This window comes from Paraburkholderia sp. (genome assembly GCF_047605525.1).
Lineage (GTDB): Bacteria > Pseudomonadota > Gammaproteobacteria > Burkholderiales > Burkholderiaceae > Paraburkholderia.
Genome location: NZ_JASGFN010000002.1, coordinates 1 through 456,098 on the forward strand (window position 1 = coordinate 1; position 456,098 = coordinate 456,098).

Genomic DNA, 456,098 nt, shown 5'->3' on the forward strand with positions numbered 1-456,098 from the left:
CGGAGAACGGCTATCTGCAACTCTCCGACGACACGCCCGGCCTCGGCATCACGCTTTCGGACAAGCATCTGAAGGACTTCGACATCATCGAATGAGCTCGCAAGACGAGCCGCATGACAGCAGGGCCAAGGTAGCCCGCGCGGCAGTCAACAGGACGGAGCACGCAAGGTGGTCGCCGGCGCGACCGTGCTTTGTGGGGCCATCGACCTGTACCGCACGCACTGATATCTGAAAGGTAAATCTACGATGAAACCCCGTATTGCAGTCCTTCTTGGCGACCCCGCCGGCATCGGTCCCGAACTCATCGCGCGTTTGCTCGCGCAGCCTGAAAACCGCGCGCGCGCCGATCTGCTCATCATCGGCGACAGGCGCGAACTCGAACACGGCATGGAGATCGCGCAACAGCGTTTCGACTACACCGTGGTCGAGAGCGAAGCCGATGCGAAGCGCGATACCGACGTACCCTCGCTGATCGATTTTCGCCTCGCCGACGACGTGCCCTATGAGCGCGCCGTAGCGACGGAGCGTGGCGGCCGCTACAGCCTCGAAGCATTCAGGAAGGCGCTGGCGCTGACGCAGGACAAACGCACTCACGCGATGATCTTCGCTCCCGTCAACAAGACCTCGCTGCACATGGCGGGTATGGAGACGAGCGACGAGATGGAATGGTTTGCACGGCAACTCGGCTACAGCGGGGCATTCTGCGAGTTCAACGTGCTCGATGAGTTGTGGACTTCGCGCGTCACGTCGCATATGGCGCTCAAGGACGTGAGCGCGCGGCTGTCGGAGCAGCGCATCGTCGGCGCGATCCAGTTGATCGACAGTGGCCTGAAGCGCGCGGGCATCGCGGCGCCGCGGATTGCGGTGTGCGGTTTCAATCCGCATAACGGCGACAACGGCGCATTCGGCCGCGAGGAGCTGGACGTGATCGCGCCGGCTGTCGAGCGTGCACGCGCGCTCGGCTTCGACGCGCAGGGTCCGTTCCCCGCCGATACGATTTTCGTGCGCGCGCGTGACCAGAAGGCGTTCGACGGCGTGGTCACGATGTACCACGATCAAGGACAGATCGCGATGAAGCTGATGGGCTTCTGGCGCGGCGTGACGGTTCACGGCGGCTTGCCGGTGCCGATCACCACGCCCGCGCACGGCACCGCGTTCGACATTCACGGCAAGGGCAGGGCGGACGTCGGCGCGACGCAGAAGGCTTTCGACATCGCCGTGCGCATGGCGCAAGACCGTTTGAGCTGACGCCATATAGATAACTTCAAGGAGACATCGTTCAAATGACTGCATCGACCTATCGCGGCGTGTTCCCCGTCGCGCCCACCATATTCGGCGAAGACGGACGGCTCGATCTCGAAGGCCAGAAGCGCGCGATCGATTTCATGATCGATGCCGGTTCGCATGGCGTGTGCATTCTCGCCAACTTTTCCGAGCAGTTCGTGCTCTCCGACGCCGAACGCGAGGCCGTGCAGCGCACGGTGCTCGAACATGTGGCGGGTCGCGTGCCGGTGATCGTCACGACCACACACTTCGGCTCGCAGATCTGCGCCGAGCGCAGCCGCGCGGCGCAGGACGCGGGCGCCGCGATGGTCATGGTCATGCCGCCGTATCATGGCGCGACGATCCGCGTGAACGAGCGCGGCATCCAGGAGTTCTACCAGCGCGTGTCGGATGCGATCGACATTCCGATCATGATCCAGGACGCGCCGGTCGCGGGCACGCCGCTGTCCGCGCCGTTCCTCGCGAAACTGGCAAAGGAAGTCGAGCACGTGTCGTACTTCAAGATCGAGACGGCGCAGGCTGCTTCGAAGCTGCGCGAGCTGATCGAGCTGGGCGGCGACGCGATCGTCGGCCCGTGGGACGGCGAGGAAGCCATCACGCTGATCCCGGACTTCGATGCGGGCGCGACCGGCGCGATGACCGGCGGCGGCTATCCCGACGGCATCCGCAAGATCGTCGATGCGTATGCGTCCGGCGACACGGAGCAGGCGGCGGAGCTCTATCAGCAATGGCTTCCGCTCATCAATTACGAGAACCGCCAGTGCGGGCTTGCGGCGTGCAAGACGCTGATGAAGGAAGGCGGCGTGATCCGCTCGGACGCGGTACGCCACCCGCTTGCGCCGATGCATCCCAAGGTGCGCGAAGGGCTGTTCAAGGTGGCGCGCAGGCTCGATCCGCTGGTCTTGCGCTGGGGCCGCTGAGCCTCGTTCGAACGCGCGCGCAAACCGTGCGCGCGTCCATCGTCGCTAAAACTCGACCAACATAAAACGCTCGCGATCCGGCGCAGCGTCAGGAGACATCATGACTTCGGCTTTTCCAGGCAGTTCATCGAGCGCGGAGCCATCCGCAATGGCGTTCGACGACGAGCAGCGGCTGTTCCGCAAGATCGCATGGCGCTTTCTGCCGGTGCTGATGCTCGGCTATCTGGCCGCTTCGATCGACCGCGTCAACGTGGGCTTCGCCAAACTGCACATGGCGCAGGCGCTCGGCCTGAGCGACGCGATGTACGGCTTTGGCGCGGGCATCTTCTTCGTCGGCTATTTCTTCTTCGAAGTCCCGAGCAACATGATTCTCTATCGCGTCGGGGCGCGGCGCTGGCTGGCGCGCATCATGGTGAGCTGGGGCGTGGTCTCCGCCCTCATGATGTTCGTGACCACGCCGTGGCAGTTCTATGCCGCGCGTTTCGCGCTCGGCGTGGCCGAAGCGGGCTTCATTCCGGGCGTCATCTATTACCTCACGAGCTGGTTTCCCGCGCACCGTCGCGGGCGCGTGATGGGCGTGTTCTATATCGCGCTGGCGTTGTCCGGGCTGATCGGCGGTCCGGTGTCCGGCTGGATCCTGCAGACCATGCCGGGCGTCTGGGGACTCGCGGGCTGGCAGTGGATGTTCCTGCTCGAAGCGCTTCCGACCATCGCCGTGGCGGGCCTGATCCTCGCCACGCTGGATGACAGGATCGAGGACGCGCAATGGCTCGATGCCGGCGAGCGCGCCAATTTGCTGCGCCTGATGCAGAACGAGGTGCGTCACAAGCCGCATTTGTCGATGCGCGAGATGTTCGCCAATCGCCATCTCGCCATCATGTGCCTGATCTTCTTCGCCAATATCTTCGCGATGTACGGCCTCGGCTTCTGGATGCCGACGCTCATCAGGAACATGGGCGTCGCGAGCGATCTGCGGATCGGCCTGCTGTCCGCGCTGCCGAGCCTGTGCGCGATTCCCGCGATGATCCTGTTCGGCCGCAGCGCGGACCGGCACGGCGAGCGCCGCTGGCATCTGGCCGCGCTGTTCCTGATCGGCGCGGCGGGACTGGCCCTGACGGTGATCTGGCAGCACGAACCCGTGCTCGGCGTGCTTGCGCTGTGCGTGGCGAACTTTGGCATACTCGCCATTCCGCCGATGTTCTGGAGTCTGCCGACGGCGCTTCTGAGCGGCGCGGCGGCCGCGGCCGGGATCGCGCTGATCAACTGCCTCGCCAATCTGTCCGGGTTTCTCGGACCGTATATCGTCGGCTTCGTGAAGCAGATGACCGGCACCAGCGAGGCGTCCATCTGGCTGATGTGCGCCGTGCTCGTCGCGGGTGCGCTGCTGGTGCTGTCGATTCCCGCGCGGCTCGTCAATCGATGAAGCCTGTCGTCGAACATCTCCGAAACGCCACATGAAACCACGCTTTCGAAACAGCATCGGCTTCGACTTGCCGATTCTCGATGCGCATCAGCATTTCTTCGATCTTGCGGACGGTCACTATCCGTGGCTGACCGACGCCTACAACCCGCAGTTCTTTCTCGGCGACTATCACGCGATCTGCCGTGATTTTCTGCCGGCGGATTATCGTGCGGCGACGGCAGGCTTCGACGTGATCGGGACAGTGCATGTCGAAGCGGAGCGCTCGCGGCGCGAGCAGGTCGCGGAGAATGACTTCGTCGCGCGGCTCAACGCGCGCGAAGGCTTGCCGTCCGTCGCGGTCGCGCACGTGTATTTCACCCAGGACGATTGCGTGGAGGTGCTCGCCGCGCACGCGGCCGATCCGCTGGTGCGCGGCGTGCGTTCCAAGCCCGTCACCTCGATGCACGCTCGGGCGAGCGTGCGAGGCGAGCCGGGCAGCATGCAGGACGAGACCTGGCTGCGCGGTCTGGCGATGCTGGCGCGTCACGGCCTGTCGTGGGATCTTCGCGTGCCGTACTGGCATCTGGAGGAAGCGGCGGAAGTCGCGCGCGGCATTCCGGATACGACCATCGTGCTCAATCATCTCGGACTGCCGCTGGATCGCTCGGAGGCTGGGCTCGCTATATGGCGGCGCGGCATGGCCGCGTTGGCCGACTGCCGTAACGTGCACCTCAAAGTTTCGGAACTGGGACTGAAGGATGGCGTGTGGGACAGCGCGAGCAACCGGCGCGTCGTTCGCGAGGCCGTGGAGATGTTCGGGTTCTCGCGCTCGATGTTTGCCAGCAATCTGCCGGTGGGCAGTCTCTCGGCGAGCTTCGAAGAAATGGTCGGCGATGTGCTCGGTGCTTTGCCGGATGCGAGTGAAGCGCAATTGCGGGAGCTTTTCGCGGGCACGTGCCGGCGGGTTTATCGCGTGCCTGCGCAGGGCGAGGTTTTAGACGCTCAACGGCAGTCTTGAACTTGCGTAAAAGAAGAAAAGCGAATTTTCTTCATATATCTACGTCTCTGCACATTCGCATATTGCCGGCGCATTGGCCGTTCATGGAGAACTTCCGGCAAAAGTTTCAGCCTGAAATTTATGACGCTCCCATTTCACTGTCAAACAATTGTCGGAACAGCGTTGCCTTATCCTGACAAACTTGACCGCTATTCCCTGACGCCCGGTTAAGCTATGCTTCACACTGACACCGTCATGACTTGAATTACATTAACCCCAGCGAGAGCTTACGCATGATTACTCTTCGCCATGCCATCAAGATTTTGTGTCCTGTATTACGATCTATCGCGCTCCCTCGTAGACAATACGGCTGCATCGCAAGCAGGCAGAGTGGAAGTGCCATTGTGTCGTCATAACAGGAGGGGCTATGCGTAGACGCAGCTTCCTTGTCTCGTTTGCACTGTTGGCCGCAAGCGTGGCGATGGCTAAAATAAAAATCATCTGGGGTGGTGCGCCGTGGACTGGCAGCGCGTCGCCCCCGCCCCAGCCGGTTATCGCCGATGGCTGGAAATTCTTCACGGCCGACGAAGCGGCTCTCACCGAGGCGATCGCCGATCGTCTCATTCCCGCGGACGACCTGAGCATCGGCGGCAAGGAAGCCGGCTGCGCGGTGTTCATCGATGCGCAGCTTGCCGGCCCATACGGCAAAGGCACCTATCTTTATCTCGACGGCCCGCTGAAACAGGGGCTGCCGCAGGCCGGCCAGCAATTCAGCGAAGGCCCTGGCGCGCGCTGGCGCAAGGGCCTCTCGGCGTTCGAGAGCGCGGTGAAGGTACAGTCCGGCGGCAAGCGCTTCGTTGACCTCTCGGGAGACGCGCAGGACGCGCTGCTTCGCCAATGGGAGGCGGGCACGCTGTCGATGCCGGGCGTCGATGCGAAGCAATTCTTCACTCTTGTGCTGTGGAACGTCCGCGAAGGCTTCTTCTCGGATCCGATCTATGGTGGCAACAAGGACATGGCCGGCTGGAAGATGGTCGGCTTCCCGGGCGCGCTATACGACTTTCGCGACTACATCGACAAGCCTGGGCAAGCGCTCGACATCCAGCCCGTCAGCTTCGTGCGCAAGCAAACCTGACCCGAATCCATGACAACCGCGTAAGCCCATCGGGTTTTCACCGCGGATCCCCCACAATTGAGAAGAAGGAGCGTTCAGCATGGCGCAAAAGCGGCCAAAAGCGGATGCGGTCATCGTCGGCCTCGGCTGGGCCGGCTCATTGATGGCGAACGAACTGACTGAAGCCGGCCTGACCGTCGTCGCGATCGAGCGCGGCAGTTGGCGCGACACGAGCACCGACTTCCCGACGACGATCGACACGGACGAGCTGCGATATGCGCGGCGACGCGAGTTGCTACAGCCGCTGAGCGTCGAGACGATGACATTCCGCAACCGGCCCGACCAGGAAGCGCTGCCATTGCGCGACCTGAACACCTATCAGTTCGGCTGGGGCGTCGGCGGTGCCGGCACGCACTGGAACGGGATGACCTGGCGGTTCCTGCCGACCGACTTCGTCACCTACACGAACACGGTCGAAAAATATGGCAAGAACCGCTTCGTGGAGGGACTTCAGGTACAGGACTGGGGCGTGACCTACGACGATCTCGAGCCGTTCTACGACAAGTTCGAACGGATCGCGGGCACGTCCGGCAAGGCGGGCAACATTCGCGGCCAGAAGATCGAAGGCGGCAACGTGTTCGAGGGGCCGCGCAGCCGCGACTATCCGCTGCCGCCGCTCGCACGCACGCAGGCCGCGCTGCTGTTCGACAAGGCGACCCGCGAGCTCGGCTATCACCCGTTCGCGGTGCCGGCCGGCAACACCTCCGGCGCGTACACGAACACGCTCGGGGTAAAGATGGCGCCGTGCACGTATTGCGGCTATTGCGAATTCTTCGGCTGTGGCAACTGGTCGAAGAGCAGTCCGCAGGCGTGCGTGCTGCCCGCGCTGATGGCACGCAGGAATTTCAGCGTGATTCCGGATTCCGAGGTGCTGCGCGTGAATCTGACGCCGGACAAGTCGATGGCCGTCGGTGTGACCTTGATCGACAAGGACGGACAGGAGTGGGAGCAGCCGGCCGACATCGTCGTGCTGTCCGCGTACCAGTTCGACAATGTGCGGCTGATGCTGCTGTCCGGCATCGGCAAGCCGTACAACCGCGATACCGGCGAGGGCGTGGTCGGGCGCAACTACGCGTACCAGACCATCTCCGGCGCATCGATCTGGCTGAAGGACCAGCACCTGAATCCGTTCATCGGCGCGGGCGCGCTCGCGCAGGCGATCGACGATTTCAACGGCGACAATTTCGACCATTCGGATCACGACTTCATCGGTGGTGGCGTCGCGCTGATTCACTCGACGAATGGACGCCCCATCGGGATGTCCTCAGGCGTACCCAAGGGTACGCCCGCGTGGGGATCCGAGTGGAAGAAGGCGTACCGAAAGGCATATCAGAACTTCAATTCAATCTATGTGATGGGGAACAGCTATCCGCATCGCGACGTGTTCCTCGACCTGGATCCGGTCTACAAGGACCGGCACGGCCAGCCGCTTCTGCGCGTGACGTTCGATTGGAACGAGAACGACAAGCGCTCGGCAAAGTTCATGGCTGACAAGTCGGAGGAGATCGCTCGCGCGATGAACGCCGAGATCATCGAACGCTCCGAGCCGACCGCGGCGCCGTTCACGCCGATGACGAACCTGTCGTCGCACACGACGGGTGGCGCGTGCATGGGCGACGATCCGAAGACGAGCGCGGTGAACAGGTATCTGCAGAGCTGGGATGTACCGAACACGTTCGTCTGCGGCGCGTCGGCGTTCGCGAACAACGGTGGCTACAATCCGACGGGCACGGTCGCGGCGCTGACGTTACACGCGGCGCAGGCGATTCGCGATCAGTATCTGAAAGCGCCCGGCGCGCTGGTCAAGGTGTGAACGATGTCGCACACCCCCACTCAACAACGCAAGCTGTCGGGCGGACGCGCTCGCTACGTCTGGATCGCAATCGCGATACTCGTGATACTCGCGCTGCTGGTGCTGGCGGGACTATTCGCGTGGCGCACCACGCAGCGCAACGCGGACCCCGGCGACGTGGCGATGCTGAAGCTGATCGACGAATACGGGCAGGCGGACGGCAGTGCGCAGACCGATGCGGTGAAGCGCGGCCTGTATCTCGCGCGGGCCGGCGACTGCATCGCGTGCCATACCGCGCAGGGCGGCAAGCCGTTCGCGGGCGGCCTCGGACTCAACACGCCATTCGGCGTGATCGTGTCGAGCAACATCACGCCGGATCCTCAGTATGGAATCGGCAACTGGACCGACGCGCAGTTCCTCGAGGCGGTTAAGCAGGGCGTCGCGCCGCATCACAAGCTGCTGTATCCGGCGATGCCGTACAACCTGTACGCGCGAGTCAGCGATCGCGATCTGCTCGACATCTTCGCTTACCTGAAGACGGTGTCGCCCGTCGCCGAGGCACCGCCCGCGAACCGGCTGCCGTTCCCGTTCAACATCCGCGCGATGATGGTCGGCTGGAACCTGTTGTTCTTCGATCCGACGCCGTTCCGGCCGAATCCGTCCCAGTCGGTCGAGTGGAACCGCGGCGCCTATCTGGTCGACGGTCTCGGCCACTGCACCGCATGCCACAGCGGCAAGAACTTCCTCGGCGGCGATACCGACTATCTGCAAGGCTACGATCTGGAAAACTGGCATGCGCCGGAGATTACCGGTAACCACTACCTCGGGCTCGGCAACTGGAGCGAGGCGGATATCGTCGCGTATCTGCAGACAGGCGGCAATCGCTTCAGCGTCGCGGCCGGCTCGATGGGCGAGGCGGTGAGCAATTCGACGCAGTATCTGACGGCGGGCGACCTGAAGGCGATCGCGTTGTATCTGAAGAGCGTGCCGGGATCGAACCGGGTCGCGCCGCAACCGGTCGCGTCGACGGATCAGATGATGGCGCTCGGCCGTGACCTGTACCAGAGCAACTGCAACGCGTGTCACCGCACCAACGGCGAGGGCGTCGATGCGATGGTGCCGTCGCTCGCGAACAATCCGGGCCTGCGGGCGCCGGGCGCAAACAACGTGATCCGCACGATTCTGGTCGGCGGGCGCGGCGCGGCAACGGCGAGCAACCCAACGAGCGCCCAGATGCCGGCGTTCGCGTGGAAGCTCTCGGATGCCGATACGGCGGCGATTGCGACGTACATCCGTAATAGCTGGGGCAATGCGGCCGACGCGGTCGACGCGAAGCGGGTGGGTGCGTTGCGATCGAGCCTGCACGCGCCCCCGACAATCATTTCGCGCTAACCAATCCCTGGCGCGAAGAGGGAAGACAGCCGCTTCGCTGAGACAGGGGAAGCATTAGCCGGACGTTAAGACGTCCCTCAGTGACGCTGGATGCGCGCTTACTGAACGACGTTGACCGGCCCGTGGTCGTCGCAATGATTGCCATGCGGATGATGCAGGTGACCGTTGACCAGATAGTCGACGTGATCGCCATGAGGCACGGCTTCATGTCCGCAACCAGGACCGTGCACGTGTCCTGGCGCGTGTCCGCCGCACTGGTGATCGGGCGTGCAGCGATCCGGGTTGGTCGCCGTGACTTCCAGACGGTGCTCGTCGACGTGATCACCATGCGGGTGATGCAGATGGCCGTCGTGCAGATAGTCGACGTGGTCCCCGTGCCGGATAGCCGTATGGCCACAGGCTGGGCCATGCTGGTGATCATGATGGGCGTGATGCGGTTCGTTACAGGTTGCCATGGCTTTTCCTTCAGGATGTTGATGGACTACCCCTGCTCGGCGGCGTGTGCCAGAACGCTGTTGAGCAGCGTCAGGACGTGGTCGTCGGACAGGGCATAAAAAACATGTTTCGCTTCCCGCCGCCGCTTCACGAGACGCGCGGCGTGCAGGACCTTCAATCTGGCCGAAACACTTCCCAGCTTCGCCTGCTCGGCTTCAACCAGTTCGGTGACGTTGCGCTCGCCTCGCGACAGCAGGATGAGCAGTCGCAGTCTTGACGGATCGCGTAGCGCATGAAACATTGCGCCCGCCGCCTCGAGCTGGGCGGGCGAGGCGGCAACGGATGGCTGGTCGGGACTGTTGTGACTGGAAGCAGGCTTCATATTCATCAATCAATAGTTCGATAGAATGATAGACGATTCTGCGAGACTGTCAATCGTGTGTAGCGGCGTGGGGTGCAACTGGTTGCGTAGCGGATACGGGCTGGCGTCATGGCCCGGAGCGGGGTTGACGGGTGGGCGCTGGCTTTCTGCTCGCGCATTTTGCCGTCCGCTCGAATTCTGCCGAATCAGGATCGTTTATCCGGAAGGCCGCATGTCGATTCCGTGTCGGGCATACCGGCCGGTCAACCTGGGCATCGTCCTTGGGGGCGTGCAACACGGAGCCGGTCGCGCGGTCGCATGCCGGGGCAGCAGTCAGGCCGACGTCCGGGTGGCCTTGTCGGCATTACGGCTGCGCTGACAGGTTCCGCAGATACCGTTGACCTCGGTCTGACCGCCATCCACTTCGTAGTGTGCCGCGCCCGCTGCCTTGGACAGGGCGCGCTCGAAGCCTTCATCGGCCAGTACCTCCGTCGCCCCGCAGGCCCTGCAAACCAGAAGAATCGTATGGCGGCCTCGCCTGGTGGTCGTCGATACAAAGAAAGTGCTGGTCGCAGCCACACGATTCACTATTCCGATCTTCATCAGAAATTCGAGTGCGCGATACACCGAAGGCGGCGAGGGCCGCCGTCCGACTGAGGGCAGGTCGTTGATGATTTCGTAGGCCGTCGCCCGTCCGCCGCGCTCGAGCAGAAGGCTGAGAACCTGTCGCCTGAGCGACGTCAGGCGCTGGCCGCCCGCTGCACAGCGCCTTTCGAGTGCGTCCAATGTTGTCCTGATGTCTATTGTCGCCATATTGCTTGCCCGCCCGAAGTCTGATCTTTACCGTTTGTAAGTAACGTTATATCATTTCGTCGGCATCATGGTGGCGAATTGCAATGTTGCCGCCCGTCGTGGCGGCGAGGCCTCGATGCTGGTGCCGGGCGCCTCGACCTGCTGATTGCATATGTAATGTTATATCATTTTATTTCGGCGCCCGGTTGATATGACCCTTCCTAGAACAATGACCGTGAACCGAATCTTTCCTCGCTTCTCCGCGCAGGCGTGCCGACTGTCGCCGCTCTCACTGGCGCTGCTGGCTGCTCTGGCGCATGCGCAGTCCCAACAGGCAACCACAGCTCAGGATTCCACTGCTATCCCTGGTGGTTCGCTCGCACCGGTCTTCGTGACCGCCAACCCGCTGGGAAACGCCGAACTGATCGCGCCGGCGACCGCACTGTATGGCGATGCGCTGATCCGCCGGCAGACCAACTCGCTCGGCGAGACGCTGAACGGGCTGCCGGGAGTGTCGACCACGACATACGGCCCGATGGTGGGGCGGCCGATTATCCGCGGCATGGACGGCGACCGTATCCGGATCCTGCAGAACGGAGTGGCGGCGTGGGACGCGTCGTCGCTGTCGTATGACCACGCCGTGCCACAGGAGCCGCTGACCATCGAGCGCGTCGAGATCGTGCGCGGACCGGCGGCGCTGCTCTATGGCGGAAATGCCATCGGCGGGGTGGTGAATACGATCGACAATCGCATTCCCCGTGAACCCATCAGGGGCGTAACGGGCGCCGTCGATGCGAGTTACGGTGGAGCGAACAACGCGCGCGCCGGCGCGGCCCAGATCGAGGGTGGCAATGGCCAGTTTGCATTCCATGCGGATGTGTTCGACCGCGAGACGAGCAAGGAGCGCATTCCCGGTTTTGCCCACTCCGACCGTCAGCGCGCGCTCGATGGTCCGGATGCGGACGAAGCCTACGGCAGCATCCCGAACTCCGATGGCCGGTGGCACGGTGGCGCGGTCGGCGGTTCGTACACATGGGCGGACGGATACGCGGGTCTGTCGTACAACGGCTACGAGGCGAATTACGGATCCGTGGCCGAGGACGACGTCCGGCTGCGCATGCATCAGGACCACGTGGCGTTCGCATCGGAAGTACGCAATCTGCAGGGGCCGTTCTCACAACTGAAGTTCGATTTTGGCTACACGGACTACGAGCACAAGGAAATCGACAACGGCGAAACCAGCACCACCTTCCGTAATCACGGGTATGAGGCGCGGATCGAGGCACGGCACCGCAAGATCGGCCCGTTCGAAGGCGCGGTAGGTGTCCAGCTCAGCCAGAATACGTTCTCGGCGCTCGGTGACGAGGCGCTCGTTCCGACGACGCAGACAACCAACGTCGCGCTGTTCGGGCTCGAGGAATGGAACGTCACCGACGCATTCAAACTCAGTGCGGGGGCGCGCTACGAGCACGTGAAGCAGGATCCGACTGCCGCGGGCAACGAGAAGTTCGCCAGTGCCATGGATCGCGATTTCAATGCCGTCAGTGCGTCGCTTGGCGCGCTGTACAGGTTTGCGCCGGCGTGGTCGGTAGCGGGCAACGTCGCCTACACGGAACGCGCGCCGGCGCTCTACGAGCTTTATGCAAACGGCCCGCACGATGCGACCGGGCAGTACCTGATTGGCAATCCCGATGCGCAGAAGGAGAAGGCGGTCTCGACCGACCTGTCGCTGCGTTTTGAGCGTGGTCCGAACAGAGGCAGCGTCAGCGTGTTCTACAGCCGCTTCAGGAACTATCTGACCGAGTACAACACCGGGCGACTCGTCGATGACGATGATCAGGTGGTCGCGCCCGGCACCGACGATGCATTGAACGAGGCGGTGTATCGCGGCGTACGCGCGGAGTTCTACGGCATCGAGCTTGACGGCAAGTGGCGGGTATTCCAGAAGGGCGCCCACCAGGTCGATATCGAACTGGTCGGCGACTACACGCACGCGCGCAACATGGATAACGATGAACCGCTGCCCCGTATCTCGCCGCTGCGCGCGACGCTCGCGGTGGACTACGGTTACGGTCCGTTCGGCGCCCGTGCCGAAATGGAGCATGCATGGGGGCAGCATCGTGTGCCTGAAGACGATCTGCCGACGGCCAGCTATACAAAACTCGGTCTCATACTGACCTACAGATTCCACGTCGGTACGACGAACTGGCTCGCGTATGTCCGCGGCGACAACCTCACGAACCAGGACATCCGTTATGCGAGTTCGGTTGTCCGGGACATCGCTCCGGAAGGTGGCCGCAGCGTGATGGTGGGGCTGCGCACCACGTTCTGAGCGGGTCGCCGGACGCGCGTCGGCGACAGGTGACGGTAGGCGTCGCGGGTCTCGGGGAACGTCGACGTAGCCCCGGCCGGTATGCGGTCCGTTCCGGCAGTCGCTCCACATAAATGCAACACAGTTGCGTTTATGTATAATCCGGCGGAAGGGGGCATCGACGGTCGATGGCCCCTGGCCGCGGCTGCCGGGATGCGCGGTGTTCGGGCGTGAGCCTGCAATGCTTGCCGCAACGCTCCGCACCCTGCCCGACCGCCCTGGTGCGGGGCCGCGCATTCGATATCCCCCGATACGCAAGGTACACAAGGAGTCATTCCATGGATGCACGACTGCCGGTCACGGTCCTTTCCGGCTTTCTCGGCGCGGGCAAGACCACGCTGCTCAACCATATCCTGAACAACCGCGAAGGGCGGCGTGTCGCCGTCATCGTCAACGACATGAGCGAGGTCAATATCGATGCCGCGCTCGTGCGCGATGGCGGTGCGCAGCTTTCGCGCACCGACGAGAAGCTCGTCGAGATGAGCAACGGCTGCATCTGCTGCACCCTTCGCGAAGACCTGCTGCTGGAAGTCAACCGTCTTGCGAAGGAGGGACGGTTCGACCATCTGGTCATCGAATCGACCGGCATCTCGGAGCCGCTGCCCGTCGCCGAGACGTTCACGTTTGCCGACGAAGGCGGCCAGAGCCTGTCCGACGTCGCGCGGCTCGACACGATGGTCACGGTCGTCGATGCGTTCAACTTCCTGCGCGACTACGGCTCGCAGGACAGTCTGCAGTCGCGCGGCGAGTCACTCGGCGACGAGGACGAACGCACGGTCGTCGATCTGCTGATCGACCAGATCGAATTCTGCGACGTGATCGTCCTGAACAAGGTCGATCTGATCGATGATGCCGGCCGCGAGCGCCTGATGGCGATCCTGCACAGCCTCAATCCGCGAGCCCGGATCGAGATCGCCGAATTCGGCCGTGTGCCGCTCGACCGGGTGCTGGACACGAAGCTGTTCGATTTCGAGGAGGCGTCGAAGGCGCCGGGCTGGCTCAGGGAACTGCGCGGCGAACATACGCCGGAGACGGAGGAGTACGGCATCCGCAGCTTCGTCTGGCGGGCGCGCCGTCCGATGCACCCGAAGCGTTTCTGGGATCTCGTGAACAGCGAATGGCCGGGGGTGGTGCGTTCGAAGGGATTCTTCTGGCTGGCAAGCCGGCCGGCCCATGTGGGATCGTGGTCGCAGGCCGGTGCCGTGTGCCGGCATGGCATGGCGGGGCTGTGGTGGGCAGCCGTGCCGAAATCGCACTGGCCGACCGAACCCGAAGCGGTGGCATTCATCAGGCGTAACTGGGATCCGGATGTCGGCGACGCGCATCAGGAACTGGTACTGATCGGCATCGACATGGACGAGGCAGCGCTGCGCCAGCGCCTCGACGCGTGCCTGCTCACGGATGCCGAAATGGCTCACGGTCCGCAGGCATGGGCCCCGTATGAGGATCCGTTCCCCGCGTGGGGCGGCCGGGTGCCCGAGGAAGCAGGCACGGCATGAGCGCGCGGCCCGGCGAAGCGGCACGCCGTGCGCGGCGTGGCGGGCAAAGGCCGTCCCGGCCCGGGCGCCGGTCGCGCGAAGGGAGGAAGGCACAACTGCCGGATTTGGGAAAGCTGGATCAACGAAACGGGGAGTGCGCGATGGACATCATTCCAGTCACCCTGCTGACGGGTTTTCTCGGCAGCGGCAAGACGACGGTGCTGAACCGGCTGGTGCAGCAGCCGGAAATGGCGGATGCGCTGGTGCTGATCAACGAGTTCGGCGAGATCGGACTCGATCATCTGCTCGTCGCGCACAGTCGCGAAGACATCGTGGTCGAGATGAGCAGCGGCTGCCTGTGCTGCACGATCCGCGGCGATCTGGTGCGCACGCTCAAGGACATCCACTGGCGGTTCGCGCGCGAGGGCAAGCAGCAGTTCAGCCGCGTGGTGATCGAGACGACCGGGCTCGCGGATCCGGCGCCCATCGTGCATACGCTGGCGACGCACAGCGACCTGCGGGATCGCTACCGGCTCGACGGCCTCGTGACGACGATCGACGCCCGCAACGGCGAAGCGACGCTCGATTCGCACGTCGAGGCGGTCAAGCAGGCCGCGATGGCCGACAGGCTGCTGCTGACGAAGACGGATCTCGTGGATGCCGGCGCACTGGAGCGGCTCGCCAGCCGGCTGCATGCGATCAATCCGGCCGCGGAACTCATCCAGGTCAGTCACGGCGAACTGGCGGCGAGCCGGATACTGGATCTGGGCCTTTTCACGGCGGACGGCAAGATCGCGGACGTGGAACGCTGGCTTGCCGACGAGCAGTATCGGTCCGATGATCACGGCCATCATCATGGGGAAGATCATCACGACCACGGCCACGGACACGATCATCACGATACACATCATGATGGTCATGCCCACGCGCATCATGGGCACGAACACCCGCACCACCATCACGGGCATGAACACGACGTCAACCGCCACGACGACCAGATCCGGGCGTTCTGCTTCACGGTCGACGAGCCGATTCCGGAACAGGTGCTGACGGACTGGCTCGATGTTCTGCTGTCGCTGCTGGGCCCTTCGATGCTGCGGATCAAAGGCATCCTGAACATGCAGGGCGAGGACAGGCCGATCGTCATCCACGGCGTGCAGCACGTGTTCCATCCGCCGGTGCCGCTCGATGCGTGGCCGGGCGAGGACCGGCGCTCGCGGATCGTCTTCATCACACGCGCTGTCGAACGCCACACGATCGAGGAAACGTTCCGGCTGTTCAGCGAGGTGGGCGTCATCCGCGCGCAGGAGGCCCGGTCCGGATGACGCTGCCTGCCATCACGCTATACAACACGCTGACCCGGCGCCGGGAGCCGTTACGAACCGGCGTGCCGGACGCCGTCACGATGTACGTGTGTGGCCCCACGGTCTACGACTATGCGCATATCGGCAATGCCCGGCCGGCGGTCGTGTTCGACCTGCTTGCCCGACTGCTGCGCAGGCGTTACCGGTCCGTGCTGTACGCGCGCAACTTCACCGACGTCGATGACCGGATCAATGAAATGGCGCGCCGCGAAGGCGTGTCGATCGGCGGCGTCACGTCGCGGTATATCGACGCGTACCACCAGGACATGCAGTCGCTCGGCGTTCTTCGACCGGATATCGAGCCGCGGGTGACGGAGCATATCCCGGACATCGTCGAGCTCATCGGTGCGCTGATCGAGCGGCATCACGCGTATGTTGCGCAAGGACACGTGCTGTTCCATGTGCCGTCCTTTCCGGCATACGGCCGGCTGTCGGGACGCCGCACGCAGGAGATGATCGCCGGCGCGCGGGTGGAAGTCGCGCCCTTCAAGCGCGATCCGCTCGACTTCGTGCTCTGGAAACCGTCGACGGATGACCTGCCGGGCTGGGCGAGTCCCTGGGGGCGAGGCCGTCCGGGGTGGCACATCGAATGTTCGGCGATGATCGGACGGCATCTGGGACGCACGATCGACATCCATGGTGGCGGGCAGGACCTGATTTTCCCGCATCACGAGAACGAGATTGCGCAGGGCGTCTGTGCGCATGACGGCGAGCCGTATTGCCGGATGTGGGTGCACAACAGCTTCGTCACGGTCGACGGGCGGAAGATGTCCAAGTCGCTCGGCAACGTGCTGCTGGTGCGCGACCTGCTCGCGCACGCGCCCGGCGAAGCGATCCGGCTGGCGCTGCTCTCGACCCACTACCGTCATCCACTCGACTGGAGCGTGCAGCGGTTACAGGCGGCACACCGGACGCTGCGGCGGGCCTATGTGGCGCTCGATGCGGTGTCGGAACTTCCGCATCTGGGGACCGGACCCGACAGCGAGGTGGAGGCGGCACTCTCGAACGACCTGAACGTACCGCGCGCGCTCGCCCGTCTGTATCGGCTGCTGGAAGAGCTCGAGCAGGCGTCCCGGGGACCGGCCCGGCAGTGGGCGAAGGCGCGCTTGCTGGCGTCCGCACAGTTGCTCGGCCTGCTTCAGCAGGAACCGGCTCGGGCACTGGATGCGCTGCGCGGTTTTGCCGGTGAACTGCCCGCACCGGATGACGCATGGGTGGAATCGCTCGTCGCCCGCCGTACCGAAGCACGCCGGCAGCGCGCATTCGCCGAGGCCGACGCGCTGCGTGACGAACTGGTGCGTGCGGGTATCCAGCTCGAGGACACGCCTCACGGGACGGTCTGGCGTCGCAGTCATGGGGTAACCGCATGACGTGAAGCTCGTTCAACGAGCAACCCCTCGGCAACGGACGTACGGGGCGCGAGGATCAGACTTCACACGTGCGCGGATGAGTTTTCCAGAGCCCTCGAAAACCACGCCAGCACACGCTGCCTGTGCGCTTCGCCATACAGGCGTACAAACCGGTGCGTTTCGGCATGGTCTGTATCGCCGAGCACGCTCAGACGCTCCCGGATGAAGTCCGGTGTCAGCGGGATACCGCACTCGTGCTCGATGCAGTGCTGCCAGGTATCGAAAGTCTGCGGAATCGGTGAAGTCATCGGTACCCCCGGCGCTCGAACAGGATTTCATGTTAGCGAGGCCACTGCATTAACGCAACCGTGTTGCGTTAATGAGTCTGTATCCGCGGGCGCCGGTTGCGGCGCCCTCAGCGGACGGAGGTCGTTCCAGCCTGTGGGCTCACACGCTATGGCCCGCGCAGTCCCGGCAGGTGCCGTGGATGGTGACGGCGGAATTCGTGCTGTGCACGCCGCGGCGGCTCAGCTTGCGCTCGATGCGGGCCAGTACGCCGGCCAGTTCCGGATCCGCGGGGAGTGCGGAAATGCTGTGGCACTGGTCGCACTCGAAATAGCCGCTCGCGCCCTGGTGCTGCGCGAGCGCATGGCGCCAGGCGCGGTCCGATCCCTGAATGCGGATGAGCAGGCCGGCCGCGGTCAGCCGGTCGAGAATCCGGTACAGCGTCACGCGGTCCACCTTCGCGCCGTTTGCCGTGCCGGCCAGATCTCGCGCGAGTTCGTCGTGCGATCGCGGCAGTTCGATCCGTTCGAGGCATTCGAGCACGGCAACGCTGAGCGCCGTCGAGCGCAAGCCCGCCTCCCGCAGCCGGGAGGGCCAGTCGGTAACAGGTTGCGGCGCGGATGAGCGGGCGGGTCGACGGGTCGGCATGGATGAAGGTAACGGGAGGCGGGCTGACAGCGAAATCATACATCGTCCCGCCAATGGGGCGGCAAAGGCCGGGTGGACGGGATGCCTGCAATCAGGCTGCGGTCGGTGGCGCTTCGTCGAACAACTGCTGCAGGTCGTCTTGCGCGCCAACCGCCATCGAACGGCAGACCGCGGTGCGGCGGCCTCCCGTCCAACATTCGAACCGGTAGAGCGACCCGAACGCAAATCCGGGCGGCTGTGTTCCAGCGCCGAATACCGTTTCACCGCCCCGGCGGACGCTATCCGAAAGCCAGGAGAGCAGCCGGAGGTGATAGGGATTGCGGGCGATTTCGCCGCGATGGCAGGTGAGCGCCTCGATCAGCGTGACCACGTCGGCATTACCCAGTTCGACAAGCACATTGGGTCGTTCGAGCGTGCCCCAGAATTCGGTCTGCGCCAGCCAGACGGCACGGGAATAACGCTGCAGCGCGTCGCGCACGAGCCAGTGCACACCGATATGCGTGGCCGAGCCATCGCGTTCATGCGGGCAGAAGACGATTCGAGGCCGATATCCGTCGAGCAATGCGACGAGACGGTTGACGTCCCGGCTCCAGCCTTGCCAGTCCGTCTCGCGTCGCGCCGGGGTGACGGGGCCGCAATCGTCGAATGCCGGGTCGAGGAGCGCGAAGCCGAGCCGGGCGCAGGCGCGGCACAGCTCGTTCCAGCGCGCCCCACGGCGGGCGACATTGCTGCCGAGCGTCGCGGCAATGTTCAGCACCTCGAAGCCTGCCTCCCGCTGCAGCCGCAACGCGAGTCCGCCGGTCAGGCATTCGTCGTCGGGATGCGGCGAGACGATCAGGGCGAGCGGGCGTGTCCGGTCCGCGGGCCTCGCTGCCGGAACGGTTCGGGCAACGTCAGAAAGCGGGATCGGGTCACGCACCAGCGTACTGAAGGATTCGACGTAGGCCGCAATGCCTTGCTGTCCAGGGATGGCGGAATTCATGGCCGGTTCATCGGGAAGATCCGTGCAGGATGAAGGGACTGCCAGGCGCGATCGGAGCCAGCATCGTACGACGGCAGTTCCACGAACGGCAGCGGCACAGGTAATTGCGGCGGTGTTCGTCCGTGGCAGCGTGATCGAGCTGGAGACGGTAGTCGAAGCTCAGTTCCTCGCCGGTGCGGATCCCCCGTTTCGCGTAGAGGTACACGCGCACGACACCCTGACGGTCGTGTTCCTCGACCGCTTCGCAGTTGGGGGCGCAGCGGTGATTGATCCAGCGGGCCGCATTGTCACCGTTGCCCGCATCGATGCAGTAGCGACCGTTGCTCAGGGCAAACAGGAACGTGTGAAACGGATTTTCGGGATCGGCCGGATGCTGGCGCAGTACCGTGGCGTGGGTGATCCGCGCGCCCTTGTACTCGATGATGCGTGTACCGCGAGGAATGTCGATGAGGGCAAAGACACCGTTGCCGTGGATAGGACTGCGCCGGACCTGGATTCGTCGGGGCATGAGGGAAAGCGGGCTGATGTGTTGTGATCCTGGCAGCAGTATATCGTTGCTGGCGGGGATTATCGCAACAGTGTTGCATTAGATCAGCCTCGAACACGGCGTATCCGTTGCACCTTTCCCGATACTAGCCTCCTGTTGTGAGTGCACGGTGCTCATGGCCGCGCCGCTGCGTAGCATGATCGGCTGCGGGTGCGAGAGACCGGGCCGGGCTGCGGGCTTGCGCACGCACATGCTCGTGAGCGTCGGTGCCTGCCTGATCGCGGATACGGCTCCGCGGCCCGCATGCGGCGGCATCTCCTCGCTCGCTGCCAGCCGCGCTCGTAAATAGCGTGCCGCGAGCAACAGCCCATCGCTCAGTGACGTACACGGTTCCCAACCTTCCCAACCGGGCAACTCGCGCGCAAGCGAAACAGCACGCGCGGCGGCGCGACCCGGCGCCACCGCCATGACCACGCGAGCCCGCGCAGCAGATCGATTCCGTCGCGTGCCAGCGTACGTTCTTCGGCGAATAGCTCGAGCGCGCGCCACGTCGCGCGAAACGCTTCCCGCCACGGCAAACGCAGCCACGCGACCCACGCGGCGTTGCGCGCCAGCAGGCGGCGCCGCAAACCGCTGTCGCGCGCCCGCGACGGATGATGATGCACCGTCAACTGCTCGCAGTAGACGATCGCCTGGCCGAACGTCAGCACGTCGAGCGCAACGAGTTCTTCGCCGCCGATGAAAAGACGCGGCGCATAGCCGCCGACTGCCCGGAACAACGCGGCGCGAAACACGCACGCGCCCGCCATGTAGCCGGTCAGCGCGGGGCCGGGCAAGCCGTCGCCACCGAGCGTACTCGCGCGCATCGCATTGCAGGTCGGATCCGTCGCATCGCTTTCACCGACGACGACGCGTGCATTCAGCACGCCGGCGTTCGGCCATGCGTCGAGCAACTGCACCGCGCGTTCGAGCGAGCCGGGCGCCCACCAGGTGTCGTCGTCGCAGAACGCGACATATTCGGTGTCGGCACAGGCGGCACCGAGGTTGCGGCCCGCGGCACCGAGGTTGTCGCCGCATTCGACGACGCGTACTGTCGGATACCTTGCCTTGATGCGCGCGACCGTGTCGTCGGTCGAGCCGTTATCGGCGACGAAAATGGGCGGCTTCTCGGGCAGCGCCAGCAGTCGTTCCAGCGTCGCGCACAATTCGTCCGCGCGGTTATACGTAAGAACGACGACGGAAATACGCGGGTGCGGATAGACGGCTTCTTTTTCCATACTGGGCGTCGGTCGAGAATGAAATGGCAGCAGGAAACAGCAAGCGTCGTGCCTTACACGATGCTTGCCGCGCGGTGTTCAGCGCATCCGCGTCCAGCGGCGACCGGTATTGCGCGTCGCAAAAGCATTGATGCGCGTGCCGCGCGTCTCCCGCAGTGAGTAACCTCGTTCCGTCGGAGGATCGTGAAGCGCGGCCGCGGTCTGGTACATCGCTTGCTCGCTTCGCAGTTCAGCGACTGTCACTCTCTAATTGCCATGAGCACCCCATCCAGCCCACCCGGTCATAACCGCACCGTCGAAGTCCGCCAGGGACAGGTCACCAAACAACGGCACCGGCTCGGAGAATGGCTGCCGGGCGAGGAAGCGCATCTGGCACGTTACCGGATGGCGCTCGCCGCGAAAGCACGCGAGCGGGCGAGCACGGCGCCGCGCACGCGCGCGGTCGAGGAACTCGCGGCGCTGGTGCAGGGCGACCCCGTGCTGCGCATGGACATGACGCGGGCGATTACGCAGGCGCAAGAGGCGGGCTATGTACTCGGCTATGCGTCGATCGACGAACTGATGACGATCGTCGATTACCTGATGACCTACGCGCCGCCGTTCAGCGAATCCGATCTGATTCATTGCCCACTGAACGCGGTACTCGATTGGCCGATGTGCATGCCGTCAGGCTACGCGCTGTTTCGCGACCCGGCGCTCAACGCGCAACTCAAGCACGTGCTGAACTGCTGGTGCGGCTTCCTGAGCGGTCCCCATTCGCGCGAACATCTGAATACCGCGCCGCCCGATGGCTGGTTTTCTCCGGAAGCCGACAAACGGATCGGCCTCGCGCAATTCATTTGCGATCCCGACGAACCGTATGGGGGCTTTGCGTCGTGGAACGACTTCTTCACGCGGCGCTTTCGCGCGGGCGCGCGGCCCGTCGCCGGGCCGAACGACGACAAGCTGATCGTCAGCGCCTGCGAGGCTTCGCCGTACAGCGTCCAGCACGACGTCGAACTGGAGGACACGTTCTGGATCAAGTCGCAGCCGTATTCGCTCGTGGATATGCTCACGTCGCGCCAACGCGAATTGGCGCGATGCTTCGAAGGCGGTTCGATCTATCAGGCCTTTCTCAGCGCGTTCAATTATCACCGCTGGCATGCGCCGGTCAGCGGCGTCATTGCGCAAGCCTATGCGGTGGACGGCAGCTACTATTCGAACGCCGACAGCGAAGGCGAGGACCCGAGCGGGCTGAACGATTCGCAGGGTTATATCACGGCGCTCGCGGCGCGGGCGGTGATCGTGATCGACTGCGACGATCCGGCGGTGGGGAAGGTCGGCTGCGTGTTCGTCGGTATGGCGGACGTGTCGTCGTGCATCATCGAGGCACTGCCCGGTCAGCACGTCCGCAAGGGCGACGAGCTCGGCTTCTTCCAGTACGGCGGTTCGACCTTTTGCCTGATTTTCGAGCCCGGCGTGATCGACAGCTTCATGGTGGAACCGCCGTTCGACGGCAAGTCGCCGGTCAAGGTGAATGCGGCTATTGCAAAGGTGTCAGCGGCTAAAGCAGACCGAGGCGCGGCCCGGCGATAACGGCGCGCCCGCGAATTCATTTACGCAGCCGCGCGAATATGCCCGGCAAGTCGCAGGCAGGGAAAAAGATGTCGAGAAGAAAACTGAAATTGACGCGGTACTCGCCGCCCGCGGCGGCATCGCACGATGACTTTTCGATTTTCGTCACCGCGCGGCGCAGTGCGGATGGGCGGTTCTATGCGGGTCTGCTGGTGAGCCGCAAATGATTACCGTTGCCCAGCGAATTGCGTGAGTGCCCGACATGAAGGACGAACCGGTCTGGTTCCTGCTGATCGGCGCGCTGCTGACGTTCATGGCCATCGCGCGCGGGTCGATTCGCCGGTTGCCGCTGACCGGCGCGATGGTCTATCTGCTGGTCGGCGTGGCGATCGGGCCCGCGGCGTTCGGGCTCGTCGGCGTCGATCTGGTCGGCAACGACGCATTGCTGGCGATGCTCGCGGAAGTCGGCCTCGTCGTCTCGCTGTTTTCGATCGGCATGCATCTGCGCGTGCGGCTGCGCAATCCGCTGTGGCTGCTGCCGCTGCGTCTGGGCGGTCCCGCGATGCTCGTGACGGTCGCGCTGATGTTCGGCTTCATGGCGCTGCTGACGGGCCGCGCGGACGGCGCGGCGCTGTTTCTCGCGGCCGCGCTTGCGCCGACCGATCCGGTGCTCGCCAACGAATTGCGCGTCACCCAGGCCGGCGACGACGAACCCGTTCGCTTTGCGCTGTCCGGCGAAGGCGGATTGAACGATGGGGCCGCCTATCCGTTCGCGGTGCTCGGGTTGACGCTGGCGGGCGCGGACCTGTCCGGCGCCGGCGGCGCGGTACATTTCGCGGGCTCGGTCGCGTGGGGTATTGCGAGCGCGCTGGTGATCGGCGGCGTATTCGCGATCGTGTTCGCGCGCGCGATCTTTTTTCTGCGCACCCGCTATGGTGAAGCGCTCGGCCTCGACGGCTTTCTCGCGCTCGGCCTGATGTCGACGTCCTATGGGGCCGCGCTGCTGCTGCACGCATATGCATTCATCGCGGTGTTCGTCGCGGGCGTCGCGCTGCGTCACGAGGAATTGCGCGCGACAGGCGACAGAAACCCCGTGGAAGTACTGGAGGACGTAGAACGCGGCGAGCGGGCGGAGATCGCCAAAGATCCGGAAAAAGCGCACGCGTACCTCGCCGAATCGATGATGGGCTTCACGCTCGAAATGGAGCGGATCGCGGAGTTGTCGCTGATGCTGATCATCGGCTGCGTCGTGTCCGCGCATTGGCGCGACATGCTCGACGTTCGCGCGGTATTGCCCGCGATGTTTCTGTTCTTCGTCGCGCGACCGCTGTCCGTCGTGGTCGCGATGGCGGGCGCGCGCATCGACGGCAGTCAACGCCATCTGATCGCGTGGATGGGAATTCGCGGCGTCGGCGCTTTCTATTATCTGATGTTCGGCCTGCAACACGCGCGCGGTGCGATAGCGCCGCTATTGCCCGCCGTGCTCGATGCGATCGTGTTGTCCGTGCTGCTGCATGGCTCGACCGCGAACTATCTGTTGCGGCGGTATTTCGATCGGCGACGCTGACCCGGTGCGATAGCGCACCGGTTGCAGCAGACGACCGATCCGCGCGATCCAGGCTGAATCGGTTCGGGTATTCTCAATCGGCGCGCGCCACCCGAACTTTCGAATAAGGCAGTAGTGCGGCAAGCAGGGCGGCGATCGCGACGCTGAGCGCGAGACCGTAGAGCGCCAAGGTGAAGTCGGCCGTTCTGGCTCGCGCGACACCGACGAGCCACGGTGCGAAGAAGCCCGCCAGTCCGCTGATTGCATTGATCAGCGCCATGCCGCCCGCCGCGCCGGCGCCGGCCAGGAACGTCGGAGGAATCGTCCAGAACACGCTCAGCGAGCCGACGATGCCGCCCGCCGCAATGCAAATGAACAGGAACGACACGAACGGCATCGAGGAAGTCAGCCCGCTTGCCGCGAGACCGGCCGCGCCTATGGCGAGGGCGGTGGTCAGATGCCAGCGGCGCTCCATCGTCCGGTCGGAATGTTTGGCGTTGGCGATCATCGCAATCGCGCCGAGAATGAATGGAATCGCACTCACGAGGCCGATTTCGATGATCGACAGATCGGTGAGCTGCTTGATCACCTGCGGCAGCCACGTCGATACGCCGAAGAAGCCGATCCCTATGCAGCAGTACAAACCGCCCATCAGCCAGACTATCGGCGCCGTCATCGCCTTCTTGAACGTGGCGCTTCCGTTGGCCGCCGCCGCTGCCTGTTCGCCGGCCATCGTGCCGACGAGCCAGTTGCGTTCCTCGTGATTCAGCCAGCGGGCTTCCGAAGGCCGGTTGACCATGTAGAAGAACGCGATGATGCCGAGCGCGATCGCGGGCGCGCCCTCGACGATCATCATCCAGCGCCAGCCGGAAAAGCCGCCTTTCTCATGGAAGTGCGTAATGATCAAGGCGGAAATGGGCGAGCCGACGATGAGCGACACGATGTTCGCCGAATAGACCTGACTGATCGCCTTGCCGAGATGTTTGGCCGGAAACCACAGTGCGAGGTAATACAGCACCGAAGGAAAGAACCCGGCTTCGACGATGCCGAGAAGAAGACGCGCGGCATAAAGCTGCTGTGGCGTCTGTACGAAAGCCATGCCGACCGATACCAGACCCCACGTGAACATGATCCGCGCGAGCCAGGTACTGGCGCCGAACCGGTGCATCAGCATGTTGCTGGGCACTTCGAACAGGATATAGCCGAGATAGAAGATGCCGGCCGCGAACCCGAACATTTCCGGTCCCATGCCGAGTTCCTGATTCATCTGCAAAGCCGCGAAACCGATATTCGCGCGATCGAGATAGTTGATGAACCACGCGACGAAGATCAGCGGCACGAGCCGCCAGGTGATCCTGCCGATGAGTTTCTTTTCCGCGTCGTCGTCCAGCGCGATATCAGGTGTTTTACGCGCGGGAAGGTTGTCGTTCATATAAGCGGCCCCAGCGGAGGGTGCCATGGCGTCCGGTTCTTTCACGATGATCCTCGAACATTGAATAGGAAGGCAGACGTCGAACTTCTGCCGGGTTTTCCGTCAGGAGTTCGCCGTGCGGGTTCTGGCCGGGTTTGCGGTGTCAGTGACGCGCCGAAGATTCGCCCGGGCTCGCGGCGTAGGCAACGTACGGTCTATGCATTCGAATCACGCGGATTGCCGCGATGCGGTTTGCAGCGATTCCGCGAAATGGGCGACCGTATCGGCAAGCGAGTAACGAGTGGTAAATCCGAGTTCGCGCTGTGCCGCGCCGGCATCCGAAGGTGCCGGACGAACATGCGGGAACGCAGCGAAGCCGCCCGCGGGCAATTTGAGCTCCGCAATATCCAGCGATGGATAGCGCTCGCGTACCACGTCGATGAACTCGTCGAGCGAAAACCACCGGCCCGTGGCGATGTGGTAGACCCGTTGCGCCGGCGCCGGCGCATGGAGCGCCGCGACGTTGGCGGCGGCGCAATCGCGCGCGTCGACAAATTCCTCGCGGCCGTTCCACGTCAGAACCGGATCGTCGAGACGAGCCGCGATCCCGCTTTGTCCGGCCCGAAGCAGGCAGCCCAGCAGCTTGCCCGGTACGCTCGTCGCGGCCTCCGGCCCCGCGCCGAGCACCGCTGCGTAGCGCAGCACCACGACGTCGAGATCGTAGAGCGACGCATACGCGAGCGCCAGGTGTTCGCCGGCAATCTTGGTGGCCGCGTAAATGCTCGCGGGACGTTCGCTGACGATCCGATACGGGAAATCCTCGGGGATCGGCGTGGCGGGCAGCGATGCGAACGCCGAATACGTCACCGTCGTCGAACTGGCGATCACGACGCGCGCGAGCTTGCGCCGCCGCGCAATCTCGAGAACGTTGGCCGTTCCCATCGTGTTGACCCGGATGCCGGCGAGCGGATCGCGGCGAATCGCGGTGGACAGCAACGCCGCCGTGTGCACGATCGATACGACGCCGTGGTCGGCCACCAGTTGATCGAGCCTCGTCAGGTCGGTGACGTCGCACGACACCACCTCCAGCCCGTCCGCCTGCGCGGCCGGACCCGGCGCGATGTCGGCCAGCAGCACGTTTTCGCCCCGCGCCCGCAATCGGGCGGCCGTTAGCCTGCCGATCATCCCCGCGCCCGTAATCAGCACAGTCATCCTGCTCTCCTCTCTATCGCCGGATGGCAGCGCGCCTCGTTCAGCGTCTGCCTGATTGGACGCAACGATACGAGTGCAAATTTCCTGCGTCAATACAAATTAACTTAAATCTTATAAATTTATTGGTCGGTTATAAAGATGCTTGGAAAGAGAGTGCCCGGCTGCGAAGCCAGGACGTCCGCGGCGTGAATACGGTGATTTGGGATGCGAGTGGGAATTCGACGAGGTGCGTGAGGGGCGCGAGCCGATGCCGCGCCGCGCTTTTGCGACCGGCAGCGTTTGCCTGGCCTGGCGTGGCGGACGCCAATATTCACTTTCCGTGGCCGCAGGGCGATTCGGCCAGTATTAGGAGACGCTACGCCAATAGTTTCGAAATTTGCGTGGCGGCGCGTTTGACCGGCAACGCCAACGCTTCGTCATGCTCCGGCCGGTCGGCGAACATGCGCGACGGACCGGCGATACTGAGTGCCGCTACCGCGTTGCCCGCGGCGTCGACGATCGGCGCCGCGCATGAATCGATGCCCGCTTCGAGCCCCGAGTGGCTCCACGCGCAACCGTCCGCGCGTATCTGCGCGAGACGCTTCGAAAGCGTTTTGAACGAGGGTGCGTCGGGTTCCGACCAGACGCTCGTGCACATGCGCTCGATTTCCGCGTCGTCGAGCAGCGCGAGCATTGCGAGTCCGGGCGTCGCGCGATAAGCCGGCAGCCGGCTGCCGGCGCGTATCTGACTGACGAGCGGCGTGTCCGGCATTTCGGCCAGCGAGTAGACGATTTCCGCGTCTTCACGCATGACCAGATAGGCCGACATGCGCGTCGAGGCCGCCAGCTCCGGCAGCACCGCGCGCGCATGCGCGATCAGATCCGACGATCCCAGCGCCGCGGAAGCGAGCGTCAGAAACGGCAAGCCGAGGCGATGCCCGGCCGGCCCGTCGACGATCAATCCCAGCGCTTCGAGCGATGCGATCAGACGCATCAGCGTGATGCGATTCACGCCGAGCTGCCTTGCCGCCTCGCTCACGTTCTTCGTTTGTCCGCCTTCGGCAATGAAGCGCAATAGCCGGAACGAACGTTCGACGGTGTTCGAGGATTCGGTTGTGCGTTCGGAGCTGTCAGACATGCGATGGACGAAGAGCAGGGCGAGGAGCGGAGTAGAGGACCCGGATCATGCCACAGCAACGGTCCACGCATCGTAGCCGTAGACCCAGTCGGCGTTGCCGCCTTCCTTGAGCCAGTTGTTGCCGCGCGAGCCGATCTGGATACGCGCGGTGCGTTCGCGGCGCGCCTGTTCGTAGCGCGCGAGCGCGGCGCCGAGCGTCGCGCCGGACGCGCCGGCGAGCGCGCGCGACAGCACGACCGCGTCTTCGATCGCCATGCCAGCGCCCTGGGCCATGAACGGCATCATCGGATGGCAGGCGTCGCCGAGCAGCGTGAAGTTGCCGCGACTCCATTGCGGCAGCGGATCCCGCACGTACAGCGCCGAGGCGAGCACGGTATCGCAGGCGGCCAGCAGCGTCTTCGCGTCGGCATGGAAGTGCCGGTACGCGTCGCGCAGTGCGTCGGGGTCGCCGGGCGTGGTCCACGATTCGTGAGTCCAGTCGGTCTGCGCGGTCGTCGCGAAGATGAACACGTCGCGGCCGCGGTTCAGCGGGAACGTGACGATCTGCGATTCCGGCGTCGGGCCCCACCATTTGACGAAGGCGCCGGTTTCGATCCCCGCGAGACGCGTGGCGGGCACCACCGCGCGATACGACACGATGCCCGTGAACTGCGGCGCGTCGGGGCCGAGGATGAACTCGCGCACGCCGGAATGGATGCCGTCCGCGCCGATCACGAGATCGAAGCGCTGCTCGCTGCCGTCGGCGAGCGTCAGGGTCGCCGCGTCCTGTTCCTGCGCGAGTTTCGTCACGCGCTGGCCGAGCCGCAACGCGCCGGCGGGCATCGCGCCTTCGAGCGCGGCGATCACGTCCGCGCGGTGCATCGTCAATTGCGGGGCGCCGTACTTGATCTCGGCTTCATCCGACATCGGCAGATGCGACGTCACCTCGCCGGTATCCCACATGCGGCTGATGCGCGCCGACGGACGCGCGGCGGTTTCGCGCAGCGTCGCGCCGATACCGAGGCCGTCGAGCGCGCGCACCGCGTTCGGCGTCAGGTTGATGTCCGCGCCGACTCGCCCGAAACGTTCAGCCTGCTCGAACACGACCACGTCGTGCCCCTGCTTGTGCAGTGCAATCGCCGCGGCGAGTCCGCCGATACCCCCTCCATTGATTCCGATCTTCAGCATCTGTCTCTCCTTCCTATGTGTTCATAAATGAACATAGTGATATTAATTTGAACAGATGCGATTGTGGCGAGGTTTGGTGGGGAATGCAACGTTTTTTACTGGACTCTTGTTTATGTGTGGTTGCGCGGGGGCGGGCGAGAGAGTTTCCCGGGCGTCAGAAACGAATACGGCCGCTGATTTCAGCGGCCGTCGAACGGAATGCCACGGGCGGCCGGACGTTACGCCGGTTGCTATGTCCGCATCACTGTGTCGGGCGATCTTCCGACCATACGCTGGCGAGTGATGCGTACCTTCACACCTGCGGTGCGGGCACCCGTGGTTCGATCATTGTGACTCAAACGTTATTTCCCGACCCGCGCCTGCAAGTGCGCGGGATATCGATCGCCCCGAACCGTAATCTTCGACAACGCAGCTTCGATCTCGCGCAGATCGTCTGCGCTGAGTTCAATGGACGCGCCGCCGATGTTCTCTTCGAGCCGATGCAGCTTCGTGGTCCCGGGAATCGGCGCGATCCACGGTTTGCGCGCGAGCAGCCACGCGAGCGCGATCTGCGCGGGCGTCGCTTTCCGTTGCGATGCGATCTGCGCCAGCACATCGACGAGCTCCCGATTGGACTTGCGGTTCTCTTCCGAGAAGCGCGGCACGACGTTGCGGAAGTCGCTTTCGTCGAAGCGGGTGGTTTCGTTGATTGCGCCTGTCAGAAAGCCCTTGCCGAGCGGGCTGAAAGGCACGAAGCCAATCCCCAGCTCTTCCAGCAGCGGCAGGATCGCGTTCTCGGGTTCGCGCCACCATAGCGAATACTCGCTTTGCAGCGCCGCCACCGGCTGCACCGCATGCGCACGGCGAATCGACTCCGCGCCGGCTTCCGATAGACCGAAATGCCTGACCTTGCCCTGCTGGATCAAATCCTTGACGGTCCCCGCAACGTCTTCGATGGACACGCCGGGATCGACGCGGTGCTGATAGAGCAGATCGATATGGTCGCTTCGCAGCCGCTTCAAGGCGGCGTCCGTGACCGCGCGGATGTTCTCCGGCCTGCTGTTCAGGCCTTTTTGCACGTCGCCGCCTTCGAAGCCGAATTTCGTCGCGATCACGACCTGATCGCGAAACGGTTCGAGCGCTTCGCCCAACAGCGTTTCGTTCGCGCCCTGCGCATAGGCTTCGGCGGTGTCGAAGAACGTGACGCCGCGCTCGAACGCGGTGCGGATCAACGTGATGGCCGCCTGCTTCCCGGTGGCCGGGCCGTAACCGTAGCTCAACCCCATGCAGCCGAGTCCGAGGGCGGAAACTTCCAGCCCGCTTTTTCCAAGTACGCGCTTGTGCATCGATTTCTCCTTCATTGAGCGTCCGTCACTGCAATCTATCAGCGTCCCGTCATGCAATTAAGAGCTAAAATCCGCATGAAGACATAAGACAGGCTAATGAATGGCGCGCTCTGATCTATCGGACATCATGGCTTTTCTGTCCATCGCCCGCGAAGGCAGTTTCACGAAGGCCGCCGCGAAGCTCGGCGTGTCCCAATCCGCGCTGAGCCAGACCGTGCGCAACCTGGAAGCGAGGCTGGGGCTCCGGCTTCTGATGCGGACGACGCGCAAGGTGGCGCCCACGGAGGCGGGCGAGCGGCTGATCCGGACGGTAGGGCTCCGGCTCGAGGAAGTCGAGGCCGAACTGGCGGCGCTTACCGCGTTGCGCGACAAACCCGCGGGCACCGTGCGCATCGCGGCCGGAGAACACGCCGCCGAGACGATTCTCTGGCCGGTCATCGAACGTCTTCTGCCCGACTATCCGGACATCGCGATAGAAGTTTTCGTGGATAACGGCCTGACGGACATCGTCGCCCAGCGGCTCGATGCAGGCGTGCGCCTCGGTGAGCAGGTCGCGAAAGATATGGTCGCGGTGCGCATCGGACCCGATATGCGCATGGCCGTCGTCGGCACGCCCGGCTACTTCAGGCGGCGCGCGAAGCCCCGGACTCCGCGGGATCTCACTGCGCATAACTGCATCAACATCCGCTTGCCGACGGCCGGCGGCATTTATGCGTGGGAGTTCGAGAAGGCAGGGCATGCGCTCAAGGCGCGCGTCGAAGGCCAGCTCGTGTTCAATACCGCGACGATGGCCATGAGAGCCGCGCTCGCGGGGGTGGGCCTGGCCTTCGTTCCCGAGAGTCGTGTTCTGGAGCACATCGCGAACGGCGAGCTGATTCGTGTGTTGCTCGACTGGTGTCCGTTCTTTCCCGGTTATCACCTGTACTACCCGAGCCGCCGCCAGCCGACTCCCGCGTTTGCCGTGTTCGCCGATGCATTGCGTCAGTCGGTGTAGTCCGTTTCATCGTCACCTCCCCAACGCCACCGCCACCCGCTCGCGCAACACCGGCAACACCTCACCCTCGAACCACGGATTGCGCTTGAACCACGCGACATTGCGTGGCGACGGATGCGGCAGCGGCACGACCGCCGGCCCGAACTCGCGCCATCGCACGAGCGTATCGGTCGACGTCGGCCCGAACGCATCGCCGAGTCCGAACCGTTGCGCGTACTGTCCGATCAGCAGCGTCAGCCGGATCGAGCGCATATGCGCAAGCAACTCGCGATGCCAGCGGCTCGCGCACTCCGGGCGCGGCGGCAGATCTCCGCTCGCGCCTCGGCCCGGAAAGCAGAAGGCCATCGGCACGATCGCGAATTTCGACGCGTCGTAAAAGGTGGCGTCGTCGACGCCGAGCCATGTGCGCAGGCGCGCGCCACTCGCGTCGCTCCATGGCACTCCCGATGCATGCACCCGCGCGCCCGGCGCCTGGCCGATGACCAGAATGCGTGCCTGTTCAGATGCTGCCAGCACGGGGCGTGGCGGATGCGGCAGCATCGGCGAGCACAGCGTGCAGGCGCGAATGTCGCGTAGCAGGAGTTCGAGCGTTGCGGGTTTCGCCGCACGTTTGGTGGTTACAGCCATACAGTGGTGCGATATGACAGACGGGCAGCCGTGCCGCAGGCCGGCTCAGTTCGCCGCTCGAGCCGGATAGATCAGCGTGCCGTCGGGTTGAGGTTGCGCCCCCGGTGTCATCGTGGCGGTGGGGGTGTGATGCGCGTCCATGATGTGCAGCACGGTTTCGTGGTGCATCAGCAGATAGTCCGTGATGATACGCCGGTGGCAACGCCACCAGACCGCTTCCGAGCACATGATCGCGCAGCGCTGCCGATGACCGAGCGCGAGAAGCTGCGCCAGTCCGTCGCGGAACGCGTCGCTCATTGCATAGTCCGCGTAATTGCGAAAGGCCGGATGCGTCCAGTACGTGTTGGGCGACGGCGCCTCGTTCTTGCGCGTGCCGCGGCGTCCGCCCAGGGCCGCGAGATGCACGTAGTCGATATGCGCCGGCGCGAGCGCCGCCGGTAGCGTGTCGCGATTGAACTGCGGATTGGTGCGCGAGCGCGGAATGCTGCGCACGTCCGCGAGTACTTCGATCTCCGAGCCTTTCAGCAGATCGATGAATTCCTGCAACGGGCGCGTCGAGTGACCGATCGTGAAAAAAGGGCGTTTCATCATGACCTCGTCGGTATGGGGGCGACGATGACGTCAGGTTTACAACGGGTGCGCGCCGCGGTCAATTGCGAAAGCGCCGGCTTGTGGAGAACACGTCGGCGGTTGCGAAGCAAATGCTATGCTCGATCGCCCGATTGAACAGCACGCGCGAATCGAAGCGCTCCGGTGATTCGAGCCATAGCACAGAGCCATGCATTCATTCTTAAATACGCCGAGGTAACGATGAAAGTGAGAATCGCCTATATCGACGAACCGCCTTTCTACTGGACTCGCGAAGATCATTCGGTGACGGGCGCGGACATCGAACTGGCCGAAGTGGTGCTGCGCGCGATCGGCGTGTCTGGTATCGAACATCATTTGATCGCGTTCGACGAATTGCTGCCCGGCGTGCAGGAAGGGCGCTGGGACATGAACGTGCCGATCTTCGTGACACCCGGGCGTGCAGAGCGCGTTGCGTTCAGCGCGCCGGTCTGGGCGATAGGCGACGGATTTCTGCTTCAGCGCGGCAATCCGAAAGCGCTCACGAGCTACGCGGCCGTGGCGGCGCGCGGTGACGCGCGGCTAGGACTCGTTGCCGGACAGGTGCAGATTGACTCCGCGAGGTCGGCGGGTGTCGGCGATAGCCAGATCGTGGTGTTCAAAAACCAGCCCGACGCGGTCGCCGCGCTGCTCGACGGAAAGATCGACGCTTATGCGAGCACGGCGGTCGGCAACCGTGTTCTTGCCGGCGCGAATGCGGAGCTGGAAGCGGTGGCGCACCCACGGGCCAACGAGAGGAGGGCGCCTGTCGGCGCGTTCTCGTTCAGCAAGAGCAATCAGCGTCTTCTGCGGGCGGTCAATGCGCAGCTTGGCCAGTACCTCGGTTCCGCGGACCATCGCGCCCGCATGGCAAGGTATGGTCTCACGGAGACGGAGATCGACGGCGTGATCGGCGGCGCCCGGTAGTCTTCGGGTCATTCTGTTGGCGAGCGCGTAGGTGCGCGCAGATATCCCGGGCCTGCGATTTCGATGTCGGCCGCCCAACCCTCTTTCGCGCCGAGCCTGATCAGTCGGGCGAGATTCCTGTATTGCTCGCTCTCTACACCATATCTGGAATTCAACCATTGCTCGACTTCTTCGAGAAACGGCAGAGAGTGCGCGACGAGTTGATCTTTGCTGCTTGTGGCTTCCATTGAAAGCCCGGCCGCGTATTCGTCTATAACGATTCTTCGTCGCCGGGAAATATGAATCAAACGGGTTTCCAGATCGGAATGAACCATTTGTTCTGAGTCCCGTTGCTACAGGTCATAGCGATAGTCCGAGATTTGCGGGCAACGCGCGCTGGTGTTCCAATCGCGGGTGTGGATGTGCCCCTTGACGTACTGGCCATACTTGTAAGCCAGATGGCGCCAGCGTAGACTAGCCACGGGAGATGGCATTCCTCCCAACAACTGCCCCACGGGGCTAATGATGCCTACAGGCCTGGGAAGAGGCACTGTAGGCGTGCGCGCGAAGCGCGTCACTCCCTCTGTGTCCGCGCCGAGATTGCGGCGCTTCCCGGTTCTCCAGCAACCCGTTCCGGCCAGTCCAGTTGGCCGGAAGCGAACGTGCGCGTGTCAGCCACGCCTGCGAGCGGTGAACAGGGGGTACAGGATGGAGTTCCACAGCATCCTCTTCGAGACGCCCGAAGACGGGCCGCCATCCGGAGACGTCGAGCAACCGGCGTTTTTCGGCGACCTCAATCTCGATCAATTCGTCAGCGAAGCCACGCGCGGATTCGACGAATACAACCTCACGCCGTTTTTTCATACGGAGCTGAGCCGCGAGAGCGCGGTGATCTATCGGCATGAGGTCATGCAGGACCTCGACAGTCAGGCCGTGCTACTTGCGGTTCAGGCGTTCGCTCTTGCGATGCGGAAAATGCGCGCGAGTCTCGGAGAGGCCAGGAGGCTCTATTACCAGCGGCAGAAACAGTGGTGGTTCCTGGAGGCTACGTCTCAGTATTGCAAGGGCATGCAGGCCTTTTGCGAGGCGTTACGCGCGGCGGGCCCCAGCTCCAGGGGATTGAACGCTTTCAGCGCGTGGCTCACGGGATATCTTCAGTCCGAAGCCTTCGTGACGCTCGGCAATGACCTGAACGAGGTACGGACTGCCCTGGCAGGCGTGCGCTACTGCATTCGCCTTAATGGAAGCGCGGTCACGGTCCTGAATTACGATGACGAGGAAGACTACGGCGCTTACGTGCTGCATATTTTCGAACGCTTCAAGCAGGGTGAAGTCAAGGACCACCGTGTCGAACAGAAAGACTGGCCCGAGATGAATCATGTCGAGGCGCAGATACTCGACTGCGTTGCAGAACTCAATTCGCCGCCGTTCATGCTGCTTGCGGCTTTTCACACCAATCATGCCGATTTCCTTGATTCGACGATTGCGGCGTTCGACCGGGAAATAGAGTTTTACATCGCGTATCGCGGCTACATCCAGCTATGTCGTGAGGCGGGTCTTCAGTTCAGTTATCCGGTGGTATCGAGGGCGACGAAGGCTATACGCTGCGAGGGCACATTCGATCTGGTACTCGCCCACAAGCTTTGCGCCGAAAAGGTCGGGGTCGTCTGCAATGATCTGTATCTCGAAGGCCCGGAGCGCATATTCGTGGTATCGGGACCCAACAACGGCGGCAAGACGACGTTTGCCAGAACATTCGGGCAACTTCATTTTCTTGGCCGGCTGGGGTGCCCGGTTCCGGGGCGCAATGCCCATCTGTTTCTTTACGATCATCTCTTCGCGCACTTCGAGCGTGAGGAAAACACCCTGGATATGCGAGGCAAGCTTCAGGACGACCTGATGCGCATGCATGAAATCCTGCGGGCCTCTACTTCCAATAGCATCATCCTGATGAACGAGATCTTCAGTTCGACGACACTCGCGGACGCGCTATTTCTCTGCCGCAGAATTATCAGTGAGATCATGGAACGGGACGCACTGTGCGTGTGCGTGACGTTCATCGAGGAACTCGCCCGGCTGGGGCCGCAAACCGTGAGCATGGTGAGCGAGATCAACCCCAATAATCTTTCGGTGCGTACTTTCCGGGTCCGCAGGCGTCCGGCGGATGGGCGTGCGTACGCGCTTTCCGTCGCCGAGCAATACGGTCTCACGTATGAACGCATCAAGGAGCGTCTCGCATCATGAAAGCCTACCTGCTCTATGACGCGAGTGATTTTCCCTGGCGTCGCGACGAACTCTGGAATGAACGGACACTGAACCAGGATCTGGAGCTCAACACCCTTTACCTGGCGATGGCGGCCGGCGACGAATACCTGTATGACACGGCGAGGAAAGTCGTTCCCTTTAGCCTGAGCGACCTGGACGACATACTGTACCGGCAGGCGGTGCTCAAGGACTGCATCGAACATGAGGCCATCGTAAGACAGCTTTATGAAATCGCTGTGGAGGCGCTGGAGGTGGAGAGGAAAAGCTTCTACTGGGGGCTCACCGCTTCGCCGAGCAGCGTATTGCACAGCGCGCGGGATCTGGTCCAGGCCTTCCTCGTCATTCTTGGCAGGCTGCGCCGCGTGGCCGACGACAATATCGGACAGTTCCAGTCACCCGGATTCCGCCGCTTCTACGGCATGGTACGGGAGGAGTTGACCGACGACTATTTCGTGACCATAACGCGGTGTCTGAAAGAGCTGAAGTTCAGCGACGGCGTGCTGATCAGCTCCAGGCCCGGGCGCGGCAACAAGGGTGAAAATTACATTCTGCGCAAGCCGCACGACAAGGATCCGAATTTTTTCAGGCGCCTGTTCGCAAAGGGCCCGCCTTCCCGCACGTTCCATATTCCGGACCGGGATGAAAACGGCGCGCGCGCTCTAAGCGAACTCGAGGCCCGCGGCGTCAACCACGTGGCCAATGCGCTGGCGCAGTCGGCCGACCACATCAAGAGCTTCTTCTTCATGCTTCGGGCGGAGCTCGGTTTCTATCTGGGGTGCCTGAACATGCGCAACGAACTGCTGCGCCGTGGCATGCCCGTCTGCTTTCCCGTACCGCACGCGGTAGGGGAGCGCAAGCATCGTTATCAGCAGCTCTACGACGTCAGCCTCGCGTTGCGCATGGATCAGGCGCCTGTGGCGAACGACGCGGACGCAAACGGCAAGGATCTCATCGTGGTGACCGGTGCGAACCAGGGTGGGAAGTCGACGTTCCTGCGCAGCATCGGCATCGCCCAGATTCTTCTCCAGGCAGGGATGTTCGTCGGCGCGAGTGAATTCGAAGCGAATGTGGCCAATGCGATCTTTACGCATTACAAGCGCGAGGAAGACGCGACCATGCACGGCGGCAAGTTCGACGAAGAGCTCAAACGCATGAGCGAGGTCGTCGATCACCTGGTCGAAAACGGACTGTTCCTGTCGAACGAGTCGTTTGCGTCGACGAACGAGCGTGAAGGCTCGCAGATCGGCCGGCAAATCGTGGATGCATTGCTCGATCACCATGTGAAGGTCGTTCTCGTGACGCACCTTTTCACTCTGGCGAACGGCCTTCATGCGGAGGACCCCCACCCGAAAATGTTCCTGCGCGCCGAAAGGCGGGACGATGGTGTACGGACGTTCAGGCTGGTTGAAGCCGAACCGCTGCAGACGAGCTTCGGGGAGGATCTGTACCGGCAGATCTTCGGCGATGCGCAGGCCGCCGGCGAGGAAACGGCAGGCGAGAATGGAATGCTGTCCAGGGTGGACGAGACCTGAGACTTCAATGGTCGAAAAGGACTACGCGGGCGCGTCATCGTCAGGATGAACGCGCGGCAGCCTCACGGTAGGCCGCAATCGACTGAAGCAGCTCGCTTGCCGCATCGTCGACGGATCCCCAGTGTTCAAAGCGCGACCACTTTGCGTGCTCGAGAACCTTGTAGTTGACGAAGAAGTGCCGGAATTCATGCAGGAGCAGTTTGGGCAGGTCGTCCAGCAAGAGGAGGTTGGCACTCGACGCACAGACCGTGTCGACCGGGACGGCGATGAGCTTGGCATCGGGACCGCGTTCGTCCGTCAGATGCATGGTTCCGAGCGCTCGCGCTTCCACGACGGCACCGGGCACGATCGGGAATGGCGCGACCACCAGCGCGTCCAGGGGCCGGCCGTCCGGCGCAAGCGTATCGGGCACGAACCCATAATTGGCCGGATACCGCATGCTCGTCATCATGAAGGTTTCGACGCGCAGCCGCCCGGAGCGTGGATCGGCCTCGTACTTGACGGGTTCTCCGAAGGCGGACATTTCAATGATCACGTTGAACGATGCGGGAACATTGCTGCCGGCGCCGATGCCGTCGTAGTCCATCGCGGTTTCTCCAGTTAGCTTCGTAGCGTTGCGATCAGCCGCTTGGGACGCAACAGCAGTCCCAATCCGTCTACCACATGACGCACGACGACATCGGCAGCCTCGAGGGCGCCGCTCGCGAGGCCTTCGGTGCCGAGTACCACGATGCCCAGTGCTGCCTGTTCGAGCATCAACGCGTCGTTGCGCCCGTTGCCGATCGCGACGACCCGGTCAGGACCCAGGCGCCGAACGTATTCGCCTTTTGCCAGCGCCTGCCCGGCGGCGGGCAGGCACACGACTTCCACCGGGCAGCCGCGCAGATGATCGCGCGCGTCGCCGTAGGTATTGCCCGTTACCACATGAAGATCGAGTTCGTTGGCGAGCGCCGCCAGACGCGACTCGACGCCGTCGAGCAGGCGGCCATCGACGGCAAGTGTTCCATTGAAGTCGAGGACCAGATGCTCCAGGTTCAGGGTGCGAAACCCCGGGATGTCTATCACGATCATCCGTCACTCCTTGCGCGCCACGTGGGAAACGATCCGCCACGGCGCAATCCGGCGAATACACGTGTCATCGGAGCATGGGGAGGCGAAATGCACAACAGCGCGGCCCGATGTCCGGACGGCTGCAGGCATCATTAGCCGGTCGTCGCCGGCGGTTGGCGGAGAATGCCATCTCCGTAGATCTATGTTCTCACTCTAGCCAATGCCGGGAGGCTGCGCAATCGGGTTTTGACGCACTTTCGAGGCATGGCGGACGAAGGTCCGGATTGCCGCGGATCCGCATTGGACCGCCAGTGGCGGGCGCAAATTGTGCGTGCTACACTCGAAAAAAGGAGATGGCATTCCTCCTTGACCAAACCGCCGGCGTTGCCCGGCTAATGATGCCTACGGTTCCTGGGTCCAGGATGTCGTAGGCGTTGCCAAGGCGTCCTGCTGCCCGGATTTGTTCAATCTGCGAATCTGGTTTTTCATGCGATCAGTTCTTTTTCCACGCCATGCGGGGCGTGGTGGGTGCGCGCGCCGGTTTTTCCTGATGGCAGTTCGCTCCCCAGCCCGGAGGTACCGATGAAGGGAAGCCAGCTTACCCTGTATGCCGCGAATCAGAGTCATCGGGTCAAGCACATGACCGTGGTCGAATGGCTGCTCGATGAAGCGAGGCGCACTGGTATCGTCGGCGCAACGGTCGTCGAAGTCGCGGAAGGGGTCGACGCGCGAGGAAGATATCACGCGGCGCGCTTTTTCGAACTCTCGGACCAGCCTGTCGCGGTGACGCTGATCGCCGATGACGCAAAGATCGATGCACTGCTCGCGCGACTGCGGGACGGCGGCCTCCGCCTGTTTTACACGCGCGCGCCGATCGAATACGACACCCTTGGAATAGAGGGAGACCAGTGATGGATTTCAGCGCAATTCCCGCCGGCGACAATGTACCGCTGGAACTCAACGCCATCATCGAAATTCCGGCCCAGAGCGAACCGGTGAAATACGAAGCGGATAAAAGACTGGGACTGCTCCGCGTCGACCGGATCATGAGTGCCGGCATGCGTTATCCCGCGAATTACGGATTTATCCCGCGAACGCTTGCGAGGGATGGTGACCCGCTGGACATCATCGTGATCGCGCCGTTTCCGCTGGAACGACTGTCTCTGATCGCGTGTCGTCCGGTCGGATTGATGAACATGAGTGACCAGGCCGGGCCGGATGAAAAGGTCATCGCCGTGCCGCTCGACAGCGTTTGCCCGTCGACACGCGGCATCACGGAACTCGAGCATGTTGGCGAATACATGCTCAACCAGATCCAGTTCTTTTTCGAGAATTACAAAAAGCTCGAACCGGGCAAGTGGGTGCAATTCGAGGGTTGGGCCGATCTCGATGCTGCCTGCCATGCAATCCGGAGTGCGGTCGCGGCGTTTCGTGACGCGCATCCCTGAGACGTCCACGTCAGATGCCCCCGCGCGCCGCGTTTCGTCAGTCGCGGCATGGTTAAGGAAGCGAGAGTCGCTATCAGTGGGAGAGCGAGGAGATGGCCACGACAGCGTCGATCGCGCGCGTGATCGGAGAAGAGGTCTTGGATTCGCGGGGTAATCCGACTGTGCAGGTGACTGTCGTTCTCGACGACGGATCACACGCAAGCGCAACGGTGCCTTCGGGCGCCTCGACAGGCGAGTCCGAGGCCGTCGAGATACGCGATGGCGACCGGCGCCGGTATGGGGGCAAGGGCGTTCTGACCGCGGTCAGGCACGTCAACGAGTTGATTGGTCCCGCCCTCATCGGTCTGCTCGCGGACGACCAGTGGCGTATCGACGCCGTGCTGATCGAACTCGACGGGACCGACTTCAAGAGTCGGCTGGGCGCCAATGCGACGCTTGGCGCGTCCCTGGCATGTGCGCGCGTGGCCGCGCAAGCCTGCCGTCTCCCGCTCTTCCGGTATCTCGGCGGCGATGAAGCGCGGGTTCTGCCCACACCGCTGCTCAACGTGCTCGATGGTGGCATTCATGGGACAGGCGGCCCCGATCTGCAGGAATTCATGCTGGTGCCGCTCGGTGCGCCGACGTTCCGGGAAGCGCTCAGATACGGAGTGGAAAGCTACCACGCACTACGCGACCTTTTGCTCGAGCGCCGCGGCACTACCAACGTGGGTGACGAGGGAGGCTTCGTGCCGGTGCTCCCGTCAAACGTCGCTGCGCTCGACCTGATGATGCAGGCAATCGAGCGTGCCGGATATCGTCCCGGAGAGGACATCGCGCTGGCCGTCGATTTTGCCGCGGCGGGTCTCTGGCATGACGGGCGCTATCGCCTCGAACTGGAGGGACGCGGCCTGTCAGCGGAGGACATGGGCGGATTGTGTCGCGAGTGGAGCGAGCGCTACCCGCTCGTTTCCGTCGAGGACCCGCTGATGGACAACGACTGGGATGGCTATGCCAGGCTGACGCGTGAACTCGGCGACCGGATGCAGATAGCCGGCGATGACCTGTTCGTGAGCAACCGGTCGTTTCTTGTGAAGGGCGTCGCCCAGCGGTGCTGCAATTGCGTCGTCATCAAACCCAACCAGGTGGGTACCGTCACGGAGACGCTGAACACCGCGCGTATGGCGCTCGCCGCGGGCTATTCCTGCATGGTGGCACACCGGTCGGGGGACACTGAAGACACCAGCATCGCTGATCTGGCCGTTGCGCTGAACTGCGGACAGATCAAGGCTGGAGCACCGGCGAGAGGCGAGCGCGTCGCCAAATATAACCGGCTGTTGACGATCGAAAGCAGTCTGGGCAATGCGGCCAGATATGCAGGACGCGAAGCATTCGGGCGGCGGCGCTGAACAGCGGCGTGCCCGGTGCGGCGTTGGAGGATGGCATGGACGGCATACCGAAGTTACTCCATGACAGGGATCTTTTCGATGCAGTACTGATTCATGTCAGGGAACTCGACCCGGCGGTTCGCGAAGGGGCGGTGTTTGGCTATCCTGCCGTTTTTATCGGACATCACGTCGTATTGTGTGTGTATGGCAGCGGAATCGGCATCAGGCTGCCGCCGGATTACGCCCGGCGTCTCGTGGAGAGTGGCGGCGCATTTTATTTTCAGCCGTATGGACGTTCGGTGATGCGCGAATGGGTCGAGATGCGCGTCGCGCGTGAGAGGCTCGAGCAGCTTACGCCGATGTTTATCGAAGCCATCCGCTTTGTGAGAGCGGTGGACAACCATTCAGGCCATCCCCCGTGAAATCCGGATGGTGGTGCGCAGGCGCACGTTTCGCTGCGTCGCAGCATGAAATCGTACGGTTTTCATGCGCTAGAATGACTTGAGGGATGATGGGTCCCCGGAGCTGTCATGGTCGTGACGGCATCCTGGTGTCGTTTGACGGAGGCAGACATGAACGGCTACCAGCTTACTTTCTATACCGAGCAGAATCGCCGCCACGGTCATCATACGGTCACCGAATGGTTGCTGCATGAAGCAAAGCACCTGGGCATTCATGGTGCAACGGTCATCAATTGCGCGGAGGGAACGGGGCATGCGGGCGCGCATCACGCCGCGCACATGCTCAGGCTCGATGACCAGCCGGTGCAGATCATTCTCGCCGTCACGGAAGACGAGGCCGACCGGATGCTCGACGCGGTGAAAGCCGAGCATGTTCACGTTTTCTATACACGCTGGCCGGTGGAATTCGGCCTGCTTGGCGACAGCGGACATGGCGACGCGGCAAAGCATTTTTCTCTCTTTCACCGGCGGGCGCACTAGCAGAAGCTTGCGGGCTTGCATGTATCGGGGGGTCTCCTATACTCGATACTGAAATTTGCGGAGATGGCATCCTCCCTGAACTGCCGCGTCTTCCCCACGCGGCTGATGATGTCTACCAGACCCCGGAAGCCGGGGCCGGTAGACATTTGCCGGCTCGCATTCACGAGCATCCCGGGCATATTTATGCCAGAAAAAAGCGAACAACATGGGATGCACCGGCGAGTTCTCATGGCAACTTCCCTGCTGCGTTGAGCTTCGCAGTGCCGCGCCGTTCCGGTGTCCGGCACATGCGCGCGCCCGCGACATTCCGCTGAACGACGTTCGGGCCGCGCATCGGGTGGGAGCGCGGCCATGAGCGTACGCGACATCCTGCTCCAGATTGCCCAGGTGGTGACCGTTATCGTGCTGTCGCCTCTGTTGCAGGGGGTCATCCTCCAGTGGGAGGAGCGCATCCAGCGCGGACGCGGGCCCGGTATCTTCCAGCCGTACCGTGACCTGCGCAAACTCTTTCGTAAACAGATCGTCGTTCCTCACACCGCGTCGTGGATTTACTGGTGCGCCCCGGTTGTGGCGTTCACCTGCATGATGACGGTCCCGATCCTGATTCCGGTCCTCACCGATTTCCCGTTGCCGCTTTCCGACATGGGTGACATCCTCGGCGGCGGCCTCATTCTGACGCTGGGTTCCTTCGCGATCGTTCTGGCTGGTCTCGATTCGGGGAGCGCCTATGGCGGTATCGGATCGAGCCGCTCGGTGATGCTCGGCATCCTCGTCGAGCCGACGCTGATTCTCGTGCTGGTCGGCATCACGCTGCTCGCCAAGGCCATGCTGCCGTTCGTCGTCAACCACCTGCTGGTGCAGCAGCCGTCCGTCTACTGGAGTCCGGCGCATCTCTTTCTCGTCTTCGCTTTCTTCGTGCTGCTGCTCGTCGAAACCGACCGTCTGCCGATCCATTCGAGCACGCATATCGAGGTCTACATGATCGAGGAGGCCCGTATTCTCGAATATTCGGGTCCGTTGCTCGCGCTGCTGAAGTGGGCGTCGATGATGAAGCAGTTCATTCTTTTTACGATCTTCTGCAACGTCCTTACGCTGCCGTGGGGACTCTCGCAGCATGGCACGGCGCTCGGGGCGCTCGCCGCGGCAGCCGGGCTGTTCGCACGGATGCTGGTCGTGGCGCTGGTGATCGTGGTGGTTGAAACCGCTCAATCGCGCCTGCGTTTTTTCCGCTACCAGGAGCCGCTTGCCGCGTCCTTCATGCTCGCGGTGCTCGCCATCGCCGCCAACCAGCTACGGTGACCCGATGCTTCTCGCCCATCTGAGTCCACTCGCCGCGTCGCTGTTCAGCCTGCTCGCGATCGGCAGTCTTCTTCTGGCGTTCGTGATGCTGGGCTCGCGCTGGCTCAAGGACTATCTGCTCGCCTTCATGGCGGAGTCCTGGCTGATCGCAATCCTTTCCGGCGCGGTCGGCTATTACGGCAATTACCACGAGCTCTATTTCGTCGCGGTGCTTACCGCGTTCTTTCGCGGCCTCGTTCTGCCGTACCTCATCTGGCGGATCATCGCCCGTCTGTCCGTCGAACGGGAGCTGCACGTCACCTTGCAGCCGAGTTCCTGTCTCGTGCTGGGCGCGTTACTGGTGCTCTTTGCCTTTGTCGTGTCGAATCATCTCGGCAACTCACTCGGTCTCGGCGGTACCGTGGTCGTGCTCGCGCTCACGGTCATGCTGTCGATGAAGCTCATCGGCTTTCTGATGCTCGCGGTGCGTCAGGAGGCCATCAGCCAGGTGCTCGGTCTGCTCGTTCTCGAGAACGGAATCTTCCTCGGCTCGCAGATCCTGGTTCCCGGCATGCCGCTTCTGATCGAACTCGTGCTGCTTTTCGATCTGCTCGTCATCGTGGTGAGCTTTGGTGTGCTCGTTCGTTATCTTGTTGCCCATGTGGGCAGTACGAGCAGCCGTGAACTCAGACGCCTCGTGGGGTGATCATGATCGAAACGTGGCTCGTGATTGTCGTGATTGCGCCGGTATTGTCCGCCGCGGTGGCCGGTGCCAGCCAGAATGGCCGGGTTGCCGAGTACGCGAACCTTCTGGCGGCGATCGTCTGCCTCGTGGCGTCGCTGTGGCTTGTCGCGCATGCCGACGGCGCAAGAACGTTCGTCAACGACTACGTGCTGTTCGATGCGCTCGGCGCGTGGACGCTCGTGTGCACCTGCATCGTCTATTGCCTCGCGTCGATCTACGCAGTGGGCTACATGCGCCTGCTACGGGAGGAAGAAGCCCGCTTGCCCGGCTTTTACGCGCTGTTTTCGCTGTTCGCCGCGACGATGATCTGCGGTCCGCTGATGAACAACATCGGCGTCTACTGGATCGCCATCGAACTGACGACGCTGGTCAGCACGTTCCTCGTGGGCTTCGAACACGGCCAGGAGGCGATAGAGGCCGCATGGAAATACATCATCGTCGTGTCGGCCGGCATCAGTCTCGCGCTTCTCGGCACGGTCCTTTTCTACTGGGCGGGAAGCCTCGTGCTGGGACCTACCTATGACATGACCTGGGAGACGCTGCGTCACGCGGCGCCGCGCATGAGTCCGGCGCTCACGCAAACCGCCTTCCTGCTCGTGCTGGTCGGATACGGGACCAAAGCCGGTCTCGCACCGATGCACACCTGGCTGCCCGACGCCCACAGCGAAGGGCCGGCGCCCGTATCGGCAATGCTGTCGGGAGCGCTTCTGAACACGGCGATGCTCGGCGTCGCACGCTTTCTGACGGTCACGGATGCGGCGAGCGGATCGCTCCTGCCGCGGACGGTTCTCGTCGCGTTCGGCGCATTTTCGCTCTTCGTCGCCGCGCTCTTCATCGTGCGGCAGCAGGGGATCAAGCGGCTCATGGCGTATTCCAGCGTCGAGCACATGGGGGTACTCGCGCTGGGCCTCGGATTCGGTGGACCGCTCGCCATCGCCGCCGTGCTGTATCACATGCTCAACCATTCGCTCAACAAGTCGCTGATGTTTTTCGGCGCGGGAAACGTGATGCGGGTCTATGGAACCAAGGATATCGATGCGATCCGCGGAGTATGGTCGCGCTTTCCGGTCACCGGCGCGTTGTGGATCGCCGGCGCGGTCGCGATCACGGGCGCGCCGCCATTCGGTCTCTTCCTGAGCGAACTTGCGCTCATGCGCGCGGGGTTCGCGACGCCGAACGCATGGGCGGTCATCGTGCTGCTGTTGCTGCTGATCGTGATCTTCATCGGTTTCCTGAATCACTTCAGGACCATGTACTTCGATACCCGCCCGCCGGTCAGCGCGCCGGCGCCAGTCACGAACGGCGTCGACGTCAGCACGTGGATGACCTTGCCGATGTGGCTCGCGCTGCTGCCGGTGTTCGTGCTGGGAGTCTGGTGGCCGCAGGAATTGTGGCGCTTCTTCGAGACGGTCGCGGCGGACCTCGGCGGAGGCATGCGATGAACAACTGTGAGTACGTGCCGGTGACGCCCGACGAACTACCCGCGCTCGCGCAGCGGCAGCTCGCGGCCGGAGGGCGATTTCAGGGCGTGTATGCATGGTATCCGTCGGGGTCGAACGCCGAACTTCGATATGTCTTCACGCTGCCCGACCAGGAGAAGTTCAGTGGCTGGCGCGTGGAAGTGAACGGGCGCCCCGTGCCCAGCCTGGCGGCGATCAGTCCGCTGCTCGGTTGGCACGAGCGCGAAATCATGGAAATGAGCGGGGTTGCCTTTTCGGGCCACCCGGAGCCCGAGAGGCTGGTCACGGCGTTTCTGCCGCGCACGGAGCGGGGCCCTCTTGAACCGGCTGCCGCAACCGGGGAGAGCATTGCGGCGCGTCTGCCGGCTCCATCCCTGCCCACGGTATCGGGCAAGCATGTGCAGTTGCTGCCGTTCGGTCCGGTTCGGGCCGACGTGCTGGAGTCGGCGCAATTCATTTTCTACTACCTGGGTGAAGGCATCCTGCACTATCACCCGAATCTGTTTCTGAAGCACCGGGGTATGGAGAAGCAGTTCGAAGGCATGGATGCCGGCTCGGCCACCCTGCTTGCGGAGCGGGTGACGGGAATCGACAGCGTGGCGCACGCGCTCGCCTACGCGCAGGCCATCGAGGACGCCGCGGATTGCGAGGTGCCCGTCCGCGCGAGATGGATCAGGCTGGTCGCGGCGGAACTCGAGCGTATCTACAACCACCTTCACTATCTTGGTCATCTCTGCCACACCACGACCCTGAAGGTCGGCGAAGCTCAAGGCAAGCTGCTCGAAGAGCGGGCCAAGCAGATCAACGGCCGGGCGAGCGGCAGCCGGTTTCTGCGCAGTCTGATCTGGCCGGGCGGTGTCCGGCATGACCTCGACCTGCGGGCCGTCAACGAAGGTCTGGATGAATTGAAGCCACGGATCGACGAGTACATCGGTTTGATCGAAAAGACGACCAGCCACCTGGACCGTCTGATTTCCACCGCGCCCCTGAGCCAGAAGCTGGCATTCGATCAGGGCGCGACCGGTCCGATTGAACGCGCCTCGGGCGTGGATCGCGATCTGAGGCGGGACCATCCGTATGCGGCCTACGCCGCGCTGCAGCCACAGGTCGCGGTAGCGCTGGAAGGGGATGCGTTTGCCCGGATGCGGGTTCGCATTGCCGAACTGCGTGCGAGTGTGGCGCTGGTCGACAAGGTCATCGCGGAGGGCTTGCCGGCTGGCCCGCTATCCGCCGCATGCGCACCGGCAGCGGGCGCCGAGGGGCTCGGGTGGTCGGAATCCCCACGCGGCACGATCCTTTATGCGGTGCATCTCGGTGCGGATGGACGGCTGATGCGCGTGAAAATCAAGTCGCCGTCGTTTGCCAACTGGCGTGTGTTTCCGTCGACCGTGCACGACAGCAACATGATGGATTACGCGATCAACGAAGCAAGTTTCGGCCTGACGATTTCGGGCTGTGCCCGCTAGCAGTCACACGCGTTTCGAGGAATACATCCCATGTCACTCTGGACCTGGTTTGGAATCAAGGAAGGCAGCGCGAGCACGGACTGGCCGTTGAAGGGCGACGACGACGGGCAGCCGGGCGTGCTCGGCATGCCGCGCTACGATCCGTCGAAATGCCGGCCGCAATGCGATGCGTGTGTCCAGTCCTGTGTCACCCATGCGATCAGCTTCGGGTCGCCGCGGAATGAAGCCGCGCCACCGGAAGTCGACTGGGGACGCTGTATCGTGTGCCAGCGCTGTACGGAAGCGTGTCCCACCGGCGCCTTTACCGCATCGGCCGACTGGGCGCTGGGCGTCAGCGAACGGCTCGATCTCAAATGGGACGACGCGATGAGTGAACGTGTCGCCCGCGAGGTGGTGGAGCGCGGGCGTCGCGCCTTCGGCCGCAGTCTGCATATCCGGCACGTGGACGCGGGCTCGTGCAACGGCTGCGAGTCCGAGCTTCAGGCGTTGAACAATCCGTTCTACAACCTGCACCGCCTCGGCATTTTCTTCACGCCGTCACCGCGTTTCGCGGATGTGCTGCTGGTAACGGGACCGGTCACGAAGGCGATGCACGGACCGCTTCTCGAAACATGGGAAGCCATGCCGGTGCCCCGATGGGTCATCGCAACCGGGACCTGCGCGGTCTCGGGCGGCGTCTCGGGCGGCAACTATGCATGCGGGAACGGCCTTGACGGTGTCGTCCCCGTCGACATCTATCTTCCGGGCTGCCCGCCCAATCCGGCAGCGCTCATTCATGCGCTGCTGATGATCGTCGGGCGGGCGGAGCAGCGAATGAGGGGAGGCCGAATTGACCGCTAACCAGTTGTTCGCCATCGCCGTCACGGCCTGGATCGTCGCGGCGCTGCTGTCTCCGTTGCGCGCCGTGCATGCGGTCGTCCGCGCATTGCTGGGCCTCGGTTGCCTGGTCGGGATGCTCGCCTGTCTCGTCGCGTTGCCGGTGGGCATGCCGCCCGTCTTGCTGGGGTTCTCTCTCGCGGCTCACCCCGTTGCGTTCGCGATCGAACCGTCCGGCCTGTGGCTGCTCGGCTTTGGACTCGTGCCGGCGATCCTGGCCTGCTGGTTGGGCTCGCCGCTCGCGAGCCGCGTCGGCCACTCGGGCCGCTGGTACGCCGGCGCGGCGTTCAGCCTGCTCGGCGCGCTCGGCGTCACCGGTCTGCAGGATGGGACGTCGCTGCTGGTCGCGTGGGAGGTGATGAGCCTCGGTGGCGCACTGATGCTCGCGGGCGAGCGTGCCGAGGAAAACGAGGCAAAGCCGGTATTGCTGATGCTCGCGCTTCTGGAGGTGGGGGCCGTCGCGCTGGTGCTGGCGATCATCCTGCTCGACCATGCCGCGGGGGGAATCGGTTTTGAGCGTTTCGTCGGCGGTGCCGCGACGTCGGGCGACGTCGTGACATGGTTTGCAGGGCTTGCGCTGCTCGTCGGGTTCGGCGCAAAGCTCGGCATGCTGCCGTTTTACGAGTGGTTCCCACGGGCTTATTCAAGCGGCAGCGGCGCGACGGGGACGCTGTTCTCCGGTGTCGTGCTCAATGCCGCGTACTTCGCATTGAGCCGTGGATGGAATAGCTGGCTCAATGTCGCCGTTCATGACAGTACGGCGTTTGGGCTCGGCGTGATTGCCATTGCGCTTGGCGTTGTCAGTGCGATCCTGGCCGTGCTCTTTGCGTTCCAGCAGGACGACTGGCGCGCATTGCTGAGCTACTCGTCGGCAGAGAATGCGTCGATCGCGATCGTCATGCTGGGCGTGACGCAACTTTTTCGCGCGGATCATCTTGCGGATCTGGCCGGGCTGGCCTGGACGGTGGCGCTGCTTCACCTTGCGGGGCACGCGCTCGCCAAGGGGGCGCTTTTTCTCACCGCCGACGGTGTTTTTCTTGCGTCGGGCAATTACGACATCGTCCAGCATGGGTGGTTGAAACGCAGCGGCTTTCTACTCGGCCTCGGTGCCGTATTCGCGGTGATGAGTCTCGCGTCGGTTCCACCGCAGGCGGGATTCGTCAGTGAATGGTACGTGTTCCAGTCCGTCTTCCAGGGCTTCCACCTGTCTTCGTTCATCGGAAGGCTCGTGCTTGTGCTCGCCGGCGCGGGGCTCGCGCTCGCGGCGGCCGTCGCGCTGGCCACGTTCGTGAAGGTTTTCGGACTGGGCTTGCTGGGGCTGCCGGACGTCGACGTGACGCCACTGGTGCCGCGGGCAAACGCGATCTCGGTCGGCATCCTGGGTCTTTGCGTGCTTGCCGTGGCCGTGGGCGCGCCGCTCTGGCTCAACGTACTGGCGGCCGGCGCGCAGGCGCTGTTCAACGCGAACAGCCCGCAGGCGATGGTGGCCGGCTGGTTGCTCGTTCCGCTGACCGACAAGTTTGCCTTCATCTCGCCATCGAAACTGATCATCGTGATGCCGCTGCTTGCGATCCTGCCTATCGCGTTGTTGTGGCTGACGAAGCGTCGCGCCGTGCGGCGCGTACCCGTGTGGTTCGGCGGCATGACGACGAACCAGCGGGACGCGATGACGACCGCGCTGACCTTCTCGAATGCGATGCGCACGTTCTACAGCTTCGTGTATCAGCCGACCATCAGTACCACGCGCGAGCATGAGCAGCGCGAGTACTTCATCAAGCGGCTGGTGTTTTCCGCGGGCGTGACCGACCTGTTCGAACGGCATCTATTCGATCCCGCGGTTCGCGTCGTGATCTTTTGCGCGGAGAAGTTGCGCGCATTGCAGTCGGGCAACCTGAATTTTTACCTCGCGTTGATAGGGGGTTTGTTGATCGCCATTCTTTTTCTCACGCTCCTGTAGCGTCTCCCTCACTGTAGCCGGCGGCATGCCTGATTTTTCGGGCTAGCCGGGCGGTTCGGACGTACTCCATTTACGCGTCTGTTCGGGCGCGAAGGAGAGTGTTTGTGCGTCCTTTTTTTGCGACATGCTGTTGCAGGGGGAGAGTTTCGTCCTTACAATCGCACGGCTTTCGGAGATGGCATGCCTCCGGTAACCGTCGCGTCCTTTTAGCGGCTGATGATGCCTACGAGTTCCTGGGTGAAGGAGGTCGTAGGTCGTCCGTGCCGTGCTCTCCGTCGCCCAGGTTTGATAAAGCTTCAAACCTGGAAAACATGAAAAACCTGAAGTCTCTGGAGCAGGTGGCGATGTTGCCGTACATGGCACGCTGGCTGCTCCTGTCCTGCCTACTCGGCGCACTTGCCGGCACCGCATCCGCTGTCTTTCTGTACGCGCTTGATCGCGCAACCGATATCCGCCTCGATAACCCTTGGCTGCTGTGGCTCCTGCCGCTCGCGGGCTTTGCGATGGGGTGGGTCTATCACCGTGTCGGCCAGTCCGTCGAAGGTGGAAACAACCTGCTGATCGACGAGGTCCACGATCCACAGAAGATCGTTCCGAAGCGCATGGCGCCCCTCGTTCTGATCGCCACTGTCGTGACTCATCTCTTTGGTGGCTCCGCGGGGCGCGAAGGGACGGCGGTCCAGATGGGCGGCGCGCTCGCCGACCAGGTCACCGCGCTGTTCGGGCTGAACCGGGAGGAGCGGCGCATTCTCCTGATGGGGGGCATCGCAGCCGGATTTTCGTCCGTCTTCGGCACGCCGCTCGCCGGCGCGATCTTCGGACTCGAGGTGCTGGCCATCGGGCGCCTTCGCTATGACGCGCTGCTCGCGTGTATCGCGTCGTCGCTCGTGGCCGATCAGGTCTGCCGCGTCTGGGGCATTCACCATACCGTCTACAGCATTCCGTTCATTCCTCCGGTGACCGCCCTGGGTCTGGGCTCGGTCATCGTCGCGGGCATTGCCTTCGGTGTCGTCGGCATGCTCTTCGCCGACTCGACACACGCTCTTGCCGCCTTCATCAAGCGCAGGATCAGCTACGCTCCGGCAAGACCGCTGTTCGGTGGCGCGATCGTCGCTATCGCGGGCCTCGCGCTCAACGTCCCGCAGTATCTGGGTCTGGGCATTCCCACGATCGTCGAGGCCTTCAGTGGGCCGGTCCCGGTCTACGACTTTGCCGGCAAGTTCGTTTTCACCGCCGTGACGCTTGCATCCGGCTTCAAGGGTGGTGAGGTGACGCCGCTGTTCTACATCGGCGCGACGCTGGGCAACGCGCTCGGGCACGTGCTCGCGTTGCCGATCCCCGTGCTGGCCGGTCTCGGTTTCGTTGCCGTCTTCGCCGGCGCGGCCAACACGCCGATCGCTTCCACCATCATGGCAATCGAGCTGTTCGGTTCGGACATCGCGGTCTACGCGGCTCTTGCCTGTGTCGTGGCCTATCTCTTTTCCGGCCATACCGGCATCTATCGCGCCCAGCGCGTGGGCCACGCAAAACATCCTCTGCTGCCTGCCGGCATGCGGCTTTCCGACATTCCGGCACTGCGCCGCGCGCGTCGTGCCCCGGCTGCCACGCCGACCCAGTCGTGACTCCAGATTCCATTTACGAAAAAACCATGTCTAAACTGATTTCGCTTCGCCTGTACTTCCATCACTCCGAGCGCGCGCATGCGCATCACCCGAAACGCTTCTGGCAACGGATCACGCGCCCGAGCCTGGCGCGCCATCTATTGAGTCATGCCAAGCGCGCGGGGATCGAGCAGGCCGTATTGCATCGTGTCCATGCGGGTTATCTGAACGGTGACCGGCTGCACCATGAGCACGTCGAGGCTGCGCATCATCGCTTCCCGCATTGCATCGAGCTGATCGATCTCGAGAGCAAGGTGAGGGAGTTCTGGGGCACGCATGGCAAGGGCCTGCAAAACGTGCGCGCCGTTTTTCTTCCCTGCGAAAGGGCAGCGGTCGAAGGATGACCGGGGGTCCGCGGACACGGTGAGCCGCTGGCTCGTGCAGTTGCATATTCGGATGCATCCGGAGTAGCGCCGGTGCGAGCATCGGGCGGCATCATCCATTCTTTGCGGAGACTGTCATGAAGGATACGGGTGAAAGCCTCGCGGCACGGCGTGCAATGCGTTTCGTGTTGCTCGTCGGTGTCCTCAGCTTCTTCGCGGATTTCACCTACGAAGGGGCGCGCGGCGTGCTCGGCCCGTGGCTTGCCGCGATGGGTGCGTCCGCGACGGCGATCGGCATCGTGGTTGGTTTTGGCGAACTACTGGGTTACGGACTGCGTGTCGTGTCGGGCAGGCTGGCCGATGCATCGCGCCGGTTCTGGCCAATCACGATCGTCGGCTACGTGGTCCAGATGAGCGCGGTGCCGCTCCTTGCACTGGTCCATAGCTGGCAGGCCGCCGCGGTCCTGATCGTGCTGGAGCGTACGGGCAAGGCGATTCGCAATCCACCGCGCGACGTGATGCTGGCGAGCGCCGCAAAGCGTATCGGCGGATACGGCTGGGCCTTCGGAATTCATGAGGCGTTCGACCAGTTCGGCGCAATGGTGGGGCCGCTCGTCGTTGCCGGCATCATTGCCGTACATGGAGATTATCGTCTCGCGTTTGCCGCGCTGGCCGTTCCCGCGTTCATCAATCTTTGCTTCGTCGCGCTGGCGCGAATCTCGTTTCCGCGCCCCCAGGATCTCGAACAGCGCGAAGCCGCTGTGCCCGTCGCCGATAGTTATCCGACGGAGTACTGGATCTATCTCGCAGGCGCGGGTCTGGTCGCCGCGGGATTCGCGGACTATCCGCTGATCGCGTATCACTGGTCGATCCATCGCATTGTTCCCGCAGACTGGGTGCCGCTGCTTTACGCAGTCGCGATGGCCGTCAGCGGTGGTGCTTCGCTCTTTCTGGGGCGCCTCTTCGACCGGTTTGGTTTTCGCGTATTGATCGTGCTGACAGTCGTTGCGGCAGCCTTCGCTCCACTCGTGTTTCTTTCCGGGCGCATCGAATATGCGGTCGTGGGCGCCGCGCTCTGGGGCATGGGTATGGGTGTTCACGAATCGATCATTCCCGCGGCCGTGGCGCCCATGGTCAGCCGGGCGCGACGGGCTTCCGCGTTCGGCACCTTCACGGCGGTCTATGGCGTGTGCTGGTTCGCGGGTAGCGCGCTGATCGGCTGGATCTATGACCGGTCGATCACGGGCGCCGTATTGTTCTGCGTCGTTTCCCAACTGCTGGCCCTGCCGGTATTCACATGGGTCAGCCGGCGGAAGGTTGCGCAACAGGATTCGGGATCCGCTGACGGCTAGGCAGCCCTGTCCTGCTGCCGGCAGCGCGTGCGGATATCGCCGGCGCGGGCGTCGCAACTTCCTGATCGCGGCGCAGCGCGCGGCACAGCGCACTGCTCAGCCGATGTTCGATGACCGGGTCCGACGCGTAGATGAGCGCTTCCGCGAAGTGCTTGAGGCAGACGCCTGAAGTGATCGCCATCGCGTCTTCGTCGTTTGCGCGGGAGACTTTGCGGATCAACTGGGCAATCGCGCGACGGGCTGCGATTTCTTCCGTGTCACAGCCGGGGCAAGGCTCGTGCTGAGGCGTCGTGGCCGCGTGTGAGGAGGGCGCCGTGCCATTCGTCTGGGCGGCGCGTGCCGCGGCGTCGAACCATCGGACCTTGCTGCGGCGACGCCGCTTCGGGGCGGCTTCAGCATCCTGAGCGGAAGCCGGGCGACCGGGCAACGCCACTTCCAGATAGCGCTGAAGCGCGGCGCGTTGCAGGCTTCTGTCCGCCTGATCCAGACAGAGCAGCAGGTGAGTGCGGCAGGTGGGGAGTGTGATCCATCCGGGCTGTTCAAGACGCACGTTTTCGGCGGCGGCCGTGAGCCATTGACTGCGCGCTGTCCGGATCGCCATGCAGACCGGACACGTGCAGGGCGCCTGCGCATGAGAAGTATCGCTGCGTGCAAGCGGGTAAATCAGATCGCGTACCGCGCCGACGCGCTCGCCGGCACTGATGGTTGCCGGCGTATCGAGCGCTGCGATCGCAGCGCGCGCGCTCGCGCGCAGAAGGCGCACCAGGCGACCGCGCAGCGGTGGTTCCGTGCGCTGGACGAGAAGCTGGGTATGGACGAAACACAATGGCGGCAGTGGCGCATGCCTGCCGCTCTCGAGGCCGTGCAGCACTCGGGCCACGGCCCGGCCTTCGCTGCGGTGAAAATACGCACACGCCGGGCAGCGGCCACGAGCGTTGAAAAGAATGTCCTGGAGCAGTTCGTCCTGCAGGACCGTGCGTTCGAGCAATGAGCCGAGATGGCGACCCGCTTCATGCATGGTCGCCTCCAGCGCGCGCGGCGCTTCGCTGTCAGGCGATGCGATGAGGGCGGCATGATCGGAGCAGAATCCCATGCTCGTCGCAATAGTTTGGGCGAGTGCTGTTCGTGCCCGTGCATCGCGCATCAGACGCCCGAAGTATCGGCCGTCCGCGTCGGCGAGCTGCGCGCAGATGGTGCAGCCCGGATGTGCGGCGACATCGACGTGACGCCCGGCAGTGTGCTGGTTACCGGCGGAACTGGCATTGCAGGCCGGGGATGATTGCGTTGATCGCATGGCAGTCACGTTCAGGTTCTGCTGCTTACGTGACCTGAGAATGGCTGCGCCAGATGGCCTACGGCTCACCCCCAGGGGTCCGTAGGCATCATTAGCCGCGAAGGGAGCGCGCAGCGGTTCGAGGGAGGATGCCATCTCCTGCTGCGCAGTCTATCGTATCTCGAAGCCGCCCTGCAATGCGGGCGGCGAAGCATTGCAGCACGCTTGCCGAGGCGCGCAAATCCGTTGCGACCCACGGGAACCGGCGATAAAATTTAATCACACTGGTGGAGATGGCATTCTCCCTGACCGCCCTCCTGGGCTGATGATGCCTGCTGGCCTGTTCGAAGGCGGCACTGGCACGACCACCAGTTCCCTTCGGCCAGACTGTGCCCATCGCGCGTGGCCGTCCCCCGCTGTCCAGGTACGGAAAGTTCAATCCGGTTTTCGTTGCGACGGTCGCGCAAAACCTTGCGAGGCAAGTCGAATGGAACTCGACGTAAAGCACATCGAGGCCTGGGAGGTGCATGCAGGCCCCCCTATTCCAGAACACATTCACGCAATACGTGCCTCGGGGTATAGCCGGACGGGGCTGCACGGACAACGGAGGCGGAACGATGGACCTGCGTGAATACGAAAACGCGAAGTTCGAGCTCGCCGAACAGTTGCGCGCATTATCGGAGGCGGCGAAGGACAAGGGCGATCCGACAGGTGAGAAGATCCGCGATCTGTTTGTCCGACTGGCGGAAGACCGGTTCAACCTCGCAATCGTCGGGCGCTTCGGGCGCGGCAAGAGCTCCCTGATGAATGCCCTGATCGGCGTGGAGAGATTGCCGACCGGCATTCTGCCTCTCACGTCGGTTATCACGACTGTCGTCTACGGAAGTACCGAGAAGGTGATCATTCATTACGAGGGGCGACACCTTGCGACGGAAATCACCCTCGATGAACTGCCGCAGTTCATTACACAGCGCACCAATCCGGGTAACGTGCGCGGCGTCAGGACGGCCGAAGTGCAATTGCCCGCGGAAATCCTGCGGCGTGGATTTCATTTCGTCGACACACCCGGCCTGGGATCCGCGATCGCGGAAAACACGCGCACGACCGAATCCTTCCTGCCGGAAGCGGACGCGATGCTCGTCGTTACCAGCTACGACAGTCCCCTTTCCGAAGAAGAGTTTGCGGTTCTGCGTCTCGCGGCCCGCTATGATCGCCGCGTCTTCATGGTATTGAACAAGCAGGACACCGTGACGCAGGCGCAGCGCGAGGAAGGTCTTGCTTACGTGAACGAGCAGTTGCAGCGCGTGCTTGGGCCCCGTGCGTCACCGCCGTTTTCCGTGTCCGCGCGCGATGGCCTTGCAGCAAAACTGGAGGGTAATCCGGAAGCCGTGCGGCAAAGCGGCATGGCCGGTCTTGAAGAGGCGCTGGTCAGCTTTCTGCTGGAAGGCAAACGCCGCGCATTCCTCGCGAGTTTCTGCGAGCGTGTGCTCGACGTCACCCGACTGGATCCTTCGGATGCGGCATTTGCCGCAGTCGCTCTCGAAGTACAGGAGTTTCTGCATCGGCTCGAAGCCGACAGTGGCGTGGCTCATCTTCCGCGTCCCCACCTTGCGGCGTCGACGGTCGACGTGGGTTCGCTGCAGGAACTCGAGCCATGCGAAATCTGCCAGCGGATCCAGTCGGTCAGCTTCGACTTTCTATGCCGTTACCAGTATGAACTGAGCGTCAGTACGCAGTCGCAGAACCGCCACGCGCAGGCAAGGGGACTCTGCGTCACGCACACGCGACAGCTTGCCCAGCTTGCGTCGCCGCGCGGTGTCGCGGTGGGCTACCCGGCGCTTCTCGAAGCGCTGTCCACGACATTGGAGCGCGCGGCGCGAGCGGCTTCGGTGGGCGTACAGGACGTACTCGATCGCAAGGACGTGTTGCCCGGCACATACGAATGCGCATTGTGCCGGCTCTGCATGGATACGTTGCATGAGTCGGTCGTGGATATCGCGCGCAGCCTGCGGCAGGACACGAAACATCAGGCCGCGTCGCTGTCCGGTATCTGCATGCTGCACCTGCCGGCCCTGGTTGCGGCGCTGGAGGATGCCGAACTGACTGAGCGGGTGCTTACCCGCGAGGCAGCGATTCTATCGAGGCTGGCCGACGATCTGCGGCGCTACGCAACGAAGCACGATGCCATACGCCGGCAGCTCGCCAGCGCCGAAGAGACGGAGGCCGCCGACAGGACCCTCAAGCTGATCGCGGGGCTCGCCAATGTTCACGTGCCGTGGAGCGAGGAGTAAACATGCGGGACAACCATCCTGTTGCGATCGGCGAGGGCAGTCGGACATGACAGTCGGCCTACTGCCGGATCTGGCTCAACGTGTGCAGCACGCGCCCAAGGTCCTCGATGGTATCCACGGCAATTGCCGCGGTGAAGCGCGGCCCCACCGTGGATGCCCAGAAGCCCTTGATATTCACGCCGTTGTCCGCGAGCCGCCGGATGATGAGCGCGGTCAGACTGCGCCGCTCGGGGCCCTCGATCCGGACCAGATGCAAGCGGTGACCGAGGTCGAAGCCGGCGTCGCGGGCCGCATTCTTTGCCCTGTCGTCAGTGCCGGGGGCAATGAGGACACTCCCATGCGCGCGATCCAGGGTGTCGAACCGTGCAAGTACCAGCGCCAGGTCCGCGCCGGCGCCGCCCAGCGCTTCAAGCTTGTCGGCCAGCCCTGACGGCTGCACGCCGATCTCGGCACGCCACGCGTCGAGCGTTTCAACGGAGAATTCCATGTCCATCTCCCGTGCGCGGCCGTCCGCTGAAAAGGCTGGACGGCAATGCCGTCACCGCGCGGCCGCTGAGCATCCACGCGGCTGCGCGTCCTCTTCATTCGCGAGCCAACCTCGCACATCCTTTCTGGAAGGTCACCGGAAGCGGTTTGCTCCGCACCCTCCAGACGTGCTGGTGAGCAGGCATCATCAGCCGGACAGGCAATTGGGAGAATGCCATCTCCATGTTTCGAGTGTAGTGCCCGGGATGGCCTATGGCAACGTGATGCCCCGCGGGGTAAATCGGGCAAAGGAGTGGACGGATGATGGGCGAAATCCATGAACGAATCTATCGCGGCCTGGTGATTGCGGTCGAACTCGTGCATCAATCCTCCGGTGCCATCGCCGCGCATGCGCAGACCCGGGTTCTCGCGACCGGCGAGACGGGCCCTCGATTCAACGCCACACTTGCGTCGAATACCGATGCGCTTCTGACGGTTTATGGCGAGATCGAGGAGGCGATCGACGACTGGCTGGCGCTTCGCGCGAAGCAGTGAACATGAAGAAAGGATGCGCGGCCCGGAACGGCTTGTGGCCTTTGCGCGCGAAGCGTAGGATTTGACTTTACGGAGATGGCATTCTCCTGAACCGCCCTCCCGGGCTGATGATGCCTATAGGACCCTTCATGGGAACCTGAGGCTCGCCCGGCGACTTCGGTGGAGTCTTTTGCGCCCTGCGGGGATTATCGACGACCTCCCTGTCGTTTCTGCAAGGGCCGCGCTTTCCACTTTGCACCAACCGCTGTTTCGCACGTTCGTCTGCGACGGTCTTTCTGTCGCTGTGCGCATCTGTTGCGAACAGGTGGCCAAACAGGAAGTCAGGGACCTGTCGTCGACGCAGCTCAGGATGCCCACACAGGTACGTATGGACGTCACAGAGAATTTTCGAAAACTTTCCCGGGCGCGCTCGCTGGTTCCCGATGCTTCCCAGATGGCGGCGCTCGGACACCTGCAACGATGCCATGAGGGATGGCGTACCTACGAGGCGGAGATTGCCAATCCGCTGCGGCGCCTGCTCACACACCCCGAGCCGCCGAAGGGGATCTACCTGTGGGGAAGTGTCGGGCGTGGCAAGACGCTACTCATGGACTGCTTCTACGCGGTCGCGCCGGTCACGAAAAAGACCCGGCTTCACTTCCATGAGTTCATGCACGACGTGCATCTATCGCTCGAGGACCTGCGCGGGCAGTCTGATCCGCTCGACGCACTCGGGCGGCGGCTGTCGTCGCTATACCATCTCGTCTGTCTGGATGAGTTTCATGTGTCGGACATCGCGGACGCGATGATTCTCTACAGGCTGCTCTCCACGCTCTTCGAAAATCACGTCCAGATCGTGGCGACGTCCAACTTCTTTCCTGAAGACCTCTATCCCGACGGGCTGAATCGCGATCGCTTTCTGCCCGCGATTGATCTGATAAAGGACAAACTGGAAATCGTGGAGGTTGACGGCGGCGTCGATTATCGCGAGCGAACGATGACCAGAATGAAGACGTATCTTTTTCCGCTCGGCGACGAAGCCGAGTCCGGCCTCGAGGCATCGTTCGACGCACTGGCCGGCGGACCGGATGAAAATCCGCTGCTGAACATCGAGCGACGCGAAGTAAGGGCGCGTCGCCGCGCAAATGGGGTGATCTGGTTCGACTTCGAGACGTTATGCGATGGCCCACGCTCGCAGAATGACTATCTTGCGCTTGCTGCGCGCTTCAAGACCGTGATGGTCTCGGGCGTGCCGCGGATGACGGCGCAAACGGAAGCGGCGGCGCGGCGGTTTACGTGGCTCGTCGACGTGCTCTATGACCATAACGTGAAGCTGATCGTGTCGGCCGCCGTCGCACCGGACGAGCTTTATCCGGGCGGACCGCTCGCAGGCGAATTTGCGCGAACGGTGTCGCGTCTCAAGGAAATGCAGTCCGCGTCCTATCTGCAAAATGCGCGGCGTCCGGTCGCGGCTGCGTGGACGCGGGGGCCGGGGTCGCAATGTGACGATACGGTGAGGAGCACATGACATAGAACGTCCGGTCGGGAGGGAACGCATGAACTGCGGCATTGAAGATCAGGCGCATGTCCGCCTGGAAAAACTGCGCCGGGACGTCAGCGCGGCGAGAGAAAAGGCTCACGAGTATCTGACCGGACGGCAGTCTCCATCGGGTGGATTCTGCTTTTATCGATCCAGGTACACCGATCATCCCAACATCGCGGATACAGCGTGCGCAGTGAGATCTTTTGCGATTCTCGGTCAACCGGTTCCGCACGCCGATCGGGTGGAAGCCTTTCTCGGTGGACTGGGAGTGAGCTCGCAGCCCGAGTATCTGTTCCACCTTGCCACGGCGCTAGACGAGCTGAAGGCCGATCCGCTGGCCGCCGAGGTCGCGGGATCGATCGGCAGACTCCGTTTTCTCGCGGTACCTGCTCGCGAATTCCAGCAGACTGGCTGGTTGGAACGTACGCGCTTCGTCGCCCATCTGAAGAAGAGGGTGGCTCAGGGAGACGACGAAATATCGGCGATCGCGGAATACGTGCGCGACCAGGCAGTGGACGGCGGCTTCGGGACAACACCGAACCTTTGGGATACATGGCTTGCGCTGGACATCATGCGAATCGCGGGTGCCGAGATGCCGGATGGGACGGCCAGGTTCGTCGACCTGTTGCAGGGCGGGCCATCGGGTTTCACGCTGTGTCCGGATACGCGAGTGTCGACGCTCAACACCGTCTTCGCGGGCGCGCAGTGCTGCGCCATGTTGGGGTTGCCTGTCCGGTATCCGGTAGCCGCGCTTCAGTTCGTTCTCGCCTGTCAGACAGGAAATGGCGGGTTCGCTGCTTCGCCCGGTGCACTTCCCGACCTCGAGTTGACGGAGCGCGCGCTCAGGACGATGAAGCAACTCGGTGTTGTCCTGTGGCCGGGGTGAGTCGTGCGTTGCTGCAGGATTGACTTGACGCCGCGAAGTCCGCTTTCTATCTTTTGCCGTGGGGATGGAGTTCCCCCTTAATCGCCGTCAGGCTGATGACTCCTACCGGTGACGTATCTGATACGTCGGTATTTCAACGGGTGGGATATCGTGACGGTCGAAATTATTTCTTTCTTGCCAGCTATTCGCTTCGGCGGGCAGCGTGTTCTTCGCCCACAGCGCAAGGCCACGAATGCCTTCAATGATGCACTCTGTCTGCGTGCACGCACGCTGTCATCCGGATTGCCGCAAACGCCCGACGCCGGGCCTGGGAAGAGGGGCGGCCATGTCCACTGACACCAACTGGCTGACCCAGATCGAGCACGACTGGATTCTCCTCGCACGCAACGATCAGAGGCTGAACGTCGGACGCTTCTACCGACACATTCTGACTGCGTACAAGGCGGGCTTTGTTCCACTGGAGTCGGTTGCCACGACCGCGAACGCGCTACTGATCTCGACCATTTCCGGCGCCGCGGATCTGGGTCAACGATTACTCGGGCAGGTCGGTGTCGACCGTCATCCCGCACTGAGAATCGTCCATGCTCTGGCGCTTCTCGACGGGAAAGGCGTCGCCCCGGACATTGCCGAGGCTCATGTCGTCATGCGTGACGTACTGTGTGACAGCGAGCTACCGGAACAGCTCAGGGGACTGGTTTTCGTAGTTCTCGGCGACAGCTCGAGACTTGGACGGGAGGGTGCGCCGGATGCGAGCGAGGCGCTGCGAAATTATGAAAGGGCCTTCCGCTTAGGCATCAAACAGGTTGCCTGGAACATGGGGTTGTACTGGGAAGGGCGTTGGGGAATGGCGAGGGGCGAAGATTTACTGCCTGATACCGCACAGGCACTGATGTGGTACCGGCGGGGCGTGTCGGCCAGCGAGAAATGCGCGCGCAGGGTTCTTGAACTGACAGACAAGGCTCTTCTCTACGAGACAGGTCAGCCAACCGGTTGAGCGGGTCCGTGAAATGAATCGTGATGGACGGATCAGCGGTGTCAATCTTGATGCGGGAGTAGGGGAAATGCCAGGGAAACACGGAAAGGGAGCTTCAAGGCGGCATCTGACGCGCGAGATGTTGCTGCCAATTCCAGCTGCGAAGGCCCAGATGCGCTCCATGCGTGCACATCTTGCCCTTGTCGCGATGCGCAAGGGGCAGGGAAACGGCAGTCTCGCGGGAGAGCTTGTCAAGTCGGTGTACATGACGTGGCTTCTCGCGCGAGATTCGGGAAACACTGATCCCACGATCTTCGAGACCGCCGAGATGGGGCTGCGGCGATGCATCGAACGTGCGCCTCAGGGTGGGCTCTGGAAGGTCGACGAAGCTGCGTGCGTCGCTCTCGAGGCAGTGTTGCGCATGCAGGACGAGCAACTTGCAACGATACCCGCTCATCTGCTTCGGCGAGCAGCCGCAAAAATGGAGCGCGTTATCGATTCGGGTCGGCTCCCCTCGGTGCGAGACGCGCATGAACCGTCGGCGGCACCGGACGTCGCGCGGCACTAATCGGATTACACCCAGCGCAGCAGGAAATGCAGCCCGATACCGACGAGCACGATGAAGATCAGAAGCGTCAGAAGTCCCTTCAGCATGTTGAGTGCGCGATGAAAGGCCGTGAGATGGACGAAACCATAGCGTATCAGGAGATATCTGCTTTGCCGTCGGCCGCCAACTGGAGTTCATCTCGCGTGATCGCGTAACGTCTGCACGGCACACCGTTGTGCAGGCCGTCCCAGCGATGCGTCATGCCCAACCTGGATGCCACGCGTATCGACGCGCGATTCTCCGGATGAATGTCGGCTACGATCTCCCGCAACCCGAGTTCGCCCAATGCATAGCTTGCCACCGGGCGTGCCGCCTCCGTCCCATAACCGTGCCCCCATGCATCCCTGTTTAGACGCCAGCCGATCTCGATCTCGGGTCCGACCGCATCGTACGGAATGAGCAGGATCCAGCCGAGAAAGCGGCCGGAAATCTGTTTCGAGAAAATCGACCAGTAACCCAGTCCTTCGCCGAAGTTCGCTTCAATCCGACTCTTGAGAAAGTGTTCGTGCTCCACAAGATCGTCCCAGGGTCCCGCAATGAATTGGACCACCTCGGGATCCCGATCCATGGCAAGACAGGCGTCGAAGTCTTGCAATGTTCTGGGTCGAAGCTCCAGGCGGTCGGTGTGGAAAGTTGGAAGCGGCATGGCTGGCATCGGCAATTTGCGGCAAGGAGAGACAGGTTAGCACTCTCTGCCGGGCACTCATTTATTTGCCGCTGCTTGCGCTGAATCAATTGTTCACTACGGCGATGATCGCATTGCTATTGCCGATAGCAACAGACGCGAGCGTGCATGCTAGAATCATCGCACTACGGAGATGGCATTCCTCCTTTAACCGCCGGCCCTCGCCGACTAATGATGCCTACGAGTTCCTGGCTCAGGAAATTGTAGGTACTCGCCTGTAGCGTCCTGCTGCCCGGATTTGAAATTGCTCAGATCTGGTTTCAACGATCATTGAATGTTTGTCCGTTATCACTCGGGGCGGCGTACATGCGCCCCGCGCCAAAGACTGCCGGCACGCCGCAGCAGGCGTGGCACCCGCGTTGCTACGTCCAGCCGTATATGACACGTACTCGTTTGTTGCAGGAACCTCCAGAGGAGAATTTTTCATAATGCCCCAAGGCAGTCAGATAACGATCTTTGCAAGCCGGAACATCCGAAAAGGCCACCAGCAGGTCGGAGAATGGATTCTCGAAACTGCATCGGCGCTCGGCATACATGGCGCGACCATTGTCGAGTGCAGCGAAGGCATTGACTCGCACGGGAAGGTCCATGCCGCTCATTTCCTCGAACTGGCGGATGAGCCAATCGCCGTAACCGTGGTCGCGCTGGACGAGAAGATCGACTCGCTGCTGGCGGAACTGGCCAAGGGCGGTCCGCGGCTTTTTTACACGCGAATTCAGCTTGAGTTCGGATACCTGGGCGAACCGCAGAAGGAGAAGGCAGATGAACTTTAATCTTATCGAGGCCGGCGACAATCTCCCGCATGAAGTCAACGCGATCATCGAGATTCCCGCGCAAAGCGCGCCGGTGAAGTACGAGGCGGAAAAGCGCCTTGGTCTGCTGAAGGTCGACCGGATTATCAGCACGGGCATGCGCTATCCGCAGAACTATGGGTTCGTGCCGCGTACGCTGGCGCGGGACGGGGATCCGCTGGATATCATCGTTTTTGCGCCGTATCCGCTGGCACAACTGTCACTTATCGCGTGCAGGGCGATCGGGCTGCTGAACATGACCGACCAGGCTGGCCCCGACGAGAAGGTTATTGCAGTGCCTGTCGACAGCGTATGTCCGTCGACGGCGCACATCCTGAAACTGTCGGACCTCGGTCAGCACGCGCTCGACGAACTTGAGTTCTTCTTCCGGAATTACAAGGCGCTCGAGCCGGGTAAATGGGTGAGATTTGAAGGATGGGGTGATGAGCACGACGCGGTTAAGGCTATTGAGGCCGCGGCCGACGCATTCGTTGAACATGAGAGCAAAAAGCACCACGGGACTTAGGATCGGGCATTCAGCCCTGCATGATGCTACCGGCTGCCGCGGTGCGGCTGGCCGCGCTGACGTCATCTGGAGCCGTCGATGAGTTACAAAGACATAGTCGTATTTCTCGATGCCGGCCGCTCCACTGCAACGCGGCTCGATGTCGCCGTTTCGCTTTGCCAACGGTTCGACGCGCGGCTCATCGGTGTGGACGTGAGTACACCAGAGGCGTTCGCCGGTGAATTTGCCGACGTGGCCAAGGGGCTCGAACCCGCATTCGAGGCGAAGATCAAGGAAGGGGCGATCAAGGGCGAATACCGTGTCGCCGAGAACCGCACGTCGAGCTGGAAGGACTTCTATGCGCATTACGCCGATCTGGTCGTCGCGACCGGGCGCGACGAAGACTCGGATGATCTCGTCGCCAGAGGCATTCCGGACGATATCGTGATGAGCGCGGGCGTTCCGGTCCTCGTTCTCCCGCCGATCTGGGGCCCGGCAGCCATTGGAGAAAGCGTGGTCATCGCGTGGAATTCCAGCAGGGAATCGATCCGCGCATTGCACGACTCGCTGCCGATTCTCAGGCACGCAAAACGGGTGACGATATTTGAATTCGCGCCGTTCGTCGATCACGTCGATTCCGCGCCCGGCCTGGTGCAGGCCCACCTGAGTCAGCACGACGTCAGCAGCGAGATTTTCACGTGGCCGAATGCGTCGGACATCGCGCCGATTGATGCGCTATTTTCATGCCTCGAACGGCAACAGGCCGATCTGATCGTGGCCGGCGCCTTCGGGCACCCGCGGCTGATCGAGGCCCTGGTCGGCAGTGCGAGCAAGGATCTGCTTCACAATCCTTCGGTTCCGGTTCTCATGTCCCATTGAACCTGCCGGAGGCGGCAGAACGATAAAAAGCATCGTCAATAGATCTGGAAGGAGTTTCGCAATGGCTGGCGTTACCCTGTTGCACAACGATGATGAAGTGCTCGATCCCACCGACTCGACCTTGCGCACGCGTGGCTCGGTCGAAGTGGACGGCAAGGAGAAAGGATCATGGGCGGAGCATCTGGATGGCACATGGACCGCGCTGCTCGACGGCGAATCGTTCAGTGCTTCGTCCAAGGACGCACTGGTCGCGCAGATCGGGACGTATCTCAGTTAGTCAGGCCGGCCTGCTGACCATTGAAAGCCGGACACCGCGTTCGCCGGACGGTGTGAATTCCCGCGTCTCGCGTGGTTGCGCGCGCAAGCTTGCCCCTTGCATGCCATTTGCCCGAAGGGTATGTTTACGAACAGGAGATGGCATTCTCCTTAACCGCCATGTCGGCTGATGATGCCTGTCGCTCGATGCGTTTTCGCGCGCCGTGCTTCACCATTCGAGGTGCTGACATGAAGCCGCTTTATCCACTTCCGCTTCTTCTCTTCCGGGCCTTCCAGTCTCGACGGCGAGATTGCCGCTTACCCCGCCTGAGCTTCTCCACGCGCTAAACGGATCGACGTCCGATCCGGTGTCGCTGCGTCGCTGCTGCGACGAGCGTGCGCTTGAACGAATCTGGGGGAGTCAGCCATGTCCGCGTTTCGTGATGCACTTAGCCAACGCATTGAAGAACTGCAAACCGAAGGGCCAGGGCGCGAATGGCTCGTTCAGACTGTCGATGGACGGGTGCTCTTCAGATGCCATTCACGCGAGGAAGCGATGAATGCACGCGCGTTAGTCGTACGACTTTCGCGCGAGGAGGTGCTGGGCCTGAAACTGTCGATTGCGAGCATCAACCCCGACTACATCGAACGCACCGGGCTGAAGAGCGCCGATTCCCGTTTTTGCGACTGGGCACTTCTGCAACTCGGACGCGTCTCCATCGCGACCGCGCCGGACGAGCACGACGCCCGCTTCGTTGTAACGAGTGAGGGCGGGCATACCGTCAAGGGGCGAACGCTCGCCGCCGCGCTTTTTGGGCTTGTCCAGCTCTGCGCAGTCAAGGAGACCGACAGCAGCGACGAATTCAGTCAGGTCGGCAAATCATAGAAGACCGTCATGAGATATGTACTGGCGGGATTCGACGGTTCAGAACGCTCGCGCGTGGCCGTAGTGCACGCCGCACAGGTCGCGGAACGCTGTTGCGCGCGTCTGCATGTGCTGATGGTGGCCGGTTTGCCGTCGACCGGAATGGACATCGCTGTCGGCGATGACGTCATCGAAGAGTGCATCGCTGCCGTCACGGGGCAGTTGCTGACGTTGAGTTCCGAACTCGCGCTGAAGGATGCCCAGTACACGTTCCGGATCGGAGAACCGGCTCGGGAGATCGTGCGTTACGCGCGCGAATTCGACGTGCGCCATGTCGTACTGGGCCGCCCGCGGGCGGTGGTCCCGAGAATAATGTCCACCGCATGGCGGGTCGAGCGTCTTCTTGCGGGAACAGGGTGTGAGGTGATGATCGTTACGGGCCAGACAACGCTGAGCGCGGGTCGTGTGTTAACGCCTGAGCTTTCAGCGCGGCGAGGAAATATCCGGTGAATCCGGGGACGGGCGCGCATCGTCGCTGTCATGGCACTCCCGCAACTCGTCGGGCGTGGGGCGTGGACGGAAGCGGTCTATGCAGCGCGCGTCGGATGAGCGTTTGGCGCGGCAGGGTGGAGCAGGCTGGTTTTCCGACCGTTGCTCGCGCGGAAGCACCAGTGTCGGCGTCCCGCTCGCCTGGGCCGCCAGCGGTTGTGCGTGCAAACTCCAGCACGCACAGAGCAGTATGTGAACGAGGCGCCGTGCGGGAATCTGAACAGAGCGAACAGCGCAGCGCAAGAGCGGGCCGAAGTCAGAATGGTGTTTGCTGAGCATGCGCCGAAGAGGCGAATAGAAAGTGGCTATGTATGGAGGCTGTAATGGACGAATTGAGTGTGGGGACCATCATCGGCCTGTTTTTCGTATGTATGATTGTTGTACTGATCGCCGATCACTATCGTCGTGAACATCTTCGCGATAGGCTGCTCCAGCGTATGAATCACCATTGGCGCGATACCACCCGTCACCGGTCATAGTTCATGCGGTACACGCGGTAACGGAAGGAAATGCCGGAGCGGGCCGGGCGCTTCTTCTAACAGGCGTCGGGTACGCCCGTGCCCCCGCCCATTGCGCGCACGCCTGTGTAAATACAGCACTATTTCACGATTGGCGGGGTCTCGAACGTATGAAACGGCGCCGGGCTCGGGACCGTCCACTCGAGTCCTTCCGCCCCTTCCCACGGCTTGTCCGCCGCCTTCGCGAGGCGCTCACTGCGGCGGTAGGCCGGCAATGCCACTGCAAGAAGAAAATAGACCTGCGCGAGGCCGAACCCGAATGCGCCGATCGTCGCGACCTGATTCCAGTCGGTGAATTGCGCCGGGTAGTCCGCATAGCGGCGCGGCATGCCTGCCAGACCAAGAAAATGCATCGGGAAAAATGCGACGTTAAAGAAGATGATGGAAGCCCAGAAGTGGATTTTGCCGCGTGTCTCGTTATACATGCGGCCGGTCCATTTGGGTGACCAGTAATACCAGCCCGAGAACAGGCCAAAAAGCGAGCCCGCGACCAGCACGTAATGAAAATGGGCCACCACGTAATAGGTGCCGTGCAACTGGATATCGATGGGCGCCATGGCGAGAATCAGGCCCGTCAGCCCGCCAATGGTGAACACCAGCAGAAAGCCGATTGCAAAGAGCATGGGACTTTCGAATGTCAGCGATCCTTGCCACATCGTCGCGACCCAGTTGAATACCTTGACGCCTGTAGGCACGGCAATCAGCATGGTCGCGTACATGAAAAAGAGTTGCCCGACGACAGGCATGCCGGTCACGAACATATGGTGAGCCCAGACCATGAAGGACAGGATCGCGATCGATGCCGTCGCATAGACCATCGACGCATAGCCGAACAGCGGTTTGCGCGAGAACGCCGGAATCACCTGCGACACGATGCCGAATGCAGGCAGGATCATGATGTACACCTCCGGGTGCCCGAAGAACCAGAAGATGTGCTGATACATGATCGGGTCGCCACCGCCCGCCGCATTGAAGAACGACGTGCCGAAGTGCCTGTCGAACAGCAGCATCGTGATTGCGCCGGCGAGCACCGGCATCACGGCGATCAGCAGGAAGGCAGTGATGAGCCACGTCCAGCAGAACATCGGCATTTCCATCAGCGTGAGACCCGGCGCGCGCATGTTCAGGATCGTGACGATGATGTTGATACCGCCCATGATCGACGACGCGCCCATGATATGCACGGCGAAAATGGTCATGTCCATGCCCGGACCCATCTGTTCGGACAATGGCGCGTACATGGTCCAGCCGGCGGCCTGCCCGCCGCCGGGGGCAAAGAAAGAGCCTACGAGCAGAATCGCGGCGACCGGCAGCAGCCAGAAGCTGAAGTTGTTCATGCGGGCGAACGCCATGTCCGAAGCGCCGACCTGCAACGGAATCATCCAGTTGGCGAAGCCGACGAAGGCCGGCATGATGGCGCCGAAAATCATGATCAGGCCATGTTCGGACGTTAGCTGGTTGAAGAATTCCGGTCGCATGAACTGCAGTCCCGGTTCAAACAGTTCCGTACGGATCATCAGCGCGAGCACACCGCCCACGAGAAACATGGTGAACGAAAAAATAAGGTACAGCGTACCGATGTCCTTGTGGTTCGTCGCGAGCAACCAGCGACGCCAGCCGACGGGGCGCTCATGCGCGTGATCGTGCGAGATCGGGGCTACGATACTCATTGACGGCTTCTCCTCGGGTGGTTTTCAGGTGCGACGGTCGATTCGGATAATCGTTCGGCGGTACCCGGCGCCGGCTGGCCGGTCGGGATCGACGGTTCGCGCAACCGGGAGATGTCGGCCTCCAGTTGTCGAAGCCATTCATCGCCGCCGCCGGTATCGGTTTTGACAGTACTGATCTCGTGGAGCCGCTGCTCGAGTCCCGACCGCTGCGCGGCGAATGCGTCAAACAGCATGCGTGATGCCGTGACCCGCCATGTCCCGATGGTTGCAATGTGATCGGCTAGCGCGGATTTGATGATCGCGATGGCGGGGCTGTGACGCAGTGCCCTGCGCGCGCCGAGATAGAAACCCCAGCGCCCGAGGGTCGATCCGAGACCGCGCCGGATCACGGTCACCGGCAGATTCCTGGTAGCGGGGAGATAGCGGTCGAACCTGAATTCGGGGAGTTCGGGAAGGGCCGGCATGTAGCCGAGGTCGCTTCCGGGTATCTCCAGTGCATTGGCAACCTGGACGAGCGTGACGGCGGCCTGTGAGCGCAGTTGTTCGATGCGCCACGAGGCTCGCGTCGAGAGGTTGCGCGCGTAGGCAGTGGCAGCCAGTTCAAGCATCGCCGAGACGTCGAACATCACGTCCTTTTCCTCGGCCCACAGTGCGGCGGCGTTGTGAGAAACTTCGTTGATCAACGGTTGCAGGAAAGAAGCGGACTCGCACTCCTGCATATCGTCACGCGAGTGCTGCAGTTTTGCCTGCATGTCGTCGAGCGTTGCCTGTAACGATGCGGCATTCTGGCCCGGTGTTCGGGAAATGGCGCCACGCTCGACGCGTTGCTCCAGCGCCGCGCGAATCTGTGCGGCAAGCAGGTTTGCCCTGCCGGTGAGGAGGCTCGTCTGGCGTTCGGGATAACTGGCGATATAGTCTGTCAGCGGCCCGTCTTGCCATGCCTTGCATAAAGTCGCATCGGTGTCTTTTGTACTGACGAGATAAGCCGGCACGTCGTAGCGCGCCTTCCGCCACAATTCGTGCACCACATGCCCGTAGGTATGCCAGCGATCCTCCGGTGCCAGCAGATCGGCTTTCGTGACAAGCACCATCGTGTCGAGGCCGGCATGATGCAGCTCATCCACGAGCTGTGCTTCGTCGAGCGTGAGCGATGCCACGGCTGATATCAGGACAATGGCGAGATCGCAGCGGAACATGAGCGCGGGATCCACCAGCGATGCGTGTCCTGGCGCACACGAAGAGCCCGGCACATCGATGAGTGTGACACCGCGTTTAGGTATCGCCGCCGGCGTATTGAACTGTATGTGGGTGACGTGACGGCGGTTCTGCGGATTGGAGTGGGCATCGACGAATTCCGCCAGCCTGCCGCGTTCGAAGCGCTCGGAGATGGCGTCGGCAAAATCCACGCTGCCGCACTCCTGCGGGCCGTAGCTTATCTCCACGGGGACGGCGGTGGTCGGCATGGTCGCCACCGGCAGCAGCGCGGTGCCGAGAATACAGTTCAGCAGGGATGACTTGCCCGCGCTGCTTTCGCCGAATACGCCAATCGTAATGTTGCCCGACCGTACGCGCGCCGCCAATGCGTCGACGCATGATTCGAGGCGTGCGAGTCCATGCCGGGCGCTCACCTGCTTCATGTCCGACAGGCGCGTATCGAGCCCTGTCACAGGCTGCGCGCGTGCGTCGGCCGTGATCGCGGTGATGTCCTTGCGCACACCGAGATCATTCGCAATGACGAGAAGCAGATTCATCATCTCGTCGACGATCCGGCACGCGTCTTCCTGCTGTTGTGCATTCATCGCGCCGGGACCGGCACTCGTGCGCGGGTTGAGCCCGGCGGCGGCAACGAGTGCTTCGTCGATCAGCGCCCTGGCGGAGCGTTGCGCACTGGTGGCCGGGACCGGAGCCGGTATGTGCTGACGCTCCAGTATCGACGACATGACGCCACGCACGTGCCGGCAATGATCCGCGACGATTGCGTGACGCGCGGCCGTGACATCCGCCGCATGGGCGGAAAACGGCGAAGACAGGACCTCGGGGTCCAGCGTGCGCACGCATCGATTGAGACGGTCGTCGATCAGCTGGAACGTACTGAGAACACGATCCGTGTAGTCGGGAGGAAAGCTGCCGCGGCGGCTAACGGCCATGAGAGCCTCCGGTACTTTCTGCCGTGCCGGCGGTCATCAGATCCTTTAAAGGACCATCCAGCAGACTTTTCCAGCCACTGCACCAGCCGATTGCCGCGATGAGCGCGCCCCGGTCCTCGGCAGTATCGGTGTCCCGCTGCTCCCAGCGAAATGAATTGTCGAAGCGGTCCATGTGCGACGCTATGTTCTTCACCAGTTCACGTTGCGCCACTGCGCTTTTGCCGCCATTGGCTTCCATCGCGGCGACAAGATGAGGACGGCACAGCGCCGCGGAGCCATTGCCGGAGCATATTCCGCAGACATACGGTTTCCAGCCACCGCGGTTGTCGCTCGAGAAACGGATCGCGGAGCTCATGTCGCGGCCTTGTTCGAGCCGCTCGCGCGGCGCATTGCCGGGCGAGTCGGGGCCGTAGCCGAGATCGCAGATATGACAGGGACCTGACGTACGCAGGAAGTGGAGCGCGAGACGATCGGGAATCAGACTATGAATGCCCTCGTCACTCAGATGCTTTACCGCCCGGTGCATCAACTCGTTATAGAGGATCGTGCAGCCGTGTATCAGGTGAGGGCGGAAGGAGGATTCGACGATAAAAAACGCGAGGCTGTGGCGAGCGCAGAGCCCCCAATGCAAATGAAGACGCGCGCGCACGTCGGCGTCCATCAGACTGCCCTGGATGAACCACCACAGAAAATCGACCTCGCCGTCGGAAAGAGGCCGTTCAGTGGACGGCATCATGGCGGGACTCACGCGCCACCCCGTCGAGACAACAACGGCGACAACAACGGTGTCACGTGAATGCCTTCTCTGGCGTTCACCGTGCGCGACGGCCGGCAACGGGGGGAGAAATCACAGGGAGGACACATCGGATGCCGAGCTCGCAAAAAAAATGCGCAAGCCCGGACGGGGACGCCAGATAGCGCCTACCGTTCCCCGTCCAGGGACCGTAGGCATCATCAGTCGCATGGCTGCGACGGTTGGCTCGGAGGAATGCCATCTCCGCATCAATATTTTGATTCTATGACCAGCCGCAACATTTCGCAATTGGCGTCTGCGCGCTGATCGGACATCGGGCCGCCGCGGAATTTCCGGCGCTGCAGCGTTGCCAGGCGCGGCACCGCCGGCCGATATCCCTGCTAGACTGCCGATAACCTCGCGGAGATGGCATACCTCCGATCGAACTGCCGGTACGGCCGGCTAATGATGCCTACGCCTGCGCGTCCCGTCGCGCCGCGTAGGCTTTTTTATGTCCCACGGGTGCGATATGACGCAAGCATTGTTGCCATGTGAGCCCTTTTCCGATGGCGAACTCGCATTTTTCAGGCGATTCATCCGGGAGCCATCCGGTCGCAGGAACGGCATGTTGAATTGTGCGATCGAGCGATGGGGTTTCTGCCAGCGGCATACGCTCGGACTGCTTGCCGTTTGCGCGAGCATCCCGCGCGCGGGTCTCCATACGGCCGGCACGCTCTATCAGCGCGTGACGGGAAACGCGATTGCGGTGTTGCGACGCTGCGCATCGGCCGGCGCGGGGAACGCCCGATCCCTTCGCAATGACGAGCCCTGCCCGATGTGCGAGCTGGGCCTGGACGAAAATTCCACCGGCCTGATTCGACGTGAATGGCTTACGTTGCCGCATAGTCTGGAGCGATTGCAGGCGCTTCTGAACGACACCGTCGAACGCTGGTCGCCGCTCGTGTGTAGCACATGTGTTCATCTGGCGAGCGGCCCACTGTGTCGCCCGCATGCGGCTGAAGCGCTGCTGGCGGGCGGTGACGCCGACATGTCCACGCTGGACCGGCAGGTCGCCGTGCTCGACGCGCTGGACCGGCAGCTCAGCACCTATCTGGAGACGTTTTTGCCGGAGAGCACGGGCGTCGACGCAGGGGAGGGCCTGGCGGCGTTGATCGCCGCGGCGGGATGGTGCAGCGGTTGGGAGCTGTTATCGCTGGCGGTCGGGTATCGACTCGTCGGTGGTGCCGCGCATGGGTGTTGATCGCCGGCGCCTTGCAGCGTTTGCGCGCTGTGGCAACGCGCCGTGTTTCCAGTCGGGATATAGAGAACTTCAAGAGAACTTCAGGGGTAACGCAATGAATGGTGTGGGAACCAGTGTTCGACACGCGCTCGCCGCGCACTTCGTCTATCTCGACGAACTACTCGCAAAAACGCAGGCTGCTTGCGGGGTCGCTCGTACAAGCAGGCTATTTTACCGATACGAACTGGACGTGCCGCAGGCAAGCCGCTCCGCGGTGCTGGAAGGCGTCGCGCGGTTCAGACGGCAACTGGACGCGTTTGGCGCAAGATGGGGTCTTGACCTGCCGGCCCAACAGGTCCTGTCTTCGCATGCGTTGGCAGTCGACCTTCGGTTTCTCGACATAGCGCTCGAGGAGATGTCACCGTTGGCGCTTTCGGGGTACGGTTCGCCTGGTGAGGATTTCGTCCTCGATTACGAATCGCTCCGGAAAGCGTTACGCGCGGAAGTCGGGAACATGACGAACGCAATGGAGCAGGTTCATCAGCCGGATGCGTAGACGATTCCGGTTCTCTATTCAGAAGGACGCCGCGTGAACCGCCGGTGACGAATTCCGCGGCAGCGCCGAACTTCACCGAACTCAATGGCGAGAAAGTGATTTGAGCATGGCGGAAATGACAGGAAATAGCGTGTCGAGATCGGCCCGATTCCAGGAGAAAAGACGGCCTGCATCAGACCCTGTCATTCGATTACGCCATGCTACACTGCCGGCGTGGAGATGGCATTCCTCCCTAACCGCCGCTCAGCCGGCTAATGATGCCTACAGATTCCTGGGTCAGGAGCTGTAGGTTTGTCTCCACAGTCTTCCTCTCCCGGATTTGAGAACTTTTTTCAGGTCTGGATTCGATGTATCCGCCTTCCTTTGCCCTGTCCGAGCACGGCATGTCCCGTGGCGACGCGTCGTCTGCGTTACGCTCGCCGCAACCCGATCGCCGGGGCGCATTTTCGCTGGTGCTCGTACGTCACGGAGAGTCGTTCTGGAACCGGGAGCATCGGTTTACCGGGTGGACCGACGTGGACCTGACGACGCAGGGCGAACAGCAGGCTCGCCGGGCCGGCGAGTTGCTCAGACAGGAGAACTGGGAGTTCGACCTGACGTTTACCTCCGTTCTCAAACGCTGCATCCGCTCGCAGTGGCTGATGCTGGATGCGCTCGATCAGACGTGGCTGCCCGTCTTTACCGACTGGCGTCTGAACGAGCGCCATTACGGCGATCTCACGGCACACACCCATGCGCAAGTCATCGCCACGCATGGATCGCAGCAGGTGCTCGAGTGGCGCCGCTCCTTTCGCGCGAGGCCGCCTCCGCTGCCTATGGAGGACCCGCGTGACCCGACCGTCGATCGCAGATACGAGCATATTGCGCGCGCACGTTTGCCTCGGACGGAGTCGCTGAGCGATACCACGGAGCGGGTGCGTGAGTTCTGGGAAGAAATGCTCAAGCCTTCGATCCGGTCGGGCAGACGGATACTGGTTTGCGCGCACGGAAACAGTCTTCGCGCGCTCGTGAAGGTACTCGACAACATTCCCGACGCGGAAATCACGCACCTCGATATCGCGAATGGCGTGCCCCTTGTTTACTGGTTCGACGCGGATATCCGGCCGCTCGGACGATGTTTTCTCGATCTGCCGCATCCCGAAGAGTCCAACATCCTTTAACCCGGCGGTTCTGCCGCCTGACGGAGTCAACACCATGACCAGCCAACCCAAGATTGCAGCGCTCATCGCGGACGAAGTACTTGACTCGCGCGGGAACCCCACGGTCGAGGTAACGGTGACGCTTAACGACGGCACGCTCGGGCAGACCACTGTCCCGTCGGGCGCGTCCACCGGCGAATTCGAGGCGGTCGAACTTCGGGACGGTGACGCGTCGCGTTACGGTGGAAAAGGGGTGCTCAAGGCAGTCCATAACGTCAACACAGAGATAGCCAATGCGCTCAAGGGGCTCGACGCGCTGGACCAGCGGCGAATCGACGATACGCTGATCGAACTGGACGGCACCGAGTCGAAGAGCCGGCTCGGCGCAAACGCGATCCTCGGGGCCTCGTTAGCCTGTGCGCGGGCGGCGGCACAGTCGCAACGGCTCGCGCTGTTCCGCTACCTGGGCGGTGCCGACGCACACGTGCTTCCGGTGCCGATGTTCAATGTGCTGAACGGTGGCAAGCACGCGGCAAACGGGCCCGACGTGCAGGAATTCAAACTGGTGCCGCTCGGCGCGCCGACGTTTCGCGAGGCCTACCGGTACGGGGCGGAAACCTACCATGCGCTGCGCGACATTCTGTCGGAGATGGGCGTATCGACCAACGTCGGCGACGAAGGCGGCTTCGTTCCGCAGCTCGAGTCGAACATAGCGGCGATGGATGCGATCATGCGCGCGATCGAACGCGCCGGCTACCGGCCCGGCGAAGACGTTGCGATCGGGCTGGATCCGGCCGCAAGTTCGTTTTATGAAAACGGCGCGTATCACCTGGTGCGCGACGGGCTCACGCTCGCGACACGAGACATGATCGACTACTGGAAAGCATGGGTGGATGCGTATCCGCTCGTTTCGCTCGAAGATCCGCTGGCGGACAACGACTGGTCCGGCTTCGCGACCATCACGAAGGAACTCGGCGACAAGGTGCAGATCGTCGGTGACGACCTGTTCGTCACCAATCGGAAATTCCTCAAGCGCGGCATCGAGGAGGGCTGTTGCAACAGCATCCTCATCAAGCTCAACCAGATCGGCACCGTAACGGAAACGATGGATACCGCGCAGATGGCATTCGGCGCCGGTTACACCTGTCTGGTGTCGCATCGCTCAGGCGAAACGCCGGACACCAGCATTGCGGATCTCGCGGTCGCGCTGAACTGCGGACAGATCAAGTCGGGTGCGCCCGCGCGGGGAGAGCGCGTGGCGAAGTACAACCGGCTGCTCGAGATCGAGAAAATGCTGGGAAACAACGCTGTGTTCGCCGGCGCGAAGGCGTTTGCTCATTCGCGCTGACGCCCGTCCGTTCGCACGACAGTGCCGGAGAAAATGAAACAGGCAATGGCCCTGTCGTGCGGCCGCTGGTTTTGAACGCCGGCTCAGGTCTGAATTTTGCGGGTTCTGATGGACATCGGCAGCCCGGCGGAACAAGGCTCTGATGCAGCCGGTTCGAGCGCCGGTTTTTCAGGCGGAACGGTTGTCGCGGGTGGGAAGCAACGATAGAATGTTTTTCAGCGGAGATGGCATTCTCCCTTGACCGCCCTTTCGGGCTAATGATGCCTACAGGCCTGGAACAGGCACTGTGGGCTCGTCCGTCAGCTCTCATTCGCACAACGTTGCGTTCATCGCAACGCTGCGGCCTTCCAGTGTTCTCAACAGCGGCAACAACTTCCACGTCTTCGGAAATGGCGAACCTCGCCTCGAACCGACGACCGGGCGGTTGCGAACGTGTAACGGGCGAGAGCGGATACGAGCATGGCAACCTGTATTCAACGCGGCGCATTGGCATGCGGTAAGAACGCAGACAGCGGGACGTTCCGCCGTCCGCGGGTTCATACCGCGGGGGGCGCGTGATGAATTCCAGCCGCACCGGGTTTGCGCGCAAGCCGTTGCCACGGAGAACCGTTGCCACCGATCCGGGCCTGGAAACGCTGAGCGCATTCGCCAACCGGTCGGTGAGCTTGCTGCTGCGTTACGTCGCGCGGCACGCGCTGTCACATGCGTTGATTCTGGCCGGTATCGTCGCGGCGGTCGGCTGCGCACTCGCGTCACAGTACGCGATCCGGAGCCTGATCGATTCATTGGGCGTCGGCCGTGGTCATCCGTGGCTGGTGGAGCGCGCTTTCCTCGTCCTGGTTGCATTGATTTTCGCCGATAACCTTTTCTGGCGGATGAGCGGCTGGATCGCGGCACGGACCTTCGTTGCGGTCACCGGCGACATCCGCGAAGATCTTTTCGCCTACCTGGTCGGCCATGCACCAGCCTATTTTGCGGACAAGCAGCCCGGCATGCTGTCCAGTCGCGTCAGCGCCACCGCCAACGCCGTGTACACCGCGGAAAATACCGTCGCCTGGAATGCGCTTCCGCCGTGTCTCGCCGTAGTCGGCGCAATCGGCATCATCGCCTCTGTCGATCCGGCGATGGCCGCCGCTCTCGTCGCCATAGCCGCCGCACTCGCAACGGCGCTCTTCTGGTTTGCGCATCGCGGCGCGGCGATCCATCAGACGTTCGCGACACGTGCGGCATCGGTGGATGGCGAACTGGTAGACGTCATCGGCAACATGGGCACCGTCAGGGCGTTCGGCGCGATGCGGCGCGAGCATCGCCGCTTCGATGCCTGCGTCGAGCTCGAGACGGCATCCCGCCGGCGCAGTCTTTTGTATCTCGAGCGCCTGAGGCTCGTGCATGCGGTGGTGACCGCGATGCTTTCCGCGGGTCTGCTCGGGTGGGTCCTGTGGCTCTGGACCGAGCAGCGGGCCACCACCGGAGACGTCGTGCTGGTCAGCTCGCTTGGATTCACCATCCTGCACGGTACGCGCGATCTCGCGGTCTCGCTCGTGGATGTCACGCAACACGTCGCGCGGCTGTCCGAAGCCGTCCGCACCCTGCTCGTGCCCCGTGGCCTGACGGAGCGCGCCGATGCCGTCGCGCTCGAGGCGCGGAACGCCGGCATCGAGTTCGATGACGTGACGTTTGCCTATCCGGGAAGCCGGCCAATCCTCGATGGATTCAGTCTGCGAATCCGGGCCGGAGAACGCGTCGGGATGATTGGTCCTTCGGGAACGGGAAAGACCACGGTACTTGCGTTGCTTCAGCGTTTCTACGAACCGCAGCGTGGCTCGATTCGCATCGACGGCCAGGATATCTCGAGGCTCACGCTGAATAGCCTGCAGGACGCCCTTGCGGTCGTTCCCCAGGACGTATCGCTGTTTCATCGCTCGCTGCTGGAGAATCTGCGCTACGGAAAACCCGAGGCAACGGAGGAAGAAGTGCGGGTGGCCGCGGTTCATGCTTCGTGCGCCGATCTGATTGCCTCGTTGCCGGAGGGCTTCGATACGATCGTCGGCGACCGCGGCGTGAAGCTGTCCGGAGGACAGCGTCAACGCATCGCAATTGCAAGAGCGATTCTGAAAAGCGCGCCTGTCCTTCTGCTGGACGAAGCAACGTCTTCCCTCGACAGCGCATCGGAAAGCGCAATTCAGGCGGCCCTCGAACGGTTGATGGAGGGGCGAACCGTGCTCGCGATCGCGCATCGGCTGTCCACGCTGCAGAATTTCGACCGGATCGTGGTGGTCCATCGTGGCCGCGTCATCGACGAGGGGAGTCCTGCTCAGCTCGCCGCGCGCCCCGGCATGTATCGCGACGTGCTCGCGCGTCAGATGCAACGGGCCGCGCCACGGCGCCGAGCTGATCGCGAACCGCCTCGTCTCAACGCCGGGCCGGCGGGCAAACCATAGTCGAAGAACGATCGGGAGAGAAAAAATGACATTCGACAGCATATTGTTCAGGGACGGTCGCGCGGCTGACACGATCGATGGCGCGAGCGAGCCGGAGTTCTTCGGTGATCTGAATCTCGATCAGATCATCGATTCGGTCGTTCACGGCCGCGATGAATACAATCTCAAACCGTTCTTCTACGTGGCACTGACCGATATAGACTCCATTAGCTACCGCCAGGAAGTCATGCGTGACCTCGAGCGCGATGAAATCGTGACGGTCATCAACACCTTCGCGGCACAGATGCGGGCGATGCGGGCCGAGCTCGGCGTCGCGGCCAAGCTGTATTTCCGGTGGCAGAAGCGACGGTACTTCCTCGACGGCGTGCGGACTTATTGTGCCGCGATAGTTGCATTCGCGCGGGACCTCGAGGCGGCGGCTCCACGCTCCTCGGGCCTCCTGGCATTCATGGAATACCTCAAAGCCTATGCGAATGGCCCCGAATTCCTGGCAATCAAGGAGGAAGAAGCGCGTATCCGTGACGCGCTGGCGCAGATTCGCTACAGCGTCCTCATCAAGGGGAATGCCGTTACCGTGCGTAAATACGCCGGCGAGATCGATTACAGCGAAGATGTGCAGAAGACTTTCGAAAAGTTCAAGCAGGGTAAAGTAAAAAGCCACAGTACCGAGATACGGGACTATCCGGAAATGGGCCATGTCGAAGCGAACGTACTCGACTTCGTCGCGCGGCTTCATCCGGAAGCATTCGGGCCACTCGACGAATTCTGCAATGCTCACGCCGGTTTTATCGACCCTGTCGTCGAGCGGTTCGACCGCGAAGTCCAGTTTTACGTGGCGTATCTCGAGCACATCTCGCGCCTCAAAGGCGTGGGCCTGTCGTTCTGTTATCCGGAGGTGCTGGACGTGTCCAAAGCGATCCGCAGCATGGACGGATTTGACCTTGCGCTCGCGGAAAAACTGCGGCGCGAAGATGCGCGAATCGTCTGCAATGATTTCTACCTCGAGGGTGACGAGCGGATCATCGTGGTGACCGGTCCCAATCAGGGCGGCAAGACTACTTTCTCGCGTACGTTCGGGCAACTTCACTATCTGGCGGCTATCGGTTGGCCGGTTCCGGGTCGTGAAGCCAGGCTGTTTCTCTTCGACCAGATTTTCACGCACTTCGAGCGGCAGGAAGACATGAAGAACCTGCGCGGAAAGTTGCACGATGATCTCTACCGGATTCATCGCATCCTGGGGCGTGCGACTACCCGGAGCATCATCATCATGAACGAGATATTCAGTTCGACCTCGCTCAAGGACGCGCTCTATCTGAGCCAGAAGGTGATGGGGCGGATCATGGAACTGGATGCGCTGGGTGTCTACGTGACGTTCATCGAAGAGCTTTCCTGCCTGAGCGCGCAGACGGTCAGCATGCTGAGCGAGGTTCAGCACGATGCGATTTCGTCGAGAACGTTCAGGGTGCTCAGGCGCCCGGCGGACGGCCGGTCTTATGCGCTATCTCTCGCGCGTCAATACCGGTTGACCTATGACCAGCTAACCGAACGGATCGGATCATGAAAGCCCATCTGATGTACAGGGATCAGGACTTCCTGCTGGCTGGCGATCTTCCATGGGAAGCCGATACGCTCATTGCAGATCTCGAGCTGAACACGCTTTTCTCGGCAATGGCCGCGGACGACACCTTCCTGTTCGACGTTGCCCGCAAGGCTGTGATGACGAGTCTTCGCGACCCACAGCAGATCGTCTATCGGCAGGACGTGTTGCGTGATTGCGTGGCGAACGCAGCGACGGTTCGCGCGCTATACGGCATTGCGGTCGAAGCCATCGAGATTGAGAAGAAAAGCTACTTCGGCTTTTTCAGCCATTATCCCGCGGCCATCCTGAGCAGCGCCCGCGAATTGATGCAGGCTTTCATTGCGGTGCTCGTCAAGCTCAGGCAGGTCGCCGACCAGTCGAGTGGCGACTTCAAATCGGAGGGGTTCAGGAATTTCTTCCTGATGATACAGCACGAACTGGGCGACGATTATTTCGAAACGCTCGACGAACATCTGAAGGAACTGCGCTTCAGGAACGGTACATTGATTAGCGCCGCGCTTGGGAAAGGCAACAAGGGCATGTCCTATGTACTGCGCAAGCCCAACGAACTCGACCGGAATCTGTTGAAACGGTTTTTCGAACGAAAGCCGCCGTCACTGACCTTTCATATTGCGGACCGGGATGAAGCGGGTGCGAGAGAGCTATCCGAACTCGAAGGGCGCGGCATCAATCTTGCCGCCGACGCTGTCGCGCAGGCGGCCGATCACGTGCTGAGCTTTTTCCGCATGCTGCGCACCGAGCTGGGCTTTTATATCGGCTGTCTCAATCTAGCCAACGAACTGGCCGCCAGAGGTCAGAGCGTGTGCTACCCGGAGCCGGCGCCTCTGGCCGAGCGTCAGCATGTCTTCGAGGGACTGTATGACGTCTGTCTGTCGTTGCGCCTCAAGACCGCTGTCGTGCCCAATGGCATCGATGCCGATGGCGCCGAACTGGTCGTCGTCACGGGTGCCAACGAGGGCGGGAAATCGACCTTCCTGCGCAGTATCGGGCTCGCGCAGATGATGATGCAGGCCGGAATGATCGTGGGCGCCGGATCGTTTCGGGCAAACGTCTGTGAAGGTCTGTTCACGCATTACAAGCGGGAAGAAGATGCGTCGATGACAAGCGGCAAGTTCGACGAGGAACTGGTGCGAATGGACCAGATTGCGGATCGCATCGTTCCGGACTCCATCCTCCTCTTTAACGAGTCCTTCGCCTCGACCAATGAACGGGAAGGATCCGAGGTAGCGCGGCAGATCGTTTGTGCATTGCTCAAAAAGCGGGTCAAGATTTTCTTCGTGACGCATATGTACGAATTTGCGCACGGCATGTACGTAACGATGAAGACGGGAGCCGTGTTTTTGCGAGCCGAGCGACGGGAAGGCGGTGAGCGGACATTCCGCATCTCGCCCGGAGAACCGCTCGAAACCAGTTATGGCGAAGACCTGTACGAGAAGATCTTCACGGAAGACACGCATGCAACGGAAAACGAAACCCCCGTCGCGCAAACCTGATACAGCCTGGTGCGCATATCCGGAAACTCGCGCATAACCAAGGAGAAAACATGTCAATTGCGAACATGGACCGTTCCGCCGAAGCATCGAACAAGGTCATGCCGGCCGCGGAGTCGAGAACGGGCTCGCCAACGGCGGCCTACAAACTCGTCGAACAGATGCTGGCGCGAGCGGATATCGAAATCGGCGGTGAACGTCCATGGGACATCCGGCTGCTGGCGCAAGGCGTGCCCGAACGTGTTCTTGCTCAAGGCAATCTTGGATTGGGTGAGGCGTATATGGAAGGGCAATGGGAGTGTGACGAGCTCGACCAGTTTTTCGCGCGGATCATGCGTGCCCACATCGACGAAGGGATTCATCCATCCCGACTCGTTTTTCACGCATTGCGTGCCCGGCTTCTCAATCGGCAAACGGCGCGGCGCGCATGGAAGGTGGGACAGGTCCATTACGACATCGGCAACGCCTTCTACGAGGCCATGCTCGACAGCAGGATGACCTATACCTGCGGTTACTGGTCGGGCGGCGCACGCACACTGGAGGCCGCGCAGGAAGAAAAGCTCGACCTCATTTGCCGGAAGCTTCAGTTGAAGCCCGGAATGCGATTGCTGGATATCGGCTGTGGGTGGGGCAGCCTGATGGGCTTTGCAGCAGAGTACTACGACGTGAAATGCGTGGGCGTCACCATTTCACGGGAGCAGGCGGAGTGGGGAAAACAGCGGTATGCGGGAATGCCGGTGGAGTTCAGGCTCCAAGATTATCGCACGCTCAATGAGCGGTTCGACCGCATCGCGAGTGTCGGCATGTTTGAACACGTCGGCGCAAAAAATTACCGTACCTATATGGAAGTGGCGCATCGATGCCTGCACGACGACGGCCTCTTCCTGTTGCATACCATCGGAAAGAACCGCCGCCAGTCGACGCCGGACCCGTGGATCGACCGGTACATCTTTCCCAACGGCGAATTGCCGTCGATCGGCCATATCGGAGACGCCGCCGGCGGTCTTTTCGTGGTCGAGGATCTGCATAACTTCGGTGCTGACTACGATCGGACACTGATGGCCTGGCATGCGAACGTAGAAGCCGCATGGCCGCGGTTCGCGAACCAGATGGGAGAGCGCTTTCACCGGATGTGGCGATACTACCTGTTGTCCTGCGCGGGCGCATTCCGCGCACGTGACATCCAGCTATGGCAATGGGTGTTATCGAAAGAAGGCGTCGTGGGCGGTTATCGGCGGCCCGCGGTCCGCTAGGCTGATCGTCGCAGGCGTCGCGGACTATTTGACGCGCGAATAGCGTATCGCCGATGCACCCGCAACTTATGGACGTTGCATGAAGCGTGGTGACCGGATAAGGGTTAGGGCGAAGATAACTGTCTTCGGGGTTGCGCTATGCGTGACCGAGGCACTTTCCTTTGTTCTGTCCGCCGTCGCGAGAATATTTGCAGTCGATACGTCACCCGTCGAGTTTGGAATTTTTGGTGCTATTACGACGGTACTGGTCGCCGGCTGGTTGCAGATGGATGCGCAACGCGCGTACGTTGTGGCGGACAGGAGCGGCTTCCTGACCCGCGATGAAACGCGCACCAGAGTGAAGTCCGTGAAGGAGGGCTGTCCGAAGTTGTGGCTCGTCGTTCTGTACCTGCAGTTACACCCCGAACTGATGGACGGGTAGCGTGTCGTGTCATTCACAATAGCGTAGCGCTGTACAGTCGGCATGCTGCTGCGTGCACATCCCGCCGTTCTAACGTGCGATGGCGAACCGGCTGACGGTGGCGACCACGGTGACGGTTGCGATGCCCAGTATCGTCATGACGAGCGACGCCGATACATGGATAAGAACCTCGCCGGCAGCCCATTTGAGCTTGCCCTGCTGTAGATCGGCCACGACTTCGGCGGAGAAAGTGGAAAATGTCGAAAGACCACCCATCAATCCGGTGATAACAAACAGCCGCCATTCCACTGGGATTTCAGGGAGCCTGCCAAAAAAGGCAATGGCGACGCCGATGATATATCCCGCGATGATATTCGCGGCGAGTGTACCTAATGGCAAGTCCGGGAACAGAGCGTTCAGGCGCAGCCCCAGAAACCATCGGAACAGAGAACCAAGAGCGCCGCCGAGGGCGACCGCGAGAATTGATGGATACATGCGATGTGCCTCAAAAGATAACGTACACGAGCATAGGTCTTTTTCAGCGACTTCTGCTCAGGGCGTTTTCAGGCATCATCGGCTCAAGTAGAGCGGTTAAAGGAGAATGCCATCTCCAGTACAGATTTTATCATCGACGTGTCGGGCGTCAAAGTGCGGCATGTTCTCTAAAAGCAGCTTTTTTTGCGCTTTTGCACACACGTATGTCGCATGCTATTCTTCACGGGCGGAGATGGCATTCTCCTTAACTGCCGCAACTGCGCGGCTAATGATGCCTACGAGTCCCGGCGTGGAAATCGTAGGCGTTCGCCAGAGCGTTCTGCACCCGGCTGCTCCCACATTGCCAGGTGCTCATCGTGATTCCATTTCAGACTTCGCGAGCTTGTGCTTCGTCCCTGCGGCGAGTCAACGCGCTTCGCGGTACGCTCAATTCCCGTATTCCGTTGTCGTCATTGCGTCCACACGCACGCGCGGCGTCAGTCCATCTTTCCCGTTCTGTGACCATGAAGTCGAGTGGACTCAAGTGACTGAAGAGAGTGCGAGTGGCATGCGTTTCTGAATCAGCTTTCAGGAAATCCGACTTACGCTGGAAAGTACCAGGCTCGTTATTGTGGTGGGCTCGCGCGAACGCTTGCGGCATGGCGACAAGTGGCGGTATGCTTGTCAACAGGAGATGGCATTCTCCTTAAACGCCAGATGAGCTGGCTGATGATGCCTACTGTTTCGTGCATGGCATTGCACGGTAAATTACATCAAACAGTAGGTGCAAAAATGAGAACTCTGTTACGCCTCGTTCATCGCATTGGCCGGTTCGGTCGCCCATCTCCCGCCCACCTCGACTTTCATCGGCCTTTCGTGGGGCGCGCGTTTCATGCATCGCTTTCCGTTGTACCCATTAGCGTGCGGCGCCCACGGGGATCACGGTCGTCTCGCGATTTGAGCTAGCGCGCGACAAACGGGGCGGCGCTTCGCACGATCGCCGTCCGGACACGAGTTCGATATGGAACGGAGATGCGATGGAACAACAATCTGAAAAGCTTGTACGGCCGCCAGTCCAAAAACTGAAACTGGCTCATGCTCCCGAGCGGGGCATGGTACTCGGACCTATTGGTGAAGTCGCGCAGAGAACATCGTCGGACGATGGCCCTGATCCGGCGAAAGAAGAGATGCGCTTTTGCGATTGGGCCTTTTCCCGTCTGGGTCACGTTGCCGTGTTCAGATTTTCTGAAGGCGGCTTCATGCTGATCGCGGCAGACGGCGCGCGAGCGCGCGGCCATACGCTTGCGATGGCGCTTCTTGCCATGATCGAGCAGCAAGGGCTCAACCATCGTCGCCTGGTGTATCCGGAGACGAAGGGCGACACTCGCGCGGCGTGAATTGCGGCGAGCGCGGTGAACGGCAGGGGCTTCCCCTGAGGCAGACTGAAAAGCAGCGGCGTCACGGGTTCGTCTTCCCAGCCTTGCGGGTGTCGGAAGGGGGAATCAGCCTGAGCTGCAGGATGCTTCGCGCATCGACCTGGACCACCTCGATTGTCCAGTTGCCGATCGTGAGCCGTTCGCCCGCCGATGGCAGGCGCTTCAGATGAGCGAGGACGAGTCCGGCAGCGGTCTTGTAAGTGGGTGGCCCCGGGTCTTTAATACCAAAGTACTCCGCGAGATCGTCGGCGGGTAACTGGCCGGACGCCAGATAGCTTCCATCCGACTCCTTTCTGATCTGGGTGCCGCCGCCTCGATGTCGCTCCGGCTCGGGGACGTCTCCTGCCACTGCTTCGAGAACGTCGGTCAGTGTCACGATACCGACGACCGTCCCGAATTCGTCGACGACAAAAAGCATTTGAGCTCTGGCCGGCTTCAGTGATCCGAGCAATTCGAGGATCGACGAGTTCTCGGCAACGAATACCGGCGGCTGGCAGAGCGACGCCAGGTTGAGTTCGCCGGAGGACATGACGGTTCTGAGTATTTCCTTTTTCGCGGCGACACCGAGCGGATGATCGACGTCATGCCCCTGGGTAACGATGAGTTTGGAACACGGCGACTCGGCGATACGCTTTTTGATCTCCTGCTCGGACATCGCGATGTCGACCCATTCCAGCAATCGACGCGGCGTCATGATCGTACGGGCGCTCCGAACCCGTAACTGGAGGATGCTCTCCAGCATGCTGCGTTCGGCTGCCTGGATCGTGCCGGAGCGCAACGCGCCCAGAATGACGCTGCGGATCTCCTCGCCGGTCGTGGAATCGTCTGCCTGCTCCTGAACGTCAAACGCCTTGAGCAGCAGATCGTTGGAACGGCCGAGCAGCAGGATGAACGGGCGCCCGAGCGTGATGGTCCATTCCAGCGGACGGGCGATCACGGCCGCCCACCGTTCGGGGGCGGCCAGCGCTATCCGTTTGGGTGCAAGCTCACCCAGCACCAGAGTGAGGTAGGTGGCGATGACCACCGCGATAATGGTCCCGGCCGGGGACGCGTACGCGGCCGCGCCGGGAATCGTGGAGAGCGCGGCCGTGAGGGATGCGATAAATGCATTGACGCAGAATGTTCCCGCGAGAATGCTGGTTGCCGTGATGCCGCACTGGACAGCTGAGAGAAAGTCGCCGGGTTCCTGCTTGAGCGATGCAGCCAGTTTTGCGTTGGACCAGTGCCGGTTCGACAATGCATCGAGCCGGGCAGGACGGGCTGCCACGAGCGCCATTTCAGCGATATTGAAAAACGCCGTTAGAGCCACGAAGAAAAGAAATAAGAATATCTGGACCGATAGCATCCGGTTTCTCCTCGATTCGTGCGAGCCGGACCACGGCGTCGCGAGGTAAGGTCATCGGGCCGCGCGCGTCGTATCCGTCGCGCCATGCGCTTATCCGCCGCCCGGCAGGCGTATGTCGACGAGGACACTGTGTCCCAGCACCAGAATGAAACCGGCGAAGAGCAACAGGCCTGCCTGCCAGTCCATCATGCCGACCACCCGGTGCCATCCGAAATGCAGGCACAGCGCGAGGGCGGCGGTCCACGCGCACACCTCGACGGCGAGCAGGATGGTTCGGGAACGCGTACTCGCCGGAAATCGGACGACGTCGGCCGCGGGCATAGCATGCAAGCGGCCAGGCCGCGGATGCTTCGGCACGCCGTCGCGGCACGTCTGGATGAGCCAGCAGGTCGTAGCGAGATAGGCCGCAACCAGTGCCCAAAGCACGGAAGCAGGATGGCGCCAGCCGACGTTCAGCATCTCGCTGACCTGAAACGAACCGAGCGCCGCAAACAGCGAACCGGCGATGATTCGCAGCGTCGAGTTGGTGATTGCGACCCGACTGTTGGCGAGGTCGATGGCGAGCCGCCAGCAGACGAACAGCAACGCGATCGATACCGGCATCGAAGCCGCGATGGGCAGATCGCCGTTATTCAGAGCGGCGACGAGAACACCGGCCGCGAGACCGACGAGCGGCCAGCTACACCTGCGCTGTTTCGCAGGCGTACCGGAGGAATAGTCCGGCGGCGGAGAATTCTTCAGCGGCGGCACGAAACTCGTCAACGACGGCCGCAGGTGCAGCCCAGTGGATAGCAGTATTGCCGGCCTCAACCATGCGATGCCCACGATCAGCAATACGAGTGCCGATCCCAGATCGGTCACCGCGCGGGGCGTTTTTCCCGGCAGGTTGAGGCGCGCGTATTCGAGTACCAGTGCCGTGATAATCGCGACGCCCGCGGCGGCGGCCGTGAGCCGGAGCAGATCACGGCGGGTCGTGACGGTTCGGCGAATCGTGCGCAATAGCCAGCTTATGCCCGCGAGTAACGCCACCGCTTCAATAAGGGGCTCGCCGATCGACAGGGGACTGGTCATACGTGACCCCGCGCACTTGCCGGGACTGCTGCGCGGGAACGATCTGCATGGCTGGGGCCGACTGCCCCGCATGCGGTCGATGAAACAGCGGGAATCATCAGGAATGTCCGGTTCTGTGAGCCTGACGAACCCGGACAGGGCGACGACGGCGCGTGACCCTACGTCCCATCCGGGAGACGTAGGCATCATTAGCCGGGAGGCGGTTATACGGAGGAATGCCATCTCCGTGAATCTATTCTATCGGCCTGGAGAAACGGCCGCAAATAGCACGGCCGCAATACTGCCATTCCCGGGCCGGCAGGCGCGCGCTAACTCTGCATGCCGGGAACGTCGATGCCGCCCATCTGCAGAAGCAACAGCACGTTCAATGCAAGCACCAGCAATGCCGCGACGATGGTCAGGCCGCCAATCAGGAACCCGTTCCGGTAGCGTCCCATGATTTCCCGTCGGCAGGTGAACCAGACCAGCGCGACAACCGGAAACGGAAGCGCGAAACTGAGAACGACCTGGCTGCTCACCAGTGCTTGCGTGGCGTTGCTTCCGAGTGCGACTACGATGAAGCTGGGGATCATCGTTATTGCACGTCGCAGCCATAGCGGAATACTGAAGCCGACGAATCCCTGCATGATCATCTGACCGGCGGCGGTACCCACGACCGAACTCGACAGACCCGAGGCGACCAGGGACACGAGAAAGACCCCGGCCGCGGCCTTGCCGAGCAAGGGCGCCAGTGTGTGATAAGCCGACTGGATTTCGGCGACTTCCGGATGTCCGGCATGAAAAGCGCCGGCTGCCGTGAGGACCATCGCTATATTGATCAGGCCCGCGACTGCGAGAGCAATCGTCACTTCGATATTCGAATAGCGTAATATTCTGGCCCGCTCCGCGTCGTTTTTTACGGGTGCCCGGCTCTCGGTCAGTCCGGAATGAAGAAAAAGCGCGTGCGGCATGATGGTCGCGCCGATGATCCCGACGGCAATCGTCAGCGCGGTGCTGTCGGGCAACCGCGGCACGATCATATGTGGAAAAGCCGCGGCCCAATGGATCGGCGTGATGAACAGCTCGACCAGATAGCACAAGCCGATCACCCCCACCATGGCACCGACCATCCTCTCGAGCGGACGGAAGCGGTTCTTCTGAAACAGCAAAAAGCCGTAGGTCGCAATTCCGACGATGACCATCGCGACTAGCAACGGAACATGCAGCAGAAGTGAGAAGCCCAGTGCGCCACCCACGAATTCAGCGAGATCCGTCGCCATGGCGGCGACTTCACTGACGACCCACAGCAGCAGTACCAGGGGTTGAGGAAAATGCTCGCGGCAGAGCTCGGCAAGATTGCGCCCGGTGACGATTCCCAGTTTTGCCGCAAGCGCCTGAAAAAGCATGGCGATAAGATTGGCAACGACGACTACCCAAAGCAACGTGTACCCATAGCGCGCTCCCGCCTGGATATTGGTCGCGAAGTTGCCCGGATCGACATAGGCGACCGACACGACAATCGCGGGTCCCGCAAAAGGAAGCAGTAGAGCGATGCCATGACGCCGTCCTTCGAGCGCCTCGCGAATGGCTATCGTCGTACTGTCGGTCAGCGGTTTGGCGACCGGATGATTGTCTTCCTGGTCACGAATGCGTTTGTCCATCGCCTGTCTTCCTGTTTTTTACCTGGGCGCCGTGGCCCGGCGAGCAATAGCTGTACCCGTGCCGGCCGGGTTTCTTTCCGGCTGGAGGCTAAGCGACGTTTTCCCGAATGCTATTTCCACACGATCGGCGTATTGTCGATCGACAGGTAAATCAAGGAGGCACTCATGCGCATCGTTCTGACCCGTCACGGAGAGGTAGAAGGTATCGATCCACCGCGCTTTCGCGGCCGGATGCAGCTCGCGTTGACAGACCGGGGCCGACGCCAGGCGGATGCTCTGGCAAACGCGGTGGCCGCGCGCTACCGGCCCGCGGCGATCTACAGCAGTCCGATGCAGCGCTGTCGCGATACAGCGGCTGTCATTGCCGCGGCATGTGGCGGCACCGCGTGCGTTCAGCCGGGTATCGACGATCTCGATTATGGTCAATGGCAGTGGAAAAGCCACGACGAAGCCCGTGATCAGTTTCCGGGCGAATTCGCGTTGTGGAAGACGGCGCCTCAATGGATGCGTTTTCCAGGTGGGGAGTCACTGCAGTCCGTGGCGCTGCGTACAGCCGACGCGGTGCGGGAACTGCTTCAGTCGTTCGGGAACGATACGATCGTCCTCGTCGCTCACGATAGCGTCAACCGGGTGCTGCTGACACAGGCACTCGATCTGCCGCTGTCGGCCTACTGGCGTATCGAACAGGGGCCATGCTGCATCAACCTGGTGGACATTCATGCGGACGGTACGACCACTGTGCATAGTGTCAATGAAACGGCGCACCTGGCAGGTGTCGTGTAGAGATGGTTACTGCTTTTGCACGTCCGACAGACGTGCAAAAGCAGTCATCGCGTTGATCAACTCGTTCCTGGCGTCGTCGGGGGAGCCCCAGTGTTCGAAGCGCGACCATCTGCCATGCTCCAGTACCTTGTAATTGACGAAGAAGTGTCGAAATTCGTGGAGCAGGTATTGCGGCAAGTCGTCGACTGAATGCAGGTTGATCGTGGTGGCGCACACTGAGTCCACGGGAACCGCGATCAATTTGGCGTCGGCTCCCTGCTCGTCGGTCAGGTGCATCGTACCGAGCGCCCGCGCCTCGATAACGGCACCCGGCACGACCGGGAACGGTGTGATAACGAGCGCATCCAGCGGCCGGCCGTCGGGCGCGAGCGTATCCGGGACAAAGCCGTAGTTGGCCGGATATCGCATGCTCGTCATCATGAACGTCTCTACCCGAAGTCGTCCGGACCGCGGATCCGCCTGGTACTTGACGGGCTCGCCAAAGGCGGACATTTCGATGATGACGTTAAACGTCGATGGGGCATTCGAGCCGCTGCCGATTTCGTCATGGGGCATTGCGTTATCCGTCCTGTTTGCGTGGCGAGCAGACTGTTGATCGCTAACTTTCCGGGAGGGAAAAAGACACCCACCGGAACACCAGCCGGTGATTCCGTTGCCATCGAAGAGGGGGAGTGGTCTGCCACAGCGCCCCGATCCGGATGGCTGTAGGCATCATCAGCCGGCGAACGCCGACGGTTTGCGGAGAATGCCATCTCCGTAAAATACCTTTTCACTTTAGCCAAACGCGTTGCTATTCGCAATGCTCATTTTTACCACTCGTTTTTACCGTTTGGCCTTTCAGGCCCGGCGTGTCGTATGCCGTTGCTGTCGGTGCAATGGCGGCCTAAAATCAAATCGATAGTGTGGTAGTGCGTTGGACCACGCTATCGTTGGCGCTGGAATCTGTCCGGCGCCCGACTGCGCGTCTGGAGGACATCATGCATGACGTGCTTGTGGGATACGACGGATCGACTTCCGCTCACCATGCGGTCGATTTCGCACTGGATCTGGCGGAGCGGCAGGGCGCCCGACTGCATATCGTGGCGGTCGCGGCGACCCCCGATTGGGGCGTGATCGACGTGGAGAAACGTGATCTGATTGAAGCGCAGGAGAAGCACAGCAAGATGCTTCTCGACGAGCTGAAAGACAAGCTGCGACCCACGTCGGCTTCCGTTCACCTCGAGATGATCACCGGACATCCGGCGAAAGAACTCGTTCTGTACGCGGAAAGACACAACATCGACCACCTGGTAGTGGGGCACCGCGGGAAGACGGCGTTCGAACGCTGGTTGCTCGGCTCGATCGCAAGGCAGGTGATTGCCTATGCGCCCTGCTCGGTGACGATCGTGCGCGGCCGGTCCGAACCAGGCTGACTTGCCGGACAAGGGGTGCGGAGGCTACGTTGTGTCCGGCTTGCCGGTCAGCGTCTTCTTCAGCCTGAATCCCGATGCCCCGATCCATGCCGCGAGCAACGCGACAACCGCGCCGATTCCAGCCACCACGATTCGCGCGGCCCCGTGCAACGGCAGGTACGCGGCGATGCCTGAGGCAAGCATCGCGAGCAGGACAGTTGTCGTGACCGCCGCGACCGTCTGCTGCATCAGGGCCTGGTTTCTCGTCTTCTGCGCGGCGGAGTCGACGTGGGCGCGCGCGACACGTCCCGCGTACTCGACCTCCTCGACGACATACAGGAGCGCCAGTCCGACCGCCACCGGACGCAGCAGGACCAGGGCGGGTCGCGTCGACGTCAATGCGAGCGCCAGCTCGGAAATCGCCAGCACGCCGCCGATGATCGTCACGCCGAGTGAGGCACGCTTTAACCCTGTCAGGAGCAGCACGGTCGCCCCGATGGCAACGGCGGCTACCGGCCATCTGTGGACGCCCACGAGCGGTACGCCCGTCGCTATCAGGATTGCGAAAACCGGCAGGCGCGTCATGAATATCTCCCGCCGCCAGTGGGCGGCCACGCGTGCAGCGCAAGCGTTGAGGCAAGCGGCTGATCCGGGTCCCATTCGATCACCGCGATTCCACGCGCGCGCAGCCGGCGAAGGTGTGCGTCGCGCTCGAGTGCCCATAGGCGCAGTGCCGTCTGATTCAGCCGGGTTTCGGGCAGTGCATCGTGCATGAAACCGAGCGGGCTCACGGCGAGCATCGCGACCTGGTAGCCGCGATGCGCGAGATCGAGGGTTGCGTTTTCAAAGCGCGCGTCGATGAGCGGCGTCACCGCAAGAACCAGGGCTTGCGGCGGCAACGCTGCGCGCGGCACGTAGTTCAGGTTATGCGAGACGTAGGTGAACACCACGTCGCCCGGCACGATCGCGCCAAGCAGCCGATCGAGCTGCGCGCGTCCGGATCCCGGCCTGAGCCAGCGCAGATATCCACCCAGCTCGATCATGCCGACGCGGTCGCGTCGCGCAATGCACGTCACGGCCAGCGCGGCGGCGGCTCGTGAGCAGGCGTCGAGCGTCGAGCGCGGACGCGCGCCGGCCACGGCAAACGTATCGACCAGCAGAATGACGTCCGCGCTGCGTTCGGCATCGAACTGCGTCACGTAAATCTGTTGACGACGCAAGGACGCGGGCCAGTTGATGCGTCTGATGCGATCGCCGGCGGCAAATGGGCGAACCTCGTCCGGCACGATGCCTTCACCGGTCTGGCGTGAGACGTGGTTGCCGAGCGTGGTGCGCGTGCGCAGGGGGCGGGGCATGTGCTTCAACGCGACGATGCGCGGATAGACGAGCACCTCGGTTGCTGTGTCGATCCCGGTGTCGCGAGTCCACAGACCTGTGGCGTCGGACTGGCGAATCATGACCGTTGTGATCGGCGCGCGTCCGCTCAGCATCGCCTCGAGCTCGACGCGTTGCTGAAATTCCTTGCGATGCGCGAGGCTGGTGATCCATCGCACGGAGGCCGTGCCGGATTCGGTGACAAGGTTGGTGGGCAGCGGTACAAGCAGGTCGACGAGCGCGATGGATGCATCGGTCGCGAGCCGGATGTTCAGCACGACGCGCTCGCCTTCGATTGCGCGCGGAGGCAGTACTTCGAATTCGAGCGAGATCGCCGGCAACGCGCCGGGGCGGGGTGCCAGCCACAACGTCACCAGCGAGGGTACGGCGACGATGAAGAGCGCGGGCTGTGCCGTCAGTATGCCCAGAACGATTGCACAGCCCGCGAGCGTCAGCAGGGCGGCGGCGAGAGGCGAAGGACGGGCGGTCATGACGGGCGTACGGAGGGTGACGGTACGCGTTCGAGCAGATCTTCCATCACCCGCCCGGTACTGATACCGCTGACCCAGAGTTCGGGCCGCGGGACCAGCCGGTGCGCCAGCGCCGGCACCGTCATCGCCTTGACGTCGTCCGGCGTGACGTAAGCGCGCCCATCGAGCGCGGCCCAGGCACGCGCAAGGCTTTGAAGCGCGAGGCTGCCTCGCGGCGAGGCGCCCACCGAGATGCGGTTGTCCGTGCGCGTCGCCCTGACGAGATCGACGATATAGTCGCTCACCGCGCCGTCGACATGGACGGTTTCCAGTATCTCCTGCAACGCGATGAATTCCTCACGCGACAGCAGCGGCGGGATATTCACGACGTCGGCTCGCCGGTCACGGCGCCGGCGCAGGATCTCACTTTCCGCATCGCGCTCCGGGTAGCCGACGGCAACGCGCATGATAAAGCGGTCGAGTTGCGCTTCGGGCAGCGCATACGTGCCTTCGAACTCGATCGGATTTTGCGTGGCAATCACCAGAAACGGCGGTCCGAGCGGACGGGACAGACCTTCATAAGTCACCTGCCGCTCCTGCATCGCCTCGAGCAGCGCCGATTGCGTCTTGGGCGTCGCGCGGTTGATTTCGTCGGCAAGCAACAGATGCGTGAAGATCGGGCCGCCACGAAATTCAAAACGTCCGCTCCGCGCATCGTATATCGAGCTGCCGGTGACATCGCCGGGCAGAAGATCAGGCGTGAACTGGATGCGCTTGAATTCCAGACCGAGCGCCTGGGCCGCGAGGCGCGCGATCAGCGTCTTCGCAAGCCCCGGATTGTCTTCGATCAGGATGTGGCCGTTCGCGAGCAGCCCCGCGAGCAGGGTGCGCAGAACAGCGTGCTTGCCGACGATGACCTGTGAGAGCGCGTCGAGCACCGCATTGCAGCGAGTCGAAAAGTCCGTCATGTTCATGGCCGTTTCGCCTCGCCGGACTCTATCCGCGCGATGAGCTGGTCAAGCGCGTCGAGCGACTGTCCCTGCCAGGGCAGACGGCTTTGTCGCGGGGGCGAAAGCAGCGGGCTTTCGTATTGACGTGAAAGCGCAACGAGGCGCGGCCAGAGAACATGCAAGAAATAGGACTGGCTGCGGATACTACCGGTGAGTTCGTCGCGCATCCGCAGGAATAGCGGATCGAATCGTGGGGCGGGTGGCGAGCGGTTCAGGCAGAGATCGAAGTTCGATGGCGGCTCGGCGACGGTCATGTTGCGCTGAAAGCGCAACGCCGCGGCCCATACGTACGCGAAGAGAACGGCGACGCCGATGCGGGCGCCGAACTCGCGATGCACCGGTGTTACCCATAGCCATGCCGCCCCGCAGATCATGACGAGCGCCAGCAGCACGAGAAAAGGGCCTGTCGCCGAGCCCCGGCGGCGCTGTTCAGTCGGTCCGCGCATGATCGACTCCTGCGCCGAGCGCGGCCCTCACGGCGTCAAGCGCGCGCCATGCGGCCTCGCGATCGGCTTCACCCACCGGTTGATTGCTGAAGCGCGCGAGTTCGAAGAGATGGGCGAGGTCGCGCACGGCGTCGACGGGCAAGCGGAATCGACGCGACGCATTTTGCGCGAATTCGTTTGCGGTTTCCGACGGAACCCGCGCCAGCCCCGACTCGGCGAGAGACCGCTCGAAACCCTCGTAGCACGCAATGATTGCGGCCTTCGGATCACTGCCGAAACGCAAGGCGTCGGAACTCGCGTCGACGGCTTGTAGCAACTGCGGGATGTGATTGTGATTCGATGAAGAAGCGGATCGCAGCCGCGTGCCGCCGAAGTGAAGCCACCATGCAAACGCGAACGCGGCTGCGGCGGCGAGAAGCGCGACTATAGCGACGGCGATGCCCGCGATCGGAGAATGAGTGAGCGCGCGTCCAGCGGCGGGTAGCGTGGCAGTGAGCGGTTCGCCTGCCATCTGTTGACCGGTCCGGGCGAGTGGTCCGGCGGCGCGTTCGCCTGACCGCAATGCCTGCACGGCGAAAATGACCAGCAACGCGGTCGTCACGAGCACCAGCGCGCCGATGACCGGCGATACCGGCGGCGGCTCGAACACTTCGTCGTAGTCGTCCGGGTCCGCAGCACGCCGCCTGCGGCGCAACCGCGCGAAGAGCCCGAACAGCAGGAACAGCGCGCCCGAACCTAGCGTGATCGCCGCCGGGAAAAACCAGTCCGGCAAGGGGCCGCCGCTGTTGGGCATCGATACGGCTTCGCTGGGCTCGAACTGGCCAGTGGGCAGGAACGCGCCGATACATATCGCGAGACCCGCCGTGCCCATCAGCGGCAGCCCTATCTGGCGGCTGCCGCTGATGATCGGCGTAAGCCATGTCGACGCGCTCGTCACTGGCGTACCCGTGCGTCTATTGAAGCCGACACCACATTGGCTTTGAGCCGTGCAACCGCGCTTGTCAGTTTCGCTGGCCCGCGACGCTCCGCGGATCTGGAAGAATATGACATTCAATCCCCGACGACGCATGATGCGAAGCCAGGGGACGACACCGGCGTGCGCCGAACCATACCCTGGCAACTCGCAGGCATCATCAGCCCACCTGGGCGGTTATGGAGAATGCCATCTCCCTTTCGATATCGGCGATTTTAGGCCGCTGCCTGGACATCCACAACCCTCCGCGAGGTTTGCGACTGCGCAGGTGAAAAGGCTTTCCCAAAAGGCCGGGGCAACTTATGAGCCGTCGCGTTTCTTCAGATAACGTTGCGGCGTCTCGCCGAGTGTTTTCCTGAACATCGAAATGAACGCGCTCGAACTCTGATACCCCAATTCGGCAGCAATCGTCGACACGGGAACATCGAGCGCGAGCTTCGCGACCGCTTCGACTAGGCGAAGCTGCTGACGCCACTGTCCAAAGCTCAATCCCGTCTCTTCCCTGAAGAGGCGAGCGAGTGTGCGCGTGCTTGCGCCGACCCGTTCGCCCCACAGCTCGATGGTGTCGGTATTCTGCGGATACGACAGCAATTCTTCGCAGATCGAGCGTAAGCGCCGGTCCTGCGGCAGAGGCAGGGTTCCGCTCGTCAACCTGGGCGCGCGCGTTAGCTCGAGGAGAAAGAGCGGCAGAGCGAGCGCCGCGCGTCGATCGTCGTTATCCGTTTCGTCGGCCAGCGCGCTCACGAGCGCGTCGAGCAACGGACTCATGTGCAGCACCTGGCATTGCGTCCACCGGTCCAACGCCGGGTCGGTCTGCGGCGCGACCCACGCCGTGCGCACGATGACCTCGCCGATCGCATGCAGTTCATGAGGCACGGTGGGCGGCAGCCAGATGCCGTGAAACGGCGGCAATGTCCAGATTCCCGCCGGGGTGAGGATGCGCAACACACCGCGCGTCACATAGATCAGTTGCGCCGCTTCATGCGCATGCCAGACCTCCCGGAAGCCGTTTTCGTACTCCCAGCTACTCGTGACCACCGGAGCCGCCAATGTGGCCCGGCCGGCGCTGTACCGCTGTCGCCAGACAGGGTTCACATTCTCAATTTCGGTTGGTTTCATCGAATTTGGGCAAAAAGTTGACCGGTTTGCGATATGGGATGGCAATACAGCGCAAACCAGTCGCCATTATCCTTGCTGCTTATCACGGCGCGCGTTGAATCATTCCGTCTTTTGACGTTAATGATTCTCATTCTCTCACGATTCATTGGCCCGGCTTATTTCTGCCGGGGCATGAAACGCGTGTCGTCAAACGGCTTTTTTATATGACTGCGAGCAGACCGGGGATGAAAGCTTCACGAAATAGTCAGTTGGCCCAGAGGGGCGTTAATGGAAGAGCGGGGCACCGGAGTATCTGGAAGCTATCCGTGATCGCGGCGGCTTGCATGGTGGCAAGCGCCGCGCACGCACAATCGGTCGGCGCCAATTCCGACGACACGACCGCGCAAAAATCGCAACCGCCGCGGAGCGCGGCACCGCAAACCGACACGTCGCTGCCACCGGTGGTAGTGTCGGCCGAGCGCGAACAGGAGACGGCGACGAGCCCGGTTCAGGGCTTCGTCGCGAAACGCAGCACGACCGGCACGAAAACCGACACGCCGATCATCGAGACGCCGCAGTCCATCTCGGTCATTACCTCCGACCAGATGCAGTCGCAGGCGGCCCAGTCGGTCGGACAGGCGTTGCGTTATACGCCGGGCGTCATCGGCGAAGAATATGGCGGCCTGAATACGACGGTCGACTACTACATGGTGCGCGGCTTTCCGAACCAGTTTCCGTTCGTCGACGGTCTTTCGACGCAGACCTACTTCACGCTGCTCGCGCCGGCAGTGGACCCCTATGGGCTCGAACGCATCGACGTGCTGCGCGGTCCGACCTCGGTGCTGTACGGGCAGAACATCCCGGGCGGCATGATCAACCTGGTGACGAAGCGGCCGACCGGCGACGCGCTGCATGAAGTGTCGATGGACGTCGGCAGCCATGGCTCGGTGGGCGGCCGCTTCGATTTCAGCGGCCCGGTGAACAAGGACGGCACGCTGCTTTACCGTTTCACCGGCGACGTGTCGAGCAATGGCTCGCAGGTCGACTATCAGACCGACAAGCGCGTGTACATTGCGCCCGCTCTGACGTGGAAGCCGTCGGCCGACACGACGTTCACGCTGCTGTCGCACTACAGCTATCGCAACAGCAGCAATCCGACGGTGGACCTGCCGGCCATCGGCACGCTGTATCCGGGACCGGCCGGGACCCGGATCGGCACCAACGTATTCGACGGCGAACCCGGTTTCAACGAAATCCGGCGCAGCGAAGCGTCCATCGGCTACGAGTTCGAGCACCGCTTCAACGACTGGCTGACCGTGCGCCAGAATCTGCGTTACACACACGTCGATCTGGATGAAGACATCGTCGGCAACGCCGGCCTCGAAGACGATCTCGCGACGATCGACCGCTACGCGTTCCAGGCGAAGTCCAGCTCCGACGTCTTCGCGCTCGACAATCAGGCGCAGTTCAGGTTCGGGACGGGTGTTCTGCAACATACGGCTCTGGTCGGCATCGACTACGTACATTCGATCGACCGCTGGGCGGAAAACGATGCGACTTCGGTGCCGTCGCTCAATCTGTACAACCCGGTTTATGGTGGCCCGATCACGCTGGGCGGGGTGGATTACAGCGTCGAGCATCATCTCGATCAGGTGGGCCTCTACGCGCAGGACCAGATCCGTTTCGGCAAGCTGGTCGCCACCCTCGGCGTGCGTCAGGACTGGGCCAGCACCGACGAATTCGACCGCATAGCGGGTCAGACGGACCAGAGCAACGACGCGCACCGCTTCACTTATCGCGCGGGCCTCGTGTATCTGTTCGATAGCGGCTTCGCGCCGTATGTCAGCTATTCGACGTCGTTCCAGCCGGGGCTCGGCAGCACGTTCGACGGCGCGGCGCTGAAGCCGACGACCGGCCAGAGCGTCGAGGCGGGGATCAAATATCAACCGCCCGGTCAGAAGAGCTTTGCGATGCTGTCGCTCTACAACATTCTGGAGAAGAACGTGACCGAGCCGGACGTCGATCATCCCGAAGGCAACTTCGTGGTGCAGACCGGCGCGCAGCGCGTGAAGGGTATCGAACTGTCCGGCGTCGCCGACCTGGGCTCCGGTCTCAGTCTTACCGCCGCCTACACCTACATGGACGGCACGATTACCGAGAGCGACCAGGGGTTCGCCGGCAACCAGGCGATGAACGTGCCGCACAACATGGCGAGCCTGTGGCTCGACAAGACCTTCCAGCAGGGATGGTGGAAGGGCTTCGGAATCGCCGGCGGCGTGCGTTATATCGGCCCGCAGTACGGGGACCAGGCGAACGACGTGAAAATGGCGTCGGTCACGCTGTTCGATGCGGCGATCCACTACGATATCGATCGCTGGCGTTTCTCGGTGAATGCGCAGAACCTGTTCGATCGCGTCTACGTCAACTGCCAGGGGACGAACTATTGCGCCTATGGCTTGCGACGCAGCGTGATCGGCCGCGCGACTTACCAGTGGTGAGCGCGGTATTACCTGAACACGTCGATGCCGGCGATCAGCCGGCGGCACGCGCGGGCCGCCGGCATCGATCATAGAAAAATTTATGTCCCTCGTTCTCTATCTGATCCGTCATTCGCGTCAAACGCTGCTGGTGGCGATCGTCACGAGCGTCATCAGCGGTTTGAGTAGCGCGGGTCTCGTCGCGCTGATCAACCAGGCGCTTGGCGCGTCCCGGCAGACGCTGGGCGAACTCGGTCTCAAGTTCCTCGGACTCAGCGTGCTGGTGCTGATCACGCGAGCCGTCTCGTCGACACTCTTCATGCGTCTCGGCCAGAACGCGAAAGCCACGCTGCGCATGGACGTCATTCGCCGCATCGGCGACGCTTCATACCAGAGCCTCGAAAGGCAGGGCGCATCGCGGGCGTTGTCCGTGCTGACCGACGATCTCGATACGATCGTCGTGTTTTTCGTGAGTCTGCCGAATCTCGCGATGCAGGGCGCCGTCATTGCCGGCTGCCTCGCGTATCTGGGCTATCTGTCGTGGCAGATCCTGCTGTTCGCGGTCGTCACGGTGTTCATCGGCTCGCTGGGATTTCATCTGGCCAACAGCCGCGCGGAGTTTCATCTGCGCAGCTCGCGCCGGCGCGAGGACGATCTGATCAGGCATTTCCGGGCGCTTTTCGACGGTGCGAAAGAATTGAAGCTGCATCGCCAGCGCAAGGCCGCGCTGATCGACGGCACGCTGGCGACGAACGTCGAAGCCGTGCGCGTGCAACGCACGCGCGGCTATGTGCTATACGCGGCGGCGGCGAGTTGGGGCAGCTTCATTTTTTTCGCGTTCATCGGCTGCGTGCTGTTCGTTCTGACCCGGTGGTACCCGGTGTCGAGCCACGTGATGTCGGGCTACGCGATGATCTTCCTGTACATGATCATGCCGATCGAGGGGCTGCTGTCCGCGCTGCCGACCGTCAGTTCGGCGAAAGTCGCGATCGAGCGCATCAACCTGATCCAGCGGGATCTGCCGCCGGAGAATACGGTGCCCGCGGAGGCGGCCAGATCGTTTCACAGCATCGTGCTCGAGCAGGTGACGCACCGCTACTACCGCGAGAAAGAAGACGAGGTGTTCACGCTCGGGCCGATCGACCTCGCGTTCAAGCCGGGCGAACTCGTCTATCTGATCGGCGGCAACGGCAGCGGCAAGACCACGCTGGCCAAAATGCTCGTGGGTCTTTACGTGCCGGAAAGCGGCCGCATCCTGCTGAACGGCCAGCCGGTCGACGAAGCCACGCGCGACAGCTATCGGCAGCATTTTTCCGCGGTATTCAACGACTTTTTCCTGTTCGACGCGTTGCTCGGCATGAAGCTCGATGGGCTCGACCAGCAGGCGAAGACGCTGCTCGAACATCTTCATCTCGACCACAAGGTGAAGATCGAAAACGGCGTGTTTTCGACGACCGAGCTGTCGCAGGGGCAACGCAAGCGGCTGGCGCTGCTCGTCACCTATCTGGAAGACCGCCCGTTCTACGTGTTCGACGAATGGGCCGCGGATCAGGATCCGGTTTTCAAGGAAGTGTTCTATCGCCGTCTGTTGCCGCGGTTACGCGAGCAAGGCAAGACGGTGCTCGTCATCACGCACGACGATCGTTACTTCCACCTGGCGACGCGCTACGTGAAACTCGAATACGGCCGGGTCGTCGAGCACGGCCTCGGCGCCGATTTACGGCATCAGTCTATCCAGTCAAATGACTCAGCCTGATTTTTCCCGAGGTGAGCTACCCGCCGCGAAAGGCCGTCGCGACTGCCTGAAGGCATTGCTGGCGCTCGGCGCCACGGGGTTCGCATGGCCTGCCGCGGCCGCGGTGGCCGGGTCCGCGTCGCATGCCCAGCCGCGAGTCGTCTCGCTGAGCTGGGCCGGCGCGCAGATTCTCGTTTCGCTCGGCGTCACGCCGCTGGCGCTGACGGAGCGAGCCGACTATCCGCGCGCCGGCGCGCTTCCCGCGATGCCCGCGAGCGTGCTCGAACTGGGATCGCACAGCGAGCCGAATCTCGAACTGTTGCAGCAGTTGAAGCCTGAACTGATTGTCATCGACGTCAATCAGCTCGGCCTCGAAGCGCGCCTGAGCACGATTGCGCCAACCATTGCCGTCGACATCTACAACGCGCGGCTCGGCAAACCGTATGCGCTCGCGGTCGCGACAACGCTGCGCATCGCGCAGCGTCTCGGGCGCAAGCAGGCGGCGCAGGCCTATCTGCTGAGTGTCGAAGACGAACTCGCCGCCCGCGCGCGCACCGTGTCGACCCTCGGGGCCGCGCCGCCGGTGCTGATCGCCGATCTCTACGACGACGGCCGGCATCTCTACCTGTACGGGCCGAACAGCATGATGCAGGACGTGATGGATCGCCTCGGCGTGCGCAACGCGTGGCAGGGTTCGACCGGCTCGGGCTATCTGCTGCTGGGTATCGAAGGACTCGCGCCGATGGGCGACGCGCGGATGTTCTACATCAGCCACGGCGCGCGCGACAAGATCGCGCTTCACAACCTGAGCCGCAGCGGGCTTTGGCAAAACCTGCCGTTCGTCCACGCGCAACGCTTCCGGCCGTTGCCGGGTTTCTTCGCCTATGGCGCGACGGCATGCGCGGTGCAGTTCGCCAACGAACTGACGGCCGGCCTCGTCGCGCTCGACCGGCAGGCGGGTGCCTGACATGGCTGAAGGAATCGCGCTTCGCACGCCGCGGCGCTGTCCGTCGATGCATCCGGCCTGGCTGGTCGGCGTGCTGGCCTGCTGCGCGTTGGCCTTGTCGCTGCGCCAGATCGGCATGCTGCTGCCGATGCACCTGTGGTGGCCCGCAATCGTTTCCCCCGACCTGCGCGACATGCGCGAGGCCGTCGTCAATCAAAGCATGTTGCCGCGCGTCGCCGTCTGTTGGCTGGCCGGCGCGCAACTGGCATTGGCCGGCGCGATCTTCCAGCAGGTATTGCGCAATCCGCTCGCCGAGCCGACGACGCTCGGCGTGTCCGCGGGGGCGTCGCTCGCGCTGTCGACCGTGTCGCTGTTCGCGCCGCATTGGCTCTTCGTCGGCCAGCAATGGGTGGCGCTCGCGGGCGCCGCGCTGGCGATGCTGATCGTGGTGGCGCTCGCGTGGCGCCGCCGTCTGTCTCCTGTCGCGCTGATTCTCGGCGGCCTGATCCTGAATTTCTATTGCGGCTCGATCGACGCGGTGCTCACGCTGTTCCATCACGATGATCTGCAGTCTCTATTTCTGTGGGGTGCCGGTTCGCTGAACCAGAACAACTGGGATGCGCCTCGCGCGCTGCTGCCTCACCTCGTCGCCGGCGCGTGCGTGGCCGCGGCTCTGGTTCGGCCGCTGACGATGATGTCGCTCGCGGACGGCAGCGCGCGCAGCCTCGGCGTGCCGTTGCGTTTCCTGCGGCTGGCCGCGCTCGCGCTGGCCGTGTTTCTCGCGGCCTCGGTGGTGGCGACGGTCGGCGTGATCGGCTTTCTCGGCGTGCTGGCGCCGATGATCGTCAGACTGGCCGGCGCGCGCCGCTTCCGCAGCCGGCTCGTGTGGGCGCCGCTCTTCGGCGCGGTGCTGCTGTGGCTCGCCGATCAGCTCGTGCAGACGTTCTCCGGCGCATGGGCGGGCGTGCCGACCGGCGCGGCGATGTCGCTGGTCGGCGCGCCATTCCTGTTCTGGTTGCTGCCGCGCTTGCCCGCGTTGCCGGATACCGTCGACATGTCGACGCACGACGCGCATCGCACGCGGCGGCGCTTGCCCGTCTGGATCGCGCTCGGCATCGTGATACTCGCGGCGGCCGTGGTAGTCGGTCTGTTGCTTGGGGCGTCGCCGGACGGCTGGCGCTGGGCGGCCGGCGACGATCTTGTCGCGCTGCTGCACTGGCGCGGTCCGCGCGTGTCGGCCGCGCTGGCAGCGGGCTCGCTTCTCGGCGTGGCGGGCGCGATCATGCAGCGGGTCACCGGCAATTCGATGGCGAGCCCCGAAGTGCTCGGCATTTCCGCCGGTGCGTCGCTCGGATTGATCGCGTTACTGTTCGTCACGCCCGGTGCGGGCCACCTGTTGCAAACCGGTGCCGCGGGGGCGGGCGCGTTCGCGACGCTGCTTGCGATGCTCGTGCTCGGACGCCGCTATGGCTTCGCACCCGAGCGGATGCTGCTGGTGGGCGTCACGCTCGGCACCGCGTTCAGCGCGCTGGTCACGGTGCTGCTCGCAAGCGATGACCCGCATTTCACAGGGCTCCTCGCATGGATGGCCGGCTCGACTTACGGCGTGACGACGCAGGACGCGGCGACTGCCTGCATCGCGCTGCTCGTTTTCGGCGCGGCTGCCTTTGTGCTGGTGCGCTGGCTCGACATTCTGCCGCTCGGCGGGACCGTCGCGACGAGCCTCGGCGTGCGTTCCGGCGTGAGCCAGCTCGCGTTGCTGCTGCTCGCCGCGCTGATGACGGGCATGGCGACGATCGTGATCGGCCAGCTCAGCTTCATTGGTCTGATGGCGCCGCATCTGGCGCGGATGCTGGGCTTTCGGCGGGCGTCCGCGCAGCTCGGCGGCGCCGCGCTGCTGGGCGCGTTGATCATGGTGCTGGCCGACTGGCTCGGCCGCAACGTGCTGTTTCCTTTCCAGATTCCAGTCGGCCTGCTGGCGACGCTGATCGGCGGCGCGTATTTCATGTGGCTGATGTTGCGCGGCAGGGCGGCGCTATGACTGTCCGCGGTTTCTTTTCCACGTACATCGCGTATCGAACATGAATCCATTGAATGAGACGGCGAAGGCCGGCATGGCGGTGTCTCCCATCTATGAGATCGACGGCGCTTCGTTCGCCGTGGGCGGGCGCACGTTGCTGCATCCGCTGAATCTGACGTTGCCCGCGCGGCGCGTGTGCGGACTGATCGGCCACAACGGCTCGGGTAAGAGCACGCTGCTCAAACTGCTCGCGCGTCAGCAGCGGCCGACCACCGGCAGCGTGCTGTTCGCCGGCGCGCCGCTCGCGCAATGGGACAATCGCGCGCTGGCGCGCAAGGTCGCTTATCTGCCGCAACAGCCACCGGCCGCCGACGGCATGACCGTGCGGGAACTCGTGTCGCTTGGCCGCTATCCGTGGCATGGCGCGCTGGGCCGCTTCGGCGTGCGCGACAGCGCGAAAGTCAGCGAAGCGATGGCGCTGACCGACGTCGCGCGCTTCGCGGATCGCCCGGTGGATGCGCTGTCCGGCGGCGAGCGTCAACGTGTGTGGATCGCGATGCTGGTCGCGCAGGACAGCGACTGCCTGCTGCTCGACGAGCCGATTTCGGCGCTCGATATCGCGCATCAGATCGAAGTGCTGAGCCTCGTGCGCACGCTCAGTGAAAAGCGCGGTTTGAGCGTCGTGGTCGTGCTGCACGACATCAACATGGCGGCCCGCTTCTGCGACGACCTGATCGCGCTCAAAGGCGGCCGCCTGCTGACGAATGGTCCGTCCGCGGAACTGATACGTCCGGACACGCTGGAGGACATCTACGGGATACCGATGGGCATCGTCCCGCGTCCGTGCGGCGGTACGCCGATCAGTTTTGCGCGCTAGGCGCCGGCGTCGGTCCGCAACGCGGTGAGGTTCGTCAGCGCCGCGTATCCGGTCTGGCAGGGGATCCAGCAGGCGGATGCGCATCCGCCGACTGTCGCGCCGGTTAGTTCAGAACCGTGTCCGAATGCCGGCGCCCAAGGTGTTGCCGCTCGACAGATTCGAAATGTGATCGTACATATAGCCGGCATATACATCGGTGCGCTTGGATAGCGGGTAATCGTAGCTCAGCGCGGCTGTCTGGCGAGTCTGGCTCAATGGGCCGTTGTCGCGGGAATAGGCGTACGAGGTGAGCACCCTGCCCACGCCAACCGGTATCGACAACCCACCCTGTAACATATTGACGTGGAAATTACTGGTGAGCAGCTTGTTGCCAATGTACGTATATTCGCCGAACAGCTTCACGACGCGCAGGTCGTACGACACACCGAGTTGTGCCGCCGTCTGGCTCTGGAAACCTTTTATCAATTTGGTGAGGTCCCCCGGCGTGGTGCTGAAATTCAGGTACTGATAGGTCATCCCGACTGCGAGAGGGCCCCGCACGAACGTCGTCTGTGCCGAGAATTTCTTTGCGCCGTTCTCGCCCGCCTGATTGCCGAGTGCGTACATGGCCTGAGCGCTCAAACCATTGAAGCCCGGCGTCGCATATTGAACTGCGTTGCTCCACGACGTCCCGCCAGGAATGCCTTGATCGGTAGGGTAATCGGGGTAGGTGCCCAACGCGGAATAAAGCTGATTGATGGTCGGCGAAAAAGTAAAGGAGGCATAGAACGGGTTGAACTGCGCGGACTGTAAATAGAGCAGGCTGCTGAGCCGCCCCATCGTCAAGGTGCCGTAAGGCGACACCAGGCCGACATAGGCATTGCGGGAAAAGAACGTGTCACCATTGAACGAGCCGTATTGACCGTTCTGCGGGCGGAAGAATCCTTCCAGCGCAAACACGGTTTTATAACCGCCGCCCAGGTCTTCCTGACCGCCCATTCCCCAGAACGACGTCGACAAACCGCCGCCGCCCATTTGCGCGGCGCCTGAATTGCCGGGGAGCCGTTCGTAGCCGACCCAGCCATCGACGATGCCGTATAGCTGCACGCTCGACTGCGCGTAGACGTGCGTGCCTATCGCCGCGGGAACGAGGGTCGCGATAATTCGGCAGATTCTTTTCAGTGCAGTAATGCAAGTACAGTCCATTCGCATGATGTTGCCTCTCCTACTCTTTGTATTGGTGAGCGGTTATCGACGTCCTGGCTGATTTCCCGAAGCCGGTGTTGAATGCGGGCGCTGGCCGCATGACAATGCGGCAGCGTGCCGCCGCATGCGAGCTGCGAGCGATCACACGATCTTGAACAACCTGTTGTGTGGCGCGGCCGGCGCTATTGCGTTGCTTTGGCATGTCGCGCCGTCGATTTCGGCGCTACATGCAAAGCCCAGCGATTGCCTTCGACCGTGTCGTTGACGGCCGCGTGGATCCGAAAACGCGGGTACTAATTCGGCCGGTGTTCCAGCGATCTTCGGTGATACGACACCACCGAAGCCTTGAGCTTCTTGAACAGGAAGAAGTAGAGCTTGATGTATTGCCCGACCAGGATGGCGTTCATGAACGTGCCTTCCCGGATGAACTTGGGCGCCCCCAGAAACGTCAGGCCGATCACCGCGCTAATGACCAGCAACGTGCAGTCGAAGCTCGTCTTGATGTCCCCCCACTTCCATCCGGTGCGCTTGAAAAGCGTGTTGACGAACATATCGATCGGCATCAGCACGAGATTCGCGCGAATCATCAGAAACAGGCCAAATGCGAGCGCCGCATCGGCGAAGGCCAACAGGGACAATTTCAGAAAATACTCCTGCGGAGCGATCGACCTCGTCAGCATCAGGTTCAGATCCAGACACGTGGCCAGCACGAATGCCGGGATCAGCGACGCGAAGTTCTGCAGTTTGAAATCCTTGCGCAAGACCAGATAAGTCAGGAACAGCATGAACAACTCGAGAATGAAGTTGTAAGTCCCCTGGCTCAGATGCGGGTACACGAGGGTCATCGTCCGCGTCAGGCTGCTTTGCGGCGAAATGCCTATGCCGGCCCGGATGGCCAGGCTGATCCCCATGGTCAGTATGTAAATACCGATGATGTAGGTGATCCAGCGCCGTTTCAGGCTGCCGGTGTCGATAACTTCAGCTTCCCTTGCATGGTGCGCCATGACTGTCCCTTGGTCGTATTCGTTCTTTCGTACGTACCGGCAGCCTTTTTTAATGATGGGGCGCCGAGCCGTTGTGGGGGTTCCACGCAGATGTGCGGCGGCGCATGCGCCCTGCCCATCCCCGTTTACTTCGGCCCGGCGGGGCTCGGGAGCACCCGCCGGCGGTCTCCTCCTGTCAGCCTGGCGTCAGGCCATGAAACCGAAACGGTCGAGGGAGATGAACAAGGTCAGAAGCTTGTTCACGACGGGCTCGCCTTCATTGCGATTGCCCATCGCTTCGAGCGCGGCGTCGATCGCGCGGGTCGCGGTGAGCAGTTCGGCGAGGTTCATATTAGCCATGACGCCATAGATGTCCAGCGGCAGCACAGCCTTCACTTCCCTGTTTTCGGTGACGACGCAACCGCCCACGTAGGCGTCGACCTGCTGGAGGCAATGGCACATTTCCGCGCTGTCCTGGCCGACCGCGACGAAGTACGCCTTGGGCGCCGGCCAGAATGTCGCCACCGCGCCGCGATCGATATAAACGCCCTTGAACAGCCCGTTGACCACATGGCGCTTGCCGTTCGCGTAGCGCTGCACGACCGAAATCCGGTTGAGCCTGACACCCGCTACCTCGGGGACCACTTTTCCGTCCTGCAACGGCACCCACACTTCCTGGTAGAACTTTTCGTGGCCGCGGCCGTAGACGTCGAACAGGTACACCTTCGCCTGCTTGCCGTCGGCGGAGATTTCCAGCGGCGTGAGATCCAGTTGCTCCGGCGTCAGATCGCCGAGGCCGGGAACCGCGGTGTTCACCATGCCGGAATAATCGATATCGGCCTGCTTCAGCAGCTTGCGATCCTGAGCGACCAGCTCGCCGTCCTTGAAAACGAAGCGGGGGGTGATTTTCGACAGGCTATCGGTCAGCACGATATCGGCGAAGCGGCCCGGCGTCAGCGAACCGAATTTGTTGTCCATGCGGAACGCGCGCGCCGTATAAAGCGTTGCCATCTTGATCGCCTTGATCGGATCGATGCCCATTTCGGCGCACAGCGAAACGATCCAGTCCATATGCCCCTTGGTCAGCAGACGGTCGACCGAGATGTTGTCCGCGCAAAGCTGGAAGTTCTCGGCCGGCCATTTGCGCTTGACGATCGCGCGCAGCATGATCTTGATCACCTCGCTGCTGCCGACGCCGAATTTGATTTGCGTCTGAAGACCGTAACGCACGCTTTTCTCGATGTCGTCCTCCTTCCAGACATCGTGATTGGCGAACGCACCGATAGCGGGCATGTAGTTCAGCATCATGTCCGACAGCGTGGTCACGCCCCAGTGAGTGTTCATGAAACCACCCTTGGCACGCCCCAACGCCGATTTGCGGAAATCGTCGTCGTTGCCCACGCTGTAGGTCAGATGCGCGAGTTCGCCCAGGCCGATCACCGGATCCATCTTCAGCAGCGAGTCGGTGACTTCCACGGACGTTTTCTTGCCGGGCGCAAACGCAAACACGCGATAGGGCAGCCGCTCGTGGTTCCTGAACAGTTGCTCGGTGGCCTGCACCGCTTCGGTGCCCGCCGCGCTCACGAAATCGAGGCATTCGGAAAAAATGGTGGTCGTGCCGCAGGGCACGATGGCCTCGGCAAATGCCGCCGGATGAGCCAGTTGCGCATCGAAGTGGATGTGAGCGTCGATCAGCCCCGGAATCGCATAGAGGCCTTCGCCGTCGAACACCTGACGCACCTTGATAGCCGTCTCGTCCGGATTCAACGCGACGATGCGCTTGTCGTAGACGAGAATGGATCCCTGATAGACCGTTTCGCTGTGGACATCGAGGACATTCAGATTCTTCAGAAGGAGATCGGCTTCCCTTTTCCCGTTGAGAACTTCGAAAATCGCCTTCACCTGATCGTAGTGGGCAGCAACGCGGTCACGTTGACCGGCTGCGTTGGCATTTCTCTCGCTGACTTCCTGGTACATGTCTTGTCTCGCTTTCATCAATTAATTAGAGCCTGCTTGTTTCGCCGCAAAAGCCCATTCGTCGGAGCAAATGGAGAACCTTGTTTGCGACGCGGCCGGTCGTGAGCGTGATTGATCGGTGTCTGCCTGCCGGATCCAATCGCCAACTCACGCGACAGATGTAATGAAAACCGAAATCACCGTTTCTAAAAAGAAGCGTTTTTTGCACGGAGTGTGCGCTTTTCGAGTACGCTATGCCGACCCCTTGGGAGGTAGGCGACCATGCTTCATTCGAGATTGCTGCGCTATATCGACGAAGTGGCGCGTTGCGGCTCCATCCGCGCGGCCGGCGAGCGGCTGCACGTGGCCCCGTCCGCGATCAACAAGCATGTACTGCTTCTCGAGGAAGATATCGGCGAGCCGCTGTTCGAGCGCCTGCCGCGCGGGTTGCGGCCTACGCCGGCGGGCGAGATCCTGCTGGCTCATGTGCGCAGGACGATGGCGGAGTATCGCCAGGTCGAAGCGGAGATACGCGACCTGAAGGCGTTGGAGAAGGGCGAAGTGATCATAGCCACCGTGACCGGGCTGGCCAGCGGAATTGCGTCGACCGCGGCGGTGAATTTCTGCGCGCTTCACCCTCACATCAAGATTTCAATCCGGGTGATGTTCGTGCGCGAAATCCTGCAGGCGCTTGTCAGCGGCGAAGCCGACCTGGGTCTGGGCTTCAATCTGCCGCCGTCGCCGCAACTCGAAAGCGTGTGGGAAATGGATACCAGCCTCGGCGCGGTGATTTCCCCGCAGCATGCGCTGGCGCGCATGGAGTCCATCCCGCTCGCGTATTGCACGTCCTATCCGCTCATTTTCGCCGACCGGTCCATGCTGATTCACGGCATCGTCGCCGATACCTTCGCGGAAGCGGGCCTCAGCGTCGAGCCGGCGTTTCGAACCAACTCGATCGAGACGATGAAACACCTCGCGGCCGCGAGTGAAAGCATTGCGTTTCTCAGCAAGTTCGACATCGCCGACGAATATCGCAATGAGGTACTGACGTACCGGCAGATTCGCGACCGCGCGTTCAGCAAGAACGTGCTGTCCCTCGTTCGGCGCGAAAAGCATGGGCGCGGGCTGGCGAGCCTGCTGCTCGCCGAGGAGATCATGAGTGTATTGGGGGCAATAAGCGGCTAGGCAGCCGGCGGCGCGTGGCTGCGCGGCGCGGCGCCCCGGGTCCGGCGCAAAGCTAGTGCGCTTCCGTAAACAACCGCCCCCATCGCGCCAATATCTCGGTATCCACGCCCATCATCCTCAGCGCCTTCCACACCACGGTCGCCGTCGTATCGTACGCGGGAATATCCGTAGCCGTCTCGAACGCGCGCACAAGCGGCGCCGCGTGCAGATTCGTGCAGAAGGTCGTCACCGCATCCGGTCTTGCGAACGCGGCTTCGCGCATCATGATCGAGAGCTGGGTCTCGGACACTTCGGCAAAGCTGAAATTGTCCTGTAGCCCCAAATGCCGTTCGGCCACGCATTCGATGCCGAGCTTTTCGTAGTTACGCACGATCCGTTGCTGAACGTCGTCGGTATAAGGCGACACCAGACCGAACCGGCGCACGCCGGTCTTCGCGAAGATCTCGTTGAGCGCCAGTACCGAGGTGGTCGCGGGGATGCCCGTCGTCTTCGTGATCCGGCGACACAACGCCTCGTCGCGCTCGAACCCCAGCCATCCCGCCGACGTGCCGCTCCAGCCGATCACGTCCACCCGCGCGTCGGCCAGTTGACGTGCCGCCGCGAGAATCCGGCTCACATCGAACTGTCCGAGCGCCTGGTCGGACAACGCAATCTCCGTCACCGTGAAACGGGCGAAATGCGCGCTGACGTGCGGCAGTTCGCTCAGCATCGCGGCTGTAATCGGTTCGAGCGCCGTGTTCGACGACGGCGTCAGGATCCCGAGCCTGATTCGTTTGCCTGGCATCGCAGCGTCCTAGTCGGCGAGCAGCAGCTTCACGCCTTCGGCGGCTTCATGACGAAGCGCGTCGAGATCCAGACCCGGAATCACGCCGTTGTCCACCACCACGCGGCCGTTCACGACGTTATAGCGAACGCGCGTGGGCTCGCCCGCCGCCACGGGCGCGACGGCAAGGTCGTGAAAGCCGTTGAAGCGCGGATCGCTGACGTCGTAGAGCACGAAGTCCGCCGCGTTGCCGACTTCCAGCGTGCCGACCGCATCGAGACCCAGCACGCCGGCGCCGCCCGCGCTGCCCCAATGGATCGTCTCTTCGACGGTGGTCGCCGCCGCGCCTTGTGCCGCGCGATGCACGAGCCACGCGAAATGCGCTTCGTTGGTCATGCTGCCGGATTCGTTCGACGCCACGCCGTCCACGGCCAGCGACATCGGCACACCCGCGGCCGCCATTTGCGGCGCCGGCGCGATGCCGCTGCCCAGACGCGCGTTGCTGACAGGACAATGCGCGCAACCGCTGCCGGTTTCCGCGAGCATCGCGATTTCGCTCGCCTGTAGATGCACCAGATGGGCGAACCACACGTCGGGACCGAGCCATTCGTGATCGGCAACGAACTCGACCGGCAGCTTGTTGAAACGCTCCCTGCAGAAATCGACGTAGCGGGTCGTCTCGGACAGATGCGTATGCAACCGCAGGCCCATCCGCCGGGCCGCGCGCGCGACTTCGGGCAGCAGCTCGGGCGGCAGGGAGAACGTCGGCGTGGTCGGCGCGACGACCACGCGGCGCATCGACGCATCGCCGCCGTCGTGATAGCGCGCCTTCAGACGTTCGATGTCGGCGAGCATCTGATCGAGCGTCTCCGGCTTGAGCGCCACTCTGGAAAACCCCGGATGATCTCCCGCCGCCTGCAGCGCGCCGCCGCGGCACAACACGAAGCGCATGCCGAACGAAGCCGCTTCGTCGAACAGCAGATCGCCGGTTTCGGTGGTGCCGTCCGCATGATAGAGATAGTGATGATCGGCGCAGGTGGTGACCCCGGAGAGCAGCAGCTCGACCAGGCCGAGACGCGCGGCCACGCGCGCGAGATCCGGCGTAAAGCGCGCAAGGCGCGGATACGGCACGGCGGCCAGCCATTCCTGCAAATCCGCATTGATGCCGGACGGCACCGCCTTCAACAGGTTCTGGAACAGATGATGGTGCGTGTTCACCCAGCCCGGATAAACCACGCAGGAACGGGCGTCGATCACGCGCTCATCGGCGCGCGGTTCGAGATTGGCGGCGATGGCTTCGATGCGGCCGCTGCGAATGCGCAGATCGACCTGGCCCAGCCGGGCGCGCGCGCCGCTCATTCCGCTCATCACCGCAATGGGGTTCTTGATCAGCAACGCTTCAGTTTGCATGCTCACGATTCGATATCCTTTCGTTGACTACGAAGCGGCCGCCGATACAGACAGTCACGGCGGCCGCGCTCGCGCTACGTTGGCCGTTTTTCGCCGACCATGTTGTGCGCCGGCACGACGTCTTCTTCACGCGCGCCGTTGAGCACCGCGTTCAGCACCACGGAAACGAAGCAGGCAAGCACCACGCCGCTATGCAGGAAGGGTTGCGTCCAGCCGGGCATGTGCTTGAAGACCTGTGGCGACATCACCGGAATCAGCGCGGTGGCGATCGTAAAGCCGACGATCAGCACGTTGTAGCGATTGCGCTCGAAGTCCACCTTCGCCAGCGTCTGCACGCCGGCGGCCACCACCACGCCGAACATCGCGATACCCGCGCCGCCGAGCGCCGCGGGCGGCGTCGAGGCCACCACCGCGCCGATCTTCGGCACCAGCGCCACCGCGCACATCAGCACGCCGCTGATCGCCACCACCCAGCGGCTGCGCACGCCGGTCAGGATGACGAGCCCGACGTTTTCCATGAACGCGATGAACGGAAACGCCGCGAACATGCCGGCAATCGCGCTCGCCAGACCGTTGGCGCGCATGCCGCGCACCACGTCCTCCTCGCTCACGTCCCTGGCGACGATGTCGCCGATCGCGACGAACAGGCCCATGGATTCGACCATCTGCACGACCATTACGACGATCATCGTCAGCACCGGGACCAGCGAAAACACCGGCGTGCCGAAGTGAAACGGCAACGGCAGCGTGAACCACGGCGCCTGCGCGACGCTCGAGAAGTTGCTCATGCCGAGCAGGCACGCGAGAATGGCGCCCGCAATCAGGCCGAGCAGCACCGACAGATTGCGCAGGAACGCATTGGCAAAGCGGTTGATCGCGATGATCACCAGGGCGACGAACAGCGTGACGCTCAGGAAGGGCAGCGCGCCGAACTGCTGTTGCGCGGCTTCGCCGCCCCCGACCCACAGATACGCGACGGGAAACAGTTGCAAGCCGATCACGACGACGATGCAGCCGGTCACCACTGGGGGAAAGAATCTTCGTAAGCGCCCGACGAACGGTGCGGCGAACATCGTGAACAGGCCCGCGCCGATCACCGCGCCACACACGCCGGCAAAGCCGACACCCGGACTCGTGCCGATCGCGATGACCGGCCCGACGCTGCTGAATGCCACGCCCTGCAGAATCGGCAGACGCACACCGAACTTCCAGATGCCGACCGTCTGCAGGATCGTCGAAATGCCTGAACAGAACAGCGCCGTGCTGATGAGCACGATGGTATCGGCCTGGGACATCTTCAGTGCCGACGCCACGATCAAAGGTACCGCAATCGCGCCGATGTAGGCTACCAGCATGTGCTGCAAGCCGAGCGCGATCATCTGGCGCTTCGGCAGAATCTGATCGACGGGGTGTATGGCAGTGTTCATCACGTGTCTCCTGAATATCGTTTTCGATCGGAGCGCGCCGCGCGGACCTTGCCGCGCGGCATTACTTCACGCGCCGACCGGATCCCCCGTCAGGCCGCAACCGGCGCGGCGAGACAGGCATGAAAGCGGTCGGTCAGCGCGGCGCGATCGAGATCGCGTCCGATGAATACGATGCGGCACGAGCGCGGCTCGTCGCCCCATACCTGGGCCGCGCGCAGTTCGATGACGTTGTGCACGCCTTGCAGCACATAACGATGCGACTGGCCGCGCACCGCGAGAATGCCCTTCATACGGAACAGGTTCGCGGCCTCCGAACCGCGCAGCTCGGCGAGCCACGTCTGTAGCGCGTCGAGATCGATATCCGCGTCGACTTCGATGCCGACCGACGACACGCTTTCGTCGTGCTGGTGGTCGTCGTGGTCATCGGCATGATGGGCGTGATGGGCATGATCGGCATGCTCATGTTCGTCATGCTCCCCATGCCCGTCATGATCCTCATGGCCGTGCGCGGGTTTTTCCTCATGCAGCCCGTCGCTCTCGACGAGAATCTGCGAGAACTCGTTGGCGCCGACGCCGAGAATCCTGTCGAGATCGATCTGCGCATAGCTCGATTCGACGATCTCCGCCGTCGCGTTGAGTCCGCGAATGCGCTGCGTGAGCGAAGCGACCTCGTCCGGTCCCACCAGGTCGACCTTGTTGATGACGATGCGATCCGCGCACACGATCTGGTCGACCGCCTGGTTATCGCTGCCGTCGAGTACCAGATCGTCCAGATGCGCGGCGATATGCTTTGCATCCACCATCGTGACGACGGCGTCGAGGCTGACCTGCTTCGCGATCGGATCGTCGAGAAAGAAAGTCTGCGCAACCGGATACGGATCCGCGAGCCCGCTGGTTTCAACGATGATGTGATCGAGCCGGTCCGGCCGTTCCACCAGCATGCGCACGATCCGCACCAGGTCCTCGCGCACCGCGCCGACGCAGCACACGCAGCCGTTCGTCATTTCGTAAATTTCCTCGGTCGATTCGAGCACGAGACCACCGTCGATGCCGATTTCGCCGAACTCGTTTTCGATCACTGCGATCTTGCGGCCGTGCTTCTCGCGCAGGATGTAGTTGAGCAGCGTCGTTTTGCCGGCGCCGAGAAAGCCGGTCAGTACCGTGACGGGGATTTTCTCGATGTCGTGGTGGGTGGTGTGAATGTGATTCATGGCTCGTCTCCGTGTCTTCGTTCGTACTGTGATTCGGCTATCAGGCGATATACGGTGCCGGTGCGTCGGCTTCCCGCCAGCGTTTGACGGTGCCCGTGTCGAGACCGAACAGATCGAGTACGCGGCCGAGCGTGTGATCGATCATCTGGTCGAGCGAGGACGGGCGTGCGTAAAACGCCGGCACGGGCGGGGCGACGATCGCGCCCATTTCGGTCACCGCGATCATGTTGCGCAGATGCGCGAGCGTGTACGGAGTCTCGCGCGCGAGCAGCACCAGCGGGCGGCGCTCTTTCAGCGTGACGTCGGCGGCGCGTGAAATCAGGCCCGACGACATGCCGCCGGCAATTTCGGCAAGCGTTTTCATCGAACAGGGCGCGACGATCATGCCCAGCGAGCGGAATGAGCCGCTGGAAATGGCCGCGGCCATGTCGTTGCAACGGTAGGTGACGCTCGCGAGCGCGCTGACCTCGGCGAAGCCATAGTCGGTTTCGTGTGTCATCGTGAGCAGCGCGCCGCGCGAGACGATCAGATGTGTTTCGATATCGAGTTGCCGCAGCAGTTGCAGCAGGCGCACGCCATACGTGAAGCCGGAAGCGCCGCTGATACCGACCACGAGTCGCCGCGCGCTCATCGCCGTGCTCCGGTGGCGCGGGCGAGAATGTCGACGGCCCGGTGCGACGCGCGTTCGCTGATGCGCGCGCGAATGCCGTCGAAATGCGCGCCGCGCGTCGCGTCGATACCCATGCGCGACGTCGTGCCCGCCGCTGACGATGAAGGATCGAGCGGACTGCCCGGCAGGCCGTCCACGATGAACACGTCCTCGCGCGGCTGAAAATGCGTGGCGATCGCCCACAGCACCTGGGAATCGTTGGTGATGTCGATGTCGCTGTCCACCGCCACGACGTTCTTCAGATACGGATCCCAGCCGAGCAGCGCGAGCATGATCTGGCGCGCTTCGCCGTCGCGGGTCTGATTCAACGCCACGTAGCAGTGAAAGTGCGTGCCGGAATTGGGGTAGTGCAACGCGGTCACCGCGGGAAAGCGCGCCTTCAGCTTCTCGCTCATCTCCGCTTCGCGCGGCAGGCGCGCGAGCGTCAGATGCTCCGCGTACGGGCCGCCGACCACGTCGACGAGCCATGCGTCGTTGCGGCGCATCATCGTGTCGACGCGCAGCACGTTATTGGTCGAGCGGTCCGACGAGTAGCCGGTGAATTCGCCGAACGGGCCTTCCTCGGCGACAGCGGCCGGATTGATCGAGCCTTCCAGCACGAACTCGGCGCAAGCGGGTACGCCGATGCCGTGGCGCGGCGTGCGCACCAGTTCCAGCGGCGCGCCGAACAGACCTCCGGCAATCGCGCGCTCGTCGGTGCCGTACGGCACGCGTGCGGCGGCGGCCAGCATGAAGAGCGGATGCGCGCCGATCACCATCGCGACTTTCAGTGTGTCGCCGCGCGCCCGCGCGGTTTGCAGCATGCGCCAGAGGTGGCCGCGCGAGTGCAGGCTTGTGGCGAGCGCATTCTTCGCATGCCGCATCGAGCGGTGATAGCTGAGGTTCGCCACGCCGGTGACCGGGTCTTCGGCGACGATCACCGCATTGGTGACGTACGGGCCGCGGTCGGTATCGAAGTGGCGGATCATCGGCAGTTGCGCGAGATCGACGGCGTCGCCTTCGATGACCTGGTCCAGCACCGGCCCGTGCGCGACGAACGTCGGCGCAATGGGCGCGTTGGCGCGTTGCTGATACGCTTCGAACAGGCCGCACGCGTCGACGTCGAACAGTCGTCCGATGCGTGCGCGTGAAGCGAAGAAATTGGTGACGAGCGGCGTCGCGATGCCGTCTACCTTTTCACAGATCAGCATGGGGTGCTGCCCGCGCGCGGCGAGTTCCGCGACGACCGCCGTGACGTCCTGGTCGGCGCAAAGCGGTTGCGCAAGCGTCAGCACGTCGTCGGGATAGCGCTCGCGATACGCATGCGCAAAGCCATGAAAATCCTGCGTCGCGCGCAAGAAGTGATCCGCCATGTTGAACTCCGTCGAAAGCGATAACGAAAGCGGGGCGCTACGTAAAACGATCGACGCAGGCGCGGCGCCCGCGCGCCTGCGTTCAGGCACCGGCCGGCGTTACGCCGGCTGCGTCGCGTCGTTCACATAAGTGGCCTTCAGGCGTTTCTCCGCTTCGGCGAGATCTTTCGGCGGCCGGGTCGGCTCGATTCCGACCAGACGGGCGATGTTGTTGCCCATATAGTCTTCGAGACCATCCTCGTCGAGGTTCATGCCCTGCGGCGCGGGACCGCACAGCATTTCGAGCTCGCGCAGCCACATGCCGGGCTCGTTCGGCGGCGAGTCCGTGCCGAACACGATCTTGTGGCGCGGCAGTTCGCGAGCGAATTCGACGATGCGGGACTGGTAGCACCAGCCCGACTCGCAATACACGTTCGGCGTATCCATCGCCATCCAGAAAGCCTCGAACGAATAGTTGCCGCCGGTCTGGATTCCAAAGTGACCGATGATGAAATTCACCATCGGGAACTCGCGGATGATCGGATAGAACTGCGTCGGGATCGTGTACGGACCGTCGCCCGTGTGAATCAGCACGACCACGCCGAGCTCCGCGCATTTCTTCATCGCCGGGCGCAACCAGTCGAGCGCGCGATCCGGCCGGTAGCCGTGCATGTTCGCGTGCAGCTTGAGCATCTTGAAGCCGTATTCCTTCACGTGGAATTCGAGCTCGGCCGCGCCGTTTTCGGGACCCCAGCGCGGGTTGTACGTGAAGTTGCCGATAAAGCGGTCCGGGTACTTCTGCGTCAACTCGGCGATATACGCCATGTAATCGCGAATGCCTTCACGGCCGCGGCGATTGCCGTCGCGATAGCCGGTATTGCCGGGCGGCGGCTGGATGAAGCCCATGTCGATGCGGCGCGGCTTGCCGTTGATGATGTACGGGCCGTCCATCATCTTCAGCAGGCGTTCGCCGGTGAACGGCTCGCCGGTATGGCGCCACGCTTCGTCGACGAGATTCGTGGGGTGCAGATGGGTATCGATGATCATCAGCGGGCTCCTGCGTAGTCGGCCGCGCCCGCGTGTCGCTGCGCGGCGCCGGCGTGGTGTTTCAGATAGGCTTGCGCTTCCTCGACGCTGCGCGGCGGTGCGCTCGGCTCGATGCCGATCATGCGCGCGAGGTTGTTGCCGAGATAATCCTCGAGCGTGTCTTCGTCGAGATTCAGGCCCTGCGGCGGCTCGTGGCACAACACTTCGAGCAGTCTGAGCCACATGCCCGGCTCGTTCGGCGGCGTGTCGGAACCATAGAGAATCTTGTGCGTGGGCAGCACCTTGGCGAATTCGACGATCCGCGATTGCAGGCACCAGCTCGATTCGCAATACACGTTGGGCGTATCGAGCGCCATCTGATACGGCTCGAAGCAATACACGCCGCCCGTCTGCACGCCGAAGTGCGCCATGATGAAATTCACCGACGGGAATTCGCGAATCAGCGGATACCACTCGCTCGGAATGCTGTACGGCCCGTCGCCGGTGTGCAGCTTCACCAGCAGGCCGAGGTCCGCGCATTTGCGCAATGCCGGGCGCAGCCAGTCGAGCGCGCGGTCGGGACGGTACGCGTGCATGTTGGCCTGCAACTGCACCATTTTGAAACCGTGCTCCTTCGCATAGAACTCGATTGCCTCGGCGCCGTTCTCCGGACCGCAACGCGGGTTGTACACGAAGCAGCCGAGCAGACGGTCCGGATACTTCTGAACCATTTCGACCGTGTAGGCCATGTAGTCGTCGATCGATTCGCGGCCGGAGCGCTCGCCGTCCGTCCACGTATAGATGGTGTTGCCTTGCGGCGGCTGGATGAAGGCCTTGTCGATGCGGCGAGGCTTGCCGTTGATGATGTAGGGGCCGTCCATCACCTCGATCAGACGCTCGCCGGAAAATGGCTCGCCGTCATGGCGCCACGCGAGGTCGACCAGGTTGGTCGGATAACAGCTGGTGTCGATGATCATGTACTCGATCTCCTTGAGAGGAACTGGTGTATCCAGTTGCCGGATCGCGGGCAGGCGCATCGATGGAACGCAGCCCATTGGGCTTGCCCATGCGGCCCTTTACAAGGCGCTGCGGTTTGCGCCTTCCCCTCGCCGGCATCGAGTGTCACACTGACGTGCACTGCTGCTTGCGATGCAGTCTCACAAGAGAAAAACCCTCTGTACAATATTTTTTAACCACGATCTTGATATCTTTGCGATATGGACATCCGGCTGTTGCGTTACTTCGCGGTAGTGGCCGACGAACTGCATTTCGGCCGGGCAGCCGCGCGGCTGCACATTTCCCAGCCGCCGCTGAGTCAGCAGATCCGCATTCTCGAAGAGGAGATGGGCACCGCGTTGTTCATGCGCTCGCAACATCGGGTCGAACTCACCGAGGCCGGGAAAACACTTAAGGAGCAGGTGCCGTTGATCTTCGCGCAGTTCGAGCGTGCGATCGATCTGACGCGCTGCGCGGGGCGCGGCGAAGTGGGGAGTCTCGAGATCGGCATCATCAGCTCGGCGATGGTCGAACCGATTCCGCGCGCGCTGCGGGTATTCGCCGAACAGCACCGGCAGGTGCGATGGACGCTGCACGAGATGACGCCGGCCGCGCAGATTCTCGCGTTGAAAGAGCGCCGCCTCGACGTGTGTTTCTTCCGTGTCTCGCATGAAGACCCGGAGATTCGCAGCGAAGTGGTGATGCGCGAGTCGGCGGTGGTGGCGTTGCCGTTGGAGCATCCGCTGGCGTCGCGTGGCGAGATTGCGTTGCGCGAGCTGGAGACCGAGCGCTTCGTGTCGTTCGGTTTGCAGCAGTCGCAACTGGCGCGCTTCTTACAGGATTGTTGCGTCGACGCAGGCTTTTCGCCGCGCATCGAACAGGAAGTGGTCGAGGTGCATACGCTGCTGTGCCTCGTGCGCGAGGGCCTGGGCGTGGCGTTGCTACCTTCTTCCGCGCGGCAATTGTCGACGGGCGGCGTCGCGTTCGTGCCGGTGGCCGCGCCGCGTCCCGAAGTTTCGCTGCACGCGCGCTATCGCGCCGAGCCGCCGTCGCCGGTGTTGTCGCTGTTTCTCGATACCTTGCGGGGCGTGGCTGCCGACATGAGTTAACGCGGGCCGGCCGTTCGCGCGACCAGATCGCGGATCGCGTCCACGAGCGGTGCCACGCGCGCGGCTTTTTCGCGCGGCCACACCGCGTAGAGGTTGTAGTGCGTCGGAATTTCCACCTGCGTGAGTTCGACCAGCGTGCCGTTGCGCCGCGCGTCGGCGGCGAGCAGGCCGCGCGCCAGACCCGCGCCCACGCCGACCGCGGCGGCGGCGATCAGGCCGGCCGCGTTGTCGAAAACCGCTACCGCGTCGGGCTCGACCTCGGGCAGGCCGGCCGCGGCGAGCCAGGGAATCCACGAACGCTTCGTATAGCCCAGCAACGGCAAAGCCAGTAGCTGTTCGGGCGTGAGCGGCACGCTGAGCCCGCGTGCCTGCAACAGCGACGGCGCGCCCACGGCAGTCAGACGATCGCCGCAAATCAGCATGTTTTCGAAGCCGTCCCATTCTCCATAGCCATAGCGCAGCGCGATATCCACGCGCTCGAACGCGCCACGGTCGTGGCGCGGCGTGGACAGCACCGTCAGCGATAGGCCGCTCAACGCGCCGAGCAACGCCGGCAGGCGCGCCACCAGCCAGCTCTGCGCGAGTTCGGGGTCGACATCGAGCGTGAGCGATTGCCTGACCGTGCGCTCCTTCACCGACGACAACGCGCGATCGATCTGCTCGAAGCCATCCGCCAGTTGATTCGCGAACAGCACGCCCGCATCGGTCAACGTCACGCGGCCGCCTTCACGCACGAAGAGCGGCTGGCCGACGAACTCTTCGAGCGTGCGGATCTGCTGGCTGATCGCGCTGTGCGTGAGCGACAGTTGTCGCGCCGCGCTCGAAAAGCTGCCAACGCGGGCGGCCTGCAGGAAGGCCTGCATCGACTGGATGGACGGATAGCGCTTCAACATGGGTGTTAGCCGGACTTACGGATGATGGAAGAAATCGTCGCTGGCGTTGTGCTCAACGGCTTTCAATAATGGCCGCAAGCACGCGGCCCGTGTTTCTCGCTCGTTGTTCTTCTTTGCTGCGCCGCGCTGCACGATGACATTCAGGAGACAGCGCATGATCGAGATCGTAGTCAATGACACGCGGCACTCGCTCGACAATGTACCGGAAGACATGCCCCTGTTGTGGGTGTTGCGCGACCGGCTCAAATTGACCGGCACGAAATTCGGTTGCGGTGGCGGTTTTTGCGGCGCCTGCACGGTGCACCTGGAAGGCGACGCGGTGCGCTCCTGTTTGCTGCCGATCGCCGCCGTGGCCGGCAAACGCATCACGACGATCGAAGGACTGTCGAAGGACGGCCGCCATCCGCTGCAACTCGCGTGGGTCGCCGAGGACGTGCCGCAGTGCGGCTACTGCCAGTCCGGCCAGTTGATGCAGGCGGCCGCGTTTCTGAAGGACAAGCCGGCCGTCGACGACGACAGCATCGCGGCGGCGCTGTCGGGAAACATCTGTCGGTGCGGCACGTACGCGCGGATTCGCAAGGCGATCCGGCGGGCGGCATCGGGCGATCCCGCGCTGGCCGCCGTGGACATGTCCGCCTGCGTGCCGGCCTGCCCGTCTCGCGTCATGAACGGGGAGGCCTGAATGCGCAACGACAGGGAAGCACTCACCAGCGCGCGCGGCGCGGCGCGCCGCCGCTTCGTCAAACAGGGAGCGGAGTTGCTGGCGTGGGGGCTCGCGATCGGCTTCCAGTTGCCCGAGGCCGGCGCCGCGAGCGCCAATGCAAGCGGCGACCCCAAACCCCAGCCCGGCGAATTCGAGCCGAATGCGTGGGTGCGCGTGCTGCCGGACGATACGATCAAGCTGGTCGTCCATAAACACGATTCGGGGACGGGCACGCGCACCGCGCTCGCCGCGGTGGTCGCGGAAGAACTGGACGTCGATCCGTTTCGTGTCGACGTGATCACGCCGGAAAATCCGTTTTACGGCGATTACATTCATCCGCTGTGGAAGGTGTTTTCGACGGGCGGCAGCACGAGCGTGTCGCTGGAATACGAGCGCTTGCGGCACGCGGGTGCGACAGCACGCGCGATGCTGATCGCCGCCGCCGCGAAACAGTGGAACGTGGCGCCGTCGACGTGCGCGACGGACAACGGCTGCGTGATCGACAAGGCAAGCGGCAGGCGTGCGAACTATGGCTCGCTCGCGCGGGTCGCCGCGCAATTGCCCGCGCCGAAAGACGTCGTGTTGAAAGAGCCGTCGCAATTCAAATACATCGGCAAATTGCAGAAAAAGCGCGGCGCCGCGCGGAAGGCGATGGGCACGTTTGCGTATGGCATCGACGTGTCGTTGCCGGGCATGCTGGTGGCGGTCGTCACGCGCGCGCCGGTGATCGACGCGCGCGTGCGCAGCGTGGATGCCAAAGCCGCGCTCGCCGTGCCGGGCGTGCGGCAGGTCCTGAACATTCCCGGCCGCCCCGACATTCTCGGCGGCAACCAGGCGGGCGTCGCCGTGCTGGCGGACGATTACTGGTCCGCGCATAAGGGGCAGGCGGCGTTGCGGGTGGAATGGGAAGACAGTCCGCTTGAAACGTTCGACAGCCGCACGCTCGCCGCGCAGCAGGCCGCATGGCTGGACGATCCGGTGGCGCACGTGGTGCCGACCATTCAGAGCGGCGATGCGAAGGCTGCGTGGCCGCCGGGCGCGCGCGTGATCGAGGCGGCGTATTCGATGCCTTACAAGGCGCAGAATCCGCTCGAGCCGATCAACGTCACCGCGTGGGCGAAGAACGGCGGCATCGAGTATTGGGGCGGTTTGCAGGTGCCGTCGACGGTGCAGGAGGCGGCCGAGGTGATCGGTGGCATTGCGCCGGATCGCGTGGTGTTGCACGAGTTCGTTTCAGGCGGCAGCTTCGGGGCGCGCGAGTCGAAGTACTGGCTGTTCGAAGTAACGTGGCTCGCGCTCAAAGTCGGCAAACCGGTCAAGCTGATGAACAGCCGTGAAGATGAAATGCGCGCGCTTTACTATCACTCGGCCAGTTATCACCGGGCGAAAGCGGCGCTCGATGCGCGCGGCAATCTGACGGCGCTGCAATTGCGGGCGGTGATGCCCGCGTCGCCGGAACAATGGGAGCCCGGCTATTTCGACCGGCCGGACCGGATGGATTACAGCACCACCGAAGCGATCAGCCAGTACGAGTTCGCGTATGGCGCGCCGCACGTGGATATCGGCTGGGTGCGTCACGAAACGGGTGTGCCGACGGGATGGTATCGCGCGGTGAGCTATATCCCGAATGTGTTCGCGGTGGAGTCTTTCATGGATGAGGCCGCGCACGCGGGACATCGCGATCCGGTCGAGTTTCGGCTCGCGCATATGAAGGATGCGCGGCATCGGGCTGTTTTGCGCGAGGCGGCGGCAAGGGCCGGGTGGGGGAAGACGTTGCCCGCTGGGACGGCGTTGGGTGTGGCGACGAATCAGGCGTATGGCAGCTATATCGCGGTGGTCGCGCGGGTGGCGCGCAAGGGCGATGGCGTCGTGATCGAAAAACTGACCTGCGTGGCGGATTGCGGGCTGGCGGTGTCGCCGGGCGGCGTCGAGGAACAGTTGTATGGCGGGCTGATGTGGGGCCTCGGGCACGCGACGGCGGACCGCATCGATATCCGGCATGGACGGGTCGAGCAGAAGAACTTCGATACGTACCGCGTGATGCGGATGAGCGACATGCCGGAGGTCGATATCCTGATCGTGCAGGGGGATCTGTCGAAGCCCGGCGGCGTGGGGGAGTTGTCGAGTCCTTCGGTGGCGCCGGCGGTGGGCAATGCGGTGTTCAGTCTGACCGGGAAACGGTGGCGGGAGACGCCGTTCGAGTTGGGCAAGGCAGGGGTGTGAACGGGCACCGTCGGAAGGTTTTCACTGACTACAACCGGTCTCACACCACCAATAAAAATGCCGTTCAGTTGCCTGACTGAACGGCATTCGTTCCGCTGTTCATCTATCCATTTACCCGAGCGCTTCGCCGCCCGCACATCACAACTTCGGCGCTCGCTCGCGGCCTCTAGTTTTCGAGCTGGGCAAACAGCCAGTCCTGGAAGCTACGCAGTTTCGGCAAGTCCGCGCGTGATTCCAGCAGGTTCAGCGTATAGCCGTGAACCTTGAGTCCGTCCATGCCCAGCGGTGCGACGAGGCGTCCTGTCTCCAGTTCGCGTTGTGCGAGCAGCAGGCTCTCCAGACAGACACCCAGGCCGTCCGCCGCGGCGCTCACCGACATGAACGAGCGGTCGAAACGCGGCCCACGCGTGATGTCGAGCCGCGTTTTGCGATTGAGCCGCATCCAGTCGCGCCAGCCGACGAGACAGCTCTCGCTGTGAATCAACGTGTGGTGCCGAAGATCGGCAGTGGTGCGGATCGGAAACTCGCCGTTCGCCAACTCGGGCGCGCATAGCGGCACGATGGTTTCCGGCGGCAGCTCCAGCACCATCGTGCCCACCGGCTGCAGCTTGCGCGCGCCGTAGCGGATATCGACGTCGACCGCGTCCGTCGTCAGGTCCGCCGGATCCGACGATGCGTTCAGGCGCACGTCGATGTCCGGATTGAGCGCCGAGAAGCGCGCGAGGCGCGGCATCAGCCATTGCGTGGCGAAGCTGGGCGTGGCGTGCACCGTCAGAATGTCGCTTTTCGCGACGCGCCCGATATGGCGGGTGGCCGCGTCGATGCGCGCGAACGCCGCCGCGATTTCTTCCGCGTATTGCCGTCCCGAATCCGTCAGTACGACCGCGCGATGCACACGGTGGAAGAGCTTCACGCTCAACTGTTCTTCGAGCAGCTTGACCTGATGGCTGATCGCCGACGGCGTCACGAACAGCTCGTCCGCAGCAAGCGCGAACGATGAGAGTCGGGCCGCGGCCTCGAAAGCCTGTATCGACTTGAGTGTGATTCGATGGTGCATCACAGCATTCGGATGAATTCAATTCAGCAATATGCCCACTTTAATTCGTTTGAGCGCGCGAACTCAAGGGCCTACGCTATTCACGACTCGCAACGGTACCGCTGCAACGAGGCAAACGAAGGGAAAGCGCGCCCTTCGGTCTTGCCGTAATCGATACCGGCCGGGCGCGACGCAATGTGCCTTGCCGTACAAGGAGACGATGGTGACAACGAGCGAAGCCGGGCTGCAGGCCCAACTCGCGGAGCGCGCCTACCGCATTCGCCGCAATGCGCTCTTGATGGGCGAGGTGCAGGGCCAGGGCTACATCGGCCAGGCGCTGGACATCGCCGACGTACTGGCCGTCGCATATTTTCATGCGATGAAATACCAGCCCGACGATCCCGACTGGGAAGACCGCGACCGCTTCCTGCTGTCCAACGGCCACTATGCGATCGCGCTGTATGCCGCGCTGATCGAGGCGGGCATCATCCCCGAGGAAGAACTGGAAACCTACGGCAGCGACGACAGCCGTCTGCCGATGTCCGGCATGGCGAGCTACACGCCCGGCATGGAAATGTCCGGCGGCTCGCTCGGCCAGGGCCTTACGATCGCCGTCGGCCGCTGCCTCGGCCTCAAGCGCAAGGGCTCCAGCTCGTACGTCTACACGCTCTTCTCCGATGGCGAACTCGATGAAGGCGCCGTGTGGGAAGCCATCATGTCGGCCTCGCACTGGAAGCTCGACAACCTGGTCGGCATCGTCGACGTCAACAACCAGCAGGCCGATGGTCCATCGACGCAGATCATGGCGTTCGAGCCGCTCGTCGAGAAGCTCGAAGCGTTCGGCTGGTTCGTGCAGCGCGTGAACGGCAACGATCTCGCCGCGGTGATGCAAGCATTCGACGCGGCGCGCGCGCACCGCGCGCCGCAGCCGCGCATGATCGTCTGCGATACGAAGATGGGCTGCGGCGTGCCGTTTCTCGAAGCCCGCGAGAAAAACCACTTCATCCGTGTCGATGCGCACGAATGGCAACTCGCGCTGAAGGCGCTCGAAGACGGGAGACAGGCATGAGCCAGGCTAGCGCACCCAGGCCGCGTCTGAAGACGTCGGCGATGATCGCGTCGATCGCCGGAGAAGGCCAGCTCACGCGTTCCGCGCCGTTCGGCCACGCGCTCGTCGAGCTGGCGCGCGAGCGCGCCCAGGTGGTCGGTATGACCGCCGATCTCGGCAAGTACACCGATCTGCACATCTTCGCGAAGGCGTTTCCCGAACGCTATTACCAGATGGGGATGGCCGAGCAGTTGCTGATGGGCGCCGCGGCCGGCATGGCGCACGAAGGCGCGCAACCGTTCGTGACGACCTACGCCGTGTTCGCCGCGCGCCGCGCGTACGACTTCATCCACCAGACGATCGCCGAAGACAACCTCGACGTGAAGATCTGCTGCGCGCTGCCGGGTCTCACGACGGGCTACGGTCCGAGTCACCAGGCCGCCGAAGACCTCGCGCTGTTCCGCGCGATGCCGAACCTGACGGTCATCGATCCGTGCGATGCGCACGAGATCGAGCAGATCGTGCCGGCGATCGCCAGCCATCGCGGACCCGTCTATCTGCGCCTGTTGCGCGGCAACGTGCCGCTCGTGCTCGACCGGTACGACTACCAGTTCGAGCTCGGCAAGGCGAAGCTGCTGCGCGACGGCGCGTCGGTGCTGATCGTGTCGACCGGAATCATGACGATGCGCGCGCTCGAAGTGGCGCAGGCGCTCGAGCGCGACCGCGTCGACGTGGGCGTGCTGCACGTGCCGACGATCAAGCCGCTCGATACGGCGACGATCCTGCGCGAGGCGCGCCGCTCGGGCCGGCTCGTCGTCGTCGCGGAAAACCACACGACGATCGGCGGCCTCGGCGAGGCGGTGGCGACGGCGCTGCTGTCGGCCGGCGTGAACCCGCCGTTCCGGCAGATCGCGCTGCCCGACGCATTCCTCGATGCCGGTGCGCTGCCGACGCTGCACGACCGCTACGGCATCTCGGTGGAGACGATGTGCGACACGATCAAGGGCTGGCTGGGCTAAGTCGCTGAACGCATCGACGCTTTCCTCAAACAACACGATTCATCGCGCGTATTGCGCCAAATCAGGAGAATTAACATGTCAGAGTCGAATCTTCTCGCCGGCAAGGTCGCCGTCATTTCCGGCGCCGCATCGCCGCGCGGGATCGGCATGGCCACCGCGCGCATGTTCGCCGCGCACGGCGCGAGCGTCGCCATCCTCGACCTCGATGAAGGCGCGGCGAGCGAAGCCGCCGCTTCGATCGGCCCCGGCCATCGCGGCTATGCGTGCAACGTCACCGACCGCCAGGCATGCCAGGCCGCGGTCGAGCGCGTGATCGCCGACTTCGGCAGGATCGACGTGCTGATCAACAACGCGGGCATCACTCAAGCCGCGAAATTGCTGGATATCGATCCGCAAAGCTGGGACCGCGTCCTCGACGTCAACCTGCGCGGCGTGCTGTATCTGTCGCAGGCCGTGGTGCCGCAAATGAAGAAGCAGGGCAAAGGCTCGATCGGCTGCATGTCGTCGGTGTCGGCGCAGCGCGGCGGCGGCATTCTCGGCGGCCCGCACTACTCGGCCGCGAAGGCCGGCGTGCTCGGTCTCGCGAAGGCGATGGCGCGCGAGCTCGGCATCGACGGCATCCGCGTGAACTGCGTGACGCCGGGCCTGATCCAGACCGACATCAACGCCGGCAAGATCAGCGACGACAAGCGCACCGAGATCCTCGCGGGCATTCCGCTGAACCGGATCGGCGCGCCGGACGACGTCGCGGGCGCGTTCCTGTTCCTTGCGTCGGAGCTGTCGTCGTATATCACCGGCGCCGTGATCGACGTGAACGGCGGCATGCTGATTCACGGCTGAGCCGGGCGCAAAGGGCCGCGGGCGCGCATAGAGGAGGGCGTGTCCGCGGTTGGGCGTTGGGCCACGGCCCGGATGGCGGCTCCCATGCCGCCGCATCGAACAAGACAAATAAAACGAACACTCATATTGGAGGAGCACATCATGTCAAATGTGTCGAAGGGCGCAGGCGGGCTCGACCGCCGCACGTTCCTGAAGGCCGGCGCGGCCCTGTCGGTCGCCGCGCCGCTCTGGAGTATTTCGCGCCGCGCATCGGCGGCCGAATTCTCGTACAAGCTGGCGACGGGCCAGGACCCCTCGCATCCGGTCAATCTTCGCGCGAAGGAAGCGATCGACCGCATCCGTACGGCCACCAATGGCCGCCTCGACATCCGGCTCTTTCCGGCGAACCAGCTCGGCTCCGATACCGATCTGCTCTCGCAGGTGCGCAACGGCGGCGTCGAGTTCTTCAACCAGGCATCGTCGATTCTCGCGACGCTCACGCCGGCCGCCGGCATCGTCAACACGGGCTTTGCATTCAAGGACTACGACACGGTCTGGCGCGCGATGGACGGCGAGCTCGGCAACTACATCCGCGCGCAGATCGCGAAGTCGGGCATCGTCTCCGTGTGTCCCGTGTGGGATAACGGCTTCCGGCAGATGAGTTCGTCGACGCATCCGCTGAAGACGCCGACCGACCTGAAGGGCTTCAAGATTCGCGTGCCGCAGGCGCCGATGCTGACGTCGCTGTTCAAGGCGCTGGACGCGGGCCCCACGCCGATCAACTTCAACGAACTGTACTCGGCGCTGCAAACGGGTGTGGTGGAGGGCCAGGAAAACCCGCTGCCGATCATCGCGACGGCGAGGCTCTACGAAGTGCAGAAGTCCATCAGCCTCACGTCGCATGTGTGGGACGGCTACTGGATTCTCGGCAACGTCGCGGCGTGGAACAAGCTGCCGCCCGACATCCGCGCGATCGTGCAGCGCGAGTTCACCCGCTCGGGCGTGGATCAGCGCGCCGATATCGCGAAGCTGAGCGTGTCGCTGCGCAACGATCTCAAGGGCAAGGGCATTACGTTCGTCGACGTGGATCGCGACGCATTCCGCGGCGCGCTCTCGAAGACTTCCTTCTATAGCGACTGGAAATCGAAATACGGCGACGAGGCCTGGGGCCTGCTGGAAAAAATCACCGGGAAACTCGCCTGAACCAGAGGGGAAGTCATGGTCACGCTGTCCTATCCGCATCACTCGCCGCAGCGTTTCGCGGGCGCGCTCGACGCCGCGCTCGGGCCGCTCGTCGAGATTCCCGCCGCGCTGCTGGTGCTCGCCGAGATCGTCGTCCTGCTGACCGGCGTGGTCAGCCGCTACGTGCTGCGCTCGCCGCTCGTCTGGTCCGACGAGCTGGCCGAGATCCTGTTCCTGTGGCTCGCGATGCTCGGCGCCGTGGTGGCGCTGCGCCGCGGCGAGCACATGCGGATGACGGCCGTGATCGGCATGTGCCGGCCCGGCATGCGCGCGTTCCTCGACATGGTGGCGATCGCGGCGCCGCTCGCGTTTCTGGTTCTCGTCATCTGGCCGGCGATTCAGTTTGCACAGGAAGCGGCGATCGTCACGACACCGGCGTTGAGCCTGTCCGACTCCTGGCGCGCGGCGGCGCTGCCGGTGGGCTCGGCGCTGATGCTGCTGGTGGTCGTCGTGCGGCTGATCCGCGAAGCCAACTGGCGGCTCGTGCTCGCGGCGCTGGCGGCGGTGTTCGCGCTCGGCTGCGTGTTCGTCGCGCTGAGTCCGGTGCTGCGCGATCTCGGCAACTACAACCTGCTGATCTTCTTCGTCGGGCTCGTCGCGCTCGGTGTGCTGTCCGGCGTGCCGATCGCGTTCTCGTTCGCGCTCGCCACCTTCGGCTATCTCGCGCTGACGACGAGCACGCCGCTGACCGTCGTCGTCGGCCGCATGGACGAAGGCATGTCGCACCTGATCCTGCTGTCGGTGCCGCTCTTCGTGTTCCTCGGCCAGTTGATCGAGATGACCGGCATGGCCGCGGCGATGATCGGCTTTCTCGCGAGCCTGCTTGGACACGTGCGGGGCGGTCTCTCGTACGTGCTGGTCGGCGCGATGTATCTGGTGTCCGGCATTTCCGGCTCGAAGGCGGCCGACATGGCGGCGGTCGCGCCCGTGTTGTTTCCCGAGATGGAGAAGCGCGGCGCGAAGCCGGGCGAGCTCGTCGCGCTGCTGGCCGCGACCGGCGCGCAGACCGAGACGATCCCGCCGAGCCTCGTGCTGATTACGCTCGGCTCGGTGACGGGGGCATCGATCTCGGCGCTCTTCACCGGCGGCATGCTGCCCGGTGTCGTGCTCGCGGTGACGCTGTGCGCGCTCGTGTTCTGGCGCAACCGCCATGAGGATCTGTCGCACGTGAAGCGCGCGAGCGGTGCCGAGATTTTCCGCAGGCTGATCGTCGCGCTGCCCGCGCTCGCGCTGCCGTTCGTGATCCGCGCCGCCGTGATCCGCGGCGTCGCGACGGCCACCGAAGTCTCGACGATCGGCATCGCCTACACCGTGCTCGCGGGCCTGCTGATCTACCGGCGCTTCGCATGGTCGCGCCTGAAGCCGATGCTGATCGAGACGGCGTCGCTGTCGGGCGCGATCCTGCTCATCATCGGCGCTGCGACCGGCATGGCCTGGGCACTCACGCAATCGGGCTTCTCGAGCGACCTGGCCGATACGCTCGCGAACCTGCCGGGCGGGGCCGCGACCTTCATCGCCGCGTCGATCGTCGTGTTCATCGTGCTCGGAAGCGTGCTCGAAGGCATTCCCGCGATCGTGCTGTTCGGTCCGCTGATGTTCCCGATCGCAAAGGAGCTCGGAATCAGCGACATCCACTATGCGATGGTCGTGATTCTGTCGATGGGCGTGGGTCTGTTCGCGCCGCCGTTCGGTGTCGGCTACTACTCGGCGTGCGCGGTGAGCCGCATTCACCCCGACGAGGGCATAAAACCGATAGTCGGCTACATGGTCGCGCTCGTCATCGGCCTGATCGTGGTGGCCGCCGTGCCCTGGATCTCGACGGGCTTCCTGCATCCCTGACTCCGCGGGCGCCTGCCACGGCAGCGCGCGACGCGTTCACTCACTGTCGTCATTGGCGCCGCTTCTCCGGAAGCGGCGTGGAAGGAGCGTTTTTGCCATGTCTACCCTCGACGTCCAGCCGCTCGCGAATGCGATCCGCTTTCTGTCGATCGACGCGATCCTGCGCGCCGGCGAAGGCCATCAGGGCGTGCCGCTCGGCATGGCCGAGATCGCGACCGCACTGTTCACGCGGCACCTGAAGTTCAATCCAGCCGATCCGCAATGGCCCGACCGTGACCGCTTCGTGCTGTCGAACGGACACGGCTCGATGCTGCTCTATTCGTTGCTCTACCTGACGGGCTATGCGCGCATCGATCTCGACCAGATCAGGACGTTCCGCGAGTTCGGCTCGCACTGCATGGGGCACCCCGAGTACGATCCGGCCGCCGGCATCGAAGTGACGACGGGCCCGCTCGGCCAGGGCATCGCGAACGCGTTCGGGATGGCCGTCGCCGAGGCGTACCTGAACGCGAAGTTCGGCAGCGGCATCGTCGACCACTACACCTATGCGTTCGTCGGCGACGGCTGCCTCCAGGAAGGCATCGGCCAGGAGATGATTTCGCTCGCGGGGCATCTGCGGCTCGGCAAGCTGATCCTGTGCTGGGACGACAACCGCATCACCGACGACGGCAGCACCGAACTGTCGATCAGCGAGGACGTGTGCGCGCGCTTTCGCGTGGCGGGCTGGCACGTGATCGACGTCGACGGCCACGACATCGAGGCCGTGTCCGCGGCGCTCGAACTGGCGCGCAAGGATCCGCGCCCGTCGATGCTCGCGTGCCGCACCGTCATCGGACGCGGCATCGCGCGGCTGCAAGGGCAGCGTGGCGGCCATAGCGGCAAGCTGTTCGAGGCCGATGCCGAAGCGAGCCGCCAGGCGCTCGACTGGCCGCATCCGCCGTTCGAAGTGCCCGCGGACATCCTCGCCGCGTGGCGCCGCGCGGGTCAGCGCAGCGAGGGCGAATACCGGGCGTGGCAGGCGCGCGTGGCCGCGCTGCCGGCCGAAACGCGCGCCGAGTTCGAGCGTATTCAGGCAGGCCGTCTGCCCGACGGCTGGCGTGATGCGCTCGAAGCGTACCGACGCGAGGCGGTGGAAAGCGGCGAAGCGCGCCAGGGCATCATGGTTTCCGGCGAGATCAACGATCTGTTCGCCGCGACGCTGCCCGAGCGGATGGTCGGCTGCGCCGACCTCGAAGCGTCGACGAGCCACAAGCGCCAGTTGTACGCGTTCACCGCGGCGGACCGTAGTGGCGCCTACGTGCATTGCGGCGTGCGCGAGCACGTGATGGGCGCGATGGCGAACGGCATGGCCGCGCACGGCGGCGTGCTCGCGACCGCCGTCACCTACCTTGCGTTTTCCGACTACGAGCGGCCCGCGATGCGGATGGCCGCATTGATGGGCCTGCCCGTGAAGTTCGTGTTCAGCCACGATTCGATCGGGCTCGGCAGGAACGGGCCCACGCATCAGCCCGTCGAGATCCTCGCTTCGCTGCGCGCGATGCCGAACATGCACGTGATGCGTCCGGCCGACGCGGTCGAAGCCGCCGAGTGCTGGGAGATCGCGCTCGAACGCAGGACCGGCCCGAGCACGATGGTGTTCGCCCGCCAGGCGCTGCCGGCGGTGCGCCGCGCGCAGGTCGCGGAAAACCTGTCGCGGCGCGGCGCTTACGTGCTCGCCGAGGCCGAAGGCGGCAAGCGTCGCGTGACGCTGCTCGCGACCGGCTCAGAAGTGGCCGTTGCGCTCGAAGCGCGTGAGCGGCTCCAGGCGGAAGGCGTGCCGACGGCCGTCGTGTCGATGCCGTGCTGGGAGCTGTTCGACGCACAGGACGCCGGCTATCGCGCCGCCGTGCTCGGCGAGGGCACGGTGCGCGTCGCGGTCGAGGCGGCCGCGCGCTTCGGCTGGGACCAGTACCTGGGCGAGCGCGGCGATTTCATCGGTATGAAGACCTTCGGCGCGTCCGGATCGGCCGAGGTGCTGTTCGAGCACTTCGGCATCACCGCGCGCCACGTCGCGGATGCGGCGCGCCACCTTTTGTCGCAGGAAACCAGACCGGATTTCGAGGAGCAGGCATGACACGGAAAATCGTTTTTCTGGACCGCGCGACGCTCGCGCCGCAAATCCGCCTGCGCCAGCCGGCCTTCGCTCACGAGCTGGTCGAATATGACAGGACCATGCCCGACGAGGTGAGCGCGCGGCTCGCCGGCGCGGCGATCGCGATCATCAACAAGGTGTCCCTCACGCAGGCGGTGCTGGAGCGGCTGCCGGAGCTGAAGCTGATCGCGGTGGCGGCGACCGGCACCGATTGCGTCGACAAGGCCGCGTGCCAGCGGCTCGGCATTGCGATCACGAACATCCGCGGCTACGCGGTCAACACGGTGCCCGAGCATACGTTCGCGCTGATGCTGGCGCTGCGCCGCAACCTGGTCGCGTATCGCCAGGACGTACTGGACGGCGTCTGGCAACGGTCCGGGCAGTTCTGCTTCTTCGACCACCCGATCCGCGACCTCGGCGGCGCGCGTCTCGGCATCATCGGCGAGGGCGTGCTGGGCCAGCGCGTCGCCGAGCTCGGCAAGGCGTTCGGCATGGTGCCGATGTTCGCCGCGCACAAGGGCCGGGCCGGGCTCGGTCCGCTCTATACGCCGTGGCCGGAGGTGCTCGCGACGAGCGACGTCATCACGATCCACAGTCCGCTCACGCCCGACACGCGCAACATGCTCGCGATGCCCGAGTTCCGCGCGATGCGGCGCAAGCCGTTGATCATCAACACGGCGCGCGGCGGCCTCGTCGACGAAAACGCGCTGGTCGCGGCGCTCGACGAGGGGCTCGTGAGCGGCGCGGGCTTCGACGTCTGCGACGGCGAGCCGCCGCGTCCGGACAGCCCGCTCATGCGCGTCGCGCAACGGCCCAACGTGATTCTGACGCCGCATGTCGCGTGGGCATCGGACGAGGCGCAGCAGACGCTCGCCGACCAGTTGATCGACAACATCGAGCAGTTCGTCGGCGGCACGCCGGTGAACCTGGTTTGACGCGCGCCGATAACCGGCCCGGCGCCCGCCGATGCCTGCGCTGCTGATCCGCTCGGCCCCGATACCGGCGGGGCCTGCTGGATCTCAGATGTTTCCTTCCAGCACCGCATCTTCACGGCGTTGCTCGTCGTTCTCCTCGATCGTGGCCCCGACCGGTTCCCATTTGATGAGCAGCGCCGCGACCAGGCCGAGCGCGGGAGCGAGCATCAGAATGCCGATCATGTTGTAGAAGCCCACGGTTGCGACGAGCAGAGGAAAGAAGTAGAAGCCCGTGATGCTGCCCACGCGCACCATCGCCTGTCCCCAGCCCGTGCCGACTCCGCGAATACGCGTCGGATAGGAGAGCGCCGCCATCGTCATTCCCTGAGCGCCGGGGCCGAACGCATGACCGAAAATCATCAGGCCCACGAGCAGGCCCATGTATCCGATAGGCAGCGTGTCGTGCAGCTTGAACAGTGCGAGCAGGGACAGCAGCACGAGCACGTAACCCGCTATTGCCATGCGCCTCGCCCCCATTCTCCGCGTCACCGCGACACCGAGCAGCGCGCCCACGATCCCGAATGCGTTGAAGGCGATGGCACCGAGGATGGCGTTGATGAACGCCTTGCCGAACAGCGACTGCGAGATGGACGGCAGATTGAATCCGATGGCGAAATATTCGAGGCTTTGCGTCGCGCAAATCACGGAGACGAGGATCGTTCGCTTGACGAAACGGGAAGTGAAGATCTCGCCGAAAGCCGCCTGCTGACGCGACTGTGACGCAGGTTGCGCGGCGCCCGGCACGACGCGTGTCCTGATCTTGTAGGTCGCTTCGAGAATGCGCGCGGCTTCCCCCAGCCCCAGATTCTGCGCCGCCCACGGGGCACTCTCCTTGACGTACCTGAAGCGCAGAATCAGGATCAGCAGCGCGGGCAGGGCGCCGAAACCGACTGCGACGCGCCACAGGTCGTCGCCGAAGCCGCCGAAATAGAAGGGGATGGCGATCAGCCCGGTGCACGACGCGGCGACGTACCACATCAGTTGCCACAGATTCACGCCGGCGCCGCGCTTGTGCTTGTTGACGAATTCGGCAATGAAGCTCAATGCCACCGGGAAGTCGAGGCCGACGCCCAGGCCGAGGAGAAACCGGAAAGCGAGCAGCATGGCCAGGTTGACGGAGAGCGCCGCGCCGAGCGCGGCCACGACGAGCAGTACGAGATCGACCAGGAACATCTTGTACCGGCCGACCTTGTCGGTTGCCTTGCCGCCCCAGATCGCGCCGATGAAGGCGCCGATTGCCATCATCGCCGTGACACTGCCCACTTCGAGCGGACTGAGCCCGAATGTTTTCGTGAGCGCCGGAACACCGATCCCCAGGCTCGTGAAGTCGTAAGCGTCGACGAAGACGCCACCGAGGGCGATCACGACGATCAGGAAAGTCGACCGGCCGCCGGGTTGCTCGTCGACAAAGTCCGAAACGTCCTTTGCGCTTCGAATCACCAACTCTTGTTTCATGATGCCTCCGGTGTCAGGATCACCTTGCTTGCCGCAATGTGGCCCTTGTCGAGTTCCGTAAAGACGAGGCCGCCTTCGTGCAGCGGGCGGATGTCGAGCCATTCGAGCGAGCCGAAGGCCCCTTCGTGCAAGGCCGTTACGGTTGCCCGAAGATCGGCCATCGAATAGGTGTAGCTGCCGAGCAGCGTGATTTCGGCGAGCGTCAGCTTGCGCATGTCGATCTCGCTCGCCCAATCCTGCAAACCGATATGCATGATGACGCCGCCTGGCTTGACGGCAGCCATTGCAAGCGCGCGGGTCGTTTTGGCGCCTACCGCGTCGATCACGAAGTCGAACCGGTTCCCGGCTACGGCACTTTCGAGCGGATTGAACGCATGGCAACCGGCGTGCCGGGAAGCCGATGCGCGTCTCAAAGGATTAACCTCGGCCAGCTCGATCGCGCGGCATCCATAGGAGCGCAGCAGCAGTGCCGAAAGCATGCCGATTGCGCCGCCGCCGATCACCAGTGCGCGAGTTTCCGGCAGCGGTCTCGTCATCGCGCGCATCGACAGGTTCAGCGCATGCAACGCGGTCGCCGCGGGTTCGGTGACGGCTGCGTGCGCGGCCTGCATGTCCGGCGGTATCTCGATGATGCTCGACGCCGGAATCGACATGTATTCCGCGAACGCGCCGGGCCGCGTCATGCCGACCATCGTGCGATTCACGCACAGATTGTCGCGCCCCTGCTCGCAGTACTCGCAGCGGCCGCACGTGATCAACGGATTGCCGGTGACGCGCGTGCCGCGCCGCAGGCCGGGCGCGCGCGTATCGGCAATCGTTCCCGAGAACTCGTGGCCCAGCACGAGCCCCGGCTTGCGGCGTGGATCATGGCCATGGAACGCGTGCATGTCCGAGCCGCAAATGCCGACCGCGTCGATCCGGACGACGACCTCGTCGTCGCCGATCTCCGGATACGGGCGTTCGAGCAGTTGGACTTCGTTAGGCTGCGTATAAACCAGAGCTTTCATTGCTGTTCTCCGTTACCGTGTGCAACGCGCCGTTCAGCGTGCCGCTCATCGCGCCGTATAACCGCCGTCGACCATGATGGTCTGCCCGGTGATATAGGCCGACGCGTCGCTGGCGAGAAAGACGGCCACGCCGTAAAGGTCCTCGAGGCGCCCATTGCGACCGATGCAGGTCTGCGCCGCGTGACGGTCCGCGAGCTCCGGATCGTCGAAAACCGCCGCGGTCAGCGCGGTCGGAAAGAAGCCGGGGCCGATGGCATTGCAGGTGATGCCGTGCACGGACCACGCCTGGGCGATCGCGCGCGTCAACTGCACGACGCCGCCCTTCGCGGCGCCATAGGGCGCGCTGTTGCTGAACGCGCGATACGATTGCAGCGACGCGATATTGATGACGCGGCCGTAGCCGTTCGCCTTCATATGCGGCGCCAGTGCCTGGGTCAGGAAGAACGGCGCGCCCAGATGAATCGCGAGCTGCTGTTGCCAGCTATCCGGCGTGATTTCCTCGAACGTCTGACGCAGGTTGACGCCGGCCGCATTGACGAGAATGTCGATCGATCCATGCCGCTCTACCGCTTCGACGGCGCATGCGCGAGCGGCCGCAAGATCGCTCAGGTCGCAGGCGCTCGTGTGCGCATCGATACCTTCTGCCTGCAACGCGCTCGCGGTGGCGTCGAGCGCGGCACGCCGGCGCGCGACGAGCACGACGCGGGCGCCCGCCAAACCCAGTGCGCGCGCCAGTGCGGCGCCGATCCCGGCGTTGCCGCCCGTGACGAGCGCGGTGCGGCCGTGCAGATCGAACATGCCGTGTATGTTCAAGTCGAACTCCTTTGCACGTGTGAGCGCGCTGCGTCAAACCAGAACCGGTTCGCCGCGCACGAACTGGTCGTTCGGAAAGTACTTGCGCAGCCGGTCGTCGGCGGTGCGGGCGTGCGCTTCCATGCCTTCGAGCCGGGAGATGCGCGCGGTCACTGCGCCGATCCGCCCGGCCGCGTCGCGCGTCATGCGCTGCCACGTCAGCGTCTTGATGAACTTGTGAACCGACAGGCCGCCCGAGTAGCGCGCGGCGCCCTTGGTCGGCAGCACGTGGTTGGGTCCGCTGGTTTTGTCGCCGAATGCGACCGTGGTCTCTTCGCCGAGAAAGAGTGAGCCGTAGCAGGTCAGGTGCTCGAGCCACCAGTCGAGATCCGCGGCCTGCACTTCGAGGTGTTCGGCTGCATAGCGGTCCGAGATTTCCACGACTTCTTCGCGCGTGTCGCAGAGCACGACTTCGCCGTAGTCTCGCCATGCGGCTCCCGCGGCGTCACGCGCGGTTGGGGGAAGACCGGCGATCAACTCGGGCACGAGCCGCATCACATCCTCGGCGAGTGTCCTCGAGGTGGTGAGGAGCCATGCGGGCGACTCGTGGCCATGCTCGGCCTGGCCGACCAGGTCGCTGGCAACGATCCGCGCGTCGGCGGTATCGTCGGCAATCACCGCGATTTCGGACGGGCCGGCAAACACGTCGATCCCCACTTTGCCGAACAGCGCCCGCTTGGCTTCCGCGACGAACTTGTTGCCCGGCCCGACGATCACGTCGGCCTGCTTGCCGGTGAAGAGACCTTGCGCCATCGACGCAATCGCCTGAACGCCACCGAGCGTCATGACGACATCGGCGCCGGCGGCCTTGAACGCATAGAGCACGTAAGGGTGGATGCCGCCGCCGCGAAATGGGCTGGAGCACGCGATCACCGTCTCGACGCCGGCCGCCTTCGCGGTCGCGACGGTCATGTACGCGGACGCGATGTGCGCGTATCGTCCGGCGGGCGCGTAGCATCCGACCACATTGACGGGCACGATCTTCTGGCCCGCGGTGACGCCGGGGTACAGCTCCACGGCGAAGTCTTCGATGGAACGGCGCTGCGCGACCGCGAAATCGAACACCTGGCGCGCGGCGAAGTCGATATCTGCTCTCACGTGCGCGGGCACTTCCGCGGCGCGTCGTTCGATTTCCCCGGCGGACACGATGATTGGGCCTTCCCAGTGATCCAGTTGCTTCGCGTAGGCGCGCACGGCCTCTTCGCCGCCGGTCTCGATGCGTGCAAGCATTTCGCCGACCACCTGCTGCGCGGTCGCGGTTTCACTCTCGGGCGTCTTGGTCGCTTTCTTCAGGTAGACAGCGCTCATTACCTTCTCCTCGGTGATCTGCAAAAAATGCAAGCGCTTGCATTCTGGAAATTTTTAAAGGGCTCGAAAGCCCTCAAATTCGTTCGTCGTTAAATCTTTCCGACAAGAGCATGCGTTGAAATGCAAGCGCTTGCATGCAAATATAGGCCGATCTCGACGAGGTTCTATCCGTGTTTACCCACGACCGGATGGGCGCGTTCTGTCTTACGCTTGCAGACGTTGGTTTAGAATCCCGCTAACTGAACGAACGAGTCTCACACCGCGCGTCATGAGTACATTGTCCCGGGCCCGCATCAACGATGTCGCCGCTCTTGCCGGCGTATCGACATCGACGGTCTCGCGCGCGCTGTCCAACCCCGATGTCGTGAAGGCGGACACGCGAGCCCGCATACAGGACGCGATCGCCGCGCTGGGTTACGTTCCGGATGGCTCGGCGCGGGCACTGGCGCTCGGGCGCGGGCGTCTGGTGGGCGCGATCGTGCCGACTCTCGACAACGCGATCTTCGCGCGCGCGGTCCAGGGCCTGCAATCCACGCTGTCCGGTTCCGGCTATCAACTGCTCATTTCCGCGCACGAATACAATCCGGCGGCGGAAATCGAAGTTGTCCGCGCGCTGCTCGAGCGGTCGGTCGACGCCATCGTTCTGGTCGGTCTCGATCATGCTCCGCAGACCTTCGAACTGATCCGGGCAAGCCGCGTGGCGTTGCTCCTGATGTGGACCTACCCCGGAGAAGCACCGGGCGGGACGGAAAACGTCGCACCCGTCATCGGCTTCGATAATCGCGAGATCGGTCGGCTTGCCGCGCAACATCTGTTCGAACTCGGGCACCGCCGCTTTGGGATGATTTCCGGTTTCACGCGCCAAAACGATCGCGCGAGGCAACGGGTCGATGGCTTCAGGCGCACGCTGGCGGACAACGGCATCCGGTTGCCTGAAGCGAACGTCGTCGAGCAGCCGTTCGGCTACGAAGGAGGGCGTGCGGGTCTCAAGATGCTGATGCAATTGCGGCCGGCGCCGACCGCGGTCTTTTGCGGAAACGACGTACTGGCGATGGGATGTCTGTTCGAGGCTCAGAATAGCGGTATCGATGTACCCGGGCAGTTGTCGATTGTCGGCTGCGACGATCTACCCATCTCCTCGCAGATCACCCCGTCGCTGACCACGGTTCTGCTGCCGACCTATGATCTCGGCGTGCATGCGGCGCGTGCCGTTTTGCGCTGGGTGAAAGAAGAGACGCCGCCGGAATCCGAATGCCTGCCGATTGAACTGGTGGTAAGAGGCACGAGCGCCGCGCCGAAGGGGTGATGGCGGGGCGCGGACACGAACGAATATCCATAGCCACCGTCCATAGCCACCAGGCCGACGTGACGACTCGCGTGCGAGTCCGCATCATTCTTCGGGCTGGAAAGGCGCGTGGCCAGAGAGAGGCGGGCGTCGGATAAGATGGCGGCATCTCCGACGACCGCTATTCGACTCTTCCATGCACGCTCCAGCCAGCCGGGACATCCAGCTCCGCATGTTTGTTGCCGTCGCGAGAGCGAATTCGCTGCGCGAGGCGGCCGACATCCTCGGTGTGACGCAACCTGCGGTCAGCAAGCAGATTCGAGCACTCGAAGCCTCGCTCAGCAGGACGCTGTTCCTGCGGCACGGACGGGGGATGCAGTTGACGCCCGACGGCCGCGCGCTGTTTCTCGAAGTCGAACCGCTGCTCAACGCGCTCGATACGGCATTTGCGCGCTCGTCGCTGCAATCGCGACATGGCGGCACGCTCCGGATCGCGGCGGTACAAACGCTGGTGGCGTCGTTCATGCCGATGCTGAGCCGCGAGCTGCTCGACGACTACCCGGACCTGCGCCTCACGATCCATTGCGATAGTTCCACGAATGTCGTGGAGAGCATCGAACGGGACCGGGCCGATATCGGTTTCGTCTACGAGACCGCGGTGGACGGGCCGGATCTCGTCAGCCAGCCGCTGTTCGAGGAGACACTGACGCTGTATACCCGCGCCGGTCCCGACGCCGACGTTGAAGCCGACGCCGACGCGGCTCCGAACCTCGCGGCGATGAAGCTGATCGTTCCGCCACGCGCGTATGCGCTGCGTCGGATAGTAGAGCGGGCATTCGGGGCCGCGGTTCAGCCGTACATCGAATGTGATTCCCTCGAACTCAGCCTGCGGCTCGTGTCGATGACCGACGCCGTCACGGTATTGCCGTCGACGTTACCGCGTGACATGGTCGAGGATCGAGGTCTGCGGCGCCGGCTTCTGCCCTCGATGCCGGGCCGCCGGCTGGTCGCGCTGTCGCGCAGGGGGCATCGCGCCTCGCTGGCGTTCGATACGGCGCTCGAGATTGCACGGCGCATCGGCACGCTCGCGATAACGCCCGCCATAACGCCCGGTTAATCCAGAGTTATTTCTGGACGCATGGCTCGCGGCGTGCGCGGGATGAATACTGACGGCAGTTCGGCGGTTCCACGCCGGTCCCATACGTCAGGAGACATCCCGTGAATGAACCGCTTTCCACGCTCGGCGGCCTCGTCGGCGCGGCGCCCCGCTCCACGCCGGGCGCGCGCGGCAAGGCGATCCTTTCGGCCACCGCCGGCTCGATCATAGAAGGCTTCGATTTCATCGCGTACGGCACCGCGGCGGCGCTCGTGTTCAACCGGCAGTTCTTCCCGAGCCTCGATCCGACGAGCGCGACGCTCGCGTCGTTCGGTGCGTTCGCGACCGGGCTTCTCGCGCGGCCGCTCGGCGCGATTCTGTTCGGCCATTTCGGTGACCGCCTCGGGCGCCGCTCGATGCTGATGGTCTCGTTATTCCTGATGGGCGGCTCGACCGTCGCGATCGGCCTGATCCCCGGCTATGCCGCGATCGGCGTGTGGTCCGCGGTGCTGCTCGTCGCGCTGCGGATCCTGCAGGGCATCGCGCTCGGCGGCGAAATGGGCAGCGCGGTGCTGCTGGCCGTCGAGCATGCGCCCGCGAGTCGCGCGGGGCTGTTCGGTAGCCTGCCGCAGATCGGGCCGCCGGTCGGCCTGCTGCTGTCGACCGGCGCGTTCAATCTGCTGACCCGCCTTCCCGAAGCCGCGTTCCAGAGCTGGGGGTGGCGCGTACCGTTCGTCGCGAGCGCGTTGCTCGTCGGGCTCGGTGCGTTCGTGCGGCGCAGCGTCGGCGAATCGCCCGCGTTCGAGCGCGCCGCCGCGGTGGGCGGCCCGCGCGACGTGCCGCTCCTACAACTGCTCGCGCGTCACAAGAAGGCGTTGCTGCTCGCGATCGGCGCGAAGCTGCCCGAGGTGACGCTCTATTACGTGCTCACGGTGTTCATGATCGCCTATGCGTCGACGCGCCTCGGCTTCGGCCGCGCCGACGTGCTGGGCGCCGTGATGATGGGTGCCGCGCTGCAGATCGTCACGCTGCCGCTGTTCGGCTGGCTCGCGGACCGCGTGGGCGTGCGACGCTTCTATCTGGGCGGCGCGCTGGCGATGGCGGTCTGCGTGGTGCCGCTGCTGCGCTGGATCGACGGCGGCAGTCTCGTCGCGCTAAAGTGTGCGATGGCGATCGCGCTCGGCATCAACTATTCGCTTCTGTTCGGTCCGCAATCGGCGCTGTTCGCTGCGCAGTTTCCGGTCAACGTGCGCTGCTCCGGCATTTCGATCGGCATTCAATTCGCGGCGGCGCTCGGCGGAGGCCTCGCGCCGATCGTCGCGACGTCGCTCACCGCGCGCTATCACGGGCTGCTGGCGATCGCGCTGTACGTCGCCGCGCTCGCGCTGGTCGCGGCGCTCTGCACGCGGCTCATGAGCGGCGCCGTACGAATCCATGCAACCCAGGCGCCGACGCGCACTCGAGGAGAATGAACCGATGAAGTCCCGTGCAACCGTAAACGACCTTGACCGCGCGCCGCTCGACACGCTGGCCGACGCGTGCCGCATCCTCTACGCGAAAGGCCACATGGCGAGCCTGGCCGGGCAGGTCACGTGGCGCGACGCGCAGTGCCGCGGTTACTGGACGCCCGCGCTTGGCCAGAGCTTCGCACGCTCGAGTGCCGCGTCGATGGTCCTCGTGGACGATGAGTTGAACGTGCTCGAAGGCGCGGGCGCGCCTAATCCGGCAGTGCGGTTTCATGCGTGGGTCTATCGCCATCGGCCCGACGTGCACGCGATCGTCCACACCCATCCGCGCAGCATTGCCGCGCTGTCGATGCTGGGCATACCGCTGCCCGTCGCGCATATGGACGCGTGCATGTTCCACGACGACTGCGGGTTCCTCGCCGAATGGCCGGGTGTGCCGATCGGCGACGAAGAAGGGCGCATCATCACGGCGGCGCTCGGCCACTACCGTTCGGCGCTGCTCGTCAATCATGGCTATATCTGCGCGTGCGCGTCGATAGAGGAGAGCATCTATCTCGCGGTGTCGATGGAGCAGGCGGCGGAACAGGTCCTGCTCGCCATGGCGGCCGGGACGATCCAGCCGGTGCGCGCGGATCTCGCGACGGCCGCGCACGACTTTCTGCTGCAGTCCTCGATCGTCCGGGCAACTTTCGCGTATTGGGCCGGGCAGATTACGACGCCGGGGTCGTGATGAGGCAATCGCAAGCAGTTTTCCATGCGCCCGATCTGGCCGGCAGTTACGCGATGCGCTAGCGTGGATTGATCTGCTTGACGACATCAGCCACGATGGCGCGGGTCTGCCTGTCGGTAGTCGGTGCGAAGATGCCCTGCCACGCCGAGGACTTGGTGTTGTAGGAGCGCTCCCCGAATACCTGGTCAGTCTGCAGATCGCGGAAAGTAACCTTGGCTCGGATGAAGGCATTGCCCGTCATGATTCCGAATGCGATCCGCGCACCTTGCGAGACGAAGTGGTAGTCGTCGACATAGACATCAACGATTGTGCCGGCACCGCTCCGGGTTGTCGTTCCCGCGGTTTCATCGATGAAGGTCAGTCCCGCCGGGTTCGCGGCACCTTGCATGGCTTCCCGCCATTCAGTCTGTACCCGCGGCCAGTCGGACGAGGCCGTGGCTACCTGCGATCCGGTCATGCGCAGGACGACTGTATGGGTCGAAGCGGGCGGCACGACGATGCTGGATTCCGAGGTCCTTTCACCCGGGGACGAATTGTCCTGGGTCTGCAACGTGGCGGCGCATCCGCCGAAAAAAGCCGTGCTTGCGCTGACGATAAGGATCGGGAGTAGTCGTTTCTGCATCTGGGTGTTCCGGGTGACGAAATCGATTTGTCGAATGGAATTACAGACGCTTTGTCGGCATGAGATCGTCAAACTTGAGCGGCATTCGGAGTGGACCAGCCGTTCGAGTGACCACTGCGTGGCTCAGGCGAGCGGCGGAAGATGGTTGAGGGTCGACCGACGCGGCAGTCCGCGGTCGACCCTTCGCTGCCGCTCGTCGCTCGAGCTTCCGATTGTCCGTTACCCGAGCTCAACCGCCTTTCAGACGTCTAACAACGGGGATCACGAACGACTAGGACTTGCGAGCCGCCAAATCGAAACGGGTACTGGATGATTGCTACGGCCGTTCTGACAACCAGGGCACCAATGTTCAAAGCGCACTCATTCTAAGGTGACGACGATCTTCCCGACTTGTTCATTAGATTCAAGGAAGTGCGTTGCTTCCTGAATCTGGTCAAATGCAAACGTTCGACAGATCAAAGGCGAAAGCCCAACCCCACGATGATGCCGTGGGACGGGGCCGGGCGAGGATTCGATTCCCCAATATCTACGAACACCAAAGGAGGGTGCATATGCACTGCTATTTCTCTGCAGCAAGGGCGATCCTTTAAGAGGTTTTCCAGCCAAATGGTGTGAGGTGCTGCTTGGGCCAGCTTACGACGGGACTGGAACCTGAGCACGGCGAGCAGACCTTGCGGCCAAACTGCGTCGGTCGACATCTGAGTCAACATCGCCGACAATCGTCCTGCCACTTGAACTGGCGTCGAGCCCGGCATGCAGGGAAGAAACGATTCAGTCACTGTTGTGCAACGGCGACTGCCGAGCAATACCAACGGCATCGGCCTGCTGACATGCAGCCGGCCGATGCCCTTACAACAATGCGCGTTCAGTGGTTGATCTGCTGGATACCCGCCAGGCGCCACGCCTGGCCGCCCTGCGCGTTCTTCACCAGATTCCAGATCTCCTGGAACGGCTCGGCAGTCTGTGCGTCGTCCTCTCGCATCTGACCGTAGAAGCGCACGCTGATCAGCGCTTCATCGGCGTTGCTCTCCGTGCCCAGCACTTCGGCGTCGAGTTGCGTCACTTCTGTCACACCCGGCTTTCCGCCTTGAGCTTCCAGATCCTGCTTGAGCCGCATGAACATGTCGTGCGTCGTCAACTCGAACATGTCGCCCTGATCGTTCCGGTCCCATGCGCTCTGAAGACGCATGAACAGAGTCTTCGCCGATGCCAGAAAGGCAGACTGGTCGGACCCAGACGAGAGCTCCGGAGCCTTCACGGCGCCTGCAACTCCCCTCGAACCCGTCGCGGCAGCCGGCCAGTTGTCCGACCTCGCGTCAGACCGCGCATGGCCAAACTGGTTGAACAGCGATGAACCGTCGGTCTGCTGCCGGTTCGCCGCGCCATGCCCATAAGCCAGATCCGGACGGCGTCGGTTGGCGATAAAGCGGAATAACATCACGCCCGCGAGAACCACGAGGCCGATCAGCAGCGCATTCGACAGCATTTGCGCCAGCCCTTCACCCAAGCCAAGCGACGACAGCAGCGCCGCAATTCCAAGGCCAGCGGCGAGGCCGGCAAGCGGGCCCATCCAGCGGTTACCGGCCGCGGCAGCAGGCGTCTGCGCGGTCTGTTGCGCCGGCTGGGCTTGCTGGCTTCGCTGCGTTTGCCCAGACGGTGACGCCGTCTGTGACTGACGCCCGATACTTTGACTGCCGCCCACCCGCTTCGCTTCGGCATCGTTCGATGCCACGGCGCCAAGCGCGAGCAGGCCCGCCAGACCGAGCGCCGCGGTCCCGCGCGTCACCGAACCGGCAGCACGTCGAAATTGATTGACGAATTGCGTGAACATAAAAATCTCTCCAGTGGTGAGTCGGGGATACCTGGATCGCGCGCCCGCAAAGCAAGCGCTTTAAATTACGAATAGTAATATTTCCAGGTCATCATAGTTGCGCCGATTGTGTCTGCACGCCGTTACGGCCAGCGTGAAAGCCGTTGCCATGGATGTAGTGCTCCAGTTGCCGGATGGTGTGTTCCTGCTCGGCAATCTGGTTCTTGATCAGGTCGCCGATCGACACCATTCCAATCACCTGCCCCGCCGTAATCACGGGCAGATACCGTATGCGATGTTCTGTCATGACCGCCATGCATTCGTCGGTGGTCTGATGCGGACTGACGTAGCGCACCTCCGCCGTCATGATGTCGCGCACGGGCGTATCCCTTGAGGAACGGTCCATTAGCACGATTTTCCGTGCGTAGTCGCGCTCCGTGACGATGCCGGCGAGGCGCCCCTGATGTGCGACGATCAGCGCGCCCACCTTCCGGTACGCCATGATCGCGATCGCGTCGTATACCGATGCAGACGCCTCCGTGGCCCACACTGTCTGCGAAACTTTTAAGCGAAGAAATTGCGCAACCGATGTCATAGATCACCTTTGTCCGTTATCGATAGCCGCGCGTTGACGTTCACGACCGAGGCTTCAATCTATCCGAACCGGATCGAATAGAAAATTCGTATTTTTATTGCCAATACATCGAAAAAACCGTAGCGTTGACCGATCGACGGAGGGAGCGTGAACTTCAAACATCTGCATTACTTCTGGGTCACGGCGCACGCAGGAGCAATCGTCCGGGCGGGCGAGCAGTTGCATATCTCGCCGCAAACACTGAGCGGCCAGATCAAGCTGCTCGAGGAAGCGCTGGATAGAAAACTGTTCAGGAAGAGCGGGCGCACCATCGAATTGACCGATGCTGGCCGGTTGGTGCTCGATTACGCGGACGAAATATTCTCTTTGGGCTCGGAGCTTGAGAGCGCGGTGCGGCGCGAGAACGAATCCGGTGCGCAAATGCGGTTTCGTGTCGGAATTGCAGATTCGGTTCCGAAGGCGATCGCGTACCGGCTACTGGAACCCGCGCTGAGCGCTTCAGTACCGGTACGCATGATCTGTCACGAAGGCAAGCTGCATGCGCTGCTTGCGCAACTGGCTGTGCATCGCCTCGATATGATCATCACGGACGCCCCCATTCCCGCCGACGTCAACATCAAGGCGTTCAACCACCGCCTCGGCCGTTCGACGCTGGGCTGCTTCGGGGCGCAGACGCTGATCAAGAGCGGCAAGAAACGCTTCCCGCTGCTGCTCGGCCAGCTGCCGGTGCTACTGCCGGGCACGGAATCGGCCGTGCGTCGCAAGCTGGATCACTGGCTTGCGTCACATGCCATATCGCCGCACATCGTCGGCGAATTCGACGACGGGGCGATGGCCATGGCGTTCGGCCGCGAAGGCCGCGGCCTGCTGTTCGCACCCACTGTGCTGGAGAGTCAGTTAAAGGCCGAGCACAGGCTGACGATGATCGGGCAGATCAAGACGATCGTCGAAGAGTTCTTTGCGATTTCGATCGAGCGCCACATCAGTCATCCCGCGGTCGCGACGATCATGAGTGCGGCGCGAAGCGAACTGTTCAATGAGTAGGAACGGCGTTTCCTGGCCTGGATTAGGCGCGACGACTGGCGCACAGATGTCGAAAAAGATGCCGTGCGGCGAACGGCCTACAACGCAATTGTGTCGATCAGGTTGTGCGTGGTCATATCAATCACGCCAACATGCCTCGCAAACCTGAATCCCACCTCATAGATAGCGCTTGTCGGCACTGAGCTCCACGTCGTCGGGTCTGGGTACGGTTCACTAATCACCGTGATCTCGTTGAGAGTGATGGCCCCACCGTCGCGCTGCGCTAGTCTCCGGCGTGGGCCCGCATGACAGGGCCAAGATGCCGGTTAATATCGCCCGATAGCCCGACAGATTGCGAACATGGCCGCAAGTAAAACGTGGCGCCGACCATCCGACCGCTCCAGGATTAAAACGGTCGCAGGAACGACGGTTTTCGGTGTTGCGCGCACGTCGGCTTTTGGCCGAACTCGGTCCGACGTCGAACTGGCGCCGTGGCCCGGCCTTGACCGATCGACATTAGGCAGCAGTCGACTCGCAACGGTCAGTGATTTTTCTCAGAAGTGGCCATTCAGGCGGCTTTGGCAGATAGACATGAAGCACGGCGCAGCCTAACGTTCAAGCAATGGCCCCGACCTAAGCCGGACTGTCCCCACCACTTTGCCAATCACCTCTCCGCGGGGGACGAATCGGATCAACGTCCGAGTCGCTACGATCCCGTCAGTTTTGGTACGAATTGCGGTAGCAGATCCGAGCGGGTCATCTGCACTCGGATCGATGATTTCCGCGATCACCGCACCGCGCGAGACTTTTGCGCCAAGCGGCACCTTATAGGTGACAATCCCACCTCGTGGCGCGACAAGGAGGTCGGTCGCATCCAGACTTGTGGCTTTGCATAGTGGCTCGGGAAGCGGTCCGGGATCGCCAGAGACAACTCCTCGACGTTGCAGGAATTTGAGTAGTGCGTCCGCGTCGGCAGACGCAAACTCGTCGCAGACATCAGCTTGCCCGCGCAGTTCCAATGTCACTGAATGGCAGCCAATTGGAATGGGAAATAGGTGCCCCAACTCTTTCCGAACAATCTCCCACGTGCCCGTGAACAGGTCGGTCGAAGTGCCTGCGTTTTCTAACCCATCTTCAAGGAAAACCGCTTCGCACGCAGTCTGCGCGCAGAGATCAGCGACATGCGGCCAAGTCGATTCATAGGTGTACGCGTGGATGATTGCATCCCGATCGCAATGCACGTCGATGACAACATCAGCATCAAAGGCAAGTTGGAACGCCGTCTTTTTTATCTTCTGAACTTCGGTCTGATCGGGCAGGTCGTCCACATGCCGTTCGAGGATTCGACGAAGTAATTGTAAATTCTCGGCTTCGTCGTCACCAAGTCTGTGCTGTGCTTCCGCCGCGACGCTCTCTCCGACTGAAGGCCAGTGCCGATTGAAGTTGCCTTCTCCGCCAAGATCATTCCTGCCGACAAGTACGCCGTTAATCCAGGTGGCCGCGCCGAGGGGGTTCACGAACGGAACGAGCACGACTTCCCCAAGGATTTCTCCACGCGAATCCGCCTCGTCAAGACGTTTTGCTAAATGTGCAATCGTCAGCATGCCAGGGATCTCCTCGGCATGTAGACCAGCCTGAATATAGATCTTTGGTCGAGCACCGCGAGTCCCATATCGATGCACGGTAATCTGACGGCAGGTCCCAGGGAAACCAGCCTCGAGGCTGATCCGTTGTATTTCTTTCGTCATCGCCGGCCTTTCAGTGACTACGCAGATTCGGTGTGGAAACCCAAACAACGCCAATTCTAAACCTCGGTCGAATGACCGAAGCTGGCCGACCCCGGAAATTCGAAGCTTGTCGACGATCGCGCGTCCCGAGTCAGTCTCCAGCTTCCGGAGTCGACCCCAAACGGACTGTCGCCATCTGGAAAGCCCGACGACAGCTTACGAGAACCTGCGATCATTGGCTCGCGCACGAGCGTGTCCTCGAAACCGGCCGCTCTTCGAAGCGGCACTTCACTCTGCGCATTCACCTCTCGCTCGGCCGCCCTCGCACATGCGAAGATAGAAGAAACTGACTCGCGTGAGGGAAGGACGATGCCACTCACTCAAGGATACTGGTTCCCCTCGAAACGACGCGGATGGGGTTGGGGATGGCCAGTGCGCTGGCAGGGTTGGGTCGCACTGGTCGTGTTCGTCGGACTGGTATGGACCGATGCGGCGTTCTTTCATCCGGCCGTGCATCCGGTGGCGTTCGGCTCTATCGTCGCAGTGCTAGTCGCGGGCTTTACAATTGTGTGCTGGATGAAAGGCGAACCAACCCGATGGCGCTGGGAAAGGGATTAGCGCGCAGTTGCGGCCGATGCGGGCAATCTGCCTAACCCCGCTGTTCGAGAGTCTGGCTGTAGGCGGCGTCCAGGGGTGAAAAGCGGTCGTGCCTGTCGTCGCTATCTCAGTGCCCTCTTTTCATCCTCCTTAGCAAGGGCAACGCTGATCATGTTGACCCAGCGGCCGTAAACGCCGGGACGCCCGCGTCGGCCATCGATGGTTTTCGGAGTTGCACAGCTGTTCGAGTGACTGATTTGTGCAACGGGCGAGCGGCGGAAAGTGGCCGACTGTCGCCCGATGTAGTCGGCCGAAACCGACCCTTCCGGGCCGCTCACCGCCCGTTACCCCTTTTAAGCGCGATTCGTTTCCTTCCCCTGGTCGAACGCCGGCTCCGAGAACCGCTCGATCCAGACTGCCAGGCGGTCGGCCGCGAAACTGGCGGCGCGTGTGCCGGCGCGGCAGACGATGGCGTCGCCATCACGCGCGAACTGCAGGGCGCCGCCGGCTTCTTCCAGCCACAGCAGGCAGGCCAGCCAGGTCGCGTGCTCGGCCGATACGGCCTGACCCACCGGCCGGGTGAGGAATTCGCTCAGCGTGGCCGGCGAAGTCCAGATCAGCGCATCGCCATCGCCGCGTACCGTGGCGCCGAGGGCTTCGGTGAAGATCTGCACCGCATCGGCCGCGCCGCGCCCCGCATTCCGCGTGCGCAGGTCCGCGAGGCGCATGCCGACCGCGTGGCCGAAGCTGCCGCTGCGTTCGCTCTCGGCATGCACCAGGTCGGCGTAGTCCATACGCTGCCAGTCCGGCTCCACATTGCGTGTACCCGCCAGGTCGGTGCCGGCCAGGTAGGTTTCCACCGGCTGGAAGCGGCCCGGGCCGATCAGGCTGGCGCACAGCGTGTGCACGATGCCGATGCGGGTGGCCACGGTCTGCGTCTGCAGCACGCCCAGCTTCTCGCGCACGAGCTGGTCGCGTTCCTTGCGCAGTCCCGACAGCTCCAGCGCCTGCTTCATCTCCATGCGCAGCGCGCTGATGTCCCACGGCTTCTTGATATAGCGATGTATCTGGCCTTGATTGACGGCCTCGACGGTCTGGTCCAGCTCCGAATAGGCCGTCGTCAGGATCCGGACGATGTGGGGATAGCGATCGCGCGCATAGCGCAGAAGTTCGTTGCCGTATTCGCCCGGCATGCGCTGGTCGGATACCAGCACGGCCAGGCTGGCGGCGTGGGCATCCAGTATTGCCTTGCCGTCCTCGACGGAGGCGCCCGTCACCACCGGCGCGATCGCGCCGATGGCGCGCTCGAAGTATTTGACCGCGGTGGCTTCGTCATCAACGAACAGAATCGCCGGGGGCGGTGTCTGGTTGGCAATCGTATCGCTCAAGGGTAACTCCTGTGCATTCGATCCTTGAAATTTGGGAATTCCGGCGTCACGGTCGTGCCGGCGCCGGACGCGGATGCGATCCTGATGCTCGCGCCGAAGGACTGCATGCCGCGGTTGCGGAAAATCATGCCGAAGCCGTTAACGCCGGCGCTCGCGATAACGAGGTCGATCAGCAGGCGCTGCATCACTTCCGGCGTAAGGTCAGGGCCGTTATCGCCGATGCCAGCACCTCGCGGACCGTGCCCACGCCCAGCGGCTTCTCCAGGATTCGAAACACCTCGCCGGAATTGACCGTTTCCAGCAGCGCGTCGTTGTCCGCGTAGGCTGTCACCAGGATCCGCACGATATGCGGATACTCCTGAGAGACCTGCCGCAGCAGGTCGTCGCCATGCCGGCCCGGCATGCGGAAGTCGGTCACCAGGATCGCCACCCGCGCGCCTTCGCGGCGCAGGATCGACACGGCCTCGTCCGCGCTGCCGGCGAGCAGCACTTCATAGGCGCCGCCGGCCGAGCGCGCAAAGTACTTGCGGGCCAATTCCTCATCATCGACATAGACGACAGTGTGTCGCGCTTGCTGGGTCTCTCTCATCTCGACATCACTCGACACGCGGCAGATCGAAATTGAACGCGGCCCACTTGCCCAACTGGCTTTCCGCATACAGCGTGCCGCCGTGCCGCTCCACCACCGCGTAGCTGATGGACAGGCCAAGGCCCAAGCCCTGGCCGACTTCGCGGGTAGTGAAGAACGGTTCGAACACCCGCGCCAGATTCTCCGCGGCGATTCCCGGGCCGTTGTCGCGCACATTCACGTGCAACCGGTCGCCGCGCCATTGCGCGGTGACATGGACCTGCGGCGACACGGTGCCGGCCTTCTGCATGGCCAGAGCGGCATTCGAGAACAGGTTGATGAGCACGCCGATGATGGCGGCTTCGTCGCCCAGCACGAGGGTGTCGGCGGGCAGTTCGCGCGTGACGCTCACGCCGCGCAACTCGTGCGCGCTCAGCCGGATCGACGAGTCGAGCGCCTTCTCGAACAGGAACGGCACGTCTTCCGCCGCCGCGCCGGGCTTGCGGTAGGCAAAGGTCTTCAGGTCCGACACGATATGCTGGATGCGATGCATGCCCTGCCTGGCATCCATCAGGCACTCCTGCAGCGACGGATTCTCCTTGGCCTGCGGTTCCTCCATCGCTACTTCGATGGCCATCAGGCAGAAGTTCACCGGGTTATTGACCTCGTGGAGCAGCCCCGCGGACAACGTACCGATTGCCGCCATCTTTTCCTGTTGCAGCAACTGGCCCTTGATCTGCGCCAGGCTTTCATTGGTACGGGCGAGCTGGTCGTTTTTCTGCGCCACCTCGTCCTTCAGCCGGAAAAGCTGGAAACGGCCCTTCTCGTTGAAGTAGGTGTAAATGGAGCTGGCTACCGCGCAGAAGAAGATCAGGATGAGCTGGAACTGAAACTTGCTCGGGTCCTGTATGCCGCCCGGATGGGCCACGCAGGCGATGTAGTAGAGACCGACCGTGGCGAGGCCGAATGCCAGCGTCTGCCAGTAGCCGGAAGGGAACAGGATTCCCACCGCAAAGATCGTCAGCATGAGCCCGGCATAGAACAGCGACTGCTCGCCCTGCGTGGCATAAATCATCCAGGAGATCATGGCCTGCGGCAGCAACAGCCAGAAGAAGGTGATGACCTGCACGTGGCGCTTGCCCGTTTCCGTGTACAGCGAGAGCAATGCGAGGCCGATGACCGCGCTGGTCAGCACCCGAATGATGGCGAAGTGCTTCTGCTCGGCCGGATACACGACATAGTCCATCGCCACGCCCATCAGCACCAGCACGATCACGGTCAGGCCGCCAGCCTTGCTGCACAGCAGCCGATAGTCGCGCAGCTCTTCGCGATAATCCGAATGTAGCCCAGCCACGGAGGTTGTCATTTCAGGCTACGGGTTGCTGGCCGATCGTCACCTCGGCAAACACGTTAACCCCGGTCGCGTCCGTGTACAGGCGCGGCTCGCCGCAGTTCTCCGGCATGATTTCGGCCATCTGTGACTCATTGCGATAGATCAGATACCACTCCAGCACGTGCTCCATGCTGAAGCGCTCCGGGTTGTCGGCGTGGACATTGGTGACCAGCAGGCGGCCGCCCCGTTTGATGCGGCTGGCGAAGTGCTGGTTCAGCCGGGCACAGACCTTGTCCGACAGGTAGTCGAACAGGCCGGCGCAATAGACCGCGTCGAACTCGCGGACGTCCGATGCATCCGCGTCCATCCGGCGCTTGAGCAGGTGGTGGACCGAATCATGCGTATAGCTGATGGTCATCCGCGTGGCCGTTTTCTGCGCGATGGACGCAAGGCGCTCGCGCGTCCAGTCCAGGGTCTCCTGGCTGAAGTCGAGCAGTTCGAACGTCAGCCACTCCGGTTCGTCGTATTCATGCATGAAGCGCTGGATTTCCTGAGCGGGGCCGCAACCCACGTTCAGCACCCGGAACGGCCGCCCCGCGGCACGCGCTTCATTGGCCAGCCGGGTCAGGTAGTCCACCAGCAGCTCGATGCGATTGCGGTGCGCGCGGGCCACGGCCGTCTGCAGGAAGGCCGCGTTGACGATCTGGAAATAGGTGCTCGGGCCCTGGCGGGGATCGTCGAGCATCTGGTTGACCATCTGGTAGTCGCCGGCGTAGCCGAGCGGCTTCGTGAAGGTGCGAAAGACGAACGGCGAACGCAGCAGCAGCGGATGGAGCGCGGCCTGGGCAAACGCGCGGTGTGCCGGCGCCAGCTCTTCGTCGACGAGGCGCGCCTCGCCTTCGAATTCGTCGAAGTAGAACTTGGTCCTTTCCATCAGTGGCGACGCCAGTTCGAGGAAGAAGTCCTCGCGCAGGCTTTTGCCTTCCTTCGGCATGGTGTCGGCCAGGTCCGCCTGTTCGACCCAGCGCGACATGTCGGAGAGAAAAGCCCGGATCTGGTTGACCGCGATCTGGTAGTCGCGGCGGATCTGGAAACGCTCGACCCAGTCCCGCACGAACTGGCGGGCTTCTTCCCCCACCGCGCGCGCTTCCAGCACGCCGCCACTCAGTTCCCGCCACTCGGCGATCAGCGTCACCGAGACGATGGCGGTCAGGCCGGTATTGACCATGCTGATTACGACCGCCTTGCCCGAATAGGCGTGTTCCACGCCCATCTTGACCGACAGGTCGCTCAGCACCTCACTGACCTGGACAATCGAGTACGGGTTGTAGACCTCCATCACCAGGGACTTGCGCTGGAGATTGATGATCGTGCCCCGCACCTGCTCACCCTGCGAGTTGCGGAAGCTCACTACCGGATCGATTTGCGTTTTGGAATACACGGTATTGCGGCCAGGTAAGTACCACGAGAAGTTGGTTTGAAATTTGGTGCCATACCCAGGCCAACAGGCCGGCCAGCTCAGCGTCGATGGTTTTCCCGGTTCGGGTGACGAAGCGTCGCCATCGATATTTCAGTTGCCGCCACGGCAACCCGTTCCTTCATTTGTCTGACCTGTGTCACCTCACGACAGCACGTGTGTTAATGGCGTCACGGTTTTAACGGGAGCCGTTAGCCTGGTGGGCCTGACAGCCGGTTTCGGAATAATACGGATCTTTGCGATTGCAGCATTCTACTGATAAAAAAGCACGCTGTCGTCTGACGCGAATTTCATCGGCGAAACTACCTGGCGGCGCTCGACGAAAGGGCGCCACCCGATGAGGCGCGAACTCTGTTCACGACGAAAAGCACCGCTTTCCCGCGTCGTCCGTTTCCACGAATGGAGACCGCAGGACAATCGCGTCATCACGTTCGGGGCCAGTGGTAATCATCGATACCGGAATGCCGACCTCCCGCTGAATCGCTTCGATCAATGCCGCCGCCTGGCGGGGCAGGTCGCCATAAGACCGGATGCCGCGGGTCGAACCTTCCCAGCCATCGAAGCGCCTGAGAACCGGCCGCAGACGTTGCTGCTCGGCGTCGCCGAGCGGCAGGTAGTCGATGCGCTTCCCATCGAGCTCGTAGCCTACGCACACGTGGATCGAATCGAAGCCATCGAGCACATCCAGCTTGGTCAGCGCGAGCAGGTCGATGCCGGCGACCTTGCTGCCCTGGCGCAGTTGCACGGTGTCCAGCCAGCCGCAGCGACGCGGGCGGCCGGTATTGACGCCATACTCGCCGCCGCGCTGCCTGAGCACATCACCGAGGGTGCCGCCCACTTCGGACGTGAAAGGGCCTTCGCCAACACGCGTTGCATAGACCTTGCTGACGCCCAGTACCTGCCCAAGCCGCGACGGGGCGATGCCGGTGCCGCTGGCCGCGGCGGCCGCGACGGTGCTCGACGACGTCACATAGGGATAGCTGCCCCAGTCCACGTCGAGCATCACGGCTTGCGAGCCTTCGAATACCGTGCGCTTGCCCGATGAATGGGCGTTGTCGAGCTGTTCCCACACGCGTCCGATGAACGGCAGGATTCTCGGCGCCATCGAAAGCAGGTCGCTCAACATCGGGTCTCGCTGGAAAGGCTCCAGACCGAGGCCGCGCAACCACGCGTTATGGTGCGCGAGCAGTACATCGAGCTTTTGCGCGAGCAGTTCCGGTTCAGCCAGGTCGCAGACGCGCAAACCCCGGCGTCCGACCTTGTCTTCGTAGGCCGGACCGATACCGCGCAGCGTGGTGCCGATCGGCCTGGCGCGCAAGCGTTCCTGAGCGGCGTCGATCGCGCGATGGACCGGCAGGACGAGCGTAGCCGTCCCGGCGATCTGCAACAGCTCCGGCGTTACGCGGATGCCAAGCCCGGCCATCCGGTCGATCTCCGCGAGCAGCGCCGCGGGATCGAGGGCGACGCCGTTGCCGATCAGACCAGGCTTTCCGCGCACGATACCGCTCGGAAGCAGCGCCAGTTTATAAGTCTGACCATTCACCACCAGCGTATGACCGGCGTTGTGGCCGCCGTTGTAGCGAACCACGATGTCCGCGTTCCCGGCGAGCCAATCCACGATCCGGCCTTTGCCCTCATCGCCCCACTGCGCGCCAACCACGACAACATTCGACATACGGTAATCTTCCTGGTGACTTAAACAAACAGATCCGGAATCGGATCCGCCGCCGACCAGCTCAATATAAAGGCCACTTATGGCTACGAAAATCGATATAAACTCATCTCGTTTGTCAGAGAAACTCACAAAGAGGTGTGCCGCATGCCGCGTCGCCTGCCACCATTGAACGCATTGCGCGTATTTGAAGCCGCCGCCAGGTTCGAGAGCTTTTCAGCCGCGGCGGACGAGCTTTGCGTCACGCACGGGGCCGTTAGCCGGCAAGTGGGACAACTGGAGGCCTGGTTGGGACACGAGCTGTTTGAACGCCGCGGCCGAAGGGTCGTGCTGACCGCGCCGGGGCGCGCTTATCTGTCGGAGATATCGGCGGCGCTCGACCGCATCGCGCTGGCGACCCATGAACAGATCCGGGTCACGCGACAGCAGATCATCAAGGTCAATGCGCCCACTACCTTCGCGTTGCGCTGGCTATTGCCGCAGCTTTCCAGCTTCCAGTTGACCAATCCGGCGGTGGAAGTCCGACTGACCACGTCGGACGAACCGATCGAAAGGCTACGCGACGAATGCGATGTGGCGATTCGCGGCAGCGAGCAGAAACCGGCGGGGTACGTGGTCAACGAATTTCTGTCGGAAGTGCGGCTGCCGGTGTGTTCGCCGAAGGTGTTGCAATCTCATCCGATACACGACGTCTCGGACCTCGCGCATCACACCCTGCTGCATACGGCGACCTATCCCGGCCTGTGGGCCGAATGGCTTGCGGCGTGCGGCAATCCCCGGCTTGCCGCGCGCAATTCCCGGCAACTGGACCACTTTTATTTGACCTTGCAAGCCGCCATTGACGGCCTGGGTATCGCGATGGGCCCGACCGCGCTCGTCGCGCTCGATGTGGAAGAGGGCCGTCTCGTGTTTCCGTTCGACGGCCCGGCCTTGCCGGCATGGCGCTATTGCAGCTACGTCCGCCATGCGCGCCTCGAAGATCCCGCCATCGATATCTTTCTGACGTGGTTGCGCGAACTGGGGCAGCGTTTCTCACGCAACGCATAGTGAGCGACCGTGAACGGGCTGCCTTTGACGCACCGCTCATACGAACTGCGGACCGAAACGCGTCGCAATGTGTTCGTTCGAATCGAATAGTTCGCGCAGAATCGGGCTCGTACAACTGGGCTGCACATAAAGATAAAACGCGACTTCCGGCAGGCGCGGCAGACCGTCCGCTTCGGTCAGCACACGCATGTTCGCGTCGAGCAATTCGGTGGTGCGCGCGGTCACACCCAAACCGGCGCTGATCGCCGCCTTGATCCCCACGAGCGTCGGCGAGATATAACTGGTTCGCCACAGGATCTGGCGCGCGTCGAGACACGAGATCGACACCTGGCGAAACAGGCTTAGTTCGTCGGCCATCACCAGTGGCACGGGCGCGCTTGCGTCGAAGATGAAGTCTTCCGCGCAGATCCATACCATCGGCGAAGTACGCAGCTTGATTCCCGGAAACGCATCGTCGTAGCGCGTGGAAATCGCCAGATCCAGTTCCTTGTCGCGCAGCGCATCCATCAGGAACGGACTACGGCCGACGTTGATCTCCATCTGCAACTCGGGCGAGAGCTTCGATAGACGCCGCAGAAGATTCGGCAGGATCGAGTCGGCCACGTCGTGTGGCGAGCCGATGCGAATTTTCTCGATGGGCCCACGCGTCTGTATCACCTGCACCGCCTGATCGTTCAACGCGAGGATCTTGTGCGCGTAGGCAATCAGCCGCGTCCCGTCGGGCGTCATCGACTTGTGCCGCCCACGCTTTTCGAAGAGCGCGCACCCCATCTCCTGTTCGAGCCGCTGCATCTGCTGCGTCACCGCGGACTGCGTGCGGCCCACGCGCTCGGCCGCCGCCGCGAAAGTTTCGTGCTGTGCAATCGCGACGAAAGTGCGCAACAAATCGATATCGAGGTTTCGCATCACCCGCTTCGCTCACTTCAGAATTCTTAATGTTTTCGCGTTAAGAATTAAATTGTTGCCCGTCATTCTCACGGATAACCTGCTCGACACTCAAGCAATATTTAAGGGATTGGCAATAACGTCGGCACGCCGCGCGGTCACCCCGCGTGACGTCGAACCGCGGAATCAGCTTTATTCAATCGGAGACGAAAGACCATGTGGCAACGAAAACTGGCTGTTCTTATCTTCACGACGACTGTCGCCGCCGGCGTCGCGCACGCCGACGCGCTGGCCGACATCAAGGCGCGCGGCACGCTCGTGTGCGGCACGCAGAATGCCAGCGAACCTTATGCCTTTCCCGATACCGCCACGCGACAGATCGTCGGTTTCGACGTCGACGTTTGCCGCGCGCTCGCGCAGGGCCTCGGCGTGAAACTCGACCAGCGCGCGCTGTCGACCGATGCGCGAATCGCGGAACTCAAGACCCATCGGGTCGACCTGCTGGCCGCCGCGATGGCGTGGATGCCGGCGCGCGCCGCGCAGGTCGACTTCAGCGACCAGTACTTCGTCGCGCCGATTCGTGTGCTGGTGCGCGCCGATTCGCCGATCCAGACGCTCGATCAGCTCGCCGGCAAGAAGATCGCCGCGTCCGAAGGCTCGAGTTCGGCGGCGGTCGCGGTGACACGCCTGCCCGACTCGAACCTGCTGACCTTTCACGACATTTCGTCCGCCTATCTCGCGTTGCAGCAACACAAGGTCGACGGCCTCGTCGCGGGCCAGCTCATCCTCGCGCGCTTTGCCAACGAGGCGGCACAGAGCCACGGCCAGCAATATCGGCTGCTCGCCACCCCGGTGTTCGAGGAGCGCTGGGGCGTGGTGATGAACAAGAACGAACCCGCGTTGATGGCGGCCGTCAACAGGATTCTGCTCGACTACGAGAAGTCCAACGGCCTGCAGACGAGCTTCGACAAGTGGCTCGGCACGAACTCCGTCTATAAGTTCACGCGCGACTACAAGGTCGAACCCATCAAGGCACAGTGATCCAGAACAATGTTCGATTTCTCGTTCCTTCTCGGCGACGGTTACCTGACGCTGTTACGCAACGGCGTGCTGACCACGATGCGCCTGTTCGTCGTCTCGGGCCTGATGGCAAGCGTGATCGGCATCGTGCTCGCAACCTTGCGCGCATTGCCGATCCGCCTGTGCAAGGCGCTCGTCGTGGTGATCGTCGAATACCATCGCAACGTGCCGGTACTGGTGCAGATTCTCGTCTGGTATTTCGGCGTGCCGCAGATCCTGCCGGAATCGCTCAAGCTATGGATCAACGCGGGCAATACCGAGTTCTTTCTCGCCGCCGTCGCGCTTTCGCTGAACTCGGGCGCTTTCGTCTCCGAGGACATCCGCTCCGGGCTGCGCGCCATACCCCATACCCAGCAGGAGGCGGCGTGGTCGATCGGCCTCACGTATCTGCAGTCGCTGCGCTACGTGATCCTGCCGCAGGGCATCCGGGCCGCGCTTCCGGCGTTGCTCAACCAGGCGCTGCTGCTGTTCAAGAACAGCTCGCTGGCAATGGCGATCGGCGTGCACGAACTGCTTTACCGCACGAAGCAGATCGACAACCTCACGTTCCGCACCTTCGATATCTTCCTTGTGGCCACGGTTCTGTATCTGATCGGCACGCTGGCGCTGATGGCGCTTTCGGAACACTTCGTCAAACGCCGCGCGGCGCCCACAGGAGCCTGACGTCATGTTTGAAATCCTGCATGACCACCTCGCGCTATTCCTCGTCGGCGCATGGCCGAACGGCCCGCTCGGCGGCGTCGCAAATACGCTGGTCCTGGCGGCGCTCGGGCTCGTCGCATCGTTTCCGCTCGCGATCGCCATCGGCATGGCGCAGGTCTCGCCGTGGCGCTGGCTCCGCACCGGTGCCGGCGCGTGGACGCGCCTCGTGCGCGGTATCCCGCTGCTGCTGATCATCTTCTGGGCGTATTTCGCCGTACCGCTGCTGGTGGGCGCCGAAGTCTCGGCCTTCACCACCGCGGTGTGCGCGATCATCGTCTACGAGAGCGCGTTTCTCGCGCAGATCGTGCGCGCCGGCCTCGAAAGCCTGCCACGCGGCCAGATGGAGTCGGCCCGCTCGAACGGTCTGTCGTGGTTGCAGAGCATGCGCTATGTGCAGTTGCCGCAAGCGCTCGCCAACATGCTGCCGTCGATCGTGAACCAGTCCGTGTCGATCATCAAGGCGACCTCGCTTGCGTACGTGATCGGTGTACCTGAACTCACCTATTCGGCGGCCCAGGTGAACACGATCACGTTGACCAGGCCCTTGCAGACCTTCCTGGTGCTCGCCGCTTTCTATTTCGTGCTGTGCTTCGCCATCTCCCGCTTCGCCGGGTGGCTGGAGCGCCGCGTCGCCCGTCATCGCATCGGGCTCGCGTAATCAGGAGACCACTACACCATGCTCGCATTCGAGAACGTAAACAAGTATTACGGCACCTACCACGTGCTGAAGGGAATCGACGCGAAGATCAGCCGCGGGGAAGTCGTCGTGGTGTGCGGTCCGTCAGGGTCCGGAAAATCGACGTTGATCCGTACCGTGACGCGCCTCGAGGCAATCCAGAGCGGACGCATCCTGTTCGAGGGGCGCGACGTCGCCGCGCGCGACAGCAACGTCAACCGGCTGCGGGCGCGAATCGGTTTCGTATTCCAGAGCTTCAACCTGTTCCAGAACCTTTCCGTGCGGCAGAACCTGATTCTTGGGCCGACCCGGGTACTCGGCATGTCGCGCGACGAGGCCGTCGCCCAGGCCGAGACGCTGCTCGCCAAGGTCGGGCTGGCCAACCGGATCGACGCGATGCCGGCCAATCTGTCCGGCGGCCAGCAGCAGCGGGTGGCGATCGCGCGGGCACTGGCGATGAAGCCGCCGCTCATGCTGTTCGACGAACCGACCAGCGCGCTCGATCCCGAGATGGTGCAGGAAGTGCTGCAGGTGATGCGCTCGCTGGCGGACGAAGGCATGACGATGATGATCGTCACCCACGAGATGGGCTTCGCGCGGGAAGTCGCGAGCCGTGTCTGGTTCATGGACCAGGGCGAATTGCTCGAGGACGGGCCGCCCGCGCAGTTCTTCGATCGTCCCGCCCATGCACGCGCGCAGCGCTTTTTGCAAGACGTGCTGCGCCCCGCGTCTCACGCCGCCAACCTGGTCGGCTGAGCCGCTGATCGCCTCACCGACTCGACGACTCACTTTTGCTCAATACCGTTCGGAGAATCCTGTTATGTCCACGCCGTCCCTTCCTCAACAACGTCAGGCCGCCGTCGCCGCGTCCATTGCCGCCATGAAGGCCACGCTGGCACGCGAGGGCGAGACTCGCGCCGCGCTGGCGGCCGTGCTCGAAGAGGTCAAGGCCCTCGCCGCGAATACTGCGTTCTGGCAGGAGGATGAGTTCCCGCCGCCGGCCGAAGGCGAGTTGCAGGCGCGTTATCTGATTTCGGAAGACGCGAACCAGAGCTACGCGCTGTACCTGAACGTCATGCGTCCCGGCAAGAAGATCACACCGCACAACCATACGACGTGGGCATGCATCGCCGCGGTCGAGGGGACGGAGTACAACTACGTCTATCGCCGCACCGACGACGGCAGCATCCCCGGCGTCGGCACACTGGAGGTGGCCGACACCGTAGTCGTCGATCCGGGTCACGGCATCGCGCTCGCGGCCGACGACATCCATGCCGTCGAGATCAAGGGCGACGCACCGATACGCCATCTGCACATGTACGGTCGCGCGCTCGAAACGCTGACCCAGCGCATCACGTTCGATCTGGCCACCGGCCGCTATCAGATCATGGACATCGGCGTCAAAACGCGCCGCTGATTCGCGCGCGTTCCGGGCGGCACCGTCGCCGCCCCGGAGCCCGCCTTGCCTGACACACCCTGTTGCCGCCCACCGCAAGCGTTGCTCGCGGTGCGGCCCCGTTCATCCTTTCGATTCGATCTCTTATCGTCATGACATCGCTGGTTACCGCAAAAGACCTGAAAGCCTGGCTGCACGACGGCGCCGAAATCGCGCTGTTCGATGTGCGCGAGCACGGCCAGTACGGCGAAGCCCATCTGTTCTACGCCGTGTCCTTACCGTTCAGCCGGCTCGAGATCGACGCTCCGCGCCTCGCGCCGCGCCGCGTGGCACGCGTGGTCGTGTACGACGGCGACGGCACCGTGGCGTTCGACGCCGCCGAACGCCTCGAAGCTCTCGGTTATACCGACGTGCACGTGCTGGAGGACGGCACGCCGGGCTGGACGCGCGCGGGCTATACGCTGTTCGCCGGTGTGAACGTGCGGTCCAAGGCTTTTGGTGAACTCGTCGAAGCGGCGTTCCATACGCCCCGCGTCACCGCGCGCGAACTCGCGGCAATGCGCGACTCGGGCGCCGAGGTCGTGATCGTCGACGGTCGGCCGGTCAACGAGTACCTGAAGATGACGATTCCGTCGTCGATCTGCTGCCCCAACGGTGAGTTGGGTTACCGTATCCGCGAACTGGTGCCGAGTCCGGATACGCCCATCGTCGTCAATTGCGCGGGGCGCACGCGCAGCATCATCGGCGCGCAGACGCTGATCAATCTGGGCATTCCGAATCCCGTCATGGCGCTCGAGAACGGCACGCAGGGCTGGTTCCTGGAAGACTTTCCGCTCGAGCACGGCAGTACGCGCCGCTATCCCGACGCGGTCACGCCCGCCGCGGTCGAAGACATGCGACGCGCGAGCCATCGACTCGCCGAGCGCTTTACCGTTCCCTACATCGACAGCGCCACTCTCGCGCGCTGGGTCGACGAACGCACGCACAGCCTGTTCCTGTGCGACATCCGCACGCCGGAGGAATTCGCCGAGGGCAGTCTGCCCGGTGCGCAGCATACGCCGGGCGGCCAGTTGATCCAGGCGACCGATCAGTACATCGGCGTACGTCACGCGCGTCTGGTCCTTTTCGACGCCGACGGCGTGCGTGCCGCGATTGTCGCGAGCTGGTTGCGCCTGATGGGGCACGACGCCTACGTGCTGCGCGACGGCATCGCGAGCGGCGCATCGTTGCCCGTGCCCGCCGCGGCCGTGCCGCCGGCATTGCCTCGCGTCAGCGTCGAGGCCCTTGCCGATGCGCTGGCGGCCGGAACGGCGCAAGTCGTCGATCTGCGGCCGAGCATGGCCTATCGATGCGCGCACGTGCCAGGCTCGACGTGGGCCATTCGCTCGCGCCCACCCGTATTCGCCGCCGGTCTTGATATCGTGCTGGTGGCCGACGACGAACGCGTCGCGCAACTCGCGGCCGCCGACTGGCGCCGGCATGCGCCGCGCGGCAACGCGCGCATCGCGCTGCTGGCCGGCGGTTTTGCCGCGTGGAGCGGAGCGGGGCGGCCCGTCGAAGTCACACCCGAGCTTCCTCCCGACAGCGAGTGCATCGACTATCTGTTCTTCGTGCACGACCGGCACGATGGCAACAAGGCGGCGGCCCGGCAATACCTTGCATGGGAAACGGGACTGCTCGCGCAACTCGATGCGCAGGAGCTGGCTGGCTTCAAGGTCGGTCCGGACGCCGTGGCGCCGTAAGCGTCGATTGCTTTTGCGAACATGAGATCGAATCTGCCGGACGCTCGACGTCCGGTCATTACAACCGGAACAGACATGTCATCGAAATTCTCATCGCAAGGTTTGGCCACTCGCCTCGTCAAGGGCGGCATGTCGCCTGTTTTCGAAGGCGGACGCGCCGTCAATCCGCCGATCGTGCGGGCGTCCACCGTTCTGTTCGAGTCGACGGATGCGCTCGACGATGCCCGCCGCAGGCGTGACAGCGAGCGGATGTTCACCTACGGCGCGCGCGGCAACCCCACTGCCTTCGCGCTGGAAGATGTCGTCGCGCAGCTCGAAGGCGGTTATCGCACGCGACTCTTCCCGACCGGACTGGCCGCGATTTCGATGGTATTCATGGCGTTCGCGAGGCCCGGCGATCACGTGCTGATCGCCGACTGCGTCTATCAGCCACTGCGCCATTTCGTCGACACGTTCCTGCGGCCGTGGGGTGTCGAGGTGACGTACTTTCTCGCTGACGGCAGCGACCTCGCGCGGCAGATGAGACCCGCCACGAAGCTGGTCTACGTCGAATGCCCAGGCTCGCTCGTCTACGAGATGTGCGACCTGCCGGCGCTGGCCGAAATCGCGCATCGTCATGGCGCGCTGCTGGTCGCCGACAATACGTGGGGCTCGGGTATGCAGTACCGGCCGCTCGCACTGGGCGCCGACGTCTCCGTGATGGCCGCGACCAAATACCTCAGCGGGCACTCGGACGTCATGATGGGGACGTTGACGACCACCCGGGATGCATGGCAACCGGTCGCCAGGATGTGCGACGCGCAAGGCGTCGCGGTCAGTCCCGACGACGCATACCTCGTACTGCGCGGCACGCGCACGCTGGCCGCCCGTCTGGCGATGCATGAACGTCACGCACTCGAAGTGGCGCAGTGGCTCGCCGCCCATCCCGCCGTCGCGCGCGTGTACTGTCCGGCACTTGCCGATGATCCCGGCCATTCGCTGTGGCAACGCGATTGCACCGGCACCAACGGCCTGATCTCCTTCGAGTTCGCCGGCGCCAGTCCGGCCGCGGCCGCATGCTTCGTCGATTCGCTCGAGCTCTTCGGCATCGGAGCGTCCTGGGGCGGTTTCGAGAGCCTCGCGACCGTCGCCAGGGTCGCGAGTACTCGCACATGCGCCGACTGGTCGAGTGCCGGACCTATCGTACGGCTTCACATCGGCCTGGAGGATCCGCGGGATCTCATCGACGATCTCTCGCGAGCGTTTGCGCGGATGGGCGAACGGTTCTGAGTACGCCCGCGCGATCACGGTCACGACGAAACGGCTGACCTGCTGGCCGCCGGGGTCCGGTACTCGGCAAGCCAGCGTTCGCGCTTCGTTGCCGCGGCGAGTAGGCTGCGCTCCTTGACATGACCGAAACCGCGAATCTCGTCAGGCAGATTGGCGAGCTTCATGGCCGTGTCGAACCGGACGGTATCGAGCGTCGCGCACCATTCGTCGATCAGCGCGAAGTACTGCTCGATCAACTCACGTTCAGTGCGCCGCTCTTCCGTCCCGCCGAATACGTCGAACGCGGTGCCGCGCAGGAACCTGAATTTTTCGAGCACGCGGAACATCGTGAGCATCCATTGCCCGAAGCGCTGCTTCTTCAGTCGGCCGTGTTCGTCGCGTCCGGCGAGCAACGGCGGCGCGAGATGGAACACCAGCCTGTAATCGCGGCCCGGCTCGCCTTCGAACTGTGCGCGCAGCTTATCCATGTAGGCCGGATCGGCGTAGAGACGGGCTACTTCGTATTCGTCCTTGTAGGTCATCAGTTTCGCGAGGTTGCGCGCGACCGCCAGCGACAGGCGCGGTTTCGCGCCGCCCATCACAGCCGCTTCCTTCGTGCGCAGTCGCTCGACGGCTTCAACATAGCGCGCCGCATAACGCGGGTTCTGATAGGCACTCAACCGCTCGACGTTGCGCTCGATCAGACGATCCAGCGATTCCGGCATCTGTAAGATAATGGCCTGCTGCGCCGTGGGCACCGATGTAAAAGCATCCGCGGCGGTTTTGCCGTGCTGCGCGACGTAGCGTCCCCATTCGAACGCCAGACGATTCTTTTCGACGGCCACGCCGTTCAGTTCGATCGCGCGATCGAGACTGTCGTAGCCGAGCGGCAGCCAGCCGCGTTGCCATGCAAAGCCGAGCAACAGCGGATTGGCGTAGAGCGTGTCGCCTAGCAGCGCGAGGGCGAGACGATTGGCGTCGATGAAGTCGCAATCATCGCCGATGCTCGCGCGCAGATCCCGGTGTGTCTGATCGGCCGGAAAACGCCAGTGCGGGTCCCGCACGAATTGCGCGGTCGGCGTGGCGCCGCTGTTGATCGCCGCTTTCGTCATGCCGCGCTGCGTGCGTGCCAGCACTTCGGCGGATGCGGAAACGATCGCATCGCAGCCGAGAATCAGGCGCGCCTCACCGGCCGCAATCCGCGTCGCATGCAACTGGTCGGGGGCCGCGGCGATCTGCACGTGACTGAGCACGGCACCGCCTTTCTGCGCGAGCCCGGCCATATCGAGCACGGTGACACCCTTGTTTTCGAGGTGAGCCGCCATGCCGAGCAGGCCGCCGATCGTCACGACGCCGGTTCCGCCGACGCCGGTCACCAGCACGCCGTACGGTCTCGCGAGTGAAGCAATCGCGGGCCGGGGCAGGGCGGTGAAATCGGGCAACGCGCCAGCCGAGGCAGGTTTGGCGGGCTTCTTCACCTGTGCGCCTTCTGCCGTGACGAAACTCGGACAGAAGCCTTTCACGCACGAGAAGTCTTTATTGCACGACGACTGGTTGATCTTTCTTTTGGTGCCGAGCAACGTTTGCAGCGGCTCGACCGACAGGCAGTTCGATTGCACCGAGCAGTCGCCGCAACCTTCGCACACCGCGTCGTTGATAAAAGCGCGCTTCGCCGGATCGGGCCAGGTGCCGCGTTTGCGGCGCCGGCGCTTTTCGGTCGCGCAGGTCTGGTCGTAGATCAGAATCGAGGTACCCGCCGTCTCGCGCAACTCGCGTTGCAACCGGTCGAGTTCGTCGCGGTGATAGACCTTCACGCCATCGGGAAGACGAACGTTCGCGTCGTACTTCGCCGGCTCGTCGGTCACGATCAGCACGTGCGCGGCGCCATCGGCAACGACCTGAAACGCGATCTGCGGGACGGTCAGCACGCCGTCCACCGGCTGGCCGCCGGTCATCGCGACCGCGTCGTTGTAGAGCACCTTGTAGGTGACGTTCGCGCGAGCCGCAATGGACGCGCGAATCGCGAGCAGACCCGAATGGAAATAGGTGCCGTCGCCCAGATTGACGAACACGTGGCGCTCGTTCGTGAAATGCATCTGGCCGGTCCATGCGACGCCTTCGCCGCCCATCTGGCTGAAGGTCTCCGTGTTGCGGTCCATCCACATCGACATGTAGTGGCAGCCGATGCCGGCCAGTGCGCGCGAGCCTTCCGGCACGCGTGTCGACGTGTTGTGCGGGCAGCCCGAACAGAACCACGGCTGCCGCTCGGTCACGGCACGCGGCGTGGCCGCCTCACGCTCCTTGGCCTCGATCACGGCGACCCGCGCGTCGATCCGCGCCCGCAGATCGGCGGGCAGATCGACCCTGGCAAGACGCCGGGCGATCGCTTTCGCGATCAACGCGGGCGACAGTTCATAGTGCGCGGGCAGTAGAGTCTGTCCGCGCGGCACGGACCATTCACCGCCTTCGTCGTCGCGCTGATCGAACTTGCCGAATACCTTCGGGCGCACGTCGTCGCGCCAGTTGTAGAGTTCCTCTTTGAGCGCATATTCGAGAATCTGGCGTTTTTCTTCGACCACCAGAATCTCGTCGAGCCCGGTCGCGAAGTCGCGCGCGTTCTGCGCATCGAGCGGCCAGACGCAACCCACTTTCAGCACGCGCAGGCCGATGCGGGCGCAGGTTGCGTCGTCGAGCGAGAGGTCGGCGAGCGCCTGCCGCACGTCGAGATACGCCTTGCCCGCGGTCATGATGCCGATGCGTGGATTGGGGCTGTCGATTACCACGCGGTTCAGCCCGTTCGCGCGAACGTAGGCCAGCGCCGCGTACCACTTGTAGTTGAGCAGGCGCGCCTCCTGCGCGAGCGGCGGATCGGGCCAGCGGATATTGAGGCCGCCTTCGGGCATCTCGAAGTCGTCCGGCAGGACGATCCGCAGGCGGTCCGGGTCGATATCCACCGACGCGCTCGATTCGACCACGTCCGTCACGCATTTCATCGCGACCCACAGACCCGCGTAGCGGCTCATCGCCCAGCCGTGCAGACCGTAGTCGAGATATTCCTGCACGTTGGCCGGATACAGCACCGGAATGCCGCTTGCCACGAACATGTGCTCGGATTGATGCGCGACCGACGACGACTTCGCCGCGTGGTCGTCGCCCGCCAGCACCAGCACGCCGCCATGCGGATCGGTGCCGGCCGAATTCGCGTGCTTGAAGACGTCGCCGGTGCGATCTACACCGGGCCCCTTGCCATACCACATGCCGAATACGCCGTCGACCTTCGCGCCCGGCCAGAGGTTGAGCTGCTGCGTGCCCCATACCGCCGTTGCCGCAAGATCCTCGTTGACCCCCGGCTGAAACACGACGTCGTGTTCCTGCAGATGTTTTTTTGCTTTCCATAAACCCTGATCGAGCGCGCCGAGCGGCGAGCCGCGGTAGCCGGACACGTAGCCCGCGGTGTTGAGGCCGGCGCGGCAGTCGCGCGCCTTCTGCAGCATGGGCAACCGCACCAGCGCCTGGGTACCGCTCATGTAGACGCGTCCCTTGTCGAGCGTGTATTTGTCGTCGAGCGATACGTCGGCGAGCGCGTCGCGCAGCGGGGGCGTGAGCGGGGCGTTCATCGTGGAGGTCTCCGGCGGCTTGATTTGAGGCGGAGTATAGGAAGCGGAATTTCCAACGTAAAATCACGAATATCGAATTCTGCTATTCGAAAAACACATGTCAAAAGACGTTACCCTGCGGCAGATGCGTTACTTCGTGGCGGCAGCCCAGAACGGCCAGTTTTCGATGGCGGCGACGGCCGAGCATGTGTCGCAATCGGCGATCACCAATGCGGTGCTGGCACTGGAGCAAACCCTGGGTACGCGGCTCTTCGAGCGCCTGCCCCAGGGCGTCGCGTTGACGCCCGACGGGCACGATTTTCTGAATCACGCGAGACACATACTCGATTCGGTGCGCGATGCGCTCTACAAGGCGCCGTTCCGTTCGCACGATCTGAAAGGAACCGTGCGCATCGCGGCGTCGTATACGGTGCTGGGTTATTTTCTGCCCGAGTTGCTGGCGCGTTTTCGTGCGACGTACCCCGACGTCGTGATCGATCTGCATGATCTCGACCGCGAGTCGATCGAACAGGCCGTGCTCGCCGGCGACGTCGATCTGGGGATCGTGCTGTTGTCGAATGTCGAAAATCTCAGGCGTTTTCGCCACCATGTACTGATCCGCTCGCGCCGGCAGTTGTGGACCGCGCCCACCCATCCGCTCGCGCAACTCAATGCGCCTTCGCTCGCGGATATCGCGGATTATCCGTACATTCTGATCACGGTAGACGAAGGCGAGCAGTCCACGCTGCGTTACTGGAAGCAGAACGATGTGGAGCCGAATATCGCGTTTCGCACCAGTTCGATGGAAGCGCTGCGCGGTCTGGTCGCGCATGGCTTCGGCGTGACGATTCTGTCCGACATGGTGTTTCGTCCGTGGTCGCTGGAAGGCAAGCGGATCGACGCGCGGCCGATTCTCAACGCGATTCCGCAGATGGATGCGGGCATGTTATGGCGCAAAGGCGCAACGCTGGATACGCCGGCCGTGGCGTTTCAGCAGTTCCTCATTCATGCATGCGGGAGTTGAAAGCGGGGCGTGATCTGCCTGATAACAATCAGGATGCGTTGCCTGAATGGATGCCGGTGATTTCTGCCATATCTGTTTTTCGCATACCCCGCGGTCGTTTTCTTCCGCACGAACAGTGACCGGCTCGCGCCACGAGGCACCGCCGACATGGGGCAGGGCCGGGACGCACTATAATCGGCTCGATGCATCGATTCATTGAGAATCGGTCGACCACCCTCCGCCTTCCGCCATGCCCAAAGAGAGCGCCAGCAAACCCGTTCAGCCTGCGTTGCGCAGCCGCAAATCCCCACAGGGCTCGCCCACCGTGCAGGACGTCGCGCGTCTCGCGAAGGTGTCGGTCGGCTCGGTGTCGCGTGTGCTGAACGGTCGCGAGAATGTGGCGCCGGCCATTCAGGAAGCGGTGCGCGCCGCGATGGCCGAGTTGAATTTCGTGCCCAACGTGGTGGCGCGAAGCATGCGCAAAGGCAGTTCCAGCGCGATTGGCTGTCTGATTTCCGACATTACCCAGCACACCGCCGCGCAGATGGTGAGCGCGGCCGAAGAGCGTCTGCGGGCAAGGGGTTTCGAGATTCTGATCGCCAATTCCCATTACGATCTCGAGCGCGAACGCGCCATTCTGTCGAGCCTCAAGCAGCGCCGCATCGACGGATTCATCGGCGCGATTTCCGACGACGAGACGCCTTCGTATTTCAATTTCCTGCACACGCTGAACATGCCGGTCGTGCTGTGGGAGCGCGATGCCCAGGGCGAATTCAATTCGGTGCTGACCGATCACGCCGACGGCTGCCGTCAAGCGGTGCGCTATCTCGCGTCGCTCGGCCATCGCTCCATTGCGCTTCTGGCCGGCCATGAAAACACCTGGGTGGGCCGCGAGATGGTGCGCGGCTATCAGGCCGCGTGCGAGGCCGCCGGCATCGCGCCCGATCCGGCGCTCGTGCTGCGCACCAGCGCGTTCAACAAGGACGTCTGCCGCGCGCTGCTCGGCGGTCCCGGGCGGCCTTCCGCCATCATCGCCACGCTGAACGACGTGGCCATCGTGCTCGAAGTCGTGCGGGAAACCGGGCTGTCGATTCCGGCCGACCTGTCGGTGATTTCCATCGGCGAGCACGAGTATTCGGGCATCGCGTCGCCGGCGTTGACCGTGGTGACGCAAAACCCGCGCGACGTCGGCCGCGAAGCAGCGGACATGATGTTGCAGTTGATCGACGGCACGGCGCCGTTGGGCATCCGCCGCTCGAAACATCCGATGCGGATGATCGTGCGCGAGTCGTGCGGCGCACCCCCCAGCCCGGCTCGCCGCAAAAAGCGCTAGCCGGATTCGATTCCCCAGGGTTTATCCGACCGCAAAGTTGCTTGACAGCGGATTTTTCGCCGCCGACATTGCGTGCACGCACCAAATGAATCGATTCACCGAAACCCGGAGCACGGTATGGATGGCAGGGAAAATGGGTTACAGTCGGGGCGGGACAACAGCGAGGAAGGCGGCCGCGCAGGCCGTCGGCGGTTTATGAGAACAGCAGGCGTGCTGGCCGGCGCGGTGGCGACCGGGCTCGGTCTCGATGGTTGCGGAGAGGGCGGGATCAGCGCCGCGTCCGCGCAGAGCGTGAGTGCGCCGATTGCGGCGCTCGTGCCGGCGCAAACGGCGCTCGTGGTCATGCATTACCAGACCGACATTCTGAATCTCTTTCCGTCTGTCGCGCCTGCTTTGCTCGCCAACACGCGCAAGCTGTGCGATGCCGCGCGGGCCAAGGGCGTCGGCATCTATTTCGCGAAGATCCAGTTCAGTCTGGGCTATCCGGAAGTCAGCCCGTTGAACAAAAATGGGCAAGGGCTCAAGCAACTCGGCCTTTTCATCGATGACAGGATCGCGCCGGAACTCGGCCAGCGGGCCAACGAACCGCTCATCATCGGGCATCGTGCCAGCGTGTTTTTCGGCACCGATCTGCAAGTACGGTTGTCCGCGCAAGGTGTCGATACGCTGATCATGGCCGGCATTGCGTCGACCGGTGTCGTGCTGTCGTCGGTCGCCTACGCGAGCGACGCGGACTTCCGCCTGTACACCGTCAAGGATTGCTGTTACGACCCGGACCAGGTCGTGCACGACCATCTTTTCTCCACCGCATTCGATTCGCGCACGACGGTGCTGTCGCTCGCCGACGCGTCGTTGCTGCTCGCTTAGGGCCGCGGCACAGCGCTGAATTTGTCAGCCAGGGTTTCCGATATTTTTGAAAAGTTGACTCGCCGCGCCAACCTCACTATTGTCTGTGAATCGATTCACTGAAACAGGCTGAATTGCGCGGCATTGAAAAGGCAGAGGATTTCATGACTTTCAGCAACAGGCGGCGACAACTGCTTCGCGCGGGCGCCGCGGGCATCGCAGGGCTTTCCCTGCCGTTCGCATTCGAAGGCCGCGTGCTTGCGGCTGAAGCGGGCGTGTTGTCGGTCGCTATTCCGAGCAATCCGCAGACGCTCGATCCGATCAACCAGCCCAATCACGACGTGATGGCGATCAACCAGTTGATCTTCGAGAATCTGGTCGGCGTCGACGCGCGCGGTCAACGGGTGCCGCAACTGGCGCGAGCATGGACGATCTCGCCGGACAAGCTGACGTACACGTTCGATTTGCAGCGCGGCGTAAGCTTTCAGAACGGTCAGCCGTTCACGTCAGCGGATGTGAAGTACAGCTTCGAATATGTGCTGAATCCGGCGAACAAGGCATTTCGCCGGCCGTTCTGGACGGTGATCGAGTCAGTCGGCGCGCCGGACGCGCATACCGCGGTGATCCGGCTCAAGCGGCCTTACCGGCCGTTGCTCGACTACATGTCGAAATACATGGGCATTTTCCCGGTGGGCAGCCGCGAGCAGCACCCGGCCGACTACTTCAGGCAGACCCCGATCGGTGTCGGCACCGGACCGGCCATTTTCGTGCAGTCGAAGGCGAACGACTTCGTCGAGCTGAAGCGCAACCCGGCTTATTGGGTTAAAGGCGAGCCGCATTGGGACAAGGTCGTGTTCCGCATCATTCCGGAAGAGTCGTCGCGGCTTGCGTCGCTGATGTCGGACCAGACGCAGATCATCAGCGCGCCGCCTGCGCAGACCTTCGCGCAGATCCGCACCTCGGCGGGCCTCGCGGGCGATAGCCGTCCATCGCCGACCAGTCCGCTGATGATGTGTCTGAACAATCGCAAGGCGCCGTTCGACGACCCGGCGTTTCGCCGCGCGGTGTCGCTCGTGCTGGAGCGCGCGAGGATTTGCCGTGACCTCTGCTATGGCGCGGTAAAAGCGAGCAGCATGCCGTTCGCGCCGGACTCGCCGTGGTACGACGCGGCCGCGGCGGCAAGCCTGGCGTTCAATCCGGAGCATGCGCGAGCGGCGCTGAAAAGCTCGAAGTACGCGAGCGGCGCGTCGTTCGATCTGCTCTATGTACAGCCGGCGTATCTGATCGATACGTCGTCGACCGCGCTTTTCATTCAGGCGCAACTGGCGTCGCTGGGCGTGCGCGTCAATCTGCATCCGCTCGATTTCGGCCAGATGATTTCGCAGGTGCTGGTCGGCAATCACGTGGCGGCATTGACCGGTTTTATCGCGCCGCCCGAGCCGACCTATCTGCTGAACGCGCTGTTCCGGCCCACCGAAAGTCTCTGGAAAGCGAGCGGCTACGAGAGCGCTGAATTACTGAAGCTCATCGACGACAGTTATCTGGTCGACGATCCGGCCGCGCTCGGGCCGATTCTCGCGAAGCTTCAGCAGGTGCTGGCGCGCGACTGTCCGGCCGTGTGGATCGGTGCGCTGGAAGTGCAGAACCTGTGGCGCAGCAACGTCAGGGATTTCCAGGTGAACACCGGCTTCTCGCTGAAGCTTGGCAACGTTTATCTCGCGAACGCATGAGGTCGATATGAAAGCCGTTTCGAGGCTGTTTTCGTCCGTGCTCGTGCTGCTGGTGGTGAGCGCATTGCTGTTCGCGATGTGTCGCGCGACACCCGTATCGCCCGCGCGTCTGACGTTGGGCAGCGACGCAAGCGTCGCACAGATCGTCGCGTTCAACCATCAATATGGACTCGACCGGCCCGTCGCCGCGCAATACGGCGCGTGGCTCGGCGGAGCGCTCGCGCTCGATTTCGGCAAGTCCTACGTGACCGGCAACCCCATAGGCCCGCAGATCGCCGATACGCTGCCCAATACCGTCGAGCTCGTCACGCTGTCGTTCGCCTTTACGATCGCCGTGGCGATCGTGCTCGGCACCGTCGCGGCATTGAAAGAGAACAGCGGCACGGACCATCTGCTGCGTGCCGTGGCGATCGTCGGTTTATCCGTGCCGTCGTTCTGGCTGGGGTTGCTGCTGATCCGCTATGTCGCGCTGAAAACCGGCTGGTTTCCGGTGGGCGGTCTCACGCCGTGGTCGGACGGCGCGGCGACCCATCTGCTCGCGCTCGTGCTGCCCGTGTTGACGATGTCGGTGTACTACGTCTGCGTGCTAAGCCGTCTGGTACGGGCGAACATGATCGACGCGCTTTCGCAGGACTATGTGCGGACCGCCAGGGCGCTCGGTCTGTCGCGCTCGCGTATTCGCCTGTATGCGTTGAAGAACGCGTTGCCGTCGCTCGTCGGCACGGCCGCGATGAGTTACGGCTACATGTTCGGCTGGGCGTTGATCGTCGAGCAGATTTTCAATTTGCCGGGCGTCTCGCGTGCATTGCTCACGGCGATCTTCCAGCGCGACTATCCGACGGTGCAGGCCATCGTACTCGTGATCACGACGATTTTTATCGCTTCGAACACGTGCGCCGACGTACTGCATGGTTATCTCGATCCGAGGGCGAACCGAACATGATCGCTGATTCATCCCTGCCCAACGTGCAACGCAAACCGCATGTGCTCGGCACATGGCTGGCATCGGCCGGCCGGCTGCTGCGCGCGCTGCTGCGTGAACCGGCCGGTGCGATCGGTCTGATAGCGATCGTGCTGCTGGGCGTGATTGCATTGGCCGCGCCGTGGCTGCCGTTGCAAGATCCGCTGCAACTCCATATCGAACATCGTCTGGAAGCACCGGGCGCGGCGTTCTGGTTCGGTACCGACCAGGTGGGCCGTGACATTCTGAGCCGCACGATCTGGGGCGCTCGCGCGTCGCTGTCGATCGGACTCTCCGCGGTCGCGATCGGGCTCGTGCTCGGCACCGGCATCGGCCTCGTGGCGGGCTGCAAGGCAGGCTCCTGGCTCGACGAAACGCTGATGAAACTGATGGAAGTGCTCGCGTCGATTCCGCTGCTGATCTGGGCCATCGCGCTCGTCGGCATTACCGGCACCGATACGCTGCATATCGGCTGGCTCGCCATGTCGAATGAAACCAGGCTGGTGTTGCTGATCGGCGTGCTGTACGCGCCGGGTCTTGCGCGGCTCACCCATAGTCTCGCGAAGGCCGAGTCGCAGGCGGAATATGTCGCGGCGCGGGTTCTGCAAGGCGCGAGCGGCGCGCGCATCATGCTGTCCGACGTTCTGCCCAACATCATCTCGCCGGTGCTGATCCAGGCATCGCTGCTGCTCGGCGTCACGATCATCGTGGAAGCGTCGCTCAGTTTCATCGGACTCGGCGTGCAACCGCCGACGCCGAGCTGGGGCGCGATGCTCTCCGACGCGCGCGCACTGATTTTCACCGACAACTGGTGGGTATCGGTGTTCCCGGGCGCGGCGGTGTTCGTCAGCGTGCTCGCCTTCAATCTGTTCGGCGACGCGCTGCGCACCATTCTCGATCCGCGGCGGCGCAATGCGCATGCGGTCAATGTGCCGGGAGCGTCGCTATGAACGAAGCGCTGCTGTCGATCGAAAACCTGCGTGTCACGTTCGGTTCGGGCAACACGCGAACCGAAGTGTTGCATGGGCTCGATTTGCAGGTGAGACGCGGCGAGGCAGTCGGCCTCGTCGGCGAATCGGGCTCGGGCAAGAGCGTCGCGTCGCTGGCGGTGCTCGGCTTGCTCGGCAACGCGGGGCGTATCAGCGGCGGCCGGATCATGCTCGACGGCGAGGATCTGGGCCGTGCGTCCGAGGCGCGCATGCGGGCATTGCGCGGGCGGCGCGTCTCGATGATCTTTCAGGATCCCGCGACGGCGCTCAATCCCGCGTTCACGATCGGTGCGCAACTCGCCGACGTGATCCGCGCTCACCGCCCGCTGCGCGGCCGCGCGATACGCGAAGAAGTGCATTCCGTGCTCGCGCGCGTCGGTTTCAAGGACCCGCGTAGCACCGCGCGCGCGTATCCGCACGAACTGAGCGGCGGCATGAAGCAACGCGCGATGATCGCCGCCGCGATTGTCTGTGAACCGGCACTGCTGCTCGCGGACGAGCCCACCACCGCGCTCGACGTGACCGTGCAGGCGCAGATCGTCGAGTTGCTGGGAACGCTGGTGGACGAAATGGATCTCGGCCTCGTGTTCATCACGCACAACCTCGACCTGATGGCGGAACTGTGTTCGCGCGCCGTCGTGCTGAAACAGGGGGACGTGGTCGAAGCCGGTCCGGTGGAGGAGATCTTCCTGCGGCCTTCGCACGAGTACACGCGGCATCTGATCGCGAGCATTCCGCGTTTGCCGGCTACGCGCGCCGGGAGTCACCATCGATCGCAGGAGACGCGCGATGTCCGCTAATGCACCGAACGACACCCTGGCCGCACAGCCGCTCTTCGCGCTGCGGGAGGTCGGCAAGTCCTATGCGCTGGCGCGTTCCCCGCTCGAGCGCATATTCGACCGGCGCCGCTTTCATGCCGTCTCGGACGTGAGCCTCGAAGTGGCGCAGGGCGACGCGCTCGCTATCGTCGGCGAGAGCGGCAGCGGCAAATCGACTGTCGCGCGCATGATGGTCGGCCTCACCGCGCCCACCACCGGTTCGATCTGTTTCAGAGGCGACGCGCTGGGCACGATGACGCGGGCGCAGAACGCCACCTTTCGCCAGCGCGTGCAGATGGTGTTCCAGAGCACGACGAACTCGCTGAACCCGCGCAAGACGATTGCCACGACGCTTGCGGAAGCGATCGGCAACGACGGCGTGCCGGTGCGCCAATTGCTCGACATGGTGCTGCTGCCGGCATTCGTGCTGGCGCGCTATCCGCATCAACTGTCGGGCGGTCAACGCCAACGCGTGGGCATCGCACGGGCGCTCGCGCGCCGTCCGGAACTGGTGGTTGCGGATGAACCGACTTCCGCGCTCGACGTATCGATCCAGGCGGAGATCATCCGGCTGCTGCGCGATCTTCATCGAGGCGCGGGTGTGTCGCTGGTCGTGATCAGCCACGATCTGGCGCTGGTCGGCGAGTTGTGCCGGCGCGTGGTGGTGATGCGGGAAGGGCGTGTCGTGGAAGCGGGAGCCGTGGATCAGGTGCTGTTCGAACCGCGCGAGCGGTACACGACGGAGTTGCTGGCGGCGATCCCGAAAGGCATCGGCCGGCGCGTCGAAGGGGTGGACCGGAGCAGGCACTGAAGCCCGAACTCTGGTCGACACAGCAGAGGCGGTCCGAGCAATAAAGAAGAAGATCCGGATCAAGCAGTGAGCCGGCCACCTGGGGATATTTTTTTAAACCACTGGTGAATCGATTCATTTGCTATCGTCAATCGATCGCTAGCCGACCGGGGTGTCGCGATTCCTTGTTTGGAGAAGAGCGGTGAAGGAAAAGTTATTCATCATGGCGGCACTGGCGGGCGGCAGTGGTCTCGTGCATGCGCAAAGTTCGGTCACGCTGTACGGGATCATCAATCAGGCCATCACCTACTCGTCGAACCAGGGCGGCCACAGTGCGGTGCAACTGACCGGCAACGGCGAGTACGGCAGCCGCTGGGGATTGCGAGGCGCCGAAGACCTCGGCGGTGGCACCCGGGCGATCTTCACGCTCGAGAACGGCTTCAATCCGGTCAACGGCGCGCTCGGTCAGAACAACCGCATGTTCGGCCGCCAGGCTTTCGTGGGCTTCTCGAACCCGGACTACGGCACGCTGACGTTCGGCCGCCAGTACGACGCGATCGTCGGCACGTTGCAGACGATGACGTCCAACGGCGCGTGGGGCGGCGTGATGTTTTCGCATCCGTACGACAACGACAACACCGACGATTATTTGCGCGTCAACAACTCGGTTAAATACGTGTCGCCGAATCTGAAGGGCTTCACCGGCACGGCGATGTACGCGTTCAGCAACGCGCCCGGCGCCTTTGCGAACAATCGCATGTGGTCGGTAGGCGGTATCTATTCGCAGGGCGCATTTTCGATTGCAGCCGCCTATTCGCTCTATAACGAACCGGGCGTGAACACCACCGCGAACGTGAACACCAACGGCGCGATCACCTGCTGCGATGCGCCGATCACGTCCGAACGCGAGCAGATTGCGGGCATCGGCGCGTCGTATGTGATCGGGCCGGCCAAGCTGAGCCTGATGTACAGCAACGCGATCTATCGCAACGTGGGCACGACGCTGACGAGCGGCATCAACTACCGCTTCAACAACTATGAAGCGAACGCGCGTTTCACGCTCGATCCGACGCTGTTCTTCGGCATGGCCTACACGTACACGAGCAACGACATCACCGGCGGTCCGGGCGGTCCCGCTCAGGTGCACTGGCATCAGGTCAACCTGCTGGTCGACAAGTTCCTGTCCAAACGCACGTCGATCTACACCGAAGTGATCTATCTGCGCGCGGCCGGTGGCGATTTTCCGCGACCGACCGGCGCACCGTTGCCGGCCACCTCGAACGGCATGCTGGCCGCACAGATTCAGACCATGTTGCCCTCTTCAGGACAGAACCAGGCGGTGGTCAGCGTCGGACTCGTGCACAAGTTCTAGCAGCACTGCTTTTATCGGCGCAAACCGGCAACGCGTTTGCGCCGCATCGACTAACACGTAAGGTGTGTAATGACTGAAAGACTTTACCGGGCCGGTGTCGATATCGGCGGGACCTTCACCGATATCGTCGTGATCGGCGATGACGGCGTGATTCATACGAGGAAGGTGTCATCCACGCCTCAGGACTACGGCATCGCAATCGTCGCGGGCTTGCAGGCATTGCTCGCCTCGCTCGACGCGCAACCGCGCCAGATAACCGAACTGGTTCATGCAACCACTGTCGCCACGAATACCGTGCTCGAAGGCAAGGGCGCCCGCACCGCGCTGATCACCACGCGCGGTTTTCGCGACGTCGTCGAGATCGGCCGCCTGCGCGTGCCGATGCTCTACAACCTCGCGTACCGGAAACCGGAACCGCTCGCGAAACGCCGCCATCGCTACGAGGTCGACGAACGGCTGCTCGCCGACGGTTCGGTCGATACGCCGCTCGACGACGCGCAGGTGCTGGACATCGCGCAGCGTATCGCCGACGAGAAGATCGAAGCGGTGGCGATCAGCCTGATTCATGCGTATGCGAATCCCGAACACGAAATCCGCATACGCGATCTGTTGCGCGGCGTGTTGGGGGACACCGTCTATCTGACCTGCTCGCACGAAATCCTGCCGGAGATCCGCGAATACGAACGCACCAGCACGACCGTCGTCAATGCGTATCTCGGGCCGGTGGTGGTCAGCTATCTGCATTCGCTGATCGACAAGCTGCGCGGCATCGGTATGACCGGTCCCGTGCAGATCATGCATTCGAACGGCGGCGTGATGAGCGCGGCCACGGTCATGCAGAAGCCGGCCACGATCATCGAGTCCGGTCCGGCGGCCGGTGTGATCGCGGGTGCCGCCGTCGCGGCCGCGTCGGGTTACGCCGATTGCATTACGGTGGACATGGGGGGCACCACGGCGAAGGCGGCCATCATCGAGAAGGGAGAGCCGGCGCGCACTACCGAGTACGAAGTCGGTGCGGGTATCAACGTCAGCAGCAAGCTCGTGAAGGGCGGCGGTCACGCGGTCAAGCTGCCGTTCATCGACGTCTCGGAGATCGGCGCCGGCGGCGGCAGTCTGGTGCGGATCGACGCGGGGGGGCTCGTCAAGGTCGGCCCGGATTCGGCGGGCTCGGTGCCCGGCCCCGTGTGCTACGACGCGGGCGGCACCGTGCCGACGCTCACCGACGCGGTGATGACGCTTGGCTATCTGAATCCGGCGTTCCTTGCCGGCGGCGAGTTGCGCGTCAACCAGCAGAAGTCGCTCGAAGCAATGCGCGCGCGGATCGCCGAGCCCACGCACACGGATCTGTACGAAGCGGCCTACGGGGTTTTCTCGATTGCGGCCTCCACGATGACGCGCGCGGTGAAAGCCGTCTCGACATATCGCGGCCGCGATCCACGCGAATTCGCGTTGTTCGCGTTCGGTGGCAACGGGCCGGTCATCGTTCATGCGATCGCGGAACTGCTCGACATGAAGACGGTGATCGTGCCGCCGAGCCCTGGCGTGTTCAGCGCGCTCGGCCTGCTGTTCTCGTCGACACAACACGAATTCATGCAGACGATGTTCTGCCGCCTCGATCACCACGCGGCGATGGAACTGGGTAACGCGCTCGAAGACCTGGTGGCGCGGGCCACCGCGGACATGGCGGCCGAGGGCAGCGCCTTCGACGATATCGCCGTGACGTGCGCGCTGGATTTGCGCTACACGGGGCAGGCTTACGAGTTGACCGTGCCGATCGAATGGCGTGCCGGCCAGCCGCTCGATATCGCACCGATTGCCGCCGCGTTTCATGCGGAACACGAACGCACCTACGGCCACGCGGCGGCGGACGAGGTTATCGAACTCGTCAATCTGCGCGCGGTCGGTTCGCTGCGCTCGCAGCAGGAGCGCGCCTACGACGCGCAACGCGCCGGCGGCAGCCGGGCGAACTCGCCGGGTGCGCGCGTGCCGGTGCGGCGCCGCGCGTATTTCGGCAAGACGCACGGCTTTATCGACACGCCGGTGATCTCGCGCGCCGATCTGCGCGCCGCGCCGATGACCGGCCCGTTGATTGTCGAAGAGTACGACTCGACTTGCGTCGTGCCGCCGCATGCCGGCGCGCGCGTCGATGCCCACGAAAACATCGTCATCACGTTTCTGGAGCAGGAGCAATGCGCATGAATCCCCAGCCGGCCGCTTCGGCGCCCACCGATGCCATCACACTCGAAATCGTCAAGAACGCGCTCGCCTCGATCGCCGACGAAATGGCGCTCGTCGTGCTGCGCACCGCGTATTCACCGATCGTGCGCGATTCGATGGACTTCTCCACCGCGGTGCTCGACCGCGCCGGCCGTGTGATCGCGCAGGGCCTGACCTTGCCGATTCATCTCGGCGCGTTTCCGGCCGCGATGGACAACGTCGTGCGCCGCTTCGGCACAGCCGGCGGGCCCGGCGACATCTACATCATGAACGACCCCTACACGTCGGGCGGCATGCATCTGCCGGACGTGTATCTGATTCAGCCGGTGTTTTACGGGTCGCGTATCGAAGGCTACGTGGCGACCATCGTCCACCATGCCGATATCGGCGGCATGGCGCCGGGCAGCATGGCGATCGGCGCGACGGAAATCTATCAGGAAGGTCTGCGGATTCCGTTGATGAAGCTGTGCGATGCCGGCGACGTCAACGACGCACTCGTCACGCTTCTCGAGACGAACTCGCGCATGCCGGGCCAGTTGCGCGGCGATCTGCGCGCGCAACTGGCGTCGTGCAAGGCGGGTGAGCGAGGGCTCGTGCAACTGCTCGACAAATACGGCGCGGACGGTTTCGCACGGCTGGTCGAAGCACTGCACGATTACGCGGAGCGCCTGACGCGCCAGGCCATTGGCACGATGCCGAATGGCGAATACCGTTACGAGGATTTCATCGATGGCCTGGGCGATACGCCCGCGCCGATCGCGTTTCGCGTCAAGGTCACGGTGGCGGACGAGAAGATCGGCATCGACTGGACCGGAACCGATGCGCAGGTGCAGGGGGCGATCAACGGTCCGTTCGCGACCACGCAATCCGTCGCGTATGCGGCGGTGCGTTGCGCGATCGGCGTCGATGTGCCGAACTGCGAGGGTTTTTCGCGGCCCGTGGAGGTCCATGCGGAGAAGGGCTCGATTGTGAATCCGGTCGAACCGGCGGCCTGTGCGGCACGCGGGATCATCGCCTATCGCATGTTCGACGTGTTGCAAGGCGCGTTCGCGCAGATCGTGCCGGATACGATTCCGGCGTTGGGCGAAGGCGGTCCGTCGGTCGTGTCGATTTCCGGGCGCAGCGCGGATGGCATAGACGGCGCGCGGGGCGGCAACTGGCTGATTACCGACGGCGTGCTCGGAAGCTGGGGCGGTGGCCGCCACGACGGTTGCGAGGGCATTGCGAATCCGCTCGGCAATCTGTCCAACCAGCCGGTCGAACTGATCGAGGCGCGTCTGCCGCTCAAGATCACCGAGTACGGATTCGTCACCGACTCGGGCGGCGCGGGCCGCCATCGCGGGGGCCTCGCGATGCGCCGCGCCTATGAATTGCGCGGCGACCACGCGTTGCTCGGATTGCGCTCGGACCGGCGCGGGCATCGGCCGTCAGGCTCGGATGGCGGGCTGAGCGGATCGCCGTCGCTCAATCTGTTGACGACCCGCGACGGTCAGAGCACGTTGCTGCCGACCATGCCGAGCACGGTGACAGCGCTTCGCAAGGGCGACCGCTTCTGCCATATCGCGGCGGGCGGCGCGGGTCACGGCGATCCGTTGACGCGTTCGCCGGAAGCCGTGCGCGAGGACGTGCTGGACGAGCGCATCACCGAGCAGATGGCGCGTGAGGTGTACGGGGTCGTGCTCGCAGGCGCGGCGCGCGACATCGACGAGCGGCGCACCGCCGGGATGCGTGGGCTTCTCCAGACGCTTTCCTCGCGGGAGCGCGTCGCGAGACAGGAGGCGCTGTTCCTGCAATCGAGCGGCGCCGATGCCGCGGCTATCGGCAAACTCTGACCACGACAGGATGCGTTGACTATGTCCGTTTCAATCCCCGACTCAGACCTCGATGCGGCCCTCGATACGCAACGCGTGCGTTTGCTGCGTCCCAGTTGGGCCGAGCTCGATTACGGCGCGATCGCGGCGAATCTGGCGGTCGCGCGTGAACGGGTCGGACGAGCCACGAAAATCTACTTCGTTTGCAAGGGCGACGGCTTCGGCTTCGGTGCCGCGAAGGTTGCGCGGCTGGCCGCGCACGCGGGTGTCGACGGCTTTTGCGTCGGCAGCCCGGAAGAGGGCGTGGCGATTCGCAACGCCGGCATCGATCGCGAGATTCTGCTGTTTGCCGCGACTTTGCCGGAGCACGCAGCGCAGGTCGCCGCGTTGGGACTGACGGTGACGATCCAGAGTCAGGAAAGCCTGCATGCGTTCATCGACGCGGGCGTGGCGGTCGATGCGTTCCTGGAGATCGATCCGGGCTTCGGGCGCTTCGGCTTTCTGGTGTCGCAATGGCAGGCCGCGTTCGAGGCGTTGCGCACTCAGTCGACAGTCCGGCTCAAAGGCGTGTACACGCACCTGAGCTCGCCGGAGAACGACGACGTGACGCGCCAGCAGGCCGGCGTCTTCGACGCCGCGCTGGCCGACGCGCGCGCGGCGGGCTTCGATAACGTGACGACGATGCTGGCAAGCTCGCGGGTCATGCTCGCACATCCGCATCTGGCGTATCAGGCAGTCGATCCCGGTCGGCTGCTATACGGCGCGCTCGACGCGGACTGGATGGCCCGCGCGCCGCTGCGGCCGATGCTGCGGGCGGTACGTGGACGCATCATTCACGTTCAGGCGCACCCGGCCGGCTCCATGCTCGGCATCGGCTACGGGGAGCCGATCCGGCTCGAACGCGGCGTGCGTATCGGTGTCGTGCCGATCGGCTTCTGGGACGGCCTGAATCATGTGCCGCCGCTGGGCCGCGTGCTGGTGCACGGACGGGCGGCGCGCATTCTTGGACGCCGCTCTTTCCAGCATACCGTGATCGATATCACGGAGATTGCGCAGGCCCGGACCGGAAGTGTCGTCACGTTGCTGGGTCAGGACGGCGACCAGTCGATCACGATCGACGAGATGGCTCAAACGCTGCGGCTGCCGGTCATGGAGTTGATCCCGCGGCTCGCGAGGAGCCTGCCGCACGTCGAAGCGAAAGCGACGGAGCCGCCGGACAACAACCGACGCCTCGAATCACCTTGACCTGCATCAGGCACGCGCCGGTCAGTGCCAGCCGCGCCCGCCGTCGATCGCTGCCTTGTTCAGCCGGATCAGTTCCTCGCACGCGTAGGCGGAGAACGTTTCGATCAGAGCGAACGGCCGCGCCGTCTTCGATCGAATCAGCCAGATTTCGAACTCCATCTTCGGTTCGAACGCGCACACGACGAAATCCGCCCCCGCGTTGTTGTATACGCTGATCGGATCGACCACCGCCACGCCGACGCCGTTCGCGACGAACGCGCACGCGGTTTCCGACTGGCCGACTTCGATCCGGACGCGGCGCCGCACATCGGCCTCTTCGAAAATCCTGTCGATCTGGAAGCGCGAATGGTCCTGCGGGCCCAGCGCGACGAAGTTCTCGCCGTCCAGATCCTTCGCGCGGATCAGCCGCCGCTTCGCGAGCCGGTGCCCCTTGGGCAGGATGCACACGCCGCGCAGCGTGCACACGTATAGGCTGTCCACTTCCGGGCGGTCGCCGGGCAGCACGCTGAAACCGAGGTCCACCTGCTGCGTCGCCACCGCATCGACGACCCCGCGTGAGCGCATGCTCTCGACGTTGAACTTCACTTCGGGCCGCTCCTTGCAGAACGACGTGACGATGCCCGGTAGCACGCGCCGCGACAGTACGGGAAACGACGCGATGCCGAGCGCGCCCCATGTCTGGTCGCGCAGCGCCTTGGCGACGTTCGCGACGCGCCCGACGCCGATGAACATGCGCTGCACTTCCGCGTAGAGCAGTTCCGCTTCGCGCGTCGGACGCACTTTCGTGCCGGCGCGGATGAACAGGGAAAACCCGCAACTGCCTTCGAGCTGCGCGATCAACTGGCTGATCGCGGGCTGTGAAACGCCGAGTAGGCCGGCGGCCGCGGTGAGGCTTCCGGCGGACATCACGGCTTGAAATGCCTCGAGCTGACGCACGTTCATGATGCGTTTTTCCCATAAGACCAGCTTATAAGAACTGAATTTTGTCCTATTTGACTATTATATGGGGCGCTCGAAGAATACTCACACGCCAACCGCCGATCCCACAGCCGGAACGGCCCGCGCGATCACCTGTCTTTCTTCTGGAGACGTTCATGTCGAAGCGTTCGTGGTGGGTCGTTCTCATGATGTTCGCGCTTGGCTTCGGCTGTCTGTCGGGCGGCGCGAGCGCCGACGAGTTGCAGATGGTCAAGGCGCGCGGCAAGCTGATCGTCGGCATTCGCAACGATTACGTGCCGTTCGGGTATCTGGACAGCAAAGGTCAACTGGTCGGTTTCGAGGTGGACCTCGCGAAGTTCGTCGCGAAAGACATGTTCGGCTCGGAAACAGCGATCGAATTCGTGCCGGTGGTGGCGTCCAATCGCATTGAACTGCTCAACGCGGGGCGCATCGACGTGATCTTCGCGACGCTCGGGAAGAATCCCGACCGCGCGAAGGTGATCGACTTCACGAACCCGTACTACATGATGGCCGGCATGGTGCTGCTCGCACCGAAGAACACGACTATTACGAAGTGGGAAGACCTGAAGGGCCGCAAGGTATGCGGCAGCCAGGGCAACATGTATAACCGCGCGTTGCAGGAAAAGCTCGGGGCGGACACGGTACTCTTCACCGGCACCGCGCAGATGTACAAGGCATTCCAGGACAACCGTTGCGAGGCGATTGCCTATGACGGACCGAATCTCACGCTGAAGGTGACCGAGGACGGCTGGAAGGACAAGGACAAGATCGCGCTCGAAGCGTACGAATACGTGCCGATCGTCGGCGGCGTACGCAAGAACGAGCCGGCGTTCCTCGCGGCACTGAACCAGTCGATCAGGAAGGCCGAGGCGGCGGGCGTGCTCGTCAATGCGGAAAAGAAGTACAACATGGGCACGAGCAAGTTCGTGACCGAGCAGCAGGCCGCCGCGAAGTAATCAGGCATTTTTCCCGGACCTCGTGCGCAAAGAGGCGCTCATGAGTCTTGACTTCACATGGCTGGCCGATCCGCTTTATCGGACGTGGCTGCTGCACGGCATCGGCACGACGGTGGCGATGTGCGTCTGCGCGATCGCGCTGATGTTCGTGATCGGCATCGTCGGCGCGGCGCTGATCTACTTTCACGTACCGCTGCTGGAGACGCTGACGACCATCGTCGTCGAGTTGCTGCGCAACACGCCGCCGCTCGTGCAACTGTTCGCGCTGTATTTCACGCTGTCGGAACTGGGGCTGTCGGTGCGCAATCTCGCGACCGGTCAGCAGATTCCCGTGTTCAGCGGCTTCACCTGCGTGGTGCTGTCGCTCGCGCTCTATAACGGCGGCATCGCGGTGGAGATCGTGCGCTCCGGCCTGCACGCGGTGCCGGAGGCGACCGTCGATGCCGCGCGCAGTCTCGGCTATTCGCGGCTGCGCACGTTCTGGCACATCCAGTTGCCGATGGCGATGCGCCTGTCGACCGTGCCGATGACCAACAATATCGTGAGCCTGATCAAGACGTCGTCGCAGGCCGCGTTCGTCGCGGTGGCCGACGTGATGTACTACGCCACGCAGATCACCCTCGAAAACTTCCGCAATCTCGAAGTGATGCTGGTGGTGTGGGTCTGTTATCTGGTGCTGGCGTCGTTCGCGTCGACGGTCGCGGGCTGCATCGGCCGCGCGGTGCGCATTCCGGGGTACGGCGTATGAGCACGACCGCGGCGATCAAACCGGTTTCCCCCGCGCGAGCGATGCAGCCCGAAATCCGCGCGTTCGTGTACGGGATGATCGGCGTGCCGCTGCTGCTGGTGGCGGCACTCGTCGGTTGCTACGGCCGCGCGAGCGGCGACGCGTTCGCGCTGCTCGCGGCGCGCAGCGGCATGCTGCTGACCGGCGCGCCCGGCTCGGGTCTCGCGGGCGGCTTCTGCGCCAACATCCTGATGAGCATCGCGGCGATGTGCGTATCGCTGTGCACCGGCGTGCTGCTGTGCATGGGCACTATCGCGAACACGCGCGGCGCGCGGATCGTCGCGTTCGGCATCGTGAATCTGCTGCGCAACACGCCGTGGCTGATCGCGCTGTACGCGATGCTGTATCTGCTGCCCTTCTACGTACCGGTATTCGGCACGGTGATTCCGTTCTCGCCGTTCGTGAAGGCGGTGGTCGGGCTGTCGTTGCCGGTGACGGCGAATGTCGCGGAAGTGATGCGCGGCGGCATCGAGGCGATTCCCAGCGGACAGTGGGAATCGGCGCGCGCGCTCGGCTACCGCAAGAACCAGATCCTGCGATACATCGTCGTGCCGCAGGCGATTCCGCTGTTCATGCCGAACATGATGACGGTGTACGCGGGACTCTTCATCGGCACCAGTCTCGCGGTGGTGACCGGCACGGCGGACGTGCTGTCGGTAGCCAACACGATCACCGCGAGCGACGGCTCGCGCTACGCGACGGCGGTGCAGCTCTACGTGCTGCTGCTCTTTTTCCTCTTCAGTTTTCCGATTGCGACCTTGAGCCGTCGTCTCGAACGGCGGATGCGGGAGAAGTCATGAGCATGATCCAGCAGAAAGTGCCGCTGATCGAACTCGTCGACGTGCACAAGGCGTTCGGCGGCACCGCCGTGCTCAAGGGCGTGTCGATGACGATCAGGAAAGGCGAGACCGCGTGCATCATCGGCCCGTCGGGCTCGGGCAAATCGACGCTGCTGCGTTGCCTGAACGGCCTGATCCCGGTGGATGGCGGCACGATCCGCGTCGGGTCGTTCGCGGTCGAGCAACTGAAGCGCGACAGGGATCTCGTGCAGCTGCGCCATCAGGTGTCGATGGTGTTCCAGCAGTACAACCTGTTTCCGCATCGCACGGTGCTCGAAAACATCATGATGGCGCCTCTGCAGGTGCTGCGTCAGCCACGCGACGCGGTGCGAAAGCGCGCCCTCGAACTGCTTGCGCGGGTGCGGCTGACCGGCAAGGAAGCCGCGTACCCGGCGCAACTGTCGGGCGGCCAGCAGCAGCGCGTGGCGATTGCGCGCGCGCTGGCGATGCAGCCCGCGATCATCCTGTTCGACGAAGTGACCGCGGCGCTCGATCCGGAAATGGTGAGCGAAGTGCTCGCGGTGATTCGCGACCTGAGTCGCGACGGCATGACCTGCGTGCTCGTCACGCATGAAATGCGCTTCGCCGAGGAAGTGGCCGACGTCGTGTTCTTCACCGACCGCGGCACCATCGTCGAATCCGGCGCGCCGGCCGACGTCTTTCACGCGCCGCGCGATGCGCGCCTCAGGAGCTTTCTCGGCAAGGTCCTGTCGCGCACGGCGGCGTGAATCAACCGGAGGGGATGTGGCAAGCAAACTCAAGGTACTGGTGCCCGACGCGCATCTGCGCGATCTCGATGTCGAAAGGAACGTGACGGGCGAGCTCATCGACTACCAGGTCTACGACGAAACCGACGCCGCCGCGATTCCCGGCGAGCAGTGGGCGTCGTGCGACGCGGTTCTCGTCTGGCATCGCATGAAGATCACGCGTGACGTGGTGAGCCGTCTCGCGCGTTGCCGGATGATCGTGCGCGTGGGTGTCGGCTTCGACAACGTCGATACGGACGCCTGCCGCGAACGCGGCATTCCGGTGTCGAACGTGCCGAATTACGGCACCACCGAAGTGGCCGACCACGCGATCGCGATGATGCTGTATCTCGCGCGCGGACTCGGCACCTACCAGTCGCGAGTGAAGGCCGATCCGAAGCACGGCTTCGTCGCCGAGAACGTGCCGGTGGTGCGGCGCCTGCGCGGCGGCACGTTCGGCGCGATCGGCATGGGCCGCATCGGCACCGCGATCGCGCGGCGCGCGGCGGCGCACGACATGCACGTCGTCTACCACGATCCGCTCGTGCCGGAAGGCCATGAACTCGGCCTCGGCTACGAACGCGTCGCTTCGCTCGACGCGCTGCTTGCGCGCGCCGACGTGGTCAGCGTGCACGTGCCGCTGTCCGACGCGACGCGCTTCATGATCGGCGACGCGCAACTGCAGGCGATGAAGCCGAACGGCATCTTCATCAACATCGCCCGCGGCAAGCTGGTGGATGTGGACGCGGTGTACCGCGCGCTGCGCTCGGGCCATCTGGCGGCGGCCGGTCTCGACGTGCTGCCGGCGGAGCCGCCGGTGCCGCTGCCGCCGCTGCTCGAAGCGTGGCGCAACGACGAGCCGTGGCTCGCGGGGCGCCTCGTGATCACGCCGCACGCCGCGTTCTATTCCGAAGCCGGGTACCTCGACATGCGCACGTTCTCCGCGCAGATGCTCGTCGATTATCTGGTGCACGGCCGGCTGCGTAACAACGTCAACCCGGGCTGGCAGGATGCCGTGCCCGCTTCGAACCAATAAAGCGACCGTCATGGCCTATCACCAGCTCGATGTGAGTTTCACCCGGTTGTCCGACGAAGTGCTCGCGCAGTGGCGGACGATTCCGCCCGCTGTCGCGTCGGACTGCATGAACCGTACGCAAGTCATGGCTTCGATCATCAAGCCCATTTTCACGGGCGCGCGGCTGTGCGGCCAGGCGCGCACGGTCGCGACGATGGTCGGCGACTGCGGGCCGATCTGCAACCTGATCGGCGGCGCGCGGCCCGGCGAAGTGCTCGTCGTGGACGCGGGCGGCGCGGAAGACATCGCCGTGTGGGGCGGCGTGATGGCCGAGGAGGCGGTGCATCGCGGTCTCGGCGGCGCGGTGGTCGACGGTGCGATCCGCGACGTCGCGGACATGCGGCGTCTGAAGTTCAACATGTTCTGCCGCTCGGTCGTGCCGCGCGGCCCGCATCACGGTTTCGGCGGCACGGTCGATTCGACCATCGCGGCGGCGGGCGCGCCCGTGAGTCCCGGCGACATCGTGCTCGGCGACGACGACGGCGTGGTGATCGTGCCGCTCGCGATCGCGAACGACGTGCTCGAGGCGGCGCAAGCCCATCTGCTGAAGGAGGCGAAGTGGATCGATGGCATTCGGGGCGGGGTGTCGATCAGCGAGATGTTCTCGCTGCCGCAGGCACAGACCGCGGCGCTGAGCCAGAAATAGGCGAGCGGGCCGCGGCGCTCGCGCGCATGCATGCGCGCCGCGTGGCGGCGCCGGATGCGCCGGCGAGCCTGCGCAACGTGCTGTGCCTGAACGACTTCGCGCCCGTCGCGAAGCGCCGTCTGCCCGCGGCGATGTATGCGTACGTGTCCGGCTGGTCCGAGGACGGCGCCGCGCACCGGCGCAACCTGCGCGGTTTCGAGCGGCGTGCATTCGTGCCGCGCGTGCTGGTCGATATCGAACGGCGTGATACGCGCACGACGCTTTTCGGCGTCGAATACGAGAGTCCGTTCGGCATCGCGCCGATGGGTTTCAGCCGGATGGCGGCGGCGCACGCGGACGAACTGCTCGCGCGTGAAGCGGCCGCGGCGGGCGTGCCGTTCATCCTGAGCGGCGCGTCGCTGACGCCGCTCGAAGCGGTGCGCGCGGCAGGCGCGACGAGCTGGTTCCAGGCCTATATTCCGGGCGACGCCGCGCGCATCGATCCGATGCTCGAGCGGGTCGCGCGGGCGGGCTTCGACACGCTCGTCATCAACGTCGATACGGCGGTGCATGGCCAGCACGAATACGCGGAAAAACGTGGCTTTCGTGCGCCGGTGAGGGCGAGCGCGCAGCTCGCCTGGCAGGCGCTCACGCGGCCGTCGTGGTGCTGGCGGGTGCTGGGCGAAAGTCTGCTCACGCGCCGGCCGCTGCGCTTCGAGAACATGGATGCGGTGGCGGGTCCGCCGGTGTTCTCGCGCACGCTGGTGCGCGATATCGGGCGGCGTGGCGCGCTGTCGTGGGCGCATGTCGAGCGCATCCGCCGACGCTGGCAGGGCCGCCTCGTGCTCAAAGGCGTGATGTCCGCCGCCGACGCGGTGCTCGCCGAGAAGGCCGGCGTCGACGGCATCGTCGTGTCGAATCATGGCGGACGGCAAGTGGATTGCGCGATCGGCTCGCTCGATGCGCTCGAAGCCATCGCCGCGCGCGTCGACAGGATGACGCTGATGTACGACGGTGGTGTACGGCGCGGCTCGGACGTGCTGAAGGCGCTCCATTGCGGCGCGCGCTTCGTGTTCGTCGGACGGCCGATCCTGCTTGCCGCCGCTGCCGCCGACGGAGCCGGCGTCGCGCACGCGCTCGCCATCCTGAAGCGCGAAATCGGCACGAACATGGGACTGCTCGGCATCAACAGCATCGACGAGGTCGCGCGGCTCGAACTGCTGCGCGACTGAGGCGACGCACTTCATCTGCCACGACGCATCGCGCGTCATCGCGAGGACACCGATGGACAAGCCAATCCGCGTACTTACGCCCACCTGCACGCTCGGCTACGGCTTCGCCGACGATGCATTCGAACGCGCGATGTCGATGCGGCCCGACGTGATCGCCGTCGATGCCGGCTCGACCGATCCCGGCCCGCACTATCTCGGCTCCGGCGAATCGCTGGTGTCCGGAATCAGCATCCGTCGCGAGCTGACGCAGATGATCCTTGCCGCGCGCAAGGCGGGCATACCGGTGATCGTCGGCAGCGCGGGCGGCGCGGGTACCCGCGCGCACGTCGACGAAGTGGTGCGGATCGTGCGCGAGATCGGCGCCGCGCATGCGCTGAGCCTGCGCCTCGCGTGGATTTACGCCGACATACCGGCGAGCGTCGTCGCCGCCGCGGTGGGCCGCGGCGAGGTGCGCGACTTCGAGGCCGGCTGGGAGCTGAGCGCGGATCAGGCACGCGCAAGCGATGCGATCGTCGCGCAGATGGGGCACGAGCCGATCGTCGACGCGCTGGAAGCGGGCGCGGACGTGATCATCGCGGGCCGCGCCTGCGACGATTCCGTGATCGCCGCGTTTCCGATCTGGAAAGGCGCCGATCCGGGCCTCGCGATCCATATGGGCAAGATTCTCGAATGCGGCGCGTTTTCCGCGGAGCCGCACGGCACCGACGTGATGATGGGCACCATCGATGGCGCGGGTTTCACGCTGGAACCGGGCAGCCTGAAGCGGCGCGCGTCGCTGACTTCGGTCGCCGCGCACACGCTCTATGAGCGCGAGAATCCGTTCCGTCAGGCGGGGCCGGGCCATGAACTCGATCTGTGCGCGTGCGATTTCACGCAGATCAGCGCGCGCGAAGTGCGCGTGACCGGTTCGCGATTCATCGCCGCGGACGACTATTGGGTCAAGCTCGAAGGCGCGCGCCGGCGCGGCTACCGGACCATCACCGTCGCGGGGGTGCGCTGCCCGACGATGATCGCACGCATCGATACGCTGCTCGCCGATGCGAAAGCCGCCGCGCTCGCGTATTTCGACGCACCCGATCTGGACGTGCAATTCCACGTGTATGGCCGCGACGGCGTGATGCGCGGGCTCGAACCGGTGCGGAAGACGGCGAGCCACGAACTCGGGCTCGTCATCGAAGCGGTCGCGCACGAACAGTCGCTCGCGCACGCGGCCGCGCATTTCATCAGCGGCACGCTGCTGCACGTGAGTTTTCCGGGCATGTACAACACGGCCGGCAATCTCGCGTTTCCGTATTCGCCGTCCGAAGTCGATGCCGGGCCGGTGTACGAGTTTTCCGCGTATCACCTGCTCAAAACCGGGTCGCCGACGGCGCTCTTTCCGATCCACTACGAGGCGCTCGCATCATGACGACCGTTCCCCTTGCGTCGCTCGCGACGGTAATCCGCAGCAAGAACGCCGGCCCGTTCCTGCTCACGTTCGACGTGATGTTCGAAGACGCCGCGCATTTCGACACCGTGTGGGAATCGGGCCGCTTCACGAAGGCCGCGATGGCCGAACTGTTCGGCGTGGAAGAACGCGCGATCACGTCGATTTTCGCGGTGCCGCGCGGCCAGGCGATCAAGGTGACGATGCGCCGCCCGTTGCCGCAAGGACGGCTCGGCGAATCCGACATGTACGGTTGCCAGCAGCACGCGCCGCTGCTCGGTTTCGCCATTCCCGTGCGGGATGTACAGGAGTGAATGACCGGTTGATTCTATAAAACGCTTTTTGCCTCATGCGACCCGCGCGTCGTCGTCGTTAGCTGCCTTGCGCTCGAGCAACGGATAGGCGAGGGCGCAGATATGCGACTGGATTCGCACGAGGTCGCGCAGCACGTCGAGGTGCAGCGAACTCGACGCGATGCTGTCGGCCTTGCCTTCGCGCAGCCGGTCGAGATGGGAATCCCGCGCGGCGCGTTCGAGACGCCGCAGCGCCTGTTTGTCGTCGAGCAACTGCTCGGCGGTTTGCGTGCGGCCCGACACCAGCAGCGCCTGAGCCCGGTGGAAGCTGTCGATCACCGACTGGTGCAGCGCGCGCAATTCCTCGGCGCCTTCAGCCGAAAAACTGAGCTGTGCCTTGATCTTTTTCTGCGCCAGCTCCATCAGATTCTTGTCGACGATATCGCCGATATGCTCGAGGTTGATCACCGAGGTCATGATCGCCGAAGCCCAGCGCCGGTCTTCATCGTCGAGCGGCTCGCGCGTCACCTCGGTGACGTAGCTTTTGATCGCGTCGTGCAGCATGTCGACGGCGTCGTCGCGCGCGGCGATCTCGTTGACCGCGCGCCGGTCGTTTGCGATCAGGACCGGCACGCTCGCGCTCAGCATCGCTTCGACGATATCGCCCATCCGGATCAGTTCGCGCGTCGCGCAGGCCAGCGCCTGCGACGGCACCCGCAGCGCGGCCTCGTCGAGGTAGCGGGGCGCGTCGCCGTTTTCAGCGGCGCCCGGCGCCGGCAGCAGCCGTTCGAGGAAGCGCGCGACAGGGTCGAGCAGCCCCATGAAGATGACCGCGATCATCACGTTCAGGCCCGTGTGGAAGTCGGCGATTGCCCGGCCGGGATCGCCGTAGACTTCTTGCAGCAGTCTTGCCAGCGGCGAGCACGCGGCCAGCATCAGCAGGCAGACGCCGCCGCGCAGCACGAGGTTGCCGGCCGGCAGGCGCCTGCGGCTGTGGTCGGCGCCCTTGGCGGCCTCGAAATACGGATTGAGCGCGCTGCCCACGTTCGCGCCGAGCACCATCGCGACCGCCGTGTCCATCGGCACGGTATGCAGGTTGGCGAGGGACATCACGAACAGCACGACCGGAATACTCGAATGCGCGGCCCACGTGAGCACGCACGCGAGCCCCGCGTTCAGCACGGGTTCGCCCGCCAGCGCGCCGAGCACCGTGCGCAGCGCCGGGGCGGTCTCGGCGGGCCGTACGGTCGCGACGAGTAACGTGAGCGCGAGCAGCATCAGGCCGAGCCCGATCGACGCGCGGCCGATATCGCGATTGCGCGAGCCCTTGCCCTTCTCGAAAAGGGTCATGCCGACCAGCAGACACACCGGCGAGATCCAGCTCAGATCGAACGAGAACGCCTGCACGATCAGCGTCGAACCGACGTTCGCACCCAGCATGATGGCGAGCCCCGTAACCGGCCGCATCAAGCCGCGCGACGCGAACGACGACGCGATCATGCCCGTTGCCGTGCTGCTTTGCAGCGCGCCGGTGATCGCCAGCCCGGCACAGAACGCCTTCAGCCGGTTGCCGAGGCTCTTCGCCATGAAGCGCTTGAGCGAGGCGCCGAACGCGCGCATCAGGCCGGACTCGACCATATGCAGGCCCCACGTCAGCAGCGCGACGCCGCCCGCGAGATGAAGCGCGATCATGATCATCCTGCACCTCCGTTACTGTTTTTTTTCGCGCCGGTTCAGGCCCGATCCGTACCCGCCGCGATCGCCTCCTCGAGTATCCGCAGCGCTTCGAGCATCTGTGCCGGCGTGACGGTGAGCGGCGGCGTAAGCGTCAGCACGTTGCCCATCGTCGTCTTGAACGACAGCCCCCGATCGAGCGCGCGATACAGCACGGCCTCCGCGAGATCGGCATCGGGCGTCTTGTCCGCGCGGCTCTTCACGAGCTCGATGCCGAGCATCAGGCCACGCCCGCGCACATCGCCGATCGCGCCGAGCCGACGTTTCATCCCGTTCATGTACTCGAGCGCAAGCGCGCCGACGCGCGCCGCGTTCTCGACGAGGTTTTCGTCCTCGATGATCTGGATCGTGGTGAGCGCCGCCCGCGTCGTGACCGGATTTTTCTCGTGCGTGTAATGGCCGAACGCCCAATCGCCCGCGACATCGAGCTCCGGGCTCGCGATACAGGCTGCGATCGGCAGGATGCCGCCGCCGAGCGCCTTGCCCATCACGAGGATGTCGGGCACCACGCCATCGTGGTCGCACGCGAACATGCGGCCCGTCTTGCCAAGGCCAGTGGGGATCTCGTCGAAAATCAGCAGCGCCCCATGCCGGCGGCACGCGTCGTGCACGCGCTGCCAGTAGCCGGGCGGCGGCAGATACGGCACGCAGCGCGCGGGCTCCGCGATCACGGCCGCCACGTCGCCCTCGCGTTCGAGCACGTAATCGACCATGTTCGCGCAACTCATGTGGCAGACATCGAGCCGCGGCGCGCCGTGCTCGTCGCACGGATGGCCGTAAGGGCAGCGGTAGCAGGCGAACGGCGCCACGTGCTGGGCCCCGGCGACGAGCGGCGCGAGCGGCCCCGAGCGGAACAGCGCCTCGCCCGAGAGCGCCGACGCACCGATCCCGGCGCCGTGGAACGCATCCCAGAACGACAACGTCTTGAAGCGCCCCGTCGCGGCGCGGGCGAGCTTGATCGCGACTTCGTTGGCGTCGGAGCCGCCGGTCGTCAGGAGCACCTTCGAGAGCGGGCCCGGCGCGATGGCCCCGAGCTTTTCCGCGAGCTGCACGGCGCTCTCGCAGGCATAGCGGCGAGGCGCGAACGGCAACACGTCCATCTGCGCGGCGATCGCCTGCTTCAGGCGCGGATGCCCGTAGCCGATGTGATGGACGTTGTTGCCGTGAAAGTCCATATACCGCCGGCCCGCGACGTCCTCGATCCAGATGCCTTCGGCTTTCGCGATCGCATTCAGGCACGGCGACGACACCGACTGATGCAGGAACGCCGCGGCGTCGCGCTCGATCAGCGCGCGGCTGTTCGCATCGAGCGCGTGCTGTTGCCACGCGCGGCGGCGGCTCGTGAGGTTGGTGTCGCTTTCGGACTGCGCGATGCCGTCGCCACCCGGCTTCGCGATCGGATCGCGGCGAAGGGTCGCTGTCATCCGCGCACCATCGCCCGGTTGGAGATGCGCGAGAGCCCCATCAACACCGCAAGGGTGCCGACGCCGAGGATCATCGTGAGCGTCGCCGCGTCGAAGATCGCACCACGGTCCGACAGCGCGAAGATGCCGACCGGCAGCGTCACCCAGCCCGGCGGATAGATCATCAGCGTCGCGCCGAGCTCGCCCATCGACAGCGCGAAGCTCAGGCTGAACGAGGCGATCAGATACGGTGCGACGAGCGGCAACGTCACGCGGCAAAGCTGGTAGAACGGCCGGGCCCCGAGGCTCTGGGCCACCTCGCCGTATTCCGGCGCGACCCGCGACAGCCCCGCCGCGACGTTGCCGTAGGTGAACGCCGAGATCAGCAGGAAGTGCGCGATGAAGACGATCGTCGCCGTGCCGTTGAGCAGCACCGGCGGCCGGCTGAACGCGACCAGCAGGCCGAGCCCGATCGACACCGATGGCACCGCGCTCGGCACGAAAAAGATCACGTCGAGCACGCGGCGCGGCAGGCCGCTCAGGCGGCGCAGCGCGAGCGCGGCCCATGTGCCGCTCACCAGCGCCGCGACGCTCGCGACCACGCCGGTCAGCACGCTCACGCGTAACTGGCTGGCCGAATCGGTGTGCAGCACCCGCGCGTAATGTTCGAGCGTCAGATGGCTCGGCAGGATGCCGTTCCACTGTCCGCTGATGCTGGCGAGCGCGATCATCGCGACCGGCAGCCCGTAGACCGCGCAGAACAGCACCGCCGTGCCGCCCCACGTGAGCCATTTAGCCCATCTAGCCCAAAGCAGCACGGCGGCCTCCGCAAAGTGACACGACTGTCCGGTAGCACCCATAGAGCCCGAGCGACAGCGCGATATTGACGACGGCGATCACACACGCGGTGGTGTAGTCGAATTCCTGAATCGCCTTGTCGTAGATCAGCAGAGGCAGCGTGACCACGTCTTTCGCGCCGATGAAGAGCACGATGCCGAACTCGTTGACGGTCAGCAGCAGACACAGGCTGCCGCCCGCCAGCAACGCCGGCAGCGCGGCGGGCAGGATGATCTGCCGGATGATGCGCGGCGGCCGCGCGCCGAGGCTGCTCGCCATCTCGATCTGCGCGCCGTCGATCTGGGAGAAGCACGCGAGCAGCGGACGCATGATGAACGGGGTGTACACCGTGATCTCCGAGAGCACCACACCCCATTGCGTGTAGAGGAAGTCGAGCGGCGGCAGCGGCAGATGGAACACCTGCATCAGCGACTGGTTCAGCAGCCCGGCCGAACCGTACACGAACGTGAACGCGAGCGCGACGAGGAAGGTGGGCAGCGCGATGAACGTGTCGATGAGCCGGCCCACGAAACGCGCGCCCGCAAACGGCACGAACGCGATCACGAGCGAGAACACGAAGCCGAGCACGAGGCACCCCGCGGAGGCCGCGACCGCGATCGAGATCGTGTGATAAAGCCCGCTCAGGAACTGGCGTGAGCGCAGCACGTGCTCGAAGTTCGCGAACGACAGCACATGCTGGTCGCCGCCGAACGCCTGCGCGACGATCAGCCCGAACGGGTAGAAGAACAGCGCAGCGAGCACCGCCAGCGGCGGCGCGATCCACAGCCCGCGCAGTCCCGCGGCGGGTCGGCCCGCGCGGGCGGGCGGCGCGATGACGATATCAGCCATGACGCTCGGTCTCCGGTACGAGAGTGACGTCCGCGGGATCGAAACGCACGGTGAGCGCCGTGCCCGGCTCGGGCGGCTGCGCGAGCGGCGCGCAGGTGAGCCGCAACGTTTCGCCTTCGACGTCGAGCACGATGCTGTGCATTTCGCCGAGCCATTGCACGCTGACGACGACCCCGGTCATTCTGCTCAGGCATGGCTGATTGGCGTCGGCGTCGGCGCCGCCCGGTACGAGCTGCAGATCGTGCGGCCGGATGCACACGAAGCAGCCGGCGTCGGCCGCCAGCCCGTGCGGATTGCATCCTTCGAGAAGCTGGCCGTGAAAGCGCACGCGCGCGCGCCCGTCGGCCATCGGTTCGAGTTGTTGCGCCGGCAGCACGTTCGCGCGGCCGAGAAATTCGGCGGCGAAGCGGTTGGGCGGATGACGATAGAGTCCCTGCGAGTCGCCGTAAGCGACCAGATGGCCGTCGCGCATGATGCCGATCTGATTCGCGAGGGTCAGCGCCTCGGTCTGGTCGTGCGTCACGTACAGCACCGTGAGCGACGGCAGATTGCGATGCAGCTTCGCGAGCTCGTCGAGCATCGAGCGGCGGATCTGCGCGTCGAGCGCGGAGAGCGGCTCGTCCAGCAGCAGGACCTGCGGCCGGATCGCCAGCGCCCGGGCGATCGCCACGCGCTGCTGCTGGCCGCCCGACAGCTCGCGCGGATAGCGCTTCGCGTACTTCGCCATGCCGACGAGGCCGAGGCATTCGGGCACGCGTTCGCGGATCACCTCGGCGCCTGCGCCGCGCGCACGCAGCCCGAACGCGACATTGTCCTCGACGCGCATATGCGGAAACAGCGCGTAGTTCTGCACCACCATGCCGATGTTTCGCGCGTACGGCGGCAGGCGGGTCACGTCGCGATTGCCGATGGTGATGCGCCCGGCGCTCGGCTGCACGAAGCCGGCGACCGCGCGCAACGCGGTCGTCTTGCCGGAGCCGGACGGCCCGATCAGCGCGACGATTTCTCCCGGCTTCACGGCGAGCGTCAGAGACTCCAGAATGGTCTGGCTGCCGTAAGCCACCGACACGCCCTCGAAGCCGATGCCGCTCGCTTCGTGCGCGATGACGGACGGCGCCGCGGAGGCGCGCCGCTGCGGCCCCCTCTCCATGGTCATGGTGTTTGCCATTAGTCGCTCGTCGGTGACTCGGTTAGTCGGTGGAAATCGCCTGGTTGTAAGCCGCCACGTCGGGTTGCAGCTCGTGCAGGACCTGGTTCCAGTCGGGTTGCCAGATGTCGACACCCTGCAGCAACTTGTTCAACGCCTGGAAATTGCTGTCGTCAGGATGCACGTCCGTGCGCACCGGAAAGCCGTACGCGACCTTGCTGACTTCCTGCTGGGCCGGCGCGCTCAACAGGAAGTCGATCAGCTTCCTGCCGGCGGCGGGATGCGGCGCGCCCGCCACGAGGCCCACGTAATAAGGCAACGCAAAGGTCGTGCGGCGGCCATCGGGACCGGCCGGGAAGAACATCGCGACATTGGGGTTGTCGCGCATCTGCGCGAGGTTCATCTGCATATCGCCGTTGGCCACGAACAGCTCGCCCTTGTTGACGAGCGCCGTGAGCTTGCCGGTCGACGCCGAAGGCCCGAGGTTGTTGGCCTGCAGCTTGCGCAGATAGGCAAAGCCGGCCGGCTTGCCACCGAACGCGTGGAAGGTCTGCAACATCAGCGCGGTGCCGTCGCCGGCCTGACCCGGAGTCGAGTACTGGATCTTCTGCTTGAACTGCGGCGCGAGCAGGTCGGCATAGGTTTTGGGCGGCGTCTTCAGCACCGCCGAGTTGTAGATGAAGCTCGGGTAGTTGCCGACCATCGCGTAATAGAGGCCCTTCGGGTCCTTGTCGCGCGCGTCGATCTTGTCGGCCGCCGCCGTCGTGTAGGGTTGCAGCAGGCCGTCGGCCGCGGCTTTCTGCATGAAGGGCGGCAATGTCACCAGCACGTCCGCCTGGGTGTTCGACTTCTCCTTGCTCAGCCGGTCGACCACGCCGCTGGAGCCGGCCTCGATGTACTGCACCTTGATGCCGGTCGCTTTCGTGAAGGCTTCGAACTGGTTGCCGAACCAGCTCGGCGAACCGTCGTGCAGGCCATCCGCGGCATAGATGGTCACGACATCGGACTGTGCATAGAGCGGGGCCGCCGGCAGCGCGAGCGCACAGACCGCCAGGGCCATCAGATGAGTTTTCATATCCATCCTTCCTTGCGTTGGGTTCGGATGCAGTTAGCACTTCATGTGGCCGCGCGGCCGCTCACTCCCAGGGCATCGACCAGGTCCGTACATTGGTAAAGCTCTTCATTGCCTCGACCATGCCCTCCTTGTATCCGTTGCCTGAATCCTTGATGCCCCCGAACGGCGACATCTCCGTGCGATAGCCGGGCACTTCCCAGACGTTCACGGTGCCGACCTCCAGTTCCTTGACGAAGCGCGTGATGTAGTCGAGCCGGTTCGTGCAGACGCCCGACGAAAGACCATAGGCGGTCGAGTTCGAAATGCGGATGACTTCGTCGAGCGCATCCGGCACGCGGATGATCGGAATCACCGGCCCGAAGGTCTCCTCGCGCACGAGTTCGCAGTCGTACGGCACGTGGTCGACCACGGTCGGATGGAACAGCGCGCCCTGTCGCGGCGCGCCGTAGAGCACGCGCGCACCGTGCGCTTGCGCGTCGGCCACGCGGCGCTCGAACAGCTGCGCGGCCGCCTCGTTGATGACGGTGCCCACGTCGACGGACGGATCCATCGGGTCGCCGCATTTGAGCTTTTTCGCATGCACGAGCACCCGTTCGACGAAGGCATCGGCCACGCTTTGCACCACCAGAATCCGCTTGACCGCCGTGCAGCGCTGCCCCGAATTTTTCGTCGCGCCGGTCACCGCGAGCTGCGCGGCCTTGTCGAGATCGGCGTCCTCCATCACGATCAGCGGATCGTTGCCGCCGAGCTCCAGCACCGTGCGGCGATAGCCCGCGGTTTGCGCGATGTACTTGCCGACCCGCACGGAGCCCGTGAAGGTGATCAGATCGGCGTGTGGATCGGTGATCATCGCGTCGCCCATCGTGCGCGGATTGCCGGTGACGACGCTCAGCATCTCCGGCGGCAGACCCGCTTCATAGAGCACGTCGGCGAGCGCGAGCGCGGTGAGCGGCGTGAGCTCGGTGGGTTTGAGCACCACGCGGTTGTTGGTCGCGATCGCGGGCGCAAGTTTGTGGCTCACCATGTTCAGCGGGTGGTTGAACGGCGTGATCGCCGAGATCACGCCGAGCAGCGGCAGCCGCGTCGTGAAAATCTTGCGGTTCTTGCCGTTCGGACTGATATCGCAGGAATAGATCTCGCCGTCGTCCTTGCAGGTGAGCTGCGCCGCGAACGACCACACGTCGTAGGCGCGGCTCGCTTCGTAAAGCCCGTCCTTCCAGCACAGCCCCGACTCCATGGTGATCAGGCGCGCGAAGTCCTCCTTGCGCTCGCTCAGTATCTCCGCCGTGCGCTGCAGGATGCGCTGGCGCTCGAAGCGGGTGAGCCGCGGCCTGAAGGCGTGCGCCTTCGCGAACGCCTCCTGCACGTGCTCGGGACGGCCCGCGGGCACGGTCCCCACGACCTCGTTCGTGTAGGGGTTGAAGACTTCGATCAGATCGTCGGTGCTCACGTGCCGGCCGGCGATGCGCATCGTTTCCTGCCTGATTGCGGGTTTGGTCATCACGTCCATCGAATACCTCGTTCAATGATCCGGTGGGGCCCGCGTGCCGCCGCGCAGGCGGGGCACGTGGGCCGGGTTCGGCGCGCTATGCGGCGGCGCCCTGCAATACGTGGTTCAGCGCGACGTCGAAAATGTCGAAGTTGCGCAGCGCGCGCGCTGCCGGCCAGTCGATTTCGCGGTTGACGATCAGCGGCACGTTTTCTTCCGACAGCCCACCATGCGAACGCAGTGGCTCGGTCAGACCCGACAGGTCGTGACGCGCGGCGCTCGTGCCGAACACCTTGGCGCGCGTGCCGATCACGACCACGTCGCCGATCCGGTCGGGCGGCAGCTCGAAGCGCTCGCAGGCCTCGGCGCTCGTGAGCGCGAGCTGGATGCCTTCGGTCCGGCGCAGCCGCTCGAGCAGCGCCGCGGCTTCCGCCGCGTCGGTCCCTTCGGGCAGATAGATCGTCGCGAAAGAGCCGAGCGCGCCGTGATGCGCGACGTACGGATCGGTGATGGGCAGGATCACGCGCGCGCGGCCTTTGCCGGTCCAGTCGTCGAACAGATCCTGCAGATACAGCACGTCGGGTGTGCCATCCGCGCGATGCTTGCCGTTCATCCCGTGATCGGCGGTGATCGCAAGCACGCAGCCCGCCGCATCGAGCGCGCCGACGTAGCGATCGAACATCGCGTAGAACTCGTTGGCTTTCGGGGAGCCCGGCGCCGCCTTGTGCTGCACGTAGTCCGTCGTCGACAGGTACATCAGGTCGGGCCGGAAGCTGTCGAGCAGTTTCACGCCCGCCGCGAACACGAACTCGGACAGGTCCGCCGAATACACATCCGGCAGTGGCTTGCCGACGTAGGCGAGCACGTCGCCCAGACCGTTCTGCGCGCGCGTCGCCTCGTTGGCTTTTTCAGCCGAAAAGGCGATCGCGCGGCCACTCGTGAAGTCGAGCCCCTTGCCGAGCAGCGTGCGCAGCTTGTCCTTCGCGGTGACCACCGCGACCTTCGCGCCGGCATCGTGGAACGCGGCGAAGATCGTCGGCGCGCGCAGGAAGCGGGCGTCGTTCATCATGACTTCTTCGCCGCTCGCGCGGTCGTAGAAGTAGTTGCCCGCGATGCCGTGCACCCTGGGCGGGCGGCCCGTCACGATCGACAGGTTGTTCGGGTTCGTGAAGCTCGGAATCACGCACTGGGCGATGCGGCTCGTGCCCGTGCGCAGCAGCCTCGCGAGGTTCGGCGCGTGCCCGGCTTTCGCGGCTTCCTCGATATAGGCCGGCTCCGAACCGTCGAGGCAGATGACGACGACCGGCACCGACGGAAACCGATAGTCGCGGCCGTTGACGCTCACCCCGGTGTCTTGCAACGTACTCATCACATCCTCCTTCATGCCGTTCTGGCGACGGACCGGCTCATGCCCATCTCTTCGAGCACTTCGCCGATCGCGGCGAGCGCGCCGCGCATCTCGCGCTCGCCGAGGCGGCCGATGCAGCCGATGCGAAACGAGTCGGCGACGGTCAGTTTGCCCGGATAGATCACATAGCCGCGCGCCTTCAGGCTGTCGTAAAAGCGCTGGAATTCGAAACGCGGGTCCTCGGGCATGTGGAAGGTCACGATGATCGGCGCCTGCAGCGCCTCGGACAGCAGCGGCCTGAAGCCGAGCGCGCGCATCCCTTCGACGAGAATCCGGCAGTTGTTGCGATAGCGCGCGCCGCGTCCCGCCACGCCGCCTTCGGCAGCGAATTCCTCGAGCGCCTGATGGAACGCGACGATCACGTGCGTGGGCGGCGTGAAGCGGTATTGGCTGGTCTTTTCGAGATTGGTCCACTGCTCGTGCAGATCGAGCACGAGCGTGGTCGCGTTGCCCTGCGCGCGGGTCAGCGCGTCGCGGCGGCAGATCACGAAGCCGAGGCCGGGCACGCCTTCGATGCACTTGTTCGACGAAGCGGCGACGGCATCGATATGCATCGCCCGCACGTCGATCGGCAACGCGCCGAACGCGCTCATCGAGTCGACCAGATAGCCCTTGTCGAAGCGGGCGGCAAGTGCGCCGATCTGCGCGATCGGGTTGAGGATGCCCGCGGTGGTCTCGCAGTGGACCGCGAACACATGCGTGATCGAGGGCGTGGCGGCCAGCACCTTCTCGATCTGGGCGAGGTCGGGCGGCGTGTCTTCGGCCGTTTCGTGCACGACGGTCTTGCGGCCGGCGATGTCGAGGATGCGCTTCGCGCGCTTGCCATAGGCGCCGTTGATCAGCACCAGCACCTCGCCGCCGGGCGGCACGAACGTCGTGAGCATGGCCTCGACCGCGAAGGTCCCCGAGCCCTGCATCGGCACCGTGACCCAGTCGGGCGCGCCATTGGCGATGGCGGCGAGGCGCGCGAGCACCGAGCGATTGATTTCGATGAAGTTGGCGTCCCGGGAGCCCCAGTCATGAACCATCGCGGCCTTGACGGTGCGCGACGTAGTGAGCGGGCCCGGCGTCAGCAACAGCGGATCGCCAGTTTCGGAACAAGCCGGCGAGGCATGCGTGGAACCTGTCATCGATGTCTCCTCATGGTTGATTCAGGTACTGAGGCAGTGCTTGAAAAGCACTCTAGGAGCCGCAACAAAAACAGTCAAGACGCCAAAATTTGCCACATTAGCCGTGAGCATGAAGAAACCCGTCTGAAGATGCTGAAGTCCGCGACAGATATGGGAAAGCCGCCACTGCTCGGGACAAACCCGGAGTGGGCGGCGGGCAGGGGAGGGGTGAGTTAACGGGTATTGAACAGGCGGTATCGAACGCGTGAGCGATGCGGGCGTCGCGTCACCGCCGACGGGTGGCGCTCAGAAAATCCGCATCAACGCGAGGCCGGCCAGCGTCAGGGTAGCGGCCGCGGTACGCACGCGGCTGAACGGCTCCTTGAGCACGTACACGGCGATGAAGCCGGCGAACACCGCGTTGGTCTCGCGCACGCCAGGCCGTTCCCCGACATCCCAAAGGGCGATCGCCTGGCTCAGTACGAGCTAAGTCTGCCTGCGTAGCTTCTCCACCGTGCAAATCCCCGCACGCTTCTGGAGAAGCATCATGTACCGCTACACCAAACTTTCTCTGCTGGCCATTGCCATTGCTGCAACCGGCGCGGTCGCCCACGCCGCCTGGGGCGGCATGGAAAACGACGCCCTGGCAATCACCAGGGCCAGGATTCCGCTCACTCAGGCTGTCACCGTTGCCGAGCAGCACGCCAACGGCAAGGCGTCGCGCGCCGAGTACGAAAACTCGAAGCAAGGCTGGGTCTATGACGTGGAGGTCGTCAGCGGGGCCAAGGTCTTCGATGTCCGGGTCGATGCCGACAAGGGCACGGTCATCTCGTCCGCCGAGGACAAGGCGGATCAGGATGACGACCACGACAGGCAGGACTGACACCTCGCCAGCATGGCCGGATCGTCCGCTGTGAGGCGACCCGGCCCGGAGACCTCATGGAATCACTCAACCAGACAATCTTTCTCTGGCTCAACGCGCCGGAGCACCCCGGCGCCTTGGCGCTGACACTGGCCATCTTCCTTGCCGAGCGGCTCATCTGGGCGGTGCCGCTCCTGATCGGCACCGGCTGGTTGCGCGGCAGCGAGACCACCCGCAAGACGATGCTCGTCGCAACTGCAGCGGGATGGCTGGGCCTGCTCATCAACCAGGTCATCGGCCTGACCTGGTTGCATCCCCGGCCTTTCATGATCGGCCTGGGCCACACCCTCATCCCCCATGTTGCCGATTCGTCATTCCCAAGCGATCACCTGACGCTGTGGTGGGCGGTTGCCTTCAGTCTCATGCTGCAACGAGGCTCACGAATCGCAGGCATCGGATTGGCCTTGCTGGGCATCCCCATCGCCTGGGCGCGCATCTATCTGGGAGTTCACTTCCCGTTCGACATGGCTGGGGCTGCCACGGTCGCTGCATTCTCTGCCTGGATGACGTCGCGTGAAGCACGCTGGTATCTGGAGCCGAGCTACCGGCTTGCCTCCGGCATTCACCACCGGATTTTCCGCAGGCTGATCGCACTGGGATGGGTGCGCGAGTGAGCCTATGGCAGGGCTAAGTCAACCTGATCAGACTGCTGGCAAACCTTTTCACTCAGGCAGGAGAACACCATGAACAAATTGCCCACGAGCAGCCCCACGGGCTGGCTCAACAAAGTCCCGGAAGTCGCGCTGTCGTTCTGGATCATCAAGATCATGTCTACCACGGTGGGTGAGACGGGTGCCGATTTTCTGGCGGTCAACGCGGGCCTGGGCCAGGGCGTGACCCGCACGGTCATGGCTGCCTTGCTGGCGGCAGCCCTATTTGCGCAGTTGCGCACCCGCCGCTACACCCCTTGGATTTACTGGCTGACGGTGGTGCTGGTCAGCGTGGTCGGCACCCAGATCACAGACCTGCTGACCGATGGCCTGGGCGTCAGCCTGTACATCAGCACCTCGGCGTTCGCCGTGGCGCTCGCCGCTATCTTCCTTGTCTGGTATCGGGTCGAGCGCACCCTGTCCATCCACGACATCGTGACGCGCAGCCGGGAGTTGTTCTATTGGGCCGCCATCCTCTGCACGTTTGCGCTGGGCACCGCTGCTGGCGACCTGGCGACCGAGGCATTGGGCCTGGGCTTTAGCTGGGGCGCGGTGGCGTTCGGTGCGCTGATAGGCATCACCTATGCCGCCTGGCGCAGGGGCGGCAATGCCGTGTTGACCTTCTGGATCGCCTACATCCTGACCCGTCCCTTCGGGGCCTCACTCGGCGACCTGCTGACGCAGGCCAATACTTACGGCGGCCTTGGCATGGGCGCCATGTGGACCAGTGCCCTGTTCCTCTCGGTGATCGTCATGCTGGTGGCCGCCGCGCAGATCGGCATGAATGGGCGCCGCTCAGCCTAGGAATGGATCGCGGCCAGCGCAAGCCCGTTACTAGCGTGAACAGGCCGTGGCTCGCCGAATAACCCTCTTCCCTCAACACAAGGAGAAAAACATGCCCATGCAGCACTCAATCGCTCGTCCTGTCGCCGCCGTGTCGGTCGCCTTGCTGCTGGCCCTGGCGGCCGGTTGTTCCAGGCCGACCGATCAGAGCAACGCGAGCGCAGCACCGACAACACCGGCCCAGACAGTCTCGGCATCACAGGTCAAAGCCGCCTCCAGACTCGGCGACCTGTCGGCGTTCCGCGGCATCGCCACCGATGTCGTCGCCATCGTTGACAAGGGCGACCTGCCCGCTGCCAGGACCCGCATCAAGGATCTGGAAGTCGCATGGGACACGGCCGAGGCTGGTTTGAAACCAAGGGCCGCCGACGACTGGCATGTGCTCGACAAGGCCATCGACAAGTCGCTTGCGGCGCTGCGCGCCGACGCGCCAAGCCAGGCCGACTGCAAGGCAGCGATGGCTGCCCTGCTGAAAACCTTCGACAGGCTCGAAGGCAAAGCCTGACCCGCGAGCGTGCCCCATGAAAACCTCCACTGAACACGCTCTGGCCAAGGTGCCCGAAGTCACGCTGGGCTTCTGGCTCATCAAGATTGCCGCCACGACGCTCGGCGAAACTGGTGGCGATGCCGTCTCGATGTCCATGAACCTGGGCTACCTGGTCGGCACGGGCATTTTTGCGGCGATCTTCCTTGCCGTCGTGATCGCGCAGATCAAACCATTCCTGTACTGGACCACCGTCATCGCCACGACCACGGTCGGCACGACGCTCGCCGATTTTGCGGATCGTTCGCTCGGGATCGGATACGCTGGCGGTTCGAGCTTGCTGCTGGCCTTGTTGCTGACCGCGATCCTGCTGTTCAGGCAGCGGGCGGCCAGCACGGCACATTGAATAACGATTGAAGGGAGGGGGAATGCGGGTATTGCTGGTCGAAGACGATCCCATGATCGGCGACGCGATCCAGGGCGCCTTGAAGGATGCATCCTACGCCGCCGATTGGGTGAAGGACGGGCAAACCGCCTTCACGACGCTGGGCTGCCAGCACTACGACCTGGTGCTACTCGACCTGGGGCTGCCTGGCAAGGATGGGCTGGAGGTGCTGGCCAGCATCCGCGCCAGGGACAACCCGATTCCCCTGCTCATCATCACAGCGCGCGACGGCCTGGATGACCGTCTACGCGGGCTGGACGGCGGGGCCGACGACTACGTGTCCAAACCCTTTCAGATGGCGGAGCTGCTGGCAAGGATGCGCGCCGTTCTGCGGCGCAAGGGCGGCACGGCCGCGCCTGTGCTCAGCAATGGCGTGGTGTCGCTCGATCCAGCCACGAAGGAGGCCAGTGTCAATGGCGGTTCCCCACTGCAACTGTCCAACCGTGAGTTCTCGCTGCTGCACGCCTTGCTGGTGCGGCCTGGGGCCATTCTCTCGCGTGGCGAGCTGGAGGATCGCATCTACGGTTGGGGGGAAGAGGTCGAAAGCAATGCCGTCGAATATCTGATCCATGCACTGCGGCGCAAGCTGGGCAGCAAGGTCATCAGGAACGTCAGGGGAGTCGGATGGATGGTCTCAAAAGGCGCTTGAACGAGTCGGTTCAGCTCAAGTTGTCCTTTACCCTGTCGCTGGCCATCCTCGTGGTGGCCATCGTGGCAGGCATCTTCTCGTTCCTGTCCGCCTTCGATGAGGCCCACGAGCTACAGGACGACGTACTGCGCCAGGTGGCGGAGCTCATGGATCGTCAGCGCCTGTCGCCTGCCCCGCCGGCCACCAGTACCCGGCTCAAGGATGCCGATGAAGAATCGCGTGTGATCGTCCAACGTTTGGGTGAAGCCAATCCGTCCGCGGCAAGCGTGGATGCAGGCGGCACGCTTTCCCTGCCGACGACGCTGGCCGATGGGCTGCATACGCTGGAGGTCGGCGGCGAGACGTTCCGCGTGCTGGTCAAGACCACCACTTCCGGGGAACGCATCGCCGTGGCACAGGAATCCGGCTTTCGCAATAAGATCGCTCGCGACGGGGCGCTGCGCACCGTGATGCCCTTCCTGATTCTCGTGCCGGTTCTGCTGCTGGTCGTCGCCGACCTGGTGCGCAAGATGTTCCGGCCCATTGCCGCGCTCTCCAGGGAAATCGACCAGCGCGCCGAGCAGGAACTGCACCCCGTCGAAGACCGGCACCTTCCGGTCGAGGTGCGCCCCTTCGCCGTGGCGATCAATCGCCTGCTCGCCCGTGTCAGCCAGTCGATGGAATCTCAGCGCCGCTTTGTGGCGGATGCGGCACACGAGCTGCGCTCACCGCTCACCGCTCTTTCGCTGCAAGCGGAGCGACTGGCAGACGCGGAAATGTCCGGCCTGGCACGCGAACGGCTGGCGGTGCTGCGCCAGGGCATCGAGCGCGGCCGGAGCCTGCTGGATCAACTTCTGACCTTGGCCAGGGCGCAGTCAGCCACCGACGAACCACAGTCGCCGGTATCCGTCCAGAGCATCTATCGTCGCGTGCTGGAAGACCTCATGCCGCTGGCCGAGACCAAACACATCGACATCGGGGTCGAGGGCACACAAGACGCCTATGTGTGGGCAAGCGAGCTGGACATGATCGCCGTGGTCAAGAACCTTGTCGATAACGCCATTCGCTACACACCAGACGGAGGGCGTGTCGATCTTCTGGTGGATGTGTCGGGCGGGAACGCCGAGCTGCGCATCCAGGACAACGGGCCAGGCATCCCGTTGGCCGAACGGGACCGCGTTTTCGATCCCTTCTACCGCACGCTTGGCAGCGAGCAGCTCGGCTCGGGCCTCGGGCTGTCCATCGTCCAGACGATTGCCAATCGCATCGGCGCTGAAATCCGCCTCGACTTCTCAGACCAGGCGAAGCAAACCGGCTTGAGTGTCACCGTCCGCTTTCCCGCCATCGCGTCGCCTCCAGCAACCTAGTGGCGTCCGGCCAGCCCGCGATCCATCATTTTTTTGTCAGGGGAACATGCCCCTAGCTCTGGCGACTGGCGACGATGATTTCCCGGCCCTGGTCGGCGCATGCGCGGACGATGCCCGCGGGCGGCTCCGCGTCGACGATCAGTCCGGCGATATGCGCGACGGGCGCGATGCGCACGGGCGTGTCGTGCTCGAACTTGCTGTGGTCCGCGAGCACATACACCTTCTTGCCCGCCTTCATCATCAGATGGCGTTGCTCGGCCGCGAGCCGCGAATAGTCGGTGAGTTCGCCGTCCGGCGAGATGCCGCCCACGCCGAGAAACACCAGGTCGACGCGGAAATGGCTGAGCGCCGTCATGGTCTCGACGCCGAAAGCGGCCTCATCGTTCGGATCGATGTCGCCGCCCAGCGCGACGACTTTCACGCCGGGCGCGCGGCACAGCATCAGCGCGATCGGCAGGCTGTTCGAGATCACCGTGAGATCGCGGTGATGCTGCAGCGCCGCGGCAAGCGCCAGCGTGGTCGAGCCGGAGTCGATCAGCACGACCATCCCATCCGCGACGAGTCGCGCGGCCGCGGCGCCGATGGCCGCCTTGCCCAGCGCATTCGCGGCCTCGCGGCTTGCCAGCGTCGGCTCGGCGACGGACGGTCGCGCCGCGCCGCCGTGCACGAGATTCGCCCGGCCCTGTTCCGCGAGGGTTTTCAGGTCGCGGCGGATCGTTTCGCGCGATACACAGAGCGTCGCCGACAGGTTCGCGACTCTGACCGAACCGCTCGCCTCGAGCCTCTGCAGGATGTAATCGATGCGATCGATCGCGAGCCGGCGATTCGGATTCAATGAAGTCGGCTCGGGCGAGGCGGACCGGTTATCGAGCATGGTGTGGCACTCCGTGCGCATCGTCGGCGATGGTGCCGCTGGATGGATGGCTGAGCGGGTCGAGGGGACCGCGCATTAAAGAAGAACGATGCGCTGCCTTGCCCGGAGCCTGCGTGCCGAGGTGGTGGCGCGCAAGCTCCGCTGGCGCATCCGGCGGCGCAACCACCGGGATCCGCGCGGCGAGGACGGTGGCCGCGCTGCCCGGATAGCGCACCTCGACGCCGGCGCCGGCGAAGATCTGCTCAAAATGCGCGTCTGGCGGCTCATTGGTGACCAGCATGTCGATCTCGTCGGCGTTCATCGCACACACCAGCGCGCTGTGCCGGAGCTTCGCGTGCACCGCGACGACGACCCGCTGCCGCGCCTGCCCGAACGCGGCACGCGCGAACTCGACATCCCAGGGCTGCGCGTCCATCAGGCGTCCCTCGTCATCGACGGCCGTTACCGAGACGATCGCGTACTTCACATGAAACTGCCGGATGTACGCGAGCACCGATTCGCCGAGCGCGGCGGCATCGTCCGCGCAGAGCTCACCGCCGGCCATGAACACGCGATTGCCGTTGTGCTGCGCGAGCAGGCTGGCGATGGCCGCGGAGTTGGTCACCACCGTGAGCCGCGCGCGCTTGCGCAGTGCCTGGGCGATGTGCATGCAGGTCGTTCCGCTGTCGAGGATCAGCGAATCGCCGTCCTGCACCAGCTCGGCGATCTGCTGGGCGACGATCTGCTTTTCCGCCTGGTGCTCATGCATGCGCCGCCGGAATGGCGACTCTTCGAGGTGACTCGGCAGCATCACGCCGCCGTGCACCTTGACGAGCAGTCCTTCCTCGATCAGCGGTTTGACGGTGCGTCGGATCGTCTCGTCGGACACGGCCAGCGCCTGAGCGAGCTGGGTAATCGACGTGGTGCGCTGAGACTGGACGATCCGCAGAATTTCGGCGCGGCGTAGCAACGGATACATGGCGAGCAGGGTGATCGGAACAAAAAAGCGGCGCAGACACGGCATGCGACGGCGTGTCCATTTTCAGATGTCACAAAGCCACAAAATAACACACATTTCCACGAAATTTCTAAATTTATGTGGGCGAAGCGGCGCGCGAGTGGCGCTGTTGCCGCGATCCGACGGTGACATCGTTCAACACTACGCACTTACGCAACGCCGCCGAACCACGTCATTGCTGCGTCTACACGAAGTCCAGACCGTGCTGGTCGCCCACGCCGTTTTCATCGCCATCTACGTTTAATGTTGTTTTTTGCGTTATTTCGTTGCATTCTGTGTCAACATTGATTTCCACAGATTGCCACACTTATTCACAGCGAGGTTGCCCCATGTCCACGGAAATCCCCGGCCAAACCCGGGTCGTCATCATCGGCGGCGGCATTGTCGGTTGTTCGGTTGCCTGGCACCTGACGAAGCTCGGCTGGACCGACATCGTCCTGCTCGAGCAGGGACAACTGTCGTGCGGCACCACCTGGCACGCGGCCGGTCTCGTCGGGCAGTTGCGGGCGCAGGAAAGCATGACGAAGCTGATTCGCTACTCCACGAAGCTCTACGCGGAACTCGAGGCCGAAACGGGGCTGGCCACGGGCTGGAAGCAGTGCGGCTCACTATCGGTCGCGCGCACCGCCGAGCGGATGATCCAGCTGAAGCGCACGGCGGCGGGCGCGCGCGCCTACGGCGTCGCCTGCGAGGTGATCGGGCCGCGCGAGGCCGGCGAGCTGTGGCCGGTGATGCGCACCGACGATCTGCTCGGCGCGGTCTGGCTGCCGGGCGACGGCAAGGCGAATCCGACCGATCTGACGCAGTCGCTCGCACGCGGAGCACGCCTGCGCGGCGCGCGCATCGTCGAAAACGTTCGCATCACCGCGGTGCAGACCCGCGCGTCACGTCACGGCCGCGAGGCCTGCGGCGTCACGTGGCGCCACAAGGACGGCGCCGAAGGCACGCTGCACGCCGACATCGTCGTCAACTGCGCGGGCCAGTGGGCCAAGGCGGTCGGACGGCTGTGCGGCGTCACGGTGCCGCTGCATTCGGCTGAGCACTACTACATCGTCACCGAGCCGATCCCCGGGGTGCATCGCGACCTGCCGGTGATGCGCGATCCGGACGGCTACATCTATTTCAAGGAGGAAGTCGGCGGGCTCGTGATGGGCGGCTTCGAGCCCGACGCGAAGCCGTGGGGCATGGCGGGCATCCCCGAGAACTTCGAGTTCCAGCTTCTGCCGGATGATTGGGACCAGTTCGAGATCCTGATGGAAAACGCGCTCGTGCGCGTGCCGGCGCTCGAGACCGCGCAAGTCAGGCAGTTCTACAACGGGCCCGAATCGTTTACGCCCGACAACAACTTCATTCTTGGCGAGGCGCCGGAGCTGCGCCGCTTTTTCGTGGGCGCCGGGTTCAATTCGATGGGGATCGCGTCGGCGGGCGGCGCGGGCATGGCGCTCGCCGAATGGATCGTCGCCGGCGAGCCGACGATGGACCTGTGGCCCGTCGATATCCGCCGCTTCGCGCGCTTCAACGGCAACGACAGGTGGCTGCATGACCGCGTGAAGGAAACGCTCGGCCTGCATTACGCGATGCCGTGGCCGAATCGCGAGCTCGATACCGCGCGGCCGTTCCGGCGCTCGCCTTTATATGCGCAGTTGCGCGACGACGGCGCCTGCTTCGGCAGCAAGATGGGCTGGGAGCGGCCCAACTTCTTCGCGCCGAGCCCCGGCGACGCGCGCATCGACTACGCGTTCGGTCAGCAGAACTGGCTGCCGTGGAGCGGGGCCGAGCATCGCGCCTGCCGCGAAGGAGTCGCGCTGTTCGACATGACCTCGTTTGCGAAACTGCTCGTCAAGGGGCGCGACGCCGAAGCGGTGCTGCAGGGCATCGTCGCGAACGACATCGCGGTGCCGCCCGGCACCACCGTCTACACCGGCGTGCTCAACGAGCGCGGCACCTACGAATCCGATCTCACGCTGACCCGTCTTGCCGACGACCAATACCTGATCGTGACGGGCTCGGCGCAGGCAACGCGCGACCTCGATTACTTCGAGAAGGCGATTGCCCCCGAGCGCCACTGCGTCGTCGTCGACGTCACCGGCCAGTACGCCGTGCTGGCGGTGATGGGCCCGCACGCTCGCGCGCTGCTGCAAAGCGTGTCGAAGGCCGACTGGAGCAACGCGGCTTTCCCCTTCGGCCAGAGCCGCGAAGTCGATATCGGCTACGCGAGCGTGCGCGCGACGCGCGTCACCTACGTGGGCGAGCTGGGCTGGGAACTGTATGTGCCGGTCGAATTCGCGGTGAGTGTCTACGAGACCCTGCACGCGGCCGGCAAGCCATTCGGCCTCGTCAACGCCGGCTATTACGCAATCGAATCGCTGCGGATCGAAAAGGGCTATCGGGCATGGGGCCGCGAACTCTCGCCGGATTGCAATCCGTTCGAGGCAGGGCTTGCGTTCGCCTGCAAGCTCGACAAGGACATCGCGTTCCGCGGTCGTGACGCGCTCCTGCGTCTACGCGACGCACCGCTGCGGCGGCGTCTCGTGGTTCTGACGGCCGACGGCGCCGAACATCTGATGCTGTGGGGCGGGGAGGGCATTTTGCGCGACGGCGAGCCGGTAGGGGCGGTAACGTCCGCTGCGTTTGGACATACGCTGCGATGTCCGGTTGCACTGGGTTTCGTGAGCCGCGCGGACGGTGCCGCCGATGCCGCGTGGCTCAACGAAGGCCGCTACACGATCGACGTGGCGGGCGAACAGGTGAGGGCAACGGTGCATCTGAAGGCGCCGTATGATCCGCGATCCGAACGCGTGAAGGGCTGAAGGTACGTCAAGGCGCGACCGGACGACCGCCCGCGCTCCATCTGCATGCTGTCGTGTCGCTATCCCGCGGCGACGGCCACTGCGTCTTCGCAGGCATAGCCCAGCGCTTCGGCGACCTCGGGACAGGTTACCTTGCCGAACGCCACGTTCAGCCCGCGTCGCAGATGCCCGTCATCGGTGAGCGCCTTGCGCCAGCCTTTATCCGCGATCTGCAGGACAAACGGCAGCGTCGCATTATTGAGCGCATAGGTGGACGTGCGTGGCACGCCGCCAGGCATGTTCGCGACGCAGTAATGCACGACTTCGCCGACCATATAAGTCGGCTCCGCGTGAGTGGTGGGCTTCGCGGTTTCGCAGCATCCGCCCTGATCGATCGCGACGTCGACGATGACGGAGCCGGCACTCATCGCCTCGACCATCCTGCGCGTCACGAGCTTGGGCGCGGCGGCGCCGGGCACGAGCACGCCGCCGATCACGAGGTCGGCATCGAGCACGTGTTGTTCGATATTGTCCTGATTCGAATACACGGTGATCACGCGTGCGCCGAGCAGCCGGTCCATGCGTCGCAACGCATCGACATTGCGGTCGATCACGACGACCTGCGCGCCTGTGCCGACAGCCATCTGCGCGGCATTGGCGCCGACCACGCCGGCGCCGAGAATCACGATCTTCGCGCAGGGCACGCCCGCCACGCCGCCGGGCAGGATGCCCTTGCCGCCGTGCGCGCGTTCCAGACAGAACGCGCCTGCCTGAATCGACATGCGGCCCGCGACTTCGGACATGGGCGCGAGCAGAGGCAGTCCACCCCCTTGCTGCGTGACGGTCTCGTAGGCAATGCAGACCGCGTTGCTGCTGACGAGCTCGGCGCACTGCTCCGGGTCCGGCGCGAGATGCAGATAGGTGAAGAGAATCTGTCCTTCGCGCAGCAGCGCGCGCTCGCGCGCTTGCGGCTCCTTGACCTTGACGATCATGTCGGCGGCGGCAAACACCGCTTCAGCCGTCGGTGCGATCCGCGCGCCTGCTGCGCGGTATGCGTCGTCCGTTGCGCCGATGCCGCTGCCCGCTCCTGTCTCGATGTCCACGCCGTGTCCATGCGCGACGATCTCACGCACGGACGACGGCGTGAGACCGACGCGATACTCGTGGTTCTTGATCTCCTTCGGAACGCCGATGTGCATATTGCCTCCTGTGTGAGACTGCCTGTACGCCGCGAAGTGATCGGATAGTGATCTGATTCGTCGGACGCCCGGCGGAATCGGCGAGCGCTAGCCCGGTATCAGGTCGAGGCGGGGTGGCAGCGCAACGGCATGCGGGCGGCAATCAGGCGTGGCGTAGGGAATAACTGGCTATGAATAGTGCTTTCCACAATCATATCGATGGTGTGGCAGCAGTTGTTAATGTAATTGTGGCCAGTTTTGGTTGAAACGCCTGAAAGCCGCGAGCGTCAACACAGGGTTTGTTACTGCTCAGGCCTCGCGATAAGTGCCCTTCAGTTTGGCCGCCTGCGTGGCCAGAATGTCCATCAGGGTGGGGCTCAGACAATCGTACGGTTCCAGTCCCTTGTCACGCAGCGATTGACGGATTCCGGCCATGTGCGACGGCGGGGTTCCGCTTTCGATGATCGACGACACGAAGGCCGCGAACCCAGGACCATCCCAACCGGCGTCTTCCGACAGTTCGGTGTGAATGAAGTCCAGCCCGTAAAAAGCATGGCCCCTGTTTTCGATGCGGCCATACATGTGCGTGCCGCAGGCGCTGCATGCATGGCGTTGAATCGGTGCCTTTTCATCCACTACCTTCAGTTTTTCGCCGTGCGCGGTGACCGACACCTTGTCGCGCGGCACGACGCCGACCACGGAGAGCAGCGCGCCTGCCGGTTTCCAGCATTTGGTGCAGCCGCACGCGTGATTGAACGCGACCTGCGCGCCGATGCGCACTTCGACCGGATCCTTGCTGCACTGGCAGCGCAATGTGCCGCCGGCGAAATTTTCGGCGCCTTTCTGAATGCCTCGATCAATGGTTGGATGAATAGCGGTAGTCATGATGTGCCTCCTTGGGTGCACAGCCACCGTCGACTCAAAAGTGGACGACGGTCCGGATCGACTTGCCCTCATGCATCAAGTCGAAAGCCTCGTTGATTTCCGGGAGCTCCTTCGTGTGAGTGACGAACGGTGCGAGCCGGATCTTGCCTGACATCGCGTCTTCGACCATGCCCGGCAGTTGAGAGCGGCCCTTGACGCCGCCGAATGCGGTGCCGAGCCAGCGCCGGCCCGTGACGAGCTGGAACGGTCGCGTGGAAATTTCCTGGCCGGCACCCGCCACGCCGATGACGACCGACTGGCCCCAGCCACGATGCGCGCATTCGAGCGCCGCGCGCATCACGTTGACGTTGCCGATGCATTCGAAGCTATGGTCGACGCCCCAGCCCGTCATTTCCACTATCACCTGCTGGATGGGCTTTTCGTGATCCCTGGGATTCACGCAGTCCGTGGCGCCAAAAGCCTTCGCGAGTTCGAACTTGCCCGGATTGGTGTCGATGGCGATGATGCGGCCGGCCCTGGCGAGCGCGGCGCCGTGGATGACCGCGAGACCAATGCCGCCCAGGCCGAACACGGCCACCGAGTCGCCTTCCTGCACTTTCGCGGTGTTCTTCACGGCGCCGAGGCCGGTGGTCACGCCGCAGCCGAGCAGGCAGACCTGCTCGGGATTGGCTTGCGGGTTGATCTTCGCGAGCGAGACTTCGGCCACCACCGTGTATTCGCTGAACGTGGAGCAGCCCATGTAGTGATAGATGGGCTCGCCGTTATAGCTGAAACGCGTGGTGCCGTCGGGCATCACGCCCTTGCCCTGGGTGGCGCGCACGGACACGCACAGGTTGGTCTTGCCGCTCTTGCAGAAAAGGCACTCGCCGCATTCGGCGGTGTAGAGCGGAATCACGTGGTCGCCGGGCTTCACGCTCGTCACGCCTTCGCCCACTTCCACGACGATGCCCGCGCCTTCGTGACCCAGCACGGCGGGAAAGATGCCTTCGGGATCCTCACCCGAGAGCGTGAAGGCGTCGGTGTGACACACACCGGTGTGCGTGATCTTCACCAGCACTTCGCCCTTGCGGGGCGGCTCGACGTCGATCTCGACGATTTCCAGGGGTTTGCCGGGACCGAATGCAACGGCAGCACGAGATTTCATGGGAATCCTCTCAAGGTGAAAGGCGATGCGGCGATGGCGCGGGCGAGCGCCGCATCTGAATTAACGAAGGTAGGAACGCACGAGCGATAGCACGTCGTCGATGGACTGCCGCGGTGGGCCGTCCACCTCGGCGAGGTTCGAAAACTCTTCGCGCAGGTGACTTTCCAGCACGCCCGCCATCAAGCCGTTGATGGCGCCGCGCACGGCGGCGATCTGCTGAAGAATCGGGCCGCACTCGATACCGTCTTCCAATGCGCGCTCGATCGCATCGATCTGGCCGCGCACGCGCCGCACGCGGGCCAGAACGCGCTTCTTTTCCTCGACGGTATGGGGCATGACGGGGTCTCGAAGAATACGGATCGAAGTATTCTCCTATACCCCATCCCAGTATGCTAGAGAATTTGGAAAGAACGGCGTCGACCGCTGCTTCAGCGCGGCATTTCCGCCCGCTCGAAGTCACCGGATTCCGTGTCCCGGCCGACGAACGTCCGCCCCAGATCCTCGATCCTTTCGCACCCCAGCAACTGCATTGCAATCAGCATCTCGCTCATCATGAGCGCCAGGACTTCGCGAACCCCGGCGGCGCCCCGCGAAGCCAGTCCGTACAGCGGCGCGCGCCCCAGCAGAACGCCGCGCGCGCCCAGTGCCACCGCTTTCAACGCATCGCTGCCCCGTCGTACGCCGCCATCGATCAACACCTCGATCCGGCCGTCGACTGCATCGACGACCTGCGGCAGTATTTCGAGCGGCGCAAACGTGCTGCCTAATTGCCGGCCACCGTGATTGGACAACACAATGCCATCGGCGCCGTGACGCATTGCCAACAGCGCGTCATCGACACCCTGAACGCCTTTGACGATCAGCTTGCCGTCCCAGTGTCGTCGCAGCCACGCAAGATCCGGCCATGAAAGCTTCAGATCCATCTGGCGGCTCAGCATCGCGGCGTGGCGCGCCAGGTCATCGCGCTCGCCGACACTTTTCGCGATGTTCTTCAGCGCGGGAGATCCGTAACGCAGCATTTGCCAGCACCAGGACGGATGGCTCAGGCAATCGGCGATCAGTTTCGGCGAGAGCCGCAGCGGCAAGCTGAAGCCGTTGCGCATGTCGTGATCGCGCTTGCCGTGCACGGGCACGTCTACCGTGAGAGCGAGCGTCGAAAAGCCTGCCAGGCGCGCGCGCCGCATCAGGTCTTCCGCAATGCGGCGATCCTGCTGGACATACAACTGGAGCCACAGGTCGGCCTGCGGCGCGGCTGCGCGCACATCCTCCAGCAACGACGTCGACGCGGTCGACATGACGAAGGGTAAGCCCGCCGAACTCGCAGCCTGTGCGAGCAATTCGTCGGCGCGCGGCCAGAACAGGCCGTTCAGGCCAGTGGGTCCGACGATCAACGGCGCGGACGCCGCGCGTCCGAAGAATTGCGTGGCGCTCGAACAGCGGGATACATCGGTCAGCACACGGGGCTTGAAGAGCCAGCGCCGATACGCGTCGCCGTTGCGCTGTAACGCGTCGCCGTCCTCGGCTCCGCCGTCGAGATAATCGAACGCAAGCCGCGGCAAACGGCGACGGGCGGCTTGCCGGTAGTCGGCGACACACGAAAACATGAACACTCCCGGCGCTCACCGCGCTCTGGTTGTACTTCAACTGACCAATTCGATTGCATTACAATTGAGATAACCGTCATTCGATCTCATTCAATCTCAATCTATTTTCAGCCAGGTCACCGCCATGTCAGAACGCGCAACCAAAACGTCCAGGACACCACGCGACCCAGCCAATGCACGTTCGTCGCTTTTCGTCGGCTCGACCGAGAAAGCCTTTCAGGTGCTGCATGCGTTCGACGGTCCGAACCGGCATATGACGCTTGTCGATATCGCGCGCGCGTCGGGCCTCGACCGCAGCGCGACGCAGCGCCTGGTGCATACGCTCGAAACGCTCGGCTATCTGTACCGGGTGCCCGACTCCCGTAACTACGGCCTCACCACCAAGGTGCTGCAGTTCTCGTACAACTACGTACGCGCCAACGAACTCATCGACAAGGCGTCGCCATATCTGCTCGACATCAGCCGGAGGCTCGGCGAAACCACTAATCTGCTGGAGCTCGACGGCCACGAAATCGTGTTCGTCGCGCGCTTTCCCGGTCAGCACCTGGTGAACATCGATATCGTGGTCGGCGCGCGATTGCCGGCCATGTTCACCGCGGCGGGCATTGCGATTCTGTCGCGGTTGTCCGAAGAGCGCGTGCGCGAAATCCTTTCGCAAACGCGCCTCGATCCGCTCACGCACTACACCGAAACCGATCCTGACAAGCTGCTGGAGCGCGTGCGCAAGGTGGCGCGGCGCGGCTACGCGCTGATCGAAAACGAAACCGTGCTCGGCGATATCTCGGTTGCCGCACCCGTGACGGATTACGGCGGGATGGGCGTCGCGGCGATCAATATTTCGGTGCCGACCTCCCGCTGGTCATACGAAAGGGTGGAAGCCGAACTCGCGCAACATGTCCAGGTTGCCGCGACTTCGATTTCGAAGTCGCGGCTCACCGGTTATCCGCGCTGATCCATCAAAGACGGCGCTCGAACACGTCGAGCTGTTTCGCGAGCTCGGCACGCAGGCTCGCCGACAATTCGGGCGCCGCCTGCACGAGCGGCGCGAGCATGGCGGGCGCATGCACGCCGATCAGATCCATCACCGACTTCATCGGCCCCGGGTTGGTCTCGGCGAACGCCATGCTCATCAACGGAATCAGCGAACGGTGCAGCGCCAGTGCCTCCTGGGTCTTGCCCTCGCTGGCGAGCTGGTAGATCTTGCGCCACGCGGCCGGCAGGAGGCTGGCTGTGACCACGATGCCGCCGCGCGCTCCGGCCGCGACATGGAGCGGAAACAGCGTGTCCTCGCCGCTCAGCACCGAGAACGATGGATCGACGCCGGCGATGGTGCGCAGGAAGTGCCACATGTCGGTGTTGCATGCCTTCATGCCGATGATTCGCTCGTGCGTGGACAATTCGTGCAGCACTTCAGGGGTAATCGCGATGCGCGTGCGATACGGAATCTCATAGATCAGGATCGGCAGCGGCGATTCATCGGCGTAACGCATGAAGTAATCGCGAATGCCGGCCTGGGTCGGATTCGTGTAGTAGGGCGTCAGGACCAGCAAACCATCCGCGCCCGCGGCGGCGAACTCCTTACCCGCCTGCAACGCATCGTGATAGCCGGGATCGAGTACGCCGGGGATGACCGGCACGCTGCCGGCCGTTTCCCCGACCGCGATTTCGGCCATGCGGATGCGTTCGGCGCGCGCCAGTGCGCCGTATTCGCCGGTGCCGCCGAGCGGCACGATGCCGTCCACGCCCTGTTTGAGCAGATAGCGCATCAGCGCGCGCGCGGCGTCCACGTTGATCGTGTCGTCCGCATTGACGGGGGTGGGAATGGCCGGCAGGACACCGCGCAATTGTTGTGCTGAAAGCATAAAGAGTCTCTATAAGTGATGTGACGTCAGGAAGCGAGGCTGCGTCGGCGCAGACGATCCGCAACCCAGATAAGCGCGGCGATGAAGACGAACAGGCAGGTCGATACCGCGGCGATGACCGGCGAGATCTGCATCGTGATTTCGTCCCAGAACTGCTTGGGCAAGGTCGTGCTCACGCCGCCCGAGGTGAAAAGGGCAATCGTCAGTTCGTCGAACGACGTGGCGAACGCGAACAGGAACGAAGACAACAGCCCCGCGCCCAGGATGGGGAAGGTGACGCGGCGCAGCGTGGCCCACGGGCGGGCGCCCATGCTCTGGGCGGCGAGGTCGAGGCGCGTGTCGTAGTTGCGCAGCACGGCCATCATCGTGATGACCACGTAGGGCACGGCCACGGTAGTGTGAGCAAGTACCAGTCCGAACGACGAACCCACCAGACCGATCTTCGCGAAGAAATAGAAGATACCGACCGCGATGATCATGCGCGGCACGACGATCGGCGAGAGCACGAACGCCAGCATGGCTGCCTTGCCGCGCATGCCGCCGCGTACCAGCAGGAATGCGGCGGGCGTGCCGATCAGCATGGAAAGTATGCCGGTGCCGAGGCCGACCAGCATCGAGCGCGTGATGGCCTCCATCCACAGCGGCGAATCGACGATCTGCCGATACCACTGCAGCGAAAAGCCATGCGGCGGCCACGCAAGCCCGGACCCCGCATCGAACGACAGCGGAATCATCAGGAACGCCGGCGCGCTCAGGAACACGAGCAGCAGAAACACGATGACGCGCAGGCTCAGGCTTTCGCCGTTGCCGGACAGGGCCCGCTTGCGGCGCCTGGGCAGCACGCCGAGCAGCGCATCCGTCGCGACGCCGAGCGCGGTGAGGATCGCGTCACCCAGTTTGCGGCTCCAGCCACCACCGGCGCGCGAAGCCTTGGCCGCGCTACTTTCGCCAGCCATCGTGGAGAGGCCCACCATGCGGTCGTAAATCAGGAACACGATCAGCACGACACCCAGCAGCAGGACCGAGATCGCGCCGGCAAAGCCCCAGTTCAGCGCCTGCATCACCTGGTCGATGATCAGTTGCGTGATCATCGTCTGATGGCGGCCGCCGAGCAGCGTCGGCGTAATGAAGAAGCCTATTGCCGTGACGAACACCATCAATGCGCCGGCCGCCACGCCGGGCAACGACAGCGGAAAGTACACCTTCCAGAACACCGTGCCGGGACGCGCGCCGAGCGTGGCCGCCGCGCTGGGCAGGCGGCGGTCGATGTTTTCCATCACCGACAGCATGGTGAGCACCGCGAGCGGCATCAGCGCATGCACCATGCCGACGATCACACTGGAGAAGTGGTAAAGCAGGCTCAACGGTTCGTCGATGATGCCGAGTTTGAGCAGCAGTTGGTTGAAGACGCCGTTACGCCCGAGCAGCACGACCCACGCAAACGTGCGCACGAGAAAGCTGGTCCAGAACGACAGCAGCACCCAGAACAGCAGCCGGTTCTTGCGCTTGCGCGTGAGCGACGAAATCAGATACGCGATCGGGTAACCGGTCAGTACCGAGAAGAAAGTGGTCCACAACGACACCTTCAGCGTGATCAGCAGCACGTCGACATAGACGGGCGACGCGAACAGCCGCTTGTATTCGATCAGCGTGAAGCCGCTGTCGTTATGCACGCTCAGCAACAGCAACTGGCCCACCGGATAGACCAGCATCACGAGAAGCAGCACGACGAGCGGCGCGCCCTTCGATCCGGGACTCAACCATGCACGCCACGCGGAGCGCCGCGGGGCGGGGGGTGGTACGGGGGTGGGCTGCGCGCTCAGAACGGAATGATTCATCACTTACCCCGCGATGGCGACGGCGTCGGTGGCAAGCCACGACAGGGCGAGCGTTTGCCCAACTTCGTACTGGCGGCCGAAACGGTCGGTGGGGAAGGCGGCCACGAGCGGCGCGGCGTCGGCGGCGTGGGGCTGAAGATAGAGCTTCGTCATGCTGCCGGTGACCATGATGTCGGTGAGCCGGGCCGCCAGCGTGCCCGCGCCGTCTGCGTCCGCGTTCGCGCCGTCGTGAACCCGCACGTTCTGCGGGCGCAGCATCAGCTTGACCGGCTTGCCGTTGCCGATCATCGGGTCGTAGGCCATCGCCTCGCCCTTCGCGACGCCTTGCAGGCTGATCTGTACCTGATCGCCGGCACGGCCCGTCACGACCGCGTCGAGCAGATTCGATTCGCCGAGAAAGTCCGCGACGAACACACTGTTGGGCCGGAAATACAGATCGGCCGGCGTGCCGAGTTGGGCGATCGAACCCGCGTTCATCAGGCAGATGCGGTCCGACATCGTCATGGCCTCTTCCTGATCGTGCGTCACGTAGACGATCGTGGTACCGAGTTCGCGATGGATCCGCTTGATTTCGAGCTGCATGTGATCGCGCAGTTTCTTGTCGAGCGCGCCGAGCGGTTCGTCCATCAGAATGATCGAAGGGCGGTACACCATGCAGCGCGCGAGCGCGATCCGTTGCTGCTGGCCGCCGGACAGCTCGCGTGGATAGCGTTGCGCCACGTGCGGCAGATGCACCATCTCCAGCGCCTGCATCACCTTGTCATGCGTGGCCTTCGCGTCGGTCTTGCGCATCTGCAGCGGAAACGCAATGTTCTGCGCGACCGTCATGTGCGGAAAGAGTGCGTAGTTCTGGAACACCATGCCGATGTCGCGTTCATACGGTGCGCCGTACGTGACGTCGACGCCGTTGATGCGGATCTGACCGCTATCGGGCTGGGCAAGACCCGCGATCAGACTGAGCAGCGTCGTCTTGCCCGAGCCGCTGGGTCCCAGCAAGGTCAGGAATTCGCCTTCGGCGACATCGAGACTGGTCGGCGCGAGCGCAACGAAATCGCCGTAGCGCTTGCACAGTCCCGCGATTTGAAGATTCGAAGCAGACATGGCATCGGCATCCGTGAAAAGTGTGGTTAAAAATCAGCGGATCATGCTTATGTCAGGATCCAGCGGTTGAACCGTTCGAGCGCGACGCTCTGATTTGCCTGCCAGTATTTGGCGTCGATATGCAGCCCGTTTTTCATGTTCGCCGGAAACGTCGGACAGTTTTGAGCGATCGCCGGCTTGATGAAGTTGAACGCTTCCGGTTGCGTGACGCCGGCCGGAAAGTATTCGACCAGTGCGGCCTGACGCTTCGGATCCGCGGCAAACTTGATGAATTCGCGGCAGGCGTTGGCGTTCGGCGTGCCTTTGAGGATCGACCAGTTATCGACACCCCAGATGTTCTGGTTCCAGACGATGCTGACCGGTGCGCCATTGGCGATTGCCGATTGCGCGCGTGACACCCACGTGCTGATCATGTCCACTTCGCCGGAGCCTAACATCTGTTCGACCTGCGCGCCGGTGGTCCACCACACGTCGACGTGCTTCGCAATCTTGCTCAGGCTTGCGAAGCCGCGGTCGAGATTGCAGGGATATACCTGCGAGGTCGGCACTCCGTCGGCCATCAATGCCTGTTCGATGGTGTCGAACGGATATTTGCGCAGTCCGCGGCGCCCCGGGAAATCCTTGAAGTTCCACATGTCCGCCCAGGAGGCCGGTGCTTTGCGTCCCTTGAACGCATCGGTCCGATAGGCGAGCACGGTGGTATAGATGTTGGTGCCCACACCGTATGGCGACATGTATTGCTGCGGAATCTTCGAGATCAGCGGATCAGACTCCAGCCCGTGCTTTTCCAGGTACTCCTTGCCCCCGCTGGTCAGCAGCAGAATCGCCGGCTGGCTGATCTTCGCCATGTCCCACGTGTAGCTGCCGGTATCGACCATGCTCTTGATCATCGCGGTCGGCTCCGCATTGGCCTGCACGCCGACGACTTCGATCCCGGTCTTTTCCGTGAACGGGCGATAGAACACCGCGCCATAGGCCTTGGTGTAAATGCCGCCGTCGTCGCGGATGACGATCCGTTTGCCGGCCGCGCGCGACGGCGTCCAGACAAACGGAAACGCAGTCGCCGCGGCGCCTGCCAAAGCCGTCTTGATGACCGCGCGGCGGCCGGGTTGTTGAAGCTGATCGCGTGTGGGCTGCTTTTTCATGACGGCTCCAGGAGAAGAGAGAGGCAAAGGTTCAGGCCGCGTGAGCGGTGTAATAAGGAACGACCGGATTGTGGCGTCAGGGCAGCAACCGCCCTGGATTGAATAGCTGGTGTGGATCAAGCGCCTGTTTCACGGCACGCATCAACGTGAGTTCGACGGCGGATTTGTAATGCGCCATTTCCGTCAGGCCGGTTTGCCCGACGCCGTGCTCGGCGCTGAATGTGCCGCCCAGTTCGTGGGCAACATCGTTGACGCACCGGCGCATTGCGGCGGCCATGCCGGCGGGATCGGCGAGTTCACGCCAGGCGTCGAAGGTGAAGAAGGGAATGAAGTGCGCGTTGCCGTCGCCGAGATGGGCGACCACCAGAATGTCGAGTCCGGCGACGAGCGCGTGGACCGCGCGTGTCGCCTGATCGATGAAGGCAGGTACGGCCGATACCGGCACGGCGCAATCGGTCGTCAACCCGACGCCGCCTTTCTTGTTCGCTTCGGACACGCTATGGCGGATTTCCCAGAGGGCCGCGCGCTGCGTATCGTTGCTGGCGAGCACCGCGTCGAGGACGAGGCCGGCTTCGACGGCCTCTTCGAGTGTCTGCTGCAGCAATTCGCCCATTTCGTCGCCGCCGTTCGTGTCCGCGAGTTCGACCAGCACATGCCAGTCGTGCAACTCGCCGAGCGGGTTGCGCCGCCCGGGCACATGCTCGATCACGAGTTCGAGTTGACGGCGGTTGATCATCTCGAACGCACTGAGCCGCGAACCGCAGGCGCCCTGAAACATGCCGAGCATGCGCAGCGCGGCGGCGGGGTCGACGGGCGCGAGCCACGCGACGGCGTGATGTGTCGGCAGCGGATGCAGCTTCAGCGTGGCAGCAGTGATGATGCCGAGCGTGCCTTCCGTGCCGATGAACAGATGCTTCAGATCGAGCCCCGTGTTGTCTTTGCGCAGGGCGCGCAGACCGTTCCACACGGTACCGTCGGCGAGTACGACTTCGAGACCGAGCACGTTGTCGCGCGTATTGCCATAGCGCAGTACGCCGGTGCCGCCGGCATTCGTCGACAGATTCCCGCCGATCTGGCACGAACCTTCGGCGCCGAGACTCACCGGGTACAGCCGGTTGTGCTCGGCGGCGGCATCCTGAACGGTCTTCAGCACACAACCGGCTTCGACTTCCATTGAACCGTTGGCCGCGTCGATGTGCCGGATGCGCCGCATCCGCGACAGATTGACGATAACCGGTGCGACGCCTTCGCTGGCCGGGACGGCGCCGCCGCACAAGCTGGTATTGCCGCCTTGCGGCACTACCGGCACGCCGTACTTCGCGCACACGCGTACGACGGCCGCCACCTGGGTCGTGTTCGAGGGCAGCACGACGCAGGCGGCAGGTCCCTTGTAGCGCCCACGCCAGTCCTCGATGAAGCCCGCCAGATCGGCTTCCGCGGTCAGCACCGCATCCGCGGCCAGTTCGGTTTGCAGCGCTGCGATCAGGGGCGAGACGTCGTTCATTTGCAGTTCCTCGAGGACCACGCAGGCTTCGACGCGAAATGGCGAAAGCAGCGGATTGAGAAAAAGCATAGAAGCAAAAAAATCGCATTGAAATGTATTTAATCGTATTGCGATTAAAGTAAGTGTTTTTCCTGGAATTGCTTACGCGAAGCAGGCATTTGAACTTGGCTAAAAGCGGACATTACTAAATAGCCGTCACATCAAAATTGGTGATAAAAAACCTTATGTCAAATTAAGAAGCAGCTGCCCATCGAACATTTATTTACCCATTCACTGGCTTCACCACCCGGCCCCCCGAGTTGAGAAAAATTTCCGAACGCCGGAATTTAATTCTCACGGCTGAGTTACCTCGGCTTGTCTACGATCGATGTGACTAGCGCAGAGATCCGCTCAACGCATGCGCGAAGGTCCATACACGAAGGCTATAGACGAGCAATTTTGTTCTATTACCGAGCTGGCTCGGCCCATTGCTATCGTCGAGTGAATCGCTCGCGACCCGATCATTTTTCCGGCATCCGCCTGCCGCCCTCAGTGGAGATGAAGTCGATGAACCCTACCCCGCTTCACCCGGCCAACCTCGCGCCCCCCGCACCGGTCTACCCGTGGCCCGATGGTCCTGGCAGCAGGTGCCAGAGCGCTCTCTTCCTCGCGGTCGACGTCGACGCCGAAGCGGCATGGACTGCCAAGGATCCGAAAAACTTCGAGCGCCTCGTCACGATGTCCTACGGTGGTTATGAAGCGCGGGTCGGCGTGCCGAAGATGCTGGAGCTGTTCCGTGAACTGGGCGTCAAGGCGACCTTCTTCACGGCGGGCTGGGCAGTCGACGCGCATCCCGCCATGGTCGAAGCCATCCTGCGCGATGGCCATGAGATCGCCCATCACGGCTTCGAGCATCTGATGCCCGATCCGGGCGACCCGCGCATCATCGATGAGATCGACCGTGGCCTCGACACGCTCAAACGCCGTCTGGGCGTGGTACCGCGCGGCTATCGCGCGCCTTTCGGCGAGAGCTGCGAGCAGCTTCGCGTCCTTCTGAAGGAGCGAGGCTTCCTCTATTCGAGTTCGTGGCGAGACGACGTGCGACCGTATCGTCACGTGCTCGCCGACGGTTCGCCCGGGATCATCGAGCTGCCCGTGACGATGACATTCGACGACTGGATGTACGGGCTCACGCATCGGTTCAGTCCGCGCTCGCTGTTCCCGCGCGAGCACGTGCTGTCGATATGGAACGACGAAGTGGAAGAAACGCGCGCATGGGGTGGCCTCGTCACGACCGTGCTGCATCCGCAAGTCAGCGGCCGGGCGATGCGGCTGAAGATTCTGCGCGAGTTCCTGCAGCGGGTGCAGGCATACGGCGACATCTGGATCGCAACGGGCGAGCAGATCGCGCGGCACTTCGCTACGTGCGAGGCTTCCGACCCGACGCGCAACGTCCGCTGACGCCACGACTTCATGGACCTGCTCATCACCGACACCGTCGCATTGACCTGCGACGACGCACGAAGCGTGCGCGATCACGTTTCGATCGCGATCGTGGGAAACCGGATCGCCGCAATCGGGCCGACCGATACGCTCGCCGCGGCGTATCCGCATCTGGCCCGCTTCGACGGCCGGGGCCTCGCCGTTCTGCCCGGTTTCGTCAATGCGCACACGCACACGGTGCTGATGGCATTGCGCGGCACGGTCGAAGACTGGCCCGGCGACTCGATCTACCGCTACATGACGCCCATCTCGTATGCGATGACGCCGGACGAGCGCGCCGTCATCGCGCAACTCGGCTGTGTCGAGGCGATCCGCAGCGGGACCACGACGCTCGTCGATCCGTTCCGCCACGTGGCCGGCTATGTCGATGCGATGGCCGCAACCGGCTTGCGGCTCTGGGTATCCGAAGCGTGCGCCGATATCGACACGCGCCGTATCCGGCACGGTGACTATACGGTCGCCCCTGCATTCGGCGAGGCCTTTTTCGAACGCGCGGAGGCATTGATCGAGCGCTATCACGGCGCTTATGGCGATCGCGTGCGCTGCCAGGTTGCCGCGCACGCTCCTGACAACTGCTCTCCCGCGATGCTGCACCGGCTTCGCGCGCTGGCGGCGAAGCATCGGCTCACGCGCACGATCCACCTGTCGCAGAGCCCGCTGGAAGCGGCATCGGTCAAGGAACGCTACGGCCTCACGTCCGCCGCCTTGCTCGATCGCGAAGGCTTTCTCGGCGATGACCTGATCGCGGCCCACTGGACCTTCTGCACGCGCGACGACATCGCCTTGCTGGCCCGGCGCGGAGTGCAGATGGCCCACACGCCGGCCAGCATTTCCCGGCGCGGAATGCATAAGGCACTGCTTGGACCGATCCGCGACGCGGGCGTGAGCGTTGCGTTCGGCACGGACAACATGAGCGAAGACATGTTCCAGGCGATGGCGTTCGGTTCGATTGCGTGGCGCACGGGCCGCGGGCGAGACGGCGGAATCGGGCGCGAAGGCGGTGTCGATCCCTCGCCGCAGGACATCCTCGACGCCGCCACGCGTGCCGGCGCGCGCTCCGTGGGCGCGCTTGCCGAAATCGGCAGTCTTGCTGCCGGCAAGAAAGCCGACCTGACCTTCATCGATCTGAACACCACGGCCATGCGGCCGTTGATCCGCCTGACTTCAAACGTCGTTCACTACGGACACCCGGGCATCGTTCATTCGGTGATGGTCGACGGAGCATTCGTGATGCGCGATCGCCGCGTGCTGAGCGTCGATGAGCCCGCGCTGCTGGCCGAGGCCGAAGCCGTCACGCGCCGGGTGTGGCAGCGCATGTTCGCGCAAAACCCAGACATCGTGAAGCCTGAGTCTGAACTGCCGTGGCTGGACGCGTAAAGCCCGAGCCAGCCATACACGGCGTCATCTTCCATCAACCCCAAGCACCTACGTGCCGAATGTCCGCAAGGAGACCATCAAGATCATGCAGCGCATTCGTTCGATTCATCGCCCGTTCCTCGTCGCGGCTCTCACGCTCGGCGCGCTGTCATTCTCCGCCCACGCGGCCGAATCGCTGAAGGCCGGCATTTACCCAAGTTATCCTCCGCTCGATATGCGCGATCCGGCGACGAACGAACTCACCGGTTTCGACGTCGAACTGGGCAAGGCCTTGTCCACGAAGCTCGGCCGTCCAGTGGACTGGGTCGAAACGAATTTCGCGGAATTGATCGCCGCGACGACGACGGGACGCATCGAGATCTTCTTCAACGGCATGGACGACACGCCTGCGCGCCAGCAGCAGATTGCTTTCGTCGACTATCTGCGTTCCGGCTCGCAGTTCCTCACGATGGCATCGAGCAACATCACGACGCCAAAGGCGGTGTGCGGCAAAAAAGTCGGCATCAGCCGGCTCACCAACGATCCCGCCGTGTTTGCGCGCTGGAACGCCGCGACCTGCGAAAAAGCCGGCCTCCCGGCGGCGGTCTATATGCCCGCCGAGAACAGTGTCGATGCCCGCAGCCAGATGAAGCAAGGGCGCACCGACGTCGTGATGATGGACAGCCTGACCATTCCCTACATCATTCAACAGAACCAGGGAGCATTCAAAACGGTCGGGGAACCGGTTGAATTCCAGCCGATGGGAATCGGTGTCGCGAAAGGCGACAAGGCATTGCAGCTGCAAGTGGCCGACGCGATGCAGAAGCTGATCGACGATGGCTCGTATGCCCGCCTGCTCGACAAGTGGGGCCTGTCGGCCAGCAGCGCGATTCCAAAGGTCACGATCAATAACGCGCCGCTCCGATAGCGCTATCTCATCTCGCCGCCGGGGACAACCCTGTTCGCTGGCACCGGTGCCCGCGCTACCGCTCATTGCGTGCTACCGCTGCGGGTACGCCTCTTCGAAGACTGCCCGCAAAACCTTCAGAAAGCCGTGCGCGGGGTGCGAGAGCGGCTCCGAACGCGCGTACAGCGCGTGCACGCTGAGCATCCTCGGCGGCTCGACGGGCTTGACGTCGATGCTGTCGTGCAGCGTTCCGTCGATACAGAACGGATCGACGAGCGCGATGCCGACGCCCTCGCGCACCAGCTGGCAGGCCGTCAGGGCCGACCGCACCTCGACGATCGGCGCCGGCCGCCGCATCCCGCCGAACGCGGCACCGACGATCTGGCCGAGCGGTGTCTCGTGCCCGTAGTCGATCCACCGCTCGTCCTTCAATTCGTCCAGCGTCACGCTCGAGCGCTTGCCGAGGCGACCGCGCGGCGCCACGCACATCAGCGGCACGCGGCTCAGCGGTTCCACTTCGAGATTCGGATGCGTAACGTCGAACATCGACACGCCCAGATAGTTCTTGCCGAACAGCACGCGCGGGATCAGGTTGTTGTGCGTGAGCGGCTCGAAATGGATAGGCAGCGCGGGATACTGCCGGTTGAAGCGCGCGATCGCGTGCGGCATCAGATGGACGCCGAGGCTCGGGCTGCAGACGATGTTCAGCTTGCCGCTGCGCCCCTCGATCAGAGCCTGCACGAGTTCGTCGACGCGCTGCACACCCGCATACGCGGATTCCACTTCCTCGAAAATGCGCCTTGCCTCCGGTGTTGGATGAAGGCGCCCACGCGAGCGTTCGAACAGCGGGAAGCCGAGCCGGTCTTCCGTGACCTGCAGCACGCGGGTCACCGAGGGCTGCGCGACGAACAGCAACCGCGCGGCCTCGCTGATCGAGCCGGCAATCATGATCGCGCGAAATACTTCGATCTGCCGGAGGCTCATCGCGAGCCGGCGTTGTGGAGCGTTGTCGAATTCCATGGCGGTGGCGTGTCCGAACGAGAGCCGCAGCATAGCGCGGCAAAAGCGTCCCGGGCAAACCATGCAGCGACGCTATGGGTAAGTAATTTTGAACTATTTCCCGCCGCGAGAACGGCGGGCTATGGTTGGCGGAACGTACTTCATCGCGGTTTGCTCATGTCCGCCATCATCCATGTCATCAATCCGAACTCGCTGCGCGACGTGACCGCGGCAATCGATCGCGCAGTCCGCGCGTACGCGTTGCCGGAACGCTGCCGCTTCGAGTGCGTGACGCTCGACGCCGGACCGCCCGGCATCGCCACACAGCGGGACTCGGATCGTGCCGCACCCCTCGTCGCCGACTTCGTGGCCGCTCATGCGCGCGAGGCCGACGGTTACATCATCGCGTGTTTCAGCGATCCAGGACTATTCGCGGCGCGCGAACTCACCCGGCACCCCGTCCTCGGCATCGGCGAGACCAGCGTTCGCGCGGCCGCGGCGCTCGGTCGACGCGTCGGCGTAATCGCGGCCAGCGCAAGCGGCATGGAGCGGCATTGGCGGCACTACCGGATGCTCGGCGTCGCGGAGTGCATCGTGGGCGAGCGGGCGATCGAGCTTCCGGTGCACGAGACCGGCGACGCGGCGCGTGCGCTGGAGCGGCTCATCGATACCGGGAGAGCGCTGCGCGACATCGACGGCGCGGATGTCGTCGTGCTCGGTTGCGCCGGCATGGCCGACCTGCGCGAGGCCGTCGAGTCGGTGCTGGGGATTCCGGTCGTCGAGCCGTGCGGCGGCGCCGCCGCGGCGATGATCGCGACGCTCGCCGCCGGGAGCGGCACATGACGACGGCTCCGACACTGCCGCGCCTCGGCGTGCTGGGCGGCATGGGTCCGCTCGCCACCGTCGACTTCATGCGCAAGCTGATCCTCGGTACACCGGGTACGCGCGACCAGGACCATTTGCCCGTCATCGCGTACAGCGTCCCGCAGATCCCGGACCGCAGCGAGGCATTCCTGAACGGTTCGGACGCACCCTGGCCGTACCTGCTGGAAGGACTGCGCACCCTCGAACACGCAGGCGCGCAAGCGATCGCGATTCCGTGCAATACGGCCCATGTGTGGCACGCACGGCTCGCGATGCAATCGAGCACGACCATCCTGCACATCGGCAGGAGCGCGTGCGGCCAGATTGCGGCGAGACTGCCGCGCGGCAGCCGCGTCGGCGTGCTCGCCACCAGCGCGACGCTCGCCGCGCGTATCTACCATGACGAACTCGAAGCCGCCGGCATGACCGTGGTCGAGCCCGATGCAGCCACCCAGCGCGAAGCCGTGATGCGCGGCATCCGGGCCGTCAAGGCGGGCGAACTCGCCCACGGCGCCGCGCTGTTGCTCGACGCCGCGCGGTCTCTTGAACGTGCCGGCGTCGCCGCGCTGCTGCTCGCCTGTACGGAGATTCCGCTGGCGCTTGCCGGCGCGCCGCTCGCGGTGCCCACGATCGATCCGACCGCCGCGCTCGCACACGCGTGCATTGCCTGGTGGCAACGCGCATGCGCGGCGGGCTCCTCCCCCAACCTTTCGCGATCCCCGACATGACAGCCTTCGACCTCACGATACGTGGCGGCACCGTCGCCACCGACCAGTCCGTGTTTCGCGCGGACATCGGCATCATCGGCGAGCGGATCGCGGCGGTGGAACCCGCGTTGCCGGCGGGTCTGCGGGACCTCGATGCGAGCGGCCGGCTGGTGCTGCCGGGCGGTATCGACACGCATTGCCACGTCGAGCAACGCTCCGGCATGGGCATGATGGGCGCCGACGACTGGTATTCGGCCAGCGTGTCGGCGGCATTCGGCGGTACGACGATGATCGTGCCGTTCGCCGCGCAACATCGCGGCACGTCGCTCAGACAGGCCGCGCACGACTACGCGGCGCTCGCCGCGGCGAAATCGGTGATCGACTACAGCTACCACCTGATCGTGTCGGAGACCGATCCGACCACGCTCCACGAGGATCTCGTCGAACTGATCCGCTCCGGCATCACGTCGTTCAAGGTCTACATGACCTACGACGCGCTGAAGATCGACGACGCCCAGCTCCTCGACGTGTTCGCGCTCGCGACCCGCGAACGCGCGCTCGTCATGGTGCACGCGGAAAACAACGACGTCATCCGCTGGGTCTCGCAGCGGCTGCTCGAACGTGGCCATACCGCGCCGAAGTTTCACGGCACGAGCCATGTCGCGCTGGCGGAAGCCGAGGCCACGCATCGCGTGATCCGGTTGTCGACGCTGTTCGACGCGCCGATCCTGATCGTTCACGTATCGGCGTCCGACGCGCTCGCGACGATCGAAGCGGCACGGCGCATCGGCACCCAGGTGTATGGCGAAACGTGCCCGCACTATCTGCTGCTCACCGCCGATGCGATGGATCAGCCCGGCATGGAAGGCGCCAAGTATTGCTGCAGCCCGCCCCTGCGCGACGCCGCCGCCCAGGAGGCGCTGTGGCGCGCATTGAAGGACGGCGTCCTGCAGGTCGTCTCGTCCGACCACGCGCCCTATCGCTTCGATCGCAGCGGCAAGCTGCCTTATGGCGACGAGACGACCTTCAAGCAGATGGCGAACGGCATGCCCGGTCTCGAAGCAAGGTTGCCGCTGCTGTTTTCAGAAGGGGTCGTCAAAGGACGCCTGACGCTGCCGGAATTCGTTGCGCTTTCATCGACGAATCATGCGCGGATGTATGGCATTCATCCGCGCAAGGGCAACCTGTCGGCCGGTGCCGACGCGGACATCGCGATCTGGAATCCGGACCGGCAGGTCACGCTGACGGCGCACGCGCTGCACGACCGCACCGGCTACACGCCATACGAAGGCACGCGCGTCACCGGCTGGCCCGACACCGTCGTTTCGGCCGGACGCGTGATCGTCGAACACGGTGTGCTCGATGCCGCGCCGGGCAGCGGACGCTTCATCCCGCGGACGGCGCCGCTGCCGTTCACGACGTCCCGCCAGCCGTCGGAACAGGCCCGCTTTTACCGTTCGCTGGCACTCGGCCAGCAGGCGGGCGGCGGCGATTTCGGCGCCGCATATGGCAACGCCATCTGAAACCTTTTCACTTCACCCGATCCGACAAGAGGTAGGTTATGAGTCAATCCCGCAAGCTGGGGATCGCCGTCGCGCAGATGGGCCCCGTGCACCTCGCCGACGACCGCAAGTCCGTCGTGAACCGGCTGCTCGACATGTTGCGTGAAGCGAAGGAGCGCCGCGCGAACCTCGTCGTGTTTCCGGAGCTCGCTCTCACGACCTTCTTTCCGCGCTACTGGATGAGCGAGAAGGAAGCCGCCGAGCGGTTCTTCGAAACAGCGATGCCCAATCCCACCGTGCAGCCGTTGTTCGACGCCGCCCGCCAATATGAAATCGGCTTCTATCTCGGCTACGCGGAACTCACTCGCGAAGGCCAGCGCTTCAATACGTCGATTCTCGTGGACTCTCACGGCGAGATCGTCCGCAAGTACCGCAAGATTCATCTTCCCGGACACGCCGACCACAAGCCCGACGCTCCATTCCAGCATCTGGAGAAGAAGTACTTCGGGGTGGGCGATCTGGGCTTTCCGGTGACACGAACGATGGGCGCCAACATCGGCATGTGCATCTGCAACGACCGGCGCTGGCCCGAAACATGGCGCGCGATGTCGCTGCAGAGCGCCGAGATCGGTGTGGTCGGGTACAACACGCCGTCATGGAACATTCACTGGAACGAGCCGCCGCATCTGCGGATGCACACGCATCTCGTCACGCTGCAAGCCAGCGCGTATCAGAACGCGATGTGGATCGCAGCCGCCGCGAAGTGCGGGTCCGAAGACGGCTTTCACATGATCGGCGGCTCGGTCATCGTCGCGCCCTCGGGCGAGATCGCCGCGCAGTCGTCGACCGAGGAAGACGAGGTGATTTTCGTCAATGCCGACCTCGCGCTCGGCGACACCTTTCGCGAACACGTCTTCAATTTCGCGAAGCATCGTCGCCCCGAACACTACCGGTTGCTGGTCGAACGGACCGGGGCGGGCGAACCGCTGCCGTAACGGGCGCCGGACGATGACCATGCCCGCAGGCGCCGCGCTTTCGTGTGATTTCCCTGGAGTGCCGACATGAACGTCTTTCGATGTGGTTTGCCCGGAACGGGCGCGCTGCTCGCCTTATGCGCCGCCCTGCTGTTCAACGCGTCTGCCCACGCGCAAACGCCGGTACCGGCGACGCTACGCATCGCCATCGTTCCCGACTACCCGCCGCTCGAATTCAAGGACCCGGCGACCAATGAACTGACCGGTTTCGACCACGACCTCGGCGTTGAACTCGCGAAACGGCTGGGCGCAACCCCCACGTGGCAGGAAACCAGCTTCGACCAGATGATCAGCGCGCTGGAGACGAATCGGGTCGACCTGATCCTGTCCGCGATGACCGACCTGCCCGAGCGCCGCGAGCACGTCACGTTCGTCGACTACATGAAAAGCGGCCCGCAGTTTTACGTCCAGAAGGTTCGTGCGAAGGAGTTCGGCTCGCTGCTCGCGCTCTGCGGCAAACAGGTCGGCGCGAACCGGCGCTCGGCGTGGCCCGACGACGTCGCCGCATGGAGCAGCGCCAACTGCGTCCACGCGAATCTCCCGGCCGTCGTCGTGATCGGCACCAACGGGTCGGCCGACGCCCGGCTGCAGCTTCGGCAAGGCCGGCTCGATGCGGCCGTTCAGGGCGGCGAGACGCTGGACTACCTGAATGACAAGGACGACCATGCGTATCAGACACTGGGCACGCCGATTCACTGGCGCTACAACGGGATCGGCATCGCGAAGGACAACCCGGCGTTGACGAAGCGAGTGTCCGATGCGCTGACCCAGATGCTCGCGGACGGAACCTATGCGCGTCTGCTCGCGCACTGGAACCTTCAGCCGTTCGGGATCGCGAAGGTCGGCATCAATGGAAAGGAATGAGCGAACGCCCGTCGCTCGATACTCGCGCTAGTTAGTGAAGCGTCGAATCGAGCCAGTTCATGAAGGCGACGACGAGCGGCGCATGCATGAGTTCCGGGCGCAGCACCAGATAGTACGCATGGCGCGCCGGCACGACGGTTCTGAACGGGCAGATCAGTGTGCCGTCGGCGAGGTCTTCGCGCACCGAGAAGCTATCGCCGAGCGCCACGCCCTGGCCGTGGATCGCCGCCTCGATGCAGATATGCGCATTGCCGATTTCGAGAATCCGCAGCCCGTCGAGCTTGTCGCATGACGCCTGCGCGAGCCATCGCATCCAGGAGCCCGAATGTTCGCAGAACAGCGTCTTGCCCTGCAGATCCTCGACCCGCCGGATCGCGTCCGGGCCGTTCATCAACGCCGGGCTCACGACGGGAAACAACGTGGGGTGCGTGATGAGCGTCACCTTGCGATCGCGCCAACGCCCTTCGCCGTAGCGCACACAGAGATCGACGTCCGGCGAATAGACTTCGCGGTCGTCGTTGGATGGGACGATCGTCAGATTGACACGCGGATATTGTTCGAGGAAATCGCCGATATGCCGCGCCATCCAGCGCGACGTGAACAGCAGTGGTGTCGACACGACCAGATCGCCCGCCATGGTCGGCAGGTCGAGCTTCTGAACCGCGTTCGCAATCGAGTCGAATGCGCCTTTGACGGGTTCGAGCAGCGCTTCCCCCGCCTGGGTCAGTTTCAGCCGCGCCTTCGTTCGAACGAAAAGCGGCCTGCCGAGCGTGCCTTCCAGAATCCGTATCTGATGACTGACCGCGCTCGCGGTGACGTTCAGTTCATCGGCGGCGCCCGCTACCGTTCCTCGCCGAGCCGCCGCCTCGAAGGCGCGAAGTGGGTTCAGCGGGGGTAATCGGCTTCTCATGGAGGCTTCAGATGCTGAGAAAAATTTGATTTAAGCGGAATTTATTTCTCTGCGCAAGAAGAAAAGCACCTCTCTATAGTGAATCCAATCCCAACACCTTTGAGGTTGATTGATGAGCACTCTCGAGCCGATCGAACGTCTGTGGGGCGGCCGTTTCAAGTCCGGTCCGTCTGAATCGCTGAAGGCGCTGTCACGTTCCGATCCGAGCTTTTTCAAGCTCGCGCCGTACGATCTTGCCGGCTCGCGTGCGCATGCGCGGGAGCTGCTTCGCGCAGGCATTCTGGACGAAGAAGAATTGCGCCAGTTGCTCGACGCGATGGCGCGCATCGAAGCGGACTTTGTCGCGGGCGACCTTCAACCGTCGCTCGCCGACGAGGACGTGCACACGTTCCTCGAACGGGTGCTCACACTGCATGCGCCAAAGGTCGGGGGAAAGCTGCGCGCGGGCCGCTCGCGCAACGACCAGGCCGCCAACGACCTGCGTCTGTATCTACGCGACAAGGCGCGCAAGCTCGTGCAGTCGGTCGACGACCTGCAGCGCGCGTTGATCGGGCAGGCGCGGCAGCACGTGCATTCCGTGACCGCGGGTTTTACCCATCTGCAACCCGCGCAGCCGATCGCGTTCGCGCATCAATTGCTGGCCCACGCGCAGTCGCTCCATCGCGACGTGGATCGCCTGATGGACTGGGATCGCCGCGCCGCGCGCTCGCCGCTCGGCGCGGCGGCGCTCGCGGGCTCGGCGATCTGCACGAATCCGGAGCTGTCGGCGAAAGAACTCGGCTACGAGGCCCCCTGCGAGAATTCCATCGATGCCGTCGCCGCGCGCGACCACGTCGCCGAGTTCGTGTTCGTCGCGAGCATGCTCGCGGTGAATCTTTCGCGTCTGTCCGAGGAAGTGATCCTCTGGACGACGCGGCAGTTCCGCTGGGTCGAGCTCGACGACAGCTACGCGACGGGCAGCTCGATCATGCCGCAAAAGAAAAACCCGGATATTGCCGAGCTGACACGCGGGAAGGCCGGCCGGCTGATCGGCGATCTCAGCGGCTTGCTGGCGACGCTGAAGTCGCTTCCCCTCGCCTATAACCGCGATCTCGCCGAAGACAAGATCGCGGCGTTCGACTGCGTCGACACGCTCGAACTCGTGCTGCCGGCCATGTCCGGCATGATCGGCACGATGCGAGTGAACGTCGACGAGATGCGCCGCCAGGCGCCGCTGGGGTTTACTCTCGCGACCGAAGTCGCCGACTGGCTCGCTTTGCGCGGCATTCCGTTCAGCGAGGCGCACGAAATCACCGGCGCGCTCGTGCGCACATGCGAGACGCAAGGGATCGAGCTGGGCGCGCTGACACCGGCGATGCTGCACGAGGTCGACGCCCGGCTGACGCCGGCCGTGCTCGATCACCTGACGCTCGACGCGGCGCTCGAGGCCCGTAGCGGCTTCGGCGGCACCGCGCCCGCGCGGATCGAGGAACAGATTGCGCGGCTCACGGCTGCCGTCGACCGGCAAGCCGAATGGGCAGCCAACTATGGAGGACCGTCATGTTGACCACATCCAACGATAGCCTGGACGCGGCGCAGGCAGCCGCGGACAGCGGCGGCATTTCGCATCTGCAACACGTGAGGCGCCGCTACTGGGGCCGGTATGCGGCCTCGGTGGCGATCATCGCACTGCTGGCCTACGTGGTGTTCGCCTTTGCGCATGGCCAGATCGAGTGGCGCTACGTGGGCCGCTTCATGACGGCGCGCTCCATCATGATGGGGCTCGTCAATACGGTCGTGATGACGATCCTCGCGATGGCGCTGGGCATCGCTCTGGGCGTGCTCACCGCGATCATGCGGCTGTCGAGCAATCCGGTGCTGGGCACCGTCGCGAAAGCCTACGTGTGGCTCTTTCGCGGCACGCCGGTGATTCTGCAACTGCTGCTCTGGTTCAACCTCGCGCTAGTGTTTCCGACGCTGGGCATTCCCGGACTGTTTTCGCTGCGCACCGTGGACGTGATGACGCCGTTTCTGGCGGCGCTGCTCGGCCTCGGCATCCACCAGGGGGCCTATACCTCGGAGGTGGTGCGCGCGGGGCTGCTCTCGGTGGACACCGGCCAGTACGAGGCGGCCAAGTCGATCGGCATGCCGCGGCTGCAGGCACTGCGCCGCATCATCCTGCCGCAGGCGATGCGCGTGATCGTGCCGCCGATCGGCAACGAGCTGGTGGGGATGGTCAAGCTCACCTCGCTGGCCAGCGTGATCCAGTACGCGGAGATCCTGCACAACGCGGAGAACATCTACTACGCGAACGCGCGGGTGATCGAGCTGCTGATCGTCGCGGGGCTCTGGTATCTGGTGGTGGTCACCGTGCTGTCGTTCCTGCAGGCGCGTATCGAGCGCCACTACGCGCGCGGCGCCGGCCGGCTGGCCGCGCACAAATGAAGCCTTGAAACCAGAGGAGACAGACATGACTGCAATCGTACGCGCCGTCGAGATCCGGAAATCGTACGGCGACTTTCAGGCGCTTCAGGGGATTTCGCTCGACGTCGCACAAGGCGAAGTGCTGTGCATCATCGGCCCATCCGGCTCCGGCAAGAGCACCTTCCTTCGATGCATCAACCAGCTCGAGCAGATCGATGGCGGTGCGCTGTGGGTCAACGGCGAGCTGGCCGGCTACCGGCAAGCGGGCGACAAACTGCATGAACTGTCGGAGCGGCAGATCGCGCGTCAACGCCTCGCGACCAGTATGGTGTTCCAGCGCTTCAATCTGTTTCCGCACAAGACCGCGCTGGAGAACGTGATCGAAGGCCCGGTTCAGGTGCTCAGGCGCAACCGCGCGCAAGCGGAGAAAGAAGCGCGCACGCTGCTCGAGCGGGTCGGACTCGGTCACAAGTGCGACGCGTTTCCCGTCGAGCTGTCGGGCGGCCAGCAGCAGCGCGTCGCCATCGCGCGGGCGCTCGCGATGCAGCCGCAACTCATGCTGTTCGACGAACCGACCTCGGCGCTCGATCCCGAACTCGTCGGCGAGGTGCTGGCGGTGATGCGGGATCTCGCGAGCAGCGGGATCACCATGATCGTCGTCACGCATGAGCTCGGCTTCGCTCGCGAAGTCGCCGATCGCGTCGTGTTCATGGACGGTGGCCGGATCGTCGAAAGCGGCACACCCGAGCAGGTCCTGTCGCGCCCTCAGAACAAACGTACGCAGGACTTCATCGCCGCTGTGATCGCGTGACCCGATACTCCGATATCGCATCCACCGATCGCGTCGTCCATCACTCCTTTCGCTTACTGGATCTACCATGCGCCTCTCCAGCCTTTCACGCGTCGCTCTCGCGCTGAGCGTCGGTATCGCGACGTGCGCCACGGCGCAAACCGTCAAGAACCCGATCGTTGCCGCCATCGTGCCGAACTACCCGCCGTTCGAATTCAAGGATCCGGCTACCGACAAGCTGACCGGATTCGACGTCGATCTCGGCGAAGCCCTCGCCGCGAAGCTTGGCGTCAAGCTCCAATGGGAGGAAACCAGCTTCGACCAGATGATGAACGCGGTCGCGACGAAGCGCGTCGACATGATCCTGTCGGGCATGACGGACTTGCCGGCGCGCCGTGGCACCGTCACGTTCGTCGACTACATCATGACCGGTCCGCAGTTCTATACGTTGAAAACGAAGATGGGTGACTTTCCGAACATGGCCGCACTGTGCGGCAAGCACGTCGGCACGAGCCGGCGCACCTCGTTTCCGGCCGACATCGCCACCTGGAGCGACGCGAATTGCGTGAAAGCCGGCAAGCCGCCCGTGGTCGTGGTCGGCACCGACGGGTCGGCGGACGCGCGACTGCAGTTGCGGCAGAACCGCATCGACGCCGCCGTGCAAGGCGGCGAAACGCTGCCGTACCAGAACAGTCTCGACGAGAACGCGTATGCGCCGATCGGCAAGATGTTCGTCTCGCAATACACGGGCATCGGTATCGCGACGGACAACGCCGCTCTTTCGAAGGCGCTGGCCGGCGCGCTCGATCAGCTCATTGCCGACGGTACTTATAAAAAACTTCTCGCGAAATGGCACCTTCAGGACCACGCAGTGCCGAAGGCGCTGGTCAACGGCAATAGCTGAACCTCGCGCGACCACCGTCGCCACGCAGGCGCGAGCCGGGCATGCAGCGCGGCTATGCCCCACCAAAATTGGTCTATTTTTTTGACGAACCCGCCGCGGCTAACGTAGCTCTACACGCGAATTCAGCGGCATTCGTTCAACTGAAGGAGACCAGCATGACCGGCATGCATCGTTACGCGCTGGCTGCCTGTGTGGCGCTCACGGCCTCGTGCGCCGTTTCGGCGCGCGCTCAGGCGCTTCCCGAGCGGATCGCGAAGACTCAGGTGATCAGGGTATCGGTCAACGCGATCTATCCGCCGCTGGAATTCAAGGACCCGGCAAGCGGACAACTGATCGGCTTCGACATCGATCTCGGCGAGGCATTGGCAAAAGAACTGGGCGTGTCTTTCGAATGGCAGGAGTCCGCCTACGAGCAACTGTTTCCGGCACTCGCCACGGGCCGGGCCGACATGATATTGAGCGGGATCAACGATAGCCCCGTGCGTCGCGAGTCCGTCGATTTCATCGACTACCTGACCACGTCCGCGCAGTTCTATGCACTGGCCCCGCGCGCGGATCTCACGAGCGCGGACGCGCTGTGCGGAAAGACGGTGGGCACCAGCCGCGCCTCATCGTTTCCGCCCAAGGTCAAGGCGTGGAGCGACGAGCATTGCGTTGCCGCCGGCAAGCCGCCGATCACGATCGAAGGCACGACCGACAACGCGATCGCCCGCGCGGAGCTCAAACAGGCGCGCTTCGACGCGGCGGTACAAGGCAATGAGACCTTGCCTTACATCATGTCGCTGGAGCCGCACACGTACCGGCTGGTCGGAACGCCGTTCGCCGGCCTGTATCAGGGCATTGCGTTCCGAAAGGACGGCGGTCAATTGCGTGGCGCGGTGCTGGCTGCTTTCAAGGCGCTGATCGCCAACGGCACGTACGCGAAAATCGTCGCCAGGTGGCACCTGCAGGCCGACGCCGTTTCTCAGGCCGCGATCAATGGCGAGGCCGTCAGATAGCCGGTGCAGCTTCCGGTTCCGGGCTTCGGCGGTCATCCCCGCCCCCCTTCGGTTAATTGGCCGTCGCGCCGTTCATCGTCACCTGATGCACCGCGCTCGACTGTAGCCCCCACTTCGCGATGATCCTGCTGTAAGTGCCATCGGCGACCAGCTTGTCGAGTGCGGCGTGCACCGCATCACGCAGCTTCGGATTGGACTTCGCGAAGGCGATGCCTTCCGGCCCGCGGAATGGGCGTCGCTCTCGGCGACCTCAACCTGATAGAAGAAAATCTGTCGAACGGTTCCCTCGTTACACCGTTCGAGCAGGTCGTCGAGACTGGCGCGGGATATTACCTCGTGCATCCCCCGCGCAATGAATACCGGGAGAAGCTCAAGCCGCTTCTGGACTGGCTGTTGGCCCGTGTCGGGCAAAAGGACCGGCAATCAGCAAGCTGATGAGCTTTCTCGCAAGCCCTCTCGAATACGAACATGTCACCCGAAGGCGGCAGGTTCAGAACGTGCGCCGGATGAAGTACGTGCAAACCGCGCTGAGCAGCCCCACACATGCGATGTAGAGAGCGATCCACCACGGCTGCAAGTTGCCGTAGTGCAGAAGCGACGTGGCGATGAGCGGTGTGATCGAACTGGAGACGATGCCCGAGACCTGGTACACGATCGAGATGCCGCTATAGCGCACGCGCGTATCGAACAGCTCGCAGAACAGCGCGGCCTCGGGACCGTAAACGAATGCGTAGATCACACCGAGCACGATCACGATGGTGGCCGTCACCGCAACGGAGCTGCCCGAGTAGTGAAAGACCGCGAAGGCCGGCCACGCGCTCAGGCCGCAGGCGAGCGCGCCCCAGCCGAACACCTTGCGTCTGCCTAACCGGTCCGACAGACGCGACGCGAGCGGAATCATGAACATCAGCACCAGTGCGGCAAGCGTGACCGCCACGAGAATCGTCGACTTCGCGTGATGCTGGATACCGATCAGGTAGCTCAGCACGAACACCGCGTAAATGTTGAAAATCACGCCGTCGATATAGCGCGCGCCCCAGCCCAGCAGTACGTTGCCGCGATATTCGGCCAGCACCTCGCGCGCCGGTACTCTCGCCACCGCATGCGTATCGCGAAGCTTCGCGAACGCCGGCGTTTCGACGACCCGCAGGCGGATGAACATGCCCACGGCAACGAGCAGGATGCTGGCCATGAAGGCGGCGCGCCAGCCCCATTGCAGGAACGCGTCGGGCGTCAGCCAGGTGGTCAGCGCGGCCACCACGCCGCTGCTCAGGCACAGCCCGATTGCGAGCCCGATCTGCGGATAGGACGCGTACAGGCCGCGCTGTTTGCGAGGCGCATATTCGAAAGCCATCAGCACGGCGCCGCCCCACTCGCCGCCGAGGCCGATGCCTTGCAGCAGCCGCAACAGGAGCAAACAGGCCGGCGCCCAGATGCCGATCGACGCATAGGTCGGCAGCACGCCGATCAGGAACGTGGACACGCCCATGATCGAAAGCGTGAGCACCAGCAATGGCTTGCGTCCGAACCGGTCGCCGAAATGACCGAAGATCACGCCGCCGAGCGGCCGCGTGACAAAGCCGACCGCGTACACCGTATAGGCCAGCATGGTGGAGACGAAAGCATTCCCCGTCGGGAAGAACAGCTTGTCGAATACGAGTCCGGTGATCGTGCCGTAGAGAAAGAAGTCATACCATTCGACGGTCGTGCCGATCAGACTGGCTAGGGCAACCGACTTCACAGATCGGGCGTCGGCATTGACGACGGCGCCTCCTGCAATATCCACTGCTTCCATTGCTTGTCTCCTGATAGTTGCCGGGCCCGTGACGCCGTCCGGCGTCCGCTGCCTCGGCACTGGCCTTTTATGCGGCTTTGGCTGCGCTGCGAAATATGCCGGTGCGAAACCGGCTGTCCGTGTTCCTCCTTTCTCACCGTCCCGTGATATCGGTTCGTTGCCTCGCCGCCGCCGGCGCTTCAGGCGGTCGCGGCGATGAAATTGCGCCCGCGCGGCCCGCTCAGCGCATGCGCGATCATCCTGTCCGACTCCTCGGCGCTCACGCCATAGCTTGAAAACGACGTGCGTACGCCGAGCGCTTCGAGAAAACCGGTCAGGTAAGTGCGCGCCTCGCTCAGCGGGCACGGAAAGACTTTCGCCAGCACCGCGTCGCGCGCGGCGTTTTTGCCGAGCGCGAGTTCCAGCACCATCGGCAGCGTGAACGAGCACGCGATGCCGTGCGGCAGACCGTGATGGATCGTCATCTCGTACGAAATCGAATGGGCCAGCGCGGTCTTCGTGTTCGAGAACGCGAGGCCGGCCTTCAGCGCGGCGAGCGAGGCCTGTTCGCGCAACGCCCGGTCCCGCGGATTGGCGACGAGCGCCGGCAGCGTGGCCAGCATGTCGCGTGCGGCGGACACGGCGAATTCGTCGGAAATCGGATTCGCGTTCACGTTCCAGATGGCTTCGAGCGCATGCGAGAGCGCGTCGAGCCCGCTTTGCACCGTCACGGAATGCGGCAGCGACAACGTGAGATCCGGATCGACGATGGCGGCTTCCGGCCACGTCTGCGGCAGTTGCAGCGAATACTTGCGCTGCCTGATCGTGCGGTCCCAGATCGTCGCCCATGGCGTGACTTCGCTGCCGGTGCCCGACGTGGTCGGCACCGTGATCAGCGACTTCGCGCGCGGCGGCGTGAACGGCCGGCCCGTATCGAGCAGGTCCAGCAGTTCGTCGAATTCGTTGCTGTGCGTGCCGACCATCAGCGTTTTGGCCGTATCGAGCACGCTGCCGCCGCCGATTGCGACGATGACGGGACAACTTTCGTGCTTGCGCCAGAAGTCGCGGTACAGGCCGGCGACATGGGTGACGTCCGGATTCGGTTGCACGTCGTCGATCACCGCGACCACGCGCTCGCCGCACAGGTCGCGCACACGTTGCGTCAGTCCGATCTGCGCGGCCTCCGCGAATGTCACGACAACCGCGCGGCGGCTGCCAAGAATCCCGGGGAGCCGCGCGAGACAACCGGCACCGAAATTCACCTCGACAGGATTCCAGAAAACTCCGTTCATCGTCTCCCCTCGCTGGTTGAGTACGTGTTACGGATGAATTATGGGAAACATCGATATATAGTAAAAATACAAATATTTCTGTCGATGTATTCAAATAATCTATGCGACTCACCCAATTGCGCTCGTTTTACGCGGTCGCCAAACATGGCAGCGTGACGGCCGCGGCGCGGGCGCTGCACGTCAGCCAGCCGACGGTCACCACGCAGGTGCGGGATCTGGAGGAAAGCTACGGGGTGGAGCTGTTTCACCGAAGCGGCCGCCGCATCGTGCTCACCACAACCGGGGAAACCCTGTTCGCGATCGCCCAGCGCATGTTCGGCAACGAACAGGAGGCCATCGACTTTCTGAAGGAATCGGCGGGCCTGAGCACCGGCATCATCCGCGTGGGCGCGGTCGGGCCGCTCCACGCGATGGAGCTCGTCGCGGCGTTCCATCTGCGCTATCCGGGACTGCGCGTATCGATCCGGCTCGGCAATTCAGAGGAAACCGTGCGCGGCCTGCTGTCGTATGAGACGGACGTTGCGGTGCTCGCGCAATACGGCGCCAATCCGCTGCTTCATTACGTGCCCTATCGGCAGCATCCGCTCGTCATCATCGTGCCGGCGGCGCATCGGCTCGCGCGCCGGCGCGGCATCCGGCTGGAAGAGCTTCGCAACGAGTCCATGATCATGCGGGAGCCGGGCTCCACGACCCGCAAGGCGCTGGAAGACGCGTTGCGCCAGCACGGCATCGAGCCGGTTTTTTCGCTGGAAGTGGGCAGCCGCGAGGCGGTGCGCGAAGCGGTCATACTGGGGCTCGGTATCGCGGCGGTGTCGGAGCGCGAACACGTCGACGATCCGCGATTGCGCAAGCTGACGATCCGGGGCGAACCGGTGTCGACTCACGCGCATGTCGCCTGTCTTGTCGAGCGTAAAGCCGCGCGGCTCGTGCAGGCTTTCCTCGACGTGGTCAACCAGGTACTGATCGAAAAGGACGCGCAAGGCGCCGCGCGCGACGCGTAACGAGGCCGCGTACCGGTTTGAATTCGCGGCGTAAAGCCGTCGCCTTCGCGCGCGCTCTTCTGTCTTCCTGCCCTGGATCAATGCGCGGGATCAATGCGCGAGAATGCCCATCGCGCGCTTTTTCAGCTCCAGAAAGTGCGGTTCGAACGCGACCGTTGGCGTACGCGGCCGTTCCAGTTCGATCGGCACGTCGAGCGCGACCCGCCCCGGCCGCGCCGAAAGTACCACCAGACGCGTACCGAGAAAGATCGCTTCGTCGATGTCATGGGTGATGAACACGACCGTGCAGTGGAGCTGTTCCCACAGCTCCGTCAAAAAGGTTTGCATGGAACTGCGGGTCTGCGCGTCCAGCGCGCCGAAGGGCTCGTCCATCAGCAGCACCTTCGGCTTCATGACGAGCGCCCGCGCGATCGCCACGCGCTGCTGCATGCCGCCCGACAGTTCATAGGGCTTGTGCCGGGCGAAAGACTCGAGACCGATAATGCGCAGGATTTCGGCCGAGTCCTTGCGGCGCTGCGCCTTCGACACCCCGTGCAGCGACGGCCCGAACTCGATGTTTTCCTCGACGCTGAGCCACGGAAACAGGCCCGCCTGCTGGAACACGACGACCCGGTCGGCACCGGGCTGCTCCTTGATCTCGCCATCGACATGGATGCTGCCCCGCGTGGGCGACTCCAGACCGGCGAGCAGGTGCAGCAAGGTCGTCTTTCCGCAGCCGGAGGCGCCGAGCACGGTGACGAATTCGCCGCCCCGGAACTGCAGATTGATGTTTTCCAGTGCCGTTATGGTGCCGAAGGTCTTGTACAGAGAATCGATGACGATATTCAAGTTCGTCTCCTGCTTGACGGTCAGACAGCCGTGGGTCAATGCGCGAACGATTTGGAATACTGCGGCGCGACGTTATTGTCGAAATTCGCCGGCACCGTCGGGATGCGGCCTATCGAGTTGAGCACCTTGGCCGTATTCACCAGGGTCTGGTACGTCGCGGAGGTTTTGACACCCGCGTCGAGGCCCATGACTTTCGGCGTGGTCTGGTCGGCGGCGGAGAACAGCTCGTAACCGGCAAGCTCGCTCGTGGCGACCGGCACGGTCACGCCGGTTGCTTTCGCCATGTCGGCGAGCGCCTGGTCCCGGTTCTTCATCGTCATCTGATAGCCCTGGTCGAGCGCCGCGACGAAACCGCGCACCAGGTCCGGATGCGCCTTCGCCCACTCCGAGTTGGCAATGCAGACGTTGTAGCTCGAGGCTTCGCGCGGCAGATCGCCGTCGGTCTTGATCGCGGTGCCGCCGGCCGCGCGCAGCGCGCTGAAGACCGGATCCCAGACGATTGCCGCGTCGATCGCGCCGGTCACCCACGAGGTCCGCATCTGCGGAGGCGCCATGTTGATCTGCGTGACCGACGCATAGGGCACGTGCGCGGCGGCAAGAAAGGTCGCCAGTTCGAAAGAGGCCTGCGAGCCGGCAACGATCGCGATCTTCTTGCCTTGCAGCCCCGCGACGTCGTGGATGCCGCTGTCGGGCTTGACCACGATGCCGGCGGCATTCGTATAGCGCTCCTGGTTGTACACGATGGTCATCGGCAAGCCCTGGGCGATCGCGGTGACGAGCGGTGGCACGCCGAGGCCGCACATGAACGTGAGGCTGTTCGACGCCAGCGCGCTCATCGCCGCCGGGCCCGAGCTGAAGAGCTTGTACTGGACGTCGGCGTTCATCTGGTGTTCGAACATATGCTCGGCCATCGACACCATGTACGGATCGGCGCCGTTGTCTTCGTAGCCGATGATGACCTCGGGCTTGCCCTGCGAGTACGCCGCGCCCGGAACGACACAACTGCCGGCCAGTACAGCCGCGGTCACGCCATAGATCCATTGCATCTTTTTCATTTTTAGTCTCCTTCGATAACCCGATCAGTTATGTCCGCGCCAGGGAACGACCCAATTTTCGAACTTGCGAATCACCAGCTCCATTGCATACCCGATTAACCCGATGATCACGATGCCGACGATCACGATGGCGACCTGCAACGCCTGTCCGGCGAATTGCACGAGCCAGCCCAGCCCGCTGCTCGCCGCGATCAGCTCCGCGGCGACGAGACACGTCCACGCCACGCCGATCCCCACGCGCATCGCGGTGAAGATCTCCGGCATCGCCGAAGGCAGCACGACCCGGCGGAAGATTTGCGCGTTGCTCGCACCGAGCGTGCGCGCCACCGCGATGCGTAACGGCGGCGTACTTTTCACGCCCGACATCGTGCCGATGATGATGACCGGAATGGTGCCGACCAGAATCAGAATGGCCTTGGGCAATTCGCCGATACCGAACCACACCACCAGCAACGGAATATAGGCAAGCGGTGGAACCGGCCGGACGAACTGCAGCAGAGGATCGATGATGTCGAACACGATCTTGTTGCGTGACATCAGGAGCCCGATGGGAACGCCGATCGCGATCGCGCCCACGAAACCGATGATGATGCGAAAGCAGCTAATCAGAATGTCGCTGGTGAGCGACTGGCCGCCGTAGCCGTTGCGGACGATTTCGACGAAGGCCTGCCACACCGCCATCGGCGAAGGCAGCGCGAACGGCGGGAAGATGCCCGCCATCGATACCGCCTGCCAAAGCACGACGCATACGACGAGCACGGCAGTCGTCAACCAGTAGGAATTCAGTTTCCCGCGAGCGCGGCGGGCCTTGATCACCGGCTCGGCCGTCGAATCGACGGGGTGCTTCATCGTCCTTGCTAGTCTGGGTAAGACTCTCACCGCCGTCTCCTCAAATTGAAAAACAATGAGCACGCCCGCGAACACCCTTCGTCAACCCGTTCTCACTCGCGGCGCACGGACTACGGCGTTGAACTACCGGCCGTCAGCTCGAAGTTCCACGCCCTGCTTTGGTGCTCTCTCAAGTATAGTCAGCGGCTATCCGGGCAGATTTCGCTTTTCGTATTCGCGATCTCACCGGTTGAGTCAAGCATTCTCAATCAATAAAGCGGCGGGTAGTACCAGGCGGGAAGATCCGATGGATCCAGTGCCCGGCGCGCGTCTTCTTCGTCTTTTCGAGGTGTCGCGGCAGCAGTCCGTCTGATTTCTTCCTATTATTGCAACGACCTGTCGCTCCGAAATTTACCTAATCGACTCGGGCAGCCCGTGTTGAATATCGTGTGTTGACTGGACGGCCGACGGCCCGGTCCAGCAAACGTCCTTTTACCCGCCTTATCGATCACAGGAGCAAGCATGCCGACCCGTACCCCGTCCGCCCTTTGGGCCCAGCAGTTCCGACGGTCACCGGAGTCGAAGACAAGTCTGCAGCACCAGATTCGCGAGATGCTGGTGGCCTCCATTCTCGACGGGCAGTTGCCCCCCGACTCCGCGCTGCCTTCGAGCCGGGAGCTGGCCGAGCAGCTCGGCGTCGCCCGCAATACCGTCGTGCTCGCCTACCAGATGCTGGTGGAAGAAGGCTATCTGGTCTCGCGCGAGCGCAGCGGCCACTTCGTCAACCCATCGATGCTGGAGGGCCTGCACGGCGTGACGGTGCAGCAGCCCGGCGGCGTCAGGCCGCGGGGCGCCGGGTCGCCCGCCCCGCCCGCGTGGAAATCGCGCATCGTGCGCCCGCCCTCGGCCCAGCGCAACATCGTCAAACCCGCCAACTGGCAAAACTACGCCTATCCGTTCATCTACGGGCAGTTCGATCAATCGCTGTTTCCGACCAACGACTGGCGCGAGTGCTGTCTGAAGGCACTCTCGATCATGGAGATCCGCAACTGGGCGCCCGACCTGATCGAGCGCGACGACGAGTCGCTGATCCAGCAGATCCGCACGCGTGTGCTGCCGCGGCGCGGTGTGTTCGCGATGCCCGAGGAGATCATCATCACGAACGGCTGCCAGCAGGCGCTCTATCTCGTCGCCGACCTGCTGTGCGGAAAACACACGACGGTCGGCTTCGAGAATCCGGGATATCCCGATGCACGCAATATCTTCGTGAACCGCAACGCGCGTCTGCTCGAGCTGCCGATCGACGCCCAGGGGATCGATCCGGTCCGCCTGAGCGATTCGCTGGCCCGCTGCGATTACGTGTTCGTCACGCCGAGCCATCAGTGCCCGACCACGGCCACCATGCCCATCGCGCGTCGCCGGACGCTGCTCGAACTCGCGCAGCAGCACGACTTCGTGATCATCGAAGACGACTACGAGAGCGAGAACACCTTCTCCGGCACCCCGCATCCGGCCTTGAAGAGCCTCGACACCGCGGATCGCGTGATCTACGTCGGCAGCCTTTCGAAGACGTTCGCGCCCGGCCTGCGTCTCGGCTACGTGGTCGGCCCGCAGGAGCTCGTGCGCGAGTTGCGCGCGCTGCGCCGGCTGATGGTCCGGCACCCGGTGGCCTACATCCAGCGCGCGTTCGCGACGTTCCTCGCGCTCGGGCATCACGACGCGCTGCTGCGCCGGCTCGCGCATGCCTACAAGGAGCGGGCGCGCGCGTTGATGGCGGCGCTCGACGCCCATCTGCCGGAGGTGCGCTACGTGCCGGTCGGCGGCGGCGCGTCGTGCTGGGTGCAGGGGCCGCCGTGGCTCGACGCCGCGCGCCTCGCGGACGATGCGCGCGAGGCCGGCATTCTGATCGAGCCGGGCGGCGTGTTCTTCGCCGACGAAGCCGAACACAGCCCCTGGTTCCGCATGGGCTTTTCCGCGATCAAGCTCGAGAAGATCGAACCCGGCGTGCGCGCGCTCGCGCAGGTCGTGCGTCGACAGCAGCCCTCCTGAATCCGTCGGGGCCCGCGCGCGCTGGCCCAGGCGAAAGCTCCGCACTGGTGCTACCGCCTTCGACGGGCAAATCCTAACGTGTCGATATACCGGTGCCGCGCGCGACGTTTCGCGCGCGGCACGGCACCGGCTTTTCAACTGGAGACACGTATGGCAGACACGCTCAGCGCCCAACCCACCGTCACGGCCGACACGCTCGCCGCTTTTTCCGATGCCTTCAACCGCCATGACGCCGACGCGCTGATGGGGTTCATGACCGAGGACTGCGTATTCGACGCGGCCGGCGGCCCCGAAGTCCACGGCACTCGCCATGTCGGCCGCGAGGCGGTGCGCGCCGCCTTCGAAGCGGTCTTTCGCACGTTCCCCGACGCGCACTGGGGAGAAGGACGCCACTACGTCATCGGCGATCGCGGCGTGTCCGAATGGGTGTTCACCGGCACGCATGCCGAAGGCTGGCGCATCGAAGCCGAAGGCTGCGATCTCTTCGAGTTCCGCGACGGCCTGATCGCCGTGAAGCGTGCGTTCCGCAAGGAGCGTCCGAAGCAGCCCGCCTGACCCGAGTGCACCGGCGCACCGGCGCTTGCCCGCGCCGGGCGTTTTGAAACGAAACGTTCCATTCCATTTCAGATTCATCCATCGAGGACGGAATCCCTTGACCCGCATGGGGCGCCGCATAGCATTCAGAAAACGGCATTCCGTCAAACGATAACCGGAGACAGTTGATGAGCGAAAAGACCCCAACCCAGACGCAAACGGCCAATGGTCCGCAGGACATGACCCCATCCGAAGCCTTCGTCGAGACCCTCGCGGCCAACGGCGTGACCGACATGTTCGGCATCATGGGCTCCGCGTTCATGGACGCGATGGACATCTTCGCGCCCGCCGGCATTCGCCTCATACCCGTCGTTCACGAGCAGGGCGCGGCGCACATGGCCGACGGCTATTCGCGCGTCTCCGGCCGCCACGGCGTCGTGATCGGCCAGAACGGTCCCGGCATCAGCAACTGCGTGACCGCCATCGCGGCTGCTTACTGGGCGCATAGCCCGGTCGTGGTCGTCACGCCCGAGGCGGGCACGATGGGCATCGGCCTCGGCGGCTTCCAGGAAGCGAATCAGTTGCCGATGTTCCAGGAGTTCACGAAGTACCAGGGCCACGTGACGAACCCCGCGCGCATGGCGGAGTTCACCGCGCGCTGCTTCGACCGCGCGATGTCCGAAATGGGCCCGACCCAGCTCAACATTCCGCGCGATTACTTCTACGGCAAGATCAAAACCGAGATTCCGCAGCCGCGCCGGCTCGATCGCGGCCCCGGCGGCGACGAAAGCCTGAACGAGGCGGCGGAACTGATCGCCGCCGCGAAGTTCCCGGTCATCATCTCCGGCGGCGGCGTCGTGATGGGCGATGCGATCGAGGAGTGCAAGGCGCTCGCCGAGCGCCTGGGCGCGCCCGTCGTGAACAGCTATCAGCACAACGACTCGTTCCCGGCGAAGCATCCGCTATGGTGCGGCCCGCTCGGCTACCAGGGCTCGAAGGCCGCGATGAAGCTGATCTCGCGCGCGGACGTCGTGATTGCGCTGGGCTCGCGTCTCGGACCGTTCGGCACGCTGCCGCAATATGGGATGGACTACTGGCCCAAGGACGCGAAGATCATCCAGATCGACGCCGACCACAAGATGCTCGGCCTCGTGAAGAAGATCTCGGTGGGTATCTGCGGCGACGCGAAGGCGGCCGCGCAGGCGCTGACCGAACGCCTCGCGAACCGCACCCTCGCGAGCGACGCCACGCGCGCCGAGCGCGCCGACCAGATCGCCACCGAAAAGGCCGCCTGGGAAAAAGAGCTCGATTCATGGACGCACGAGCGCGACGCCTACAGCCTCGACATGATCGAAGAGCAGAAGCACGAGCGCACGCCGACCGGCGGCGATTATCTGCACCCGCGCCAGGTGCTGCGCGAGCTCGAGAAGGCGATGCCCGAGGACGTCATGGTGTCCACCGACATCGGCAACATCAACTCCGTCGCGAACAGCTACCTGCGCTTCGACAAGCCGCGCAGCCTGTTCGCCGCGATGAGCTGGGGCAACTGCGGCTACGCGTTTCCGACCATCATCGGCGCGAAAGTGGCCGCGCCCCATCGCCCGGCGATCTCGTACGCGGGCGACGGCGCGTGGGGCATGAGCATGATGGAAACGCTCACCTGCGTGCGCCACAACATTCCGGTGACGGCCGTCGTTTTCCATAACCGCCAGTGGGGCGCGGAAAAGAAGAACCAGGTGGACTTCTACGATCGCCGCTTCGTGGCGGGCGAGCTGGAAAGCCCGAGCTTCGCCGGCATCGCGAAGGCGATGGGCGCGGAAGGCATCGTCGTGGACAAGCTGGAGGACGTGGGCCCGGCGCTCAAGCGCGCGATCGACATGCAGATGAACCAGGGCAAGACGACCATCGTCGAGATCATGTGTACGCGCGAACTCGGCGATCCGTTCCGCCGCGACGCGCTCTCGAAGCCGGTGCGCCTGCTCGACAAGTACAAGGACTTCGTCTGATCCGAAGGGCCAGCAGCGGCCCGCGCGCGTAGCACATGCCGCGCGCGGGTTCGCGCTTGCCGGCCGCAGGCGGCGCACTCCGCCTGTGGCCGGTTTTCGTCTGGACACGTCGGGCGCGGGTGTGAGCCCCGGCCGATCCGTGAGTCCATCTATCTGTTTGTGAGCCCATCCGTGCCCCTCTGTGAGCCCATGACACCATGAAAGCCCTGAACCGTATCGTCGAAAGCGCGCGCCTCGCGCCCATGCGCATCGTGCTGTGCGAAGCCGAGGACGCGCGCGTGCTTGCCGCCGCGGCGCGCGCGAGCCAGGAGGGCATCGCGCGCATCATGCTGGTCGGCGATCCGGACGCCATCCGGGCGGCCGCCGCGCGCGAGACGGTCGATCTCGGCGAGATCACGCTGATCGATCCGCAAACCAGCACATGGCGCGCGGCTTTCGCCGACGAGCTGGTTGCGCTGCGCGGCGCCAGGGGCATGACGCCCGCGCTTGCGTGGGAGGAGGCCGTGAAGCCGCTCGTCTTCGCCAACCTGATGGTGCGCCTCGGCCACGCGGACGGTTCGGTGGCGGGAGCCGTCCACACGAGCGCCGACGTCGTGCGCGCGGCCATCCAGTTGATCGGCATCGAGCCGTCATTCAAGCTCGTGTCGAGCTTCTTCCTGATGATGCTGTGCGAGCCGTTTCATCGCTACAAAGGCGGGCTGATCTTCTCCGACTGCGCGCTCGTGGTGGACCCCGACGCCGGGCAGTTGGCCGAGATCGCGATGGCCGCCGCCGACAGCGCGCGCAGCCTGCTGATGGAAGAGCCGCGTGTCGCGATGCTGTCGTTCTCGACGAGCGGCAGCGCCCACCACGCGAGTGTCGACAAGGTGATCGAGGCGACCCGGCGCGTGCACGAGCAGCGCCCCGCGCTCTGCGTGGACGGCGACGTGCAACTCGACGCGGCGATCGTCGCGGAGATCGCCGAGCGCAAGATCGCGCATTCGCAGTGCGGCGGCCACGCAAACGTGCTGGTGTTCCCGAATCTCGACGCGGGCAACATCGGCTACAAGCTCGCGGAGCGCCTCGGCGGCGCGAAGGCCATCGGCCCGCTGATGCAGGGTCTCAACCGGCCCGCCAATGATCTCTCGCGCGGCTGCTGCCCCGAGGATATCTATTACGTGATCGCCGCCACGGCGGTCCAGGCGCAGACGGCCCGCGAACGCGCCGTCACGCACTCGAAGGAACCTCACGCGGCGTGACGCATCGGCGTCGCACATGACGCCACCACGCGTCGCTTACGCGGATAAATCGCGCAATCAGAAAGAAACTGCCGCGAGCACTTGATTAACGTCGATGCGCTCAGGCTCTCCGACGACGCGGTAGAAAATCTGGTAACGGCCGTGAGCCCGGTGCCGCACGCCTCGATCTTCATAGCGCGGCACGAGTGGGAAAGCGAAGGGTATTTCCGCGAGGCTCAGGCATTTGTCGCGCAACTCACGAACGAAGCTCACGGCGCGGCGTGGATTATCCCGGGCTATGTATGCGAACGATCATGCCTTGCGGTCCACCATTGCCTGATACCTGGCTTCGAGCTGGTCGAGCACTTCCCCGGCTGGCTCCCCTCGGCCAGCATCGGAATCGGCGATGCCGCGCTCTATCACCGCATCCAGCGCGGCAAGCTGCGTCTCGCGGTCCTGAATCAGTCGCACGCCTTCGCGTAGGACTTCGCTTTTCGAGCCATAGCGACCAGTTTCAACCAACTTCGTGATGTAGCCCTCGAGTTGCTGCCCCAAGTCTGCGCTAATCATGGCCAAGTCCTCCAGGTAATCGAGCCAATTTGATATCTATAACGCTTATCAACTGTTATCAAATGAGTTCGCAAATGCGCCCGGCCCTGGTTTTCGCCGTGCCTTGCCGCGAACGAAAAGATCGCATCACAGTGAAAAAGCCTTTTATTTCAGCGCCCCATTTTTCCGCTATCGCCGCGCCCCGATCCATCTCGCGAGATCGATCAACCGCTTCATGTCGGGCGGCGCGCCGGCGTCGAGCGCAACACAATGCCGGTAGTACGGACTGAGGTCGAGCCCGACGCCCAGCCCGATCACATCGACGTCACGCATCGCCTCGTGGCGCGCCACCACCTCCTTCAGGTGATTGTCGAGATAGAAGGCATCGTTCGTCTGCGCCGTTGCCGTGTCCATTGGGCTGCCGTCCGAGATCACGACGAGAATGCGTCGCGCGTCGGCGCGGCTCGCGAGCCGCGCGCACGCCCAATCGACGGCCTCCCCGTCCACGCCCTCGCGAAACAGGTCGGACTTGAGGAGCGCCGCGATGGCCTGGCGAGTGCGCCGCCAGCTCTCGTCGGCGGACTTGAACACCATGTGGCAGGTCTCGTTCAGGCGCCCCGGATGCGGCGGCCGCCCGCCCGCGAGCCAGTCCGCCCGCGCACGGCCGCCGTTCCAGGCGAGCGTCGTGAAGCCGAGCACTTCGGTCGCGATGCCCGCCTGCTCGCACGCGCGCGCGAGCAGATCGACCATCATCGACACGGATTCGATATGCGCCTTCATCGACCCCGAGCAATCGATCAGGAAGCCGACCACGCAGTCGCTGCGCGGCTGTAGCCGCTCGCGCCTGAACACGCGCCGCTCGGCGGGCGAACTGACGACCTGCGCGAGGCGTCGGCCGTCGATGCGGCCGTCCTCCTCGCCAAAGAGCCAGCCGTCACGCTGTGGTACCGCGATCGCCAGTTGCAGCACGCGCGCGAGCCGCGCGACGTTGATGCCGCACGCGGCGATGCGCTCGTCGAGCCGCTCCCGGTACTCGCGCAGCAGCGCCTCGCGCACGCGCGTGGCGGGACGGATCTCGCGGTCGTACTGCGTCGTGTACGCGCGATAGCCATCCGCCGCGTCGGCCAGCACGCGGCTCTCGCCGCTTTGCGCGAGCGCCGGCAGATCGACGCTCTGCTCGTCGAAATCGACCCATAGCGAGAACGATGTCAACGCATCGTCGGGCTCGCGGGCCTCTTCGGCGTCGTCGCGGGCGCGGGCCGCGCGGGCGCCGTCGAGCATCGCCGCGACGCGGCGCGCCAGCTCGCGCGCGTGCACCGCGTACGCGCGCTGGTCCGCGCGACTGGCGCGCAGCCCGGCGAGCTGCACGCCGATCGCCGGCCCGATGCCGGCGCGCGTCGCCTCGATCAGATCCTCGGTCTCGTCGAGCACGGGCCAGCCTGTCACGCGCGACCACACGATCTGCGCGACCGTATAGAGCAGGATGCCGAGATGGCTTTCGCTCAAGCCCGCCCGGCAATAGGCACGCGACCACGTATCGAAGCGATGCCGCAGGTTCTGCGCGAGTCCCGGCATGCCGGCCGGCAGGCACGCCTCGCAGCGCACCTGTTCGAACAGCTCGAACAGCAGACGCTCGACCGGCGCGTCGGGACACAGCAGCCGGTGCAACGCCGCGTCGGAATGAATGAGCCGCAGCGCGGCGGCGTCGGCGCCGCCGCGCTGCGACGCGAAGTCGTCCTCCTGGACGTTGCCGCGCAGATGCGGCGCGTAAAGCGGCAAAGGCCGCGACTCGCGGCAAAGCCGGCCGCCGCGATAGTGCAGCGCGGCGTCACCGGTGAGCGCGCGCACGGCCGCCGCGCACAGCGCCTCTCGCCGCAGCGCGGCGCGCACGGCTTCGCGCGTCGGTGTCACGCGCGCGGCCCCGGCGTGTCGCCGCCGTCGCCGTCCGTCGCGGTGGACGCGGCGTCCAGCTCGACGCCAAAGCAGCGCTGGTAATACTCGGCGACGATCGGCCGCTCCGCGTCGTCGCACTTGTTCAGGAACGTGAGCCGGAACGCCAGCGCGGGATCGCGGAAAATCTGGCAGTTCTCGGCCCAGTCGATGACCGTGCGCGGCGACATCAGCGTGGAAAGATCGCCGCTCGCGAAACCTTTGCGCGTGAGCGCCGCCATGCTGATCATCGAATCGACGCATTGCCGGCCCGCCGCGTCGGCCATCTCCGGCACGCGGGCGAGCACGATGCCGGCCTCTTCCTCGCGCGGCAGGTAATTGAGGGTGGCGACCACGTTCCAGCGGTCCATCTGCGCGTGGTTCAGCATCTGCGTGCCGTGATAGAGGCCGTTGAGATTGCCGAGCCCGACCGTGTTGGTGGTCGCGAAGAGGCGAAAGTGCGCGTGCGGACGGATCACGCGGTTCTGGTCGAGCAGCGTGAAGCTGCCGTCGCGCTCGAGGATGCGCTGGATCACGAACATCACGTCGGGACGGCCCGCGTCGTATTCGTCGAAGATCAGCGCGACCGGACGCTGCAGCGCCCACGGCACGATGCCCTCCTGAAACTCGGTGACCTGGCGGCCGTCGCGCACCACGATGGCGTCCTTGCCGACCAGATCGAGCCGGCTGATATGGCCGTCGAGATTCACGCGCACGCAGGGCCAGTTCAGGCGCGCGGCGACCTGTTCGATATGCGTGGACTTGCCCGTGCCGTGCAAGCCCTGCACCATCACGCGCCGGTTGCGCGTGAAGCCGGCGAGGATCGCGAGCGTCACTTCCGGGTTGAAGCGATAAGCGTCGTCGAGGTCCGGCACGTGCGCGTCGCGCTCGCTGAAAGCCGGCACCATCAGGTTCGAATCGAAGCCGAAGCGCTCGCGCACCGACACCATGCGGTCCGGTCCCTGCATCGCGCATTCCGTCGTCATCGCGTTCTCCTTTTCGCTTTCATCGTCGCATGCGGGCGGTTCGACCGCCGGCTCACCCAGGACCACATTCATCGGTTTCATTCATCGGCCTCATTCGCCGAAGCGGCCCGCGCCCGTCCCGCTCGCGGCGGTGGGCGGCCACGTCGCGAAACTGGGCGCGTACTCGCGGGCACGGGCACGGATGCGGGCACGGCGCCGCAGCCATGCATAGGCGACGAGCAGCACGGCGAGGCTCGCGACGCCGAGCCAGAGCGGCTTGCGTTGCTCGGGGATGAACGCCATCGCGACGAGAATGCTCACCATGCCCGCAATCGCGACCCACGTGAGGTAGGGGAAACACCACATCTTCACGCGCAGCTCGCCGACCTCGGCCGGCTCGAGGCGCCGGCGCAAACGCAGTTGCGAGAAGGCGATCAGCAGATAGACAAAAATGGCGACCGTGCCATACGAGTTGACGAGGAATGCGAACACCGTATCGGGCGACACGTACGACATCACGACCGACACATAGCCGAACACGGTGCCGAGCAGGATCGCGCGCACTGGCACGCCGCGGCGGTTCACCTTCGCGAGCGCCGCCGGCGCGTCGCCGTGGCGGGTCAGCGCGAACAGCATGCGCGATGCCGCGTAGAGCCCCGAGTTGAGCGCCGAAAGGACGGCGGTCAGCACGATCGCGTTCATGATGTTCGCGGCGGCGGGCAAGCCCATCACTTCGAGCGCGCTGACATAGGGCGTCGCCATCTTTGGTGAATTCCACGGCACGAGCGCGACCACGAGCAGCACGGAACCCACATAAAACACGAGCACGCGCGTGATCACGGAGTTGGTGGCCTTCGCGACGGCCCTGGCGGGCTCGCGCGCCTCGGCCGCGGCGATCGTGACGATCTCCGCGCCGAAGTAAAAGCCGGTTGCCGCGACGGCGCCGCTCAACACCGGCCCGATGCCCTTCGGCATCAGGCCGCCATGACCGAGCAGCGTCGGCAATACGGCACTCGTGTGCAGCGACGACGGCCACAGCCCGAGCACGTAGAGCCCGCCGAGAAACAGGAAAACGATGATCGCCGCCACCTTGATCGACGAGAACCAGAATTCGAACTCGCCGTAGCTGCCCACCGAAATCAGGTTGGTCGCGCTCAGCAGCACGAGCAGCACGAGACTGATGATCCAGCCGGGCACGTCGGGTAGCCAGAACTGCACGAGCTTGGCGCCCGCCACCGCCTCGACGGCGACCACGATCACCCAGAAATACCAGTACATCCAGCCCGTGACGAAGCCCGCCAGCTTGCCCGGCCCGCGCCAGGTGGCGAACGCGAGCCGCGCATATTCATAGAACGAACCGACCGTGGGCATCGCGCACGCCATTTCGCCGAGCATGCGCATCACCAGCACGACGAGGCCGCCGGTGATGAGAAACGACAGCACCGCGGCGGGCCCTGTCTGCTGGATCACGACGCCGCTGCCGACGAAGAGGCCGGCGCCGATCACGCCGCCTAGCGCGATCATCGTCATATGGCGTTGCTTGAGCCCACACTTCAGTTCACGGTTGTCCATCGGTGCTTGCATGTCACTTCCTCAGATTCAGATCCGGGTTTTGCATGGGTGCGCGACGTGGCCGGCGCGCACGCCCGTCGTCACGACGGCTGTTGACTGCTGCCGGTCGCGCTTCGCTTCATGATCCGAACGGATCGGCGGCTGACGGCCCTGGCGGCCGGAGCGGACACGCGAAGATGGTCCGGCCGCCAGGACGGGGTCGATTCTCAGGGCTTCTCGTCGCGCCTGAAGTATTGCAAATACAACATGCGCTGACCGATGCGCCTGAACGGCGCGAACGGGTGGCCGGGCAGCGGCGTGGTGAAGATCGGCAGCGTGTGCTGCGCGCCCTTGCCGGCGATGCGCTCGGCCAGCCGCCGGCCGGCCTGCTGCGAATACGACACGCCGTTGCCGCCGTAGCCGAGCGCGTAGAACACCGTTTGCCCGGGGTCGGGCTGGCACACGCGCGGCATCATGTCGTGGCTCACGTCCACCCAGCCCCACCACGAGTAGTCGATCTGCACGCCGCGCAGCGCCGGGAACTTGCGCGCCATGCCTTCCTTGAGCAGATCGAGATGGCGCGGATTCGGCGCATCCTCGCCGGTGATCGCGCTGCGGCTGCCGATCTGCAGCCGGCCATCGGGCAGGAAGCGATAGTAAAAGCGCAGCGTGCGCGTGTCCGTGAGCACCTGGGTCGTGCGAAAGCCGCAGGCGGCGATTTCGGCCTCGGTGAGCGGGCGCGTGACCATCGAGTTCGAGAGGATCGGCATGACCTTGCTGCGCAGCAACGGATGCAGCGTCTGCGCCGTGTACGCGCCGGTCGCGATGCCCACCGCGCGCGCGCGCACGACGCCGCCCGGCGTGCGCAGATGATGGACGCCGTTGATGGTCTCCCATCCCATTACCGGGCTGCTCGTGTAGACCTTCGCGCCGGCCGCGCGCGCGAGGCGCAGATAGCCGAACGCGAGTTTCAGCGCGTGCACGCCGATCCCTTCGGGCTCGTGCAGCGCGCCGGCCGCCTCGTGATCGTCGATGAATTCGCGGCGGAACGTCTGCGCGCTCAACAGCTCCGACGGGTAGCCGAAAACGTCCTTCCAGACCTTCGCCTCCTCGGCGAGCTTCGCCATGATGCGCGGCCGGTGCGCGATCAGGAAGTGGCCGCCCGGCTGCGGATCGCAATCGATTTCGGCGACGAGTTCCTTGAAGTGATCGAAGCCCTGCTGGATCTCGTCGTGCATTTTGAGGGCGACGTCCTTGCCCCAACGCTCGATCCACTGCGAGCGCGACAGGCGTCCCGAGGCGTTCTGCCCCTGTCCGCCATTGCGGCTGCTGCAGCCCCAGCTCGTGCGGTTCGCCTCCAGCACCACCGCCTTGATGCCGTGCTCGCGCGCGAGGCACAGCGCGGTGGCGAGCCCCGTATAGCCCGCGCCGATGATCGCGACATCGACGTCGAGGTCTTTCGTGACCGGGCCGTCGTCCGGCGGCGGGCTGCCCGCCGTCGCAACCCAGTAGGTCGGCGCATAGTCCTTGCCTTGCCCTGGCCCCGGCGACACGAGCGGATCGTAGGTGGGGTCGTATTTCGTGGAACCGGAGCCGCTTGCGGCAAAACCGGCGGTGGCAGGATCGACTGTGCTGTATCCCATGATCAATGCTCCACAGGCTTCGTGAAGACGGTTGCCCGGGCCGTTGCGAGAGCGGTTCCTGCCGACTGCCTGTTCGTCATGTCTGTCTCCTTTCGTATTGCTTTGACGCACCATTGGAAAAAATTCTAGGCAGACCAGAATTGCGCAGGTAGATCCAGTGGCCTGGTATCGACTGGTACAGCACGACGTTTCATGCGGATTTGCACGACGTATCGGGGTAATCCGCTACGGACCCCTCTGAACTTTCCGTCGATACTGAAACGTATCGGGAAAGTCGAACAATTCGTTTCATTTCCCCACATGCCGGATTCAGTGATATGCCCCTCAGGGAGGAGACCGATGCGCGACACAGCGCGAGAGACAGCGCGAAAGACACCGCATGGCACCACGCAACACGACGCCCCCGCGCCGCGCGAAGAATCGGCGGCGGACGACGCCCGCGTGCTGCGCGCGCTCGTGGTGCTCGAACAGTTGGCGTCGGCGGGTCATCCGTACACGCTGTCGCAGTTGTCCGCGCGGCTGCATATTCCGAAGGCGACGCTTCTGCGGCTCATCGATTCGCTGGAAACGCACGGCTACGTGATCCACATGCCCGATTCGCGCGGCCACGACCGCAGCATCGCGCTCGGCCCGCGCGCCGCGCATCTCGCGCTCGCCACGCTCGCCAACAACACCTTCACGCGCTCGTGCCGCGTGCTGCTGCGCACGCTCGTCGAAGTGCTCGGCGAAACCTGCAATCTCACCGCGCTCGACGGCGACCGCGTGCTCTACATCGAGCGCGTCGAGACGACGGAGCCGTTGCGCATGGAGATGCGTCCGGGCATGCACGTTCCGCTGCACTGCACCGCGAGCGGCAAGCTCTTTCTCTCGCAGATGACGGTGCTCGAGCGCAACGCGCTGCTCGAACACCTCGTGCTGACGAAGATGACGCCCCGCACCCTGACTGCCCCGACGGCGCTCGCGGCCGAGCTCGAAAAGCTCGCGGTGCGCGGCATCGGCATCGACAACGAAGAGTTCATACGCGGCATGGTCGCGATCGCGGTGCCGGTGCGCGACCCCGGCAGCAAACGCGTGCTCGCCGCGCTTGCCGTGCATGCCCCCACCGCGCGCGCCACCCTCGAGGACCTGCTGGAATCCGTGGGCCACATGAAGCAAACGGCGAGCAGGCTCGCCCCGCTGCTCCAGGGACTGTCGTTGGCCTGACGTTGACGCACCCGCCCTTCGCCGCGCACTTCTGATTCCGTTTCCGCAGTTTCCGTTTCACTTTCGGCCCGCGCGCATGATCGGCGCTTGCGGTCGGTCTCCCCATCCCCGACATTGATCCGAAAAGGCGGCACGTTATGCCGCGGCTGGATTTCGAGGAGACGGGATTCATGGATCACGAGGTCGACTACCTGATCGTCGGCGCCGGATCGGCCGGTTGCGTGCTCGCCAACCGGCTGAGCGCCGACGCGCGCAACGCCGTGCTGCTGCTCGAAGCGGGCGGCGAGGACAGCAATCCGTGGATCCACGTGCCGGTCGGTTACTTCAAGACCATGCACGACCCGGCGCTCGACTGGTGCTATCGCACCGAGCCGGACGAAGGCGTGGCCGGCCGGCAGATCGACTGGCCGCGCGGCAAGGTGCTCGGCGGCTCGAGCTCGCTCAACGGCCTGCTCTACGTGCGCGGACAGCGTGAGGATTACGATCGCTGGGCGGCACTCGGCAATCGCGGCTGGAGTTATGCCGAGGTTCTTCCCTTTTTCAGGAAGTCCGAGGATCAGGAGCGCGGCGCGAACGCGTGGCACGGCGTGGGCGGCCCGCTGAAGGTTTCCGATCTGCGCTTGCGCCGGCCCATCGCCGATCATTTCATCGCGGCCGCGCAGGACATCGGCATCCCGCTCAATGACGACTACAACGGCGCGGTCCAGGAAGGCGTCGGCTACTTCCAGCAAACGGCGTACAAGGGCTTTCGGTGGAGTACCGCGAAGGGCTTTCTCAAACCCGCGCGCAAACGTAGCAATCTGATCGTGGAAACGCGGGCGCAGGCAAGCCGGATCCTGTTCGAAGGACGCCGCGCGGTGGGCGTGGAGTATTTGCAGGACGGCGTGCACAAGCGCGCGCGGGCGCGCGTCGAGGTCATTCTCGCTTCCGGCGCGATCGGCTCGCCGCAGATTCTTCAGCACTCCGGCATTGGCCCCGCGCAGGTATTGCGCAATGCCGGCGTGCCCGTGCTGCACGATCTGCCGGGCGTCGGTCAGAACCTGCAGGACCATCTCCAAGTGCGGCTCGTGTTCCGCACGCGCGAACGCACGCTCAACGACGAGGTCAACCATCCGCTGCGCAAGGCGTGGATCGGGCTGCAATACGCGCTCTGGCGCACCGGGCCGCTCACGCTGGCCGCGAGCCAGGTGGCGATCTTCACGCGCTCGAACCCCGCGGTCGAGCGCCCGGACATCCAGTTCCACATGCAGCCGCTGAGCGCCGACAAACCCGGCCACGGCGCACATCCGTTCTCGGCATTCACCGCGTCGGTCTGCCAGCTCAGGCCGTATAGCCGGGGCAGCGTCGAAATCCGCTCGGCCGACCCGTTCGAGTATCCCGCTATTCGCGCCAACTATCTGTCCGATCCGCGCGACCATCCGGTCGTGATCGGCGGCATTCGGGTCGCGCGCCGCATCGCCGCCGCGCCGTCGCTTGCGCCGCACATCGTGTCCGAGTTCGTGCCGGGCGCCCAGTATCAGAGCGACACCGAATTGCTGGACGCGGCGCGCCGCTTCAGCCAGTCCATCTATCACCCCGCCGGAACCTGCAGGATGGGCCACGACGCGACGGCCGTCGTCGACGACCGGCTCAACGTGCATGGCCTCGCCGCGCTGCGCGTGGTCGATGCGTCGATCATGCCGGAGCTCGTCTCCGGCAACACGAACGCCCCCGTGATCATGATCGCCGAGAAGGCCGCCGACATGATTCTCGAGGACCACTCGGCGCTCGCCCGGCCGCAACGGGAGTACGCCGAGGCACACCCCTGACGCGAGCGCGCCGGGGTTCATGCAGTACATGCAGCAGCACATGCAGGACAGCAAGGACACGCAGCAAATAAAAGACATCCACGAAAACATCAGCTTTTCAGGGAACCGCGCCATGCGAGGCGCGCCCCTCAAGGAGACAGCCATGAACGCATTGCCCCGCACCGACGCCCGGCAGATGAGGCGCGTGGTCGTCGCGAGCCTGATCGGCGCGACCATCGAGTGGTACGACTTCTTTCTCTACGGCGTCGTCGCCGGCATCGTCTTCAACAAGCTGTATTTCCCGAGCGGCGATCCCCTCATTTCGACGATGCTCGCCTACGGCACCTTCGCGGTAGGATTTCTGAGCCGTCCGCTCGGCGGCATCGTCTTCGGCCACTTCGGCGATAGGCTCGGCCGCAAGAGCATGCTGATCCTGACGCTCTCGATCATGGGCGTCGCCACCGTGCTGATCGGCGCGGTGCCGACCTATGCGCGGATCGGCCTGTGGGCGCCCGCGCTCCTGCTCATCCTGCGCATCGCGCAAGGCCTGGGCCTCGGCGGCGAGTGGGGCGGCGCCGTGCTGATGGCGTTCGAGTACGCGCCCGAGGGCAAGCGAGGCTTCTATGCGAGCATTCCGCAGATCGGCCTCGCGATCGGGCTATGCCTCGCATCGGGCGTGGTCGCGGTCCTTTCGTCGCTGCTCAGCAACGAGCAGTTTCTCGCGTGGGGCTGGCGCCTTGCGTTCTTCCTCTCCTTCGCGCTCGTGGTGATCGGCATGTATATCCGCCTGCGCGTGCTGGAAACGCCCGAGTTCGAACGCGTAAAGCAGGAAGGCGCCGAAATCCGCGTGCCGATCGCCGAAGTGCTCGCACGCTATCCCGGCAACGTGCTCGCGGGCATGGGCGCGCGCTTCATCGACGGCGTGTTCTTCAACGTGTTCGCCGTCTTCACGATCGCCTACCTCACGCAGACGATCAAGCTCTCGCGCACCGACGCGCTGCTCGCGGTCATGGCCGCCGCCTTCACGATGATCTTCACGATCCCGTTCTTCGGCCGCCTGTCGGATCGCATCGGCAGAACGCGCATCTACTTCTGGGGATCGCTCTTCACCGGTTTTTCGTCGTTCTTCGGCTTCTGGCTCATGAAGCACAGCGGCGGCTCGCCCGCGCTCGTGTGGATCGCGGTGATCATTCCGCTCGGCGTCATCTACGCTTCCGTCTACGGGCCCGAGGCGGCGCTCTTCGCGGAGCTGTTCGACGCGAACGTGCGCTACTCCGGCATCTCGTTCGTCTATCAGTTTTCCGGCATCTTCGCGAGCGGCATCAGCCCGATCATCGCGACGTGGCTCTTGCAACGCAACGGCGGGGATCCGTGGCTGATCTGCGTCTATACGATGTTCGCGGGTCTCATAAGCGCGCTCTCGGCCGCGTGGGTGGGCCGCCGGCATCATTCGCGGCGCCTCGCCATGAGCGGGATGCGATGAGTCGTCGTCGTTCGTGAGGGTGCGGACGTTCGATACCGCGCTCGCTACCCGGCGGCATGGGCGCGGCACGCGAGCAATCCGTCGCGCAGCATCGCTTCGGTTTCCGTATCGATGAATCCGATGAAGACGATCACGCCCTCTGCCGCTTCGCCTGCATGCTCACCCTGCGTGGGCGGCGTCAGGCGCAGACGGCGCGCCGCGACCTGGCACACGCGCGTGCTCACGCAGCCCTGTGCATCCACCACGCGCACGAAGCCCTTCGCGCGCAGGATCGTGCGCGGCAGCGCCTTGAGCCACGCACGCAGGCGCGGCTTGTCCAGCACGTCGGGCGCGGCGAGCGTCACGCTCGCGAAGGTGGGAAACGCGCCCGCCCCCGAACCGACAGGCCGGTGCTGCCAGCGGGCGGCATCGGCGAGCGCGCGGGTTGGCGGAACGCTCGCGTCGAACAGCAGCGCGAGCGGCACGCGCCCATGATCCGCGGCCACGACGATGTCGGTGGCCGCGAGCGCGCGCACGTCCGAGACCGCGCGCTCGCGCGCCTCGGGCGCGATCAGGTCGAGTTTCGTGACGATCACCGCGCTCGCGCTTTCGATCTGCTGCTGTGCCATCGCGCCGACGAGCGGATCGACGAGCGTGCGCACGAGCTCCGGCGCATCCACGACCACGAGCACCGCCGTGAGACGAAACGCGCCGTCGAGCAGGCCCACCTGGGCGATCTTCGCCGGATCCGACACGCCGCTCGCCTCGATCAGCAGAAGGTCCGGCCGCTCCTCGCGCGCGGCGACGCGCGCGAGGGCATCGACGAGCGCGCCGCCGATCGTGCAGCAGATGCAGCCGTTGTCGAGCTCGATCACGTCGTCGCTGCGCGCGCGCACGAGCCGCGCGTCGATGTTCACGGCGCCGAAGTCGTTGACGAGCACCGCAATGCGCTTGCCATGCGGCGCCGCCAGCAGATGGTTGAGCACCGTGGTCTTGCCCGCGCCGAGGTAGCCGCCGATCACCGCGAGGTCGATCGGCGCGCGCACTGCCGGCGGCGTGACAGCAGTGTTCATTGCGGCGCGCGCATGATGCGTCCGCCGAGCACCGTGCCCCACACCGGCACGTCCTTCAGACGCTCGGGCGCACAGGTGCTCGGGTCGGCGTCGAGCACCGCGAAATCGGCGAACTTGCCCACCTCGATGCTACCGATCAGATGATCGAGACGCAGCGTGTACGCGGCGCCGAGCGTGATCGCGTGCAGCGCCTCCGCAACGGTGAGCCGCTCCGCCTCGCCCAGCACGCGCCCCGACGCCGTCTCGCGCCGCACCGCGCACCAGGCGGTGAAAAGCGGGCTCAACGCCGTGATGGGCGCGTCCGAATGCAGCGCGAACGGAATCCCCATGCGTTGCGCCGAGCCGGCCGGGTCCATGCGGTTCGCGCGGTCCGGACCGATGGTCTGGCTGTAGTGCGCATCGCCCCAGTAGTAAAGGTGGTTCGCGAACAGGTTCACGCACAGGCCCAGTGCGCGGATGCGCCGCAATTGCGCCGCGTCCGCCATCTGGCAGTGCTGCAGCGTGTGGCGGTGATCGGGCCGCGGATGCCGCGCGAGAAGCGTCGCGAGCGCGTCGAGCACGACCTCGGTCGCTTCGTCGCCGTTCGTGTGGATATGCAGTTGCAGCCCCGCGCAATGGTACGGCTCGAACACCTCGACCAGTTGCGCGGGCGGAATCAGCCACAGGCCGTTGGGCTGCCCGCCCGCATAGCCGGGCCAGCGCACCCGCGCGGTGAAGCCCTGGATCGATCCATCGACGATGAACTTCACCGGCCCGAAGCGCAGCTTGTCGGTGTTGCCCGCCAGCGCCTCCAGCACGCCGGCCGGGCTTTGCGCGGGATTACGCTGCGGCGCGAACGCGGGCACGATGCGCACCGGGTAGTCGGGGTCGGCGGTGACGCCGTGCAAGGTGCGGTTGCCCTCGGGCGACAGATCGTTCACGAGATCGGTCGCCGTCGTCACCCCCGCGAGCTGCGCGATGCGGCCGAAATTCCAGACCGCGTGCGGCTTTTCGCCGGCCGCGATCGCGAGCTTGCCGCCGATCACCTGGTAGACCGGGAACATCGCCGCGAACTCCTGCAGCTCACCCGTGGGCTGCCCTTGCGCGTCGCGCGCGATGCCGTCGACGTCGGTGTCCTCGTCGATGCCGGCGAGCGCGAGCATCGCGCCATTCACGTTCATCAAATGCACGCTCGCATGGAGGATCGCGATCGGGCGGCGCGCCGAGACCGTGTCCAGTTCGCGCGTCGTCAGGCGTGCCGCGCCGAAGTAGATCGGATCGAAGCCCCATGCGAGCAGCGGCCCGTCGTCGGTCATCGCGCGTTCGGCTTCGCGGAGACGTTCGAGCACCGCGTCGAGCGTGCGCAGGCCGCGCCACAGCGTGCCGTCCGGGCCGCGCCGGTCGTAGTAGCCCAAGTAGACCGCATCCCATACCGCGCCTTCCATCAGGTGGCAGTGCCCTTCCACGAGTCCGGGCATCAGCACCTTGTCGCGCAGCGTGTCGTCCCGTGCGCAGAGGCCGAATTGCGCGTCCCACCGCGCGGCGTCCTCGCTCGTGCCCACCGCCAGAATGCGGCCGTCGCGCACGGCCACGTGCGTCGCGTGCGGCTGGCCCGGGTTGAGCGTGAGGATGCGGCGCGCCACGAAAACCGTGACCGGGCCGGCCGGATCGCCGGACTGAAGCGACGAAGATGACGAAGGCGACGAGGCGTGCGGATTCATCGACAGGTTCAACTCCTATGAATGACGGTGAAGCGGATCGGGTATCTCATAGCGGCGCCCGGACGGCCGCAGCAGGATATGCCCCATGAAGACTACGAGCACGTTCACGCCAAGGCACACGAGCCCGAGATTGATGCCGCCGAAGCCGATGTGCAGCGCGTAGCACACGATCGCAAGGCCCTGCCCGCAGACGATGCCGGCCGCCACCGCGCCCGGCCGCACCTGGCGCCCGGCGAGCAGGATCAGCATGCCGGGGAAAAACTGCGTGATGCCGTAGTAGGTCGTGTTGATGAGCGAGAGCATGAGGTTCGGCGTGAGCAGCGTGGTGGCGATCGACACCAGCAGGTACGCCACGATCACGAATTTCGCGGTGCGCTTCTGGCGCGCCTCGGGCAGGTTCGGTATGAGGTTGCGCGTGACGATCGGCCCGATCGCGAGACAGATCCCCGCCAGCACGAGCAGCCCCGAGAGCGCGGCGCCCGCCGCGACGAGGCCGAGCAGCCAGTCGGGAAGCAGGTGGACGGCGGCCGCGAAGAAGGCGTCGTTGGGCGAGGCGAGCTTGAGGTTCGCACTGATCGCATAGTACGAGGCCACCACGAGAAATGGGTACATCAACATGTAGAGCGGCATCGCGATCTGGGTGCGGCGGATCGTGTTGGGCCCGCGCGCCGTGAAGAAGCCCTGCGCCGCGAACGGCATCATGTAGAAGCCGAGCGACTGGAACAGCATCGTGCTCATGGAGAAGCGCAGTTGCGGCGGCGTCATCGCGTTGCTCACCTGATGGCTCGCGGCATGGAAGACCGCGTGCGTGCCGCCGGCCATCCACGCGGCGGCCACGCCCGTCACGACGATCGCGAGCAGCATCAGGATGTCCTTGAGCACGGCGATCCAGGCGGAGGCGCGCACGCCGGAGATAGCGATATAGGTGAAGGCGAGCGCGGCGCAGACGACGATCAGCCAGACCGGCTGAACGTGCCAGCCGAGTCCCTTGAGCGCGGCGGCGAGGCCGGTGAACTGCAACTCGCCCCACGGAATCAGGAACAGGATGGACGAGCCCGCGACGATCAGCTCGAGCATGCGGCTGCGGTAATGACCCTTGAAGAGATCCGCCTGCGTGATGGCGTTGTACTGCTTGCCGACCTCCCAGATGCGCGGGCCGATGAAATAGCCGATGGGATAGGCCAGCAGGATGTAGCCGAGGAACCAGATGCCATAGGTCGGCCCTTTCGCGTAGATGCCGCCCGGAAAGCCGACCATCGTGCCGATGCTGTAGATCTCGCCGGCCGTCAGGAAGAACACGAGCGCGACGCCGAACTGGCGCGACGCGACGAAAAAGTCGTGCACGCTCTGCTTGCCGTGGCCGCGCCGGGAGCGAATCGCGAGATATAGCGAAAAGGCGATCAGGAGCGAGAAAACAAATGTGGACATACGCGGCTCTCCAGGGTGGAGACGGTGGAATGAGCGGCGGCGCCGCTCAGAGGCTGTCTGCGCGGCTGACGGGCGCTAGTTCCCGTTCGCGTAGCGATGCCGGTCGAAGCAGCGCCAGCAGACGAGAAGGCATCCGGAGGTCAGCAGGAACCAGGCGAAGATCCACGCGTAGATAAAGGGCACGCCGAAGACGTAGCGGTCCTGCGCGGCCACCCACGGCAGCGCGCCGATGACGCCCAGAAAAGGGAGGCCGATTCCGATCAGATACCTGAGCATCCTTGTCTCCTTGTGAGTCTTGAGCGCCTTGCCCTGGTCCCATGCAAGGCACGCCGAGCCGTCGTTGCCGTATCGAGTATCGGCGCTCAAAAACACGCGCGGCTAGTGCCAGATGCGCACTATCGTTGAGTCCAATTTCGCGCGCGGGCGCCGCAACCGGCACGAGAACCGCCTTCTGGCGCCGCGCCGATAGCTGAGATAATGAAGGCCGCCTCAGCCTCAAACCCCACCCCAAGGAGCCACTGTGAGTCAATCTTCAACCTCGTCCGCCCCCGATCAGGTACGCCGTGTCGCGTTCCTGGGCCTCGGCGTGATGGGCCATCCGATGGCCGGTCATCTCGCCCGTGCCGGGCTCGACGTCACGGTCTACAACCGCACCGCTGAAAAGGCCGCGCAATGGGTCGCCGAATACGGCGGCCGCGCGGCCGCCACGCCGCGCGAAGCGGCCGAGGGCGCCGAACTGGTGCTCGCCTGCGTCGGCAACGACGACGACCTGCGCAGCATCACGCTCGGCGCGGATGGCGCGTTCGCCGGCATGGCGCGCGACGCGCTGTTCGCCGACCATACGACCGCCTCCGCGAACGTCGCGCGCGAACTCTCGGCGCGCGCCGCCGAGCATGGGCTGCATTTCATCGACGCCCCGGTCTCGGGCGGCCAGGCGGGCGCGCAGAACGGCAAGCTGACGATCATGTGCGGCGGCGAAACCGCCGCCTTCGAGCGCGCGAAGCCCACGCTCGCCCACTACGCGGCGGCCGTGACGCTGGTGGGCCCGGCGGGCGCGGGCCAGCTCGCCAAGATGGTCAATCAGATCTGCATCGCCGGCCTCGTGCAGGGGCTTTCCGAGGCGATCAACTTCGGCGAGCACGCGGGGCTCGACATGGCGCTCGTGCTCGACGTGATCGGCAAGGGCGCCGCCGCGAGCTGGCAGATGGACAACCGCGGCAAGACGATGATGGCCAACAGGTTCGACTTCGGCTTCGCGGTGGACTGGATGCGCAAGGATCTCGGTTTCTGCCTCGACGAAGCGAAGCGCAACGGCGCGGCGCTGCCGGTCACCGCGCTCGTCGACCAGTTCTACGGCGACGTGCAGCGCCTCGGCGGCAGCCGCTTCGATACGTCGAGTCTCATCTGGCGCCTGCGCAAGCTCGACGGCGGCGCATAGAGCCTGCCCGCGCGGCTTCGCCCCGCGCGTTGTCCGCCGGGCTCAGCGCCACCAGCGCAGCGGCCGCCGCAGCGTGTGCCGTTCGAGCCGTACCGTCGGCATGCCGTCGAGGAACGCAAAGGCGCCGGCCTCCTGCGCGCCTTCGCGCCGCTCGCGTTCCTCGTCGGCCTCGACCGTGCGGGCCGTATCGATGAAAAACGCCGCGATGATGCCTAGCGCCAGCAATCCCGCCGAGATCATGAACGGCACGTTATAGCTGCCGGTGTGCTGGATCAGGTAGCCGAACACGACCGGCGAGACCATCCCCGCGACGCCGAAGCCCGTGTTCATCATGCCGCCCGCCGTGCCGGCGTACTTGCCGGCGATGTCGAGCGGCAGCGTCCACAGCACCGGATTCGTGATCTCGAGAAAGAAGAACGACGCGCACAGCAGCAGCACCGCGACGATCGGATCGGAGACCGACACCATCGGCAGCAGGAAGGCGAGCGAGCCGCCCATGCCGCCCACGAGCACCGCGCAGCGCGCGAAGCGCAGCCGGCCGGTCCACTTGAAGAGCCGGTCCGACACCACGCCGCCGAGCGTGTCGCCCACCACGCCGGCCAGCAGCGGCAGCGCCGTGAAAAGCGCAAGCTGCTTGAGATCGAAGCCGCGCGACTCCTTCAGATACGACGGCAGCCAGGTCAGATAGACCCACAGCAGCCAGCCATAGCAGAAGTCGACGAACGTGACGAGCCACATGCGCCGCACGAGCTTGCGCCACGGCGTGGCCGCGTGTTTCGCGCGGTCGCAGTCGCCCCGGCGATAACCGATCTCGGCGGTCTCCTCGGGCGTGACGCGCCGGTTCTGCTCCGGCGAGTTCGTGAATACGCAGAGGTAGAGCACCGTCCACATGAGGCTCACGATGCCGAGCAGGATGAACGCGTCGCGCCAGCCGCGAGTGGCCACTACCGCGAGCACGAGCGGCGGCGTGACGGCGCCGCCCAGGCGCGCGAAGCTGTGCGTGATGCCCTGCGCGAAACCGCGTTCGCCCACCGGCATCCAGTACGTGAAAGCGCGCGTCGCGGTGGGAAACGCCCCGCCCTCGCCGACGCCGAGCGCGAAGCGCAGCCCCACCAACATCGCCACGCTGCCGGCAAAGCCGGTGGCGAGCGTCGCCGCGCCCCAGATCAACGACAGCACGGTGAGTACGAGCTTGGGGCCGAGCTTGTCCGAGAGCCAGCCGCCGACGATCTGCATGACCGCGTACGGATAGGCGAACGCGGAAAACACGAGCCCGAGCTGCACCGCGCTCAGGCCCATTTCGTGGCGGATCAGCGGTCCCGCGACCGCGATGTTCACGCGGTCGATGTACGAGATGAAGTACATCAGACACATGACCGCGAGAATGATATGGCGCGTCTTGACGCGCTGCGCGTGCTGTTTCATGTCGTCGTCTCCTGAGTCTCTCTTTTTTGCCGGCTGGCCGGATGCGCGTAGGCGCGTGGGCGTGCATCAGCCCGAGGGCGGCGCCACCAGCTTCAGACGCTGGACCTTGCCCGACGGGCCACGCGGCAGTTCGCTCACGAAGCGGAACTCTCGCGGCGTCTTGTAGCGGCCCAGCTCGCGCAGGCAGTGCGCGCGCAGCTCCGCCGCATCGGGCGGGCCGTGCCAGTGGGCCTCGCGCGGCACCACGAACGCGACGATCTCCTGCCCGTAGGCGGGATCGGGCACGCCCACCGCCGCCGCGTCGAGCACGCCGGGATGGCGCAGCAGCGCCTCGTCGATCTCGCGCGGCGCGATGTTCTCGCCGCCCTTGATGATCAGTTCCTTCGAGCGGCCGTTGATGTAGAAGTAACCTTCGTCGTCGCGATAGCCCAGATCGCCGGTGCGCAGCCAGCCATCGGCGGTGAACGCTTTCGCGGTGTCCTCGCGGCGCTTGTAGTAGCCGCGCATGACCTGAGCGCCGCGCAGCACGATTTCGCCGCACTCGTTCGGCCCGCACTCGCGCCCGTCGCGGTCGATCACGCGCGCTTCGCTGCCCGAGGGCAGGCCGATGCTGCCGATCCTGCGCAGCGATACGTCGTACGGGTTGCTGAAAACGGGCGCGGCGGTCTCGGTCATCCCCATGGTCTCGATCACGCCGATGCCGAAGCGCGCCTCGAACGCGCGGTGATGGTCGGCCGGCAGCGCCGCGGACGCGCTGCGGCAGAACTTGAGCGCCGACAGGTCGAGCCCGTCCGGTTCATCGCCATTGAGGAGATAGGCGACGATCGTCGGCACCACATTGATCCACGTGCAGCCATAGCTGGCGGCGGCGCGCCAGAACGTGCGGGCCGAGAAGCGCGGCGTCAGCACGACCGAGCCCGCGTGCCAGAGCGGCGCGAGCAAGGTCACGACGAGACCGTTGATGTGATAGAGCGGCAGCGAAGCCAGCACGCGGTCATCGGCGGCGAGGCGGTGCTCGACGCTGATGTTGCGCGCGTTCGCGCACAGGTTCTCGTGACTCAGCAGCACGCCCTTCGGCGCACCGGTCGTACCCGACGTGTACATCAGGAGGGCGATGTCGGCGCCGGTGCAAGCGGGCCGGGCGTGGGTGTCCGCCGGCGCCGGATCGGCGCCCGCAACATCGGCGGCCGTCGTTTCGAGTGCCGGCAATACCGGCAGCGCGACCGCATCCGGTTCCGTCTGCACGAGCGCGATGTCGCGTGTCACGCCCTGCTCGCGCAGCACGGCGAGCGCCGCCGCGAGCGCGGCGCCGGTCTGCGCGCTCGCGAAAATCATCCGCGTATCCGAGTGTTCGACGATGTAGGCGAGCTGGGAGACCTGGCAAAGCAGATTGAGCGGATGCGCAATCAGTCCGCTGTACATCGCGCCGAGCAGGAGCGTGGCGGTCTGGACGCCGTTGCCCATCAGGACCGACACGACGTCGCCCGGCTTGAGGCCGGCGTCGCGAAAGCGGATCTCGAGCACCCGGCAATGCTCGAGCAACGCGCCGAAGGTGAGCGTCGCGCCGGTCTCGGTAACCTGGCCGGCGACCGCGTCCGCCTCTTCGTCGGGCGCCGCCAGCAGGAAGGGCTTGTCCGGGTACTGCACCGCGCGCGCTTCGATCAGCGCACGGATCGTCGCGGGCGCGCTCATTGACCGAACCTCCGGAAATAGTCGCCGAGCAACGCGTCGAGTTCGGGCACCTGCTCCGCGATCGGATACGCGATGCGCGTGATATTCAGGTACTGACGAAAGCCGAGATTGTCCGAAAAGTTGTTGCGCCCCCACGTTCCGCACCCCATCGAGAGCGAGAACGGCAGGCCGTTGTCGAAGTTGCCACCCGTCGCGAAGCAGTGCGCCTGGTTGACGATCACACGCGCCACCGGCAGCGTCGAGCCCAGCCTCACGGCTTCGTGCGGCTCGCCGGTGTGCAGGCCGACCGAGTGGCCCGCTCCCATGTACGCATAGAGGCTGCGCACGGTATCCGCGGCAGCGTCGAAATCGCGCGCGCGGTAGACCGTGAGCACGGGCGCGAGCTTCTCGCCCGAAAACGGATAGCTCGCCCCGAAGCCGCTTTCCTCAACCATCAGGAACGCGGGCTCGCGCGTCGCCACCTCGTCGAGGCCCGCGGTGCGCGCGATCTGCGTCGCGGATTTCGCGGTGCAGCGCGCGGACAGCTTGCCGTCGGTCCACATCGCGGCCTGCAACCGCGACTTTTGCCGGGCGTCGAGCAGCACGCCGCCGCAGGCGGCCAGCTCGCGCAGCATGGCGTCGTAGACCGCGTCCTCGATCACGACACTGTTCTCCGACGAGCAGCTCGTCGCGTAGTCGAAGGTCTTCGACGCGGCGATCTTGTGCGCCGCGTCGCGAAGGTTTGCCGTGCTCGTGACGAGCGACGCCACGTTGCCCGCGCCGACGCCAAACGCCGGCGTGCCGCTGGTGTAGGCCATCCGCACGTTCGCCTGCGAGCCGGTGGCGACCACGAGGTCGGCCTCACGCATCAGCGCGGCCGTGGCGGCCTTGTCCACCGGCGCGGACAGCATCTGCACGAGCGCCGGGTCGAGCCCCGCCTTCGCGAACTGCGCGTGGATGAAACCGATCAGCGTCTCGCACGCGCCATAGCCTTTCGGCGAGGGCGCGACGATGACCGCATTGCCGCATTTGAGCGCGTTGATGATCTTGTTGGCCGGCGTCGCGGCCGGATTGGTGGAGGGCGTGATCGCCGCCACCACCCCGACCGCGCGCGCGATCTCGACGATGCCCGTCGCCTCGTCCCGCGCGATCACGCCGCAGGTCTTCCTGCCGTGCAGGTCACGCAGCAGCCCGAGCGTCTTGCGGTAGTTCTTGCGGAACTTGTCTTCGACGTTGCCGAGGCCGGTGTCGCGCACCGCCTGCTCCGCGAGCTCGCGGTTTCGCGCGGGCTCCATGATCGCCCATGCCGCCGCGGCAGCGGCGGTATCGAGCGTTTGCTGCCCGGCGAACTCGAAGGCCTGCTGCGCGGCGCGCGCGCGCGCGACGAGCGCGGAGATCCGCTCGGCCGGCGCGTCGGATAGGCTCGCGCCGCCGCTCTCGACAATGGTGTCTTTCACATGCATCTACGGCACTCCCGATCGATGAATTGGCTGTACTGCCAATCTATTCATCGGTAAGCGCCCGCGAGTCCCGATTCCCGCGAAATCGGCGACAGACGGCGGCACAGACGAGGAACTTGCAATTTTCGGGACTTTCTCCAGTCCCGAAAATTGCGCGGTGAGATGCACAATGGCGCTACGCGGTAAACCGACCGCGATGAACACATGATGAACACATAGGGCAGGAGACAACGCGTGTCCACCTCGAACCAATCGAATGCGGCGGCGGTACGCGCGTTCCGCGTACTGGAAACGCTCGCCCTCGCGGGGCGCCCTTTGGCGATGACGGATCTGGTGCACGCGCTCGATCTGCCCAAGCAGACCGTGCACCGGATACTCGCGCAGCTTACCGACGCGTGGCTCGTCACGCGCGGCGCCAACGACAAGCTATACGAGTGTTCGGCGCGCGTGAGAATGATGGCGGTGAACGTGCTGATGCATGCGGGGCCGGCGGCCGCGCGGCATCTGCTGCTCGAGGAGCTTGTCGAAAAGATCGGCGAGACGTGCAACCTGACCATGCTCGCGGGAAATGACGTGGTGTACGTCGACCGCGTGGAGACCGAATGGCCGCTGCGCATGCATCTCCAGCCGGGCTCGCACGTGCCGCTGCACTGCTCGGCAAGCGGCAAGCTGCTGTTGAGCTTTCTGCCCAAGGAGCGCCGCGAGCGCGTGATCGAAACGCTGCCGCTGCGTGCCCATTCGGAGCGCACCATCACCGACCGCGACGTATTGCGCAAGGAACTGGCCGTGACGCGCCGCCGCCAGCTCGCGATCAACAATCAGGAGCATCTGCAGGGCTTGATCGCGATCGCCGTTCCGGTGATGCTGGACCGCAATCGCGCCTGCGCGGCGATCGCCGTCCAGGCGCCGGTCGGGCGCGTCGCGCTCGACGACCTGCTCGCGTTCGTGCCCGATCTGCGGCGGGCCGCGGCTGAAACCGCGAAGACGTTCCGCGAGTAAGGGCGCGCGGCGCGTCGGCGGCCTTGGCGCGTTGTTTGCTTCCGACGAAAGCCGTAGCGGGGAGACGCCGGACTCGCCACCAACGCGCGCGGCACTCACCCGCCACTATGGCAATGCACTCAACACACGAGCATGAAAGACCGAGCAACTATCGTATGCTGGCAACGCGGCAGAATTCTTCTCGTCGAACGTGGACGATCACGCTGGTCGTTGCCCGGCGGCACGATTCGACGTGACGAATCCCCCGCGGATGCCGCGAGACGCGAACTATCCGAGGAAACGACCCTCACGTTGGATGAGCTTGGCTATCTTTTCCAGTTCGGCGGCCTGAACAAGCGACATCACGTGTTTTTTACAATACTGCCGGACGATGCGCGGCCAGAACCTGCCAACGAAATCCTCAGATGCCGCTGGTTTCGTCTTCGCAAAATGTCGACGCTGATCACCAGCGTGCCGACGCGGGAAATCGTGAAGCTCCTGTTCGACTCTTCGTCGCCCGATGCGCGCTGAGGCGCCGCGCACGATCCGGCCGCCTGCATGTGCAGCGTTGCTCATTTTCATATACGCATTGATTGGTTGGATTCAGGCACTGGCGAATTTAACGTGAACGTCCGCGGCCCATGAGCCGACACCGGTTACGTTTCTCTTTTCCAGGAGCCTCGCATGAGCGCAGCCGCATTGCATGAAGTACAGCCGATCGACGTCAAACCGCTATCCGCACATATCGGCGCCGAGATTCACGGCATCGATCTGACGCGGAAACTGGCGCCGGGCCAGGTCGCGCAGATTCGTGCGGCGTTGCTGAAATGGCGTGTGGTGTTTTTCCGCGAGCAGTTTCTCACGCATGAGCAGCACATCGCGTTCGCCGCTCAATTCGGCGAACTGACGCTGGGGCATCCGGTGTTCGGACACGTCGAAGATCATCCCGAGGTCTATTCGATTTCGAAGTACCGCAAGGCGACGCGCTTCGAAGGTCAGGCGCTGTTGCGTCCATGGAGCGGCTGGCATACGGACGTGACCGCGGCGCTCAATCCGCCGTGGGCGTCGATTCTGCGGGGCGTCACCATCCCGCCGTATGGCGGCGACACGCAATGGACCAATCTGGCGATCGCCTACGAGAAGCTGTCGAAGCCGCTGCGGACTTTCGTCGACGGCTTGCGTGGCATTCATCGTTTCACGCCGCCGGCCGGCGCGACCGGCACCGACGCCTTTGTCAAAGCCGTCGAGCAGCGTACGCTCGTCACCGAACATCCGCTCGTCAGGGTTCATCCGGAAACAGGCGAACGGGTGCTCTACGTGAGTCCGAGTTTTCTGAAGTCGATCGTCGACGTGACGCCGCGCGAAAGCCAGGCGCTGCTCGAACTGTTATGGGAACACGCGACACGGCCCGAATTCACCGTGCGCTTCAAATGGGAAGCCGGCAGCGTCGCGTTCTGGGACAACCGCAGCACCGCGCACCTCGCGCCCACGGACATTTTCGATCTCGACTTCGATCGGCAGTTGTATCGCACGACGCTCGTCGGCGATGTGCCGGTGGGTCCCGACGGGCGGCAATCGGTGGCGATCGAAGGCTCGCCTGTCGGCGCGGCGGCTGCGGTTGCGCTGAATTGATGCGGCGGTGCGGATGCGGGGGGCGGGGCCGGTACATTCGTCGTCACGAGTGCCGGCTTGTTGGCAAAACGATCGGCGTTCGGCGCTTCGCCCGATAGCCGCGCCCGCGCGCGGACCTGAAGCAGCCGGCACCCGCTGGCCGGCCGCCGGTCATGCCGACGATCGCGTCGACGCGTTAGAGCCGTCCCGGACGTGGATCGGCGACGAAGCCATTGCGGTTGGGCATCACCACGAGCGGCAACGATGCGGCGTCGAGCCGCGTATCGGCGGGGACGATGCCGTTCTGGTTGAGCAGGAACGCGCTGAGCGCATATACGTCGTCGGCGGACAGCGATTCCGGTTCGTTGTACGGCATCGCGCGACGGATATAGTCGAACAGCGTCGTTGCATAAGGCCAGTAGCTCCCTACCGTGCGCTTCGGCTTCGCACTGGCGAGCGTGCCTCGGCCGCCGACCAGCGGATCGCCGAGACCGCCTTCGCCGAGCGCGCCGTGACACATCGCGCACTTCGCCGCAAAAAGACGCGCACCAGTGGCGACGTCGCCACTGCCCGCCGGCAGGCCCCGGCCATCCGGCGCGACGTCGATGTTCCAGGCGGCAAGCTCCCGCTCGCCGAGCGGTGTGCCGATGCCGTGGCCCGCTGCCGTGCTCCGGGCATCCGGCGCGATCGACGAACATGCGGCCAGCGCCGTCAACGCCAGTAAGGAGCCCAGCGCCACGCGCACGAGCATCTGCTGCGAGCGGCCGTCACGCATTGCGCACCTCGCCGCTCGCGTCGACGCGCCATGACTGGATCGCGTTGTAGTGGTACTGCGAGTTCAGGCCGCGCGCGGCGACGAGTTCCGCACGCGTCGGCTGCACGTAGCCGGTCGAATCGGTGGCGCGCGACAGAATCGCGGCGGCGCCGCCGTCCCACTGCCAATCCGCGTGAAAACGCGTGAGCGCGCGATCGTGAATCACGCCGTCGAGGCGCGCGAGCCGCCAGCTCGCGCCGCCGTCGGTCGACACTTCGACCTTGCGGATCGTCCCGCGCCCCGACCATGCGAGCCCGGTGATCGGATAGTAGCCGTGCGTGGTGAGGCGATGCCCCGGCGACGGCCGCGTGATCACCGACTTCGCATCCATCTCGAACACGAATTGTCGCGCGCTGCCGTTGGCGAGCAGACTCGTGTATTTCGAGGTTTCCTCGCGCGTTTGCAACGGCGCGTCGACGACCTTGAGCCGACGCAACCACTTGACGTTCGTATTGCCCTCGAAGCCCGGCACGATCAGACGCAACGGATAACCGTTCTCCGGACGCAAGCGTTCGCCGTTCTGCGCATATACGACGAGCGCGCGCTCGAGTATCCGCTCGAGCGGCAAGCTGCGCGTCATCGCCGCCGCGTCGGCACCCTCGGCCAGCAGCCAGCCGTTCGCCGCATCGATCGGCTTCAGGAGACCGCCCACTTCGTCGAGCAACGTCGACAGCCGCACGCCGGTCCATTCGCAGCACGACAGCAGACCATGCGTGAGTTGTACCGGCAAGCCGCTCGGACCATTCCATTCGCTGCCGGTATTGCCGGAACATTCGAGAAAATGAATGCGCGATTCGGACGGCAGGCGCAGCAGGTCGTCCATCGTGAACAGCTTCGGCGTTCGTACGAAGCCGTGAATCGCCAATCGATGCTGATCGGGATGAATGTCCGGCACGCCGCCATGATGGCGCTCGTAAGTCAGACCGTTAGGCGTGAGCGTGCCGTGCAGATCGGCCAGCGGCGTCATCGACGAAGCCGCGCCGGGCAACGGCCACGCGCGTGCGCTACGCCGCACGACATCTGCTTCGTACGGCGACGGCACCCCATACGGATGGTCGAGTATCGGCGCACCCGGCACGCGACTCGACGGTGCGATCTCCAGTGGCTTGAGCAGCTCGGCGGCCGTCGCGGCTTGCGATGCGACGAGACTGCCCGCGGCGAGCCGGCCAAGCAGCCGCCGGCGCATGCGCGAAGAAGGCGAAGCCAACGCGAACCGCTGCAAATCCATGTCGCGCCTCATCTAGCGCACCCGAACCGCGGGTCGCCGCAAGCCCAGGTTTTCGCGCAACGTGCGGCCCTCGTACTCTTCGCGGAACAGGCCGCGCTGGCGCAATTCGGGCAGCACGAGTTCGACGAAATCGGTGAGGCCGTCCGGCAACACCGGTGGCATCACGTTGAAACCGTCGGCGCCGTAATGCACGAAACGCTCTTCGAGTTGATCGACGATTTGCGCGGGCGTGCCGACCAGTTGCCAGTGACCGCGCGCGCCCGCCACCCGCAGATAAAGCTGCCGGATCGTCAGATTTTCGCGGCGCGCCAGTTCGAGCGTCAGCCATTGCCGGCTCTTGCTCGCATTGGTGTCCGGCAGCGGCGGAATCGGGCCATCGAGCGGATAGGCGGACAGATCGAAGCCGCCAGTCAACCCGGAGACCAGCGCGAGTCCGACCGCGGGATCGACGAGCGACTGCAACTCGTCGAATTTCTCGCGCGCCTCGCTCTCGCTGCGGCCGACAATCGGCAGAACCCCCGGCATGATCTTCAGATCGTCCGGGCGACGGCCATGAGTTTCGAGGCGCCCCTTCACATCGGCGTAGAAATCCACCGCGTCCTGCAAGGTTTGCTGCGCCGTAAAGATGACCTCGGCCGTTCTCGCCGCGAGATCGCGGCCCGCTTCGGACGATCCCGCCTGAACCACGACCGGATGTCCCTGCGGAGCGCGCGCGACGTTCAACGGCCCCTTCACCTGAAAGAAGCGTCCCTTGTGATCCAGCACGTGGCGCTTCGCCGGCTCGAAGAAGCGCCCCGCGGCCTTGTCGCGCACGAATGCATCGTCATCCCAACTGTCCCACAGCCCCGTGGTGACCGCCGCGAACTCGGCGGCCCGTTCGTAGCGTTCGGCGTGATCGAAATGCGTGTCGCGGTTGAAGTTCTTCGCTTCGTGCTCGCTCGACGACGTGACGAGATTCCAGCCCGCGCGTCCGCCGCTGATGTGATCGAGCGACGCGAATTTGCGGGCAATGTGATACGGCTCGTTGAAGCTCGTCGATGCGGTGCCGACGAGCCCGATTCGTTCAGTCACCGCCGCGAGCGCCGACAACAGCGTAATGGGCTCGAACTGCGCGACGTAGCTGTGCGCGGTGCGGCTCAGAAAGTCGACGTTGTCGCCGCGTGTGCCCACGCCGTCGGCCAGAAAGACGAGATCGAACTTCGCGGCCTCGGCTGCCTGCGCGAGCTGCACGTAGTGGCGGAAATTCACGCCGGCGTCCGCCTGTGCCCGAGGATGCCGCCATGCGGCAATGTGATGTCCGGCGGGATAAAGGAAAGCGCCGAGGCGCAGGTGTCCGTTGCGTCTGCTCATGAGCGTGTCACGAATTCAATTCAATGGGACCGACGTGAAATGCGCTGACGTTAGCGGGCACTGAGGCGAACCGCAACCAAGCAAAGCTCATAACGTTATGAGCAATGACCAGCGAGGAAACGGGCCACGCGAACCGGGCGCATGACGTCGCCGATCGCGATCGGCACGCAAATGACAACCGCCGATAACGATTCGACGATTCGTTATTGGAGCGCGCGGCCGCGCCTTTCTATACTCGATTGCGCTTTGCACCTGGCGTGCGCGGCCCCCTCGTTCCACCACGGAAACCATGCGCTATTTCAAGCTCCTGAAATCCCTTGCGGTATGCGCCGCGCTGACCACTGCCACGCTTCACGCGCATGCCGACAAGCTCTCCGTCATTCGCATCGGCGTCGCGCAGCAAGGCGCGGGCGATCCGCCCACGTTCGGCGGCTCGCCCGCCGCGACCGTGCAGTTGCAGCAGTTGCTCGAAAAAGAATTCGCGGCGGATGGCATCAAGGTGCAGTGGCTCTTCTTCAAAGGCGCGGGTCCCGCCGTGAACGAAGCGATCGCCGACAAGTCGCTCGATTTCGCGTTTCAAGGCGACCTGCCGTCGGTACTCGCTCGCGCCAATGGTTTGAAGACGCATATCCTGCTCGAATCCGGTGTTCGGGTCGGCATCAAGATTGCCGTGCCGCCGGATTCCGACGTCCATACGATCAAGGACCTCAAGGGGCGTCGCGTCGCTCTCTTTCGCGGCACCAATCTGCAGCTCGTCGCCGATAATGCGCTCGCCGCGAACCAGCTCGACGAACGCGACCTGCGCGTGATCAATCTCGATACCGCCAGCGCGCTCGCGGCGCTGGCCTCGAAAGGCATCGACGCGTCGGTCAACGATTACCACGTATACAAGCTGCGCGACGAAGGTCTGGCCAAAGTCGTCTACGAGTCCCAGACCGATGGCCCGCAATTCACGCGGCAATCCCATCTGCTCGTGCTCGACGATTTCGAACAGGCTCATCCGGATGTCGTGCAGCGCGTCGTCAACGCATTCGTCAAGGGCGCGCAGTGGTCGTCCGACGAAAACAACCGCGATGCGCTGTTCAGGCTGTGGGCGAAAAGCGGCGTGAGCTATGCATCGTGGCAGGCCGAATTCGCACACCAAACGCTCAAGGACCGTAACTCGCCGCTGATCGATCCGTTCATCGTCGCGCGCTACAAGGCAGTCGCCCAGGATGCGCTGAAGCTGAAGCTGATTCGCCAGCCCGTCGAAGTCGATACGTGGTTCGAGCCGCGTTATCTGGACAACGCGTTGCACGCGCAAAAACTCGACCATTACTGGACACGCTACGACGCGGCCGGCAAGCCGCTCAGCTAACGGGATGGGTCCACGATGAGCGATACAGCGATCCCTCTCGCCACGGCCGCCGGCGGCAGTGCCGGCCGTCGACGCACCACGCGCGCGTGGCTGCGCGGCGCCGCCTGGCGCGTGGCGCCGTGGCTGTTGCCGGCGATACTGCTCGCGCTCTGGACGATCGGCAGCGCGCGCGGCTGGATCGCGCCGCAGATCCTGCCGCCGCCCGCGCGCGTCTACGAGACGTTCATGGAACTCGCGCGCAGCGGCGATCTCGCGCGTCACACGCTGATCAGCCTGCAGCGGGTGCTGTGCGGTTTCGGCATCGGCACGCTGCTCGGCTTCGCGCTCGGCGCGGCGCTCGGTCTGTCGCGCACGCTCGAAGCCTATGTGCTGCCGAGCTTCAACGCCGTCGTGCAGATCCCCGTGCTGGGCTGGCTGCCGTTTCTGCTGCTGCTCGTCGGCGTGGGCGAGCCGCTCAAGTACATCCTGATCGCGCACGCCGCGCTCGTGCCCGTCACGCTGAGTACGTTGCAGGGTTTCCGCCAGGCGCCCCACACGCTCGACGAAGTCGCGCGCGGCTATGGCTATAGCCGATGGCAGCGGATCGTCCACGTGGTGTTGCCCGCCGCGGTGCCGACGCTCGCGACCGGCGTGCGGCTCGCGTTCACGAAGGCGTGGCTTGCGCTCGTCGTCGTCGAACTGGTCGCGTCGTCGGAAGGACTCGGCTATCTGATCGTCTATGGACGGCAGCTATTTCAGCTCGATCTGGTGATGGCGGCCGTCGTCGTGGTCGGCGCGATCGGCTTTATCGTCAACCGTCTGCTCGATTCGCTCGAAGCGCGTCTGCGGCGCGGCCGGCCGTCCGCGTTCCGTGAATGATGCCGCGGCAAGACAAAAGCAAAGGAACCCCATGCGCTTTCTTTCTACCCAGCGCGTGCCGCGCGGCCTGAACCGTTCGCTACGCGAGGGCCCGCCGCCATGCGACTGCGCGGCGCCGCCCCGGCAGCCGCGCAAGCAGGCGAAAGCCGTCGCCACCCGGCGCCGCATCGCATGGCGCGGCGTGCTGTTGCCCGCTGTCGCGCTCGTGCTGTGGTCGGTCGTCGCGGCGCTCCATCTCGTGAAAAGCGGCCTGCTGGTGAGCCCGCTCGCGGTTCTGCAAACCGGCTGGCAGCAAACGGCGAGCGGCGCATTGGCGCGTGCGCTGTCCGCTTCGCTCGCGCGCGAAGCGAGCGGCTTTGTCATCGGCACGCTGGGCGGCCTGCTGCTAGGCAGCCTGCTGGGTTTCTCGCGCATTGCCCGGCGCATGGTGGGGCCGAGCTTCGACACGTTCAAGCAGATTTCGCTGTTCGCGTGGATACCGCTGATTTCGGTGTGGTTCGGACTCGGCGATGCGGCCAAGGTGGTGTTTCTGTCGCTGGCAGCGTTGCTGCCGGTGACCGCGCACACCTGCGACGGCATCCACGCGGTGCCGCGCAGCTATATCGAAGTGGCCCGCGCGTTTCGCTATTCGCGGCTGCAACTGGCCGTCCATGTGATTCTGCCCGCCGCGTTGCCGTCGATTTTCACGGGCCTCTATCTGGCGCTGATCTATTCGTGGCTCGCGACGCTCGGCGCCGAATATCTGCTGGTATCGGGGAGCGGCATCGGCAATCTGCTGATCGACGGCAGCGAGCAGTTCCGCATGGACCTCGTGCTGTTCGGCATCATCGTCGTGGGTTTGACTGGCTGGGCGCTCAATGCGCTGGCGCGCCGCGCCGAGCGGGCTCTTTTCGCGCGGCGCCCATTCGGCGCGCCGTGATGCCGGCGCACACGCGTGCGCCCATTTCTACAGGATCATTCTCATGACCGCCGCGGTATCCGAAGCTCTCGACATCCGTCACGTGCGCAAGCGCTACGTCCAGCATGGCGCGGCGCTCGACGTGCTCGACGACATCACGCTGGGCGTGCGCCCCGGCGAATTCATCAGCGTGCTCGGCGCGAGCGGCTGCGGCAAGTCGACGTTGCTGCGCCTGATCGCCGGTCTCGATACCGACTACAGCGGCGACATCCTCGTTGCCGGCGAACAGGTGCGCGACACGTCCTTGCAACGCGGCATCGTGTTTCAGGACCATCGGCTGTTCCCGTGGCTCACCGCTTCGCAGAACATCCTGGCGGCGCTGCGCAATGCGCCGTTGAGCGCGAAGCAGAAACGCGATGCGGTAGCGGAACACATTGCGCTCGTCGGCCTGACGGGCTTCGAGAATGCGTATCCGCACCAGTTGTCGGGCGGCATGGCGCAGCGCGTGGCGATCGCGCGCGGGCTGGTCAACCGTCCGCGCGTGCTGCTGCTCGACGAACCGTTCGGCGCGCTCGACGCGCTCACACGCAGCCGGCTGCAAAACGAATTGCAACGCATCTGGCAGCAGGAGCGCATCACGATGATTCTCGTCACGCACGACGTGGACGAGGCCATCTATCTCGGCGATCGTGTCGTGACGATGGCGCCGCGTCCGGGCCGCATCCGGCGCATCGTCGAGGTCGCGTTGCCGCGCCCGCGCGAGCGCGGCGACCCGGGCTTCATCCGTTTGCGCGACGAGATCGTGGCCGACTTCGGCGAGCCCGGCACGCTGCCGCACGATGGTGATGGCGGCTTGCCGCATGCAGGGGCTAGTCATCCGCCGATTACCGAATGGCGGCTCGCGTGGTGACGCGCGCGGCCCGCCTCACAACCAGCGGCATGCTACGGAGCAGACGATGAGCAACAGCAAACGGCAAATCAAGCTCGGCGCGTTTCTGATGGAAACCGGCCACCATATCGCCGCGTGGCGGCATCCCGACACGCATGCGAGCGGCGGACTCGATTTCCAGCATTACGCGCAACTCGCGCAGATCGCGGAGCGCGCCAAATTCGACACGATCTTCTTCGCCGACAGCGTCAGCGTGCGCGATACCCACCTGCCCTCGCTGTCGCGCACCGCGCGCGCGGACCACTTCGAGCCGCTAACGCTGCTGTCGGCGCTGTCGGTGGTCACGCGCAACATCGGGCTGATCGCGACGGTGTCGACCACCTTCAACGAACCGTACAATCTGGCGCGCAAGTTCGCGTCGCTCGATCATCTGAGCGGCGGCCGTTCGGGCTGGAATCTCGTCACGTCGAGCACGGAGTCCGAGGCGCTGAACTTCAGCTTCGACCGGCATCCCGAGCATGGCGAACGGTATGAGCGCGCGAAGGAGTTCCATGACGTCGTCGCGGGCCTGTGGGATAGCTGGGAAGACGACGCGTTTCTGCGCGACAAGGAAAGCGGCGTGTATTTCGATCCTGACAAGCTGCACGTGCTCAACCATCGCGGCAAGCATTTCAGGGTGCGCGGGCCGCTGAACGTCGCGCGTTCGCCGCAGGGCTGGCCGGTCGTCGTGCAGGCGGGCGCGTCGGAGGCCGGCAAGGAACTCGCCGCGCAGACCGCGGAAGTCGTGTTCGTCGCGCATCAGACGCTCGACGAAGCGCAGGCGTTCTATCGCGACCTCAAGGGCAGGCTCGCGCGCTATGGCCGTCAGCCGGATCATCTGAAGATCATGCCGGGCATTTTTCCGGTAATCGGCCGGACCGAAGAAGAAGCGCGCGCGAAATTCGCCGCGCTCCAGGAACTGATTCATCCGACCGTGGGCCTGTCGCTGCTCTCCAATATGGCGGGCGGCGTCGATCTGTCGAGCTATCCCGTGGACGGACCGTTTCCGGATCTGCCGGAAACCAATGGCGGCAAGAGCCGGCAGCGTCTGCTGCTCGATCTCGCGCGGCGCGAAAACCTGACTATCCGCGATCTGTATCTGCGTATCGCGGGCGCGCGCGGACACCAGCAGGTCATCGGCACGCCGCAAAGCATCGCGGATCAATTGCAGCAATGGTTCGAGGAAGACGGCGCGGACGGTTTCAATATCATGTCGCCGTGGCTGCCCGGCGGTCTCGGCGAATTCGCCGAACTGGTGGTGCCGGAATTGCAGCGGCGCGGACTGTTCCGCACGGAATACGAAGGGCGCACGCTGCGTGAAAATCTCGGCCTGCCGCGGCCGGTGAATCGCCATGTTCTCGCGCGAGCGGAACGCGCGGCAGTGGCTGCCCAGTAGATTCCCCACGGTCCGGATATACCCACGGTCCGCGCCGTATCCGCTCCGCTCGCGGACCGTCGGTATCGAAACAGACCGCCTGCCTATCCCTGTTGCCCCGCGCATCGCGGAATCGGCCGCGAGGTGATCGCCGGCGATCACCGTCGCCATAAGCCGACATCCCATTTAATGTTTTTTGCTTTGATGACAATGATTCTCATTTCCAGTAATATCCGATCACTTCCCGCTTGTGCCCGATTTGCGCCCGATTCCGTCTATGCGGTCCGATCCGTCTCCTCCCATGGCAGCAGGCATGTATGCGGCACATCACCGCTGGCTGGTCGGCTGGCTGACCCGCCGCGTGCGTGATGCCGCCGATGCCGCCGACCTTGCGCACGACACCTTCCTGCGCGTCATTTGCCGCGCGGCGTCCGACCTGCACGCGGTGCAGGAGCCGCGCGCCTATCTGACCTCGATCGCCAAAGGGCTGGTCGTCGATCACTGGCGCCGCCGCGATATCGAACAGGCGTGGCTGGATGTGCTCGCGCAGATGCCCGAGCCGCAGGTGCCGTCGCCGGAAGTGCGGATGATCGTGCTGGAAACGCTGGTGCGCATCGACGCGGTACTCGACGGACTCGCCCCGGCGATGCGCTCCGCGCTGCTGTGGGCGCGGCTCGACGGCGCGACGGTGCCGGAGATCGCGACGCGCCTCGGCGTCTCGGTCGCGACCGCCGAGCGTTATCTCGCCAAGGCGCTGCGTCATTGTTACGACCAGGTCTACGCGAGTTGAGCCCATCGCGTCCGCCGCCCGCCCCTCCCCGCTGATGAACGACGACATAGATTCCGCCATAGTCGACGCCGCGATCGCCTGGTCGGTGCGCCTGCAGTTCAATCGCGCCGGCCCGGATCAGACCGCGGCGTTCGAGCGCTGGCGCGCCGAGCGGCCCGAACACGAAGCCGCGTGGCAACGCGTGGCGGCGCTCGGCGAGCCGTTCAGCAAGGTGCCGTCGAAGCTGGCGCTCGACACGCTCGGCGAAGCCGCGCGCCGCAACCGCAGCCGGGGGCAGCGCCGCAAGGCGCTGAAGGCGCTCGGCTGGTTCGGCGCGGCGGGGCTGGCCGGCTGGTTCGCGAGCGAAAGCGCGCCGTGGCAACGCGCGACGGCCGACTACGCGAGCGCGACCGGCGAGCGCAAGACCGTGCGGCTCAGCGACGGCACCACGCTCGTGCTCAATACGGATACCGCGCTGAACGTGCGCCTCGACGACACCCGGCGCGTGATCGAGCTGCTGCGCGGCGAAATCTACGTGCGCACCGGCCACGACGCCGGCGTCGCCGTAAAAAGGCCGTTCTACGTGCAGACCGGCTTCGGGCAGTTGCAGGCGCTCGGCACCGAGTTCGCGGTGCGGCTCGATCCGGCGAGCGCGCGGGTCGGCGTCGATCAGGGCGCGGTCGAGATCGCGCCGCCGGACGGCCCGCGCGTCATCGCGCGCGCGGGGGATGTGTATCAGTTCGACCGCACGCGCGCGTATCGCGTCGACATGCCCGCGTCCGCGGCGTCCGACTGGCTCGACGGCGTGATCGTCGCGCACGAGATGCCGCTCGAGCGCTTCCTCGCCGAGCTGTCGCGCTACCGCACCGGCGTGCTGCGTTGCGACCCGGCGATCGCGTCGCTGCCGGTTTCGGGCGCGTTCCAGACCGCCGATACCGATCGCACGCTCGCCTTCCTCGCCGACCACCTGCATCTGTCGCTGACATTCCGCACCCGCTACTGGGTCACGCTGCACGCGGCCGGCGCGTCGTAAAAATTTTTTTCGCGAAACATGAGGGGATTTCGCTTCTCGTCCGGCAATAGGGGAAAGCAGCCTGATGGCTCGACTCAACCCATTGTCCGACGAGGAAGACCAACGTGAATCCCAGCCGTACTCCGCGCCATTCCGCTCCACGCGCCGATGCAGGCCGGCGTGGACGCGCCGCCCAGCGCGCGCGCCGCGCGCTCGTGCCGACCCTGCTCGCGCTCGGCATCGCGACCGTATCGTCCACGCCGCAGGCGCAAGGCGCCGCGCCGGCCGACGTCGCCGCGACCCGTTCGTTCGACATCGCGACCGGCAGCGTCGACACCGCGCTCGATGCATTCGCCCGCCGCGCAGGCGTCAGCGTGTCGTACGATGCCGCCGACGTACGCGGCAAGGTCACCCAGGGCGTGCACGGCACCTATGCGCCCGCGGCAGCGCTGCAACGTTTGCTCGACGGCACCGGACTCACCGCCGTGGCGAAAATGGACGGCGCCTGGGTCGTGCAACCCGCGCCGGCGGCGGCATCCACGCCGACCGGCGCCGCGGCGACCACCCTGCCGCCGATCAAGGTCGCCTCGACGCGCGAGCGCGAAACGGCCACCGGGCCGTTTGCCGGCTACGCGGCCACGCGCAGCGCAACCGCCACCAAAACCGATACGTCGCTGCTCGAAACGCCACAGGCCATCTCCGTGATCGGCCGCAACCAGATGCAGGAGCAGGGCACGCTCAGTCTCGTCGACGCCGTCAGGTACACGCCCGGCGTGCAGGCCGGCACCGATCCGGTCGACAACCGTTTCGACTCGCTGCGTATCCGCGGTTTCGAGCCGACGCTGTTTCTCGACGGCATGCTTTTGCCGTATGGCGCGAGTCTCTATGGGCGGCCGAAGGTCGATCCGTTCATGCTCGAGCGCATCGAGATTCTGCGCGGACCGTCGTCGTCGCTGTATGGATCGATTCCGCCTGGGGGCCTCGTCAACTTCGTCAGCCTGCGCCCACCCGAGGAAGCCGTGCATACCGTGCAGCTCCAGGCCAACACGTTCGGCCGCTATGAAGGCGCGTTCGACGTCGGCGGTCCGCTCGACAAGGACGGTACCGTGCTCTACCGCTTGACCGCGCTCGGCTTCGACGGCGGCACGCAGATCGATCACACGAAGGAAAGCCGTGTGCTCGTCGCGCCTTCGATCACGCTGCGCCCCGACCGCGACACGAGCCTGACTTTTTCCGCGCTCTATCAACGCGACAACGGCGAGCCGCAGATCCAGTTCCTGCCCGCGCAGGGCACCCTGCTGGGCAATCCGAACGGCACTGTTCCGTACGGCAAATACGTCGGTGAACCGGGCGTCGACGAATACTCGCGCACGCAGGCATGGCTCGGCTACGAATTCGAGCATCGCTTCAATCAGACGTGGAAGGTCAGTCAGAAACTGCGTTACGCGTACCTCGACACGAACCTGTTCGCGGTGGCCGGCGCGGGCCTGCAAGCCGATCTGCGCACGCTGAACCGGCAGGTACTGTCCGCCCCCGAACACGCGGAAAACTTCACGCTCGACAATCAGGCGCAGGCGCAATTCCAGACCGGCGCGATCGCGCACACCGTGCTGGTCGGCCTCGACTACCGCTGGCAATCGAGCCGTATCGCGCTCGGCTACGGCTCCGCGCCGTCGATCGATCTGTTCGACACCGTCTATGGCGCGTCGATCGTGCATCCGCCCGTCGCGCAGAGCACGTCGCAGATCCAGAACCAGGTCGGCCTCTATCTGCAGGACCAGCTTGCGTTCGAGCGCTGGCGCCTGACCTTGAGCGGGCGTCACGACTGGGTCGATACGTCGACCACCAATCGCCTCGCGAACACCACCGCGACGCAGAACGACAGCGCGTTTTCCGGCCGGGTCGGATTGAGCTATGTATTCGACGCGGGCATCGCGCCGTACATCGCGTACGCACGGTCGTTCCAGCCCACCATCGGCACGTCGTTCAACGGCACGCCGTTCCAGTCGACCACCGGCACGCAGTACGAAGCCGGCATCAAGTACCAGCCCGCGCACGCGGCGATCTCCGCGAACGCCGCCGCGTTCACGCTGACGCAAAGCAACGCGCTGACGGTCGATCCCGCGCATCCGCAATTCCAGACGCAGTCGGGCAAGGTGCGCTCGCAGGGCTTCGAGCTCGAAGCGAACGCCGAAGTCGCCGAAGGCCTGAAGGTGATCGCGTCGTACACGTATACCGACGCAACGGTTATCCAGAGCAACGGCTCGGACCTCGACAAGCGCGTGATCGTCGTGCCCCGCAATCAGGCCTCGCTGTGGGCCGACTATACGGTGCCGCGCGGTCCGCTACGCACGTTCAACGTCGGGCTCGGGGTACGCTATTTCGGTCAGACGTACGGCAATTCGGCCAACACGGTCAGCATTCCGTCGAACACGCTGGTCGATCTCGCGCTCGGCTATGAACTGGGGCAACTGAATCCGAAGCTCGACGGCGTGCGCTTTTCGCTGAACGTGAACAACCTGTTCAATCGCCGCTACGTGGCGACCTGCACGAGTCTGAACGCGTGCTACTACGGCACGAGCCGCGTCGCGCTGGCGACGCTGCGCTACGACTGGTAAGCCGATGAGCCATTTGCACTTCCAGGTCTGGTACCGGATTCATCGCTGGACCAGTCTCGTCTGCACGCTGTCGCTGCTGTTGCTGTGCGTGACCGGCGCGCCGCTGATCCTGAAGGACGAGATCGGCGTATGGAGCGGCACGACCGTCGAGCCGCCCGCGCTGCCCGGCGTGACGACGCGCGCGAGCATCGACGCAATGGTCGACGACGCGCGGCGGCGCCGTCCCGGCGACGTGGTGCGCTACGTGTCGCAAAGCGACGATTCGCCGGCCTGGTTCGTGTCGCTCGGCACACGGGCGGACTCGAACGACGCGACCGCGGTCTACAAGTACGACGCGCGCACCGGCCTGCTGATTCACGACATCGAACAGCGCAGCGGCGCGATGTACCTGATCCGCAAACTTCACGTGGATCTGTTCGCGGGTCTGCCGGGTACGCTGTTCATCGGCGCGATGGGGTTCATGTTCGTCGTGTCGGTCGTATCCGGCATCGTCGTGTACGGCGTCTTCATGCGGCGGCTGCCGTTCGGGACCGTGCGTCGCGATCGCGCGCCACGGCTCAAATGGCTCGATCTGCACAATCTGGCCGGCATCGCGACGGCCGCGTGGCTCTGCGTGGTGGGTCTGACGGGCACGATCAACACGTTGGCGATTCCGTTGCTGGGCCACTGGCAATCGACCGAACTGGCGGCGATGACCGCGCCCTGGCGTGGTCAGCCGCCCGTCGCGGCGCCGCCGCGTGGCGCGCAGCAGGCGCTCGACACCGCGATGCGGGCGGTCCCCGGCATGCAGGTCGCCTTCGTCGGCTATCCGGGCAGCCGCTTCTCGACGCCGCATCACTACATGGTGTTTCTGCGCGGCGATACGACGCTGACTTCGCGTCTGTTGCAGCCGGTGATGGTCGATGCGCAGACCGGCGCGCTATCGGCGACCGCCCGCCTGCCGTGGTATCTGACGGCGATCCTGATCGCGCAGCCGCTGCATTTCGGCGACTACGGCGGATTCCCGCTGAAGGTGCTGTGGATCCTGCTGGATCTGGTCGCGATCGCGGTGCTCGTCAGCGGACTGTGTCTGTGGTGGAAGCGGCGCGATGCGGTGCGCGCGCGCATCGACGCGCTCCGGTTGCAGGCTGCGCCTTCCGCTGTCACGACTCACGAGGCGACTGCCGATGACTAGAACGAACCTGCGCGTGTGGCTGATGCCGGTGGTCATCAACGTGGCGATTCTGGCGGGATTGGCGCTGGCATTGTTGATCGATGCCGACACGGCGCGCGCGTTTGCGTGGGTGCTGCTCGCGATTCCCGTTGGTGTGATCGGGTATGGGTGCTTCAGGAAGGAGCGGCCGCGCGCGCATCGACGCGGTTGATATTCTGCTGCCGGGTACTACTGCAACCCGCATCAAACCGCGCGCGGAATATGCCGCCGCACGAGCGCGAGCGCAACGAGCACGATCGCCATCGCGGCAGCCAGCATCAGAAGGTACGACGATGCACCGCCCGCGGTAATGACCGCCGCCCCTGCAAAGGCACTGACGATGGAACCCACCCGTCCGAAGGAAAAAGCCGACGCGGTGCCCGTCGCGCGCACGCCGGTCGGATAGACGTGCGCGCAAAGCGCCACCATCGCCACCTGTACCGCATTGACGAACAGCCCGTGTGCGAATAATCCGGCCATCGTCACCGTCACGTGCTGCACGAGATTCACGGTCATCAGTAACGACACACTGACGGCCGCGCCCACGCAGCACAGGATCAACGGCACACGAGAGCCGAATCGCGTAATGACCAGCGCGCATGCGAGTGCACCGAGCGCGCCGCCGAGGTTATACAGGGTCAATCCATAACCCGCCTGCTGTACCGACAGGCCCTCGTTGGCCAACATCGTCGGCAGCCAGCTAAAGGCCGCATAGACGGCCAGCAGGCACATGAAGAAGGCGCACCAGATAGCGAGCGTATCCGCCGCGCGGCCGTCCTTGAAGAGCGCCGTGAATCCAAGATGCCGCTCGGCGCCCTGCTCGCGGGCATCGACGAATTGCACGTCACCCCGTACGTGTCGTGCCATGCGGCCGAGCAGCTTCGTCAGCTCGCCCCAGCGGCGCGGACGGCGCGAAAGGAAACGCGGCGACTCCGGCAGCACCAGCATCAGCACGATCGCCAGAACGAGCGGCAAGGCTCCGCCGGTAAAGAACAGCGTGCGCCAACCATGCGTGCCGAGGATCACGCTGGAGAACAGTCCAGCGAACATCCCGCCCAGCGGTATGCAGAGAATCGTGATCGTGATGGCGACCGTGCGAAACCTGGCCGGTGTGTATTCCGCGGTCAATGTCGCGCAGGTCGGCACCGCGCCGCCGATGCCAAGTCCCGCCACGAAGCGCAGCAGCGCAATGACCGCGACGTTCGGGGCAAAGCCGATTGCGCCGGTTGCAATGCCGAATACGAGCACGCTGCCGATGACCGCCCAGCGCCGCCCGAAGCGGTCCGCGATCAATCCGGCGCATGCACTTCCAATGCCCATGCCCGCGAGTCCTGCGGCAACCACCGGTGCAAACGCGTTGCGCGAAATACCCCATTCCTTGATCAGCACGGGAATGGCAAAGCCGATCATCTGCGTGTCGCACCCGTCGAAGATGACCGCGAGAGCAGCCAGCAGAACGATAAGCTTCTGAAACCGGGTGAACGGACCATCGTCGAGCAGCGCCCCGATATCCACGGTTGCGCCGGCGCCCTGTCTGCCGATTCTGTCATCGAGCGCGGTGAGCGCGTCTTCGCCCAAACCGGCGGGTGTGATAAAGCCAGCCATCCTGTGTCTCCTCTTCGTGCCTCGGTCGGGCATCTCAGGTGTTCAGATTATTTTTTGAGGAGCTTCCCCGTTTTTCGGGTGCTCCCGGCGGTTTCACACCGGCGTCAACACGAAATCGAACCGCGATCGCCAGATCGTCTCGCCGCCGTCGACGCGTTCGAACGGCGCCACCAGCGTCTGCTTGACGCCGAATACGGCATCGCGCGCGATGTAGGTGTCGTCGCCGACGAAGGTGTGGGTGACGACCTTCTGGAAGCCCTCGGCCATCACCATGAAGTGCATGTGCGCAGGTCGATACGGACCGCGGCCAAGCGCGTCGAGCATCATGCCGACCGGGCCATCGTGCGGAATCGGATAGGACACCGGCTTGATGCCGACGAAGCTGTAACGGCCGTCCTCGCCGGTCGTGAAAACACCCCGGTTGTTCCACTCAGGCTGGATGCCGGGCTGCTGCACGTCATAAAACCCATCGGCGTTGTCGGACCACACGTCAATGCACGCGCCGGTGACCGGATTGCCCCGCAGGTCGACGACACGGCCTTCGAACAGGCAGCTCTCGCCCTTCCCGTCGAACGAAATGCGCGCGCCCATTTCGCGCGCGGGCGCGCCGGCCACATGGAACGGCCCCATCACCGTGTTCTCGGTCGCGGCCGGCGGACGGCGATTGTTGATCGCATCCACCAGCATCGACACCCCGAGCGTGTCGCTCAGCAGAATGAACTCCTGGCGCTCCTCGCTGCAGATCTGGCCGGTGCGTGTCAGGAAATCGATTGCGAATTCCCATTCCTGCTGGGTGAGACGAACGTCCTTCACGAACGCATGAAGATGAGCCACCAGAGAAGTCATGACTTCCTTCAGCCGGGGAGTGACGTCCGGCCCCATACGCGAATTGACGGCCTCTACCGAACCTGCTTCGTTGAAATACTGGGACATGATCATTTCCGTTGGTGAACGATTCCTAAGTCAGTGCCATCACTCGCATCACGCAGGCCGCGCGCCTTCCCAGGCGCGCTGCAACAGCGCGCGAACGGCGTCCCGCTCGACCGGGCGCGGATTCCAGTACGGGTTTTCCACCGCCAGATCGGCGGCGAGGTCGAGTTGCGATTCCTCGAGTCCAAGATCACGCAGCGCGAGCGGCGCGCCGAGAGAACCGGCGAAATCGTGCAGCGCCTCGCCGATCGGGCCGCCGAACAGGTCGGCCAACGGCCGCAGTTCCGCGGCGGCCGCCTGTGCGTTATACGCCACCGAATGCGGCAGCACGATCGCGTGCGTTTCCGCATGCGGCAGGTCGAAGCTGCCGCCGAGCGTGTGGCAGAGCTTGTGATGCAGCGCCATGCCGACGGTCCCCAGCACCGAGCCGCACAGCCAGGAGCCGTAAAGCGCTTCCGTTCGGGCGGACAGATCGTCCGGCTCGCTCACGATCACGCGCAGCGCGTCACGCAGCGCTCGCACGCCTTCGACGGCCATCAGCGAAGACACCGGATTGCGGTCCCGCGCATACACGCCCTCCACCGCATGCGCGATCGCGTTCAGCCCGCTGGTGATGCTCATTGCCACGGGCAGCTCGAGCGTCAGCGTCGGGTCGTAGATCACCACTTCCGGCAGGATCTTGCGGTCCCGAACCGTCGTCTTGATGCCGTCTTCGGTCTGTCCGAGGATTGGCGTTACCTCGGACCCCGCATAAGTCGTGGCGACCACGATCTGAGGGGCGTCGTTGCGCCACGCGATGGCCTTGCCCAGCCCGATGGTCGAACCACCGCCGAGCGCCACCAGGCAGTCCGCGCCGGACGCTTCGAACGCCGCCATCGCGTCGAGCGTCACGGCTACCGGCGTGTGCATCGCGGCTTCGCTGAACACGCCCGCCGCCAGCGGACCGAGACGTTCGGCCAGCTTCCGCGCATCCGCGCGCTGGAAGGGCGTGGAAAGGACCAGCGCGCGTTTCGCGCCGAGCCGCCTGATCTCGTCCGATACCGCATCCAGCGTTCCCGGCCCGAACAGGACGCGGCCCGGATTGATGTCGTACATAAAGCTTGCTGTCACTGATGCACTCCGGAAATCAGATTACCGCGCGCGCGGAAATCGTGGGGCTCGTGCTCCGGCGTCGAGCCGTGACGACCGAGTACCCTATTCACGATACCGGCGGCCTCGACGCTACTCTCTCCACGCCACGCGACGATCTGGTCCGGACGAATCAGCACGAGGGGCGCCTCGTAAAGCGCAAGGATCTCGGGATCCGCGATCCGGACCACCCGCAGATCCGCGCCGGCCTGATTCATCGCCGATGTGAACGGTGCCGCGTCTGCCGCAACCGGACCGAGCACCAGCAGCGTCCACTCGAATCCAAACGCGTCGAACAGCGACGAGCCGTCTTTCAGCCACGCGTGCGGCGGCCGGCCGCCGGGACAGGCCGTCGGCGTGTAGACATTCGGCGCATCGGGCGGCGGCGCCGATCCGTCCGCCACGATGACCGGCGAACCGTCGTAGCGTCCGCCGAACGTGATACCCGGAATGTTGAATTCCGCACGCCCATGCTGGCCAAGATATTTCCCGGCTTCGAGGCGCGCGGCTTCTCCACGGGCGCTGCTCTCCTCGATTTCCTCGACCGGAGTGAAGAGGCCCAGCGAGTCGGCAAATGCCCGCGCATAGCCGGTGTTCCTGATCGCCAGCGGACGCCGCTCGAGCTCATACGTATCGAGCAGGCCGGCGCCCGCTTTTCCCTTCGATACCGCGGCCAGTTTCCAGCCGAGGTTGACGGCGTCTTCCACCGCGGTGTTGTAGCCGAGCCCGCCGGTCGGCGTGAAAAGATGGACCGCGTCGCCGCCGAGGAATACACGTCCCCGCTGAAAGTGCTCGGCGACCAGCGAGTGCCCGGCCGTCCAGCCTCCTCTGGAAAGCACCTCCACATCGAGATCGACGCCGGTCGCCGCAATAAAGAGCGCGCGCGCATCGGCATCCGTGATCGTATCTTCCTTTTCGTGCGGACGTAGCTGCGTGTGAAACGCGAATTCTCCGTTGCCATCGACCGCTGCCATGAATGCGCGGCGGTCCTGGTTGAAGGTCACGTTCATCCATGCGGGCGCATGCGGAATACGACGGTAGAAATCCGGACAGCGCACGTAGACGGCGAACATCCGGCCGCCCATGAAGTCGCGTGTAATGCCGGTCTCGCCGGCGTACCGGAACCCCAAGCGCTCGCGGATAAAACTCCGCGGGCCGTCCGCGCCGACCAGATACCGGCTTTGCACAACGAAAGGTACCGCGCCGTGCTGATCGCGAACGGTGGTTTCCACACCGTCGGCCTGTTCCGTGAAATCGACCACCCGGTGTCCATAACGGATCGTTACGCCCGGCAACTGCTCTGCCTGTCGTCTGAGCACGGCCTCCACGTACTTTTGCGAAACCCGGTGCGGCAGTTCCGCCGCGCTCCACGAGCCTTTCAGTTCTCTCGCCTTGAGCTTCGCATCCTGCGCGGACGGCAGCCTGAAGCGCGCAAGTTCGTGCGCCGCGTAGCGGGTGAAATAGGCAATATCGGTCGGAAAGTCGGGGGGCAGTCCCTGCGCACGGATGTCCTCCGAAAAACCCAGCCGGCGGAAATGCTCCATGGTCCGGGCCTGCGTAGCGTTGGCCTGGGGATTGAATGCGGTACTCGCCTTGTCGTCGGCGAGAAACACGGAGATTCCGCGGCGGCCGAGCTCGTTGGCCAGCATGAGACCGCACGGGCCGCCGCCACAAATCATCACGTCAACTCGAATCGTTTCCATATTCCTAACGTCTGCTATTGGGATTGATGCATCGCATGGCGGCCTGACATCGCAAATGGTAAGGCTGCCTGACTGTGGCGAGATAGTAAGACTGCCTGTCTATATCGACAAGTCAGGGTTTCCCCCGGGCGTTGCCGCAACGATATACTTGCCCGTAGCCGAAGTTATGGACGCCTTTTAGCCAAGAACAGCAACGAATATGGCAGTGAAACCCGATACGACCAGCAAACGGAATAGAACGACAACGCGCCCGGCAATGCGTGGCGACCCGGCGCCTGCGCAAGCGGGCGACGCCTGGCGAGTCACGAACATTGGCAGGCTGCTCAACGAGGCCGTGCACCGGTTCGAGGAAAGCGTGCTGGAGAAAATGGCGCTCGCCGGCCACGACGAGTGCACGCTCAGCCACATCACCGTCACGCGGAATCTCGATCTCGAAGGGACCCGCGCGGTCGAGCTCGCGCGCCGGGCGTCAATGACCAAACAGTCGATCGGAGAACTCGTGATTCAGCTCGAGGCACTCGGAATCGTGAAACGGGAACAGGATCCGACGGACGGGCGCGCGAAGGTCGTGCTGTTCACCGAGAAGGGCAGAGACTGGCTCGAGAACTTCCACGCCGCACTCAAGCAGACCGAAAAAGAAATGGAAGAGGATCTTGGCGCGACGCTTTACAAGGCCGTAAAGCGCGGCCTTCTGAAATATGTCCATGGCGCCCGCTGAGCATCAAATTGCCGCAACCTGATCCGCGTGATAAGACGAACGCACGAGCGGCCCCGCCACCACATCGGCAAAACCCATCTTCAGCCCTTCGTCGCGCAGCACGTAGAACGTCGCGGGCGGCACGTAGCGCCGCACCGGCATGTGATAGCGCGACGGCGCGAGATACTGGCCGATCGTCAGAACGTCGACATCGTGCGCGCGCAGATCCCGCATCGTCGCGAGCAGTTCGTCGTCGGTTTCGCCGAGACCGGCCATCAGCCCGGACTTGGTCAAGACCCCAGCATTGCGGCGTTTCGCGCGCGCAAGCAGTTCGAGCGAACCGCCATAGTCCGCGCCGGCCCGCGCCGCCCGATACAGCGACGGCACCGTCTCGATGTTGTGATTGAATACGTCCGGCCACGCAATGGAGAGCGCGTCGAGCGCCCGGTCGATTCGGCCACGAAAATCCGGCGTCAGGATTTCGACGCGAATGCCCGGCACACGCTCGCGCACGAGCGCGATACAGCGCGCGAAGTGCGCGGCGCCGCCGTCGCGCAGGTCGTCGCGGTCCACCGACGTAATCACGACGTAGCGCAGCCCGAGCGCCGCGACGGCGTCGGCGAGCCGCGCGGGCTCATCGTCGTCGAGCGCTTGCGGCCGTCCATGCGCGACGTCGCAGAACGCGCAGCGCCGCGTGCAGATCCCTCCCATGATCATGAACGTTGCGGTGCGCCGCGCGAAACACTCGCCGATGTTCGGACACATCGCCTCCTCGCAGACCGAATGCAGCTTGTGCTCGCGCAGAATCGCCGCCATACCCGCGACGGTTTCACTCATCATCGGCCGCGCATGCAGCCAGGGCGGCTTCGGCAATACGGTCGAGCTGTCCGCCGGCACGATCTTCACCGGAATGCGGGCGAGCTTGTCGCGGTTGCGCTTGCCATGCTGGCCAAGCGCCGTGACGCTGTCGGTATGAAGGGCGGCGTCCATCGCGACTATCCGAAGAACTCGTTGAGCAGGCGGTTCACTTCCGATGCGGCCTCCATCTGCACCATGTGCCCTTTGCCGTCGATCACGTGCGCGCGCACTTCCCCGGGCAGGCCCTGCGCATGCGCGGCGGGAATGATCTGGTCCTGCGCGCCCCAGATCACCAGCGTGCGCGGCGCGAGCGTATCGAGCCGGTCGCGATAGACACGGCGCTGCACGCCGCCTTCGAACGCGGACGCGGCAATCTTGCGCAACGCGTCGTTCACGCCTTCGAGCCGCTTGTACTTGACGATGTCTTCGACCAGTTGCCGCGTGACGAGCGACCCGTCCGCGAAGAGCTTCACCAGATGCGGCTTCAGCGCGTTGCGGCTGCTGCCCTCGACAAAGCCTTCGATGTACTCGCGGTTGATCTCTTCGCCGAGCCCCGCGCCCGCGATCAACGCCAGCGACGCGACGCGTTCGGGCGCTTTCGCGGCGACCGCCATCGACACGGCGCCACCCATCGAATGACCGACGAGATGCGCGCGCTCGATGCCCCGGTCATCGAGGAACGCGATCACGCTGTCGGCCAGTTCGTCGATGCTGCCGCTCCCGACCGCCTTGCCCGACTCGCCATGCCCCGGCAGATCGAGCGCCCACACTGCGCGATGCGCGGCGAGATCCGCGTGATTGAAGAGCCAGTTGTTCAGATCGCCGCCGAAGCCGTGAATCAGCACCGCCGGCGTGCCGCCGTCGCCGATCTTCAGGTAACGCACGGTGCGCCCGCCGATCTGCGCTTTCTCCGGCTGCGGCCCGGCGTCCGCAGTGTCGGCGGTAGCCGGCACGAAGTCACGCTGAAACGCTTCGACCGCCGCGTCGATCTCGGCGTCGGATGTCGCTTCGTCGGCCACGACGCCGAGCAGCGCGCCGATCGGCAGCGTGTCGCCCTGCTGCGCGATCTGCTTGCGCAGCACGCCGTCGAAAGCGCACTCGACGCCCGACGAAATCTTGTCGGTCTCGACGTCGAGCACTTCGTCGCCCTTCGCGACCTTCTCGCCGACCTCTTTCAGCCAGCCGTTGACCTGCCCCTGCTCCATCGACAGGCCCCACTTGGGCATCGTAATCATGTGAATCGGCATTGCTCAGCTCCTTACTTTCCGCACCGCCGCGGCGATGTTCTCCGCCGACGGGATATACAGATCTTCGAGCACGCCTGCGAAAGGCGCGGGTGTATGCGGCGCGGTCACGAGTTCGATCGGCGCCTTCAGCGAATGGAACGCGCGCTGCGCGATGAGCGCGGCAATGTCCGTCGCGATCGAGCAACGCGGATTCGCCTCGTCGACCACGACCACGCGTCCGGTGCGCTCGACGCTTTCGAGGATCGTGTCCTCGTCGAGCGGCGACGTCGTGCGCAAGTCGATCACGTCGGCCTGGATGCCCTCCTTCGCGAGTTTTTCGGCGGCGTCCGTCGCGTGATGAACCATGCGGCCATAGGTCACGATCGTCGCGTCATCGCCTTCGCGGACCACGTTCGCTTCGCCGAACGGAATCGCATACGACTCTTCCGGCACGTCGCCCTCGCGGCCATACAGCAGCTTGTGCTCGCAGAAAATCACCGGATCGTTGTCGCGAATCGCCTGGATCAGCAGGCCCTTCGCGTCGTACGGCGTCGACGGGCACACCACTTTCAGGCCGGGTATGTGCGTAAAGAGCGAGGTCAGCATCTGCGAGTGCTGCGCGGCCGCGCGCAAGCCGGCGCCCTGCATCGTGCGGATGACGACCGGCGTCACCGCCTTGCCGCCGAACATGTAGCGGAACTTCGCGGCCTGATTGAAGATCTGGTCGAAGCACACGCCCATGAAGTCGATGAACATCAGCTCGGCCACCGGGCGCAGCCCGCACGCGGCCGCGCCGACCGCCGCGCCGATGAAGCCGCCCTCGGACAGCGGCGTGTCGAGCACGCGCCCCGGATATTTGTGAAAGAGCCCTTTCGTGACGCCGAGCACACCGCCCCACGCGTCCTGTTCGCCGGGGGAGCCCGCGCCCCCCGCGTTGTCCTCGCCCATTACGATGACGCTTTCGTCGCGCGCCATCTCCTGGCTCAGCGCTTCGTTGATTGCCTGAGAAAACGTAATCTTCCGTGCCATGACTGTCTCCTGTCGATCGGAATTAGCGCTTTAGCTGTCGCTCCGATCCCATGCAAAGCTAAAGATTGAATGGTTCGCGGTGCGCGTTACGGATACGACACGTAGACGTCGGTCAGCAGGTCGGCGGCGCCCGGCAAGGGCGCGGCCTTCGCGTCCGTCACCGCGGCGTCGATCAACTGCTTCACTTCCGCATCGATGCCGCGCAGTTCGTCGGACTTGAGCATTTCGGCGCGCACCACGCGCTCCTCGAAGCGCTTCAGGCAGTCTTTTTCATCGCGCAGCTTCTGCACTTCGCCGGGCGCGCGATAGGTTTGCGCGTCGCCTTCGAAGTGGCCGAAATAGCGCGAGAGCTTCACTTCGACGAGCGTCGGGCCGCCGCCGTTGCGCGCTCGCTCGATCGCCGCGCCGAGCGCTTCATGCACCGCGAAGAAATCGAAGCCGTCGACGATCACGCCGGGCATCCCGAAGCCGCTCGCGCGGTCGGCGATGTTGTCGGACGCGACCGACCACGTCGACGACGTCGCCTCCGCATAGCCGTTGTTCTCCGCGACGAAGATCGCCGGCAGGCGCCACACGGAAGCCAGATTCATCGATTCGAAGATCACGCCCTGGTTCGACGCGCCGTCGCCGAAGAAGCACACGCCCACTCCACCGGTCTTTTTGAGCTTCGCGGCAAGCGCCGCGCCGCACACGAGCGGCCCGCCGGCGCCGACGATCCCGTTGGCGCCGAGCATCCCTTTCGACAGATCGGCGATGTGCATCGAGCCGCCCTTGCCGCGGCACACACCGGTGCTGCGGCCGTAGATTTCGGCCATCATCCCGCGCACGTCGACGCCCTTCGCGATGCAGTGGCCGTGGCCGCGGTGCGTGGTCGCGACGTAGTCCGCGTCGTTCAGATGCATCATCGTGCCGACCGCGGACGCCTCCTCGCCCGCATACAGGTGCACGAAGCCGGGTATCTCGCCGGTCGCGAATTCGACGTGCAGACGCTCCTCGAACTCGCGGATCGTGCGCATCATCCGGTACGCGTCCAGCAGCTTTTCCTTGCTCAACTGCGTTGAAACAGACATGGTGTGTCTCCTTGAATGATCTCGATGGTCACTGCTACTTCAGTACGCGTTGCTTCAGGCGTTCGCTTCCTCCCGCAAGGGTTACTTCCGATGCGCGGCCACTTCGCGCATCAACTGCCGCGACGCGCAATAGCGCAGCGTGCGGCCGACGTCGACGGTGAGCGGACCCGCCCAGTCGAGCGCGATCTCGTAGCGGTCGTCGCGTTCCAGTTCGATCTCGCGCTCGCCGTCGAAGGCGAGCGTTCCCTGTTCGGTATGCAACGGCGTCCAGCAGCCGGCTTCGAAACGCTCGCAGGTGCGCATCGTGACCCGATCGACGCGGCCCGGCGCAAGCGGCGCGAAGATCGGCACGCCGGATTCGCCCGCGCGCGCGAACGTCAGATGCAGTCCGTACGGCGCGCTGCGCTCGACCGGTGCCCACGCGCCGCCGATCGCCGACAGGCCGATGCCGTCCGGCGCCGCGAACGTAAGAAAAAGCGCTTCGATATCCGACGGCTCGGAGACGGCCCGCGCGCCGACGAAGCGCTGGCGGCTCACGCACACGTCGACCAGCGCGATCTCTTCGCGCCCCTTGTGCGGGCCCGCAACGCAGCGGACCACGAGACGTTTGTTGCGCGTCAACGCGACATCGGGCGGCACGAGGTCCGATGCGGCGAGCGCGCCCGCGAGGCCGGCCACCGTCGCTTCGCGCAGCTCCGGAAACGCGTTGTTGGTGCCGGTCGACAGCGTCAGCAGCGGCACGTCGCCGCAATGCGCGGCGACCGCGCGATGCGTGCCGTCGCCACCCAGCACCGCGATCAGATCGACGCCCATGCCGACCATGCGCGCGACACCCGCATGGGTGTCCGTCACGCTGTCGGTGATCGGCAGATCGAGGAATTCGACGTCGGGCCAAGGCTGCGGCTCGGCCACGGCCGCATGCGTTTCGAGCGCGCGCAACACCAAGGCGGCGACACCGGTCCGATCGCGCAACGTCAGCACGCGACCGACGCCGAACATGCCGAGGCCCGCGAGCAGGCGCACGACCATATTCGCTTTCTCGGAGGTCGGAAAGACCGATGCATGCGTGGTGAGGCGCCGGATATCGCGGCCCGAGGCGGGGTTCGCGATCACGCCGACGGTGATGGGCGATAACACTGGCTTGTCTCCTGAAGCACGGACTCGTTGTGGCGAAAGCACGTTTGTGTGCGTTTGCGTTGCGTGTTTGCTGCTGTCCGCCAGCGATACTGCAAAGGTCGGGCCAGGCACTTTCGCGCGCGGCGCATGGACGGAAAACCCCTTGTGCAAAGGGCTGGCGCGCACGCCGGGCGGCGGCGGCCGCGTTCATCGGATGTGCGTTGCGATGCCGGATGTGTCTCACGAGCAGGGCCCGCGGCGTGTTCATGTCTCGCGGCACGCCGCGGCGCCGGCCCTGTGCCGCGCCGGACGTGCGTTTGCGCGATGAGACCCGCGTCTCGCCGACACCTGAGACATTCGTCTCACGTGTCGCGCGTGCTGCGCCGCAATGTGATTGCCCAGGGCGAATGTGCTACAAGACGGGAACCTGCCCTACTCGGTGTCGCTCGTCCGGAGCCGGCCATGCCTTACGTTTCTCAAACGCAGCACATCGATCGCGTACGCGGGGCCATCGAAGGACGTCTGCCCGCCCCCGCCAATTCGCCCCGCCTCGTGTCGTCGTGGCAACGCTCGTATGAGCAGTACCGGCTCGACCCCGGTTCCGTGATCGGCCCGCGCGTGCTGTCGTCCGCGGAGCTGCGCGAAGTCCAGGGCAAGGAGGAAGCCTTTCTGCGCGCGTCGGGCCAGTGCCTGACGCGGCTGCACGAGATGATTCGTGTCGCCGACTATTGCGTGATGCTGTCCGACGCGCACGGCGTCACGATCGACTACCGGATCGATCGCGACCGGCGCAACGACTTCAAGCATGCGGGGCTGTATATCGGCTCGTGCTGGTCCGAGCGCGAGGAAGGCACGTGCGGCATCGCGAACGTGCTCACCGATCTCGCGCCGATCACCGTGCACAAGACCGATCACTTCCGCGCCGCGTTCACGACACTCACGTGCAGCGCGTCGCCGATCTTCGCGCCGACCGGCGAGCTGATCGGCGTGCTCGATGCGTCGGCGATCCGGTCGCCGGACAATCGCGACAGCCAGGGGCTGGTCTTTCAACTGGTGCGGCAAAGCGCGAGTCTGATCGAAGACGGCTACTTCCTGAATCAGACCGCGCAGCACTGGATCCTGTTCGGCCATCAAAACCGCCATTTCGTCGAAGCGCAACCCGAAGTGCTGATCGCATTCGACGAATGCGGCAATATCGCCGCTGCGAACCGCAAGGCGCACGAGAGCATCGCGGGCCTCGACGGTCCGCGTCATATCGACGAGCTGTTCGACACGTCCGATGTGCGTCTGCACGACGTCGCGCGCACCGACATGATCGTGGCGCTGCGGCTGCGCGCGACGGGCGCGATGCTGTACGCGCGCATTCGCGCGCCGATGAAGCGCGCGGCTCGCCCGGCGTTCGCGGCCCGCCAAAGCGAGCTGCGTACGGACAACAGCCTCGGCGCGATGAGCCGCTTCCTGCACAGCCAGGACGAACGGATCGCGCGCAACGCGGAAGTCGCATTGCGGATCGCCGGCAAGCGGCTGCCGATTCTCCTGCTCGGCGAAACCGGCGTCGGCAAGGAAGTGTTCGCGCGCGCGGTGCACGACTCGGGTTCGCGGCGTACGCGACCATTCGTCGCCGTCAATTGCGGCGCGATTCCCGAGCCGCTGATCGAAAGCGAACTGTTCGGCTACGCGCCCGGCGCGTTCACCGGGGCACGCAGTCGCGGCGCACGCGGCAAGATCGCGCTCGCGCATAGCGGCACGCTGTTTCTCGATGAAATCGGCGACATGCCGCTCGGCCTGCAAACACGCCTGCTGCGTGTGCTCGCCGAAGGCGAAGTGGTGCCGCTCGGCGGCGATACGCCGGTGCGCGTGGATATCGACGTGATCTGCGCGACGCACCGCGATCTCATGCAAATGGTCGAGGCGGGATCGTTCCGCGAAGATCTTTACTATCGCCTGAACGGCGCGACGCTGCGGATGCCGCCGCTGCGCGAGCGCGCCGACATCCGCGACGTGATCGACGCGGTGTTCAACGAGGAAGCCCAGGCGGCCGGCCATGTGCTGATGCTCGATCCGCAGCTTGCGGAGCGTCTTGCCGCTTTCGCGTGGCCCGGCAATATCCGGCAGTTGCGCAACGTGCTGCGCTATGCGTGCGCGGTCTGCGATTCGGCGCGCGTCGAGTTGCGGCACGTGTCGCCGGACGTCGCGGCGCAACTCGCGTGTGTTGCCGCGCCTGTTGCAACGCCCGCTATCACCACGGACCCCGCGCGGCGAGCCGCCGCGGACGACGAACGCGCACGGATCGTCGCGGCGCTCACCCGCTGCCATTGGCGTCCGAACGCGGCCGCGCAGGCGCTCGGCATGTCGCGCGCGACGCTGTACCGGCGGATCGCGCGGCTGGGCATCGTCGGGCCGCATCGCACGTAGCGCGGCACGCTCAGGAAATCTCCAGGGCTATCGCCGCCCGCCGCATCCACCTGCCGTTGCTCGCACCTTCAATCATCCGCGAGGAAATTCGGATGACTCGCGCGAATCTGATCGATCTGGCTCAGCGTCCCCGACAGATGCTTGCGTAGCGCGGCTTGCGCGGCCGTCACATCGCCCTGTTCGATCGCGTCGACGATCTCGGTGTGATCGCGCACCACCGCCAGCGTCTTGCCCTCCACCGGCAGATTCAGGCGGCGCAGCCGGTCGATGTGGCCACTCAGCCTGCGCACCAGGTCCCATAGCTGCGGCACGCCCGCTGCCTCGTACATCTGCCGGTGAAACGCCTGGTCGAGCAGCGAGAACTGCTCGTAGTTCTTCAGATCCAGCAGTTGCGTCTGCCCCGCGATGGTGGCGCGCAACTGCGCGATCAGCACGGCGTCGCGCTGCTCCGCGAGCGTGCGCACGACTTCCAGTTCGATCGAGCGGCGCAGGAAATGCGCCTGCAACGCGGACGTCACGTTGATCTGGCTGACGACGGTCGCGTGCTGCGGATAGATGTCGACGAGGCCTTCCTCGCCGAGCTTCATCAGCGCGTCGCGCACCGGCGTCTGGCTCAAACCGTACTGGTTCGCCAGCTCGACACGCGACAGCACCGTGCCGGGCGTCAGTTCGAGAGACAGGATCATGCCGCGCAGCCGTTCGAAAATTTGCGGCGCGGCGTGACGGGAGCGGTCGATGCGGTGCGTCACCGCCGACCGGGAAACGTGATTTTTCATGGCTGGAACTGAAGCGTGGACGCAGGCCGGTCGCCCAATCGGGCCGCGTCCGCCTGCTGAAACACTAGCACTATAGCCGACGCCAGCCCCTTCCAGCGGGCCTGACAGCGGATTTCGCCGCACCGGCGGATCAGTATTTACCCCACTGACGTACTAATACATTAGTGCTTTACTATCCGTTCCATCCTCTTCCCATCCTTCGATTGCCGACTGCCACCATGACTCGCGACACCACCATCACGCAGGTGCGAATTACTCCGATCGCCTTTCGCGACGGCCCGCTGCTGAACGCCGCCGGGATCCACGAACCCTGGGCGCTGCGCGCGATCCTCGAGCTGGAGACGAGCGACGGCCGCGTCGGCATCTCCGAAACCTACGGCGACGAGCCGATGCTGCGCGTGCTCGACGAGGCGAAGGCACTGGTGACCGGCCTGTCGCCGTTCGACCTCAACCGCATGGAAGAACGCGTGCGGGCCACGATCAAGGCAGCCCCCGGCGCGGTCGAATTCGAACTCGCGCCCGGTTCGCACTCGGCGAAGAACGCGCCGAAGGTGATCAGCGCGCTGGAAGTCGCGATGCTCGACCTGCAAGGGCAAATCGTCGGCGCGCCGATCGTCGACCTGCTCGGCGGCAAAGTGCGCGACGCGGTGCCCTACAGCGCGTACCTGTTCTTCAAGTACGCCGAGCACGTCGACAAGCCCTATGCGCCCGACGCCTGGGGCGAAGGCTTGAGCCCGGAACAGATCGTCGCGCAGGCGCGCCGCATGATCGACCTGTACGGTTTCCAGAGCATCAAGCTGAAAGGCGGCGTGTTCGAACCCGCGCACGAAATCGCCTGCATGCGCGCGCTGCATCAGGCATTCCCCGGCGTGCCGCTGCGCCTCGACCCGAACGCCAACTGGACGCTCGCAACGAGCATCGCGGCCGCCCCGCAACTCGACGAACTGCTCGAGTACTACGAAGACCCGTGTCCGGGACTCGAAGGCATGGCCGAACTCGCGAAGCACACGCGCCTGCCGCTCGCGACCAACATGGTGATCACGACGATGGACGATTTCCGGCGCGGCGCCGAAATGGGTTCGGTCAAGGTGCTGCTGTCGGATCATCACTACTGGGGCGGCCTGCGCGCGACCCAGACGCTCGCGCGCATGTGCAAGCTGTGGGACCTCGGCATGTCGATGCACTCGAACTCGCACCTCGGCATCAGCCTGATGGCGATGACGCACGTCGCGGCGAGCATTCCGAACCTGACCTATGCGTGCGACACGCACTACCCGTGGCAGGAGGAAGAAGTGATCAAGGGCGGACGCGTGAGCTTCGACAACGGCTCGGTGCGCGTGCCGACCACGCCGGGCCTCGGCGTCGAACTCGATCGTGAACAGCTCGCCGAACTGCACGCGCAGTACCTGTCGTGCGGCGTGCGCAATCGCGATGACCTGAAGCAGATGCAAAAGTACGACCCGAGCTTCAGCGGCAAGAATCCGCGCTTCTGATCCGCGCGTCTGCTGCGCGTTTTTTAGTCCGCGCTGCTGGGCCGCACCTCTGACCAGCACCTCTGACCCATTCGGATATCCGGCACGCGACACGCGGCGCGCGTCGCCACCGAAGGAGACAACCCCATGAGTACCCCCATTGCGGACGCGGCCCGGCCGGACCGCGCCGGCGCGCTGGCGAGCGCGGTGCACAAGATCAAGTGGCGCGTGCTGCCGCTGTTCGTCGTGATGTTCATCGTCAACTACATCGACCGCGTGAACATCGGCTTCGTGCGTCAGCACCTGAGCGCCGATCTGGGTATCGGCGCGGCGGCCTACGGCCTGGGGGCCGGGCTCTTCTTCGTCAGCTATGCGATTTTCGAAGTGCCGTCGAACATCCTGCTGCAGCGCTTCGGCGCCAAGGTATGGCTGACGCGCATCATGCTCACGTGGGGTCTGGCCGCGGTCGGCATGGCGTTCGTGCGCGGCGAAACGTCGTTCTACGCGATGCGGCTGGTGCTCGGCGCGGCCGAGGCCGGCTTCTTTCCGGGCGTCATCTACTACTTCACGCAATGGCTGCCGGGCAACCAGCGCGGCAAGGCGATGGCGATCTTCCTGAGCGGCTCGGCGCTCGCCTCGGTGCTGTCCGGGCCGATCTCCGGCGGGCTGATGCTGATCAACGGCGGCGGCCTGCGCGGCTGGCAGTGGATGTTCGTGATCGAAGGCATGTTCTCGGTGGTGCTGGCCGGCTTCATCTGGCTGTGGCTCGACTCGAAGCCGCGCGACGCGAGCTGGCTGACCCGCGCGGAGCAGGATGCGGTGGTCGGCGAGATCGAGGACGAGCAGCGCCAGCGCTCCGCCTCGCATATGGTCAAACCGTCGCTGTGGACGCTGCTGCGCGACCCGCAGATCCTGATCTTCTGCCTGATCTACTTCGCGGTGTCGCTGACCATTTACGGCGCGACTTTCTGGCTACCCAGCATCATCCGCAAGATGGGCCATTTCAACGATTTCCAGGTCGGCCTCTTCAACTCGATTCCGTGGCTGATCTCGATCGCGGCGATGTACTTCTTCGCGATGCTGGCGGCGCGCTTCAAGTTCCAGCAAGCGTGGGTCGCATGCGTGCTGCTGATCGCGGCGCTCGGCATGTACGCGGCCGGCCAGGGCGGCCCGATCTTCTCGTTCATTGCGATCTGCTTCGCGGCGATCGGTTTCAAGGCCGCGTCGTCGCTGTTCTGGCCGATTCCGCAGGGCTACCTCGACGCGCGGATTTCCGCGGCGGTGCTGGCGCTGATCAATTCGATCGGCAACCTCGGCGGCTTCGTCGCGCCGGCGGCGTTCGGCTTGCTCGAACAGAAAACCGGCTCGATCGAAGGCGGGCTCATCGGGCTCGCGGTGATGTCGGTCGTCGCGGCCGGGGTCGTGTTCCTTTCGCGGATGAGTCCGCGAGAAGGCGTTCCTGCTTCCGCGCATTAGCGTGCATTGAGCCGTATAGACCCCATTCCTGAAACCTTCCGGAGACACGATGAAAATAATGGAAGCCAACGCGGCCGCTGCCCGCACGGCCGTTGGACGATATCGATGGACCATCTGCGCGATGATCTTTTGCGCGACGACGATCAATTACATGGATCGTCAGATGCTGGGGCTGCTTGCGCCGCTGCTGCAAAAGGACATCGGCTGGAATCAGGTGCAGTACGCGCAGACCGTGATGGTGTTTACGGTCACCTATGCGGTGGGTCTCGCGATCTTCGGCCGGATCGCCGATCGCGTCAGCACCAAGGTGGTCTACGGCAGCGCGATGGCGATGTGGAGCCTCGCCGCGATGCTGCACGCGGTGGCGGCCACCGTGCCGGGTTTCGCGGCCGTGCGCGGTCTGCTCGGCTTCGGCGAGGCGGCCAACTTTCCGGTCGCGATCCGCACCACCGCCACGTGGTTTCCGAAGAAGGAGCGCGCGTTGGCGACGGGCTTCTGGAACATGGGCGCGACGATCGGCGGGATCGTCGCGCCGGCGTTCGTGCCGATCGCCGCGGTGATGTGGGGCTGGCGCGCGACGTTCATCGCCGGCGGCGCGACCGGTTTCATCTGGCTGGCGGTGTGGCTGCTGATCTATCAGCCGCCCGCGCAACATCCGTCGGTATCGAAAAGCGAACTCGACTATATCGATTCGGACCGCGACGAAGTCGTCGAGCAACGGGTCAGTTGGCTGTCGGTGCTCAAATACCGCGAAACGTGGGCGTTTATCGTCGGCAAGCTGCTGACCGACCCGGTATGGTGGTTCTATCTGTTCTGGCTGCCGAAGTGGCTCAACGAATCGCGGCATATCGACATCGGCAATATGGGCCTGCCGCTGATCGTCATCTACACGATGGCGTCGGTCGGCAGCGTGGCGGGCGGATGGTTGTCGTCGCGTCTGATGGCGCGCTCCAACAAGCCGAATTTCGCGCGCAAGATCGCGATGGGCATCTGTGCGTTGTGCGTGCTGCCGATTGCAACACTGTCGTATTTCCAGAGCCTGTGGTTTGCGGTCTTCGCGGTTGGCCTCGCGGCCGCGGCGCACCAGGGATGGTCGGCGAATCTGGTCACCACGGTAGGCGACGTGTTTCCGCGCCGGCTGGTCGGCACGGTGGTCGGTATCGGCGGCGTGGCGGGGATGGTCGGCTCGTTCTTCTACTCGGGTGTGATCGGCGAGACGCTGCAGCGTACCGGGCAGTATTGGGCGCTGTTCGCGGTCGGCGCGCTGGCGTATCTGGTTGCGCTCGGCATTATTCATCTGCTGATGCCGCGGATGACGCCGGTGAAGTTGCGAGAGTCCCGCGCGGTTTCAGACTGAAAGGCTTCCTGGCGATGCTCGCGGCGCGGAACGCATAGCGTGACCGTCATCAGGCGCACAATAGCGGGATCCTTGAACCTTGAGGCCGCGCTGTGGACAGATCGCGGTCGCCACGAGAGCTTCCATGAACCTCGATTCATCCATCGTCGCCGCGTTCACGCCCACGGGCAAACTGCGCGCATCGATCAATCTCGGCAATCCGATACTGGCCAACAGGGATCCTGGCTCCGGCGCACCATTCGGAGTGTCGGTCGATCTCGCGCGCGCATTCGCCGCAAAACTGAACGTCGAACTGGAACTGGTGGTCTTCGATGCGGCCAGCAAATCGGTCCAGGCCGTCAGCGAAGAACGCGCCGATTTCGGTTTCTTCGCCGTCGATCCGTTGCGCGGCGAAACGATTGCGTTCACGGCACCCTATGTGTTGATCGAAGGCTTCTATCTGGTGCGCGCCGACTCGCCGGTGCGATCCAATCGCGATGTGGATCAGGCGCACAACCGTGTCGTCGTCGGCAAAGGCAGTGCATATGATCTGTTTCTTACGCGCGAGCTGAAGTCGGCACAGATCGTTCGCGCGCCGACCTCGCCGAGCGTCGTACAGACGTTCGTCGATCAGCATCTGGAAGTGGCGGCGGGCGTGAAGCAGCAACTCGAAGCCGATGCGCAGAGAACCGCTGGACTGCGGCTGCTCGACGAACGGTTCATGGTGATCCAGCAGGCAATGGGCACACCAAAGAGCCGCGGGCCGGCGGCAGCCGGCGCCTTAAATGCGTTCGTCGAAGAGATGAAAGCGTCGGGCTTCGTGGCCGATGCGCTGGCGCGGCACGGGATCGCCGGTGCATCGGTGGCGCCGGCGGCGTAGCGATCGCCGCGGATCAATCCGCGCCCAACCCAAAACCCGCTACACCGCGGGCGTCTCCCGCTTTCCCTCAAGACCCCCAGCCGCCATCCGCGTAGCCGATTGCGCGGCCATCACGGAATCGATAAAGGTGTGCGCCCTCTTCTCTCCGTATTTGAATGCCTGCTGCTCGGAAAGAAAATCGAGCTGCTCCGGAAAACTCGCGACTTCCTTGTTTTCCTGTGCAGGCAATACGACGCTCCACGACACGCGGTAACGTCGTGAGATGCCACCGAGCGCGCGCGATCTGGCCGACGTCACATGAACTTCGATGCGGCAATCGCGATAGGGCACATAGGACTGGCTGGACATGATCCTCTCCCTTGGGGCAAAGCGCCTGACCGGTTACCGGTATGCATCGATCGTGCCCAACCGCGACAGAGCAAGCATGACCGGGCTCGCGGAAACCAGGCCGGCAGCGTTGGCGTGCAGTGCCGTAAACGAGCCCGCCAGAAAACGGTACGCGTTGTAAAAACTACGGCCCCGCCCGTCAGCACGTCCGGTCGGCTTTCCACTGAGGATTGATCGGCACACGCGCGGCACACGCGCGCCATGCGAGCCGCCCGGCGGCTCGTCCGCGACGTCGACCATCCGGCGCTATCGTACCCCTCACTGGCTCGCGCAGGTGAAATTCGACGCGAGATTCACGTCGCCCGAACCGTTATAGCGGGGAAAGGTCGGGTACTCGCAAAGCGGCCGCGTGCGTCCCGGTACGCCCGCCGTATCCGCGACGATCTGCGGGGGCGGCGCGACGCCCTTTTCGACCCAGTTTTCCAGCGTCGTCAACGAATCCCAGGATGCGTTGAAAACCGTGCTGACCGCATGGCCGTAGCCGGGAATCTCGTAGTAGCGCACGAAGTTGGCCACGGTCGAGGCGCCCATCGTCGACTGCAGGCGTTGATAGTACTGTTCGCTCGAGCGCGTGCTGACGAGCGCGTCGGCCATGCCGTGCGCCATCAGGATCTTGCCGCCCTTCGCGTTGAACGCCGACAGATCGGTCTTGTTGACGTCCTGCAAACCCGTCAGCTGGCTGATGCGCGACTGTAAAACGCCGGGGTTCTGCGGATCGACGCTGAGCGAATTGTAGTCGGAGTCGCGCGTGACGAAATAGCGTATCCATTGATCCCAGAAGACGCTCAGATACGGCGCGGTATTGGGCATCGGCGAAGCCGGCTGCGACGTGCCGAGCGCGAGCGCGATCACGGTCGGTTGCAGTGCGGAAGCATTCGCCACGCCGAGGTCCGCGCCGTACACGTTAAAGCCCGGATACTGCGTCTCGCCGCTCGCGAGCGTGTAGCCGAACGTGATCGGCGTGTTGTACACGTTGAGCGCGGCTATCTGCGCGTCGGACAGACAGGTGTCGCCGGTATCCACGCCGCCCGCGCAGCGCAGCGGCGCGCCGTTGAGCAGCGCCGTGGACGGATTGAAGGTCGTGTTGCAGGCGGCGACGTTGCTGATCAGACCGTCGGCGACGCCGTCGAGCGTATCGCAGCTTGCCAGCACGGCGTCGAGCAATACCTTGCGCTTGGCCTGATCGAGATAGGCGCCGGGTGCGGCGAGCGACCGCGTGATGCGTCCGAATTGCAGATCGAGGCTCGCGGCCGCCCACGCCGGATACAGAACGATCGAGCCATCCCAGTCCTGCGGCCAGCGCTGCACCACCGCAAGCGCCTCGCGGCCGCCCGAAGAGCCGCCCGCGAAATAGGCCCGCTTCGGCGCCTTGACCGCGTAGCGCGCGTCGATCAGATAGACCGCCGCATCGCGCGTCTTCTTCAGCGCGTCGCCGGAAAAATTGCGCACGGCTTCGTCGTTCACGCCGAACGATCCGTCCTCGCTGCCGAGCGCATTGGCCTGGTGCCCCGAGTCGCTTGCGAAGACCGCGTAGCCGCGGCCGAGCGGTGTCGGCTGCGCGCTCGGGCCGGCCGGCACGTTGCCGGTGGGCGCGGGAATCGTGCCGTCGTAGCCGCCGCCGCCAAACATCATGATCTTGTTGTTCCACGTGGTCGGCATCGCAATCTGGAATTTGATCTGCGGCGCCGCCGGGTCGACGGGACTGATCGCGCCGCTGACGAGGCAGTACTCGCCGGTCGCCTGCGCGCCGGTGCCCGAGGCAGGCATCACGGTCGCCGCGGTGACGGTCGCGCCGTTGGTAGGCAGCCCGATCGACGACGACGGCACGGTCTTGCCGGCGAGTTGCGAACAACTGAGGGACGTCCCGGTGCCCGGCTCGTTGTCGTCGTCGCCACCGCAGCCGCCTAGCGACAGGATCGCAAGCAGCGGCGCGATGGCGAGGGCTGCGCCACGAATGCGTAGATCGGAAACGGCGGGCTTGCTCTGCATGACTGTCTCCCTGTGAAGTCGAGTCCCGGTCGTATGGGCCGCTTTCGTTCCAGCCATCGTGACGGCGCCATGGCACGTACTCGTGGATGTGCCGTGTTCGACGACGTCTTGAAGCGCCGCACGGCAACGGCGAGCGTAGCAAACCGCATGCCGCGAATACGCGATCATGCACGGGGCGCCGTCCTGATGGTGCGGGCATATGCGAGGTACATACAGACGTGGCGGCATCGAACGCCTGCTGCCCGACGCATCGGTAACGGTAGACATTCGCTGTCGCTGACTCTCCTTAACTCGGAGATAAGCTTCGCCCCTCCAGAATCAGGGTGCAGGTTTCCTGATCAACCTCACCTTCTGGAGGCTCATATGAAGACGACGATCGTCGGCATCCTCGGCATCGGCTTGCTGGTCACGCCGCTTCTCTCCCATGCTCAGGCGAGCACGCGTCGTACGCACGCGGAGGTGCGCGCCGAACTCGTGCAACTCGAAAAAGCCGGCTATAACCCCGCGCGACGCGACGATGCCACCTACCCCGCCAATATCCAGGCCGCCGAGGCTCGCGTTTCCGCGCGGAATCCGGCAGCCACTGACACCACTACCGCGTACGGCGGCACGCCCGCGGGTAAGTCGGAGTCGGATCGCCGCACCTCGAAGGCGACATCGGATTCGCTATACGGCCATCACTGACGCCAGCAAGGACCAGGCGATTCGATGCGGATACTGCTTGTCGAAGACGATACGCTGATCGGCAGCGGCCTGCAGCAGGGGCTGCAACATGAGGGCTTCGCGGTGGACTGGGCGCGGGAAGGCAACGCCGCGGCGCTCGCGTTGCGCACCACGTCGTATGGGCTCGTCCTGCTCGACCTCGGGCTTCCGGAGCAGGACGGACTGAGCCTGCTCGCACGACTACGCCAGCGCCACGACGACACGCCGGTGATCATCATCACGGCCCGCGATGGCGTGCCGGACCGGGTCGCCGGACTCGACGGCGGTGCCGACGACTACCTCGTCAAACCGTTCGCACTCGATGAACTGCTGGCCCGCATGCGCGTCGTGCATCGACGCCAGACCGGGCGTTCCCGCACGACGCTCGAGTTCGGTTCGCTACGGCTCGATCCGGCGCGGCATCGGGTCTGGGTGCGGGAAGAAGAAATACCGCTGACGACCCGTGAATTCGCGTTACTGCTGGAGCTGATGCATGATCCGGGCGTCGTCGTCTCCCGCGAGCAGCTCGAAGAACGCCTGTATGGCTGGAACGAGGAAATCGAAAGCAACACGATACAGGTGCATATCCACAAACTGCGGCGCAAGCTCGGCGCAAAGGCTATCCGCAATGTACGCGGCGTCGGCTACCAGATGGGAGAGATCGATTGAGATCATTGCGCCGGCGTTTGCTGGTGTGGCTGCTCCCCGCAACGTTGCTCACCGGGCTGCTGGCGAGCGCGGCAACCTACTGGGGCGCTCTCGCGGAGCTCGACGAACTGCTCAACGATCAGCTCAAGGCCGTTGCGCAACACGTCGTCGTCGAGCCCGACGGACATCTGTCACTTCGCGGCATGCAGGGCTCGAACGAAGACCGTCTATCAGGAGAACAGTCGCACGCCGTATTGCTCCAGGTCTGGCGCGGCGCCGCGCGCATCTTCAGCACCGACGTGGACTCGCCGCTGCCGCCGCCCTCCCGCGCCGGATTTGCCGACGTCACGGTCCGCGGGCAGATCTGGCACACCTATGTCACGCGCGACGGTGACATGCTCGTCCGCGTCGCGCAGGCAGGACGCGCGCGCTGGGAAGCGGTAGCCGAGATCTCCATGCATCTTTTCTGGCCGGTGCTGTCTCTGATTCCGGTGCTGGCACTCTTTCTCTGGTTCGGGATCGGCTACGGGCTGGGACCGCTGCGGGAGATTGCCGCCAGCCTCAAGCGACGGGACGTGAACAACATGCAGGTGGTTGACACCGCGTCGATGCCGGGCGAGGTCAAACCGCTCGTCGACGCGATCAACGATCTGCTGTTGCGCCTCGATGACGCATTCACAGCCCAGCGTCACTTCATCGCCGACGCCGCGCACGAACTGCGCACGCCGATCATGGGCCTCGGCCTGCAGGCGGAGCTGCTGCCGCGAGCGAGGAATCAGGCAGAGCGCGATCTCGTCACCGGGCAGATCCGCGCGGGCACCGCACGCCTCGCCCACCTTGCGGAGCAGTTGCTCACACTGGCGAGACTCACACCCGAGTCGCCGCCGCCCGCCTTCGACGAACTGGACCTGACCGCGTTGGCGCGCTCGGTCGTTGCGGAGCGCGTGCGTCTTGCGGAAGCGAACGGAATAGATCTCGGGCTGGTCGCCTCGGCGTCGGTGAAAACACACGGCAATGCGGAAGGAGTTCGCATCCTGCTGAACAATCTCGTCGACAACGCCATCCGCTATGCGGGTATGCAGGCACGAGTCGATGTCATCGTGAGCGAAGAAGACGGCAGCCCGGTCATCGAGGTCCGCGACACCGGCCCCGGCATCGCGGAAGCAGACCACGAACGGGTCTGGGAGCGCTTTTATCGCGGCAGCGGCCATGCCATGCCGGGCAGTGGGCTCGGCCTGTCAATTGTCAGGCGCATCGCCGAGCAGCATCGGGCCGTCGCGTCGCTGCACAGCGGCCCAGACGATCGCGGACTGACGGTGTCGGTGCGTTTTCCCCAATTTGTCCGGCACGGCAGCGGCTCGAGGTTGCAACGGGCGGTGGAACGGGATCGCCGGGCAGTCGCCGGTCGCACCGCATGAGGCGACAGGATCCTTGCGCTGCCCGTCTCGTTGCTCCCGGAAATACGACGGTCATACGCTGACTTAATGTAGCGCTTTAACATCCACGCATGCGTCGCGCGACAGTCGCATGCGCCGGCGCTCGTCAGTTGCATTCGAGTCTGAGTTGTCTCAGACTGGCAACGGAGCAAATCGGAAAAAGGGACATACAGGCCCTCGCCCAAACAGCGCCGCGTGGCCGCGCTTCCTCACGATCCGCAAAAGAATTCACATGCCCGACACTGCGCCCGAACCTCAAGCTGTCTGTAATCCCATTACTCGCAGCGCGATCTTCATCGTCGCCACGGTGGCTCGTCGCGAAGCCAGCGCCGCCAGGGTCCGTGACTGGTGCGGCGAAGTCTCCGCGCTGGTGCGCGCAGTCGGCACGCGCGCGCCGGCCGCCAGTCTCTCCTGCGTCTGCGGCTTCGGCTCCGACGCGTGGGACTTTCTGTTCGGCGCGCCGCGTCCCGCCGAGCTGCACCGGTTCCGCGAGTTCGGCTCGGGCGAGCGCCGCGCCATCGCGACGCCCGGCGACATCCTCATGCACATCCGCGCAGATCACATGGACCTGTGCTTCGAGCTTGCATCGCAAATGCTCAACAAGCTCGGCGACGCGATCACCGTGGTCGACGAAGTGCACGGCTTTCGCTACTTCGACCTGCGCGACATGGTCGGCTTCGTCGACGGCACGGAGAATCCATCGGGCCGGAGCATGACGGGCTTCACGATCATCGGCGACGAAGACGCGGACTTCGCGGGCGGCAGCTACGTGATCGCGCAGAAGTACTTCCACGATCTCGACGCGTGGAACGCGCTGCCCGTCGAGCAGCAGGAGAAGATCATCGGGCGCGAAAAGCTGTCGGACGTCGAGCTGGATGCCGCCGTCAAGCCGTCCTGCTCGCACAGTTCGCTCACCACGCTCGACGAGAACGGTCAGGAAGTGAAGATCCTGCGTCACAACATGGCTTTCGGGCGTCCGGGCGCGAAGGAGTTCGGCACGTACTTCATCGGCTATGCGCGTTCGCCGCGCCCGACCGAGCAGATGATGGAAAACATGTTCGTCGGCCGGCCACCCGGCAATTACGACCGTCTGCTCGACTTCAGCCGCGCGGTGACGGGTGGTCTGTTCTTCGTGCCGTCCGCGGATCTGCTCGACGCATTGCCGGACCGCGCGCCGTGCGCCGCGCCCGCTGCGTCTTCGCAAGATACCGACCAGAACACCGGTCAAAACACCGGCAAGCAGGAGAAGCGCCGCGACGGTGCACTGAACATTGGTTCACTCAAGGGAACCTCATCACACGAATAGCCCGCGTCGCGAAGCAGGCTCGATAAGAGACTCATGGGGAGAATGACCCGGTTACCACGCGGCGATTCGAAATAGGCCCGCGCCGTGCGTCGCGGACATCGAATCGCCCTCAACCTGGAGACGATTGATCATGGCTGCCCTTTGCGAAATTTGCCATGCCCGGCCCGCGGTTGCACAAGTGACGGTGGTGCAGAACGGCCAGCGCAAATCGATGTCGATCTGTGAGTACGATTACCGTCAGCTCATGCGCCACCAAAGCATGCTGAATCCGTTCGATTCCCTGCTCGGCGGCGGCCTGTCGCGTTTCATGGGAGGCGACATGCCCGGCGCGGACGACGCTGCGGACGAGAACATGGTGGCCTCGGTGCCGCGCGATTCCGTCGACGTCACCGACGCCTTCAGCGAGCAGACGATGGAGCTGCTGCAACGCGCGGCCGAAAAGGCGCACGAGTTGCAGAAGACCGAGCTCGACACGGAGCAGGTGCTCTACGTGCTCGCGGACACCGATGTGGTCCAGGCGCTCTTCAAGGAGATGAAGCTGGCACCGGACGACATCAGGCGCTACATCGACGAACACGCGCAGAAAGGCAAGGCCGGCCCGGATGCGCCCGCCGACAGGATGACGGTTTCGCCGCGTCTGAAAAAGGCCTTCCAGTACGCGTTCCAGGCCTCGCGCGAACTCGGGCATTCGTATGTCGGGCCGGAGCATCTGCTGATCGGTCTTGCCGCCGTGCCTGATTCCATCGCGGGCGGCCTGCTGAAGAAATATGGCGTGACGCCCGAGGCGTTGCGGCAGAAAGTGGTGAAGGTCGTCGGCAAGGGCGCGGAGGACGGCAGGGTCGACACGCCGACCAACACGCCCACGCTCGACAAGTTCGGCCGCGATCTCACCGCGATGGCGCACGCGGGCAAGCTCGATCCGGTACTCGGACGCGCGCAGGAAATCGAGAGCACCATCGAGGTGCTGGCGCGGCGCAAGAAGAACAATCCGGTGCTGATCGGCGAGCCGGGCGTGGGCAAGACCGCGATCGTCGAAGGACTCGCGCAGCGCATCGTCAACGACGACGTGCCCGAAGACCTGCGCAACAAGCGTCTGGTCGAGATCAACATCAACTCGATGGTCGCGGGCGCGAAGTATCGCGGCGAATTCGAGGAACGCGCGAAGCAGCTCATCGACGAAATCACCGCGAAGCAGGACGAGCTGATCGTCTTCATCGACGAACTGCATACCATCGTCGGCGCGGGACAAGGCGGCGGCGAAGGCGGCCTCGATATCGCCAACGTGCTCAAGCCCGCGCTCGCGCGCGGCGAACTGAGCCTGATCGGCGCGACGACGCTCAACGAGTACCAGAAGTACATCGAGAAGGATGCGGCGCTGGAACGGCGCTTTCAGCCGGTGCTGGTGCCGGAGCCGACCGTCGAGCAGACCATCGTGATCCTGCGCGGTTTGCGCGACAAGCTCGAGGCGCATCACCAGGTCACTTTCGCCGACGATGCGTTCGTCGCTGCCGCCGAGCTGTCGGATCGCTACGTCACGTCGCGTTATCTGCCGGACAAGGCCATCGATCTGATCGATCAGGCCGCCGCGCGCGTGCGCATCGGCGCGACTTCCCGGCCGCCCGCGATTCAGGAGACCGAGGCGGAGATCGCGCAGTTGAAGCGCGAGCAGGACTACGCGTCCTCGCGCAAGCGCTTCGACGAAGCAAAGAACTTCGAGGAGCGCATCAAGGAAAAGCAGAGCAGGCTCGAAGAACTGACCGAAGCGTGGCAGCGCAAGACCGGCTCGGAGACGCTGGAAGTGACCGTCGCGTCGGTCGCGGAGGTCGTGTCGCGGCTCACCGGCATTCCCGTCACCGAACTCACGCAGGAAGAGCGTCAGAAGCTGCTGGAGATGGAGAACAAGCTGCGTGAACGGGTCGTCGGTCAGGATGACGCCGTGCTCGCCGTCAGCGATGCGGTGCGGCTGTCGCGCGCGGGCATGGGTCAGGCGAACCGGCCCATCGCGACATTCCTGTTCCTCGGACCCACGGGCGTCGGCAAGACCGAGCTCGCGAAAGCGCTCGCGGAAACCGTGTTCGGCGATGAATCCGCGGTGATCCGCATCGACATGTCCGAGTACATGGAGCGTCATGCGGTCGCACGGCTGATCGGCGCGCCGCCCGGATATGTCGGCTACGAGGAAGGAGGCCAGCTCACCGAGCGCGTGCGCCGCCGTCCATACAGCGTGATTCTGCTCGACGAGATCGAGAAGGCGCATCCGGACGTCTACAACGTGCTGCTACAGGTATTCGACGATGGACGCCTCACCGACGGCAAGGGCCGCGTGGTCGATTTCAGCAATACGATCATCATCTCGACCAGCAATCTGGGCGCGTCGATCATCATGGACAACCTGGAGAAGAGCGAGAAGGATCGCGACAGCGACAAGGCAGTGCGCGGCAGACTGATGGACGTGCTCAAGGGCCACTTCCGGCCCGAGTTCCTCAATCGCATCGACGAGATCATCGTGTTTCATGGACTATCGCGCGAGAACATCCGCTCGATCGTGCAGATCCAGATCGATCGCGTGGTGCGCACGGCGGCCGCGCAAGACATCACGCTCAAGGTCCAGGATTCCGTCATCGATCATCTGGCGGAAGTCGGCTACAAGCCCGAGTTCGGCGCGCGCGAGTTGAAGCGGCAGATCCGCGTGAAAATGGAAACGAAGCTCGCGAGAGAAATCCTCGGCGACCAGTTCAAGTCCGGTGACACCGTGGACGTGAGCTACGACAAGGACACCGACGCGATCGCGTTCGCCAAGGTCGAGTCCGCGCCTGCTCGAGCGGCCGAAGCAGCCGATGCAGCGGCGGCGAAACCGAAGAAGGCGAAGCCGGCGAGCAGGAAGAGCTCGCCGAAGTCGTCGGCAAAGAATGAATCGGCGAAAGCCTGATTCGCGCTGTGCGATGCGCCACGCCCGACAGCGTGGGGCGTCGGTTTCAGTTTCCGAGTTCCTGAAAGGCGTGACCGTTCGCGTTCAGCTCTTTCAGGATCTCGGGCGAGAGTTCGCTTTGCCATATGTGGCCGGAGAATTGCCATTGCTTCGCTTCGGCCGACGCGAAATCCGGCAGGCCCGCGCCCTTGCGCACATAGAGCCCGAGTGTCGGCTTGTCGAGGTTGATGTAGAAATCGAACTCCGCCTGTTGCTGTTGCATGATGTGTCTCCCGAAGCGCGCTGTCGCGGTTCTCAAACCAGCATAGTCGACGCGCCCGATAAAGCGAGTGCTTTATGTTGACGGCGCGGCGCATCGAGGCGTACGTTTGCCTGCGTATCCCTTTCTCTGGAGCACGATCATGGTCAGCCAGCAAAGCGGCTTGAGCGACGCTTTCGTCGAAAAGCAGCGCGCGCGTCTCGAAGCGATGCAGCGCCAGATTCTCGGTGGCGAGGAAAACACCGTAGGCCGCGAGCGGGGTCAACTCGACGAGCAGGGTTCCGAAGCGGAGGAATCCGAAGACGAGGCGCAACGCCTCGAACAGTTCGCTTCGAGTCAGGCGCTGCGCGGCGTGAACGTTCAGCGCATTGCCGATATCCAGCGCGCGCTGGCGAAGATTGCCGAAGGCACTTACGGCCTGTCCGACGAAAGCGGCGAGCCGATTCCGCAAGCCCGTCTCGAAGTGATGCCCGAGGCCATTCTCACCGTCGGCGAGCAGACGAGGCGTGAAGCGGGCAAGTGAGCGTAGGCGATCTGCAATGCGTTGCGGGCTTTCCGGGCGGATCAAGGTATTCAGTTTTTAATCTGCTCACGAAAAAACACCCCAAATCGTTGGACCGAGGTCCAACGATTTGGGGTGCAGTTCAACGAGAGTTGCAGCCTTTCTTGCGACCGGTGGCGTGCTTCGTCGCGCGCTTGCGCTTATCCGCGCCTGGTCGTGATCCTTAACTGCTGCTATTGGCCGCCGGCCGGAGACTTCGTGCTCGGGGTCGCCAGCGTATTGTTGACGCCGAAAGCGGGGGTGCCGGCCGTCGAGCTATCGTTCATGCTCTTCTGCGGGCGCATGGTCGACGACCCGGCGCCCATGCCGCTGTCCGAGCTGGTGGCGCCAGGCGTGCCGTAACCGCTCGTTGCATTGGCGGCCGGAGATTTCGTGGTCGGAGTCGCCAACGTATTGTTGCTCTGTGCATAAGCACTGCCCGACAGCGCGAGTGCGGCAACGGCCGCGATTAACGTGCTGATTGCCTTGTTCACGATTCGTTCCTCCATGATTGGGCTGGGATATCGACGCAGCCGATCGCCGCCTCCTTGACCATGCATTGAGCAATCACCGTGGCGGCTGCGACGACATGACTGCCCGATAGCACGGCCCATGAAAAACTTCTCATGGACCTATTTTCTGAAGCGCTTCCAACAGTATAGGTCAAGCAGCGAATGCGTGATGCCGGCGCCGCCGGATCGTCGACGCTGCCATAAGAGCCCCCCTTCCGCGCGCACTCCGCTGAACCGGCTCATTTGAAAATGTTAGTTTTCTGGAAAAAAATCCACTATACTGGAACCCATGGACGTCGACGCACACATTTCCCAACGCGTGCGGGACCTGCGAAAGGCTCGCGGCTTCAGACTGGAAGATCTCGCGGATTCGAGCGGTGTCAGCCGCTCGACCATTTCGGCTATCGAGCGTAAAGAAACCAGCCCAACGGCCGCCGTACTCAACAGGCTGGCCGATGCGCTGGGCGTCACGCTCGCCGCGTTGTTTTCCGACGAACCTCGGAACACGGAGCAACAGCCACTCGCACGGCTATCGGACCAGAAAGTCTGGACGGACCCCGCGTCGGGCTATGTTCGCCGACACGTTTCACCGGCTGGCCATGCATCGCCAATCGAGCTCGTCGAGGTGGTTTTTCCGCCGGGCAAGAGCGTTGCCTTCGAGAACGTATCGCGGCGGGTGGTAACGCACCAGCAGGTATGGCTGCTCGAAGGAGAGCTGGAAATCACCGTGGGAAAGACGACGTGGCGCCTCCAGACGGGCGACTGCCTTGCCATGGTGCTCGATAAGCACATCGTCTTTCGCAACGCGGGGCCGAAGCCGGCACGCTATGCCGTGGCGCTGACGACACTTCCATCCAATTGAGTGAAAACATGATGAGCCACCGTACTATCGTCGATTGCACGTTCGAGCGCCACGCCGACTCGATCCTGGAGATCTTCAACGAAGCGATTCTGAATTCCACCGCGCTTTACGACTACGAGCCTCGCTCGTCGCAAAGCATGGTGAACTGGTTCGACGCAAAGCGCGCGGGCAGCTTTCCCGTGATCGGAATCGAGAACAGCGATGGCACGCTGCTCGGCTTTGGCAGCTACGGCACGTTCCGCGCGTACCCGGCGAACAAGTACACGGTCGAACACTCCATTTACATTCACAAAGATCATCGCGGCAAAGGACTCGGCCGCGTGTTGATGCAAAAGCTCATCGCTGCTGCAAAACAGAACAATCTGCATGCGATGATCGGCGGCATCGACGCGGCAAATAGCGGAAGCATTGCGCTGCATGAGCGACTTGGCTTCAAACACGCTGGCACGTTGCAGCAGGTCGGATTCAAGTTTGGCCGCTGGCTGGACCTGGCGTTCTATCAGTTGTTGCTCGATACACCTGCTCAGCCGGTTGATGGTTGAGTGGTGGCGATGTATCGCGAGTGTCCGATCGACCGCTCTCCCCGTCAACGCATGGCGATTGCAGCGGCTGAGTGCTCGCCGAGATCCCACCAGAGTCCGGCCATCAAAGCCAAACCCTCGCGGGCCACTGATCCGAGCAAATGCTCATTCGGAGCGTGCTGCGAGCACGCAGGATATGAATGCGGAATCCACACGGTAGGCAATCCAAGCGTTTCCGCGAAGACCGCGTTCGGCACGGTACCGCCAAGATTGGGAATGAGCGCCGGCTTCTTGCCCGTCGTCCGCTGTATTGAATTCAAGGTCCACGCTACCCACGGGTGAGTGACGTCGAGACGCGTTGCCTTAGTTACCGAAGTCACCTTGACCGTCACATCGCGGATTCCCGCTCGTTCGAGATGTCGAGCCAGATGCAGTTCCGCATGTTCCCAATCTGTTCCAACGACGAAGCGCATCTGGCAGTACGCCTTGGCCGACGGTGGAATGGCTCCGACCGGCGCGCCCGAGTTGCCCGACGTGAACGCAAGAACCTCGATGGTGTTCCATGCGAGCACGCGTTCCGCTGTCGTGAGTCCGGGTGCTCCCCACAATGGATCAACGTAGGGAGCATTCTCGTCGGTACCTATCTCGATGTCGGCGATCGCCGCGCGTACCTCGTCGCTTATCGGCGGTGGCATGAGTTCACAGACCTGCATCCGGCCATCGTTATCGACTATCGAAGCTATCGCGTTCGCCAGCACGGTCGCGGGATTACGCAGGATGCCTCCCCAATTGCCCGAATGGTGTCCGCCATCCCGGAGATCGACGCTCAGTTCAAAATTCAGCTCGCCTCGCGAACCAAGGAATACGGTTGGCCGCCCGGCCGCAACCCTCGGCCCGTCGGATGCGATAAAAAGATCGCCTGAGAGGTAGTCTTTCTCGGCTGCGCAAAGCGCATCGAGCCCGGGTGAGTCGATCTCTTCCCCGGTTTCGAAAATCACCTTCAGGTTATAGCCGAGTTTGCCTTCACGCGCGTCGAGAACGGCGGCGAGCGCAGTCAGATTGACAGAATGTTGCCCCTTGTTGTCGGCAATACCCCGGCCATACCATCGATCGCCCTCTACCACGACTCTCCACGGATCGAGACCATTTCGCCATTGCGTGTCGTACCCACGAACCACATCGCCATGCGCGTAGGTAACAACCGTTGGCAGATCGTCGCCCTCGAAGCGTGTTGCCAGCAGCAATGGAGCATCGACGTCGGCCGGATTCTGCATGAAGCGGGTTTCGAAACCGAGCCTGTCGAGAAACGGAGCAATCTCGTCGCGCAGGTACAGGCCGAGGACGGCAGCCTGGCCTGGCTCCTGACTCTCGGTCCGGAAAGCAACCCGTCGTTCGACATCGCGACGAAAATCGCCTTTGTCAAATATCCGCACCGCCCGATCGATAGCCGCCTGGCGGCCATTCTGTCCGTTCATGTGACTGTGTCCTGAAGTCAGATTCAACTGCGCTGACGATCACGCCCGCTGGTGCGCAAGCGCTACCCGAGCAACCTCGGCGAAGTAGCGCGCGCCGGTATCGAGTATCTCGTCGTTGAAATCGTACGATGCGTTGTGCAACGGAACACCGCCCTTTCCCCCGGACTCGCCGTTCCCGATGAACATGAAATTTCCCGGAACCACCTGCAGAAAGGCGCCGAAGTCCTCTGAAATCATCATCGGCTGTACATTCGCGTCCACCAGGCGCGGACCGGCAACGTTGATAGCCGCTGTCACGGCCGTATCGACAAACTGCGGACTGTTGACCGTAGGCGCGAATTCATGGGTGTAGCTGAAGTCGCACTCGACGCCATTCGCCCTGCAAATGCCTTCGCTAACTTCTCGCATCCGCGTTTCCATCAGACGCTGCACGTCGGGCAGATAGCTGCGCGTGTCGCCGTTGATTGTCACTGTTGACGGAATCACGTTTCGCAAACCGTCGGTGATGAACTCTGTACAGGAAATGACCGCGGACAGGCTCGGATCGATATTCCGAGAGACGATCGTTTGCAACGCCAGCACGATTTGCGACGCGACAACGATAGGATCGACACCCATATGCGGGCGTGCCGCATGCGTGCCACGTCCGCGAACGACGATCGCGAAATTGTCTTCGCTCGCCATGATCCCGCCGGAGCGGGTCGCGAAACTGCCCGTTGGCATGCCCGGCATGTTGTGAGCGCCAAAAACGGCCTCCACGGGGAAACGATCGAATAGCCCATCGGCCATCATTGCTTTCGCCCCGCGCCCGTGCTCCTCTGCCGGCTGGAAAATGAAGCGCACGGTTCCATCGAAGTCTTTCTTTTCAGCGAGCAACCGTGCCGCGCCCAGCACCATGGCCATATGGCCGTCGTGCCCGCACGCATGCATTTTGCCCAACGAGCACGACGCATAGGCTCGATCAGGAGCCTTCTCGGTGATCGCGAGTGCGTCCATGTCCGCGCGGATGCCGATCGCCCGATTGCTGCTCCCTACCTTGAGATTGGCAACCAGACCCGTCCCGCCGATATTGCGGTGCACATCCAACCCCAGTGCCGACAGAATGCGCGCCACATAATCGGACGTTTGCACTTCTTCAAAGCCAGTTTCCGGATACCGATGAAGATGATGTCTCCACCCCCGCAGGCTCTCCTGAAGCGGGCGGTCGAAGACTTCGTTATTAGCGAGAGACATGGCCATTCTTTTCACCTCATGCAGTGCAACCTTGCAACCACTCATGCTGACGGGCCAATACCGACTCAGCGGACTCTCCGACCAGTTCGGCGTACATGTTGGGCGCAGTCGCGCCTTCGGTACTGATGACGAGCACGCGAGATTCAGCGTCGAGACCCACCTTTCGCGCGAGATCCGGCGCTTGCGCCAGCAGCGTCAAGCCCGCGAAGCCTGCCGCTCCCGATTCGCCGACGACCAGCGGCGCGTCTCTGTCCGTACCCCTGGCCAGCGTACGCATCGCCTCCACCGCATCACTGTCGGAGATAGTCATGAAGTAGTCGACGCACGGCCACAAAAACTTCCACGCCAGAGGTGATGCCTCTCCGCACGCGAGTCCGGCCATCACGGAGTCGACAGATCCCGTGGCCCTCGTCGCGCTGCCTTCAATCGCGCTCTGATAAAGACAGTCGGCCTGCTGGGGTTCAACAACGATAAAAACGGGACGGTGCTGGCCGTAGTATTCCCACAGATACGTCGTGATCCCAGCCGCCAAACCACCTACACCGCCTTGCAGGAAAACATGAGTGAACGGCACCGGCGACGATGAGGCTCCGATCTGACCAACGATTTCGTCCGGGATCACCCCATATCCTTGCATCACATCGCGGGGAATCGTTTCATAGCCTTCGTAAGAGGTGTCGGAGACGACGTGCCAGCCGTTGGTCCGGGCCAGTTCGGCGGCGAATTCAACCGACTCGTCATAATTGCCCGCGATCCGAACGATTTTCGCCCCATACTTTGCGATCGATTGCTCTCGCTCGACGCTGACATTGGCGTGGAGGACGATCACGCAACGGCATCCAATGGTCTGAGCGGCAGCCGCGAGCGACTTGCCGTGATTGCCGTCCGTTGCGCTGATCACCGTGAGATCCCTGAGCAACCCGGCATATTCACCCTTGATCATTGCCTTCGGATCGAGTGCGACTTCCGATTTCCACAGTCGAACGATCAGGCGCATGAGCGCAACCGGCGCGCCGAGCGCCTTGAAGCTACCAAGCGGAGAACGAACCGATTCGTCCTTGAGGCTCAGTTGCGCGACACCAGCCGTTTCGGCGGCATCGGGAAGGTCCCAGAGCGGCGTCACCGACGAGTTGATTTGAGACCAATGGGAAAGCCATGCGCCACTTTCTCGCGCACTTTCGATGTTCATGATCGCACGCAGCTCCGCGGGATATGCGCTGCGAGAGGCCCTGGTATTGTTGATCAGCATGACTGGATTGCTCCGTTGAGGATCACCTGCACGCGCACTTGCCGATGCGCCGCGATGAAAAATACTTGTGCCGGCGGCGTGGTTCAGAGCAGAATAATATTGCGACAAGGCATTTATTTTGTCCCTATTCAGTCGCTGATTACGCAAAAAATTTGCATCCTGGGACGCGTGGAAGACAGATGAGCAATGTTCTCGATTCGTTTGATCAAAAGCTGCTTGTTGAAGTCCAGAAGGATGCGCAGATATCGCAAAACGAACTCGGCGCGCGCGTGAATCTGTCCACCGCAGCGGTCAACCGTCGTCTTAAACGGATGTCGGAACTGGGTGTCATCAAGCGATACACAGCCCAGGTTTCTCCGGACAAGGTTGACTACAACCTCACGATCATTGCGAACGTGGAAGTCGAGAGTGAGCAGATCGATCTTCTCGACGCGATGAAGCGCACGTTCGCAGCGTGTCCGCAAATCCAGCAGTGCTACTACGTCACGGGGGAATGGGACTTCGTGCTCGTCCTGACCGTGCGCAGCATGGATCAGTACAATGAGCTTACACGTCGTCTTTTCTTTTCGAACAACAATGTCAGGCGTTTCAAGACGCTTGTATGTATGAACAGGGTGAAGGTAGGGCTTGAGATTCCTTTCGATACGAATGAATGACGAAAGTCTCCGCTGAGCGATGCAAGGCTTCGACGTTTTACAGGCGGAAATAAAAGTCCGTTTAGCCAGCCGATCTTGCAAAAAAATATCGGTAGCCGCGATTCGAACAATAAAGTCACAAGGTCCAACCTGCTTATCATCGATCGATACATCCAACCCGTGGAACGAATCGAGATGAAAGACCTGGCGTTTACGCTCAACGAATATCGATCGAGGCTCGCCGCCACGCAGAGCGAGCTTGCGAGCAGAGAGCTGGACTGCGGCATCCTGGACGAGCCGGAAATGATGGGCTGGCTTTCGGGCTACACGACGACAGAGAACCTGTGGCGCGCCTGCGTGGTGCCGGTGGTCGGCGAACCGTTTCTGTTGGTCCGCAAACTCGACATGGCTCCGGCGATTGAGCGAAACTGGTTCAGCAACGTAGTAGGTTTCATTGACTGGGAAGACCCGTTGGCGCTGCTGGTAGAGTCGCTTCGAGCGAACGGCATCAAACACGCTCGCATTGGTGTCGACTTCCAGTCTCACTCTTTCACGGTTGCGCGCATGAATGCTCTCCGTGAAATGCTGCCGGATAGTGAGATTTGCGATCTTGAGCGATCTGTGTGGGACTTGCGCCGGTGCAAATCGGCCGAAGAAATTGCGTTGATGCGGCGTGCGTCCGGTCTTGTCGATCAGGTTCTCGAGCGGACAGTCGCCGCGATTGGCGAAGGCGTTCTCCCGCGAACCGTGGCGGCCGAGGCCGCTGCACAGGTGTACAAACTCGGATTCGATGACGGCTTTATCGGCCCGATCACGGTCGCGACGGGTTGGGATTCGCTGCACGGTTTTCTGCCCGAGCGTGCGCTGCAAAAAGGGGACATCGTGCATATCGAATTGCTCCCGCGGTTGAGAGGGTATTCGGCGCGGATCATGCGTTGTGCCGTGGTCGGGGGCGCAAGCGAAGAGCAACGGCGAATCACCACCGAACTGGCCGAGATTCAGGACCGCCAGATCGACGCCATGCGGCCTGGAGCGATCGCGTCTCACGTCGACGCGATCGTGCGGCACGGTGTGCTGCAAGCGGGACTTCGAACCACATACGAAAACATCACGGGTTACACGCTCGGCCTGACACCGATTACGACGCAGCGGACCAGCGATCTTCATAGATGCCTGACTCCCAAAGCACAGTGGCGTCTGGAGGAAGGAATGATTCTCCACGCGTACACGTCTGCCGGCGGGATCGCGTTGAGTGAAACGGTTGTCGTCACGAATAAAGGTGGCGAGCGGTTGACGCAGACGCCGAGAATTCTCTTCGAGCGTTGATGACAGAATGCCGGGCCCGAGGTCCCGGCCACATCCGGCTTCAACTTAATCGCCACATCTCTCTGGGCGCGCGGATGGTCAGCACGTCCGCAAAACCGTCTTCGGTAATGGCGATGTTCTCTTCGTGAACGATCAGCTTGCCTTCCTGATATTCCATGCCGGGTTCGATGGTGATGACCATGCCGGGTTCGAGAACGGCATCATCGGCTGCGCTGTTCGAAGGTGGCTCGGTGACCTGAAGCCCCAGCCCGTGTCCGAGGCGACCCGCGTTGTTCCCTCGCATGCCCGCCGCTTCGAGGCCTCCCATCATCGCCCGCCACAGGTCACGGACCCGGGTGCCCGCTCGCGCGGTTTCAATGCCCACCTGCGTCGCGTGCCATACGGCATCGTGCACCCGAAGCGCTTCATCCGACACTTTGCCCACCGCGTAGTTGCGGTCGAAGTCGCAAAAGTACCCATCTACCGTCGCACCCACGTCGATGATCAACACATCGCCATCGCGCAACTCGCGTTGCGTTCCGCGTGCGATGATCTGGTCGTATCCGCCTTCGCCTGACGCGCACGCAACATAAGGAACGGTATGCGCGCCGCTACGAAGAATATCGATGGTGAGTGCGCGACTGATCTGTGCTTCTGTCATCCCGCTGTTCGCATAGGTCGGGACCCTCTCGAAACAGTGGCTGACGATTCGGGCCGCCTGTCGGATCTTCTCAATTTCGAGGGTCGACTTGATGTTGCGCAGTTCCCAGATGCACGGTGATCCGTCGACCAGTTCCGTCGTGCCCATCAGGTCGCGCAACCGCAGAAAGTCGACAACGGGCATGCGTAATGCGGATTCACGCCCGAGTTCGAAGCCGATCCTGCCAAAACGGTGGGGTAGCGCGCCCAGAACGGAGGTCATCAGCGTCACTCCTTCGTCTTCGGGGCGTGGAGACGGCCACGTTCGAATACTGCTGACGAAGCATTTTTTGACCGCGACTTCCGCAATTTCCGGTACTACGGCAATCGTGCCGCCATCCGCGGGGACGATGAGAAACCAGGGGCGCGCGGGACTTTCCCAGAACTGACTGTCAAGGCCAGTGAAGTACCGGAAGTTCGATGGCGCAGTCAGCACCAAGGCGTCGAGCTCCCTACCTCGCATGCTCGCCTGAGCGCGCGCGATACGGTCTTCAAATTCAGAGCGAGGAAACGGCAAAGTGGTCATAGCAGATCGTAACTTCCATGAGTTCCGTCAAGTCAGGCGGTCGCCGTCCTTTCGACGCGGTAACCTTTGAGGAATCGGCCCACGCGCGAATCGCGTGGCATGCCGTGGTAATCGGACGGGGTCATGTCGTGCGCGACGACACCTGCCTCCATGAACAGAACGCGGTCGGAAACCTTCATCGCGAACTCGATTTCATGGGTCACGATGATCATCGTCATTCCTTCGCGCGCAAGATCTTCGATCACGCTTAGCACTTCACCGACGAGTTCCGGATCGAGCGCCGAGGTCGGTTCGTCAAACAGCACGATCGAAGGCTCCATCGCCAGCGCGCGTGCAATGGCCACGCGCTGCTGCTGACCGCCGGATAGCTGATGCGGGTATTTGTGAGCGTGCGCGCCCAGACCGACCTTGTTGAGCAGCCGCATGCCATGTTGTTCCAGCAGTTCACCCTTCATTTTCGCGTGGTATGCCGGGGCGAGCGTCACGTTCTCCAGTACCGTACGGTGTGGGAAAAGATTGAAGCTCTGGAATACCATGCCGATGTGGAGAATGCCGTCGTGATATGCAGCTCGTGCTTCGCGGCCGCGATAGGACTTGTGGCTGAACAGGAACGGCTTGTTATTGAGTTTGACATCGCCATCGTCGATCACTTCGAGCCCGTTGAGCGTCCGGATCAGTGATGTCTTGCCGGAGCCCGACGGCCCGATGATGGAGACAACTTCTCCGCTCATGACTTTCAGGTTGATGCCTTTGAGAACATGGTGCGATCCGTAATACTTATGCACGTTGACGGCTTCGATCGCCGGCAGGGATTTGCGCCCTTCGCTAGCCATTTCGATAGGGATGACCTTTTCGGACGCGATCGCCTGAGCCGTGTGCACATCACCGCTACGACGCGTAAAGTCGAGGTGCTTTTCGAGGTAGCTGAGCAGATAGCCAAAGACAGTCACGATCGCAACGTAGTAGAACGCAACTGCGAGCATCGTCTCGAGCACCTTGAAGTTTTGCGTGTATAACCGCTCGCCAACCAGAAGGATCTCTTCGAGCGAGATCACGGAAACCAGCGAAGTGAGCTTCACGATGCTGATGTATTCGTTGATCAGCGACGGCAACGCGATGCGAAACGCCTGCGGCAACACTACGAGACGCTGAAGGCCGAGATAACCAATGCCAAGTGCCTTGCCTGCTTCGAGTTGCCCTTTGTGGACCCCCGCGAGACCGCCGCGATGAATCTCTGCTGCATAAGCCGTCTCGCTGAGCGAAAGAGCGATGAGGCCCGCCCAGAACGAATTGGAGAAAAATGATTGCGTCCACGGGAGAATCTGCGGCAGGTTGTAGACGAAGATGAGCAGGACCAGCAGCGGGAGACTACGGAAAAACCATACATAGCTACGGCATGCCCAGGCAACCGGGCGCCATGTCGATTGTTTGCCGAGTGCGAGCAGGAACCCCGCCACGATACTGATCAGCCAGGATGCAATGCTGAGCTTGACGACGAGGAGCGCGGCGCTCCAGAAATCCGCGAACGTCAGAAGCGAAAGCGCGTAGCGCCAGTCGAAAGTCATATCCGTCTCCTGCGGGGAGGCCCGGCTGCGCCGGGCACAATGCCGATATTTATTGCGCGGTGCCAAGCGCCTTCGCGATTTCGGCTTCCGTCGGGGCCGCGACGTTGTACTTTTTCAACAGCGCCTGATATTCGCCCGTGCTTTTCATCTGTGCGACAGCCGACTCTATCTGCGACTTCAGTTCCGTGTTGCCCTTCTTCAGAGCGATGCCGCAAACCACGGGGTCAAGTGGGCCATTCGAGGTGATTTGCAACCGGCCCCCCGAGCGCTCGACGATCATGCCCGCGATAGAAACGTCTTCATATTGGGCGTCGATGCCGCCGGACAGAATCGCTTGCGCGGTTTCGGCCGACGTGTCGTATTCGCGGACCTGGACAGGTGGCTTACCTCGCGCAACGCACGCCTTGTCCGACGCGTTGTTGATGAACTTGATCCACGCCGCGCCCTTGATGGAACCGATCCGCTTGCCGCACAGGTCGCCGACGGTCTTCGGTTTCAGGCCGCCCGCGGTGCTGACCATCAACGAGCCGCCGGTCATGAAGTACGGGACAAAATCGACCACCTTCGCGCGCTCAGGCGTAACGTAGAGAGCGGACGCCACGATGTCGTAGCGACTCCCGGTCACGCCGAGGATGAGATTGGCGAAACGGGTGTCGACGAATCTGGGCGTGTCTTTCATGTACGAAGCGACAGCACCGATGAACTCAGGATCAAAACCTGCCGGCTTGCCGTGATCCAGATAGGTGTGAGGCGGCAGCGTCATATCGCTGCCTACGGACAACATGCCGGGGACAAGCGTTGCCGCGGCGCTTGCAGTACCGGAGGCCAATGTGCAGGCGATTGAAATGGCGGCCAGCGAAAACAACTCTGCCAACGAACGGTTCTTCATGCGGCACTCCAGGTGGTCTCTCAAAGGGGGCGCTAGCGCCAATCCGTCAGTAACGACGTCGAAGGCAGGCGATCGGGCCAGTTTGAAGTCCACGGAGGAAAACCCCAATCTCTGTCGCCGACTTGATATAGCGCTTGACAGAGAAAGTTTATTGCGGGACAAACTTTAAAACTTATTTATTACTGCCCTGAAAACGAGAAAATTTCTCACCATGCCGAAGCTCCGTCCGACCGTCGAAATAGATAATTTCGATCTGAAGATTCTTGAGATCGTCCAGCAGGACAACCAGATTCCGCATCGGGAAATCGGCCTGCGAATCGGCCTGTCGGTGCCATCAGTTGCGCGACGTCTTCAGAAGATGCGCGCGAACGGCGTGATCACCGCGGATCGGAGCGTGCTGAATCCGGATGCTCTGGGTTCGCGCGTTACGGTAATTGCTCATGTGTCGGCCGAGAATGAAGCCATTGATCTGCTCGATCAGATGCGTGCCCGTTTTGAAGCATGCGAGCAGGTGCAGCAGTGCTATTACGTGACCGGCGAAGTTGATTTCATCCTGATCTTTTGCACGCGCGATATGGCCGAGTACACGGCCCTCACGAGAACCCTCTTTTTTGCCGAGGGCAACGTACGCAGTTTTCGCACTTTCGTTGCGATGGAACGCGTCAAGGTGACGCTTGATGTGCCGATAGGGCAATAGATCCTGGCTCCCCACTCCCCCCACCCCTCAACGATTAGCCACCACATCCGCGGCACCCTGCGCATCGCCCGCTGGCCCGCGCAGAATCCACAACAACGTCAACATACCCAGCGAAAGCAGCACCCCAATTGCCGCGAGCCCTATATACAGGCTTCCCGTCGACGCCTTCAGCATGCCGACCAGCCACGGGCTCACCGCGCCGCCAATGGCGCCGATCGCCGTGATGGTTGCAATGCCGCCGGCGGCCGCGTCTTCGTGAAGATACGCAGTGGGAATGGTCCAGAACAGCGACAGCGCCGCGTAGATCCCAACCGAGGCGACGATCAGCAGCGCGACGGTCAACGCAATGCTATGCGCCGTCAACGGCAGCAACAGGAAACTCGCCGCAACCGCGAAACCGCAGCCTGCTACGTGCCAACGCCGTTCCATGCGCCGATCCGAATGGCGCCCGATCAACACGATACCGATCGCCGTGCACACCGAGATACCGCCGCTCAGCCAGCCGATATCGCTGATGCGATGCATGCCGACCTGGCGCAGCAGCGTCGGGATCCAGAAGCCGATTGCGTTGAGCGCCATGAAGACGCTGAAATAAATCGCCGACATCACATAGATACGTGGATTGGTCAGCACTTCAACAAGCCGTACCTGCGTGTGCGCGTCCGGCGCGCGTGCCGCGCTCAGCGCCGCCGCGATCCGCGCCTTCTCGCTGTCGCTCAGCCAGCGGGCATCGGCGGGTCGGTCGTCGAGAACGAAATACGCGGCGAATCCCAGTGCGATGGCGGGAATGCCTTCGATCAGAAACAGCCACTGCCAGCCGGCAAGCCCGAACGAGCCATGCAGCCCGCTCATGATCGATCCCGACAGCGGTCCGCCGATGACACCCGCCAGCGGCACCGCCATCACGAACAGGCTCATGATCCGGCCGCGCCGCTTGTCCGGGAACCAGTAAGTCAGGTACAGAATGATGGCGGGGAAGAAACCCGCTTCGGCGGCGCCGAGCAGAAAACGCACCGCATAGAGCATCCCGGCGCTGCGCACGAACATCAGCACGATCGTCAGCGCTCCCCACAGCACCATGATCCGCAGCAGCGTCCTGCGTACGCCGATACGCGCCGCGAGCAGATTGCTCGGCAATTCGAAGATCACATAGCCGACGAAAAACATGCCGGCCGCGATGCCGAACACCGCATCGTCGAATTTCAGGTCCTGCAGGAACTGAAGCTTCGCAAATCCGATATTCACGCGGTCGATAAAGTTGACCACGTAGCAGATGAAGATGAACGGTATGATGCGCCGCGCGACCTTGCGGAACACGGCATCATCGGTCGAATTGCCGGAAGTATCGATCATGGTGTCTCCTGAAACCCCACCTGGCGTGGTGGTCCCGCTTTTCTTGCGGGTCTTGTCCGCGAATGCGGTTCGAATGCCGCGTCACCACTCGCCGAAGAACACGCCCCAGTCCTTGTGCGTGTTCGTGCGGCTCGCGACGCCGGCATCGTCGATCGTCACGCGCTGCTTGAGCGAGCCGTACCAGTCAACCAGCTTCGCGTGCATCCGCGTGCGCACGGCTTCATGCGTGCGATCGCCGCCCAGGTCGACGAACTCGTGCGGATCGGCTGCGAGATCGAACAACTGCGGGCGATAGCCGAGCCAATGCACGTATTTCCAGCGTGCATCGCGCACCATCCAGCCGCGGCATTCACCGGGTTCACGTCCCAGCGTCAGGCGCGCGCCGCGAAAACTGTAGTCGAGTTCGGAGACCACGTAATCGCGCCAGCCGTGTTCGCCCGTTGCCGTGTTCCGCATGAGCGGCAGCAGTGACTTGCCTTCGATCCGTTCTTCGTACCCAGGCAGTCCGAGACCCGCGAGTACGGTGGGCACGACGTCGATGCACGAGGTGAAACGCGCCTCGCCAGTTCCGCGCGTCGCATCCGCTTCGGGCGACGGATCGTGGACGATCATCGGCACGCGCTGCACGGTATCGTAGAACTGCTCTTTTTCGCCGAGCCAGTGATCGCCGAGAAAATCGCCATGATCGGCGGTAAAGACAATCAGCGTGTCCTGCCAGCGGTTCAGCTTGTCGAGCGCTTCCCACACGCGCCCGAGATGATCGTCGATCTGCTGGATCAAGCCCTGATAGACCGGCCGTACGGTGTTCGACACTTCCTCGCGCGCGAAATTGATGCTCTCCTCGTGCTGTCGGTAAGCGGCCACGACAGGGTGTGCATTATCGAGTTCGGCACGTCGCCGCACGGCGGGCAGGCACTGATCGAGCGAATACATGTCGTGGTACGGGCGCGGCGCGACGTAGGGCCAATGGGGCTTCACATACGACAGATGCAGCGCCCACGGCTCGTCGCCCTGCTGCTCGATGTAGCGGATCGCCTGATCGGTCATGTACGCGGTCTCGGAGTGCGGCTCCGCGACGCGCGACGGCCAGCGCACGTTGCTCATCTTCCATCCGGAGCGGACCTGGCCGGCGTCGTCTTCGACACTGATCACGTAGTCGCTCCACGGCCGCTCGCTCGCATAGCCCCGCGCGCGCAGCCACGCGGGATAGCCGCTTTCGCGGCCCGGCTCGTGATGACCGTCGTAGCGGTCCAGTTCGACGAACGAGCCCGCCGAAAGCCGTAAGCCGAGTGCGCTGTCGCGCGCGATCTCGAGCCGTTCCATGCCCGACGCGTCCACCTGAACGTGCGTCTTTCCGGCGAGCGCAAGCGAGCGGCCATGACGGCGCAGGTACTCTCCGAGCGTAATCTCGCCGATCGACAGTGGCACGCGGTTCCAGTTCGCGCCGTGACTCGTCATCGTGCGGCCAGTGTAATACGACATGCGCGACGGCCCGCAAACGCCCGAGCTGACAAATGCGTTATCGAACCGGACGCCGCGCGCCGCCAGCGCGTCGATATTGCGTGTGCGCAAATACGGATGGCCATAGCAGCCGAGATGATCGCGCCTCAACTGGTCGCACATGATGAAGAGCACGTTGCGGATCGCTGTCATGGGTGTGTCGTCCGGATCTCGTCGAAAGCGGGGATGGCTTCGATGCTAGAGAAGAGGCGCACGATTGACCTAATCAAACGTATGTGCGGTTGCACAATCGCGCATAATGGTCTCCTACTTCTCCGGACGACCGACCCGTGCCGCGCTCATCCTCCGTCCCTCCCGCGCCATCCGCGCCGCGCCTGAAGCAGCCCGGCCATATCGACGAGTTCCTGCTGTACCGGATGCACAATCTGACTCGCGTCGCCGTTCAGGGCGTCGGGCTGATGTTCCGCAACGAGATCGGCATCAGCCGGCGCGACTGGCGCATTCTCGCGTTCGTGGGTCAGTTCCCCGAGCTGAGCCTCACGCGGCTGGCGGAACTCACGGGGCTGGATACGGTGATCGCGAGCCGCTGCGTGACGCAGCTCGTGAAACGCGGCTTGCTGGCCAATACCCGGCTACCGGCGAACAAGCGCGTTTCCGCGCTCCGGCTCACCGAGGCGGGCAAGGCGACCTATGACCAGGCGCACGCGGCCGGCCGGCAATACAACGTGGAATTCGCCGCCTGCCTGACCGATGACGAGGCGCGCCAGCTCGAAACGCTGATGAGCAAGCTCGAGCTCCGCGCGCAACAACTGACGCGGCGCGAGATCGAGCGCAGCGGCGGCACGCACGGAGAGCCGGGAGACGAATAGCGGGCGTGCCCGGCAGATCGGCGAAACACTGGTAGCGAATCGGACGCACGGATCTGCCCGCCATTGCGGAATTTCGACACGAGCAGGCCATTCACCGCCGCCTCGACGTCATCAGTCGTCGGCGTCATCAGCCGAAGCAAACTCAAACGTCGGTATAGACCTGCATCGCGATCCGCTTGCTCTGCGGCTCGCCCGCCGAGATCTGGATCAATTCGCACGGACGGCGCTCCGGCTGCGCCATTCCGGGCGTCCAGACCCAGTAGTGGTTGTCCGGCAAGCCGTTGACCGCCACCACGTGATGATTGCCCGCCGCATCGATCGCATGGATCGTGACCCGGCTGATCAAGCCGCCCTTCAGCGCGCGCATGTCGTCGACGGCTTCGTTCACCGCGCGCGCCACGCTCATCCCCATCTTCATATAGAGGACCACCGCGCGCGCCGTGCCCGCGCGGATCGTCATCTCGCCCGCGCCCGTGCATGCACAAGCGCCGTAGCGGCTGTCCGCGTAGGAGCCCGCGCCGATCACCGGGCTGTCGCCGAGACGGCCCGGATATTTCCAGCCCCAGCCGGACGTGCTGGTGCCCGTTACCACGTTGCGCGCGTTATCGAGCGCGAGAAACACGGTTGTGTCCTTGCCGATCTCCGGATCGACCGCATCCTGACAGTAGCGTTCGAGCGGCACATCGGGCCACGCGGCCTTGTCGGCCGCGCTGACTTCGGCGTCGAACCAGCGCGCGTAGGCCTGGCGCGAATGCTCCGCCAGCAGGTCGCACCGGTCGGCGCCCGTTTCGGCCGCGAAGCGCGCGGCGCCGTCGCCGATCAGCAGTTCATGCGGCAGACGTTCCAGCACCGCGCGCGCGACGCTCACCGGGTGCCTGAAACCCTTGAGACCACCGACAGCGCCGGTGCGCAACGTCGAGCCGTCCATCATCGAGGCATCGAGCTCCACTTCGCCGAGCAGATTCGGCCAGCCGCCGCGGCCGACCGTGCGTACCTCTTCGTCGTCCTCGACGAGCCGGATGCCGGCCTCGACCGCGTCGAGTCCGGCCCGGCCGTCGCGCAGCATTTCCGCGGTCAGGCCGATGCCGGATTTGCCTTCGTTGTTGGTCAGAATAATCATGTTGCGTAGCCAGAAAGAATGCGAATGCCCGTCACAGTCCCGCGCGGAACTGCTTGTTCCAGAAGTCGAGCATGTCCGTCTTGTGCTTCATCAGCAGCGCGAAATCGACCGGCACGATCCGTTCGAGTTCGGCGCCCGAGAATCCCACCGCCTGCTGCAACGACGGCGGCAGGCCGGCATTCGTGATCGTCGGCGCGTAGCCCATCGATTCCGCGAACGCATGCTGCGCGCGCGGATCGAGCATCGCGTTCAGATACGGGAACGCGCACGCGGCCTGCTTGCTGCCCGCCGTGACGGCCGCCTCGAAGGTGGCCGGCAGCGCGCCCTCCTTCGGGAACACGTAATCGACGGCAAGCCCCGCTTTTTTCCATTGCAGCGTGCGCGCCTTCCACGTGACGGTCACGACGATCTCGCCGCTCTTCAGCGCCGACGCAAGCGCGTCGACCGACGGATACACCCGCGGCGACGCTTCACGCAGCGCGCGCAGATACTTCTGCCCGAGCGCGAGATCGCTGGCCTTGCCGCCGGACGCAAGCGCGCCAGCCAGCGTCAGATAGTCGTATTGATCGTCGACGAGGCCGATTTTTCCTTTGAACGCCGGATCCAGCAGCGCGGCGAGACCGTCGGGACGCGTGCGGACCCGGTCCGTGTCGTAGACCAGCACGAGCGCGCTGAAGATATGCGGCACCGCGTAGCTGCGGCGGAATTGCGGAATCACGTTCGCGAGGTTCGGCAGCAGCGCTTCGTCGAGCTTCGCAGTCGTGCCTTCCGAGTACATCTGGAACATGTCGTTGTCGCGCAGCAGCGCGATATCCATCGTCGCGCGCCGGCCGTGCGCTTCGGCGCGCATCGTGGTCTGGCGCGCGAGCGCGCTGCCCACCGCGTAGGTGACGGTTATGCCGGCCGGCGTGACGAGCGGATCGATATTCTGTTGCAACAGGCGCTGGTAGTCTCCTCCCCACGTTCCCACCACGATCTGACCGGCACAGGCGCCGGCCGCGTTCGCTTTCAACGCGAACGGCCCGAGCGCGGACGCGGCGACGAGCGTGCCGGTCGACTGAAGAAAACGGCGGCGTGGTTTGTCGATGTTATTCATGCACTCGCTCCAGGAGATATGCGGTTTGGAAAAGACGATGCACGGCTGCGAAGAAACGGCTGATTGCCGCGGCGCCCAGCCGCGCGGCGACTGCCGGTCGGACTCAGGCCGCCGAGCCGAGCCGCGCGTTCACGGCCGCGACCACTTCGCCGAGTGTCTCCTCCATCACGCTCGACAGTTCGTCGAGATGCGGCGCCGGTGCCGCCCCGTGCGGCGTAATTTTCAGCGTATAGAAAGGCATCGCATGCTCGAAGCGCCGCAGAATCAGATTCGAATCGAGAAAGTCGTATGCCGATACCGGATGCAGCAGGCCGATGCCAAGTCCTTCCTTGACCATCGTCGCGATGTTGACCGAATACGGCGCGATCGCGACGACCTGCGATTGCAACTGGCCGGTCGCGAAAACCTGATCCATCCCCCAGCGCACCAGACTCGGCTGATCGTACGAAACGATCGGCTGGTCCCGCAGATCGGCCACCCTGATGACCTTGCGCTTGCCGAGCGGATGCCCCGCCGGCAATGCGCAGATCGCATCGAGCTGCGCGAAGGCGGCCGAATCGGTGCCGGTCACGTCGACCGTATTCGTCACGAGACCGAGCGCGAGCTGGCGCGACACCACCTGGTCGCGGATCAGCGCCGATGCCCCGGTCGTCAGCGCGATCTGCACGGCCGGATGCCGGCGATGAAAATTCGCGATCACGCGCGCGAAATAGCCGAGCCCGAACGACACGACCGAGCCCACGCGAATCACCGCCGTCGACGGATTGCGCAAGCTCAGCGCGAACTCGCGGATGTTGTTCAGACCGGCGTAGCGTCGCTCGACTTCCTCGAACAGCGCGAGCGCTTCGATGGTCGGCTCGAGCCGGCCGCGGCTGCGATCGAACAGCGTGAGATTGATCGAGCGCTCCAGATCGGTAATCAGCCGGCTGATGCCGGACTGCGACGTACCGATGACCTGCGCGGCGCGGGTCGTCGTACGCGTGAGCATCAGCGCCCTGAATGCGTCGATGTGCCGAAAGTCCATCCGTTCTCTCCGGATTGCATGGGCCGCCGGCGCCTTTCGCTCCCAGGGGAGTGGTCCGCTCGTCACGCCTGCAGATCAAAGGCATGGATTTTACCGCCCTTCATCACCACCGGAATGCGCTCGCCCTGCCCGAGCAGACAGTCGAGCGACGCGAGCGGATTGCCGTCGACGACGAGCATGTCGGCATGCGCGCCCGGCGTGATCTGCCCGAGCTGCCCGGCCTGGCCGAGCACCTCGGCGCCGACCAGCGTGGCGCTGCGCAGGATCTCGAGCGGCGACAGCACTTCGCTGCGCAGGCGGAATTCGTCGCTTTGCAAACGCTGCGATTCGCCGAGCAGATCGGAGCCGAAGCCCATTGGCACGCCCGCGTCGCGGAAGATTTCCAGCGAGCGCAGACCCGCGTGCCGCACGCCCTCGATCTTCGCGACGCTGTCCGCCGGCAGGCCGAGCGATTCGCCTTCGTTCGCGAGCGCGTCGTACGTGACGAGCGTCGGCACCGCGAACGCGCCCTGCTCAGCCATCACGCGCGCGGCCGCCGCGTCGACCAGATTGCCGTGTTCGATCGTGCGCACGCCGCAGCGCACCGCGCGCGCGATCGCCTCGGCCGTGTACGCATGCGCGAGTACATAGGTGCCGCGCGCTCGCGCCTCGTGCACGATCGCGCGGATCTCGTCTTCCGAATAACCCCATGCGCCGACCGGGTCGGTCGGCGACGCGACGCCGCCCGACGCCATGATCTTGATCTGGTCCGCGCCCATCTGCAGTTCCTCGCGCACCGCGCGGCGCACCGCATCGACGCCGTCGGCGACACGCGACACCGCGCCGACGCGCGCGCAGCACGAGCACGGGCTATCCGTGCCGATGTAATCGGTGCGCCCGCGCATGTCGCCATGTCCGCCGGTCTGGCTGATCGCGCGGCCCGACACGAACAGCCGCGGACCTTCGGCGAGCCCCTGTTCGAGCGCCTGCTTGAGCGCGAAGCCCGCGCCGCCCGCGTCGCGCACCGTCGTAAAGCCGCGCCTGAGCATGCCTTGCAGGAGCGGCAGCGATTTCAGCGTGACCAGCACGTTCGGCAGATTCACCTGCTGCGCGAGATTCAATTGCGTCGCATGCACGTGCACGTGCAGATCGATCAGTCCGGGCATCAGCGTCTTGCCGCGCACGTCGATCTCGCGCGCCGACGCGCTGCGGATCGGGCGATCCGAGACTTCCTTGATGCGCCCGTTTTCCACCAGCACCGCATGGTCCTCGCGCAACTCGCCCGCCACCGGGTCGAGCAGCGCGCAGTGCGAGAACAGAATCGACTCCATCATTTCTCCTCCGGGCTATGTTCCGGGTGATTCTTCAACGTCGAAGAATTGCACTGGCCGCGCGGCTCAGTCGATCGTCGCGTGCGCCAGCGTGCGCGGCGTATTCGTCAGCAGTTCCGGCGTCGCGCCCGTCACGACGGAGTCGTCGAGACGGAAACCGCCGAGGCCGTACACATAGATGCCCGGCTCCGCCGAGTAGACCTCGTTGTCGAGCAGCGGCCGATGATTGAACGCCATGTCGTCGGGGTACTCGTGGCCGATGATGCCCATGCCGTGGCCGGTGCGATGGCGGATGTACTTCGCGCAACCGGCCTGCTCGATCACCGCCTGCGCGGCGGCGTCGATGCCCGACACCGGCTGGCCGGTGACCGCCGCCGTGACCGCGGCCTCGTTGGCCGCGCGTGCCACCTCGTGAAAGCGCGCCTGCTCGGCGCTCGGCTTGCCGCAAAACCACGTGCGCTCGTTCTCGATCACGAGACCGTTCAGACGCGGAATCACGATGTTGACGAGACCGTCGCCCGCGTTGATCCGCGCGCCGCACGATGCACCATCGCCATGCGGCGACGCCGACGCGGGCCCGGACAACGTCCAGCAGCGCATCACCTCGAGGTTTTCGCCGGGGAAGCGGCGCCCGCCTTCGGTGACCATCAGCGCGGCCATCTGGTAGTCGAGCTCCTGAACCAGCCGTCCCGGCCGGATGTTCTCGCGATAGCGTTCCTGCACCCAGTCGGCGAGGCTCGCGGCGGCGCGCATGATCGCGATCTCCTCCGCATGCTTGACCCAGCGCAACGAACGCAGCTCGGCGAGCATCGGCAGCAATTTCGCGTCGGGCAGCAACGATGCCGCGCGGCCGAGCGGACCGCCCACCGTCTCGACGCCGATGCGCGATGCGCCGAGCCCGGCGGCGCGCAGACGCGCGGCGATCAGTTCGGGCACTTCCGCGAGCAGCGGCTGCCGCTCGGCCACGCGCGGATGCTCGGAGTAGAACGCGATATCGTCGAGCCACAGATGACCGCGCTCGCGCGCCATCATCACGTGATGCGTCGACAGCTCGTTCATGATCGCAAACGGCTCGCCCGATAGCGGCACGCACACCGCGATCGGACGCTCCCACGTTTGCACGTCGACATGGAAATTGGTCGCCCACTGGAAGAAGTCGGCGGAAGTGAAGATCAGTGCGTCCACACGCTGACGCTCCATCAGCGACTTCATCAGGCGATGACGGTAAGCGCGGGTCTCATGAGTGAGTATGGGCATCGGTTATTCCCTCGGGAAATCACGCATTAAAAGGAGGCGCCTCTCACGGACGGACCCGCGGCGCCCGTCGGATTCAGGTCATCATCGTTTTCATGTAGCGACGCTGAATGATCCAGTGCGACAGCAGCGCAAGTGCAAAGGTGACGATCATCGACACCAGCGACAGCACCGCGCCGAACGGCCAGTTATTGGCCTTCGCGATCTGGTCGTAGATCGCGGGCGTCATCATCGTGATGCCGGTGCCGCCGAGCAGAACCGGCGTCGCGTAGGCATTCATGCACAGGATGAAAACGAGCATCGTGCCGGCGGCGATGCCCGGCGCGGCCATCGGCAGCACCACGCGCGAGAGAGTCTGGCCGAAGCTCGCGCCGAGATTGCGCGCGGCTTCCTCGATCGAAAAATCGAGCCCTTCCAGCACGCTTTGCAACGTCAGGATCATGTACGGCAGCACGACGGCCGTGGTGCCGGCCACCACCGCGAACGGCGTGTACAAGAGCCGCACCGGCTGATCGACCACGCCGAGCGCGATCAGCAGCGCGTTGACGAAGCCCGCGTTGCCGAGCATGACCATCCAGCCGGCCGCGCGCACGACGTTGCCGACCAGCAGCGGAAACACGAGCAGCATCACGAGCTGGCTCTTGTAGCGGCTTTGCGTCTTCGCGAGAACGTAGGCAACGGGAAAGCCGAAAACGAGCGACAGCGCCGTGCACAGCGCGGCCACCTTGATCGTGGTCCACAGCACCGCGTGATAGTACGGATCGATCAGGAACTGGACGTAGTTCTCCAGCGTGAACGCCGCCTGCATCAGCTGGACCGAGTCGAAATGATTGAAGCTGTAGCGCACCAGTTGCACGCCCGGCAGCACGATCACGAATAGCACGACCAGCGTCGCGGGCGAAGCGAGCAGGCCCCCGGCGAAGTCGCGGCGCCGCGGCGCGGCGTTCAGTGCTGTGGTCGTCATGGTTCAGAGCCCCGGCTTGAATTCCTTGTTCCAGAAGTCGAGCAGCGCCGGCTTTTCCGCGGTGAAACGCGCGTAGTCGATCTTGACGAGCCGGTCCAGTTCGGCATTCGTGAACCCGACGCTCTGCTGCAACGCGGGCGGCAACGACGCATCGGTGACGGTCGGCGCATAGCCCATCGTTTCGGCAAAGCCCACCTGCGCGCGCGGATCGAGCATCGCGTTCAGATAGTTGAAGCCGCACGCGCGCGACGGCGCGTTCTTCGGCACGGCGGCCTCGAACGTGACCGGCACGCCGCCCTCTTTCGGAAACACGTATTCGACCGGCACGCCGCCTTTCTTCCATTGCAGCGCGCGCGCTTTCCACATGCAGGTCATCCAGATCTCGCCGCTCTTCAATGCCGCCGCGACCGCCTCGTTGGACGGATAGACCTTCGGCTGCTGCTTGCGCACTTCGCGCAGAAACTGGATGCCGGCGGCCGTGTCGCCGTTGTGCTGGCCCGCCGCGAGCGACGACAGCAGCACGTTGAAGTTGTACAGAATGTCGGAAAAGCCCACCCGCCCCTTGAGTTTCGGATCGAGCGCGACCGCCATCGAATCGGGCTTCGCGGAAAACTTCTCCGGGTTGTAGACGACCACCATCGCACTGAAGATGTGCGGAATCGAATACGGCCGGCGCAGTGCTTCGATCGTGCGCGCCGAGTTCGGCACCAGCTTCGTGTCGAGCGGTTCGAGCACGCCCGAGCGATTGACGTCGAACATATCGATGTCGGCGAGACAGGCGACGTCGAGCGAGCCGTGGCGCGACATCTTTTCCGCGCGCAGCTTCGTCATGCGGCCGATCTGGTCCGCCGAATCGTAGGTGACACGGCCGCCCGCGGCCTCGATGATCGGCTTGCCGATATTCTGTTCGAGCAGATTCAGATAGTCGCCGCCCCACGTGCCGACGACGACATTGGGACAGGCGTCGGCCGCCAGCGCCATGCGCGGATCGAAACCGAGCGACGGAGCGACGAGCAGACCGGAAGCAGCTTTGAGAAATGTGCGGCGCGTGATTTGATGGCTCATTTATAGGTCCCTCAGGCGGAAAAAAGCAGGCAGTCTTCGGTTCTGAAACATGCGTGCAGCGTGTCGCCCTGCGACCAGCCGCCGGCACTCGCGTGCGCCGTGTTCGGCACGAGCGCGACGAGGCTCTGGCCGCGTTCGCCCGTGAGCCGTAATTCGACGGTCGCGCCGAGATAGATCCTGTCGGCGAGCCTGACTGGAATCGATACTTCGCTGTGCTCCGGCGCCGCAGCGAGCCGCAAGCGCTCGGGGCGGATGCCGAGCGTATTCGCACCGGGCGCGGCGGCGTTCACCGCAATCCTGTCGCCGGCTGCGGTCACGAAGTGCCCGTTGTCGACGTGCCCCGCGAGGAAATTCATGCGGCCGAGAAAGTTCGCGACGAACGGATTCGCGGGCCGCTCGTAAAGCTCGGCCGCGCTGCCGATCTGCTGCACGCGGCCGTCGTGCATGACGGCCACGCGATCCGCCATCGCGAGCGCTTCTTCCTGATCGTGCGTGACGAAGATGGTCGTCAGACCGAGACGCTGCTGCAGCGCGCGGATCTCCTCGCGTACCTCGACGCGCAGTTTCGCGTCGAGATTCGACAGCGGCTCGTCGAGCAGAAACACGTCGGGACGAATCGCCAGCGCGCGCGCAATCGCGACGCGCTGCTGCTGACCGCCGGACAACTGCCGCGGATAGCGTTCGGCGAGCGACGTCAGCCGCACCATGTCGAGTGCTTCGCGAATGCGGGTGTCGCGCTCCGCTTTCGGCACGCGCCGCATTTCCAGCCCGAACGCGACGTTCTGCGCGACCGTCATGTGCGGAAACAGCGCGTAGCGCTGGAACACCATGCCGGTGTTGCGCTTGTCGGGCGCGAGCCGCGTGACCTCGGTATTGCCGATCCAGATTTCGCCGTCCGTCGGCTCGACGAAACCCGCGACCATCCGCAGCGTCGTCGTCTTGCCGCAGCCGCTCGGGCCGAGAAACGCGACCAGCTCGCCCTCGGCGATATCGAACGACACATCCTCGACCGCGGTCGTCGCGCCGTATTGCTTGCGCAGATTGCGCAGGGATACCTGAGCCATATTCAGATCACCTTGCCGAGCTTCACGAAACGATCGGTGATCAGCATCACGATGCCGAGCAGCACGATCTGCGCGGCCGAAACCGCCGCAATGGTGGGGTCGAGATTGAACTCGAGGTACTGCATGATCGCGATCGGCAACGTGGTCCTGCCGGGACCGACGAGCGGCAGCGTCATCTCGAGGTTTTCGAACGAAACGATGAAACCGAACAATGTGGACGCGACGATCGCCGGCCGCAGCATCGGCAACGTGACGCGCCACAGCGTGCGCCACGGACCGGCGCCGAGATTGCGCGCCGCTTCCTCGACGGTCTCGTCGATCTGGCCGAGGCTCGCGGTGACGAGCCGGATCGTCCACGGAATCGTCAGGCAGATATGCGCGAGCAGCAGGCCGCCGAAGGTGCCGACGATGTCGGTATCGAGCGCGTTTTCGGCGCGCAGATAGAACAGATACGTAGCGATGCCGGCGACGATGCCCGGCACCACGAGCGGCAGCAGCAACACGTTGCCGACGACGCGCCGCCCCGGAAACCGGTAGCGCGCGAGTGCGAGTGATGCCGCGACACCGAGCACGACGCCGCCGATCGCCGCGCCCGCGGCGAGTTTCATCGACAGCACGAAGCCATTGGCGAACGCATCGTTACGCCATGCGTTGACGTACCACGACATCGTGTAGCCGGACGGCGGGAACGTAATGATTGCGTCTTTGAAGAAGCTCAGCCAGATCACGAAGATCAGCGGGCTCAGCATGAACAGATAGATGAGTGCGACGCCGGCCCTGACGAGCCAGGCCGTTGGAACAAAACGTGGGCGGGAGAATGCGCGCGCGGAAACGATGTTGCTACGGTCAATCGGAACCTGCGTCACCGCGCTTTCTCCTCGGCTAGGAATAACACGTTTGGCTGGTGCTGCGACGGAGTGACGGCGCAAGGCCTTCCCCGGTCAGGTGTGGCTGCAACTGTATGGAATGTAAATTTGCATAGCCTCACCAATTTCGATTCACAGTAGCATGAACAAAAAGATGCGCAAAGCGGGTTCTGCCTGGAGGCGGGGTGGGGTTTACGCGGGAGAATGCGCAGGAACCGAAGAGCCGATGAAGCGGATGGAGAAGAAGTGCGGGGATGTTTCGCCGCATGAAGGGAATCGGCGCGGCGGCGGCGTTTGGCGCGCATGCGGCCAGCCGCAACGGCGAACAGGCGGATCGGAAACAGTGCGGCGACTGCTTCCTACCCGCCTGAATCAAAACTCCCTAAACGACGCCCTGCACTACGACATCATGGACTCAGCGCAAACCGCGTCGCGCCCGCGAACGGTTCGAGCCATTTCACCGCGCGATCGGTATAGATCTCGGTTTGCGGAGCAGGCAGCCCTTCCATGCTGTCGAGCGTACCGGCCTTCACCAGAACCAGCCCCGGCAGCGAGGAAACCTTCGTGAGCACGGGAGAGCCGCAACGCCCGCAGAAATGCCGCCACGACGGCTCGCCGCTATCGCCCCTGTCCTCATAGGCACGGGTCTCGCCCTGTTGCTCGTAGTCGGACTCCCTGACGAAGAGGTTGAAAGAGAACAGGCTGCCGCTTTGTTTCTGACAGTGCGTGCAATGGCAGATAGCCGTTGCCTGCGGTTCGCCGTTCAATACATAACGCACTGCGCCGCACAGGCAGCCGCCTTTTCGATCCGGCATGAAGTATTCTCCCAATCGACGTTCTCAGGCAGCACCGGCGACCCGCACCAGTTTGCGGTTCAGGAATTCGCCAATGCCCAGTTCCGACAGCTCGCGTCCAAAGCCGGAATTCTTGATTCCGCCAAATGGCAATCCCGGCGAATCGGCGAAACAGGAGTTGATGTACACCATGCCGGCCTCGATACGCGACGCGACCTGCTTCGCATGCTCGATATCGGTATCGAAGACGAAGGCGCCCAGGCCATAGCTGCTGTCATTGGCGAGCCTGATCGCTTCTTCCTCGCTGTTCACCACATAGAAGGACAGCACCGGGCCGAATGCTTCCTGTCGATAGAGCGGATTGTTCCCGGCGATATCCGTGATGATCGTCGGTTCGAGATAGAAGCCGTGACGCTCGACGCGTTTGCCGCCATGCACGATCCGCGCGCCCGCGGCCTTCGCGTCTTCGATCTGCTTGAGCAGCCCCTCGAGCGCGCGCTCGCTGACGAGCGGGCCGAGTGCCGTGGCCTCGTCCAGCGGATCGCCCACCTTGAGCGCCGCAAAGCGCTCCGTCAACGCGGCCAGCATTTTGTCGCCACGTTCCTTGCCCACCACGATCACGCGTTTGATGTTCACGCAACCCTGCCCCGAGTTGAACGTGCGGCCCATCACGCATTGCTCGATCGCGAGATCGAGAGACGCGCCTTCCAGAATCAGCGCGGGGTCGCTGCCGCCGAGTTCGAGAATCACTTTCTTCAGATTGCGTCCGGCGCGCTCGCCGACGGACATTCCGGCGCGTTCGCTGCCGGTCAGCGCGACGCCGCGCACACGGAAGTCGTCGATCAGTTTCGCCACCTGGTCGATGCTGCAAAAGAGATTGGTGTACACACCTTCCGGGGCGCCGGCTTCCTCGAACAGCCGCGCGAAGGCGAGCGCGCACTGCGGCACGTTTTCCGCGTGTTTCATCAGTACCACGTTGCCGGCGATGATCTGCGGCGCGGCGACGCGAGCGAGCTGGTAATAAGGGAAGTTCCATGGCTCGATCGCCAGAAGCACGCCGACCGGCTCGGCGACCACCGTCGCGCCGGGCTCGCCGGGCACGGGTTGCGGCGCGAGAAACTTCTCGCCGTGTTCGGCGTAGTACTCGAGGATATCGGCGACCAGATCGACTTCCAGATAACTGAAGCGGGCGATCTTGCCCATTTCCAGCGTCGGATATGTCGCATATTCGTCGCGCTTCTCGCGCAGAATCCGCGCGGCCCGCCCGACGATACGGGCCCGCTCCGCGACGGAGCGCCACTTCCAGTCCTCGTGATAACGCTTGTCCGCGGTACTCAGCGCGGCAAAAACCTGCTCGTCCGATTGCAACGGGAATTCCTTGACGAATTCCCCCGATGCGGGATTGACAGTACGAAAACTCATGATTTTCTACTCCTCTTTTAAGGCCTCGGAAACGGCTGATGACGACTCGATCGAGCCCGGGTTTCAAGGCATTCAGTTCAGTCGGGAATGAACGCGGTGCTAATCGTTGCCAGCTCCATCCAGACGGTCCTTCGCCGCACGAATTGCTTCATCGAAGGTCGATTCGGTCGCGACGTGCCGATGATCGACGGAAACCAGCCAACGGTCGCGAGCAAAACACCACCTTATGCGCGAGTCCTCGAACATCAGCGAGAACCATCGCCACAACATCGCGTCTTCCTCGTTGGCGCTCGCGAGCCCTCGCAAGCGCGCGATATCTATCGGACTCACGAGTTATCCCGCCATATAGCCGGATCGCACGCGAGTCTTCACGTTGGCGTGCACCGCGCGTGTTGTCGAAACCCGCACCTTCACGTTGCTCTCCTTCAAATGCCGCATCTGCGTATTAATGCCCTGCTCCTTCGAGCAGTGTCAGCGCGTTGCCGTGGTAAATCGCGTCCCGCTCCGCTTCAGGCAACGTATCGACCACCGGAACCGTGCGCCGGCCCTCGGGATCGCCGATATCGAACGGATAATCCGAGCCGAATACGACCCGCCGCGCACCCGTGGTCCGAATCACAAAGCGATTGCTGTCTTCGCTGAGCGCGCAGGTGTCGTAGTAAAGACGGTCGAGGTACTCGCTCGGCCGCCGCGTGATGTTCTTGCGAAAATACGGGTCGGCCTCCCAGCCCGTCGCCTCGTATGCCGAATCGAGACGGCCCCGCAGAAACACCAGATTCCCGCCGCCGTGCGCGAGCACCAGCTTCAGCCCGGGGTGACGCTCGAACAGCCCCTCGAAGATCATCCGCGTGACTGCCAGCGTGGTTTCGAATGGCCAGCCGACAAGCACGTGAACGCCATACATGCCGAAGCGCTCCGATGTGACCGCCGAAGCCGGATGCATGAAAACGACCAGTCCGAGCTTTTCGATCAGTGTGAATAGAGGCGCGAATTCGGGTCCGTCGAGTGGCTTCCCGCCGGCGGAACTGGGCATCATCACGCCGCGTACCCCATGCTCGTCGACGGCGCGCTGCAACTCCTGGACCGCGGTCTCCGGTTCGCCGAGCGCCAGTACGGCCAGCATCTCCATGCAGCCGCCGGATTGCCGCGCGATCCGATGGCTCGCCTCGTTCAGCGCCCGTGCAAGCTCCACGCTCGATGCGCTGCCCGGCCATGCGAGCATGAACGGCGGGGGCGCAAACAATTGAAGTCCGACATCGCGTCTGCGCAGGCTTTCGAGCCGTTTGGGAAGATCGTGCAGATTGGGATCGATCGAACTCTTGCGATCGTCGCCTTGCCGGCGAATCACCCAATAGCCGTGCTCGCCGCGCTCGGCGCGAAGCTCCGCCACCGGTTTCGTCGAGAGATCGTGAATGAACTGCTCGTCTAGCGCATGGGCGTGAAAATCGACTATCACCGTTTGCCCCTTCGATCCGAATTGCACAAAAAATTAGCCCCAGCGAATTCGACTCAACGCCGCGCTGCTCGATCCGGCGTTACCCGATTCGCTCCAGATTTCCCGTACCGGGGTTCTCCTTGATCTCCTCCCAGAAGCGCCCATATTCCGGCGCTCTCTTCTGGGTAAAGGCATCGAGTCCCTCCTGCCACTCTCTCTTCGGAACATCGAGTGGCGAGCGCAGCACACGGCTCCAGTCGATCGCCGCGTGGGCGTGCAGATTCCACTTCGCCGCTTTCAGCGCACCGGGTGGCACGGACTCCACGATCTGCCCGGCAAGCGACAATGCGCTATCGAGAACTTCGTCGGCCGGCACGACCTGATTCACCAGACCGATGTTCAGCGCCTCGTCCGCGGACACGCGCCGCTGCGTCAATATCAGTTCGGATGCGCGGCGACTGCCGACGACGCGCGCAAGCAATGCAAGACCGGTATTCGGAATCACGCCATGCCCCAATTCGGGCATCGCAAACCACGCGCTTCCGGCAGCGACGACGAGATCGCACGCCAGCGTGAGTTCCATGCCGCCGCCCACCGCGGCGCCGTGCACCGCGGCGACGACGGGTCGATCGAACCCGGCAATACGTTTGAACAGCGCCGCCGGATCTTCGGCGGAATCCGGGACTTCCATCCATCCGTCGCGTAGATCGTCGATGTTGGCGCCCGCGCAAAACACCGGCCCCGCCGCGGCGATCACCGCCGCGCGCACGCCGTCGCTCGAGGCCGCATCCAGTGCACCCGACAATCCGCGGACGATCTCTCTCGACAGTGCATTGCGCCGGTCGGGATCGTTGAGCGTCACGAGTGCAATCGCGCCGCGCCGCTCGTATAGAACCTTGTTCCCATTCATACGAAAGTCTCCGTACCGCTTGTGGGGTCGGTCAAAAGGTGCGCCCGCAATTCAGGCGCGATCGGGCAAGGCCGTCCCGTCTCTGCGTGAACGAGGACACATATCGCTGCCGCTGTCGAATAACAGCGGTCGTCGATTCCACCGAACAGTCCCTGCCGGACTTTCAACGACGTATGTCCCACTTCGACAACCGTGCTGCCAATTCGCACGCATCCAGGGAAATGCAACTCCGCGCTGAACTCGATCAGCAATCTGACGACCGCGAGATTCGCGCCGCCCATCAGCGCGCGAATTTCATGCGGCGCGAAGATCTCCATGCGCGCTGCCTCGAAGAATGTCGCGATCGCCGCGTTATTGATGTGCCTGAACTGATCGGTATCCGCATTGCGCAACTTCTCGTCAGTCCAGAAACGGAAGTCGCCGCGCAGCGGGAGCGTGCGATGCACCGATCGTGGCTGGTCCCGCGGTTCATCCCTTCCGAAGGCGGTCATTGCGCTTCCTGCTGTTCCCTGGGAATCAGATGCGCGCTGGCTTCGTGCTCGGTGCGCAAGTAGAGCGACGTGGCCATCGGCTGACGCATTTCCTCGAGAATGTGCCCAACCAGTCCCACCGCACGCGCGGCAACCGCGAGCCCGCGACAGATCTGCCAGGGAATCCGCATTTCCGATGCGACCGCCGCCATCGCACCGGTGACGTTCACCGGCAGCGGGCGGTCGAGCTTGCGCTCGGCTTCCTTGCCGATAGCCATCATCAGGCGGATATAGGGGCCGTCATATCCGGTCTCGCGCGCGACCTTGAAGAGCGCGGGCGCACGCGGGTCGACCGGCTTATGAAACGGATGGCCGATGCCCGGCAGGATCTGCTTGCGCGCGCGATAGTCGTCGACAATGCTGCTCGCCAGCGCATCGATGTCCGGTACGTCGCGCGGATCGGGCAGCGACTCCTGCAACAGCCGCGCCGCGTTGTCGAGCGATCCGACGAACACCGAGCCCAGCCCCAGCAAGCCCGCGGCGACCGCCGCCTGCACCGTTTCGGGCGCGCCGGCGTAGGTCATGCGCGTGGCCAGCGAAGACGGCGTAATGCCATGCTCGACGAGAATGACCATCATCGCGTTGAACATCCGCAATTCGCGTTCTTCCGGCAAGCGCGCGAACAGTTGCAGAAACGCCATTTGCCCAAAGTCGATCTTGCCGACGATCTCTTCACACAGATCGAGACCGTGAACGACCACTTTCTTCGGGGTCGCCCATGCGATGTCCGATCGGATTTCCGCTTGCTTCATCATCGATCTCCGGTGTTACAAGGTTTGAGCAAGGCCAAGACATTGCGAGGCCATGTCCCGCAACACGTTCTTCAGAATCTTTACGCCATTGGGGCCGTCGCGCTGCGGAAAAGAATCGACCGTCAGGATGCGGCGCGGAATCTTGAAGCCGGCAATACCCTGTTTGCAGTACGCCAGCAGTTCATGCTCCGTCACGGGTGTTGCTGAGCCGCGCACAAAAGCGATGGCCACATCGCCCTCGCCTTCGACATGAACCCCGACCACCTGCGCCGACAGCACGCCCGGATGCTGTGCGAGAAAGTTTTCTATTTCGGCCGGATCGACCAGATAACCCCGCAGACGCAGACTGTCCCGGATGCGGCCCACGTAACAGAACGCGCCGCCGTCGGCATAGGCGAGGTCGCCGGTCCTGAACCATCCGTCCGCCGTGAAGGCGGCCGCCGTCGCTACTGGATTGTTCAGATAGCCGGCCATCACGTTATAGCCGCGCAACTGCAACTCGCCCTGTTGCCTGTCGGGCAACGGCGCATCGTTTGCGGGATCGACGATGCGAAACGCGATCTCGGCGGAAATAGGCGTGCCGCCCGGCATGCCACGCTGCCCGGCATCGCCTTCGGGATCGCGCAGCGCAGTGAGCGCAAAGCATTCGGACATGCCGTACAAACCCGTCAGGCGCACGCCCCAGGCCGCTTCCGCTTTGTCGATGACGCTTCGGCCCAGGCCCGCATATTCCGGAAAGGCGCCGCGCCGCCATGTGGCCAGTGAGTAATCGCCGGCATTAAGCACCATGTCGAACATCGCATCCGAGCCGAAGAAATGCGTGACGCGATGCCGCTCGATCAACGCCGCGGCGGCATGCGCCTTGAAGACCGGCAACAGCACGCAAGCGGCCCCGGACGCGAGCGCCGCGACGGTTTGCACGAATCCGAGCACGCCATAGAGCGGAAGCGCGCACAGCACGACGTCGGTTGCCTGCATGCCGCTGACCAAGCCGACATTGCGCGCATGCCGGGCAATTCCGCCTGCCGTGTGAGCGGCAAGCTTCGGCTGACCGGTCGTTCCCGACGTCATGAACGTGCAGAGCAGATCGGTGTCCCGTCCTTCCCAATGCGGATACGGATCGAAGCCGGCCCATTGAGGCTCGTCGAAACCCGTCGCCTCGATGACGTGCTGCAATACACCGCTCTCGGCCTTGATCTGATTGGCCGCGCCCACGTAGTCGAAATCGAGAAAGTTCCGTGGCACCACGAGTACGCGCGCTTTCGCGGTCTTCACGACGTGCAGCGCCTCCTGAAGCCTGAAGCGCGTGCTCACCGGGATCATCAATGCGCCGATCTGCGCGGCCGCGAAAAACAGTTGCAGCCACACGGCGCCGTCGGGCAACCATACCGCCACGGTATCGCCGCGCCTGAGCCCAAGCTCGCGCAGGAAAGAAGCGGCTCGTCGCGACGCGATCGCCAACTCGCCGCGCGTCAACGTCCGCTCGCCATGGTGCAGGGCGACAAGATCGGGGCTGCCCGATTCGAGCAGATCAAAGGCCATGACGACCTCCCGATGCGGCAAGCGCGGCGCGCGCGATCTGGATGCGCTGCATTTCCGATGTGCCTTCGCCGATACGAAACGCGCGCGCATCGCGATAGAAACGCTCGACCGGCAATTCGGTCATGTACCCCATTCCACCGAAGATCTGCAGCACGCGATCGGTGACCCGGCACCCCATCTCGCTCGCGTAAAGCTTCGCGCGGCAGGCGCCCACATGTGCCTGCTGATCCCCGCCTTCGATCATCCGCGCTGCCGAACGAATCAGCATGCGCGCCGCTTCGATCTCGACATCGTTGTCGGCGATCATGAACTGGATGGCCTGGTGCTGCGCGAGATGCGCGCCAAAGGCCTTGCGCTCCAGTGCGTATTCGCAGGCCATCGATTGCGCGCGCGCGGAAAGACCGAGTGAGCGGCTCGCCGACAACAGCCGGTCCTGATTGATCGACTGCATCATGCCGAGAAAGCCCGCGTTGACCTCACCGAGCAGATCGTCCTCGGGCACGAAGCAGTTTTCGAGCGTGAAGCCGTTGATGTGGTAGCCGCGCCAACCCATCTTCCTGTAACGCGTCATGCCGACGACACCGGGGTTGTCGCGCCGCACGATAAACGTGCTCAGCTTGTTCTTCAACGCCGCCGATGGGTCGGTAACAGCGAGCACGATGATGTAGTCCGCCGTTTCGGCGTGCGAGATGAAGTGCTTGCTCCCATTGAGCAACCACCCTCCGGCGACTTTCTCCGCTCTCGTGCGCAGTCCGCTGAGATCCGATCCCGCGTTGGGCTCGGTCAACGCATACGTGACGATCCGCCGGCCCGCCAGAATGCCCGGCAGAAGCTCACCGCGCTGACGCTCGTTGAGTTGCGTCAGTTGCAGCGGCAAATGACCGAACACCTCGGAGAGCGGCACCGACGTATGCGTGACTTCCTCGAGAATCGCCACTTTTGCGTCGGCGGAAAGACCGGGGCCGCCGATACTCTCCGGAAGATTGAAACCATACAGGCCGAGCGCGACGACCTCCGCCCGCAACTGGGCGAGCAGTTCGGTGCTGACGTCGTCGTCGGTTTCAATCTGCTGCTCCAGAGGAACAAGCCGATTGCGCACGAATCGACGTGCGGTTTCCCGAATCATGGATACTTCGTTATCGATCTGGATCATGATGCTCTCGTTTATCGAAAACGATTTCGATGAAGAATATTTTCACCTACAGTTATGTAAGTCAAGTGCAATAGACTATTGTCTAAATCGTTTTCTGTCGTGATTGAACGAACGCGCGATGCGCGCGCAATGGCTAGATGACCGGCCGGAACATCTGGAACATCTCGCCGATCTGCGCGTAGTCGCCGAGATAACCTGCCCGCATGATCGGCTGCGCGGCCTGCGTATCGAAGTAGCCATTCTTCAGATACGCGTTCTGGATGTGCACGCCGACCACCTGACCGAGCACCAGCCAGTTGTCCGTCGCCTTGCCGCCCAGATCGTGCAAACGCACGATCTGCAACAGCTTGCATTCGAGCGCGGCCGGCGATTCGCCGACATGCGGCACCGATACGTTGCGCCCCTCGACCGGCGTGAGGCCCGCTAGCTGAAACTCGTCGACGTCCGGCGCGACCGGCGCCGAGGTCAGGTTCATCTGCCCGGCAAGCGGGCGGGTCGCGAGATTCCAGACGAATTCGCGCGTTTCCTCGATGTTGCGAAGACTGTCCTTACGACCCTCGCTGCAAAAACCGATGGTCGGCGGAAACGCAGCAAGCGCGCTGAAAAAACTGTACGGGGCGAGATTCAGCCGGCCGCTAGCCGAGCGCGTCGAGATCCAGCCTATCAGCCGCGGCGCGATGATCGCCTTGAACGGATCGTGCGGCAGGCCGTGGCCCGCGGCGGGATCGTAGAATGCGACAGCGGGCCCGGCATCGACTACCTCGAGCGCCGATTCACTACTCATGCGTGCCTCCAATCATTCAACGTGTGCAAATCGAAACCGGCGCAGCGTTCGCAACACCTGCGCTCGCCGTCATCGGACTATCGCCGCGTGGGGCTGGCCTGCTCCACCAGATCCATCCGCTCGTACGCATCGTCGCTGGACACGACACTCGCGAGATCGCGGCCCCGCGTCTCCGGCAGAAAACTCAATGCGACCAGCGCACAGAAATAGCCGATGAAACTGAACACGGCGATCGAACCCACCATTCCGATGCGCTCGGCGACAACCCCGACCGCCGCGACGCTGAGCGCGCCGACCGACTTGCCGACGTTGTACGAAAACCCCATGCACGTGGTGCGAATCTGTGTCGGGAACAGTTCCGACAGCATCGGCCCAATGCCGGCGAATATGCCGTTGATACCCATGCCGACGGGAAGCCCCAGCGCCGCCAGGACCCAGCCGTCCAACGGAATGAACAGATAGCAGGCGGTCAGCACCGCGGCGAGCAGACAGAATGCGAACGCGGTGGATCGGCGGCCGAGCGAGTCGTTCAGATACGCAAAGCTCACTTGCCCGATAAACGAGCCGACACCCATCATCGTCGCCAGCATCGCAACGGAGGACACCGGCAGGTGACGCACCTGAACCAGCATCGTGGGCAGCCAGATCATGATCGCGTAGCTGCTGGCCTGGAGCCCGGTGACGAGAAGCGCGGCGAGCAGGCTCGCGCGCCGCACGTCCCGTCGAAACGACGAGCGCCACGTTGCGACGACTGCACCGCCGGTTGCCTTTTTCATTTCGCGGAACATTTCCGGCTCCGGGATGAAGCGCCGGATCATCAGCACGACGACCGCGGGAACCACGCCGATCCAGAAAGCCGAGCGCCATGCAATCGATGCGGGGAGATACGCGAGCAGCACGCCTGTGATGGCCGCGGCGAGCGCCCACCCCACGGAGAAGCCGCTTTGCACCAGACCGAGCGCCTTGCCTCGATGAACCGGGTTGATCACTTCGGCCATCAGCGCGGCCCCGACGGCCCACTCGGCGCCGAACCCCAGACCCTGCAACGCGCGCACGATCAGCAGTTGCGGATACGAGTTGGTAAAGCCGGCCATCACGCAGAACGCGGTGAACCAGATGATCGAGCCAGTCAATACACGTACGCGTCCGTGACGATCGCTCAGAATCCCCGACACCCATCCGCCTATCGACGCGGCGAGCAGCGACGAAGTCGCGATCAGCCCGGCCTCGCCTCTGGAAAAATGCCACGCCGCCATCAGCGTGGGCAGAAGAAACGCGAGAACCTGATTGTCGAAGCTGTCCAGCGTCCAGCCGAAAAAACATCCCCAGAACGTACGCCGCTCCGCGGGAGCGGCGGCCCGATACCAATCGAATACCTGCACGATGACCTCCTGGTTGGAACACCGCCAATGAGCAGTCCCCGGTTTCTATCTGCCTATGTGCTTATTTGCCTGCTTACCTGTTTGCCTGCTTGCAAAGCCGTTTCAACGGCCGTGTCGCGTGGATTGCGCGATCCGTCTCGCGCCGCCCGTCGACCCGATCGTTCTGTCATTCGGCTTCATCGTCTTGCCGGCGCGCATCGTCGCAAAGCGCGATCGCGCTGATCTCCAGTTGCGCCCCATAGTGCAATTGCCCGCACGGCACGACGGTGCGAGCCGGTGCCGGATTTCCGATGAACTCCCGATACAGCGCATTCACGCGCGGCCAGTTTTCGATGTCGGCAACGTAGACCTGCACGCTCAGAAGCTTGTCGAAATCGCTTCCTGCCGCCAGAAGCACTTCGCGCAGGTTCGCAAGTGCCTGACGAACCTGCGCGTCGAGCCCTTGCGCAAGAACGGGATCGCCGTCGCCCGTCAACGGCAGTTGGCCCGAAACAAAAACCAGCCCGTTCGCTTTGGTTGCCTGCGCGTAGTGGCCTCGCGGCAAAGGTGCTTTTGCAGTAACGATGCGTTCAATCACGACGTTCACCATCGGTGTCGATGTGGATGTAGCGGAGGCGTTTCTCGGTTTTTCGAAAACGATTTCGATTGAAAGATAGCAGTGCCTTCTGGGAAATTCAAGCGGCATGAAGAAATTCCGAAATCGTTTTTGGCCCTGCTGCGGCATCGGAATTCCGCTGGAAACCGCGCTGCGCACGCCTTCAGACCGCATCACGGAGACTTTTTCGCTGCCTTCCTGATGCACGACGCAGGGGTAAACACCGACGCGGCAGCAGGCGTCGACCGCCTGAAAACGACGACCGCATCGAAATCGATTTTCGTCAGATTAGCTGTTGCAGCGCTTGATATCGCGGACACCGGCGTAGAATGTCGATCATCGTTTTCGACGCACTGAACACAGTGACTTTCAGGGGAACAGCCGGAATGAACATCCAGGAATTTGCCGCCACGCTCAAGCTTTCGGTCAGCACGGTGTCGAAGGCACTGAACGGCCGGGAAGACGTGAGCCCCGAGACTCGCAAACGCGTGCTGGAAGCCGCCGAACGGCACGGTTTTTCCCCCGATCCGGCCGCGCGCCGCCTGCGCCGGCAATCGGCCGATACGATCGCCTTCGTCGTCTCCGCGCCGCAAACGTCATTCGCCCACCCGTTCTTTCTGGACATGCTGATGGGCGTCAACGATGCGATGGACAACAGCGGCTATCAGGTCATCGTGGCTTCCGCACGCAGCGTCGAAGCGGAAATCGACGTATTCAAGCGCCTCATCGAACGCCAGCGCGTCGACGCACTGCTGTTCGGGCGCACGCGCCGCCAGGACGAACGCATTGCTTACCTGCTCGAGCGCGACATTCCATTCGTCGCGTTCGGCCGCAGCGAAACGTCGAACGAATTCCCGTATGTCGATATCGATCATCACGTCGTCGGCCGCGCGGGTTGCGCGCGCTTCATCGCGCTCGGACATCGTCGCATTGCGCTCGTCCATGCGCCCGAGTACCTGATGTTCAGCCACTTCGAGCACGAGGGGTATGCGGAAGCATTGCGCGCGGCAAGGATTCGCTACGACAAATCGCTTTGCGTCGAAGCGGCGATTTCCGAGGAAGGCGGCGCCGAGGCCGCGCGTCGGTTGCTTGCGCTGCCGGATCCGCCCACGGCGATTGTGTGCGGGCACGATCTGATCGCGTTGGGTGTGTTGCGCGGTATCGCGGAAACGGGGCGGGTGCCGGGGCGCGACGTCGGTGTGATCGGCGGCGACAATCATCCGATCGGGCGCTATGTGCAGCCTTCGCTGACGACGTTTTCGGCCGAGACGCACCGCGCCGGGAAGCGGATGGCGGAGATGCTGCTCGAGAGACTGGGCGGCGCGGCGCCGCAGGGTCTTCAGGAGATATGGGAGCCTGAGTTGATCATTCGTGCATCCGATGGGCCGCATCGGGACGAGAGCCAGGCGGCGGCCGCCGGAAGCAGGTCGAATTCGGGCAGGCGGTCGCGAGTTGCGCAGGCGTAGATGGCACGGGAACGGATCGGCGAGTCTCTCGCGAACATGGCATTGAACGCGGCCGCGCCGTCGCGCCCCGTCCGCGCGTCATGGCGCGGCGGAGGAATGCTTCAGCGTTCCATCGCCGAACGCGAGCCACATCGCGTGATCGCGCACGTCGCGGGGCCACGCCGCCACGCAATGGCTCATCTTCACTGAATCGTTGGCGAACAGCGCCCGCGTCGCTTCTTCGAAACCCGGCAAATCGCCGCCGATCGCCAGCATGAAGTGATACGCGCGCTCGTGCGCGCCGCGCGCCTTGTCTTTCTCGCCGTTCGCCCGCCGCGCTTCCTCGACGAGCTTTCGCAACGTGACAGACGCGCCACCAGGCTGCGCGGCCAGCCAGTCCCAATGACGCGGCAGCAAAGTCACCTCCCGCGCGACCACGCCCAGGCGCGGACGTCCGCGGCTTCTGAGTCCAGGCGCCTGCGCCGCGTCGCTCTCGTCAGCGATCCGCGCATGAGCGCGCGCGACGCCGGCCAGCCGCGCGATGACCTCTTCGTTCGTGCCTCTCGTATCGACCTCGATCATGCGGCCCGTTTCGTCGTCGAAGATCAGAACCGGACCCGTTGCGCCGTTTTCGAGCGCGCTTTTGACCGCAAGCGCATTCGCTTGCAGCGACCCGGTGGCGAGACGCCGATAGCCGTCGAAGCTCGTGCAGGAATGGGTAGATATGCCGTTCATGACAATCACCAGAGGAAAGATGATGTCAATTATGCCCGGATAAAAAGAGATGTCAATATTATCCGGGTAAATAAACGTTCTCCGCGATCCAGACCGGCCATTCAGGCCTCGAGGCGCGCAACGCGCACGACCGAGCCGGCTACCGTCTTCTTCGCGTGGAATGAGTAGCCACGATCGAGGACCGCTCCTGCGTCTGAATCCGCCTTTTCAGCAGTAAGGCCAGCAGCCACGCATCCTGCATGGGGAAAGGAAACGGCCTGCCGGACGCGTCGTTATGATTCGCGTAGTCGCCCGACGCAATAGCGTCCCGCAGAGCATCGCTGCCATATTCGTGGAGTTCGTCTTCCTTCAGTAAGTCGGAATACTGGGTGGTTATGACATTCCCGACTTCACGGCGAAGCATGAGCTGATAGACCGGCGGCCGCTCGGGAAAATAGCCGCCGAGCCATGCAAACGCCCGGAGCAGCAAAAGCGCATCCGCGTCCTCGCTCTCGAAGTGGATGTGTTCGAGCAGGTCCAGTTCCGCTGCCGCGCACGCTCTCACATATGCGGGCTGGTAGCCAAGGTAGTCCGCTCCCTCGCCACAATCGCGTCCGGACTCAAAAACGGACGAGACGTCCAGCAGGAGTTCTCCCTCGTCGAGTTCGAGTAATTCGAGCACATAGATACCTATGCGGAATAACTGGTAGTCATCGGTACGCAACTCGAGTTGAGCCCCGAACCGCTCCCAGATCTTTTCCGCCGAGGCCGACAGGTTCCATGAGTTCGCTCGCATAGACCCTCTGGTGGGCATCTCACGACCGGCGAGCAGCACGACCTGCGTCTGCAACAGCAACAGGTCGAGATACTCAGGGCTTGCGCTCAACCTTTCGCGCTCCAGCCAGGAGAGACCGCGTTCGACCATATCCAGGGAGCGGTCGAAGTCGCGCAGCTGGGCATGGGCTCTTGCGACCAATGGGAAAAGCGGTCCGGTCGGATCCGGTATCTCTTCCTTGTGATTGCTTTGGTAGATTTCCAGCGCCCTTTCCGGGCGAGCCAGCGCAAGTGCGCGTTTCATCTCCTGCACGGTTCGTAGAGCACGGCTACTTGCCTGGCTCGTATCGCGGCTACTTGCCTGGCTCGTACGTGGTCCCGATTGGTCGCGTTGATCGGACAGCAGGACACGATACTCGAGAAACTCGCGCGCGCCCTGGGGCAATTCGGCTCTCGTCCCCATCAGATGCTTTTCCACGCCGGGTATCCATCGCTCATCGAGTTGATCCGATGACGCACCCAGCATCATCCGGTAATAGAGTTCCTCGGCCCGTGCACGGATCGTGTATTGAGCGGAATAGAAGTCGACCGCATTTTTCCATATGTCCAGGCATTGCTGGTGACTGGCCAGCAGCAACTTGTCGAGCACCATCTCCCGTATTTCGGGCCGGTGGTGCAGGATCCATTCGCTGCGCGGACTGACGAGCGAATTGTAGCGGGCCAGTTTCGAAAATAGACCCTTGGCCTCTTCCAGGGAGCCGAGCCGCAGATCACAAGGTCCGTTCAGTACGTCCAGAAGAATCTGCGGCGTCACTTCCCTGAGTGCGAACCCTGGATTGGCCAGCTTTTTGACCAGCGGGTCATCGATATGGTCGACGATGCGCCGGTACAGAACACCATCGACCAGTTTCTGATTCCATTTCTCCTCGAATAGCCGGTCGCGCGCGCACTCATCGAGCGTGCCGCCGTTGCGCGCCATCGACTGCAGTAGCTGGACCGTAAGTTTCACGCTCAGCGGATGACCGCCGACCCGCTCCGTAATGGCGTCGATGTTGCGCTGGTCGGTCAGGCCGTATGAGCGAAGTAGCGCATTGACCGTGCGCTTATCGAGCGGCGGCAACTCGAGGAGTCCATGAGGTATGTCATTCGGCAACCCCGAGCGCCCGGAGATCACCACGCGCAGGCGTGGCAGTACGTCCTGCAGTTTCTCCATGAAGCTCCAGAGCGCGTCGACATACGCGGTGCCGCGCTGCGTGACTTCCTCGAAGGTATCCATCAGCAACAGCAACGTAATGCTGCTTCTGCGTGAAAAAACCTCGGACAATATCTTCTCGAACTCATCGGTGTAGCGCGGGGCTCTGCTTGCAGACAGGTTGCTTCCTCCGAACGACTCGTAGGAGTCATAGTCGGCGGTAAAGCTCTGGCCTTCCGCCAGTTCCTCGACGATTCGACCATGCATATCGAGCAGCGGAGCAGACACCGCGGGAATCTGGTTCGATAACTGGAGTGCGATATCCGCCAGCAGCGTGAGCGGTTCGTCAGGCCATATCGCCGTTCGATCGAAATCCAGATAGGCGAATGCAAGGGTTCCGTCATCAACGCGCGTGATGTGGTCCAGAAGGAATTTTGCAAGGAACGCCGATTTTCCGATGCCGCCTCTGCCCGTCACCAGCAGAGGCCATCGCTGAACCACTTCTCTCTTGCCGAGCAGATCGCTCACGAGGTTTCCGGCGGAACGCATAAGGCGTCGCCACAGACTCGACGAGGGCATCGCGTCGACAAATTCCTCGAGCGTTTCAAGCTCCCGCTCCCGGCCGGTAAAGTGGGCATCCGCAAGCCGGCGAAGCTCCTCCAGCGCGCTTTCGCGCAACACCATGGACGCGACCTTGCGCTCGTCGGGAAGATCGAGTTCGGTGTTGCCGAGCAGGCGTATTGCCTGCAGGCTCGCCTGCAATTCCTCCAGGGACTGACCTTCGAGCGCCGGCTTTTGCCCGGTCGCAAACATCTCGAAGATGTTCTGATACTCGTTTCTCTCGACCACCGCGTCCGTGTTCAATCTGATGGCGTGCTCGAGCAGATTGTTCGAATAGAGAAAGCTGATGGCCTGCTTGCGCGTTTCGTCGGACAGACGCCACGCAAAAGAGGACTCGCCCGTTTGGGTCGCCACCGCGTTCGACAATAGCGCATCGAATGCGGCTTCATGAGAGGAGGAGTCGGTGCCCTGCTCCGGTATCAGCGGCCGGATCGTATCCGGGTTGAAGGTATCGAGCACCGAAGCCGCGAGCACATAGGCACCGTCCGGAAACGGTTCAGAGAAGTCGCCGTTGGGCCTGGACATGATGTGAATTCCTCAGCACAAGTTCAATCGAACCGCCTGCCGCCATGTTTCTCTGGGCAAGCTATACGCGAGTTCTTCCGGCGCATAGGCGGCGAGCGCCGCCAGGACATCGCTCGCCGCGCTCTCCAGTTCGGCGACATCGATCTGCACGGCCTTCGCCTCGCGGGCCTTTTCAAAAAAGCCGACGATATCGGCCTTGGTGTTGGGCAGCGACGCCGTGTCCTTTTCTATCCGGTTCTTGAACACGGGTTCGAGCTGAAGGTCCGCGGGATTCATGTCGATCAGGACGATGCGCAGTTCCGCCGTATCGTCGATTGCATACTTGACCAGCCTCGCAAGGGCATCGGCGATGCTTGCTTCGACCCCTTGCTCGCTCCGTATATGGTCGAATACGAGCCATAACTTCTGTTTGCGCCCGCGAACGACGCTGTCGAACCTGCGCACCGCATGCTCGAACCAGCGCGTGTCGGCCTCGAGGTGCGGAAGAATCTCGTCGTACGGCACGCCGAGCCGGGTGTTGATATGGCTGACGATTTCCTGATAGCGCCGTGCGAGTTCGCCTTCCCTGAATTCCCTGAAATCTATCTTGATGACGATATTGTTGGCGTCGATCTTGTCGAGAATGCGCAACAGACGGAAGCCGTAGCTTTTGCCGCATGTCTTGGCGCCCGAGACCATCAGCACGCGCACACCCGTATCGGATCGCATTTCCTTGAGCTGTGATCTGAAGATTTCCCGGCCGATGAAGCACTCTCCCTTGGCAAGAAACAGCGCGTTCAACGGATCCTGGATAACCCTCTGGAAGTCGATCATTCTTTCCGCGGCGAGCGCTTTCTGAAGCTGCCGTGCGCGAGCTTTCAACAAACTGCTCTGATGCCTCGTGAGCGAGTCCAGCAGCAAGTCGATCCAGGATTCGTCCGCCCACGCAATGAGCTTGTCATACACGTCGCTCATCCCGACGTCCTGGGATGTCACCAGGTTCAGATCTTTGCCGCAGTTCTCAAGGAGGTATAGCCTCAGGTCGGCGTAATTCTGGAAGGCATTGCTTAGGGCCGTCTTCAAGTCGAATTGACTTTGGCTATCCAGATTCATTGCCTGCTCCATCCGAAATTTATACCGCGTTACACGTCACGCATCCCTCAGGAAAACATCCGGAAGCCCTTCTTTATCAAATCGTCCTTGATTGCGCCTATCTGGATGCCCCGATTGAAGTCGGGACTTCCCCAATGATGCAAGCCAATCAATTCCATGCGCGAATTGAAGATCGGAGCCCCCGAGGATCCCGGCGACGAATTGGCGGAATGGCGGATAACGCCATCCGCGGCGTCGAGAACGAAGCCTATGGTGAGGCGCATCGGCGATTGCCTTGCATCGAGCTCGTCATAGGGGTGCTGAAGAATCAGGATCGGCTCGTTGGTAGATGGCTGATAGGCGACCGGTTTCAGGAACCCGCGTTCGGGCGCGTCTGTCATCGCTCCCGCCGGTTCCGCGCCCACGGAGGTTTTGAGTCTCACGACAGCGTAATCGAGGCCTTGCGTTCCATCCTCGAGCTGCTCGGGGTTCGAAGCGACGAGCCAGTCGGAGTCGGCTAACGGATATTCGCGCGGGGCGTTGCCTGGCGTCCTGAAGTCGAACCCCGCGCTTATCTGTGCGCCCGCGAGCGTGAATGGACTCGTCGGGGTGGTGGCCCGCCGGATCACGTGTTCGTTTGTCAGGATCAGATCGTCGGCGATCAGAAATCCCGTTCCGCACACTGATTTGCCACCCGGTAGCGCGTACGAGAGAGTGCATACGCGCAATTCGGCAAGCCCTAAAGCGGAAATGAAGCTCGCCGCCGATGGGAATCCCGCGCTCGCGACGATGATTGCCTCGGCGCCGGTATTGGCGACTTTCGGCTGCAACGCGGGAGGCGCCTGAACATCCGCGAACGGGTCGAACGCATTGAGTAACCGTTGTTCGATTTCTCTGAGCCGGGCATTTTTAGGACGCTCCGTTCGCGCCGCCGCGACCAGAACATCGAGTTCGTCATTCTGGTCCATTTCGGTTATCAATGCTTCTACCCCGGCCCGAAGTATCGGCGCCGATTTCGCCTGGAGACTGAATCGAAGCGCTTCTTTCGAGAACCGGTTGAGCTCGTCAAAATCCTGAAATGCGTCTTCCAGCGCCAGCCTGAGTAATTTTCTGGGCTCGCCTAGCAGCGGCATACAGCCTCCTGATTCTCGTCACACCCCGAACGGATACTCAGCGGACGATCACGTCAGGATGCTTTTCCTGAGCACCTTGCCGTCCGGATCGTGAAATGTTTCCGTTAGCATCGCGTCGGTAAAGTCGAGCGTGACATAGCCGTTTGGACCGTATTTCTGGGGATCGCCCTCGACATAGGGGTTGGGGCCGTCCAGTACATCGCAGCCGGGAATCAGATTTTTTCCGTCGCGGGCAATCCAGTCCGAATGGTCCAGCGCGTCGTTTCTGAAATCGTCCCGGAAGTAAGGAAAGCCACTATGGCCGACACAGCGTCCGAGCAGATTCCAGATCGGATGTTTTTTATAGATTGCGCAGCGGTGCTCATGCCCCCAGTACCAGGCAAAGATCTTCTGTGTCTGGAGGAGTGTCCCGAGTTTCTGGATCAGCAAATCACCTTGAGCTTCGAACAGTGAATACGGCTGATGATGCGAGAACAGCACGACCTTCCGCTGATCCGCTTGCTTCACCAATTCGATGAGCCATTCGGCCTGGTCCCCGTACAGGTCATGCTCGGCATAACCCGTGTCCAGAGCGGCAATCAGCCAATGGTCGTTTTGCAGCGCAAAGTAGCTGCACGTCTGTCCGAAAGCGGGAAGGATTTTCTCGAAGTAACCGTGACCGCCGGAGTACATTTCGTGATTGGAATTGAGCGAGCGGCTCGTCGTGCCGGCGCCCGTTGGCCAGACATCCAGAAATCGCGCTTCTACTTCGTCGATGTCTCCGGAATAATAGACGTCGCCGAGATGCAGCAGCATATCGAATGGTGCTTCGGTTTTTATACTCTCGGCACACACCGGGGCACCGTAGAGACCGGTACCCCAATCGCTCAGCACGGCCACGCGCCAGGAATTCCCTATGGGCTCGGGTAGCGGATTGGGGTTGGGTATGAAAGGGTGTCTGTCGAGTCCCTTGAGCCAGCTAAAAAGACTACCCGCCCAGCCGAGAATATCGTGAGGATCGAACTTCGCTTCAAGTCCGGTTTCCGCCGCCATCGTGGTCTTCTCATGGAGGCTAGCCTGTCTCGCAAGAAAGGTTTGCAGCAATGACGCGTTTTGATCGTCCACCGTCTCCATGGTGCCGTCCGCCCGTTTCGCCTTGTCCAACTGCTGCATGGCGGACGAAATGAAGCTGATTAACTGAACCTGGCTGACGTTCGAGCCGTTCGAGGCTAATAGCGTGGCTTCAGGCTTTCCCGATCTGAATGCATCGAGTGAATCGCCAAAGGCGGCGTTGAGTTGCGCATAGTTCACCAACGGCAAAGGTAGTGGCATACCTGCTCCGAATGGGAAAAACTTCTTGCACAAAGGTACGGCTGCAGGAGACCGGACAAGCGGCCTTGCGTACCATTCATCCGACGAATACCGCGGAAAACCGGTCTACGGAAAGCAGGTGTGGCGAAGGAGACGCTACGCCCTTTCTGTTAAACGAACAAGAGTTCTCAGACTTTAAAGGATCTCGACTATTCGATATTCCCGCAAACAACCGGGGATTGCGGGACCGACCGGCAACGTCGAATATCTGTAGTTCTCCAGCGGCCGCCCGTCGTGCGAAGTCCATGCCGAGGCCTGCCTGCCATCAGGGTTTCCCCTTCTTCGTCGTGCCAGAAAATATCCTACTATCAGTGAGTTAAAACTAACTAACTCATCAATTAGTCAAGCGACCATGCGTCATCCCGTCCAGTCCCGAATGGGTCGCCGCCCTCATGCGCAGGACTTCGATGCGCGCGAACATCTGCTCGATGTCGCGCTCGCGCTGTTCGCCGAGCGCGGCATCGCCAACACGACGGTCGCGCAGATCGCGGCGGCGAGCGGCGTGACGTCCGCGATGGTCCACTACTGGTTCCAGACGCGTGAAAAACTGCTCGACGCACTGTTCGAGGAAAAGCTCGTCGTCGCCTTCGGCGCGATCTGGGATCCGGTCGATACCGAACACGACGATCCGCTCGCCATGACGCAAGGCATCGTCAAACGCATGTTCGACGTCACCGAAAAAATGCCGTGGCTGCCTTCCCTATGGCTGCGCGAAGTCGTCAACGAGGGCGGTCTGCTGCGCGAGCGCGCGTTTGCGCATATTCCCGTGCAGAAGCTCGCGGGGTTCGGTCAGAACATTGCGCGCGGCTGTGCGTCCGGTCAACTGAACGCGCAACTCGAGCCGTTGCTGCTGTTCAACTCGGTGCTTGCGCTCGTGATGCTGCCGCAGGCCACCGCGAAGATCTGGCAGCGCCTGAATCCGCGCACCTCGTTCGATCGCGCGACGCTCGAACGCCATGTCGTGGCCTTGCTCGCGCAGGGGATGAGCGCAACCGCGATGTCCACACCGACCGCCACGCCGGCGCCCACGCCGCCCCGCGCGAAAAGGAAGCCGTCATGATGCCTTCCGCACTCCCCTCCAGGCTTGCCGCGTTGCTCGCGCTCTGCATGCTGTGCGCAAGCTGTTCGCGGCAACCGGCGAACACCTGGCAAGGTTATGTGGAAGGCGAGTTCCTGTACCTCGCGTCTTCGCAAGCGGGACAGTTGACCGATCTGGCGGTTTCGCGCGGACAGACCGTCGCGCGGGACACGCCGCTCTTCGCGCTCGAAGCGCAGAACGAAACCGACGCCGTCGCGCAGGCCAACGAGCAACTGCGCGCGGCCCGTGCGCAGCTCGCGGACCTCGGCACCGGCAAGCGTCCGCCGGAAATCGACGTGACCCGCGCGCAGCTCGTGCAGGCCGAGGCCGACGCGGCGCGCGCCGCGATCCAGTACCGCCGCGACGAACAGCAGTTGCGCGCGGGCGGCATCGCGCAAAGCCAGCTCGACGACTCGCGCGCGAACGCGCTGTCGAGCGCCGCGCGCGTGCGCGAATTGCAAAGCCAGGTGAGCGTCGCGCGTCTGCCGGGACGGATCGAACAGATCCGCGCGCAACAGGCGCAGGTCGACGCGGCCCAGGCCCAGCTCGGCCAGGCGCAATGGAAACTCGACCAGAAAAGCGTGCACGCGCCGCACGGCGGTCTCGTATTCGACACGATGTATCGCAGCGGCGAATGGGTGCCGGCCGGCAGTCCCGTCGTGCGCATGCTGCCACCGGAAAACGTCAAGGTGCGCTTCTTCGTGCCCGAGGCGGTGGTGGGCTCGCTCGCACCGGGCCGTCGCGTCTCGATTCATTGCGACGGTTGCGCAGCCGACGTGCCGGCCGTGCTCAGCTTCATTTCGGATCAGGCGGAGTACACGCCGCCCGTGATCTACAGCAATGAGAGCCGTTCGAAACTCGTATTCATGGTCGAAGCAAAACCGCAAGTCGCCGATGCGCCGAAACTGCGGCCCGGTCAGCCGGTCACGGTGACGCTGCAATGAGTGCCCCCGCCACCGTCGGCAACGCGGCCGACTCCGCCTACGCGATCGACGTACGCGGACTGAACAAGCATTTCGGCGCGAAGCACGTCGTCAACGACGTTTCGCTGCGCGTGCGGCGTGGCGAGATTTTCGGCTTTCTCGGCCCGAACGGCAGCGGCAAGACCACCTGCATCCGCATGATGTGCGGCCTGCTCACGCCCGACTCCGGCAGCGGCACGTGCCTCGGCTACGACATCGTGCGCGACAGCGCGCAGATCAAGCGGCACACCGGCTACATGACGCAGCGCTTCTCTTACTGGGAAGATCTGACGATCCGCGAAAATCTCGACTTCGTCGCGCGCATCTACGAGATGAAGCATCGCCGCGACGCGGTGGACCGCGCGCTCGAACAGCTAGGTCTCGCAAGCCGCTCGAAACAGCTGGCCGGCGCGTTGTCGGGCGGCTGGAAGCAGCGTCTCGCGCTGGCCGCCTGCATGCTGCACGAACCGGAACTGCTGCTGCTCGACGAGCCGACCGCGGGCGTCGACCCGAGCGCGCGCCGCGACTTCTGGGAAGAGCTGCATCGCCTCGCGGCCAGCGGTATTTCGGTGCTCGTCAGCACGCACTATATGGACGAAGCGGAACGCTGCCACAAGCTCGCCTATATCGCGTACGGCAAGCTGCTCGCGCAGGGCACGTCGAAAGAGGTGATCGATTCGCAGGGGCTCGTGACGTGGGCCGTGTATGGCCAGAACCTCGTCGAGCTAGGCGAACGGCTGCGCCGCTCGCCCGGTGTCGCGCAGACAGTCGCGTTCGGTTCGTCGCTGCACGTGAGCGGGCCGGACACGCCCGAGCTGCACGCGACACTCGAACAGCTTGCGAATTCGAATCCCGCGCTACGGATCGAAAAACAGGAAACCGGCCTCGAGGACGTGTTCATCTTCATGATGAACCGCTCCACCGACAATTACGCAACGCCTTCCGCGGGTCGAGCCTCGTGAACACCGCACGCCGCTTTCCGCGCTTTTCGCTGACACGCTGGTGGAGCATCGTGCGCAAGGAATTTCTGCAACTGAAACGCGACCGCATCACGTTTGCGATGATCATCGGCCTGCCGATCATGCAGATGGCGCTGTTCGGCTTTGCGATCAACACCGACCCGAAGCATCTGCCGACCGCCGTGATCGCCGCCGATCACAGCGAATTCACGCGCAGCTTCGTGATGGCGATGCGCAATTCCGACTACTTCGACATCGTCTCGACGTTGCCCGACGAAGAGGCCGGGCGCCGCGCGCTCGCGCAAGGCAAGGTGTTGTTCGTGCTGAATATCCCGGTCGGCTTCACGCGCGATCTGGTCAAGGGCGCGCATCCTTCGCTGCTCGTCGAAGCCGATGCGACCGACCCGACCGCGGTCGGTACCGCGCTCGGCGCGCTGCCGTCGATTGCGCAATCCGTGTTGCAGAAGGATCTGACGGGCCCGCTTTCGTCGCTCGCAACCGGACCCGCCGCGTTCGACGTGCAACTGCACCGCCTGTACAACCCCGAAGCCGTCACGCAATACAACGTGGTGCCCGGCCTGATGGGCGTAATCCTGACGATGACGATGGTCATGATGACCGGCCTCGCGATCACGCGCGAACGCGAGCGCGGCACGATGGAAAATCTGCTCGCCACACCGGTGCTGCCGCTCGAAGTGATGACCGGCAAGATCGTGCCCTACGTGGCGATCGGCCTGATTCAGGTGAGCATCATTCTCGCGGCGGCGCGCTTCGTGTTCGACGTGCCTTTCGAGGGCAGTCTGATCGCGCTGTATCTGTCCGCGCTGCTGTTCGTCGCGGCCAATCTGACAATCGGCATTACGCTGTCGTCGCTCGCGCAGAACCAGTTGCAGGCGATGCAACTGACGATGTTCTATTTCCTGCCTAACATCCTGCTGTCCGGTTTCATGTTCCCGTTCGCGGGCATGCCGGAATGGGCGCAGATCATCGGCAACCTGCTGCCGCTCACCTATTTCAACCGGCTCGTGCGCGGCATTCTGCTCAAGGGCGTCGGGTGGGCCGATATGTGGCCGCATGTATGGCCGCTGCTGGTCTTTCTGTGCGTCGTAATGAGCATTGCCGTGAAGTTCTATCGGCGCACGCTCGATTGACGAAGGTCCGCCATGTATTCCGCTCCTGCGTTTCGTGCCTTTCGTGCCCATCGTGCCTTTCGCGCCGTTGCTTTCCGTGACGCGGCCATCCACAGCGCCGCGTGGCGGCTTGCCGTAATCGGCGCGGGCGCGGCGCTGTGCGCGTGCACGGTCGGCCCGGATTTTCATCGGCCCGACGTGACCACGGTATCGAGCTATACCGCCGGGCCGGTCGCGGCGAGCACCGTTGCATCCGAGGGTCCGGGCGGTGCCGCGCAGCACTTCGTGCCGACGGATGTGCCCGGCGACGGCTGGTGGCGCGCGTTCGGTTCGCCGGTTCTGAACGCGCTCGTGCAACAGGCGCTCGACGACAGTCCGACGCTGGCGCAAGCCCGAGCGAAACTCGACGAAGCGCAGCAGGACTATCGCGCGCAGGCAGGCGGTACGTTATGGCCGCAAGTCGATGCGAACCTGTCGACGACGCGCGAGAAAGTCGATCCTGAAGCACTCGGTTTCGGCGAGTTGGCGCAGGGCCGCTCGTTTGCGCCGTTCACGCTGTACAGCGCGCAGGTCACGGTGTCCTACACCCTCGATCTGTTCGGTGCGAATCGCCGCGCACTCGAAGCGGTGGCCGCGCAGGTCGACTATCAGCAATACGAGCTCGAGGCCGCGCGTTTGACGGTCGCGGGCAATGTGGTGACGGCGGCGATCCGACGCGCGTCGCTCGCACGGCAGATCGCGCTTACCGAATCGCTGCTCGCGATACAGATGCGGCAACTCGATATCGCCGAACGCCGCTATAAGGCGGGTGGCCTTGCGGAAGTCGATCTGCTGAGCCAGCGCACGCTCGTGCAGCAGACCCGCGCGACGTTGCCGCCGTTGCGCACGCAACTCGCGCAGACCGATCATCAACTCGCGATCTATCTGGGCCGTGCGCCGGCCGAACTCGACGCCACGCACGACCTCGCCGCGCTCGATCTCGACACGCTCGTGCTGCCCGCCGATCTGCCGCTGACGTTGCCGTCGACGCTCGCACGGCAGCGGCCCGATATCCGCGCGTCCGAGGCGCTGCTGCATCAGGCAAGCGCGAACGTCGGCGTCGCAACCGCCAATATGTACCCGCGCATCACGCTGTCGGGTAGCGCGGCGACGGAACGCGTCAACGTGTCCGATCTGCTGACGGGCTTCAACGTATGGAATTTCGGCGCGGGTCTCACGCAGCCGCTTTTTCACGGCGGCGAATTGCTGGCCCGCAAGCGTTCATCCGAGGCGGCCTGGCAGGCGGCGCTGGCCGTGTACAAGCAGACTGTCCTGCAAGGGCTGCAACAGGTCGCCGATGCGCTGCGCGCGCTCGATCAGGACGCGCTTGCGTTGCAGGCGCTCGACGCAGCGCATCGCAGCGCGCAGCGCAGTGCCGGTATTGCCGGCGAGCGCTATGCGGCGGGCGGCATCAGTCAATTGACGCTGCTCGATACGCAACGGCAGGAACTGCAGACGGGACTCGATCGCACGAAAGCCGCCGCGCAGCGTTATGCCGATACGGCGGCGCTCTATCAGGCGCTCGGCGCGCGGCCTTGAGTTCGCGATCCGCGACCGCGCATTGACGCGCCCACCGCCTACCACCTATCGCCTATCGCCTATCGCCTATCGTCTATCGTCTATCGTCTATCGCCGCACCTTGTTCAGCACGAGGTACGCAAACGAGCCGATCACGATGCCCCAGAACGCTGAGCCGAGTCCGAGGAACGTCATGCCGGATGCGGTCGCCAGAAACGTGATGATCGATGCCTCGCGATGGTCCGCGTCCTGGATCGCGCCCATCACGTTCGTCGTGATCGCGCCGATCAATGCGAGGCCGGCCAGAATCGCGACGAACTCCTTCGGCAACATCGTGAACAATGCGACGATCGCACCGGCAAACGTGCCGCCGATCAGATAGAACACGCCGTTCGCAATGCCGGCGATATAGCGCTTGTCCGGATTGTCGTGCGCATCCTTGCCCGTGCACAGCGCGGCGGTGATCGCGGCGATCACGATCGTAATGCCGCCGAAAAACGCCACGCCGATCGACGCGATGCTCGTTGCCGTAATGATCGGCCGGGCCGGCGTGTGATAGCCGGACACGCGCAGAATCGCCATCCCCGGCAGAAACTGTCCGGTCAGACTGACCACGACGAGCGGCAGCGCAAGACTCAGCGTCGAGCTCAACGTCCATTCGGGTTTGATAAAGATCGGCCGCGTGACCTGCAGCGGCAAACTGGTGAGATGCGCGGTGCCCGATGCAATCGCGAGAACCGTACCCGTCAGCAGCACCAACACGATGCAATAGCGCGGCAACAGGCGTTTGAAAACGATGTAGGCGCCGATCATGCCGAATGCCAATACGGGCATCGACGCGGCGGCCGCGAACGCGTGCGTGCCGAACTGCAACAGGATGCCGGCCATCATTCCGCAGGCCATGCCTTTGGGAATGCGGTGCACCATTCTGTCGAAATAGCCGGACACGCCGATCAGCAGAATGATGACGGCCGCGGTGAGGTACGCGCCCACCGCCTGATGCAGCGTCAGCGCGGGAAACAGCCCGACCAGCAATGCGGTGCCGGGCGCGGACCACGCGGTCACGACCGGCACTTTCAGCTTCCAGCTCGCGAAGATGCCGGAAGCCGCCGCGCCGATCGAGATCGCCCACACCCACGACGCAACCATCTCGTTGGGCATATGGGCCGCCTGCGCCGCCTGAAAGAAGATCACGAGCGGGCCGGCGTAGGAAATCAGCACGGCGAGAAAGCCCGCCACGATGGCGGAAATGGACCAGTCGGCCGAAATGGCGCGCGTCGCCGGCGCGTCGCTGGGGGTGGGGTTCGTCATCGATGTGGGTCGAAGCAGTGCGTTATTCCTGAAGCGCGCTCATGCAGTGTGGCGGCGCGGTCATGCCGGGCCAATAGTATGAAGGACAATCGCCGCGGCGAATATCGGCACCGTTCATCTTTTCCGCGGACCGCTCCGCTCGTGAGCAAGGTCTGGTGATTGTCGCGAGCGAGCCAGCCGCGCGGCGATCCCTAGCCCTGATCGCCGCCGCCAACCGGCAGCACCGTTCCGGTGATATACGACGCTTCATCGGAAGCGAGAAACAGGATCGCGCCGACCTGTTCGTCGATCGTGCCGTAGCGATGCATCAGGCTCGACGCAATCGTTTGATCGACGATGCCCTGATACCACTTCGCTTCCTGCTCGCTTTGCGGCGCCGGATTGCGCGGCACGCGGCGCGGCGGCGCTTCAGTGCCGCCGGTCGCGACCGCGTTGACGCGGATGCCGTGCCGCGCGTGTTCGAACGCGAGGCTCGCGGTCAGCGCGTTGACACCGCCCTTCGACGCCGCGTACGGCACGCGATAGATACTGCGCGTCGCAATCGACGACACATTGACGATCGCGCCGCTCCCGCGCCTGAGCATCTCAGGCAACACCGCATGGCAACACCACAGCGTCGGGAACAGCGAGCGCCGCACCTCGGCTTCGATCTGCTCCGCTTCGTATTCTTCGTACGGCTTCGCCCAGATCGTGCCGCCGACGTTGTTGATCAGCGCATCGATACGTCCGAACGCGTCGATCGCGAAAGCGATCATCGCGCTCGCGCCCGCATAGGTTTCGAGGTCGGCGATAAACGCACAGGCCTTGCCGCCTTCGCGCGCGATTTCGTCGGCCACCTCGTGCACGACCGGCGACCGATCGACGAGCACCGCCACCGCGCCTTCGCGCGCCGCCCGCAACGCGACGCCGCGGCCGATGCCCTGGCCCGCGCCGGTCACGACCAGCACCTTGTCCTTGAAGCGATCGATAAAGGTCGAATTCATGCTGCGTTGCTCGCCGAGAATTTTTCATAGTAGAAGTTCGCGGGCTCGATGCTGCTTTCGCGCAGCCAGCCCTGCACCGCTTCGACCATCGCCACCGGACCGCACAGATAGACATCGACGTCGCCGCCATTGAGCCATTCGCTTTCGACGTGCGCGGTCACATAGCCTTTGCGCGCATGGCTGCTGGCGGAATCCACGACGCAGGTGCGATAGCTGAAATCCGGCAGCGTGCGTTGCGCTGCTTCGAGCTGTTCGAGCGCGACCAGATCGATGTCGTGGGTCACGCCGTACACGAGCCGTACCGGCTGCGTATTGCCGCTCGCCTTCAGGACGTCGAGCATCGACAGGAACGGCGCAATGCCGGTGCCGCCCGCGAGAAACAGCACCGGACGTTGTGGGTCGCGCAGATAGAAGCTGCCGTACGGGCCGGTGAAGCCGATGCGCTGCCCCGGCTTAGCCTGACTGCTCAGATAGCCGCTCATCTTGCCGTCCGGCACGTTGCGCACGACGAACGCCGCGCGCGTCGCGCCCGGCGCCGAGCTGAACGAATACGAGCGGTGCTCGCCGCCCGCGCCCGGAATCTCGACGTTCACGTATTGACCCGCGAGGAAGCCTGGCGCGCTCGCATCGTCGATATCGATCGAGAAATGGATCGTCGAGTCCGACAGCCGTTCGACCGATGCGAGCGTGCCTTCGAAACGCGACACACCGGTCTTGCACGCGGCCGACGACGCCTGCACGCGAATCACCATGTCCGAACGCGGCCGCGTCTGGCACGCGAGGATATAGCCCTGGCCCGCTTCTTCGGGCGTCAGCGCATCTTCGACGTAGCTCGACTCGGGCAGATCGTACGCGCCCGACTCGCACAGTCCGCGACAGGTGCCGCACGCGCCTTCGCGGCAGTCGAGCGGAATGTTGATCTTCTGCCGATACGCGGCGTCCGATAGCGTTTCGTTCTCGCGGCAACCGATAAAGCGCGTCACGCCGTCTTCGAACTGAAGTGCAATAGTGTGTTCCATAGCTGGCTCCTGAACCGTACCGGCTAGATGTGGTAGATGTCGATGACCTGATTGATGTAGTCGTTCTTCAACACGACGTACTTGCTCAAGATCCGCGGCTGCGCGCCGTTGAAATCGATCACGTAGCGCGACATGCCGAAGTAGCTGTAATTCGTGCGATAGCGGTGGCTCAGCGTGTGCCAGTTGAAGCGCACCGTGTACACGCCGCCCTCTTCGCTCTCCACTTCGATATTGCTGACGTTGTGGCTCGTGCGCGTGTCGGGCATCGTCGCGCTGGAGCGCTCGGTCTTGATGCGGAACACGCGGTCTTCGAGACCCTGGCGGTTCGGGTAGTAGATCAGCGAGATCTCGCGCTCCGGATCGGTGACGAGCTTGTCCTCGTCGTCCCACGACGGCATCCAGAACGACGCATCCGGGTGATAGCAGGTCAGCCACTCGTCCCACTGCTCGTCGTCGAGCAGGCGGCTTTCGCGGTACAGGAAGGCCTGAATGTCGGTGATTGCGATCGTGCTCATGCGCGACTCCCTTGCGTGTTCAGCGCCTTTTTCATCGTGTCGATCCAGTAGCGGTGCTGCACCGTGTAAAGCCCTTCGTCCTCGGTCTTCACGCCGCTCATCACCGGATTCAGGCCGATGCGCCGGGCCGCTTCATCCGGCCCGTCGATCCAGTGCGACGAACCGCGGCACATGTCGTTCCATTCGAGCGCGCGGGCCGCGTAGCCCTGCTGGCACGCGCGGAATTCCTCGAGGTCGTCGGGCGTCGCCATGCCGCTCACGTTGAAAAAATCTTCGTATTGGCGGATGCGGCGCGAGCGCGCCTCGCCGGATTCGCCCTTCGGCGCGATGCAGTAGATCGTCACTTCGGTCCTGTTGACCGACAGCGGACGCAGCACGCGAATCTGCGAGCCGAACTGGTCCATCAGGTATACGTTCGGATAGAGGCACAGGTTGCGTGAGTTCTGGATCATCCAGTCCGCGCGCTCGGCGCCGCAGCGCGCGGCGAATTCGTCGCGGCGGCTGAAGTTCGGACGGTCCTCGGGATTGGCCCAGCGCGTCCACAGCAGCATGTGGCCGTGGTCGAACGCGTAGAAGCCGCCGCCCTGACGGCCCCAGCTACCGGCATCCATCGCGCGGATCCTGTCTTCGCGCGCGTTCTCTTCCTTGCGATGGTTGGTGGTCGCCGCGTAGTTCCAGTGCACCGCCGACACGTGATAGCCGTCCGCGCCGTTTTCGGCGGTGAGCTTCCAGTTGCCTTCATACGTATACGTCGACGAACCGCGCAGTACTTCGAGACCTTCTTCCGACTGGTCGACGATCATGTCGATGATGCGCGCCGCCTCGCCGAGGAACGTCTCGAGCGGCGGCACGTCCTCGCTCAGGCTGCCGAACAGGAAGCCGCGATAGTTGCCGAAGCGCGCGAGCTTCTTCAGGTCATGCGAACCTTCCTTGTTGAAGCAGTCGGGATAGCCCGCGCCTTCCGGGTCTTTCACCTTCAGCAGCTTGCCGCTGTTGTTGAAGGTCCAGCCGTGAAACGGGCACGTATAGGTCGCCTTGTTGCCGCGCTTGTAGCGGCACAGCATCGCGCCGCGGTGCGTGCACGAATTGATGAACGCATTCAGTTGGCCCTGGCGGTTGCGCGCGATCACGACCGGCTGACGACCCATATAGGTCGTGAAGTAATCGTTGTTATTCGGAATCTGGCTTTCGTGCGCGAGATAAATCCAGTTGCCCTCGAAAATATGCTGCATTTCGAGTTCGAACAGACGCTCGTCGGTAAAGGCGCTGCGGTGCAGACGGTAATCGCCGCGCTCGCGGTCTTCCACGAGAAAGTCGTCGATGTTCTTCAGTTGCGGAGTGTGATCCGGGTAAATCGGAATCATGGTTGTCTCCTGATACGGACAGTCGGTGTGCGTGCGAGGCACGCGCGTAGGGAGCGGCCTGCCCGCGGACGGGCCGATTTGTCTTCGATTGGGGTTGGTACGCCGGAGGTGGAGGCGGTGCGCCTCCGGTACTGCGTCAGGCCGCCGCGCGCATGCGCTCGACCTTCGTCACGGGAAGCACGACCTGTTGCACAGGTGGACCGACGCGCGGAACCACTGCGCATTGCGGGGTATCGATGGCGAATCCTTTTATCGAGGCTTCGATTTCAGCATGTCTCATTGCCGCTCCTGAACTTTTCCAGGTCTGGGATCCCGTGCGCGAGGTGTGCTCGCGCCGTCTCCGGGGGACCGGCCGACGCTCTGGACCGTGCCGGGCCTTCAATGCTCGGGAGGTATAATTTTGCGGTGCGTCTGCCGTAACTGAAGGATAGTTGCCCGTTATTCGCATCGTCCAACACTGATTTAGTATCGCGACGATACTCAAAAGGTATTTCCATGGAACTGCGTCATCTGCGCTATTTCGTTGCGGTTGCCGAGGAATGCAACGTCACCCGGGCCGCCAAACGTCTGCACATTGCGCAGCCGCCGTTGAGCAGGCAGATCCAGCAGCTCGAGGACTCGCTCGGCGTGCAGTTGTTCGAGCGCAACTCGCGGCCGCTGAAGCTGACCGACGCCGGCCGCTTCTTCTATTCGCACGCGATCCAGTTGCTCGCGCAGACCTCCGAAGTCGAGGCGATGACACGACGGGTCGGCAAGATCGAGCGCAGCCTGTCGGTCGGCTTCGTCGGCTCGACGCTGTACGGGATGCTGCCGAAAATCATCCGGCGCTTTCGCACCGAGAACAGCGCGGTCGAACTGAGCCTGCACGAGCTGTCGACGATGGATCAGATCAAGGCGTTGAAGGAAGGACGCATCGACGTCGGCTTCGGCCGGATCCGTCATGAAGACCCGAGCATCCGGCGCGTCGTGCTGCGCGAGGAGCGCATGATCGTCGCGCTGCCGACCGGTCATCCGCTGCTCGATGCAAAGCCGGTGCTGTCGCTGCACGACCTCACGAACGAAACGCTGATCATCTTTCCGAAAGCGCCACGGCCGAGCTACGCGGACCAGGTGCTCGCCGCGTTTCACGATCGCGGACTCCAGCCGCGCCGCCTCTACGAAACGCGTGAATTGCAAATCGCGCTCGGTCTGGTGGGCGCGGGCGAAGGCATTTCGATCGTGCCGGCGAGCGTGTATGGATTGCAGCGCGGCGACGTCGCTTACAAGGACCTCGACGACGAAAATCTCGTATCGCCGATCATCATGAGCATGCGCATGCTCGACGAGTCGGCCGATATCAGGCGCATGCTCGAGCTGATCTATGCGCTCTATGACGAGGAGCAGATGACCTATCTGCCGCCTTCGCAGCAGTAGCGCGTCGTTTCCCGCCTCCTTCCGTCTTCTTCGCGGCTGTCCCGGACCGTCAACTGAAGCGATGATCGTTGTAACGAAGTTGTATGGACAACATCGATATCGCAGTATAGACCGCTTGACACATCCCGGATTTTCCTGCCTCGCACATGCCCAAAAAATCGCGTAAATCTCATATATATCAATAGATTTACGCACATCCTTACTTCCATTGACGCAGCCGTCTAGGCACTAACCCCGATTGTCCCTCGCTGACCGTCCAGGATAATTTGTCTATACAACATCGTACAGCCATTGCCCAGGATTCCCTGTCAGGACATCCATCCCCGGAGACTTTATGAAGAAACTCGTGTTGTCCGTCGCCCTCGCGCTCGCCGCCAGTGGCGCCTTCGCCAAAGAGTGGTCCACGATCCGCTTCGGCGTGGATGCGAGCTACGCGCCGTTCGAATCGAAGGCACCGGACGGCAAGCTCGTCGGCTTCGACGTCGATCTCGGCAACGAAATCTGCCGGCGTCTGAACGCGAAATGTGTGTGGGTCGAGCAAAACTTCGACAGCATGATCCCGGGGCTGAAGGCGAAGAAGTTCGACGGCGCGCTGTCGTCGATGTCGATGACACCGCAACGCGCCGCGCAGATCGCGTTCTCGTCGAAGCTGTTCAACACGCCGACACGCCTCGTCGCGAAGCAGGGCTCGGGCATCCTGCCGACCGCCGATTCGCTGAAGGGCAAGACGATCGGCGTCGAACAGGGCACGATCCAGGAAACCTACGCGAAGACCTATTGGGAGCCGAAGGGCACCAAGGTCGTGCCGTACCAGGATCAGGACCAGGTCTACGCGGACCTGATCTCGGGCCGTCTGGACGGCGCGCTGCAGGACGCGGTGCAGGCCGAGCAGGGCTTCCTGAAGACGCCGCGCGGCGCGGGCTTCGCGTTCGTCGGCAAGGACATCGTCGACGCGAATATTCTCGGCAACGGCGCGGGCATCGGCATGCGCAAGGAAGACGCCGATCTGAAGGCGAAGGTCGACAAGGCGATCGCCGACATGATCAGGGACGGCACCTACAGGAAGATCGAGCAGAAGTACTTCGACTTCGACGTGTACGGCAGCTAGGCCCACGCGCGGATCTCGCGCCTTCATCAAGGACACTCCCATGCTTTTTCAAGGCTTCGGTCCGCTGCTCCTCGCGGGTACGTGGGTCACCATCAAGCTCGCGATACTGTCGCTCGCGGCGGCTTTCGTGCTCGGCCTCGCGGGCGCCGCGGCAAAGCTGTCGACGAACCGCTTCGTGTCGCGCGTCGGCACGCTGTACACGACGCTGATCCGCGCGGTGCCCGACCTCGTGCTGATGCTGCTGCTCTTCTACAGCATCCAGATCTGGCTCAACGATCTGACCGACGCGGTGGGCATCGAACAGATCGATATCGATCCGTTCGTGGCCGGCATCATTACGCTGGGCTTCATCTACGGCGCGTATTTCACCGAGACGTTCCGCGGCGCGTTTCTGTCCGTGCCGCGCGGCCAGATCGAGGCGGGCTTCGCGTACGGCATGAGCGCGCGGCGCGTGTTCACGCGCATCCTGTTTCCGCAGATGATGCGCTTCGCGCTGCCCGGCATCGGCAACAACTGGCAGGTGATGGTCAAGGCCACCGCGCTGGTGTCGATCATCGGTCTCGCGGATGTCGTAAAGGCCTCGCAGGACGCGGGCAAGAGCACGCAGTCGTTTTTCTTCTTCACGCTCGTCACCGGCGCCATTTATCTGGCCATCACCACGGTGTCGAGTCTTCTATTGAAGCGCCTCGAAAAGCGTTACTCGACTGGCGTGCGGAGGGCCGCGCTGTGATCGAACTGATACGTCAATACTGGCAGAACTATCTGTATACCGATGGTTTCAACTACAACGGCCTCGTCATCACGCTGTGGCTGCTGGTGGTTTCCGTCGGTCTCGGCTTCGCGCTGGCGGTGCCGCTGGCAATCGCCCGTACGTCGCGCAATCGCTTCATTTCCGGGCCCGTCTGGTTCTACACCTACGTATTCCGCGGCACGCCGCTCTACGTGCAGTTGCTGCTGTTCTATACGGGCCTCTACAGCCTGCATTTCGTCCACGAGCACGAGATGCTGAACAGCTTCTTCCGCAATGCGATGTATTGCACGATATTGGCGTTCACGCTGAACGAATGCGCATACGCGACCGAGATCTTCGCGGGCGCGATCAAGGAGACGTCGCACGGCGAAATCGAAGCGGCGCTCGCCTACGGGATGTCGAAGTACAAGCTGTATACGCGCATCATCCTGCCTTCGTCGCTGCGGCGAGCGCTGCCCGCGTACAGCAACGAGGTGATCCTGATGCTGCACGCGACCACACTCGCGTTCACCGCAACCGTCCCCGACATCCTGAAGGTCGCGCGCGACGTCAACTCCGCGACGTACGCGACTTTCCAGGCCTACGGCATCGCGGCGATTCTGTATGCGTCGATCGTCTTCGCGCTGATCTGGGGCTTCCGCAAGATGGAAGTACGTTTGCTGGCCTACCTGAAGCCGCAAGGGCATTGAATCCCGGCGCACCCGCGCCATGATGGAGCATAAGAGCATGTACAAGCTGACGGTCGACGACCTGCACAAGAAGTTCGGCGAAAACGAGGTATTGAAAGGTGTCTCGCTCAACGCAAAGGCGGGTGACGTGATTAGTCTGATCGGGTCGAGCGGCTCGGGGAAAAGCACGTTCCTGAGATGCATCAATTTTCTCGAATCGCCGTGCTCCGGGCGCATCACGATCAACGGCGAGGAAATCCAGACGAGCGCCGATCGCAACAGCTCGCTGCGCGTGAGCAATCAGAAGCAGCTCCAGACGATGCGCACGCGTCTTTCGATGGTGTTCCAGCATTTCAATCTGTGGGCGCATATGACGGTGCTCGAGAACATCATCGAAGCGCCGATCAGCGTACTGGGGTTGAGCCGCGCCGAAGCGGAAGCGCGCGCCCGCAAGTATCTGACCCAGGTCGGACTGCCGGCGAGCGCGGAACGGAAATATCCGTCGCATATGTCGGGCGGCCAGCAGCAGCGCGTCGCGATTGCGCGCGCACTGGCGATGGAGCCGGAAGTGATGCTGTTCGACGAACCGACGTCGGCGCTCGATCCCGAACTCGTCGGCGAAGTGTTGCGCGTGATGCAGGCACTCGCGGAGGAAGGCCGCACGATGATCGTCGTCACGCACGAAATGGGCTTTGCGCGCAACGTGTCGAATCACGTCGTGTTCCTGCACCAGGGGAAGATCGAGGAGCAGGGGCATCCGCATGAGGTGCTGACGAATCCGCGCAGCGAGCGGTTGCAGCAGTTTCTGGCGGGCCGGTTGAAGTAGGCCGGCTTGACTCGCGTCGTTCGCATTGCGTCGCCTCGCCAATGTGCAGCCGTAACAGATTCGTGATAACGTACGCCCCGTTCGTCAAGAACACGTTCTCGGGGCGGGGTGAAACTCCCCACCGGCGGTAATCGTCTTTCGCAAGACGTAGCCCGCGAGCGCTCTGTTTCGCTCCCATCGCGACTACGGAGGTCAGCAGACCCGGTTGGATTCCGGGGCCGACGGTATAGTCCGGATGAAAGAGAACAGGTCGGCCGGCATCCTCGCGCAGGCGGGGAAACGGCCGTCCTTCGCCCTGTTCACACAAACAGGCTGAAGTCCATGAACACCTCCATCTCCTCCAACGCACCATCTGTTCCGGTTTCCCGCAATGACCGCCCGCGTATCGCTTTCGTCCAGGCATGCTGGCATCGCGATATCGTCGACCAGTGCAAAACCTCTTTCCTCGAAGCCATCAGGAAATACGGCTATAGCGCGGACGATATCGACCTGTTCGAAGTACCCGGCGCATTCGAAATTCCGCTTCATGCGAAGCGCCTCGCGCAAAGCGGTCGTTACGCCGGCATCGTCGCGGCGGCCCTCGTGGTCGACGGCGGCATCTATCGCCATGAGTTCGTCGCGCAAGCCGTCATTACCGGACTCATGCAGGTCCAACTCGAAACGGGCACACCGGTCTTTTCCGCGGTGCTCACGCCGCATCATTTCCACAACGGTGAAGAGCACGTCGGATTCTTCCGCGAGCATTTCGTCGTGAAGGGCGCGGAAGCAGCTCACGCATGCGCGGAAACCGTGCGCAAGCTGTCAGCGCTGGGCGCAGCACCGTAACTGACTGCGCGCTCCGGCTCGTTGCGCGGCCGCGAGGACGTGTCCTCGCGGCCGCGTGGGCGACGCGTCAGGACATGAACATTCCGCCGTCGACGTTGACGGTCTGGCCGGTGATGTACGACGCGTCCTCGGATGCGAGAAAGGCCACCAGCCCCGCCACGTCCTTGTCGCTTCCGGCCCGCTTCATCGGAATGTTGTCGACCCACTCGGCCATCAGTTCGCCCGGCTTGTAATCGCCGAGCAGCTTGCCCCATGCTTCGTCGTTATACGACCACATATCCGTCGTGATGATGCCGGGGCAGAACGCGTTGACCGTGATGCCGGTAGGCGCGAGTTCTTTTGCCAGACTTTGTGTGATGCCGAGCACGCCAAACTTGCTGGCCGCGTAATGCGGCGTATAGACGAAGCCTTGTCTCGCCTGGCCCGAAGCCGTGTTGATCAGCCGCCCTCCCTTGCCGGCGCGCAGCATGCGCCTTGCCGCTTCCTGACAGCAGAGAAACACGCCTTTCGTATTGACTGCGAGTACCTTGTCCCACTCCTGCTCGGTCAGATCCTGCAATCTGGCGATCGTGATCACCCCGGCGTTCTGGACCGAAACGTCGACTTCCCCCAGCTTCGCCGCCACCTCTTCGTATAGCGCAACGACCTGCTCCTTGTCCGTCACGTCGGTTTCGACGCCGATCGCGTCGAAATTCGCATCGCGCAGTTGCGCGGCCGCGTCGTGCACGGCCTTTTCATTCGCCGACACGCACACTTTCGCGCCTTCTTCGGCAAAACGCCGGGCAATGCCCAATCCGATACCGCGACTGCCGCCGGTGACGACAACCACCTTGTTTGCGAAACGCTGATAGCTCACCTTCGTTCTCCATCAAGAGTCAATCTCAAAGCCGTCCGATCCATTGCAGCCACTGCGCGTGATTGCGCGCCGCCGCCTCCACGCCGTTTCCGGGCTCCACCCGTCGCGCGACCACGCGTGTTTCGCGGCGGGCGTCGAGCGAACCGATCGATCCCAGTGTCAATGCCGCGAGCGCGGCCGCGCCGGCCGCCGATATCTCGCTCAAAGCGAGCGTGCTCACGGGCCGGTTCAGCGTATCGGCCAGGTATTGCAGCAGGAATGGCCGCTGGACCAGTCCCCCGTCGAGAAACAGCTCGCGAAGCGGAACGCCGGCGGCCTGCTCCATCACGGTAATCACGTCCTTGATCTGATAAACGATCGACTCGTAGGCCGCGCGAACCACGTTCTGCCATGAGCTCGAAAAATTCAGTCCGACGATCTGCGCGCCACCCGGATACTTCCAGTGCGGACAGCCGATTCCGGAAAACGCGGGAATCAGAAACACGCCGCCGTTGTCGTAATCGGTAAATGCCTGTTCCGCTTCCGCGAAGTCGTTCACGAGCCGCAGCTTTTCCTTCAGGAACGACGGCGTCGAACCGGCGCTGATGACGATGCCTTCCAGCGCGTAGTCGGTACGGTCCGGGGTCGCGAAACACAGTGTCGACACGAGGCCGTGAGCGGCGGGCTGACGCGTATGGCCGACGTTCATCATGATCGAGGAACCGGTTCCCATGGTCGCCTTCGCGATGCCCGGACTCAGACAGCCCTCGCCAACAGCCGCGGCGTGCGAATCGCCGATCATCGAGACGATTGGCAGCGCGCGCGGCAGAATGCCGTCGAAGTCGGTCGCGCCGAATTGCGCCGCGGACGGGCAAAGTTCGGGCAGGCGCAGGCCCCGCAGACCGAAATCCTCGAGCAGCTCGCGGTCCCATTCGAGCGTCGCGAGATTGAACAGCATCGTGCGCGATGCATTGGTGTAATCCGTGCGATACGACGCACCGCCCGTCAACCGGTAGAGCAGCCAGCTATCGACCGTGCCGAAACAGGCGGTTCGCGCGGCAATATGCAAACGCGCACGCTCGTCGTTTTCGTTCAGCCAGATGAGCTTGGTGCCTGAAAAATACGGATCGATCAGCAGGCCGGTCCTGTCGGCGATCTTTTGCGCCATGCCTTGCTGGCGAAGCCGTTCGCAGATGCCGAGCGAGCGCTGACATTGCCAGGACACCGCGGGGACGATCGGGCGGCCCTGCTGATCCCACAGCACGACGGTTTCACGCTGGTTCGATATACCGACGCCCGTGATCTCGCTGGGCTCGCCCTTGAACTCGTCGAGGCAACGCGCGAGCGCCTGCAGCACCGACTGATAGATCAGCTCCGGATCCTGCTCGACGAAACCCGGACGCGAGTGAGAACAGGGCACGGCGACGAAACCGCGCGCGTGGACCTGCCCTTCCCTATCGAACACCAGCGCTTTGGTGCCGCTCGTGCCCTGATCGATGGCCAGAACGTATTGCATGTTGCTTCCCTGGACAGGTTGAAGTTCCCGCGCTCAGGCGGTCAGCGAGACCATCCGGCTTTGCAGGCGCTGCTGCAACTGATCGATGACGACGGCGAAGATGATCACGAGACCTTTGATCACCATCTGCCAGAAGTCGCTGATCCCGCACATCACCATGCCGTCGCCGAGAATGCTGATCACGCACGCGCCCACCACCGAGCCGAAGACCGTGCCGCGGCCGCCCATCAGCGCCGTGCCGCCGAGCACCACCGCGGCAATCGCGTTCAGCTCGAACGTCTCGCCGGTGAGCGGATGCGCGGTCTGCAATTGCGCAGTAATGATGAGCCCCACCAGCGCCGCGCAGAAGCCGGAGAACATGTAGACGAACAGCTTGACGCGGTTCGTGCGGATGCCGGAAAAGCGCGCGGCCTGTTCATTGCCGCCGATCGCGTAGATGCGGCGGCCGAGGGGCGTCTTCTTCGCGACGAAGATCGTGACCGCCGCGAGGATGACGAGGATCCATACCGGGGTCGACAACCCCAGTATCGTGCCGTTGCCGAGGAATTCGAAACCCGTGTTGCCGAGCGCCGGATTGCCGCCGAGATCCGCGTAGGTGCTGCCGTTATTGACCAGCAGCGCGGCCCCGCGCACGACATACAGCATGCCGAGTGTGGCGATGAATGGCGCGACGTTGAGCGCGGTGACCAGATAGCCGTTGACCGCGCCGATCAGCGCGCCGAGCACGCAGGCGATCAACGTCACACCCCATGGATTGAAAAACACGATATGGTGTCCGACCTTGACGCCTTCGAGCAGCAGATAGCCTGCCGCCATCCCGCTGATACCGACGATCGAGCCGACCGAAAGATCGATGCCGCCGGTCAGGATCACCAGCGTCATGCCGACCGACAGGATCGCGACGACGGTCACGTGTTTCGCCATGATCAGCATGTTGCCCGTCGACAGAAAGTTCTCGGTCGCGATCGAGAACACGATGATGATCGCGAAGAGCGCAATGAAGATACGCAGCTTCAGCAGATTGACCGCGATGCGTGACGCCACGTAGGCCGAGTGCCTGTTGTGCTTGCCGTGCACCGGATGGAGCGGAGGATTGCTGCTATTCGGGGTATTCATAAGATCTGCCTCGAGGTGCGTCAGACTACGGCGGTAGCCGGTGTCGACGCGCGAACGATCCGTTCGCTGTCGAACTCCGAACGTTCCATGATGGCCGTCAGCTTGCCGCTGGCCATCACGAAGACCCGGTTGGAAACAGCCATGGCCTCGTCCAGTTCGGACGTCGCATAGATCACGGCAATGCCCGATTGCGCGAGCAGACTGATGGTCTTGTACACGTCTTCCTTCGCGCCGACGTCGATGCCGCGGGTCGGCTCGTCCATCAGCAGCACTTTCGGAGACGTGAGGAGCGCCTTGCCGATCACGACTTTCTGCATGTTGCCGCCCGAGAGCGACGTGATCGGCGCGTCGACGGACGCGATCTTGATCGCCAGACGCTTGACGATCTCGTTGGTCGCTTCGATCTGCCTGTCGCGTCTGAGCGCCCCGAACGACAGGCGGCGCGTGAATTTCGCAAGGCTCGACAACGTCATGTTTTCCAGAATCGACATCAACTGGATCATGCCCTGCTTCTGCCGGTCTTCCGGTACCAGCGCGATGCCCGCCTCGATCCGCTTCGGGATCGGCAGATCCTCGAGCGGCCTGCCGGCCAGTTCGATTTCACCGAGCGCCAACGGCTGTGCGCCGAGCAGCGACTCCAGCAGTTCGGTACGGCCCGCGCCCATCAGCCCGTATATCCCGACCACCTCGCCCGCCCTGACGGAAAACGACACGTGGTCCACCGCATAGATGCCGTTCGAGCGCTTCAGCGCGAGGTCGGTCACCTTCAGCACTTCTTCGCCGATCGCGTGCTGCTCGAATGCGAAGCGCTTTTTCGACGATCCGACCATCGCTTCGATGATCCACGGGATGTCGATGTTCGCGATGTCGTCTTCGGCGACCAGACGGCCGTTGCGCAGCACGGTAATGCAATCTCCGACCGCCATGATCTCCTCGAGGCGGTGCGAGATGTAGATCACCGTGACGCCCTCTTCCTTCAACTGCGCGATGATCTTGAAGAGGATTTCGACTTCCGCTTTCGAAAGCGCGGAAGTCGGCTCGTCCATGATCAGCACCTTGATGTGCTTGGAGAGCGCCTTGGCGATCTCGACGAGTTGCTGCTGACCGACATACAGATCGCCGAGGCGGGTGCGCGGATCGATCGGGATCCGCAGACGCTCGAGCAACACCTTCGCCTGATGATTCTCGTCCTTGCCGCGAATCACGCCGGAGCTCGTCAATTCGTTGCCGGCGAAAATATTCTCCGCGACCGTCATGTCCGGAAACAGGTTCAATTCCTGGAAGATGATGCCCACACCGTGCTTTTCCGCGCTGCGCACGTCGGTGATCTGGGCAATCGCGTCGTCGATCCGGATCTCTCCCGAGGTCGGGACTTCCGCGCCGGCCAGCAGCTTCATCAACGTCGACTTGCCGGCGCCGTTCTCGCCGATCAGCACGTTGACCTTGCCGCGCCGTACCTTGTAGTCGACGTCGACCAGCGCCGCCGTGCCCGGATACATCTTGGACAGCCCGAGCGTCTCGATCACGTTGACCGGGTTGGTGGTTTGAGCTTCGTTCATTTCCAGGCCACCGGAATCGCGCGGATTTCGCCCGTCGGCTCGCTCCAGCTGCTGTACACGGCCGCGACGTCGACCGTCTCGCCCACCTTGAGCTTCAGCGACTTCTGCGCGCGATCGACGACCAGCCTGTTCAGCTCCTGGCCGAATACCGCAAAGCGGGTCTGGTCGTCGAAGTCGCTGTATTTGAGTCCCGGAAAACCGTCGCGCACGCCCGTTCCGATCACGACCGGACCTGTTTCGAGCGCGATATGAACCGGTTCGCCCCCGGACGGCGGCGTGACGTCGACATACGCCTTGCCGACGCGCGACGAGTCGTCGATGCGAACCACCTTTCCCTGTACGCGAATCCAGAAATTGCAGGGAAAAGCCGTGCTTTGGCGAAAGCCGTACTCCTTGCAGGCGCTATCGAAGTTCTGGCCGACCGCGACGATCACCATAGCCGCGGGCCTGGCATTCTTGTCCGCGTACGGAATCAGTTGCTCGTTCAGGAGTTTGGCGGGATCGGGGCCCTGGTGCTGCCCCTGGCTGCGGATCTGGGCGAGTTCGGTATCGGTCACGACGTGACAGCCGGCGATACAGGCGACGCCCAGAACCATGAGCGCGCGCCGGGCCGGGATGATGGAGTGAAGCATGACTACCTCTCCTGACATGACTTCTTCGGGTGCGGCGCCGGCCGCACCCGAAGCATTTCCAGAACGCGACTACTTGGTGTAATAGAAATCCTTCACGTGCGACGCGTTGTCCTTCGTAATCAGGATCCCGCGCGTGAGTTGACGCTCCGGCTCGCCGGTCTTGCCGGTCGTAATGTATTTATCGAGCAGGTCGACGCCGTGAACCGCAATACCTTGCGCCTGCAGCATCACCGTGGCCTTCAGCTTGCCCTGCAGAATGGAGTCGCGCTCGTCGTTGCTGCCGTCGATGCCCATCACGACCACGTTCTTCTTGCCCGCGGATTCGAGCGACGCGATCGCGCCGAGTGCAACCGGCCCGTTGCCGCAGATGACACCCTTGATGTTCGGATGTTCCTGCAGAATCGAGTCCATTGCCTGCTTGCCGGGCAGCAACGCGCCCTTGGCATCCTGGCGGGCAACCATCTTGAGGTCGGGATACTGGTCCAGCACCTGGTGGAACGCCTGCGAGCGAGTCACACAGTTCTTGTCGGCCAGATTGCAGGTCAATTCGACGTATTCGCCTTTTTCGCCGATCGCTTCGACGAACTTCTGCGCGACTTCGCTGCCGGCTTGCAGATTGTTATGGCTCAGTTGCGCGATCGCGATGCCGTCTTTCGGGATTTCGCGATTGATCAGAACGACCGGCACTTTCTTTTCCTGGGCCGTGCGAACGGTGGCCACGCTGCTGTTCGAGTCGGCGTTGTCGAGAACGATGCCTTTCACGCCTTTGCCGATCACGAGATTGACGAGCTCGTTCTGCTTGTTCACGTCCTCGCCATGCGACAGGACGATCGTGTCGTAGCCGAGCTTTTTGGCCTCGGCGCTGGCGCCTTTGGCTTCGGCCGCGTAGTACGGATTGTCGAGCGCATTCACGAGGATCGCGATCGTCCCTTTCGATGCGGCGTCGGCATCGGTGGCGCAGACCATCGCGAGCGAAGCGGCGACAGCAGTGGCAAGTGCGATTTTCTTCAGCATTTTTGTCTCCAGATTGACTTCTTTTTTCAACATGACGCAGCCGTGTCGTAGCTGCGCACAGAACATCGTCAGCAGATGGTGTAGCCGCCATCGATCATGAGGTCGGCGCCCGTGATCATGTCCGCTGCGTTGGACAACAGGAAAAGAATTGCCGCCGCGATTTCGTCGGTATAGGCAAAGCGCCCGACCGGAATCAGCTTCTTCATCGCTTCGCCCTTCTCGCCGTCCCAGGCCGCCGCGCCCATCGGCGTCAGGACCACGGTGGGCGAGACGGTGTTGACCGTAATGCCGCGCGGCGCCCACTCCTTGGCGAGTACTTTGGTCATGCCGATCAGGCCGGCCTTTGCCGAGGTGTACGCGCAGTGCCTGTCGATCGCGACGGTCGCGGCCTGCGAAGCGATGTTGACGATCTTGCCGCCGTGGCCGCTCGCCAGGACGTGGCGGGCGAAATGCTTCGAGCACAGGAACGGCCCCGTCAAGTTGACGCCGATCTGCTTTTGCCATTCGTCGACGCCGATGTCTTCAGCCGCTGTCAGCGTGATGCAGCCGGCTGCATTGACGAGCAGATGAAAGTCGCCGAAATGCGCGAGCGCGGCCTTCATTGCCTTTTCGACGTCGGCTTCGTCGGCGACGTCGCAGGGAAATGCCTTTGCGTTGGCGGCGCCGAGTTGTTCGATGGCGGCCTGCACGCGCGGCTCCTCGAAGCCCGGATAAAAGATCGCCACGCGCGCGCCTTTGGCGATGAGCGCCGCGTTCGTGGCCATCGCGATTCCGCCGAGGCCGCCCGTCACGATCGCAACCTTGCCGTCCAGACGGAAGTCGAAATCGACGCCATGCCGCAGCGACATGTCATATTGAATTGCCATGCTGTGCCTCCTTGAATCTGTTCTTATGTGTTCAGTGGGCGCACTGCGCGCGGATCGCGGCGCCGATGCCGGCCGCGTCGATACCGTAATGACGCCGGATGCCCTTGCGCGTGCCGTAGCGGGCGAACTCGCCCTCGGTGATGCCGAGCATGGTGAGCGGCTTCGAAAGCTGGCGCCGCGCCATCAGCACGGCGACGATCGCGCCGATCCCGCCGTGCAGCGAATGCTCCTCGACGGTCACGACCGAGTCATGGGACGCGATGATCTTCGCGAGCGCGTCCTGATCGAGCGGACGCACCGAGGAAAGACTGACGAGTGTCGGCGTGATGCTGGCTTCGTCCTTGAGCGTCTCGCAGGCCTCGAGCGCCTCGCCGACCACCGAGCCCAACGCGATGACGGCAACCCGGCTGCCCTGAATCACGACGTCCGGGCGGCCCGGCTCGAAACGGTAACCCGCGTCGTGCACGGCCGGAAACTTCGCGTTGTCGAGCCGGATATAAACCGGCCCTTCGACGGCCGCCGCGTATTCGATCGTCTGGATCACCTCGATCTCGTCGCACGGCGCGAAGATTTGCACATTGCCGAAACCGCTCATGATCGAGATGTCGTCGATCGCGTGATGAGTCGAGGCCAGCGGACCATAGGCCACCCCGGCATTGAGGCCCAGCATTTTCACGTTCGTCGCGCTATAGCAGATGTCGTTCTTGACCTGTTCGTTGGCGCGCCCGACAAGAAACGGAGCGGCATTCGCGGTGAAGACGATATGACCGCCGAGCGCGAGACCCGCGGCCATGCCCACCATGTTCTGCTCGGCAATGCCGACGTTGATGACCCGTTCAGGATACGTTTCGAGAAACGGCCCGATTTTTGAGGTGGAGGTCGAATCGGCGACCATCACCAGGATGTCCCGGCCTTCAGCCGTCAGTCGCCCCAGGGCGCTCACCGCGCCGTCCCGCAAATCGGCGTACTCACGCATGATCCAGCTCCTCCAAAGCCTGCCGCAGTTGTTTTTCGTCGGGAACCTTGTGATGCCACGCCGGCACGTTCTCCATGAAAGACACGCCCCGCCCTTTGACCGTATGAGCGATGATCACTTTCGGCTTTCCATTATCATAGTCGAGACTTTCTATTAGTTTCCAAATGGCATCGGACTGATTTCCGTTGACATCGTGAACCTCGAAACCGAAAGCCCGGAATTTCTCGTCGAGCGGATCCATGTCCATGATGTTGTGGGTGAAGTCGGCCAGTTGCAGCCGATTCCGGTCGACGATCGTCACGAGATTGGCCAGCTCGAAATGGGCCGCGGCCATCGCGGCTTCCCAGTTGGATCCTTCTTCCAGTTCGCCGTCGCCGGTCAACACGAAAACGCGCCCCACCGATCCTTCCGTTGCGCTCGCGTGGCGCTGCTTGGCCATCGCCAGACCCGCGGCGATCGGCAGCCCGTGCCCGAGACCGCCGGTGTTCACGGTCACCCACGAAGGCAGTTTCTGCCTGACAGGATGGCCCGGTAGCCGGGAATCGTCCTTCAGGTAGGTAAGCAGCTCGTCGTCATCGAGCCAGCCCAGTTCCGCGAAGCAGGAGTACAGCCCCCCTACGCCATGCCCCTTGCTCAGGATGAATTCGTCGTGCCATCTGACGGTCCGGTCGGCCTGAACGTCGTACCGGAGCACGTGAAAATACAGTGCGGCCAGGATGTCGGCCTCGGACATGTCACCGCCCGTGTGCCCGCTCTTCGCCGCGGAATTCATCACACAGATTTTCTTGCGGATTTCCTGCGCCCGCCGATGAAGCGCCTCGCCGGACTGCTTGAAGGGGTTTTCCATTCCCAACTCCTGAAACTTCCTGTTTGCTTGGCTTTTAGTTTCTATTACTTTCTTTAGAAAGTCAAAGAGAAGACAAAGGAAAGAGGGAAAACACCTATGTGGACCATAACCGGGCCGATTCAGGCACAATAGAGACTGGCGTGGCGAGTGTCGGCCGGCACTTTGCAGGAAAAGCAAAATGGATCAACGGACCAGAACAGAAAAGATCTTCGAAAGGGTGCAGGCAGCCAAACTGGTGAAGCTATCCGAGCTTTCCAGCGAATTTGGCGTCTCCATGCCCACCATCCGGAAGGATATCGACGAGCTGCAGAAGCTTGGCCGTGTCGAACGCGTGCACGGCAATGTCCGGCTGGTCGCCGCGCAACCGGACCCTGTCAGGCGCGCCGCGGAGCGCGGCAGTATCCTGCCGACCAGCCCTGAAAAAGCGCTGATCGGCCGCAAGGCCGCGGGCCTCATCCAGAACGGGGATTCCATCATTCTCGATTGCGGCGCGACGACCACTGAACTCGCGAAGAATCTGCTCGAGCGACAGCATCTGCGCATCGTGACCAATGCGCTGAATATCGCGATTCTCCTCGGTGCCGAGCCGACCAACCGGGTGATGCTGACGGGCGGTGAATTCAAGCCGGAAACGATTGCCGTTTCGGGCGAAAAGGCGTCGACCTTTTTCCAGGGGATGTTCGTCGACAAGCTGTTCCTCGCGGCCGGCGGGGTATCGAAAGAGTCGGGCATCTCCTATCCGGACTTTATCGACCTGCATGTCAAACGAGCCATGATCGATGCCGCGAGGACGGTCTACCTTCTCGCGGACTCGAAGAAATTCGGCAAGCGGGAATTCGCGGCATTCGGCGCGATGGACCGGATCGACTATCTTGTCACCGACGAAGGCTTGAGCGAAGACTTCGCACGATGGCTCGCCGGTAACGGCACACAGATCATTTATGCCGAAAGCGCAACCGATGCGCTGTCGGATTGATCGTTAGAACTGCATCGTCGCCTGAACACCGAGTGTCACGCGCGCGGTCGGGAATCCAGTCGGTTTGTAAATAGGCGTCCCGGCGAGCAGGTCATACGAGAGCCCCGCAAACCGCGACGGCACGCCGCCACGAATGCCGATCACCGCGCCCACCAGTTGGGTGCCGGCCAGAAATGCCGTGTTCGGTCCGAACACTCGCCCATAGTCGATCCCCGCATACAAGGCCTGGCCGGTCCGCCCAATTGGCATTTGAAGTTCGTTTCGCCAGTAAAAGCCTTTCTCTGCCGCGAGCATCGTTTCCCCATCGAAGCCACGTACCGTGTAGCGGCTTCCGATGGCCAGATCGTCGAGGTAGAACAGCGTGTCGTTAGTGAACTGCCCGTGGACCGTCACCACATAGCGAAAGCTCTGTGTTGCAACCGCAAACGGCACCGACAGGTTCGCGTCGAGGACGGCCATGTGGAACCGGTACGTAGGACCGACCGGATACGGGTCAGGCGTCGCACCGAGTCCGCCGATACCCTGACGGTAGGCGAGCATGCCGTCGAACTGCGACGCGCCGAAATAATGCCGGTCGGTCAATCCGGCTTCGAAGAACGTGTTGTTGCGTCTCTGCTGCGGCATATCCGTGTCGTCGATGAAACTCTCGCCGAAGCGCTTCGATAGCTGCACGTATCCACCGAGTACGTCGTTCTGGCCGCGCGTGATGACGCGCGCGAGGCGCAACGCCGCGATCTGCGCATTCCCGCTCGATACAAACGTCTGGTTCGCGCCCGCGATGTTCTGGTAATACGTGTTGGTGTTTCCCGACAGCGTCGCGGTCCAGTAACCCCACGGAATGGAATAGGAACCGTTGAACCCGTGCGAACCGAGTGACTTGTTGCCGAAAGACAGATCCTGGTTCGCGCCGACCGTGAAGATGTCGTTCAGGCCGAGCGGGTTATCGATGCCGAGGCTCACATTGCCCTGCCATTTGCCGGTTGCTTCGGTGCCCGAGTTATCGACGGATGCGACGAAACTCCACGGTTTGGCGCGCTTCACCGATATGACCACGTCGCTTGCGCCCGGTGCTTTGGTCGGTTCGATCTTCATCTCGACATCCTGACTCGCGACACGCTTTGCCTGCTCCAGCCCCTGCTCAAGATCGCGCAGATTCAGCAGGTCGCCGTCGCGCGTCGGGAAAGCTGTTTTCCACGTGCCACGCGTGCCGGGATCGGCAAAGCGGATTTGCCGCACGACGCCCGGAACAAGTGCGAATGCAAGCGAACCTGTCGACAGGTCCTGCTGCGGTAAAAGCACGCGCGTCGTCACGTATCCGCGGCTCAGGATCGTCTGTTGCAGCCCTTTTGTGAGTGTGTCGATTCCGCTCTTGCCCACGCATTGCCTCTTGTAGTGGTCGAGCCATTCGCGAGCGAATGCGAAGCGGTCGAGAGGCAGCGCCGACGCACCGTGCTTGCGCACGGCATCGGGTAGTGTCTCTGGTACGTCAAGTGTGAACGTATCAATGCGGAAGCAAGGGGTTTCTGTTGGCAGTTTGGGCCAGCCTGAAGCGCTTGCAATGGTTGAGCGTACGGATGGCGCATTGATGGCCGCTGCGCGTTGCTGCGCTTCGCGCTGCTCCTTGACCTGCTGGTTTTGTTCGGCGCTGGCGCGTGCCGCCGCTGCGGTGTCGGCGGGAGACGGGGTTTGCCGTGCGTCGGCAGCCTCTCCCGCTAACGAGGCAGAGGCTATCAACGGCAGAAGCGATAGCCTCTTGCTGATTTTCATTTTTGTTCCGATCTTTGAACTTGTTCCTCACGTCACGACGCGGGCGGAGAAGGCCCGCCGTCGCGTTGAACAACTATCCTGTCCTGGCTACTACGTCAGCGAAACTGCTAGGACCGACGGAATGTCTTCCGTCGATTCGATTGACATGACTGGGTTGTCGTAACCTTCGATGTTTTCGCTTAACCACTGTTCGGCAGGGCGCTTCACATGAAACTTAACAACAACGCTCAGCTCGCCAGTGCTAACAATCGCAATCAATATCGGCCTTGGCACCGTATTCCAGACCGTCAAGACCCGCATGACAAACTGTATTACCTGCATTAACGGCATCTTGTCCTCGTAGTCTTCGGCGTGCACAAAGTTGACAAAACATTCATACGCAGTGCAATCCTAAAAGGCTGCTCTTCGCGCATCTTTAGCGACCACAAGAAGAGCTCGAAGAAAATGACAGCCGTCCCTCTGTTCAAATCCTGAATCCGCGATGGCCTTCAAAGAAGGCTCAAGCGGTTGATCAAACTTTGTCCCGTTCAACTGCTTTTTCATTCCGGAGCTTGCCGTCGCAGTCGCGCGCGACGCTGTCTCGATTCTGCTTGACTCATAATCTTTGCAAGACAGTCGGACTACCTAAAGCCAACAGTCCGATTTCAGGATCATCAAAGTAACCACTACGTCGAAAAATGACCCCTCTTTTGCTAATGACGAATTCAATTAAGGATCGGTCTTTATTCAAGTCTCCAGACCATCCCATTACGATACCAGATGACAATTCGGTATTTTTAGGTAGTGCGATCAAATATGAACAATCTTCTTCCCTTATTGTCAAAGCTATTATTCCAACCTGCGTTGCATCAAATTTCCCAAAGCCAAAAAATTTGAGCTTGCTGTCTTTCTCAATAGCAAATTCTGACCGATCGTCCGGTATCGACAAATCCACTCCGCGAACATCGAGAGCATTGAACAGTTTTCTGTAGCACACAACTCTCGTGTCGGGTTGCCATGCAGAGTTTCCAATAAACAACCAAAATTCGTACTCGGGTAGTCGACCTACGGTGTGTGCGATGACGAAATTCAGCACCTCTTCTAACGGATCCTTTAGAAGTGCGTGAAATCTCCCAGCATATGGCACCAAAGCGAGCATTATCATAAAACGCATTACGTTCAAGCAGAACGACATCATTTTTTTGAAATACGTCTTGGGTTGACAAAACTTTGATCTCAATAGTCATAGTGATTTCCCGCAGGATCATTAAAGTGAGGGTCTCGGTTTTGCGCGTTTCCTTCCCCGAAGAAGTAACCAGAAGCATCATCCCGGATTTTGACGATTTTAGTGCCACCGCCTTCAAACGGAACTTCATATACGTAAATATAGGCCGGTTGTGGATTCCCTCGTTTGTCTGTATTAGGGAGAACAGCAGACGGCTGTGACTAACAGGCACGCCAGAAGCTCGCTTGGCCTCATTGAAAGCACCACTGCGTCCCGCACCGTCGGGACTCAGTTTAGGCGGCGGAGCGCCGGTTGAATCCGTAGCTTGATTGCCATTTATTGATGTGATGACGTAGTCAACCAGCCCCTTAGCCACATCCACAACCGGTGGCGTTTTGAAAATGTCGTCAATCACGCCCGATCCCGACGGCGTTGCTATCGGCGTGCCCGCCTTGATGGTCGGATCAAGCTCGGTGGCGGGATCGGCGATCACACCATCGCCTTTGCTGGCCGTTTCACCCCGGAAGCCAGGCAGCTTGCCAAGTGCCTCCAGCCACCCAGGCAATGGTGAAGTCGACGGGGCCATCACGGAAAACTGGTTGTTCTCCCCATCATTTAAACGCCTCTGGAATGTGCTCGCATTGGCGTTTTAAGTTCCAATCTAACGACTTCTTTTTACAATCAAACCACGGACAACCCGCAGCAATCCATTGCGCTCTTTTTCTCCTGGCGCTTACCGGCGTGCAATCTTCGTATCCAAACTCTGTACCGCAACAAGGGCATATCTCCCAAGACGGATCTTCACCATCATCCCCCCAAGGGGGATACGCCAATTCATAGCCGCACACTCGGCAGTTATTTTTGTGCATTGAAGTAATCCAGATTGGTTAGGTAGCCGTGTTGAGCCGGATCCGGCTTAAACATCGTTCTCGGCGCTCCATCCTTAGTTTTCACGGCAAACGTATCTGACGATGGATCGTAATACAGTGTGTCACCATTGGGCCGCGTCTTGATGAGTGTTCCCGCCGGCGGATTGTTCACGAAGTTCTGCGCTGCCTGAACATATTGCACCGAATTCTGATGGTCCGGGAACTCTCCACCATGTTTAACGGAGTGATCGTAGGCATTCTCGACAGGCGTCTTTGATTTCGTCGGTGACCAGAAAGTGCTGCTCCCGCCGCTATCGCTATTCGCGTCGTCACCGTTCCCACTATTGAGCGTCGTATTACCCGTCCCATCGCCGCCCTTAACCGCCGTCAGAATATAGTCAACCAGCCCCCTGGCCACATCCACAACCGGCGGCGTCCTGAAGATGCCGTCGATCACGTCCGATCCCGATGGCGTCGTCATCGGCGTACCGGCCTTGATCGTCGGATCAAGTTCAGTCGCCGGATCGGCAATTACGCCGTCACCCTTGCCCGCCGTCTCCCCCTTGAATCCCGGCAGCTTGAGTAACCCTGCCAACCACGGCGGCGGCGACGCCATCGGCGCCGCAACCTGATTATTCTCCCCTTCGATCTGCCCCGCACCCGTCGCCGTCGCCGCATTCGCCCCTGACGCCGTGGCAATCCCCGCCACCAGACTCGTCACCAGGTTCTCCCGCGCCTGACGATCTTCCGCCGACATCCCATCCGTCGGCCCGAGCAAGCTGCCCAGCACCGAACTCGCCGCCGCCCCCATCGCCCCGGCGCCACAACTCTGGCTACTCGCCGCCGCACCCGCACAACCGACAATCGCATGCAGCGCCGCCCGCGCAGTCTCACTTTCGAGGCTATCCGCGATCTGCTTAACCCCGCTCGCGCCCAATTCCTGCAAGTACGCCACCGTCGCACTCTGCGCGAACTGCCCCACACTTCCGGTCACATTCCCACCCGCCGCCACACTCAACGCAGTCAGCACCTGACGATACGAACCCCTGGGCCCCCATTCGGCATTCAGCTGGTCGGCCTGCTGCTGCGCCGCCGCGCGCTGTTCCGGCGTCAGGTTCGGATCGTTCGCCGCGGCCTTCGCCGCATCCGCTTCCTTCGCCCGGTTGTTCACGAACGTGCCCACCTGGTTGATGAACTGGCTCGTGATATCGAACCCGGCCTCGATCCTGTCCTTGTCGAAGATCGGTGCAACTGACCCCAACGTATCCGACGTGTCACGGCTGATGCCCGCCACTGCTTCATCGGCAGTCTGTCCGGTCAATTGCTGCTGTTTGGCGCCATCGGTGATCGTAATCGTCCCGCCGCCGATCGCGCTCTTCGTCGTGCCGCTCGCATCGCCCGACGCACTCGTGACGATCGGCGGCGCCATCGACAGTCCACCGCTCTTCGGCAGCGTCGTACCCGGCACCGGATTGGTATTGCTCGCCGTGCCGCTCTGGCTCTTGCCGATATCGCCGCCATAACCGCCGCTGATACCTACCGACTGCCCGCTGTATTCGGCCGTATTCTCGATGTCGCTATGCGTCAGCGTCGCGGTCGTCAGGCTGTTCACGCCGCTCTGCACCGCCGCATCGCTGCTGGAAATCACGGCCCCCTTCAGGTCCGTATTGCCCTTCACATCGATCTGGAAGCCGCCGTCGCCCGCACTAATGCCCGACTGCTCCGTCACGCTCGCATAGTTGCTGTTCAGCTTCTGCTGGCTGATGTTGCCCGCTACGCTGGATGCGCCATAGCAGATCGGCGGCACGCACACGCTCACCGACACGCCGCCGCTCTGCTGTTTCGAGTTGTAGGTGCTGATGTCCTGAAGGCTTTCGATATTCAGGTTGCCGCCGACATTGGCGATCACCTGCTGGCCATCGGCCACCGCGCCCTTCAGGTTCGTGTCGCCCCCCGATTGCAGCGTCAGCGTGTTGCCCGCGTCGACGTGCGTATTGGTCCACGTCGTATCACTGCCGTTGCCATTGCCCTTCGTGCCCGACACGCCCGCCTGGAACGAGATGCCATTCGACTTTCCGACGCCGAACGTCACGCCGATACTCGCACTCGATCCGCTGTTCGTGCTCTGCTGGCTGTCGGTGTTCCGCGCCGCCTGAAGATTGATGTTGCCTTCGGCATCGAGCGTGGCGTCGTTGCCCGCCCTGATGTTGCTGCCAATGACATCGATGTTGCTGTCCGCTCCCGCGCCGGCCGCCGCGATCGTCAGGTTATGGCCCGCCGACACGGTACTGCCCACTGCCGTACTCGACGACGCCGTCGAGTTGCTGTTGCTGTGGCTCGTACCCAGCGACACATTGATACCCACACCCCCGACAGCCGTCGGGTCGCTCATGACCGCATCGTAGGCATTCTTCGCCGCGAGCCCTGTCGTCGCGGCGGCGAGCGCGTCGAGCCGCGCGTCGCCGTTTGTCCGCTTCACGTCCTTGCGCATCTGGTTCGCGGTCTGCACCGCCGCAATGACCGGGTTGCTGACACCTGCGGAAATCGCGGTCTGTTTGAACGACTTCTGCTCGTTCTGCGTCGCGGTATTCTGCGCCGCATCGATTGTCACCGTCTTGCCCGCCAGATTCAGATCGTTGCCAGCGTGCAGCGTACTTCCCGTTACATGCAGGTCGTTGCCCGATGCGATGTTCAGGTTGCCATTGAGTGAACCAACCATGCTGCCGTTGTTCGTGACCTGCGTCGCCTGCTGTGCGTCCGTGGTGGTGCGCGTGCCGATGGTGTAACCCTGAAGGCCACCATCAAGCTGGTTCAGCGGATTGAGGCCCGACAGGAAGCCATATTCCTTCTTCTGATAGCTGCTCTGCGATTGCTGCGTGTCCTGCGACGTCGTGATGTTGACGTTGCCGATGGCGCCCAGCCTCACATCGTTGGTACCGACCACGTTACTGCCCCGGATGGTCAGATCGCGACCCGCCTGCACCGTCACGGCATCACCCGACACCGTGCTCGCGACGCCAATATTGGTCTGCGTGGCCAGCATCGTATCGGTCGTCGATCCGCTGACGAAACTGCCGCGCTTCGATTCCACGGCCTGGTAGCTGTCGTGCTCCTCGCGGGCCTCGTTGATCGTGACATTGCCGGATGCCGCGATCGTTGCCGCACCCGTGCCGTTATCGACGCCGTTCGTCATGCCGGCGGTCAGGCTCGATCCGGTGAGCGTCACATTGCCTTTGCCCGCGTCCGTGCTGACCGCGCCGAGCGTCGCATTGCCGCCCGCCGTGAAGGTCGTGCCGACCGCGTGTTCGTCGTACGTGTGATCGACTTCCTTGCGGGTGCTGTCGTCGGTGGCGACGTTGTCGAATTTCGCGGTATCGGTGACCATGGTCGCCGTCAGATTGCCGCCCGCGACGACCGCCATGTCACCGCCCGCCGTCACCGTCGCACCCTTGAAGTTTGCGTCGTTGCCGCTCTGCATCGCGAGATCGCCGCCGGCCGAAATCGCGCTGGTCTGGTTAGTAATGCCGTTTGCTTCCCAGTGATGCTGGTCATTCCGCGCGAGCGCTTGCGACGTGGTGGACTGCACCGCATCGACCGTGATGTCGTGGCCTGCGGTGATCTGCGCGCCGCCGCCCGCGCTGATGCTCGCACCGTGCACCGTCAGATCGTTGCCCGCTGCAATCACCACGTCGCCGGTCGAAACAATCGTGCCCTGTGAGCCGAGCAGCGTCTGACTGACCTTGCTGTTGCCCGCTGTTGAACTGACGCCGGCCGTATCCACGAGCGTCGTATCGACGATGTTGTTGCCTGCCAGCACCGCGACCCGGTTGCCGGTCATCTGGCCCGACGCGTTCACCACGTCATTCGTCGCCGACACTACCGTTGTACCGTTCGCGCTGCTGCTCGCGATCGTGCCGCCCCGGTTCAGGATATCGGTCGCGCTCAACACCGTCTGCGTGCCACCCTTGACGACGCCCGAATTGGTCGTGCTGCCCGTGGCGTGAATTTCCACGTCATCCGCCGCAATCAGCGCGCCACTCGCCTGAAGATCATTCGCATGCGTCTGCGCGAGATACACGACCGGCGCGAGCACCTGTTCAGTCGAGCCGTCAGGCAAGGTCACGGTCTGGCTGACGAGCCAGACGATGTCGCTCGTCAACGCGTCCATCTGCGCGGCCGTCAGTGCGATGCCCGGCTCGAGCCCGAACTGCCGCGCGACGTTCACGCCGCTCGTCATCAGCGCCTGATACTCATCCAGGGTTGTTCGTGTAGCCTTGCAGATAGACGCGGCCGGTCAGTTGCGTGATCTGTTCACGCACCAGTTGCTCTTCGTACATGCCGTCACCGAGCCGCTTCTCGACGGTTTGTGGATTGAGTCCAAGCTGCCGGAGCATGTAGTCGCTGGAGATGAAGCTCGTATAGCTCATCAGCCGTGGATCGGTCACAACCAGGTACTGCGCGCCGGGTACCGTCTGGTATGTGTACAGACCGCTCGTGGGTAGCGTGATGTTCAGCGTGCCTGAACTGCTCGCGACGGTCCGCGGCGCATTGACCTGCGTACTCTTCATCAACTGGTTGGCGCCCAGCGTTCCCCCGGTCGCGCCGGTCGCGGAGTTCGCGGCCGCGACGTTCGTGTTGTTGATGTCCGTGCCGGTGATACTCACCGCGTGGTTCGCGATGATCGTGCTCGCGCCCGTGCCGCCGATCGCCACGGGCGCGAGCACGATCGACGGCTCGACGACGGTGCCCACGTCCTGCGTGATGTTCTCGTTCCACGCATAGGTCGACACGATGTCCTGACGCTGGTACTGGTACAGCGTCTGTCCGGTGTTATTGACCGTCGTGCCGCCGTAGTTGCCGGTCCCGTTGCCGATTTCGCCATCCTGCCGGCTCGAGCCGATCTGGATCGAACCGCCCGCCGCGATCGCGCTATACGCGTTGTTCAGCGTGCCGACATTCGCGAGCGTCATGTTGCCGCCCGCGAGCAGTTGCGCCTGCTGTGCCTGCGGGCCCGTTACCTGGTCCTGCTGTGTCGTGGTGATCGTGTCGCGCGCGATCTCGACGCGCTGATAGCCATTGTGTCCATCGCTGCGTGTCGCGTACTCGCTGGACGGCAGATAGTTGACGTTCGGGTCGTAATCGTCCCAGTAGTTGACAGTGACCGAACCGTCGCTGTTCTGCGTCAGCGTGTTGTACCAGATCGTCTGCTGCTGGCCGTTGACGTTTACAACCAGCACGTTGTCCGTTGCGTTCGGCCCTGAAGTCCGCGAGACGATCTGCGAAGCGGAGTAGGTTGCGTCGATCGGCGCGCTATAACCGTTATCCCACATGGCCTGCGTGCAGTAGCCCTTGTCGCTGTTGCCTGTTGCGCAGGCCATGTACTTGTCGCGCCTGGTCTGATGGACCGTTTCGACGTCGGTCGTCACCGTCTCGACCGTGGGTGCCGGGCGCGTATTGGTCAGCATCTGCGTGGCGATCTCGATGCTGCCCTGCGCTTCGATGGTGGACTGGTCGTTCGTGACCGAACTACTGCGGTTGGCGAGCAGACCGTTCGCGTCGCGGGTCGCGTCGGCGGCGATATTGATGCCGCCGAGGCTGAACATATTCGCACCACCCGTGTTCGAAATGTCGCCAAGCGAGTACAGGTTCAGTTCCGAAGCGGCGGCCATGACCGCGGCGATGCCGGTGTTCGCAATGGACTGGCTGCCGTTCAGCGTGACCGTATTGCCGATGATCGCCGCGGTGTTGGTTAGCGTCGCGCTGTGAGTCGTGACGCTGTCACCCTCGATGCGGCCTTCGTTCGTGATCGCACTCGCAGCATTCACGGTCAGCGCGTTGACCGCGCCCAGCGTGCCCTGATTCGTGAGATTGCCGGTCACGCTGAACGTCAGGTCGTGATTTGCCTGAATCAGGTTGGCCGCGCGTTGCGTGTAGTCGCCGTTGACCGCGATCGCACCATCGTTGCCCGCTACGATGCGGCCGACACCGGTCAACTGGTTCGTCGTGATGCTCAGGTCCTGGTCGCTGCCGATCGCGCCGCTTTGGTTCGCAAGCGTGTCCGCTCTGATCGCAACACTGCCACCGCTGCCGGCGTCGTTGCCGATGCGGCCCGACGTGTTATCGAGCGACGCGACGTTCAGGGCCAGCGCGCCGTTCGCATGAATCGAACCGCCCCGGTTCAAAACCGCGGCGGCCGCCTGGTCAAGCGTGAGCCTGTTCGCACCCGAAAGCGTGGCGCCGCTGTTGTCGACCGACTGCGCGACATTCAGCGTGAGGTCGTGGCCCGACAGCACCTGTGCGCCGCCCCTGTTCGACAGCGTCTGCGCGTTGAGCGTCACGTCGCCGTTGCCGCCGATCTGTCCATTGCCGGTATTGGTGAGCGCCCCGCTCACACTGACCGCCGTTGAGCCCACCCCGCCATTCGCGATCGTACCGCCATCGTTCGATATGGTCAGTGCCGACACGTCGAGCTCGCCGTCCGCCTGCACCGTGCCGCCCGCGTTGTTCAGTACGCCCGTGCCGGCGACCGATACGTTCCGCGCGCCGACATAGCCGCCCGCGCTGTTATCGAGCGACGCGACGGCGAGCGCGGCCGAAGCTTGCCCCGCCAGCGTGCCGCCCCGGTTCGACACCGCGCCCGCAAGAACATCGAGCGCGCCATTGGTCGCGATACTGCCGCCGCCGTTCGACAGCGAGCCGGTAGCGATGGACAGTGTCCCGGTCCCGGAGTCCGCAATCCTGCCGCCGTTGTTGATGAGCATGCCGGGCGACAGCGTCAGGCTGGTACTGTTCGTTGTCAGCGCACCGTTGGTATTGTCGAACGTACCGGATACGTTGACGGTTGTCGGGCCGATACCGGCCTGCGTCAGCGTACCGCCGTGGTTGGTGAGGTTCGCGGCGCTCAGGGATAGCCGCGAGGCGTCGAGCGTCGCCGCGCTGGTGTCGAGTGTTTGCGCAGCGGCAACGTCGAGCGCACCATTCGCGGCGGTCTGGCTTCCGGTGAGCGTCACGCTGTCGCCTCGCAGCGTTGCATTTCCGCCCGCGAGGTTCCGACCCGTGGCCGACAGCATTCCGTTTGCGAACAGGTTCAGATCGCCCGATTGCGCGACCGAACCATCGTTATCGATGCCCGCGCCGAGCGCACCGGTCGACGCAATACTGCCTGCATGGACAGTCAGGTTCCGTTGCGCGGCCAGCGTACCGGTATTGGTGAGCGTGCCTGCTGTGCCGACCGACACGGACTGTTGTGCGTAGGTCGTGCCGCTATTGTCGACACCGCCCGCCGAGGACACCGCGAGATTACCGCTCGCGTTCGTCGTACCGGTGAGCACCAGCTTGCCCTGCGTGGTCAGCGTGAGGTCGCCCGCCTGTGCCGCAAGCACACCCGCATTCGAAACCCCGACACCGTTTTCCGTCCCAACGAGAACGATGCGATTCGCGTACATACCACCCAACTGACCGACGTCGATCGACACGCCCGGCGCGGGACCATTGCCGGCAATCGGCGTCGCATCGAGCGTGTCGCGGTCGATGCTGTTCGCACCCGTCACCACGTTCAGGTTCTTCGCATGGATGGCCGCGTTCGCCTGCACCGCGCGCGAGAGCAGGTCGACCTGGTCGGTATCGGCCGCATTGAATCCAGCGCCCTGGATCGTGATGCTTCCACCCCGTACGTTGAAACCCGCAAGCGAACCGTCCGGCGCGAAGTTCGGCGTGCCTGTTGTCAGGATCGCGCGCGAGGTGTTGATAAAGCCGCCGCCGTTTATGCTGATGCCCGAGCCGTTTGCAATCACGACATCCGCGCGTTGGCCCGCAACTTCCAGATGTCCGTTAAGCTGGCTCGCCGCGTTGCTGTTGACCTGATTGACGATGATCCGCGCCGACTGGCCAGGTCCGAAGTTCGGATTGCCGTTGATCATGCCGGCCTGCTGCGTTTGAACAATCGTCGATGCGTTGTTCAGAATGGCGCCGTTTTTCTGTACGTCGAACTGGCCGTAGGTGTTCATCGACACGCCCGCGCTGGACGGCCGGTTGATGTTCACTTGAGGAAGGCCGTTCTGCGTCGTGATGACGCCCGGTGCGTGCGCGCCACCCGGAACGATCTGCGCGCCTGACCGCGCAGGCAGCACGCCAGGCAATGCAAGCGCGGCAAACGCGATCCGCCGTAGCGAAAATAGCCGGTAGTTCTTCCTGTTCACTTTGCCAATTCAGGTTACGAAACAATCAGAGTTCGTAACCTAATGGCCGATTAGATTTCATTCCAGAATAGAAAGGAAAATGATTGTCAAATTACGCATTTATGCAACACCAACAATAGATTCGGACTAGTCTTATTCCAGGTAAATAGTTTTTCTGCCGAACTGAAAAGCCCCGCACTTGCACCGGCGAACGCCTGGTCATTCTCCATAGATATTGAAGTCGAAGTACTTTCCAGCAATCTTCCGGTACGTACCATCTTTGAGCATTCCGGCGATCGCGGCGTCGATGCCGGCTTTCAGATCGACATCCTCCTGCCGTATCCCGATGCCCGTACCTTCGCCGAGAATCTTCGGGTCGCTCAGCGCGTTACCGGCAAACGTGAAATTTGCACCGCGCGGCGTTTTCAGAAAACCCAGCTCGGCCTGCACCTGATTTTGCAGCACAGCGTCGATTCGACCCGCGGTTAAATCGGTATAGACCTGATCCTGGTTCTGGTACGCGACCACCCGCGCGCCCTTGGGCTCCCAATAGGTTTTCGCGTAGGTCTCCTGGATCGTGCCCTGCTCGACGCCGACCGATTTTCCAGCGAGAGACTCGGAAGTCGGCAGCAAATTAGAACCCTTTGCAACGATCAGGCGGCTGCCGGTGTTGTACAGGCGATTGGAAAACGCAATCTGCTCTTTCCTTTTCGGCGTCATCGTCATCGATGAAAGAACAGCATCGAATTTGCGTGCCTTGAGGCCCGGAATCATGCCGTCGAACGAATTTTCCATCCATACGCATCGGGCGTGCATACGCTCGCAGATTTCATTGCCAAGGTCGATATCGAAGCCGACCAGACGCCCGTCGGGCGCCTTGGATTCAAACGGTGGATAGCTCGCATCCGTCGCGAACCGGATCGTCGTCCAGTCTTTCGCGTGAACCGCGAAAGGAATCGTCAGCGAGGTCATGACGAGTGCCACGAATAGTCTTTTCACGTTGCTTCTCCATTTAGTATTTCGACGTGGACTGTCTTGCCGCCGCTCAGTCGGGTTCGCCGGGCGGCGTGTTCGGAAATGCCTTGACGCTGTCCTTGAACGCCTTGACGAGCTTCATCATCGGCCCGAGCACCCAGGTGTTTCGCACCAGAATGTCGGTCTCTTCCTTGGGGTCCTGGATCAGGTGGAAGAGATACGGCGTCTCGAGCTTCTTCGCGCCCGCATTCACATAGGGTTCCCAGACATAGTGAAGCTTCCAGTCGCGCCACTTGACCGCTCGCAGCTCGTCCTTGATGAAGAAAAGAAAGCCTTCGCGGTTCGACACCGGCTTCCTGCCGGTCAGGAAATCGAGCTGGCTGACACCATCGATCGGGCAGTCGTCTCGCAACCTGCCACCGATGAGCTCGGCAATCGTCGGCATCAGATCCACGACGTGCACGATCTGATTGTTCACATCGACCGGAATCCTGCCGGGCCAGCGGGCGATGAATGGCACCCGCAGGCTTCCTTCCATCGCGGTGTGGTACGTGCCGCTCCACGGGCCCGCCGTGCCCCGGTACGGTGGCCGGAACTCGGGACCGTTGTCGCTGCAGAAGATCACAAGCGTTTCTTCGCTGAGCCCCAACGCGTCGATTTCGTCGATGATCTGTCCAACGCGGAAATCCATTTCCGCGAGCGAATCGGCAAATTCACCCATCCCGCTCGCGCCATCGAAATCCTCGTGCGGCAGCGTCGGAAAATGAAGATGAACGAGAGGCAGATAGAGAAAGAACGGCTTCGACTCGCGGACGTTTCTCCGCATGAAATCCTTCGACTTTTCGACAAGCTCTTCGTCGATCGTGCGCCGTGCCGCGAGGTCATACACCTTTACGTTGATCGAGGGCTCGCCCCTTTTGCCTGCCATGATGTACGGAATCTCCGCGACGGCCGGATCGAATCCGATCGAGGTCGTGAACTGCGTTTCGTCCGTGGTCCGGGGAATGCCATACCACTCGTCGAAGCCGCGGTCCGACGGATAACGGCCGGGGACGTCCCCGAGGTGCCATTTTCCGTAGTGCGCGGTGGCATAGCCGGCGTCGGACGCCACCTCCGCAAGCGTGCGCTCCGCACGCGTGAGCCCTTGCGGCAGGCCCGGCGGAATCGACTGGAACGCGCCGGTGCGAATGGGATGCCGGCCGGTCATCAAGGCGCCGCGGGTGGGCACGCAATCGCTTTCGACGTTGTAGTTCAAAAGACGCATCCCGCTTCGCGCGAGCGCATCGATGCGAGGCGTAGCCGCGCCGCGAATGAGTTTCCCGCCACCGTAACAACCGAGCTCCCCCCAACCCAGGTTGTCGGCAACGATAAGAACGATGTTCGGTTTGCTGGTCATGATCCCGTCTTCGAAAAATGTGGCTGTCAGGCAGCCGGCGTCGTGCGATAGGTGAAAGAAGTATTGACAGCACGGGCTTTCGAGACAAGCATGTTTCCTTCGCATGCAATAACCGTTGGTTATCGTGAATCTGGATGATCTGGCATATTTCCTGACTGTCGCGGAGACAGGCTTGCTGCACCGGGCTGCGACCCAGGTGGGCATCAGCCAGCCTGCGCTGACCAAAGCAGTTCGACGGCTCGAGGCTGAACTGGGCGTCGCTCTTTTTGAACGTTCGCCCAAAGGCATGCAACTTACCGCGTACGGCTCGGAGTTCCGCCAGCACGCGGTGCGGTTGCGCGCCGCCTACGAAGATGCGCTGAATCAGATCACCGAACTCCATTCGGGCGAACTCGCGAAAGTCAGAGTGGGTTCGACGCCCGCGACTGAACCGCTGGTCAGCCGGACCTTTCTCTCGTTGTTGAAGAAGCGTCCCGCTTTGCGCATCGAGTTGACCGTACAGCTATCGGACGTGCTGGTTCAGGCGTTACTGGAAGGGCAAATCGATCTGGGTGTTGCGCCACTCCCCGTGGACTTGCCGGATGACTTGCGTGCGATTGCGCTACTGAGTGAATCGACGTCAGTCGTGTGCAGGAAGGAGCACCCTTTATTTCAAACCGGCAAGGCCGTTACACCGGAAGACCTGGCCCGATGCGAATGGATATTGCCGGGCCCCGGCGTGTCGGTGCGCAAACAGATCGAGGAATATTTCCATCGACATCGCCTGGCCGGACCACGGGTGCAGGTTCAAAGCAACTATAGTTCGCCGATGGGCGTTTTCTTTCTGGTCGCGAACACGGACATGGTTGGCATATGCAGCACGCAGCATCAGCCGTTCGCAACGCAACTGGGCTTGCAAGTGCTCGACGTGAATGGCGCGAAGTGGCCGCGCCAGATCTGTTGTCTCGTGCGTCGCAATGGCACGCTTTCTCCGCTGGCCACGACATTCGTCGAGCGTTTGGCCGACGAAGCGTGTTCGTCGAGACTTCCCGGGCGCAATCGGCGCGGTTCGAAGCATCAGTAAAAGAAATCCGCCTGTGAACTGCGCGAGGTTTTGCGTTCAGGCGGCCTATGCCCGCGCACGAAGGCCGCTGGCGCTCGTGACCAGTTGCGTGATGTATTCTCGGCATTTCTTCCTGCTATCGGCCCCCGGTCCCGGCGAGGAAGATGAAAAGCCATCATACGCAGAAGCTCTGGACCTTGAAATGATCGCAGACGGCAAAGGGCGGCTCGTCAGGCCGCCCTTCCGGTGAAAGCACCACGCGGATCAATCGCCGTCCACGTTCGCCAGCCACTCCTGCAACGTCACCTCGACGGTGATGAACGACAGATTCATCCCCCGCACGACGCGTCCCGCGAACACCTGGCTGTCGGTATCGGACAGGATCGCGGTCAACTCGGTGCCGCGCCCGGGCACGGCGGCACTCACGACTTCGCCGAACAGCGCGACGATCTCGACGCCCGGCCCTTTCACCACCTGCGTCGTCAGCGCGGCGCCCGTGCCGCTCGCGAGATGCCCGTCGATCAGACTGCCGAGCGCGCTGCGCACGACCGCGACGCCGATGCCGTATTGCGCGCACAGACGTTCGAGTGCCTCGACGAGGTCTTCGTTGGGTTTGAGCCGCGCGATCACGGTACGGCCGTAACGGCCGGCTTCGAGCCGGACTTCGGAGAACTGCGCGGAAGACTGTGTGGACGATTGCGGAGCCGGCATCATACTGCGTCCTCCGCGGCCGGCCCAAACAGCGTATAGCGCGTTTCGTCGTCCGCGTACTGCGTAAAGCCGCCGTGCGCGAACGCGCATAGCCGCAGCACCAGCGGCTCATCGCCGACCAGCAAGTGATCGAGAATCACATGGCCGCCGTGCAAGCCACCGTCGCGATCGACGAACGCACCGTGGCAATGCAGCGCGACGCTGCCCGCGCGATCCTTGCCGATCGTCACGGCGCCATGCAGCAGCACGACATCGCGCTCGACGTATGGCGTGCCGTAAACATAAGGCCGCTCGCCCTGCTCGGCCTTGATGATGACGTGGTACTGCAACCCGCGCGCGGTGCCGCTGCAAATGCGCCCGGTTGCACCGCAAAAGCCGTGATGCGTCATCAACTCTCGCAGCACGGCGCCAGCGTTTCGTCCACTCGGTATTTCGACGCGCAGTTCGCGCGGCTCCCGCAGGACCGTGGCGAGCACCCGCGGATAAGCGGCTGCGCCCGGATGGCGGAAAGCTTCGGTTGTAGAGGTCATAGGTAGGTTGTTGTGAATGACGACATCCGAAGTTAGCAACTTCAATGCCATTCGACGCGAGGCGCACGGTGGCGGGACGTGGGCCGCAACGCGACGCACACCTGTCGCGCGCGATGAGACAGGTGTCGTGCGTGCGCCCTTCGAAGAGCGGAAACGGAACCTCAAATGAAGCAGCAAATGCAGCGGTAAAAACCGCCGCGCTAAACCGCGCCCGGCCGCTTGCCCGGCAGCCCCATCTGCGCGGCGATATCGACGAAACGCGCGACGCACGGATTGAGCGTGTCGGGACTCCAGACGAGCGCGACGTCGACGTACGGCGCATGCAGCAGCGGGATGAACCTCACGTTGTCCGCATGCGTGCCGCGCATCGAGCTATGCACGAGCGCGACGCCGAGCCGCTGCGCGACGAGGTTCACGATGGTCTGCTGGAAATTGGTTTCGAGGCGGATGCGCGGCGTAAATCCGGCGCGCCGGCAATGCTCGACGATCGTGTTGTAGATGAACGGCGAAGCCGCATGCGGCGAGATGATGAACCATTCTTCGCGCAACTCGCCGATCGAAATCGCCGCGCGCCGCGCCAGCCGATGATCTTCGGGCAACACCGCGACGAGCTGTTCGCTGAAGATCGTGCGCGTCTCGAGTTCGACCGCCGAGTCGGACGGATACATGATACCGACGTCGGCCTTGCCGGCGCGGATATCGGCCACCAGTTGCGTCGGAATGCTTTCGCCAAGCTTCAGCTCGACGCGCGGAAACGCCGACGCGTAAGCGCGCGTCAACACCGGCACGATGCTGTACGCGGCGGCGAACATGAAGCCCGCCATCAGCGTGCCCTCTTCGCCGAGATCGGCGGCGCGCGCATGGCTGCGCGCCTGATCGACGGTGGCGAGCACCGTCTTCGCATCGCGATAGAAACGCTGCCCCGCCGCCGAGAGCCGCACGCTGCGGCGCGTGCGATCGAACAGCACGACACCCAGTTCCGCTTCGAGCAATGCGATCTGCCGCGACAGCGGGGGCTGCGAAATATGCAGCAGCGACGCGGCCCGCTGGAAGTGCAACGTCTCCGCGAGCGTGACGAAGTAGCGTAGTTGCCTCAGCTCCATAACAGCCGGTCTCTCCGATGAGCGCCGTCGCCCGATTGATACCTTTTCGGTATCAGTCGTCGCATCATAATGTATTGGAGACTATAAATGAATCGCACTATGCTTCCCTTTCGGAGACAAACCGCTGGCAGCATCGACGATCCGCCTGGCCAAAAGCCGGACGACTCCTGCCAACCAGAATAGACAAAGAGAGATGCCATGACCGCCCACGACCCGCTGGACCGCGCCCGTGCAGACTCATCTCGTTCGACAGGGCTTCCGCTCGGCCGCCTGTGCGGCGACGATCCCGTCATGCAGGCCACGTTATCGCGTGCGAGTCTGCTCATCGACCGGCAGCTTCCCATTCTGATCCTCGGTGAAACCGGCACCGGCAAGGAATATCTCGCGCGTGCATTGCACGACTACAGCCGTCGCCGCAGCGCGGCGATGGTGTCGGTGAATTGTGGTTCGATTCCGGAAAACCTCATAGAAAGCGAGCTGTTCGGCTATACGCGCGGCGCGTTTTCCGGCGCGCTCTCCACCGGCATGAAAGGCAAGGTCGTGCTCGCGCATCGCGGCACGCTGTTTCTCGACGAAATCGGCGACATGCCCGCCGCGCAGCAAACGAGGCTCTTGCGCGTGCTTTCCGAACGCGAGGTCACGCCGATTGGTTCGGCCGAGCCGATCGCCGTCGATCTGCAACTGATCTGCGCGACGCACCAGAACATCGAAGCGCGCGTCGAGGCCGGCACGTTCCGCGAGGATCTCTATTACCGGATCGCGGTCGGCATCGTGCATCTGCCGCCGGTGCGCGAGCGGCACGACCGCGCATGGCTGCTGCAATCGATTCTCGAGCGCGAGGCGCCGGGCGCGACGCTCGAAGCGAACGTCGACGGCGAAGCGCGCGAGATGCTGCTCAACTGCACGTGGCCCGGCAATCTGCGCCAGATGCGCGCGGCGCTCCAGTATGCATGCGCGGTGAAAAGCACCGACGTCATCCGCGCCGGCGATCTGCCGGCCAACGTACATCCGGGCAAAGGGCTCGGTGTGCGCGGCAGCGGCTTGCGCTCGCCGTGGCACGCGGCTGGCTCGCACGCGGTTACGTATCCGGCAGGCGTTTCGCACGCCGCGCAGATGGGCTACATGCCGCGCCTCGCTGATACGGCGCCTGCCGCGCCGGCCGTGCCGACCCAACGCGACAACATCCTGCGCGCGCTATCGGCGAGCCGCTGGAATATTTCGGCGGCGTCGCGCGAACTTGGTATTTGCCGTGCATCGCTATATCGCAAGCTCAGGCAGTTTCGTATCCCGCACGTGCGCGATCTTGGCAGCGATATGTTGATGACGGAGCATGGTTAGAGAGCCGGCAGCGATGCGGCCAGCGCGCGCATGCGCGCCGCCGCGAAAACTTCCGCTGTGTCAGGCGGCCGACGCCGCCGCGTCGCGCTCGCTGCACGCGAGACGCCCCGCATGGTCCTGCGCGAATTGCATCGCGATACGGCCCGAGCGCGCGCCGCGCGCAAGCGCCCATTGCAGCGCCGCCGGCCGCGCGTCGTCGATCTGCGCGGCCGTGAAGCCGAGCACACCGAGACGTTGCGCGACCACCGCCAGATACTGCGCCTGCGTGAACGCATAAAACGTCACCCACAGGCCAAAACGCTCCGATAACGAGATTTTTTCCTCGACCGCGTCGCCCGGATGCAACTCGCCGTTTTCCGCCGTCGTATAGCTTTCGTTGTCACGCGCGTCTTCCGCGAGCAGATGCCGGCGGTTCGACGTCGCGTAGATCAGCACGTTGCCCGAGTGCCCGGCCACGGAGCCGTCGAGCACCGTCTTCAAACCCTTGTAGCCGGTCTCGCCGGATTCGAACGACAGGTCGTCGCAGAAGACGATGAAGCGCTCGGGCCGGTGCCGGATACGATCGAGAATCGCCGGCAGGTCGTTCAGCGACTCCTTGCCGACTTCGATCAGGCGCAGCCCGTCGGCCGCGAACGCGTGCAGGCACGCCTTCACGAGCGACGACTTGCCGGTGCCGCGCGCGCCGGTCAGCAGAACGTTGTTGGCCGGATAGCCCATCACGAACTGCCGCGTGTTCCGCCGGATCACGTCGGCCTGGTGGTCGACGTTGCGCAACTCTTCGAATGCAATCAATGCCGGGGCGGTGACCGCCACCAGTTGCGCGACGCCGAACGGGCCGTCGCCGCGCTGCCAACGAAATGCGATCGCGTGACGCCAGTCGGGTTCATCGTTCGAAGCTGTATTACCGAGCGCCGCTTCGACGAGTGCCGCGAGGCGGTCGAGGCGTTTGAACAGGCCGAGCGCATGGCGCTCGAGCGAATCGTCATCGATATCCATCGTGCTCATGATCGCGTCACTCCTGCGCAACGGCCGGCTGGCGAAGCGCACCGCGACCGAGCCCCTGCGCGACGACCACACCGAGCAGCGCGGTACCGCCGCCGAGCACGTGATACAGATGCAAGGTTTCGCCGAGCAGCACGATCGCGATCAGCGCGGTCGCAATCGGCAGCACGTTCATAAACAGCGCGCAGCGGTTCGGGCCGAGGTACCTGACGCCCTGCATCCACAGGAACGGCAACACGACCGATGCCAGCACGCCCGCGTACAGGATCAGCGGCACGCTCGCGCGCGTCGGCCATGCTTCGGCGGCGGGCAGACGCAGCAGCATCGGCAGCATGAACAGCAGCGCGAAAAGTGCCTGCATATAGGTGGATTGCCACGTCGGCAGACCGACGTGCCAGCGCTTGAGCAATACACCGTAGAGCGCGTACGCGAGCGCCGCGCAGATCATCAGCAGATCGCCGGGATGCACGCCGTTTGCGAGCAGCGTCGCGGGCTTGCCCTGCGTAATCAGATAGACGACGCCGAGCAGTGACAGAATCCCGCCGCCGACCATGCCCGGAGTCGGTGTTTCGCCGAGCAGCAGCGTGCTCGCGGCCATCGTCATCAGCGGCACGAGCGCGGTGATGATCGACATGCTGGTCGCGGTCGTGGTCTTCGCCGCTTCGTACGACAGGCTCTGGAACAGCGCCATCGCGAGAAAGCCAAGCACCGCGAGCTTCGGCAGTTGCGGCACGATCGCCGCGCGGTTGCGCCAGGCCGGTTTCAGCGTGAACACGCTCATCAGCGCGACGGCCAGCAGCAGGCGGTAAAACGTGATCGCCGACGGGTCGATCGTGTGCGCGGACAGCTTCGACACGATCACATTGCCTGCCCACAGCAGGATTGCCACAAACGGAAACAGGAAATAGGATCTCTTCATCTCTTGCTCTGTGTTGCTATGGTTAAAGCCGCCTGAAATCCGGCGGGAGAACGCCGAGGCGGCTCGGGAATGGCTTCGGAATGAAGTGCGATCGTGCGCCCGCTTCGCGTGGTCTGTCTCACGCCAAAAAGTCGTTACCTATCGAGAAACGGTCAAATGAGTGGTCAAATGCCTGATCGGAACCTTGCCCATATGCCTGCCTCGATGCTCGTTTTGATGTCCACGTTCAGCCACCGGCACGAATGAACACGCGAACCCCTACCGACACGCGCGGCGTGACCGGCGTCCCGACCGCGGCCGACGCTCATGTACCGTTCGAAAGCACGCCGATGCCGGTCTCGGCGATGGCCGCGTGGTATCCGCACGGCACCGTGATCGCCGCGCACCGTCACCGGCGCGCGCAGTTGCTATATGCAATCGAGGGGGTGATGCAGGTCGAATCGGCGACCGGTTCATGGGTCGTGCCGGCGACGCGCGGCGTATGGCTCGAACCGGAAGTCGATCACTCGGTGCAGATGAGCGGCGACGTGAAGATGCGCACCGTGTTCGTCGAACCGGGGGCGGCCGCGCATCTGCCGACGCACAGTTGCGTGGTCGACGTGCATCCGCTGCTGCGCGAGCTGATTCTCGCGGCGATCGACGTGCCGCCCGACTACACGGCGGGTTCGCGCGACGATCATCTGATGCAGTTGCTGCTTGCGGAGTTGAATGCAGTGCCGTTACTGCCGCTCTATCTGCCGTGGCCGGCCGACCGCCGGCTGCGCGACCTTTGCGAGAGTCTGCTTGCCGCGCCCGACGACAACCGCACGATCGGCGAATGGGCGCGCACGCTCGATGTATCGGAGAAGACTTTTCACCGCTGGTTTCAGCGGGAAACCGGCATCACGTTCGGACGCTGGCGGCAGCAAGCGCGTTTGCTGCTCGCGCTAAAACGCCTCGCGCACGGCGAGAAGATCCTTTCGGTTGCATTGAATCATGGGTATTCGAGCCAGAGCGCGTTCGCCGCGATGTTCAAGCGGCATTTTGGGGTCGTGCCATCGGCGTTTTATGCGTAGGGGGCATGCGAACTGAAGTCTCAGTCATCGGTGTCGGGCTTTGTCAGCTCGTCGAGCCTGTTTTTTGTGATTCGAGTCATACAGTCCCAGAAGTAGACAAAGCGCAACGATGCCTGGCCTACCGAATAGGTATCGGAATAGCAATCGTTATCTCTATAGAGTTCCCAATTTTTCTGAGACTCTATGAAAAAAGGCAATGCGGCTGGCTCTTCATATTCGCCGTTTTCTCTATCATCGGCCTGAAGTATTTTTTCAACTTCAGAAATTCTTTCGTTCAGACTATCAATGGCTATTTCATAGCGAAACTGGGCACAAGCCGATAACTCCATTGTGCCGAGCATTTCCTGTTTACAGTATTCCGCGATTTGCTCACGGGTTTTTCCAGGAAAATGCACTCTCGTGGGTGTTGCCTTTTTGTAGTCGAACGCAGACCCATAGATTGATGATGATGCATGGGCTGCATTGGCAATAAAAAACAGGATAATAAATATACTAGTGGCGCGCATCATAAATCCCCGTTGCAAAGAGATTGCCTTCCAGACGACGACGCCATGGCACACGTCGTGCAACAAACTCGCGAATTACGTCTCCCATCCTGTCGTATTCGCCGTGATTTAAAAAATCCGCCAGGTATTGAGATCGCGTTCCTGGCCACGGATCATGACGTCTATGATTTTTTCCGCTATTAAAGAGGATCGATACAAGAGCGTCATATTCATATTGATGAAGCGGCACCCGAACGTCTCGATTTATGGCTGATTCAACTTCTCTCAAATTAGTATTTAAAAAAGATCTGGCGCGCTCGACCGATATTACGTCACCAATTCTGAGATCGTCTTCTGGTAGAACCTTATGCCCGAATCCGACTGTCGGAATGCCATAACCGTCGTCGTAGACTTGTACAATAAACCCATCTACAACTTGCTTTCCTTCATAGATTCCATTTACTACACCGCTTTCAAGAACCGCCATAAATGTGTATCCGTCCCCCGAAAGACGCCAGGGCTTGCAGAGCCTACCCGACTGAACAGTTACGCATGAATTTGGGTCAGTGTTTGTTACCGCCGCTCCAAGTGCGTCAGCCATATGCCTCCTCTCTGTGAACAAGATAAATCTGAGTGAATCGCGTACGTCTGTTGCGTGGTGCTCAGTGCATCCCTGCGAATCGATGACGAATAGGCGTACGGTATAGTAAGTGTTTGCGAGCGCATTACTGTTCGCGTCTGCCAGCACAAATCGCTGATGCTGGATAGCTTCTGTTGAAAGGGTGAAAGGTCTAGCACCTATGATGCGTTAATCGGCGCTGCCTTTCGATGAATCCGCAAGCGATACTTATTTCCGAGACCGGCATCATAGGCAATAACGACGGTGCTACCGCCTCCTCGCCGAAAAATCCAAACGGTGGCGCTTGCCATAATCGGCCTTCAATGGTGCCGCATGGTTTGTTGTTATGGACGCGCCTCCCTTGACCGCTCGTTCGCGGATCATCTTTCACAACTGCATCGTGGACACTAGATATCTACGCCCTCCTGTGACCGACATAAATGGAGAGCTTTCGCGCGCCATTGGTCCGATATCGTCGAGTTCGCCCTTCCGCATCAGTCGTGCCGTGCACCAAACGATTATCGGGAAATCGGACTGTATAGTACGTATCGCGCAGTACCTGTCCTCGGGTATCGTGCAGCACGAACTGCTGGTGGAACCAGCCTTCGCTACACTGACACGCCCATGCAGTGCCCAAGGCTTCCACCATGTCACGTCCGGATGAATACGAGCGAAGTGTATCGAGTGGAAAGTAATTACCGGTTTCGACGTTCATCGCCATTCCGGAAGGCAATAACGGAAAACGCTTGAATATCGAATGTGTCACATGGCAAAGCAGACACTCTTCTTTGCTTGTCATATGTGCCCCCTATGGACGATATGCAAGCGAAGTGGTTGCGTATCGTCCATCGCATAACGCGCGGTGCGTCTCATGCTATTCTCTTTCTAAAAATGTCGGGAATGACATCAGGCTAACGAAATCTGCCTCTCAAAAAAAGAGACTTTGACAAACGTTGACAGAAAATCAGAGTATTCCGATTCATGCCGAATCTTTTGAGAATGCTCTGAAAAGGAAAAGCACGAATTCATCGCGCTTTTCCAGGAGACACGGCAGAGTGCCGCGAGGTTCAGTGGGTAGTTACACCTGCACGCCCGCGACGCGCGGCATCATCAAGAAGCTCCGCCGCGTGCCTGGCGGTCAACCGACGCTGCCCGACTCCCTTTGCATCGAGCGCGATCACCTTGAAAAGCTCCAGGTCAATTGCGTTCATCTGCATATAATCCTCGGCGGTATCGACCAGCAATTGCAGCAACTTTCTTTGCTCATGCCGCTCAGCGATCGTGATTGCAGGATTGCGACATATTGAGATTGCAAGTTTGGCGAGAATGTCGAATTGTTCCCCGCGCTGATCGCAGACACGGAAAGCGGACAAGGCCAACTTTTCGTATTGGAGAGCGTCTACAGGTGGGCGTGACTCAGGGTTCTTTGTTCTGGATGTACTCATTTGGCGGTCTTCCTGTCATGAATAGCTGGATCGCCGCTCCCCCTTGCAAGATTGGGTGAGCGGGCGCACTGGCAGGGTTGGAAGATCGGCGTGTAACACCATAAACCGATAGACCCGAAGGCCTCCCCACCAGGGCCCGCCCATTGGAACCAGACGTGACAAGGCAGCCGCACACCTGCTTGCGCAGGCGTGCGGGGTGTTACACATTGCAGGCTTCCAAACCTGTCCGTCGCTGTTTCGACGGCAAATCCAGTCTAAACGCACTGCCCCCGGCGTGATTAACCTGACAGGCTAAAAAGACGCGCGACGCTATTATTTCAGAAAACTCCTAACAGCCAGAATCTCCCAGCACGAACTATCAGGAACGACACGAGGCCGATTCCCGCTTGATGATTAACCGTGACCGCCTTGCATCATCATGCTTCGACCCGTTCAGGCACCGCAAGCAACGACTTGATATCTTTCTTGACGATCTTCCCATACGCGGACTTCGGCAACGCATCCCAGAACACGCAGCGCTTCGGCCATTTATAGCGCGCGAGATGCGGTTCGAGATGCGCAAGCAACTCGGCTTCGTCGAGCGCCCAGCCATCACGCCGCACCACCACGGCGACGCCGATTTCACCCCACTTCGCATCCGGCATGCCGACCACCGCGACCTCGCGCACCGCCTTGTGCGTGAGAATCGCCTCCTCCACTTCGCGCGGATAAACGTTCGAGCCGCCGGAAATATACATATCCGACGAACGTCCCGTGATGAACAGAAAACCCGCTTCGTCGAGATGGCCGAGATCGCCGGTATGGAACCAGCCGTGCCGGAAGGCCTTTTCATTCGCCTCCGGGTTGTTGAAATAGCCGACGAACACCGCGGGCCCGCGCACGCAGATCTCGCCGGTCGCGCCCGCCGCGAGACGATGACCCTCGTCGTCGAGGATGCCGATTTCGATACCGGTGCGCGCGTAGCCACAGGTACCGACGCGGCTGTCCGGCGCATGATCGTCGACGCTATGCAGCGACGGCGGCAGCACCGTAATATTGCCGGTCACTTCACCGAGCCCGTAGTACTGGACCAGCACCGGCCCGAGCTTGCGCAGCGCGTGCTTCTGGTCCTCGCGATACATCGGCGCGCCCGCGTAGATCACGAACTTCAGCGAACCGTGATCGTAACGGTCGATCGCCTCGTGCTCGGTCAGCATCTTGACGATGGTCGGCACCGTGAACATGTTGTCGACCCGATGCTGTTGCACGAGCGACCACGCCTCCTCGGCATCGAGTTTCTCCGACACCGGCAGTACGCTCGCCGCGCCACGCGCGACGTTCACCATCGCATGAATCCCCGCGCCGTGCGACAGCGGCGCGACCACCAGCGAACGCGATTCGTGCGTGAGACCCGGCATCAGATCGGCGAGATGGTTGGTCAGCACGAACGCCATCTGCCCATGCGTGAGCACGCCCGCCTTCGGCCGTCCGGTCGTGCCCGACGTATAGAAGAACCACAGCGGATCGTCGCGCTCGACGTCGGCGGCAGCGAACGGCGGCGCTTCCATCTGCTGCGCGAGCGTCTCGTAGTCGAACTCGCCAACACGCGGCTTGCCGATCGCGACGACGTGCTGCAGCGTCGGCGACGCCGCACGCACCGCATCCGCGTGCGCGTCGAAGCCGGTCTCGTAGATCATCGCCTTCGCGCCGCTCGACTCGCCGAGCCACGCCGCCTCGGACGGCGTGATCCGGCAGTTGGTCGGCACCCACACGGCGCCGAGCTTGAACGCGACCCACGCGCTTTCGAAAAGCGGCAGGTTGTTGCGCGAATGCACGAGAATCCGGTCGCCCTTGCCGACGCCGAGCCGGCTCAGGCCGTGCGCGAGCGCATCGACGCGCGCGTTGATGTCGCGCCAGCTATAACTGCGGCCCGCGTGAATGAAGCCGGGTTGATCGGGAAGACGGCGCGCCGCATCGGTCAGCAGGTTGCCGAGGTTCATGACGGTGGTCAGCATACGCAAAATCGCTCGAGAAAAAAGAGGTGTAGGGAAATGGAACCCACGTCAATGCCGCGCTTCGAGAATGCTCAGATAGCTGGTGACCGCCGCGCCGCCCATGTTGAACACGCCGGCCGTGCGCGCGTTCGGGATCTGCATCGCGCCGGCCTGGCCCGTCACCTGCATCGCGGCCATCACGTGCATCGACACGCCGGTCGCGCCGACCGGATGCCCTTTCGCCTTCAGGCCACCCGACGGATTGACCGGCAGGCGCCCGTCCTTCGCGGTCACGCCGTCGAGAATCACGCGCGCGCCGTGGCCCGGCTCGGCGAGACCCATCGCTTCGTATTCGATCAGCTCTGCGATCGTGAAGCAGTCGTGCGTCTCGACCAGCGACAGGTCGTCGAGCGTCATGCCCGCCTGCGCGAGACCTTGCTGCCACGCGAGCCGCGCGCCGTCGAATGCGATCGGATCGCGTCGCGACAGCGGCAGAAAATCGCTGACCTGCACGGTCGCGCGAAAGCCGACCGCATGCCGCGCTCGCCGCGCGATATCGGGTGATGCGATCACGAGCGCCGCCGCGCCGTCCGAAATCATCGAGCAGTCGGTGCGCTTCAGCGGTCCCGCGACGAACGGATTCTTGTCGGAAGGCGTGCGGCAGAAGTCGTAGCCGAAATCGCGCCGCATATGCGCGTACGGATTCGCCACGCCGTTGCGATGATTCTTCGCGGCAATCGCCGCGAGCGCATCCGACTGATCGCCATGACGATCGAAATAGGTTTGCGCGAGCTTGCCGAAAATGCCCGCGAAACCACCCGGCACGTCGGCCTCCTCGCTCGCGTACGAGCACTTCTGCAACACCGTGCCGACTTCGGCGGTCGGCAGGCTCGTCATCTTCTCGTAGCCGATCACGAGCGCGCACGCCGAACGCCCGGAGCGGATCGCATCGAGCGCCGAGTACACGGCGGCCGAGCCGGTTGCGCACGCGTTTTCGCAGCGCACGGTGGACGTGAAGCGCAACTCGGGAATCGCGTTGAACACGAGCGCGGACGGAAAATCCTGATACACGAAGCCGCCGTTGAAGGTGCCCACGTGAATCGAATCCACCTGTCCGGCTTCGATGCCCGCATGATCGAGCGCGCCGCGCGCGGTGTCGGCAATCATGCGTTCGATATCGATCGCATCGAGCTTGCCGAACGGAAGATGACTCCATCCGATGATGGTCGGTTGCATTGCTGAAGCTCCTCGCGTTGAAATACCGGCTCTCGATGCAAAAGCCAGGCCAGCCGGCGGGAAACGTGGCGGCGAGGTCTTGCGCGTATCGCCAGCCGTAACGCTCAAGAGCCATTGCGGCACGCACCGCGCAACGCGAAACCACTCACTCGTGCGACAGGCAGCATGCAACAGGTGTCGCACGCACTCGACACCTGCACGCACTTCGCGCCTCGGCAATAACCCTCACTCCGCGCGTGATCGCACCCGCCAGCGGGCGCGATCACGCCAATGGCATTCAATTTGCTTTGAGCAGTCCGCCGACGTTCCGATGCGGCAAACATAAAACCCTGGAGACAGACGATGAGCGTTCATTCCCGACGCGACTTTCTCAAATGCGCCTCTCTCGCCGCCGCCGCGTCGTTCGCCGGCCTGCACGGCCGCTACGCCCGCGCGGCGGAGTTCACGCTGAAGTATGCGAACAACCTGCCCGTCACGCATCCGATGAACATCCGCGCGAAGGAAGCCGCCGCGCGCATCGCGTCGGAGAGCAAGGGGCGCATCGATTTCCAGATCTATCCGAACAACCAGTTGGGCAGCGACACCGATATGCTGTCGCAAGTCCGCTCCGGCGCGATCGACTACTTCACGCTGTCGCCGCTGATTCTCGGCACGCTGGTGCCGGCCGCGCAGATCACCGGCGTCGGCTTCGCGTTCAAGGACTACGACCAGGTGTGGGCCGCGCTCGACGGCGCGCTCGGTGCGCGCGTGCGCGACGAAATCGGCAAGACCTCGGTGTTCGCGTTCGAGAAGATCTGGGACAACGGCTACCGGCAGACCACGACGAGCACGAAGCCGATCTACAAGCCCGCCGACCTGAAGGGTATGAAGCTGCGCGTGCCGATGAGCCCGATCTGGACGTCGATGTTTCAGTCGCTCGGCGCATCGCCCGCGAGCATCAACTTCTCCGAGGTGTATTCGTCGCTGCAGACGCACGTGGTCGAAGGTCAGGAGAATCCGCTCGCGACGATCACCGCCGCGAAACTGTACGAAGTGCAGAAGTACTGCTCGGTGACCAATCACATGTGGGACGGCTTCTGGTTTCTCGCCAACCGGCAGTCGTTCGCGCGTCTGCCGAAAGACCTGCAAACGATCGTGCAGAGCGCGGTCAACGATGCCGCGATGCAGGAGCGCGCGGACGTCGCGAAGCTCAACGCGTCGCTGATGCCGGAGCTGAAATCGAAAGGCCTGCAATTCAACGACGTCGACATTGCGCTGTTCCGTCGCCAGTTGACCGACACCGGCTTCTACTCGAGCTGGCACAAGAAATTCGGCGACGACGCGTGGGCCGCGCTCGAAAAATACACCGGCAAGCTAGCCTGACGCGCCATGCAACTGACCCTGACGAAGAAGCTCGAAAACGACGGCCGTTTCGCGCGCGGCGTGACGCTCGCGGTCGACTGGATCATGCGCGCGGTCGGCGCGGTGGCGGCCTGTCTGGTGATCGCCGAAACGCTGATCCTGCTGACGGGCGTGATCTTCCGCTATGCGCTGGATCAGCCGCTGATCTGGTCCGACGAACTCGCATCAATCCTGTTTAGCTGGCTCGCGATGTTCGGCGCGGTGCTCGCGCTGCATCGCGGCGCGCATATGCGGCTCACCGCGATCGTCGCGCGGCTGCCGGACAAATGGCGCGGCTGGCTCGAAGCGGTCAGCGCGATGACCGTGTGCGCGTTCGTCGGCCTCATCATCACGCCGGCGATCGAGCATATGCAATTGCAGATGCCGGTCAGTACGCCCGCGCTGCAACTGCCGGACGGCTGGCGCTGCGCGGCGCTGCCGGTCGGCGCGGTGCTGATGCTGATCGCCGCGCTCGCCCGCCTCGCGCGCGACGTGACGCTCGCGCAGTTCGTCGGCGCGCTCGTCACCGCGGCATCGATCGGCGCCGCGCTGTGGTTCGCGCAGCCGTATCTGCTCGCGCTCGGCAATCTGAACCTGATCGTGTTCTTCGTCGTGCTGGTCGGCCTGTGCGTCGCGGGCGGCGTGCCGATCGCGTTCAGCTTCGGCACCGCGACGCTCGCGTATCTGGTGCTGATGACGCACGCGCCGCTCGGCATCGTCGTGAGCCGGATGGACGAAGGGATGGCGAATCTGGTGCTGCTGTCGGTGCCGCTCTTCGTGCTGCTCGGCGCGCTGCTCGAATTGAGCGGACTCGCGCGCTGCCTGATCGACTTCATGGCGGCGCTGCTCGGCCATGTGCGCGGCGGCCTGCAATACGTGCTGCTCGGCGCGATGTTTCTGGTCTCCGGCATCTCCGGCGCGAAAGCCGCCGACATGGCCGCGATCGCGCCCGCGCTGTTTCCGGAGATGCAGCGGCGCGGCGCGAAGCCGGAAGAACTCGTCGCGCTGCTGTCGTCCACCGGCGCGATGACCGAAACGATTCCGCCGAGCCTCGTGCTGATCACGATCGGCGCGGTCTGCGGCGTCTCGATTACCGCGCTGTTCGTCGGCGGCATCGTGCCGGCGATCGTCGCGACGCTCGCGATCGGCTTCGTCTGCTGGCGGCGCGCGCGGCTCGAGCCGCCGAACCACAGCACGCGCGCGCCGCTCCGCACGATCCTGCGCACCTTCGTGATCGCGCTGCCCGCGCTCGCGTTGCCGATGCTGATCCGCGTGGTCGTCATCGAGGGCGCGGCCACCGCGACCGAGGTGTCGACGATCGGCATCGCGTACACGCTGATCGCCGGCGTGCTGCTGCATCTGTGCGGACGGCGCATCGAATGGCGGCGCTTGTACTCGCTGCTGATCGATACCGCGAGCCTGTCCGGCGCGATCCTGCTGATCATCGGCCTCGCCACGGCAATGGCGTGGGCGCTCACGCAATCGGGCTTCTCGGCGTCGCTCGTCAACGCGATGGAGCAGATGCCCGGTGGCCCGCGCGCGTTCCCGTGCGTGTCGATCGTGCTGTTCGTCGTGCTCGGCAGCGTGCTCGAGGGGATTCCCGCGATCGTGCTGTTCGGTCCGCTGCTGTTTCCGGTTGCGCGCGCGCTCGGCATCCATGACGTGCACTACGCGATGGTCGTGATCCTGTCGATGGGGCTGGGGCTCTTCGCGCCGCCGATGGGCGTCGGCTTCTACGCCGCGTGCGCAATCGGCAAGGTGTCGCCGGATCGCGTCGTGAGCCGCGTATGGGGCTATCTCGGCGCGTTGTTTATCGCGCTGCTGGTGGTGGCATTCGTGCCGTGGCTGTCGGTTGGGTTGCTGAACTGAAGGGCTTTTGAAGCCGTCGTTTTCAGCCGCGATTTTTAACCCGCGTTTTGCCGCCTGCTTTTTTCACCGTTTTCCTTCCTATTCGAGAGTTGGCCCGTGAACCTGAATCCTCATGCTTCTCCCCGTGCCGCGAAGACGGCCACACTCCCGCGCATCGCGCTCGTGACCGGCGGCGGCTCGGGCATTGGCGCGGCGATTTCGCAGCAGCTCGCCGAAAACGGCCACATCGTGTTCATCGGCGACATCAACCCGCACGCCTCGCGCGACCTCGCCGCCACGCTGTGCGCGGCCGGCCACGAAGCGTATGCGGTAGAGCTCGACGTGTCGTCGCCCGCATCGATCGACGAAGCATTCGGCACGATCGGACAGGCGTTCGGCCGCTGCGACATCCTCGTCAACAACGCGGGCATCGCCAAGACGTTTCCGTTTCTCGACTACCCGATCGAACACTGGCGCAACGTGTTCGACGTCAACGTGACGGGGCCGATGCTGTGCGGCCAGCACGCCGCGCGTCTGATGCGCAAACAGGGCTGGGGGCGCATCGTCAATATCGCGTCGATAAGCGGGCTGCGCGCGAGTTCGGGGCGCACCGCGTACGGCACGTCGAAGGCGGCGGTCGTCGGGCTGACGCGGCAGATGGCGATCGAGCTCGCCGAATACGGCATCACGACGAACGGCGTCGCGCCTGGACCGATCGACACGCCGATGACGCTCGATCTGCATTCGGCGGTCGCGCGCGAGAACTACACGCGCGCGGTGCCGGCGAAACGTTATGGCGTGCCGGAGGAAATCGCCGCGGTGGTCGGGTTCCTGTGTTCCGAGCAAGCGTCGTATGTGAACGGGCACACGGTACCCGTCGACGGCGGCTTCATGGCGGCGGGGGTGCTGGAGATCTGAGCACGCTGGCCTGCGCGCCACGTCGAATGGCATGAGCGGCAATCGCGCCCCTCATGCCGCTCCCGCTGTTCAGAACCTGTGCCTGATCCCCACCCGCGCCATCGCCTGCCGGCTGTTCGACGACGAATCGTCCGCCGCGGTCATATACGCATCGTCGAGCGCGGTGCCCGACGAGCCGTTCACTTTCATGTAGGTCCCCTGGATGTACACGTCGGTGCGCTTCGACAGGTTGTAGTCGGCCATCAGCCCCACCATCTGCCAATGCAGCTTCGCATTGCTCCGCGATGCGTCGAGCTTGCCCTGCGTGTAGTAATACATCGCGCCGAGCAGGAATGCGGGCGTCACGTTGTACGTCGCGTTGATCTCGAAGTTGTCGAATTTCAGCGACGACACGCTCTGTCCCGGCGGAACGATCGAACCGCTGATGTACTGGAACGAGGTCGGGTCCTTCAGATCGGTATGCGTGTAGACGAAAGCAAGCGTCGACTGGCCGATCTGATAGCTGAGGCCACCGCCATACACGCGCTGGCGGCTCGCGAGAAAGCCCGCGTCGTCGGTCGTGACCGCGCCGGCCGTGTTCGCGCCGGGATCGTTGACGTTGATAAAGCCGAGACCGATCGTCAACGGCCCCTTCGTATAGCCCGCGCCAACGCTTTGTGCATTGTTCTTCGAGAACTGCCCGGCACTGTTCGAGAACGCATAGGTCGTGCTCAACTGGAAGCCGGCCAGATTCGCACTATTGAACTGCACCGCGTTGTCGAAGCGGAAAAAGTTGTCGGTATTGTCGTTGCCGTACGGATGGTCGAACAGGAAGCCACCCCAGTTGCCGTTAGCGGTCAGCGGCCCGAGGAATTCGACGAGCGAATCGTATTGGCGGCCGAACGTCAGCGAGCCGATACCGTTCTTCGACAACCCGACATAGGCCTGGCGCCCGAACATGCGTCCGCCTTCCATGGCGCGCCCGCTGCTCACGTCGAAGCCGTTTTCGAGCGTGAATACCGCCTGTATGCCGCCGCCGAGATCTTCGGAGCCCTTCAGTCCCCAGCGGCTGCCTTGCGATTCGCCGCTCGCCATTTCCCAGTTCGAATGGCCACGCACATTGCTCGTGTAGTTCAGCCCTTCATCGATCAGGCCATACAGCGTCACGCTGTTCTGCGCATGCGCACCCACTCCGATACTGCTCGCAATCAGGAATCCCGCTAACTGTTTCTTCTGCATTTTCAGCCTCTTTTTTTAAATAATCGTTATGTGCCGCCCCGCGGGACGGACAGGCAGGGTCTTTTTCGACAGGCGCGGCGCGCCACGTTTAACCAGTCGCCGGGGATGGCTTACTCGCCGTAGATGTCGAAGCTGAAGTACTTGTGTTCGAGCTTGTCGTAGGTGCCGTTCTTGCGGATCGTCTCGAAGGCCTGGTTGATCTTCGCGATCAGTTGCGCGTCGCCCTTGCGCGTGCCAATCGCAATGCCTTCGCCGGTCGCGCGCGGGTCGTTGACCTCGGCGCCCGCGAACGCGAACGGCTTGCCGCGCGGCGTGCGCAGGAAGCTCAGTTCGGCCTGGATCGACGCCTGGAACGACGCGTCGAGACGCCCCGTCGAAAGATCTTCGTAGATCTGGTCCGGACTCTGGTACGACACGATCGTCACGCCCTTCGGCGCCCATTCCGCGCGCGCATAAGTCTCCTGCACCGAGCCTTGCTGCACGCCGATGCGATGGCCACGCAGCGACTCGACCGTCGGTTGCAGCTTCGAGCCGGCCGGCGCGACGAGCCGCGCCGAACCCGCATAGAGTTTCTCGGTGAAATCGATCTGCTCACGGCGCGCGGGCGTCGCCGTCATCGCCGAGAGAATCGCGTCGAACTTGCGTGCTTTCAACGCGGGAATCATGCCGTCGAAGCTTTGCTCGACCCACGCGCAATGCACATTCATCTGCGCGCAGATCGCGTTGCCGAGATCGATGTCGAAGCCCACGAGCGAACCTTCGGGCGTCTTCGTTTCGAACGGCGGGAACGTCGGATCGACGCCGAACGTCAGCGTCTGCGGATTCGCCGCCGACGCCGCCGATGCCGCGGTCAACACGACAAGCGGCACGGCGGCCAGCGCGAAAAGAGTCGAACGGATCAGTCGTTTCATGGTGTCTCCAAACCAGGAAGAGGCGCGCTCGCGCGAATCGAGCAGCAGGTTGCCGTCGATGTTATGGAAGCCGCGGGCAGGCGACGGCCCCTGCCCTCGGCCTGTCGAAACGCGTGCGCTCAGCACAGGAAGCGCTCGGCGAGCCGCACCCAGTAGCTCGCGCCGAGCGGCAGAATCTCGTCGTTGAAGTCGTAGCCGGGGTTGTGCACCATGCAGCCGCCCGCGCCGTCGCCGTTACCGATGAGCAGATAGCAGCCCGGACACTGTTCGAGCATGTAGGCGAAGTCCTCGCTGTTCGTGATCGGCCGCATGTCGTGAACGAGGGCGGCGTCGCCGAGCCAGTCCCGCACGACGGACTGCGCGAGCCGCGTCTCGTCCGGATGATTGAACAGCACCGGATAACCGCGCTCATAGTCGATCTCGGCGCGCGCGCCGTACGCCTGCGCATGCGCGTGAGCAAGCGCGGTGATGCGCTCCTGCAAATGCTCGCGCACGTCCTTGCTCAGCGAGCGCACCGACAGCCGCAGCTCGACGCTGTCCGGAATGATGTTGGCCGCGCTGCCGCCGTGAATCGCGCCGACCGACACGATGCCGGTTTCGAGCGGATCGACGTTGCGCGCGACGACCGTCTGCAAGCCCATCACGAGCGACGCGCTCACGACGACCGGATCGACCGCCTTGTGCGGCACCGCGCCGTGCCCGCCATAGCCGGCAATGCGGATCGTCACCGTGTCGGCGGCGGCCATGAACGGCCCCGCGAGCAAGCCGAAGCGGCCCACTGGAAAACCCGGCATGTTGTGCATCGCGAACACCGCGTCGCACGGAAAGCGTTCGAGCAGACCGTCTTCGAGCATCTTGCGCGCGCCGCCGCCCTGTTCCTCGGCCGGCTGGAAAATCAGGTTCAGCGTGCCCTTGAAGCTGCGCGACTCCGCGAGACAGCGAGCGGCGGCAAGCAGCATCGCGGTATGGCCGTCGTGGCCGCACGCGTGCATCACGCCGTCGCGCCTGCTCGCGTACGCGAGTCCGGTCGCCTCGGTGAGCGGCAGTGCGTCCATGTCGGCGCGCAGGCCGAGCGACTTGCCGCCGCCGTTCGTCAGCGTGCCGACGACACCCGTGCCGCCGAGCCCGCGATGCACGCTGTAACCCCACTCGGTCAGGCGCCGCGCGACCAGTTCGCTCGTTTCGAATTCCTCGAAACTCAGCTCGGGATGCGCGTGAATGTGCCGCCGCAGCGACACCATTTCGGCTTCGATCGCGCGCATGCGCGGCGGAATAAATTCCTCGATGGATTCGGACATGATGGCTCTTTTGCGTGAACTGTCGGCGCATCATAGGCAGGCCATTTTTCAGCGGGAAGCCGCAATTTTGTTATATTGATAACCAACGGTTGTCACCGTATTCACCCCTCCATTCCCTTTCGCCCCCCTTGCCTGCCGATGAAAATCCACCAGCTCCAGGCGCTCGTGACGGTCGCCGACGCGGGCAGCATCCGCGCGTCGGCCCGGCTGCTCGGCGTATCCCAGGCCGCGGTCACGAAGGCGTTGCGCGAACTCGAAAAGGAGCAGCAACTGACGCTGCTCTCGCGCAGCCCGAGCGGCGTGAGTTTCACCGACGCGGGCCAGACACTGCTCAGTCACGCGCGGCTGATGATCGGGCAACTCGAGCGCGCGACCGAAGACCTTGCGAAACTGCGCGGCGACCAGACCGGCAAGCTCGCGATCGCGGTCACGCCGCTCGTGATGCTGACTTTCATGGCGGAGACGATCACGCTGTTCCGGCAGCGGATGCCGAAAGTGCGGCTGGAAATTTTCGAGGGATTGACCGCGGTCGCGCTGCCGCGGCTACGCGAGGGTTTGCTCGATCTGTCGGTGGTGCCGCTGTCCTCGACGGTCACGAGCCGGGAGTTCGATCACGAACTACTGTTCACGTACCAGTCGTGCGTGATCGCGCGACGCGGGCATCCGCTTGCGCAGCGGCGCTCGATTCACGATCTGCTCGAACAGGACTGGGCGGTCAACTACACGGCCGCGAGCTATGAGGGGATGATGCGCAACATCTTCTGGCAGCACGGCGCGTCGATCGAACCGCACCGGCTGCATTGCGCGCATTCGAGCACGTTGCTCACGGAACTCGTGCGTCATAACGACATGCTGACGCACTGCCCGCGCGCGCTTCTGCTGACCGATTCGATGCGCGACTGGGCACAGCCGCTCGATCTCGCCGAGCAGTTCGACCTGAGCCGGGTCGCGGTGATCGGCCTGCACAACACGATGCGCAGCGACGCGAGCCAATGCTTCGTGGAATGCCTGTCGGCGGTGATTCGCAAGCGCAGCCGCTCGGCGAAGGCACACAACCGTTTGCTGTTCGATCTGCTCGATATTCTGCTTTGATGGGGACGACTCAAGCCGCTTCATCACGATAATTCGCGAATTTCGACATTTGCCCAATCCCGGGGTTGAAACAGTTGCACGGGTCGAGTTGCCGATAAAACGCCGCAAGCCGGGGTTTCGCGCGATACAGATGGCCGACGTTATGTTCCGCGGGGTACTCGGCGCCGCGCTGGTCCAGCAGCTTCCACATCCTGTGTTCGACTTCCAGGCAATCGTTGCCCTTCCTGACGATATAGTCCTGGTGAAACACATGACAGAGGAAGTGGCCGTAGTACAACTTCATCGCGATCGTCGCTTCGATATCGGGCGGCAGCGTCTCGATCCACTCACGATCATTACGGCGCAACGCGATGTCGAGCGCGACGATATTCTCCACTTCACGGCTATGCACCGCGCGGTATCGGACCGCGGCACCGGCCGCGGCGAAGCGATGGAGAAACGCTTTTCTGCCTTCTTCATCGGTGCATTCGAAATAGCCCCCCGTCGCGTTCGCAAAGTAGCCGGAAAGAAACGCATGCGTTTCGTCGACGCTATCGGCTGCGACCTTGAGCATCAGGTGATGCTCGTACTTGTCGCGATACTGTTTCATTCGCGCCGGCAAATGGCTCGGAAACAGCCGGCTCGCGGCCTGCATGACGCGATCGGTAAGATGCGAAGGAAGAAAGCCGAGACGGTCGAACAGCGCATCGAAACGGCTCTTCAGCGCAAACAGCGCCGGCAGCCGCGACGTGCCGAGATAGTTGATCGCGAGAAAGGTGTCCTTGCCGTACTCCTCGGCGACGTCGAACGCGTCGCGATGAAGGTATTCGCCCGAGATCGGCAGGTACTTGAAATCGTGCAGCGCGTGGCGGCGGATCTCCGTGAGCTCGTCCGGCCGGTTCGTGCCGATGTAGAACACCTTGGCGTTCCGCTCGACCGGAAAGGTATCGAGCCGCACCGCGAACACCATCAGCTTGCCGGCCGAGCCTGACGCCTCATACAGGCGCTGCGGGTCGGCATTGAAGCGGGCCGGCGTATCGGCATCGATCTCGCGAACGTGAGTCGCGTAGTCATGGTCGGACCCGGCGCCCGCGTCGTGCGAGATGTCGGCGTCCGAAAACTCGCCGCGTTCCAGCCGGCCGAGCATGCCCTCGGGCGTGTCCCCGAGTTCGATGCCCAGATGGTTGACGAGACTCAGCCTGCCTGACGCATCGACCTGCGCAAATACCGCCATTTCCGTATAGGCCGGCCCGCGCTGCACCAACGCGCCCCCCGAGTTGTTGCAGACCCCGCCGAACACCGATGCGCCGATGCAACTCGAACCAATGACCGAATGCGGCTCCCGGCCGAGCGGCTTGAGGATTTTTTCCAACTGGTCGAGGGTGGCGCCCGGCAGGCAGACCACCTGCCTGCCGCCGTCGATCACGAAGACCTTTTTCATCCGGCTCGTACTGACGATCACGATGTCGCGGTCATAGTCGTTACCGTCGGGTGTCGAGCCGCCTGTCAGGCCCGTGTTCGACGCCTGCGTGATGACGATGACGTTCGCCGCGATGCATGCCTGCAGCACTTTCCATTGCTCGACGAGCGAGCCCGGGCGCACCACCGCGAGCGCGTCGCCTGCGCCGAAACGGAAACCGGTCCGGAAGCGGCGGGTTGCGCTTGCGTCCGTCAGCGTGTGCCTGTGGCCCACGATGGCACGTAACGCCGCGATCAACTTTTGGGCTGCGTCGTCCCGGCCGATAACCAGGGGAGTATGCGCTGCTGACATCGAATTCTCCTCGTGAGATGTTGGGCATGACGCGCATCGGCTTCGTCCGACGGCTCGGGCCGCGGCCTTTGAGCGCATCGGGTTGACACGAAGGTTAAAATCACTCCGGTCATTCGTCCAATATCTTGAAGTCGTTATTTGGAGACGAAAAACATATGGAATTTCGCCAGTTGCGTTACTTCCTGGCCGTCGCCGAGCACCTGCATTTCACCGATGCCGCGACTCACCTGGGAATCGCCCAGCCGCCGTTGAGCCAGCAGATCCTGAAGCTCGAGCGGGAAATCGGCACTGCGCTGTTTATCCGGTATCCGCGCCGTGTCGAATTGACTGAAGCGGGCCGACTCTTTCGCGAACGCGCGCGGCGCATCGTCGAGGACGCGCAACAGGCACTCGCCGAAGCGCAAAACGCGGGGCGCGGCGAAACGGGACGGCTCTTGCTCGGTTTCGCGGGATCGACGGTGTTTCATCCGATGGTCGCGATGACGATGCAGCAGTACCGGCATGCGTATGGGCGCGTCTCGATAAGCTGCGAGGAGAGCAACAGTTCGCTGCTGCTGGATAAAGTCGCCGAGCGGCAGCTCGACGCCGCGCTGGTGCGCATGCCGCTGAACTGTCGGGACCTGATCGTCGAACCGCTCGTCGACGAAGCGATGTTGGCCGTATTGCCGGCGAGTCACCGTCTGAACCGGCGGCGGCGCATCGATCTGGCGGACCTCGGAAACGATCCGTTCATCCTGTTTCCACGATCCATTGGTCCGGATCTTTACGACTCGATCATCGGCGCCTGCCGCGAAGCCGGCTTTGCGCCATCGCTCGGCATGGAGTCGCCGCAGATCTCGTCAGCGGCGAACCTCGTGTCGGCGGGGTTCGGGGTGGCGGTGGTGCCGGCGTCCATCCGGCAAGTCCAGGTCGAAGGCGTGTCGTACCACCCCCTACAAGGCAAGCCGTTATCCACCGGTATCGCGTTGATCCATCGGCAACGCGAAAAATCGCCGACGGTGCTGAATTTCGTCAGGATAGTGCGCAAGCAGCGCCAGGCTTCCCGGCAAGGCGTACCATGAAACAATAGCCTTATTGCTCACCGCGGCTCATTACAGGGAGAGCATCATGAGACGTCTCTATTTCCTCGCGCCGGACGTACCCACGGCCAAAGCCATCGTCGACGATCTTCTGCTGGCCCGTATCACATGGAGACATATCCATGCGCTGGCGAACCACAGCGTCGAACTCGACCAGCTACCCGAAGCTACCTTGCTGCAAAGCAGCGATGTCGTGCATGCGCTGGAGCGCGGCGTCGCGTTGGGGGGCGCGACCGGGGCCATTCTGGGTTTGATAGCCCTCGCCTTTCCACCGGCCGAACTAGTCGTGGCCGGTGGTGCGATCGTCGCGTTGACGCTGGCGGGTGCGGGATTCGGCGCGTGGACGGCCGCCATGATCGGTGTCGACGAGCCCAACACACGACTCGGCCGATTCCGCGACGCCATTCGCGCAGGACAGATCCTCGTCATGGCCGATGTGCCCGCCGCGCGTGAGGAAGAGATCGCGGCGCTGATCGCCCGACATGTCCCGAACGCCGATCCGGAAGGCGCTGAACCTACGACGCCCATTTTTCCTTAGCTCACCGCGTGCGTTGGTTCGGGGAAACAACGGGAAGAAGTGCCATCACCCGGTTCGCGTCTTGTGGCCGGTCCAACCGTAACCTTTCTTCACGAGCGATTCCCCCCGCGCCGGGAATGGCCACTTTCGCGTGCCCCGGCGTGGGAGCCGGGATCGGCTTTGCCGCGGGCCGTCTGTTCAGCCGGCGCATCACTTCCTGACTCCAGTCTGGTTACGCCGCCGATTGCGGGCGGATCACTCGCCGGAAAGGTCTCTTCGATCGCTTCGTCGAGGGCGCTGTCCGATACCTGCGCGATCGGTTCATGCTTCCGATTCGCTCTCGTGCCCGACGCCGCGCGGGTATGCCGTATATGTTTGATGACTCGGGTCATCATGACGGACTCCATGCAATGGTTACACGCCAGTAGCGTGAACTAATTTGATTTGATCGCAGGAGTCATCAGCCTGAACGGCAATTATAGGGAACCCCATCCCTTTTACGAAGATAAGTAATCCGCACTCCGTCGTCAAGTGCGATACGCGGACATCGTGCGTGTGCAAACCAGGTAGCTCGGCTCAATGGCTGTCCGACGTGTCCTGGCTGTTGCTATTGCTGCGAATGATGGCACTGAGCCAGTTCGCGAGTTGGTTGATCTCGTCGTCGGAGAGCGTCTGGAGATTGATGAATGGCGATTTTCCCCCTTCAGCCAACCTCAACAGCTCGTCTATTTTCAGATGCAGGGCTCGCGCATCCCGGTTCTGCGTGTTCTGGATGAGAAAAACCATGATTGTCGGGATGATCGACGATGCGGTATTGATCGTCAGTTGCCACGTATCGGAGAAGTGAAAGAAAGGACCGGTTACGGCCCAAACGAAAAGCACGAAGACCGATATCGCGAACGCCCAGGGTGAACCGGATGCGTCCGAAGCACGTTTGGCAAACTGATGGAACAGGTCATTCATCGTCGGCACCCTTGATATGCTGGCTTCATGAAAGTGCAAGCGGCCGACGCGGATACCCCGCGAACACCCATGTGCGCAATGAACCCGCGTTCGACGACCTGACATCGCAGAACAGGAACATGCCGCCACCACGGGATTGACTCACGGTACGACCTACATGTCCGCCACCACACGGCTTTTTGCTCATTCGACTCGTTCATCGGCAAACGCCAACGAACCCGTTGAACTGACATGTAGGCATCATCAGCCGCGCGACGGCGGCGGTTCAAGGAAGGAATGCCATCTCCTCGCCGTAGTCTAGCAAGAAAGGAACATTCGCGACGATCGCGCTGTGCATCCCGAGGCATTGCTCATTGTGGCGCTCCCCAATAGAATGGGAAGTAACACGGAGATGGCATTCCTCCGCATAACCGCCCGCAAGGGCTGATGATGCCTGCAGACCCTGGAAAGGGAATTGCGGGCTGTCATCCGACGATCCCTGCCCAGGCTTGTGTTCTCGAGTCTGGCGCGCCAATGCGTTTCATCGCCCCACTGCTTGCCCAATATGCACGGCCTCCCTTACGCCAGTGGGTAAGGGAGAGTGTCGCCTCGTTCTCATCCGGCGCTCGGCGCAATGGCCGGCAGTCGATACTTCCAGGCGGAGAATACGCAGACGCGGCGGGAGAGTCATCGTGACGCTATCCATAGTCACGAACCTGCTGCAGATCCTCGCGGTGTTGCTTTTTGCTCCGCTCGCCAAGGGCGTCCTGAACAGGCTCAAGGAGCGCTTCCAGTCGAGGCGCGGGCCACCGGTACTGCAACCGTACTACGACCTGTGGAAGCTTTTCCATAAAGACACCGTCGTTTCCGAACATTCGTCATGGGTATTCCGGATAACGCCGTACCTTGCCTTCATGGCGCCACTCGTCGTTACGCTGCTGATCCCCGTGCTGACGGCCTATCCCCTTTTCATGGCCTTCATGGCCGACATGGTGGGCGCCGGGTTCATCCTCGCTCTCTCGGGATTCTTCTCGTCCGCGGCGGCGATCGATACGGGCAACCCATATGGCGCAATGGGTGCCAGCCGTACCCGCATGGTCGGCATTCTCGTCGAGCCGATCTTCATGATGATTTTTTTTGCGGTTTCGTTTACCGCGGACTCGACCATTCCCTACATCGTCCAGCAGAAGTGGATGACTTCGATCGCCGCCTTCTTCGCTCCGTCTCATCTTCTCGTCATCATCGCGTTCGTGATGATCATCCTCGCGGAGACGGGAAAAATTCCGGTGGACAATCCAAGCGGCGATTTCGAGCTGGCAATGATCGACGAGGCCAAAAACCTCGAATATTCAGGCCGGGGCGCCGCGCTCATGCATTGGGCGAGCAGCATGAAGCTTCTTGTGCTCATGTGCGTGCTTCTCAACGTGCTGGTTACCCCGTGGGGTCTCGCGACCGGCAAGGACATTCCTTCCGTATTGCTTGCCATCCCGCTGGTCGGGCTGAAGATTCTGGTGCTCATATTCGTACTGGCGCTCATCGAAACATCGCTTTCGAAGCTCCGTCTGTTCCGTATTCCCGAGTTCCTTGGAGCCGCATTCGTCACCGTGTTCGTGGCGCTGATCGTTCACGTCTTTTCCTTGTGAGTCTTGCATGGACCATTCGATAGTCGTCAGCATGAACGCGCTCTCCGGCGTTCTCTTTCTACTGACCACGTTCATGATGCTGGCGCTGCGACAGGTTCAGGCGGTGCTGCACGCGTACGTCGCGCAAGCACTCCTGCTGACGGTCTCGACGATACTGCTGGCAATAGGACTTCACTCCACCGAACTGGCCTTCGTCGCGCTCATTACGCTGGTCGCCAAACCCCTGATCGTCCCGTGGCTCATTGCACGGCTTCTCGGTGAAGGGCTGCGAGCCAAGCGGGAAGTTCAGGCGGTACTGAACGTCACCATCTCGCTGACGATCGCGCTCGCGATCAGCGTGCTCGCCTATTTTCTCGCGTGGCCGCTGCTTCAGGGCTCCGACGGCATCGTTCGCGTCAACCTTCCGATCGGACTGGACGTGCTGCTGCTCGGGATGGTGATGCTCGCCATCAGGCGTGAAGCGTTGCCTCAGCTAATGGGATTGATGGTCATCGACAACGGCGCATTTTTTGCCGGCATCGCAATCACGACGTCGTCCGCACTGGTGGAGTTTGCCGCGGCGCTGGAAGGCGTGATGGTTGTCATGATCGTCGCGTTGCTGACCCGCACGATTGCGAAGTTCGTCGGCAATACGGAAGTGGGCTCGCTGGCGTCCCTGAAAGAACGTGGTGCGCCATGAGCCTCGTATGGCTACTCCCGGCACTCCCGCTCGGCGCCGCCTGCGCCGCCGCTATCCGTCCGGGGGCCTGGATCCGCTGGCTGACGGTGACAGGCACCTTTGGAAGCCTGATTTTGAGCATCGATGTCGTTCGGACCGTCGCAAGTCGAGGGGCGTTCGAACTGCTGCACGGCTGGTTCGGCTTGAACGCACTTGCTTCCCTGTTCCTTCTGCTGACCGCGACGCTCGCGTTCACGTCGGCAGTGTTCTCTCTGGGATATGTTCGTCGCCTGTCCGATGGCGATGCCGCGGCCGAGCAACGCTATTACCTGAATTTCAATCTGTTTCTCGCGTCGCTGCTTGCCGTGCCCATGATGCTCGAGGTCGCGCTCACGTGGGTTGCAGTGGAGCTGACCACGCTGCTGTCGATCTTCCTGGTTGGTTTCGAGAATACGCGGGAAGCACTCGAGGCAGCGTGGAAATACGCGGTTCTCACCATCATGGGCGCGACAGTTGCGGCCCTCGGATTCTTCCTGCTGCTGTGGGGACTTTCGCAGGCCGGCGGTACGGAACAGACGTTCGACGCACTCGTCCATTTCGCGCCCGCGATGGCACCGGGTCTTCGCAAACTCGCTTTCGCGCTGATACTCGTCGGATTCGGCGCGAAAGTCGGCCTCGTGCCTGTTCACACATGGTTGCCCGACGCGCATTCCCAGGCCCCTACCCCCGTCTGCGCGCTCCTCTCCGGAATCGAGGTCAGCCTGATCCTTTACGTGATCATCCGGCTCCTTCCCGTCTTCACGCATATCGACGGCTTTCCGGTCTTCGACTGGCTGATCGTCGTCGGTCTGGCATCAACCGGGACGGCCGCCTTCCTGCTTCTGCAGGTGCATGACTTCAAGCGTCTCTTCGCCTACTCGACCGTCGAACATATGGGCATTCTCGTGACGGCGCTCGGGCTGGGTGCCGAGGCCGGCTACGGGACCGTCCTCCACGTCATGACTCACGCGTTGACGAAATCACTCGCGTTTTACGCAGCCGGCGTGGTCCTGCTCGCCGTCGGCACGCGCGATATCGCTTCGGTGCGGGGCCTGTTGCGGCTGAACCCCGTCTGCGGAGTCGCGCTGCTGGCGGCGGGCCTTGCGATAGCCGGAGCGCCGCCGTTTGCTGTTTTCATCAGTGAATTCACGCTGGTGCGGGCCGGGCTGCTGGAAGGTCGTTACTGGGCGGTGGGACTGCTTGCGTTCTTCATCGCCGTGGCGTTTCTGGGGGTCATGCGGCATATCAACCGCATGGTTTTCGGTCATCCCGTCGAAGCGACATCGCCCCATTTGCCGGCCAGCGCCGTGGTCACGCTCGTGCTTGCGCTGGCCCCCGTCCTGTTCCTCGGGTTGTACATGCCGGCGCCGCTGACGCTCATCCTGGAGTCCGCCGCGGCGAACCTGACGGGGGCGCCATGAACGAGCGTGCCCTGCAGACGTTCCTGAGCGATCTCGCGACGCGCTTCGGCGATGAGCTGGTCGTGATACGACAGTCCGAATGCGTTCGTGTCACCGTCGAACCATCGATACTTCCGGTCGTGGCGGCGCATCTCCACGAGGCCGGCGCGATTCTGGCCGGTATCGTCGCCGAGCAGGAAGCCGGCGGATTCCGCTTTCATTACCCGTTCTGCGAGCCCGGCATGGGGCTGTGGATTATCGTCGAGCTCAAAACGATGGCCGGGGAGCTGGTGCCGAGCATCAGCAGCGTAGCGTTCGCGGCGGACTGGCATGAGCGCGAGATCGAGGACCTCTTCGATCTGCATTTCTCGGGTCATCCGCTGCTGGGCGACTTCGTTCTGCACGACGAGATCTGGCCGGAAGGGGTCGCGCCGATGTTGCACACGTTCAATCCGGTGGAACCCGTCGCGCGCAGAGCCAATCCGGACTATGTGCCGCCCCGGATCGTCGAGGCCCCCGGCTCATTCACCATGCCGGTCGGCCCCATCTATGGCGGCATAACGGAGTCCGCGCAGTTCTTCCTCGAGACCGTAGGTGAGGAAGTGATATTCACGAGGCCGCGGTTCTTCTACAAGTATCGGGGCATCGAGAAAATCGTCGAGGGGCGTCAGCCCCGGGACCTGCTCCTTTTTGCGGAGCGATTGAACGGGCAGGCAGCTTTTGCTCATGCTCTTGCCTGCGTCCAGGCGCTGGAGACGCTCGGCGGGACGGAGGTTCCGCCCCGTGCGCAGTGGCTGCGGGTCATGTGGGCGGAGCTGGAGCGCCTGCGCTCGCATACGGCGACGATTGCCGGGATATGCAAATCGACGGGCCTTTCGGTTCCGACCAACCTGGCTTATTCGTTAGTCGAGTCACTGTTGCGGCTCACGGGTGAGTACGCCGGTCATCGCTACCTGTTCGGGCTGCTCGAGCCAGGTGGACTGTCGTGCGACTTGCCCAACGAGCGGGCCATTGAACTTACCCGGCGAGCGGGCGAGTGCGCCGAGCGTCTTGCCGAGCTGGGCAAGGCGCTTTCCTTCGACAACAGCTTCCTCGATCGCCTTGAAGAGGTGGGCGTAATCGAGCCGGACGAGGCCAGACTCTATGGTCTGGTCGGCCCGGTCGGGCGCGCCTCGGGCTGCGCCTGCGACCTGCGCATGGACGTTCCGTATGCCGCCTACCGCGCCTGCGTGCCGGCCAGGTCGACGGAAAAGGAAGGCGACGGGTACGCCCGGCTGCGGGTATTTCTCTTCGAAGCGCTCGACGCGTCGCGCGTCGCGCGCCGGGCAGCCGATGGGCTCCCGTCCGGACCCGTATCCGCGGCCTGGCGAGCGTCGGCCGGTGCGACTCTCGGTTGGGCGGAAGCGCCCGCGGGCACGACCTGTCAGTTCGTCCGCGTCGACGAACACGGGCGCGTCAGCAGGTATCGGCTGATGCCCCCGGCATTTTCGAACTGGCACGCGTTCCAGCTGGCAGCCGAGAACTTCGCCTTTCAGGATTTCCCCATCACCCTCGCAACCGTCGGCCTGAGCATTGCCGAATCGGATCGCTGATCATGAACATCTGGCCACTCAAGGGAATGGCAAAGCGTGTAGCCATCACCCGCTATCCGGACGAACCCGAGACGGCGGCCGGCGTGACCCCTGGCCGTCCCACGCGCTCCGCTCCCGACAACGACGGGCTATGTCCGACGCACGCGTTGCGACCGGATGGCGGCGACGTCGATCTTTCGCGATGCATCCATTGCTTCCGGTGCGTGCGCGAGGCGACTCCGCCTGCACAGTGGGAAAGCGATTATGAATGGGCTCGCCTGCTGCCTGATCGTGGCGCGTTGCCGCGCGCGTTCCGTCGTTCGATTCATGTGCGGGTAGTCGATTCCGGCGACTGCGGTGCCTGCCTTGCCGAACTGATACAGCTCGAATGTCCCGAATACAGCCTGCACCGGCTGGGCATCTACGTCACGCCGAGCCCGCGAGACGCCGATGTGCTCCTCGTGGTCGGCCCAGTCACGAACGCGATGCGCGGTCCGCTGGCCGCCGCCTATGCAGCGATGCCGGAGCCGAGGCGCGTGGTGGCGGCAGGCACCTGCGCCGCCTCCGGAGGACTGTTCGGCCCGACGTTCGAGTGCAATAGCGGGGTGGCCGGATCCATACCGGTGGACGTGGTCGTGCCGGGCTGCCCCCCGCCGCCGCTGGCAATCCTTCAAGGTCTGCTCGAAGTCATGGGTCGTGCACAGGCGCCCGCAACGGAGGTCCGATGAACGCGTTTTTCGCATTCCTCGCACTGACCGTCGCCGGCATCGTCAGCGCGCCCTTGCTCGGCCAGCGCTACGCACATCGCGCTATCGGGTGGATCGGCGGCGCCTGCGCGCTTGCCCTCATCGCGAGCGCATGCCGTGTGCTGACCGGAGGAACGTGGACCGTTACCTTGTGGGCAGTGCCACCGTTCGGAAGTCTCGTGCTGTCCATGGACGCCCTGTCGGCATGGTTCGCGCTCGCCGCGGGACTCGTCTTCCTGCCCGTCTCCGTGTATTCGCCTCGCTACATGACGCGCTACGCGAACCACTACTCGCTGCCGGCTTTCGCGGCGGTCTACCATGCGTTGCTCGCAAGCATCGGACTCACGCTGGTCGCCCACGACGTCCTGTCGTTCCTGATCGCGTGGGAATTGATGTCGGTCGTCAGCTACTTCATCGTCAATTACGAGCATCTGAACGATACCAATACGCATGCGGGCTATCTCATGCTCGCCGCCAGCGAGATCGGCGCGTTGATGATTGCGGTCGCCTTGCTGCTGCTTGCCATTGCGGCGGACAGTTCCGACTTCGACCGGATTCGTGCCGGCGGCCACCTCGGGGCAGCGACCGGCTGGGCCGTGTTCCTCCTCAGCTTCTTCGGGTTCGGCGTGAAGGCGGGCCTCTTTCCCAGCATGAGCTGGCTGCCTCGCGCGCATCCCGCGGCGACGGCCAATGCCTCCGCGCTGTTATCCGGCGTGATTCTCAACCTCGGAATCTACGGCATCGTTCGGGTAAACGGCGATCTGGCTCCGTTCGCGAGCCCGTGGCCGGGCGTCGTGGTTCTGTTGACCGGCAGCCTGACCGCCATCATCGGAATACTCTACGCCACGACGGAAAATAATCTCAAACGCATGCTGGCCCACAGCTCGATCGAAAACATGGGGCTGATCACCGTGGGACTCGGCGCCGCATTCGTCTTTTCCGCCCTGGGACACGAAGCGGTAGCCGGCATCGCCTATATCGCGGCGTTTTATCACCTTCTCAATCATTCGCTCTACAAGAGCCTGCTGTTTCTGGGCGCCGGCGCGGTCGACAGCGCGGCGGGAACAAGGGATATGAACCTGCTCGGCGGCCTCATTCATCGTATGCCGTGGACCGCGGCGCTGTTTCTCGTCGGCGCGCTGTCAATCGTCGCCATTCCGCCGTTTAACGGCTTCCCGAGCGAATGGCTGATCGTCCAGAGCCTGCTTCGCAGCGTCGAGCTCGGAAACGTCGAGATACGAGGCGCGTTCGCGGTCGCCGGGGCGCTGGTCGCGCTGACGGCGGGACTCGCCGTCACCGCTTTCGTGAAGGCATTCGGGATGACATTCCTTGGACTGTCACGCAGCCAGATGGCCCGCGACGCGTGTGAAGTCGGCGCCGGCATGCGCGCCGCGATGGTTTTCCTGGCGGCAGGCTGTCTCGTTCTCGGCATGATCCCCACGTACGTGGTCAGCGCGCTGCGCAATGTGGTCATCGCGTTGCGTTGCCCATCCGGGCCGCAGGCACTCGTGCCGCCGTTCTTTGCACCGTTGACGCTGCCGCCGGATTTTGTCGCGGATTTCCACCGGCTTGGCGCGCAACTCGGCCAGGGGTGGCTGCCGGGCGCCGGACTGGTGTTGATGCATCGGGGAGGACCCGAGAACCCCGTGGTATTCGCCTCTGCTCCGTCCTGGCTCGGCGTCGCGATGGCTGGAATTGCGTTGCTGACCTTCTGCGTCGTCCGGATGGCCACCCGTCGCCGTCGCCGGTCGCGAAGCCGCGCATGGGACGGCGGGCTCAATCGCCTCGTAGCCCATCTCACGTACACGGCAACGGGATTCTCGAATCCCGTACGGGTCATTTTTCAGGCGATACTCGCCCCCGGCAAACCCGCGCAGCAGGAAGTGGTCGTCGCCGAGCATTTCCGCACGGCCATCAAGCGCACGGAGACGGAAACGTATGCGCTGGATCGCTGGATCTTTCTGCCTCTCACGGTGTTCGCCATACGCGCCGCGCAATTGCTTGCGAGAATGCACCATGGGCGCCTGAACACTTACGTTGCCTATGCCATCGGTGGCCTGCTGATCGCAATGTTGCTTGCTTACACGCGATGAGTCCCAACTGCATGATTTGCCCGCAACGGGTGCTCATATTCCCATTGCGGGACGAACACAATGGCACCGGTTGTCAGCCCTACCTTCCTGATTTACACTGCCTTCACGGAGATGGCATACCTCCGCTAACCGCTGGCGCAAGCCGCTAATGATGCCTGCTGGCCCTTGTTACAGGGAAACGGCAGGCCGCATGTGCCGAAGCAACCTCCTGTAGTCAAGGTTTGAGTTCTTCAAACCCGCATTCCCTGCACGACAGATAGAGCGAGTATCACAATGCCGCGCCCGCAGAGGGTGCTTGTGTGCCTGCTCGCGTCCGCGTGCAGATTTCAAGACTGCGACAGGACATTCGGGGATTTTTATGGTCGACCGTGAAGGTTATCGTCCAAACGTCGGCATCGTGCTCGTCAACGGCCGCAATGAGGTTTTCGTGGGACAACGTGTTCGCGACCACTGTTGGCAATTTCCCCAGGGCGGTATCGATCGTGGAGAAACGCCGCTTCAGGCCATGTACAGGGAGTTGCACGAGGAGGTCGGCCTGCTTCCCGAACACGTGAAGGTAATGGGAAGGACTCGAAACTGGCTGCGCTATGACGTTCCGGAGCAGTTTCTCCGGCCTCGAAACGGTGGAACCTTCCGTGGACAGAAACAGATCTGGTTCCTGCTGAGAATGATTGGCCAGGACTGCGACATCTGCCTGCATGCAACGAATCATGCGGAGTTCGACGGCTGGAGCTGGCGGCGCTACTGGGCATCGATGGAGTGCGCGGTCGAATTCAAGCGCGATGTCTATCGGATGGCACTAGCGGAGCTGTCGCGTTTTCTCAGGCACCCGACTTGAGTGGCGGACGCAATGCATCACGCCCGAAGGTGGGGCAAAGGATCGTCAGATAAAGGAAGACGGAATCATGATCCTGACGCTCACGATCGACTCGAAACCGCTGACGATCGAAATCGATGATGTGATTGCCGGTCTCCTCGCGGCGCGCCTGAACGTACCGTCACTGGCCGATCATCAGGGCGAGGTCAGTCGCTATCTGAGCGAGGCCGGCGGCCCGTGGATACTCGATGAGAACCATATGCGCAAACGCGTCATGCGCCGTTTGATACTCGAGATTGCCGATCCCGCGCTTGTCGTCCGCTATCTCATGCTCGATCAGGCGGAGTGATCCGCCAATCTTCCTCTGGCATGCAAGCCACGGTACAGATATTCCCCGGCCAGTTCTCGTCAGGCTAGCGCCTGGTTAGTGGCCCGCGACGCGTTCAACAAGTCGCCCGCTCACCGCCGCGCGAGCTTCCCTTCAGATTGTGTGCGTCCCCTTTTCGCTTCCGCGAAGGATTCGAGATTAGCGGCAAATCGCGCTTTTCAAGCGCCACTCAGTTCGTATATAGTGTAACCATCGTTACATTTTATACGTTCAATAAGTACATATAGCTTGTATCGGAGCCGATTCACTTGCCCACCGGAAGGGAGAATAGGGAATGATCATTCACTGGAGCTATGCTGCTCCGTCCGTGGCCGCTGCTTTTCTTGCTTCCATGGTCGAATTCATCGAGGCGCTGACCGTGATCCTGGCCGTCGGCGCAACACGCGGCTGGCGCGGCGCCATTGCCGGAACGTGTCTCGGCGTCACGGTTCTGCTCGCCATCGTCGCACTGCTCGGGCCAACCTTGATAAGAATCCCTCTCGGGGTGATCCAGCTTCTGGTAGGAGCACTGCTGTTGCTGTTCGGTCTGCGGTGGCTTCGCAAGGCGATTTTGCGCTCCGCGGGCGTCATCGCCTTGCACGACGAAGCAGCTACTTATGCAAAGGAAACGGAGTCGCTGCGCAAGCTCGGAAAAGCGGCTCGTCGCTGGGACACGGTCGCTGTCGCGACCGCCTTCAAGATCACCATGCTCGAAGGCATCGAGGTCGTGTTCATCGTCATAGCTGTTGGCGCTGGGGGTGTCGGGTTGCTGGTGCCCGCCAGTATCGGCGCATTGGCAGCCCTGCTGATCGTGGTTGCGCTCGGCATCGCGCTGCACCGGCCCATTGCGAGCATCCCGGAGAACCTGCTGAAATTCGGCGTAGGGGTTTTGCTGTCGGCATTCGGTTGCTTCTGGTTTGGCGAAGGCCTGGGATTCGAGTGGCCCGGAGCAGACTGGTCAGTGGTGGGACTCACTGCCGCCTTCCTGATCGTATCGACGCTTACCGTTTTCGCGTGCCGCACACGGGTGCAAGCGCGGATCGCGTCGTCCGGCCATTAAATTGGAGAGCTTGAATGCAATGGTTGAGAACCGTGCTCGGTGAGCTTTGGGGTCTTTTTGTCGACGACAGCACGTTTGCGCTGGCGATCGTTATCTGGCTCATTGCGTGCCGCGTCGTATCCCCGCTTGTCAGCCTGCCCGAGGCGGCGCGTGGCCCCATCCTGTTTGCCGGGCTCGCCGTCATCCTGGCGGAGAGCGCGCTACGGAGATCGCGTGGCTAGCCGCGACTTGCGCCGCACCTAGCGGTTTTCGTCGTGAGCATCGAAGACCCGCTGCGCGTATGCATCCAGCAACGCCTCGCAGTTCCTGAGCTGCTGTTCCGCCTCCAGATAGAGCGGTGCATTATAAAAATCCAGCTTGCGGATCTTCTCCAGCCAGGACTGAAGCTTTTTCAGATCGACGTCGTTTTCCTCGAGCTCGGCATACGTAAAATGCCCAGCCGACGTCTCCTTCTCGATTTCGTTGTGGAAATCGACGCATTTATCCAGAAACTCCCGATACTCCTCGTCGCGATCCTCCTTGAATCGTGACACCACTTTTTCTTCCTGCATGCGGTCAAGCGCCGCCGTCTGCAGGATCAGGCATTCACCGCCCATTTCGGCGATCTCGTTTTCGACCATCTTCATCCGTCGCACGTGATCGTCGGTGCGCGGGAGCAGGCATACGCCGCCCTGGAGATATACCGCGCCCATGCTCTTGAGCTTGCGCCACAACGCCACGCGTTTCTTGGGCGGATCAGCCGGCACCTTGTAGATCAGCAATAGCCAGTTCTGTGAATTCATATCGATCGTAAGCTGTGATGCCGGGGGAAACGATTTTCCCGAAGCCAACGGGTCTGCCCGCGACTTCCGCACCGGGATGCGGCAACCGGCCAGACAGTGCAAGTAAGGTCCAGACAGCATCATAGCGTTACATCGATAGTGATACCCTGGTTACATCCACTGACCGATCAACATGCGCATCCTATATCTTTAGCTGAATAAAATATTTAATCCTTGCATAACCCGGTGTTAGCCTGAATTCGCCATGCAGTCGCGCAATCGATCGCGTCACGTCTGCTACCGCTTCCCTTTCTCCATCGAAACGAATCTCCAGAAGGAGCCAACGTGAGCGTCGAATTCATCGGCATGATCCAGCAGCGCAAGGTATCGGAGACGCACGCTCCGCAAGGTCCCGCGATCGATACCGGGTACGTGCGCGCCTTTGCCCAGGCGCACGAGAACGCGGAATTCGACCGCATTCTCGTGCCGCACAGTTCGACCAGTCCCGATGCGACCATCACGATTGCCTACGCGGCCAGCGTGACCTCGCGCGTGCATTTCATGCTCGCGCACCGGCCGGGCTTCGTTGCGCCGACGCTGGCGGCGAGGCAGCTCGCAACGCTCGATCACTTCTGCGGCGGCCGGCTCGCGGTGCACTTCATCTCCGGCGGCAGCGACGAGGACCAGCGGCGCGACGGCGATTTCCTGAGCCACGACGAACGCTATGCGCGCACCGACGAGTATCTGCAGATCCTGCGCCGCGTCTGGACCGAAGACCGCCCGTTCGATCACGAAGGCCGCTTCTACCGCTTCGAAAAAGCCTTCTCCGAAGTCAAACCCCAACAGACGCCGCACGTGCCGATCTATTTCGGCGGCGCATCCGCGCCGGCGCTCGCGGTCGCGGGCAAGCACGCCGACGTCTACGCGCTGTGGGGCGAATCGAAACAGCAGGTCCATGAACAGGTGACGCGCGTGCGCGCCGAAGCCGCGAAGCATGGCCGCAACATCCGGTTCTCGGTTTCGTTCCGTCCGATCCTCGCGTCGACGGAACAAGCCGCGTGGGAGCGCGCGGAGCACATTCTCGAAGAGACGCGCCGCCTGCGCGTCGAACAGGGCTTCTCGCGCGGCGGTCCGCAGCAGAGCGAAGGCGCGCGGCGCCTGCTCGCCGCCGCCGGCGACGGTGTGCGCGCGGACGAGCGTCTGTGGACGGCCGTCGCCAGGGAGATCGGCGGCCGCTCGAATTCGACGGCGCTCGTCGGCACGCCCGCGCAGGTCGCGCAAACGCTCGCCGAATACCACGCGCTCGGCGTCACGACGTTTCTGATCCGCGGCTTCAATCCGCTCGAGGACGCGCTCGACTACGGCCGCGAACTCATTCCCGCGACGCGCGAGCTGACGTCGCGCGCCCGCCACGCGGCATGACGGGGAGCGCGACGACATCATGAGCACCGTACTCGCCGATACGCCGCCACTCGCGTTTCGCCCCACCCCGCTGCGCAAATTCTGGTTCGACGACGATGCCGGGCCACCCCGCCCGCTCGCGCAGGAACGCCTGTACCGGCAGCAGCGCCTTGCCGGCGCATTCCGTCTGTTCGCGCGTCATGGTTTTGCGCAGGGTCTCGCCGGTCACATCACCGCGCGCGATCCCGAATGGACCGATCATTTCTGGGTCAATCCGCTCGGCCGGCATTTCGCCCGCATCCGCGTGTCGGATCTGCTGCTCGTCAACCGTCACGGCGAAATCGTGATCGGCGACGGTCCCGTGAACCAGGCCGCGTTCGCGATTCATGCGGCGATTCACGAAGCGCGGCCGGACGTGGTCGCGGCGGCGCACACGCATTCGCTGTACGGCAAGGCGTGGTCGACGCTCGGCCGCAAGCTCGAGCCGTTGACTCAGGACTCGTGTGCGTTCTATGAAGACCATGCGCTGTTCGACGACTTTCGTGGCGTCGTGCTCGACACCACGGAAGGCGCGCGCATCGCCGAAGCGCTCGGCGCGCACAAGGCGGCGATTCTGAAGAACCACGGCATCCTGACCGCCGGACCGACGGTGGAAGCCGCCGCGTGGTGGTATATCGCGCTCGAGAACGCCTGCCACACGCAGTTGCTCGCGCAGGCGGCCGGCACGCCGCAGCCGATCCCGCACGATGTCGCGGCGTTGACCCATCAGCAGGTCGGCCGCGCGAACGGCGCGCGGCATGCGTTCGACAGCCTGTACGAAGGGCTCGTCGAAACCGAACCGGAACTGCTCGACTGATGGCCATTCACACACTGCGCCGCTTCGTCGGCGAGATCGCCGCGCTCGTCGATTCCGGCATGGCCGAAGCCGACCTGCTCGAGCGGGGCGCGCACGCGCTGCGCGAACTGATCCGCGTCGACGACTGGCTGCCGGACATCTATGCGCAACCGTCCGCGGAACGCTATCAGCAGTTTCTTCTGTACGCCGATGCGCGCCAGCGCTTCAGCGTCGTCAGCTTCGTCTGGGGACCAGGCCAGCAGACGCCGATTCACGACCATACGGTGTGGGGCTTGATCGGCGTGCTGCGCGGCGCCGAACTCGCCGCGCCCTACGCACGCAACGACGACGGCACGCTGCGCCGGACGGGCCCCGAAGTGCGTCTCGAGGCGGGCGACGTCGAGGCGGTGTCGCCGGTCATCGGCGACATTCATCGCGTGCGCAACGCGTACGACGACCGCACGTCGATCAGCATCCACGTATATGGCGCGAACATCGGCGCCGTGCGCCGCTCGACCTATGCGCCGGACGGGCTGCCGAAGCCGTTCATCTCCGGCTACTCGAACCAGACCCTCCCCAACCTGTGGGATCTCAGCAAGGAACCGCATCACTGATGACGACATACCCGGTTCGCACCTATGAAGAGGTGCGCGAAACGCTGCTCGCGCGCCGTGAAATCGCGCTGCTCGACGTGCGCGAAGAAGACCCGCACGCGCAGGCTCATCCGCTTTTCGCGGCCAGTTTTCCGCTGTCGAAGCTCGAACTCGACGCCTATACGCGCCTGCCGCGCCGCGCCGTGCCGATCGTTCTGTTCGATGCCGGCGAAGGACTCGCGCAGCGCGCCGCCGACAGGCTCGTAGCGCTCGGCTACACCGACGTCGCATTGCTCGCCGGCGGCCTCGACGGCTGGATCCGTGCCGGCGGCGAAGTGTTTCGCGACGTGAACGTGCCGAGCAAGGCATTCGGCGAATTCGTCGAAGCGCGCCGGCACACGCCGTCGCTGTCGGCCGAGGCCGTGGAGACGCTGCTCAGGAACGGCGACGACGTCGTCGTGCTCGACGCGCGCCGCTTCGACGAATACCAGACGATGAACATTCCCGGCAGCATCAGCGTGCCCGGCGCCGAACTCGTGCTGCGCGCGCGTGCGCTTGCCCCGGATCCGCGCACACGGGTGATCGTCAATTGCGCGGGCCGCACGCGCAGCATCATCGGCACGCAATCGCTCGTCAACGCGGGCTTGCCGAATCCGGTCGCGGCGCTGCGCAACGGCACGATCGGCTGGACGCTCGCGGGGCAAACCCTCGAGCACGGCAGCGCGCGGCAGTTCGATCCGCAAGCCGGGCTGGATCCGCACAATCTCGCCGCGTCGCGCGACGCGGCGCGCGCGCTTGCCGGGCCCGCGGGCGTGGGCCGCACGACACTCGACGAAGCCGCGCGCTGGGCAGCCGAAGCGTCGCGCACCACCTACCGCTTCGACGTGCGCACGCCCGCCGAATACGAGCACGCGCATGCGCCCGGCTTTCAGGGTGCGCCGGGCGGCCAGCTCGTGCAGGAGACGGAGATGTTCGCGCCGGCGCGCGGCGCACGCGTCGTGCTGTTCGACGACGACGGCGTGCGCGCGAACATGACGGCCTCATGGCTCGCGCAGATGAACGTCGAAGCGTACGTGGTCGACGACGCGACGCCGCAAGACCTCACCGCGAGCGGCACGTGGCGAGGCGCGCGACCCGAACCCGCGCCGACGCCGCGCATCGGCGCCGAAGAGCTGGCCGCGCTGCTCGCGAAGCCGTCGAACGCAACGCTCGTGATCGACGTCACGTCCAGCGCAAATCACGTGAAGGCGCATATTCCGGGTGCCCACTGGATCGTGCGCTCACGGCTATCCCACGCCGCCGACGATCTGCGCGCGCTGCCCGATGCGAAGCGCTATGTCGTCACGTGCGCGACGAATGCGCTCGCGCCATACGCGGCGCCGGAGATTGCCGCGTTGACCGGCAAACCCGTGCACGTGCTCGAAGGCGGTACGTCGGCGTGGATCCGCGCGGGCCTGCCCACCGAAACCGGCGACGCGCGCCTCGCTTCGCCGCGCATCGATCGTTACCGGCGGCCGTATGAAGGCACCGACAATGCGCGCGAAGCGATGAACGCGTACCTGGAATGGGAATACGGCCTGGTTGCGCAACTCGATCGCGACGGCACGCATGGCTTTTTCGTGATCTGAGTCCTGAGTCGCGGCGGCGACGCGGACGCGCCACGACGCACGCGTCCACATTGCATGCTCAGGCCGCGCGCGACAGGCGCGCCGCCCTGAAGCTCTGCTCGACGCTTTGCGCGAGCACGGCAAGCGCCGACTGCATCTTGCCGAGCGCGCGCGATCTGACGATCCACACCGCGATTTCGGGCTTGAAGTCGCTGACCTGAATCACGTCGAGCCGCGCGGCATGCGCACTGCCGCGCAATAACGGCAGCGGCACCAGCCCGAGGCCGACGCCATCGGCGACGAGCCCTAGTTGCAGTTCCGTGCCGAGCGTTTCGAGGTTGAGTTTCAGCGCATAGCCTTGCGCGGCGAGCGCCTGCTGCAAGCCTGCACGAAAGCCGCAGCCGTCCGGATTCAGCACCCAGCCGTACGCCTGACATTCGGCCAGCGTGTGCGCCCGCTTCTTCAAACGCCCCTTCTGCGCGACGACAGCGAGCTTCAGCTCGCCCAGCGCGTCTCCGGCCAATGCGTCGGGCAATATGCGATTGGCCGGCAACAGCATGATCGCGGCGTCGAGCTCGCCGTCTTCGACCTTCTGCAGCAGCGGAGCGCCCCACCCTGTCGACACCCGCGCCTGCAGCTCGGGATGCGCGCCGCGCAACGCGTGCAGGGCTTTCAGCATCGCCACGTCGGCGACCGTCTGCGCGACGCCCAGGCGCAGCACGCCGGCAAGCGGCGCGTCGTCGGTGACGAGATGCGTGAGCGCATCGACTTCCCGCACGATCGCGCGGCATTGCTCGTACACGGCGCGTCCCATCGGCGTGGTTTTCAGCGGCTTGGTATTGCGGTCGAGCAGCTCGACACCGAGCGCCTCCTCGAAGTTCTGGATGCGGCGCGTGACGGCCGGCTGCGTGAGCGCAAGGGACTCGGCGGCCTGGCTCAGCGACTGGCTGCGCACGGCGGCGACGAAGGCCTCGATTTCATCGAGTTTCATGGATGGTATTGTCGTTTGATGGAACGTTGGAATGGCCGGCGGCGGCACGACCGCCGCACGAGCTTAGCCTGTCGCCGCACCTCGGTTCAAGTGGCGCGCGCTTTCCTTCCTCGCATATTAACAAAGAAGAACAATGCGTTTGCCTTATAAAAGCCGCGTACGTATCGTGTGTTTTTCAGCTATCTCGCCTCGCGCAGCTTTCTATGTTCCATCTTGCAAACCGGTTCTCGCGGAGATTTTCCGGCCTTCTGTTCGGCGCGCTCATCACGCTCATCGCGGCCGCGCCGTCCGCCGTTCTTGCCGAAACCACGTTGAAGGTCGGCGACCAGCAGTTGCAAACCCGCGGCATTCTCGAAGCAGCCGGACAACTGAACAACCTGCCGTACCGGATCGAATGGTTCAACTTTCCGGCCGCGCAGCCGCTCGGCGAAGCACTGAATGCGGGCGCCATCGACGTCGGAGGACTCGGCGACGCGCCGCTGATCTTCGCCTATGCGGCGGGCGCGCGGGTGCGCGCCGTGGCGGCGACGCGCTCGATACCGCGCGACCTCGCGATCATCGTGCCCGACGCGTCGCCGATCAGAAGCGCCGCCGATCTCAAGGGCAAACGGATCGCGACGACGCGTGGCTCGATCGGCCATTACCTCGCGATCGCGACGTTGGAGCGCGCGGGCATCAAGCTCTCCGACGTATCGCTGCGCTTCATGCAGCCGGCCGACGCGAAGGCGGCGCTCGCGTCGGGCAACGTCGACGCCTGGTCCACGTGGGACCCGTATGTGGCGCTCGCCGAACAGAAAGACCATGACCGCAGCATCGCCAACGGCATCGACCTTTCGCCGGGTCTCAGTTTTCAGGCGGCGACCGAAACGTCGATCAAGGAAAAACGCGCACAGATCGCGGACTTCCTGAAACGCGTCGCCGCCGGACAGCGCTGGGCCCTCGCGCATCCCGACGAAGTCGCCGCGATGCAATCGAAGGTCACCGGCTTGCCGCCCGAGGTGCTGAAGACTGTCTACCAGCGCGCGCAACTGCATCCGGTCGCGATCGACAACAGCCTGATCGCCGAGCAGCAGAAAACCGCCGATCTCTATCACCGCGCGGACGTCATCAAGACGCGCCTCGACGTCACGCAAAGTTTCGACCGGCAATTTCCGCTCGACGCGCAATGACGCCGGGCCCCGCCCGCTATCCCCCACCATCCCACCCCCCGCCCATTGACTGACGAACGATGACGAGCCGTCACCCCGATCATGCGCTTGCCGAAGTCGAACGCGATGCCGCCGCGCTCGAAGCGCTCGCCGATCTCGACAGCCCACGCGCCGCCGCATGGCTCGACGCGCTTACGCACGAGTTCGCCGCCGGCGCCGCGGCGCTCGACGCCGGCCCTGTGTTCCCGCACGACAATCTCGCGCGCCTGCGCCGCGCGGGTCTGCTGTCGCTGACCGTGCCGCGCGCGTCCGGCGGGCGCGAGGCCACGCTTGCACAAACACTGCGCGTGGTCGGCGCCGTCGCGCGCGGCGAACCCTCGACGGCGCTGATCCTCGTGATGCAATACCTTTATCACCTGCGTCTGCAAGCCAATCCGAACTGGCCGCCGGCGCTGAAGGAACGCATCGCCCGCGACGCCGTCGAGCGCGGCGCGCTGATCAATTCGCTGCGCGTCGAACCCGAGCTCGGTTCGCCGTCGCGCGGCGGCTTGCCCGCGACGGTCGGCCGGCGGCAGGAAGACCACTGGCTGCTGAGCGGCCGCAAGCTCTATTCGACCGGCAGTCCGGGGCTCACGTGGTTCGCGGTATGGGGGCGCACCGACGAAGCAACGCCACGGGTCGGCGCCTGGCTCGTGCATCGCGATACGCCGGGCATCCGCTTCGGTGAGCCGTGGAATCATCTCGGCATGCGCGCGACGGGCAGTCATGAAGTGATCTTCGACAACGCGCGGGTGCCGCTCGATCATGCGGTCGACCTGCAGCTTCCCGGCGAGGCCACCGGCATGGATCCGCTAACCGGCCTGTGGATGAACGTGCTGCTGCCCGCCATCTACGACGGCGTCGCGCGCGCCGCGCGCGACTGGTTCGTGCAATGGGCCGCGCGGCGCGCGCCTTCCGGTCTCGCTGCGCCGCTGTCGAGTCTCGAACGTTTTCAGCAGACGGCCGGCCGCATCGATGCGTTGCTGTTCAACAACCGCACGCTGCTCGATGCGGGCGCCGCCGGTCTGGTGAGCGCGGCGCAAGCACCGGCGCTCAAGTATCTCGTCAGCCAGCACGCGATCGAAGCCGTCGAACTGGCGCTCGAAGCGAGCAGCAATCCGGGGCTGAGCCGCAACAACCCGCTGGAGCGCCACTATCGCGACGTGCTGTGCGCGCGCATTCACACCCCGCAGAACGATACCGTGCTCGGCAATCTCGGCCGCGCCGCTTTCGCCGCGCTCTGAGCGCGCGACATTCCCGTCCACCCCATCAGGAGCATACGCAGATGAGCGTCGAATTTATCGGCTACGTGAGCCATCAGGAATCGAGCGAAATCCATTTGCCGACAGGCCCGGCGCTCAATCCGCCGTATATCGGCGCCGTCGCGCAGGCGCACGAATACGGCGGCTTCGACCGCGTGCTGATCGCGCATTCGAGCGCATCGCCCGACGGATTCCAGATCGCGTCGTTCGTCGCGCAACAGACGAAGCGCCTCGGCATCCTGCTCGCGCATCGTCCCGGCTTCGTCGCGCCGACGCTGGCCGCGCGGCAACTCGCGACGCTCGATCACTTCAGCGCGGGCCGCGCCGCCGTGCACATCATCTCGGGCGGCGACGACGCCGAACAGCAGCGCGACGGCGACTACCTGTCGCACGACGAACGCTACCGCCGCACCGACGAATATCTCGACGTCGTCAAACGTTCGTGGACGAGCGACACACCGTTCGATCACGAAGGCGCGTATTACCGCGTCACCGGCCACAAGTCGCAGATCCGGCCGCTGCAACAGCCTCATCTGCCCGTCTACTTCGGCGGCTCATCGGACGCGGCGATCGACGTCGCCGGCAAGCACGCGGATGTCTACGCGCTGTGGGGCGAATCGCTCGCGGCCGTCGAAGAGACGATCGCCAGGGTACGCAAGGCCGCCGCGCGGCATGGGCGCGATGCGCACATCCGCTTCAGCCTGTCGCTGCGCCCCATCATCGCCGCGACGGAAGACGCCGCATGGGCGCGGGCCGAATCGATTCTGCAACGGGCGAAGGAAGTCGTCGCCGCGTCGCCGAATTTCACGCGGCGGCCGAAGGATCCGAAGAACGTCGGCTCGCTGCGGCTGCTGGCCGAGGCCGACAAGGGCAGCGTCGTCGATCGGCGTCTGTGGACCGGCATCGCCGCGCTCACCCGCGCGGCGGGCAATTCGACGTCGCTGGTCGGCACGCCGCAACAGGTGACCGACGCGCTGCTCGAATATCACAAGCTCGGCGTGTCGACGTTCCTGATCCGCGGCTTCGATCCGCTCGAGGATGCGCTTGCCTATGGCCGCGATCTGCTGCCGCTCGTGCGCGGCGCGATCGCGCGGAAAGAAGCGGCGGCTAACGCCATTGCCGCATGATGTCCCGCAGCGCGCGCCGCGAAATGCGGCGCGCGCTGCGTAGCCGTTACGCCAGCACGTCGGAAAACACCCGCGTCGCGAAGCGGTCCGAACTGGTGCCCGCATTCAGCACGCCGACCGATTTCAGATCGTCCGCGTAGAGCGCGATCTCCTTCCTGAACGCATCGCCCACCGGATGATGATGATCGGTGTGGCTCTTCAGCATCGCGGTCAGTTGCGCGACGCTCGCGCCGGGCGCATTCGGCGCGAAAATCGCCGCCGCCTCGGCCGGATGATTCGCGCTCCACTCGGTCGCCTCCAGCAGCGCCTGGGTCAGCGCCTGCGCGGTCGCGCGGTCCTTACGGATCAGCGAGCCGCGCACACCCAGCACGCAGCACACCCGGTTCGCGTACTCGCCGCACAGATTGTTCGACACCTCCTGCAAATGATCGGTGTCGCGAATCGTCCAGATGGTCGGGTCGCCGTCGGCGATCGCCTGCACCTCGCCCTTCTTCAGCGCCTCGCCGAGCAGCGGCGCCGGATACTGGCGCCAGCGCACGTCATTGTCCGGATCGACGCCGATCTTCTTCAGCGAGATCGCGAAGAAATTTTTCGCCGGGCTGGCCATGTCGCTGACGCCCACGGTGCGCCCCTTGAGTCCCTGCAAATCGACGATGCCGGATGCGCGGGTGGCGAGCAGCCGCATGCAGCCGCCGTGGATGCCCGCCGTCAGTTTCACGTCGAAGCCCTGTTCGAGCGGCTTGATCCAGCGCAGCGCCATGCCGACGCCGGCGTCGGACTTGCCGGTCGCGATCGCCTCGAGCAACTGGTCGGTCGAGCCCGCGAAATTGACGAGTTCCACCTGCAAGCCATGCTTGCGGAAAAAGCCCTGCTGCGCGGCGACCGGCACCGGCGCGGTACAGATCGCGCCGGCGTTCCACGAAAGTCTGAGCGGCTTGAGCGCTTCGTCGGCCGCGGCGCGCCCGCCCGGCAGCCCGAACGCGGCGCCGCCCAGCGCCGCGGCGC

At 63.5% G+C, this 456,098-nt stretch carries 403 protein-coding genes, 8 pseudogenes and 27 riboswitches; of the genes and pseudogenes, 209 read left to right on the top strand and 202 right to left on the bottom strand.

Annotation, left to right across the window (positions count from 1 at the left end):
• The first annotated feature begins 246 nt into the window (after nt 1-246).
• The 7 genes from QM685_RS02345 to QM685_RS02375 all read left to right on the top strand — a co-directional run bounded on the left by QM685_RS02345 (nt 247) and on the right by QM685_RS02375 (nt 8,961).
• Nucleotides 247-1,248: a 4-hydroxythreonine-4-phosphate dehydrogenase PdxA gene (locus tag QM685_RS02345; protein WP_415112333.1), complete on the top strand. Its 1,002-nt coding sequence runs from the start codon at nt 247-249 to the stop codon at nt 1,246-1,248.
• Nucleotides 1,249-1,283: 35 nt separating this feature from the next.
• Nucleotides 1,284-2,204, top strand: a complete 921-nt coding sequence (locus QM685_RS02350) for a dihydrodipicolinate synthase family protein (RefSeq protein ID WP_415112335.1) — start codon at nt 1,284-1,286, stop codon at nt 2,202-2,204.
• Nucleotides 2,205-2,304: 100 nt separating this feature from the next.
• Nucleotides 2,305-3,627 (top strand): MFS transporter, encoded by a 1,323-nt coding sequence (locus tag QM685_RS02355; protein WP_415112337.1) that lies wholly within the window; start codon nt 2,305-2,307, stop codon nt 3,625-3,627.
• Nucleotides 3,628-3,658: 31 nt separating this feature from the next.
• Nucleotides 3,659-4,624, top strand: coding sequence for an amidohydrolase family protein (locus QM685_RS02360; RefSeq protein ID WP_415112339.1), 966 nt, complete (start codon nt 3,659-3,661; stop codon nt 4,622-4,624).
• 460 nt (nt 4,625-5,084) lie between these two features.
• Nucleotides 5,085-5,738: a gluconate 2-dehydrogenase subunit 3 family protein gene (locus QM685_RS02365; RefSeq protein ID WP_415112341.1), complete on the top strand. Its 654-nt coding sequence runs from the start codon at nt 5,085-5,087 to the stop codon at nt 5,736-5,738.
• Between the two features lie 79 nt (nt 5,739-5,817).
• Complete coding sequence (locus tag QM685_RS02370) at nt 5,818-7,590, top strand: GMC family oxidoreductase (protein WP_415112343.1); 1,773 nt, start codon at nt 5,818-5,820, stop codon at nt 7,588-7,590.
• A 3-nt stretch (nt 7,591-7,593) separates the two neighbouring features.
• Nucleotides 7,594-8,961, top strand: a complete 1,368-nt coding sequence (locus tag QM685_RS02375) for a c-type cytochrome (RefSeq protein ID WP_415112345.1) — start codon at nt 7,594-7,596, stop codon at nt 8,959-8,961.
• A 98-nt stretch (nt 8,962-9,059) separates the two neighbouring features.
• Here QM685_RS02375 and QM685_RS02380 read toward each other — a convergent pair whose 3' ends face one another.
• From QM685_RS02380 to QM685_RS02390, 3 genes are all read right to left on the bottom strand, one after another.
• On the bottom strand, nt 9,060-9,416 hold the full coding sequence (locus tag QM685_RS02380; RefSeq protein WP_415112347.1) for a hypothetical protein: 357 nt from the start codon (nt 9,414-9,416) through the stop codon (nt 9,060-9,062).
• A gap of 26 nt (nt 9,417-9,442) precedes the next feature.
• Complete coding sequence (locus QM685_RS02385; protein ID WP_415112349.1) at nt 9,443-9,778, bottom strand: ArsR/SmtB family transcription factor; 336 nt, start codon at nt 9,776-9,778, stop codon at nt 9,443-9,445.
• A 312-nt stretch (nt 9,779-10,090) separates the two neighbouring features.
• Nucleotides 10,091-10,543: a Fur family transcriptional regulator gene (locus tag QM685_RS02390; protein WP_415112351.1), complete on the bottom strand. Its 453-nt coding sequence runs from the start codon at nt 10,541-10,543 to the stop codon at nt 10,091-10,093.
• Nucleotides 10,544-10,778: 235 nt separating this feature from the next.
• Here QM685_RS02390 and QM685_RS02395 point away from each other — a divergent pair, with 235 nt between their 5' ends.
• From QM685_RS02395 to cysS, 4 genes are all read left to right on the top strand, one after another.
• Complete coding sequence (locus tag QM685_RS02395) at nt 10,779-12,881, top strand: TonB-dependent receptor (protein ID WP_415112353.1); 2,103 nt, start codon at nt 10,779-10,781, stop codon at nt 12,879-12,881.
• A 317-nt stretch (nt 12,882-13,198) separates the two neighbouring features.
• Nucleotides 13,199-14,419, top strand: coding sequence for a zinc metallochaperone GTPase ZigA (zigA, locus tag QM685_RS02400; protein ID WP_415112355.1), 1,221 nt, complete (start codon nt 13,199-13,201; stop codon nt 14,417-14,419).
• Between the two features lie 140 nt (nt 14,420-14,559).
• Entirely contained in the window at nt 14,560-15,723 is a 1,164-nt protein-coding gene (locus QM685_RS02405; RefSeq protein ID WP_415112357.1) for a CobW family GTP-binding protein, read from the top strand.
• Entirely contained in the window at nt 15,720-17,132 is a 1,413-nt protein-coding gene (gene cysS, locus QM685_RS02410) for a cysteine--tRNA ligase (protein ID WP_415112359.1), read from the top strand. The genes QM685_RS02405 and cysS overlap by 4 nt, the downstream gene beginning before the upstream one ends.
• A gap of 62 nt (nt 17,133-17,194) precedes the next feature.
• Here the strand turns inward: cysS and QM685_RS02415 are convergent, their stop codons facing one another.
• From QM685_RS02415 to QM685_RS02430, 4 genes are all read right to left on the bottom strand, one after another.
• Nucleotides 17,195-17,419 (bottom strand): hypothetical protein, encoded by a 225-nt coding sequence (locus tag QM685_RS02415; protein WP_415112361.1) that lies wholly within the window; start codon nt 17,417-17,419, stop codon nt 17,195-17,197.
• A 139-nt stretch (nt 17,420-17,558) separates the two neighbouring features.
• A complete protein-coding gene (locus QM685_RS02420) occupies nt 17,559-18,044 on the bottom strand; it encodes a Fur family transcriptional regulator (RefSeq protein WP_415112363.1) in 486 nt (161 codons plus the stop codon).
• Nucleotides 18,045-18,135: 91 nt separating this feature from the next.
• Nucleotides 18,136-19,026 (bottom strand): PIG-L deacetylase family protein, encoded by an 891-nt coding sequence (locus QM685_RS02425; protein ID WP_415112365.1) that lies wholly within the window; start codon nt 19,024-19,026, stop codon nt 18,136-18,138.
• Between the two features lie 7 nt (nt 19,027-19,033).
• Nucleotides 19,034-19,534 carry an SET domain-containing protein gene (locus QM685_RS02430; protein WP_415112367.1) on the bottom strand — a complete coding sequence of 167 codons (501 nt, stop codon included), beginning with the start codon at nt 19,532-19,534 and terminating at the stop codon, nt 19,034-19,036.
• A 154-nt stretch (nt 19,535-19,688) separates the two neighbouring features.
• Between QM685_RS02430 and QM685_RS02435 the strand changes: the two are divergent.
• Nucleotides 19,689-19,793, top strand: a pseudogene (locus QM685_RS02435) (MgtC/SapB family protein); the annotation flags it as partial.
• Between the two features lie 94 nt (nt 19,794-19,887).
• On the opposite strand, the gene QM685_RS02440 reads toward QM685_RS02435, so the two are convergent.
• Nucleotides 19,888-20,790, bottom strand: a complete 903-nt coding sequence (locus QM685_RS02440) for a glycosyltransferase family 2 protein (RefSeq protein ID WP_415112369.1) — start codon at nt 20,788-20,790, stop codon at nt 19,888-19,890.
• A 255-nt stretch (nt 20,791-21,045) separates the two neighbouring features.
• On the opposite strand from QM685_RS02440, the gene QM685_RS02445 reads away from it, so the two are divergent.
• The 3 genes from QM685_RS02445 to QM685_RS02455 are packed head-to-tail and all read left to right on the top strand — an operon-like array spanning nt 21,046 to nt 23,911.
• On the top strand, nt 21,046-22,365 hold the full coding sequence (locus tag QM685_RS02445) for a phosphatidylserine decarboxylase family protein (protein WP_415112371.1): 1,320 nt from the start codon (nt 21,046-21,048) through the stop codon (nt 22,363-22,365).
• 38 nt (nt 22,366-22,403) lie between these two features.
• Nucleotides 22,404-22,571 (top strand): hypothetical protein, encoded by a 168-nt coding sequence (locus QM685_RS02450; protein WP_415112373.1) that lies wholly within the window; start codon nt 22,404-22,406, stop codon nt 22,569-22,571.
• A gap of 35 nt (nt 22,572-22,606) precedes the next feature.
• Entirely contained in the window at nt 22,607-23,911 is a 1,305-nt protein-coding gene (locus QM685_RS02455) for a cation:proton antiporter (RefSeq protein ID WP_415112375.1), read from the top strand.
• A gap of 73 nt (nt 23,912-23,984) precedes the next feature.
• Here the strand turns inward: QM685_RS02455 and QM685_RS02460 are convergent, their stop codons facing one another.
• From QM685_RS02460 to QM685_RS02480, 5 genes are all read right to left on the bottom strand, one after another.
• Nucleotides 23,985-25,322 carry an MFS transporter gene (locus QM685_RS02460; RefSeq protein WP_415112377.1) on the bottom strand — a complete coding sequence of 446 codons (1,338 nt, stop codon included), beginning with the start codon at nt 25,320-25,322 and terminating at the stop codon, nt 23,985-23,987.
• Nucleotides 25,323-25,529: 207 nt separating this feature from the next.
• Nucleotides 25,530-26,513, bottom strand: a complete 984-nt coding sequence (locus QM685_RS02465) for an NAD-dependent epimerase/dehydratase family protein (protein WP_415112379.1) — start codon at nt 26,511-26,513, stop codon at nt 25,530-25,532.
• A gap of 355 nt (nt 26,514-26,868) precedes the next feature.
• Nucleotides 26,869-27,630: an IclR family transcriptional regulator gene (locus tag QM685_RS02470; protein WP_415112381.1), complete on the bottom strand. Its 762-nt coding sequence runs from the start codon at nt 27,628-27,630 to the stop codon at nt 26,869-26,871.
• A 45-nt stretch (nt 27,631-27,675) separates the two neighbouring features.
• On the bottom strand, nt 27,676-28,797 hold the full coding sequence (locus QM685_RS02475; RefSeq protein WP_415112383.1) for an FAD-dependent monooxygenase: 1,122 nt from the start codon (nt 28,795-28,797) through the stop codon (nt 27,676-27,678).
• Nucleotides 28,798-29,138: 341 nt separating this feature from the next.
• Nucleotides 29,139-30,122, bottom strand: a complete 984-nt coding sequence (locus QM685_RS02480; protein ID WP_415112385.1) for an aldo/keto reductase — start codon at nt 30,120-30,122, stop codon at nt 29,139-29,141.
• Nucleotides 30,123-30,222: 100 nt separating this feature from the next.
• Here QM685_RS02480 and QM685_RS02485 point away from each other — a divergent pair, with 100 nt between their 5' ends.
• The gene (locus QM685_RS02485; RefSeq protein WP_415112387.1) at nt 30,223-31,116 is read left to right on the top strand and encodes a LysR family transcriptional regulator; all 894 of its coding nucleotides are present in this window, start codon (nt 30,223-30,225) and stop codon (nt 31,114-31,116) included.
• 12 nt (nt 31,117-31,128) lie between these two features.
• Here the strand turns inward: QM685_RS02485 and QM685_RS02490 are convergent, their stop codons facing one another.
• Nucleotides 31,129-31,743 (bottom strand): uracil-DNA glycosylase family protein, encoded by a 615-nt coding sequence (locus QM685_RS02490; protein ID WP_415112389.1) that lies wholly within the window; start codon nt 31,741-31,743, stop codon nt 31,129-31,131.
• A gap of 45 nt (nt 31,744-31,788) precedes the next feature.
• Entirely contained in the window at nt 31,789-32,331 is a 543-nt protein-coding gene (locus QM685_RS02495) for a DUF488 family protein (RefSeq protein WP_415113088.1), read from the bottom strand.
• Between the two features lie 222 nt (nt 32,332-32,553).
• Here QM685_RS02495 and QM685_RS02500 point away from each other — a divergent pair, with 222 nt between their 5' ends.
• Complete coding sequence (locus QM685_RS02500) at nt 32,554-33,276, top strand: transporter substrate-binding domain-containing protein (RefSeq protein WP_415112390.1); 723 nt, start codon at nt 32,554-32,556, stop codon at nt 33,274-33,276.
• Between the two features lie 17 nt (nt 33,277-33,293).
• On the opposite strand, the pseudogene QM685_RS02505 reads toward QM685_RS02500, so the two are convergent.
• Both QM685_RS02505 and QM685_RS02510 read right to left on the bottom strand, forming a co-directional pair.
• Nucleotides 33,294-33,503 (bottom strand): annotated as a pseudogene (locus QM685_RS02505) (DUF4863 family protein); the annotation flags it as partial.
• A 105-nt stretch (nt 33,504-33,608) separates the two neighbouring features.
• Nucleotides 33,609-33,737 carry a hypothetical protein gene (locus QM685_RS02510; RefSeq protein ID WP_415112392.1) on the bottom strand — a complete coding sequence of 43 codons (129 nt, stop codon included), beginning with the start codon at nt 33,735-33,737 and terminating at the stop codon, nt 33,609-33,611.
• Nucleotides 33,730-33,794: riboswitch (Fluoride riboswitch) on the top strand. It overlaps the preceding gene by 8 nt.
• A gap of 169 nt (nt 33,795-33,963) precedes the next feature.
• Here QM685_RS02510 and QM685_RS02515 point away from each other — a divergent pair.
• Together QM685_RS02515 and QM685_RS02520 are read left to right on the top strand one after the other, a co-directional pair.
• A complete protein-coding gene (locus QM685_RS02515) occupies nt 33,964-35,499 on the top strand; it encodes a MutS-related protein (protein ID WP_415112394.1) in 1,536 nt (511 codons plus the stop codon).
• Nucleotides 35,496-37,052, top strand: a complete 1,557-nt coding sequence (locus QM685_RS02520) for a MutS-related protein (RefSeq protein ID WP_415112396.1) — start codon at nt 35,496-35,498, stop codon at nt 37,050-37,052. The genes QM685_RS02515 and QM685_RS02520 overlap by 4 nt, the downstream gene beginning before the upstream one ends.
• A gap of 40 nt (nt 37,053-37,092) precedes the next feature.
• On the opposite strand, the gene QM685_RS02525 is transcribed toward QM685_RS02520, so the two are convergent.
• Together QM685_RS02525 and QM685_RS02530 are read right to left on the bottom strand one after the other, a co-directional pair.
• On the bottom strand, nt 37,093-37,638 hold the full coding sequence (locus QM685_RS02525; protein WP_415112398.1) for an inorganic diphosphatase: 546 nt from the start codon (nt 37,636-37,638) through the stop codon (nt 37,093-37,095).
• A 14-nt stretch (nt 37,639-37,652) separates the two neighbouring features.
• A complete protein-coding gene (locus tag QM685_RS02530) occupies nt 37,653-38,123 on the bottom strand; it encodes an HAD family hydrolase (protein ID WP_415112402.1) in 471 nt (156 codons plus the stop codon).
• Nucleotides 38,124-38,238: 115 nt separating this feature from the next.
• Nucleotides 38,239-38,305, bottom strand: a riboswitch (Fluoride riboswitch).
• Nucleotides 38,306-38,442: 137 nt separating this feature from the next.
• Nucleotides 38,443-38,514, top strand: a riboswitch (Fluoride riboswitch).
• Between the two features lie 170 nt (nt 38,515-38,684).
• On the opposite strand from QM685_RS02530, the gene QM685_RS02535 reads away from it, so the two are divergent.
• The 14 genes from QM685_RS02535 (at nt 38,685) to QM685_RS02600 (ending at nt 52,973) form a co-directional block, all read left to right on the top strand.
• A complete protein-coding gene (locus QM685_RS02535) occupies nt 38,685-39,014 on the top strand; it encodes a DUF190 domain-containing protein (RefSeq protein ID WP_415112404.1) in 330 nt (109 codons plus the stop codon).
• A complete protein-coding gene (ppa, locus tag QM685_RS02540) occupies nt 39,014-39,550 on the top strand; it encodes an inorganic diphosphatase (RefSeq protein WP_415112406.1) in 537 nt (178 codons plus the stop codon). The genes QM685_RS02535 and ppa (QM685_RS02540) overlap by 1 nt, the downstream gene beginning before the upstream one ends.
• Before the next feature lie 92 nt (nt 39,551-39,642).
• Complete coding sequence (gene eno / locus QM685_RS02545; RefSeq protein WP_415112408.1) at nt 39,643-40,935, top strand: phosphopyruvate hydratase; 1,293 nt, start codon at nt 39,643-39,645, stop codon at nt 40,933-40,935.
• A gap of 35 nt (nt 40,936-40,970) precedes the next feature.
• The gene (locus QM685_RS02550) at nt 40,971-41,336 is read left to right on the top strand and encodes a hypothetical protein (RefSeq protein ID WP_415112410.1); all 366 of its coding nucleotides are present in this window, start codon (nt 40,971-40,973) and stop codon (nt 41,334-41,336) included.
• 108 nt (nt 41,337-41,444) lie between these two features.
• Nucleotides 41,445-41,855, top strand: coding sequence for a DUF190 domain-containing protein (locus QM685_RS02555; protein WP_415112412.1), 411 nt, complete (start codon nt 41,445-41,447; stop codon nt 41,853-41,855).
• 50 nt (nt 41,856-41,905) lie between these two features.
• Nucleotides 41,906-41,977: riboswitch (Fluoride riboswitch) on the top strand.
• Nucleotides 41,978-42,206: 229 nt separating this feature from the next.
• On the top strand, nt 42,207-43,154 hold the full coding sequence (locus tag QM685_RS02560) for a respiratory chain complex I subunit 1 family protein (protein ID WP_415112414.1): 948 nt from the start codon (nt 42,207-42,209) through the stop codon (nt 43,152-43,154).
• A 4-nt stretch (nt 43,155-43,158) separates the two neighbouring features.
• Complete coding sequence (locus QM685_RS02565; RefSeq protein WP_415112416.1) at nt 43,159-43,839, top strand: hydrogenase; 681 nt, start codon at nt 43,159-43,161, stop codon at nt 43,837-43,839.
• 2 nt (nt 43,840-43,841) lie between these two features.
• The gene (locus QM685_RS02570; RefSeq protein ID WP_415112418.1) at nt 43,842-45,320 is read left to right on the top strand and encodes a hydrogenase 4 subunit F; all 1,479 of its coding nucleotides are present in this window, start codon (nt 43,842-43,844) and stop codon (nt 45,318-45,320) included.
• A 20-nt stretch (nt 45,321-45,340) separates the two neighbouring features.
• A complete protein-coding gene (locus QM685_RS02575) occupies nt 45,341-46,804 on the top strand; it encodes an NADH-quinone oxidoreductase subunit C (RefSeq protein ID WP_415112420.1) in 1,464 nt (487 codons plus the stop codon).
• A gap of 30 nt (nt 46,805-46,834) precedes the next feature.
• Nucleotides 46,835-47,644, top strand: a complete 810-nt coding sequence (nuoB, locus tag QM685_RS02580; protein ID WP_415112422.1) for an NADH-quinone oxidoreductase subunit NuoB — start codon at nt 46,835-46,837, stop codon at nt 47,642-47,644.
• Nucleotides 47,634-49,637 carry a proton-conducting transporter membrane subunit gene (locus tag QM685_RS02585; protein ID WP_415112424.1) on the top strand — a complete coding sequence of 668 codons (2,004 nt, stop codon included), beginning with the start codon at nt 47,634-47,636 and terminating at the stop codon, nt 49,635-49,637. Before nuoB ends, QM685_RS02585 begins: the two co-directional genes overlap by 11 nt.
• A 162-nt stretch (nt 49,638-49,799) precedes the next feature.
• A riboswitch (Fluoride riboswitch) is annotated at nt 49,800-49,870 on the top strand.
• Between the two features lie 78 nt (nt 49,871-49,948).
• The gene (locus tag QM685_RS02590; protein WP_415112426.1) at nt 49,949-51,259 is read left to right on the top strand and encodes a voltage-gated chloride channel family protein; all 1,311 of its coding nucleotides are present in this window, start codon (nt 49,949-49,951) and stop codon (nt 51,257-51,259) included.
• A 26-nt stretch (nt 51,260-51,285) separates the two neighbouring features.
• Nucleotides 51,286-51,642, top strand: a complete 357-nt coding sequence (locus tag QM685_RS02595) for a DUF190 domain-containing protein (RefSeq protein WP_415112428.1) — start codon at nt 51,286-51,288, stop codon at nt 51,640-51,642.
• Between the two features lie 116 nt (nt 51,643-51,758).
• Nucleotides 51,759-52,973: an MFS transporter gene (locus QM685_RS02600; RefSeq protein WP_415112430.1), complete on the top strand. Its 1,215-nt coding sequence runs from the start codon at nt 51,759-51,761 to the stop codon at nt 52,971-52,973.
• Here QM685_RS02600 and QM685_RS02605 read toward each other — a convergent pair.
• Nucleotides 52,924-54,267, bottom strand: a complete 1,344-nt coding sequence (locus tag QM685_RS02605; protein WP_415112432.1) for a hypothetical protein — start codon at nt 54,265-54,267, stop codon at nt 52,924-52,926. The two genes, QM685_RS02600 and QM685_RS02605, sit on opposite strands and share 50 nt — an antisense overlap.
• Before the next feature lie 75 nt (nt 54,268-54,342).
• Nucleotides 54,343-54,415, bottom strand: a riboswitch (Fluoride riboswitch).
• Nucleotides 54,416-54,526: 111 nt separating this feature from the next.
• Nucleotides 54,527-54,588: riboswitch (Fluoride riboswitch) on the top strand.
• Nucleotides 54,589-54,863: 275 nt separating this feature from the next.
• Between QM685_RS02605 and QM685_RS02610 the strand changes: the two genes are divergently transcribed.
• The gene (locus tag QM685_RS02610) at nt 54,864-56,537 is read left to right on the top strand and encodes a dynamin family protein (RefSeq protein ID WP_415112434.1); all 1,674 of its coding nucleotides are present in this window, start codon (nt 54,864-54,866) and stop codon (nt 56,535-56,537) included.
• 58 nt (nt 56,538-56,595) lie between these two features.
• On the opposite strand, the gene QM685_RS02615 is transcribed toward QM685_RS02610, so the two are convergent.
• Complete coding sequence (locus QM685_RS02615; RefSeq protein ID WP_415112436.1) at nt 56,596-57,024, bottom strand: amino acid-binding protein; 429 nt, start codon at nt 57,022-57,024, stop codon at nt 56,596-56,598.
• Between the two features lie 170 nt (nt 57,025-57,194).
• Nucleotides 57,195-57,254, bottom strand: a riboswitch (Fluoride riboswitch).
• Nucleotides 57,255-57,323: 69 nt separating this feature from the next.
• Between QM685_RS02615 and QM685_RS02620 the strand changes: the two genes are divergently transcribed.
• The 5 genes from QM685_RS02620 to QM685_RS02640 all read left to right on the top strand — a co-directional run bounded on the left by QM685_RS02620 (nt 57,324) and on the right by QM685_RS02640 (nt 61,506).
• Nucleotides 57,324-57,557 (top strand): hypothetical protein, encoded by a 234-nt coding sequence (locus QM685_RS02620; RefSeq protein ID WP_415112438.1) that lies wholly within the window; start codon nt 57,324-57,326, stop codon nt 57,555-57,557.
• Between the two features lie 62 nt (nt 57,558-57,619).
• Nucleotides 57,620-57,681, top strand: a riboswitch (Fluoride riboswitch).
• A gap of 243 nt (nt 57,682-57,924) precedes the next feature.
• Entirely contained in the window at nt 57,925-59,064 is a 1,140-nt protein-coding gene (gene zapE / locus QM685_RS02625; protein WP_415113090.1) for a cell division protein ZapE, read from the top strand.
• Between the two features lie 28 nt (nt 59,065-59,092).
• Entirely contained in the window at nt 59,093-59,965 is an 873-nt protein-coding gene (locus tag QM685_RS02630; RefSeq protein WP_415112440.1) for a prenyltransferase/squalene oxidase repeat-containing protein, read from the top strand.
• A gap of 51 nt (nt 59,966-60,016) precedes the next feature.
• Nucleotides 60,017-60,077, top strand: a riboswitch (Fluoride riboswitch).
• A gap of 213 nt (nt 60,078-60,290) precedes the next feature.
• Nucleotides 60,291-60,959 (top strand): sel1 repeat family protein, encoded by a 669-nt coding sequence (locus QM685_RS02635; RefSeq protein ID WP_415112442.1) that lies wholly within the window; start codon nt 60,291-60,293, stop codon nt 60,957-60,959.
• A gap of 13 nt (nt 60,960-60,972) precedes the next feature.
• The gene (locus tag QM685_RS02640) at nt 60,973-61,506 is read left to right on the top strand and encodes a hypothetical protein (RefSeq protein ID WP_415112443.1); all 534 of its coding nucleotides are present in this window, start codon (nt 60,973-60,975) and stop codon (nt 61,504-61,506) included.
• Nucleotides 61,507-61,639: 133 nt separating this feature from the next.
• Here QM685_RS02640 and QM685_RS02645 read toward each other — a convergent pair whose 3' ends face one another.
• Entirely contained in the window at nt 61,640-62,191 is a 552-nt protein-coding gene (locus QM685_RS02645) for a GNAT family N-acetyltransferase (RefSeq protein ID WP_415112445.1), read from the bottom strand.
• 159 nt (nt 62,192-62,350) lie between these two features.
• A riboswitch (Fluoride riboswitch) is annotated at nt 62,351-62,418 on the top strand.
• Between the two features lie 240 nt (nt 62,419-62,658).
• Between QM685_RS02645 and QM685_RS02650 the strand changes: the two genes are divergently transcribed.
• The 6 genes from QM685_RS02650 to QM685_RS02675 all read left to right on the top strand — a co-directional run bounded on the left by QM685_RS02650 (nt 62,659) and on the right by QM685_RS02675 (nt 66,035).
• Entirely contained in the window at nt 62,659-63,003 is a 345-nt protein-coding gene (locus tag QM685_RS02650; RefSeq protein ID WP_415112447.1) for a DUF190 domain-containing protein, read from the top strand.
• On the top strand, nt 62,993-63,547 hold the full coding sequence (gene ppa / locus QM685_RS02655) for an inorganic diphosphatase (protein ID WP_415112449.1): 555 nt from the start codon (nt 62,993-62,995) through the stop codon (nt 63,545-63,547). The genes QM685_RS02650 and ppa (QM685_RS02655) overlap by 11 nt, the downstream gene beginning before the upstream one ends.
• Before the next feature lie 78 nt (nt 63,548-63,625).
• A complete protein-coding gene (locus QM685_RS02660) occupies nt 63,626-64,405 on the top strand; it encodes a universal stress protein (RefSeq protein WP_415112451.1) in 780 nt (259 codons plus the stop codon).
• 61 nt (nt 64,406-64,466) lie between these two features.
• Entirely contained in the window at nt 64,467-64,682 is a 216-nt protein-coding gene (locus QM685_RS02665; protein ID WP_415112453.1) for a hypothetical protein, read from the top strand.
• A gap of 124 nt (nt 64,683-64,806) precedes the next feature.
• Nucleotides 64,807-64,867: riboswitch (Fluoride riboswitch) on the top strand.
• A 220-nt stretch (nt 64,868-65,087) separates the two neighbouring features.
• A complete protein-coding gene (locus QM685_RS02670; protein ID WP_415112455.1) occupies nt 65,088-65,546 on the top strand; it encodes a hypothetical protein in 459 nt (152 codons plus the stop codon).
• 9 nt (nt 65,547-65,555) lie between these two features.
• On the top strand, nt 65,556-66,035 hold the full coding sequence (locus QM685_RS02675; protein WP_415112457.1) for a universal stress protein: 480 nt from the start codon (nt 65,556-65,558) through the stop codon (nt 66,033-66,035).
• A gap of 637 nt (nt 66,036-66,672) precedes the next feature.
• Here the strand turns inward: QM685_RS02675 and ctaD are convergent.
• Genes ctaD through QM685_RS02690 form a run of 3 tightly spaced genes read right to left on the bottom strand, consistent with a single transcriptional unit; the run spans nt 66,673 to nt 71,145 of the window.
• The gene (ctaD, locus tag QM685_RS02680; protein WP_415112459.1) at nt 66,673-68,262 is read right to left on the bottom strand and encodes a cytochrome c oxidase subunit I; all 1,590 of its coding nucleotides are present in this window, start codon (nt 68,260-68,262) and stop codon (nt 66,673-66,675) included.
• Nucleotides 68,259-70,409 (bottom strand): dynamin family protein, encoded by a 2,151-nt coding sequence (locus tag QM685_RS02685; protein WP_415112461.1) that lies wholly within the window; start codon nt 70,407-70,409, stop codon nt 68,259-68,261. The genes ctaD and QM685_RS02685 overlap by 4 nt, the downstream gene beginning before the upstream one ends.
• Nucleotides 70,399-71,145: a hypothetical protein gene (locus QM685_RS02690; RefSeq protein WP_415112462.1), complete on the bottom strand. Its 747-nt coding sequence runs from the start codon at nt 71,143-71,145 to the stop codon at nt 70,399-70,401. Before QM685_RS02690 ends, QM685_RS02685 begins: the two co-directional genes overlap by 11 nt.
• 202 nt (nt 71,146-71,347) lie before the next feature.
• Nucleotides 71,348-71,417: riboswitch (Fluoride riboswitch) on the bottom strand.
• Between the two features lie 138 nt (nt 71,418-71,555).
• Nucleotides 71,556-71,624, top strand: a riboswitch (Fluoride riboswitch).
• 47 nt (nt 71,625-71,671) lie between these two features.
• Between QM685_RS02690 and QM685_RS02695 the strand changes: the two genes are divergently transcribed.
• The 9 genes from QM685_RS02695 to QM685_RS02735 all read left to right on the top strand — a co-directional run bounded on the left by QM685_RS02695 (nt 71,672) and on the right by QM685_RS02735 (nt 82,630).
• On the top strand, nt 71,672-72,403 hold the full coding sequence (locus tag QM685_RS02695) for a hypothetical protein (protein WP_415112464.1): 732 nt from the start codon (nt 71,672-71,674) through the stop codon (nt 72,401-72,403).
• Nucleotides 72,404-72,497: 94 nt separating this feature from the next.
• Nucleotides 72,498-72,938: a hypothetical protein gene (locus QM685_RS02700; protein WP_415112466.1), complete on the top strand. Its 441-nt coding sequence runs from the start codon at nt 72,498-72,500 to the stop codon at nt 72,936-72,938.
• Nucleotides 72,939-73,144: 206 nt separating this feature from the next.
• Nucleotides 73,145-73,209: riboswitch (Fluoride riboswitch) on the top strand.
• Between the two features lie 112 nt (nt 73,210-73,321).
• A complete protein-coding gene (gene gpmA, locus QM685_RS02705) occupies nt 73,322-74,098 on the top strand; it encodes a 2,3-diphosphoglycerate-dependent phosphoglycerate mutase (RefSeq protein WP_415112468.1) in 777 nt (258 codons plus the stop codon).
• Between the two features lie 34 nt (nt 74,099-74,132).
• Entirely contained in the window at nt 74,133-75,425 is a 1,293-nt protein-coding gene (gene eno / locus QM685_RS02710) for a phosphopyruvate hydratase (protein WP_415112470.1), read from the top strand.
• 211 nt (nt 75,426-75,636) lie between these two features.
• Nucleotides 75,637-75,699: riboswitch (Fluoride riboswitch) on the top strand.
• Nucleotides 75,700-75,982: 283 nt separating this feature from the next.
• Nucleotides 75,983-77,866, top strand: a complete 1,884-nt coding sequence (locus QM685_RS02715) for an ABC transporter ATP-binding protein (RefSeq protein WP_415112472.1) — start codon at nt 75,983-75,985, stop codon at nt 77,864-77,866.
• Between the two features lie 25 nt (nt 77,867-77,891).
• A complete protein-coding gene (locus QM685_RS02720) occupies nt 77,892-79,427 on the top strand; it encodes a MutS-related protein (RefSeq protein WP_415112474.1) in 1,536 nt (511 codons plus the stop codon).
• Nucleotides 79,424-80,959: a MutS-related protein gene (locus tag QM685_RS02725; protein WP_415112476.1), complete on the top strand. Its 1,536-nt coding sequence runs from the start codon at nt 79,424-79,426 to the stop codon at nt 80,957-80,959. The genes QM685_RS02720 and QM685_RS02725 overlap by 4 nt, the downstream gene beginning before the upstream one ends.
• Before the next feature lie 98 nt (nt 80,960-81,057).
• Nucleotides 81,058-82,209, top strand: a complete 1,152-nt coding sequence (gene cfa / locus QM685_RS02730) for a cyclopropane fatty acyl phospholipid synthase (RefSeq protein ID WP_415113092.1) — start codon at nt 81,058-81,060, stop codon at nt 82,207-82,209.
• A gap of 79 nt (nt 82,210-82,288) precedes the next feature.
• Nucleotides 82,289-82,630 (top strand): hypothetical protein, encoded by a 342-nt coding sequence (locus tag QM685_RS02735; RefSeq protein ID WP_415112478.1) that lies wholly within the window; start codon nt 82,289-82,291, stop codon nt 82,628-82,630.
• 69 nt (nt 82,631-82,699) lie between these two features.
• Here QM685_RS02735 and crcB read toward each other — a convergent pair whose 3' ends face one another.
• Nucleotides 82,700-83,104 carry a fluoride efflux transporter CrcB gene (crcB, locus tag QM685_RS02740; RefSeq protein ID WP_415112480.1) on the bottom strand — a complete coding sequence of 135 codons (405 nt, stop codon included), beginning with the start codon at nt 83,102-83,104 and terminating at the stop codon, nt 82,700-82,702.
• A 62-nt stretch (nt 83,105-83,166) separates the two neighbouring features.
• A riboswitch (Fluoride riboswitch) is annotated at nt 83,167-83,230 on the bottom strand.
• Nucleotides 83,231-83,323: 93 nt separating this feature from the next.
• Nucleotides 83,324-83,389: riboswitch (Fluoride riboswitch) on the top strand.
• A 375-nt stretch (nt 83,390-83,764) separates the two neighbouring features.
• Nucleotides 83,765-83,829: riboswitch (Fluoride riboswitch) on the top strand.
• 291 nt (nt 83,830-84,120) lie between these two features.
• On the opposite strand from crcB, the gene QM685_RS02745 reads away from it, so the two are divergent.
• Nucleotides 84,121-84,480: a hypothetical protein gene (locus QM685_RS02745; protein ID WP_415112482.1), complete on the top strand. Its 360-nt coding sequence runs from the start codon at nt 84,121-84,123 to the stop codon at nt 84,478-84,480.
• 61 nt (nt 84,481-84,541) lie between these two features.
• Here QM685_RS02745 and QM685_RS02750 read toward each other — a convergent pair whose 3' ends face one another.
• From QM685_RS02750 to QM685_RS02760, 3 genes are all read right to left on the bottom strand, one after another.
• A complete protein-coding gene (locus QM685_RS02750; protein WP_415112484.1) occupies nt 84,542-85,864 on the bottom strand; it encodes a hemolysin family protein in 1,323 nt (440 codons plus the stop codon).
• 90 nt (nt 85,865-85,954) lie between these two features.
• Nucleotides 85,955-86,935, bottom strand: a complete 981-nt coding sequence (locus QM685_RS02755) for a hypothetical protein (protein WP_415112486.1) — start codon at nt 86,933-86,935, stop codon at nt 85,955-85,957.
• 172 nt (nt 86,936-87,107) lie between these two features.
• Nucleotides 87,108-87,170: riboswitch (Fluoride riboswitch) on the bottom strand.
• Between the two features lie 73 nt (nt 87,171-87,243).
• Entirely contained in the window at nt 87,244-88,575 is a 1,332-nt protein-coding gene (locus tag QM685_RS02760) for an Nramp family divalent metal transporter (RefSeq protein WP_415112488.1), read from the bottom strand.
• Between the two features lie 165 nt (nt 88,576-88,740).
• Between QM685_RS02760 and QM685_RS02765 the strand changes: the two genes are divergently transcribed.
• Nucleotides 88,741-89,358 (top strand): histidine phosphatase family protein, encoded by a 618-nt coding sequence (locus tag QM685_RS02765; protein ID WP_415112490.1) that lies wholly within the window; start codon nt 88,741-88,743, stop codon nt 89,356-89,358.
• A gap of 6 nt (nt 89,359-89,364) precedes the next feature.
• Here QM685_RS02765 and QM685_RS02770 read toward each other — a convergent pair whose 3' ends face one another.
• The gene (locus tag QM685_RS02770) at nt 89,365-89,913 is read right to left on the bottom strand and encodes an inorganic diphosphatase (protein ID WP_415112491.1); all 549 of its coding nucleotides are present in this window, start codon (nt 89,911-89,913) and stop codon (nt 89,365-89,367) included.
• A 143-nt stretch (nt 89,914-90,056) separates the two neighbouring features.
• A riboswitch (Fluoride riboswitch) is annotated at nt 90,057-90,123 on the bottom strand.
• Nucleotides 90,124-90,335: 212 nt separating this feature from the next.
• Between QM685_RS02770 and QM685_RS02775 the strand changes: the two genes are divergently transcribed.
• Complete coding sequence (locus QM685_RS02775) at nt 90,336-90,770, top strand: universal stress protein (RefSeq protein ID WP_415112493.1); 435 nt, start codon at nt 90,336-90,338, stop codon at nt 90,768-90,770.
• 24 nt (nt 90,771-90,794) lie between these two features.
• On the opposite strand, the gene QM685_RS02780 is transcribed toward QM685_RS02775, so the two are convergent.
• The 6 genes from QM685_RS02780 to QM685_RS02805 form a co-directional block, all read right to left on the bottom strand.
• Nucleotides 90,795-91,334 (bottom strand): hypothetical protein, encoded by a 540-nt coding sequence (locus QM685_RS02780; protein ID WP_415112495.1) that lies wholly within the window; start codon nt 91,332-91,334, stop codon nt 90,795-90,797.
• A complete protein-coding gene (locus tag QM685_RS02785) occupies nt 91,331-92,614 on the bottom strand; it encodes a DUF58 domain-containing protein (RefSeq protein ID WP_415112497.1) in 1,284 nt (427 codons plus the stop codon). Before QM685_RS02785 ends, QM685_RS02780 begins: the two co-directional genes overlap by 4 nt.
• A complete protein-coding gene (locus QM685_RS02790; RefSeq protein WP_415112499.1) occupies nt 92,611-93,567 on the bottom strand; it encodes an AAA family ATPase in 957 nt (318 codons plus the stop codon). Before QM685_RS02790 ends, QM685_RS02785 begins: the two co-directional genes overlap by 4 nt.
• A complete protein-coding gene (locus QM685_RS02795) occupies nt 93,564-94,049 on the bottom strand; it encodes a hypothetical protein (protein ID WP_415112501.1) in 486 nt (161 codons plus the stop codon). The genes QM685_RS02790 and QM685_RS02795 overlap by 4 nt, the downstream gene beginning before the upstream one ends.
• Nucleotides 94,033-94,986, bottom strand: coding sequence for a DUF4129 domain-containing protein (locus tag QM685_RS02800; RefSeq protein ID WP_415112503.1), 954 nt, complete (start codon nt 94,984-94,986; stop codon nt 94,033-94,035). Before QM685_RS02800 ends, QM685_RS02795 begins: the two co-directional genes overlap by 17 nt.
• A gap of 180 nt (nt 94,987-95,166) precedes the next feature.
• Nucleotides 95,167-95,228, bottom strand: a riboswitch (Fluoride riboswitch).
• 94 nt (nt 95,229-95,322) lie between these two features.
• Complete coding sequence (locus QM685_RS02805) at nt 95,323-96,060, bottom strand: AraC family transcriptional regulator (protein WP_415112505.1); 738 nt, start codon at nt 96,058-96,060, stop codon at nt 95,323-95,325.
• Between the two features lie 404 nt (nt 96,061-96,464).
• On the opposite strand from QM685_RS02805, the gene QM685_RS02810 reads away from it, so the two are divergent.
• The 5 genes from QM685_RS02810 (at nt 96,465) to QM685_RS02830 (ending at nt 104,175) form a co-directional block, all read left to right on the top strand.
• On the top strand, nt 96,465-98,618 hold the full coding sequence (locus QM685_RS02810; RefSeq protein ID WP_415112507.1) for a TonB-dependent siderophore receptor: 2,154 nt from the start codon (nt 96,465-96,467) through the stop codon (nt 98,616-98,618).
• 82 nt (nt 98,619-98,700) lie between these two features.
• Nucleotides 98,701-100,353 (top strand): cyclic peptide export ABC transporter, encoded by a 1,653-nt coding sequence (locus QM685_RS02815; RefSeq protein ID WP_415112509.1) that lies wholly within the window; start codon nt 98,701-98,703, stop codon nt 100,351-100,353.
• Nucleotides 100,340-101,299 carry an ABC transporter substrate-binding protein gene (locus QM685_RS02820; protein ID WP_415112511.1) on the top strand — a complete coding sequence of 320 codons (960 nt, stop codon included), beginning with the start codon at nt 100,340-100,342 and terminating at the stop codon, nt 101,297-101,299. The genes QM685_RS02815 and QM685_RS02820 overlap by 14 nt, the downstream gene beginning before the upstream one ends.
• Before the next feature lies 1 nt (nt 101,300).
• Nucleotides 101,301-103,319 (top strand): Fe(3+)-hydroxamate ABC transporter permease FhuB, encoded by a 2,019-nt coding sequence (gene fhuB / locus QM685_RS02825; RefSeq protein ID WP_415112513.1) that lies wholly within the window; start codon nt 101,301-101,303, stop codon nt 103,317-103,319.
• Between the two features lie 40 nt (nt 103,320-103,359).
• A complete protein-coding gene (locus QM685_RS02830) occupies nt 103,360-104,175 on the top strand; it encodes an ATP-binding cassette domain-containing protein (protein ID WP_415112515.1) in 816 nt (271 codons plus the stop codon).
• Between the two features lie 108 nt (nt 104,176-104,283).
• On the opposite strand, the gene QM685_RS02835 is transcribed toward QM685_RS02830, so the two are convergent.
• The 3 genes from QM685_RS02835 to QM685_RS02845 form a co-directional block, all read right to left on the bottom strand.
• The gene (locus QM685_RS02835; protein ID WP_415113094.1) at nt 104,284-105,360 is read right to left on the bottom strand and encodes a porin; all 1,077 of its coding nucleotides are present in this window, start codon (nt 105,358-105,360) and stop codon (nt 104,284-104,286) included.
• Between the two features lie 293 nt (nt 105,361-105,653).
• Nucleotides 105,654-106,364, bottom strand: coding sequence for a YczE/YyaS/YitT family protein (locus QM685_RS02840; protein ID WP_415112517.1), 711 nt, complete (start codon nt 106,362-106,364; stop codon nt 105,654-105,656).
• 186 nt (nt 106,365-106,550) lie between these two features.
• Entirely contained in the window at nt 106,551-108,320 is a 1,770-nt protein-coding gene (locus tag QM685_RS02845; protein WP_415112519.1) for an adenine deaminase C-terminal domain-containing protein, read from the bottom strand.
• A 261-nt stretch (nt 108,321-108,581) separates the two neighbouring features.
• Here QM685_RS02845 and QM685_RS02850 point away from each other — a divergent pair, with 261 nt between their 5' ends.
• Nucleotides 108,582-109,484, top strand: coding sequence for a LysR family transcriptional regulator (locus QM685_RS02850; protein ID WP_415112521.1), 903 nt, complete (start codon nt 108,582-108,584; stop codon nt 109,482-109,484).
• A gap of 52 nt (nt 109,485-109,536) precedes the next feature.
• Here QM685_RS02850 and QM685_RS02855 read toward each other — a convergent pair whose 3' ends face one another.
• The 8 genes from QM685_RS02855 to QM685_RS02890 all read right to left on the bottom strand — a co-directional run bounded on the left by QM685_RS02855 (nt 109,537) and on the right by QM685_RS02890 (nt 118,299).
• Entirely contained in the window at nt 109,537-110,268 is a 732-nt protein-coding gene (locus QM685_RS02855; RefSeq protein WP_415112523.1) for an Asp/Glu/hydantoin racemase, read from the bottom strand.
• 9 nt (nt 110,269-110,277) lie between these two features.
• Nucleotides 110,278-111,657 carry an amidohydrolase family protein gene (locus tag QM685_RS02860; RefSeq protein ID WP_415113096.1) on the bottom strand — a complete coding sequence of 460 codons (1,380 nt, stop codon included), beginning with the start codon at nt 111,655-111,657 and terminating at the stop codon, nt 110,278-110,280.
• A gap of 74 nt (nt 111,658-111,731) precedes the next feature.
• Nucleotides 111,732-113,084: a nucleobase:cation symporter-2 family protein gene (locus QM685_RS02865; RefSeq protein WP_415112525.1), complete on the bottom strand. Its 1,353-nt coding sequence runs from the start codon at nt 113,082-113,084 to the stop codon at nt 111,732-111,734.
• 89 nt (nt 113,085-113,173) lie between these two features.
• Nucleotides 113,174-114,295: a CobW family GTP-binding protein gene (locus QM685_RS02870; RefSeq protein WP_415112527.1), complete on the bottom strand. Its 1,122-nt coding sequence runs from the start codon at nt 114,293-114,295 to the stop codon at nt 113,174-113,176.
• Nucleotides 114,296-114,335: 40 nt separating this feature from the next.
• Entirely contained in the window at nt 114,336-114,926 is a 591-nt protein-coding gene (locus QM685_RS02875; RefSeq protein ID WP_415112529.1) for a UbiX family flavin prenyltransferase, read from the bottom strand.
• The gene (locus QM685_RS02880; protein ID WP_415112531.1) at nt 114,923-116,317 is read right to left on the bottom strand and encodes a UbiD family decarboxylase; all 1,395 of its coding nucleotides are present in this window, start codon (nt 116,315-116,317) and stop codon (nt 114,923-114,925) included. Before QM685_RS02880 ends, QM685_RS02875 begins: the two co-directional genes overlap by 4 nt.
• Before the next feature lie 99 nt (nt 116,318-116,416).
• Nucleotides 116,417-117,343, bottom strand: coding sequence for an amidohydrolase family protein (locus QM685_RS02885; protein ID WP_415112533.1), 927 nt, complete (start codon nt 117,341-117,343; stop codon nt 116,417-116,419).
• Nucleotides 117,343-118,299 (bottom strand): amidohydrolase family protein, encoded by a 957-nt coding sequence (locus QM685_RS02890; RefSeq protein WP_415112535.1) that lies wholly within the window; start codon nt 118,297-118,299, stop codon nt 117,343-117,345. The genes QM685_RS02885 and QM685_RS02890 overlap by 1 nt, the downstream gene beginning before the upstream one ends.
• A gap of 240 nt (nt 118,300-118,539) precedes the next feature.
• On the opposite strand from QM685_RS02890, the gene QM685_RS02895 reads away from it, so the two are divergent.
• Entirely contained in the window at nt 118,540-119,427 is an 888-nt protein-coding gene (locus tag QM685_RS02895; RefSeq protein ID WP_415112537.1) for a LysR substrate-binding domain-containing protein, read from the top strand.
• Here the strand turns inward: QM685_RS02895 and QM685_RS02900 are convergent.
• Nucleotides 119,424-120,320, bottom strand: coding sequence for a LysR family transcriptional regulator (locus tag QM685_RS02900; protein ID WP_415112539.1), 897 nt, complete (start codon nt 120,318-120,320; stop codon nt 119,424-119,426). The genes QM685_RS02895 and QM685_RS02900 overlap by 4 nt on opposite strands.
• A gap of 15 nt (nt 120,321-120,335) precedes the next feature.
• On the bottom strand, nt 120,336-120,476 hold the full coding sequence (locus tag QM685_RS02905; RefSeq protein WP_415112541.1) for a hypothetical protein: 141 nt from the start codon (nt 120,474-120,476) through the stop codon (nt 120,336-120,338).
• Here QM685_RS02905 and QM685_RS02910 point away from each other — a divergent pair.
• Both QM685_RS02910 and QM685_RS02915 read left to right on the top strand, forming a co-directional pair.
• On the top strand, nt 120,475-121,002 hold the full coding sequence (locus QM685_RS02910; protein ID WP_415112543.1) for a (2Fe-2S)-binding protein: 528 nt from the start codon (nt 120,475-120,477) through the stop codon (nt 121,000-121,002). The genes QM685_RS02905 and QM685_RS02910 overlap by 2 nt on opposite strands.
• Nucleotides 121,003-123,246: a molybdopterin cofactor-binding domain-containing protein gene (locus tag QM685_RS02915; RefSeq protein WP_415112545.1), complete on the top strand. Its 2,244-nt coding sequence runs from the start codon at nt 121,003-121,005 to the stop codon at nt 123,244-123,246.
• Between the two features lie 166 nt (nt 123,247-123,412).
• Here QM685_RS02915 and gcvA (QM685_RS02920) read toward each other — a convergent pair whose 3' ends face one another.
• Nucleotides 123,413-124,303 carry a transcriptional regulator GcvA gene (gcvA, locus tag QM685_RS02920; protein ID WP_415112547.1) on the bottom strand — a complete coding sequence of 297 codons (891 nt, stop codon included), beginning with the start codon at nt 124,301-124,303 and terminating at the stop codon, nt 123,413-123,415.
• Nucleotides 124,304-124,502: 199 nt separating this feature from the next.
• Here gcvA (QM685_RS02920) and QM685_RS02925 point away from each other — a divergent pair, with 199 nt between their 5' ends.
• The 7 genes from QM685_RS02925 to QM685_RS02955 all read left to right on the top strand — a co-directional run bounded on the left by QM685_RS02925 (nt 124,503) and on the right by QM685_RS02955 (nt 133,315).
• Nucleotides 124,503-125,351: a transketolase gene (locus tag QM685_RS02925; protein ID WP_415112549.1), complete on the top strand. Its 849-nt coding sequence runs from the start codon at nt 124,503-124,505 to the stop codon at nt 125,349-125,351.
• The gene (locus tag QM685_RS02930; protein ID WP_415112551.1) at nt 125,348-126,349 is read left to right on the top strand and encodes a transketolase family protein; all 1,002 of its coding nucleotides are present in this window, start codon (nt 125,348-125,350) and stop codon (nt 126,347-126,349) included. The genes QM685_RS02925 and QM685_RS02930 overlap by 4 nt, the downstream gene beginning before the upstream one ends.
• Before the next feature lie 75 nt (nt 126,350-126,424).
• Complete coding sequence (locus QM685_RS02935) at nt 126,425-127,189, top strand: SDR family NAD(P)-dependent oxidoreductase (RefSeq protein ID WP_415112553.1); 765 nt, start codon at nt 126,425-126,427, stop codon at nt 127,187-127,189.
• Nucleotides 127,190-127,330: 141 nt separating this feature from the next.
• Complete coding sequence (locus QM685_RS02940) at nt 127,331-128,371, top strand: TRAP transporter substrate-binding protein (RefSeq protein WP_415112555.1); 1,041 nt, start codon at nt 127,331-127,333, stop codon at nt 128,369-128,371.
• A 15-nt stretch (nt 128,372-128,386) separates the two neighbouring features.
• Complete coding sequence (locus QM685_RS02945; protein WP_415112557.1) at nt 128,387-130,249, top strand: TRAP transporter large permease subunit; 1,863 nt, start codon at nt 128,387-128,389, stop codon at nt 130,247-130,249.
• A 97-nt stretch (nt 130,250-130,346) separates the two neighbouring features.
• Nucleotides 130,347-132,362, top strand: a complete 2,016-nt coding sequence (tkt, locus tag QM685_RS02950; protein WP_415112559.1) for a transketolase — start codon at nt 130,347-130,349, stop codon at nt 132,360-132,362.
• A complete protein-coding gene (locus QM685_RS02955) occupies nt 132,359-133,315 on the top strand; it encodes a D-2-hydroxyacid dehydrogenase (protein ID WP_415112561.1) in 957 nt (318 codons plus the stop codon). Before tkt ends, QM685_RS02955 begins: the two co-directional genes overlap by 4 nt.
• Nucleotides 133,316-133,399: 84 nt before the next feature.
• Here the strand turns inward: QM685_RS02955 and QM685_RS02960 are convergent, their stop codons facing one another.
• From QM685_RS02960 to hisD, 4 genes are read right to left on the bottom strand one after another with little or no spacing between them, the layout of a single operon-like run.
• The gene (locus tag QM685_RS02960; protein ID WP_415112563.1) at nt 133,400-134,809 is read right to left on the bottom strand and encodes an MFS transporter; all 1,410 of its coding nucleotides are present in this window, start codon (nt 134,807-134,809) and stop codon (nt 133,400-133,402) included.
• On the bottom strand, nt 134,806-135,816 hold the full coding sequence (locus QM685_RS02965) for an alcohol dehydrogenase catalytic domain-containing protein (RefSeq protein WP_415112564.1): 1,011 nt from the start codon (nt 135,814-135,816) through the stop codon (nt 134,806-134,808). Before QM685_RS02965 ends, QM685_RS02960 begins: the two co-directional genes overlap by 4 nt.
• Nucleotides 135,817-135,861: 45 nt before the next feature.
• Nucleotides 135,862-136,629: an SDR family NAD(P)-dependent oxidoreductase gene (locus QM685_RS02970; RefSeq protein WP_415112566.1), complete on the bottom strand. Its 768-nt coding sequence runs from the start codon at nt 136,627-136,629 to the stop codon at nt 135,862-135,864.
• Between the two features lie 33 nt (nt 136,630-136,662).
• Nucleotides 136,663-137,976, bottom strand: a complete 1,314-nt coding sequence (hisD, locus tag QM685_RS02975) for a histidinol dehydrogenase (protein WP_415112568.1) — start codon at nt 137,974-137,976, stop codon at nt 136,663-136,665.
• A gap of 268 nt (nt 137,977-138,244) precedes the next feature.
• Between hisD and QM685_RS02980 the strand changes: the two genes are divergently transcribed.
• The 4 genes from QM685_RS02980 (at nt 138,245) to QM685_RS02995 (ending at nt 142,553) form a co-directional block, all read left to right on the top strand.
• Nucleotides 138,245-139,282, top strand: coding sequence for a LacI family DNA-binding transcriptional regulator (locus QM685_RS02980; protein ID WP_415112570.1), 1,038 nt, complete (start codon nt 138,245-138,247; stop codon nt 139,280-139,282).
• Nucleotides 139,283-139,493: 211 nt separating this feature from the next.
• Complete coding sequence (locus QM685_RS02985; RefSeq protein ID WP_415112572.1) at nt 139,494-140,378, top strand: LysR family transcriptional regulator; 885 nt, start codon at nt 139,494-139,496, stop codon at nt 140,376-140,378.
• A gap of 101 nt (nt 140,379-140,479) precedes the next feature.
• On the top strand, nt 140,480-141,829 hold the full coding sequence (locus QM685_RS02990) for an MFS transporter (protein WP_415112574.1): 1,350 nt from the start codon (nt 140,480-140,482) through the stop codon (nt 141,827-141,829).
• Nucleotides 141,830-141,833: 4 nt separating this feature from the next.
• Nucleotides 141,834-142,553 (top strand): aldolase, encoded by a 720-nt coding sequence (locus tag QM685_RS02995; RefSeq protein ID WP_415112576.1) that lies wholly within the window; start codon nt 141,834-141,836, stop codon nt 142,551-142,553.
• 58 nt (nt 142,554-142,611) lie between these two features.
• On the opposite strand, the gene QM685_RS03000 is transcribed toward QM685_RS02995, so the two are convergent.
• The 3 genes from QM685_RS03000 to QM685_RS03010 form a co-directional block, all read right to left on the bottom strand.
• The gene (locus QM685_RS03000; RefSeq protein WP_415112578.1) at nt 142,612-143,175 is read right to left on the bottom strand and encodes a hypothetical protein; all 564 of its coding nucleotides are present in this window, start codon (nt 143,173-143,175) and stop codon (nt 142,612-142,614) included.
• A gap of 865 nt (nt 143,176-144,040) precedes the next feature.
• Nucleotides 144,041-145,006 carry a Tim44 domain-containing protein gene (locus QM685_RS03005; RefSeq protein ID WP_415112580.1) on the bottom strand — a complete coding sequence of 322 codons (966 nt, stop codon included), beginning with the start codon at nt 145,004-145,006 and terminating at the stop codon, nt 144,041-144,043.
• A gap of 91 nt (nt 145,007-145,097) precedes the next feature.
• Nucleotides 145,098-145,580, bottom strand: a complete 483-nt coding sequence (locus QM685_RS03010) for a CBS domain-containing protein (protein ID WP_415112582.1) — start codon at nt 145,578-145,580, stop codon at nt 145,098-145,100.
• 147 nt (nt 145,581-145,727) lie between these two features.
• Here QM685_RS03010 and nhaR point away from each other — a divergent pair, with 147 nt between their 5' ends.
• Nucleotides 145,728-146,624 carry a transcriptional activator NhaR gene (gene nhaR / locus QM685_RS03015; protein WP_415112584.1) on the top strand — a complete coding sequence of 299 codons (897 nt, stop codon included), beginning with the start codon at nt 145,728-145,730 and terminating at the stop codon, nt 146,622-146,624.
• Between the two features lie 21 nt (nt 146,625-146,645).
• Here the strand turns inward: nhaR and QM685_RS03020 are convergent.
• The 7 genes and pseudogenes from QM685_RS03020 to QM685_RS03050 form a co-directional block, all read right to left on the bottom strand.
• Nucleotides 146,646-146,831, bottom strand: a pseudogene (locus QM685_RS03020) (YncE family protein); the annotation flags it as partial.
• 380 nt (nt 146,832-147,211) lie between these two features.
• The gene (locus tag QM685_RS03025; RefSeq protein WP_415112586.1) at nt 147,212-148,351 is read right to left on the bottom strand and encodes a succinylglutamate desuccinylase/aspartoacylase family protein; all 1,140 of its coding nucleotides are present in this window, start codon (nt 148,349-148,351) and stop codon (nt 147,212-147,214) included.
• Nucleotides 148,352-149,280: 929 nt separating this feature from the next.
• A complete protein-coding gene (locus tag QM685_RS03030) occupies nt 149,281-150,315 on the bottom strand; it encodes a response regulator (RefSeq protein WP_415112588.1) in 1,035 nt (344 codons plus the stop codon).
• Nucleotides 150,312-150,904: pseudogene (locus QM685_RS03035) on the bottom strand (response regulator). Before QM685_RS03035 ends, QM685_RS03030 begins: the two are co-directional and overlap by 4 nt.
• A gap of 7 nt (nt 150,905-150,911) precedes the next feature.
• Complete coding sequence (locus QM685_RS03040) at nt 150,912-152,249, bottom strand: sensor histidine kinase (protein ID WP_415112590.1); 1,338 nt, start codon at nt 152,247-152,249, stop codon at nt 150,912-150,914.
• A gap of 1 nt (nt 152,250) precedes the next feature.
• Nucleotides 152,251-153,657: an SAM-dependent methyltransferase gene (locus QM685_RS03045; protein WP_415112592.1), complete on the bottom strand. Its 1,407-nt coding sequence runs from the start codon at nt 153,655-153,657 to the stop codon at nt 152,251-152,253.
• A gap of 391 nt (nt 153,658-154,048) precedes the next feature.
• Complete coding sequence (locus tag QM685_RS03050) at nt 154,049-155,368, bottom strand: adenylosuccinate synthase (RefSeq protein WP_415113098.1); 1,320 nt, start codon at nt 155,366-155,368, stop codon at nt 154,049-154,051.
• Nucleotides 155,369-155,512: 144 nt separating this feature from the next.
• On the opposite strand from QM685_RS03050, the gene gcvA (QM685_RS03055) reads away from it, so the two are divergent.
• Nucleotides 155,513-156,412 (top strand): transcriptional regulator GcvA, encoded by a 900-nt coding sequence (gene gcvA, locus QM685_RS03055; RefSeq protein WP_415112594.1) that lies wholly within the window; start codon nt 155,513-155,515, stop codon nt 156,410-156,412.
• 36 nt (nt 156,413-156,448) lie between these two features.
• Here gcvA (QM685_RS03055) and QM685_RS03060 read toward each other — a convergent pair whose 3' ends face one another.
• Nucleotides 156,449-157,318, bottom strand: coding sequence for a LysR substrate-binding domain-containing protein (locus QM685_RS03060; protein ID WP_415112596.1), 870 nt, complete (start codon nt 157,316-157,318; stop codon nt 156,449-156,451).
• A gap of 195 nt (nt 157,319-157,513) precedes the next feature.
• On the opposite strand from QM685_RS03060, the gene QM685_RS03065 reads away from it, so the two are divergent.
• The 7 genes from QM685_RS03065 to metC all read left to right on the top strand — a co-directional run bounded on the left by QM685_RS03065 (nt 157,514) and on the right by metC (nt 164,162).
• Complete coding sequence (locus QM685_RS03065; protein ID WP_415112598.1) at nt 157,514-158,338, top strand: transporter substrate-binding domain-containing protein; 825 nt, start codon at nt 157,514-157,516, stop codon at nt 158,336-158,338.
• Nucleotides 158,339-158,347: 9 nt separating this feature from the next.
• Nucleotides 158,348-159,040 carry an amino acid ABC transporter permease gene (locus QM685_RS03070; protein WP_415112600.1) on the top strand — a complete coding sequence of 231 codons (693 nt, stop codon included), beginning with the start codon at nt 158,348-158,350 and terminating at the stop codon, nt 159,038-159,040.
• A gap of 4 nt (nt 159,041-159,044) precedes the next feature.
• A complete protein-coding gene (locus tag QM685_RS03075) occupies nt 159,045-159,737 on the top strand; it encodes an amino acid ABC transporter permease (protein WP_415112602.1) in 693 nt (230 codons plus the stop codon).
• Nucleotides 159,738-159,755: 18 nt separating this feature from the next.
• Complete coding sequence (locus tag QM685_RS03080; RefSeq protein WP_415112604.1) at nt 159,756-160,511, top strand: amino acid ABC transporter ATP-binding protein; 756 nt, start codon at nt 159,756-159,758, stop codon at nt 160,509-160,511.
• Between the two features lie 64 nt (nt 160,512-160,575).
• Nucleotides 160,576-161,172, top strand: coding sequence for a hypothetical protein (locus tag QM685_RS03085; protein ID WP_415112606.1), 597 nt, complete (start codon nt 160,576-160,578; stop codon nt 161,170-161,172).
• A gap of 131 nt (nt 161,173-161,303) precedes the next feature.
• Nucleotides 161,304-162,893, top strand: coding sequence for a rhodanese-like domain-containing protein (locus tag QM685_RS03090; RefSeq protein ID WP_415112608.1), 1,590 nt, complete (start codon nt 161,304-161,306; stop codon nt 162,891-162,893).
• A 75-nt stretch (nt 162,894-162,968) separates the two neighbouring features.
• Nucleotides 162,969-164,162 carry a cystathionine beta-lyase gene (gene metC / locus QM685_RS03095; protein WP_415112610.1) on the top strand — a complete coding sequence of 398 codons (1,194 nt, stop codon included), beginning with the start codon at nt 162,969-162,971 and terminating at the stop codon, nt 164,160-164,162.
• 20 nt (nt 164,163-164,182) lie between these two features.
• Here the strand turns inward: metC and QM685_RS03100 are convergent, their stop codons facing one another.
• Nucleotides 164,183-167,758 (bottom strand): indolepyruvate ferredoxin oxidoreductase family protein, encoded by a 3,576-nt coding sequence (locus tag QM685_RS03100; protein WP_415112612.1) that lies wholly within the window; start codon nt 167,756-167,758, stop codon nt 164,183-164,185.
• 97 nt (nt 167,759-167,855) lie between these two features.
• On the opposite strand from QM685_RS03100, the gene QM685_RS03105 reads away from it, so the two are divergent.
• From QM685_RS03105 to alr, 12 genes are all read left to right on the top strand, one after another.
• The gene (locus QM685_RS03105; RefSeq protein ID WP_415112614.1) at nt 167,856-168,761 is read left to right on the top strand and encodes a LysR family transcriptional regulator; all 906 of its coding nucleotides are present in this window, start codon (nt 167,856-167,858) and stop codon (nt 168,759-168,761) included.
• Nucleotides 168,762-168,990: 229 nt separating this feature from the next.
• Nucleotides 168,991-170,073, top strand: a complete 1,083-nt coding sequence (locus QM685_RS03110; RefSeq protein ID WP_415112616.1) for a LacI family DNA-binding transcriptional regulator — start codon at nt 168,991-168,993, stop codon at nt 170,071-170,073.
• Nucleotides 170,074-170,268: 195 nt separating this feature from the next.
• Nucleotides 170,269-170,940 (top strand): isochorismatase family cysteine hydrolase, encoded by a 672-nt coding sequence (locus QM685_RS03115; RefSeq protein ID WP_415112618.1) that lies wholly within the window; start codon nt 170,269-170,271, stop codon nt 170,938-170,940.
• Nucleotides 170,941-171,083: 143 nt separating this feature from the next.
• Nucleotides 171,084-172,649 carry an ABC transporter substrate-binding protein gene (locus QM685_RS03120; RefSeq protein WP_415112620.1) on the top strand — a complete coding sequence of 522 codons (1,566 nt, stop codon included), beginning with the start codon at nt 171,084-171,086 and terminating at the stop codon, nt 172,647-172,649.
• Between the two features lie 7 nt (nt 172,650-172,656).
• Complete coding sequence (locus QM685_RS03125) at nt 172,657-173,592, top strand: ABC transporter permease (RefSeq protein WP_415112622.1); 936 nt, start codon at nt 172,657-172,659, stop codon at nt 173,590-173,592.
• Entirely contained in the window at nt 173,589-174,560 is a 972-nt protein-coding gene (locus QM685_RS03130; protein ID WP_415112623.1) for an ABC transporter permease, read from the top strand. The genes QM685_RS03125 and QM685_RS03130 overlap by 4 nt, the downstream gene beginning before the upstream one ends.
• A complete protein-coding gene (locus QM685_RS03135) occupies nt 174,557-175,399 on the top strand; it encodes an ATP-binding cassette domain-containing protein (RefSeq protein WP_415112625.1) in 843 nt (280 codons plus the stop codon). The genes QM685_RS03130 and QM685_RS03135 overlap by 4 nt, the downstream gene beginning before the upstream one ends.
• Entirely contained in the window at nt 175,389-176,228 is an 840-nt protein-coding gene (locus QM685_RS03140; RefSeq protein WP_415112627.1) for an ABC transporter ATP-binding protein, read from the top strand. The genes QM685_RS03135 and QM685_RS03140 overlap by 11 nt, the downstream gene beginning before the upstream one ends.
• Nucleotides 176,229-176,409: 181 nt before the next feature.
• Nucleotides 176,410-177,579, top strand: coding sequence for a porin (locus QM685_RS03145; protein WP_415112629.1), 1,170 nt, complete (start codon nt 176,410-176,412; stop codon nt 177,577-177,579).
• 69 nt (nt 177,580-177,648) lie between these two features.
• Nucleotides 177,649-179,778 (top strand): hydantoinase/oxoprolinase family protein, encoded by a 2,130-nt coding sequence (locus QM685_RS03150; protein ID WP_415112631.1) that lies wholly within the window; start codon nt 177,649-177,651, stop codon nt 179,776-179,778.
• The gene (locus QM685_RS03155) at nt 179,775-181,628 is read left to right on the top strand and encodes a hydantoinase B/oxoprolinase family protein (RefSeq protein ID WP_415112633.1); all 1,854 of its coding nucleotides are present in this window, start codon (nt 179,775-179,777) and stop codon (nt 181,626-181,628) included. The genes QM685_RS03150 and QM685_RS03155 overlap by 4 nt, the downstream gene beginning before the upstream one ends.
• A 21-nt stretch (nt 181,629-181,649) precedes the next feature.
• Entirely contained in the window at nt 181,650-182,852 is a 1,203-nt protein-coding gene (alr, locus tag QM685_RS03160; RefSeq protein WP_415112635.1) for an alanine racemase, read from the top strand.
• Between the two features lie 21 nt (nt 182,853-182,873).
• Here alr and QM685_RS03165 read toward each other — a convergent pair whose 3' ends face one another.
• Nucleotides 182,874-183,794 (bottom strand): LysR substrate-binding domain-containing protein, encoded by a 921-nt coding sequence (locus QM685_RS03165; protein ID WP_415112637.1) that lies wholly within the window; start codon nt 183,792-183,794, stop codon nt 182,874-182,876.
• A 152-nt stretch (nt 183,795-183,946) separates the two neighbouring features.
• On the opposite strand from QM685_RS03165, the gene QM685_RS03170 reads away from it, so the two are divergent.
• From QM685_RS03170 to QM685_RS03210, 9 genes are read left to right on the top strand one after another with little or no spacing between them, the layout of a single operon-like run.
• The gene (locus tag QM685_RS03170; RefSeq protein ID WP_415112639.1) at nt 183,947-184,768 is read left to right on the top strand and encodes a transporter substrate-binding domain-containing protein; all 822 of its coding nucleotides are present in this window, start codon (nt 183,947-183,949) and stop codon (nt 184,766-184,768) included.
• A 40-nt stretch (nt 184,769-184,808) separates the two neighbouring features.
• The gene (locus QM685_RS03175) at nt 184,809-185,516 is read left to right on the top strand and encodes an amino acid ABC transporter permease (RefSeq protein WP_415112641.1); all 708 of its coding nucleotides are present in this window, start codon (nt 184,809-184,811) and stop codon (nt 185,514-185,516) included.
• A complete protein-coding gene (locus QM685_RS03180) occupies nt 185,513-186,355 on the top strand; it encodes an ABC transporter permease subunit (RefSeq protein WP_415112643.1) in 843 nt (280 codons plus the stop codon). Before QM685_RS03175 ends, QM685_RS03180 begins: the two co-directional genes overlap by 4 nt.
• Complete coding sequence (locus QM685_RS03185; protein WP_415112645.1) at nt 186,352-187,122, top strand: amino acid ABC transporter ATP-binding protein; 771 nt, start codon at nt 186,352-186,354, stop codon at nt 187,120-187,122. Before QM685_RS03180 ends, QM685_RS03185 begins: the two co-directional genes overlap by 4 nt.
• Before the next feature lie 16 nt (nt 187,123-187,138).
• Nucleotides 187,139-188,176: a C-terminal binding protein gene (locus QM685_RS03190; protein WP_415112647.1), complete on the top strand. Its 1,038-nt coding sequence runs from the start codon at nt 187,139-187,141 to the stop codon at nt 188,174-188,176.
• A 10-nt stretch (nt 188,177-188,186) separates the two neighbouring features.
• Nucleotides 188,187-188,861, top strand: a complete 675-nt coding sequence (locus tag QM685_RS03195; RefSeq protein ID WP_415112649.1) for an RraA family protein — start codon at nt 188,187-188,189, stop codon at nt 188,859-188,861.
• A 26-nt stretch (nt 188,862-188,887) separates the two neighbouring features.
• Nucleotides 188,888-190,072 (top strand): alpha-hydroxy acid oxidase, encoded by a 1,185-nt coding sequence (locus QM685_RS03200; RefSeq protein ID WP_415112651.1) that lies wholly within the window; start codon nt 188,888-188,890, stop codon nt 190,070-190,072.
• Nucleotides 190,073-190,124: 52 nt separating this feature from the next.
• Entirely contained in the window at nt 190,125-191,480 is a 1,356-nt protein-coding gene (locus QM685_RS03205) for an acyclic terpene utilization AtuA family protein (RefSeq protein WP_415112653.1), read from the top strand.
• Entirely contained in the window at nt 191,477-191,812 is a 336-nt protein-coding gene (locus QM685_RS03210) for a DUF4387 domain-containing protein (RefSeq protein ID WP_415112655.1), read from the top strand. Before QM685_RS03205 ends, QM685_RS03210 begins: the two co-directional genes overlap by 4 nt.
• A 33-nt stretch (nt 191,813-191,845) precedes the next feature.
• Here the strand turns inward: QM685_RS03210 and QM685_RS03215 are convergent, their stop codons facing one another.
• The 10 genes from QM685_RS03215 to QM685_RS03260 all read right to left on the bottom strand — a co-directional run bounded on the left by QM685_RS03215 (nt 191,846) and on the right by QM685_RS03260 (nt 203,277).
• Nucleotides 191,846-193,483, bottom strand: coding sequence for a Na/Pi cotransporter family protein (locus tag QM685_RS03215; RefSeq protein ID WP_415112657.1), 1,638 nt, complete (start codon nt 193,481-193,483; stop codon nt 191,846-191,848).
• Between the two features lie 41 nt (nt 193,484-193,524).
• Nucleotides 193,525-194,949, bottom strand: a complete 1,425-nt coding sequence (locus tag QM685_RS03220) for an aspartate aminotransferase family protein (protein WP_415112659.1) — start codon at nt 194,947-194,949, stop codon at nt 193,525-193,527.
• On the bottom strand, nt 194,946-195,746 hold the full coding sequence (locus tag QM685_RS03225; protein WP_415112661.1) for an ABC transporter permease subunit: 801 nt from the start codon (nt 195,744-195,746) through the stop codon (nt 194,946-194,948). The genes QM685_RS03220 and QM685_RS03225 overlap by 4 nt, the downstream gene beginning before the upstream one ends.
• Nucleotides 195,730-196,614: a 2-aminoethylphosphonate ABC transporter permease subunit gene (locus QM685_RS03230; RefSeq protein ID WP_415112663.1), complete on the bottom strand. Its 885-nt coding sequence runs from the start codon at nt 196,612-196,614 to the stop codon at nt 195,730-195,732. Before QM685_RS03230 ends, QM685_RS03225 begins: the two co-directional genes overlap by 17 nt.
• The gene (locus tag QM685_RS03235) at nt 196,607-197,782 is read right to left on the bottom strand and encodes an ABC transporter ATP-binding protein (protein ID WP_415112665.1); all 1,176 of its coding nucleotides are present in this window, start codon (nt 197,780-197,782) and stop codon (nt 196,607-196,609) included. The genes QM685_RS03230 and QM685_RS03235 overlap by 8 nt, the downstream gene beginning before the upstream one ends.
• Before the next feature lie 22 nt (nt 197,783-197,804).
• Nucleotides 197,805-198,836: a 2-aminoethylphosphonate ABC transporter substrate-binding protein gene (locus QM685_RS03240; RefSeq protein WP_415112667.1), complete on the bottom strand. Its 1,032-nt coding sequence runs from the start codon at nt 198,834-198,836 to the stop codon at nt 197,805-197,807.
• 61 nt (nt 198,837-198,897) lie between these two features.
• Entirely contained in the window at nt 198,898-200,346 is a 1,449-nt protein-coding gene (phnY, locus tag QM685_RS03245; RefSeq protein WP_415112669.1) for a phosphonoacetaldehyde dehydrogenase, read from the bottom strand.
• A gap of 76 nt (nt 200,347-200,422) precedes the next feature.
• Entirely contained in the window at nt 200,423-201,694 is a 1,272-nt protein-coding gene (phnA, locus tag QM685_RS03250; RefSeq protein WP_415112671.1) for a phosphonoacetate hydrolase, read from the bottom strand.
• 11 nt (nt 201,695-201,705) lie between these two features.
• The gene (locus tag QM685_RS03255) at nt 201,706-202,863 is read right to left on the bottom strand and encodes a 2-aminoethylphosphonate--pyruvate transaminase (protein WP_415112672.1); all 1,158 of its coding nucleotides are present in this window, start codon (nt 202,861-202,863) and stop codon (nt 201,706-201,708) included.
• Between the two features lie 285 nt (nt 202,864-203,148).
• A complete protein-coding gene (locus QM685_RS03260) occupies nt 203,149-203,277 on the bottom strand; it encodes a hypothetical protein (protein ID WP_415112674.1) in 129 nt (42 codons plus the stop codon).
• Nucleotides 203,278-203,389: 112 nt separating this feature from the next.
• On the opposite strand from QM685_RS03260, the gene QM685_RS03265 reads away from it, so the two are divergent.
• From QM685_RS03265 to QM685_RS03295, 7 genes and pseudogenes are all read left to right on the top strand, one after another.
• Nucleotides 203,390-203,725, top strand: coding sequence for a PepSY domain-containing protein (locus tag QM685_RS03265; protein WP_415112676.1), 336 nt, complete (start codon nt 203,390-203,392; stop codon nt 203,723-203,725).
• Nucleotides 203,726-203,781: 56 nt separating this feature from the next.
• Nucleotides 203,782-204,378: an undecaprenyl-diphosphatase gene (locus tag QM685_RS03270; protein ID WP_415112678.1), complete on the top strand. Its 597-nt coding sequence runs from the start codon at nt 203,782-203,784 to the stop codon at nt 204,376-204,378.
• Between the two features lie 69 nt (nt 204,379-204,447).
• Nucleotides 204,448-205,218: a hypothetical protein gene (locus tag QM685_RS03275; protein WP_415112680.1), complete on the top strand. Its 771-nt coding sequence runs from the start codon at nt 204,448-204,450 to the stop codon at nt 205,216-205,218.
• A 91-nt stretch (nt 205,219-205,309) separates the two neighbouring features.
• On the top strand, nt 205,310-205,762 hold the full coding sequence (locus QM685_RS03280) for a hypothetical protein (protein WP_415112682.1): 453 nt from the start codon (nt 205,310-205,312) through the stop codon (nt 205,760-205,762).
• 16 nt (nt 205,763-205,778) lie between these two features.
• A pseudogene (locus QM685_RS03285) lies at nt 205,779-206,141 on the top strand (hypothetical protein); the annotation flags it as partial.
• 28 nt (nt 206,142-206,169) lie between these two features.
• The gene (locus tag QM685_RS03290) at nt 206,170-206,835 is read left to right on the top strand and encodes a response regulator transcription factor (protein WP_415112684.1); all 666 of its coding nucleotides are present in this window, start codon (nt 206,170-206,172) and stop codon (nt 206,833-206,835) included.
• Complete coding sequence (locus QM685_RS03295; RefSeq protein WP_415112685.1) at nt 206,811-208,181, top strand: ATP-binding protein; 1,371 nt, start codon at nt 206,811-206,813, stop codon at nt 208,179-208,181. Before QM685_RS03290 ends, QM685_RS03295 begins: the two co-directional genes overlap by 25 nt.
• A gap of 52 nt (nt 208,182-208,233) precedes the next feature.
• Here the strand turns inward: QM685_RS03295 and QM685_RS03300 are convergent, their stop codons facing one another.
• Together QM685_RS03300 and QM685_RS03305 are read right to left on the bottom strand one after the other, a co-directional pair.
• The gene (locus QM685_RS03300; protein ID WP_415112687.1) at nt 208,234-209,055 is read right to left on the bottom strand and encodes a DeoR/GlpR family DNA-binding transcription regulator; all 822 of its coding nucleotides are present in this window, start codon (nt 209,053-209,055) and stop codon (nt 208,234-208,236) included.
• Nucleotides 209,045-210,058, bottom strand: a complete 1,014-nt coding sequence (locus QM685_RS03305; RefSeq protein WP_415112689.1) for a DeoR/GlpR family DNA-binding transcription regulator — start codon at nt 210,056-210,058, stop codon at nt 209,045-209,047. Before QM685_RS03305 ends, QM685_RS03300 begins: the two co-directional genes overlap by 11 nt.
• A gap of 323 nt (nt 210,059-210,381) precedes the next feature.
• Here QM685_RS03305 and QM685_RS03310 point away from each other — a divergent pair, with 323 nt between their 5' ends.
• Entirely contained in the window at nt 210,382-212,862 is a 2,481-nt protein-coding gene (locus tag QM685_RS03310) for a GcvT family protein (RefSeq protein ID WP_415112691.1), read from the top strand.
• A 59-nt stretch (nt 212,863-212,921) separates the two neighbouring features.
• Here the strand turns inward: QM685_RS03310 and ald are convergent, their stop codons facing one another.
• The 5 genes from ald to QM685_RS03335 form a co-directional block, all read right to left on the bottom strand.
• Complete coding sequence (gene ald / locus QM685_RS03315; RefSeq protein WP_415112693.1) at nt 212,922-214,040, bottom strand: alanine dehydrogenase; 1,119 nt, start codon at nt 214,038-214,040, stop codon at nt 212,922-212,924.
• Between the two features lie 288 nt (nt 214,041-214,328).
• On the bottom strand, nt 214,329-214,904 hold the full coding sequence (gene gfa, locus QM685_RS03320; RefSeq protein WP_415112695.1) for an S-(hydroxymethyl)glutathione synthase: 576 nt from the start codon (nt 214,902-214,904) through the stop codon (nt 214,329-214,331).
• Between the two features lie 34 nt (nt 214,905-214,938).
• Nucleotides 214,939-216,048, bottom strand: coding sequence for an S-(hydroxymethyl)glutathione dehydrogenase/class III alcohol dehydrogenase (locus QM685_RS03325; protein WP_415112697.1), 1,110 nt, complete (start codon nt 216,046-216,048; stop codon nt 214,939-214,941).
• Nucleotides 216,049-216,108: 60 nt separating this feature from the next.
• Nucleotides 216,109-216,384 (bottom strand): formaldehyde-responsive transcriptional repressor FrmR, encoded by a 276-nt coding sequence (gene frmR / locus QM685_RS03330; RefSeq protein WP_415112699.1) that lies wholly within the window; start codon nt 216,382-216,384, stop codon nt 216,109-216,111.
• Nucleotides 216,385-216,476: 92 nt separating this feature from the next.
• Complete coding sequence (locus QM685_RS03335; RefSeq protein ID WP_415112701.1) at nt 216,477-217,652, bottom strand: alpha-hydroxy acid oxidase; 1,176 nt, start codon at nt 217,650-217,652, stop codon at nt 216,477-216,479.
• Between the two features lie 124 nt (nt 217,653-217,776).
• Between QM685_RS03335 and QM685_RS03340 the strand changes: the two genes are divergently transcribed.
• Nucleotides 217,777-218,604, top strand: a complete 828-nt coding sequence (locus QM685_RS03340; protein ID WP_415112703.1) for an IclR family transcriptional regulator — start codon at nt 217,777-217,779, stop codon at nt 218,602-218,604.
• A 4-nt stretch (nt 218,605-218,608) separates the two neighbouring features.
• Here QM685_RS03340 and dapA read toward each other — a convergent pair whose 3' ends face one another.
• The 5 genes from dapA to QM685_RS03365 all read right to left on the bottom strand — a co-directional run bounded on the left by dapA (nt 218,609) and on the right by QM685_RS03365 (nt 225,102).
• A complete protein-coding gene (dapA, locus tag QM685_RS03345; RefSeq protein WP_415112705.1) occupies nt 218,609-219,514 on the bottom strand; it encodes a 4-hydroxy-tetrahydrodipicolinate synthase in 906 nt (301 codons plus the stop codon).
• A gap of 26 nt (nt 219,515-219,540) precedes the next feature.
• Nucleotides 219,541-221,226, bottom strand: coding sequence for an ABC transporter permease subunit (locus QM685_RS03350; protein WP_415113100.1), 1,686 nt, complete (start codon nt 221,224-221,226; stop codon nt 219,541-219,543).
• A gap of 129 nt (nt 221,227-221,355) precedes the next feature.
• Nucleotides 221,356-222,453 (bottom strand): ABC transporter ATP-binding protein, encoded by a 1,098-nt coding sequence (locus QM685_RS03355; RefSeq protein ID WP_415112707.1) that lies wholly within the window; start codon nt 222,451-222,453, stop codon nt 221,356-221,358.
• 47 nt (nt 222,454-222,500) lie between these two features.
• The gene (locus tag QM685_RS03360; protein WP_415112709.1) at nt 222,501-223,598 is read right to left on the bottom strand and encodes an ABC transporter substrate-binding protein; all 1,098 of its coding nucleotides are present in this window, start codon (nt 223,596-223,598) and stop codon (nt 222,501-222,503) included.
• Between the two features lie 76 nt (nt 223,599-223,674).
• Entirely contained in the window at nt 223,675-225,102 is a 1,428-nt protein-coding gene (locus QM685_RS03365) for an FAD-binding oxidoreductase (protein ID WP_415112711.1), read from the bottom strand.
• Between the two features lie 546 nt (nt 225,103-225,648).
• On the opposite strand from QM685_RS03365, the gene QM685_RS03370 reads away from it, so the two are divergent.
• From QM685_RS03370 to QM685_RS03380, 3 genes are all read left to right on the top strand, one after another.
• The gene (locus QM685_RS03370; protein ID WP_415112713.1) at nt 225,649-226,542 is read left to right on the top strand and encodes a polysaccharide deacetylase family protein; all 894 of its coding nucleotides are present in this window, start codon (nt 225,649-225,651) and stop codon (nt 226,540-226,542) included.
• Nucleotides 226,543-226,554: 12 nt separating this feature from the next.
• Complete coding sequence (locus QM685_RS03375; RefSeq protein ID WP_415112715.1) at nt 226,555-227,961, top strand: amidohydrolase family protein; 1,407 nt, start codon at nt 226,555-226,557, stop codon at nt 227,959-227,961.
• A gap of 85 nt (nt 227,962-228,046) precedes the next feature.
• On the top strand, nt 228,047-228,868 hold the full coding sequence (locus tag QM685_RS03380; RefSeq protein WP_415112717.1) for an ABC transporter substrate-binding protein: 822 nt from the start codon (nt 228,047-228,049) through the stop codon (nt 228,866-228,868).
• A 72-nt stretch (nt 228,869-228,940) separates the two neighbouring features.
• Here QM685_RS03380 and QM685_RS03385 read toward each other — a convergent pair whose 3' ends face one another.
• The gene (locus tag QM685_RS03385) at nt 228,941-229,867 is read right to left on the bottom strand and encodes a LysR substrate-binding domain-containing protein (protein WP_415112719.1); all 927 of its coding nucleotides are present in this window, start codon (nt 229,865-229,867) and stop codon (nt 228,941-228,943) included.
• Nucleotides 229,868-230,023: 156 nt separating this feature from the next.
• Between QM685_RS03385 and QM685_RS03390 the strand changes: the two genes are divergently transcribed.
• The 5 genes from QM685_RS03390 to QM685_RS03410 all read left to right on the top strand — a co-directional run bounded on the left by QM685_RS03390 (nt 230,024) and on the right by QM685_RS03410 (nt 234,817).
• Nucleotides 230,024-230,689 (top strand): aspartate/glutamate racemase family protein, encoded by a 666-nt coding sequence (locus QM685_RS03390; protein ID WP_415112721.1) that lies wholly within the window; start codon nt 230,024-230,026, stop codon nt 230,687-230,689.
• Nucleotides 230,686-231,438: an aspartate/glutamate racemase family protein gene (locus QM685_RS03395; protein WP_415112723.1), complete on the top strand. Its 753-nt coding sequence runs from the start codon at nt 230,686-230,688 to the stop codon at nt 231,436-231,438. Before QM685_RS03390 ends, QM685_RS03395 begins: the two co-directional genes overlap by 4 nt.
• Nucleotides 231,435-232,940, top strand: a complete 1,506-nt coding sequence (gene hydA / locus QM685_RS03400) for a dihydropyrimidinase (RefSeq protein WP_415112725.1) — start codon at nt 231,435-231,437, stop codon at nt 232,938-232,940. The genes QM685_RS03395 and hydA overlap by 4 nt, the downstream gene beginning before the upstream one ends.
• A 38-nt stretch (nt 232,941-232,978) precedes the next feature.
• Complete coding sequence (locus tag QM685_RS03405) at nt 232,979-233,914, top strand: N-carbamoyl-D-amino-acid hydrolase (RefSeq protein WP_415112727.1); 936 nt, start codon at nt 232,979-232,981, stop codon at nt 233,912-233,914.
• 66 nt (nt 233,915-233,980) lie between these two features.
• Complete coding sequence (locus QM685_RS03410) at nt 233,981-234,817, top strand: ABC transporter substrate-binding protein (protein ID WP_415112729.1); 837 nt, start codon at nt 233,981-233,983, stop codon at nt 234,815-234,817.
• A 31-nt stretch (nt 234,818-234,848) separates the two neighbouring features.
• Here the strand turns inward: QM685_RS03410 and QM685_RS03415 are convergent, their stop codons facing one another.
• Complete coding sequence (locus tag QM685_RS03415; protein WP_415112731.1) at nt 234,849-235,727, bottom strand: LysR substrate-binding domain-containing protein; 879 nt, start codon at nt 235,725-235,727, stop codon at nt 234,849-234,851.
• Between the two features lie 112 nt (nt 235,728-235,839).
• On the opposite strand from QM685_RS03415, the gene argH reads away from it, so the two are divergent.
• From argH to QM685_RS03440, 5 genes are all read left to right on the top strand, one after another.
• The gene (argH, locus tag QM685_RS03420; RefSeq protein ID WP_415112733.1) at nt 235,840-237,273 is read left to right on the top strand and encodes an argininosuccinate lyase; all 1,434 of its coding nucleotides are present in this window, start codon (nt 235,840-235,842) and stop codon (nt 237,271-237,273) included.
• A complete protein-coding gene (locus tag QM685_RS03425) occupies nt 237,267-238,151 on the top strand; it encodes an amino acid ABC transporter permease (RefSeq protein WP_415112735.1) in 885 nt (294 codons plus the stop codon). The genes argH and QM685_RS03425 overlap by 7 nt, the downstream gene beginning before the upstream one ends.
• Nucleotides 238,152-238,176: 25 nt before the next feature.
• Nucleotides 238,177-238,941: an amino acid ABC transporter ATP-binding protein gene (locus QM685_RS03430; RefSeq protein WP_415112737.1), complete on the top strand. Its 765-nt coding sequence runs from the start codon at nt 238,177-238,179 to the stop codon at nt 238,939-238,941.
• Nucleotides 238,942-239,008: 67 nt separating this feature from the next.
• A complete protein-coding gene (locus QM685_RS03435) occupies nt 239,009-239,824 on the top strand; it encodes an ABC transporter substrate-binding protein (RefSeq protein WP_415112739.1) in 816 nt (271 codons plus the stop codon).
• 155 nt (nt 239,825-239,979) lie between these two features.
• Nucleotides 239,980-240,822 carry an ABC transporter substrate-binding protein gene (locus QM685_RS03440; protein WP_415112741.1) on the top strand — a complete coding sequence of 281 codons (843 nt, stop codon included), beginning with the start codon at nt 239,980-239,982 and terminating at the stop codon, nt 240,820-240,822.
• Nucleotides 240,823-240,874: 52 nt separating this feature from the next.
• Here the strand turns inward: QM685_RS03440 and QM685_RS03445 are convergent, their stop codons facing one another.
• Complete coding sequence (locus QM685_RS03445; RefSeq protein WP_415113102.1) at nt 240,875-241,033, bottom strand: transporter substrate-binding domain-containing protein; 159 nt, start codon at nt 241,031-241,033, stop codon at nt 240,875-240,877.
• Between the two features lie 17 nt (nt 241,034-241,050).
• Here QM685_RS03445 and QM685_RS03450 point away from each other — a divergent pair, with 17 nt between their 5' ends.
• Nucleotides 241,051-241,257, top strand: coding sequence for a hypothetical protein (locus QM685_RS03450; protein ID WP_415112743.1), 207 nt, complete (start codon nt 241,051-241,053; stop codon nt 241,255-241,257).
• 55 nt (nt 241,258-241,312) lie between these two features.
• On the opposite strand, the gene QM685_RS03455 is transcribed toward QM685_RS03450, so the two are convergent.
• Both QM685_RS03455 and psrA read right to left on the bottom strand, forming a co-directional pair.
• Nucleotides 241,313-242,617 carry an MFS transporter gene (locus QM685_RS03455; protein WP_415112745.1) on the bottom strand — a complete coding sequence of 435 codons (1,305 nt, stop codon included), beginning with the start codon at nt 242,615-242,617 and terminating at the stop codon, nt 241,313-241,315.
• Between the two features lie 179 nt (nt 242,618-242,796).
• Nucleotides 242,797-243,888 (bottom strand): iron-containing alcohol dehydrogenase PsrA, encoded by a 1,092-nt coding sequence (psrA, locus tag QM685_RS03460; protein WP_415112747.1) that lies wholly within the window; start codon nt 243,886-243,888, stop codon nt 242,797-242,799.
• Nucleotides 243,889-243,989: 101 nt separating this feature from the next.
• Here psrA and QM685_RS03465 point away from each other — a divergent pair, with 101 nt between their 5' ends.
• On the top strand, nt 243,990-244,889 hold the full coding sequence (locus QM685_RS03465) for a LysR substrate-binding domain-containing protein (RefSeq protein ID WP_415112749.1): 900 nt from the start codon (nt 243,990-243,992) through the stop codon (nt 244,887-244,889).
• Nucleotides 244,890-244,979: 90 nt separating this feature from the next.
• On the opposite strand, the gene QM685_RS03470 is transcribed toward QM685_RS03465, so the two are convergent.
• From QM685_RS03470 to QM685_RS03480, 3 genes are read right to left on the bottom strand one after another with little or no spacing between them, the layout of a single operon-like run.
• Nucleotides 244,980-245,717, bottom strand: coding sequence for an ABC transporter ATP-binding protein (locus tag QM685_RS03470; RefSeq protein ID WP_415112751.1), 738 nt, complete (start codon nt 245,715-245,717; stop codon nt 244,980-244,982).
• A gap of 35 nt (nt 245,718-245,752) precedes the next feature.
• A complete protein-coding gene (locus QM685_RS03475; protein ID WP_415112753.1) occupies nt 245,753-246,772 on the bottom strand; it encodes an ABC transporter substrate-binding protein in 1,020 nt (339 codons plus the stop codon).
• A 24-nt stretch (nt 246,773-246,796) separates the two neighbouring features.
• Nucleotides 246,797-247,696, bottom strand: a complete 900-nt coding sequence (locus tag QM685_RS03480; protein WP_415112755.1) for an ABC transporter permease — start codon at nt 247,694-247,696, stop codon at nt 246,797-246,799.
• A 426-nt stretch (nt 247,697-248,122) separates the two neighbouring features.
• Here QM685_RS03480 and QM685_RS03485 point away from each other — a divergent pair, with 426 nt between their 5' ends.
• The 4 genes from QM685_RS03485 (at nt 248,123) to pta (ending at nt 253,427) form a co-directional block, all read left to right on the top strand.
• Entirely contained in the window at nt 248,123-249,649 is a 1,527-nt protein-coding gene (locus tag QM685_RS03485; protein ID WP_415112757.1) for a PLP-dependent aminotransferase family protein, read from the top strand.
• Nucleotides 249,650-249,799: 150 nt separating this feature from the next.
• On the top strand, nt 249,800-250,204 hold the full coding sequence (locus tag QM685_RS03490) for a nuclear transport factor 2 family protein (RefSeq protein ID WP_415112759.1): 405 nt from the start codon (nt 249,800-249,802) through the stop codon (nt 250,202-250,204).
• Between the two features lie 167 nt (nt 250,205-250,371).
• Nucleotides 250,372-252,189, top strand: coding sequence for a sulfoacetaldehyde acetyltransferase (xsc, locus tag QM685_RS03495; protein ID WP_415112761.1), 1,818 nt, complete (start codon nt 250,372-250,374; stop codon nt 252,187-252,189).
• A 197-nt stretch (nt 252,190-252,386) separates the two neighbouring features.
• Nucleotides 252,387-253,427 carry a phosphate acetyltransferase gene (pta, locus tag QM685_RS03500; protein ID WP_415112763.1) on the top strand — a complete coding sequence of 347 codons (1,041 nt, stop codon included), beginning with the start codon at nt 252,387-252,389 and terminating at the stop codon, nt 253,425-253,427.
• Between the two features lie 57 nt (nt 253,428-253,484).
• Here the strand turns inward: pta and QM685_RS03505 are convergent, their stop codons facing one another.
• From QM685_RS03505 to QM685_RS03530, 6 genes are all read right to left on the bottom strand, one after another.
• Nucleotides 253,485-253,679, bottom strand: a complete 195-nt coding sequence (locus QM685_RS03505) for a type II toxin-antitoxin system RelE/ParE family toxin (RefSeq protein WP_415112765.1) — start codon at nt 253,677-253,679, stop codon at nt 253,485-253,487.
• 39 nt (nt 253,680-253,718) lie between these two features.
• The gene (locus tag QM685_RS03510) at nt 253,719-253,976 is read right to left on the bottom strand and encodes a type II toxin-antitoxin system ParD family antitoxin (RefSeq protein WP_415112767.1); all 258 of its coding nucleotides are present in this window, start codon (nt 253,974-253,976) and stop codon (nt 253,719-253,721) included.
• Between the two features lie 168 nt (nt 253,977-254,144).
• Entirely contained in the window at nt 254,145-255,866 is a 1,722-nt protein-coding gene (locus QM685_RS03515) for a cobaltochelatase CobT-related protein (RefSeq protein WP_415112769.1), read from the bottom strand.
• Complete coding sequence (locus QM685_RS03520) at nt 255,863-256,852, bottom strand: AAA family ATPase (RefSeq protein WP_415113104.1); 990 nt, start codon at nt 256,850-256,852, stop codon at nt 255,863-255,865. Before QM685_RS03520 ends, QM685_RS03515 begins: the two co-directional genes overlap by 4 nt.
• A gap of 108 nt (nt 256,853-256,960) precedes the next feature.
• Complete coding sequence (locus QM685_RS03525; RefSeq protein ID WP_415113106.1) at nt 256,961-258,421, bottom strand: amino acid permease; 1,461 nt, start codon at nt 258,419-258,421, stop codon at nt 256,961-256,963.
• A gap of 206 nt (nt 258,422-258,627) precedes the next feature.
• Nucleotides 258,628-260,043: an NAD(P)/FAD-dependent oxidoreductase gene (locus QM685_RS03530; protein ID WP_415112771.1), complete on the bottom strand. Its 1,416-nt coding sequence runs from the start codon at nt 260,041-260,043 to the stop codon at nt 258,628-258,630.
• 339 nt (nt 260,044-260,382) lie between these two features.
• Between QM685_RS03530 and QM685_RS03535 the strand changes: the two genes are divergently transcribed.
• The 3 genes from QM685_RS03535 to QM685_RS03545 all read left to right on the top strand — a co-directional run bounded on the left by QM685_RS03535 (nt 260,383) and on the right by QM685_RS03545 (nt 264,516).
• The gene (locus QM685_RS03535) at nt 260,383-261,246 is read left to right on the top strand and encodes an IclR family transcriptional regulator (RefSeq protein WP_415112773.1); all 864 of its coding nucleotides are present in this window, start codon (nt 260,383-260,385) and stop codon (nt 261,244-261,246) included.
• A gap of 170 nt (nt 261,247-261,416) precedes the next feature.
• Nucleotides 261,417-263,054: a GMC family oxidoreductase gene (locus QM685_RS03540; RefSeq protein WP_415112775.1), complete on the top strand. Its 1,638-nt coding sequence runs from the start codon at nt 261,417-261,419 to the stop codon at nt 263,052-263,054.
• A 142-nt stretch (nt 263,055-263,196) separates the two neighbouring features.
• Nucleotides 263,197-264,516, top strand: a complete 1,320-nt coding sequence (locus QM685_RS03545; protein ID WP_415112777.1) for an MFS transporter — start codon at nt 263,197-263,199, stop codon at nt 264,514-264,516.
• A 44-nt stretch (nt 264,517-264,560) separates the two neighbouring features.
• On the opposite strand, the gene QM685_RS03550 is transcribed toward QM685_RS03545, so the two are convergent.
• The 4 genes from QM685_RS03550 to QM685_RS03565 all read right to left on the bottom strand — a co-directional run bounded on the left by QM685_RS03550 (nt 264,561) and on the right by QM685_RS03565 (nt 268,972).
• Entirely contained in the window at nt 264,561-265,568 is a 1,008-nt protein-coding gene (locus QM685_RS03550; protein WP_415112779.1) for a CobW family GTP-binding protein, read from the bottom strand.
• A complete protein-coding gene (locus tag QM685_RS03555) occupies nt 265,565-267,268 on the bottom strand; it encodes an amidohydrolase (protein WP_415112781.1) in 1,704 nt (567 codons plus the stop codon). Before QM685_RS03555 ends, QM685_RS03550 begins: the two co-directional genes overlap by 4 nt.
• Nucleotides 267,269-267,283: 15 nt before the next feature.
• Nucleotides 267,284-268,696, bottom strand: coding sequence for a sodium:solute symporter family protein (locus QM685_RS03560; protein WP_415112783.1), 1,413 nt, complete (start codon nt 268,694-268,696; stop codon nt 267,284-267,286).
• Between the two features lie 75 nt (nt 268,697-268,771).
• Nucleotides 268,772-268,972 carry a DUF3311 domain-containing protein gene (locus QM685_RS03565; protein WP_415113108.1) on the bottom strand — a complete coding sequence of 67 codons (201 nt, stop codon included), beginning with the start codon at nt 268,970-268,972 and terminating at the stop codon, nt 268,772-268,774.
• A 244-nt stretch (nt 268,973-269,216) separates the two neighbouring features.
• Between QM685_RS03565 and QM685_RS03570 the strand changes: the two genes are divergently transcribed.
• A complete protein-coding gene (locus tag QM685_RS03570) occupies nt 269,217-270,134 on the top strand; it encodes an NAD(P)-dependent oxidoreductase (RefSeq protein WP_415112785.1) in 918 nt (305 codons plus the stop codon).
• Between the two features lie 42 nt (nt 270,135-270,176).
• On the opposite strand, the gene QM685_RS03575 is transcribed toward QM685_RS03570, so the two are convergent.
• From QM685_RS03575 to sauS, 3 genes are all read right to left on the bottom strand, one after another.
• The gene (locus QM685_RS03575; RefSeq protein WP_415112787.1) at nt 270,177-271,559 is read right to left on the bottom strand and encodes an MFS transporter; all 1,383 of its coding nucleotides are present in this window, start codon (nt 271,557-271,559) and stop codon (nt 270,177-270,179) included.
• Nucleotides 271,560-271,625: 66 nt separating this feature from the next.
• The gene (locus QM685_RS03580; protein ID WP_415112789.1) at nt 271,626-273,251 is read right to left on the bottom strand and encodes an AMP-binding protein; all 1,626 of its coding nucleotides are present in this window, start codon (nt 273,249-273,251) and stop codon (nt 271,626-271,628) included.
• Complete coding sequence (sauS, locus tag QM685_RS03585; RefSeq protein WP_415112791.1) at nt 273,248-274,693, bottom strand: acylating sulfoacetaldehyde dehydrogenase; 1,446 nt, start codon at nt 274,691-274,693, stop codon at nt 273,248-273,250. The genes QM685_RS03580 and sauS overlap by 4 nt, the downstream gene beginning before the upstream one ends.
• Nucleotides 274,694-274,924: 231 nt before the next feature.
• Between sauS and QM685_RS03590 the strand changes: the two genes are divergently transcribed.
• The 3 genes from QM685_RS03590 to QM685_RS03600 all read left to right on the top strand — a co-directional run bounded on the left by QM685_RS03590 (nt 274,925) and on the right by QM685_RS03600 (nt 277,300).
• Nucleotides 274,925-275,689 (top strand): IclR family transcriptional regulator, encoded by a 765-nt coding sequence (locus QM685_RS03590; protein ID WP_415112793.1) that lies wholly within the window; start codon nt 274,925-274,927, stop codon nt 275,687-275,689.
• A 132-nt stretch (nt 275,690-275,821) separates the two neighbouring features.
• The gene (locus tag QM685_RS03595; protein WP_415112795.1) at nt 275,822-276,199 is read left to right on the top strand and encodes an NUDIX hydrolase; all 378 of its coding nucleotides are present in this window, start codon (nt 275,822-275,824) and stop codon (nt 276,197-276,199) included.
• Nucleotides 276,200-276,352: 153 nt separating this feature from the next.
• The gene (locus tag QM685_RS03600) at nt 276,353-277,300 is read left to right on the top strand and encodes a TauD/TfdA dioxygenase family protein (protein ID WP_415112797.1); all 948 of its coding nucleotides are present in this window, start codon (nt 276,353-276,355) and stop codon (nt 277,298-277,300) included.
• A 175-nt stretch (nt 277,301-277,475) separates the two neighbouring features.
• Here the strand turns inward: QM685_RS03600 and QM685_RS03605 are convergent, their stop codons facing one another.
• Genes QM685_RS03605 through QM685_RS03615 form a run of 3 tightly spaced genes read right to left on the bottom strand, consistent with a single transcriptional unit; the run spans nt 277,476 to nt 280,671 of the window.
• Nucleotides 277,476-278,054 carry a c-type cytochrome gene (locus QM685_RS03605; RefSeq protein ID WP_415112799.1) on the bottom strand — a complete coding sequence of 193 codons (579 nt, stop codon included), beginning with the start codon at nt 278,052-278,054 and terminating at the stop codon, nt 277,476-277,478.
• The gene (gene soxC / locus QM685_RS03610) at nt 278,047-279,321 is read right to left on the bottom strand and encodes a sulfite dehydrogenase (RefSeq protein ID WP_415112801.1); all 1,275 of its coding nucleotides are present in this window, start codon (nt 279,319-279,321) and stop codon (nt 278,047-278,049) included. The genes QM685_RS03605 and soxC overlap by 8 nt, the downstream gene beginning before the upstream one ends.
• A 12-nt stretch (nt 279,322-279,333) precedes the next feature.
• Nucleotides 279,334-280,671 (bottom strand): LLM class flavin-dependent oxidoreductase, encoded by a 1,338-nt coding sequence (locus QM685_RS03615; protein WP_415112803.1) that lies wholly within the window; start codon nt 280,669-280,671, stop codon nt 279,334-279,336.
• A gap of 289 nt (nt 280,672-280,960) precedes the next feature.
• On the opposite strand from QM685_RS03615, the gene QM685_RS03620 reads away from it, so the two are divergent.
• From QM685_RS03620 to QM685_RS03665, 10 genes are all read left to right on the top strand, one after another.
• On the top strand, nt 280,961-282,028 hold the full coding sequence (locus QM685_RS03620; RefSeq protein ID WP_415112805.1) for an ABC transporter substrate-binding protein: 1,068 nt from the start codon (nt 280,961-280,963) through the stop codon (nt 282,026-282,028).
• Between the two features lie 15 nt (nt 282,029-282,043).
• Nucleotides 282,044-282,886: an ABC transporter permease gene (locus QM685_RS03625; protein WP_415112807.1), complete on the top strand. Its 843-nt coding sequence runs from the start codon at nt 282,044-282,046 to the stop codon at nt 282,884-282,886.
• 31 nt (nt 282,887-282,917) lie between these two features.
• Nucleotides 282,918-283,805: an ABC transporter permease gene (locus QM685_RS03630; protein WP_415112809.1), complete on the top strand. Its 888-nt coding sequence runs from the start codon at nt 282,918-282,920 to the stop codon at nt 283,803-283,805.
• Between the two features lie 43 nt (nt 283,806-283,848).
• Nucleotides 283,849-284,694 (top strand): ABC transporter ATP-binding protein, encoded by an 846-nt coding sequence (locus QM685_RS03635; protein ID WP_415112811.1) that lies wholly within the window; start codon nt 283,849-283,851, stop codon nt 284,692-284,694.
• 46 nt (nt 284,695-284,740) lie between these two features.
• On the top strand, nt 284,741-286,108 hold the full coding sequence (locus QM685_RS03640) for an LLM class flavin-dependent oxidoreductase (RefSeq protein ID WP_415112813.1): 1,368 nt from the start codon (nt 284,741-284,743) through the stop codon (nt 286,106-286,108).
• Nucleotides 286,109-286,388: 280 nt separating this feature from the next.
• Nucleotides 286,389-286,877, top strand: coding sequence for a sigma-70 family RNA polymerase sigma factor (locus tag QM685_RS03645; RefSeq protein WP_415112815.1), 489 nt, complete (start codon nt 286,389-286,391; stop codon nt 286,875-286,877).
• 34 nt (nt 286,878-286,911) lie between these two features.
• Nucleotides 286,912-287,889, top strand: coding sequence for a FecR domain-containing protein (locus QM685_RS03650; RefSeq protein ID WP_415112817.1), 978 nt, complete (start codon nt 286,912-286,914; stop codon nt 287,887-287,889).
• A gap of 104 nt (nt 287,890-287,993) precedes the next feature.
• Nucleotides 287,994-290,486, top strand: a complete 2,493-nt coding sequence (locus tag QM685_RS03655) for a TonB-dependent siderophore receptor (protein ID WP_415112819.1) — start codon at nt 287,994-287,996, stop codon at nt 290,484-290,486.
• 4 nt (nt 290,487-290,490) lie between these two features.
• Nucleotides 290,491-291,660: a PepSY-associated TM helix domain-containing protein gene (locus QM685_RS03660; RefSeq protein ID WP_415112821.1), complete on the top strand. Its 1,170-nt coding sequence runs from the start codon at nt 290,491-290,493 to the stop codon at nt 291,658-291,660.
• Nucleotides 291,653-291,850: a hypothetical protein gene (locus QM685_RS03665; RefSeq protein WP_415112823.1), complete on the top strand. Its 198-nt coding sequence runs from the start codon at nt 291,653-291,655 to the stop codon at nt 291,848-291,850. Before QM685_RS03660 ends, QM685_RS03665 begins: the two co-directional genes overlap by 8 nt.
• A 32-nt stretch (nt 291,851-291,882) precedes the next feature.
• On the opposite strand, the gene QM685_RS03670 is transcribed toward QM685_RS03665, so the two are convergent.
• From QM685_RS03670 to QM685_RS03685, 4 genes are all read right to left on the bottom strand, one after another.
• Nucleotides 291,883-293,283, bottom strand: coding sequence for an MFS transporter (locus tag QM685_RS03670; protein ID WP_415112825.1), 1,401 nt, complete (start codon nt 293,281-293,283; stop codon nt 291,883-291,885).
• Between the two features lie 93 nt (nt 293,284-293,376).
• Nucleotides 293,377-294,216, bottom strand: coding sequence for a dioxygenase (locus QM685_RS03675; RefSeq protein WP_415112827.1), 840 nt, complete (start codon nt 294,214-294,216; stop codon nt 293,377-293,379).
• A 48-nt stretch (nt 294,217-294,264) separates the two neighbouring features.
• Entirely contained in the window at nt 294,265-295,308 is a 1,044-nt protein-coding gene (locus QM685_RS03680; RefSeq protein ID WP_415113110.1) for a maleylacetate reductase, read from the bottom strand.
• Nucleotides 295,309-295,319: 11 nt separating this feature from the next.
• On the bottom strand, nt 295,320-297,044 hold the full coding sequence (locus tag QM685_RS03685; protein ID WP_415112829.1) for an FAD-dependent oxidoreductase: 1,725 nt from the start codon (nt 297,042-297,044) through the stop codon (nt 295,320-295,322).
• 199 nt (nt 297,045-297,243) lie between these two features.
• Between QM685_RS03685 and QM685_RS03690 the strand changes: the two genes are divergently transcribed.
• Nucleotides 297,244-297,762: a MarR family winged helix-turn-helix transcriptional regulator gene (locus QM685_RS03690; protein ID WP_415112831.1), complete on the top strand. Its 519-nt coding sequence runs from the start codon at nt 297,244-297,246 to the stop codon at nt 297,760-297,762.
• A 3-nt stretch (nt 297,763-297,765) separates the two neighbouring features.
• On the opposite strand, the gene lipA is transcribed toward QM685_RS03690, so the two are convergent.
• The 5 genes from lipA to QM685_RS03715 all read right to left on the bottom strand — a co-directional run bounded on the left by lipA (nt 297,766) and on the right by QM685_RS03715 (nt 303,061).
• Nucleotides 297,766-298,731 (bottom strand): lipoyl synthase, encoded by a 966-nt coding sequence (gene lipA, locus QM685_RS03695; RefSeq protein ID WP_415112833.1) that lies wholly within the window; start codon nt 298,729-298,731, stop codon nt 297,766-297,768.
• 5 nt (nt 298,732-298,736) lie between these two features.
• Nucleotides 298,737-299,846, bottom strand: a complete 1,110-nt coding sequence (locus QM685_RS03700; RefSeq protein ID WP_415112835.1) for an acetoin dehydrogenase dihydrolipoyllysine-residue acetyltransferase subunit — start codon at nt 299,844-299,846, stop codon at nt 298,737-298,739.
• Nucleotides 299,847-299,849: 3 nt separating this feature from the next.
• Nucleotides 299,850-300,854, bottom strand: a complete 1,005-nt coding sequence (locus tag QM685_RS03705; protein WP_415112837.1) for an alpha-ketoacid dehydrogenase subunit beta — start codon at nt 300,852-300,854, stop codon at nt 299,850-299,852.
• Between the two features lie 86 nt (nt 300,855-300,940).
• The gene (locus QM685_RS03710) at nt 300,941-301,924 is read right to left on the bottom strand and encodes a thiamine pyrophosphate-dependent dehydrogenase E1 component subunit alpha (protein WP_415112838.1); all 984 of its coding nucleotides are present in this window, start codon (nt 301,922-301,924) and stop codon (nt 300,941-300,943) included.
• Nucleotides 301,925-302,005: 81 nt separating this feature from the next.
• The gene (locus tag QM685_RS03715; RefSeq protein WP_415112839.1) at nt 302,006-303,061 is read right to left on the bottom strand and encodes an ATP-NAD kinase family protein; all 1,056 of its coding nucleotides are present in this window, start codon (nt 303,059-303,061) and stop codon (nt 302,006-302,008) included.
• A 441-nt stretch (nt 303,062-303,502) separates the two neighbouring features.
• Here QM685_RS03715 and QM685_RS03720 point away from each other — a divergent pair, with 441 nt between their 5' ends.
• The gene (locus QM685_RS03720; protein WP_415112840.1) at nt 303,503-305,455 is read left to right on the top strand and encodes a sigma-54-dependent Fis family transcriptional regulator; all 1,953 of its coding nucleotides are present in this window, start codon (nt 303,503-303,505) and stop codon (nt 305,453-305,455) included.
• A 68-nt stretch (nt 305,456-305,523) separates the two neighbouring features.
• On the opposite strand, the gene QM685_RS03725 is transcribed toward QM685_RS03720, so the two are convergent.
• Complete coding sequence (locus QM685_RS03725) at nt 305,524-306,231, bottom strand: GntR family transcriptional regulator (RefSeq protein WP_415112841.1); 708 nt, start codon at nt 306,229-306,231, stop codon at nt 305,524-305,526.
• Nucleotides 306,232-306,449: 218 nt separating this feature from the next.
• On the opposite strand from QM685_RS03725, the gene QM685_RS03730 reads away from it, so the two are divergent.
• From QM685_RS03730 to QM685_RS03745, 4 genes are all read left to right on the top strand, one after another.
• The gene (locus QM685_RS03730; protein WP_415112842.1) at nt 306,450-307,724 is read left to right on the top strand and encodes a glucarate dehydratase family protein; all 1,275 of its coding nucleotides are present in this window, start codon (nt 306,450-306,452) and stop codon (nt 307,722-307,724) included.
• 126 nt (nt 307,725-307,850) lie between these two features.
• Nucleotides 307,851-309,179 carry an MFS transporter gene (locus QM685_RS03735; RefSeq protein WP_415112843.1) on the top strand — a complete coding sequence of 443 codons (1,329 nt, stop codon included), beginning with the start codon at nt 307,851-307,853 and terminating at the stop codon, nt 309,177-309,179.
• Between the two features lie 49 nt (nt 309,180-309,228).
• Complete coding sequence (locus tag QM685_RS03740; protein ID WP_415112845.1) at nt 309,229-310,536, top strand: MFS transporter; 1,308 nt, start codon at nt 309,229-309,231, stop codon at nt 310,534-310,536.
• Nucleotides 310,537-310,660: 124 nt separating this feature from the next.
• Nucleotides 310,661-311,395 carry an ABC transporter substrate-binding protein gene (locus QM685_RS03745; protein ID WP_415112847.1) on the top strand — a complete coding sequence of 245 codons (735 nt, stop codon included), beginning with the start codon at nt 310,661-310,663 and terminating at the stop codon, nt 311,393-311,395.
• 39 nt (nt 311,396-311,434) lie between these two features.
• On the opposite strand, the gene QM685_RS03750 is transcribed toward QM685_RS03745, so the two are convergent.
• From QM685_RS03750 to QM685_RS03760, 3 genes are read right to left on the bottom strand one after another with little or no spacing between them, the layout of a single operon-like run.
• Nucleotides 311,435-311,743: a hypothetical protein gene (locus QM685_RS03750; protein WP_415112849.1), complete on the bottom strand. Its 309-nt coding sequence runs from the start codon at nt 311,741-311,743 to the stop codon at nt 311,435-311,437.
• Between the two features lie 33 nt (nt 311,744-311,776).
• Nucleotides 311,777-312,022 carry a hypothetical protein gene (locus QM685_RS03755; RefSeq protein ID WP_415112851.1) on the bottom strand — a complete coding sequence of 82 codons (246 nt, stop codon included), beginning with the start codon at nt 312,020-312,022 and terminating at the stop codon, nt 311,777-311,779.
• An 18-nt stretch (nt 312,023-312,040) separates the two neighbouring features.
• A complete protein-coding gene (locus QM685_RS03760) occupies nt 312,041-313,771 on the bottom strand; it encodes a tannase/feruloyl esterase family alpha/beta hydrolase (protein ID WP_415112853.1) in 1,731 nt (576 codons plus the stop codon).
• Between the two features lie 363 nt (nt 313,772-314,134).
• Here QM685_RS03760 and QM685_RS03765 point away from each other — a divergent pair, with 363 nt between their 5' ends.
• From QM685_RS03765 to QM685_RS03785, 5 genes are all read left to right on the top strand, one after another.
• On the top strand, nt 314,135-314,455 hold the full coding sequence (locus QM685_RS03765; RefSeq protein WP_415112855.1) for a DUF4148 domain-containing protein: 321 nt from the start codon (nt 314,135-314,137) through the stop codon (nt 314,453-314,455).
• Nucleotides 314,456-314,479: 24 nt separating this feature from the next.
• On the top strand, nt 314,480-315,142 hold the full coding sequence (locus QM685_RS03770) for a response regulator (protein ID WP_415112857.1): 663 nt from the start codon (nt 314,480-314,482) through the stop codon (nt 315,140-315,142).
• The gene (locus QM685_RS03775; protein ID WP_415112859.1) at nt 315,139-316,539 is read left to right on the top strand and encodes an ATP-binding protein; all 1,401 of its coding nucleotides are present in this window, start codon (nt 315,139-315,141) and stop codon (nt 316,537-316,539) included. Before QM685_RS03770 ends, QM685_RS03775 begins: the two co-directional genes overlap by 4 nt.
• Nucleotides 316,540-316,789: 250 nt before the next feature.
• Entirely contained in the window at nt 316,790-317,863 is a 1,074-nt protein-coding gene (locus tag QM685_RS03780) for a Dyp-type peroxidase (protein ID WP_415112861.1), read from the top strand.
• A 130-nt stretch (nt 317,864-317,993) separates the two neighbouring features.
• A complete protein-coding gene (locus QM685_RS03785; RefSeq protein ID WP_415112863.1) occupies nt 317,994-320,792 on the top strand; it encodes an AAA family ATPase in 2,799 nt (932 codons plus the stop codon).
• A gap of 46 nt (nt 320,793-320,838) precedes the next feature.
• Here QM685_RS03785 and QM685_RS03790 read toward each other — a convergent pair whose 3' ends face one another.
• Nucleotides 320,839-321,054, bottom strand: coding sequence for a hypothetical protein (locus QM685_RS03790; RefSeq protein ID WP_415112865.1), 216 nt, complete (start codon nt 321,052-321,054; stop codon nt 320,839-320,841).
• A 139-nt stretch (nt 321,055-321,193) separates the two neighbouring features.
• Here QM685_RS03790 and QM685_RS03795 point away from each other — a divergent pair, with 139 nt between their 5' ends.
• Nucleotides 321,194-321,574: a TraR/DksA family transcriptional regulator gene (locus tag QM685_RS03795; protein WP_415112867.1), complete on the top strand. Its 381-nt coding sequence runs from the start codon at nt 321,194-321,196 to the stop codon at nt 321,572-321,574.
• A gap of 212 nt (nt 321,575-321,786) precedes the next feature.
• Here QM685_RS03795 and QM685_RS03800 read toward each other — a convergent pair whose 3' ends face one another.
• A complete protein-coding gene (locus tag QM685_RS03800) occupies nt 321,787-322,086 on the bottom strand; it encodes a hypothetical protein (RefSeq protein ID WP_415112869.1) in 300 nt (99 codons plus the stop codon).
• A gap of 307 nt (nt 322,087-322,393) precedes the next feature.
• Here QM685_RS03800 and QM685_RS03805 point away from each other — a divergent pair, with 307 nt between their 5' ends.
• Nucleotides 322,394-322,966: a helix-turn-helix domain-containing protein gene (locus QM685_RS03805; protein WP_415112871.1), complete on the top strand. Its 573-nt coding sequence runs from the start codon at nt 322,394-322,396 to the stop codon at nt 322,964-322,966.
• Nucleotides 322,967-322,977: 11 nt separating this feature from the next.
• Nucleotides 322,978-323,508 (top strand): GNAT family N-acetyltransferase, encoded by a 531-nt coding sequence (locus QM685_RS03810; RefSeq protein ID WP_415113112.1) that lies wholly within the window; start codon nt 322,978-322,980, stop codon nt 323,506-323,508.
• 44 nt (nt 323,509-323,552) lie between these two features.
• Here QM685_RS03810 and QM685_RS03815 read toward each other — a convergent pair whose 3' ends face one another.
• From QM685_RS03815 to QM685_RS03825, 3 genes are read right to left on the bottom strand one after another with little or no spacing between them, the layout of a single operon-like run.
• Entirely contained in the window at nt 323,553-324,962 is a 1,410-nt protein-coding gene (locus QM685_RS03815) for a M20 family metallopeptidase (RefSeq protein ID WP_415112873.1), read from the bottom strand.
• A gap of 39 nt (nt 324,963-325,001) precedes the next feature.
• The gene (locus tag QM685_RS03820) at nt 325,002-326,195 is read right to left on the bottom strand and encodes a M20 aminoacylase family protein (RefSeq protein WP_415113114.1); all 1,194 of its coding nucleotides are present in this window, start codon (nt 326,193-326,195) and stop codon (nt 325,002-325,004) included.
• Between the two features lie 16 nt (nt 326,196-326,211).
• The gene (locus QM685_RS03825; protein ID WP_415112875.1) at nt 326,212-327,444 is read right to left on the bottom strand and encodes a diaminopropionate ammonia-lyase; all 1,233 of its coding nucleotides are present in this window, start codon (nt 327,442-327,444) and stop codon (nt 326,212-326,214) included.
• 179 nt (nt 327,445-327,623) lie between these two features.
• Between QM685_RS03825 and QM685_RS03830 the strand changes: the two genes are divergently transcribed.
• Nucleotides 327,624-328,100, top strand: coding sequence for an Lrp/AsnC family transcriptional regulator (locus QM685_RS03830; protein ID WP_415112877.1), 477 nt, complete (start codon nt 327,624-327,626; stop codon nt 328,098-328,100).
• 174 nt (nt 328,101-328,274) lie between these two features.
• Complete coding sequence (locus tag QM685_RS03835; RefSeq protein ID WP_415112879.1) at nt 328,275-329,405, top strand: M24 family metallopeptidase; 1,131 nt, start codon at nt 328,275-328,277, stop codon at nt 329,403-329,405.
• A 40-nt stretch (nt 329,406-329,445) separates the two neighbouring features.
• On the opposite strand, the gene QM685_RS03840 is transcribed toward QM685_RS03835, so the two are convergent.
• Genes QM685_RS03840 through QM685_RS03850 form a run of 3 tightly spaced genes read right to left on the bottom strand, consistent with a single transcriptional unit; the run spans nt 329,446 to nt 333,063 of the window.
• A complete protein-coding gene (locus tag QM685_RS03840) occupies nt 329,446-330,609 on the bottom strand; it encodes a M24 family metallopeptidase (RefSeq protein ID WP_415112881.1) in 1,164 nt (387 codons plus the stop codon).
• 32 nt (nt 330,610-330,641) lie between these two features.
• Complete coding sequence (locus QM685_RS03845) at nt 330,642-332,174, bottom strand: amino acid ABC transporter permease/ATP-binding protein (protein WP_415112883.1); 1,533 nt, start codon at nt 332,172-332,174, stop codon at nt 330,642-330,644.
• 49 nt (nt 332,175-332,223) lie between these two features.
• Nucleotides 332,224-333,063 (bottom strand): ABC transporter substrate-binding protein, encoded by an 840-nt coding sequence (locus QM685_RS03850; RefSeq protein WP_415112885.1) that lies wholly within the window; start codon nt 333,061-333,063, stop codon nt 332,224-332,226.
• Between the two features lie 211 nt (nt 333,064-333,274).
• Here QM685_RS03850 and QM685_RS03855 point away from each other — a divergent pair, with 211 nt between their 5' ends.
• Nucleotides 333,275-333,760 (top strand): Lrp/AsnC family transcriptional regulator, encoded by a 486-nt coding sequence (locus QM685_RS03855; protein WP_415112887.1) that lies wholly within the window; start codon nt 333,275-333,277, stop codon nt 333,758-333,760.
• A gap of 27 nt (nt 333,761-333,787) precedes the next feature.
• Here QM685_RS03855 and QM685_RS03860 read toward each other — a convergent pair whose 3' ends face one another.
• The gene (locus tag QM685_RS03860; protein WP_415112889.1) at nt 333,788-335,113 is read right to left on the bottom strand and encodes an MFS transporter; all 1,326 of its coding nucleotides are present in this window, start codon (nt 335,111-335,113) and stop codon (nt 333,788-333,790) included.
• An 81-nt stretch (nt 335,114-335,194) separates the two neighbouring features.
• Entirely contained in the window at nt 335,195-336,766 is a 1,572-nt protein-coding gene (locus QM685_RS03865; protein ID WP_415112891.1) for a sulfatase-like hydrolase/transferase, read from the bottom strand.
• A gap of 137 nt (nt 336,767-336,903) precedes the next feature.
• Here QM685_RS03865 and QM685_RS03870 point away from each other — a divergent pair, with 137 nt between their 5' ends.
• Nucleotides 336,904-337,443: a MarR family winged helix-turn-helix transcriptional regulator gene (locus tag QM685_RS03870; protein WP_415112893.1), complete on the top strand. Its 540-nt coding sequence runs from the start codon at nt 336,904-336,906 to the stop codon at nt 337,441-337,443.
• 142 nt (nt 337,444-337,585) lie between these two features.
• Here QM685_RS03870 and QM685_RS03875 read toward each other — a convergent pair whose 3' ends face one another.
• The 21 genes from QM685_RS03875 to QM685_RS03975 form a co-directional block, all read right to left on the bottom strand.
• Nucleotides 337,586-338,563, bottom strand: coding sequence for a N(4)-(beta-N-acetylglucosaminyl)-L-asparaginase (locus QM685_RS03875; RefSeq protein WP_415112895.1), 978 nt, complete (start codon nt 338,561-338,563; stop codon nt 337,586-337,588).
• Between the two features lie 31 nt (nt 338,564-338,594).
• Nucleotides 338,595-339,659, bottom strand: coding sequence for an ABC transporter substrate-binding protein (locus QM685_RS03880; protein ID WP_415112897.1), 1,065 nt, complete (start codon nt 339,657-339,659; stop codon nt 338,595-338,597).
• A 103-nt stretch (nt 339,660-339,762) separates the two neighbouring features.
• Nucleotides 339,763-340,683, bottom strand: coding sequence for a LysR substrate-binding domain-containing protein (locus tag QM685_RS03885; protein ID WP_415112899.1), 921 nt, complete (start codon nt 340,681-340,683; stop codon nt 339,763-339,765).
• 62 nt (nt 340,684-340,745) lie between these two features.
• Entirely contained in the window at nt 340,746-341,993 is a 1,248-nt protein-coding gene (locus tag QM685_RS03890; protein ID WP_415113116.1) for an amidohydrolase family protein, read from the bottom strand.
• A gap of 66 nt (nt 341,994-342,059) precedes the next feature.
• A complete protein-coding gene (locus QM685_RS03895; RefSeq protein ID WP_415112901.1) occupies nt 342,060-343,250 on the bottom strand; it encodes a M24 family metallopeptidase in 1,191 nt (396 codons plus the stop codon).
• A 73-nt stretch (nt 343,251-343,323) separates the two neighbouring features.
• Nucleotides 343,324-344,211, bottom strand: coding sequence for an ABC transporter permease (locus QM685_RS03900; protein ID WP_415112902.1), 888 nt, complete (start codon nt 344,209-344,211; stop codon nt 343,324-343,326).
• 3 nt (nt 344,212-344,214) lie between these two features.
• Nucleotides 344,215-345,276, bottom strand: a complete 1,062-nt coding sequence (locus QM685_RS03905) for an extracellular solute-binding protein (RefSeq protein WP_415112904.1) — start codon at nt 345,274-345,276, stop codon at nt 344,215-344,217.
• A gap of 11 nt (nt 345,277-345,287) precedes the next feature.
• Nucleotides 345,288-346,340, bottom strand: a complete 1,053-nt coding sequence (locus tag QM685_RS03910; protein ID WP_415112906.1) for an ABC transporter ATP-binding protein — start codon at nt 346,338-346,340, stop codon at nt 345,288-345,290.
• Between the two features lie 2 nt (nt 346,341-346,342).
• Nucleotides 346,343-347,206, bottom strand: coding sequence for an ABC transporter permease (locus QM685_RS03915; protein ID WP_415112908.1), 864 nt, complete (start codon nt 347,204-347,206; stop codon nt 346,343-346,345).
• Between the two features lie 407 nt (nt 347,207-347,613).
• Nucleotides 347,614-348,021: a GFA family protein gene (locus QM685_RS03920; RefSeq protein ID WP_415112910.1), complete on the bottom strand. Its 408-nt coding sequence runs from the start codon at nt 348,019-348,021 to the stop codon at nt 347,614-347,616.
• Nucleotides 348,022-348,045: 24 nt separating this feature from the next.
• On the bottom strand, nt 348,046-349,422 hold the full coding sequence (locus tag QM685_RS03925; protein ID WP_415112912.1) for an NAD-dependent succinate-semialdehyde dehydrogenase: 1,377 nt from the start codon (nt 349,420-349,422) through the stop codon (nt 348,046-348,048).
• Nucleotides 349,423-349,521: 99 nt separating this feature from the next.
• Nucleotides 349,522-349,752, bottom strand: a complete 231-nt coding sequence (locus tag QM685_RS03930; RefSeq protein ID WP_415112914.1) for a hypothetical protein — start codon at nt 349,750-349,752, stop codon at nt 349,522-349,524.
• Between the two features lie 115 nt (nt 349,753-349,867).
• Entirely contained in the window at nt 349,868-350,878 is a 1,011-nt protein-coding gene (locus QM685_RS03935) for an amidohydrolase family protein (RefSeq protein WP_415112916.1), read from the bottom strand.
• A gap of 79 nt (nt 350,879-350,957) precedes the next feature.
• Nucleotides 350,958-351,767, bottom strand: a complete 810-nt coding sequence (locus tag QM685_RS03940; protein WP_415112918.1) for an enoyl-CoA hydratase/isomerase family protein — start codon at nt 351,765-351,767, stop codon at nt 350,958-350,960.
• Nucleotides 351,764-352,213 carry an acyl-CoA thioesterase gene (locus QM685_RS03945; protein ID WP_415112920.1) on the bottom strand — a complete coding sequence of 150 codons (450 nt, stop codon included), beginning with the start codon at nt 352,211-352,213 and terminating at the stop codon, nt 351,764-351,766. Before QM685_RS03945 ends, QM685_RS03940 begins: the two co-directional genes overlap by 4 nt.
• Nucleotides 352,214-352,254: 41 nt before the next feature.
• Nucleotides 352,255-353,049: a citryl-CoA lyase gene (locus tag QM685_RS03950; protein ID WP_415113118.1), complete on the bottom strand. Its 795-nt coding sequence runs from the start codon at nt 353,047-353,049 to the stop codon at nt 352,255-352,257.
• Nucleotides 353,050-353,064: 15 nt separating this feature from the next.
• A complete protein-coding gene (locus tag QM685_RS03955; RefSeq protein WP_415112922.1) occupies nt 353,065-354,591 on the bottom strand; it encodes an AMP-binding protein in 1,527 nt (508 codons plus the stop codon).
• Nucleotides 354,581-355,744, bottom strand: a complete 1,164-nt coding sequence (locus QM685_RS03960; RefSeq protein WP_415112924.1) for an acyl-CoA dehydrogenase family protein — start codon at nt 355,742-355,744, stop codon at nt 354,581-354,583. The genes QM685_RS03955 and QM685_RS03960 overlap by 11 nt, the downstream gene beginning before the upstream one ends.
• A gap of 133 nt (nt 355,745-355,877) precedes the next feature.
• Nucleotides 355,878-356,528, bottom strand: coding sequence for a flavin reductase family protein (locus QM685_RS03965; RefSeq protein ID WP_415112926.1), 651 nt, complete (start codon nt 356,526-356,528; stop codon nt 355,878-355,880).
• Between the two features lie 77 nt (nt 356,529-356,605).
• Nucleotides 356,606-357,910 (bottom strand): MFS transporter, encoded by a 1,305-nt coding sequence (locus QM685_RS03970; RefSeq protein WP_415112928.1) that lies wholly within the window; start codon nt 357,908-357,910, stop codon nt 356,606-356,608.
• Between the two features lie 166 nt (nt 357,911-358,076).
• Complete coding sequence (locus tag QM685_RS03975; RefSeq protein WP_415112930.1) at nt 358,077-358,712, bottom strand: RidA family protein; 636 nt, start codon at nt 358,710-358,712, stop codon at nt 358,077-358,079.
• 179 nt (nt 358,713-358,891) lie between these two features.
• Here QM685_RS03975 and QM685_RS03980 point away from each other — a divergent pair, with 179 nt between their 5' ends.
• Entirely contained in the window at nt 358,892-359,971 is a 1,080-nt protein-coding gene (locus tag QM685_RS03980) for a LacI family DNA-binding transcriptional regulator (protein WP_415112932.1), read from the top strand.
• Nucleotides 359,972-360,049: 78 nt separating this feature from the next.
• Here QM685_RS03980 and QM685_RS03985 read toward each other — a convergent pair whose 3' ends face one another.
• The 5 genes from QM685_RS03985 to QM685_RS04005 all read right to left on the bottom strand — a co-directional run bounded on the left by QM685_RS03985 (nt 360,050) and on the right by QM685_RS04005 (nt 367,291).
• On the bottom strand, nt 360,050-360,685 hold the full coding sequence (locus QM685_RS03985) for a DUF2239 family protein (protein ID WP_415112934.1): 636 nt from the start codon (nt 360,683-360,685) through the stop codon (nt 360,050-360,052).
• A gap of 139 nt (nt 360,686-360,824) precedes the next feature.
• Complete coding sequence (locus QM685_RS03990; RefSeq protein ID WP_415112936.1) at nt 360,825-363,776, bottom strand: hypothetical protein; 2,952 nt, start codon at nt 363,774-363,776, stop codon at nt 360,825-360,827.
• Between the two features lie 12 nt (nt 363,777-363,788).
• A complete protein-coding gene (locus QM685_RS03995) occupies nt 363,789-364,868 on the bottom strand; it encodes a hypothetical protein (RefSeq protein ID WP_415112938.1) in 1,080 nt (359 codons plus the stop codon).
• A gap of 47 nt (nt 364,869-364,915) precedes the next feature.
• Nucleotides 364,916-365,980, bottom strand: coding sequence for a trypsin-like peptidase domain-containing protein (locus QM685_RS04000; RefSeq protein ID WP_415112940.1), 1,065 nt, complete (start codon nt 365,978-365,980; stop codon nt 364,916-364,918).
• Between the two features lie 48 nt (nt 365,981-366,028).
• Entirely contained in the window at nt 366,029-367,291 is a 1,263-nt protein-coding gene (locus QM685_RS04005; RefSeq protein ID WP_415112942.1) for a metallophosphoesterase family protein, read from the bottom strand.
• Nucleotides 367,292-367,706: 415 nt separating this feature from the next.
• On the opposite strand from QM685_RS04005, the gene QM685_RS04010 reads away from it, so the two are divergent.
• Genes QM685_RS04010 through QM685_RS04030 form a run of 5 tightly spaced genes read left to right on the top strand, consistent with a single transcriptional unit; the run spans nt 367,707 to nt 373,037 of the window.
• Nucleotides 367,707-368,390: a TetR/AcrR family transcriptional regulator gene (locus QM685_RS04010; protein WP_415112944.1), complete on the top strand. Its 684-nt coding sequence runs from the start codon at nt 367,707-367,709 to the stop codon at nt 368,388-368,390.
• Complete coding sequence (locus tag QM685_RS04015; protein ID WP_415112946.1) at nt 368,387-369,352, top strand: HlyD family secretion protein; 966 nt, start codon at nt 368,387-368,389, stop codon at nt 369,350-369,352. Before QM685_RS04010 ends, QM685_RS04015 begins: the two co-directional genes overlap by 4 nt.
• Nucleotides 369,349-370,332, top strand: coding sequence for an ABC transporter ATP-binding protein (locus QM685_RS04020; protein ID WP_415112948.1), 984 nt, complete (start codon nt 369,349-369,351; stop codon nt 370,330-370,332). The genes QM685_RS04015 and QM685_RS04020 overlap by 4 nt, the downstream gene beginning before the upstream one ends.
• Nucleotides 370,329-371,480 carry an ABC transporter permease gene (locus tag QM685_RS04025; protein WP_415112950.1) on the top strand — a complete coding sequence of 384 codons (1,152 nt, stop codon included), beginning with the start codon at nt 370,329-370,331 and terminating at the stop codon, nt 371,478-371,480. Before QM685_RS04020 ends, QM685_RS04025 begins: the two co-directional genes overlap by 4 nt.
• A gap of 12 nt (nt 371,481-371,492) precedes the next feature.
• Nucleotides 371,493-373,037 carry an efflux transporter outer membrane subunit gene (locus QM685_RS04030; protein ID WP_415112952.1) on the top strand — a complete coding sequence of 515 codons (1,545 nt, stop codon included), beginning with the start codon at nt 371,493-371,495 and terminating at the stop codon, nt 373,035-373,037.
• Between the two features lie 87 nt (nt 373,038-373,124).
• Here the strand turns inward: QM685_RS04030 and QM685_RS04035 are convergent, their stop codons facing one another.
• The 5 genes from QM685_RS04035 to benA all read right to left on the bottom strand — a co-directional run bounded on the left by QM685_RS04035 (nt 373,125) and on the right by benA (nt 378,208).
• Nucleotides 373,125-374,327 carry a benzoate/H(+) symporter BenE family transporter gene (locus tag QM685_RS04035; protein WP_415112954.1) on the bottom strand — a complete coding sequence of 401 codons (1,203 nt, stop codon included), beginning with the start codon at nt 374,325-374,327 and terminating at the stop codon, nt 373,125-373,127.
• Between the two features lie 191 nt (nt 374,328-374,518).
• Nucleotides 374,519-375,310 (bottom strand): 1,6-dihydroxycyclohexa-2,4-diene-1-carboxylate dehydrogenase, encoded by a 792-nt coding sequence (locus QM685_RS04040; protein WP_415112956.1) that lies wholly within the window; start codon nt 375,308-375,310, stop codon nt 374,519-374,521.
• Complete coding sequence (gene benC, locus QM685_RS04045) at nt 375,307-376,329, bottom strand: benzoate 1,2-dioxygenase electron transfer component BenC (protein WP_415112958.1); 1,023 nt, start codon at nt 376,327-376,329, stop codon at nt 375,307-375,309. Before benC ends, QM685_RS04040 begins: the two co-directional genes overlap by 4 nt.
• Before the next feature lie 23 nt (nt 376,330-376,352).
• Nucleotides 376,353-376,844: a benzoate 1,2-dioxygenase small subunit gene (benB, locus tag QM685_RS04050; protein ID WP_415112960.1), complete on the bottom strand. Its 492-nt coding sequence runs from the start codon at nt 376,842-376,844 to the stop codon at nt 376,353-376,355.
• Complete coding sequence (benA, locus tag QM685_RS04055; RefSeq protein WP_415112962.1) at nt 376,841-378,208, bottom strand: benzoate 1,2-dioxygenase large subunit; 1,368 nt, start codon at nt 378,206-378,208, stop codon at nt 376,841-376,843. The genes benB and benA overlap by 4 nt, the downstream gene beginning before the upstream one ends.
• Nucleotides 378,209-378,703: 495 nt before the next feature.
• Between benA and QM685_RS04060 the strand changes: the two genes are divergently transcribed.
• The 6 genes from QM685_RS04060 (at nt 378,704) to QM685_RS04085 (ending at nt 383,799) form a co-directional block, all read left to right on the top strand.
• The gene (locus tag QM685_RS04060; protein ID WP_415112964.1) at nt 378,704-379,621 is read left to right on the top strand and encodes a LysR family transcriptional regulator; all 918 of its coding nucleotides are present in this window, start codon (nt 378,704-378,706) and stop codon (nt 379,619-379,621) included.
• Between the two features lie 334 nt (nt 379,622-379,955).
• A complete protein-coding gene (locus QM685_RS04065; protein ID WP_415112966.1) occupies nt 379,956-380,729 on the top strand; it encodes an ABC transporter substrate-binding protein in 774 nt (257 codons plus the stop codon).
• Between the two features lie 40 nt (nt 380,730-380,769).
• A complete protein-coding gene (locus QM685_RS04070; protein ID WP_415112968.1) occupies nt 380,770-381,459 on the top strand; it encodes an ABC transporter permease in 690 nt (229 codons plus the stop codon).
• Complete coding sequence (locus tag QM685_RS04075; RefSeq protein WP_415112970.1) at nt 381,456-382,169, top strand: ABC transporter permease; 714 nt, start codon at nt 381,456-381,458, stop codon at nt 382,167-382,169. Before QM685_RS04070 ends, QM685_RS04075 begins: the two co-directional genes overlap by 4 nt.
• 37 nt (nt 382,170-382,206) lie before the next feature.
• On the top strand, nt 382,207-382,974 hold the full coding sequence (locus tag QM685_RS04080) for an ABC transporter ATP-binding protein (RefSeq protein WP_415112972.1): 768 nt from the start codon (nt 382,207-382,209) through the stop codon (nt 382,972-382,974).
• A gap of 90 nt (nt 382,975-383,064) precedes the next feature.
• Nucleotides 383,065-383,225, top strand: a riboswitch (FMN riboswitch).
• Nucleotides 383,226-383,295: 70 nt separating this feature from the next.
• Entirely contained in the window at nt 383,296-383,799 is a 504-nt protein-coding gene (locus tag QM685_RS04085) for a 6,7-dimethyl-8-ribityllumazine synthase (RefSeq protein WP_415112974.1), read from the top strand.
• Between the two features lie 67 nt (nt 383,800-383,866).
• On the opposite strand, the gene QM685_RS04090 is transcribed toward QM685_RS04085, so the two are convergent.
• From QM685_RS04090 to QM685_RS04130, 9 genes are all read right to left on the bottom strand, one after another.
• Entirely contained in the window at nt 383,867-384,655 is a 789-nt protein-coding gene (locus tag QM685_RS04090; protein WP_415112976.1) for a glucose 1-dehydrogenase, read from the bottom strand.
• 25 nt (nt 384,656-384,680) lie between these two features.
• Nucleotides 384,681-386,150: an FGGY-family carbohydrate kinase gene (locus tag QM685_RS04095; RefSeq protein WP_415112978.1), complete on the bottom strand. Its 1,470-nt coding sequence runs from the start codon at nt 386,148-386,150 to the stop codon at nt 384,681-384,683.
• Between the two features lie 33 nt (nt 386,151-386,183).
• Entirely contained in the window at nt 386,184-387,266 is a 1,083-nt protein-coding gene (locus QM685_RS04100) for an ABC transporter permease (RefSeq protein WP_415112980.1), read from the bottom strand.
• A 20-nt stretch (nt 387,267-387,286) separates the two neighbouring features.
• On the bottom strand, nt 387,287-388,825 hold the full coding sequence (locus tag QM685_RS04105; RefSeq protein WP_415112982.1) for a sugar ABC transporter ATP-binding protein: 1,539 nt from the start codon (nt 388,823-388,825) through the stop codon (nt 387,287-387,289).
• On the bottom strand, nt 388,822-389,457 hold the full coding sequence (locus QM685_RS04110; RefSeq protein WP_415112984.1) for a DUF2291 family protein: 636 nt from the start codon (nt 389,455-389,457) through the stop codon (nt 388,822-388,824). The genes QM685_RS04105 and QM685_RS04110 overlap by 4 nt, the downstream gene beginning before the upstream one ends.
• Nucleotides 389,458-389,526: 69 nt before the next feature.
• Complete coding sequence (locus tag QM685_RS04115; protein ID WP_415112986.1) at nt 389,527-390,471, bottom strand: D-ribose ABC transporter substrate-binding protein; 945 nt, start codon at nt 390,469-390,471, stop codon at nt 389,527-389,529.
• 68 nt (nt 390,472-390,539) lie between these two features.
• Nucleotides 390,540-391,337, bottom strand: coding sequence for a GolD/DthD family dehydrogenase (locus QM685_RS04120; protein ID WP_415112988.1), 798 nt, complete (start codon nt 391,335-391,337; stop codon nt 390,540-390,542).
• 31 nt (nt 391,338-391,368) lie between these two features.
• On the bottom strand, nt 391,369-392,313 hold the full coding sequence (locus tag QM685_RS04125; RefSeq protein ID WP_415112990.1) for a transketolase family protein: 945 nt from the start codon (nt 392,311-392,313) through the stop codon (nt 391,369-391,371).
• A complete protein-coding gene (locus QM685_RS04130; RefSeq protein ID WP_415112992.1) occupies nt 392,306-393,160 on the bottom strand; it encodes a transketolase in 855 nt (284 codons plus the stop codon). The genes QM685_RS04125 and QM685_RS04130 overlap by 8 nt, the downstream gene beginning before the upstream one ends.
• 178 nt (nt 393,161-393,338) lie before the next feature.
• Between QM685_RS04130 and QM685_RS04135 the strand changes: the two genes are divergently transcribed.
• The gene (locus QM685_RS04135; protein WP_415112994.1) at nt 393,339-394,136 is read left to right on the top strand and encodes a DeoR/GlpR family DNA-binding transcription regulator; all 798 of its coding nucleotides are present in this window, start codon (nt 393,339-393,341) and stop codon (nt 394,134-394,136) included.
• 3 nt (nt 394,137-394,139) lie between these two features.
• Here the strand turns inward: QM685_RS04135 and QM685_RS04140 are convergent, their stop codons facing one another.
• The 8 genes and pseudogenes from QM685_RS04140 to QM685_RS04175 form a co-directional block, all read right to left on the bottom strand.
• A complete protein-coding gene (locus QM685_RS04140) occupies nt 394,140-395,903 on the bottom strand; it encodes a ShlB/FhaC/HecB family hemolysin secretion/activation protein (protein ID WP_415112996.1) in 1,764 nt (587 codons plus the stop codon).
• A 90-nt stretch (nt 395,904-395,993) separates the two neighbouring features.
• On the bottom strand, nt 395,994-396,233 hold the full coding sequence (locus tag QM685_RS04145; RefSeq protein WP_415112998.1) for a hypothetical protein: 240 nt from the start codon (nt 396,231-396,233) through the stop codon (nt 395,994-395,996).
• 265 nt (nt 396,234-396,498) lie between these two features.
• Nucleotides 396,499-396,831: a hypothetical protein gene (locus tag QM685_RS04150; protein WP_415113000.1), complete on the bottom strand. Its 333-nt coding sequence runs from the start codon at nt 396,829-396,831 to the stop codon at nt 396,499-396,501.
• A 287-nt stretch (nt 396,832-397,118) separates the two neighbouring features.
• Nucleotides 397,119-397,268, bottom strand: coding sequence for an HNH/endonuclease VII fold putative polymorphic toxin (locus tag QM685_RS04155; RefSeq protein WP_415113120.1), 150 nt, complete (start codon nt 397,266-397,268; stop codon nt 397,119-397,121).
• Between the two features lie 694 nt (nt 397,269-397,962).
• Nucleotides 397,963-404,827: pseudogene (locus QM685_RS04160) on the bottom strand (hemagglutinin repeat-containing protein); the annotation flags it as partial.
• 537 nt (nt 404,828-405,364) lie between these two features.
• Nucleotides 405,365-406,174 (bottom strand): annotated as a pseudogene (locus tag QM685_RS04165) (filamentous hemagglutinin N-terminal domain-containing protein); the annotation flags it as partial.
• Nucleotides 406,175-406,372: 198 nt separating this feature from the next.
• Nucleotides 406,373-407,152 (bottom strand): ABC transporter substrate-binding protein, encoded by a 780-nt coding sequence (locus QM685_RS04170; RefSeq protein ID WP_415113002.1) that lies wholly within the window; start codon nt 407,150-407,152, stop codon nt 406,373-406,375.
• A gap of 46 nt (nt 407,153-407,198) precedes the next feature.
• The gene (locus tag QM685_RS04175; RefSeq protein WP_415113004.1) at nt 407,199-408,524 is read right to left on the bottom strand and encodes an arylsulfatase; all 1,326 of its coding nucleotides are present in this window, start codon (nt 408,522-408,524) and stop codon (nt 407,199-407,201) included.
• A gap of 124 nt (nt 408,525-408,648) precedes the next feature.
• Between QM685_RS04175 and QM685_RS04180 the strand changes: the two genes are divergently transcribed.
• Nucleotides 408,649-409,587 carry a LysR family transcriptional regulator gene (locus QM685_RS04180; RefSeq protein WP_415113006.1) on the top strand — a complete coding sequence of 313 codons (939 nt, stop codon included), beginning with the start codon at nt 408,649-408,651 and terminating at the stop codon, nt 409,585-409,587.
• Between the two features lie 243 nt (nt 409,588-409,830).
• Here QM685_RS04180 and QM685_RS04185 read toward each other — a convergent pair whose 3' ends face one another.
• The 3 genes from QM685_RS04185 to QM685_RS04195 all read right to left on the bottom strand — a co-directional run bounded on the left by QM685_RS04185 (nt 409,831) and on the right by QM685_RS04195 (nt 411,910).
• On the bottom strand, nt 409,831-410,280 hold the full coding sequence (locus tag QM685_RS04185; protein WP_415113008.1) for a PPC domain-containing DNA-binding protein: 450 nt from the start codon (nt 410,278-410,280) through the stop codon (nt 409,831-409,833).
• Nucleotides 410,277-410,807 (bottom strand): hypothetical protein, encoded by a 531-nt coding sequence (locus QM685_RS04190; protein ID WP_415113010.1) that lies wholly within the window; start codon nt 410,805-410,807, stop codon nt 410,277-410,279. Before QM685_RS04190 ends, QM685_RS04185 begins: the two co-directional genes overlap by 4 nt.
• Before the next feature lie 200 nt (nt 410,808-411,007).
• Complete coding sequence (locus QM685_RS04195; RefSeq protein ID WP_415113012.1) at nt 411,008-411,910, bottom strand: LysR family transcriptional regulator; 903 nt, start codon at nt 411,908-411,910, stop codon at nt 411,008-411,010.
• A 198-nt stretch (nt 411,911-412,108) separates the two neighbouring features.
• Between QM685_RS04195 and QM685_RS04200 the strand changes: the two genes are divergently transcribed.
• A complete protein-coding gene (locus QM685_RS04200) occupies nt 412,109-413,248 on the top strand; it encodes a sigma-54-dependent Fis family transcriptional regulator (protein ID WP_415113013.1) in 1,140 nt (379 codons plus the stop codon).
• A 60-nt stretch (nt 413,249-413,308) separates the two neighbouring features.
• Here QM685_RS04200 and QM685_RS04205 read toward each other — a convergent pair whose 3' ends face one another.
• Complete coding sequence (locus QM685_RS04205) at nt 413,309-414,253, bottom strand: ATP-binding protein (RefSeq protein ID WP_415113015.1); 945 nt, start codon at nt 414,251-414,253, stop codon at nt 413,309-413,311.
• Nucleotides 414,254-414,260: 7 nt separating this feature from the next.
• The gene (locus tag QM685_RS04210; protein WP_415113017.1) at nt 414,261-415,169 is read right to left on the bottom strand and encodes a DMT family transporter; all 909 of its coding nucleotides are present in this window, start codon (nt 415,167-415,169) and stop codon (nt 414,261-414,263) included.
• A 329-nt stretch (nt 415,170-415,498) separates the two neighbouring features.
• Between QM685_RS04210 and QM685_RS04215 the strand changes: the two genes are divergently transcribed.
• Nucleotides 415,499-416,224, top strand: a complete 726-nt coding sequence (locus QM685_RS04215) for an AraC family transcriptional regulator (RefSeq protein WP_415113122.1) — start codon at nt 415,499-415,501, stop codon at nt 416,222-416,224.
• 20 nt (nt 416,225-416,244) lie between these two features.
• Here QM685_RS04215 and QM685_RS04220 read toward each other — a convergent pair whose 3' ends face one another.
• The 5 genes from QM685_RS04220 to QM685_RS04240 form a co-directional block, all read right to left on the bottom strand.
• Nucleotides 416,245-416,733 (bottom strand): lysozyme inhibitor LprI family protein, encoded by a 489-nt coding sequence (locus QM685_RS04220; RefSeq protein WP_415113019.1) that lies wholly within the window; start codon nt 416,731-416,733, stop codon nt 416,245-416,247.
• Nucleotides 416,717-417,196, bottom strand: coding sequence for a lysozyme (locus QM685_RS04225; RefSeq protein WP_415113022.1), 480 nt, complete (start codon nt 417,194-417,196; stop codon nt 416,717-416,719). Before QM685_RS04225 ends, QM685_RS04220 begins: the two co-directional genes overlap by 17 nt.
• Before the next feature lie 1,199 nt (nt 417,197-418,395).
• Nucleotides 418,396-418,773, bottom strand: coding sequence for a hypothetical protein (locus QM685_RS04230; RefSeq protein ID WP_415113024.1), 378 nt, complete (start codon nt 418,771-418,773; stop codon nt 418,396-418,398).
• Between the two features lie 416 nt (nt 418,774-419,189).
• Nucleotides 419,190-420,767 (bottom strand): acyl-CoA synthetase, encoded by a 1,578-nt coding sequence (locus tag QM685_RS04235; protein WP_415113026.1) that lies wholly within the window; start codon nt 420,765-420,767, stop codon nt 419,190-419,192.
• 48 nt (nt 420,768-420,815) lie between these two features.
• Nucleotides 420,816-421,982 (bottom strand): acetyl-CoA acetyltransferase, encoded by a 1,167-nt coding sequence (locus QM685_RS04240; RefSeq protein ID WP_415113028.1) that lies wholly within the window; start codon nt 421,980-421,982, stop codon nt 420,816-420,818.
• Between the two features lie 342 nt (nt 421,983-422,324).
• On the opposite strand from QM685_RS04240, the gene QM685_RS04245 reads away from it, so the two are divergent.
• The 3 genes from QM685_RS04245 (at nt 422,325) to QM685_RS04255 (ending at nt 426,128) form a co-directional block, all read left to right on the top strand.
• On the top strand, nt 422,325-423,344 hold the full coding sequence (locus QM685_RS04245; protein ID WP_415113030.1) for a TRAP transporter substrate-binding protein: 1,020 nt from the start codon (nt 422,325-422,327) through the stop codon (nt 423,342-423,344).
• Nucleotides 423,345-423,350: 6 nt separating this feature from the next.
• On the top strand, nt 423,351-425,231 hold the full coding sequence (locus tag QM685_RS04250) for a TRAP transporter large permease subunit (RefSeq protein WP_415113032.1): 1,881 nt from the start codon (nt 423,351-423,353) through the stop codon (nt 425,229-425,231).
• A gap of 96 nt (nt 425,232-425,327) precedes the next feature.
• Nucleotides 425,328-426,128, top strand: a complete 801-nt coding sequence (locus tag QM685_RS04255) for an SDR family NAD(P)-dependent oxidoreductase (RefSeq protein WP_415113034.1) — start codon at nt 425,328-425,330, stop codon at nt 426,126-426,128.
• Nucleotides 426,129-426,197: 69 nt separating this feature from the next.
• Here the strand turns inward: QM685_RS04255 and QM685_RS04260 are convergent, their stop codons facing one another.
• The 3 genes from QM685_RS04260 to QM685_RS04270 form a co-directional block, all read right to left on the bottom strand.
• Nucleotides 426,198-427,346 (bottom strand): porin, encoded by a 1,149-nt coding sequence (locus tag QM685_RS04260; protein WP_415113036.1) that lies wholly within the window; start codon nt 427,344-427,346, stop codon nt 426,198-426,200.
• A 110-nt stretch (nt 427,347-427,456) separates the two neighbouring features.
• Nucleotides 427,457-428,257 (bottom strand): ABC transporter substrate-binding protein, encoded by an 801-nt coding sequence (locus QM685_RS04265; protein WP_415113038.1) that lies wholly within the window; start codon nt 428,255-428,257, stop codon nt 427,457-427,459.
• Nucleotides 428,258-428,376: 119 nt separating this feature from the next.
• On the bottom strand, nt 428,377-429,555 hold the full coding sequence (locus QM685_RS04270; RefSeq protein ID WP_415113040.1) for a M20 aminoacylase family protein: 1,179 nt from the start codon (nt 429,553-429,555) through the stop codon (nt 428,377-428,379).
• Nucleotides 429,556-429,693: 138 nt separating this feature from the next.
• Here QM685_RS04270 and QM685_RS04275 point away from each other — a divergent pair, with 138 nt between their 5' ends.
• Entirely contained in the window at nt 429,694-430,647 is a 954-nt protein-coding gene (locus QM685_RS04275) for a LysR family transcriptional regulator (RefSeq protein WP_415113042.1), read from the top strand.
• Nucleotides 430,648-430,657: 10 nt separating this feature from the next.
• On the opposite strand, the gene dld is transcribed toward QM685_RS04275, so the two are convergent.
• Entirely contained in the window at nt 430,658-432,397 is a 1,740-nt protein-coding gene (gene dld / locus QM685_RS04280) for a D-lactate dehydrogenase (protein WP_415113044.1), read from the bottom strand.
• A 155-nt stretch (nt 432,398-432,552) separates the two neighbouring features.
• On the opposite strand from dld, the gene QM685_RS04285 reads away from it, so the two are divergent.
• Nucleotides 432,553-433,458: a LysR family transcriptional regulator gene (locus QM685_RS04285; RefSeq protein WP_415113046.1), complete on the top strand. Its 906-nt coding sequence runs from the start codon at nt 432,553-432,555 to the stop codon at nt 433,456-433,458.
• 46 nt (nt 433,459-433,504) lie between these two features.
• Nucleotides 433,505-434,014 (top strand): DUF1269 domain-containing protein, encoded by a 510-nt coding sequence (locus QM685_RS04290; RefSeq protein WP_415113048.1) that lies wholly within the window; start codon nt 433,505-433,507, stop codon nt 434,012-434,014.
• A 423-nt stretch (nt 434,015-434,437) separates the two neighbouring features.
• A riboswitch (Fluoride riboswitch) is annotated at nt 434,438-434,498 on the bottom strand.
• Nucleotides 434,499-434,569: 71 nt separating this feature from the next.
• On the opposite strand, the gene QM685_RS04295 is transcribed toward QM685_RS04290, so the two are convergent.
• Nucleotides 434,570-434,956 (bottom strand): low affinity iron permease family protein, encoded by a 387-nt coding sequence (locus QM685_RS04295; RefSeq protein WP_415113050.1) that lies wholly within the window; start codon nt 434,954-434,956, stop codon nt 434,570-434,572.
• Between the two features lie 227 nt (nt 434,957-435,183).
• A riboswitch (Fluoride riboswitch) is annotated at nt 435,184-435,252 on the bottom strand.
• Between the two features lie 82 nt (nt 435,253-435,334).
• Nucleotides 435,335-435,399: riboswitch (Fluoride riboswitch) on the top strand.
• Between the two features lie 228 nt (nt 435,400-435,627).
• On the opposite strand from QM685_RS04295, the gene QM685_RS04300 reads away from it, so the two are divergent.
• From QM685_RS04300 to QM685_RS04345, 10 genes and pseudogenes are all read left to right on the top strand, one after another.
• A complete protein-coding gene (locus QM685_RS04300) occupies nt 435,628-436,578 on the top strand; it encodes a respiratory chain complex I subunit 1 family protein (protein ID WP_415113052.1) in 951 nt (316 codons plus the stop codon).
• A gap of 31 nt (nt 436,579-436,609) precedes the next feature.
• Nucleotides 436,610-437,257: a hypothetical protein gene (locus tag QM685_RS04305; protein WP_415113054.1), complete on the top strand. Its 648-nt coding sequence runs from the start codon at nt 436,610-436,612 to the stop codon at nt 437,255-437,257.
• Nucleotides 437,254-438,696, top strand: a complete 1,443-nt coding sequence (locus QM685_RS04310; RefSeq protein WP_415113056.1) for a proton-conducting transporter membrane subunit — start codon at nt 437,254-437,256, stop codon at nt 438,694-438,696. Before QM685_RS04305 ends, QM685_RS04310 begins: the two co-directional genes overlap by 4 nt.
• The gene (locus tag QM685_RS04315) at nt 438,693-440,267 is read left to right on the top strand and encodes an NADH-quinone oxidoreductase subunit C (protein WP_415113058.1); all 1,575 of its coding nucleotides are present in this window, start codon (nt 438,693-438,695) and stop codon (nt 440,265-440,267) included. Before QM685_RS04310 ends, QM685_RS04315 begins: the two co-directional genes overlap by 4 nt.
• Nucleotides 440,268-440,269: 2 nt before the next feature.
• On the top strand, nt 440,270-440,974 hold the full coding sequence (locus QM685_RS04320) for a hypothetical protein (protein ID WP_415113060.1): 705 nt from the start codon (nt 440,270-440,272) through the stop codon (nt 440,972-440,974).
• 284 nt (nt 440,975-441,258) lie between these two features.
• Nucleotides 441,259-443,085, top strand: a complete 1,827-nt coding sequence (locus QM685_RS04325; protein ID WP_415113124.1) for a proton-conducting transporter membrane subunit — start codon at nt 441,259-441,261, stop codon at nt 443,083-443,085.
• A gap of 98 nt (nt 443,086-443,183) precedes the next feature.
• Nucleotides 443,184-443,250: riboswitch (Fluoride riboswitch) on the top strand.
• Nucleotides 443,251-443,443: 193 nt separating this feature from the next.
• Nucleotides 443,444-443,917, top strand: a pseudogene (locus QM685_RS04330) (RNA pyrophosphohydrolase); the annotation flags it as partial.
• A gap of 73 nt (nt 443,918-443,990) precedes the next feature.
• A complete protein-coding gene (locus QM685_RS04335) occupies nt 443,991-444,251 on the top strand; it encodes a hypothetical protein (protein WP_415113062.1) in 261 nt (86 codons plus the stop codon).
• 313 nt (nt 444,252-444,564) lie between these two features.
• Nucleotides 444,565-445,329 carry a COG4280 domain-containing protein gene (locus QM685_RS04340; protein WP_415113064.1) on the top strand — a complete coding sequence of 255 codons (765 nt, stop codon included), beginning with the start codon at nt 444,565-444,567 and terminating at the stop codon, nt 445,327-445,329.
• 14 nt (nt 445,330-445,343) lie between these two features.
• Nucleotides 445,344-445,550: a hypothetical protein gene (locus QM685_RS04345; RefSeq protein WP_415113066.1), complete on the top strand. Its 207-nt coding sequence runs from the start codon at nt 445,344-445,346 to the stop codon at nt 445,548-445,550.
• Nucleotides 445,551-445,568: 18 nt separating this feature from the next.
• Here QM685_RS04345 and QM685_RS04350 read toward each other — a convergent pair whose 3' ends face one another.
• On the bottom strand, nt 445,569-446,111 hold the full coding sequence (locus QM685_RS04350; protein ID WP_415113068.1) for a Chromate resistance protein ChrB: 543 nt from the start codon (nt 446,109-446,111) through the stop codon (nt 445,569-445,571).
• A 324-nt stretch (nt 446,112-446,435) separates the two neighbouring features.
• On the opposite strand from QM685_RS04350, the gene QM685_RS04355 reads away from it, so the two are divergent.
• Genes QM685_RS04355 through QM685_RS04370 form a run of 4 tightly spaced genes read left to right on the top strand, consistent with a single transcriptional unit; the run spans nt 446,436 to nt 450,547 of the window.
• Nucleotides 446,436-447,512 (top strand): LLM class flavin-dependent oxidoreductase, encoded by a 1,077-nt coding sequence (locus QM685_RS04355; RefSeq protein WP_415113070.1) that lies wholly within the window; start codon nt 446,436-446,438, stop codon nt 447,510-447,512.
• A gap of 19 nt (nt 447,513-447,531) precedes the next feature.
• A complete protein-coding gene (locus QM685_RS04360) occupies nt 447,532-448,347 on the top strand; it encodes a class II aldolase/adducin family protein (RefSeq protein WP_415113072.1) in 816 nt (271 codons plus the stop codon).
• Nucleotides 448,347-448,940, top strand: coding sequence for a cysteine dioxygenase (locus tag QM685_RS04365; RefSeq protein ID WP_415113074.1), 594 nt, complete (start codon nt 448,347-448,349; stop codon nt 448,938-448,940). The genes QM685_RS04360 and QM685_RS04365 overlap by 1 nt, the downstream gene beginning before the upstream one ends.
• Nucleotides 448,940-450,547, top strand: a complete 1,608-nt coding sequence (locus QM685_RS04370; RefSeq protein WP_415113076.1) for a rhodanese-related sulfurtransferase — start codon at nt 448,940-448,942, stop codon at nt 450,545-450,547. The genes QM685_RS04365 and QM685_RS04370 overlap by 1 nt, the downstream gene beginning before the upstream one ends.
• 58 nt (nt 450,548-450,605) lie before the next feature.
• Here the strand turns inward: QM685_RS04370 and QM685_RS04375 are convergent, their stop codons facing one another.
• Complete coding sequence (locus tag QM685_RS04375) at nt 450,606-451,517, bottom strand: LysR substrate-binding domain-containing protein (RefSeq protein WP_415113078.1); 912 nt, start codon at nt 451,515-451,517, stop codon at nt 450,606-450,608.
• 203 nt (nt 451,518-451,720) lie between these two features.
• On the opposite strand from QM685_RS04375, the gene QM685_RS04380 reads away from it, so the two are divergent.
• Genes QM685_RS04380 through QM685_RS04390 form a run of 3 tightly spaced genes read left to right on the top strand, consistent with a single transcriptional unit; the run spans nt 451,721 to nt 455,093 of the window.
• A complete protein-coding gene (locus QM685_RS04380; RefSeq protein WP_415113080.1) occupies nt 451,721-452,686 on the top strand; it encodes an ABC transporter substrate-binding protein in 966 nt (321 codons plus the stop codon).
• A gap of 59 nt (nt 452,687-452,745) precedes the next feature.
• On the top strand, nt 452,746-453,948 hold the full coding sequence (locus QM685_RS04385) for an acyl-CoA dehydrogenase family protein (RefSeq protein ID WP_415113082.1): 1,203 nt from the start codon (nt 452,746-452,748) through the stop codon (nt 453,946-453,948).
• Between the two features lie 41 nt (nt 453,949-453,989).
• Nucleotides 453,990-455,093 (top strand): LLM class flavin-dependent oxidoreductase, encoded by a 1,104-nt coding sequence (locus tag QM685_RS04390; protein ID WP_415113084.1) that lies wholly within the window; start codon nt 453,990-453,992, stop codon nt 455,091-455,093.
• A gap of 46 nt (nt 455,094-455,139) precedes the next feature.
• Here the strand turns inward: QM685_RS04390 and QM685_RS04395 are convergent.
• A partial coding sequence (locus tag QM685_RS04395; RefSeq protein ID WP_415113086.1) for an ABC transporter substrate-binding protein occupies nt 455,140-456,098 on the bottom strand: 959 nt, incomplete at its 5' end.

What these genes read in the sequence shown, in the direction of transcription:
- QM685_RS02345 (WP_415112333.1), top strand. Translation starts at nt 247, where the DNA reads ATGAAACCCCGTATTGCAGTCCTTCTTGGCGACCCCGCCGGCATCGGT.
- QM685_RS02350 (WP_415112335.1), top strand. Translation starts at nt 1,284, where the DNA reads ATGACTGCATCGACCTATCGCGGCGTGTTCCCCGTCGCGCCCACCATA.
- QM685_RS02355 (WP_415112337.1), top strand. Translation starts at nt 2,305, where the DNA reads ATGACTTCGGCTTTTCCAGGCAGTTCATCGAGCGCGGAGCCATCCGCA.
- QM685_RS02360 (WP_415112339.1), top strand. Translation starts at nt 3,659, where the DNA reads ATGAAACCACGCTTTCGAAACAGCATCGGCTTCGACTTGCCGATTCTC.
- QM685_RS02365 (WP_415112341.1), top strand. Translation starts at nt 5,085, where the DNA reads ATGGCTAAAATAAAAATCATCTGGGGTGGTGCGCCGTGGACTGGCAGC.
- QM685_RS02370 (WP_415112343.1), top strand. Translation starts at nt 5,818, where the DNA reads ATGGCGCAAAAGCGGCCAAAAGCGGATGCGGTCATCGTCGGCCTCGGC.
- QM685_RS02375 (WP_415112345.1), top strand. Translation starts at nt 7,594, where the DNA reads ATGTCGCACACCCCCACTCAACAACGCAAGCTGTCGGGCGGACGCGCT.
- QM685_RS02380 (WP_415112347.1), bottom strand. Translation starts at nt 9,416, where the DNA reads ATGGCAACCTGTAACGAACCGCATCACGCCCATCATGATCACCAGCAT.
- QM685_RS02385 (WP_415112349.1), bottom strand. Translation starts at nt 9,778, where the DNA reads ATGAAGCCTGCTTCCAGTCACAACAGTCCCGACCAGCCATCCGTTGCC.
- QM685_RS02395 (WP_415112353.1), top strand. Translation starts at nt 10,779, where the DNA reads ATGACCGTGAACCGAATCTTTCCTCGCTTCTCCGCGCAGGCGTGCCGA.
- zigA (WP_415112355.1), top strand. Translation starts at nt 13,199, where the DNA reads ATGGATGCACGACTGCCGGTCACGGTCCTTTCCGGCTTTCTCGGCGCG.
- QM685_RS02405 (WP_415112357.1), top strand. Translation starts at nt 14,560, where the DNA reads ATGGACATCATTCCAGTCACCCTGCTGACGGGTTTTCTCGGCAGCGGC.
- cysS (WP_415112359.1), top strand. Translation starts at nt 15,720, where the DNA reads ATGACGCTGCCTGCCATCACGCTATACAACACGCTGACCCGGCGCCGG.
- QM685_RS02415 (WP_415112361.1), bottom strand. Translation starts at nt 17,419, where the DNA reads ATGACTTCACCGATTCCGCAGACTTTCGATACCTGGCAGCACTGCATC.
- QM685_RS02420 (WP_415112363.1), bottom strand. Translation starts at nt 18,044, where the DNA reads ATGCCGACCCGTCGACCCGCCCGCTCATCCGCGCCGCAACCTGTTACC.
- QM685_RS02425 (WP_415112365.1), bottom strand. Translation starts at nt 19,026, where the DNA reads ATGAATTCCGCCATCCCTGGACAGCAAGGCATTGCGGCCTACGTCGAA.
- QM685_RS02430 (WP_415112367.1), bottom strand. Translation starts at nt 19,534, where the DNA reads ATGCCCCGACGAATCCAGGTCCGGCGCAGTCCTATCCACGGCAACGGT.
- QM685_RS02440 (WP_415112369.1), bottom strand. Translation starts at nt 20,790, where the DNA reads ATGGAAAAAGAAGCCGTCTATCCGCACCCGCGTATTTCCGTCGTCGTT.
- QM685_RS02445 (WP_415112371.1), top strand. Translation starts at nt 21,046, where the DNA reads ATGAGCACCCCATCCAGCCCACCCGGTCATAACCGCACCGTCGAAGTC.
- QM685_RS02450 (WP_415112373.1), top strand. Translation starts at nt 22,404, where the DNA reads ATGCCCGGCAAGTCGCAGGCAGGGAAAAAGATGTCGAGAAGAAAACTG.
- QM685_RS02455 (WP_415112375.1), top strand. Translation starts at nt 22,607, where the DNA reads ATGAAGGACGAACCGGTCTGGTTCCTGCTGATCGGCGCGCTGCTGACG.
- QM685_RS02460 (WP_415112377.1), bottom strand. Translation starts at nt 25,322, where the DNA reads ATGAACGACAACCTTCCCGCGCGTAAAACACCTGATATCGCGCTGGAC.
- QM685_RS02465 (WP_415112379.1), bottom strand. Translation starts at nt 26,513, where the DNA reads ATGACTGTGCTGATTACGGGCGCGGGGATGATCGGCAGGCTAACGGCC.
- QM685_RS02470 (WP_415112381.1), bottom strand. Translation starts at nt 27,630, where the DNA reads ATGTCTGACAGCTCCGAACGCACAACCGAATCCTCGAACACCGTCGAA.
- QM685_RS02475 (WP_415112383.1), bottom strand. Translation starts at nt 28,797, where the DNA reads ATGCTGAAGATCGGAATCAATGGAGGGGGTATCGGCGGACTCGCCGCG.
- QM685_RS02480 (WP_415112385.1), bottom strand. Translation starts at nt 30,122, where the DNA reads ATGCACAAGCGCGTACTTGGAAAAAGCGGGCTGGAAGTTTCCGCCCTC.
- QM685_RS02485 (WP_415112387.1), top strand. Translation starts at nt 30,223, where the DNA reads ATGGCGCGCTCTGATCTATCGGACATCATGGCTTTTCTGTCCATCGCC.
- QM685_RS02490 (WP_415112389.1), bottom strand. Translation starts at nt 31,743, where the DNA reads ATGGCTGTAACCACCAAACGTGCGGCGAAACCCGCAACGCTCGAACTC.
- QM685_RS02495 (WP_415113088.1), bottom strand. Translation starts at nt 32,331, where the DNA reads ATGAAACGCCCTTTTTTCACGATCGGTCACTCGACGCGCCCGTTGCAG.
- QM685_RS02500 (WP_415112390.1), top strand. Translation starts at nt 32,554, where the DNA reads ATGAAAGTGAGAATCGCCTATATCGACGAACCGCCTTTCTACTGGACT.
- QM685_RS02515 (WP_415112394.1), top strand. Translation starts at nt 33,964, where the DNA reads ATGGAGTTCCACAGCATCCTCTTCGAGACGCCCGAAGACGGGCCGCCA.
- QM685_RS02520 (WP_415112396.1), top strand. Translation starts at nt 35,496, where the DNA reads ATGAAAGCCTACCTGCTCTATGACGCGAGTGATTTTCCCTGGCGTCGC.
- QM685_RS02525 (WP_415112398.1), bottom strand. Translation starts at nt 37,638, where the DNA reads ATGGACTACGACGGCATCGGCGCCGGCAGCAATGTTCCCGCATCGTTC.
- QM685_RS02530 (WP_415112402.1), bottom strand. Translation starts at nt 38,123, where the DNA reads ATGATCGTGATAGACATCCCGGGGTTTCGCACCCTGAACCTGGAGCAT.
- QM685_RS02535 (WP_415112404.1), top strand. Translation starts at nt 38,685, where the DNA reads ATGAAGGGAAGCCAGCTTACCCTGTATGCCGCGAATCAGAGTCATCGG.
- ppa (WP_415112406.1), top strand. Translation starts at nt 39,014, where the DNA reads ATGGATTTCAGCGCAATTCCCGCCGGCGACAATGTACCGCTGGAACTC.
- eno (WP_415112408.1), top strand. Translation starts at nt 39,643, where the DNA reads ATGGCCACGACAGCGTCGATCGCGCGCGTGATCGGAGAAGAGGTCTTG.
- QM685_RS02550 (WP_415112410.1), top strand. Translation starts at nt 40,971, where the DNA reads ATGGACGGCATACCGAAGTTACTCCATGACAGGGATCTTTTCGATGCA.
- QM685_RS02555 (WP_415112412.1), top strand. Translation starts at nt 41,445, where the DNA reads ATGGTCGTGACGGCATCCTGGTGTCGTTTGACGGAGGCAGACATGAAC.
- QM685_RS02560 (WP_415112414.1), top strand. Translation starts at nt 42,207, where the DNA reads ATGAGCGTACGCGACATCCTGCTCCAGATTGCCCAGGTGGTGACCGTT.
- QM685_RS02565 (WP_415112416.1), top strand. Translation starts at nt 43,159, where the DNA reads ATGCTTCTCGCCCATCTGAGTCCACTCGCCGCGTCGCTGTTCAGCCTG.
- QM685_RS02570 (WP_415112418.1), top strand. Translation starts at nt 43,842, where the DNA reads ATGATCGAAACGTGGCTCGTGATTGTCGTGATTGCGCCGGTATTGTCC.
- nuoB (WP_415112422.1), top strand. Translation starts at nt 46,835, where the DNA reads ATGTCACTCTGGACCTGGTTTGGAATCAAGGAAGGCAGCGCGAGCACG.
- QM685_RS02590 (WP_415112426.1), top strand. Translation starts at nt 49,949, where the DNA reads ATGAAAAACCTGAAGTCTCTGGAGCAGGTGGCGATGTTGCCGTACATG.
- QM685_RS02595 (WP_415112428.1), top strand. Translation starts at nt 51,286, where the DNA reads ATGTCTAAACTGATTTCGCTTCGCCTGTACTTCCATCACTCCGAGCGC.
- QM685_RS02600 (WP_415112430.1), top strand. Translation starts at nt 51,759, where the DNA reads ATGAAGGATACGGGTGAAAGCCTCGCGGCACGGCGTGCAATGCGTTTC.
- QM685_RS02605 (WP_415112432.1), bottom strand. Translation starts at nt 54,267, where the DNA reads ATGCGATCAACGCAATCATCCCCGGCCTGCAATGCCAGTTCCGCCGGT.
- QM685_RS02610 (WP_415112434.1), top strand. Translation starts at nt 54,864, where the DNA reads ATGGACCTGCGTGAATACGAAAACGCGAAGTTCGAGCTCGCCGAACAG.
- QM685_RS02615 (WP_415112436.1), bottom strand. Translation starts at nt 57,024, where the DNA reads ATGGAATTCTCCGTTGAAACGCTCGACGCGTGGCGTGCCGAGATCGGC.
- QM685_RS02620 (WP_415112438.1), top strand. Translation starts at nt 57,324, where the DNA reads ATGATGGGCGAAATCCATGAACGAATCTATCGCGGCCTGGTGATTGCG.
- zapE (WP_415113090.1), top strand. Translation starts at nt 57,925, where the DNA reads ATGGACGTCACAGAGAATTTTCGAAAACTTTCCCGGGCGCGCTCGCTG.
- QM685_RS02630 (WP_415112440.1), top strand. Translation starts at nt 59,093, where the DNA reads ATGAACTGCGGCATTGAAGATCAGGCGCATGTCCGCCTGGAAAAACTG.
- QM685_RS02635 (WP_415112442.1), top strand. Translation starts at nt 60,291, where the DNA reads ATGTCCACTGACACCAACTGGCTGACCCAGATCGAGCACGACTGGATT.
- QM685_RS02640 (WP_415112443.1), top strand. Translation starts at nt 60,973, where the DNA reads ATGAATCGTGATGGACGGATCAGCGGTGTCAATCTTGATGCGGGAGTA.
- QM685_RS02645 (WP_415112445.1), bottom strand. Translation starts at nt 62,191, where the DNA reads ATGCCGCTTCCAACTTTCCACACCGACCGCCTGGAGCTTCGACCCAGA.
- QM685_RS02650 (WP_415112447.1), top strand. Translation starts at nt 62,659, where the DNA reads ATGCCCCAAGGCAGTCAGATAACGATCTTTGCAAGCCGGAACATCCGA.
- ppa (WP_415112449.1), top strand. Translation starts at nt 62,993, where the DNA reads ATGAACTTTAATCTTATCGAGGCCGGCGACAATCTCCCGCATGAAGTC.
- QM685_RS02660 (WP_415112451.1), top strand. Translation starts at nt 63,626, where the DNA reads ATGAGTTACAAAGACATAGTCGTATTTCTCGATGCCGGCCGCTCCACT.
- QM685_RS02665 (WP_415112453.1), top strand. Translation starts at nt 64,467, where the DNA reads ATGGCTGGCGTTACCCTGTTGCACAACGATGATGAAGTGCTCGATCCC.
- QM685_RS02670 (WP_415112455.1), top strand. Translation starts at nt 65,088, where the DNA reads ATGTCCGCGTTTCGTGATGCACTTAGCCAACGCATTGAAGAACTGCAA.
- QM685_RS02675 (WP_415112457.1), top strand. Translation starts at nt 65,556, where the DNA reads ATGAGATATGTACTGGCGGGATTCGACGGTTCAGAACGCTCGCGCGTG.
- ctaD (WP_415112459.1), bottom strand. Translation starts at nt 68,262, where the DNA reads ATGAGTATCGTAGCCCCGATCTCGCACGATCACGCGCATGAGCGCCCC.
- QM685_RS02685 (WP_415112461.1), bottom strand. Translation starts at nt 70,409, where the DNA reads ATGGCCGTTAGCCGCCGCGGCAGCTTTCCTCCCGACTACACGGATCGT.
- QM685_RS02690 (WP_415112462.1), bottom strand. Translation starts at nt 71,145, where the DNA reads ATGATGCCGTCCACTGAACGGCCTCTTTCCGACGGCGAGGTCGATTTT.
- QM685_RS02695 (WP_415112464.1), top strand. Translation starts at nt 71,672, where the DNA reads ATGACGCAAGCATTGTTGCCATGTGAGCCCTTTTCCGATGGCGAACTC.
- QM685_RS02700 (WP_415112466.1), top strand. Translation starts at nt 72,498, where the DNA reads ATGAATGGTGTGGGAACCAGTGTTCGACACGCGCTCGCCGCGCACTTC.
- gpmA (WP_415112468.1), top strand. Translation starts at nt 73,322, where the DNA reads ATGTCCCGTGGCGACGCGTCGTCTGCGTTACGCTCGCCGCAACCCGAT.
- eno (WP_415112470.1), top strand. Translation starts at nt 74,133, where the DNA reads ATGACCAGCCAACCCAAGATTGCAGCGCTCATCGCGGACGAAGTACTT.
- QM685_RS02715 (WP_415112472.1), top strand. Translation starts at nt 75,983, where the DNA reads ATGAATTCCAGCCGCACCGGGTTTGCGCGCAAGCCGTTGCCACGGAGA.
- QM685_RS02720 (WP_415112474.1), top strand. Translation starts at nt 77,892, where the DNA reads ATGACATTCGACAGCATATTGTTCAGGGACGGTCGCGCGGCTGACACG.
- QM685_RS02725 (WP_415112476.1), top strand. Translation starts at nt 79,424, where the DNA reads ATGAAAGCCCATCTGATGTACAGGGATCAGGACTTCCTGCTGGCTGGC.
- cfa (WP_415113092.1), top strand. Translation starts at nt 81,058, where the DNA reads ATGCCGGCCGCGGAGTCGAGAACGGGCTCGCCAACGGCGGCCTACAAA.
- QM685_RS02735 (WP_415112478.1), top strand. Translation starts at nt 82,289, where the DNA reads ATGAAGCGTGGTGACCGGATAAGGGTTAGGGCGAAGATAACTGTCTTC.
- crcB (WP_415112480.1), bottom strand. Translation starts at nt 83,104, where the DNA reads ATGTATCCATCAATTCTCGCGGTCGCCCTCGGCGGCGCTCTTGGTTCT.
- QM685_RS02745 (WP_415112482.1), top strand. Translation starts at nt 84,121, where the DNA reads ATGGAACAACAATCTGAAAAGCTTGTACGGCCGCCAGTCCAAAAACTG.
- QM685_RS02750 (WP_415112484.1), bottom strand. Translation starts at nt 85,864, where the DNA reads ATGCTATCGGTCCAGATATTCTTATTTCTTTTCTTCGTGGCTCTAACG.
- QM685_RS02755 (WP_415112486.1), bottom strand. Translation starts at nt 86,935, where the DNA reads ATGACCAGTCCCCTGTCGATCGGCGAGCCCCTTATTGAAGCGGTGGCG.
- QM685_RS02760 (WP_415112488.1), bottom strand. Translation starts at nt 88,575, where the DNA reads ATGGACAAACGCATTCGTGACCAGGAAGACAATCATCCGGTCGCCAAA.
- QM685_RS02765 (WP_415112490.1), top strand. Translation starts at nt 88,741, where the DNA reads ATGCGCATCGTTCTGACCCGTCACGGAGAGGTAGAAGGTATCGATCCA.
- QM685_RS02770 (WP_415112491.1), bottom strand. Translation starts at nt 89,913, where the DNA reads ATGCCCCATGACGAAATCGGCAGCGGCTCGAATGCCCCATCGACGTTT.
- QM685_RS02775 (WP_415112493.1), top strand. Translation starts at nt 90,336, where the DNA reads ATGCATGACGTGCTTGTGGGATACGACGGATCGACTTCCGCTCACCAT.
- QM685_RS02780 (WP_415112495.1), bottom strand. Translation starts at nt 91,334, where the DNA reads ATGACGCGCCTGCCGGTTTTCGCAATCCTGATAGCGACGGGCGTACCG.
- QM685_RS02785 (WP_415112497.1), bottom strand. Translation starts at nt 92,614, where the DNA reads ATGACCGCCCGTCCTTCGCCTCTCGCCGCCGCCCTGCTGACGCTCGCG.
- QM685_RS02790 (WP_415112499.1), bottom strand. Translation starts at nt 93,567, where the DNA reads ATGAACATGACGGACTTTTCGACTCGCTGCAATGCGGTGCTCGACGCG.
- QM685_RS02795 (WP_415112501.1), bottom strand. Translation starts at nt 94,049, where the DNA reads ATGCGCGGACCGACTGAACAGCGCCGCCGGGGCTCGGCGACAGGCCCT.
- QM685_RS02810 (WP_415112507.1), top strand. Translation starts at nt 96,465, where the DNA reads ATGGTGGCAAGCGCCGCGCACGCACAATCGGTCGGCGCCAATTCCGAC.
- QM685_RS02815 (WP_415112509.1), top strand. Translation starts at nt 98,701, where the DNA reads ATGTCCCTCGTTCTCTATCTGATCCGTCATTCGCGTCAAACGCTGCTG.
- QM685_RS02820 (WP_415112511.1), top strand. Translation starts at nt 100,340, where the DNA reads ATGACTCAGCCTGATTTTTCCCGAGGTGAGCTACCCGCCGCGAAAGGC.
- fhuB (WP_415112513.1), top strand. Translation starts at nt 101,301, where the DNA reads ATGGCTGAAGGAATCGCGCTTCGCACGCCGCGGCGCTGTCCGTCGATG.
- QM685_RS02830 (WP_415112515.1), top strand. Translation starts at nt 103,360, where the DNA reads ATGAATCCATTGAATGAGACGGCGAAGGCCGGCATGGCGGTGTCTCCC.
- QM685_RS02835 (WP_415113094.1), bottom strand. Translation starts at nt 105,360, where the DNA reads ATGGACTGTACTTGCATTACTGCACTGAAAAGAATCTGCCGAATTATC.
- QM685_RS02840 (WP_415112517.1), bottom strand. Translation starts at nt 106,364, where the DNA reads ATGGCGCACCATGCAAGGGAAGCTGAAGTTATCGACACCGGCAGCCTG.
- QM685_RS02845 (WP_415112519.1), bottom strand. Translation starts at nt 108,320, where the DNA reads ATGTACCAGGAAGTCAGCGAGAGAAATGCCAACGCAGCCGGTCAACGT.
- QM685_RS02850 (WP_415112521.1), top strand. Translation starts at nt 108,582, where the DNA reads ATGCTTCATTCGAGATTGCTGCGCTATATCGACGAAGTGGCGCGTTGC.
- QM685_RS02855 (WP_415112523.1), bottom strand. Translation starts at nt 110,268, where the DNA reads ATGCCAGGCAAACGAATCAGGCTCGGGATCCTGACGCCGTCGTCGAAC.
- QM685_RS02860 (WP_415113096.1), bottom strand. Translation starts at nt 111,657, where the DNA reads ATGCAAACTGAAGCGTTGCTGATCAAGAACCCCATTGCGGTGATGAGC.
- QM685_RS02865 (WP_415112525.1), bottom strand. Translation starts at nt 113,084, where the DNA reads ATGAACACTGCCATACACCCCGTCGATCAGATTCTGCCGAAGCGCCAG.
- QM685_RS02870 (WP_415112527.1), bottom strand. Translation starts at nt 114,295, where the DNA reads ATGAATCACATTCACACCACCCACCACGACATCGAGAAAATCCCCGTC.
- QM685_RS02875 (WP_415112529.1), bottom strand. Translation starts at nt 114,926, where the DNA reads ATGAGCGCGCGGCGACTCGTGGTCGGTATCAGCGGCGCTTCCGGCTTC.
- QM685_RS02880 (WP_415112531.1), bottom strand. Translation starts at nt 116,317, where the DNA reads ATGGCGGATCACTTCTTGCGCGCGACGCAGGATTTTCATGGCTTTGCG.
- QM685_RS02885 (WP_415112533.1), bottom strand. Translation starts at nt 117,343, where the DNA reads ATGATCATCGATACCCATCTGCACCCCACGAATCTCGTCGACGAAGCG.
- QM685_RS02890 (WP_415112535.1), bottom strand. Translation starts at nt 118,299, where the DNA reads ATGATCATCGACACCAGCTGTTATCCGACCAACCTGGTCGACCTCGCG.
- QM685_RS02895 (WP_415112537.1), top strand. Translation starts at nt 118,540, where the DNA reads ATGGACATCCGGCTGTTGCGTTACTTCGCGGTAGTGGCCGACGAACTG.
- QM685_RS02900 (WP_415112539.1), bottom strand. Translation starts at nt 120,320, where the DNA reads ATGTTGAAGCGCTATCCGTCCATCCAGTCGATGCAGGCCTTCCTGCAG.
- QM685_RS02910 (WP_415112543.1), top strand. Translation starts at nt 120,475, where the DNA reads ATGATCGAGATCGTAGTCAATGACACGCGGCACTCGCTCGACAATGTA.
- QM685_RS02905 (WP_415112541.1), bottom strand. Translation starts at nt 120,476, where the DNA reads ATGCGCTGTCTCCTGAATGTCATCGTGCAGCGCGGCGCAGCAAAGAAG.
- QM685_RS02915 (WP_415112545.1), top strand. Translation starts at nt 121,003, where the DNA reads ATGCGCAACGACAGGGAAGCACTCACCAGCGCGCGCGGCGCGGCGCGC.
- gcvA (WP_415112547.1), bottom strand. Translation starts at nt 124,303, where the DNA reads ATGCACCATCGAATCACACTCAAGTCGATACAGGCTTTCGAGGCCGCG.
- QM685_RS02925 (WP_415112549.1), top strand. Translation starts at nt 124,503, where the DNA reads ATGGTGACAACGAGCGAAGCCGGGCTGCAGGCCCAACTCGCGGAGCGC.
- QM685_RS02930 (WP_415112551.1), top strand. Translation starts at nt 125,348, where the DNA reads ATGAGCCAGGCTAGCGCACCCAGGCCGCGTCTGAAGACGTCGGCGATG.
- QM685_RS02935 (WP_415112553.1), top strand. Translation starts at nt 126,425, where the DNA reads ATGTCAGAGTCGAATCTTCTCGCCGGCAAGGTCGCCGTCATTTCCGGC.
- QM685_RS02940 (WP_415112555.1), top strand. Translation starts at nt 127,331, where the DNA reads ATGTCAAATGTGTCGAAGGGCGCAGGCGGGCTCGACCGCCGCACGTTC.
- QM685_RS02945 (WP_415112557.1), top strand. Translation starts at nt 128,387, where the DNA reads ATGGTCACGCTGTCCTATCCGCATCACTCGCCGCAGCGTTTCGCGGGC.
- tkt (WP_415112559.1), top strand. Translation starts at nt 130,347, where the DNA reads ATGTCTACCCTCGACGTCCAGCCGCTCGCGAATGCGATCCGCTTTCTG.
- QM685_RS02955 (WP_415112561.1), top strand. Translation starts at nt 132,359, where the DNA reads ATGACACGGAAAATCGTTTTTCTGGACCGCGCGACGCTCGCGCCGCAA.
- QM685_RS02960 (WP_415112563.1), bottom strand. Translation starts at nt 134,809, where the DNA reads ATGAAACAAGAGTTGGTGATTCGAAGCGCAAAGGACGTTTCGGACTTT.
- QM685_RS02965 (WP_415112564.1), bottom strand. Translation starts at nt 135,816, where the DNA reads ATGAAAGCTCTGGTTTATACGCAGCCTAACGAAGTCCAACTGCTCGAA.
- hisD (WP_415112568.1), bottom strand. Translation starts at nt 137,976, where the DNA reads ATGAGCGCTGTCTACCTGAAGAAAGCGACCAAGACGCCCGAGAGTGAA.
- QM685_RS02980 (WP_415112570.1), top strand. Translation starts at nt 138,245, where the DNA reads ATGAGTACATTGTCCCGGGCCCGCATCAACGATGTCGCCGCTCTTGCC.
- QM685_RS02985 (WP_415112572.1), top strand. Translation starts at nt 139,494, where the DNA reads ATGTTTGTTGCCGTCGCGAGAGCGAATTCGCTGCGCGAGGCGGCCGAC.
- QM685_RS02995 (WP_415112576.1), top strand. Translation starts at nt 141,834, where the DNA reads ATGAAGTCCCGTGCAACCGTAAACGACCTTGACCGCGCGCCGCTCGAC.
- QM685_RS03000 (WP_415112578.1), bottom strand. Translation starts at nt 143,175, where the DNA reads ATGCAGAAACGACTACTCCCGATCCTTATCGTCAGCGCAAGCACGGCT.
- QM685_RS03005 (WP_415112580.1), bottom strand. Translation starts at nt 145,006, where the DNA reads ATGTTCACGCAATTCGTCAATCAATTTCGACGTGCTGCCGGTTCGGTG.
- QM685_RS03010 (WP_415112582.1), bottom strand. Translation starts at nt 145,580, where the DNA reads ATGACATCGGTTGCGCAATTTCTTCGCTTAAAAGTTTCGCAGACAGTG.
- QM685_RS03025 (WP_415112586.1), bottom strand. Translation starts at nt 148,351, where the DNA reads ATGACGAAAGAAATACAACGGATCAGCCTCGAGGCTGGTTTCCCTGGG.
- QM685_RS03040 (WP_415112590.1), bottom strand. Translation starts at nt 152,249, where the DNA reads ATGACAACCTCCGTGGCTGGGCTACATTCGGATTATCGCGAAGAGCTG.
- QM685_RS03050 (WP_415113098.1), bottom strand. Translation starts at nt 155,368, where the DNA reads ATGTCGAATGTTGTCGTGGTTGGCGCGCAGTGGGGCGATGAGGGCAAA.
- gcvA (WP_415112594.1), top strand. Translation starts at nt 155,513, where the DNA reads ATGCCGCGTCGCCTGCCACCATTGAACGCATTGCGCGTATTTGAAGCC.
- QM685_RS03060 (WP_415112596.1), bottom strand. Translation starts at nt 157,318, where the DNA reads ATGCGAAACCTCGATATCGATTTGTTGCGCACTTTCGTCGCGATTGCA.
- QM685_RS03065 (WP_415112598.1), top strand. Translation starts at nt 157,514, where the DNA reads ATGTGGCAACGAAAACTGGCTGTTCTTATCTTCACGACGACTGTCGCC.
- QM685_RS03070 (WP_415112600.1), top strand. Translation starts at nt 158,348, where the DNA reads ATGTTCGATTTCTCGTTCCTTCTCGGCGACGGTTACCTGACGCTGTTA.
- QM685_RS03075 (WP_415112602.1), top strand. Translation starts at nt 159,045, where the DNA reads ATGTTTGAAATCCTGCATGACCACCTCGCGCTATTCCTCGTCGGCGCA.
- QM685_RS03080 (WP_415112604.1), top strand. Translation starts at nt 159,756, where the DNA reads ATGCTCGCATTCGAGAACGTAAACAAGTATTACGGCACCTACCACGTG.
- QM685_RS03085 (WP_415112606.1), top strand. Translation starts at nt 160,576, where the DNA reads ATGTCCACGCCGTCCCTTCCTCAACAACGTCAGGCCGCCGTCGCCGCG.
- QM685_RS03090 (WP_415112608.1), top strand. Translation starts at nt 161,304, where the DNA reads ATGACATCGCTGGTTACCGCAAAAGACCTGAAAGCCTGGCTGCACGAC.
- metC (WP_415112610.1), top strand. Translation starts at nt 162,969, where the DNA reads ATGTCATCGAAATTCTCATCGCAAGGTTTGGCCACTCGCCTCGTCAAG.
- QM685_RS03100 (WP_415112612.1), bottom strand. Translation starts at nt 167,758, where the DNA reads ATGAACGCCCCGCTCACGCCCCCGCTGCGCGACGCGCTCGCCGACGTA.
- QM685_RS03105 (WP_415112614.1), top strand. Translation starts at nt 167,856, where the DNA reads ATGTCAAAAGACGTTACCCTGCGGCAGATGCGTTACTTCGTGGCGGCA.
- QM685_RS03110 (WP_415112616.1), top strand. Translation starts at nt 168,991, where the DNA reads ATGCCCAAAGAGAGCGCCAGCAAACCCGTTCAGCCTGCGTTGCGCAGC.
- QM685_RS03115 (WP_415112618.1), top strand. Translation starts at nt 170,269, where the DNA reads ATGAGAACAGCAGGCGTGCTGGCCGGCGCGGTGGCGACCGGGCTCGGT.
- QM685_RS03120 (WP_415112620.1), top strand. Translation starts at nt 171,084, where the DNA reads ATGACTTTCAGCAACAGGCGGCGACAACTGCTTCGCGCGGGCGCCGCG.
- QM685_RS03125 (WP_415112622.1), top strand. Translation starts at nt 172,657, where the DNA reads ATGAAAGCCGTTTCGAGGCTGTTTTCGTCCGTGCTCGTGCTGCTGGTG.
- QM685_RS03130 (WP_415112623.1), top strand. Translation starts at nt 173,589, where the DNA reads ATGATCGCTGATTCATCCCTGCCCAACGTGCAACGCAAACCGCATGTG.
- QM685_RS03135 (WP_415112625.1), top strand. Translation starts at nt 174,557, where the DNA reads ATGAACGAAGCGCTGCTGTCGATCGAAAACCTGCGTGTCACGTTCGGT.
- QM685_RS03140 (WP_415112627.1), top strand. Translation starts at nt 175,389, where the DNA reads ATGTCCGCTAATGCACCGAACGACACCCTGGCCGCACAGCCGCTCTTC.
- QM685_RS03150 (WP_415112631.1), top strand. Translation starts at nt 177,649, where the DNA reads ATGACTGAAAGACTTTACCGGGCCGGTGTCGATATCGGCGGGACCTTC.
- QM685_RS03155 (WP_415112633.1), top strand. Translation starts at nt 179,775, where the DNA reads ATGAATCCCCAGCCGGCCGCTTCGGCGCCCACCGATGCCATCACACTC.
- alr (WP_415112635.1), top strand. Translation starts at nt 181,650, where the DNA reads ATGTCCGTTTCAATCCCCGACTCAGACCTCGATGCGGCCCTCGATACG.
- QM685_RS03165 (WP_415112637.1), bottom strand. Translation starts at nt 183,794, where the DNA reads ATGAACGTGCGTCAGCTCGAGGCATTTCAAGCCGTGATGTCCGCCGGA.
- QM685_RS03170 (WP_415112639.1), top strand. Translation starts at nt 183,947, where the DNA reads ATGTCGAAGCGTTCGTGGTGGGTCGTTCTCATGATGTTCGCGCTTGGC.
- QM685_RS03175 (WP_415112641.1), top strand. Translation starts at nt 184,809, where the DNA reads ATGAGTCTTGACTTCACATGGCTGGCCGATCCGCTTTATCGGACGTGG.
- QM685_RS03180 (WP_415112643.1), top strand. Translation starts at nt 185,513, where the DNA reads ATGAGCACGACCGCGGCGATCAAACCGGTTTCCCCCGCGCGAGCGATG.
- QM685_RS03185 (WP_415112645.1), top strand. Translation starts at nt 186,352, where the DNA reads ATGAGCATGATCCAGCAGAAAGTGCCGCTGATCGAACTCGTCGACGTG.
- QM685_RS03195 (WP_415112649.1), top strand. Translation starts at nt 188,187, where the DNA reads ATGGCCTATCACCAGCTCGATGTGAGTTTCACCCGGTTGTCCGACGAA.
- QM685_RS03200 (WP_415112651.1), top strand. Translation starts at nt 188,888, where the DNA reads ATGCATGCGCGCCGCGTGGCGGCGCCGGATGCGCCGGCGAGCCTGCGC.
- QM685_RS03205 (WP_415112653.1), top strand. Translation starts at nt 190,125, where the DNA reads ATGGACAAGCCAATCCGCGTACTTACGCCCACCTGCACGCTCGGCTAC.
- QM685_RS03210 (WP_415112655.1), top strand. Translation starts at nt 191,477, where the DNA reads ATGACGACCGTTCCCCTTGCGTCGCTCGCGACGGTAATCCGCAGCAAG.
- QM685_RS03215 (WP_415112657.1), bottom strand. Translation starts at nt 193,483, where the DNA reads ATGATCGCGCTTCATCTCGCGGGCGGCGTCGCGCTGCTGACGTGGGGC.
- QM685_RS03220 (WP_415112659.1), bottom strand. Translation starts at nt 194,949, where the DNA reads ATGACAGCGACCCTTCGCCGCGATCCGATCGCGAAGCCGGGTGGCGAC.
- QM685_RS03230 (WP_415112663.1), bottom strand. Translation starts at nt 196,614, where the DNA reads ATGGCTGATATCGTCATCGCGCCGCCCGCCCGCGCGGGCCGACCCGCC.
- QM685_RS03235 (WP_415112665.1), bottom strand. Translation starts at nt 197,782, where the DNA reads ATGGCAAACACCATGACCATGGAGAGGGGGCCGCAGCGGCGCGCCTCC.
- QM685_RS03240 (WP_415112667.1), bottom strand. Translation starts at nt 198,836, where the DNA reads ATGAAAACTCATCTGATGGCCCTGGCGGTCTGTGCGCTCGCGCTGCCG.
- phnY (WP_415112669.1), bottom strand. Translation starts at nt 200,346, where the DNA reads ATGGACGTGATGACCAAACCCGCAATCAGGCAGGAAACGATGCGCATC.
- phnA (WP_415112671.1), bottom strand. Translation starts at nt 201,694, where the DNA reads ATGAGTACGTTGCAAGACACCGGGGTGAGCGTCAACGGCCGCGACTAT.
- QM685_RS03255 (WP_415112672.1), bottom strand. Translation starts at nt 202,863, where the DNA reads ATGACAGGTTCCACGCATGCCTCGCCGGCTTGTTCCGAAACTGGCGAT.
- QM685_RS03265 (WP_415112676.1), top strand. Translation starts at nt 203,390, where the DNA reads ATGTACCGCTACACCAAACTTTCTCTGCTGGCCATTGCCATTGCTGCA.
- QM685_RS03270 (WP_415112678.1), top strand. Translation starts at nt 203,782, where the DNA reads ATGGAATCACTCAACCAGACAATCTTTCTCTGGCTCAACGCGCCGGAG.
- QM685_RS03275 (WP_415112680.1), top strand. Translation starts at nt 204,448, where the DNA reads ATGAACAAATTGCCCACGAGCAGCCCCACGGGCTGGCTCAACAAAGTC.
- QM685_RS03280 (WP_415112682.1), top strand. Translation starts at nt 205,310, where the DNA reads ATGCCCATGCAGCACTCAATCGCTCGTCCTGTCGCCGCCGTGTCGGTC.
- QM685_RS03290 (WP_415112684.1), top strand. Translation starts at nt 206,170, where the DNA reads ATGCGGGTATTGCTGGTCGAAGACGATCCCATGATCGGCGACGCGATC.
- QM685_RS03295 (WP_415112685.1), top strand. Translation starts at nt 206,811, where the DNA reads ATGGATGGTCTCAAAAGGCGCTTGAACGAGTCGGTTCAGCTCAAGTTG.
- QM685_RS03300 (WP_415112687.1), bottom strand. Translation starts at nt 209,055, where the DNA reads ATGCTCGATAACCGGTCCGCCTCGCCCGAGCCGACTTCATTGAATCCG.
- QM685_RS03305 (WP_415112689.1), bottom strand. Translation starts at nt 210,058, where the DNA reads ATGCCGTGTCTGCGCCGCTTTTTTGTTCCGATCACCCTGCTCGCCATG.
- QM685_RS03310 (WP_415112691.1), top strand. Translation starts at nt 210,382, where the DNA reads ATGTCCACGGAAATCCCCGGCCAAACCCGGGTCGTCATCATCGGCGGC.
- ald (WP_415112693.1), bottom strand. Translation starts at nt 214,040, where the DNA reads ATGCACATCGGCGTTCCGAAGGAGATCAAGAACCACGAGTATCGCGTC.
- gfa (WP_415112695.1), bottom strand. Translation starts at nt 214,904, where the DNA reads ATGACTACCGCTATTCATCCAACCATTGATCGAGGCATTCAGAAAGGC.
- QM685_RS03325 (WP_415112697.1), bottom strand. Translation starts at nt 216,048, where the DNA reads ATGAAATCTCGTGCTGCCGTTGCATTCGGTCCCGGCAAACCCCTGGAA.
- frmR (WP_415112699.1), bottom strand. Translation starts at nt 216,384, where the DNA reads ATGCCCCATACCGTCGAGGAAAAGAAGCGCGTTCTGGCCCGCGTGCGG.
- QM685_RS03335 (WP_415112701.1), bottom strand. Translation starts at nt 217,652, where the DNA reads ATGTTTTCGTGTGTCGCCGACTACCGGCAAGCCGCCCGTCGCCGTTTG.
- QM685_RS03340 (WP_415112703.1), top strand. Translation starts at nt 217,777, where the DNA reads ATGTCAGAACGCGCAACCAAAACGTCCAGGACACCACGCGACCCAGCC.
- dapA (WP_415112705.1), bottom strand. Translation starts at nt 219,514, where the DNA reads ATGCTTTCAGCACAACAATTGCGCGGTGTCCTGCCGGCCATTCCCACC.
- QM685_RS03350 (WP_415113100.1), bottom strand. Translation starts at nt 221,226, where the DNA reads ATGCTGGTCTATCCGGTGGGCCAGTTGCTGTTGCTGAGCGTGCATAAC.
- QM685_RS03355 (WP_415112707.1), bottom strand. Translation starts at nt 222,453, where the DNA reads ATGTCTGCTTCGAATCTTCAAATCGCGGGACTGTGCAAGCGCTACGGC.
- QM685_RS03360 (WP_415112709.1), bottom strand. Translation starts at nt 223,598, where the DNA reads ATGAAAAAGCAGCCCACACGCGATCAGCTTCAACAACCCGGCCGCCGC.
- QM685_RS03365 (WP_415112711.1), bottom strand. Translation starts at nt 225,102, where the DNA reads ATGAACGACGTCTCGCCCCTGATCGCAGCGCTGCAAACCGAACTGGCC.
- QM685_RS03370 (WP_415112713.1), top strand. Translation starts at nt 225,649, where the DNA reads ATGAACCCTACCCCGCTTCACCCGGCCAACCTCGCGCCCCCCGCACCG.
- QM685_RS03375 (WP_415112715.1), top strand. Translation starts at nt 226,555, where the DNA reads ATGGACCTGCTCATCACCGACACCGTCGCATTGACCTGCGACGACGCA.
- QM685_RS03380 (WP_415112717.1), top strand. Translation starts at nt 228,047, where the DNA reads ATGCAGCGCATTCGTTCGATTCATCGCCCGTTCCTCGTCGCGGCTCTC.
- QM685_RS03385 (WP_415112719.1), bottom strand. Translation starts at nt 229,867, where the DNA reads ATGGAATTCGACAACGCTCCACAACGCCGGCTCGCGATGAGCCTCCGG.
- QM685_RS03390 (WP_415112721.1), top strand. Translation starts at nt 230,024, where the DNA reads ATGTCCGCCATCATCCATGTCATCAATCCGAACTCGCTGCGCGACGTG.
- QM685_RS03395 (WP_415112723.1), top strand. Translation starts at nt 230,686, where the DNA reads ATGACGACGGCTCCGACACTGCCGCGCCTCGGCGTGCTGGGCGGCATG.
- hydA (WP_415112725.1), top strand. Translation starts at nt 231,435, where the DNA reads ATGACAGCCTTCGACCTCACGATACGTGGCGGCACCGTCGCCACCGAC.
- QM685_RS03405 (WP_415112727.1), top strand. Translation starts at nt 232,979, where the DNA reads ATGAGTCAATCCCGCAAGCTGGGGATCGCCGTCGCGCAGATGGGCCCC.
- QM685_RS03410 (WP_415112729.1), top strand. Translation starts at nt 233,981, where the DNA reads ATGAACGTCTTTCGATGTGGTTTGCCCGGAACGGGCGCGCTGCTCGCC.
- QM685_RS03415 (WP_415112731.1), bottom strand. Translation starts at nt 235,727, where the DNA reads ATGAGAAGCCGATTACCCCCGCTGAACCCACTTCGCGCCTTCGAGGCG.
- argH (WP_415112733.1), top strand. Translation starts at nt 235,840, where the DNA reads ATGAGCACTCTCGAGCCGATCGAACGTCTGTGGGGCGGCCGTTTCAAG.
- QM685_RS03425 (WP_415112735.1), top strand. Translation starts at nt 237,267, where the DNA reads ATGTTGACCACATCCAACGATAGCCTGGACGCGGCGCAGGCAGCCGCG.
- QM685_RS03430 (WP_415112737.1), top strand. Translation starts at nt 238,177, where the DNA reads ATGACTGCAATCGTACGCGCCGTCGAGATCCGGAAATCGTACGGCGAC.
- QM685_RS03435 (WP_415112739.1), top strand. Translation starts at nt 239,009, where the DNA reads ATGCGCCTCTCCAGCCTTTCACGCGTCGCTCTCGCGCTGAGCGTCGGT.
- QM685_RS03440 (WP_415112741.1), top strand. Translation starts at nt 239,980, where the DNA reads ATGACCGGCATGCATCGTTACGCGCTGGCTGCCTGTGTGGCGCTCACG.
- QM685_RS03450 (WP_415112743.1), top strand. Translation starts at nt 241,051, where the DNA reads ATGGGCGTCGCTCTCGGCGACCTCAACCTGATAGAAGAAAATCTGTCG.
- QM685_RS03455 (WP_415112745.1), bottom strand. Translation starts at nt 242,617, where the DNA reads ATGGAAGCAGTGGATATTGCAGGAGGCGCCGTCGTCAATGCCGACGCC.
- psrA (WP_415112747.1), bottom strand. Translation starts at nt 243,888, where the DNA reads ATGAACGGAGTTTTCTGGAATCCTGTCGAGGTGAATTTCGGTGCCGGT.
- QM685_RS03465 (WP_415112749.1), top strand. Translation starts at nt 243,990, where the DNA reads ATGCGACTCACCCAATTGCGCTCGTTTTACGCGGTCGCCAAACATGGC.
- QM685_RS03475 (WP_415112753.1), bottom strand. Translation starts at nt 246,772, where the DNA reads ATGAAAAAGATGCAATGGATCTATGGCGTGACCGCGGCTGTACTGGCC.
- QM685_RS03485 (WP_415112757.1), top strand. Translation starts at nt 248,123, where the DNA reads ATGCCGACCCGTACCCCGTCCGCCCTTTGGGCCCAGCAGTTCCGACGG.
- QM685_RS03490 (WP_415112759.1), top strand. Translation starts at nt 249,800, where the DNA reads ATGGCAGACACGCTCAGCGCCCAACCCACCGTCACGGCCGACACGCTC.
- xsc (WP_415112761.1), top strand. Translation starts at nt 250,372, where the DNA reads ATGAGCGAAAAGACCCCAACCCAGACGCAAACGGCCAATGGTCCGCAG.
- pta (WP_415112763.1), top strand. Translation starts at nt 252,387, where the DNA reads ATGAAAGCCCTGAACCGTATCGTCGAAAGCGCGCGCCTCGCGCCCATG.
- QM685_RS03510 (WP_415112767.1), bottom strand. Translation starts at nt 253,976, where the DNA reads ATGATTAGCGCAGACTTGGGGCAGCAACTCGAGGGCTACATCACGAAG.
- QM685_RS03520 (WP_415113104.1), bottom strand. Translation starts at nt 256,852, where the DNA reads ATGCAGGGACCGGACCGCATGGTGTCGGTGCGCGAGCGCTTCGGCTTC.
- QM685_RS03525 (WP_415113106.1), bottom strand. Translation starts at nt 258,421, where the DNA reads ATGGACAACCGTGAACTGAAGTGTGGGCTCAAGCAACGCCATATGACG.
- QM685_RS03530 (WP_415112771.1), bottom strand. Translation starts at nt 260,043, where the DNA reads ATGGGATACAGCACAGTCGATCCTGCCACCGCCGGTTTTGCCGCAAGC.
- QM685_RS03535 (WP_415112773.1), top strand. Translation starts at nt 260,383, where the DNA reads ATGCGCGACACAGCGCGAGAGACAGCGCGAAAGACACCGCATGGCACC.
- QM685_RS03540 (WP_415112775.1), top strand. Translation starts at nt 261,417, where the DNA reads ATGGATCACGAGGTCGACTACCTGATCGTCGGCGCCGGATCGGCCGGT.
- QM685_RS03545 (WP_415112777.1), top strand. Translation starts at nt 263,197, where the DNA reads ATGAACGCATTGCCCCGCACCGACGCCCGGCAGATGAGGCGCGTGGTC.
- QM685_RS03550 (WP_415112779.1), bottom strand. Translation starts at nt 265,568, where the DNA reads ATGAACACTGCTGTCACGCCGCCGGCAGTGCGCGCGCCGATCGACCTC.
- QM685_RS03555 (WP_415112781.1), bottom strand. Translation starts at nt 267,268, where the DNA reads ATGAATCCGCACGCCTCGTCGCCTTCGTCATCTTCGTCGCTTCAGTCC.
- QM685_RS03560 (WP_415112783.1), bottom strand. Translation starts at nt 268,696, where the DNA reads ATGTCCACATTTGTTTTCTCGCTCCTGATCGCCTTTTCGCTATATCTC.
- QM685_RS03565 (WP_415113108.1), bottom strand. Translation starts at nt 268,972, where the DNA reads ATGCTCAGGTATCTGATCGGAATCGGCCTCCCTTTTCTGGGCGTCATC.
- QM685_RS03575 (WP_415112787.1), bottom strand. Translation starts at nt 271,559, where the DNA reads ATGAAACAGCACGCGCAGCGCGTCAAGACGCGCCATATCATTCTCGCG.
- QM685_RS03580 (WP_415112789.1), bottom strand. Translation starts at nt 273,251, where the DNA reads ATGAGCGCGCCCGCGACGATCCGTGCGCTGATCGAAGCGCGCGCGGTG.
- sauS (WP_415112791.1), bottom strand. Translation starts at nt 274,693, where the DNA reads ATGCATGTGAAAGACACCATTGTCGAGAGCGGCGGCGCGAGCCTATCC.
- QM685_RS03595 (WP_415112795.1), top strand. Translation starts at nt 275,822, where the DNA reads ATGAAAGACCGAGCAACTATCGTATGCTGGCAACGCGGCAGAATTCTT.
- QM685_RS03600 (WP_415112797.1), top strand. Translation starts at nt 276,353, where the DNA reads ATGAGCGCAGCCGCATTGCATGAAGTACAGCCGATCGACGTCAAACCG.
- QM685_RS03605 (WP_415112799.1), bottom strand. Translation starts at nt 278,054, where the DNA reads ATGCGTGACGGCCGCTCGCAGCAGATGCTCGTGCGCGTGGCGCTGGGC.
- soxC (WP_415112801.1), bottom strand. Translation starts at nt 279,321, where the DNA reads ATGGATTTGCAGCGGTTCGCGTTGGCTTCGCCTTCTTCGCGCATGCGC.
- QM685_RS03615 (WP_415112803.1), bottom strand. Translation starts at nt 280,671, where the DNA reads ATGAGCAGACGCAACGGACACCTGCGCCTCGGCGCTTTCCTTTATCCC.
- QM685_RS03620 (WP_415112805.1), top strand. Translation starts at nt 280,961, where the DNA reads ATGCGCTATTTCAAGCTCCTGAAATCCCTTGCGGTATGCGCCGCGCTG.
- QM685_RS03625 (WP_415112807.1), top strand. Translation starts at nt 282,044, where the DNA reads ATGAGCGATACAGCGATCCCTCTCGCCACGGCCGCCGGCGGCAGTGCC.
- QM685_RS03630 (WP_415112809.1), top strand. Translation starts at nt 282,918, where the DNA reads ATGCGCTTTCTTTCTACCCAGCGCGTGCCGCGCGGCCTGAACCGTTCG.
- QM685_RS03635 (WP_415112811.1), top strand. Translation starts at nt 283,849, where the DNA reads ATGACCGCCGCGGTATCCGAAGCTCTCGACATCCGTCACGTGCGCAAG.
- QM685_RS03640 (WP_415112813.1), top strand. Translation starts at nt 284,741, where the DNA reads ATGAGCAACAGCAAACGGCAAATCAAGCTCGGCGCGTTTCTGATGGAA.
- QM685_RS03645 (WP_415112815.1), top strand. Translation starts at nt 286,389, where the DNA reads ATGGCAGCAGGCATGTATGCGGCACATCACCGCTGGCTGGTCGGCTGG.
- QM685_RS03650 (WP_415112817.1), top strand. Translation starts at nt 286,912, where the DNA reads ATGAACGACGACATAGATTCCGCCATAGTCGACGCCGCGATCGCCTGG.
- QM685_RS03660 (WP_415112821.1), top strand. Translation starts at nt 290,491, where the DNA reads ATGAGCCATTTGCACTTCCAGGTCTGGTACCGGATTCATCGCTGGACC.
- QM685_RS03665 (WP_415112823.1), top strand. Translation starts at nt 291,653, where the DNA reads ATGACTAGAACGAACCTGCGCGTGTGGCTGATGCCGGTGGTCATCAAC.
- QM685_RS03670 (WP_415112825.1), bottom strand. Translation starts at nt 293,283, where the DNA reads ATGGCTGGCTTTATCACACCCGCCGGTTTGGGCGAAGACGCGCTCACC.
- QM685_RS03675 (WP_415112827.1), bottom strand. Translation starts at nt 294,216, where the DNA reads ATGTCCCAGTATTTCAACGAAGCAGGTTCGGTAGAGGCCGTCAATTCG.
- QM685_RS03680 (WP_415113110.1), bottom strand. Translation starts at nt 295,308, where the DNA reads ATGTACGACATCAATCCGGGCCGCGTCCTGTTCGGGCCGGGAACGCTG.
- QM685_RS03685 (WP_415112829.1), bottom strand. Translation starts at nt 297,044, where the DNA reads ATGGAAACGATTCGAGTTGACGTGATGATTTGTGGCGGCGGCCCGTGC.
- QM685_RS03690 (WP_415112831.1), top strand. Translation starts at nt 297,244, where the DNA reads ATGGCAGTGAAACCCGATACGACCAGCAAACGGAATAGAACGACAACG.
- lipA (WP_415112833.1), bottom strand. Translation starts at nt 298,731, where the DNA reads ATGGACGCCGCCCTTCATACCGACAGCGTCACGGCGCTTGGCCAGCAT.
- QM685_RS03700 (WP_415112835.1), bottom strand. Translation starts at nt 299,846, where the DNA reads ATGCCGATTCACATGATTACGATGCCCAAGTGGGGCCTGTCGATGGAG.
- QM685_RS03705 (WP_415112837.1), bottom strand. Translation starts at nt 300,854, where the DNA reads ATGGCACGGAAGATTACGTTTTCTCAGGCAATCAACGAAGCGCTGAGC.
- QM685_RS03710 (WP_415112838.1), bottom strand. Translation starts at nt 301,924, where the DNA reads ATGTCTGTTTCAACGCAGTTGAGCAAGGAAAAGCTGCTGGACGCGTAC.
- QM685_RS03720 (WP_415112840.1), top strand. Translation starts at nt 303,503, where the DNA reads ATGCCTTACGTTTCTCAAACGCAGCACATCGATCGCGTACGCGGGGCC.
- QM685_RS03725 (WP_415112841.1), bottom strand. Translation starts at nt 306,231, where the DNA reads ATGAAAAATCACGTTTCCCGGTCGGCGGTGACGCACCGCATCGACCGC.
- QM685_RS03730 (WP_415112842.1), top strand. Translation starts at nt 306,450, where the DNA reads ATGACTCGCGACACCACCATCACGCAGGTGCGAATTACTCCGATCGCC.
- QM685_RS03735 (WP_415112843.1), top strand. Translation starts at nt 307,851, where the DNA reads ATGAGTACCCCCATTGCGGACGCGGCCCGGCCGGACCGCGCCGGCGCG.
- QM685_RS03740 (WP_415112845.1), top strand. Translation starts at nt 309,229, where the DNA reads ATGAAAATAATGGAAGCCAACGCGGCCGCTGCCCGCACGGCCGTTGGA.
- QM685_RS03745 (WP_415112847.1), top strand. Translation starts at nt 310,661, where the DNA reads ATGAACCTCGATTCATCCATCGTCGCCGCGTTCACGCCCACGGGCAAA.
- QM685_RS03750 (WP_415112849.1), bottom strand. Translation starts at nt 311,743, where the DNA reads ATGTCCAGCCAGTCCTATGTGCCCTATCGCGATTGCCGCATCGAAGTT.
- QM685_RS03755 (WP_415112851.1), bottom strand. Translation starts at nt 312,022, where the DNA reads ATGGTCGACGTCGCGGACGAGCCGCCGGGCGGCTCGCATGGCGCGCGT.
- QM685_RS03760 (WP_415112853.1), bottom strand. Translation starts at nt 313,771, where the DNA reads ATGCAGAGCAAGCCCGCCGTTTCCGATCTACGCATTCGTGGCGCAGCC.
- QM685_RS03765 (WP_415112855.1), top strand. Translation starts at nt 314,135, where the DNA reads ATGAAGACGACGATCGTCGGCATCCTCGGCATCGGCTTGCTGGTCACG.
- QM685_RS03770 (WP_415112857.1), top strand. Translation starts at nt 314,480, where the DNA reads ATGCGGATACTGCTTGTCGAAGACGATACGCTGATCGGCAGCGGCCTG.
- QM685_RS03780 (WP_415112861.1), top strand. Translation starts at nt 316,790, where the DNA reads ATGCCCGACACTGCGCCCGAACCTCAAGCTGTCTGTAATCCCATTACT.
- QM685_RS03785 (WP_415112863.1), top strand. Translation starts at nt 317,994, where the DNA reads ATGGCTGCCCTTTGCGAAATTTGCCATGCCCGGCCCGCGGTTGCACAA.
- QM685_RS03790 (WP_415112865.1), bottom strand. Translation starts at nt 321,054, where the DNA reads ATGCAACAGCAACAGGCGGAGTTCGATTTCTACATCAACCTCGACAAG.
- QM685_RS03795 (WP_415112867.1), top strand. Translation starts at nt 321,194, where the DNA reads ATGGTCAGCCAGCAAAGCGGCTTGAGCGACGCTTTCGTCGAAAAGCAG.
- QM685_RS03805 (WP_415112871.1), top strand. Translation starts at nt 322,394, where the DNA reads ATGGACGTCGACGCACACATTTCCCAACGCGTGCGGGACCTGCGAAAG.
- QM685_RS03810 (WP_415113112.1), top strand. Translation starts at nt 322,978, where the DNA reads ATGAGCCACCGTACTATCGTCGATTGCACGTTCGAGCGCCACGCCGAC.
- QM685_RS03815 (WP_415112873.1), bottom strand. Translation starts at nt 324,962, where the DNA reads ATGAACGGACAGAATGGCCGCCAGGCGGCTATCGATCGGGCGGTGCGG.
- QM685_RS03820 (WP_415113114.1), bottom strand. Translation starts at nt 326,195, where the DNA reads ATGTCTCTCGCTAATAACGAAGTCTTCGACCGCCCGCTTCAGGAGAGC.
- QM685_RS03825 (WP_415112875.1), bottom strand. Translation starts at nt 327,444, where the DNA reads ATGCTGATCAACAATACCAGGGCCTCTCGCAGCGCATATCCCGCGGAG.
- QM685_RS03830 (WP_415112877.1), top strand. Translation starts at nt 327,624, where the DNA reads ATGAGCAATGTTCTCGATTCGTTTGATCAAAAGCTGCTTGTTGAAGTC.
- QM685_RS03835 (WP_415112879.1), top strand. Translation starts at nt 328,275, where the DNA reads ATGAAAGACCTGGCGTTTACGCTCAACGAATATCGATCGAGGCTCGCC.
- QM685_RS03840 (WP_415112881.1), bottom strand. Translation starts at nt 330,609, where the DNA reads ATGACCACTTTGCCGTTTCCTCGCTCTGAATTTGAAGACCGTATCGCG.
- QM685_RS03845 (WP_415112883.1), bottom strand. Translation starts at nt 332,174, where the DNA reads ATGACTTTCGACTGGCGCTACGCGCTTTCGCTTCTGACGTTCGCGGAT.
- QM685_RS03850 (WP_415112885.1), bottom strand. Translation starts at nt 333,063, where the DNA reads ATGAAGAACCGTTCGTTGGCAGAGTTGTTTTCGCTGGCCGCCATTTCA.
- QM685_RS03855 (WP_415112887.1), top strand. Translation starts at nt 333,275, where the DNA reads ATGCCGAAGCTCCGTCCGACCGTCGAAATAGATAATTTCGATCTGAAG.
- QM685_RS03860 (WP_415112889.1), bottom strand. Translation starts at nt 335,113, where the DNA reads ATGATCGATACTTCCGGCAATTCGACCGATGATGCCGTGTTCCGCAAG.
- QM685_RS03865 (WP_415112891.1), bottom strand. Translation starts at nt 336,766, where the DNA reads ATGACAGCGATCCGCAACGTGCTCTTCATCATGTGCGACCAGTTGAGG.
- QM685_RS03875 (WP_415112895.1), bottom strand. Translation starts at nt 338,563, where the DNA reads ATGATTATTCTGACCAACAACGAAGGCAAATCCGGCATCGGCCTGACC.
- QM685_RS03880 (WP_415112897.1), bottom strand. Translation starts at nt 339,659, where the DNA reads ATGAATAACATCGACAAACCACGCCGCCGTTTTCTTCAGTCGACCGGC.
- QM685_RS03885 (WP_415112899.1), bottom strand. Translation starts at nt 340,683, where the DNA reads ATGGACTTTCGGCACATCGACGCATTCAGGGCGCTGATGCTCACGCGT.
- QM685_RS03890 (WP_415113116.1), bottom strand. Translation starts at nt 341,993, where the DNA reads ATGGAGTCGATTCTGTTCTCGCACTGCGCGCTGCTCGACCCGGTGGCG.
- QM685_RS03895 (WP_415112901.1), bottom strand. Translation starts at nt 343,250, where the DNA reads ATGCCCATACTCACTCATGAGACCCGCGCTTACCGTCATCGCCTGATG.
- QM685_RS03900 (WP_415112902.1), bottom strand. Translation starts at nt 344,211, where the DNA reads ATGACGACCACAGCACTGAACGCCGCGCCGCGGCGCCGCGACTTCGCC.
- QM685_RS03905 (WP_415112904.1), bottom strand. Translation starts at nt 345,276, where the DNA reads ATGAGCCATCAAATCACGCGCCGCACATTTCTCAAAGCTGCTTCCGGT.
- QM685_RS03910 (WP_415112906.1), bottom strand. Translation starts at nt 346,340, where the DNA reads ATGGCTCAGGTATCCCTGCGCAATCTGCGCAAGCAATACGGCGCGACG.
- QM685_RS03920 (WP_415112910.1), bottom strand. Translation starts at nt 348,021, where the DNA reads ATGCCGGATCGAAAAGGCGGCTGCCTGTGCGGCGCAGTGCGTTATGTA.
- QM685_RS03925 (WP_415112912.1), bottom strand. Translation starts at nt 349,422, where the DNA reads ATGAGTTTTCGTACTGTCAATCCCGCATCGGGGGAATTCGTCAAGGAA.
- QM685_RS03940 (WP_415112918.1), bottom strand. Translation starts at nt 351,767, where the DNA reads ATGAATGGGAACAAGGTTCTATACGAGCGGCGCGGCGCGATTGCACTC.
- QM685_RS03950 (WP_415113118.1), bottom strand. Translation starts at nt 353,049, where the DNA reads ATGAAGCAAGCGGAAATCCGATCGGACATCGCATGGGCGACCCCGAAG.
- QM685_RS03955 (WP_415112922.1), bottom strand. Translation starts at nt 354,591, where the DNA reads ATGGCCTTTGATCTGCTCGAATCGGGCAGCCCCGATCTTGTCGCCCTG.
- QM685_RS03960 (WP_415112924.1), bottom strand. Translation starts at nt 355,744, where the DNA reads ATGATCCAGATCGATAACGAAGTATCCATGATTCGGGAAACCGCACGT.
- QM685_RS03965 (WP_415112926.1), bottom strand. Translation starts at nt 356,528, where the DNA reads ATGAGTAGTGAATCGGCGCTCGAGGTAGTCGATGCCGGGCCCGCTGTC.
- QM685_RS03980 (WP_415112932.1), top strand. Translation starts at nt 358,892, where the DNA reads ATGAACATCCAGGAATTTGCCGCCACGCTCAAGCTTTCGGTCAGCACG.
- QM685_RS03985 (WP_415112934.1), bottom strand. Translation starts at nt 360,685, where the DNA reads ATGAACGGCATATCTACCCATTCCTGCACGAGCTTCGACGGCTATCGG.
- QM685_RS03990 (WP_415112936.1), bottom strand. Translation starts at nt 363,776, where the DNA reads ATGTCCAGGCCCAACGGCGACTTCTCTGAACCGTTTCCGGACGGTGCC.
- QM685_RS03995 (WP_415112938.1), bottom strand. Translation starts at nt 364,868, where the DNA reads ATGAATCTGGATAGCCAAAGTCAATTCGACTTGAAGACGGCCCTAAGC.
- QM685_RS04000 (WP_415112940.1), bottom strand. Translation starts at nt 365,980, where the DNA reads ATGCCGCTGCTAGGCGAGCCCAGAAAATTACTCAGGCTGGCGCTGGAA.
- QM685_RS04005 (WP_415112942.1), bottom strand. Translation starts at nt 367,291, where the DNA reads ATGCCACTACCTTTGCCGTTGGTGAACTATGCGCAACTCAACGCCGCC.
- QM685_RS04010 (WP_415112944.1), top strand. Translation starts at nt 367,707, where the DNA reads ATGGGTCGCCGCCCTCATGCGCAGGACTTCGATGCGCGCGAACATCTG.
- QM685_RS04015 (WP_415112946.1), top strand. Translation starts at nt 368,387, where the DNA reads ATGATGCCTTCCGCACTCCCCTCCAGGCTTGCCGCGTTGCTCGCGCTC.
- QM685_RS04020 (WP_415112948.1), top strand. Translation starts at nt 369,349, where the DNA reads ATGAGTGCCCCCGCCACCGTCGGCAACGCGGCCGACTCCGCCTACGCG.
- QM685_RS04030 (WP_415112952.1), top strand. Translation starts at nt 371,493, where the DNA reads ATGTATTCCGCTCCTGCGTTTCGTGCCTTTCGTGCCCATCGTGCCTTT.
- QM685_RS04035 (WP_415112954.1), bottom strand. Translation starts at nt 374,327, where the DNA reads ATGACGAACCCCACCCCCAGCGACGCGCCGGCGACGCGCGCCATTTCG.
- QM685_RS04040 (WP_415112956.1), bottom strand. Translation starts at nt 375,310, where the DNA reads ATGAATTCGACCTTTATCGATCGCTTCAAGGACAAGGTGCTGGTCGTG.
- benC (WP_415112958.1), bottom strand. Translation starts at nt 376,329, where the DNA reads ATGGAACACACTATTGCACTTCAGTTCGAAGACGGCGTGACGCGCTTT.
- benB (WP_415112960.1), bottom strand. Translation starts at nt 376,844, where the DNA reads ATGAGCACGATCGCAATCACCGACATTCAGGCCTTCCTGTACCGCGAA.
- benA (WP_415112962.1), bottom strand. Translation starts at nt 378,208, where the DNA reads ATGATTCCGATTTACCCGGATCACACTCCGCAACTGAAGAACATCGAC.
- QM685_RS04060 (WP_415112964.1), top strand. Translation starts at nt 378,704, where the DNA reads ATGGAACTGCGTCATCTGCGCTATTTCGTTGCGGTTGCCGAGGAATGC.
- QM685_RS04065 (WP_415112966.1), top strand. Translation starts at nt 379,956, where the DNA reads ATGAAGAAACTCGTGTTGTCCGTCGCCCTCGCGCTCGCCGCCAGTGGC.
- QM685_RS04070 (WP_415112968.1), top strand. Translation starts at nt 380,770, where the DNA reads ATGCTTTTTCAAGGCTTCGGTCCGCTGCTCCTCGCGGGTACGTGGGTC.
- QM685_RS04080 (WP_415112972.1), top strand. Translation starts at nt 382,207, where the DNA reads ATGTACAAGCTGACGGTCGACGACCTGCACAAGAAGTTCGGCGAAAAC.
- QM685_RS04085 (WP_415112974.1), top strand. Translation starts at nt 383,296, where the DNA reads ATGAACACCTCCATCTCCTCCAACGCACCATCTGTTCCGGTTTCCCGC.
- QM685_RS04095 (WP_415112978.1), bottom strand. Translation starts at nt 386,150, where the DNA reads ATGCAATACGTTCTGGCCATCGATCAGGGCACGAGCGGCACCAAAGCG.
- QM685_RS04100 (WP_415112980.1), bottom strand. Translation starts at nt 387,266, where the DNA reads ATGAATACCCCGAATAGCAGCAATCCTCCGCTCCATCCGGTGCACGGC.
- QM685_RS04105 (WP_415112982.1), bottom strand. Translation starts at nt 388,825, where the DNA reads ATGAACGAAGCTCAAACCACCAACCCGGTCAACGTGATCGAGACGCTC.
- QM685_RS04110 (WP_415112984.1), bottom strand. Translation starts at nt 389,457, where the DNA reads ATGCTTCACTCCATCATCCCGGCCCGGCGCGCGCTCATGGTTCTGGGC.
- QM685_RS04115 (WP_415112986.1), bottom strand. Translation starts at nt 390,471, where the DNA reads ATGCTGAAGAAAATCGCACTTGCCACTGCTGTCGCCGCTTCGCTCGCG.
- QM685_RS04120 (WP_415112988.1), bottom strand. Translation starts at nt 391,337, where the DNA reads ATGGCAATTCAATATGACATGTCGCTGCGGCATGGCGTCGATTTCGAC.
- QM685_RS04125 (WP_415112990.1), bottom strand. Translation starts at nt 392,313, where the DNA reads ATGCGTGAGTACGCCGATTTGCGGGACGGCGCGGTGAGCGCCCTGGGG.
- QM685_RS04130 (WP_415112992.1), bottom strand. Translation starts at nt 393,160, where the DNA reads ATGGAAAACCCCTTCAAGCAGTCCGGCGAGGCGCTTCATCGGCGGGCG.
- QM685_RS04135 (WP_415112994.1), top strand. Translation starts at nt 393,339, where the DNA reads ATGGATCAACGGACCAGAACAGAAAAGATCTTCGAAAGGGTGCAGGCA.
- QM685_RS04140 (WP_415112996.1), bottom strand. Translation starts at nt 395,903, where the DNA reads ATGAAAATCAGCAAGAGGCTATCGCTTCTGCCGTTGATAGCCTCTGCC.
- QM685_RS04145 (WP_415112998.1), bottom strand. Translation starts at nt 396,233, where the DNA reads ATGCCGTTAATGCAGGTAATACAGTTTGTCATGCGGGTCTTGACGGTC.
- QM685_RS04175 (WP_415113004.1), bottom strand. Translation starts at nt 408,524, where the DNA reads ATGACCAGCAAACCGAACATCGTTCTTATCGTTGCCGACAACCTGGGT.
- QM685_RS04185 (WP_415113008.1), bottom strand. Translation starts at nt 410,280, where the DNA reads ATGATGCCGGCTCCGCAATCGTCCACACAGTCTTCCGCGCAGTTCTCC.
- QM685_RS04190 (WP_415113010.1), bottom strand. Translation starts at nt 410,807, where the DNA reads ATGACCTCTACAACCGAAGCTTTCCGCCATCCGGGCGCAGCCGCTTAT.
- QM685_RS04195 (WP_415113012.1), bottom strand. Translation starts at nt 411,910, where the DNA reads ATGGAGCTGAGGCAACTACGCTACTTCGTCACGCTCGCGGAGACGTTG.
- QM685_RS04200 (WP_415113013.1), top strand. Translation starts at nt 412,109, where the DNA reads ATGACCGCCCACGACCCGCTGGACCGCGCCCGTGCAGACTCATCTCGT.
- QM685_RS04205 (WP_415113015.1), bottom strand. Translation starts at nt 414,253, where the DNA reads ATGAGCACGATGGATATCGATGACGATTCGCTCGAGCGCCATGCGCTC.
- QM685_RS04210 (WP_415113017.1), bottom strand. Translation starts at nt 415,169, where the DNA reads ATGAAGAGATCCTATTTCCTGTTTCCGTTTGTGGCAATCCTGCTGTGG.
- QM685_RS04215 (WP_415113122.1), top strand. Translation starts at nt 415,499, where the DNA reads ATGCCGGTCTCGGCGATGGCCGCGTGGTATCCGCACGGCACCGTGATC.
- QM685_RS04220 (WP_415113019.1), bottom strand. Translation starts at nt 416,733, where the DNA reads ATGATGCGCGCCACTAGTATATTTATTATCCTGTTTTTTATTGCCAAT.
- QM685_RS04225 (WP_415113022.1), bottom strand. Translation starts at nt 417,196, where the DNA reads ATGGCGGTTCTTGAAAGCGGTGTAGTAAATGGAATCTATGAAGGAAAG.
- QM685_RS04230 (WP_415113024.1), bottom strand. Translation starts at nt 418,773, where the DNA reads ATGAGTACATCCAGAACAAAGAACCCTGAGTCACGCCCACCTGTAGAC.
- QM685_RS04235 (WP_415113026.1), bottom strand. Translation starts at nt 420,767, where the DNA reads ATGCTGACCACCGTCATGAACCTCGGCAACCTGCTGACCGATGCGGCG.
- QM685_RS04240 (WP_415113028.1), bottom strand. Translation starts at nt 421,982, where the DNA reads ATGCAACCGACCATCATCGGATGGAGTCATCTTCCGTTCGGCAAGCTC.
- QM685_RS04245 (WP_415113030.1), top strand. Translation starts at nt 422,325, where the DNA reads ATGAGCGTTCATTCCCGACGCGACTTTCTCAAATGCGCCTCTCTCGCC.
- QM685_RS04250 (WP_415113032.1), top strand. Translation starts at nt 423,351, where the DNA reads ATGCAACTGACCCTGACGAAGAAGCTCGAAAACGACGGCCGTTTCGCG.
- QM685_RS04260 (WP_415113036.1), bottom strand. Translation starts at nt 427,346, where the DNA reads ATGCAGAAGAAACAGTTAGCGGGATTCCTGATTGCGAGCAGTATCGGA.
- QM685_RS04265 (WP_415113038.1), bottom strand. Translation starts at nt 428,257, where the DNA reads ATGAAACGACTGATCCGTTCGACTCTTTTCGCGCTGGCCGCCGTGCCG.
- QM685_RS04270 (WP_415113040.1), bottom strand. Translation starts at nt 429,555, where the DNA reads ATGTCCGAATCCATCGAGGAATTTATTCCGCCGCGCATGCGCGCGATC.
- QM685_RS04275 (WP_415113042.1), top strand. Translation starts at nt 429,694, where the DNA reads ATGAAAATCCACCAGCTCCAGGCGCTCGTGACGGTCGCCGACGCGGGC.
- dld (WP_415113044.1), bottom strand. Translation starts at nt 432,397, where the DNA reads ATGTCAGCAGCGCATACTCCCCTGGTTATCGGCCGGGACGACGCAGCC.
- QM685_RS04285 (WP_415113046.1), top strand. Translation starts at nt 432,553, where the DNA reads ATGGAATTTCGCCAGTTGCGTTACTTCCTGGCCGTCGCCGAGCACCTG.
- QM685_RS04290 (WP_415113048.1), top strand. Translation starts at nt 433,505, where the DNA reads ATGAGACGTCTCTATTTCCTCGCGCCGGACGTACCCACGGCCAAAGCC.
- QM685_RS04295 (WP_415113050.1), bottom strand. Translation starts at nt 434,956, where the DNA reads ATGAATGACCTGTTCCATCAGTTTGCCAAACGTGCTTCGGACGCATCC.
- QM685_RS04305 (WP_415113054.1), top strand. Translation starts at nt 436,610, where the DNA reads ATGAACGCGCTCTCCGGCGTTCTCTTTCTACTGACCACGTTCATGATG.
- QM685_RS04310 (WP_415113056.1), top strand. Translation starts at nt 437,254, where the DNA reads ATGAGCCTCGTATGGCTACTCCCGGCACTCCCGCTCGGCGCCGCCTGC.
- QM685_RS04315 (WP_415113058.1), top strand. Translation starts at nt 438,693, where the DNA reads ATGAACGAGCGTGCCCTGCAGACGTTCCTGAGCGATCTCGCGACGCGC.
- QM685_RS04320 (WP_415113060.1), top strand. Translation starts at nt 440,270, where the DNA reads ATGAACATCTGGCCACTCAAGGGAATGGCAAAGCGTGTAGCCATCACC.
- QM685_RS04325 (WP_415113124.1), top strand. Translation starts at nt 441,259, where the DNA reads ATGACGCGCTACGCGAACCACTACTCGCTGCCGGCTTTCGCGGCGGTC.
- QM685_RS04335 (WP_415113062.1), top strand. Translation starts at nt 443,991, where the DNA reads ATGATCCTGACGCTCACGATCGACTCGAAACCGCTGACGATCGAAATC.
- QM685_RS04340 (WP_415113064.1), top strand. Translation starts at nt 444,565, where the DNA reads ATGATCATTCACTGGAGCTATGCTGCTCCGTCCGTGGCCGCTGCTTTT.
- QM685_RS04345 (WP_415113066.1), top strand. Translation starts at nt 445,344, where the DNA reads ATGCAATGGTTGAGAACCGTGCTCGGTGAGCTTTGGGGTCTTTTTGTC.
- QM685_RS04350 (WP_415113068.1), bottom strand. Translation starts at nt 446,111, where the DNA reads ATGAATTCACAGAACTGGCTATTGCTGATCTACAAGGTGCCGGCTGAT.
- QM685_RS04360 (WP_415113072.1), top strand. Translation starts at nt 447,532, where the DNA reads ATGAGCACCGTACTCGCCGATACGCCGCCACTCGCGTTTCGCCCCACC.
- QM685_RS04365 (WP_415113074.1), top strand. Translation starts at nt 448,347, where the DNA reads ATGGCCATTCACACACTGCGCCGCTTCGTCGGCGAGATCGCCGCGCTC.
- QM685_RS04370 (WP_415113076.1), top strand. Translation starts at nt 448,940, where the DNA reads ATGACGACATACCCGGTTCGCACCTATGAAGAGGTGCGCGAAACGCTG.
- QM685_RS04375 (WP_415113078.1), bottom strand. Translation starts at nt 451,517, where the DNA reads ATGAAACTCGATGAAATCGAGGCCTTCGTCGCCGCCGTGCGCAGCCAG.
- QM685_RS04380 (WP_415113080.1), top strand. Translation starts at nt 451,721, where the DNA reads ATGTTCCATCTTGCAAACCGGTTCTCGCGGAGATTTTCCGGCCTTCTG.
- QM685_RS04385 (WP_415113082.1), top strand. Translation starts at nt 452,746, where the DNA reads ATGACGAGCCGTCACCCCGATCATGCGCTTGCCGAAGTCGAACGCGAT.
- QM685_RS04390 (WP_415113084.1), top strand. Translation starts at nt 453,990, where the DNA reads ATGAGCGTCGAATTTATCGGCTACGTGAGCCATCAGGAATCGAGCGAA.